376 protein-coding genes, 7 tRNA genes and 3 pseudogenes (1 of these 386 cut by a window edge) are annotated in these 461,373 nt (G+C 69.2%); 173 read left to right on the forward strand and 213 right to left on the reverse strand.

Features of this window, described 5'->3' with window-relative positions; translation table 11 throughout:
* Positions 1-21 precede the first annotated feature (21 nt).
* From ACQP06_RS30705 to ACQP06_RS30730, 6 genes are all read left to right on the forward strand, one after another.
* Positions 22-1,269: a hypothetical protein gene (locus tag ACQP06_RS30705; protein WP_433668263.1), complete on the forward strand. Its 1,248-nt coding sequence runs from the start codon at positions 22-24 to the stop codon at positions 1,267-1,269.
* Complete coding sequence (locus ACQP06_RS30710) at positions 1,266-1,754, forward strand: hypothetical protein (RefSeq protein ID WP_433668265.1); 489 nt, start codon at positions 1,266-1,268, stop codon at positions 1,752-1,754. Before ACQP06_RS30705 ends, ACQP06_RS30710 begins: the two co-directional genes overlap by 4 nt.
* Positions 1,755-1,990: 236 nt before the next feature.
* Entirely contained in the window at positions 1,991-2,836 is an 846-nt protein-coding gene (locus tag ACQP06_RS30715; protein WP_433668267.1) for a universal stress protein, read from the forward strand.
* A 78-nt stretch (positions 2,837-2,914) separates the two neighbouring features.
* A tRNA-Leu gene (locus ACQP06_RS30720) sits at positions 2,915-2,988 on the forward strand.
* Positions 2,989-3,153: 165 nt separating this feature from the next.
* The gene (locus tag ACQP06_RS30725) at positions 3,154-4,296 is read left to right on the forward strand and encodes a hypothetical protein (RefSeq protein WP_433668268.1); all 1,143 of its coding nucleotides are present in this window, start codon (positions 3,154-3,156) and stop codon (positions 4,294-4,296) included.
* A gap of 28 nt (positions 4,297-4,324) precedes the next feature.
* Positions 4,325-5,179: a hypothetical protein gene (locus ACQP06_RS30730; protein WP_433668269.1), complete on the forward strand. Its 855-nt coding sequence runs from the start codon at positions 4,325-4,327 to the stop codon at positions 5,177-5,179.
* Between the two features lie 275 nt (positions 5,180-5,454).
* Here ACQP06_RS30730 and ACQP06_RS30735 read toward each other — a convergent pair whose 3' ends face one another.
* From ACQP06_RS30735 to ACQP06_RS30745, 3 genes are read right to left on the reverse strand one after another with little or no spacing between them, the layout of a single operon-like run.
* The gene (locus tag ACQP06_RS30735; RefSeq protein WP_433668271.1) at positions 5,455-5,961 is read right to left on the reverse strand and encodes a hypothetical protein; all 507 of its coding nucleotides are present in this window, start codon (positions 5,959-5,961) and stop codon (positions 5,455-5,457) included.
* An 11-nt stretch (positions 5,962-5,972) separates the two neighbouring features.
* Complete coding sequence (locus ACQP06_RS30740) at positions 5,973-7,205, reverse strand: DUF6973 domain-containing protein (protein ID WP_433668273.1); 1,233 nt, start codon at positions 7,203-7,205, stop codon at positions 5,973-5,975.
* A complete protein-coding gene (locus tag ACQP06_RS30745) occupies positions 7,202-7,495 on the reverse strand; it encodes a hypothetical protein (RefSeq protein WP_404204479.1) in 294 nt (97 codons plus the stop codon). The genes ACQP06_RS30740 and ACQP06_RS30745 overlap by 4 nt, the downstream gene beginning before the upstream one ends.
* A gap of 178 nt (positions 7,496-7,673) precedes the next feature.
* Between ACQP06_RS30745 and ACQP06_RS30750 the strand changes: the two genes are divergently transcribed.
* Positions 7,674-8,021, forward strand: coding sequence for a YbaB/EbfC family nucleoid-associated protein (locus tag ACQP06_RS30750; RefSeq protein ID WP_433668275.1), 348 nt, complete (start codon positions 7,674-7,676; stop codon positions 8,019-8,021).
* 174 nt (positions 8,022-8,195) lie between these two features.
* Positions 8,196-8,546 (forward strand): hypothetical protein, encoded by a 351-nt coding sequence (locus ACQP06_RS30755; RefSeq protein WP_433668276.1) that lies wholly within the window; start codon positions 8,196-8,198, stop codon positions 8,544-8,546.
* Here the strand turns inward: ACQP06_RS30755 and ACQP06_RS30760 are convergent, their stop codons facing one another.
* Both ACQP06_RS30760 and ACQP06_RS30765 read right to left on the reverse strand, forming a co-directional pair.
* On the reverse strand, positions 8,547-10,685 hold the full coding sequence (locus tag ACQP06_RS30760; RefSeq protein ID WP_433668278.1) for a LuxR C-terminal-related transcriptional regulator: 2,139 nt from the start codon (positions 10,683-10,685) through the stop codon (positions 8,547-8,549).
* A gap of 168 nt (positions 10,686-10,853) precedes the next feature.
* The gene (locus ACQP06_RS30765; RefSeq protein ID WP_433668280.1) at positions 10,854-11,411 is read right to left on the reverse strand and encodes a MarR family winged helix-turn-helix transcriptional regulator; all 558 of its coding nucleotides are present in this window, start codon (positions 11,409-11,411) and stop codon (positions 10,854-10,856) included.
* 72 nt (positions 11,412-11,483) lie between these two features.
* Between ACQP06_RS30765 and ACQP06_RS30770 the strand changes: the two genes are divergently transcribed.
* The 7 genes from ACQP06_RS30770 to ACQP06_RS30800 all read left to right on the forward strand — a co-directional run bounded on the left by ACQP06_RS30770 (position 11,484) and on the right by ACQP06_RS30800 (position 16,625).
* On the forward strand, positions 11,484-12,158 hold the full coding sequence (locus ACQP06_RS30770) for a hypothetical protein (RefSeq protein WP_433668282.1): 675 nt from the start codon (positions 11,484-11,486) through the stop codon (positions 12,156-12,158).
* A 23-nt stretch (positions 12,159-12,181) separates the two neighbouring features.
* Entirely contained in the window at positions 12,182-13,003 is an 822-nt protein-coding gene (locus ACQP06_RS30775; RefSeq protein ID WP_433668284.1) for an SGNH/GDSL hydrolase family protein, read from the forward strand.
* A 10-nt stretch (positions 13,004-13,013) separates the two neighbouring features.
* A complete protein-coding gene (locus tag ACQP06_RS30780; protein WP_433668285.1) occupies positions 13,014-13,694 on the forward strand; it encodes a hypothetical protein in 681 nt (226 codons plus the stop codon).
* 107 nt (positions 13,695-13,801) lie between these two features.
* Positions 13,802-14,647 carry a 3-hydroxybutyryl-CoA dehydrogenase gene (locus tag ACQP06_RS30785; protein WP_357091916.1) on the forward strand — a complete coding sequence of 282 codons (846 nt, stop codon included), beginning with the start codon at positions 13,802-13,804 and terminating at the stop codon, positions 14,645-14,647.
* A gap of 206 nt (positions 14,648-14,853) precedes the next feature.
* Complete coding sequence (locus tag ACQP06_RS30790; protein WP_433668286.1) at positions 14,854-15,264, forward strand: hypothetical protein; 411 nt, start codon at positions 14,854-14,856, stop codon at positions 15,262-15,264.
* 100 nt (positions 15,265-15,364) lie between these two features.
* A complete protein-coding gene (locus tag ACQP06_RS30795) occupies positions 15,365-15,733 on the forward strand; it encodes a nuclear transport factor 2 family protein (protein WP_379275154.1) in 369 nt (122 codons plus the stop codon).
* Positions 15,734-15,806: 73 nt separating this feature from the next.
* Positions 15,807-16,625 (forward strand): alpha/beta fold hydrolase, encoded by an 819-nt coding sequence (locus ACQP06_RS30800; protein ID WP_433668288.1) that lies wholly within the window; start codon positions 15,807-15,809, stop codon positions 16,623-16,625.
* An 11-nt stretch (positions 16,626-16,636) separates the two neighbouring features.
* Here ACQP06_RS30800 and ACQP06_RS30805 read toward each other — a convergent pair whose 3' ends face one another.
* Positions 16,637-19,375 (reverse strand): ATP-binding protein, encoded by a 2,739-nt coding sequence (locus ACQP06_RS30805; RefSeq protein ID WP_433668290.1) that lies wholly within the window; start codon positions 19,373-19,375, stop codon positions 16,637-16,639.
* A gap of 306 nt (positions 19,376-19,681) precedes the next feature.
* On the opposite strand from ACQP06_RS30805, the gene ACQP06_RS30810 reads away from it, so the two are divergent.
* The gene (locus ACQP06_RS30810) at positions 19,682-21,163 is read left to right on the forward strand and encodes an MDR family MFS transporter (protein ID WP_433668292.1); all 1,482 of its coding nucleotides are present in this window, start codon (positions 19,682-19,684) and stop codon (positions 21,161-21,163) included.
* A gap of 115 nt (positions 21,164-21,278) precedes the next feature.
* Positions 21,279-21,590, forward strand: coding sequence for a hypothetical protein (locus ACQP06_RS30815; protein ID WP_433668294.1), 312 nt, complete (start codon positions 21,279-21,281; stop codon positions 21,588-21,590).
* Positions 21,591-21,601: 11 nt separating this feature from the next.
* Here ACQP06_RS30815 and ACQP06_RS30820 read toward each other — a convergent pair whose 3' ends face one another.
* The 7 genes from ACQP06_RS30820 to ACQP06_RS30850 all read right to left on the reverse strand — a co-directional run bounded on the left by ACQP06_RS30820 (position 21,602) and on the right by ACQP06_RS30850 (position 28,102).
* Entirely contained in the window at positions 21,602-21,742 is a 141-nt protein-coding gene (locus ACQP06_RS30820) for a hypothetical protein (RefSeq protein ID WP_433668296.1), read from the reverse strand.
* Positions 21,743-21,912: 170 nt separating this feature from the next.
* Positions 21,913-23,379: a peptide MFS transporter gene (locus tag ACQP06_RS30825; RefSeq protein ID WP_433668297.1), complete on the reverse strand. Its 1,467-nt coding sequence runs from the start codon at positions 23,377-23,379 to the stop codon at positions 21,913-21,915.
* Between the two features lie 130 nt (positions 23,380-23,509).
* Positions 23,510-24,529, reverse strand: a complete 1,020-nt coding sequence (locus ACQP06_RS30830; RefSeq protein WP_433668299.1) for an exopolyphosphatase — start codon at positions 24,527-24,529, stop codon at positions 23,510-23,512.
* A 52-nt stretch (positions 24,530-24,581) separates the two neighbouring features.
* Positions 24,582-25,130, reverse strand: coding sequence for a DUF501 domain-containing protein (locus ACQP06_RS30835; RefSeq protein ID WP_357280342.1), 549 nt, complete (start codon positions 25,128-25,130; stop codon positions 24,582-24,584).
* Positions 25,127-25,804 carry an FtsB family cell division protein gene (locus ACQP06_RS30840; RefSeq protein ID WP_433668301.1) on the reverse strand — a complete coding sequence of 226 codons (678 nt, stop codon included), beginning with the start codon at positions 25,802-25,804 and terminating at the stop codon, positions 25,127-25,129. Before ACQP06_RS30840 ends, ACQP06_RS30835 begins: the two co-directional genes overlap by 4 nt.
* 51 nt (positions 25,805-25,855) lie before the next feature.
* Positions 25,856-27,142, reverse strand: coding sequence for a phosphopyruvate hydratase (gene eno / locus ACQP06_RS30845; RefSeq protein ID WP_357091949.1), 1,287 nt, complete (start codon positions 27,140-27,142; stop codon positions 25,856-25,858).
* A gap of 207 nt (positions 27,143-27,349) precedes the next feature.
* On the reverse strand, positions 27,350-28,102 hold the full coding sequence (locus ACQP06_RS30850) for a lytic transglycosylase domain-containing protein (protein WP_433668303.1): 753 nt from the start codon (positions 28,100-28,102) through the stop codon (positions 27,350-27,352).
* Positions 28,103-28,317: 215 nt separating this feature from the next.
* On the opposite strand from ACQP06_RS30850, the gene ACQP06_RS30855 reads away from it, so the two are divergent.
* From ACQP06_RS30855 to ACQP06_RS30885, 7 genes and pseudogenes are all read left to right on the forward strand, one after another.
* Positions 28,318-29,406 (forward strand): TauD/TfdA family dioxygenase, encoded by a 1,089-nt coding sequence (locus ACQP06_RS30855; RefSeq protein ID WP_433673480.1) that lies wholly within the window; start codon positions 28,318-28,320, stop codon positions 29,404-29,406.
* A 23-nt stretch (positions 29,407-29,429) separates the two neighbouring features.
* Entirely contained in the window at positions 29,430-30,392 is a 963-nt protein-coding gene (locus tag ACQP06_RS30860) for an ornithine cyclodeaminase family protein (protein WP_357092372.1), read from the forward strand.
* A gap of 169 nt (positions 30,393-30,561) precedes the next feature.
* Complete coding sequence (locus ACQP06_RS30865) at positions 30,562-31,938, forward strand: Y4yA family PLP-dependent enzyme (RefSeq protein ID WP_433668305.1); 1,377 nt, start codon at positions 30,562-30,564, stop codon at positions 31,936-31,938.
* 60 nt (positions 31,939-31,998) lie between these two features.
* A pseudogene (locus ACQP06_RS30870) lies at positions 31,999-33,030 on the forward strand (PLP-dependent cysteine synthase family protein); the annotation flags it as partial.
* Between the two features lie 380 nt (positions 33,031-33,410).
* A complete protein-coding gene (locus ACQP06_RS30875; protein WP_433668307.1) occupies positions 33,411-34,808 on the forward strand; it encodes an MATE family efflux transporter in 1,398 nt (465 codons plus the stop codon).
* A 96-nt stretch (positions 34,809-34,904) separates the two neighbouring features.
* Positions 34,905-35,858, forward strand: a complete 954-nt coding sequence (locus ACQP06_RS30880; RefSeq protein WP_433668309.1) for a phosphodiesterase — start codon at positions 34,905-34,907, stop codon at positions 35,856-35,858.
* A gap of 142 nt (positions 35,859-36,000) precedes the next feature.
* Complete coding sequence (locus tag ACQP06_RS30885; protein WP_433668311.1) at positions 36,001-38,091, forward strand: hypothetical protein; 2,091 nt, start codon at positions 36,001-36,003, stop codon at positions 38,089-38,091.
* A 22-nt stretch (positions 38,092-38,113) separates the two neighbouring features.
* Here ACQP06_RS30885 and ACQP06_RS30890 read toward each other — a convergent pair whose 3' ends face one another.
* The 5 genes from ACQP06_RS30890 to ACQP06_RS30910 form a co-directional block, all read right to left on the reverse strand.
* Positions 38,114-38,953 carry a DUF4389 domain-containing protein gene (locus ACQP06_RS30890; protein WP_433668312.1) on the reverse strand — a complete coding sequence of 280 codons (840 nt, stop codon included), beginning with the start codon at positions 38,951-38,953 and terminating at the stop codon, positions 38,114-38,116.
* Between the two features lie 131 nt (positions 38,954-39,084).
* Positions 39,085-39,465, reverse strand: a complete 381-nt coding sequence (locus ACQP06_RS30895; RefSeq protein WP_433668314.1) for a hypothetical protein — start codon at positions 39,463-39,465, stop codon at positions 39,085-39,087.
* A gap of 73 nt (positions 39,466-39,538) precedes the next feature.
* Positions 39,539-39,736 (reverse strand): hypothetical protein, encoded by a 198-nt coding sequence (locus tag ACQP06_RS30900; protein WP_433668316.1) that lies wholly within the window; start codon positions 39,734-39,736, stop codon positions 39,539-39,541.
* On the reverse strand, positions 39,733-40,092 hold the full coding sequence (locus ACQP06_RS30905; RefSeq protein ID WP_433668318.1) for a hypothetical protein: 360 nt from the start codon (positions 40,090-40,092) through the stop codon (positions 39,733-39,735). Before ACQP06_RS30905 ends, ACQP06_RS30900 begins: the two co-directional genes overlap by 4 nt.
* Positions 40,093-40,143: 51 nt before the next feature.
* Complete coding sequence (locus tag ACQP06_RS30910; protein ID WP_433668320.1) at positions 40,144-41,322, reverse strand: hypothetical protein; 1,179 nt, start codon at positions 41,320-41,322, stop codon at positions 40,144-40,146.
* 183 nt (positions 41,323-41,505) lie between these two features.
* Here ACQP06_RS30910 and ACQP06_RS30915 point away from each other — a divergent pair, with 183 nt between their 5' ends.
* Complete coding sequence (locus ACQP06_RS30915) at positions 41,506-41,757, forward strand: Rpn family recombination-promoting nuclease/putative transposase (RefSeq protein ID WP_433668321.1); 252 nt, start codon at positions 41,506-41,508, stop codon at positions 41,755-41,757.
* A complete protein-coding gene (locus ACQP06_RS30920; protein WP_433668323.1) occupies positions 41,754-41,987 on the forward strand; it encodes a hypothetical protein in 234 nt (77 codons plus the stop codon). Before ACQP06_RS30915 ends, ACQP06_RS30920 begins: the two co-directional genes overlap by 4 nt.
* Before the next feature lie 4 nt (positions 41,988-41,991).
* Here ACQP06_RS30920 and ACQP06_RS30925 read toward each other — a convergent pair whose 3' ends face one another.
* From ACQP06_RS30925 to ACQP06_RS30935, 3 genes are read right to left on the reverse strand one after another with little or no spacing between them, the layout of a single operon-like run.
* Positions 41,992-42,288: an MTH1187 family thiamine-binding protein gene (locus ACQP06_RS30925; protein ID WP_433668325.1), complete on the reverse strand. Its 297-nt coding sequence runs from the start codon at positions 42,286-42,288 to the stop codon at positions 41,992-41,994.
* Positions 42,285-42,860 (reverse strand): TerD family protein, encoded by a 576-nt coding sequence (locus ACQP06_RS30930; RefSeq protein WP_357091978.1) that lies wholly within the window; start codon positions 42,858-42,860, stop codon positions 42,285-42,287. Before ACQP06_RS30930 ends, ACQP06_RS30925 begins: the two co-directional genes overlap by 4 nt.
* A gap of 16 nt (positions 42,861-42,876) precedes the next feature.
* Positions 42,877-43,365: a hypothetical protein gene (locus ACQP06_RS30935; RefSeq protein WP_433668327.1), complete on the reverse strand. Its 489-nt coding sequence runs from the start codon at positions 43,363-43,365 to the stop codon at positions 42,877-42,879.
* A gap of 443 nt (positions 43,366-43,808) precedes the next feature.
* Here ACQP06_RS30935 and ACQP06_RS30940 point away from each other — a divergent pair, with 443 nt between their 5' ends.
* A complete protein-coding gene (locus ACQP06_RS30940; protein WP_433673481.1) occupies positions 43,809-45,257 on the forward strand; it encodes a stealth family protein in 1,449 nt (482 codons plus the stop codon).
* A gap of 27 nt (positions 45,258-45,284) precedes the next feature.
* Here the strand turns inward: ACQP06_RS30940 and ACQP06_RS30945 are convergent, their stop codons facing one another.
* The 6 genes from ACQP06_RS30945 to ACQP06_RS30970 all read right to left on the reverse strand — a co-directional run bounded on the left by ACQP06_RS30945 (position 45,285) and on the right by ACQP06_RS30970 (position 53,755).
* Positions 45,285-46,385, reverse strand: coding sequence for a lipase family alpha/beta hydrolase (locus tag ACQP06_RS30945; RefSeq protein WP_433668328.1), 1,101 nt, complete (start codon positions 46,383-46,385; stop codon positions 45,285-45,287).
* 166 nt (positions 46,386-46,551) lie between these two features.
* Positions 46,552-47,562 carry a hypothetical protein gene (locus tag ACQP06_RS30950; RefSeq protein WP_433668330.1) on the reverse strand — a complete coding sequence of 337 codons (1,011 nt, stop codon included), beginning with the start codon at positions 47,560-47,562 and terminating at the stop codon, positions 46,552-46,554.
* Between the two features lie 118 nt (positions 47,563-47,680).
* Positions 47,681-48,358 carry a MazG family protein gene (locus tag ACQP06_RS30955; RefSeq protein WP_433673482.1) on the reverse strand — a complete coding sequence of 226 codons (678 nt, stop codon included), beginning with the start codon at positions 48,356-48,358 and terminating at the stop codon, positions 47,681-47,683.
* Positions 48,359-48,405: 47 nt separating this feature from the next.
* On the reverse strand, positions 48,406-52,023 hold the full coding sequence (mfd, locus tag ACQP06_RS30960) for a transcription-repair coupling factor (RefSeq protein ID WP_433668332.1): 3,618 nt from the start codon (positions 52,021-52,023) through the stop codon (positions 48,406-48,408).
* A 240-nt stretch (positions 52,024-52,263) separates the two neighbouring features.
* Entirely contained in the window at positions 52,264-52,911 is a 648-nt protein-coding gene (locus ACQP06_RS30965) for a TetR/AcrR family transcriptional regulator (protein ID WP_357091991.1), read from the reverse strand.
* Between the two features lie 229 nt (positions 52,912-53,140).
* Entirely contained in the window at positions 53,141-53,755 is a 615-nt protein-coding gene (locus tag ACQP06_RS30970; protein ID WP_357092380.1) for a TetR/AcrR family transcriptional regulator, read from the reverse strand.
* A gap of 207 nt (positions 53,756-53,962) precedes the next feature.
* Here ACQP06_RS30970 and ACQP06_RS30975 point away from each other — a divergent pair.
* The 5 genes from ACQP06_RS30975 to ACQP06_RS30995 all read left to right on the forward strand — a co-directional run bounded on the left by ACQP06_RS30975 (position 53,963) and on the right by ACQP06_RS30995 (position 57,760).
* Positions 53,963-54,033 (forward strand) — tRNA-Gln (locus ACQP06_RS30975).
* Positions 54,034-54,109: 76 nt separating this feature from the next.
* On the forward strand, positions 54,110-55,612 hold the full coding sequence (gene glmU, locus ACQP06_RS30980; protein ID WP_433668334.1) for a bifunctional UDP-N-acetylglucosamine diphosphorylase/glucosamine-1-phosphate N-acetyltransferase GlmU: 1,503 nt from the start codon (positions 54,110-54,112) through the stop codon (positions 55,610-55,612).
* Positions 55,609-56,589 (forward strand): ribose-phosphate diphosphokinase, encoded by a 981-nt coding sequence (locus ACQP06_RS30985; RefSeq protein WP_357091997.1) that lies wholly within the window; start codon positions 55,609-55,611, stop codon positions 56,587-56,589. The genes glmU and ACQP06_RS30985 overlap by 4 nt, the downstream gene beginning before the upstream one ends.
* A 157-nt stretch (positions 56,590-56,746) precedes the next feature.
* Positions 56,747-57,079 (forward strand): hypothetical protein, encoded by a 333-nt coding sequence (locus ACQP06_RS30990; protein WP_357092000.1) that lies wholly within the window; start codon positions 56,747-56,749, stop codon positions 57,077-57,079.
* Between the two features lie 42 nt (positions 57,080-57,121).
* On the forward strand, positions 57,122-57,760 hold the full coding sequence (locus ACQP06_RS30995) for a DUF2461 domain-containing protein (protein ID WP_433668336.1): 639 nt from the start codon (positions 57,122-57,124) through the stop codon (positions 57,758-57,760).
* A 6-nt stretch (positions 57,761-57,766) separates the two neighbouring features.
* Here ACQP06_RS30995 and egtD read toward each other — a convergent pair whose 3' ends face one another.
* Genes egtD through egtA form a run of 4 tightly spaced genes read right to left on the reverse strand, consistent with a single transcriptional unit; the run spans position 57,767 to position 62,253 of the window.
* Entirely contained in the window at positions 57,767-58,738 is a 972-nt protein-coding gene (egtD, locus tag ACQP06_RS31000; RefSeq protein WP_433668337.1) for an L-histidine N(alpha)-methyltransferase, read from the reverse strand.
* The gene (locus ACQP06_RS31005) at positions 58,735-59,586 is read right to left on the reverse strand and encodes a class II glutamine amidotransferase (RefSeq protein WP_433668339.1); all 852 of its coding nucleotides are present in this window, start codon (positions 59,584-59,586) and stop codon (positions 58,735-58,737) included. Before ACQP06_RS31005 ends, egtD begins: the two co-directional genes overlap by 4 nt.
* Positions 59,586-60,929 carry an ergothioneine biosynthesis protein EgtB gene (gene egtB, locus ACQP06_RS31010; protein WP_433668341.1) on the reverse strand — a complete coding sequence of 448 codons (1,344 nt, stop codon included), beginning with the start codon at positions 60,927-60,929 and terminating at the stop codon, positions 59,586-59,588. Before egtB ends, ACQP06_RS31005 begins: the two co-directional genes overlap by 1 nt.
* 25 nt (positions 60,930-60,954) lie before the next feature.
* Positions 60,955-62,253 carry an ergothioneine biosynthesis glutamate--cysteine ligase EgtA gene (gene egtA, locus ACQP06_RS31015; protein WP_433668343.1) on the reverse strand — a complete coding sequence of 433 codons (1,299 nt, stop codon included), beginning with the start codon at positions 62,251-62,253 and terminating at the stop codon, positions 60,955-60,957.
* Positions 62,254-62,377: 124 nt separating this feature from the next.
* Between egtA and ACQP06_RS31020 the strand changes: the two genes are divergently transcribed.
* Entirely contained in the window at positions 62,378-63,550 is a 1,173-nt protein-coding gene (locus ACQP06_RS31020; protein ID WP_433668345.1) for an aminotransferase class V-fold PLP-dependent enzyme, read from the forward strand.
* Between the two features lie 107 nt (positions 63,551-63,657).
* Positions 63,658-65,304: a fatty acyl-AMP ligase gene (locus tag ACQP06_RS31025; protein ID WP_433668347.1), complete on the forward strand. Its 1,647-nt coding sequence runs from the start codon at positions 63,658-63,660 to the stop codon at positions 65,302-65,304.
* A gap of 74 nt (positions 65,305-65,378) precedes the next feature.
* Here ACQP06_RS31025 and pth read toward each other — a convergent pair whose 3' ends face one another.
* Complete coding sequence (pth, locus tag ACQP06_RS31030; RefSeq protein WP_357092023.1) at positions 65,379-65,960, reverse strand: aminoacyl-tRNA hydrolase; 582 nt, start codon at positions 65,958-65,960, stop codon at positions 65,379-65,381.
* Positions 65,961-65,985: 25 nt separating this feature from the next.
* A complete protein-coding gene (locus ACQP06_RS31035; protein ID WP_433668349.1) occupies positions 65,986-66,585 on the reverse strand; it encodes a 50S ribosomal protein L25/general stress protein Ctc in 600 nt (199 codons plus the stop codon).
* 372 nt (positions 66,586-66,957) lie between these two features.
* Here ACQP06_RS31035 and ACQP06_RS31040 point away from each other — a divergent pair, with 372 nt between their 5' ends.
* Positions 66,958-67,200, forward strand: a complete 243-nt coding sequence (locus ACQP06_RS31040; protein WP_433668351.1) for a hypothetical protein — start codon at positions 66,958-66,960, stop codon at positions 67,198-67,200.
* Between the two features lie 119 nt (positions 67,201-67,319).
* Positions 67,320-67,793, forward strand: coding sequence for a hypothetical protein (locus ACQP06_RS31045; RefSeq protein WP_433668353.1), 474 nt, complete (start codon positions 67,320-67,322; stop codon positions 67,791-67,793).
* Positions 67,794-67,863: 70 nt separating this feature from the next.
* On the opposite strand, the gene ACQP06_RS31050 is transcribed toward ACQP06_RS31045, so the two are convergent.
* Complete coding sequence (locus ACQP06_RS31050) at positions 67,864-68,526, reverse strand: lysophospholipid acyltransferase family protein (protein ID WP_433673483.1); 663 nt, start codon at positions 68,524-68,526, stop codon at positions 67,864-67,866.
* A 109-nt stretch (positions 68,527-68,635) separates the two neighbouring features.
* Here ACQP06_RS31050 and ACQP06_RS31055 point away from each other — a divergent pair, with 109 nt between their 5' ends.
* A complete protein-coding gene (locus ACQP06_RS31055; protein WP_433668355.1) occupies positions 68,636-69,235 on the forward strand; it encodes a TetR/AcrR family transcriptional regulator in 600 nt (199 codons plus the stop codon).
* Between the two features lie 103 nt (positions 69,236-69,338).
* Positions 69,339-70,964, forward strand: a complete 1,626-nt coding sequence (locus ACQP06_RS31060) for a peptide chain release factor 3 (RefSeq protein ID WP_433668356.1) — start codon at positions 69,339-69,341, stop codon at positions 70,962-70,964.
* Positions 70,965-70,995: 31 nt separating this feature from the next.
* On the opposite strand, the gene ACQP06_RS31065 is transcribed toward ACQP06_RS31060, so the two are convergent.
* Together ACQP06_RS31065 and ACQP06_RS31070 are read right to left on the reverse strand one after the other, a co-directional pair.
* Entirely contained in the window at positions 70,996-71,517 is a 522-nt protein-coding gene (locus tag ACQP06_RS31065) for a nuclear transport factor 2 family protein (protein ID WP_357280429.1), read from the reverse strand.
* Positions 71,518-71,600: 83 nt separating this feature from the next.
* Complete coding sequence (locus tag ACQP06_RS31070; protein ID WP_433673484.1) at positions 71,601-72,488, reverse strand: Abi-alpha family protein; 888 nt, start codon at positions 72,486-72,488, stop codon at positions 71,601-71,603.
* Positions 72,489-72,836: 348 nt separating this feature from the next.
* On the opposite strand from ACQP06_RS31070, the gene ACQP06_RS31075 reads away from it, so the two are divergent.
* Both ACQP06_RS31075 and ACQP06_RS31080 read left to right on the forward strand, forming a co-directional pair.
* The gene (locus ACQP06_RS31075) at positions 72,837-74,159 is read left to right on the forward strand and encodes a hypothetical protein (RefSeq protein ID WP_433668358.1); all 1,323 of its coding nucleotides are present in this window, start codon (positions 72,837-72,839) and stop codon (positions 74,157-74,159) included.
* Positions 74,150-75,013 (forward strand): Abi-alpha family protein, encoded by an 864-nt coding sequence (locus ACQP06_RS31080; RefSeq protein ID WP_433668359.1) that lies wholly within the window; start codon positions 74,150-74,152, stop codon positions 75,011-75,013. Before ACQP06_RS31075 ends, ACQP06_RS31080 begins: the two co-directional genes overlap by 10 nt.
* Before the next feature lie 89 nt (positions 75,014-75,102).
* On the opposite strand, the gene ACQP06_RS31085 is transcribed toward ACQP06_RS31080, so the two are convergent.
* The 3 genes from ACQP06_RS31085 to ACQP06_RS31095 all read right to left on the reverse strand — a co-directional run bounded on the left by ACQP06_RS31085 (position 75,103) and on the right by ACQP06_RS31095 (position 78,690).
* A complete protein-coding gene (locus tag ACQP06_RS31085; protein ID WP_433668361.1) occupies positions 75,103-76,911 on the reverse strand; it encodes an ABC-F family ATP-binding cassette domain-containing protein in 1,809 nt (602 codons plus the stop codon).
* Between the two features lie 68 nt (positions 76,912-76,979).
* Positions 76,980-77,918: a 4-(cytidine 5'-diphospho)-2-C-methyl-D-erythritol kinase gene (locus tag ACQP06_RS31090; protein ID WP_357092055.1), complete on the reverse strand. Its 939-nt coding sequence runs from the start codon at positions 77,916-77,918 to the stop codon at positions 76,980-76,982.
* Between the two features lie 19 nt (positions 77,919-77,937).
* Positions 77,938-78,690 (reverse strand): SDR family oxidoreductase, encoded by a 753-nt coding sequence (locus ACQP06_RS31095; protein WP_433668363.1) that lies wholly within the window; start codon positions 78,688-78,690, stop codon positions 77,938-77,940.
* Positions 78,691-78,783: 93 nt separating this feature from the next.
* On the opposite strand from ACQP06_RS31095, the gene ACQP06_RS31100 reads away from it, so the two are divergent.
* The 5 genes from ACQP06_RS31100 (at position 78,784) to ACQP06_RS31120 (ending at position 83,463) form a co-directional block, all read left to right on the forward strand.
* Complete coding sequence (locus ACQP06_RS31100; protein WP_433668364.1) at positions 78,784-79,377, forward strand: TetR/AcrR family transcriptional regulator; 594 nt, start codon at positions 78,784-78,786, stop codon at positions 79,375-79,377.
* Positions 79,378-79,479: 102 nt separating this feature from the next.
* A complete protein-coding gene (locus ACQP06_RS31105; protein ID WP_357092063.1) occupies positions 79,480-79,686 on the forward strand; it encodes a heavy-metal-associated domain-containing protein in 207 nt (68 codons plus the stop codon).
* The gene (locus tag ACQP06_RS31110; protein WP_433668366.1) at positions 79,683-80,579 is read left to right on the forward strand and encodes a hypothetical protein; all 897 of its coding nucleotides are present in this window, start codon (positions 79,683-79,685) and stop codon (positions 80,577-80,579) included. Before ACQP06_RS31105 ends, ACQP06_RS31110 begins: the two co-directional genes overlap by 4 nt.
* Entirely contained in the window at positions 80,576-82,816 is a 2,241-nt protein-coding gene (locus tag ACQP06_RS31115) for a heavy metal translocating P-type ATPase (RefSeq protein WP_433668368.1), read from the forward strand. Before ACQP06_RS31110 ends, ACQP06_RS31115 begins: the two co-directional genes overlap by 4 nt.
* Before the next feature lie 146 nt (positions 82,817-82,962).
* Positions 82,963-83,463: an LpqN/LpqT family lipoprotein gene (locus ACQP06_RS31120; protein WP_433668369.1), complete on the forward strand. Its 501-nt coding sequence runs from the start codon at positions 82,963-82,965 to the stop codon at positions 83,461-83,463.
* Here ACQP06_RS31120 and ACQP06_RS31125 read toward each other — a convergent pair whose 3' ends face one another.
* The 4 genes and pseudogenes from ACQP06_RS31125 to ACQP06_RS31140 form a co-directional block, all read right to left on the reverse strand.
* Entirely contained in the window at positions 83,464-83,658 is a 195-nt protein-coding gene (locus ACQP06_RS31125; protein WP_433668371.1) for a DUF397 domain-containing protein, read from the reverse strand. It lies immediately after the preceding gene.
* Positions 83,648-84,541, reverse strand: a pseudogene (locus tag ACQP06_RS31130) (helix-turn-helix domain-containing protein). Before ACQP06_RS31130 ends, ACQP06_RS31125 begins: the two are co-directional and overlap by 11 nt.
* Before the next feature lie 849 nt (positions 84,542-85,390).
* Positions 85,391-85,723, reverse strand: a complete 333-nt coding sequence (locus tag ACQP06_RS31135; RefSeq protein ID WP_433668372.1) for a chorismate mutase — start codon at positions 85,721-85,723, stop codon at positions 85,391-85,393.
* Between the two features lie 180 nt (positions 85,724-85,903).
* A complete protein-coding gene (locus ACQP06_RS31140) occupies positions 85,904-86,482 on the reverse strand; it encodes a hypothetical protein (protein ID WP_433668374.1) in 579 nt (192 codons plus the stop codon).
* A 176-nt stretch (positions 86,483-86,658) separates the two neighbouring features.
* Here ACQP06_RS31140 and ACQP06_RS31145 point away from each other — a divergent pair, with 176 nt between their 5' ends.
* The gene (locus ACQP06_RS31145; RefSeq protein WP_433668376.1) at positions 86,659-87,054 is read left to right on the forward strand and encodes a VOC family protein; all 396 of its coding nucleotides are present in this window, start codon (positions 86,659-86,661) and stop codon (positions 87,052-87,054) included.
* Positions 87,055-87,063: 9 nt separating this feature from the next.
* Here the strand turns inward: ACQP06_RS31145 and ACQP06_RS31150 are convergent, their stop codons facing one another.
* The gene (locus ACQP06_RS31150) at positions 87,064-88,272 is read right to left on the reverse strand and encodes an FAD-dependent monooxygenase (protein ID WP_433668377.1); all 1,209 of its coding nucleotides are present in this window, start codon (positions 88,270-88,272) and stop codon (positions 87,064-87,066) included.
* A 93-nt stretch (positions 88,273-88,365) separates the two neighbouring features.
* Here ACQP06_RS31150 and ACQP06_RS31155 point away from each other — a divergent pair, with 93 nt between their 5' ends.
* Positions 88,366-89,130, forward strand: coding sequence for a TetR family transcriptional regulator (locus ACQP06_RS31155; RefSeq protein ID WP_433668379.1), 765 nt, complete (start codon positions 88,366-88,368; stop codon positions 89,128-89,130).
* Between the two features lie 444 nt (positions 89,131-89,574).
* Positions 89,575-91,167 carry an ArnT family glycosyltransferase gene (locus ACQP06_RS31160; RefSeq protein WP_433668380.1) on the forward strand — a complete coding sequence of 531 codons (1,593 nt, stop codon included), beginning with the start codon at positions 89,575-89,577 and terminating at the stop codon, positions 91,165-91,167.
* Between the two features lie 30 nt (positions 91,168-91,197).
* Here ACQP06_RS31160 and rsmA read toward each other — a convergent pair whose 3' ends face one another.
* The gene (gene rsmA / locus ACQP06_RS31165; protein WP_433668382.1) at positions 91,198-92,079 is read right to left on the reverse strand and encodes a 16S rRNA (adenine(1518)-N(6)/adenine(1519)-N(6))-dimethyltransferase RsmA; all 882 of its coding nucleotides are present in this window, start codon (positions 92,077-92,079) and stop codon (positions 91,198-91,200) included.
* Positions 92,080-92,127: 48 nt separating this feature from the next.
* Positions 92,128-92,634 (reverse strand): hypothetical protein, encoded by a 507-nt coding sequence (locus ACQP06_RS31170; protein ID WP_433668384.1) that lies wholly within the window; start codon positions 92,632-92,634, stop codon positions 92,128-92,130.
* 211 nt (positions 92,635-92,845) lie between these two features.
* Here ACQP06_RS31170 and ACQP06_RS31175 point away from each other — a divergent pair, with 211 nt between their 5' ends.
* Complete coding sequence (locus ACQP06_RS31175) at positions 92,846-94,354, forward strand: alpha/beta fold hydrolase (RefSeq protein WP_433668385.1); 1,509 nt, start codon at positions 92,846-92,848, stop codon at positions 94,352-94,354.
* A 24-nt stretch (positions 94,355-94,378) separates the two neighbouring features.
* Here the strand turns inward: ACQP06_RS31175 and ACQP06_RS31180 are convergent, their stop codons facing one another.
* Positions 94,379-95,536: an alpha/beta fold hydrolase gene (locus ACQP06_RS31180; protein ID WP_433668387.1), complete on the reverse strand. Its 1,158-nt coding sequence runs from the start codon at positions 95,534-95,536 to the stop codon at positions 94,379-94,381.
* Between the two features lie 161 nt (positions 95,537-95,697).
* Here ACQP06_RS31180 and ACQP06_RS31185 point away from each other — a divergent pair, with 161 nt between their 5' ends.
* The 3 genes from ACQP06_RS31185 to ACQP06_RS31195 all read left to right on the forward strand — a co-directional run bounded on the left by ACQP06_RS31185 (position 95,698) and on the right by ACQP06_RS31195 (position 99,489).
* Positions 95,698-96,465 (forward strand): SDR family NAD(P)-dependent oxidoreductase, encoded by a 768-nt coding sequence (locus ACQP06_RS31185; RefSeq protein WP_433668388.1) that lies wholly within the window; start codon positions 95,698-95,700, stop codon positions 96,463-96,465.
* 88 nt (positions 96,466-96,553) lie between these two features.
* Complete coding sequence (locus ACQP06_RS31190; protein ID WP_433668389.1) at positions 96,554-97,894, forward strand: serine hydrolase domain-containing protein; 1,341 nt, start codon at positions 96,554-96,556, stop codon at positions 97,892-97,894.
* A complete protein-coding gene (locus ACQP06_RS31195) occupies positions 97,873-99,489 on the forward strand; it encodes an FAD-dependent monooxygenase (protein ID WP_433668391.1) in 1,617 nt (538 codons plus the stop codon). The genes ACQP06_RS31190 and ACQP06_RS31195 overlap by 22 nt, the downstream gene beginning before the upstream one ends.
* Positions 99,490-99,622: 133 nt before the next feature.
* Here the strand turns inward: ACQP06_RS31195 and ACQP06_RS31200 are convergent, their stop codons facing one another.
* Complete coding sequence (locus ACQP06_RS31200) at positions 99,623-100,750, reverse strand: transglycosylase family protein (RefSeq protein ID WP_433668393.1); 1,128 nt, start codon at positions 100,748-100,750, stop codon at positions 99,623-99,625.
* 229 nt (positions 100,751-100,979) lie between these two features.
* Positions 100,980-101,807: a TatD family hydrolase gene (locus tag ACQP06_RS31205; protein WP_433668394.1), complete on the reverse strand. Its 828-nt coding sequence runs from the start codon at positions 101,805-101,807 to the stop codon at positions 100,980-100,982.
* 54 nt (positions 101,808-101,861) lie between these two features.
* Between ACQP06_RS31205 and metG the strand changes: the two genes are divergently transcribed.
* The gene (gene metG / locus ACQP06_RS31210; RefSeq protein WP_433668395.1) at positions 101,862-103,418 is read left to right on the forward strand and encodes a methionine--tRNA ligase; all 1,557 of its coding nucleotides are present in this window, start codon (positions 101,862-101,864) and stop codon (positions 103,416-103,418) included.
* A gap of 216 nt (positions 103,419-103,634) precedes the next feature.
* Here metG and ACQP06_RS31215 read toward each other — a convergent pair whose 3' ends face one another.
* The 3 genes from ACQP06_RS31215 to ACQP06_RS31225 are packed head-to-tail and all read right to left on the reverse strand — an operon-like array spanning position 103,635 to position 106,070.
* Entirely contained in the window at positions 103,635-104,456 is an 822-nt protein-coding gene (locus ACQP06_RS31215; RefSeq protein WP_433668396.1) for a helix-turn-helix domain-containing protein, read from the reverse strand.
* A 22-nt stretch (positions 104,457-104,478) separates the two neighbouring features.
* Entirely contained in the window at positions 104,479-105,276 is a 798-nt protein-coding gene (locus ACQP06_RS31220) for a helix-turn-helix domain-containing protein (RefSeq protein ID WP_433668398.1), read from the reverse strand.
* Positions 105,273-106,070, reverse strand: a complete 798-nt coding sequence (locus ACQP06_RS31225; RefSeq protein WP_433668400.1) for a helix-turn-helix domain-containing protein — start codon at positions 106,068-106,070, stop codon at positions 105,273-105,275. The genes ACQP06_RS31220 and ACQP06_RS31225 overlap by 4 nt, the downstream gene beginning before the upstream one ends.
* A gap of 200 nt (positions 106,071-106,270) precedes the next feature.
* Here ACQP06_RS31225 and ACQP06_RS31230 point away from each other — a divergent pair, with 200 nt between their 5' ends.
* The 8 genes from ACQP06_RS31230 (at position 106,271) to ACQP06_RS31265 (ending at position 115,964) form a co-directional block, all read left to right on the forward strand.
* Entirely contained in the window at positions 106,271-106,942 is a 672-nt protein-coding gene (locus ACQP06_RS31230) for a TetR/AcrR family transcriptional regulator (RefSeq protein ID WP_433668402.1), read from the forward strand.
* A 338-nt stretch (positions 106,943-107,280) separates the two neighbouring features.
* Entirely contained in the window at positions 107,281-108,333 is a 1,053-nt protein-coding gene (locus tag ACQP06_RS31235) for a 3-oxoacyl-ACP synthase III family protein (protein ID WP_433668403.1), read from the forward strand.
* A 9-nt stretch (positions 108,334-108,342) separates the two neighbouring features.
* The gene (locus ACQP06_RS31240; protein ID WP_433668405.1) at positions 108,343-109,254 is read left to right on the forward strand and encodes a hypothetical protein; all 912 of its coding nucleotides are present in this window, start codon (positions 108,343-108,345) and stop codon (positions 109,252-109,254) included.
* Positions 109,251-111,071, forward strand: coding sequence for a fatty acid CoA ligase family protein (locus ACQP06_RS31245; protein ID WP_433668407.1), 1,821 nt, complete (start codon positions 109,251-109,253; stop codon positions 111,069-111,071). Before ACQP06_RS31240 ends, ACQP06_RS31245 begins: the two co-directional genes overlap by 4 nt.
* On the forward strand, positions 111,068-111,337 hold the full coding sequence (locus tag ACQP06_RS31250; protein WP_433668408.1) for a hypothetical protein: 270 nt from the start codon (positions 111,068-111,070) through the stop codon (positions 111,335-111,337). The genes ACQP06_RS31245 and ACQP06_RS31250 overlap by 4 nt, the downstream gene beginning before the upstream one ends.
* 70 nt (positions 111,338-111,407) lie before the next feature.
* A complete protein-coding gene (locus ACQP06_RS31255) occupies positions 111,408-112,448 on the forward strand; it encodes an NAD-dependent epimerase/dehydratase family protein (RefSeq protein ID WP_433668410.1) in 1,041 nt (346 codons plus the stop codon).
* A gap of 30 nt (positions 112,449-112,478) precedes the next feature.
* Complete coding sequence (locus ACQP06_RS31260; RefSeq protein ID WP_433668411.1) at positions 112,479-113,663, forward strand: peptide synthetase; 1,185 nt, start codon at positions 112,479-112,481, stop codon at positions 113,661-113,663.
* A gap of 132 nt (positions 113,664-113,795) precedes the next feature.
* Positions 113,796-115,964 (forward strand): MMPL family transporter, encoded by a 2,169-nt coding sequence (locus tag ACQP06_RS31265; protein ID WP_433673485.1) that lies wholly within the window; start codon positions 113,796-113,798, stop codon positions 115,962-115,964.
* On the opposite strand, the gene ACQP06_RS31270 is transcribed toward ACQP06_RS31265, so the two are convergent.
* Both ACQP06_RS31270 and rsmI read right to left on the reverse strand, forming a co-directional pair.
* Positions 115,865-117,097 (reverse strand): cytochrome P450 family protein, encoded by a 1,233-nt coding sequence (locus ACQP06_RS31270; protein WP_433668412.1) that lies wholly within the window; start codon positions 117,095-117,097, stop codon positions 115,865-115,867. The genes ACQP06_RS31265 and ACQP06_RS31270 overlap by 100 nt on opposite strands.
* 102 nt (positions 117,098-117,199) lie before the next feature.
* Positions 117,200-118,054, reverse strand: coding sequence for a 16S rRNA (cytidine(1402)-2'-O)-methyltransferase (rsmI, locus tag ACQP06_RS31275; RefSeq protein ID WP_433668414.1), 855 nt, complete (start codon positions 118,052-118,054; stop codon positions 117,200-117,202).
* A gap of 138 nt (positions 118,055-118,192) precedes the next feature.
* Here rsmI and ACQP06_RS31280 point away from each other — a divergent pair, with 138 nt between their 5' ends.
* The gene (locus tag ACQP06_RS31280; protein WP_433668416.1) at positions 118,193-119,800 is read left to right on the forward strand and encodes a dolichyl-phosphate-mannose--protein mannosyltransferase; all 1,608 of its coding nucleotides are present in this window, start codon (positions 118,193-118,195) and stop codon (positions 119,798-119,800) included.
* Positions 119,801-119,833: 33 nt separating this feature from the next.
* Here the strand turns inward: ACQP06_RS31280 and ACQP06_RS31285 are convergent, their stop codons facing one another.
* Positions 119,834-120,208, reverse strand: a complete 375-nt coding sequence (locus tag ACQP06_RS31285) for a GntR family transcriptional regulator (RefSeq protein WP_433668417.1) — start codon at positions 120,206-120,208, stop codon at positions 119,834-119,836.
* A gap of 7 nt (positions 120,209-120,215) precedes the next feature.
* Positions 120,216-121,442: an arginine deiminase gene (gene arcA / locus ACQP06_RS31290; RefSeq protein ID WP_433668418.1), complete on the reverse strand. Its 1,227-nt coding sequence runs from the start codon at positions 121,440-121,442 to the stop codon at positions 120,216-120,218.
* 126 nt (positions 121,443-121,568) lie between these two features.
* Between arcA and soxR the strand changes: the two genes are divergently transcribed.
* Positions 121,569-122,042: a redox-sensitive transcriptional activator SoxR gene (gene soxR / locus ACQP06_RS31295; RefSeq protein WP_433668419.1), complete on the forward strand. Its 474-nt coding sequence runs from the start codon at positions 121,569-121,571 to the stop codon at positions 122,040-122,042.
* A gap of 149 nt (positions 122,043-122,191) precedes the next feature.
* Here the strand turns inward: soxR and ACQP06_RS31300 are convergent, their stop codons facing one another.
* From ACQP06_RS31300 to ACQP06_RS31330, 7 genes are all read right to left on the reverse strand, one after another.
* Positions 122,192-123,040, reverse strand: a complete 849-nt coding sequence (locus tag ACQP06_RS31300) for an SDR family oxidoreductase (protein WP_433668421.1) — start codon at positions 123,038-123,040, stop codon at positions 122,192-122,194.
* A gap of 129 nt (positions 123,041-123,169) precedes the next feature.
* On the reverse strand, positions 123,170-124,993 hold the full coding sequence (locus ACQP06_RS31305) for a putative bifunctional diguanylate cyclase/phosphodiesterase (protein WP_433673486.1): 1,824 nt from the start codon (positions 124,991-124,993) through the stop codon (positions 123,170-123,172).
* 64 nt (positions 124,994-125,057) lie between these two features.
* Positions 125,058-127,205, reverse strand: a complete 2,148-nt coding sequence (locus tag ACQP06_RS31310; RefSeq protein ID WP_433668422.1) for an Rv1355c family protein — start codon at positions 127,203-127,205, stop codon at positions 125,058-125,060.
* Positions 127,205-127,819: a hypothetical protein gene (locus ACQP06_RS31315; protein ID WP_433668424.1), complete on the reverse strand. Its 615-nt coding sequence runs from the start codon at positions 127,817-127,819 to the stop codon at positions 127,205-127,207. Before ACQP06_RS31315 ends, ACQP06_RS31310 begins: the two co-directional genes overlap by 1 nt.
* Positions 127,820-128,206: 387 nt before the next feature.
* Positions 128,207-128,641, reverse strand: a complete 435-nt coding sequence (locus ACQP06_RS31320) for an effector binding domain-containing protein (protein WP_433668426.1) — start codon at positions 128,639-128,641, stop codon at positions 128,207-128,209.
* The gene (locus tag ACQP06_RS31325) at positions 128,638-129,081 is read right to left on the reverse strand and encodes a GyrI-like domain-containing protein (protein WP_379271204.1); all 444 of its coding nucleotides are present in this window, start codon (positions 129,079-129,081) and stop codon (positions 128,638-128,640) included. The genes ACQP06_RS31320 and ACQP06_RS31325 overlap by 4 nt, the downstream gene beginning before the upstream one ends.
* 105 nt (positions 129,082-129,186) lie before the next feature.
* Positions 129,187-129,861 carry a trimeric intracellular cation channel family protein gene (locus ACQP06_RS31330; RefSeq protein ID WP_433668428.1) on the reverse strand — a complete coding sequence of 225 codons (675 nt, stop codon included), beginning with the start codon at positions 129,859-129,861 and terminating at the stop codon, positions 129,187-129,189.
* Between the two features lie 119 nt (positions 129,862-129,980).
* Here ACQP06_RS31330 and ACQP06_RS31335 point away from each other — a divergent pair, with 119 nt between their 5' ends.
* The 4 genes from ACQP06_RS31335 to ACQP06_RS31350 all read left to right on the forward strand — a co-directional run bounded on the left by ACQP06_RS31335 (position 129,981) and on the right by ACQP06_RS31350 (position 132,589).
* Positions 129,981-130,691, forward strand: coding sequence for a uracil-DNA glycosylase (locus ACQP06_RS31335; protein WP_433668430.1), 711 nt, complete (start codon positions 129,981-129,983; stop codon positions 130,689-130,691).
* A 153-nt stretch (positions 130,692-130,844) separates the two neighbouring features.
* On the forward strand, positions 130,845-131,405 hold the full coding sequence (locus ACQP06_RS31340; protein ID WP_433673487.1) for a TetR/AcrR family transcriptional regulator: 561 nt from the start codon (positions 130,845-130,847) through the stop codon (positions 131,403-131,405).
* Positions 131,406-131,937: 532 nt separating this feature from the next.
* Positions 131,938-132,010: transfer RNA gene (locus ACQP06_RS31345), tRNA-Ala, on the forward strand.
* Between the two features lie 216 nt (positions 132,011-132,226).
* Positions 132,227-132,589, forward strand: a complete 363-nt coding sequence (locus ACQP06_RS31350) for a hypothetical protein (protein ID WP_433668431.1) — start codon at positions 132,227-132,229, stop codon at positions 132,587-132,589.
* 53 nt (positions 132,590-132,642) lie between these two features.
* Here the strand turns inward: ACQP06_RS31350 and ACQP06_RS31355 are convergent, their stop codons facing one another.
* Positions 132,643-133,038: a nuclear transport factor 2 family protein gene (locus ACQP06_RS31355; RefSeq protein ID WP_433668433.1), complete on the reverse strand. Its 396-nt coding sequence runs from the start codon at positions 133,036-133,038 to the stop codon at positions 132,643-132,645.
* Positions 133,039-133,126: 88 nt separating this feature from the next.
* On the opposite strand from ACQP06_RS31355, the gene sigJ reads away from it, so the two are divergent.
* The 5 genes from sigJ (at position 133,127) to ACQP06_RS31380 (ending at position 139,361) form a co-directional block, all read left to right on the forward strand.
* Positions 133,127-133,969 (forward strand): RNA polymerase sigma factor SigJ, encoded by an 843-nt coding sequence (gene sigJ / locus ACQP06_RS31360; protein WP_433668435.1) that lies wholly within the window; start codon positions 133,127-133,129, stop codon positions 133,967-133,969.
* Positions 133,970-134,081: 112 nt separating this feature from the next.
* A complete protein-coding gene (locus tag ACQP06_RS31365; protein ID WP_433668436.1) occupies positions 134,082-134,528 on the forward strand; it encodes a VOC family protein in 447 nt (148 codons plus the stop codon).
* A 19-nt stretch (positions 134,529-134,547) separates the two neighbouring features.
* On the forward strand, positions 134,548-136,005 hold the full coding sequence (locus tag ACQP06_RS31370) for a dihydrolipoyl dehydrogenase family protein (protein WP_433668438.1): 1,458 nt from the start codon (positions 134,548-134,550) through the stop codon (positions 136,003-136,005).
* A gap of 125 nt (positions 136,006-136,130) precedes the next feature.
* Positions 136,131-137,573 carry an aldehyde dehydrogenase gene (locus tag ACQP06_RS31375; RefSeq protein ID WP_433668440.1) on the forward strand — a complete coding sequence of 481 codons (1,443 nt, stop codon included), beginning with the start codon at positions 136,131-136,133 and terminating at the stop codon, positions 137,571-137,573.
* Positions 137,574-137,765: 192 nt separating this feature from the next.
* A complete protein-coding gene (locus tag ACQP06_RS31380) occupies positions 137,766-139,361 on the forward strand; it encodes an ABC-F family ATP-binding cassette domain-containing protein (RefSeq protein WP_433668442.1) in 1,596 nt (531 codons plus the stop codon).
* A gap of 68 nt (positions 139,362-139,429) precedes the next feature.
* On the opposite strand, the gene ACQP06_RS31385 is transcribed toward ACQP06_RS31380, so the two are convergent.
* The gene (locus tag ACQP06_RS31385; protein WP_433668444.1) at positions 139,430-140,467 is read right to left on the reverse strand and encodes an alpha/beta fold hydrolase; all 1,038 of its coding nucleotides are present in this window, start codon (positions 140,465-140,467) and stop codon (positions 139,430-139,432) included.
* An 87-nt stretch (positions 140,468-140,554) separates the two neighbouring features.
* Positions 140,555-143,269: an ATP-binding protein gene (locus ACQP06_RS31390; RefSeq protein ID WP_433668445.1), complete on the reverse strand. Its 2,715-nt coding sequence runs from the start codon at positions 143,267-143,269 to the stop codon at positions 140,555-140,557.
* Positions 143,270-143,399: 130 nt separating this feature from the next.
* On the opposite strand from ACQP06_RS31390, the gene ACQP06_RS31395 reads away from it, so the two are divergent.
* The 3 genes from ACQP06_RS31395 to ACQP06_RS31405 are packed head-to-tail and all read left to right on the forward strand — an operon-like array spanning position 143,400 to position 144,448.
* On the forward strand, positions 143,400-143,828 hold the full coding sequence (locus ACQP06_RS31395; protein WP_433668447.1) for a hypothetical protein: 429 nt from the start codon (positions 143,400-143,402) through the stop codon (positions 143,826-143,828).
* Positions 143,828-143,959 (forward strand): hypothetical protein, encoded by a 132-nt coding sequence (locus ACQP06_RS31400; RefSeq protein ID WP_433668448.1) that lies wholly within the window; start codon positions 143,828-143,830, stop codon positions 143,957-143,959. Before ACQP06_RS31395 ends, ACQP06_RS31400 begins: the two co-directional genes overlap by 1 nt.
* A gap of 57 nt (positions 143,960-144,016) precedes the next feature.
* On the forward strand, positions 144,017-144,448 hold the full coding sequence (locus tag ACQP06_RS31405; protein ID WP_433668449.1) for a hypothetical protein: 432 nt from the start codon (positions 144,017-144,019) through the stop codon (positions 144,446-144,448).
* Positions 144,449-144,452: 4 nt separating this feature from the next.
* Here ACQP06_RS31405 and ACQP06_RS31410 read toward each other — a convergent pair whose 3' ends face one another.
* The 10 genes from ACQP06_RS31410 to ACQP06_RS31455 all read right to left on the reverse strand — a co-directional run bounded on the left by ACQP06_RS31410 (position 144,453) and on the right by ACQP06_RS31455 (position 153,578).
* Entirely contained in the window at positions 144,453-145,157 is a 705-nt protein-coding gene (locus ACQP06_RS31410) for a hypothetical protein (protein WP_433668451.1), read from the reverse strand.
* Between the two features lie 78 nt (positions 145,158-145,235).
* On the reverse strand, positions 145,236-146,807 hold the full coding sequence (locus ACQP06_RS31415) for an HD domain-containing phosphohydrolase (RefSeq protein ID WP_433668453.1): 1,572 nt from the start codon (positions 146,805-146,807) through the stop codon (positions 145,236-145,238).
* Between the two features lie 84 nt (positions 146,808-146,891).
* Positions 146,892-147,380: a carboxymuconolactone decarboxylase family protein gene (locus ACQP06_RS31420; protein ID WP_433668455.1), complete on the reverse strand. Its 489-nt coding sequence runs from the start codon at positions 147,378-147,380 to the stop codon at positions 146,892-146,894.
* A 149-nt stretch (positions 147,381-147,529) separates the two neighbouring features.
* Positions 147,530-148,060 carry a DUF4822 domain-containing protein gene (locus ACQP06_RS31425; RefSeq protein ID WP_433668457.1) on the reverse strand — a complete coding sequence of 177 codons (531 nt, stop codon included), beginning with the start codon at positions 148,058-148,060 and terminating at the stop codon, positions 147,530-147,532.
* A 29-nt stretch (positions 148,061-148,089) separates the two neighbouring features.
* Positions 148,090-148,788, reverse strand: a complete 699-nt coding sequence (locus ACQP06_RS31430; RefSeq protein WP_433668458.1) for a TetR/AcrR family transcriptional regulator — start codon at positions 148,786-148,788, stop codon at positions 148,090-148,092.
* Between the two features lie 13 nt (positions 148,789-148,801).
* Positions 148,802-149,716, reverse strand: coding sequence for an SDR family NAD(P)-dependent oxidoreductase (locus ACQP06_RS31435; RefSeq protein WP_433668460.1), 915 nt, complete (start codon positions 149,714-149,716; stop codon positions 148,802-148,804).
* Positions 149,717-149,718: 2 nt separating this feature from the next.
* Positions 149,719-150,495, reverse strand: coding sequence for a crotonase/enoyl-CoA hydratase family protein (locus tag ACQP06_RS31440; protein ID WP_433668462.1), 777 nt, complete (start codon positions 150,493-150,495; stop codon positions 149,719-149,721).
* Positions 150,488-152,029, reverse strand: a complete 1,542-nt coding sequence (locus tag ACQP06_RS31445; protein ID WP_433668464.1) for a class I adenylate-forming enzyme family protein — start codon at positions 152,027-152,029, stop codon at positions 150,488-150,490. Before ACQP06_RS31445 ends, ACQP06_RS31440 begins: the two co-directional genes overlap by 8 nt.
* Positions 152,026-153,171, reverse strand: coding sequence for a thiolase family protein (locus ACQP06_RS31450; protein WP_433668466.1), 1,146 nt, complete (start codon positions 153,169-153,171; stop codon positions 152,026-152,028). Before ACQP06_RS31450 ends, ACQP06_RS31445 begins: the two co-directional genes overlap by 4 nt.
* Complete coding sequence (locus ACQP06_RS31455; RefSeq protein ID WP_433668468.1) at positions 153,168-153,578, reverse strand: zinc ribbon domain-containing protein; 411 nt, start codon at positions 153,576-153,578, stop codon at positions 153,168-153,170. Before ACQP06_RS31455 ends, ACQP06_RS31450 begins: the two co-directional genes overlap by 4 nt.
* 244 nt (positions 153,579-153,822) lie before the next feature.
* Here ACQP06_RS31455 and ACQP06_RS31460 point away from each other — a divergent pair, with 244 nt between their 5' ends.
* Together ACQP06_RS31460 and ACQP06_RS31465 are read left to right on the forward strand one after the other, a co-directional pair.
* Positions 153,823-155,226, forward strand: coding sequence for a lipase family protein (locus tag ACQP06_RS31460; RefSeq protein ID WP_433668470.1), 1,404 nt, complete (start codon positions 153,823-153,825; stop codon positions 155,224-155,226).
* A gap of 145 nt (positions 155,227-155,371) precedes the next feature.
* A complete protein-coding gene (locus tag ACQP06_RS31465; RefSeq protein ID WP_433668471.1) occupies positions 155,372-157,003 on the forward strand; it encodes a cutinase family protein in 1,632 nt (543 codons plus the stop codon).
* Positions 157,004-157,170: 167 nt separating this feature from the next.
* Here the strand turns inward: ACQP06_RS31465 and ACQP06_RS31470 are convergent, their stop codons facing one another.
* A complete protein-coding gene (locus ACQP06_RS31470; RefSeq protein WP_433673488.1) occupies positions 157,171-158,118 on the reverse strand; it encodes an undecaprenyl-diphosphate phosphatase in 948 nt (315 codons plus the stop codon).
* An 84-nt stretch (positions 158,119-158,202) separates the two neighbouring features.
* Between ACQP06_RS31470 and ACQP06_RS31475 the strand changes: the two genes are divergently transcribed.
* Entirely contained in the window at positions 158,203-158,472 is a 270-nt protein-coding gene (locus tag ACQP06_RS31475; RefSeq protein ID WP_433668473.1) for a hypothetical protein, read from the forward strand.
* Here ACQP06_RS31475 and ACQP06_RS31480 read toward each other — a convergent pair.
* Positions 158,466-159,176, reverse strand: coding sequence for a MarR family transcriptional regulator (locus tag ACQP06_RS31480; protein ID WP_433668475.1), 711 nt, complete (start codon positions 159,174-159,176; stop codon positions 158,466-158,468). The two genes, ACQP06_RS31475 and ACQP06_RS31480, sit on opposite strands and share 7 nt — an antisense overlap.
* 206 nt (positions 159,177-159,382) lie before the next feature.
* Positions 159,383-160,465: a substrate-binding domain-containing protein gene (locus ACQP06_RS31485; RefSeq protein WP_433668477.1), complete on the reverse strand. Its 1,083-nt coding sequence runs from the start codon at positions 160,463-160,465 to the stop codon at positions 159,383-159,385.
* An 88-nt stretch (positions 160,466-160,553) separates the two neighbouring features.
* On the opposite strand from ACQP06_RS31485, the gene ACQP06_RS31490 reads away from it, so the two are divergent.
* Positions 160,554-161,216, forward strand: coding sequence for a TetR family transcriptional regulator (locus ACQP06_RS31490; protein WP_433668478.1), 663 nt, complete (start codon positions 160,554-160,556; stop codon positions 161,214-161,216).
* Between the two features lie 251 nt (positions 161,217-161,467).
* On the opposite strand, the gene ACQP06_RS31495 is transcribed toward ACQP06_RS31490, so the two are convergent.
* The gene (locus tag ACQP06_RS31495; RefSeq protein ID WP_433668480.1) at positions 161,468-162,355 is read right to left on the reverse strand and encodes a C40 family peptidase; all 888 of its coding nucleotides are present in this window, start codon (positions 162,353-162,355) and stop codon (positions 161,468-161,470) included.
* Positions 162,356-162,710: 355 nt separating this feature from the next.
* Between ACQP06_RS31495 and ACQP06_RS31500 the strand changes: the two genes are divergently transcribed.
* The gene (locus ACQP06_RS31500; protein WP_379271157.1) at positions 162,711-163,445 is read left to right on the forward strand and encodes a ParA family protein; all 735 of its coding nucleotides are present in this window, start codon (positions 162,711-162,713) and stop codon (positions 163,443-163,445) included.
* Positions 163,445-164,503 (forward strand): hypothetical protein, encoded by a 1,059-nt coding sequence (locus tag ACQP06_RS31505; RefSeq protein WP_433668482.1) that lies wholly within the window; start codon positions 163,445-163,447, stop codon positions 164,501-164,503. The genes ACQP06_RS31500 and ACQP06_RS31505 overlap by 1 nt, the downstream gene beginning before the upstream one ends.
* Before the next feature lie 308 nt (positions 164,504-164,811).
* On the opposite strand, the gene sepX is transcribed toward ACQP06_RS31505, so the two are convergent.
* From sepX to ACQP06_RS31525, 4 genes are all read right to left on the reverse strand, one after another.
* Positions 164,812-165,951, reverse strand: coding sequence for a divisome protein SepX/GlpR (gene sepX / locus ACQP06_RS31510; protein ID WP_433668484.1), 1,140 nt, complete (start codon positions 165,949-165,951; stop codon positions 164,812-164,814).
* 184 nt (positions 165,952-166,135) lie between these two features.
* Complete coding sequence (locus tag ACQP06_RS31515) at positions 166,136-166,786, reverse strand: GNAT family N-acetyltransferase (RefSeq protein WP_357092247.1); 651 nt, start codon at positions 166,784-166,786, stop codon at positions 166,136-166,138.
* A gap of 9 nt (positions 166,787-166,795) precedes the next feature.
* A complete protein-coding gene (gene glp, locus ACQP06_RS31520) occupies positions 166,796-168,055 on the reverse strand; it encodes a molybdotransferase-like divisome protein Glp (RefSeq protein WP_357280640.1) in 1,260 nt (419 codons plus the stop codon).
* Between the two features lie 33 nt (positions 168,056-168,088).
* Positions 168,089-169,027 carry a UTP--glucose-1-phosphate uridylyltransferase gene (locus tag ACQP06_RS31525; protein ID WP_357280643.1) on the reverse strand — a complete coding sequence of 313 codons (939 nt, stop codon included), beginning with the start codon at positions 169,025-169,027 and terminating at the stop codon, positions 168,089-168,091.
* A 200-nt stretch (positions 169,028-169,227) separates the two neighbouring features.
* Between ACQP06_RS31525 and ACQP06_RS31530 the strand changes: the two genes are divergently transcribed.
* The 5 genes from ACQP06_RS31530 to mscL all read left to right on the forward strand — a co-directional run bounded on the left by ACQP06_RS31530 (position 169,228) and on the right by mscL (position 173,118).
* Positions 169,228-170,883, forward strand: coding sequence for a purple acid phosphatase family protein (locus ACQP06_RS31530; RefSeq protein WP_433668487.1), 1,656 nt, complete (start codon positions 169,228-169,230; stop codon positions 170,881-170,883).
* A gap of 47 nt (positions 170,884-170,930) precedes the next feature.
* On the forward strand, positions 170,931-171,515 hold the full coding sequence (locus tag ACQP06_RS31535) for a 5-formyltetrahydrofolate cyclo-ligase (protein ID WP_433668489.1): 585 nt from the start codon (positions 170,931-170,933) through the stop codon (positions 171,513-171,515).
* A 70-nt stretch (positions 171,516-171,585) separates the two neighbouring features.
* Complete coding sequence (locus ACQP06_RS31540; protein WP_433668490.1) at positions 171,586-171,900, forward strand: FmdB family zinc ribbon protein; 315 nt, start codon at positions 171,586-171,588, stop codon at positions 171,898-171,900.
* A gap of 87 nt (positions 171,901-171,987) precedes the next feature.
* Positions 171,988-172,635, forward strand: a complete 648-nt coding sequence (locus ACQP06_RS31545) for an SAF domain-containing protein (protein WP_433668491.1) — start codon at positions 171,988-171,990, stop codon at positions 172,633-172,635.
* 81 nt (positions 172,636-172,716) lie between these two features.
* Entirely contained in the window at positions 172,717-173,118 is a 402-nt protein-coding gene (gene mscL, locus ACQP06_RS31550; protein WP_433668493.1) for a large conductance mechanosensitive channel protein MscL, read from the forward strand.
* An 88-nt stretch (positions 173,119-173,206) separates the two neighbouring features.
* Here the strand turns inward: mscL and ACQP06_RS31555 are convergent, their stop codons facing one another.
* The 9 genes from ACQP06_RS31555 to ACQP06_RS31595 form a co-directional block, all read right to left on the reverse strand.
* Positions 173,207-173,887, reverse strand: a complete 681-nt coding sequence (locus ACQP06_RS31555; protein ID WP_379092729.1) for an MspA family porin — start codon at positions 173,885-173,887, stop codon at positions 173,207-173,209.
* A gap of 62 nt (positions 173,888-173,949) precedes the next feature.
* Positions 173,950-174,630 (reverse strand): MspA family porin, encoded by a 681-nt coding sequence (locus ACQP06_RS31560; RefSeq protein ID WP_379280686.1) that lies wholly within the window; start codon positions 174,628-174,630, stop codon positions 173,950-173,952.
* 299 nt (positions 174,631-174,929) lie between these two features.
* Positions 174,930-175,601 (reverse strand): MspA family porin, encoded by a 672-nt coding sequence (locus tag ACQP06_RS31565; RefSeq protein WP_433668496.1) that lies wholly within the window; start codon positions 175,599-175,601, stop codon positions 174,930-174,932.
* A 64-nt stretch (positions 175,602-175,665) separates the two neighbouring features.
* The gene (locus ACQP06_RS31570; RefSeq protein WP_379279415.1) at positions 175,666-176,340 is read right to left on the reverse strand and encodes an MspA family porin; all 675 of its coding nucleotides are present in this window, start codon (positions 176,338-176,340) and stop codon (positions 175,666-175,668) included.
* Positions 176,341-176,587: 247 nt separating this feature from the next.
* On the reverse strand, positions 176,588-176,806 hold the full coding sequence (locus ACQP06_RS31575; RefSeq protein WP_379092717.1) for a hypothetical protein: 219 nt from the start codon (positions 176,804-176,806) through the stop codon (positions 176,588-176,590).
* Entirely contained in the window at positions 176,803-177,297 is a 495-nt protein-coding gene (locus ACQP06_RS31580) for a MogA/MoaB family molybdenum cofactor biosynthesis protein (RefSeq protein ID WP_357280873.1), read from the reverse strand. The genes ACQP06_RS31575 and ACQP06_RS31580 overlap by 4 nt, the downstream gene beginning before the upstream one ends.
* Before the next feature lie 98 nt (positions 177,298-177,395).
* Complete coding sequence (locus ACQP06_RS31585; protein WP_433673489.1) at positions 177,396-178,802, reverse strand: S1C family serine protease; 1,407 nt, start codon at positions 178,800-178,802, stop codon at positions 177,396-177,398.
* A 712-nt stretch (positions 178,803-179,514) separates the two neighbouring features.
* Complete coding sequence (locus ACQP06_RS31590) at positions 179,515-180,900, reverse strand: HAMP domain-containing sensor histidine kinase (RefSeq protein ID WP_357280877.1); 1,386 nt, start codon at positions 180,898-180,900, stop codon at positions 179,515-179,517.
* Between the two features lie 89 nt (positions 180,901-180,989).
* Positions 180,990-181,679: a response regulator transcription factor gene (locus tag ACQP06_RS31595; protein WP_357092281.1), complete on the reverse strand. Its 690-nt coding sequence runs from the start codon at positions 181,677-181,679 to the stop codon at positions 180,990-180,992.
* Between the two features lie 331 nt (positions 181,680-182,010).
* Between ACQP06_RS31595 and ACQP06_RS31600 the strand changes: the two genes are divergently transcribed.
* Genes ACQP06_RS31600 through ACQP06_RS31620 form a run of 5 tightly spaced genes read left to right on the forward strand, consistent with a single transcriptional unit; the run spans position 182,011 to position 187,628 of the window.
* Positions 182,011-185,256, forward strand: a complete 3,246-nt coding sequence (locus ACQP06_RS31600) for an ATP-binding protein (protein WP_433668499.1) — start codon at positions 182,011-182,013, stop codon at positions 185,254-185,256.
* Positions 185,253-185,660 carry a roadblock/LC7 domain-containing protein gene (locus tag ACQP06_RS31605; RefSeq protein ID WP_213559341.1) on the forward strand — a complete coding sequence of 136 codons (408 nt, stop codon included), beginning with the start codon at positions 185,253-185,255 and terminating at the stop codon, positions 185,658-185,660. The genes ACQP06_RS31600 and ACQP06_RS31605 overlap by 4 nt, the downstream gene beginning before the upstream one ends.
* A 31-nt stretch (positions 185,661-185,691) precedes the next feature.
* On the forward strand, positions 185,692-186,069 hold the full coding sequence (locus ACQP06_RS31610; RefSeq protein WP_357092287.1) for a DUF742 domain-containing protein: 378 nt from the start codon (positions 185,692-185,694) through the stop codon (positions 186,067-186,069).
* On the forward strand, positions 186,050-186,745 hold the full coding sequence (locus ACQP06_RS31615) for a GTP-binding protein (RefSeq protein WP_433668500.1): 696 nt from the start codon (positions 186,050-186,052) through the stop codon (positions 186,743-186,745). The genes ACQP06_RS31610 and ACQP06_RS31615 overlap by 20 nt, the downstream gene beginning before the upstream one ends.
* A gap of 46 nt (positions 186,746-186,791) precedes the next feature.
* Positions 186,792-187,628 carry an MHYT domain-containing protein gene (locus ACQP06_RS31620; RefSeq protein WP_433668502.1) on the forward strand — a complete coding sequence of 279 codons (837 nt, stop codon included), beginning with the start codon at positions 186,792-186,794 and terminating at the stop codon, positions 187,626-187,628.
* A 6-nt stretch (positions 187,629-187,634) separates the two neighbouring features.
* On the opposite strand, the gene ACQP06_RS31625 is transcribed toward ACQP06_RS31620, so the two are convergent.
* A complete protein-coding gene (locus tag ACQP06_RS31625; protein ID WP_433668504.1) occupies positions 187,635-188,420 on the reverse strand; it encodes a VOC family protein in 786 nt (261 codons plus the stop codon).
* A 131-nt stretch (positions 188,421-188,551) separates the two neighbouring features.
* Between ACQP06_RS31625 and ACQP06_RS31630 the strand changes: the two genes are divergently transcribed.
* Together ACQP06_RS31630 and ACQP06_RS31635 are read left to right on the forward strand one after the other, a co-directional pair.
* Entirely contained in the window at positions 188,552-189,580 is a 1,029-nt protein-coding gene (locus ACQP06_RS31630) for a glycoside hydrolase domain-containing protein (RefSeq protein ID WP_433668506.1), read from the forward strand.
* A 291-nt stretch (positions 189,581-189,871) separates the two neighbouring features.
* Entirely contained in the window at positions 189,872-190,096 is a 225-nt protein-coding gene (locus tag ACQP06_RS31635; RefSeq protein ID WP_357092301.1) for a hypothetical protein, read from the forward strand.
* 112 nt (positions 190,097-190,208) lie between these two features.
* Here the strand turns inward: ACQP06_RS31635 and rpmF are convergent, their stop codons facing one another.
* Together rpmF and mrf are read right to left on the reverse strand one after the other, a co-directional pair.
* Positions 190,209-190,382: a 50S ribosomal protein L32 gene (gene rpmF / locus ACQP06_RS31640; protein ID WP_357092303.1), complete on the reverse strand. Its 174-nt coding sequence runs from the start codon at positions 190,380-190,382 to the stop codon at positions 190,209-190,211.
* Positions 190,382-191,677 carry a ribosome hibernation factor-recruiting GTPase MRF gene (gene mrf / locus ACQP06_RS31645; protein ID WP_433668508.1) on the reverse strand — a complete coding sequence of 432 codons (1,296 nt, stop codon included), beginning with the start codon at positions 191,675-191,677 and terminating at the stop codon, positions 190,382-190,384. The genes rpmF and mrf overlap by 1 nt, the downstream gene beginning before the upstream one ends.
* Positions 191,678-191,788: 111 nt before the next feature.
* Between mrf and rpmB the strand changes: the two genes are divergently transcribed.
* From rpmB to rpsR, 4 genes are read left to right on the forward strand one after another with little or no spacing between them, the layout of a single operon-like run.
* Complete coding sequence (gene rpmB, locus ACQP06_RS31650) at positions 191,789-192,025, forward strand: 50S ribosomal protein L28 (protein ID WP_357092309.1); 237 nt, start codon at positions 191,789-191,791, stop codon at positions 192,023-192,025.
* A gap of 10 nt (positions 192,026-192,035) precedes the next feature.
* On the forward strand, positions 192,036-192,206 hold the full coding sequence (gene rpmG / locus ACQP06_RS31655) for a 50S ribosomal protein L33 (protein ID WP_067710392.1): 171 nt from the start codon (positions 192,036-192,038) through the stop codon (positions 192,204-192,206).
* 1 nt (position 192,207) lies between these two features.
* A complete protein-coding gene (gene rpsN, locus ACQP06_RS31660) occupies positions 192,208-192,513 on the forward strand; it encodes a 30S ribosomal protein S14 (protein ID WP_433668510.1) in 306 nt (101 codons plus the stop codon).
* A gap of 33 nt (positions 192,514-192,546) precedes the next feature.
* Positions 192,547-192,801 carry a 30S ribosomal protein S18 gene (rpsR, locus tag ACQP06_RS31665; RefSeq protein ID WP_357092315.1) on the forward strand — a complete coding sequence of 85 codons (255 nt, stop codon included), beginning with the start codon at positions 192,547-192,549 and terminating at the stop codon, positions 192,799-192,801.
* 152 nt (positions 192,802-192,953) lie between these two features.
* Here rpsR and ACQP06_RS31670 read toward each other — a convergent pair whose 3' ends face one another.
* On the reverse strand, positions 192,954-193,514 hold the full coding sequence (locus ACQP06_RS31670) for a LysM peptidoglycan-binding domain-containing protein (RefSeq protein ID WP_357092318.1): 561 nt from the start codon (positions 193,512-193,514) through the stop codon (positions 192,954-192,956).
* 217 nt (positions 193,515-193,731) lie between these two features.
* Here ACQP06_RS31670 and ACQP06_RS31675 point away from each other — a divergent pair, with 217 nt between their 5' ends.
* Entirely contained in the window at positions 193,732-194,193 is a 462-nt protein-coding gene (locus tag ACQP06_RS31675) for a hypothetical protein (RefSeq protein WP_433668513.1), read from the forward strand.
* Positions 194,194-194,286: 93 nt separating this feature from the next.
* Here the strand turns inward: ACQP06_RS31675 and purH are convergent, their stop codons facing one another.
* From purH to sucC, 6 genes are all read right to left on the reverse strand, one after another.
* Positions 194,287-195,861 carry a bifunctional phosphoribosylaminoimidazolecarboxamide formyltransferase/IMP cyclohydrolase gene (purH, locus tag ACQP06_RS31680; protein WP_433668515.1) on the reverse strand — a complete coding sequence of 525 codons (1,575 nt, stop codon included), beginning with the start codon at positions 195,859-195,861 and terminating at the stop codon, positions 194,287-194,289.
* Complete coding sequence (gene purN, locus ACQP06_RS31685) at positions 195,858-196,493, reverse strand: phosphoribosylglycinamide formyltransferase (RefSeq protein ID WP_433668517.1); 636 nt, start codon at positions 196,491-196,493, stop codon at positions 195,858-195,860. The genes purH and purN overlap by 4 nt, the downstream gene beginning before the upstream one ends.
* 103 nt (positions 196,494-196,596) lie before the next feature.
* Positions 196,597-198,192 carry a cell division protein PerM gene (locus tag ACQP06_RS31690; RefSeq protein WP_433668519.1) on the reverse strand — a complete coding sequence of 532 codons (1,596 nt, stop codon included), beginning with the start codon at positions 198,190-198,192 and terminating at the stop codon, positions 196,597-196,599.
* A gap of 118 nt (positions 198,193-198,310) precedes the next feature.
* On the reverse strand, positions 198,311-199,321 hold the full coding sequence (locus tag ACQP06_RS31695) for a DUF5336 domain-containing protein (RefSeq protein WP_433668521.1): 1,011 nt from the start codon (positions 199,319-199,321) through the stop codon (positions 198,311-198,313).
* 242 nt (positions 199,322-199,563) lie between these two features.
* Positions 199,564-200,478 carry a succinate--CoA ligase subunit alpha gene (gene sucD, locus ACQP06_RS31700; protein WP_357091330.1) on the reverse strand — a complete coding sequence of 305 codons (915 nt, stop codon included), beginning with the start codon at positions 200,476-200,478 and terminating at the stop codon, positions 199,564-199,566.
* A 14-nt stretch (positions 200,479-200,492) separates the two neighbouring features.
* Entirely contained in the window at positions 200,493-201,659 is a 1,167-nt protein-coding gene (gene sucC, locus ACQP06_RS31705) for an ADP-forming succinate--CoA ligase subunit beta (protein ID WP_357091328.1), read from the reverse strand.
* Between the two features lie 839 nt (positions 201,660-202,498).
* Between sucC and ACQP06_RS31710 the strand changes: the two genes are divergently transcribed.
* Positions 202,499-203,470: a M23 family metallopeptidase gene (locus tag ACQP06_RS31710; protein WP_433673490.1), complete on the forward strand. Its 972-nt coding sequence runs from the start codon at positions 202,499-202,501 to the stop codon at positions 203,468-203,470.
* A 74-nt stretch (positions 203,471-203,544) separates the two neighbouring features.
* Here the strand turns inward: ACQP06_RS31710 and pgi are convergent, their stop codons facing one another.
* Positions 203,545-205,185, reverse strand: coding sequence for a glucose-6-phosphate isomerase (pgi, locus tag ACQP06_RS31715; protein WP_433668524.1), 1,641 nt, complete (start codon positions 205,183-205,185; stop codon positions 203,545-203,547).
* A gap of 109 nt (positions 205,186-205,294) precedes the next feature.
* Here pgi and ACQP06_RS31720 point away from each other — a divergent pair, with 109 nt between their 5' ends.
* The gene (locus ACQP06_RS31720; protein ID WP_433668525.1) at positions 205,295-206,746 is read left to right on the forward strand and encodes an NAD-dependent succinate-semialdehyde dehydrogenase; all 1,452 of its coding nucleotides are present in this window, start codon (positions 205,295-205,297) and stop codon (positions 206,744-206,746) included.
* A 153-nt stretch (positions 206,747-206,899) separates the two neighbouring features.
* On the opposite strand, the gene ACQP06_RS31725 is transcribed toward ACQP06_RS31720, so the two are convergent.
* The gene (locus ACQP06_RS31725; RefSeq protein ID WP_357091322.1) at positions 206,900-207,208 is read right to left on the reverse strand and encodes a chorismate mutase; all 309 of its coding nucleotides are present in this window, start codon (positions 207,206-207,208) and stop codon (positions 206,900-206,902) included.
* Positions 207,209-207,572: 364 nt separating this feature from the next.
* On the opposite strand from ACQP06_RS31725, the gene pcrA reads away from it, so the two are divergent.
* The gene (gene pcrA, locus ACQP06_RS31730) at positions 207,573-210,047 is read left to right on the forward strand and encodes a DNA helicase PcrA (protein WP_433668527.1); all 2,475 of its coding nucleotides are present in this window, start codon (positions 207,573-207,575) and stop codon (positions 210,045-210,047) included.
* On the opposite strand, the gene ACQP06_RS31735 is transcribed toward pcrA, so the two are convergent.
* The 4 genes from ACQP06_RS31735 to ACQP06_RS31750 form a co-directional block, all read right to left on the reverse strand.
* Entirely contained in the window at positions 210,048-210,284 is a 237-nt protein-coding gene (locus tag ACQP06_RS31735; RefSeq protein WP_379274578.1) for a hypothetical protein, read from the reverse strand.
* A complete protein-coding gene (qcrB, locus tag ACQP06_RS31740; RefSeq protein ID WP_433668529.1) occupies positions 210,281-211,858 on the reverse strand; it encodes a cytochrome bc1 complex cytochrome b subunit in 1,578 nt (525 codons plus the stop codon). Before qcrB ends, ACQP06_RS31735 begins: the two co-directional genes overlap by 4 nt.
* A gap of 81 nt (positions 211,859-211,939) precedes the next feature.
* The gene (locus ACQP06_RS31745) at positions 211,940-213,562 is read right to left on the reverse strand and encodes an acyl-CoA dehydrogenase family protein (protein WP_433668530.1); all 1,623 of its coding nucleotides are present in this window, start codon (positions 213,560-213,562) and stop codon (positions 211,940-211,942) included.
* A 12-nt stretch (positions 213,563-213,574) separates the two neighbouring features.
* Positions 213,575-214,204, reverse strand: a complete 630-nt coding sequence (locus ACQP06_RS31750; protein ID WP_433668532.1) for a TetR/AcrR family transcriptional regulator — start codon at positions 214,202-214,204, stop codon at positions 213,575-213,577.
* Between the two features lie 114 nt (positions 214,205-214,318).
* On the opposite strand from ACQP06_RS31750, the gene ACQP06_RS31755 reads away from it, so the two are divergent.
* Together ACQP06_RS31755 and ACQP06_RS31760 are read left to right on the forward strand one after the other, a co-directional pair.
* A complete protein-coding gene (locus ACQP06_RS31755; RefSeq protein WP_433668533.1) occupies positions 214,319-215,080 on the forward strand; it encodes a crotonase/enoyl-CoA hydratase family protein in 762 nt (253 codons plus the stop codon).
* Positions 215,081-215,140: 60 nt separating this feature from the next.
* Positions 215,141-216,391: a hypothetical protein gene (locus tag ACQP06_RS31760; RefSeq protein WP_433668535.1), complete on the forward strand. Its 1,251-nt coding sequence runs from the start codon at positions 215,141-215,143 to the stop codon at positions 216,389-216,391.
* A 6-nt stretch (positions 216,392-216,397) separates the two neighbouring features.
* Here the strand turns inward: ACQP06_RS31760 and ACQP06_RS31765 are convergent, their stop codons facing one another.
* The 4 genes from ACQP06_RS31765 to ACQP06_RS31780 form a co-directional block, all read right to left on the reverse strand.
* The gene (locus ACQP06_RS31765; protein WP_433668537.1) at positions 216,398-218,011 is read right to left on the reverse strand and encodes a carboxylesterase/lipase family protein; all 1,614 of its coding nucleotides are present in this window, start codon (positions 218,009-218,011) and stop codon (positions 216,398-216,400) included.
* A gap of 206 nt (positions 218,012-218,217) precedes the next feature.
* Positions 218,218-218,463, reverse strand: a complete 246-nt coding sequence (locus tag ACQP06_RS31770; RefSeq protein ID WP_357280742.1) for a DUF2630 family protein — start codon at positions 218,461-218,463, stop codon at positions 218,218-218,220.
* Positions 218,460-219,860 (reverse strand): PLP-dependent aminotransferase family protein, encoded by a 1,401-nt coding sequence (locus ACQP06_RS31775; RefSeq protein ID WP_433668538.1) that lies wholly within the window; start codon positions 219,858-219,860, stop codon positions 218,460-218,462. The genes ACQP06_RS31770 and ACQP06_RS31775 overlap by 4 nt, the downstream gene beginning before the upstream one ends.
* A gap of 33 nt (positions 219,861-219,893) precedes the next feature.
* The gene (locus tag ACQP06_RS31780) at positions 219,894-220,664 is read right to left on the reverse strand and encodes a DUF4184 family protein (protein ID WP_433668540.1); all 771 of its coding nucleotides are present in this window, start codon (positions 220,662-220,664) and stop codon (positions 219,894-219,896) included.
* Here ACQP06_RS31780 and ACQP06_RS31785 point away from each other — a divergent pair, their 5' ends adjacent.
* Genes ACQP06_RS31785 through ACQP06_RS31795 form a run of 3 tightly spaced genes read left to right on the forward strand, consistent with a single transcriptional unit; the run spans position 220,665 to position 222,115 of the window.
* Positions 220,665-221,354 carry a pyridoxamine 5'-phosphate oxidase family protein gene (locus ACQP06_RS31785; protein WP_433668542.1) on the forward strand — a complete coding sequence of 230 codons (690 nt, stop codon included), beginning with the start codon at positions 220,665-220,667 and terminating at the stop codon, positions 221,352-221,354.
* 21 nt (positions 221,355-221,375) lie between these two features.
* Positions 221,376-221,696 (forward strand): type II toxin-antitoxin system Phd/YefM family antitoxin, encoded by a 321-nt coding sequence (locus ACQP06_RS31790; RefSeq protein ID WP_379274563.1) that lies wholly within the window; start codon positions 221,376-221,378, stop codon positions 221,694-221,696.
* Complete coding sequence (locus tag ACQP06_RS31795) at positions 221,693-222,115, forward strand: type II toxin-antitoxin system VapC family toxin (RefSeq protein WP_404204440.1); 423 nt, start codon at positions 221,693-221,695, stop codon at positions 222,113-222,115. Before ACQP06_RS31790 ends, ACQP06_RS31795 begins: the two co-directional genes overlap by 4 nt.
* 5 nt (positions 222,116-222,120) lie before the next feature.
* Here the strand turns inward: ACQP06_RS31795 and ACQP06_RS31800 are convergent, their stop codons facing one another.
* Complete coding sequence (locus tag ACQP06_RS31800) at positions 222,121-222,987, reverse strand: Fpg/Nei family DNA glycosylase (protein ID WP_433668544.1); 867 nt, start codon at positions 222,985-222,987, stop codon at positions 222,121-222,123.
* Positions 222,988-223,079: 92 nt separating this feature from the next.
* Positions 223,080-223,724 (reverse strand): nitroreductase family protein, encoded by a 645-nt coding sequence (locus ACQP06_RS31805; protein ID WP_433668546.1) that lies wholly within the window; start codon positions 223,722-223,724, stop codon positions 223,080-223,082.
* A 69-nt stretch (positions 223,725-223,793) separates the two neighbouring features.
* On the opposite strand from ACQP06_RS31805, the gene ACQP06_RS31810 reads away from it, so the two are divergent.
* Complete coding sequence (locus ACQP06_RS31810) at positions 223,794-224,168, forward strand: winged helix-turn-helix transcriptional regulator (protein ID WP_433668547.1); 375 nt, start codon at positions 223,794-223,796, stop codon at positions 224,166-224,168.
* Positions 224,169-224,171: 3 nt separating this feature from the next.
* Here the strand turns inward: ACQP06_RS31810 and cobF are convergent, their stop codons facing one another.
* Positions 224,172-224,936, reverse strand: coding sequence for a precorrin-6A synthase (deacetylating) (cobF, locus tag ACQP06_RS31815; protein ID WP_433668549.1), 765 nt, complete (start codon positions 224,934-224,936; stop codon positions 224,172-224,174).
* A 20-nt stretch (positions 224,937-224,956) separates the two neighbouring features.
* Here cobF and ACQP06_RS31820 point away from each other — a divergent pair, with 20 nt between their 5' ends.
* The 5 genes from ACQP06_RS31820 to ACQP06_RS31840 all read left to right on the forward strand — a co-directional run bounded on the left by ACQP06_RS31820 (position 224,957) and on the right by ACQP06_RS31840 (position 228,612).
* Positions 224,957-225,763, forward strand: a complete 807-nt coding sequence (locus tag ACQP06_RS31820) for a thymidylate synthase (RefSeq protein ID WP_433668551.1) — start codon at positions 224,957-224,959, stop codon at positions 225,761-225,763.
* Positions 225,760-226,254 (forward strand): dihydrofolate reductase, encoded by a 495-nt coding sequence (locus ACQP06_RS31825; protein ID WP_433668553.1) that lies wholly within the window; start codon positions 225,760-225,762, stop codon positions 226,252-226,254. The genes ACQP06_RS31820 and ACQP06_RS31825 overlap by 4 nt, the downstream gene beginning before the upstream one ends.
* Before the next feature lie 105 nt (positions 226,255-226,359).
* A complete protein-coding gene (locus ACQP06_RS31830) occupies positions 226,360-226,686 on the forward strand; it encodes a cupin domain-containing protein (RefSeq protein ID WP_404204542.1) in 327 nt (108 codons plus the stop codon).
* Between the two features lie 85 nt (positions 226,687-226,771).
* A complete protein-coding gene (locus ACQP06_RS31835; protein WP_433668555.1) occupies positions 226,772-227,776 on the forward strand; it encodes a Dyp-type peroxidase in 1,005 nt (334 codons plus the stop codon).
* A 38-nt stretch (positions 227,777-227,814) separates the two neighbouring features.
* The gene (locus ACQP06_RS31840; RefSeq protein ID WP_433668557.1) at positions 227,815-228,612 is read left to right on the forward strand and encodes a family 1 encapsulin nanocompartment shell protein; all 798 of its coding nucleotides are present in this window, start codon (positions 227,815-227,817) and stop codon (positions 228,610-228,612) included.
* Here ACQP06_RS31840 and ACQP06_RS31845 read toward each other — a convergent pair whose 3' ends face one another.
* The gene (locus ACQP06_RS31845) at positions 228,613-229,599 is read right to left on the reverse strand and encodes a GlxA family transcriptional regulator (RefSeq protein WP_433668558.1); all 987 of its coding nucleotides are present in this window, start codon (positions 229,597-229,599) and stop codon (positions 228,613-228,615) included.
* 133 nt (positions 229,600-229,732) lie between these two features.
* On the opposite strand from ACQP06_RS31845, the gene ACQP06_RS31850 reads away from it, so the two are divergent.
* Positions 229,733-230,323, forward strand: coding sequence for an isochorismatase family protein (locus ACQP06_RS31850; protein WP_433668560.1), 591 nt, complete (start codon positions 229,733-229,735; stop codon positions 230,321-230,323).
* Positions 230,324-230,331: 8 nt separating this feature from the next.
* Here ACQP06_RS31850 and ACQP06_RS31855 read toward each other — a convergent pair whose 3' ends face one another.
* Positions 230,332-231,699, reverse strand: a complete 1,368-nt coding sequence (locus ACQP06_RS31855) for a serine hydrolase domain-containing protein (RefSeq protein ID WP_433668562.1) — start codon at positions 231,697-231,699, stop codon at positions 230,332-230,334.
* A gap of 158 nt (positions 231,700-231,857) precedes the next feature.
* On the opposite strand from ACQP06_RS31855, the gene ACQP06_RS31860 reads away from it, so the two are divergent.
* Together ACQP06_RS31860 and ACQP06_RS31865 are read left to right on the forward strand one after the other, a co-directional pair.
* Entirely contained in the window at positions 231,858-232,382 is a 525-nt protein-coding gene (locus tag ACQP06_RS31860) for a hypothetical protein (protein ID WP_357091273.1), read from the forward strand.
* Positions 232,383-232,424: 42 nt separating this feature from the next.
* Positions 232,425-232,820 carry an NUDIX hydrolase gene (locus tag ACQP06_RS31865; RefSeq protein ID WP_433668564.1) on the forward strand — a complete coding sequence of 132 codons (396 nt, stop codon included), beginning with the start codon at positions 232,425-232,427 and terminating at the stop codon, positions 232,818-232,820.
* Positions 232,821-232,883: 63 nt separating this feature from the next.
* Here ACQP06_RS31865 and ACQP06_RS31870 read toward each other — a convergent pair whose 3' ends face one another.
* Entirely contained in the window at positions 232,884-234,551 is a 1,668-nt protein-coding gene (locus tag ACQP06_RS31870) for an MFS transporter (protein ID WP_433668565.1), read from the reverse strand.
* Between the two features lie 173 nt (positions 234,552-234,724).
* On the opposite strand from ACQP06_RS31870, the gene ACQP06_RS31875 reads away from it, so the two are divergent.
* Positions 234,725-236,140 (forward strand): TerD family protein, encoded by a 1,416-nt coding sequence (locus ACQP06_RS31875; RefSeq protein ID WP_433673491.1) that lies wholly within the window; start codon positions 234,725-234,727, stop codon positions 236,138-236,140.
* A 10-nt stretch (positions 236,141-236,150) separates the two neighbouring features.
* On the opposite strand, the gene ACQP06_RS31880 is transcribed toward ACQP06_RS31875, so the two are convergent.
* A complete protein-coding gene (locus ACQP06_RS31880; protein ID WP_433668567.1) occupies positions 236,151-236,840 on the reverse strand; it encodes a TetR/AcrR family transcriptional regulator in 690 nt (229 codons plus the stop codon).
* A 184-nt stretch (positions 236,841-237,024) separates the two neighbouring features.
* Here ACQP06_RS31880 and ACQP06_RS31885 point away from each other — a divergent pair, with 184 nt between their 5' ends.
* The 5 genes from ACQP06_RS31885 (at position 237,025) to atzF (ending at position 243,607) form a co-directional block, all read left to right on the forward strand.
* Positions 237,025-238,581 (forward strand): amino acid permease, encoded by a 1,557-nt coding sequence (locus tag ACQP06_RS31885; RefSeq protein ID WP_433668569.1) that lies wholly within the window; start codon positions 237,025-237,027, stop codon positions 238,579-238,581.
* 11 nt (positions 238,582-238,592) lie between these two features.
* Positions 238,593-239,342, forward strand: coding sequence for a DUF1989 domain-containing protein (locus tag ACQP06_RS31890; protein WP_433668571.1), 750 nt, complete (start codon positions 238,593-238,595; stop codon positions 239,340-239,342).
* The gene (locus ACQP06_RS31895; protein WP_433668572.1) at positions 239,339-239,956 is read left to right on the forward strand and encodes an urea amidolyase associated protein UAAP2; all 618 of its coding nucleotides are present in this window, start codon (positions 239,339-239,341) and stop codon (positions 239,954-239,956) included. The genes ACQP06_RS31890 and ACQP06_RS31895 overlap by 4 nt, the downstream gene beginning before the upstream one ends.
* Positions 239,957-240,030: 74 nt before the next feature.
* Entirely contained in the window at positions 240,031-241,965 is a 1,935-nt protein-coding gene (locus tag ACQP06_RS31900; RefSeq protein WP_433673492.1) for a 5-oxoprolinase/urea amidolyase family protein, read from the forward strand.
* Positions 241,966-242,002: 37 nt separating this feature from the next.
* Positions 242,003-243,607 (forward strand): allophanate hydrolase, encoded by a 1,605-nt coding sequence (gene atzF, locus ACQP06_RS31905; RefSeq protein ID WP_433668573.1) that lies wholly within the window; start codon positions 242,003-242,005, stop codon positions 243,605-243,607.
* 16 nt (positions 243,608-243,623) lie between these two features.
* Here the strand turns inward: atzF and ACQP06_RS31910 are convergent, their stop codons facing one another.
* On the reverse strand, positions 243,624-244,466 hold the full coding sequence (locus ACQP06_RS31910) for a patatin-like phospholipase family protein (protein ID WP_433668575.1): 843 nt from the start codon (positions 244,464-244,466) through the stop codon (positions 243,624-243,626).
* A 93-nt stretch (positions 244,467-244,559) separates the two neighbouring features.
* Positions 244,560-245,033: a MarR family winged helix-turn-helix transcriptional regulator gene (locus ACQP06_RS31915; protein ID WP_357091253.1), complete on the reverse strand. Its 474-nt coding sequence runs from the start codon at positions 245,031-245,033 to the stop codon at positions 244,560-244,562.
* 110 nt (positions 245,034-245,143) lie between these two features.
* Between ACQP06_RS31915 and ACQP06_RS31920 the strand changes: the two genes are divergently transcribed.
* Positions 245,144-246,292 (forward strand): GDSL-type esterase/lipase family protein, encoded by a 1,149-nt coding sequence (locus tag ACQP06_RS31920; protein ID WP_433668576.1) that lies wholly within the window; start codon positions 245,144-245,146, stop codon positions 246,290-246,292.
* A gap of 39 nt (positions 246,293-246,331) precedes the next feature.
* On the opposite strand, the gene ACQP06_RS31925 is transcribed toward ACQP06_RS31920, so the two are convergent.
* From ACQP06_RS31925 to ACQP06_RS31975, 11 genes are all read right to left on the reverse strand, one after another.
* Positions 246,332-246,781 carry a hypothetical protein gene (locus tag ACQP06_RS31925; RefSeq protein ID WP_433668578.1) on the reverse strand — a complete coding sequence of 150 codons (450 nt, stop codon included), beginning with the start codon at positions 246,779-246,781 and terminating at the stop codon, positions 246,332-246,334.
* A gap of 743 nt (positions 246,782-247,524) precedes the next feature.
* The gene (locus ACQP06_RS31930) at positions 247,525-248,199 is read right to left on the reverse strand and encodes a hypothetical protein (protein ID WP_433668579.1); all 675 of its coding nucleotides are present in this window, start codon (positions 248,197-248,199) and stop codon (positions 247,525-247,527) included.
* Between the two features lie 121 nt (positions 248,200-248,320).
* A complete protein-coding gene (locus ACQP06_RS31935) occupies positions 248,321-249,889 on the reverse strand; it encodes a hypothetical protein (protein WP_433668581.1) in 1,569 nt (522 codons plus the stop codon).
* On the reverse strand, positions 249,874-250,623 hold the full coding sequence (locus tag ACQP06_RS31940) for an ABC transporter ATP-binding protein (protein WP_433673493.1): 750 nt from the start codon (positions 250,621-250,623) through the stop codon (positions 249,874-249,876). The genes ACQP06_RS31935 and ACQP06_RS31940 overlap by 16 nt, the downstream gene beginning before the upstream one ends.
* 136 nt (positions 250,624-250,759) lie before the next feature.
* Positions 250,760-250,987 (reverse strand): hypothetical protein, encoded by a 228-nt coding sequence (locus ACQP06_RS31945; protein ID WP_433668583.1) that lies wholly within the window; start codon positions 250,985-250,987, stop codon positions 250,760-250,762.
* A 166-nt stretch (positions 250,988-251,153) separates the two neighbouring features.
* Positions 251,154-295,241, reverse strand: coding sequence for a non-ribosomal peptide synthase/polyketide synthase (locus tag ACQP06_RS31950; protein WP_433668584.1), 44,088 nt, complete (start codon positions 295,239-295,241; stop codon positions 251,154-251,156).
* A 313-nt stretch (positions 295,242-295,554) separates the two neighbouring features.
* Positions 295,555-296,313, reverse strand: coding sequence for a precorrin-4 C(11)-methyltransferase (cobM, locus tag ACQP06_RS31955; protein WP_379271151.1), 759 nt, complete (start codon positions 296,311-296,313; stop codon positions 295,555-295,557).
* Between the two features lie 22 nt (positions 296,314-296,335).
* Positions 296,336-296,695: a DoxX family protein gene (locus ACQP06_RS31960; protein ID WP_433668586.1), complete on the reverse strand. Its 360-nt coding sequence runs from the start codon at positions 296,693-296,695 to the stop codon at positions 296,336-296,338.
* Complete coding sequence (locus tag ACQP06_RS31965; RefSeq protein ID WP_433668588.1) at positions 296,692-297,300, reverse strand: TetR/AcrR family transcriptional regulator; 609 nt, start codon at positions 297,298-297,300, stop codon at positions 296,692-296,694. The genes ACQP06_RS31960 and ACQP06_RS31965 overlap by 4 nt, the downstream gene beginning before the upstream one ends.
* A 50-nt stretch (positions 297,301-297,350) precedes the next feature.
* Positions 297,351-297,776: a PPOX class F420-dependent oxidoreductase gene (locus ACQP06_RS31970; RefSeq protein ID WP_433668589.1), complete on the reverse strand. Its 426-nt coding sequence runs from the start codon at positions 297,774-297,776 to the stop codon at positions 297,351-297,353.
* Positions 297,777-297,795: 19 nt separating this feature from the next.
* On the reverse strand, positions 297,796-298,269 hold the full coding sequence (locus ACQP06_RS31975; RefSeq protein ID WP_433668591.1) for a MarR family winged helix-turn-helix transcriptional regulator: 474 nt from the start codon (positions 298,267-298,269) through the stop codon (positions 297,796-297,798).
* Between the two features lie 103 nt (positions 298,270-298,372).
* Here ACQP06_RS31975 and ACQP06_RS31980 point away from each other — a divergent pair, with 103 nt between their 5' ends.
* Positions 298,373-299,254 (forward strand): NmrA/HSCARG family protein, encoded by an 882-nt coding sequence (locus ACQP06_RS31980; protein ID WP_433668593.1) that lies wholly within the window; start codon positions 298,373-298,375, stop codon positions 299,252-299,254.
* A gap of 19 nt (positions 299,255-299,273) precedes the next feature.
* Here ACQP06_RS31980 and ACQP06_RS31985 read toward each other — a convergent pair whose 3' ends face one another.
* Both ACQP06_RS31985 and ACQP06_RS31990 read right to left on the reverse strand, forming a co-directional pair.
* The gene (locus tag ACQP06_RS31985; RefSeq protein ID WP_433668595.1) at positions 299,274-299,909 is read right to left on the reverse strand and encodes a LuxR C-terminal-related transcriptional regulator; all 636 of its coding nucleotides are present in this window, start codon (positions 299,907-299,909) and stop codon (positions 299,274-299,276) included.
* Positions 299,906-301,060, reverse strand: coding sequence for a sensor histidine kinase (locus tag ACQP06_RS31990; RefSeq protein ID WP_433668597.1), 1,155 nt, complete (start codon positions 301,058-301,060; stop codon positions 299,906-299,908). Before ACQP06_RS31990 ends, ACQP06_RS31985 begins: the two co-directional genes overlap by 4 nt.
* 129 nt (positions 301,061-301,189) lie before the next feature.
* Between ACQP06_RS31990 and ACQP06_RS31995 the strand changes: the two genes are divergently transcribed.
* The 3 genes and pseudogenes from ACQP06_RS31995 to ACQP06_RS32005 all read left to right on the forward strand — a co-directional run.
* Positions 301,190-302,239, forward strand: a complete 1,050-nt coding sequence (locus ACQP06_RS31995) for an ABC transporter permease (RefSeq protein ID WP_433668598.1) — start codon at positions 301,190-301,192, stop codon at positions 302,237-302,239.
* 35 nt (positions 302,240-302,274) lie between these two features.
* A complete protein-coding gene (locus ACQP06_RS32000) occupies positions 302,275-303,000 on the forward strand; it encodes an ABC transporter ATP-binding protein (RefSeq protein WP_433668600.1) in 726 nt (241 codons plus the stop codon).
* A 73-nt stretch (positions 303,001-303,073) separates the two neighbouring features.
* A pseudogene (locus tag ACQP06_RS32005) lies at positions 303,074-303,673 on the forward strand (DUF222 domain-containing protein); the annotation flags it as partial.
* A gap of 14 nt (positions 303,674-303,687) precedes the next feature.
* On the opposite strand, the gene ACQP06_RS32010 reads toward ACQP06_RS32005, so the two are convergent.
* On the reverse strand, positions 303,688-304,656 hold the full coding sequence (locus ACQP06_RS32010; RefSeq protein WP_433673494.1) for a helix-turn-helix transcriptional regulator: 969 nt from the start codon (positions 304,654-304,656) through the stop codon (positions 303,688-303,690).
* 95 nt (positions 304,657-304,751) lie between these two features.
* Between ACQP06_RS32010 and ACQP06_RS32015 the strand changes: the two genes are divergently transcribed.
* From ACQP06_RS32015 to ACQP06_RS32025, 3 genes are all read left to right on the forward strand, one after another.
* Complete coding sequence (locus ACQP06_RS32015; RefSeq protein ID WP_433668602.1) at positions 304,752-305,900, forward strand: epoxide hydrolase family protein; 1,149 nt, start codon at positions 304,752-304,754, stop codon at positions 305,898-305,900.
* Between the two features lie 37 nt (positions 305,901-305,937).
* Positions 305,938-306,519, forward strand: a complete 582-nt coding sequence (locus ACQP06_RS32020; RefSeq protein ID WP_433668604.1) for a TetR/AcrR family transcriptional regulator — start codon at positions 305,938-305,940, stop codon at positions 306,517-306,519.
* Between the two features lie 210 nt (positions 306,520-306,729).
* On the forward strand, positions 306,730-307,155 hold the full coding sequence (locus ACQP06_RS32025) for a DUF4254 domain-containing protein (RefSeq protein WP_433668606.1): 426 nt from the start codon (positions 306,730-306,732) through the stop codon (positions 307,153-307,155).
* Between the two features lie 28 nt (positions 307,156-307,183).
* Here the strand turns inward: ACQP06_RS32025 and ACQP06_RS32030 are convergent, their stop codons facing one another.
* From ACQP06_RS32030 to ACQP06_RS32055, 6 genes are read right to left on the reverse strand one after another with little or no spacing between them, the layout of a single operon-like run.
* Complete coding sequence (locus ACQP06_RS32030; protein WP_433668608.1) at positions 307,184-309,127, reverse strand: acetoacetate--CoA ligase; 1,944 nt, start codon at positions 309,125-309,127, stop codon at positions 307,184-307,186.
* A 5-nt stretch (positions 309,128-309,132) separates the two neighbouring features.
* Positions 309,133-309,966 carry an HpcH/HpaI aldolase/citrate lyase family protein gene (locus tag ACQP06_RS32035; RefSeq protein WP_433668609.1) on the reverse strand — a complete coding sequence of 278 codons (834 nt, stop codon included), beginning with the start codon at positions 309,964-309,966 and terminating at the stop codon, positions 309,133-309,135.
* A complete protein-coding gene (locus ACQP06_RS32040; RefSeq protein WP_433668611.1) occupies positions 309,963-310,496 on the reverse strand; it encodes a MaoC family dehydratase in 534 nt (177 codons plus the stop codon). The genes ACQP06_RS32035 and ACQP06_RS32040 overlap by 4 nt, the downstream gene beginning before the upstream one ends.
* Complete coding sequence (locus ACQP06_RS32045; RefSeq protein WP_379271135.1) at positions 310,493-311,653, reverse strand: acyl-CoA dehydrogenase family protein; 1,161 nt, start codon at positions 311,651-311,653, stop codon at positions 310,493-310,495. The genes ACQP06_RS32040 and ACQP06_RS32045 overlap by 4 nt, the downstream gene beginning before the upstream one ends.
* Complete coding sequence (locus ACQP06_RS32050; protein WP_433668613.1) at positions 311,650-313,653, reverse strand: biotin carboxylase N-terminal domain-containing protein; 2,004 nt, start codon at positions 313,651-313,653, stop codon at positions 311,650-311,652. Before ACQP06_RS32050 ends, ACQP06_RS32045 begins: the two co-directional genes overlap by 4 nt.
* Before the next feature lie 8 nt (positions 313,654-313,661).
* Positions 313,662-315,224: a carboxyl transferase domain-containing protein gene (locus ACQP06_RS32055; RefSeq protein WP_433668615.1), complete on the reverse strand. Its 1,563-nt coding sequence runs from the start codon at positions 315,222-315,224 to the stop codon at positions 313,662-313,664.
* 112 nt (positions 315,225-315,336) lie between these two features.
* Here ACQP06_RS32055 and ACQP06_RS32060 point away from each other — a divergent pair, with 112 nt between their 5' ends.
* Positions 315,337-315,930: an SACE_7040 family transcriptional regulator gene (locus ACQP06_RS32060; RefSeq protein ID WP_433668616.1), complete on the forward strand. Its 594-nt coding sequence runs from the start codon at positions 315,337-315,339 to the stop codon at positions 315,928-315,930.
* A gap of 97 nt (positions 315,931-316,027) precedes the next feature.
* Here the strand turns inward: ACQP06_RS32060 and ACQP06_RS32065 are convergent, their stop codons facing one another.
* Positions 316,028-316,795 (reverse strand): enoyl-CoA hydratase, encoded by a 768-nt coding sequence (locus ACQP06_RS32065; RefSeq protein ID WP_433668618.1) that lies wholly within the window; start codon positions 316,793-316,795, stop codon positions 316,028-316,030.
* 35 nt (positions 316,796-316,830) lie between these two features.
* Positions 316,831-317,274: an SRPBCC family protein gene (locus ACQP06_RS32070; protein ID WP_433668620.1), complete on the reverse strand. Its 444-nt coding sequence runs from the start codon at positions 317,272-317,274 to the stop codon at positions 316,831-316,833.
* Between the two features lie 65 nt (positions 317,275-317,339).
* On the opposite strand from ACQP06_RS32070, the gene ACQP06_RS32075 reads away from it, so the two are divergent.
* Complete coding sequence (locus tag ACQP06_RS32075) at positions 317,340-318,560, forward strand: TetR/AcrR family transcriptional regulator (RefSeq protein ID WP_433668621.1); 1,221 nt, start codon at positions 317,340-317,342, stop codon at positions 318,558-318,560.
* 19 nt (positions 318,561-318,579) lie between these two features.
* On the opposite strand, the gene ACQP06_RS32080 is transcribed toward ACQP06_RS32075, so the two are convergent.
* On the reverse strand, positions 318,580-318,783 hold the full coding sequence (locus ACQP06_RS32080) for a hypothetical protein (protein ID WP_357091198.1): 204 nt from the start codon (positions 318,781-318,783) through the stop codon (positions 318,580-318,582).
* 234 nt (positions 318,784-319,017) lie between these two features.
* Between ACQP06_RS32080 and ACQP06_RS32085 the strand changes: the two genes are divergently transcribed.
* A complete protein-coding gene (locus ACQP06_RS32085) occupies positions 319,018-319,893 on the forward strand; it encodes an esterase/lipase family protein (protein ID WP_433668623.1) in 876 nt (291 codons plus the stop codon).
* Positions 319,894-320,058: 165 nt separating this feature from the next.
* Here the strand turns inward: ACQP06_RS32085 and ACQP06_RS32090 are convergent, their stop codons facing one another.
* The 6 genes from ACQP06_RS32090 to ACQP06_RS32115 form a co-directional block, all read right to left on the reverse strand.
* On the reverse strand, positions 320,059-320,187 hold the full coding sequence (locus tag ACQP06_RS32090) for a hypothetical protein (protein WP_433668625.1): 129 nt from the start codon (positions 320,185-320,187) through the stop codon (positions 320,059-320,061).
* 39 nt (positions 320,188-320,226) lie between these two features.
* On the reverse strand, positions 320,227-320,373 hold the full coding sequence (locus ACQP06_RS32095; protein WP_433668627.1) for a hypothetical protein: 147 nt from the start codon (positions 320,371-320,373) through the stop codon (positions 320,227-320,229).
* A 121-nt stretch (positions 320,374-320,494) separates the two neighbouring features.
* Positions 320,495-320,713, reverse strand: coding sequence for an MbtH family protein (locus tag ACQP06_RS32100; RefSeq protein ID WP_213559250.1), 219 nt, complete (start codon positions 320,711-320,713; stop codon positions 320,495-320,497).
* Positions 320,714-320,726: 13 nt separating this feature from the next.
* Positions 320,727-339,683 carry a non-ribosomal peptide synthase/polyketide synthase gene (locus ACQP06_RS32105; RefSeq protein ID WP_433668629.1) on the reverse strand — a complete coding sequence of 6,319 codons (18,957 nt, stop codon included), beginning with the start codon at positions 339,681-339,683 and terminating at the stop codon, positions 320,727-320,729.
* Complete coding sequence (locus tag ACQP06_RS32110; protein WP_433668630.1) at positions 339,683-357,682, reverse strand: non-ribosomal peptide synthase/polyketide synthase; 18,000 nt, start codon at positions 357,680-357,682, stop codon at positions 339,683-339,685. The genes ACQP06_RS32105 and ACQP06_RS32110 overlap by 1 nt, the downstream gene beginning before the upstream one ends.
* Before the next feature lie 440 nt (positions 357,683-358,122).
* Positions 358,123-359,475 (reverse strand): GAF domain-containing protein, encoded by a 1,353-nt coding sequence (locus ACQP06_RS32115; protein ID WP_357281711.1) that lies wholly within the window; start codon positions 359,473-359,475, stop codon positions 358,123-358,125.
* Positions 359,476-359,782: 307 nt separating this feature from the next.
* Between ACQP06_RS32115 and ACQP06_RS32120 the strand changes: the two genes are divergently transcribed.
* Entirely contained in the window at positions 359,783-361,027 is a 1,245-nt protein-coding gene (locus ACQP06_RS32120) for a cytochrome P450 (RefSeq protein WP_433668631.1), read from the forward strand.
* Positions 361,028-361,354 carry a nuclear transport factor 2 family protein gene (locus ACQP06_RS32125; protein ID WP_433668633.1) on the forward strand — a complete coding sequence of 109 codons (327 nt, stop codon included), beginning with the start codon at positions 361,028-361,030 and terminating at the stop codon, positions 361,352-361,354.
* Here the strand turns inward: ACQP06_RS32125 and mftF are convergent, their stop codons facing one another.
* On the reverse strand, positions 361,355-362,752 hold the full coding sequence (mftF, locus tag ACQP06_RS32130) for a mycofactocin biosynthesis glycosyltransferase MftF (RefSeq protein ID WP_433668634.1): 1,398 nt from the start codon (positions 362,750-362,752) through the stop codon (positions 361,355-361,357).
* A 313-nt stretch (positions 362,753-363,065) separates the two neighbouring features.
* Here mftF and mftR2 point away from each other — a divergent pair, with 313 nt between their 5' ends.
* Both mftR2 and ACQP06_RS32140 read left to right on the forward strand, forming a co-directional pair.
* Positions 363,066-363,686: a mycofactocin system transcriptional regulator MftR2 gene (gene mftR2, locus ACQP06_RS32135; RefSeq protein ID WP_357091178.1), complete on the forward strand. Its 621-nt coding sequence runs from the start codon at positions 363,066-363,068 to the stop codon at positions 363,684-363,686.
* A 72-nt stretch (positions 363,687-363,758) separates the two neighbouring features.
* Positions 363,759-364,814 (forward strand): 2Fe-2S iron-sulfur cluster-binding protein, encoded by a 1,056-nt coding sequence (locus ACQP06_RS32140; RefSeq protein ID WP_404204528.1) that lies wholly within the window; start codon positions 363,759-363,761, stop codon positions 364,812-364,814.
* A gap of 106 nt (positions 364,815-364,920) precedes the next feature.
* Here the strand turns inward: ACQP06_RS32140 and ACQP06_RS32145 are convergent, their stop codons facing one another.
* From ACQP06_RS32145 to ACQP06_RS32170, 6 genes are all read right to left on the reverse strand, one after another.
* Positions 364,921-365,499, reverse strand: coding sequence for a transglycosylase SLT domain-containing protein (locus ACQP06_RS32145; RefSeq protein ID WP_433668635.1), 579 nt, complete (start codon positions 365,497-365,499; stop codon positions 364,921-364,923).
* A gap of 323 nt (positions 365,500-365,822) precedes the next feature.
* Complete coding sequence (locus tag ACQP06_RS32150; protein ID WP_433668637.1) at positions 365,823-366,581, reverse strand: DNA alkylation repair protein; 759 nt, start codon at positions 366,579-366,581, stop codon at positions 365,823-365,825.
* 102 nt (positions 366,582-366,683) lie between these two features.
* Positions 366,684-368,183: a hypothetical protein gene (locus ACQP06_RS32155; protein WP_433668639.1), complete on the reverse strand. Its 1,500-nt coding sequence runs from the start codon at positions 368,181-368,183 to the stop codon at positions 366,684-366,686.
* 137 nt (positions 368,184-368,320) lie between these two features.
* Positions 368,321-369,466: a lipase family protein gene (locus tag ACQP06_RS32160; RefSeq protein ID WP_433673495.1), complete on the reverse strand. Its 1,146-nt coding sequence runs from the start codon at positions 369,464-369,466 to the stop codon at positions 368,321-368,323.
* Between the two features lie 178 nt (positions 369,467-369,644).
* On the reverse strand, positions 369,645-370,259 hold the full coding sequence (locus ACQP06_RS32165) for a TetR/AcrR family transcriptional regulator (protein ID WP_433591925.1): 615 nt from the start codon (positions 370,257-370,259) through the stop codon (positions 369,645-369,647).
* Between the two features lie 146 nt (positions 370,260-370,405).
* Positions 370,406-370,759, reverse strand: coding sequence for an SPW repeat protein (locus ACQP06_RS32170; protein ID WP_433668641.1), 354 nt, complete (start codon positions 370,757-370,759; stop codon positions 370,406-370,408).
* Positions 370,760-370,916: 157 nt separating this feature from the next.
* Here ACQP06_RS32170 and ACQP06_RS32175 point away from each other — a divergent pair, with 157 nt between their 5' ends.
* Both ACQP06_RS32175 and ACQP06_RS32180 read left to right on the forward strand, forming a co-directional pair.
* On the forward strand, positions 370,917-372,110 hold the full coding sequence (locus tag ACQP06_RS32175; RefSeq protein ID WP_433668642.1) for an NAD(P)/FAD-dependent oxidoreductase: 1,194 nt from the start codon (positions 370,917-370,919) through the stop codon (positions 372,108-372,110).
* Between the two features lie 95 nt (positions 372,111-372,205).
* Positions 372,206-372,988 (forward strand): glutamate racemase, encoded by a 783-nt coding sequence (locus ACQP06_RS32180; RefSeq protein ID WP_433668644.1) that lies wholly within the window; start codon positions 372,206-372,208, stop codon positions 372,986-372,988.
* A gap of 156 nt (positions 372,989-373,144) precedes the next feature.
* Here the strand turns inward: ACQP06_RS32180 and tuf are convergent, their stop codons facing one another.
* The 7 genes from tuf to hppD form a co-directional block, all read right to left on the reverse strand.
* Positions 373,145-374,335: an elongation factor Tu gene (gene tuf, locus ACQP06_RS32185; RefSeq protein ID WP_433668646.1), complete on the reverse strand. Its 1,191-nt coding sequence runs from the start codon at positions 374,333-374,335 to the stop codon at positions 373,145-373,147.
* 116 nt (positions 374,336-374,451) lie between these two features.
* Positions 374,452-376,557 carry an elongation factor G gene (fusA, locus tag ACQP06_RS32190; RefSeq protein WP_433668648.1) on the reverse strand — a complete coding sequence of 702 codons (2,106 nt, stop codon included), beginning with the start codon at positions 376,555-376,557 and terminating at the stop codon, positions 374,452-374,454.
* A 177-nt stretch (positions 376,558-376,734) separates the two neighbouring features.
* Positions 376,735-377,205 (reverse strand): 30S ribosomal protein S7, encoded by a 471-nt coding sequence (rpsG, locus tag ACQP06_RS32195; RefSeq protein ID WP_040813378.1) that lies wholly within the window; start codon positions 377,203-377,205, stop codon positions 376,735-376,737.
* Complete coding sequence (gene rpsL, locus ACQP06_RS32200) at positions 377,205-377,579, reverse strand: 30S ribosomal protein S12 (RefSeq protein WP_014353064.1); 375 nt, start codon at positions 377,577-377,579, stop codon at positions 377,205-377,207. The genes rpsG and rpsL overlap by 1 nt, the downstream gene beginning before the upstream one ends.
* A gap of 278 nt (positions 377,580-377,857) precedes the next feature.
* Positions 377,858-378,421 (reverse strand): DUF3558 domain-containing protein, encoded by a 564-nt coding sequence (locus ACQP06_RS32205; protein ID WP_433668650.1) that lies wholly within the window; start codon positions 378,419-378,421, stop codon positions 377,858-377,860.
* Between the two features lie 11 nt (positions 378,422-378,432).
* A complete protein-coding gene (locus tag ACQP06_RS32210; protein ID WP_433668651.1) occupies positions 378,433-378,963 on the reverse strand; it encodes a DUF3558 domain-containing protein in 531 nt (176 codons plus the stop codon).
* Positions 378,964-379,032: 69 nt separating this feature from the next.
* Complete coding sequence (gene hppD, locus ACQP06_RS32215; protein ID WP_433668652.1) at positions 379,033-380,238, reverse strand: 4-hydroxyphenylpyruvate dioxygenase; 1,206 nt, start codon at positions 380,236-380,238, stop codon at positions 379,033-379,035.
* A 162-nt stretch (positions 380,239-380,400) separates the two neighbouring features.
* On the opposite strand from hppD, the gene ACQP06_RS32220 reads away from it, so the two are divergent.
* Positions 380,401-380,919: an Lrp/AsnC family transcriptional regulator gene (locus ACQP06_RS32220; RefSeq protein ID WP_357091151.1), complete on the forward strand. Its 519-nt coding sequence runs from the start codon at positions 380,401-380,403 to the stop codon at positions 380,917-380,919.
* On the opposite strand, the gene ACQP06_RS32225 is transcribed toward ACQP06_RS32220, so the two are convergent.
* The 3 genes from ACQP06_RS32225 to ACQP06_RS32235 form a co-directional block, all read right to left on the reverse strand.
* The gene (locus ACQP06_RS32225; RefSeq protein WP_433668653.1) at positions 380,920-382,032 is read right to left on the reverse strand and encodes a winged helix DNA-binding domain-containing protein; all 1,113 of its coding nucleotides are present in this window, start codon (positions 382,030-382,032) and stop codon (positions 380,920-380,922) included.
* Positions 382,033-382,119: 87 nt separating this feature from the next.
* Positions 382,120-383,094, reverse strand: coding sequence for an NADPH:quinone oxidoreductase family protein (locus ACQP06_RS32230; protein WP_433668654.1), 975 nt, complete (start codon positions 383,092-383,094; stop codon positions 382,120-382,122).
* A 111-nt stretch (positions 383,095-383,205) separates the two neighbouring features.
* Entirely contained in the window at positions 383,206-385,068 is a 1,863-nt protein-coding gene (locus ACQP06_RS32235) for a protein kinase domain-containing protein (protein WP_433668656.1), read from the reverse strand.
* A gap of 241 nt (positions 385,069-385,309) precedes the next feature.
* Here ACQP06_RS32235 and ACQP06_RS32240 point away from each other — a divergent pair, with 241 nt between their 5' ends.
* Together ACQP06_RS32240 and ACQP06_RS32245 are read left to right on the forward strand one after the other, a co-directional pair.
* Complete coding sequence (locus ACQP06_RS32240) at positions 385,310-386,089, forward strand: acyl-[acyl-carrier-protein] thioesterase (protein ID WP_357091144.1); 780 nt, start codon at positions 385,310-385,312, stop codon at positions 386,087-386,089.
* 176 nt (positions 386,090-386,265) lie between these two features.
* Entirely contained in the window at positions 386,266-386,991 is a 726-nt protein-coding gene (locus ACQP06_RS32245) for a hypothetical protein (protein WP_433668659.1), read from the forward strand.
* Positions 386,992-387,072: 81 nt separating this feature from the next.
* Here ACQP06_RS32245 and ACQP06_RS32250 read toward each other — a convergent pair whose 3' ends face one another.
* Positions 387,073-388,740: an FAD-dependent oxidoreductase gene (locus tag ACQP06_RS32250; protein ID WP_433668660.1), complete on the reverse strand. Its 1,668-nt coding sequence runs from the start codon at positions 388,738-388,740 to the stop codon at positions 387,073-387,075.
* A gap of 228 nt (positions 388,741-388,968) precedes the next feature.
* Here ACQP06_RS32250 and ACQP06_RS32255 point away from each other — a divergent pair, with 228 nt between their 5' ends.
* Entirely contained in the window at positions 388,969-389,460 is a 492-nt protein-coding gene (locus ACQP06_RS32255; protein WP_404204403.1) for a SixA phosphatase family protein, read from the forward strand.
* A 25-nt stretch (positions 389,461-389,485) separates the two neighbouring features.
* On the opposite strand, the gene ACQP06_RS32260 is transcribed toward ACQP06_RS32255, so the two are convergent.
* Entirely contained in the window at positions 389,486-389,689 is a 204-nt protein-coding gene (locus tag ACQP06_RS32260) for a hypothetical protein (protein WP_213559226.1), read from the reverse strand.
* A 130-nt stretch (positions 389,690-389,819) separates the two neighbouring features.
* On the opposite strand from ACQP06_RS32260, the gene ACQP06_RS32265 reads away from it, so the two are divergent.
* Both ACQP06_RS32265 and ACQP06_RS32270 read left to right on the forward strand, forming a co-directional pair.
* Positions 389,820-390,272 (forward strand): MerR family transcriptional regulator, encoded by a 453-nt coding sequence (locus ACQP06_RS32265; RefSeq protein ID WP_433668663.1) that lies wholly within the window; start codon positions 389,820-389,822, stop codon positions 390,270-390,272.
* A 3-nt stretch (positions 390,273-390,275) separates the two neighbouring features.
* A complete protein-coding gene (locus tag ACQP06_RS32270; RefSeq protein WP_433668664.1) occupies positions 390,276-391,286 on the forward strand; it encodes an aldo/keto reductase in 1,011 nt (336 codons plus the stop codon).
* Positions 391,287-391,350: 64 nt separating this feature from the next.
* Here ACQP06_RS32270 and ACQP06_RS32275 read toward each other — a convergent pair whose 3' ends face one another.
* Positions 391,351-391,971, reverse strand: coding sequence for a GTP cyclohydrolase II (locus ACQP06_RS32275; RefSeq protein ID WP_433668665.1), 621 nt, complete (start codon positions 391,969-391,971; stop codon positions 391,351-391,353).
* Positions 391,972-392,136: 165 nt separating this feature from the next.
* On the opposite strand from ACQP06_RS32275, the gene ACQP06_RS32280 reads away from it, so the two are divergent.
* The 3 genes from ACQP06_RS32280 to ACQP06_RS32290 are packed head-to-tail and all read left to right on the forward strand — an operon-like array spanning position 392,137 to position 393,919.
* Positions 392,137-392,592 (forward strand): carboxymuconolactone decarboxylase family protein, encoded by a 456-nt coding sequence (locus ACQP06_RS32280; RefSeq protein ID WP_433668667.1) that lies wholly within the window; start codon positions 392,137-392,139, stop codon positions 392,590-392,592.
* 3 nt (positions 392,593-392,595) lie between these two features.
* A complete protein-coding gene (locus tag ACQP06_RS32285) occupies positions 392,596-392,916 on the forward strand; it encodes a GNAT family N-acetyltransferase (protein WP_357091126.1) in 321 nt (106 codons plus the stop codon).
* A gap of 16 nt (positions 392,917-392,932) precedes the next feature.
* Positions 392,933-393,919, forward strand: coding sequence for a pirin family protein (locus ACQP06_RS32290; RefSeq protein ID WP_433668669.1), 987 nt, complete (start codon positions 392,933-392,935; stop codon positions 393,917-393,919).
* A 3-nt stretch (positions 393,920-393,922) separates the two neighbouring features.
* On the opposite strand, the gene ACQP06_RS32295 is transcribed toward ACQP06_RS32290, so the two are convergent.
* Complete coding sequence (locus tag ACQP06_RS32295; RefSeq protein WP_433668670.1) at positions 393,923-394,762, reverse strand: helix-turn-helix transcriptional regulator; 840 nt, start codon at positions 394,760-394,762, stop codon at positions 393,923-393,925.
* Between the two features lie 168 nt (positions 394,763-394,930).
* On the opposite strand from ACQP06_RS32295, the gene ACQP06_RS32300 reads away from it, so the two are divergent.
* Positions 394,931-395,956 (forward strand): aldo/keto reductase, encoded by a 1,026-nt coding sequence (locus ACQP06_RS32300; protein ID WP_433668672.1) that lies wholly within the window; start codon positions 394,931-394,933, stop codon positions 395,954-395,956.
* Positions 395,957-395,958: 2 nt separating this feature from the next.
* Here ACQP06_RS32300 and ACQP06_RS32305 read toward each other — a convergent pair whose 3' ends face one another.
* The 3 genes from ACQP06_RS32305 to ACQP06_RS32315 all read right to left on the reverse strand — a co-directional run bounded on the left by ACQP06_RS32305 (position 395,959) and on the right by ACQP06_RS32315 (position 398,738).
* On the reverse strand, positions 395,959-396,435 hold the full coding sequence (locus ACQP06_RS32305; RefSeq protein ID WP_433668674.1) for a PaaI family thioesterase: 477 nt from the start codon (positions 396,433-396,435) through the stop codon (positions 395,959-395,961).
* A gap of 132 nt (positions 396,436-396,567) precedes the next feature.
* Positions 396,568-398,073 (reverse strand): malate dehydrogenase (quinone), encoded by a 1,506-nt coding sequence (gene mqo, locus ACQP06_RS32310; RefSeq protein WP_433668676.1) that lies wholly within the window; start codon positions 398,071-398,073, stop codon positions 396,568-396,570.
* A gap of 128 nt (positions 398,074-398,201) precedes the next feature.
* A complete protein-coding gene (locus tag ACQP06_RS32315; protein WP_379092377.1) occupies positions 398,202-398,738 on the reverse strand; it encodes a CGNR zinc finger domain-containing protein in 537 nt (178 codons plus the stop codon).
* A gap of 39 nt (positions 398,739-398,777) precedes the next feature.
* Between ACQP06_RS32315 and ACQP06_RS32320 the strand changes: the two genes are divergently transcribed.
* Both ACQP06_RS32320 and ACQP06_RS32325 read left to right on the forward strand, forming a co-directional pair.
* A complete protein-coding gene (locus tag ACQP06_RS32320; RefSeq protein ID WP_433668678.1) occupies positions 398,778-399,731 on the forward strand; it encodes an EamA family transporter in 954 nt (317 codons plus the stop codon).
* Between the two features lie 117 nt (positions 399,732-399,848).
* Positions 399,849-400,502 (forward strand): hypothetical protein, encoded by a 654-nt coding sequence (locus ACQP06_RS32325; protein ID WP_433668680.1) that lies wholly within the window; start codon positions 399,849-399,851, stop codon positions 400,500-400,502.
* A gap of 18 nt (positions 400,503-400,520) precedes the next feature.
* On the opposite strand, the gene ACQP06_RS32330 is transcribed toward ACQP06_RS32325, so the two are convergent.
* From ACQP06_RS32330 to ACQP06_RS32410, 17 genes are all read right to left on the reverse strand, one after another.
* A complete protein-coding gene (locus ACQP06_RS32330; RefSeq protein WP_433668682.1) occupies positions 400,521-400,994 on the reverse strand; it encodes a hypothetical protein in 474 nt (157 codons plus the stop codon).
* 139 nt (positions 400,995-401,133) lie between these two features.
* The gene (locus ACQP06_RS32335) at positions 401,134-405,087 is read right to left on the reverse strand and encodes a DNA-directed RNA polymerase subunit beta' (RefSeq protein WP_433668683.1); all 3,954 of its coding nucleotides are present in this window, start codon (positions 405,085-405,087) and stop codon (positions 401,134-401,136) included.
* Between the two features lie 103 nt (positions 405,088-405,190).
* Complete coding sequence (locus ACQP06_RS32340) at positions 405,191-408,679, reverse strand: DNA-directed RNA polymerase subunit beta (protein ID WP_357281766.1); 3,489 nt, start codon at positions 408,677-408,679, stop codon at positions 405,191-405,193.
* 578 nt (positions 408,680-409,257) lie between these two features.
* On the reverse strand, positions 409,258-410,001 hold the full coding sequence (locus tag ACQP06_RS32345; protein ID WP_433668685.1) for a hypothetical protein: 744 nt from the start codon (positions 409,999-410,001) through the stop codon (positions 409,258-409,260).
* A 12-nt stretch (positions 410,002-410,013) separates the two neighbouring features.
* Positions 410,014-410,688 carry a hypothetical protein gene (locus tag ACQP06_RS32350; protein ID WP_433668687.1) on the reverse strand — a complete coding sequence of 225 codons (675 nt, stop codon included), beginning with the start codon at positions 410,686-410,688 and terminating at the stop codon, positions 410,014-410,016.
* Between the two features lie 29 nt (positions 410,689-410,717).
* Positions 410,718-411,962: an MCE family protein gene (locus ACQP06_RS32355; protein ID WP_433668689.1), complete on the reverse strand. Its 1,245-nt coding sequence runs from the start codon at positions 411,960-411,962 to the stop codon at positions 410,718-410,720.
* Positions 411,959-413,185 carry an MCE family protein gene (locus ACQP06_RS32360; protein ID WP_433668690.1) on the reverse strand — a complete coding sequence of 409 codons (1,227 nt, stop codon included), beginning with the start codon at positions 413,183-413,185 and terminating at the stop codon, positions 411,959-411,961. Before ACQP06_RS32360 ends, ACQP06_RS32355 begins: the two co-directional genes overlap by 4 nt.
* Entirely contained in the window at positions 413,182-414,441 is a 1,260-nt protein-coding gene (locus tag ACQP06_RS32365) for an MCE family protein (protein ID WP_433668691.1), read from the reverse strand. The genes ACQP06_RS32360 and ACQP06_RS32365 overlap by 4 nt, the downstream gene beginning before the upstream one ends.
* Positions 414,442-414,444: 3 nt before the next feature.
* Complete coding sequence (locus tag ACQP06_RS32370) at positions 414,445-415,452, reverse strand: MCE family protein (RefSeq protein WP_433668692.1); 1,008 nt, start codon at positions 415,450-415,452, stop codon at positions 414,445-414,447.
* Positions 415,452-416,528 carry an MCE family protein gene (locus tag ACQP06_RS32375; RefSeq protein WP_357091365.1) on the reverse strand — a complete coding sequence of 359 codons (1,077 nt, stop codon included), beginning with the start codon at positions 416,526-416,528 and terminating at the stop codon, positions 415,452-415,454. The genes ACQP06_RS32370 and ACQP06_RS32375 overlap by 1 nt, the downstream gene beginning before the upstream one ends.
* A gap of 8 nt (positions 416,529-416,536) precedes the next feature.
* On the reverse strand, positions 416,537-417,871 hold the full coding sequence (locus ACQP06_RS32380) for an MCE family protein (protein ID WP_433668694.1): 1,335 nt from the start codon (positions 417,869-417,871) through the stop codon (positions 416,537-416,539).
* On the reverse strand, positions 417,868-418,656 hold the full coding sequence (locus tag ACQP06_RS32385; protein ID WP_379095702.1) for an ABC transporter permease: 789 nt from the start codon (positions 418,654-418,656) through the stop codon (positions 417,868-417,870). The genes ACQP06_RS32380 and ACQP06_RS32385 overlap by 4 nt, the downstream gene beginning before the upstream one ends.
* Positions 418,657-418,736: 80 nt before the next feature.
* On the reverse strand, positions 418,737-419,531 hold the full coding sequence (locus ACQP06_RS32390; protein WP_433668696.1) for an MlaE family ABC transporter permease: 795 nt from the start codon (positions 419,529-419,531) through the stop codon (positions 418,737-418,739).
* 10 nt (positions 419,532-419,541) lie between these two features.
* On the reverse strand, positions 419,542-420,600 hold the full coding sequence (locus tag ACQP06_RS32395) for an ABC transporter ATP-binding protein (protein WP_433668698.1): 1,059 nt from the start codon (positions 420,598-420,600) through the stop codon (positions 419,542-419,544).
* Between the two features lie 279 nt (positions 420,601-420,879).
* Entirely contained in the window at positions 420,880-421,260 is a 381-nt protein-coding gene (gene rplL, locus ACQP06_RS32400; protein WP_357091083.1) for a 50S ribosomal protein L7/L12, read from the reverse strand.
* A gap of 63 nt (positions 421,261-421,323) precedes the next feature.
* The gene (gene rplJ / locus ACQP06_RS32405; protein WP_357091081.1) at positions 421,324-421,887 is read right to left on the reverse strand and encodes a 50S ribosomal protein L10; all 564 of its coding nucleotides are present in this window, start codon (positions 421,885-421,887) and stop codon (positions 421,324-421,326) included.
* Between the two features lie 345 nt (positions 421,888-422,232).
* Entirely contained in the window at positions 422,233-422,547 is a 315-nt protein-coding gene (locus ACQP06_RS32410) for a hypothetical protein (RefSeq protein ID WP_433668700.1), read from the reverse strand.
* A gap of 108 nt (positions 422,548-422,655) precedes the next feature.
* On the opposite strand from ACQP06_RS32410, the gene ACQP06_RS32415 reads away from it, so the two are divergent.
* Positions 422,656-422,949, forward strand: coding sequence for a hypothetical protein (locus tag ACQP06_RS32415; RefSeq protein ID WP_433668702.1), 294 nt, complete (start codon positions 422,656-422,658; stop codon positions 422,947-422,949).
* A gap of 130 nt (positions 422,950-423,079) precedes the next feature.
* Here the strand turns inward: ACQP06_RS32415 and rplA are convergent, their stop codons facing one another.
* The 10 genes from rplA to ACQP06_RS32465 all read right to left on the reverse strand — a co-directional run bounded on the left by rplA (position 423,080) and on the right by ACQP06_RS32465 (position 428,078).
* Complete coding sequence (rplA, locus tag ACQP06_RS32420; RefSeq protein ID WP_433668704.1) at positions 423,080-423,790, reverse strand: 50S ribosomal protein L1; 711 nt, start codon at positions 423,788-423,790, stop codon at positions 423,080-423,082.
* 70 nt (positions 423,791-423,860) lie between these two features.
* Positions 423,861-424,295: a 50S ribosomal protein L11 gene (gene rplK / locus ACQP06_RS32425; protein ID WP_357091071.1), complete on the reverse strand. Its 435-nt coding sequence runs from the start codon at positions 424,293-424,295 to the stop codon at positions 423,861-423,863.
* Positions 424,296-424,460: 165 nt separating this feature from the next.
* A complete protein-coding gene (gene nusG, locus ACQP06_RS32430) occupies positions 424,461-425,264 on the reverse strand; it encodes a transcription termination/antitermination protein NusG (protein WP_433668706.1) in 804 nt (267 codons plus the stop codon).
* A gap of 138 nt (positions 425,265-425,402) precedes the next feature.
* Positions 425,403-425,792 (reverse strand): preprotein translocase subunit SecE, encoded by a 390-nt coding sequence (gene secE / locus ACQP06_RS32435; protein WP_433668707.1) that lies wholly within the window; start codon positions 425,790-425,792, stop codon positions 425,403-425,405.
* Between the two features lie 29 nt (positions 425,793-425,821).
* Positions 425,822-425,894, reverse strand: a tRNA-Trp gene (locus tag ACQP06_RS32440).
* 182 nt (positions 425,895-426,076) lie between these two features.
* Positions 426,077-427,120 (reverse strand): fused (3R)-hydroxyacyl-ACP dehydratase subunits HadA/HadB, encoded by a 1,044-nt coding sequence (locus ACQP06_RS32445; RefSeq protein ID WP_433673496.1) that lies wholly within the window; start codon positions 427,118-427,120, stop codon positions 426,077-426,079.
* A 200-nt stretch (positions 427,121-427,320) separates the two neighbouring features.
* Positions 427,321-427,491 carry a 50S ribosomal protein L33 gene (rpmG, locus tag ACQP06_RS32450; protein WP_029925945.1) on the reverse strand — a complete coding sequence of 57 codons (171 nt, stop codon included), beginning with the start codon at positions 427,489-427,491 and terminating at the stop codon, positions 427,321-427,323.
* A gap of 42 nt (positions 427,492-427,533) precedes the next feature.
* Positions 427,534-427,606 (reverse strand) — tRNA-Met (locus ACQP06_RS32455).
* 81 nt (positions 427,607-427,687) lie between these two features.
* A tRNA-Thr gene (locus ACQP06_RS32460) sits at positions 427,688-427,760 on the reverse strand.
* A 236-nt stretch (positions 427,761-427,996) separates the two neighbouring features.
* Positions 427,997-428,078: transfer RNA gene (locus ACQP06_RS32465), tRNA-Tyr, on the reverse strand.
* Between the two features lie 138 nt (positions 428,079-428,216).
* On the opposite strand from ACQP06_RS32465, the gene ACQP06_RS32470 reads away from it, so the two are divergent.
* A complete protein-coding gene (locus tag ACQP06_RS32470; RefSeq protein WP_357091065.1) occupies positions 428,217-428,708 on the forward strand; it encodes a YajQ family cyclic di-GMP-binding protein in 492 nt (163 codons plus the stop codon).
* Here the strand turns inward: ACQP06_RS32470 and htpX are convergent, their stop codons facing one another.
* Positions 428,709-429,593 carry a zinc metalloprotease HtpX gene (htpX, locus tag ACQP06_RS32475; RefSeq protein ID WP_433668709.1) on the reverse strand — a complete coding sequence of 295 codons (885 nt, stop codon included), beginning with the start codon at positions 429,591-429,593 and terminating at the stop codon, positions 428,709-428,711. It lies immediately after the preceding gene.
* Positions 429,594-429,774: 181 nt separating this feature from the next.
* Entirely contained in the window at positions 429,775-430,797 is a 1,023-nt protein-coding gene (locus ACQP06_RS32480) for a polyprenyl synthetase family protein (protein ID WP_433668711.1), read from the reverse strand.
* 179 nt (positions 430,798-430,976) lie between these two features.
* Between ACQP06_RS32480 and ACQP06_RS32485 the strand changes: the two genes are divergently transcribed.
* The gene (locus ACQP06_RS32485) at positions 430,977-432,251 is read left to right on the forward strand and encodes a geranylgeranyl reductase family protein (protein ID WP_433668713.1); all 1,275 of its coding nucleotides are present in this window, start codon (positions 430,977-430,979) and stop codon (positions 432,249-432,251) included.
* A complete protein-coding gene (locus ACQP06_RS32490; RefSeq protein ID WP_433668715.1) occupies positions 432,248-432,667 on the forward strand; it encodes a helix-turn-helix transcriptional regulator in 420 nt (139 codons plus the stop codon). Before ACQP06_RS32485 ends, ACQP06_RS32490 begins: the two co-directional genes overlap by 4 nt.
* A gap of 6 nt (positions 432,668-432,673) precedes the next feature.
* On the opposite strand, the gene ACQP06_RS32495 is transcribed toward ACQP06_RS32490, so the two are convergent.
* Positions 432,674-434,323 carry a purine-cytosine permease family protein gene (locus tag ACQP06_RS32495; RefSeq protein WP_433668717.1) on the reverse strand — a complete coding sequence of 550 codons (1,650 nt, stop codon included), beginning with the start codon at positions 434,321-434,323 and terminating at the stop codon, positions 432,674-432,676.
* A 196-nt stretch (positions 434,324-434,519) separates the two neighbouring features.
* Here ACQP06_RS32495 and ACQP06_RS32500 point away from each other — a divergent pair, with 196 nt between their 5' ends.
* Positions 434,520-434,957 (forward strand): VOC family protein, encoded by a 438-nt coding sequence (locus ACQP06_RS32500; protein WP_433668718.1) that lies wholly within the window; start codon positions 434,520-434,522, stop codon positions 434,955-434,957.
* Positions 434,958-435,008: 51 nt separating this feature from the next.
* Here ACQP06_RS32500 and ACQP06_RS32505 read toward each other — a convergent pair whose 3' ends face one another.
* Positions 435,009-435,512 (reverse strand): DUF2505 domain-containing protein, encoded by a 504-nt coding sequence (locus ACQP06_RS32505; protein ID WP_433668719.1) that lies wholly within the window; start codon positions 435,510-435,512, stop codon positions 435,009-435,011.
* A gap of 39 nt (positions 435,513-435,551) precedes the next feature.
* On the opposite strand from ACQP06_RS32505, the gene ACQP06_RS32510 reads away from it, so the two are divergent.
* The 4 genes from ACQP06_RS32510 (at position 435,552) to ACQP06_RS32525 (ending at position 442,573) form a co-directional block, all read left to right on the forward strand.
* Complete coding sequence (locus ACQP06_RS32510; protein ID WP_433668721.1) at positions 435,552-436,070, forward strand: DUF3592 domain-containing protein; 519 nt, start codon at positions 435,552-435,554, stop codon at positions 436,068-436,070.
* A gap of 9 nt (positions 436,071-436,079) precedes the next feature.
* Entirely contained in the window at positions 436,080-436,793 is a 714-nt protein-coding gene (locus ACQP06_RS32515) for a demethylmenaquinone methyltransferase (RefSeq protein ID WP_433668722.1), read from the forward strand.
* Between the two features lie 144 nt (positions 436,794-436,937).
* Positions 436,938-441,380 (forward strand): molybdopterin-dependent oxidoreductase, encoded by a 4,443-nt coding sequence (locus ACQP06_RS32520; RefSeq protein WP_433668724.1) that lies wholly within the window; start codon positions 436,938-436,940, stop codon positions 441,378-441,380.
* A 119-nt stretch (positions 441,381-441,499) separates the two neighbouring features.
* Positions 441,500-442,573, forward strand: a complete 1,074-nt coding sequence (locus tag ACQP06_RS32525; protein WP_433668725.1) for an alpha/beta hydrolase — start codon at positions 441,500-441,502, stop codon at positions 442,571-442,573.
* Positions 442,574-442,577: 4 nt separating this feature from the next.
* Here ACQP06_RS32525 and ACQP06_RS32530 read toward each other — a convergent pair whose 3' ends face one another.
* Complete coding sequence (locus tag ACQP06_RS32530) at positions 442,578-443,612, reverse strand: aldo/keto reductase (RefSeq protein WP_433668726.1); 1,035 nt, start codon at positions 443,610-443,612, stop codon at positions 442,578-442,580.
* 85 nt (positions 443,613-443,697) lie between these two features.
* Here ACQP06_RS32530 and ACQP06_RS32535 point away from each other — a divergent pair, with 85 nt between their 5' ends.
* Positions 443,698-444,330 (forward strand): TetR/AcrR family transcriptional regulator, encoded by a 633-nt coding sequence (locus ACQP06_RS32535; protein ID WP_433668727.1) that lies wholly within the window; start codon positions 443,698-443,700, stop codon positions 444,328-444,330.
* Between the two features lie 64 nt (positions 444,331-444,394).
* Here ACQP06_RS32535 and ACQP06_RS32540 read toward each other — a convergent pair whose 3' ends face one another.
* Positions 444,395-444,973, reverse strand: a complete 579-nt coding sequence (locus ACQP06_RS32540; RefSeq protein WP_433668729.1) for a TIGR03086 family metal-binding protein — start codon at positions 444,971-444,973, stop codon at positions 444,395-444,397.
* Positions 444,974-445,146: 173 nt separating this feature from the next.
* On the opposite strand from ACQP06_RS32540, the gene ACQP06_RS32545 reads away from it, so the two are divergent.
* Together ACQP06_RS32545 and ACQP06_RS32550 are read left to right on the forward strand one after the other, a co-directional pair.
* Positions 445,147-445,380, forward strand: coding sequence for a hypothetical protein (locus ACQP06_RS32545; protein WP_433668731.1), 234 nt, complete (start codon positions 445,147-445,149; stop codon positions 445,378-445,380).
* Between the two features lie 88 nt (positions 445,381-445,468).
* Positions 445,469-445,723, forward strand: a complete 255-nt coding sequence (locus ACQP06_RS32550; RefSeq protein WP_433668733.1) for a hypothetical protein — start codon at positions 445,469-445,471, stop codon at positions 445,721-445,723.
* On the opposite strand, the gene menD is transcribed toward ACQP06_RS32550, so the two are convergent.
* Positions 445,720-447,354: a 2-succinyl-5-enolpyruvyl-6-hydroxy-3-cyclohexene-1-carboxylic-acid synthase gene (gene menD / locus ACQP06_RS32555; protein ID WP_433668735.1), complete on the reverse strand. Its 1,635-nt coding sequence runs from the start codon at positions 447,352-447,354 to the stop codon at positions 445,720-445,722. The two genes, ACQP06_RS32550 and menD, sit on opposite strands and share 4 nt — an antisense overlap.
* Before the next feature lie 88 nt (positions 447,355-447,442).
* On the opposite strand from menD, the gene ACQP06_RS32560 reads away from it, so the two are divergent.
* On the forward strand, positions 447,443-448,270 hold the full coding sequence (locus tag ACQP06_RS32560) for a siderophore-interacting protein (protein ID WP_433668737.1): 828 nt from the start codon (positions 447,443-447,445) through the stop codon (positions 448,268-448,270).
* Positions 448,271-448,371: 101 nt separating this feature from the next.
* On the opposite strand, the gene ACQP06_RS32565 is transcribed toward ACQP06_RS32560, so the two are convergent.
* Entirely contained in the window at positions 448,372-448,818 is a 447-nt protein-coding gene (locus tag ACQP06_RS32565; RefSeq protein ID WP_379275930.1) for a DUF6918 family protein, read from the reverse strand.
* Positions 448,819-449,169: 351 nt separating this feature from the next.
* Here ACQP06_RS32565 and ACQP06_RS32570 point away from each other — a divergent pair, with 351 nt between their 5' ends.
* From ACQP06_RS32570 to ACQP06_RS32605, 8 genes are all read left to right on the forward strand, one after another.
* Positions 449,170-450,063, forward strand: coding sequence for a 1,4-dihydroxy-2-naphthoyl-CoA synthase (locus tag ACQP06_RS32570; protein ID WP_357281816.1), 894 nt, complete (start codon positions 449,170-449,172; stop codon positions 450,061-450,063).
* Positions 450,064-450,136: 73 nt separating this feature from the next.
* A complete protein-coding gene (locus ACQP06_RS32575; protein ID WP_433668740.1) occupies positions 450,137-450,529 on the forward strand; it encodes a VOC family protein in 393 nt (130 codons plus the stop codon).
* A gap of 91 nt (positions 450,530-450,620) precedes the next feature.
* Entirely contained in the window at positions 450,621-451,835 is a 1,215-nt protein-coding gene (locus ACQP06_RS32580) for an anion permease (RefSeq protein WP_433668742.1), read from the forward strand.
* Positions 451,836-451,844: 9 nt separating this feature from the next.
* Positions 451,845-452,114 (forward strand): hypothetical protein, encoded by a 270-nt coding sequence (locus ACQP06_RS32585; protein ID WP_379275923.1) that lies wholly within the window; start codon positions 451,845-451,847, stop codon positions 452,112-452,114.
* A 94-nt stretch (positions 452,115-452,208) separates the two neighbouring features.
* Positions 452,209-452,517 carry a DUF3349 domain-containing protein gene (locus tag ACQP06_RS32590; RefSeq protein WP_433594772.1) on the forward strand — a complete coding sequence of 103 codons (309 nt, stop codon included), beginning with the start codon at positions 452,209-452,211 and terminating at the stop codon, positions 452,515-452,517.
* A 58-nt stretch (positions 452,518-452,575) separates the two neighbouring features.
* A complete protein-coding gene (menE, locus tag ACQP06_RS32595; protein ID WP_433673497.1) occupies positions 452,576-453,712 on the forward strand; it encodes an o-succinylbenzoate--CoA ligase in 1,137 nt (378 codons plus the stop codon).
* A gap of 169 nt (positions 453,713-453,881) precedes the next feature.
* Complete coding sequence (locus ACQP06_RS32600) at positions 453,882-454,895, forward strand: ATP-binding cassette domain-containing protein (RefSeq protein WP_433668744.1); 1,014 nt, start codon at positions 453,882-453,884, stop codon at positions 454,893-454,895.
* Positions 454,892-455,731: an ABC transporter permease gene (locus ACQP06_RS32605; RefSeq protein ID WP_433668745.1), complete on the forward strand. Its 840-nt coding sequence runs from the start codon at positions 454,892-454,894 to the stop codon at positions 455,729-455,731. Before ACQP06_RS32600 ends, ACQP06_RS32605 begins: the two co-directional genes overlap by 4 nt.
* A 63-nt stretch (positions 455,732-455,794) precedes the next feature.
* On the opposite strand, the gene ACQP06_RS32610 is transcribed toward ACQP06_RS32605, so the two are convergent.
* Positions 455,795-459,343 carry an AfsR/SARP family transcriptional regulator gene (locus ACQP06_RS32610; RefSeq protein ID WP_433668747.1) on the reverse strand — a complete coding sequence of 1,183 codons (3,549 nt, stop codon included), beginning with the start codon at positions 459,341-459,343 and terminating at the stop codon, positions 455,795-455,797.
* A gap of 149 nt (positions 459,344-459,492) precedes the next feature.
* On the opposite strand from ACQP06_RS32610, the gene ACQP06_RS32615 reads away from it, so the two are divergent.
* Positions 459,493-459,948, forward strand: a complete 456-nt coding sequence (locus ACQP06_RS32615; protein ID WP_433668749.1) for an SRPBCC family protein — start codon at positions 459,493-459,495, stop codon at positions 459,946-459,948.
* Positions 459,949-460,008: 60 nt separating this feature from the next.
* A complete protein-coding gene (locus tag ACQP06_RS32620; protein ID WP_433668751.1) occupies positions 460,009-460,878 on the forward strand; it encodes a 1,4-dihydroxy-2-naphthoate polyprenyltransferase in 870 nt (289 codons plus the stop codon).
* A gap of 23 nt (positions 460,879-460,901) precedes the next feature.
* On the opposite strand, the gene ACQP06_RS32625 is transcribed toward ACQP06_RS32620, so the two are convergent.
* Positions 460,902-461,282, reverse strand: coding sequence for a phage holin family protein (locus ACQP06_RS32625; RefSeq protein ID WP_379275911.1), 381 nt, complete (start codon positions 461,280-461,282; stop codon positions 460,902-460,904).
* Positions 461,283-461,349: 67 nt separating this feature from the next.
* A protein-coding gene (locus ACQP06_RS32630) for a Clp protease N-terminal domain-containing protein (protein WP_433668752.1) crosses the window boundary here: on the reverse strand, positions 461,350-461,373 show its 3' portion. It continues 567 nt past the right edge of the window; the window shows 24 of its 591 coding nt (coding positions 568-591); the start codon falls outside the window, past its right edge — the gene reads right to left on this strand; it ends in the stop codon at positions 461,350-461,352.

Genomic DNA, 461,373 nt, shown 5'->3' on the forward strand with positions numbered 1-461,373 from the left:
CCAGCAGAGAGGCCGCATGCCGTGACCGGACGGAACGAGCTGCTCATCGAGGCTCGACTGCGCATGGAATCCCCCGGTGCGCCGGGACATTCGATGACCCGACAGGAGTTGGCGAACGCCGTCAACGATCACGTCTTCCGGGCCACCAGCAAGCGCGGGGCCGTCGACGAGCGACACGTCGGCAAGTGGGAGCGAGGCGAAACGACATGGCCCAGAAAGCATTACCGGTCCGCGTTGCGGGCCGTCCTGAATGTGGCGACCGATGCCGAACTCGGGTTCAGCACTCCGCGTCGCGCGGCGGATGACGCGGGCGTGAACCGCAAGCAGTTCCTGTCCAGCGCGCTCGTGGTGACCACGAACGCGGTGTTGTCGAATTCCGCGCCAACCGAATCCGAGCTCATCGACACCCTGGCCGGGCCGACCGCCAACTACCGGCGGATGGAATCCTCGGTGCCCTCGGATCGGCTGGCGCCCGTGGTGGACGCGCACCTGGCGCTGGTGGCGGGTGTGGTGCGAGATCGACTACGCACCTCCGGCGGGTTCCGGGCGCTGTCCGAGATCGCCGGACTGGCAGCGTGGCTGGCGGCCGACCGCGGGGACGACGCGGCGGCGCGGCGGCGATACGTGGAGGCCATCCGGCACGCCGAGCGGACCCATCATCCGCTGCTGGTCTCGTACATGACGGCGAGTCTCGGGCACTACGCGGTCGAAATGGGTGACGGCCGAGCGGGTTTGACCTTGCTGCGCACGGCCGCCCGGCAGTTGGGGTCGGATGCCCCCGACAGTGCCGGGGCGTGGATGTCGTCACTGTTGGCGGTGGCCTACGCGGAGACGGGTGATCGGGCGGCGGCGCTGGGCGCGTTGCGGCGGGCCGAGCGGCTGGTGGATCGGCAGCGCGGGGAACCGCGGTGGCCGTGGGTGTTCGTGTTCGACGGGCCCAAGGCGGCGCGGTATCAGGCCGGCGCGCTGGCCCGGCTGGGTGATCATCGGGCGGCGCGGGTGGCGTTCGAGACCGCGGACGCCGCGTTCACCGCGGAGAAGCCGCGGGCGCTGGCCAAGGTGGAGCACGCGCGGGTGCTGGCCCGCGGCGGCGACATCGAGGCGGGCTGCGCGCTGGCCGCCGAGGCGCTGACCGTGGGGCTCACCTATCACAGTGAGCGAATCACCAGGCTGGCCAGGACATTCCGCGCCGACCTGCCCGCGCGTACCGTCGAGGCCAGGGCGCTCGACGACGCGCTCGCGACTCTGTACGGACGTGACGATCGATGACGAGCGTCGCCATCACCGGTCACCGCGGGTTGCCCGCGGCCACCCTGGCGCTGGTGGATCGGGCGCTGCGGCTGGAGGTCGCGGCGCGCGTCCGGCCGGGCGGGCCGGGGCTGACCGGCGTGAGTTGCCTGGCGGACGGACCGGATTCGCTGCTCGCCCAAGCGATTCTGGATGTTGGCGGGCGGTTGATCGCGGTTATTCCGGCGTGGCGGTATCGGGCGAGTCTGCCCGCTGTCCACCATCCGGTGTACGACCGGCTACTCGCCGCGGCGGATCGGGTGATCGCCCTGGATCGGGAGGAGTCGAATTCCGCGGCGCACCAGGCCGGGAGTCTGCGCATGCTGGACGAGGCGGATGAACTGCTCGCGGTGTGGGACGGGCTGCCGGCGCGGGGTTTCGGCGGCACCGCCGATGTGGTGGCGACGGCTCGGGCCCGAGGGCTGCCGATCACGGTGTTGTGGCCGCCCGGCGCCGAGCATCCCTGAGCGCGGCTTGACCTCAACAGTGGTTCAGGTATCAGGCTGTCCCCGGGTCGCCTCGCGACCCGCGCCCGCGGCCGCGCCGAGCCCGTACACCCCTCGTCGCGGCCGCGGGTTCTTCGGTGAGGCATGTCGCGGTGCCGCTCGGACGCTCCCCGGCGAGGGCGGCGTAGGGTCGGTAGCGATCGTTCAGCTATCCCGTAGCCGCACCGTGTGATTCGCCGGTGGGAGAGGACGTAGCAATGTCGACCGGGGAAACCGTGATCGTCGCCGTGGACGAATCGGCGGGCTCCGCCGTGGCCTGGGCCGCGCACACCGCCGCCCTGCACCACGCGCCGCTGCACCTGCTGCGGGTCCTGGAGATCACCCCCGATCAGGGTCTGGGCCTGGGCACCGCGATCACCACCCAGGACTACGACCGCCTGGAGGAGCACGGCACATGGCTGCTGCAGACCGCGGCCCAGGCGGCCGCCGAAGCCTCGCCCGGCCTCACCGTCACCACCGAACTGACCACCGGCGCGGTCGTTCCGACGCTGCTGGAGCGCACCCACGGGGCCCGCATGCTGGTCGGCGGCGCCCGCGGCGGCGGCACCCTGCGCCGCGCCCTGCTCGGCTCGGTCAGCTCGGTCCTGGCCCGCCGCGCCCACTGCCCGTTCGTGGTGGTCCGCGACGGCGTCCCGCTACCCCCCGACCTCCCGACCCGCCCCATCCTGGTCGGCGTCGACGGCACCCGGATCAGCGAGCCCGCCATCCGAGCCGCCCTCGAGGAGGCCTCCATCCGCGGTGTGGCCGTCATCGCCCTGCACGCCGAAGGCGCCTCCGACGACCCCGAAATGGACGCCCTCGACGACTACGTCCTCGCCGAATCCCTCGCCGGCTGGCAGGAGCGCTACCCCTCCGTCCGCATCGACCGCGAAACCACCCACGACACCCCCGAACGCTCGCTCCTCGCCCTCTCCTCCGGCACCCAGCTCCTGGTGGTCGGCACCCGAGGCCGAGGTGGCTTCGCCTCCAAGGTCTTCGGCTCCACCAGCCAGTCCCTCCTCCTCTCCGTCCAAACCCCCATCATGATCGCTCCCACCCCATAGCCCCCGCCCTTGTGAACCCTCCCCCACCCGAATACCTGCTACCCGTACGGACGTACGGCTCGGTAGTCTGACCCAGACGCCCCCGTAGCCCAATTGGCAGAGGCAGCGGACTTAAAATCCGCCAAGTGTCGGTTCGAGCCCGACCGGGGGCACAGACCTGTTATCGGAATCGGCCCAAGCCATATCCGGTGCGGCGTAATATCTCAGCCGGGCTGGTAGCCCACGTCTTCGCATGCTGTCCGAAGTAGGCCTTACCGCTGAACCGAGAGCTTTCCCATCGAAATGATCTGACGGCACCTGCCATGGGAGAGGCGACCATGCTGCTCGATCACACGAAACAACACATCACAGCCGTGACGCGAGCGTCCGGGCATCTGGATCTGTTCGCGATCGGGAACGACGACAGACCCGTCACCACATTCTGGAGCGCCACCGACGGCTGGCGCGGCGAGTGGATGACGTTGCCGGGCAACACCCTCATCGACCACCGGACACAACAGATCACCGCGATCGCGCGCCAACCCGGGGTTCTCGATCTGTTCGCGATCGACAATCAGGGGCGGCCGATCACCACGTTCTGGAGTGCCGCGAGTGGATCTCCGGATAATCCGACCGGCTGGCGCGGCGACTGGATGACGTTGCCTGGCAACACCTTTCTGGATCACACCACGCAGCGCATCACGGCGGTGGCGCGCAAACCCGGAAACCTCGACCTGTTCGCCATCGGCAACGACGGCAGGCCCGTCACCACGTTCTGGACCGCGACGGACGGATGGCGGGGTGACTGGATGACGTTGCCCGGCAACACTTTTATCGACCACACCACCCAGCGCATCACCGCCGTCGCCCGCAAACCAGGCAACCTCGACCTGTTCGCCGTCGGCAATGACGACAAGCCCATCACCACGTTCTGGACCGCCACCGACGGATGGCGCGGCGACTGGATGACACTGCCGGGCAACCCCCTGATCGACCACCGGACACAGCAGATCAGCGCGGTGGCCCGCAAGCCCGGCAACCTGGACCTGTTCGCCATCAACAACAACGACAGGGTCATCAGCACGTTCTGGAACGCCGCCGACGGCTGGCGAGAGGACTGGGTGACCTTGCCCGCTACCCTGGGCGGCGATACCCGGCTGGTCCTCGACCACACCACCCAGCAGTTGACGGTGCTCGCGTCGAAGCCGGCCGGCGTCATGTTCGTCACGGCGGTCTCTCCCGACGGGCGGCAACTCGGCAACGGCTGGAGTGCCCGGGGCGGCTGGGGCGCCTGCTGGGGCCCGGTGCCAGGGACCACGCTGCTCGATCACCGGACCCAACAGCTCGCCGTCGTCAGCCGAAAGCCGTTCCTCCTCGACTTCTTCTCCATCGGCAACGATGACAGGCCGATCTCCATAGCCTTCAGCGGCGCGGGCGAAACTGGTTGGAGCGGAGACTGGTTCGCATTGCCCTCCCATTGACCACCACACCGGCAGGCAGGTATCGACCATGTCCGAGTGGAACGAAATCGACAAGAACCCGGCGACCCGCGCGATCACCGTCGGGAGCAGGCTGTATCAACTGCACGACACCGGCGCTGTCTTCCGCTTCACCGGTCCCGCGCTGACCGGCTGGGAGCAGCTGGACAGAAATCCCCTCACCACGGCGATCGCCGCGAATGACACCGACCTGTACCAAATGCATGAGACGGGTGCGCTTTTCGTGCTCGGGCCCGACGCGGCCCCCTTCACCGGCTGGCAGGCAATCGACGCCAACCCGGTGACATGCGCGATCGCCGCCTCCGCCGACCGGCTCTATCAGCGTCATCAGACCGGTGCGATCTTCCGCTACACGGGAACGCCGTTCACCGGCTGGGAATTACTAGACCGCAACCCCGCAACAGTCGCCATCGCGACCGGCGGCCACGACCTCTACCAGCTGCACGAAACGGGAGCGATCTTCCGCTACACCGGAACCCCACTCACCGGCTGGGAACTACTCGACCGCAACCCCGCAACAGTCGCCATCGCCGCCGGTGCCAACAAGTTCTACCAATTACACGAAACAGGCGCGATCTTCCACTACACCGGAACCCCACTCACCGGCTGGGAACAACTCGACCGCAACCCCGCAACAGTCGCCATCGCCGCCACCGCTGGCGAGCTGTACCAATTGCACGATACCGGAGCGACATTCCGTTACACCGGAACACCTTTCACCGGCTGGTCCACAATGGGCCAGACCCCCACCCCGACATCCGACACCTGGTGTACCGCGATCGCCGCAAGCCATCCACCCGACTTGTTCGTCGACATCGTGTTCCAGCTCGCCGGATTCGGCCCGATCCTCCAATTCCACGAGTAACCCGCGAGTCAGGCCCTGAACGGCGGCCTCAGTACGTTCTGAGTCCTCCGCTTTTGGCGTTCAGCATGGTTTCGTGGGTCAGTCGCTCGTTGGCGCGGAATACCAGGACCCTGTACCCGGTATCCCACGTCACGGACTGCACCACCTGACCTCACCAAGACTGATGGTTTGTTCCTTGGACCCAGCGGTTTTGAACTCCGCCGTCAGCGCCTTGCTCGAGCCGAGCGGCTCCGGCTTACTGTCGAGGCGGATGAAGCGTGACGTCGGTGAGGGCCTCAGTAAGTTGCGAGTCCTCCGCCTTTGGCGTTCAGCGTGGTTTCGTGAGTCAGCCGCTCGCCGGGAAGGAGTAGCAGGGGCATGCTCCCGGTGTGCCACGTTACGGACTGCACCACATGCCGGTCTTTGAGGAAGACGTAGTAGCCGTAAGGCGCAGGATCGGAATTGATGCTGGGCGGCAGCCCCTTCCAGCAGGTGCCCGCTGGGGTTTGCGCGGTCTTGTTCATCCAGTCGTCGTTGTAGGCTTCGGCGGCCTCGATCATCGTGTCCCAGTCATCGGACCAACCTGCCGCGTGGGTGATCTCGCCGAGGCTCACGGGTTGATGCCCTCGACCGGCGGTTTCGAGTTCCTTCGTCAGCGCCTTGCTCGAGCCGAGCGGCTCCGGCTCCTGGTCGAGGCGGATTTCGGATTGGCAGGTTTTCGCAGCGGGCTTCGCCGGTTTGGCAGCGCATCCGGCCAGCAGTGGAACCATCAGAATGCCGACAACGATCGGAGCTGGTTTCACTTGCCTCGCACTCACTTTCCCTTGCCCGGCAGTGGGATGTCCACTTGCTCGGGACTCGTCGTCGCTGTCCAAGGAACGGTATTGCTGAAGGCGATCTGGGCGGGAGCATTGTCGCCATTGGGGCTGTGGATGACGACGGTGTCGCCCTTGTCGACCGCGGCGATGACCGCTGACTTCAGGTCGTCCTTCGATGCGTTCATGTTCGCCAGACCGATCTGACGACCGACATCGTTGTTCTTGAGGTCCATCGCCTCGCGCTGCGGACCGTTTCCACCGACACCTTCATGAGCGGTGGCGTACTGCTTCGCCCAGTCGGCGCCGAACTCCTGGGTCATACGTGCGTTCCAGTAGGCATGCCGGGCCGCATCCCCATGACCGTCATCCTTCGATTTCGGATTCACGTCGGTGTACTTGTTGTTCTTCCCGAACTCTTCGGCCTCGTCCTTGATGTCGTTGAACTTCATGTAGTTCATCGGATTGCCGCCGTAGGCCGGGTTGCAGAGTTTGTCCATCGCGGCCTTTTCCTCGACCGTCATCTCTACCGGCTGCATGTCGGGCTTGTACAACCTGATCAGGTTCAGCGTGGTCGAGTCGGGCCAGACCACGATCTCGGACTTCGTCGCGTCCACCTGGTATTTCAGGAGGATATCCCGGAGCGCGGCGTCCTCCGGGATACCGGCCAGCACCAGCTTGACAGCATCGGACACGTGCTCGAGTTGCGTGGCGAGGTCGCGCGCGCCGATCTTGTCGGTTGCCTGCACATCCCAGAATGCCTGCTTGAGACTGGCACCCAAGCTGAGGCAGGCGGCGGTCTTCCAAGCGACGGAAGCCGGGTTGCCCCAGGTCTTTTTGATGGTCTCCCAGTTCGAGTCGTATGACTTCACGTCGCCGGTCTCGTCGTCGTAGAAGAGGTTCCACTCCGAGTCTTTGACGTCGTCGACGGCCGACTGCAAACTCTTGATATCCGATTGCAGTGCGGCAGCGGTGGTGTCGATCTGCTTGTGGATGGCATCGAGAACGTCACCGCTGGTGACCGCCTCGTTCTTCAACTTGGTCGACATGGTCCGGGCGGCGTTACCGCCGGCTTCACCGAAGTACGGGTCGGAACCCTGAATTGCCTTGTCGGCATTGAGGGATTCGGCCTCGAGGGTGATACCGGCGTTCATCGCGTCCGCGCCGGCGAAGCGCGCCGAATCGAGCTTCCACCCGAGCACCGTGGAGATGGTGATCTTCTCCCCGCTCACTTGATCCCCTTGAATCCGGCCACATTCGCCTCTTCCATCCCATCGACGGTGCCGGCCGCGTTATCGGTCAGAGTCGCGAACTGGTCGAGCCTGCCTTGATGGAGCGTCACCACCCGATCCATCGCCTTGAGCACGCTCTGGACGTTTTTCGCGAAGGCGGAGAACGGCATCGCGCCGGGAGCGGCGTCACGGTTGTGCTCGCCGATCGGGTTCAGTTTGCCGATCGCACCGGCATGGGTGCGGGTATCGGTCGCGAGCCCACGCAACTTTTCGGGATCGAAGGCAACCATGTCTACCGTCCCACCAACAGCTTTCGCTTCATGAATCCCCCAGCACTAGCCATGCGCTGCTGAATAGTAGCGGTCGGTATGTACTGGGAACAATCCGACGCTCGGTGTCGGTACAGTGTCGGGCAGTCGGGGGGAGACATCCCGGCATGGACGATCCGGAAAAAGGGGAGCGAAGCACGTGGACCAGCGTCGCGCGCGGGCCGAGAAGATCGATGAGGCCATCGGGGTGGTCCGAGCCCAGGCTCGCGCCGCGGACCGGAGCATGGCGATCGAGGTGGATGCCTACGGCCAGATCACCCAGATCAGGCTGGCGCCGCACGCCGCCGCGGAGGGGACCCAGCAGCTCGAGCGGACCATCATCGAGCAGTACCGGGCGGCGCGCGCCGATGCGGAAGCGCAGGCCCACAAGGTGTACGAACAGTTCCTCCGCGACGAGAAGAAGAACGCCGTACAGGCGACGCCGCCGCCGCAACCCGAATGGGCCGACCAGGACGACCTGCATCCGGTCAGGCTCTGGACCAACTGAGGCGGCTACCGGCGGGCTCTGGGGCGTCGCCCGGTTCCGGCGATGCGGGACAGCAGAGTTTGGCGGGCGGCTGATCCGGTCTTGGCGGGAACGGCTTTCACATTCCAGTGGGCCTTAAGGATTCGGCAAGCGGGGGCGGCGAGAGTTCCTCGCATGAACGGGAATCGTGGGGCCGTGCTGGAAGCGGTCGGGGGCTTTGCGGGTGGAATCGTCGGGGCGGTATTGGGTTTCGCCTACCCGTGCGCGATCATCGTGCTTCAGCGGAGCGTGGGGATTACCGACCCGCACCGCGCCGCTACCGTCACGGAGGACGGGCCGGTGGAGTACGGGGTGGGGTCGGTTGGGTATTGGGCCAGTTGGGTCGCGACGTTCGCCGTGATCATCGCGATCGGGGTGGTGGGGTCGCGGTATCGGTATACGCGGGCCGCGGCTGTGCCCGCGACGCTGTGGTTCGCGATCGTCGCCCTTCCGCTGGCCCTGCTGTTCATCGCGCTCGACTTCGGTGGTGCGCCGCATCCGAGTTGATCAGGCGGTTTGCTGGGCTTGTTGTTTGATCACCAGGGCGACGTGGAGGCGAGAGGGGCAGTCGAGTTTGGTCATGACCTGGCGGAGGTGGTTGACGACTGTCCATTCGGCGATGCCGAGGCGGCTGGCGATCATGCGGTTGGTCATGCCCTCGGTGACGAGGCGGGCGATTTCCAGTTGGCGTTTCGTCAGGCGGGAGACGGGGGAATCGGGGAGTTCGGCGGGAAGGGGCGGGGTGGAGAGGGCGTAGGCGATGGCCTCGTCGATGTCGAGGACGGAACCGACGGTGGAGATGGCGGGGTCGTCGGAGTCGAGGGCGGGGTCGGGGATGCCGACGTGGTCGGTCAGTTGGGGGAGGGCATAGGCGTCGCGGATCCAATGGGCCGCGGCCGATAGTCGGTGCACATGGTCGGAATAGTGTTCGCCCGCAACGTGATAGGCGCGGGCGCAGCCCTCCAGGGCGACAACCATCTCGACGGCATTGCGGGCGGGGTCGGGGGTGCGGAGGGCGAGGCGGAAGACCTCGTGGGCGTGCTGGGGTGCGCCGGCGCGCAGGAGGGTGCGGCCGAGGGCGGCGAGGAGGCCGAGGCGGTCCCGGCGGTGGGGCAGGGCGGCGGCGCGGTCACGTAGGGTCTGCCAGCCGCCTTCGCCGTCCTGGGATCGGTCGAAGTGGATCAGCGCTTCGACCAGTTCGCCCGCTTCGCGTTCGCGGGGTGTGCGGGCGGTGGCGGGTGGGGCGCTGTCGACCAGGGTTCGGGCCCGCTGCGTGTCCCCCACTTCGTAGCAGGCCAGGGCTAGTCGCCAGACTGCCGAACCGGTCGGTTCGACGGCGGAGGTCAGCAGGCCGACGGCGTCCGCGAATCGGCCGGAGCGTAAAGCCCAGTGGCCCAGCAGTTCCCGGCCCAGAGCCGCCGCGACCGGATCCGCGGTCTTCGACATCCGGATGAGCGTCGCCTCCGCCCAGGTGAACGCGCGCCGCTCGATCCAGACGTCCTCGAGTTCGCGCAGCATGCGCACCGCGCGGGCCGCCTCGCCCTGGATCGTGAAGTAGTCGATGGTCGCGACAAGGTCGCCGTGCCAGCGCTCGGCCAGCCGCACCGCGGCGGGGCGACGGGCCGGATCGTCGAGCATGCGCGCGATACGGGCGGCGAGCTGACTCATACCGGCCGCGCGCATGGCCCGAATACGCAGTGCGCGTTCGGGATCCGCGGAGAGCAGCTGCCGCAGCCAGGTGCGCGTGAACCCGGACATGGCGTAGGTGTAGTGCCCGTTGCCGGCGACCGCGTGGTCGAGCAGGCTGCGGTTGACCAGGTCCGCGAGCCGATCCACGATGGCGTCACGCTGCTGACCGCACAGCAGCAACAGCACTTCCTCCAGATCGGTGAGCACGTCGGAGGTCGTGATCTGCAGCAGCAGATCGGTGGACAGCGGGTCGAGATCGCCGGTCCCCCACTCCAGGCACTCGCGGACGGTGCGATGCCGGGCGGGCGTGTCGACGAACGGCGACGGCGGCAGCGGCTGCCCGGATTCGATGCGCCGCAGCGTCCGCTCGGCCCCGAACCGCGCGATGGCGGCTGCGGCCAGTTCCAGCGCGAGGGGCACGCCGCCCAAGGCGGCCGCGATCTCCTCGACGATCGCGAGGTCCGCGGATGTGGCTCCCCGGAAACGGGTTTCGATGCTGTCGAGCAGCAGCCGCGCGGCCGGGCTCGGTGTCTCGGGGTCCGGAGAGGTCGTTGTGGGCAGCGGGTGCACCTGGAAGAGGCATTCCTGGTAGAGCCCGAAGGCCCGGCGACTGGTGGTTACGACGGTCAGATCGGGACAGCGATTCAACAACGCCGGAAGCTCGTCCGCGAGCGCGCGAACGAGACGATCACAGTTGTCCAGGAACAGAATCGAGGGAACAGGCCCGGCCTCGATCGCGGCCCCGACCGCTGACGCATCCTCCAGCTCCGCCAGATCCACCGCGACCACCCGCGACACCCCATCCTGCACGGCTTCGGCGGCCAGTCGACTCTTGCCCACCCCCGCGATCCCGGTCACCGTCAATACCCGGACCCGAGAGTCCGCGATGAGCCGCCGAACCTCGTCGACCTGCCCTTTCCGCTCGAGTAGCGCGGGGATTCTGTAGCTGTCAGGCATCGCGAAGGCATCCCATCCGATCGAAATCCGGCAGTCGTCCCCCCGAAGCCGCAGTCTAGGACCGGTTCCGCAGGCCCGCGCCTCGACAGTGCCCCTGATTTCACCGGCACGGACCTGGCAGAAACTTGCCGGTGGCCGCCGCGACCGCAGGTCGGATACGTTGGCCGGTTACCGATTTCGCGCGTGGCCGGGATATCCGGCGGTGGCGCCGCGCACCTTTTCGTCCGCGGGCAAGGAGGCGTATCCGGGATGCACGCCGGGGGTCAGGCCGCGAGCGGCGACCAGGCGATCCAGTAGGTCGGCGAGCTGCCGATATTCGTCGTCCGACAGCGCCGCGGTCTGTTCCCGTTCGTGCGCGAAGGCGATCGCGCCGAGCTGGGCGAGGAGTTCGCCCGCCGCCGGCGTGAGATGCAGTTCGTGGTTGCGGCGGTCGGCGGGGCTGCGGCGGCGTTCGATCAAGCCCTTGGTGTCGAGGGGGTCGATGAGGGCGACCACGCGGCTGGGGACGACACCGAGTTCGGCGGCCAGGGAACGCTGACTGCGGCCCGGCTCCGCGGCGATCATCCGCAGGATGCCGACTTCCGGTGGGGTGAGCCCGATTTCGGCGATTCGCTCCGAGAACCGTTGCGTGGCCCGGGCGCCCAGCTGAGCGAGCTGGAAGGCGACCGCGCGCATGGGGCGGGTCGGCTGCGCTCGCCCGGATTCCTCTTGCTTCGCTTCGGCCACGGCGTTATCGTACACGGCAGGCAATCGTTCACAGCAGAGAATGATTCATGCAAGAGAACGGAATCATCCGTCATGTCTGCCGAATCCCCCGCCATTCCGAAGCCCGAGGCACTCGAACCACCCCTGGGCAGCCTCGGCGTCGCCGTCGCCGGACTGTTCGTCGCCGGACTCGTCATCAGCACCGTTCAAGCAGGTGGCAGCCCATTTCCGTCACCCTTCGCGGATGCCGGGGACGCGCTCGCCTACTTCCGCGACCACTCCTCGGCCGTGCGCACCGGCGCGGTGTTGCAGTACGCGAGCGCCATCCCCTTGACCCTCTACACCGCGGCCGCCGCGGCCCGGCTGCGACGGGTCGCCGACGGCTTCGGGCCCACGCTCGCCGCGATCGGCGGCGCGCTCGCTGTCGTCTTCCTGATCTGCTCCGGACTCGTCAGCTGGGCGCTCACCGTGCCCGAGGTGGTGAGCGATCCGGCCCTGGTCCGCGGGTTGCACACGCTCGCGTTCCTGTGCGGCGGCCCGGCCAATGTGATGGCCACCGGCTTGCTCATCGCGGGAATCGCCGTGAGCGCCACGCCGCGACGGCTGCTCGCCCCGTGGCTGATCAGCGCGGGCCTGGTGATCGCGGTGATCGCCCTGTGCACCACCGCGGCGCTGGCCGTCACCGCGGCGGCTTTCCTGCTGCCGATCGCGCGCTTCACCGGCATGGCCTGGTTGATCGCCGCCGGATTCCTGCTTCCCCGTTCGTAATTCACACTCCCAGGAGAAATCCGATGACCACCCCGATGATCACCAAACTGGTGCGGTTCCAGCGGCCCGAACTGTCGCTCCCCTATCTGAACGGCATCGATGACGCCCATGTGGCCGCGCTGTTCGGCCTCGAATCCGACGGATATCGCTCGCTGTGTGAGGAATTCACGACGCAGGCGCGAGCCGCGGCGGCGGATCTGCTGACCGAGGACGCGGTCGCCGAGCAGGTCGACAGGCTCCCGTTCGCCCCCGGCACGCGTGTGGTCGCGCTCGGTGAGAGCAGCACCGCGGATCGCCTGTCCTGGTTCGAGATCCTGCGCCACCTGCTCGAACTACGACGGCCGGGAGACGCGATCACCCTGCTCAATCTGGCGGTCACCGGTGCCACCACCACGAACACCCTGAAAGGCATTGCGGCGCTGGGCTTCCAACGCCCCGACTGGGTCCTGTGCCAGCTCGGCGCGAACGACGCGCAGCGCCTCGGCCCCGACGGGCCCCGCGTGGTCAGCGCCGAGGAGACCACACGCAATCTGGGCGTCCTGCACGACGAAGGGGTGCGGCTCAGCGGCGCGCGCTGGGTCTGGCTCACCCCGACCGACGCGGACGAGTCGCTGATCGCGACCTTCCCGCCGTTCCAGCAGGCCGGAATCAGCTGGCGCGCGGCCGATCACGAGGACACCGCGCGGTCGCTGCGCGAGCGGCCGGAACCGGTGATCGACACGCTCACCGTCACCCGCCCCGGCTCCGGTCATCGGCTCTACGAGCCGGACGGCGTGCACCTCACCCCGGTGGGCCAGGTCGCCGTCGCCCGGGCCGCGGTGTCGGCGCTCGCGGCGATGGCGTGAGGAAAAGCCCATGCGAATGACCATGATCGCCCTCGCTCCCCTGCTGGTCGCGGGCGTGTGCGCGACCCAGCCGACCGCTTCCGCCGCATCCGATGACGCCGTCGCGGTCACCGCTGCCCAGATCGGCGATGCCGCGGTCATCACCGTGCAGGACGGCGTCCTCGCCCTGCGGGATGGCGTGCTCACCATCGCGTCGCCCGGCGGCACCGTGCTCGCCGGAGCCGAAATGTCCTTCCGCGTGGACGATTTCGTCTTCCCGATCGCGGCCGCCATCACCGACCGGACCGCGACGCTGGTCCCCGACCTCGATCCCGCGCACGCCGTCTACGCTCCGGTCGCGCTGCCGTTCGAGGACTCCGCCGGATTCCAGACGCCCTATCAACGCGAGCAGGCCGCCTGGAATCGAATGAACAGCACCATCGGCATGGGCGCGGTCCTGGGCACGCTGGTCGGGGGTGTCGGCGGGGCGGCGGTCGGTTGCGTGCTGGGCGCGGCGGTCGGGGCCACGGTCGCCGCGGCCACCATCGTCGGGCTCTTCGGCCCGTTCCTGCCCGGCGCGGTGGTCGGGTGCCTGGGCGGTGTGGTCGCGATCGGGACGCTGGGCACCATCGCCGGCCAATTGCTGGTGACCGCGCCCGTGGCGGTCCTGGCGGCGGTCCAGTACTTCACCACCATCACCGCTCCCCTCTGACGACCGGGGCGGGTGTGCGGTGTACCTCACAATGTCCGCCCAGCTGAGAGTAGGTGCGGGCGGTCCAGGAAGATGGTGCCCGAGTAACTCGAGTACAAGGAGATTTCGTGGAACGCATTGGCGTGATCGGCGGCGGCACCATGGGTGCCGGTATCGCCGAGGTGGCGGCCCGCGCGGGCGGGTCGGTCCTGATCCTGGAGCGCGACACCCAGGCGGCGGACGCCGCGGTGGAGCGGATCGAGAAGTCGCTGGCGCGCGCGGTGAAGTCCGGGCGGCTCGAGCAGGCCGCGGCCGACGAGGCCCGCGCCCGCATCGCCCTGACCACCTCGATCGACGACTTCGCCGATCGCGAGCTGGTTATCGAGGCCGCGCCGGAGATCGAGTCGCTCAAGGCCGACTTCTTCACCAAGCTCGACGGCATCGTCTCCCCCGAGACCATCCTGGCCACCAACACCTCCTCCATCCCGGTGATCCGGCTGGCCAACGCCACCGCCCACCCGGAGCGCGTGGTCGGCGTCCACTTCTTCAACCCGGTGCCGGTGCTGCCGCTGGTCGAGATCGTGGTCACCCTCAAGACCGACCGCGCCGTGGTCGACAAGGTCACCGGCTACGCCCGCGACGTGCTGGGCAAGCGCACCATCGAGTCCAAGGATCAGGCGGGCTTCATCGTCAACGCCCTGCTGATCCCGTACCTGTGCAGCGCGATCCGCATGTTCGAGACCGGCTTCGCCAGCGCCGAGGACATCGACGAGGGCATGGTCAGCGGCTGCGCCCACCCCATGGGCCCGCTGCGGCTGTGCGACACCGTCGGCCTGGACGTCACCCTCGCGGTCGCCGAGTCGCTGTTCGCCGAGTTCGGTGAGCCGCAGTACGCGCCGCCGGTGCTGCTGCGCCGCATGGTGGACGCGGGCTACCTGGGCCGCAAGACCGGCCGCGGTTTCTACACCTACTGATTCACCCCGAATTCGGCCGCCCGCACTCGAAGTGCGGGCGGCCGTTTCGTGTCCGGCTGTGCGCGAACGAATGACGGTCACGAACTTATCAATTGTCCAACATGGTTGGTTTGTTATGCACTACCCTGACCCGCGATGCGCCGCTGACTTCCTGAAATCTGGTGCAGGAAACAGTGAATCGGTTCCGGAACAGCAAGGAAACAACCGTGCACGCACGCAGCCTCGTCACCGCCCTCGGCGCGTTCGCCGCCGCCGTCACCCTGGCCGCCGGTAACGCGCAGGCCATTCCCGCGCTGGCCGTCGACAGCGCGCGCGAGACCAATGGCAATGCCGTGATCACGGTTTCGTATTTGTGTACCGGACCCGCCGCCGCCCTGTCGGTGACCGTGCGGGCGACGCCCTACCAGGGGTCCGGGGTCAATGGCAGCACCCTCGCACCGGTCGTGTGCGCCGGGCAGCCGCAGCAGGCCACGGTCACGGTCAATCCGGTGCAGCTGTTCGGGGAATCGGCCAAGTTCCAGTCGGGGGCGCTCACCGACGTGACGGTCACCGTGCTGGACCTGACCCTGAATTCGCCGGTCAACACCACCAAGAAGCGGATCGAACACCTCGGCTGAGCGAGACCGGTCGTCAGTACCTAATGACGACAGATTCCCGGTCGCCGCGATCTTCATAACGTTGTCCTCATCAAGTTCACACGAACCGAGGAGAACGACAATGAGTGACATCACCGAACTCGTGCAGCGCTACCTGACCGCCTGGAACACCACCGACGCCGGGCAGCGGGCCGCACTGGTCGCCGAACTGTTCACCGCGGACGCCGAATACACCGACCCGCTGGTGTCGGTGCGCGGGCACGCCGGACTCGACGCCACCATCGCCGCCGTGCAGGCGCAGTTCGCCGGGCTCGAGTTCACCCTCGGCGGGGCCGTGGACGCCAACCACCACATCGCCCGATTCACCTGGCACCTGGGCGCTCCCGGCGCGGAACCGCTGGTGATCGGCTTCGACGTGGCCGCCCTCGCCGCCGACGGACGCATCGAGCGCGTCTACGGCTTCCTCGACCAGGTCCCGGCCGGACTCTGATCCACGACCGGCCGGGCGGGACGCGATACCGCCCGGCCCTCCACCGAAACTTCGGTACGACAAGGGGATTCCCATGTTCTTCACCACTCCCGCCGACGGCACCGCTCTCGCCTACGAGGACTACGGCACCGGCGCACCACTGGTCTTCATCTCCGGCTGGGCCCTGCCCACCGACATGTGGGAGTGCCAGGTGCCCTTCTTCCTCGAGCAGGGCTACCGCTGTGTCCTGCTCGACCGCCGCGGCCACGGCCGTTCGGACCGACCGTCCTCCGGCTACGACACCGACACCCGCGCCGACGATCTCGCCGCACTGCTCGAACACCTGGACCTGCGGGACGCGACCCTGATCGCGCACTCCACCGGCGCGGCGGAAGCCGTCCGGTACCTCGCCCGCCACGGCGCGGACCGGGTATCGCGAATCGCCTTGCTGGGCCCCGCGATTCCGTACCTGCTCCAAACCGAGGACAACCCGATCGGCATTCCCGCCGCGATGATCGACGCCTCCACCGCGGACCTGCGCGCCGACCGCGCCCAGTGGCTGGCCGACCGCGCCCAGGGCTACTTCGCCACCCACCTGGGCACCCGGGTCTCCCCCGCCGCCATCGAGGCCGAGGTGCAGCGCAGCATGAGCTGCTCCCCGATCGCGGCGCTCGAGGTCCAGAAGGCGGTGGCCCGCACCGACCACCGCGCCGACGTCGCCGCACTGACGGTGCCCACCCTGCTGCTGCACGGCCTGCACGACCAATCCATCCCGATCGAGGTCAGCAGCCACCAGGCCGTGCGGCTCTACCCCGCGGCGGTGCTGAAGGAGTACCCGACCGCCGGCCACGGGCTGTACCGCAGCCACGCCGACCAGGTGAACGCCGACCTCCTCGAGTTCGTCAAGGCGTGACGGCGCCGCGATCAATGCAGCTGCGCGGCAATTCCTTTCAACTCGCCGCGGGAAGTCACCCCGAGCTTCGGGTACGCCTTGTACAGGTGGTAGCCGACGGTGCGGTGACTGAGGAACAGCTGGGCCGCGATATCGCGATTGGACAGGCCCTCGGCGGCCAGGCGGACGATCTGCAACTCCTGCGGGGTCAGGCCGGTAGCGGTCGTCCGCGCACCGGAGGGATCGGCGGCGGGAGCGCCCGCCGCCGACAGCTCGTGGCGGGCCCGCTCGGCCCACGGGCGCAGGTCCAGGCGGTCGAAGACCTCGAGCGCCTCGGTCAGGTGGGTGCGGGCCTCGGACTTGCGGCGGGCACGACGCAGCCATTCGCCGTACAGCAGTGCGGTGCGGGCGAATTCGATGGGGCGGGCCTCGCGATCATGGATCGCCAGAGCTCGGATGTAGAGGTCCTCGGCGTGATCGTCGTCGAGCAGAGCGCGGCAGCGCAGTACCAAGGCCTCGGCCCACGGCTGGCCCACCGATTCCGCCCAGCCTGCCAGCTTCGCGAACGGGGCGGCGGCGCGGTCCGGGGCTCCGAGCCGGACGGCGGCCTCGACCAGATCCGGAATCGAGCGGGTGGCGCAGATGTGGTGGCTGAAGGGGACTTTCGTCAAACGCTCGAAGCGGGACAGGGCGGACTCGGCGCGGCCGGCGCCGAGGTCGAGCAAGCCCAGCGACCAGTGCGCCCAGGGCGCGCCGGGGGCGATCGATCCGGGAGTGTCGCCTTCCAGACCGAGGTCGGCGTGCGCACGGCATTCGGCCTCATCGCCGCGCAGGGCGTCGAGATGCGCCAGCACACTGCTGAGTTGGCGCACCCACTGCTGCTGGCCGGTGTCGCGGGCGAGGTCGCGGGCTTCGACGGTGGCGGTGCGCGCGTCGGTCAGGCGGCCGGTGAAGATATCGGCTTCGGCGGCGAAGAACAGTACGGTCGGCAAGCGGCCCGCGGCACCGGCGGCACGGTGCCGGGCCGCCAGGGATACGGCCAGATCGAAGGCGGGGCCGTCCTGGCCGCGGGCCAAGGCCACGCCACACAGGATCAGCAGAACCTGGTCGGAAACCTCACCACGGGAACGGATCTCGGCGAGTGTCTCGGTGAGTGACAGCGGTGTGCCGGGGCCGCTATCGAACAGTCGGCCCAGGAACCGCACGACGGGTGCCACGGCGGGTTCGTCCGTCAGGCGTAGGTCGCCGAGGCGCTTCAGTACCTCGGTCAGTTCCGGCTCACCCAGGTACCAGCCGGTATGGATGGCCTGAACCAGCATTCCCGCGGCCTGCTCCGGATCGTCGGCGGCGATGCTCGCGGCCGCGTCGATCAGCAGCCGATGCGCCTCGGGGAACTCGCCCTGCCAGAACTTGGCCAGGGCCTGAACCTGGGAAAGACCGGCGCGCAACGATTCCGAACTCACCTCCCGGGCGGTGCGGCGGGCCAGCTCTCCGGCCCGCTCGACATCACCCGATTCCAGGGATGCCTGAGCGGCCAGGGCCTGTCGGCGCGTACGGTCCTCGGGCCCATCGCTCAGCCGCGCCGCGCGATCGTAGGCAGCGGCCGCCGCCGTGTGACCGCCACGCTCACGAGCCCGAACGGCGGTGCGCTCCAACGCATCCGCCACCTCGGCATCGGGACCCAGCGCCGCCGACGCCAGATGCCAGGCCCGCCGATCCGACTGTTCCGGCGCATCGAGAGCCTCGGCCAGTGCCCGGTGCGCGGCCAAACGCTGTCCCAGCGGCGCACGTTGGTAGACGGCCGCGCGAATCAGCGGGTGGCGGAAGGTGATCGAGGTCCCGGAGTCGGGGCGCAGCAGATCCGCCGCCTCCGCGGGTGCGAGATCGTCGATCCCCGCGCCCAGGCTCGCCGACGCGCGCAGAATGACGGCGGGTTCACCGGATTCATCCGTGGCGAGCACGGTCAGCAGTGTTCGGGTCGCCTCCGGCAGGCGGCTGATCCGGCCGTGGAAGGCCAGCCGCAGCCGATCGGTCAGCGGCAGCGCGCCCGCGGCGAGATCGGGGGTGGCCTCGGCGGCCATGGCCAGCGGCAGTTCCCGCAGGGCGAGGGGGTTGCCGTGCGCTTCGGCCAGCAGCCGGTAGCGGACGGCCGGGGTGAGATCGTGCTCGTCGAGCAGGGCGGCGGCGGCCTCGGGTGACAGACCGGTCAGTCGCCGCTCGGTCAGGCCGACCGCCTCGAACGTGCCCTCCCCGTCCCGCACGCCGAACACCATCACCACGCCCTCGGCCCGCAGCCGCCGGGCCGCGAACAGCAGCGCGTCCCGTGACGCCCGGTCCAGCCACTGCGCGTCGTCGACGACGACCAGCAGACCCGATCCGTCCGCGTACTCGGTGAGCAGCGACAACACCGCCAGTCCGGTGAGCATGGGTTCGCGACCGCCGGGGCCGAGTCCGAGGGCAGCCGACAAGGCCTCACGCTGCGGGTCCGGCAGGCCGGGCAGCCGATCCAACGCCGGGGACAGGAGTAATTGCAGACCGGCGAACGGCAGTTCCGCCTCCGCCTCCAGGCCGGTGCCGCGCAGCACCCGCAATCCCTCGGCACGCGCGGCGGCGTCCTCCAGCAGCGCGGTCTTGCCGATCCCGGCCTCGCCGCGCACCACCAGGACCGCGCTGCGGCCCTCGCGCGCACCGTCGATCAGCGCGCCGAGCGCCTGTTGCTCCTGCTCGCGTCCACGCAGCGGCGGAAGCTGTTCGGCCACGGTCGTTCTCACACCGTCCATCATGGCGGGTAACAGAACATGCGCCGCCGGGCCGGTGGATACGAGAAAACGTGACCTGCCTCACTTTTCAATCTTTCCGGCCGTCATAAGCACTGGTGAAAGCACATATTCAGCGTCCCGCTCAGCGGTGAGACGGCCGATAATCGGATGAATCCTGTCGGACCCCGCCGGAATACTTGTCGCCGACCGATGAGTTGAGCGATCAGTACCCGTCTGCATCGATGTGGCACCCGGACGGCGATCACCGATTCCGCGGACCACCCACCCCTCGAACACGAACACCCCGGAGGTTTACCGATGCCCGCCGACCTATCCGCGAGCTCGACCAAGCAGCGGACACCAACGGTCATCCGGTTGCTGGTGCTCGCGACATTCACGGTGATCCTCAACGAGACCATCATGATCAACGCGATTCCGCGGCTCATGAACGATCTCCACGTGACCGAGCGGTCCGCGCAGTGGGTGTCCACCGTCTTCATGCTCACCATGGCCGCCGTCATTCCGGTGACCGGCTGGTTCCTGCAGCGGGTCTCCACCCGCCGCGCGTACGCCATCGCCATGGGTGTCTTCCTGGTCGGCACCGCGCTCGCCGCGGTCGCGCCCTCGTTCGCCGTGCTGCTGATCGCGCGCGTCATCCAGGCCGGCGGCACCGCCGTCATGATGCCGCTGCTGATGACCACGCTGATGACCGTGGTTCCCGAGCAGGATCGCGGCCGCGTGATGGGCAATGTCACCCTCGCCATCTCGGTGGCCCCGGCCATGGGACCGGTCATCTCCGGCGCGGTGCTCAACTACGGCTCCTGGCGCTGGCTGTTCGTGCTGGTGCTGCCGATCGCCGGTGCGGTGACCGTGTTCGGTCTGCGCAACCTGGAGAATGTCGGTGAGCCGCAGACCGGTTCGATCGACTGGTTCAGTGTGGTGTTCGCGGGCTTCGGTTTCGGCGGTCTGGTGTACGGCCTGAGCAAGTTCGGTTCCGGCAGCGTCGCGACCCCCGCCCTGTTCGTGGCCGGTGGTCTGGCCCTGGTCGCCATCTTCGTGGTCCGTCAGATCTCGCTGCAGCGCAACGGCACCCCGCTGCTGGACCTGCGCGTCCTGCTGTCGGGCACCTACGCCAAGGCGCTGGTCCTGATGGCCGTGGCCTTCCTGGCCATGATGGGCTCGATGATCCTGCTGCCGCTGTACCTGCAGACCCTGCGGGAACTCACCCCGCTGCAGACCGGTCTGCTGGTCATGCCCGGTGGCCTGGCCATGGGTCTGCTCGGTCCCACCGTGGGCAAGATCTTCGACCGCTTCGGCGGACGGATCCTGGTGATCCCCGGTTCGATCGGCATCACCGCCGCCCTGGTCGGCTTCACCCAGATCTCGCTCACCACGCCCTACGCCGCCCTGGTCGCCCTGCACATCCTGCTGATGGTGTCCCTGGCCGCCGCCTTCACCCCGGTCTTCACCCTCGGCCTGGGCGCGCTCCCCATGCACCTGTACTCCCACGGCAGCTCGATGCTCGGCACCCTCCAGCAGGTGGCCGCCGCCTTCGGCACCGCCCTGGTCATCACGGTCATGACCTCCCGCGCCACCCACCTGGTCGACGGCGGCGAGAACCCGCTCAACGCCCACCTCGACGGCATGCGCCTGGCCTTCCTGGTCTCGGCGGGCCTGGCGCTGGTCGTCATCGTCATGGCGGTCCTGCTCCCCAACCGCTCCGACGCCCCGGCGCACGGCGAGCAGATCCCGGACACCCTGGACGAGCTCGACGACGCCCCGCAGCTGGTCAAGGACTGAATCCCGGCACCGAAAGCGCCCACGGCCGAACGCCGTGGGCGCTTTCGTATACCCGCACCGTGTCGCGGGATCTCGGCATACGATTGGCGAACAGTCGGAGAGACAGGAGCCACCGATGACCAAGTTCCTCGTGCTCTACAAATCCGATCAGTCCGCTCGCGAACAGATCGCGCAGAGCACCCCCGAAGCGCTCGCGGCCGGGATGCAGGCCTGGATGGATTGGGCCGGGCGCGCCGGCGCCGCGCTCGTCGATCTCGGTTCACCCCTCGGACCGGGCTCGGTGAACGCCGATGGCGGGGTCGGCGGCTTCTCGATCCTGCAGGCCGATTCGGCCGGAGACCTCCAGAAGGTCCTGGACGGCCATCCGCACACCGAATCGGGCGGCACCATCGAGGTCTACGAATTCCTCGCCATGCCCGGCATGTGACGCTCGGCCGTTCAGCCGACGGCGCGGCCCGCGCTGCCGGTGACGGCCGCGCGCTCGATCTCGACGGTCACCGTGTCGGGGTCCTCCAGGCTGGTGCAGTGACCCAGGCGGGGTAGTTCGATATAGCGGGGCTGGAATCCGTTGGCGCGCAACCCTTCGGCGATCCTTCGGGAGGCTGAGGGCGGGGTGAGGCGGTCCGCGCCGCCGACCAGGACGTGTCCAGGCCGCGCCGTTCACCGTCGCGCAGGACGCGGAGCACGAAATGGATGGGTACGGTGCGCGCCACAGGCACGAACCTAGCAACCCGCGGCCGGCCCGAGGGTCAGTGCACGCCCTCCATGTGGCGGCTGATCCACGGGGAGAGAGCCCAGACGATGATGCCGACGACGATGGCCACCAGGCCGGTGATGCCGAAGTAGGCGAGCTCGTGGGAGGGGTCGTAGTACTTGGCGAGGACGCCGGACATGGAGGTGCCGATGCCGACCGAGAAGAAGTAGAGGGCCATCATCTGGGCGCGGAAGGCGTTGGGGGCCAGCTTGGTTGTGACCGACAGGCCGATCGGGGACAGCATGAGCTCGGAGACGGCGAAGGCGCCGAGGATGAAGAAGACGATGACGAAGGACACCGACTTGCCCTCGGTGCCGGAGAACAGGGTGAAGAGGAGGAAGGCGGCGCCCATGCCGACGACGCCGAGGGAGAACTTGCGCGGGGTGCTGGGGGCGCGCATGCCGAGGCGGGTCCACATGATGGCGAACAGCGGCGACAGGGCGATGATCCAGACCGGTTCCATCGAGCCGATCCAGTTGGAGGGGGCGGTCCAGCCGAAGATGGACCAGGTCATGCGCTTGTCGGAGTAGGCCGACAGGACCGTGAAGATCTGCTGGAACAGCGACCAGAAGACGGCGTTGGCAATGAAGAGGGGCATGTAGGCGCGGACCCGGGTGCGCTCCACGGGGGTGACCTTGGCGCTGGTCAGCATGATGCCGAAGTAGACGATCGAGGCGGCGGTGATGACGCCGGTGGTGACGTTGGGCAGGTTGGACAGGGTCACCAGCCCGGTGGCGGCGGCGATCGCGACGATCACCGCGAAGGCGGCCAGCACGGCGATCACCTTCGGGATCTCGGTGCGCGGCAACGGGTTCGGGATGTCGCGACCGTGCTCGCCGAGGTTCTTGCGGAAGATGACGTACTGGGTGAGGCCGATCGCCATACCGACCGCCGCGGCGCCGAAGCCGTAGTGGAAGCCGATGTGGTCCTGCAGCAGGCCGGTGATCAGCGGGCCCGCGAAGGCGCCCAGGTTGATGCCCAGATAGAAGAGGGTGAAGCCGCCGTCCGCGCGCGGGTCGTCCTTGTCGTAGAGGGTGCCCAGCAGCGAGGAGGCGTTCGCCTTCAGACCACCCGAACCCAGCGCGACCAGCACCAGACCGACGCCGACACCGGCGAGTCCGGGCAGGATGGCCAGCGCGATGTGACCGGCCATGACGATGACGCCGCCGTAGAAGACGGTCCGCTCGGAACCGAGCAGCCGGTCGGCCACCCACGCGCCCAGCACCGTCGACAGGTAGACCAGACCGCCGTACGCGCCGACGATGCCGAGACCGGTCGACTCGGCCATGCCCAGGCCGCCGTCGGTGGTCGAGTAGTACAGGTAGTAGCCGAGAATGGTGAGCATCCCGTAGAACGAGAACCGTTCCCACAATTCGACGCCGAACAAATTCGCGATACCGATGGGATGGCCGAACAGGGTCCGTTCAGTGGCCGGTTTCGCGTCCTGTGCTACTCCTGACATACCGAGACCCTCCCATATCGGGCAATCTGACAGCAACCTCGCAAGTTAACTTACGTCACATTTTCCCAGGGGAAAGTGAGCCCGACCTCGGCATCGGGCAAATGGCCTTGAAAGCCCTCGAAGAATGTCCTTATGAGGCAATCGAAAGCGCGATGCCATCCAGGATGTCGTGCTCGCTGACAATCAGTTCGGAGATCCCGGCCCGCCGCGCCAGCTCATCCGCCAGCACCTCGGCAACCACCGCGCCACCACCGATCACATCCACCCGGCCGGGGTGCATGGGCCCGAGCGCGGCCCGCTCGTCGTGGTTCATGCCGATCAGCCGATCGCACACCTTGCGCAGGTCCGACAGCGGCATGCGGGTGAGATGCACTCGCTCCGAATCGTATTCGGGCAGATCCAGCGCGACCGCCGCGATCGTGGTCATGGTTCCGGCCACGCCCACCCAGGTGCGCGCCCGCTCCACCGGCACCACGCCGAAGGCCTGCGCCAGCCGCTCGGAGGCGAAGAACCGCGCGGACGCGACCTCCTCGCGGGTGGGCGGATTGCCGTGCAGGCAGCGCTCGGTGATCCGCACGCAACCGATATCGGCCGAATACGCCGACTGCACACCGGCCGCGTCGCCGAGCACCACCTCGGTGGACCCGCCGCCGAGATCAACCACCACGAAAGGCCCTGCGGCACTGGAGAGTTCCCCGACCGCACCCGCGAACGACAGCCGCGCCTCCTCGTCACCGGTGATGACCTCGGCCTGCGCGCCGGTCACCACCCGGCCCAGTTCCTCGCCGGTCATGCCGAAGAAGTCCTCGCGGTTCGAGGCGTCGCGGGTGGCGGAGGTGGCGACCATCCGCACCCGGGTCACCCCGTGCTTCAGCATCAGGTCCACGTAGTCGCGCAGCGCGACCCGGGTCCGTTCGATCGCTTCGGGATTCAGCGCACCGGTGGCGTCGACGCCCTGCCCCAAGCGCACGATCCGCATCTCGCGGTGCACGTCGGTGAGGTGCGGCGCGCCCGCCTCGTCGCGGGTGGCGTCGGCGATCAGTAGACGAATCGAATTGGTGCCGCAGTCGATCGCCGCGATCCGCTCGTGTCCTTCGGCCGCCGTGTCGCCGGCAGCCGCCGAGCTCTGGGCGAATTCCGCATTGCTCATCAATGACCTCTGAATTCGAGTGGTGCCGAACGACTCCGGCGAACGCGCCGGGTCAGGCGTCGCCGGTGGCCGAATCGGTGCGGTACTGGTCGTATTTCGGCCAGTCGGCGGGGATGGCGGTGCCGCGCAGGCCGTGTTCGGCCGCCAGGGCGACGGCCTCGTCACCGAGCGTATTGAGCCCCGGCCCCTTGGCCAAGGAATGAGCGATCAGGACGTGCAGGCACTTCACCCGGTCGGGCATGCCGCCCCCGGCGAAATCGGTGCCCAGGTCCTCGATGGCATTGCGTTCGGCCAGGTAGCTGTCGTACGCGGCACGGTAGGCGGCGGCCAGTTCCGGATCGCGGGTGAGGCGTTCGGACATGTCGCGCATCAGGCCCGTGGTCTCGAGCCGGCTCGCTTCCGCGGTCAGCCGCGGGTCGGTCAGGTAGTACAGGGTCGGGAAGGGCGTGCCGTCGGGCAGCTTGGGCGCGGTCTTCACGACCGCGGGCAGGCCGTCGGGGGTGTGATACGCGATGGCGAGCACGCCGCGCGGAGCCCGGCCCAGTTGCTCGGCGACGATCGCGAGATCGCGCTCGCTGGGTTCGTTCTCGGCTGCGGTCACCTGGGTTGTCCTTCCTCGGACGGTATGGGCGGCGGGGGCGGCGCCGGGGTGGTGGTGGGTGCGGGGGCGGCGACCGGTTGCGGCGACGAGATGCTGCGCCACACCTGCGTGTACCAGGGGTCGGGCTCCCGCGGTTTGGCGGGCTGGGTCGGGATGGCCGGCTGCTCGATCTCGGGGATCTGCACGATGTAGGGGGTGTCCCCCGGCATCACCAGGCGCAGGCGGTCCCGGGCCTCGGCCTTGATGTAGTTCGGATCCTGTTGCTGCGCACGGCGATCACGCAGCACCGAGACTTCCTCTTCCAGCTGATTGTGCTGGGTGGCCAGTTCGGCGGCATCGGTGCGCTGGGTGAAATAGGTGCGCAGCGGGACCGCCAGGGTGAGCGCCAGACCCGCCAGCACCGCGGCCAGCAGGACCGCGCGACCCGTGGACAGGCCCAGGATCTTGCGTTCGTGCCGTTCGGAATTCGCGGCGGACGTGGTGCGGCGCTTGGCCGTGGCCTTGGCCGCGGTCCGGGTCTTGCTCGCGACCTTGGCGGCCGCGCCCGACTTGGATGCCGCGGTGGCGGTTTCGGTCCGCTTCCCGCCCGAGGCGGTCTTGGACCGGGTGGAGCGCGACGGGCGCCGGTCACTTCGTCCCGCAGGACTGGTACCGCGCGCCCGTCGCTCCGTCATCTCACACCTCGAAAGTCAGCTGATCGATTGCCTTCTCAGCCTTCGACTATGTCAGCCTTCGAACGCGAAACGCGGGAAGGCCGCGTCACCGGCGTAGCGCGCCGAGTCGCCCAGGGCGTCCTCGATACGCAGCAGCTGGTTGTACTTGGCGACACGCTCGGAACGAGCCGGGGCGCCGGTCTTGATCTGGCCGGAACCGACGGCCACGGCCAGGTCGGCGATGGTGGTGTCCTCGGTCTCGCCGGACCGGTGGCTCATCATCGTCTTGTAGCCGTTGCGGTGGGCCAGGTCGACCGCGTCCAGGGTCTCGGTCAGGGTGCCGATCTGGTTGACCTTCACCAGCAGCGCGTTGGCCGCGCCCTTGGCGATGCCCTCTTCCAGGCGGTCCGGGTTGGTGACGAACAGGTCGTCGCCGACCAGCTGCACCTTGTCGCCGATCTGGTCGGTCAGCGAGACCCAGCCGTCCCAGTCGTCCTCGGACAGCGGGTCCTCGATCGAGACGATCGGGTAGTTGCCCAGCAGGCCGGCGTAGAAGTCCGACATCTCGGCCGCGGTGTGCAGCTTGCCCTCGAACTTGTAACCCTCACCGGTGGTGTAGAACTCGGTGGCGGCCACGTCGAGCGCCAGCGCGATCTCGCTGCCCAGCTTGAAACCGGCCTTCTCGATCGCGGAGACGATCAGGTCCAGGGCGGCGCGGGTGTTGGCGACCGACGGCGCGAAACCGCCCTCGTCGCCCAGACCGGTGGACAGGCCCTGAGCCTTCAGCACCGACTTCAGGGTGTGGTAGACCTCGGCACCCCAGCGCAGCGACTCCTTGAAGGTCGGCGCGCCGATGGGGGCGATCATGAACTCCTGGACGTCGACGCCGGAGTCGGCGTGCGCGCCACCGTTGAGGATGTTCATCATCGGGACGGGCAGCACGTGGGCGTTCGGGCCGCCGACGTAGCGGAACAGCTCCAGGCCCGAGGACTCGGCGGCGGCGCGGGCCACGGCCAGCGACACGCCGAGCAGGGCGTTCGCACCCAGGCGCGACTTGTCCGGGGTGCCATCCAGATCCAGCAGGGTCTGGTCGACGGTGCGCTGCTCGACGGCGTCGAGACCGATCACGGCCGGGGCGATCTCGTCGAGGACGCCCTCGACGGCCTTCTGCACACCCTTGCCCTGGTAGCGGTCGCCACCGTCACGCAGCTCGACGGCCTCGTGCTCACCGGTGGACGCGCCGGAGGGCACGGCCGCGCGGGTGAGGGTGCCGTCGTCGAGAGCGATCTCGACCTCGACAGTGGGGTTGCCACGAGAATCCAGGATCTCGCGAGCTCCGACCTGTTCGATGATGGCCACGAAACGACACTCCTTCGGCTGCTGACTCGGCAGGTCGCACGGCTATCCCGTGCTGCCGAAAAGCCTAGCAGTGTTGAATTTGCCCCTCCGCTACGCTCCGGGGCAGGTTCGCGGCCCCTGAGGTCTCGATTCTTCCCTCCTCCGCTCCTCCGCTTCGCTCCCCCGCTCCGTCAGTCCAGAATCGAGACGGGCCGCGAACAATATGTGTCAGACGGTGCGGCCCACGCTGTAGGCGGCGGCGCGATACCGGACGGTATTCATGTAGCTGGTGGATTGGTTGTAGGTGAGCAGGGCCTGCTGCCAGCCTGGGGCCGCGGTCAGGTCGCCGCCCATGGCGCAGAGGTAGCGGGCGGCGGTGAGGGCCGCGTCGTCGATGTTGTCGGGATCGATTTTGCCGTCGCCGTTGGCGTCCACGCCCCAGCGCTGCCAGGTCTCGGGGATGAACTGGAACGGGCCCATGGCGCGGGCGTAGACCGGGTTCGCGTCGGTGGCGCCGACATCGAGGATGCGGGCGCGGCCCGGTGAGCCGTCCAGGGCCAGGCCGCGGATCGGGGGCGACACCGTGCCGTCGTCGGCGATGCGGGATCCGGCGTGGGTGCCGTGCTGACTCTCGACGCTGGCGATGCCCGCCAGGGTGGTCCAGCCGATCCCGCACTCGGGCCTGGAGCGGGCCATCACCGCGGCCGCGTACCCGTACGCCTCGAGCGCGAGCACCGGGATGCCGGTCGATTCGCGCTGTTCCTTCGCCCAGTCGCGGAGCTGAATCGCGGTGCGGCCCGGGGCATCCAGATCGATCGCGGGCACCGGCGCCCCCGCTCGGGGCGGCATGTCGTCGGGCACCGGCGTGAGATGGGTTGTCCCGCAACCGGTCAGCACGAGCAGGGCGACAGCCGCGCCCACCAGGCCGGCGCGGGTCAGCGGGGCCCGGAGGCCGGCCATTCGGATACGCACACCGTTCATCATCCAGATGGATCGGCACGCGGGCGAGAAACGTCAACGCGGTTCGCCCGAACGAGACCGATTCGATTACCCTCCGCGCGGGAATCCTATACGCATTCGCTATTTCTACGACACACCCTTAGGTAAGCCTTGCCAAATTAATGCGGGGGCAATACCGTCTTCGGTCGAGCCGAGATCACCATGTCACCGCCCCAGCCAGGAAGGCCCCTCCCTTGGTGAAAAGCGTTCTCTCCGAACGTCACCCGCTCCACCCCGACCACCCCGACCAGCTCGAACGGCGCGACCTGCCGGAATCCGCGACCCGGGCCATCCGCTACCTCGCCGCTGAGATCGCGGTCACAGTGGGCGCCACGCCGGAGATCGCAGCCACCCTCTCGCATCCGGTCCTGTTGCGCCACATCGACGCCAAATACGGCAGGTTGCCCGACGTCGTGCACGAGGCGATGCGCCCGCCCGCCACCGCCGCGGGCGTCGCGGTGATCGGCCGGCTACCGATCGACGAGGACGTGCTCGGCCCGACCCCGTTCAACTGGGAGGAGGCCGCGCGCTGGGCCGGCGAACGCTCGCGGCGAGCCGGGTCGTTCGAACTCGACATCGCCATGCTGCTGCTGGCCCGGTGCGCCGGTGAGCCGTTCGGCTGGCACGGGCAGCAGGCCGGGCGGCTGGTGAACAACATCCTGCCCACCCCCGGCCACGAGCACGAGCAGTCCGGGGCCAGCAGCACCGCGCTGCTCAGCCCGCACACCGAGGACGCCTTCCACCCCGAGCGCGCCAACCTGCTGATGCTGGGCTGCCTGCGCAACCCCGACCGGGTCGCCACCACCGTGTCCTCGATCCGGCAGGTGGAACTCGATGCGGCGCACTGGGACATCCTGCGAGCCGCCCGGCTGCCGATCCTGCCCGACGTCTCCTACGGCGACGACTTCGGCGACCGGACCGCGCCGCCGATCCCCACCGTCGGGGCCGACACCGACGGGCCGACACTGCGTTTCGACCCCGCGTACACCCCGCTCGACCGGGCCGACGACGAATTTCGTTGCGCCTACCAGCATTTGACCAGCGAATTGCATCGCGTAAGTCGCGCGGTCGCTTTGGCTCCCGGCGAGCTATTGCTGGTGGACAATGATTCCGTGGTTCACGGCAGGGTGCCTTTCGCGCCGCGTTACGACGGCAGCGACCGCTGGCTCAAGCGGGTGAATATCCGTCTGCCCCAACGCCGCCGCGCCGCGGCCGAAGCCGACGAGGACGGCTACGGTCAGCGCGTGGTCGCTCCCTTCAGCACGACCAGAGGACAGCGCCCGTGAACTACCGCCCCACCCCACTCCGGGTGCTCAGCCGCAGCGATCTGGCGGATGTCCCGATCAGCCCCGCCGAGGTGGTGCGCGCCGTCGAGGACGCGTATCTCGCACTGGCGGGCGGTGATTCGGACAACCCGCGGAAGCTGAGCGTGGCGCACCCGGACGGCTGGTCGGTCGCGTACGCCATGCTGGGCCGCGACGGCCGCCGCCGGGTGGTGGCGATGAAGACCAGCTACAAGTTCGATCCGCACCACGACCGCTCCAACAAGCGGTACTTCACCACCATCTCGCTCTACGACGACTCCACGGGAACGCCCATCGCGCTGATGGACTGCGCCCGCGTCGGCGCGCTGCGCACACCCGCGGTCTCGGCTCTGCTGGTGCGCGAATGCGTCCGGCCGGGCGCGCGCAGCGCGCTGCTGATCGGCACCGGCACCCAGGGGCGCAACGCGCTGCCCCACCTGCTGGCGGCGAACCCGCAACTGAACCGACTCATGCTCTATGGCACCCACCCCGAAGGCCTGGAAGCCGTGTATCAGCAACTGCTGCACCACCATCCGCACGCGGAGCTGGAGACCGTCGACGACCCCAACGCGGCGGCGCGGGAGGCGGACGTCGTCCTCGCCACCGCGGGTCCGGGCACCCAGGTCGCCATCGACTCCGAGGATCTCGCGCCCGGCTCGACCGTGGTGCTGGTCGGCTACGGCCTGGCCCCCTCCACGCTGGTGCACGCCGACCGCGTGATCGCCACCAGCGCCGAGCAGATGGCGCTCACCGGAACCGATATGGCGGGCCCGGACGGCCGACTACGCCGGGTCGACGCCGAGCTACCCCAGATCCTGGGACATCGCGCCGTCGGCCGAATCTCCGATGACGAACGAATCTTCGTGTACAACAGCGGGCTGGTGCTCACCGATATCGCCGTCGCCCACGCGCTGGCCAATCGCGCCATCGCCGAGGGACGGGGCACCGAGGTTTCGCTCTGGGACTGATCGCCGGAATTGACCGGCTGGATTCGCCTCAGAAATTCACCCGAAACGGTTATTCGCGACATTGATCCAATCGATAACCGCTCGGGTCTAACGTTTCGAACGACACATTCTCATGCATGTTGGCTATCGCCGCGCCCGAGAGGCAGCCCCCGCGCGCCCGAAAGGAAAAATGTCCGCCTCCACCGAGACCGTGGTCGCCCCTCCCGGTATCTCCACCATTACCGCCAGCCCGATGCCCGCGCACCGACACGCCTGGGAACAGGGGCTACTCGACCACCCGGAGGCGCTGCGGCAAATCGCCCGGCAGATCGACGGACCGTTCCACGTCATGTATCCCGACCAGGTCGTGGAGAACATTCGAGGATTCCAGCGGGTATTCACCCGGGCCGGAGTGCGGGGCTCCGTCTACTACGGGAAGAAGGCCAACAAGGCCGACTGCGTCGTCCGCGCCTGCGCCGAGGCCGGCTGCGGCGTCGATGTCGCCAGCGTCGACGAGCTGAACGACGCCCTCCGGGGCGGCATCCCCGGCACCGACCTGATGGTCACCGGACCGGCGAAATCGGATCGGCTGCTCGAACTCGCGACCCGGGCTCGGGCGCTGATCGCGGTCGACGACCTGGACGAGCTCACGCGACTGAGCAAGTTCCCGGAACCGAGCCGGGTCCTGCTGCGCGTGCTGCCGCCGGGCTCCACCAGCCGGTTCGGGCTGACCGAGCCGGAATTGGACCTCGCCCTCACCGACATCGATCGCAACGTTGTCCACCTGCACGGCTTCAGTTTTCACCTCTCCGGCTACGAGGCGGCCCCGCGCGCGGCGCTCACCCACGCGCTGATCGAACGCTGCCGCAAGGCCCGGGTACTCGACCATCCGATCAGCACCATTTCGATCGGCGGCGGCTTCGGCGTGGACTACGTCTCCGGGGACGACTGGGAGGCCTTCCGCAAGGGCGTGAATCCGCGCTGGTTCCACGGTGACCGGGCCCCCGGCGCGGGCTCCTACTACCCGTATCACTGCCCGGTGCCCGGGCCCGCCATGCTCGCCACCATCCTCGGAACCGACGACCTCGCGGACACGCTGCGCGAGACCGGCATTCGGCTGGCGATCGAACCCGGGCGGGCGCTGCTGGACCGCGCGGGCAGCACGGTATTCGGGATCCAGGGCGTCAAAACGCGGTACGCGCACGGCGTCCCGTACGACATTCTCACCGCCAACGGGACCAGCCTCAGCCTTTCCGAACAATGGTTCAACAGTGAATACCTGCCCGACCCGGTGCTGTGGCCGCAACGCCCGGGAAATCTCACCCCGACCTGCGTCGGCGGGTCGTCCTGCCTCGAAGATGACATGCTGAGCTGGCGCCGGATCCCGCTCCCCCGGCCCGCCACCACCGATGATCTGCTCATTTACCCGAATACCGCCGGTTATCAGATGGACAGCAACGAGTCCTCATTTCACGGGCTCCCCATTCCGCCGAAGGTAGTCTTGCGAAGCTCGCCGGATCGACGACAATTCAATTGGCGCCTCGATACCGCTCTCGACGCGTTCTGAACCGTTTTCAGTCACCGCCCCGCGCCCCGCTCCAGCGACCTTCCCGAGGAGAAACACTCGATGCCGGTTATCGCCAGGCGAGTGTCCGAGCTGATCGGCCGGACCCCGCTGTTCGAGCTGGCCGTCAGCCCGGCCACCGGGACACGGCTGTTCCTGAAACTCGAGACCATGAACCCGACCGGGACCGCCAAGATCCGGATGGCCCGGGCCATGGTGCTGGACGCGGAGCGGCGCGGGCAGTTGGGGCCGGGCGGGCACATCATCGAATCGACCTCCGGCAATACGGGTTTGGGGCTGGCGGTGGTCGCGCGCGAACGCGGGTACCGCTTCACCGCGGTGGTCGACCATCACGCGTGCAAGGCCAAGCTGAACGCCATGCGGGCCATGGGCGCGACGCTCGAATTCGTCTCCGACGAGGGTGACGACGGGCTGTCCACCTCCGCGCGGGAGGAGCGGGCGGCGGAGATGGCCGAGCAGACCGGCGCGTACTTCCCGGCGCAGCACGCCAATCCGGCCAACGGCGTCGGATATGTCGCGCTCGCCGGGGAATTGGTGGCCGACCTCGGGCACGTCGACGTGCTGGTCGCGGCGGTCGGGACCGGCGGTTCCCTGTTCGGGACGGCGCGGGGACTGCGGGAGAAGGGTTGTGATCCGCGGCTGATCGGGGTCGAACCGGAAGGGTCCATCGCCTTCGGCGGGCCCGGGCACGACTACTGGCAGTCCGGCACCGGGACGCCGATCGGCGCGGAACCCGGGGTGCACGTGGATCAGGACCTCCATCTGATCGACGAGCGGGACCGGGTGAAGGTGTCGGACGTGGACGCCTTCGCCACCACCCGCGCGCTGGCCGCCCGGCTGGGACTGCTGATCGGCGGGTCGTCGGGCAGCTCGGTGTACGCGGCGCTCACCCGGATCGACGAATTCCCCTGCCACTCCACCGTTGTCGTGATCATCAACGACGACGGCGAGAAGTACCTCGACACCGTCTTCGACGACGAGTGGATGAGCGACCGCGACCTGCTCGACACCGAACGCGAGACCGAGATCGCGCGACTGCTCGAGACCCACCGGCCCGCCGCCCGCCCCGACCCGCGCGAGCGCTCGGCGCTGCGGCACCTGCACTACGCGCTGCCCGACGACTACGCCGTCGAACGCGGCCTCACCGGACGGCCGCTGCGCGACTACGCCGACCAGATGGTGCCCGAGGCCACCCTGATCCACCAGCTGGAACTGGCCGACATGCCCGCCCACGAGATCGGGGAGCTGCTCGCCGCCGGCGACACCGGACTGGTCTGCCTCGCCCTCGACAAGTACCGGCAGCGGCTCGAGGACCAGGCCGCCATGGTCGCGCAACTGCTCTCGAAACTCCGTGGCACCGCGCCCGAACCGCCCGGCACCCACACCATCCTGGTGCCGGACGCCACGCCCGTCGCGGACGCGGCGACCACACCCGCGGACGGGGCAGCCACGACATGATCGGGGCGCTTCGGCAATCCGATGGGCGGCAGCTGACCTCGCTGGCCACGCCCATCGCCCTGACCCAGCTCGCCCAGGTCGCGGTGTCCACCACCAATATCGCGCTGATGGGGACGCTCGGCGTGCGGGAAGTCGCCGCGGGCGGGCTGGCGCTGGTGCTGTTCAACCAGATTCGGACCATGTGCGTCGGGCTGATCACCGGGACCGGGAATCAGGTGGCCACCGTGGTGAGCCGCGCCGAGAAGCAGGGGCGGCGGGCCGAGGCTCTGATCCGGGAGGTGGTGCGGTCGAGTTTCCTGATCGCCACCGTGGCCGGATTGCTCGGCGGCGCACTGCTGATCGGGCTCGGCTGGGCGTTGCGGTGGCTGGGGCAGGACGCCGCGGTGCTGGCGCAGGCGCGGCCGATGATGGTGGCGCTCGCGCCGGGACTGGTGCCGTGCCTGTGGTTCCAGGTGCTGCGGCAGTACACCGTCGGGATGCAACGGCCGCAGGCGCTGCTGCTGGTGACGCTCGGATCGGTGGCGCTGAATCTGGTGCTGGCGCTGACCTTCATGCACGGCTGGGCCGGGCTGCCCGCACTCGGGTTGACGGGTGTCGGCGTGGCGACCTCGCTGGTCTTCCTGATCACCTTCGGGGTGTTCTGGGCGATGGTGCGGCGGGATCCGAAACTGCGTGCGACGCTGCCGGTCCGGATGTGGCCGGTGCACGCGGCGACGGTGCGGGAGGAACTGCGGCTGGGGACGCCGATCGCGCTCACCTACGGGTCCGAGGCGGGCATGTTCTCGGTGCTGGCGCTGGTCATGGGGAGTCTCGGGGCGGCGGCGCTGGCGGCGCACAATGTCGTCTACCAGATCGTGTACATCGTGTTCCAGGTGGCGATCGGGCTCTCGCACGGGGCGTCGATCCTGGTGAGCCGGGCGGTGGCGCGCGACGAGTACTCGCACGCGCGCTCGGTGGCGTGGCTGGCGCTGCGCTACGCGGGACTGATCGCGGCGCTCACCGGCCTGGCGTATGTGCTCGCGCCGGACTGGGTGTTGAAGCCGTTCCTGGCCGACAGTGATTCCGCCACCGTGGCTTTGGCGCACACGCTGCTGCTGATCGCGATCGTGCTGCAGTTCTTCGACGCCGCCCAGAACATCGGGGTGGGGTTGCTGCGCGGGCTCAAGGACACCAAGGCCGGGTTCCGGCTCTCGCTGGTGGGGTATTGGGGTGTGGGATTGCCCACGGCGCTGCTGCTCGCGTTCCCCGTAGGATTGGGCGCGGCCGGGGTCTGGTGGGGACTGACGGCCGGACTGGCCACCACCGCTGTCCTGATGCTGCGTCGCTACTTCAGCCTGCTGCACGCACGTGAGCAGGAACATCCGCGAGTGCTGGCCGGTAGCCTCGGGCATTAGCCCGACACCCAAACCTCACCTTCCCGCAAGCATGCCGTCATTGTGCGCGGGCAGTCTGGAAGAAACGGCCTTACGAACATGCCGGGGAGGATGTCCGTGCACATCTCGCGAGTCGCCGAATACGCCAGGGCGGACCATGTCCTGTTCCACTTCAGCGACACCCACCTGATCGCCGCCGACACCGAGCTGTACGGCGCGGTCGACGCGGAGGCGCGACTGTCGACGCTGCTGGGCCAGGCCGAGGCCAGCGGCATCGCCCCGACCGCCATCGTCTTCACCGGCGACCTCACCGACCAGGGCGAGCCCGGCGCGTACCGCAAACTGCGGGACCTGGTGGAGCCGTGGGCCGAACGCATCGGCGCCCCCGTCGTCTGGGTGGCGGGCAACCACGACGAGCGCGGCGCCCTCCGCGAGCACCTGCTCGACGAAACCCCTTCCGCCGCACCGTTCGACGCCGTCCACCTGTTCGACGGCCTGCGCGTCATCGCCCTCGACACCACCGTCCCCGGCCACCACTGGGGCGAGATCACCGATGCCCAATTGACCTGGCTGCGTGACGTTCTCGCCGAACCGGCCCCCTTCGGCACCATCCTCGCCATGCACCACCCGCCCATCCCCTGCGTCCAGGACCTGGCCGTCCTGGTGGAGCTCCGCGACCAGCGCCGCCTGGCCGACGTCCTCGACGGCACCGACGTCCGCGCCATCCTCGCCGGCCACCTACACCTGTCGAGCACCGCCACCTTCGCCGGAATCCCCGTCTCCGTGGCGTCGGCGACCTGCTACAGCCAGGACATGTCCGCCCGCGACGGCGGTCAGCGCGGCCGAGACGCCGCCCAAGCCTTCAACTACGTCCACATCTACCCGGACACCATCGTCCACTCGGTGGTCCCCATCGGCCAGGGCCCCACCGTCGGCCAACCCGCCGACCCCGACCAGGCCGCCGCCAAACTCGCCGCCGCCGGCATCGTCATCCCACCCGCGGCCCGCATCCCCCACGTCCTCCGCCACCCCTCCGAAGCCCCCGAATCCGACGGAGAATCAATCCTCTGACCGCTCCCCGCGAGCCATCGGGCAAGGATTTCGAGTAGTCGGGTACTCGCGCTAGCCGGGCGCCTCGACACGAGGATTACCCGCAATCGGGTTGGCAGTACGCGATGTGTTGCCTTACTTCACAGATTGCGGGGGAACATCCATGACCAAGAACATGCGCCTCGGCATCATCCGGGCTCGACACGACACCGCCGTTCCGGTCATCCCCGATGCCGCGTGCATCGCCATGCTCATGACCGGTGAGCACGCGGTGCTGAAGTACTGGATCAACACCACCCGTGGCCATCTGGACTTCATCGACTCACCGATGTTTCCGTGGGTCGACATGGCACTGGGCGCCGACACCAGCCGGGCGGCACAGGCCAAGGCCGCAGTGGACGCACTGGTCGCCAAGTTCCCCGATCCCAACCCGCTGGCCGGCTTGGACGGTCTGATCGTGCTCACCCACCCCGGAGCGGCCACCTTCGGGGCAGGCGCCACCAGCGCCGCCGGTTTGCCCGTCGCGGTCCTGTCGGCCGCCTTCAGCAATCACACTTTCATGTGCCACGAGACCGGTCACGTGCTCGGGTTCCAGCACAGCTTCGGGCTGGACAACAATGGCACCGACTGGAACCCCAACGACGCCACGATCATCGTCGGACCCGAATACGGTTCCCCCTACGACCTGATGTCCTCGGCGTCGTTCGGCAGCCGGTGGCTGGGCGCGGGGCCGACCTACTCGGCGTCGCCGACCTTCGTCGGACCGAGTATCCCCGCCTGGCCCAATGCCGGCGCCTTCTCCATGGGACCGCATCTATCGCGGGCGAACCTGCACCTGCACATGCCCGATGCCTTGGCCGGCCGGGTCATCGAGAAGGCCTTCCCGCCGCCCGGGGCGACTGTCGCCGCCCGGCTGGTGCCGGCCTCGGCCGCCACCGGCACGTGCCTGCTGATCCTGCATCCGCCGGGTGAGCCCCCGACCGGCGCGGGCCGGGTGTATGTGGAGTACCGCGTCCCGGAGGGGTGGGACGCGGGACTGGATCCGGTCGGCCCCAGCCTGTCTCGCTCCGGCGTGGTCGTGCACTCGCTCGTCGATCAGCCGAACGCGGGTCCCCGCGTCTGGTACCGCGGCAGCATCCCGACGGTGTCGGTGGACCGTGACGTCACCGTCGCCATGACCCCGTTGGTCGTGCGCGCCGACGGTGTCGACGACGGCTGGGTCGACGTCGCGGTCACCGTCGGTGCCGAGCGCCGGGTCGAGATCGTGCGGGGATATCACTCCGACGACATGGTCGGTGTCATCGGAGAACTTCAGCAGTCGATCAGCCCCTGCGGCGACCCGATCCGGAAAGGCTCGTTCGCGACCGCGACAACCGACCAGTTCGACGTGCGCACAACCGGTTTCGGCGGGGCCGGCGTTCCTGTCGCCGCGGCGCCCACCGTCACCTGGACGGTGGGCGGGGTGCCGGTGACGGGGCCGAACGGACAGGTCGACGTTCCCGTCGGCGACGTGACCTACCCGGTCGACTACACCATCGACCCGGTGGTGTTCGAGTTGCAACTGACCTCCCGGGGTGGGGAGCGCTACGAAACCCCGGTCGTGGTCACCGTCGCCGGTGACGGCGCCAGCGCCACGGCGAGCACGACGTTCAGCGCCCTGGGTTGGTTCGACGGCATCCACCCCGAGGACGTCGAGATTCTGGGCGACTGCCTGCGGCGGATCGCCGACCGCTATCACGTCGCGCCGCCGCCGTTCCGCAAGCCCAGTCCCGATCCGCCGTGGGCGCCACCGATGCTGCGACGCCTGGCCGACGTGCGCTGGTTCGACAAGGCGGTGCGACTGCTCGAGGAGCTGCCCGTCCTGGAGGCCGAGGGCCGCGACGCACTTCTGCAGATCGTGTCGTCACAAGTCCAGCCCGTCCCCAGCATGCTGGATCGGCTGGGAGCGGACAGCATCGATTTCAGCGTGCCGGAAGTCGAGCTGACCGATTGGCTCGGCAATCCCGACTTCACGCCGTACCCGGCGCTGGCCGGAGCACTGCTGAAACTGTTGGACGGCAACCAACTTCGACGCCCGGTGTACCTGGATGTCATCGTCTTCAACTACGAGCAGACGCCGGGAATCGCCTCACCGCGAAGGGTGGAGGACGTCGACATGCACGTGTTGGAGACGGCCGTCGTCGACGGGTCGAACGATCGCTACGGCGAGGCGGTGTCGAATTTCGGGGAGCTGCTCGGCTCCGGCGGCGGGTAGCCGAACCCCGAGGGCTCGATGGTCAGGGGGTCGGGCGGGGCCATTCGATGTGGGTCGGCTGGGACGGGCCGTCGTCGTCGGTGCTGAAGTCGGCGCTGGGGTTGAAGAAGCTCCAGATGATGCCGAGGACGAGGATGACCCAGAGGAGGATTTTGCCTGCTTGGGAGACCAGGAGCGGGCGGGTCGGGGAGGCGGGGGTGAAGCCGGGGGGCAGGGTGGCGCCGCCCTCGGGGGTGGGGCCGTCGCCGAAGACCTGCTTGAGGTAGGTGGGGGTGAGCATGAGCCAGTAGGCCTCGGTGCGGATCTGGACTCGGAGGACCGCCGACGTCGCTTGGAAGAGGGCGGCGGGCATGCGGCCGGTGATGAGGACGATCAGCCAGACGATCGGGGAGATGACCATCCAGCCGGTCGAGAGCCAGGTGGCGAGGAGCTGGATGGGGAAGCCGAGGATGAAGCGGAAGAGGACGGCCCAGCGGTTGAGGCGGGTGGGGGCCGGGAAGAGTACGCGCACCGGGTAGTTCACGTCGACGTCGACGGTGAACGGGGGGTACTCGTCGACCAGCAGGTAGAGGTAGCCCTCCACGCGGGCCGCGTAGGCGACCGTCCAGCGGAGGTAGTCGGCGCACCACTGGGGCAGGGCGCCGGTGATCAGGGCAGCGAACCAGCCGATGATGGCCACCACGAACTGGCCGAGGAACAGGATGAACAGCACGAACAGGTGCGGGATGGCGAGGATGAAGCGGATCAGGACGGTCCAGCGGCGCTGCTGGGCGGGCGGGAAGACATCCAGGTCGACGCTGGGCTCGAGCATCGGCTGCGGCGGCGGCATCGACGCCGGCGGCATCGGCGGGTATTCGACCATGATCGCGCCCTCGCTTCCAGATCCGTGATCGGCGGAATGTGACGTTTCCTGGTCAGCGTCCCACATGAATCAAGGAGCGCGCCGAGGGCGCGCTCCACGAATTCAGGGCAATGGAATGGGAATCGGAACGATCAGTTGATCTTGACGCCGAGGCCGTAGTCGAGGGTGCGGTGCTGCGGCGAGGTCACCACGACCTCGTAGGAGCCGTTCACCGGCAGGGTGAACTTGGCCCACTGCTGCCCGGAGGTCAGGGTGCCGGTCGGGCCCTTCACCGTGACCACCACGTCCGACCAGTACGGGGCCGCGCTGACGATCATCGTCTGCCCGCCCCGGGCGTCGAGCTTGTAGTGGTCACTGTCGAACCCCTGCAGGTGGCCGCTGACGAAACCGTTGTCGGAGCCGTAGGCGAAATGGATCTGACGGGTCTCGTCCGCGGCGGCCGAACCGGTGCCCAGAATGGTGGCGGCGGAAGCGGCGGCGAGAACGGCGGAGACGATGAACTTCTTTTTCATGCCGTAAGCGTCGACCCCGGCACCAATCGGATTCCAACAGAAGACTATTGGCCCGAGATCCCGCCGCCACCGGTCACCAGTTGGGCGGCGCGGAGATCCTCGACCCGAACTCCTCCTCGTACCAGTCCTCGTGAGTCAGCGAGTCCGGATGCCCGGCCTGCTCCTCCGCTGCTCGCGACTCCGACCACGCCCGCTGCGCATCGAGCTCCTGCCGCTCACCTCGCGCCCACATCTCCGCGTACTCGGGAGGGAGCGGTTCACCACCGCTCAATGGTCACTCCCGCAGATACGAGTTCGCTTGTCGAGGTAGTCGTTCTGCAGTTGTTTGCCGATATCGGCGCCTCCATCCGCCTTATTCAGCAGCTCGGTGACGCTCGCCCGGTTGACGTTGGCCTGACTTTCAGTCCCGTTGTTGATCACATCCCATGGTTTGAGGTTTTCGCCGTCGAACAGGTTGGGGTACTGCTGCTTCAGGTTCGGCTGTATCTGCTGTTGGGCCAGGGCGTCATAGTTCCAGTGCACGAAATCCGGCCAAGGCTCGGAACACAACGGCGGATGCTCGGCGACCGGTGTTTCCTTCTTCTCGGTGCACGCTGCCGTCACCGCCGGGATCAGCACGATCACCATCGTGGCGATGATTCGGCAGGTCGACTTCGCTCGTCTCATATCCCTTCACTCCTACTTGTCGGAGCGACCGGGTAGGCCCGCGGCTGCTTTGCCGTATGCATCGCGCATCTGCTGACCGCTGTCGACTTCTCCGTCCAGCTTGTTCAGGAGCTCAGTGAGGCCAGCTCTGTTGCGATTTGCCTCGCTGTCGGTCCCGTTGTTCAAGATGTCCCATGATTTGAGTCGACCATCGTCGAAGAGGCTCGGATACTGTTGCTGCAGTTGCGCAGGAATCTGCGCCTGGCTGAGGATATTGTGGGTACGGAATACATCGTCCGGCCGCGTGAGCATGGGGTTTTCACCCGCATGGGGTTTGGGTCCGATCATCGATTCCTTGACCGGATCCGTTTGCCCGTCCATAAGATCCCAGGTGATGTCACCGGCCAATGGCAGCCGCTTGACCGAAATCGCAGCAACAGACTTACCGGTATTGAACCATCGTTCCTTGCGATCATAAGCATCTTGGGCTGCCTGGTTCTGGTCTGCGACGCGATCCTTCGCCTCGTCGAGGAGTCCGCCATCGATGAGACCGTCGATCCGACCCGCAGTCTCCAGATGCGTAGTTGCTTGTGGCACACCAATGTTGTGCGCAAACTCAACCTCGTTGGCGCGCGCCAGTTTTGCCGCGTTTTCGGTGAAGGTCTTGCCCGCCTCGTCATCTGTGTACATCAACGAGAAGACGTGCCGCGAACCGCGATAAGAGCCATTCCCGTCAGGATCGAGCCAGCTTCTCCCATCATGCCTGGACTGGTCGAATCCGATCACGTCCGGCCGATCCGCCCCTGCCAGTTCTTCGATGTACGGGCTCATGCTGGTCGAGAGCTGGCGGACCAGCAGGGGGTTGCGTTCACCGGCGGACTGACTGTTGTCGCCAGCCAGGTTCGCGAGGTGCTTCCAATGTTCTTCGTCGGCAGTGTATTTTGCGACAGCGCTCATGATGTTGCCCTCTCGCTCAGCGGATTTGACATCGATCTTGTCGTTCGGGTTCTCGACGGTTGCGGCGTTGTCGTCGAAGGCGAAGAGCTTGGCCGCTGCCTGGCCGTCGTCGTACCAGTCGCGGCTGAGGGTGTTGCCGATGAAGCGCTGGCCCTTGTCGCCGTCGGTGACTATGTCGCGGACGGCGTCATCACCGCCATCACCTCGACCGGCCGAGTCACCCTCTGCAATGGCGAGTGCTTCTCCCCCACCCACCTGACACCCGGAACCAAAGACGCCGCACGCTACTTCGAGAAGCTCAACCGCCTGTCCGGCGTGACGAAGTCGGCCCGCAAACCATGAAGCGGAACAAACCCGGTCCGCAGGACTACGCGTGTCGCACCGCGAGTACGAATGAAATCGACTGTCAGCCATGGACGCGCCATAGGTTGCCCCAATATGGCTGAGCCGCCGAACAATCCGCACGACGCCTACTTCCGGCGAGTCCTCGAGCAACCCGCCAACGCTGCCGGGGAGCTGCGGGCCGTACTCCCGGCCTCCGTGTCAGCCCGCGTGGACCGGGACGCACTGCGCCTGCAGCCGTGCAGCTATGTCTCACCAGCGCTGCGCTCACGCTTCAGCGATCTACTGTTCCGCACCTGGAACCGCTCATCGAACGACTCGGTCCCCACGCTAGGGAGGTCATCATGACAACCGCAGATCGCCTCCGCGCGGAGGGCGAAGCGCTGGGTGAGGCCAGAGGAGAGGCGAGAGGTGAGCTCCGGGGGCGAGCCGAGGCCCTGCTCGAGCAATTGTCTCTGAAGTTCGGGAAGTTGCCGGCGGCCGTGGTTGCCACGGTGCGCGCAGCGGATTCGGCACAGCTGCGTGCGTGGTCGGCACGCGTGCTGACCGCCCGCAGCCTCGACGAAGCGATTCGGTGATGGCTCAGTCCGCCGCGAGGTAGCGTTCCACGGTTTCGACCTTGCCGGTCATCGCGCCGGTGACGCCCGGGCGGATATCGGCCTTGAGTACGAGGCTGCAGCGTGGGGCGACCGCGGTGATGGCGTCGGTCGCCTGTTTCACCACGGCCATCACTTCGTCCCATTCACCCTCGATGATCGTGAACATCGAGTTGGTTTCGTTGGGGAGGCCGCTCGCGCGCACGATGCGGACGGCCTCGGCGACGGCGCGGCCCACGTCCGCGCCGACGCCCATGGGTGTCACCGAAAAGGCGACGATCATACGTTCACGCCATAGTCGCGGGCGATCCCGGCCAGGCCGGAGGCGTAGCCCTGGCCGATGGCGCGGAACTTCCACTCGGGGCCGTGGCGGTAGAGCTCGCCGAAGACCATGGCGGTTTCGGTGGAGGCGTCCTCGGTGAGGTCGAAGCGGGCCAGCTCGGCGTTGGTGACCGCGTCGATGACGCGGATGTAGGCGTTGCGGACCTGGCCGAAGGACTGGCGGCGGACATCGGCCTCGTGGATGGAGACGGGGAAGAAGATGTTGGTGATGGTCGGCGGCATGGCGGCCAAGTCGACATTGATCACCTCGTCGTCACCGTCGCCCGCGCCGGTGAGGTTGTCACCGGTGTGCTCGATGGTGCCTTCGGGCGAGCGCAGGTTGTTGTAGAAGATGAAGTGCGCGTCCGACAGCACCCGCTGATTGGATCCGCAGGCCATGGCACTCGCGTCGAGGTCATAGTCGGCACCGGTGGTGGTGCGCACATCCCAGCCCAGCGCCACCGCGACCTTGGTCAGATTCGGGGCCTGTTTGGACAGCGAGACATTTCCGCCCTTGGCCAAGCTGACAGACACACGATCTCCTTCGATCTCAGTTGCGGTCGGCCGCCATTGCTTTGAGCGTCGCGACCCGATTCTCCAGATAGCGTAGTTCGGTGTCGTCGAGGACGGTGCGCTGAATTCCCGAGATCACCGCGAAAGCCGACTGACGGTGGTCGTCGATCACGTCGACGGTCAATTCCACCGCCACGTAATCGTCCGCGCCGGGCAGCGGATCCGCGACCACCTTGCCGGTGCCGCGGGCGCACAACGCCACATTGCCGCCGCCCAGGATGAGCAGCGCCAGCTCCGGCCGCTCCCGCAGCCGGGCCAGCGAGCCGCGGTCCGACTTGAGGCTGAGCAGGATTCGCCGGTCGCCGGCGCGCACCGGCCAGGAGACGGGAATGGCGTGCGGGGCGGGATCGGTGGTCACCAGCACCGCGATGGTGTCCAGCGGCCACTCGGGTAGAACGTCCAGTTCGGGGTGGTCGGGTTGCGTGTCCGTCGAGGGCTCCTGACGTTCCCGGGCGTCGGCTACCATCTGTGTCCCCTCACCATCTGGGTTCGCACAGCGGGCTGGACTGCGCTGCCCGCAAGTGTATGCCGTTGCCGCACTGGCCCGCTGGTCTCCGAAGCGGGCCCCGGGCCTGCCGGATAAGGGTGTTTCGTCCGTTACGACTGTGAAAACACCTCTGGACCTGCGGGGAAACAGATTGACGAGAAGCGATAACGGTTGCATCATTCGTAACAGTCCCTCGACTCGACGAGGTCACGCGAGTAGCCGGCCGATGACCGCCCGGTGAAGTTCGCCTGTGGAAACACGCCCCGTATCACCCGTCCGCCCCGTTCTTCTGATTGCGCAACAGATTTCACGGCGTGTACCGGCCCGGGCGTGTCCCGGGCCGGTAGGCGGCTGTGCCGGCGTGGCCGCCGCAAGACGTGAGGTGAACGGCCCCGAAGAGAGCGGAGATGGCGATGGTGGACATGGGTGCGGGACAGCAGCCGGAGATGACGGAGACGGTGGGGCGCGCGACGGTGGCGAATCTGGCGGTGTCCGAGGCGGTCATCGACGATCTGCGCTACCTGCGCTCCGAATTGACCGCCGCCGAGGTTCCCTACCTGCTGGTTCGTGACGCCGACCATCGCCTGGTGCTGGCCGTGGACACCGGTCACAGATCCGCGCTCAGGCGGGTGCTGGGAGCGGCCATGGTTGCCGGATTCTCCTGTAATGAGAAGCCACACAACGTCTTCCGGCTCGGTCGAGACCTGGACCCGGCCCATCACGTGGAGATCGAGCTGTGGGAATACCACGGCGACACCGTGGAATGCCCGCGCCCGAATGCGCTGACCCGCATGGTCTTCGACCTCGCCGACGTGGAGCCCACGACCGTGCTGCTCTACGACGCCAGCTGGCCCACCCTGGCCGGGATGTTCACCCCCAACCCCGCCGATGTCGGCTTCGACATCGACATCGTCTTCTCCTGGGTGGACGGTTCCGACCCCGAATTCCGGGCCCGCCGTGCGGGAATGCTGGCGCAGGTGGTGGTCGGTGAGGGCGACGAGGCCGACGCCCGCATCCGTCAGATCGACGAACTGCGCTACGCGCTGCGCTCGGTCCGCAAGAACGCGCCGTGGATCCGCCGCATCTTCATCGCCACCGATTCCCGCGTCCCCGACTGGCTCGGCGACGATCCGCAGGTCACCATCGTCCGCGCGGTGGACCACTTCTCGGATATCAGCGGCCTGCCGATCTTCAATTCCCATGCGGTGGAATGCCAATTGCAGCACATCGACGGTTTGTCGGAGCATTTCCTCTATTCCAACGACGACATGTTCTTCGCGCGCCCGGTACGCCCGTCCATGTTCTTCACCCCCGCGGGCATCAGTCGCTACATCGAGGCGGGCACCCGCATCGGCCCGGGCACGAACAACGAACGGCGCAGCGGTTTCGAGAACGCGGCCCGCGTCAACCGCGCCCTGCTGTCGGCGCGCTTCGGCCACGTCATCACCCGTCACCTCGAGCACACCCCGGTTCCCTTGCGCCGCAGCGTGCTGCTGGAGATGGAGCAGGTCTTCGCCGAGGACTTCGCCCGCACCCGCGCCAGCCGCTTCCGCGCCGCCACCGACATCTCGGTCACCAATTCCCTCTACCACTACTACGCCCTGCTCACCGGCCGCGCCGTCCCGCAGGAAGCGGCGAAGATGCGCTACGTCGACACCACCAGCTACACCGGTCTGGCCCTGCTCGACGGGCTGGAGAAACGCCGGAACGTGGATTTCTTCTGCCTCAACGACGGCAGTTTCCCGGAGGTCCCGGAGGCCGAACGGGTGCGGGCGGTCTCGGAATTCCTGGAATCGTATTTCCCGGAGCCGGCGCCGTGGGAGAAGCCGGACGCGGTCACCCTGACGGCCTTCGAATCGGGCGCGGCCTGACCGGGCCGGCGGCCGCGCCCGAGACGGTCAGAGCACGTACGGGTTGAAGGCGCACACCAGGTTCGGATGGCCGGCCGGGTCCAGGGCGCGCAGCGCGATGGAGACCGCCCGCGGGGAGTACATCATCGACAGGTGGTCGGAGAAGTCGATCCCGCAGCCGTCCTGCAGGGTCACATTGCTGACCGTCGCGCCGGGCCCGGCGGTCAGGAAGGTGGCGTCGTACGGCGTCGAGACCTCGTCGTTCTTGGTGGCGACACTGGTGTAGTGAACCCTCGAGACGGTATCGCCGCCCGCGTTGAGTTTCGCGTAGAAGCTGGATCCGGCGACTTGCTCGATGAGCCCTTCACCGACGAGCAGCTGGCTGAATCCCAGTGCGTTGAAACCCATATCGGTGATGCGCCGTCCCAGGGTGGCGATGCCGTCGAGGCTGGTGCCGTGGTGGGTCGCGCCGAAGGTGATCAACTGATCCACCTTCGCCGCGCCGCCGCCGAACTTCAGGTATTGGTCGGCCACGGTGCCGCCCTGGGAATGCCCGATGATGTCGACCTTCGTGGCCCCGGTCGACGCGAGCACCTTGTCGACGAACACGGCCACTTCCTTGGCCGACTCCTCCATGGGCGCGACGCCGTTGACGCCGGGCACCAGCGCGCCCAACCCGCCCTGCTGCACCAAACCCTCCTGGCCGTAATTCAGTGCATAGACACAGAATCCGGCCTGCTTGATCTTCGGTGACATCCGAGCAAAGCCGTCGTAGGCGTTCATCCAGGACCCGTGCAGCAGCACCACCGGCTCGGGATGCGCGGCCGTGGGCTTGCAGTTCCAGTCGTTGGCGCCCGCCGGGGCCATGTTCTCGTTGGCCAGCGAGAAGGTGAAAGCGGCCAGGGTGTCGGTCATCTCGGGGCCGTTGCCCGAGGGAATGGTGGAGTGCGGCGCGCTGGCGATCCCGGTGTCCGCGAGCGCTTTACCGGCGGTCTTCACGCCGGAATTGATGGCGTCGACGAGATTCTGGATAGTCCGCGGGGTATCGGCGCGGGCATCCATCGCACCGGTGCCGGTCCCGACGGCGAGGGCGGCCACGCCCATGATCGCCGCGGCGACGCGCATCCGTATCCGTTTGCTCGTAGTCATCTGTCGTCCTTCCTGCAGGTGCCGGGCTTCGCTGCCCGAACCTGGATGCAGAAAGTAGAGGGGTGACCACGGCGGCTACGCGTGCTTGCGGACAGGTTCTCCGTTCCAACAACGCCGCGAAACCCGCGGTGTGAGAATCGTCAACCCGTCGAAAGACCGAGGCCGGTCAGGAGATGCGCTGGCGCAGCCAGGCGGGGATCTCGTCGCCGGCTCGCGGGTAGGTGGCGAGTTCGCGGCGGCATTCGTCGGGCTCGGGAATCGGGAGCCAGTCGGGAATTTCCTTGAAGGACAAGGTGAATTGCGCCTTGGTGGAGTCGGCGCGGAGCAGGACCTGGCCGCTGAGCCAGGTGCCGGTCATCTGGTCATAGCAGACTTCCTTGAGGCGGTTGAGCAGCATGAGCACTTCCTCGGAGGGTTGTAGCTCCTCGGAGGGAACGCCGGACTCGGGGACCTCGGGGACGGGTTTGCCGGACAGCTCCAGTTGCAGTCCCGCGTGGCCGTCGTCTCCGACCAGGGAGAACCACAGCACCGCGAGGGTCCAGCCGGTGGGTAGCTCATCGGTGAGGGCGCTGACCAGGGCGCTCTCCACCATGTCGCGATCGGCCGAGCGGGGCGCGACGGGCGGTTCGGGGGCAGCGCCGGGAACGTCCTCGACGGTTCTGACCACCAGGCCGGGACAGTTTTCGCGCATGACCTCCACGACCGCGGGCACCGGCACGGGTAGGCGTTCGGCGACGATGTACAGCGGGCGGTCGACCTGGCGGCGGGCGATCACATCGCCGAGCGCCCGGACCCGGTGCCGGAACTCCTCCGGATCACGCAGCACCACTTCGGCGAAGAGTTCGGTGCGCCCGCCCTTGCGTAATCGGCCGACGCCCAGCCGGATCCGCTCCACCTCGCTCCACGCCACGTGCGGGAAACCGCGATACGTGAAGCCGTGATCATTGAGCAGCAGCGTCGGCTGCGGGCGGAACAGATCGTCGGCCATGGTGTAGACGCCGAAACCGAACACCGCCATGAGCACTCCGGCCACGACCCGCATGACCGGATGTTCCGCGTCGTTGAACACCACGAAACCCGGTAGCACCGTCATCACCAGGAAGAACACCAGCGCGACGATCGCACCCGTTCTCCGCGGGTAGTACTCGGTGATCGATTCGCGCCCCGAAGCATGCACCCCTGTGACGCTAGCCGAAACCGGCCCCGCGCAACACCGCCGTTATCGCCCGGCATCGCCACCGCTATGCCGAATTTGCCGGGAATCACCATGATTCCAGGTCCGTCCGCTCGGCGGGTCAGCCGCGCGGCCAGTACCGATGCCAATCCTCGGCGGTCAGCGCGTCGCGCGTGCCTCGATCGAATTCCGCGGCGTCCTCGGCGGCGCGCACCGTGGCGGCGAAGTCGAGAGTGGCCTTGCGCAGGCGTTCTTCGGCGCTGTCGGGCCCGCCGAGCTCCACGACCCGCAACGCGGCCGGAATCAGCTCCTCCGGTAAACCCGCCTTGATGCCGCGCGAGCGCACCTTCTCCGCGAGCGCCAGCGCGGGCTGCGCCATGGCGATCCCGTCGAGGCAGGAGCGCCGCGCCTTCTCGGCGGATTTCCGCTCCTCCCAAGCCTTTTCCTGCGCCGCGATCTTCTCCGCCACCGACGCGCCGGGAGCGGTGAAAGCGTCGAGCGCATCACTCAGGTGCGGGCTGCGGTGCACCAGCTTGGCGACCAGCGCCGCCGCCACCTCCGCGACCGTGAATTCGCCTGCGGCCTCGGCGATCCGGGAGTGGAACAGCACCTGCAGCAGCAGATCGCCGAGCTCCTCCTTGATGGTCTCGGCGTCCTCGTCCTGGATGGCGTCGAGCAGCTCGTAGGTCTCCTCCAGCAGGTAGGGGCGCAGCGAATCGTGGGTCTGCGTCACCTCCCAGCCGCCGAAGTTCCACAGCCGGTCCATCACCTCGACGGCCTCGCCCAGCGCCTCGGTCATGCGCGCGGTATCGGCCGCGGTCTCGGCGGCGACGCCCTCCCCCGACGTCATCGGTCGGCCATCACCTCGGCCGGAACCCGGACATCCACGGCGCCGGGCGCCTTTCCGTCCAGGGCCAGCAGCAGATCGGCCACGAACTGCAGCACCTGGACGTCACGGACGCGGGCCGCGCCGACACTGTCCTCCACCCGCGGCAGCGGCAGCTGGACGATGCCGGTGGCCGCGCGGTAGGTGGCGTTCGGGTAGAGCCGCTTGAGCCGCAGCTGCTTGGAGTCCGGCAGTTGCAGCGGCGACACCTTCACCGTGGTCCCGGTGACGCCGATCTCGGCGATCGAGTAGGCGCGGGCCAGCAACCGCAGCTTGGCCACCGACACCAGGCGGCCCACCTCCACCGGCAACGGCCCGTACCGGTCCACCAGCTCCTCGACCACGGCCGACAGCCCCGAATCGTCCTGGGCGGCGGCGAGTTTGCGGTACGCCTCCAGGCGCAGACGATCGGAGGTGATGTAGTCCGGCGGGATATGCGCGTCCACGGGCAGGTCGATGCGCACCTCCTTGATCTCCTCGTCGACCGAGATCGGGCGGCCGTCGGCGGCGGCGCGATACGCCTCCACCGCCTCCCCGACCAGGCGCACGTAGAGATCGAAGCCGACACCCGCGACATGGCCGGACTGTTCGGCGCCCAGCACGTTGCCCGCGCCGCGAATCTCCAGGTCCTTCATGGCCACCGCCATACCGGCGCCCAGATCCGAGTTCTGCGAGATGGTGGCGAGCCGGTCGTAGGCGGTCTCGGTGAGCGGCTTCTCCGGCGGGTACAGGAAGTAGGCGTACCCGCGTTCCCGGGACCGGCCGACGCGGCCGCGCAGCTGGTGCAGCTGCGAAAGGCCCAGGGCGTCGGCGCGTTCCACCAACAGGGTGTTCGCGTTGGAGATGTCCAGACCGGTCTCGATGATGGTGGTGCACACCAGCACATCGAATTCCCGCTCCCAGAAGCCCTGCACGGTCTTCTCGAGCATGTCCTCGTTCATCTGCCCGTGCGCGACCACCACCCGGGCCTCCGGCACCAAGTCGCGAATCTTCTTGGCCGCCTTGTCGATCGACGACACGCGGTTGTGCACGTAGAACACCTGGCCGTCGCGCAGCAGCTCACGGCGGATGGCCGCGGCCACCTGCTTGTCGTTGTAGGCGCCGACATAGGTGAGGACGGGATGCCGTTCCTCGGGCGGGGTGAGGATGGTCGACATCTCGCGGATGCCCGCGAGCGACATCTCCAGGGTGCGCGGAATCGGCGTGGCGGACATGGTCAGCACGTCGACGTGCGTGCGCAGCGCCTTGATGTGCTCCTTGTGCTCGACGCCGAAACGCTGCTCCTCGTCGACGATGACCAGGCCGAGGTCCTTCCAGCGCACGCCCGTCTGCAGCAGCCGGTGCGTGCCCACCACGATGTCGACATCCTTGGTGGTCATGCCCTCCAGGATCTCGCGCGATTCGGCGCCGTCGGTGAACCGGGACAGGCCCTTCACCACCACCGGGAATCCGGCCATCCGCTCGGTGAAGGTCTGCAGATGCTGTTGCGCCAGCAGCGTGGTCGGCACCAGCACCGCCACCTGCTTGCCGTCCTGCACCGCCTTGAAGGCCGCGCGCACCGCGATCTCGGTCTTGCCGTAGCCGACGTCACCGCAGATGACGCGGTCCATCGGGACCGCCTTCTCCATATCGGACTTCACCTCGGCGATGGCCGAGAGCTGGTCGACGGTCTCGGTGAACGCGAACGCGTCCTCCATCTCCTGCTGCCACGGGGTGTCCGGGGCGAAGGCGTGACCGGGCGCGGCCTGGCGGGCGGCGTAGAGCTGCACCAGCTCGGTGGCGATCTCGCGAACCGCCTTGCGCGCCTTGCGTTTGGTATTGGCCCAGTCCGAACCGCCCAGCTTGGACAGCGACGGCATCTCGCCGCCGACATAGCGGGACAGCTGGTCGAGGGAGTCCATCGGCACGAACAGCCGGTCGCCGGGCTGGCCGCGCTTGCCGGGCGCGTATTCGATGACCAGGTACTCGCGGCGCGCGCCGCCGATGGTGCGCTCGATCATCTCCACGAAGCGGCCGATGCCGTGCTGATCGTGCACCACCATGTCGCCCGCGGTCAGGGCCAGCGGATCGACCTGATTGCGGCGACGGGCGGGCAGCTTCTTGCCCTCGCCGGGCGCCGTGACCCGGTTGCCGGTGAGGTCGGATTCGGCGATCACCACCAGTTTCGCGTCGTCGAACACCACGCCGTCGTGCAGCGAACCGCACAGCACGCCGACCAGTCCGCGGACCGGTTCGGCGCCGGCCTCCAGCGCAGCGGCGGGCACCTCGGCGTCGGCGAGACGTTCCAGAATGCGTTGCGCCGTACCGTGTCCCGCCACCACGATGACCGCGCGGCCGCCGGTGGCGACGTGCGCGCGCAGCGAGGCGAAGATGGTGGCGACCAGTTCCTCCGAACCGCGCGCGGAGGCGGCGGCCAGCACCGGCAGCACGATCTCGTCCGGGGCGTCGGCGGCCAGCGGGCTCAGCGTCCACCACGGCAGGCCGCGGCGGTCGGCGTCGGCGCGCACCACGTCCAGGCCGCGATAGCCGGAGGCGGCCAGGTCCAGGCCGTGCGCGCCCAGCGGCGCGGCCCCGCCGAAGGAGGCCGCCGTCCACGACGCCTCCAGGAATTCCTGCCCGGTGCGCACCAGGTCGGCGGCACGGGTGCGGACCTTCTCCGGATCGCACAGCAGCACATGGGTTTCCGCGGGCAGCGCGTCCACCAGCAGCTGGAGTTCGCCGGGCTGCAGCACCGGCAGCAGCGCCTCCATGCCCTCCACCGGGATGCCCTCGGCGATCTTCTCCAGCATCTCGACCAGCGCGGCGTCGGCCTGATTGTCGGCGGCCACCTGGGCGGCGCGCTCACGCAGGGCGTCGGTCAGCAGCAGTTCGCGGCACGGCGGCGCGACCACCAGATCGATCGGCACCTCGTGGATGGACCGCTGGTCCTGCACCGAGAAGGCGCGCAGTTCGGAGACCTCGTCACCCCAGAACTCCACGCGCACCGGATGATCCGCGGTGGGCGGGAAAAGGTCCAGAATGCCGCCGCGGACCGCGAATTCGCCGCGCTTGCCGACCATGTCGACCCGCTCGTAGGCGAATTCCACCAGCCGCGTGAGCAATTCGTCGAAGTCGAACTCGGCGCCGGGTCGCAGCACGATCGGCTCGACCTCCCCCAGCCCCGCCGCCATCGGCTGCATGAGCGAGCGCACCGTGGTCACCACCACCCGCAGCGGCCCGGTCACCCCCGGATCCTCCGGATGCGCCAGCCGCCGCAAAACCTGCATCCGCCGGCCCACGGTGTCCGCCCCCGGCGAGAGCCGCTCATGCGGCAGCGTCTCCCAGGACGGGAACAGCGCGACCGAATCGCCCAGGATCTCGGTCAGCTCCGCGGTCAGATCATCGGCCTCACGCCCGGTGGCCGTCACCACCAGCAGCGGCCGATGCCCGGCGACGGTCGAGGCCACGAAAGGCCGCACCGCCGACGGCGCGACCAGCCTGGCCTCCGCGCGCCCGATCAGGCTCGCGACCTGCGTCAACGCGGCGTCGGCACCCGCCACCGCAGCAAGTCCCGACAGAGGCGGACGATCGGTGGTCATGGGGAGACTCCTCGGCGCAGAATCAGCGTTTCAGACGGCCAACCGAGTCTAGTGGCGCGCACTGACGACCCACGATGCGCCCATCCACACACCACCCACAGGTTCGCGGCCCGCCCCGGCCTGGACTGCGGCTTGATAGACCTCCGCCTTGGAGCGGGGGAGCGAAGCGGAGGAGCGGAGGAGGGAAGGCCGGGGTTACGAGGGCCGCGAACAGCCCGGAGCGAAGCGGAGGGCAAATAATTACTGCACGTAGCGGCGGAGGCGGCGGGCGGCGAACTCGCGGAAGTAGGCGACCTTCTCCTGGGGGACGATGCTCGGCAGGAGGAAGTACCAGGCGCGTTCCATGCGGGTGGCCATCTGGTCGATGGACTCGGTGCTGACCGCGACGATGTGGACGCCGGTGGTCATCTCCTGTAGGAGCATGCCGATGGTGTCGGGGTCGAGGTCGGGCTCGAGGTCGCCCTGGGCGATCGCGCGTTCGGCGAGCAAACGGTGCGTCTCGCCCCAGGTCTTGGCGATATTGTCACCTGTGGCGCCGCGGTAGTCGCCGATCTGGTGGGTGAGTTTGAGCATCGCGCCGACCATCGGGTCGTTCATGGTGAGATCGGCGACCACGTAGGTGATCCCGATGCACGCTTCCAGCGCGGGCACTCGTGGATCGAAGAAACCCTGGCATGCGCTGATCAGTCGCTCGTTGCCCTGATCGACGACCGCGCGCGCCAGTTCTTCCTTGGATCCGAAGTGAAAGTACAAGGCGCCCTTGGTCACATTCGACTGCGCGATGATCTCGGACAGGGACGCGTTCGCGTAGCCCAGTCGGAGAAAGACATCGGCAGCGCCCGCGAGCACGGAATCGCGAGTGATCTCCGCACGCGCTTGCCTAGCCATCAGATCCGCCCGTCATCAAACCAGCCATCCTGAAGTAGACCGCCATCCCGAAGTTGACCGACATCACAGTTCGAACAGCACTCGAAGGATGGGTGAACCGTACCACCCGGCTGCGTGCTGCCAGCCGATTCGAGCATTCGACCCGTCCTCCTTCGCAATTCGCTGGTTAACTGTCCAGTTCTGCCCCGCTACGACAGACATATCAGACCAAAATTCAGACCGCAGGGTTCTATAACCCCTTGCCGCTCGGCCATTCCGACTTCAACTCCGGTTCCGCCTCCAAATGCGTGAGCCCGTTCCAGCACAGATTCACCAGATGCGCGGCCACCACTTCCTTCGAGGGCTGGCGCTCGTCCAGCCACCAGGTCGCCGCCGTCGCAACCATTCCCACCAGCGCCTGCCCGTACAGCGTCGCCAGGGTCGGATCCAGGCCGCGACGTTCGAAATCCCCGGCGAGAATATGGGCCACCTGATTCACGGCCTCGTTGAGCAGACTCGAATAGGTGCCCTCGGCCGCCGACACCGGCTGATCCCGCATCAGGATCCGGAAGCCGTCGGTGCGCTCCTCCATATAGGTGAGCAACGCCAGCGCCACCTGCTCGAGCCGCACCCGCGAACGATTCTGGGTGAGCGAGGAGGTGATCATTTCGAGCAGCGTCGACATCTCCCGGTCGACCACGACGGCGTACAGCCCCTCCTTGCCGCCGAAGTGCTCGTACACCACCGGTTTCGATACCTGCGCCCGCGCCGCGATCTCCTCGATCGAGGTGGCGTCGTAGCCGCGCTCGGCGAAGAGCGCCCGCCCGATCTCGATGAGCTGCTGACGACGCTGGGTGCCGGTCATGCGCGCCCGCGCCGGCCGTTGGCCCTCGCCAGCCGTCATCGCCCACCTGCCCCTTTCGCCCTGCCCGCGAGCACCTTTGCGGGGTCGCGCGCCCCGCGCCCACCGCGGTTCGGTAGGTAGCCTATCGACAGACACGATGGACACTGTGTAAGCGGTTCGACGTGGAGGCGTACTTCATGCGAGGATCAGACCCGCATGACGCTGCAATCCGCCGTGGTGTAATGGCAGCACAACTGATTTTGGTTCAGTTTGTCCAGGTTCGAGTCCTGGCGGCGGAGCTCGCGCGCAGGGTCGCTATGGTTGGCCCCGCACAACCTGACTCAGCACACGATGACTGGCAGCCGAGGGAGATCCATGCCACAGGAGACCGCCGTCGTCGTTCTCGCCGCCGGAGCCGGAACCCGAATGCGGTCCAAGACACCCAAGGTGTTGCACCCGCTGGCCGGCCGGAGCATGCTCGCACACGCACTGCATGCCGCGCACGAGATCGACCCGACGTCGCTCATCACCGTGATCGGCCACGATCGCGAACAGGTCGGCGACGCGGTCGGCAAGGTGGGAGCGGAACTGGGCCGCCCGATCACCCTGGCAGTACAGAACGAGCAGCGCGGCACCGGCCACGCCGTGCAGTGCGCGCTCACCTCGCTGCCCGAGGATTTCGCGGGCGATGTCCTCGTCACCTACGCCGACGTCCCGCTGCTGGACGGTCACACCCTGCACGCGCTGCTCGACGAGCACCGCAGCTATTCCGACGGATCCGCCGCCACCGTACTGACTTTCGTGCCCGAGGACCCCAACGGCTACGGCCGCATCGTGCGCGATGACGAGGGCCGGGTCATGGAGATCGTCGAGCACGCTGACGCCACCCCGGAACAGGCCGCGATCACCGAGGTCAACTCCGGCGTCTATGTCTTCGACGCGGCCGTGCTGCGAATCATGATCTCGCGCATCGACACCGCCAACGCCCGCCACGAGCTGTACCTGACCGACGTGCTCAAGCTGGCCCGCGAGGCCGGGCACCCGGTGCACGGCGCGCGGCTGGTGGATTCCGCCAAGGTCACCGGCGTGAACGACCGGGTGCAGCTGGCCGGTGCGGCCAAGACGCTGAACCGCTACATCCTGGAACGGCACATGCGCGCCGGGGTCACCATCATCGATCCGGGCACCACCTGGATCGACGGCAATGTGGTGATCGGCCGCGACACCGTCATCCGGCCCGGCGTACAGCTGTTGGGCGACACCGTGATCGGTGAGGACACCGAGATCGGCCCCGACTGCACGCTCACCGATGTCACCGTCGGCGACCGCGCCACGGTGGTCCGCACCCACGGCGAGAAGTCCAGCATCGGCGCGGGCGCCAACGTCGGCCCGTTCGCCTACCTCCGGCCCGGCACCTCGCTCGGCGAGGAGGGCAAGATCGGCGGCTTCGTCGAGACCAAGAACGCCACCATCGGCGCCCACTCCAAGGTCCCGCACCTGACGTATGTGGGCGACGCCACCATCGGCGAGTACAGCAATATCGGCGCATCCAGCGTTTTCGTCAATTACGACGGCGTCAAGAAGCACCACACCACGGTCGGCTCGCATGTGCGGACCGGTAGCGACACCATGTTCGTCGCCCCGGTCACCGTGGGTGACGGCGCGTACTCGGCGGCGGGTACTGTACTGCGCAGAAACGTTCCTCCGGGGGCGCTCGCGGTATCGGGTGGAGCACAGCGCAATCTCGAGGGTTGGGTACAGCGCAATCGCCCCGGTACCGATGCCGCTCGCGCGGCCGAAGCGGCTCTCGCTTCGAACCCGGAGGATGCGGGAACCACCGAGAAAACCAACGAGCAAAAGGATGGCGAACGTCAGTGACCGCGTTCTCTACCGATAACCAGAAGAATCTGATGCTGTTCTCGGGACGCGCTCATCCCGAGCTCGCCGAGGCGGTGGCGAAGGAACTCAACGTCCACGTCACCCCCCAGACCGCTCGTGATTTCGCGAACGGCGAGACCTTCGTCCGGTTCGAGGAATCGGTGCGCGGCTCCGACGCCTTCGTGCTGCAGAGCTTCCCGGCCCCGCTGAACCAGTGGGTCATGGAGCACCTGATCATGATCGACGCGCTCAAGCGCGGTTCGGCCAAGCGCATCACCTCGGTGCTGCCGTTCTACCCCTACGCCCGCCAGGACAAGAAGCACCGCGGCCGCGAGCCCATCTCGGCCCGCCTGGTCGCCGACCTGCTCAAGACCGCGGGCGCGGACCGGATCATCACCATCGACCTGCACACCGATCAGATCCAGGGCTTCTTCGACGGCCCGGTCGATCACATGCACGCGCAGGTGCAGCTGGCCGAGCACATCCGCAACAACTACGACCTGTCCAACATCACGGTCGTCTCCCCCGACGCCGGCCGCGTGAAGGTCGCCGAGAAGTGGGCCAACTCGCTGGCGGACGCGCCGATGGCGTTCATCCACAAGACCCGCGACCCGCTGGTCCCCAACCAGACCGTCTCCAACCGCGTGGTCGGTGAGGTCGAGGGCCGCACCTGCATCCTGATCGACGACATGATCGACACCGGTGGCACCATCGCCGGCGCGGTCAAGGTGCTCAAGAAGGCCGGCGCGGGCGACGTGGTCATCGCCGCCACCCACGGCATCCTGTCCGATCCGGCCGCCGAGCGTCTCGCCAACTGCGGGGCCAAGGAGGTCGTGGTCACCAACACGCTGCCGATCGACGAGGCCAAGAAGTTCCCGACCCTGACCGTGCTGTCGATCGCGCCGCTGCTGGCGCAGACGATCCGCGAGGTCTTCGAGAACGGCTCCGTCACGGGCCTTTTCAACGGGAACGCGTAACAGCACTCGCATCGAAGCGCCCCTCCTGGATTCAGGAGGGGCGCTTCTGCGTGAAATGGGGCCGACAAGCGTGTTCGTTTCGGCGAGCAGGCGGTAGCGTTGGGTCGGACGTACGGTTTGCTACTGGTGCGCTGACAGCGCGGAGAGGTGGTGCCGCATGGCCGACCGGCCCGACGAGGACGACGCCCGCCTGATGGACGAGGTCTTCGACACCGATCAGGTCTACGACAGCGATGTCGACAACCTCGACTACGACCTCGGCGACGACGACCAGGAAGACGAGATCCGCGAGTACCAGCGCTACATCGCCGATCCGCCCTCCGACCTGGTCATCCGCAATCGCGAGAACGACGACGACGGCCGCCTCGGCATCGGCGACGAACTCGACCAGGAATGGACCCGCCGCCGTCAGCGCGAGGAACTCGGGATCGAGGACAACCGGCCCGCCGAGGTCGCCGCCATGGACATCGTCGAGGAGCTCGAGGACTAGGGCGGTCGCGCGCGTCGGCCGGGCATCACGGACACTCGATCCATGACCGCGTTCACGGGATTCCCGCTCGCCGGACTCGACTTCTACGAGGACCTGGAAGCCGACAATTCCAAGGCCTTCTGGACCGCCCACAAGACCGTGTGGGAAGAGTCGGTCCGGGATCCGATGAAGGCGCTGGTCGCCGACCTGGAACCCGACTTCGGCACCGCCAAGATCTTCCGCCCCTACCGCGACGTGCGCTTCGCCAAGGACAAGTCGCCGTACAAGAACCATCAGGGCGCGGTGGTCTACAGCGCCCAGTACTCCGGCTGGTACGTGCAGATCGGCGCGGGCGGGCTGCGGGTGGCCGGCGGCATGTACGCCGCCGAGGCCGCCCAGCTCACCGCGCTGCGCGCCGCCATCGACGACGAGGTGCGCGGCGCGGAACTGGAGGCGCTGATCGCCCGGTTGATCGCGGACGGCTACGCCATCGGCGGGGACAAACTGGCCACCAAGCCCAAGGGCTACGACATCGACCATCCCCGCATCGAGTTGCTGCGGCACAAATCCCTCACCGCCGGAAGGGATTTCGGCGCCCCGAAGTGGCTGACCACCCCGCGCGCCGCCCGGGAGGTCCGGGCGGCGTGGGAGCAGTTGCGGCCGCTCATCGAATGGCTGGCGGCCGTGACGGCGCAGAAGTAGCCGCGCCTACCGGCGTTCGGCGAGCACCAGGGCGAACCGCTGGTCCGGGTCGGTCCAGATGTGCTCGGTGCGGAAACCGGCGGCGTCCAGCTCGCTGTCGAGCGCCTCCCGGCGGAACTTCGCGGAGATCTCGGTGCGCAGTTGCTCACCCGCCGCGAAATCGACGGTGAGGTCGAGTTCGGGAATGCGGACGGTCATGGCCTCGGTGGCCTCGAGCCGCATCTCGATCCACTCGTTCTCGGCGTCCCAGAGGGCGACGTGCGCGAACTTGTCCGGCACGAAGTCCGCGCCCAGGCGGGCGTTGAGGACGTGCAGCACATTGCGATTGAACTCCGCGGTGACACCGGCGGCATCGTCGTAGGCGGGAACCAGCACCGCCGGATCGATGACCAGGCCCGCCCCGAGCAGCAGCTGCTCGCCGGGTTCGAGCACATCCCGGATGCCCGCCAGGAATTCGGCGCGCTCGGCCGGAACCAGATTGCCGATGGTGCCGCCCAGGAAGGCGACCATGCGCCGGCCGCCGCCGGGCAGATTGTCCAGCGTGTTGGTGAAGTCGCTGACCACGCCGTGCACGGCCAGACCCGGGAACTCCGCCGCCACCTCGTCCGCGGCCATGCGCAGCGCCGAGACCGAGACATCCTGGGGCACATAGCTCTTCAACGGTCCCGCCGCGGAGAGCGCGTTCAGCAGCAGCCGGGTCTTGGCCGCCGAACCCGCGCCGAGCTCGACCAGCGCCTCGGCCCCGGCGATCCGCGCGATCTCCCCGACCACCCGTTCCAGCAGTGCCCGCTCGGTGCGGGTCGGGTAGTACTCCGGCAGTTCGGTGATCTTCTCGAACAGCTCGCTGCCGCGCGCGTCGTAGAACCATTTGGGCGGCAGCCACTTCGGCTCCGCCGTCAGCCCGCGCCGTACGTCCTCGCGCAACGCGGTCGTCAAATCCTCGTCCGTCAGATGGATTTCCACCGTAGCCGCAGTCATGAACCAGCCCTTCCGATCTCGATATCCAGTGGTTCCACCGTCATTTCGCCGACTCGCGCCCGCACCAGCCGCCGATCCTCGATCGGCCGCCAGCGCGGATCGTCGTCGAACGGTTCCGACGCCACCACCACGAATCCATCGCCCGACAGCAGCGACAACGAGTGATGCCAGGTCGTCGCCCACACTCCGGACCCGTTGCCCAGCAGCAAGTTCAATCGCGCCCGCGGTGATCGCTCCAGCACCGCGGCCATCACCCGCCGCACGACCCCACCCGGTTCCGCGCCGTCCTCGAGCAAGTGGCGCAGGATCACCCAGAGCACACCGGAATCCGTCAGCGCCTCGGCGTCGAGCAGGGACCCCGCTCCGAATTCGGCGGCCACGGCGGTGAGCACGGCGCGCCAGTCGGGTATCGCGCCGTTGTGACTGAACGCCCAGCGTCCGTGGACGAACGGCGCGCAGGCCGCCCGCTCCACGGGCATGCCCACGGTCGCGGAGCGGATCGCGGCCAGTACCGCCGTCGAGCGGATCTGCGGCAGCACCTCGTCCACGGCCGGATCGGTCCACATCGGGACGGGATTGCGGTAGCGGCTGACCACCGGATCGATCAACGGCGGGTTCTCCGCCGGATCGCCGGTCGCGCCACCGTGCCAGACGACGCCGGGGCCGTGGTCGAGCGCCGCCGCGTCGGGGTGGTGCCACCAGGCGACGCCGAAGCCGTCGGCATTGATGGTGCCGCCACCGCGCATCTCCCGCGGCGCCCAGGACTGGGTGCGCAGCGAGTGCGGGCCCTGGGTGAGCAGCGCGCCGACCGGGGTCGGCGGACCCAGATAGGCCAGGTGACGGCACATCAGCGCTCGTCCGATCGCAGATCTCTGGCCAGCCGGAAACCGGCGAAGATCTGACGGCGGATGGGATGGTCCCAGTTGCGGAAGGTGCCGCGGCAGGCGACCTGGTCCGCGCCGAAGGAGCCGCCGCGCAACATCTTGTAGTCGCCGCCGAAGAAGACCTCGGAGTATTCGCGGTACGGGAACGCCCGGAAGCCCGGGTACGCCTCGAAACCCGAGGACGTCCACTCCCACACGTCGCCGATCAGCTGATGGACCCCGGCCGGCGACGCGCCGTCCGGATAGCCCCCGACATCGGCCGGTTCCAGGTGGTGCTGACCGAGATTCGCGAGCGCCTCGGTGGGATCGCCATCGCCCCACGGGAATCGCCGGGAGCGCCCGGTGCTCGCGTCGAAGCGCGCGGCCTTCTCCCATTCCGCCTCGGTGGGCAGGCGCTTGCCGGCCCAGCGGGCGTACGCCTCGGCCTCGAACCAGCACACGTGCACCACCGGCTGCCGCGCGCGCAGCGGCTGCATGACGCCGAAAACCCGTCGCCACCAACGCCCGCCGCCGTCCTGCTCCCAGAACTGCGGCGCGGTCAGCCCGGCCTCCACCCGGTGCGCCCAGCCGCGCTCGGACCACAGTTCCGGCCGCTCGTAGCCGCCGTCGTCGACGAAGGCGAGGTACTGCTCGTTGGTGATCGGCGCGGCGTCGATGGCGAAACCGTCGACGTGGACCGGGTGCGCGGGCTTCTCGTTGTCCAGCGCCCACGGGTCGCTGTCGGTGCCCATGGTGAATTCGCCTGCGGGAACCACGACTTCACCGGTGACCGCCACCCGCGCGGTAGGGGTCGGCGGCGCGGACAGCACCGCCGCACCGGTCCGCAGCTGGTGGGTGGCCAGCATGGTCTCGTCGTGCTGCTGCTCGTGCTGGGCGATCATGCCGAAGGCGAACCCGTCCCGCACCAGATCCGGTCCGCGTAACGGGCTGCGGTCCAGCACATCCCACACCTTCTCGCGCACGGTGCCGACATAGTCGCGGGCCTGCGTCGGATCCAGCAGCGGCAGGGTGGGCCGGTCCGCGCGGGCGTGTTTGAACGCGTCGTAGAGGTGGTCGATGTCCTGCCGCACCGGTTCGCGTCCGCCCACATCGCGCACCAGCCACAGCTCTTCCTGGTTGCCGATATGCGCGAGATCCCACACCAGCGGGCTCATCAACCGCGAATGCTGCGCCACCAGCTCGGCCTCGTCGAGGCATTCGGTCAGCCCGATGGTCCGCCGCCGCGCCCGCTCCAGGGACTCCGCGATCCGCGACCGCAGCGCCTCGGTCTCGGCCCGGTCCGACCCCGGCAGATGCTGAACAGTCATGAGAGGACTCCCGATTCGTGAGATGTCATGCGCCGCCTCCGCAATGGACGCCGGTGGGGGTCAGTCCGCTGCGACATCGGTCGGCGGCGGCGATCAGCTCCGCCTCGGCCTCGCGGGTGGCGGCGCGGGCGACGGCCAGGTCGAGCAGGGCGACCGCGGTGGCCCGCAGGTCCGGGTCGGCCAGGCCGCGGCGGGCGGCCTCGGACCAGCGGTCGGCGGTGTCGGCGGCCAGAGCCGTTGCCTCCGTGATGGTTCCGGGATCCGACAGCAGCGCGTCGATGACGTGCACCGGCACCGACCAGTCGTCGCCCGGCTGGGCGTCCAGGTAGCGGACCTCGAGGTGCCCGGAGGCGCGGACCGGCGGGAACAGGGTGGTGAGGTGATAGTCGAGATCCGCCTGGTCCGGGCGGCGGCCGATCTCCTCGTCCAGGGCCCCGCACAGCCAGTCGGCGAAGGTGGCCCCGCGCGGGGCCGACCAGTCGGCGGCCAGCGGATCCTCGGCCCGCACGCACAGCAGAGGCACGTCCAGGGCCCACCGGGCGTAGCCGGTGATGGGATCGGCCCAGTCCTGCACGGGCGGGCGGGTACGGAGCTGATCGAGCCGCTGCCAGGCCCGCATGCGCTGCGAGGCCCACGCGCCCGGCGGGGCGGTGTGCAGGCCCGGTGAGCAGGCGAAGGCCGCCAGCAGGGCCGGCCCCACCGCGTACAGCGCCCGCCAGCGGGCGGCGATCTCGGCGGGGTCCGCGCCCGCGTCGACGCTGACCTGGGTGGCGGCGGTATTGCACATCATGAGGGCCCCGAACGGGCCCAGACCGGCGAAGGACTCCTCCATGGCCCGGTAGCGCGGCAGCTGCAGCACGCGCAGGGGCAGCCGGACCGCGTCGGCGGCGCCGGAAATGGTTCGGATACCGCGGGATTGGAGCAGCTCCCGCAAGCTGGTCGTGTCTGCCCGTAAGCGCTCGCACAGTTCGGCGGCGGTTCCGAACGGGGCACTGGACAGTTCGATCTGACCGCCGGGTTCGAGGGTGACCCGGCTGCCGCCCGGCAACGGATCGGCCGGGGAATCGGGGGAAATGGACCGCGGCGCATACGGCCCGAGGGCGTCCGCGAGAACCGTGAGGTTTGGACGCGAATTCGTCGCCGAAAGTTCACCTTGCGCGGTGAGCCACTCCAGTTCGGCGCCGATGAGCAACGGTGGGCCCTGTTTGAAACAGACTTTTCCGACATACGCCTCAGCGGCGGCGCGTGAGGTGAATTCGCCGCCGGGTTCCGAGACATCCAGGCCACTGCGCAGCACATCGGCGGGTGACGCTGTGACAGCCATTGCCAACCTCCGTCTGATGCGGTCGCCGCTGGGGATCGGAACGACGACCCAAACCAGAGTAGCGAGCGACTGTGACAAGAAATCTGACGAAATGAAGAACGCGGCAAGCTATATGGTCGATTCCATGCTGGATATGGCTGGATTGCGGGCCGATACCCCCGGATGTGAAAACCAGGTATTTCTCGACAGTGCGGGCTCCTCGTTGCCCCCGCGGGCCGTCGTCGACACCACCATCGCCCACCTGCGCCGCGAAGCGGAGATCGGTGGCTACCGCGCGGCCAACGAGCGCATCGATGACCTGTACGCCGTCAAGACGGCGATCGGCGAACTGATCAACGCCGACCCCGCCGCCCTGGCCCTCAGCGACAGCGCCAGCCGCTCCTGGAGCGACTTCTTCTACTCGGTCCCACTGGCCCCCGGCGACCGCATCCTGATCTCCGGCGCGGACTACGGCAGCAATGCCATCGCCGCCCTGCAGCGCTCCCGGCAGACCGGCGCGGTCGTCGAGGCCATCCCCAGCGACAGCAGCGGCCAGCTCGACCTGGACGCGCTCACCGCCATGATGGACGAACGCGTGAAACTGGTATCGCTGGTTCACGTTCCGACCAACGGCGGCCTGGTGAACCCGGTCGCCGAGGCCACCCGCATCGCGCACCGGTCCGGCGCGCTGGTGCTGCTGGACGCCTGCCAGTCGGCCGGTCAGCTGCCCCTCGACGTCGCGGCCCTGGATGTGGACGCGCTGTCCGCAACCGGCCGCAAATGGCTGCGCGGCCCGCGCGGCACCGGGTTCCTGTACGTGCGTCCAGAACTGGCGCTGACCCTGGAACCCGGCCGCCTCGACCTGCACAGCGCCGAATGGACTGCCCCCGACGACTACGTGCTCTCCCCCGACGCCGGGCGCTTCGAGTTCTGGGAGCACTCGGTCGCCGCCCGGCTGGGCCTGGGCGCGGCCGTGCGGTACCTGCTCGACCTCGGCCCGGCCGCCGTCTACGCCGCCATCGCCGAGCGTGCCGAGTATCTACGCAAGGCGCTGGCCGAGATTCCCGGCGTGGATGTGCGCGACCGGGGCATCCAGCACTCGGGCATCGTGTCATTCACCCTGGACGGGCTGGAACCGATCCGGGTGCGCGACCGGCTGGCCGCGGAGTCGATCACCGTGACGGTGAGCCACCGCAGCTCCACCTTGCTGGATATGTCGGCGCGAGAACTGAACTCGGTGGTTCGGGCCTCCCCGCACTGCTTCGTGAGCTTCGAGGATCTGGACCGCTTCGCCGGGGCCGTACGAGCTCTCGTTTAGATCCTCAGAACCCTCACATACCAGACCGGATCACCCGAAAACGGTTAACAGCGCACCTCGAACACGGGATATTTGAATGCTGGTCCGGCATTCGAGGAGTGTTCTGCGTGAGCCGCTTCACCGACGAAATGTATGCCACCGCCCGCGTTTCCCAGCGCGGACTGGTGACCGGAGAGCCCGACGCACCACTGCGTCAGACATGGTCCGAGATCCACGACATCGCCCGCCGTATGGCGGGCGGGCTGGCGGCCGCCGGCATCGGCCCCGGCGACGCCGTGGGCGTGCTGGCCGGGATGCCGGTCGACATCGCGCCCGCCTGCCAGGCGGCGTGGATGCGTGGCGCCTCGCTCACCATGCTCCATCAACCCACGCCGCGCACCGATCTGGAGGTGTGGGCCCACGACACCGAGACGGTGCTGGGCATGATCGAGGCGCGGGCGGTCATCCTGGGCGCGCCCTTCGAGATCGCGGAACCGCTACTGCGCGAACGCGGTATCACCGTGGTGACCCTGGACTCCATGCGCGCGGGCGACCCCATCGACCCGGTGCCCACGGGCGAAGACGATATCGCGTTGCAGCAGTTGACCTCCGGGTCGACCGGCTCGCCGAAGGCCGTGCGGATCACGCACGGCAATTTCTTCGTCAACGCCTACGCCATGTTCGACCGGGTGAAGTTCCAGCTCGACGACGACGTGATGGTCAGCTGGCTGCCGCTGTTCCACGACATGGGGATGGTCGGATTCCTCAGCGTGCCGATGCAATTCGGCGCCGAAGTGGTGTGCGTGACCCCGCTGGACTTCCTGGCCCGGCCCATCCTGTGGGCCGAGCTGATCTCCAAATATCGCGGAACCGTAACCGCCGCACCGAATTTCGCGTACTCGCTGCTGGCCCGGCGATTACGCAACGCCGACGAGGGCTCGCTGGATCTGAGCAGCGTGCGCTACATGTGGAACGGCGCGGAACCCGTCGACGCCGACACCATGGAGGCGCTCGCCGTGGCCGGACAGCGCTTCGGCCTCAACCCCGCGGCCCTCACCCCGGTCTACGGCATGGCCGAGACCACGCTGGCCGTCTCCATCCCGGATCCGGGACTGGGCCAGATCCTCGATGTCGTCGACGCCGATCTGCTCGAGGCCCTCGGCAAGGCGGTGCCGGTCCGCGATTCGGAACACCATCACGGGGGCGTGCGCCGCCTGCCCACCCTGGGCTACCTGGTCGACAATCTCGAGGGCCGGGTGGTCGACACCGAGCGTCAGCCGCTGCCCGCCCGCAGTGTCGGCGTCATCGAATTGCGCGGGCCCGCAGTGACTTCCGGCTACGTCACCGTCGAAGGCTTCCGCCCCGCGCAGGACGCCGAGGGCTGGCTCGACACCGGCGACATCGGCTACTTCACCGAGGAAGGCTATATCGTCGTCTGCGGCCGGATCAAGGACGTCATCATCATGGGCGGCCGCAATATCTATCCGACCGATATCGAGCGAGCGGCCTTGCGCGTCAAGGGAGTTCGACCCGGCAACGCGGTGGCTGTGCGGCTCGACGCGGGCCAGAAGCGCGAGAGTTTCGCGGTGGTGGTGGAATCCAACGATCACCAGGATCCGGCGGAAGTGCACCGCATCGAGCACGACATCGTGCACGCGGTGTTCTCAGAGGTGGGGGTGCGCCCCCGCAGCGTGACCGTGCTGGGCCCCGGCGCGCTGCCCAAGACCTCCTCCGGCAAGCTGCGCCGCTCGGCGACGGCCACCAACGTGTCCTGAGACGCGAAGCGCCCCGGGGATCGAATCACCCGGGGCGCAACGTAGTCGGTGGCTCAGCGCAGCCGGTCGGCGGCTCAGTGCAGCTGGTTCTGCGCGGTCTCCAGGCCCACGCGCAGCAGCAGCTCGACCGCGTCCGCGGTCTGTTCGACGATCACCGGAACCTCTTTGCGCTCCGGCGCGGAGAACGGCTTCAGCACGTAATCGGCGGGATCCTGCCGGCCCGGCGGACGGCCGATGCCGAAGCGGACGCGCAGATAGTCCTTGGTGGTAAGGGCCTGCGAGATCGACCGCAGCCCGTTGTGCCCGCCCTCGCCGCCGCCGCGCTTGAGGCGGATCTGGCCGAAGGGGAGGTCGAGTTCGTCGTGGACGACGATCACCTCGGTGGCGGGCACGGAGAAGAACTTGGCCAGCGCCGCGACGGGCCGCCCGGACAGGTTCATATAGGTACGCGGCTTGGCCAGCAGCACCTTGCGCCCGTCCAAGCGGGCCTCGAGCAGATCCGCGCCGGACTTCTTGTGCACGGTGAAACGGCCGCCGACCCGCTCCGCGAGCAGATCGGCGACCATGAAACCGACATTGTGCCGGGTGCGCTCGTACTCGGATCCGGGATTACCCAGACCGACCACGAGCGCGGGCCCGGCTGTTGCCTCGGTCATAGAGAACCGTTGCGGGAGTAGGGAGTTACTCCGCGGCGGCCTCTTCGGTGGCGGCCTCTGCGGTCTCCTCGGCGGCAGCGGCCGGGGCGGCGATGATGTTGACGATCAGGGCCTCCGGGTCACCGGCGAGGGTGACGCCCTTCGGCAGCTCGATGCCGCCGGCGAGGATCTGGGTGCCGGCCTCGGCGCCCTCGATCGAGACCTCGATGGACTCGGGGATGTGCAGGGCCTCGGCCTCGATGGAGAGGGTGGTGGCGTCCTGGGTGACCAGGGTGCCGGAGGCGGCGTCGCCGACCAGGGCGACGTTCACGTCGGCGGTGACCTTCTCGCCACGACGCACGATCAGCAGGTCGGCGTGCTCGATGTAGCGACGGATCGGGTGGACGACGACCGACTTGGTCAGCGCCAGCTGCTTCTTGCCGTTGATGTCCAGGTTCAGGACGGCGTTGGTGCCGTGCTCACGCAGGATGGCGGCGAACGCCTGGGCGCTCACGGCCAGGTGCTGCGGCTCCTCGTTGTGGCCGTACAGGACGGCGGGGACATTGCCGTCGCGGCGGGTACGGCGGGCAGCGCCCTTACCGAACTCGGTACGTACGGTGGCTTCGAGAAGGTTGGCATCGGACATGACTGTCTACTCCCTACGGCTCGTCCGGCTGTAATGTCAGCGTGTCGCCAGGCGACGTGGGCCGCCCTGGCAAAGTGGTTGGTCTGCTCGTCGGCGAAGACCAACGTGGACGGCCGAATAGGCCGAGCCGCGTCGATCACGGTGGGCAGCTAGGTGCCACACCCTCGCCGAGACAACCTGAAGACTCTAACACGCTGCCGGAAGGCCCTTGCCGCACCCCCTCGGCGGCCGCGATTTCCACCCTTGTATCCGGCAATTTGACACACTAGTATTTCGCATCACTCGGCCCACCCCTCGATCCCATTCCTACCCGGTCCCGGGCTATACGAGGGGACGCCGAGGAGCTTGTCTGCCAAGTTAGGAAAACGCTTGATGAAGAACATCCGCCGGGTCGGCTTCAGCGCCGCGGGCATCGCCGCAGTCTCCGCCGCCATCGCGCTCACCGCGCCGATCGCCTCGGCCACCAACAACGACTGCGGCCCGGGCACCCCGCCGCCGACCACCACCACCCCGCCGAAGACCACCACTCCCTCGACGGGCGGCTTCGATTCGATCATCAAGTCGCTGGGCACCGGCTCCGCCACCTCCAACGGTATCGGCGCTTCGGTCGGCTGACGGTTTTCACCGCCGGCAGGCGATTTATCCCGGTTTCGGGGACGGGGATTCCTTTCCGATGCTAGGCAGTTTGATCGGCACGCTGAATAGCTTGTCTCCTGAGTGAGGAACAGAGATCTATGACCAACATCCGCAAGGCCGGCCTGAGCGCCGCGGGCTTCGCAGCCATCTCCGCCACCATCGCCATCGCCGCTCCGTTCGCCACCGCGGACACCACCGTCAACGGCCTGACCGTCGCGGGTAGCGGCTACACGGTGGGCCAGACGTACACCATCACCGTCGTCACCGGCTCGCCCAGTGTCAGCGCGAACGTCTTCGACACCACCGGGTCGAACACCGTGTCCATCGGCACGGCGACCCCGGCGAGCGGAACCGCCACCACGGCCGCCATCAACTGGACGCCGAGCTCGGCGGGCACCCACCACATCACGGTCACCCTCAACGGCGGCGGTCAGACCGCGGCCGTCGGACCGGTGGACATCACGGTCTCCGCCGCGGCCAACAACGCCGGCGGCCTCGACACGGGCAGCGCCGCCGGCCTGCTCCAGTCCCTCGGCATCACCGGCTCCAGCGCCAACGCGCGCGTGAGCTGATCCGGACGCCGAAACGGCCGGTTGTCCGGAATCCCGATCGGATTCCGGACAACCGGCCGTTTTCTCGTTCTCAGGCCGCCCGCTGCTTGAAAGTGGTCGCGTAGCAATCGACGTACGGGCGACCCGAGCGGCTGACGATGTCGGCCATGAGCTCGTCGGTGGCGCGGCGCACGGCCTGCTGGTCGGCGGGCAGGAAATAGCGCGGGTGACCGAAGGAGATGCTGACCTTGGCCGGGCGCAGGAAGCGGCCCTCGCGCGGATTGACCCGATCGGTGCCCGACAGCACCACCGGGATCACCGGGGCGCCGGTCTGCATGGCCACCCGGATCACGCCGGTACGGCCCCGGTAGACGCGGCCGTCGGGCGAACGCGTGCCCTCCGGGTGAATGCCCCAGATGCCGCCCGACTCCAGCACCCGCACCGCGGCGGCGAGCGAATCCGATCCGGCGATGCCGCCGGTGCGGTCGACCGGGACCTGACCGGTGGCGTTCATGACGAAACGATTGAGGCGACCGCGGAACCCGCCCTCGGTGAAGTACTCCTGCTTGGCGATGAAGGTGACCCGGCGGCGTAGCACCAGGCACAGGTAGAGCGAGTCCACGACGGCCAGATGGTTGGCCGCGATGATCAGCGGCCCGTTCTTCGGAACATGGTGCAGCCCTTCGATCTTCGGGCGCCCCAGCAGGCGCAGCACCGGCCCCACCAGGATGTGCTTGAGGAGCCAGTACCACATGGTGTCCACCCAACTCTCGCTGTTTCGACGACTGCGTAGACAGTGTCTACTCGTACTTTTCTACCGGACGGGCGTAGACACTGTCTACGAATGCTGGAGAATGTGACATATGACCGCCGCCGATTCCCCGCGCGAACGAGACGAGCCCCTGCGCGAACGACTCGTCACCGCCGGAGTCGCCATGCTCGAAGAAGTAGGCGCGGCCGAGCTCGGACTCCGGGCGATCGCCCGCGAGGCCGGGGTGTCGCACGGCGCGCCCCGGCGACACTTCCCCACCCACAACGCGCTGCTGGCGGCGGTCGCCGCTCGCGGCTATGCGGACCTGCGCACGGAAATCGACGCCGTGGGCGGGGATACGCCCGAGGAACGGGTGCGCCGGAACTGCCTGGCCTACATCCGCTTCGCCACCGCGCGGCCGGAGATGTTCACCCTGATGTTCCGCCACGATCTGCTCGAGGGCGCGGGCGGGAACCTGCGGGTCACCTGGTCACTGCCCCTGTTCGACCGCTGGCGGCAGCTGGTCGCCGACTGCGCGGGCCCCGGCGCGGACGAGCGGGCCGGCGAACAGGCCCTCGGCCTGTGGACCCAGCTGCACGGCATCGCGGTGGTGGTCGCCAACCGCAGTATCGAGGCGATCGCGCCGGGCATCGATATCGAGGCGCTGGTCGGACGGGCCGTGGCCCGGCATCTCGCCCCGGACCCGGACTGACCTCCGGTTCGAGGGCCACATCGGGCCGGACCGGCCGGTCGGGGCGGGGGGCCGGTCGCGTACCCTGGTTCGGTTGCCTCGTCCGCACATAAGGAGTCCCCCCGTGAGTTCCCCGACTGCCAGCGCGACCTCAGCTACCGCCGGTCGGCTGGCCGGTGAGGCGGCGCGGCGGCGCACCTTCGCGGTGATCTCCCACCCGGACGCGGGTAAGTCCACGCTGACCGAGGCGCTGGCCCTGCACGCCAAGGTGATCTCCGAGGCGGGCGCCATCCACGGCAAGGCGGGCCGCAAGTCCACCGTCTCCGACTGGATGGAGATGGAGAAGGCGCGCGGTATCTCCGTCAGCTCCACGGCGCTGCAGTTCGAGTACGGCGAGTGCGTCATCAACCTGGTGGACACCCCCGGCCACTCCGACTTCTCGGAGGACACCTACCGCGTGCTCACCGCGGTCGACGCCGCGGTCATGCTCATCGACGCCGCCAAGGGCCTGGAACCGCAGACGCTCAAGCTCTTCCAGGTGGCGCGTGACCGCGGCATCCCGGTCATCACCGTCATCAACAAGTGGGACCGCCCGGGCCAGGCGCCGCTGGAGCTGCTCGACGAGATCGTCGACCGCATCGGCCTGACCCCCACCCCGCTGTTCCTCCCGGTCGGCATCGCCGGCGACTTCCGCGGCTTGCTGCGCCGCGGCGAGGAGGGCGCGGCCACCGAGTACATCCATTTCACCCGCACCGCCGGTGGCGCGACCATCGCCCCGGAGGAGAGCTACACCCCCGATCAGGCCGCCGAGCGCGAGGGCGACGCCTGGACCACCGCCGCCGAGGAGAGCGAGCTGCTCTCCGCCGCCGGGCAGGACCACGATCAGGAACTGTTCCTGGCCGGGCACACCTCGCCGGTCATCTACGCCTCCGCCATGCTGAATTTCGGTGTGCGCCAAATCCTCGAGACCCTCGTCGAGCTCGCGCCGCCGCCGCGCGGGCGCACCGACATCAAGGGCGAGCCGCGCGACACCACCGCGCCGTTCAGCGCCGTCATCTTCAAGGTGCAGGCGGGCATGGACACCGCGCACCGCGACCGGCTGGCGTTCATGCGCATCGTCTCCGGTGAATTCGAGCGCGGCATGGTGGTGACCCACGCCCAGACTGGGCGGCCCTTCGCCACCAAGTACGCGCTGACCGTCTTCGGCCGCGAGCGCACCACCGTCGACACCGCCTACCCGGGCGACGTGGTCGGCCTGGTCAACGCGACCGCACTGGCCCCGGGGCACACGCTCTTCGTGGACAAGAAGGTCGAGTTCCCGCCGATCCCGTCCTTCGCGCCCGAGCATTTCGCCTCGCTGCGCGCCAAGACCGCGGACAAGTACAAGCAGTTCCGCAAGGCCATGGATCAGCTCGACTCCGAGGGCGTGGTGCAGGTGCTGCGCAACGACGCCCGCGGTGAGCAGTCGCCGGTGCTGGCCGCGGTCGGTCCCATGCAGTTCGAAGTCGTCACGGCGCGAATGCAATCCGAGTTCAATGTCGACACCCAGCTCGACCATCTGCCGTTCCAGCTGGCCCGGCGCACCGACGCCGAATCGGCCGCGGAGCTCAGCCGGCAGCGCGGCGTCGAGGTCTTCACCCGGACCGACGGCGCGATCCTGGCCCTCTTCAGCGACAAGTGGCGGTTGCAGTACATCGCCAAGGAGATGCCGACGCTGACCCTCGAACTGCTGGTCGCCGGAACGGAATAGGACTCCGTCGGCTTCGGGCGGAAGCGGGCGGTCAGCCCAGCGTGCCGGAGCCGTCCGAGCTGGGCTCGACGCGGGGCGTGTCGGCGGGATCGCGGGCGATCAGGCCCCAGCGGCTGGAGGTCAGGCGCAGGCTCGGCAGGTCCGAGAGCGAGAGCACGACCTCGTAGGTGCGTTCGTAGCCGGTGTGCGCGATGCGCCACTGCCCGTCCTCGCAGCGCACGTATTTGTCGGTGTAGAACGCCGCGCCGCGGAGGAGCATGTTGTGGCCGGGGATGAGCACGGTGTCGGCCAGGTACCAGGTTCCGGTCGCCTCGTCGCCGTCGACATCGATTTCCGGGTGGTCGCAGCGGTGTTCGGTGATGACGTGCGGGCCCAGCGTATTGCGCATGAAGGCGAGGAAGGCGTCGCGCGATTCGAACTGGAGGTACTCGCTGTAGGTGGCGGTGGCCTCCGGAATCATGGTGTCGGCGAACTCCTCCCACGCCTTCGTGTCGAGCGCGCGCAGGTAACGGAACTTCAGCCGGCTGATCGCCGCGACGGCATCGGAATCCATACCTTCCACAATCCCATCAGGAGCGGGAAACCTGAGGAAATCGGCACGGATTTGTACCGGATCGCTATCAGCCGGATACCGAGTCAGTTGTTGATGGTGAAGCAGGTGCTGCAGAAGTCCTCGCCGAATTCGGTCAGGCGCAGGCTCTTTCGAACGATCTTGGGGACTCGACCGGCCTTTTTCAGCGCCTGCTCGACGACGGGCTGCACTTCCAGCACCATGTATCGCGACAAAACGACCGGATCATCCGAGGTCATAGTGAGACCGAGGCGGTTCAGATTGATCAGGTAGTGCCGCGCGCGGTCCGGGTAGCGGACGCCGGACTGCTCCGGAACCGAGGTCAGATCCCCCACGACCAGCTCCGACCCGATGCCCAGCGGCCGGTTGGTGCGCACGTCCACCGACGGCTGCGGGCCCTGCAACGCCATGAAGCGCAGGATCCGGGCCTCGTCGGGGGCGAGCTGATCGAGGATGCGGTCATAGGCCGGGTGCACGTCCTCGGTGAAGTAGACGTCGGCCGAGCGGGCCAGCAGCGCGTCGCCGCGGCGGCGCAGATCCTCGGTGGTGCCCGAACGGACCAGACCGCCGCCGTTGGTGATGGCCTGCTGCGGCGCGCCCATGGGAGTCGGTACGTAGCTGACGATCTCGCGGACCGAACCCTCGGTGACACCGAGCGCGCTGCGCGCGATCGACCGCAGCGCCGCCCCCGTGCGCTCGGCGATGTCGGCCGAGGACTCGCCGTCCAGCGCGGCCTGGGTCAACTGCTTGGTGATCTCGAAGCTGGTGCCGACCGCCCACTCGGTCCCCCGCACCGCGGTGCCGGCGGCCAGCCCGGCGGCCCGGAAGACCCCGCGGATCAGGCGGGCCTCATTGCTGATCTGCCGCTGCTCCACATCGGAACTGCGTTCCACGGCACGAGGTCCCGGACGGGTCACGTCCTGCCCCGGGATCCTGTCTTCCGCCACGTCCATCTCCGAATACGCCAGGTGAACCGAATCGTCCACAGATTATTGCCCCCGACGGACCTGCGGGCACGTCGAACCCGCGAGCCTGACGAGGTTACCCCAGTCCATGTCCGCCCAGTAACGACGCACATGACCCCCAACACGAACGATCTGAGAACGATATGGATGTGGTCTCCGCCATTCTCGTGGTCCCATCAAGAGAGAGGAACATCGAGCCCGCGCAGTGTGACCGAGATCTCCGACCCAGACACTCTGCGGCTGGACTCACTTCCTGAATAGCCAGTAAGGTCCGAACCGCCGATGGGGTAGTCAACGCCGACGGCGGTGCGTTGCGGGTCGGCAGGAGGGTGTCGCGTGCTAGAGAGTGTCTTCGGGGTGCGTCCGACCCTCCTATTGGAATTGATCACGATTCCGCTGTTCACGGGCGTGATCGGCTATATCACCAACTGGACCGGCGTGCTCATGCTGTTCAAGCCGATCCGGTTCCACGGATTCCGGCTGCCCGGTTTGGCCGCGGTGTTTCCTTTGCTGCCCAAGCGGATTCAGGTGCTGCCGCTGCTGCAGTACGACGGGCGGATCGGCTGGCAGGGGATCGTGCCGTCGCGCGCCGACAAGATGGCCAGCATCGCCGTCGACAAAGGCTTGGCGAAACTCGGGAGTGTCGCGGATTTCTATCGCGAACTGGAACCGGACAAGCTCGCTGAACATTTTGTTGAAATTGCCGATCTTCAGATCCGCAGCATTGTCGAGGACATCCTCAAACGCGAACATCCACAGCTCTGGTACAACCTGCCGACAGGTGTGCGGGAGATGGTCCACAACCGCGTGCGGGAACAGTTGCCGGATATTCTCCGGGAACTCACCGATGAACTCGGCAAGAACATCGATCAGCTGCTGGACGTCAAGTCCATGACCATCCGCTACTTCCAGGCGCGGCCGCAGATGCTGAATTCCGTGTTCCAGGTGCTCGGCGCCAAGGAACTGCGATTCATGCAGAACTTCGGCTTCTACTTCGGCGCGCCCATGGGTCTGGTGCTGGTCGGCGTCCTGCACTGGACGCACTGGTCGTCGCTGGTCGTGCTGCCGGTCGGCGGGGTGATCATCGGCTGGGTGGTCAACTGGATCGGCATCAACCTGATCTTCGAACCCGCCTATCCCAAGTGGTGGTGCCCGTGGCGGCAGGGCCTGCTGATCAAGCGGCAGGACGAGATCACCGAGGGCTACGCGGCTCTGGTGGCCAGCGAGATCATGACCGTCGCCAATATCGGCGACGAGCTGCTCAACGGCCCGCGCGCCGACCGCACCATGCAGATGCTCACCGACACCCTGCGCCCGGCCGCCGACCGCGCGCTCGGCCCGGCCCGCACGGTGGTCAAGTTCGCCCTGGGCAGCCGGGAGTACGACACCCTGCAGGACACCCTCACCAACGAGGCGATGACCATCGCGCCCATCGCCTTCGCCGACCCCGCGTTCAACGCGCAGCAGGGCGTGCAGGTGCAGGAGTACATCGCCAAACAAATGTCGGCGCTGCCCCCGCCGGAGTTCGTGGACATGCTGCGTTCGGCCATCAAACAGGACGAATGGCTTTTGTTCGTCCATGGCGGCGCGCTGGGGCTCTTCGCCGGTTACGCTCACCTCCTGATCTTCGGAACAGGAGTCGCCACCACATGGATATGACCGAATCCCCCTCTGGTGAGGACGATCCCGCCGATCCCTCCACCGTCATCGCTGTTCGCGAGCCCGCGCCGCTGCCGGTGCCGGTGGATTCGAGTGAGCGGCGGGGTTCGGCCGGACCGGTGCGCGCCGCCACGGGAGTGGTTCGGGTGGCCGTGTCGGCGGCGGTCGAGGCCAGTTTCTGGAGTCTGCACACCGCGCTCGGCGTGACCTCGGTGGTGCTGCGCGGCAGCATGGCCGGGCAGCCGCCGCGCGAGATCCTTTCCGACGCCGGCGCGCAGGTGCGGCAATCGGTCCGGCAGGCGCTCGGCGTGCCCGTGCCCGAGGACCTCGACGCCGCAACCGATTCCGGGCACACCGCGCTGCTGCGCGCCCGCGGCGCGGAACTGCTGCGCCGCTCCGCGGACTTCCACGCCGAGGACGACACCCACCACCACACCGCCTACTCGCGGATCCTGGGCGAACTCGCGCCCGACGAGGCGCGCATCGTGCGGCACCTGTACCTGGACGGGCCGCAGCCCGCGGTCGAGGTGAAGACCGGACGCAGCTCCTACCGCGGCGTGTTCAACCTGCTGGGCGAGGACGCGGCCCTGCGCTACCCCAACCGGATCGACGAGTACCTGGCCAATCTGGATCGGCTCGGACTGCTCGACGTGACCCGCGAAGCGCTGGGCAACCCCAACCGGTACCAGCTTCTCGAGGCCATGCCGGAGGTGCGGCGGCTGCTCAAGCGGGCGAGCTTCGGCACCAAGGTGCTCTACCGCACCGTCGAATTGACCTCGTTCGGTGCGGGTTTCGTCCGCACCTGCCTGCCCGTTCCGTCACTGGACCCGCAGGTGCTCGAGCAGCACGGGTAGACCTCGACAGCGTTCGCAAACAATCAATCGCCGTCCACCACCAGGGTGAACGGCGATTGTCGTTGAAGCTCAGGCGTTGTCGCCGGAGCTCACGCGTCTTCGGCCAGTTCCAGCCAGCGCTCTTCGGTGGTTTCCTTCTCGGCCTGCACCTGCTTCAGTTCGGCGCCCAGCTTGACCAGCTTGTCGGGCTCGGTGGCCGCTTCGGCGAGCGCCGCGTGCAGCTTCTCCTCGCGGTCGGTGAGCTTCTCCAGCGCGCGTTCCAGCTTGGCGAGTTCCTTGCGGGCGGCGCGGTAGGCGGCCGAATCCGTGGCCGGGGCAGCGGAATTCGCGGCGGCGGCCGGGGCGGCGGAGCGGGCCTGGGTGGCCGGGCCGCCGGTCAGCGCGGCGCGTTTACGCAGGTACTCCTCGATGCCGCCGGGCAGGTTGGTGAGTTTGCCGTCGCCGAACAGCGCCCAGGTGGTGTCACAGATGCGCTCGATCAGGTAGCGGTCATGGGAGATGACCACCATGGTTCCGGCCCAGCCGTCGAGCATGTCCTCGAGCTGCTGCAGGGTGTCGATGTCGAGGTCGTTGGTGGGCTCGTCGAGCAGCAGCACGTTCGGCTCGGCCATCAGGATGCGCGTGAGCTGCAGGCGGCGGCGCTCGCCACCGGACAGGTCGCGGACCGGGGTGCGCTGCTTGGCCGGGGTGAAGCCGAGCCGTTCGGCCAGCTGACCGGCGCTGATCTCCTTGTCGCCCAGCATCATTCGCTGCGCCACGTCCTGCACGGCCTCCAGGACGCGCATGTCCAGCGGCAGGTCGTCGAGTTCCTGGCGCAGCCAGCCGATCTTGACGGTCTGACCCTGGATCCGCTTGCCGGACTGCAGGTCCCGCTCCCCCGCGAGCGCGCGCAGCAGGCTGGTCTTGCCGGAGCCGTTCACGCCGACCAGGCCGACGCGTTCGCCGGGCGCGAGCCGCCAGGTCAGGTCCTTCACCAGTTCCCGGCCGTCCGGGAGGGCGAGGGTGGCGTCCTCGAGCTCGATCACCACGCGGCCCAGGCGCTTTCGCGCGAAGGAGGCCAGTTCCACGGTGTCGCGCGGGGCGGGGACGTTGGCGATCAGGGCCTCGGCGGCCTCGATCCGGTAGCGCGGCTTGGAGGTGCGGGCGGGCGCGCCGCGGCGCAGCCAGGCGAGTTCCTTGCGGGCCAGGTTCTGGCGGCGGGCCTCGCTGGCGTCGGCCTGGCGGACGCGTTCGGCGCGGGCGAAGATCCAGTCGTTGTAGCCGCCGTCGTAGGTCTCCACCTTGCCGCCCTGCACCTCCCAGGTGCGGGTGGCGACGGTGTCGAGGAACCAGCGGTCGTGGGTGACGACCACCAGCGCGCTGCGGCGTTCGATCAGGTGCTCGGCCAGCCACTGCACGCCCTCGACGTCGAGGTGGTTGGTGGGCTCGTCGAGGACCAGCAGGTCGAGGTCGCGGACCAGGGCGGCGGCCAGCGCGGTACGGCGGCGCTCGCCACCGGAGAGATTGGCGACCGGGGTGTCCAGACCGAGGTCGGCGATGCCGATGCCCTCGACCACGGAACGGATGCGGGGGTTGGCCGCCCATTCGTGCTCTGCGACACCGTCGGTGCGCTGATCCTCGGCCAGACCCGCGAGGACCACGTCACCGACAGTCGCGTCCTCGGGCAGGACTCCGCGCTGGGTGACGACCGCCATCCGCAGGTAACCGACCTGGCTCACCCGTCCGGAGTCGGGCTTCTCGAGACCTGTCAGCACTTCCAGCAGCGTCGTCTTGCCGCCGCCGTTCATGCCGACGACACCGATCCGCTCCCCCTCCTGAACCCCGAGGGACACCTTGTCGAGCAGCGGCTTGACGCCGAAGCTCTTGGAGACGGTTTCCAGGTTGATCAGGTTGGCCACGGGATCCTCTACGACGGTCGATTGCTTGCCCCGAGCAAGCCTACCGAGCAGCCGTGACCGTCCTTCGGTCAGCGCTTGGCGGCATCCAGCGGATCGGTGATGCGGCGCGCGCCCGGGACCGGGCCGTGGGCGGTGCGGACGCTGCGGGCGACGCCGGCGCCCGCGAGCTCGGCGGCGACGGCGACCGCGGCCTCCTCGCTCTCGCACAGGAAGGCGCAGGTCGGGCCGGAACCCGAGACGATGCCCGCCAGGGCTCCCGAGGTGACGCCGGCCCGCAGGGTGCGGCGCAGGTCGGGCTTGAGCGAGAGCGCGGCGGCCTGGAGGTCGTTGCCTAGTAGCGGGGCGAGCTGGGTCGCGTCGCCGGAGGCCAGGGCCTGGAGCAGGTCCTCGGGGCTGCCGAGGCGCGGCGGGTCGCCGGCCTCGCGCAGGCGGTCGAGTTCCTTGAAGACGGCCGGGGTGGACAGGCCGTCCTTGGCCAGGGCCAGCACCCAGTGAAAGGTGTTGCGGGACAGCACCGGGAGCAGCTTCTCGCCGCGGCCCCGCCCGAGCGCGGTGCCGCCGTGCAGGGAGAACGGAACGTCGCTGCCGAGTTCGGCTGCGATATCGGACAATTCGGCCCGGCTGAGGCCGAGCTCCCACAGGTCGTTCAACCCGACCAGGGCAGCGGCGCAGTCCGCGCTGCCGCCCGCCATCCCGCCGGCCACCGGAATCCCCTTGGTGATCCCGATTTCCACCAGCGGGGCCCGGCCCGCCTGATCGGCGAGCCGGACCGCCGCCTGCCAGACCAGGTTGGTGCGGTCGGTGGGCACCTCGTCGGCGCCCTCGCCGGTCACCTTGACCCGCATGGCGGCGGCCGGGGCGATCTCCAGATCGTCACTGAGCGAAAGGGCTTGGAAGACGGTGGTGAGGTCGTGGTACCCGTCTTCGCGCAGGTCACCCACCCCGAGGTGCAGATTCACCTTCGACGGGGCACGCACGATCACCGGGCTCGGCACAACTGACAGCACGCGCCAAGCCTAATGGTGCTCAGAGCAGCGCACCGCCCGTGGCGTCGATCCACTGGCCGGTGACCCAGCGGCTGTCGTCCGAGGCCAGGAACGCGACGATATCCGCGATCTCGGCGGGCTCGGCCACGCGATTCAGTGGCGACTTCGCCGAGACCGCCGCCATGGTCGCGTCGTTGCGCAGCCAGTCGGCGTTCATGTCGGTGTCCACCACGCCCGGCGCCACCGCGTTGACGGTGATGCCGCGCGCGCCGACCTCCTTGGCCAGCACCGAGGTGAAGGCGTCGATCGCGCCCTTGGTCATGGTGTAGGCGAGCAGTTCCGGCATGCCCGCGCCGTGGGTGAGCCCGGTGGAGACGTTGACGATGCGCCCGCCGTCGCGCAGCCGGTCCAGGCCCAGCTTGGTGACGAAGAACGGGGATTTCGTATTGACGGCGAAGACCCGGTCGAAGGCCTCCTCCGAGGTACCCCCGATGGGTTCCCGGACGCCGTCGATGCCCGCGTTGTTGACCAGGATGTCCAGGCCGTCGGCGTGGGCGTCGAAGGCGGTCCACAGCGCGTCGGCGTCGCCGGGCACGCCGAGGGTGGCGGCGAACGCGAAGGCCTGGCCGCCCGCGGCCTCGATGCTCGCGACGGTCTCCTTGGCGGCGGCCGCGTTGCCGTTGAAGTGGACGCCGACCCGCGCGCCGTCGCGGCCGAGGCGCTGCGCGATGGCGCGCCCGATTCCGCGTCCGCTGCCGGTGACCAGTGCCGTCTTACCGGAAAGTGCGCCCATGACCTCGTCCTTCGTTCGTCGGCCACATTCTCTAGTGACCGTTACAGAAAGGGACGATAACACATGTGTAGCGGTCGTTATAAAATCGCTGACATGGCCACAACCACCCGGGGTCGCCCCCGCTCGTTCGACCGCGACGCCGCCCTCGACCAGGCGCTGCGGCTGTTCTGGGAACGCGGCTACGAGGCCACCTCGGTCAGCGACCTGACCAAGGCGCTCGGCATCGGAGCTCCCAGCCTGTACGCGGCGTTCGGCGACAAGCGGAAACTGTTCGACGAGGTCCTCGCCGCCTACGGCATGAGCTACGGCGGCTTCGCGGCACGCGCGTTCGCGGACGAACCGACCGCCCGCACCGCCGCGGAGCGCACCCTGCGGGAGGCCGCGGTCGAATACGCCCGACCCGGCCAGCCCCCCGGCTGCCTGGTCATCCACGCGGGCATCAACACCACCAATCATGAAGTGCTGCAACTACTTCAGAAGCTGCGCAACGACAATATCGACGCCTTCGAGCGGCGGATCCGCGAGGACGTGGCGGCCGGACGCCTGCCCGCCGACACCGACGCCCGAGCCCTGGCCCGCTACACCGGGGCCGTCATGCAGGGCATGTCGCAGGCCGCGCGGGACGGCGCGGACGAGGACGAGCTGCGGCGAGTGGCCGCGCTGGCCATGCTGGCCTGGCCCGAGTGAATTTCTCGGACCAACCGCTTGCGTCAGGTACCCATGGGGGGTATGTTTCTCGGTGTCGGGGATACCCCCTCACCGTATGAGAAGCGAGCGAAGGAGACCACCATGGCCACCAGCACCTACACCGTCACCGGAATGACCTGCGGCCACTGCGTCGGTTCGGTGCAGAAGGAGATCGGCAAGATCGACGGTGTCACCAGCGTGGATGTGGATCTCGCCAGCGGCCTGGTCAAGATCGAGTCGGCCGCCGAGCTCGCCGACGCCGATGTGATCGACGCCGTCGACGAAGCGGGTTACGAGGTGGCCAGGTGAACGATCGACTGAAGTTCGCCGCCTTCGGTGGCGGACTGGTCGTCTTGTTCGGAGCCGCGCTCGGCATCGGCGCCCTGGTGGGCGACCGGTCCGGCGCGGCCCCGGCCGAGGCCGCCGACCACTCCCAGCACGAGACCGCCGCGCCGACCGGCCTGCAGGACAGCCTCTCCGGCTACACCCTCGGTGAGATCAGCGCCCCGGCCACCCCCGATCAGCAAGGCGCACTGCGCTTCCGGATCACCGGACCGCAGGGCACCGTCACGCGATACGACAATCTCCACGACAAGGACCTGCACCTGATCGTGGTCCGCTCGGACGCGAGCCAGTTCCGGCACGTGCATCCCACCCGGGCCGCCGACGGCACCTGGTCGCTGGACTGGAAGTGGGCCGCGCCCGGCAGCTACCGGGTGTTCGCCGACTTCTCCCCCGCCGGCGGGCCCGGCGAACTGGTCCTGAGCCGCACCGTCGCGGTGGCGGGCAATGTGACCGACAAGCCGCTGCCGCCGGTCTCCAGGACCGCCGACGTGGACGGGTACCGGGTCACCCTCACCGGTGATCTGACCACCGCGGGCAGCGAACTGACCTTCGGCGTCACCCGGGACGGCAAGCCGGTGACCGACCTGCAGCCCTACCTCGGCGCCTACGCGCACCTGGTAGCCCTGCGGGCCACGGACCTGGCCTACCTGCACGTCCACCCCGAGGGCGAGGTCGGCAAGACCGCCCCCGGCCCCGACGTCGCCTTCCACGCGGAAGCCCCCAGCGACGGAAAGTACCGCCTGTACCTGGACTTCCAGCACGGCGGCACGGTTCACACCGCGGAATTCACCGGCGAAGCATCCACCGCCGCACCCGCTTCGGGTGCGCCCGCATCACACGGAGGAGGTCACTCATGAGCGCCCCGGCTCCCGAGCGTTCGATCGAACTCGATATCGGTGGAATGACCTGCGCCTCCTGCGCTTCCCGGATCGAGAAGAAGCTCAACCGGATGGACGGCGTCACGGCGTCGGTCAACTACGCGACCGAGAAGGCGAAGGTCAGCTTCCCCGACTCGGTGACCGCCGATGACTTGATCGCCAAGGTCGTCGACACCGGCTACACCGCGGCCGTGCACCACACCGAACCGGTGAAAACCGAGGCGGCCGAGACCGATTCGAGCCCGACGGCGGCGGATCTGTTGCGGCACAAGCTGCTGGTGACGCTCGCGCTCGCGGTGCCCGTGGTCGCCATGGGCATGTTTCCGGTCTTCCAGTTCACCAACTGGCAGTGGCTCTCGCTCACCCTGACCGCGCCCATCGTGGTGTGGAGCGCGTCCCAGTTCCACCGGGCCGCGTGGGTGAACGCCAAGCACGGCGCGGCCACCATGGACACGCTGATCTCGCTGGGCACGCTGGCGGCGTTCAGCTGGTCGGTGTACGCCCTGTTCTGGGGCAATGCCGGAATGCCCGGCATGAAGCACCCGTTCAGTTTCGCCATCGAGCGCGGTGATTCGTCCTCGGCGCTGTACTTCGAGGTGGCGGCCACCCTGGTCACGGCCATTCTCGCGGGCCGCTATTTCGAGGTGCGGTCCAAGGAGAAGGCCGGGTCCGCGCTGCGGGCGCTGCTGGAGCTGGGCGCGAAGGACGTGTCGGTGCTGCGCGGCGGCGTCGAGACCCGGATTCCCATCGGCGATCTGCGGGTCGGCGAGGAGTTCCTGGTCCGTCCCGGTGAGAAGGTCGCTACCGACGGTGTTGTGGTGAGCGGCAGTTCGGCGCTCGACATGAGCATGCTGACCGGTGAATCGGTGCCGGTCGAGGCGGGTCCCGGCGATCAGGTGGTGGGCGCGACCGTGAACGCGGGCGGTCTGCTGACCGTACGCGCCACCCGGGTCGGCGCGGATACCCAACTGGCGCAGATGGCTTCGCTGGTCGAGGACGCGCAGAACGGCAAGGCGCCGGTGCAGCGGCTGGCCGATCGGGTGGCCGGTGTGTTCGTGCCGATCGTCATCGCGATCGCGGTGGCGGCGCTGGGCTTCTGGCTCGGCACCGGTGCGGCGGTGGCGACCGCGTTCGGCGCGGCCGTGGCGGTGCTGATCATCGCCTGCCCGTGCGCCCTCGGCCTGGCCACGCCCACCGCGCTGCTGGTGGGCACCGGGCGCGGCGCGCAGCTGGGCATCCTGATCAAGGGCCCGCAGGTGCTGGAGTCGACCCGGCGGATCGACACCGTGGTGCTGGACAAGACCGGCACCGTCACCACCGGCAAGATGACGCTGGCGGAAGCGATTCCGGCGTCCGGCGTCGATGCCGACGAGCTGCTGTCGGTGGCCGCGGCCGTCGAGCACGGCTCCGAGCACCCGGTCGCCAAGGCCGTGGTCGCCGGCGCGGCCGAGCGCGGACTCGACACCGAGAAGGTGGAGCAGTTCGTCAGCCACGGCGGCAAGGGCGTGCAGGGTCTGGTCGGCGAGCGGGCCGTGGTCATCGGGCGCACCGAGCTGATGGCGGACTGGTCGATCACGGTGCCGGAAGTCCTGGCGGACGCCAAGACTCGCGCCGAGCAGGCCGGGCAGACCGCCATCGTGGTGGCCTGGGACGGGCAGGCGCGCGGCGTGCTGGTCATCGCCGACGCCGTGAAACCGACCAGTGCGCAGGCGATCTCGGAGATGAAGGCGCTCGGCCTCACCCCCGTGCTGCTGACCGGCGACAATGCCGCCACCGCCCGCACCGTGGCGGATCAGGTCGGCATCGCGGAGGTCATCGCCGAGGTGCTGCCCAGCGACAAGCTGGACGTGGTGAAGAAGCTGCAGGACGAGGGCAAGGTGGTCGCCATGGTCGGCGACGGCGTCAATGACGCGGCCGCCCTGGCCCAGGCCGATCTGGGTCTGGCCATGGGCACCGGCACCGATGTCGCCATCCAGGCCGCCGACCTCACCCTGGTCCGCGACGACCTGCGGGCGGTGCCGACCTCGATCAAGTTGTCCCGCGCCACCTTGCGCACCATCAAGGGCAACCTGTTCTGGGCGTTCGGCTACAACGTGGCGGCCATCCCGCTGGCCGCCGCCGGCCTGCTGAACCCGATGCTCGCGGGCGCCGCCATGGCGTTGTCCAGCGTGTTCGTGGTCAGCAACAGCCTGCGGCTGCGCCGCTTCCGCGGGTGAGACGGCACCGCTCCGGCGGGTGAGTCACGGCGACGGGCCGCTCGGATCGCACGATCCGGGCGGCCCGTCGCGGTCGTCGCCCAACGCTTCGCTGTCATCGTGTTGAATGTCGGGTGTCCACCGCCGCCCCCTCTCGAGGAGCTTCGTTGACCACCATCGCCGAATACCTGGCCTCCGCCCAGATCCAGGCCGCCCCGGTCGACCCCGCGGCCCCCGGCGCGCCGAAGGTCACCGTCGGCGTTCCCGAAGGCTGGCAGCAGGTCCCGCCGCAGATGTTCCCCGGCTCCTTCGGCGTCTGGACCCAGCCGCCGGTCGACGGCTGGGCCGACAACGCGGTTCTCCTGGTGGCGACCTTCACCCCCGCCGTCGACGCCGCCGAACTCCTCAGCCACGCCTTCGCCGATGCCCGCCAGCTCCCCGCCTGGAAGGACATCGACACCGACACCGCGGACTACGACGGCCTCCCCTCCGCCGCCATCACCGGCACCTACGAGGTCCAGAACCTCACCCTGTGGGCCTACAACCGCTACATCATCGCCGACTCCGACAAGGGCCAGTACCTGGTCCAGCTCACCATCACCACCCGCAACGACAGCGACGGCAGCGCCCCCACCGCCATCCTCCAGGGCCTGTCCATCTCGGCGTAACTACCGCTCCCACACCCCACCGGCGAGAAAGCGATCCCACTGCTCGCCGGTGAACACCAACGCGGGCCCACCGGGGTCCTTGGAATCACGGACCCCGACCCCACCCCGGCGCAGGAATGCGACCTCGACGCATTCCTGACCGCCGCCGGATCGACTGGACTTGAACCATTCCGCCTGGGACAGTTCATCGTTCACTTTCGAATCTCCTCGCCATTTCCCGCAGCAGCGACCGGCTGATATCCGCCTCGAGCGCGGCATCCGTCAACGTCCGGTGTGCCGCACGGTACCTGTCGACGTCGCCCCGCTCTTCGAAATACATTCCGCCGGTTTAATTCTCGGCGAAGACAACGGTAGGTTCCACGCCGCCACGCGAATCCACCGCGAAATCGAGGATCACGAACGGAGCCATCCCGACTCCGAGAGGAAGGCCGGTGCGGAACGGCAGCACCCGGATCGAGATGTTCTCGGCCGTCCCCAGATCGGCGAGGTGCCGCAGTTGGGCGGTCATGATCTGCGGGGAACCCACCACGGTGCGGAGCACGGCTTCGTGAACCAAGACATCGGCTTTGGCGGGGTTGCGTTTCCGCTGGAGAATGGCCTGCCGGCGGGTACGGAGTTCGATCCGGCGGTCGATTTCCGCGGGACTCTCCTGTGGAAAATAGGCACGGTCCATCGCGCGGGCGTACTCGGCCGTCTGAAGTAGCCCGGGCACCACCAGTGGCTGGTAGAAGGACAGTCCGGCCGCCCCGGCTTCCAACCCGAGATAGACATTGAACCCGGCCGCGATCAGATCGGTGAACGGGTACCACCACGATCGTGTACTGGCCTGGGCCGCAAGGTTCTTCATGACTTCGGTGCGCTCGTCGGACAGACCGTAGAGCTGGCACAGATCAGCGACCTCGCGGGTACGAACCCGTTCGGCCTGTCCCTTCTCGACCCGCCCGAGCGTGGACTTGCCCCACTCCATGTGTTTCGCGGCCTGCTCGAGGGTGAGGCCCAATCCCTCCCGGGCCTCGCGAAGCGCGCGGCCTAGTTGGCGGCGCGGCAATGTCGAACCGGCGCTGTGATCTTCGGACAACGGCTACCCCCTTGGTCCGCTACGGCCCTGAGGTCTTCCCATTCCGGGAACCAGCGTACGACCCTCCCGGGCTGGGAACTGCGGGTTCGCAGAATTTCCACGGGTTCCCCCGGGGTGTGCGGCGCGACCCGCCGTGCCCGGTGACGCTCACCGCATCACCGATGACAAGGAGGGACCGTAATGCCCTGGGACGCATGGGCCCTGATGACCATCGCCGCCCTGTGCGGCGGCGTGATCGTGTGGTCGTGGTGGGGTTTCCACCTCGAGAACCGCAGCGCGACCGCCGACCACCTCCGGATCTCGACCACCACCGGCGGATTCCTCGAAGTCCCCAGCCGCCCCGGCCTACCAACCGGTCGCCACCGCCGGAACCGAAGCCGAACACGCTCGCGCTCAAACCATCCCCAGTCATCCACACAGGAGATTCACCCATGACCCCCGCCGAGGTGGCCGTTCTCATCGCACTCAGTCCCGACCGCACACTCTCCGCCGCCCAAGTTCAGGTCGCCGCGACGCTTACCACCTGGCGTGCACGCAACGCCTTGGCGCACCTGGAATCCCGTGGCCTGATAGTTCCCAGTCACCCGCGCGGGCGCTGGCGGATCACCCCGCGCGGTCGCGCGGCTCTCACCTCGAAAGCGAGCCGGTTCGGTTGATCAGGTAGGGCTCGGCGGCGGGTGGTGAGGACTCGGCGGGCGTGTCCGGTTCCGCGGAACAATCGCGGGATGGATTTCGAGGATGTGGGCGGGTCTGCCACGCGGTTGATGAAGGAGCTGGTCGATCGGCGCGGGGAGAAGGCGGGCGCGTCAGCGGTTTCCGGGGATCCGCCCGTCTCCTCGCAGCGTCCTATTACGCGCCGGGCTGCGTCTCTACCGGTCGCGGCGCGGCTGAAACGGCCACCTCCCCCGCGATGAGCGCGCGGTGGCGCTGCTGCTCGAGTTCGATGAATCCGTCGATCAGGGTGTTGTAGACCCGCTCGACCAATGTCGGCTCGACGCCGTGGCGCACCGCCAGCTCACGCAGGCGGACCATCATCCGCACGCGGCGGTCAGGGGCGCGGACCTCGTGTTCGTTGCGTTTGAACGTGGCCGCGCGCATCACCAATTGTTGCCGGGCGCCGAGCAATTCGATGATCCGCGCGTCGATCGCGTCGATCTCGCCGCGCACTTCTTCCAGGGACATGAATCCGGACCTCTCATTTCGAGGCCACCGCTGCGTCAGCCGAGTGACGCGAGACGCGTCGACCACCGCACCGGCAGCCGACACACACGCAAGTCAGAGCCGCCGAAACCTCGGCTGCCACCACGACTGCGTCATCAACATCACTCGGCCATCAAACCACAGGTCCGCGGCGGCCGCCGATCAGCCGAGGTCGTCGAAGGTTTCGATGTCGGCGCGGAACGATCCCCCGTCGGCGGGTGCGATCAGGACCACGAAGTCGGGGAGGGCGGTGGGGGTGGCGTCGCCCTTGTCGTCCGTCGCGCCGGGTTCCGCTTCCCAGTCGAGGAGGTGGACGGTCACGGCGTACGAGCCTGCCGGAAGGTCGATCTCGGTCGGCTTCATGTCGGCCACCGTGGACTCTTCCTCATCGAACGAGCCGACCTCCTCGATGCCGCTGATATTGGCAACACCCGTGGACACGAACAGGTAAGGCTCGGAGGAGTTCTGCGCGTACTGCCGCTCGCGCTCGGTGAGCTCACCCGCCGCGCCCTGCCGCACCAGCACCCCGAATCGCCCGTCGGACAGGATGTTCAGCGGCACCAGCCGACCGGCGCGAATGTGCTCGACGACCGGTTCGTCATCCAGCAACTCCACTTCCCAGCTGTCGTAATCGACGACATGGGTGAACGCGGCCGGATCCCACAGCGCGAGCATCCCCGAACCGGTGACCGCGGTGAACACCCGCTCGCTCGACACATCGACCGACAATCTCGAACTCATGCCCGTCAGCATGTCAGAACCCACCGACACGACGCGATATCACTCACTACCGCAACGGAATTGGCCAAGAGACGACCTCCGCCGGCCGTCCCTCGGATCGCAACTTGTCGACCCGCTGTGGATGCCCCAGGACCGATTGCGGAGATCGTGTAGAGAACATCGCGTAGATTCCGACCATGCCTCTGGGACACCTCGGCGTCAATGTCACCGATCTCGTTGCGGCACGACAGTATTACGACCAGCTGATGCCGCTGGTCGGGTACGACAAGCTGCTGGCCGACGATACGCAGTTCGCGTATTGGCCCGCGGGCGGCAAGGTCGGCACCTATCTCTTCTTCTACCCGGCCCCGGAGCCGGGCTACTCCCCCGAGCGGGCGGGTCTGCAGCATCTCGCGTTCATGGTCCCCACCCGCGCCGATGTCGACCGGGTGCACGACTGGGCCTCGGGGCGCGGCGACGAGGTCATTCATACGCCACAGTCCTTCCCGCAGTATCCGCCGCCGTACTACGCCACGTTCTGGCGCGGGTACGACGGCGTCATGCTGGAAGCGGTGTGCCACAAGGACCGGTGAGCCGGGCTTTCACCTGGCGGTATCGGCTGCCGACTCGTAGTCGGGGAGCCGGTCGGTGGCCTTCGGGGACATGATGCGCTCCATGCCGGACATCGACTCCAGCAGCGGCAGGCGAGTGACGGTGTTGCGCACAGCCATCCCCAGCCGGGTCTTCGGCACCATCAGCCGGAGATTGGGTCCGACCTGTTGTTTGCGGGTGATCAGCGGGCGGTGCGACCGCTCGTACCGGTCGAAGGCGATCCGGTGGTCACCGCCGGCGGCCGCCAGCTCTCCGGCGAGCCGGTAGGCCCCGATCAGGGCGATCTCCGCGCCCGCCCCCGAGACCGGGGAGGCGCAGTAGGCCGCGTCGCCGACGAGGACGACCCGGCCGCTGGACCACGACTCCATACGGACCTGGCCGAGCGCGTCGATGTAGGCGTCGGGGTCGGCGAGGACGCCGGCGAGCAATCCCGGTACGTGCCAGTCGTTCTCGTCGCCGAACTCGGCGGACAGCAGGGCGCGGGCGGCCTGCTGATCGCGCAGGTCGATGTCGCGCCGGGGGCTGCGGAACATGAAGTAGGCCTTGGCCTGCGGATGGTTGCCCGATCGGTAGACGCCGGTCATGCGGCCGGGGGTGTTGAACATGGTGACCCACCGGTCGGGGCCCAGCTCCGCGTCGGCATTGCCGAAGGCGAAGTAGTGGTCCATGAAGCGCACGTGGTCCGATTCCGGCCCGAAGGCCAGTTTGCGGACCGTGGAGTGCAGGCCGTCGGCGCCGACCACCAGGTCGAAGCGGCGGGCGGGTCCGTTCGCGAAGGTGACGGTCACGCCGTCGTCGTCCTGATCCAGCGCGGTGATGGCGTCGTCGAAGCGGTATTCGACTGCGCCGGCGGTGATGTCGTGCAGAATCCGCACCAGATCGCCGCGCATGATCTCCACCTCGGCGCTGCCGTTCTCGTTCTTGATGCCCTCGATGTCGACGCGGGAGATCTCGCGGCCGTCGGCGCGGACGAACCGCATGCCGACCACGTCGGCCGCCGCCGCGCGCACCCGCGGCAGGATGCCCATCTTCTCGACGACCTCGATCGCCTGGTCTCGAATGTCCACGCCCTGGCCACCGGTCCGCAGCCGCGGCGCCCGCTCGACCACGGTCGGCCGGAACCCGTGGCGGGCGAGCCAATACACCAGGGCCTGACCCGCGATCCCGGCGCCGGAAATCAGAATTCGCTCGTTCGACATGATGACCATCCCTATCTCAAAAATACTGACCAACGGTCAGTGTCGACTGTAAGCCACTGACCGTTGGTCAGTCAACGGGTAGGGTGCTGGGACATGACCGACGACTCACGGGCCCGAATCCTGCGCACCGCGCTCGCGCTGTTCGTCGAACGCGGGTACCACGCGGTATCGGTGCGGGAGATCGCCGAGCAGGTCGGCCTCACGAAAACCGCCGTGCTCTACCACTTCCCCAGCAAGAGCGACATCGTCGCCGCCCTGGTCGAGCCCCTCCTGGCCGAGACCGAAGCCCTGCTCGAATCGGTCCAGAGCCTCCCGGACTCGGCCGAGCGGCAGTGGGCCGTGGTGGAAGGACTCATCGACACCTGGCTGCGGCACGCGCGGGTGCTGCGGATGCAGCTGCACGACGAGGCGCTGTCCGCCGACAACGCGACCTACGCGCGGCTGCGTGACATCGCGCTGGCCGCCCAGGAGGTGATCGCCGGACCGGATGCCGACTTCGCCGAGCGGGTGCGGGCCACGCAGGTGTACGCCGCGCTCAGCGACCCGGTGGTCATCTTCGCCGACCATCCCGAGCCGGAGCTGCGCGCGGCGATTCTCGCGGGCGCGCAACAACTCCTGAACACGCCGCCACCCCGGCGGACCGCCACCCCCGCCCGAGCGCCCGAGACGGCCCGCCGCCGTCCGGCCCGGGGCCGTCCCGGCGCGATGACCTCGGCGATGGTGGCCGCCGCCCAGCGCATGCGGGATTCGGGCGACCACACCGTCGACGAGATCGCCGCCGAGCTGGGCGTATCCCGCGCGACCGTCTACCGGTATCTCGCCATACCCACCGGCGACGGCTCCGAGACAGCATCGTGAGACATTTTTGAGACACACTCGCGGTTCCGTGCGACGAGATCGCGATGGCCGCAGGCACACCCGAATGGCACATGTGTGACTTGTCGCATTTGAGACAAATCCACACAGGATGAGCGCGGTCACTTTCGCCCGATCGGCAGGCACGCACCGGTGGCGGGAATCCGCGAGAGCGCTCGTTCGGCACCGGCGTTTACGGTGTTCAGCGGCCGTTCACAGGGGTAGCTGGAGGGGTGCTGAAGACCGTCCGACAGGGCGGGCCGAGACTCCGTGAGGAGGGGGCGAACCCGGGCGCCGGGAGGCGGATTGCTGCGGAGGGGGCGGCAAGCCCCTGAAAGTTCGGGGCGACTGCACGGGGGGTTTGCGGATATTCTGCTGCGTGATCGACGCCCGGCCTTGCCGACTTTCGGTTTCGCCGGGCGTTTTTGTGTTCCCTGGGAGGGCATAGTGTCAACCACCGATGTGGCGCCGGAGCTGGTCGCCGTCGAACCGGTCGCCGATCGGCGGGTGCATCCGTTCGCGTGGAAGGGCGTCCTGGCGGTCTCGCTGGGGTTCGCCGCCGTGCTCGGCCTCCCCGCGGCTCGGATCAACTACTTCGGCGATGAGCTGTACTTCTTGGCGGCCGGGCGACGGCTCGCCTGGGCCTACCCGGATCAGGGTCCGCTGGCGCCGTTCGTGGCGCATGTGATGGATCTGATCGCCCCGGGTTCGGTGCTGGCACTGCGCATTCCGGCGCTGCTGCTGATGGCCGCCGCGGCGGTCGTCGCGGCCGCCACCGCCCGGGAGCTGGGTGCGAGCGCGCGGTATCAGGTGCTGGCCGCGACGGCGTACGCGGTATCACCGCTGGCCTTCAACCAGATGCAGCTGATCACGCTGACCTTCGACATTCCCTTGCAGGCGGCCATCATCTGGCTGCTCATCCGCTGGGTGCGCACGCGGCAGGACTACCTGCTGATCGTCGCTGGCGTGGCGGCGGCGCTGGCGTTCCAGGCGAAGTGGATGATGCCCGGCGTGTGGGCGCTGCTCGGCCTGGGCGTGCTGATCGCGGGCCCGCGCGAACTGCTGCGCCGCCCGGCGCTGTACGTCGGCACCGCGATCCTGACGCTGTCGATGGTTCCCGGCATCGTGTGGCAGGTGCAGCACGGCTGGGTGGAATCGCAGATGACCGAGATCATCGCCCAGGAGCAGTACGCCGCCAATACCGGTCCGCTGATCTGCGCGATCGAGATCGCCGTCCAGTGCGGTCTGCTCGGCGGCCTGCTGAGCATCTTCGGCCTGTGGGGCCTCACCCGGCTGGAGGCGTTGCGGCCCTACCGTTTCGCGCTGATCGCGGGCCTGGGCCTGCTGATCATCGTCCTGGTCGAGAACGGTCGCTCCTACTACGTGGCGGGCTTCTGGCCCGCCTTGGTCGGCGCGGGCGCGTTCGCGTTGAGCACGGTCGAGGCGCGCAAGCAGATCGGCAAGTGGGTCAATGCCGTGGCGGTGCTGTCGGCGGTCATGTTCACGGCGTGGATGGCCTCGATCCCGGTCCCCTACAGCTGGGAGTGGGCGCGCGACTTCACCGGCATCGACAAGCCGATCACCGACCAGGCCCAGTACTGGCAGCGTGAATCGCTCACCGGCCCGGCCGGATACGAGACCTTCACCAAGGCGGTCGCCGACGCGGTGGCCGGACTGCCGGAAGCCGAGCGCGGCAACACCGCCGTGGTCGCCGCTGCTTACGTGCAGGCCAGCGCGCTGGAGGAGTTCGGCCGCGACTACAACATGCCGCCGGTGTTCAGCCCGAACCGCGGCTTCGGCTACTTCGGCCCGCCGTCGGACTCCTACCGCACCATCGTCTACCTGTCGGTGGACGGCGTGGGCGACAAGGACTTCCTGGCCCAGTTCAACTCCACCACCGAGGTCACCAAGATCAACGACCCGAACGGCCTGCCCGGCCTGGAGCGCCTGATGACCGTCTACGTGTGCCGCGAACCCAAGCACCCGTGGGCCGACGTGTGGCCGGGCCTGCAGACCCTCACCTTCCCCAGCGGAATCTGAGAGTCCCCGGACTCGGCCGGCTGCGGGGAGTCAGCCTTGTTGAGCCAGACGAACGAAAGCGGCGGTATCGAGCGTCTCACCGCGCGCGGTGGGCGCGATACCGGCCGCGGTGAGACGGTTCTCGGCCTCCGCGGCCGAGCCCGCCCAGCCCGCGAGGGCCGCGCGCAGGGTCTTGCGGCGCTGCGCGAACGCCGCGTCGACCACGGCGAACACCCGCTGCCGGAAGGCGTCGTCCTGCGGCCAGGGCGCGTCGTCGAACCGGTCGATGCGGACCAGCCCGGATTCCACCTGCGGCACCGGCCAGAAGATCTGGCGGCCAACGGTTCCGGCGCGCCGCACGGTGCCGTAGAAGCCCGCCTTCACGCTGGGCACGCCGTAGATGCGCCCGCCCGGCGTGGCCGCCAGCCGATCCGCGACCTCGAGCTGCACCATGACCAGCGTGGTCCGGATGCTCGGGAATTCGGCCAGCAGGTGCAGCAGCACCGGCACCGCGACGTTGTAGGGCAGGTTGGCGACCAGCGCGGTCGGCTCGGCGGGCAGGTCGGCGTGTGTGACCTTCATGGCGTCCATGGGCACGACGGTGAGCCGGTCCGCGAGTTCGGGAGCGCGCGCCCCGACGGTCTGCGGCAGATGCGTGGCCAGGGTCGGATCGATCTCGACGGCGATGACGCGATCCACCACGTCGAGCAGGGCGAGGGTCAGCGATCCGAGACCGGGCCCGACTTCGAGCACGGTGTCCCCGCGTGTCACTCCCGCGGTGGCGACGATGCGGCGCATCGTATTGGCATCGTGGACGAAATTCTGCCCCAACTGCTTGGTCGGGCGGACCCCGAATCGCTCGGCGAGCTCACGCACTTCGGCGGGGCCCAGCAGGGCGGCTTTTCCACGACCGGCGACTTCGGGTTCGGACATTCTGGAAAACCTATCAAGCTGGGCGGATCACTCGCGCCGACACCCCGGTCAGGACACGGTCGGGGCGGCGAAGACGCGGTCGGTGAAGGCGTCCATGGCCGCCCACATCTGCGGATTCAGCTCGGTGTGGCCGCCGGTCCCGACCACCGTCGAGAAGTCGACCCCATTGGCGGCGAACTGGGCCGCCAGCGCGGCGTGCAGCGGCGAGGGCACGGTGATCGGCAGCGCCTTCTCCACATCGGAGGCCGGGCCCATGCCGGTGGTGCCGTGATCCCAGGCCATGATCGGCCAGCCGCCCGCGGGCGGTGTTCCGGCGGGCACGAACAGCGCGCCGCTGGCCCGCACGGGTTCGCCGTTCGATCGGGTGGTCCAGTATTCGAGCGAGGAACCGCCCCACAGCTGATGCCAGCCGTCGGGGTGGGCGGTCGCGGCGATGAGAGTCCCTGCGGCCGTGCCGCTTTCGGCGAGAGCCGGACTCCCGGGCAGAATCGGGGCGCTCAGCAGCCCGCCGAGGGTCAGGGTCGCGACGGCCAGGGTTCGAACGAGCGCACGCATGATTCCTCCGGCGAGGGGACGGCGAGCTGGATCGGAGCGGTCTCGAGCGGGATCGGCGCAGTCTATCGATCGGGTTCGCCGGAAATTCGCCGCAGCGTCCGCACGGCGTGGCGGACACGCGCGTCGGGCCAAAAACCCCACGTCTCAGGCTTTTTCGCCACACTGCCGGGTAGCGTCGCCACCCGGCAACCACGACCTTGGAGGAGAGTGCATGCCCGCTCGGCGGATTCGACGGTTCGTTCTGGGCGCGACGCTGGTGACGGCGGCCGCCACCCTGCCCGCGGGCCCGGTGCACGCGGAAGCGCCCGTCGCGCCGGATCGCTTCACGCATCAGACGGTGAACTGGCAGGCCTGCAATGACAAGATCCTGGACAAGGCGGGCGCGCAGTGCGCGGGCGTCGTCGTTCCGCTCGACTACGCCGATCCCGGCGGCCGCACCCTGACCCTGGGCATCTCCCGGGTCCAGGCCACCGATCCGGAGCGCCGCCGCGGCATCCTGCTGACCAACCCGGGTGGTCCGGGCGGCCAGGGCCTGCGCATGCCCGCGAACTATCTGACGAACCTGTCCGACGACGTGCGCGCGCAGTACGACATCATCGGCATGGACCCGCGCGGCATCGGCCGTTCCGACAAGGTCAACTGCACGATTCCGATTCCCACCATTCTGTTCTCGGCGGGCTTCGACGTCCTCGGCTTCGCCCGCGACGCCACGGTGGCCGCGGGCATGGCGAGCGCCTGCGTGGCCACCGACCCGGGCAAGATCCGCCACATCACCACCCGCAACACCGCCCGCGACATGGATGTCATCCGGAGTGTGCTGGGCGAGCAGAAGATCAACTTCTTCGGCGCCTCCTACGGCACCTACCTGGGCGCGGTGTACACCCAGCTGTTCGGCGACCGCGTCGACCGCATGGTCCTCGACTCCCCGATCGACCCGGACCGCTACTACATCGGCCTCTATCAGGACATGGGCGCGATCAACGAGTGGGCGCTCGACGACTGGGCCACCTGGGCCGCCCGCCACGACGACCTCTACCACTTCGGCACTACCCCCGAGGCGGTGCGCGGCTGGGTCGAGGACCTGATCCGCCGGTCCGCGGGTCACGAGATCTACGGCAGCGGCTTCCTCGTCGACGAGCACACCATCCCGATGATTCTGGTTGCGCTGCTGCCCAATCCGCAGTTCAACCCGAACCTCGCCGAGATCCTCACCATGGTGGCCAGCGGCGTCGCGGGCGGCCCGATCGACATGGACGCCCTGCAGGCCAAGATCTTCTCGGTGGTGCCGCTGGACGCCGCCGCCATGGCCGCCATCATGTGCGGCGACAAGGCCGCGCCCCGCGATCCCGCCTGGTACTACAACAATGTCGAGGCCGCCCGGGCGTCGCAGCCGGTGTTCGGCGCGTTCGCCAACAACATCACCGCGTGCGCCTTCTGGCCGGACCCGGTGGAGCAGCCCACCGAGATCGGCAACGACACCCCGGTGCTGATGCTGGCCAATGTCCACGACACCCGCACCGCGTACGCCGAGGGCCTCGCGCTGCACGCGAAGCTCCCGAAGTCACGGCTGATCACCTTGGCGGACACCAGAATTCACGCGTCGTTCCGCGACGGTCTGAGCCCGTGCGTGAACGACGCCGTGAACACCTACCTGGCCACCGGCGTCCGCCCGGACGCCGACATCACCTGCGCGCCCGACTACAACTGGTTCCCGAAGTAGCCGGTCCGGGCCGGACCTCCCAGCTCAGGGCAGGGTGGGGGTGGACAGGATGCGATCGGTGAAGGCGCCGATCGCATCCCACATGGCCGGGTTCAGCTGGGTGTGGGTGCCGGTGCCGACCACCGTGGAGAAGTCGACGCCGTTGGCGGCGAACTGGGCGGCCAGCGCGGCGTGCAGCGGGGAGGGCACGGTGGTGTCGGTCGCGTTGACCAGCAACAGGATCGGCGCGTCGTAGCCGTTGACCGGCACGGTCATGTACTGGTTCATGGCCGCCTGGAACGCGGGATCGTTCAGCGGCCGCGACAGCATGTCGCCGATGCCCATGCCCTCGACCTTCTTCATGATGTCGACGAAGCACAGGCTCTGCGACTCGTCGAGCGCCTGACGGCCGCGCTCGGTGAGGAAGCTGTCGACGTTCGCCTCCGGGTGCGTGGCGCGCAGACCGGCCAGCATGCTGACCACGAAACCGTTGACCGCGGTTCCGGCCTGGCCCGGGATCTCCGGCACCCACGGGCCGACGAACGGGGTGATCTTCTCCAGATCCGATTCCGGGTCGACGGTGATGGTGCCGCGGAAGTCGAGATCCGGTGCGGTGGCGGCCTGCAGGTGCGCGGTGCCCAGCGCCGCCTGGCCGCCCTGCGAGAAGCCGGTGACCGCCCAGCTGCGCGACAGCGAGGGGTTCAGTGCGCGTGCGGCTTTCAGCAGGTCGATGGTCGAGCCGGCCTCGGTGCCGATCTCGAGGTACGGGTGCGGGCCGGTGTCGAAGCGGCCCAGGCCGAGGTAGTCGGGGGCGACCACGGCGAAGCCCTTGTTCACCAGGTACTGCAGGAACTTGTCCTCGGTGGGCCGGGTGAGGTGGGTGGTATCGGTCTGACCGCCGCAGCCCGGTCCCATGCCGGAGGTGCCGTGGTCGTAGGCCATGATCGGCCAGCCGCCCTCGGGCGCGGGGCCGGGCGGAACGAACAGCGCGCCACTGGCTTTCACCGGTTCGCCGTTGGAGCGGGTGGTCCAGTAGTCGATGATGGTGCCGTTGGACAGGCCCCGGAAGCCGTCGGGGAGCGCGCTGGTGGCGAAGGCGGTGCCGGGATCGGCGTGGGCGGGGCCGCCCGGGATCACCAGCAGGGCACCGGCTGCCGCGAGAGCCGCCGTGCAGGCACGAGTACGCCAACCAACCGAACGCATGAATCCTCCATCAGGTCCCGACCCGAATTGCCCAACGCATACGGCGAAGGAGTTTATCTACTGGACTGTCGTTCAAATATGTGAACACTCTGGCAAATAGCGGGACAGTATCCGACGCACAACCCATTGACGCGCTTTGAAACTTGTTCTAATTTCTCGCCATGTCGAGCAGATACGAAGGTCGTCGAGTCATTGTCACCGGAGCGGGATCGGGCATCGGTCAGGGCGTGGCCCTGCGCCTGCTCGCCGAGGGAGCCCAGCTGGTCGCCGCGGATGTGAACGAGGCCGGACTGGCCGCCACCGTCGACGCCGCCCCCGCCGCGCAGCGCGAACGCCTGCGCACCCTCACCATCGACATCGCGGACCAGGAGTCGGTCCGCGCGGTCACCGCCGAGGCCCTCGAATTCCTCGGCGGCCTGGACGTTCTGGTCAACGCCGCGGGCATCCTGCGCGCCGCGCACACCCACGAGATGCCGCTCGAGGACTGGAACAAGGTCATCTCGGTCAACCTGACCGGCACCTTCCTGATGATCCAGTCCGCGCTGCCCGCGCTCATCGAATCCGGCCGCGGCGTGATCGTGAACTTCTCCTCCACCTCGGCGTTCGGGTCCAACCCGTACATGGCGGCGTACTCCGCGTCGAAGGCGGGCGTGAACGCGCTGACCCACTCCATCGCGCTCGAATACGTGAAGAAGGGCCTGCGCGCGGTCAATATCGTGCCCGGCGGCATCAGCACCGGCATCACCTCCGGTCTGGCGCTGCCCGCCGACGCGGACTGGTCGCTCATGGCGCGGCTGCCCGGCTGGATCGAGGGCGGCGCGCTGGGCAAGCCGGAGGACATCGCGGGCGTGGTCGCCATGGCGGCCTCCGACGACGGCCGCTACATGACCGGCACCGAGCTGCGGGTCGACGGCGGCGCGCTGATGTAGCGGACCCGATTTCGATCAGGACCAGTCGGTACGGAGTTAGGCTGGCAGGCACTTCCTAGCCACGAACATCGGACCCGGACGGAGCGTCATGGGAAACCGGCGGAGTTTCGGAGTGCTTGTCGCCACCATCGGGTTGACCGCGGCGGTGGGATGCGAGTCCTCGAAGGACTCGGGTGGATCGAAGGAATCCACCACCGGGTCCCCGGACTCGAACGGATCCAAGGAACCGGCGTACGCCGCGAAGCTGCGCCCCCTCATCACGAAATTGATGAAGGACAACGTCATTCCGGGCGCGGTCGTCATGATCACCTCGCCCGAGGAAGGGAGCTGGAAGGCCGCCTTCGGGACCGGGACCATCGGCGAGGACGACCCCATCCGGGTGGACGACCATTTCCGGATCGGCAGCAATACCAAGACCATGACCGTCACGGTCCTCATGCAGCTCGCCCAGGAGGGCAAGCTCTCCCTCGACGATCCGGTCGACAAGCACTGGCCGGGCGTGCCCAACGGCGACAAGATCACCCTCGCTCAGCTCGCCGAAATGCGCAGCGGCCTCTACAACTACACCTTCGACCGCGACCTGAGCGTCGAGGTCGACAAGGACCCGCAGAAGGTGTGGACCCCCGAGGAGCTGCTGGCCATCGCCTTCGCGCACCCGGTCCGATTCCCGCCGGGCGAGAAGTTCGATTACTCCAACACCAACACCATCCTGCTCGGGCTGATCATCGAGAAGGTCGCGAAGATGCCGCTGGCAGATGCCCTGCGCCAGCGCATCTTCGAGCCGCTCGGACTGAAGAACACCTCGTTCCCGGCGGTGAGCGACTCCTCGATCCCGGACCCGCACCCGCAGGGCTACACCTTCGGCACCATGGTCTCCACCATCGACACCTACTCCCTGCCCCCGGACCAGCGGGCGGCCGCGCTGGCGGGCACCCTGCAACCGAACGATTCGACCACCTCGAGCCCCTCCTGGGCCTGGGCCGCCGGGGCCGCGATCTCGACGGTGGAGGACATGACCACCTTCACCAAGGCCCTCGTCGAGGGCAAGCTGCTCGACGCCGAGTTCCAGAAGATGCGGATGGACAGCGTCCAGCCGATCAACCCGGACATTCCCACCCTGGCGGGATACGGCCTGGGCCTGGTGCGATTCGGTGAACACCAATTCGGGCACGACGGCCAGCTCCCGGGCTTCATGAGTTACATGGCGTCGGACCCGGAGTCCGGGCTCACCATCGTGGTCGCCACCAACCTGGCGGCGGTACCCAGCGGCGACGGATCGGCCCTGGTGCTGGTGAAGGCCATGCTGCCGACCTTCTACGGCCCCAACGCCCTGTCCGGACCCGATCCGGCACAACGTGACAGCGCTACGAACACCACCGCACCCGCCTCGCCGACCGAGTCGACGCCGTGGACGACGACACCGCGGTAATCATCGCCGGCGCCGGACCCGTCGGGCTGACCGCGGCCATCGAACTGCGTCGCCGGGGCATACCGTGCCGGATCGTCGACCCGCTGCTCGAACCACCGCAGTACGCGAAGGCCGTCGGCATCCAGCCGCGCGCGCTGGAGGTGTTCGAGCAGATGGGCGTGGTGCGGGAAATCCTCGACGCCGCAATACCGTTGCGCGGGCAACTCGCCTACATGAACGGCGAACCGGACGGGCGGATGGAGCTGACGCTGCCGCCGGACGTGCCGTACGGCTTCGTCGGGCTGCCGCAGTACGAGACCGAGCGGATCCTGCGGGACCGGCTGACCGGACTCGGCGGCGTCATCGAACGCGGCACGCGGGTAACGGCTTTCGAGCAGGACGCCGACGGGGTCACGGTCACGCTGGAGAACGGGACCGGCGCCACGACCACGCGGGCGGGGTATCTCGTCGGCTGCGACGGCGCGCACAGCGCGGTCCGCAAGGCGCTGGGATTGTCGTTCGAAGGGGCCGCGTTCGCCGAGCAGTACATGCTCGGCGATGTGAAACTCGGCTGGAACATGCCGCGCGGCTACAACATTCGCGCCGGCCACCGCACCGACGGCGTCATCGACGACGTGCTGGTCTGCATCCCGCTGCCCGGCCTGCACCGGTACCGCATCTCCATGCTGCTGCCCGACGGCCACTCGGGCGAGCAGACCGGCGACGGCGTCGAGCACGGCTTCACCACCGGGTGGACGCCCGAGATCGACGACCTGCAAGCGGTCGTCGACCGGCTGGCCCCCGAACCGGCGCTGGTCTCGCATCTGCGCTGGTCCTCGGTCTTCCGGATCAGTCACCGGATCGTCGACTCCTACGGCCACGGCAGGGTTTTCGTGGCCGGCGACGCCGCCCACATCCACCCGCCCACCGGGGCGCAGGGCATGAACACCGGCATCCAGGACGCCCACAACCTGGCCTGGAAACTGGCGCTGGCGGTCCACGGCGACGCCTCCCCCGCGCTGCTCGGCTCCTACGACGCCGAACGCCGACCGGTCGGTGAGGAGGTGGTCGGCCGCACGGTCCGCAGCGCCCGCGAAGGCATCGGCGCGGACTCCACCGACCCCGACTACGTGCTGCGCCGCGAAGCCCAGCTGCTCATCGACTACGCGGGCAGCCCGATCGTGGCGGCCTCCCCCGCCGACGAGCCCGCCCCGCGCGCCGGGGCCCGCGCCCCCGACGCCCGCGGCCTCACCCGCGCCGCCGTCGCCTTCGACCTCCGGCTGTTCGCCCTGCTCGACGGCACCCGGCATACCCTGCTGCTGTACGCGGACGACACCACCACCGAATCCGACCTGCGCGCACTGGAAGAGCTGGCCACCACCGCGATCGCGGCCACCCGCTGCCACCTGAACGTGTACCTGATCGCCACCCCGGCCGCGGTGGCGGACGCGACCACCCTCCCGCTGATCCGCGACACCGCAGGCGAATTCGCGCGCGCCTACCGGGCGGCGCGCCGCTCGGCCTTCGTCATCCGGCCCGACGGGTACCTCGGCTACGCCCGGCGCCCGGCCGACACCGCGGACCTGATGAGCTGTCTCGAATCCACTTTCCGCTGACCACACGGAAGAAATCTCCGGTAACACCCTGATTCGCGGGACCGACATCCCCGGTGAGAGTCCACTGTCCGCACGCGCGGGACAGCAGTTCGACCCGATCGATGTGGCTGTCCGGACCGATGAGGGGTCCGGACTAGCTGATTCCCAGCCGCGAGGTACACGCGGGCCACGCACCCCAGCCCTGACGGGCGCGGGTCACCTCGGCGATGGCGATCTGCTCCTCACGCGTGGCCATATCGGCGCGGGGCGCGTAGCGGGTGCCGCCCTGCCGTTCCCAGGTGCTCTGGTCGAACTGGATGCCACCGAAATAACCGTTGCCGGTATTGATCGCCCAGTTGCCGCCGGACTCACAGCTGGCCAGGGCATCCCAGGTGCGGCCGTCCTTGACATCCGGGACCTCGGTGCCGGGCTTGGCGCCGCGGCGCACGGTCTTGGGCTGCGCGGGGACGATCACGGTGGACTTGATCGGATCCTTGCCCGCCTCTTGGCCGTTCACGATGGAGACCGCGAAAGTCACGTCCTGCGTGCCCGGTACGCCCGCGTTCTCGACGATCGTGCGGCTCATATTGAGCGACTGATCCTCGATGGTGTTCTCCGGCGGATCCAGCGGCACCCGCTCGGTGCGGTTCTGCACGATCTTGCGGGTGACGGTGATCTTCATGCCCTCGGTGAGCGGGGTGTTGGCGGCCGGGACCACGAAATCCTGGTTCACCAGCGGGCGGCCCTGCACCTGCAGCAGTTCCCCGACGGTCGGCGCGGCCAGCCGGACCAGGGCGGGGGCGAAACCGTTGTCGCTCAGCTCGACCGTGCGCGGGTTGGTGATCAGCAGCTGCGCGCCCACCAGCGGCAGCGGCGTCGGGCGCGCGGGCGAGGTGAAGACGTCGCCGGGCAGATTCAGCTTCACCACGGCCTCGGCCACGGTGAGCGCGGTGGTCCACGCCTTGGACGGGGTGCCGTCCACGATCAGCGAGACCTCGCGGGCGCGGTTCAGCGTGATGGTGGAACCGTCGCTGATGCGCGCACCCGCCGACGGGGACACGTCGTCGCGGCCGGAGATGCCGTAGCCGGCGTCCGCCAGCGCGCCGCGCACGTCGCCGCGCATGGTGGACACGACGAAATCCTTGCCGTCGACGACGAAGGTCACCTGCTTCTTGCTCATGATGGCGACACCCGCGCCGACGATGAGCGTGACGAGCATCGCCGCGATCGCCCCGTACAACATCGGGGAACGCGACGAGTTGATCTTCGCCAAAGCGTGCATCGGAAATCCCGGCATGGTCACAATACGATAACGAGGGGGTCGGTGAATCACAACCACTCGCGGTGGTACTGCGGAAACGAGGGTCACGACCCGATATCGAACCGCAGGTGAATCACGATCGCGGCAGATCTTAGTGAGCCGAGCCACACCGATTCAACTCGTACCGATGGCAACGCGGGAGCCGTGCGCAGACGAAAAAAGGTGCGGCGGCCGCGTTTCCGCGGCCCCCTCAGATCCCGTAGACGCGGCGCGCGTTCGCCGTGGTGATCTTGGCCAGCTGCACCGGATCCTGTTCGCGCAGCTCCGCCAGCGCGCGCAGCGTGTACGGCAGCATGTAGGACTCGTTCGGCGCGCCCCGGAACGGGTGCGGCGTCAGGAACGGCGCGTCGGTTTCCACCAGAATCAGTTCGTCCGGAACCAGTTTCGCGGCCTCACGCAATTCGTGCGCGTTCTTGAAACTGACCGTGCCCGAGAAACTCAGCACGAAGCCCTGTTCCACGCACGCCATCGCCATGTTCGCGTCCGAGGAGAAGCAGTGGAAGATCACCTCGTCGGGCGCGCCCTCGTCGATCAGCACGGCCAGCAGGTCGTGATCGGCCTCGCGGTTGTGGATCATGAGCGGCTTGCCCAGCCGTTTGGCCAGGTCGATGTGCCAGCGGAAGCCCTCGACCTGCTCCTCGATGTCGGCGCAGCCCTCCAGCTTGCCCGGCCAGTAGTAGTCCAGGCCGGTCTCGCCGACCGCGACCACGCGCGGATCGGCGGCCAGCCGCTCCAGCTCGGCCTTGGCGGCGTCGTCGAGGTGGTTGGCCCGGGTCGGGTGCAGCGCGACGGCGGCGTACACGCGGTCGTCCCAGTTGGCGGCGCGCACCGCGAAGCGGGCGGCCTCCAGATCGTCGGCGACCGTGACCAGTTCTCGCACGCCCACCGCACGGGCCCGGTCCACCAGCGCCGCAACCGATTCCGGATCGGTGGCCCCGCAGGCGTCGATGTGGGTGTGCGCGTCGATCAGCGGCGACAGCGGCTCCGGCGGTTCGGGCGCAGGTCGGCGGCTACTCATGGACGGGGATATTCACGCGAGCGACGAAGGACACGCAGATAGAGTAGACACACCATGAGCGCATCCGATCGCCCCGCCTTTTACGTCACCACGGCCATCGCGTACCCGAACGGCGCACCGCACATCGGGCACGCCTACGAGTACATCTCCTCCGATGCCCTGGCCCGCTTCAAACGGCTGGACGGCTTCGATGTGTTCTACATGACCGGCACCGACGAGCACGGCCAGAAGGTGCAGCAGGCCGCCAAGGCCGCGGGTCTCTCGGAGCAGGAGTACGCCTCGCGCAACTCCGACGTCTTCGAGAACATGGACAAGACGCTCGACATCTCCTTCGACCGCTTCATCCGCACCACCGACGAGGACCACCTCGCCGCGTCGGTCGCGATCTGGGAGCAGATGGTCGCCGCGGGCGACATCTACCTCGACACCTACGCCGGCTGGTACTCGGTGCGCGACGAGGCGTTCTACACCGAGGAGGAGACCACCGTCCTCGAGGACGGCACCCGCATCTCCACCGACACCAAGACCCCGGTGGAGTGGACCGAGGAGTCGAACTACTTCTTCCGCCTGTCCAAGTACCAGGACAAGCTGCTCGAACTGTACGAGACGCAGCCGGAGTTCATCGCGCCCGCGACGCGGCGCAACGAGATCGTCTCGTACGTGAAGGCCGGTCTGAAGGATCTGTCGATCTCGCGCACCACCTTCGACTGGGGCGTTCCGGTGCCCGGGCATCCCGATCACGTCATGTACGTGTGGGTGGACGCGCTCACCAACTACCTCACCGGCGCGGGCTACCCCGACACCACCTCGGCCTCGTTCCAGAAGTACTGGCCCGCGGATCTGCACATCATCGGCAAGGACATCTCGCGGTTCCACACCGTGTACTGGCCCGCGTTCCTGATGAGCGCCGGAATCGCGCTGCCGAAGCGGGTTTTCGTGCACGGCTTCGTCAACTACAAGGGCGAGAAAATGTCCAAGTCGGTCGGCAATGTGGTCGACCCGATGGAGCTGGTCGACACCTTCGGCCTGGACGCCCTCCGTTTCTTCCTGCTGCGGGAGATCTCCTACGGCCAGGACGGCTCCTACAGCGAAGAGGCGATCATCGGCCGGATCAACTCCGACCTGGCCAACGAGTACGGCAACCTGGCCCAGCGCTGCCTGAAGATGGTCGGCCGCGACTTCGCCGGTGTGGTCCCCACCCCCGGTGAGTTCACCGAGGACGACAAGGCCCTGCTGGACCGCGCCAACGGCCTGCTCGAGAAGGTCCGCGCCGAATTCGACCAGCAGCAGATCCATCTCGGCCTGGAACAGCTGTGGCTCACCCTCGGCGAGACCAACCGCTACTTCTCCGCCCAGGCCCCGTGGACCCTGGCCAAGGCCGGCACCCCCGAGGACACCGCCCGCGAAGGCACCATCCTCTACGTGACCATGGAAGTCCTGCGCATCGTCTCGATCCTGGTCCAGCCGGTGATCCCCGCTTCGGCGGGCAAGATCCTCGACCTGCTGGCCGCCCCCGAGCGCACCTTCGCCGACGTCTCCACCCCGCTGGTCCCGGGCACGGCTCTCCCCGAGCCGGAAGTCGTCTTCCCGAAGCATGTGACGCCCAAGTAATACGAGATCCGGTGCCGCCCGCCCCCCTTCGGCGGGCGGTCACCGAGTCGTCACACCCGTATCCACCACGGGTGGAGATTCCCCTCCGAACTCCACCAGCACCGGAACGGGAATGCCGCGCACAAACGCGAAACTGCCCGATCCGAAGCACGGGCTCGGACCGGGCAGCAGCAGTTTGATCTCGCCGAACAAGCATCCAACCCGTGGCTTGCAGGGTCAACCCGGGGAGGTCGCACGAATTGGGGCACTCACGCTCGGCGTCGGGTCGGCCCGCGGCGTGAGCATGAACAACTGGTACGGGCAGTTGTCGGGATGCCAGGCGTTGTAGGAGCGCATGGTCAGCGCCATCTGCCCGCCGGTCTCCGGGTCGCGGACCAGAACCAGTGAGTCGTTGAACTGCTCCTCACTGAGGTCGGTGGTCCAGAATCGCTCGAATTCCGGATTCACCCGGCAGGTTTCCAGAATCTGCGCCAGCCGCTCCGGAGCGACGGTCCCCGGCGCGTTCACCCGCAGGATGAACAGCAGCCGATGCACGATCAGCTCCCAGTTGATCAGCACCTCCCGCGCGATCGGCTCGGTCATCATCTGCTCGATGACATTCGCGGGCCGCTCCGCATCCGCGTGCGTGGGAAGCAGCCACGGAAACGCCTCCCGCGCGGCCTGATTCGCCGCCAGGATCTCGTACTCGGGCGTCCGGTGATAGAACGCCGGAAACGGCAGCGCCTCCAAATGCTCGATGTCCTCGGCCCGCAACGCCGGCGGCCACACCCCCGCCTCCACCGCGGACGCCATCGGCAGCGCCAGCGACGCCATCTTGCGCAACAGCCACGCGGGCGCGTTCATGGCCCGCGACCAGTCCGCCAACCGCTCCGGAGACATGGGGCGTTCGCCGTTCTCCAGCTTGCGATAGAGCGACAAGCTGACGAACATGCGTCGCGCCACCTCGTCCTGGGTCAATCCCAGATGCTCGCGCCGGTAGCGCATGAACATGCCGAGCATGGGCTGCTCGGGCGCGGGCCGACTCTCACCGGACACCATCGGTACACCTCCTCGGGGCGGGTCAGTCGATCGCGAAAGGGTCGACGGTGGGCGTGCCGGGCATGCGCGGCGTGAGCATGAACAGCTGGTAGGAGCAGTCCTGAGGGAGCGAAGGGTTGTACGAGCGCATGGTCAGGGACATGATCTCGCCGGATGCGGGATGACGGACCTGCACCAGGGAGTCGTTGAACAACCACTCCTCCATCGGGGTGTTCCACATGCGCTCGAACTCCGGGTTCACGCCGCAGGTTTCGATGATCTGCGCGAGCCGCTCCGGGGCGATGATGCCGGGCGAGAGGACGCGGAGTCCGAACACCAGCCGATGCACGATGGTGTCCCAGTTGACCAGCAGTTCCCGCATCTCCGGGACGGTCAGCATCTGCTCGATGACGTTCACCGGACGCTCCGCGTCGGCGCCAGCGGGCGCCAGCCACGGAAACGCCGCTGTCGCAGCCTCGTTGGCGGCGAGCACCTCGTATTCCGGGAAGCGGTGGAAGTACGCGGGAAACTGGAGGCCGTGCAGGTGGTCGAGGTCCTCCTGGCGTAGTTCGGGCGGCCAGGCCCCGCGGGCGATCGTCATGATCTTCGGAACGGCCAGGGTGACCATCTTGTCGAGCATCCACATCGGCGCTTCGGCGGCGACGCACCAGTCCTCGAGTCGCTCCGGGGTCAGCGCGCGCTCGCCGCTCTCCAGCTTCCGGTAGAGGGAGAGCGAGACGTACATGCGCCGGGCGATCTCCTCCTGGGTGATGCCCAGGGTCTCGCGCCGGTAGCGTAGGTACATCGCGAGCAGCGACGGTTCGGGTTCGGTGTTCGTCATGCGAGCGCGAACGGGTCGACGGTGGCGGTGCCGGGGGTTCGCGGCGTGAGGACGAACAGCTGGTAGGAGCAGTCCTGGGGGTGATAGGCGTTGTAGGCGCGCATGGTGAAGTGCCTGAGCTCGCCGGCTTCCGGATCGCGGACCAGCATGAGCGAATCGGTGTAGACGTCCTCGTCCATGGGCGTGTTCCACATGCGCTGGAATTCCGGATTCGCGCGGCAGGTCCGGATGATCTGTGTGAGCCGTTCGGGAGCGACGACGCCGGGTGCGAGAACTCGGAGGGTGAACAGCAACCGGTGGGCCACGGTGTCCCAGTTGACCAGGGACTCACGCGCTTCGGACACGGTCATCATCTGTTCGATGACGTTCACCGGCCGCTCGGAGCCCTCGGGTGCGGGGGCCAGCCAGGGAAACGCGGCGGTCGCCGCCGAATTGGCCGCCAGCACCTCGTATTCGGGGAACCGGTGGTAGAAGGCCGGGTACGGCAGGACGTGGAGATGATCGAGGTCTTCCCGACGCAGCACGGGCGGCCACACTCCCCGCGCCACCGTCACGATCTTCGGCATCGTCAGCGAGACCATTTTCTCGAGCATCCAGCTCGGCGCGTCCATGACGGCACACCAGTCCGAGAGCCGCTCGGCGGTGAGCACGCGTTCCCCGCTCTCGAGCTTCCGGTACAGCGAGAGGCTGACGAACATGCGCTTGGCGGTTTCCTCCTGGGTGATGCCGAGCGTCTCGCGCCGGTACCGCATGTAGATCCCGAGCAAGGGTTGTTCGGGGATCGAGTCGAACACTCCTAGCACCTGTCGTCCACCCTTCCGGAAATCTTCCGCCAGCCTACGGTCCGGTGCAGGTCACAGTGACGCGGGACCCTGTTGAGAGGACAACGGAAGGGGACTGATGGCATGCGATGTCAATACCGGGGTGGGGTGGGTTCGGCAGGGGCTCGATAATGGGTATCTGAAGTGTTAGCGGTTCAGTCAGGGAGGTTTTGATGCGGGGTTGGGGTGGGTCGGCCGCGGGGTTGCAGCGCACGGACTTCGATCAGCGGCATCGGGCCGCCCGGGAGGCGGTGCTCACCTCGCAGCGGGGGCGGTTGCTGGAGGCGATGGTGGAATGCGTTGAGGGGAAAGGGTATTACGCGGTCACGTTGAGCGATATCGTGGCGCGGGCCCGGGTGTCGCGAAGCACGTTCTACGAACACTTCAGCAATAAGGAAGAGTGCTTCATCGAGGCGGTGCGGACGGCTTCGGACATCATCGCGACTCGGATCGCCGATGAACTGGGGCAGTTGCCGACCGATGCGGGGGCGCACGAGCGGATCGAGTCCATCGTGGTGACATTCTGCGAAACCGTGGCGTCCGAACCGGATTTCGCGCGACTGATGCTGGTCGAGGCGTTCAAGGTGGATCAGCAATCGGTGGCGCTGCGGGATCTGTCGGTGGATCGGTTCGCGGATCTGTATCGCGCGTTCTACGCCGAGGCGCGGGTGACCGATCCGACCCTGCCGGTGATCGCGGACGAACTGTTCGCGCTGATCCCGGACGCGATCGGGGAGCGCACGCGGCGGGTCATCGTCGCCGAGGGGGCGCATCGGGTGCCCGAATTGGCGCCGCTGTTCGTGGAATTCGTGAACGCGGTATTGGGTCTGCCCGCACGCGCCTGATGCGTGAACTCACTCACAACGGGGGCCTCGTCCCGCCATATCCGGACCATGCCGAAGGCACATGACCGAGGATAGCCGGATGTTCACTTGCATTGCCGGAGAGGGTCAAACCCCCATTTCAGCGCGACCTCGGCGAGGCTGGCTGCGCGAAGGTCCTTTCTGTCACCGCTCGTAACAGTAAGCGACTGTTCACCTTTCGTCTCAGACGGTTACACGGAACGCGACAGTTCCCCAAGCTGGTTACCCTCGGGTAGCCTCAGCGCATCCGAGCTTGACGATCACAGTCGATCACCTTTCCCCCCAATGCTTTTCAGCCTCCCCAGCTTCAGGAGTCCCCTGTGCCGCAATCTCGATTCGAATCGATCGGCGCCTATCTGCCCGAGAACCGGGTCACCACAGCAGAACTCGTCGCGCGATTGAAGGAGGCGCCCGAATTCGATCTCGAACGAATTACGGGAGTCAAGGAACGCCGCTTCCGCGACACCCGCCCGGAGAGCCGTGAGGATTCCTTCGCGCTCGCCATGAAGGCGGTCGAGGACTGCCTGGCCAGGTCATCGTACGCCGCGGGCGATCTCGACATCATCATCTCCACCTCCATCACCCGCAGCAAGCACGGCACCAAGATGTACATGGAGCCGTCCTTCGCCGGGACCATCGCCCGCGCCATCGGCGCCCGCGAGGATGTCATCGCATTCGATCTCTCGAATGCCTGCGCCGGCATGATGAGTGGCGTCTACATTCTCGACCGCATGATTCGCAGCGGCGCCGTGAAACGCGGCATCGTGGTCAGCGGTGAGGCCATCACGCCGATCGCGGAAACCGCGGTCGACGAAATCTCCAGCAAATACGATCTGCAATTCGCCTCGCTCACCGTCGGCGATTCCGGCGCGTGCGTGGTGCTGGACGAGGCCGTCGACGACAACGACGTGATCCACTACATCGAACTCACCACCGCGTCGGAGTTCTCCCACCTCTGTCTGGGAATGCCGAGCGACAAGTCCAACGGCGTCGCCCTGTACACCGACAACCGGAAGATGCACAACGAGGCCCGGTTCCTGCTGTGGACCGACACCCAGCGCAATTTCATGGAGGCCGAGGGCATCACCTTCGCCGACGAGGGCTTCGACTACATCATCCACCACCAGTTCGGCGCGGCCGCCATCCCGTTCATGAACGCGATCGCCGAACGCGAATTCGGCCACCCCATGCCACCGGACCTGAATGTCATCGAGAAGTACGGAAACACTTCCAGCACTTCTCATTTCATCGTGCTGCACGATCAGCTGAGCCAGCAGAACCTGGCCGCCGGATCGAAGATCCTGATGATCCCCGCGGCGTCGGGCGTCGTCGGCGGATTCCTGTCCACCACCATCTCGTCGCTGAAGGTCTGAGGTACCGCCATGGGTGTGCGCATCAAATCCACCGGAATCGCCCGGGACACCGACACTTTCAGCATCGTGGAGCTCAGCGGCCGGGCCGCGCGCCGGGCCATGGAGAGCGCCGGGGTGGAGCCCGGACAGGTCGGGGTCATGATCAACGCGGGCATCTTCCGCGACAGCAATACCGTCGAACCCGCCGTCTCGGCGCTGATCCAGAAGGCCGCGGGCATCGGCCTGGACTACGTGAAGGAGGACCCGCGGTCCTTCTCCTTCGACCTGATGAACGCGGGCACCAGCGTCCTCAATGCCGTGCAGGTGGCGCAGGCGGTGCTGGCGACCGGCAGCGCCGAGCACGTGCTGATCGTCTCCGGTGACACTCACCCGTCGATGACCCGCGCGGCCGCCGACGACGAATTCCCCTACGCCACCGCCGGCGCCGCGCTCCTGCTGGAGCAGAGCGACCAGCCCGAGGGCTTCGGCCGGGTGCACACCCGGGCCGCCGCGGGCACCCCGGGCCTGGAGTCGTACGTGGACACCGAGACCATGGGCGACCGCGGCCGCGGCCTGATGACGGTGGACCGTGAGCCGGACTACCTGGACCGGGTGCTCACGGTCGCCGCCGACGCCGCCCGCGCCGCCCTCGCGGGCGGCGACGCGGAGGAGACCACCACCGCCCTGATCGCCGCCACCCCGAGCGACGACTTCCCGGCCCGCCTGGCCGAGGAGCTGGGCATCGCCCCGGACGCGGTGTTCCTCCCGGACCTGTCCCAGGGCGACCCGCACACCGCGTCGCTGTCGCTGGCGTATCACGCTGCCGCCCAGGCGGAATCGCTGACCGGATACCGTGATGTGCTGTTCGTGGCGGCGGGCGCGGGCCCGTCGGCGGCCGCCGTCGTCTACCGTCTGCCCGCCGTGGTCGGGGCCGCGGCGTGACGACCGCGACCTATTGGCAGGCCATCGACCGCTTCCGCGCGGTGGTGGCCGCCGATCCGGACCGTGAGGCGGTGATCTACCCCGCGGGGAAGACCGCCTCCGGCCTGCCGGACTACCGCCATCTCACCTACCGCGAGCTCGACGAGTGGTCCGACACCATCGGCCTGCACCTGGCCGCCGCCGGGGTGGGCCGCGGCACCCGCACCATCGTGCTGGTGCTGCCCAGCCCGGAGCTGTACGCGATCATGCTGGGGCTGTTGAAGATCGGCGCCATCCCGGTCGTGATCGATCCGGGCATGGGTGTGCGCAAGATGCTCAACTGCCTGCGCGCGGCGAACGCGGAGGCGTTCATCGGCATCCCGCAGGCGCACGCGGCGCGGGTGCTGTTCGCCAAGTACTTCCGCAATGTGCGGGTGACGCTGACCGTGGGCCCGCGCTGGTTCTGGGGCGGTCCGACCCTGCGCAGCTGGGACGCCCCGGCGACCGCGAGCCGCTTCGGCACTCGGTTCCGCACCGACGCCGCCGGTCCGGTCGGCGCGAAAATGGCGGCGCGACTGGAGGAACTGCTCGCCTCCGTCGCCGACTCCCGGCGGCCATCCGGTGAGCACCGGGCCCCGTTCGACGCCTTCACCCTGCGCGAGCGGGTCCCCGCACCCGCCGACGAGGTGCTGCTCATCGCCTACACGACCGGCTCGACCGGCCCCGCCAAGGCCGTGGAGATGACGCACGGCAATCTCAGCGCCATGGTCGAGCAGGTGCACGCCGCCCGCGGCCGGGTGGAGCCGGGCACCTCGCTGATCACGCTGCCGCTGGTCGGCATTCTCGACATGCTCCTCGGATCCCGCTGTGTCCTGCCGCCCTTGGTGCCCAGCAAGGTCGGTTCCACCGATCCCGCGCACGTGGTGGACGCGATCAACCGGTTCGGGGTGAAGACCATGTTCGCCTCCCCCGCCGTGCTGATCCCGCTGCTGCGGCACCTGGAGACGCACCGCACGCCGGTGCCGACGCTGCACAGCATCTTCTCCGGCGGCGCGCCCGTCCCGGACACCTGCATCGCCGGGTTGCGCCGGGTATTGGCCGCGGACGCGGAGGTGTACGCCGGGTACGGCTCCACCGAGGCGCTGCCCATGTCCACCATCGAATCCCGGGAGCTGCTCGCCGGTCTGGCCGATCGCGCCCGTCTCGGCGAAGGCACCTGCGTCGGCCGTCCTGCCGAAGGGGTGCGCGCGCGGCTGGTCGCCATCACCGACGACCCGATCCCGACCTGGGCGCACGCGCAGGCCCGTGAGACCGAGCTGGCCGCCACCCGCGGCATCGGCGAACTGGTGGTGGCCGGGCCGAACGTGAGCACCCGCTACTACTGGCCGGAGTCGGCGAACGCGGCGGGCAAGATCCACGACGGCGAGACGGTGTGGCATCGCACCGGCGACCTGGCCCGCATCGACGGCGAGGGCCGGATCTGGTTCTGCGGACGCAAGAGTCAGCGGCTGCAGACCGCCGCCGGACCCATGTTCTCGGTGCAGGTGGAGCAGGTCTTCAACGCCGTGCCCGGCGTGGCCCGGACCGCGCTGGTCGGCGTGGGCGAGCGGGGCGCGCAGCGGCCGGTGCTGTGCGTCGAGACCGCAACGGGCGCGGATCCCGCGGCCGTCATGGCCGGGCTGCAGGCTCGGTCGGCCGAATTCATGGTCACCGCAGCCGTTTCCACGTTCCTGTTCCACCCGAAGTTCCCGGTCGACATCCGACACAATGCCAAGATCGGCCGCGAGCAGCTCGCGGTCTGGGCGGCGGAGCGGCTCGGAAAGGACGAACGACGATGAAGGTGCTGGTACTACGCGCGATTCCGGTGCTCGGCTGGCTGTATCTCGCGGCGGGCGTGCTGCTCGCGGCGGGTGATCGCGCCCCAGAGAACCGGCTGCTGCGCGCCGTGTTCTGGATCGACGCGTTCCTGAGCATCGTGGTGCACGCGGCCCAGATCCCGGCCGCCCTGCGCGCCACGGCGGACACCGGGCACTCGCCGGTCAAGACGGCGGCCATGACCCAGATCTTCGGGATCACCTGGTGGAAGACGCAGGAGGCGGCATGACCGGGTCGGGCGCGGAGAAGGCAGCTTGCGTAACCACGCAGCGCTCCCGGGCATGCGGAGAGGACAGAGCGTGAAGGCATTGGTGACAGGCGCTTCCGGATTCCTGGGCGGGGCGCTGGTGCGCCGCCTGGTCCGCGACGGCGACTACGAGGTGGCCATTCTGGCCCGGCCGACCAGCAACCTGCGTGATCTGTCGGAGGTGCTGGATCGGGTGGAGGTCGCCACCGGCGACCTGACCGATCAGGGCTCCCTGGATCGTGCCACCAAGGGCGTGGACGTGGTCTTCCACAGTGCCGCCCGGGTGGACGATCGCGGCACCCGCGACCAGTTCGTCGCCGAGAACGTCACGGCCACCGAGAATCTGCTGCGGGCGGCGAAACGCAATGGCGCGTCCCGGTTCGTGTTCGTGTCCAGCCCGAGCGCGCTCATGGACCGCGACGGCGGCGATCAGGTCGACATCGACGAATCGGTGCCGTACCCGAGCCGCTATCTGAACCACTACTCCGAGACCAAGGCCGCGGCCGAACGCCTGGTCCTGGCCTCGAATACGGACGGGTTCAGCACCTGCGCGCTGCGACCGCGCGCCATCTGGGGCGCGGGCGACCGGTCCGGGCCGATCGTGCGGCTGCTGGGCCGGGCGGGCGAAGGCTCGCTGCCGGACCTGTCCTACGGCAGGCAGGTGTACGCCTCGCTGTGCCACGTGGACAATATCGCCGAGGCCTGCGTGCTGGCCGCGCGCAGCGAGAACGCCGGCGGCAAGGCGTATTTCATCGCCGACGCCGAACGCACCGACGTGTGGGGTTTCCTCGGCGAGGTCGCCACCGGTCTCGGCTACCCGAAGCCGACCCGGCAGCCGAATCCGAAGGTCCTCGCCGCGATCGTGGCCGCCATCGAAACCGTCTGGCGCATACCGTTCGTCGCCACCCGGTGGTCGCCGCCGCTGTCCCGGTACGTGGTCGCGCTGATGACCCGCACCGCGACCTACGACACCTCCGCCGCCGCCCGCGACCTCGGCTACCGGCCGATCGTGGACCGCGAGGCCGGCCTGGCCGGTTTCCTGACCTGGCTCGAAAGCCAGGGCGGCGCGGTGGCATTGAACGCGCAGATCTAACGCATCGAGACGATCCAGGCAGGTAGGTCCATGTTCCGCCGTCCCATCTCTCCCACCGAACTCATCTACTTCCCGATGCGGGATCTGGCTCCGCCGTTCCTGATGCAGCTGGTGGTGGAGGGCACGGGCAGCATCGACCCGGAGACGCTGCGGCGCGCGGTCGCCACCGCCGCGGCCGCGAACCCGGGCGCGCGCCTGGTGCGCGACGGCCGCCACTGGGTGGACAGCGGACGCGCGCCCGGCGTGCGCGTCGTCGAGCACGAGCTGCAATACCCGGCGCTGGAAGCGGATCCGGTGCTGACCAGCCCGATCGGGCCGACCCCGGACGCCACCGTGGAAGTGCTGCTGCTCACCGGCACCACCACCGCCCTGGTCTTCCGGGTGTTCCACGGCGTCATGGACGGCATGGGCATGGTCATGTGGACCACCGACGTGCTGCGGGCGTTGCGCGGCGAGGAGCCGGTAGGCGCGGCCGACCCGATCGCCGACGCCGAACTGGTGAAGCGGATCGGCGCGCCCGGCCGGCCCACCCTCATGCTGCCGCGCTTCCGGTCGGCGACCGGGCACGGCCGCCAGGAGCGGGGCGAGCACCGGCACCTGTTGCGCACCAGGACCATTCACGCGACCGGGCCGGGCACGCTGATGCGGGTGGCGGCCATGCTGGCCGATGAGGGCGGGCCCGTCTCGCGCATCATGATCCCTGTCGACATCCGACGCCACGACCCGGAGCTGCGGTCCACCGCGAATCTCGCGCTGCCGCTGTTCCTGGACGCGCGGCCGGGCATGAACTGGCGGCAGCTCAACGACATCAAGCGGGCGGGGCTCGCGGAGAACCGCGAACTGAACCAGATGGACAACGGCGGACTGAAGTACCTGCCGCAGGCCGCCGGACGCGGACTGCTGCGCGCCCTCAACGCCCTGGGCTCGCGGACGGGCCTGAACCTGGCCTCCGCCACCGTCTCCCATATGGGCCGCTACGACCTGGACGCGCTCGCCGTCCCCGGTTTCGCACCCACCGCGATCAAAGTGATGCCACAGCACAGCGTCGCCATGCCGCTGCTCGTCGGCATGACCGAATGCGGCGGCCGCACCGAGCTCACCGTCTCCGCGCGCAGCGGCCGCGGCGTGCCCGAGCGCCTGGACGCGCTGCTGGACCGCATCGTCCGGACGCTGGAAACCGAACTGGCTCCGGAGAATTCGGCCTCGACCCACTAGCACGCCAGGCTCGTGCACAACCCGAACGGAGCGCCCATGACCGCCATCGACAGTTCCGGCGCGACCGATTCCGCGGAGGTCGCACCCGATTCCCCTGACGGCCCGCAGGATATGGGCGCGTCCGGCGGCCTGGTGGCCGCGTGGGCGCGGATGGTGGTCGCCCGGCCGAAAACCGTGCTGGTGGTGGCGGTGTTGTTCGCGCTGGCCTGCGGGGTGTTCGCGACCGGACTGCAGCAGCGGGTGAGTTCGGCGGGATTCGTGGTGCCGCACAGCGAATCCACGGAGGTGGACGCCTGGGTGACCGAGCGGCTGGGGCCGCAGAATCCGGATGTCATCGCCGTGTACACCGCGCCCGACGGGCAGTCGCTGGCGGATATCGGGCCGCGGGTGACGGCGGCCATCGCGTCCATCGACCCGGCTCTGTTGCGGAGGCCCGTCGAAAGCTATTGGAGCAGTTCGCGATCGCAGTATCTGCGGTCGGCGGACGGGCGGCAGGCGGTCGCCGTGGTGTTCTCGGCGGGCGACGACAACCAGCGGGTGGCGGAGTATCCGAAAGTCGCCGCCGCGCTGCGGGTCGACGGGCTCGACACGAAGCTGACCGGGTACAGCGCGCTCGCCGACACGATCAGCACGCAATCGCGGGACGATCTGGTACTGGCCGAATCCATTTCGATTCCCTTGACCGCCTTGGTACTGGTCCTGGTGTTCGGCGGCGTGGTGGCCGCCTCGCTGCCGGTGGCGATCGGCACCCTGGCGGTGATCGGCGCGCTGGGCGCGGTCGGGCTGATCGCGCGGCTCACCGAGGTCAGCGTGTTCGCCATGAACGTGGTGTCGCTGCTGGGGCTCGGATTGGCCATCGACTACGGGCTTTTCATCGTCGGACGGTTCCGGGAGGAACTCGCGCGCGGAGCCACCGTGGAGGCGGCGGTGACGCGCACCCTGGGTACGGCCGGGCGCACGGTGCTGTTCTCGGCGCTGCTGCTCATGTGCGCGTTCGCGGGGACGTTCGTCTTCCCGCTGGCGGTGCTGCGTTCGCTCGGGATCGGCGCCATCGCGGCGGTGGGGCTCGCCGCCGCGCTGTCGGTGACCGCACTGCCCGCCATGCTGGCGCTGCTGGGCCCGCGGATCGGGAAGTGGAGCTGGCGCGCGGATGCCTTCGATCGTTCCGAGGCTCGGGCGCAACGGTTCTGGGGTGGCGTCGTCACGGCGGTCATGAAGCGGCCGGGCGTGATCGCCCTGGCCGTGGGCGCGATCCTGCTGGTGTTGGCCGCGCCGCTAACCGGTGTCCGGCTCGGCGACATCGACCACACCGCCCTGCCCGCGGGCAATGAAACCCGGGTCGCCGTCGAGGAATTGACGGCGCACTTCCCCGCCGCCAACAGCGGGGCCACCATCCTGGTCCGCGAAACCGGCGGCGGCACACCGACGCAGGCCACGGTCAGCCGGGCGCTGCGGGAGATCGGCGGCGTGCCCGGGGTCCGGCAGGCGCTGGCCCTCGACACCCGCGACGACACCGTCATCGTGCACGCCGCGCTCGCCGCCCCGGACCGCTCACCGCGCGCCCAGGACATCGTGCGCGACCTGCGGGCCCTGCATCCGGACGGACTCGAGCTGCGCGTCGGCGGGGAGAGCGCCACCACCGTCGACAGCATCGCGGCGGTACTCGACCGGCTCCCGCTCATGATCGCGGTCATGGTGGCGGTCACGCTGCTCATGCTGGCGCTGGCATTCCGCTCGATCGTCCTGCCGCTCAAGGCCGTCCTCATGGCCTTCCTCAGCCTGGCCGCCACCTTCGGCGTGCTCACCTGGATCTTCGATCAGGGGCATCTGGCGGGTGCGCTGCACGTCAGCGTCGGCCCGCTCTCGGCGGGGATGATGGTCCTCATCATCGCGGTCGTGTTCGGGCTCTCCACCGACTACGAGGTGTTCCTGCTGTCGCGCATGGTGGAAGCGCACGACGCGGGCGCGGACACCGAGACCTCGGTGCGCGTCGGGACCGTGCAGACCGCGCGCGTGATCACCGCCGCGGCGACACTGCTCGTGCTCATCACCGGCGCGTTCACACTGTCGCCGCTCACGCCCATGCGGTTCCTCGGCCTCGGCATGGTGATCGCGCTGATCATCGACGCCACCCTGGTCCGCATGCTACTGGTCCCGGCGCTGGTGAAACTGATGGGTCCCGCCAACTGGTGGACCCCGGGTCAGGGGCGGAGGCGGACCGGCAGCGCGGTGAGTCCCCGCACGATCAGCGACTTGCGCCAGGACAATTCGGCGTCGGTGGCGAGCACCAAGTCGGGGTAGGTCGCGAGCAGGCGGGTCAGCGCGACCCCGCCCTCCATGCGCGCCAGCGGAGCGCCGACGCACCGGTGGATGCCGTGACCGAAGGCGAGATGGTTCTTGTCGGCGCGGTCCAGGTCCACCCGGTGCGGGTCGTGGAAGCGCGACGGGTCGCGGTCGGCGGCGGCCATCGACACCAGAACCCTACGGCCCGCGGGGATTTCGACGCCGCCGACGGTGACCGGGGCGGTCGTGTAGCGGAAGGTGCCCTCGCTCGCCGGGGACTCGAAGCGCAGGACTTCCTCCACGAAATCCGCCATCCGGCCCGGGTCCGCGGCGAGGGCGGCGCGGACCCCATTGTCGGTCAACAGGATCGCGACGGCGTTGGAGATCAGGTTCACGGTGGTCTCGAAACCCGCGATCAGCAGCAGGAACACCATGCTGATCAGCTCGCGGTGGGAGAGCCGGTCGCCGTCCTCACTCGCCGAGATCAGTTCGGAGAGCAGGTCATCGGCGGGCGCTTGCTGCTTGGCGCGGATCAATCCGTCGATGTAGCCGAGGAATTGGCCGACGGCGGCGCCACGGGCCTCGGGAGTCTCGTCATTGGAGACCAGGGTCGTGGACCAGGCGCGGAAGCTGTCGCGGTCCTCGTTGGGCACGCCCAGCAGCTCGCAGATCACCAGCATGGGCAGCGGGAACGCGTAGCGGTCCAGCAGATCCTGCTCGGACGCGGCGTCCTCGGCCAGCCCCGCCAGCAGGCCGTCGGCCAATTCGGTGATGCGCGGGGCCAGTTCGCGCACCGCGCGGCCACTGAACGCGCGATTCACCAGCGCCCGCAGCCGGGTGTGCTGCGGCGGGTCGTAGAACAGCATCATGTCGCCGAACATGGCCGCACCCCCGGCATCACCGCCCAGCGCGGCCTGCGCGCCCGGCGATTTGAGGGCCTTGCTGACGGCGGGATCCAGGAACACGGCCTTCGCCGCCTCGTAATCGGTGACCAGCCAACCGGTTCCACCGTCCGGGAAACGCACGAAATGCGCCGCGCCGCGCGCCCGCAACAGGTCGTACGCGTCGTGCGGCCGCTGATAGAAATCGTCGCTCAGCTCGAACGGTTCCAGCACCAATTCACTTGCTGGAGCGGCCGTCTCATGCACCATGATCGGGGACTGTAACAGCGGCCGCGAGACCGGGTGCGGCATCGGCGCACCCCTTCCAGTGGGCACACTGGCCAGACAACCCCGGCCCGGACACCACCCGGGCTACTCGGCGGAACGCGCCGCCAGCACCGCGTCGTACAACTCGCGGCGCGACGCTCCGGTGGCGGCCGACACCTCCGCGCACGCGTCCTTCAACCGCAGCCCCGACTCGATCAGGGCTTCGACCTGGCCGACCAGATCGGCGGGCTCGGCCGAAACCGGCTGCGCGCCTTCGAGAACCACGGTGATCTCACCGCGCGCACCCTCGACGGCCCAGGCGGCCAGCTCCGCCAGTGTGCCGCGCACGACCTCCTCGTAGGTCTTGGTGAGCTCCCGGCAGACCGCGGCGCGCCGCGTCGGGCCGAGCACCTCGACCGCGTCGGCCAGGCAGTCGGCGAGCCGGTGCGGGGCCTCGAAGAACACCACCGCACGGGCTTCCGAAGTCAAGGAGCGCAGCCACTCCTTGCGCTGCCCGGACTTGCGGGGCGGGAACCCGTCGAAACAGAAGCGTTCGACGGGCAGGCCGGACAGGGCCAGCGCGGTCGTCACCGCCGACGGGCCCGGCAGACAGGTGATCGGCAGACCGTGCTCCACGCACGCCGCCACCATCCGATACCCGGGATCGCTCACCGACGGCATGCCCGCGTCGGTGACCAGCAACACCGTCTTCCCGGACTCGATCTCCTCGAGCAGCATCGGGATGCGGGCGGTCTCCACATGGTCGTAGAAGCTCACCACCCGGCCGGAGATCTCCAGCTCGAGCGCCTTCGCCAGCGACCGCGTCCGCCGCGTGTCCTCGGCCGCCACGATGTCGGCGGTGGCGAGCGCGTCCCGCAACCGCCGCGAGGCGTCACCGATATCGCCCATCGGCGTCGCCGCCAGGACCAGCCGGCCCGGCGCACCGGACCCGGCGCTCATCTGTTCCGCTGTTCCACTCCGAGACACCCGCCGAACCTACCGGCGCGGGCGCGCGAACCCCGGCCGGGGGCCGCCACCGGAGTGGCGGCGGCTCACCGGAAGGCGACTCGAGGGGCGCGACCGCTTACGATCGACGGCGTGACCCAGGTAACCGACGTGCGACCGTCAGCGGTTCAGGCGGAGACGGCGGCGCTGTCGAGTCCCGCTCCGCTGGTGCCCTCACCCGATTTCGGGCCCACGGACTGGGCGCGGGGCTGGGTGGTCACGCTGTTCCTCACCACGATCGCCGGCATCACCCGGTTCCTGCTGCTGAACTATCCGACCGACCTGCACACGCCGGTCTTCGACGAGAAGCACTACGCGCCGCAAGGGTGGCAGGTGCTCACCAACGGCGGCGTCGAGGACAACCCCGGCTACGGGCTCGTGGTGCACCCGCCGGTCGGCAAGCAGATGATCGCGCTCGGCGAGGCCATCTTCGGATACGGACCGCTGGGCTGGCGGTTCATGGCCGCCGTCTCCGGAACCCTGCTGGTGCTGCTGGTCATCCGCATCGTGCGGCGGATGACGCGATCCACCCTGATCGGCGCGTTCGCCGGCATCCTGCTGATCTGCGACGGACTCACCTTCGTGTCCTCCCGCATCGGCATGCTCGACATCTTCCAGGCGCTGTTCGTCACCGCGGCCTTCGGCTGCCTGGTGGTGGACCGCGACGACATCCGCACCCGCATCGCCCTGGTCTCCGCCCAAGGACGCATCGACGACACCGAATACGGGCCGCGCTTCGGCGTGCGCTGGTGGCGGTTCGGCGCGGGCCTCATGCTCGGGCTGGCCTGCGGCACCAAATGGTCCGGCGCGTACTGGATCGTCGGATTCGCGGCGCTGTCACTGGCGTTCGACCTGTCCGCGCGGCGCGGTTATCGCGTGAAGAAGCCGTGGGAGGGCGTCGCCCGGCGCGACCTCGGGCCCACGATCTACGCGCTGGCGGTCGTGCCGGTGTTCGTCTACCTCATGTCCTTCTGGGGCTGGTTCGCCAGCGAGACCAGCTACGACCGGTACGCGGTCGGGTCGAAGGTCGGTCGCGGCGGTGACTTCTCGTGGGTGCCGAGCGCGCTGCGCGGACTCTGGTACTACGGCGGCGAGGTGCTCAACTTCCACAAGGAGCTCACCAACTCCGCGGGCAATCACCATCCGTGGGAATCGAAGCCGTGGACCTGGCCCATGGGCCTGCGGCCGATGCTCTACTACTACGCCGACACCAATGTGAGCGGCTGCGGGCAGGCCGCCTGCGTCAAGGCCGTCATGGCGATCGGCACGCCCGCGCTGTGGTGGCTGGCCTTCCCCATGCTGGGGTGGGCCTTGTGGCGCAGCATCGTGCGGCGCGACTGGCGCTACGCCGCCGTCCTGGTCGGGTACGGGGCCGGAATCCTGCCCTGGTTCCTGGACCTGGACCGGCAGATGTACTTCTTCTACGCGGTGCCGCTGGCCCCCTTCCTGGCCATGGGCGTGGCACTGGCGCTCGGCGACATCCTCGGGCACGCGCCGCCCAGCGGACGGCGGCTCTCGGGCGCGCCGGGCTGGCAGCTGTTCACCCCGCCCAGCGAACGACAAGGGCTGGGGCTGCTGCTGGTCTGCCTGTATCTGGCGCTGGTCATCGCCAACTTCATCTGGCTGTGGCCGATCCTGACCGGTATGCCGATCACACCCGGCAACTGGCACGACCACCTGTGGCTGCCCAGCTGGAGGTAGGACCGACGTCGGGGCGATCCACCGGGCCGGAGATCAAGGCGTGGTGTCGGTTTCGCCCAGGGCCGCGTGCAGGTAGCGCTCGGCGGCCTCGTCGTCCAGGCCCAGCCGCCTGATCACCGCTACGTACTCGGTGGCCGCGCGGCCCGCCACGTCACGGGTCGGGTCGCCCGAGGACGCGATGAAAGAGCCCAGCCGCCCCCGGGTTTCGAGCATGCCGTCCTGCTCCAGCTCGCGGTAGGCGCGCGCCACCGTATTGGGGGCCAGTTTCAACGTCGCCGCCAGCGCCCGGACCGTGGGGATCTTGGTGCCGGCGGCGAGCTCACCGGAGCGCACCCGGGCGATGATGCCCTGGCGCAGTTGCTCATAGGGCGGGACCGTCGAGTGGTGGTCGACCGGGATGTCCAGCATGGCTTCATCACACCTCGTCACGCGACAACGGGCAGGACAGGCAGCGCGGACCGCCACGGCCGGAACCCAGCTCGGAGCCGGGGATGCGCAGCACCTCGATTCCGGCGTCTTCGAGCCGCGCATTGGTGTTCTCGTTGCGTTCGTAGGCCACCACCACGCCGGGGGCCAGGGCGAGGGTGTTGTTGCCGTCGTCCCACTGCTCCCGTTCGGCGGTGACGCCGTCCAGGCCGGTATCGACCACCCGCAGCTTGCCGATGCCCATGGCCTCGGCCGCCACCCGCAGGAAGGGGTCGGGGCCGGAGATGCTCACGCCACCCTCCTCCTTACGAATGGTGAAGGCGCACAACTCGTCCTGGATCGCCGGATACATGACCACCGCGTCGACGTCGACCATGGTGCAGACCGTGTCGAGATGCATGGTCGCACGGGTCTGGGCGATCGGCACGACGAGCACGGTGTGGGCCAGATCATCCTCGAAGAGACTGCGCGCCAACGCTTCCGCGCCCGCGGCGGAGGTCCGTTCCCCCACCCCGACCGCCACCACGCCCGGGGACAGCAGCAGCACGTCGCCGCCCTCGATGGGGGCGGTGTGCGATTCGTAGGCCCGGCGCACACCCAGGAAACGGGGATGGAAGGCGTAAATCAGGTCGGTGAGCGAGGTTTCGCGGGCCCGGGCGGGCAGCGCCAGCGAGGTGATCGCCACGCGCGGGCCGATCCAGAACGACGAGTCCCGGGTGAACAGCAGGTTCGGCAGCGGATCGATGACGAAATCGTGGCCGTGATGCATGCGGCGCACCAGCGAGGTGGCGTCCTGACCGAACGGCAGCTCGTCGAATGTCATGCCGGACATGAGGATCTGCGCCAGCTCCGGGGCGGGCACCCGGCGCAGATGGGCGGCCAGCTCGTCGGCCAGCACGTGACCGAGCCGGCGGGCGTCCACGGCCCCGGAAATACCCTGGATCCGGGCGGCGCCGCTGCCCTGGATGGTCTCGGTGAGCACATCGGCCAGCAGCAGCACCTCGACCCCGCGGCCGCGCAGCACGTCGGCGAAGATGTCGTGCTCCTGCTGGGCGCGCTCCACCCAGGGAATGGCGTCGAACAACAGCTGATCGTTGTTGCGCGGGGTGAGCCTGCGCAGCTCGTCGCCCGGGCGGTGCAACAGCACCGTGCGCAGTGCGCCGACCTCCGAGGTCACGGAAAACGGTCGCGCCGTGGGTGCGGCCTTTGTTCCCATGACACGACGGTAGTTGCCCGCGGCACGGATGGCATGCAATTCGCACCTGGGAAAACCTCGAGTCGCCCCGGTGAATCCTCCGGTCGCCGGGTCGCCACGGCCGGAAACCTGGAGTAATGTTCAGGAATGCAGACCGCGTCGTGGCAGGCGAAGGAGCTGACCCCCGGTCAGCTCGCCCAGCGAGCCGGAGTTTCGGTGTCCGCCTTGCACTTCTACGAACGAGAAGGGCTGATCAGCGCCCGCCGGACCAGCGGCAACCAGCGCCGCTACTCCCGCGAGACCCTGCGCCGGGTCGCCTTCATCCGCATCTCCCAGCGGGTCGGCATTCCGCTCGCCGAGATCCGCCGCGCCCTCGACAACCTCCCCGACGGGCGCAATCCCAGCCGCCGCGACTGGGAGACCCTGTCCACCACCTGGCGCGCCGACCTCGACGACCGGATCGAACAGCTGGTACGGCTGCGCGACAACCTCACCGGATGCATCGGCTGCGGATGCCTGTCGCTGGGCGTGTGCAAGATCTTCAACGCCCACGACCACCTGGGCGACGAGGGCCCGGGAGCGCGCGTGCTGGACACGCACGCGGCCGAGAACTGTGTCTAATTTGCCCTCCGCTTCGCTCCGGGCGGGTTCGCGGCCCCTGGTCCCGATTCTTCCCTCCTCCGCTCCTCCGCTTCGCTCCCCCGCTCCGTCAGTCCAGAATCGAGACGGCCGCGAACCTGACAGCGGCGGCACCGCGACCAAGTGTGCCCCTACTCCTTGGGCAAGAAGGTCGTGAACAGGTCGTTGGCGCGGTGCATGGCGAACTCGTACGGCCAGGCGAACTTGCGGGCCCACCAGTAGCCGAAGCGGATGTCGAACTGGGTGTGGATCAGGTAGGTGCCCTTCTCCACGCCGCGCAGAATCGTCTGGGCCACCTCGTCCGGGGACTTGGCGTGGCGGCGGAAGCGCTTGATCCAGGCCTGGATTCGCGGGTCGTCCCGGTCGACCCCGACGATGTCCACGGTCTGCACCAGCGGGGTGTCGACCGCGCCCGGCACCACCAGGTGGACATTGATGTCGTGACGGGCCAGATCGAAGCGCAGCACCTCCGAGACGCCGCGCAGACCGAACTTGCTGGCGCTGTACGCGGCGTGCCACGGCAGCGCGAGCAGACCGGCCGCGGAGGACACATTGACCAGCGCCCCGCCCCGCCCGGCCTCGACCATGGGCGGCACGAAGTTCTCGATCACATGGATGGGACCCATGAGGTTCACATCCACCATGCGCTTCCAGTGCTTGTGCTCGAGGTTCTCGACGGTGCCCCAGGTGGAGACGCCCGCGATGTTCATCACCACGTCGAGCGAGCCGAGCTGCTCGTGCACCTTCTCCGCGAAGGCGGTGACGGCCTCGTAGTCGCTGATGTCGAGGGCGGAGGCCACCTCCACGATGCCGCCGCCGGAACGGATGGATTCGACGGTGGCGTCCAGCCCCTCGACGTTCACGTCGGTGAGCACCAATCGGGCGCCCTTGCGGGCAGCCGCCAGCGCCGTGGCCCGGCCGATGCCGCTCGCCGCGCCGGTAATCAAAGTCTTCTTGCCGCTCAGGCCACGATCACGCACGCCGATCCATCCCTTACTTCGACAGCCCTGTCAGAACCGCACGCTACAACACGAACAATAGTGTTCGCGAGTCGGACGAGTACCGGTTTCGCCCCGATTTTCCGGGGGCTCGGATTATTTCCGGGCAGGTCAGGACGGTCCGGGCAGGACCGACCGGCTGGTACCGGGCAGATCCAGATCCAGCGCGATCCGGCCCGCCGCCAGATGCTCCTCGACCTCCTCGGCCGGCATCGGCCGCGCGATCAGGAAGCCCTGTGCCCGGTAACAGCCCAGCGCCACCAGCGTGCGCGCCGCCACCGTGGTCTCCACACCCTCGCCGACCACACCGAGACCGAACGAACCCGCCAGCCCCACAATCGATTTCACGATCGCCAGATCATCCGCGCTGGCGCCCAGCCGCTGCACGAACCCGCGGTCGATCTTCACCGCGTCCACCGGCAGCGCCTTCAGATGCGACAGCGACGAATACCCCGTCCCGAAGTCGTCGATCGCGATCTGCACGCCCATCCGCTTGAGCCCGCGCAACGTCACCTGCGTGCGCGCGAGATCCTGCACCACAACATGTTCGGTGATCTCCAGGCACACCGACGACCCGTCGATCCCGTACCGCCGCAGAATCCCCTCCATGGTCTCCACGAAGTCCAGCGAAACCAGCTGCACCGGAGACACATTGATCCGGATCACCACATTCGACGCCAGCCCCCGCCGCCGCCACAACGCGAACTGCTCACTGGCCGTGCGGATCACCCACCGCCCCAGCTCGCCCGCCAGATTCGTGGCCTCCGCCACCCCGACGAACGCCCCCGGCGGCAACAACCCCCGGGTCGGATGCTGCCACCGCACCAACGCCTCCAAGGCGACGACCCGCCCCGTCCGCAAATCCACCTCGGGCTGATAGTGCAATACCAGCGACCCGTCCGACACCGCGCTCCGCAGATTCAGCTCGACATCGTCCTGCAACTCGAACTGCGCCCGCATCGCGTCGGTGAAGACAGCCACCCCATTGCCACCACTGGACTTCGCCGACAACAGGGCATGATCGGCCCGCCGCAGCACGTCGGAGACCGTCGTCTCCCCGGGAATGCCCAGCGCGACACCGACACTGGCCCCACGGCTGACGGTTTCCTCCCCAACCGTCACCCGCCGCCCGATCAACTGCTGAATCCGGGTGGCCTCCACCCCGGCCGACTCCGCGTCCATGGGCTTCGCGGGCACGATCACGAATTCGTCGCCACCGAGCCGGGCGATCATGTCGGCGGGGTCGAGGTTCTCGCGCAATCGGGTCGAGAGCGAGCGGATGAAATTGTCGCCCGCGGTATGTCCCAGGAAGTCGTTGAGCGCCTTGAGCCGATCCAGATCGAGGAAGAAGGTCGCCACCGGGCCGGCATTACCGGCACGTAGCCGCTCCTCCATGTGCTCCAGCAGCGCGCGCCGGTTCACCAGACCGGTCAGATCGTCGTGCATCGCGATGAATCGGAGCCGTTCCTCGGCCACGACACGTGCCTGCAACTGCGCGAACAGGGCGGCGATCGCCTTGAGCACATTCAGTTCACGAGTGCTCCACTCGCGGTCGCCCTCTTTGATGAAACCGAGTAATCCGGTCGCTCGGCCACGGGAAACCAGGGGCACCGCGGCGGCGGACACGGCCTCGATTCCGGCGGCCTGGTGAATCAGACGCTGATAATCGGCGAATTCGGGGACGGGCCTGATGATGATCGGCTCGGTGGTCTCACCGAAGCGCGTCAATGCCTCGGTGGGATCCTCGAGGTTGGCCACCTGCAAAGGATCGACATCCACGGGCAGCTCGCGATGCGGCCATTCGGCGATCAGGACCGACGCCGCGCGGGTCTCGTCCGTGAAACGCAGGAAGCTGAAATCGACATCGAAGTGCTCCACCAGCCAGGCCAGCACACGCTCACTCGCGGCCGCCATCGTGGACGCATCGACCGCCATCAACTCCGAGGCGACCTGGGTCACCAATGAGTCGAGAGTTCGCCGAGGCACCTTGTCTCCGATCTCACTCGCCGCGCATGCCGGGACTCGGTATCCGACGCCGGCCGCTGCGAACAGCAGGCTCCGACGCGTATCCGAGACGCAGCACCAGCGCCATCGTTTCGTGCCCAGGCACTTCCAACAGCTCCAGGAACCTGCCCTGAAGTGACGTTAGTGTATCGGCGAACTCCGGGGAAACCGTATGTAGTTCCCCGGGGCGTCGGGCATAAAGGAACACCGGAGAAACGGGTTGAACCGCGAGTCCGGACTGTTCGGCGGCAATCCAGACCCGCTGGAGCGCCTCTCCTGCCTGGGCATATGCCACGAGTTCGGACGGGTCGTCCAACTCCGGACGAGGGAAGGTCAGCGCCGCCACGGCCGAACTGGATCGCAGTTTCGTCAGCGTGTCCTCCACCAGGGCGGTACCGCCCGACCAGGAGCGCAGATGGGCCATGACATCGGGGCGAATGGCGATCTCGAGCTTGGCCAGACCGTCCGGCCGGAGATCCAGGGTGCGCAGATCCATCCCGGTCCGCAGATCGTCGCCGGGCCATCGAAGCTCGGACGTCATCTCGGCATGCATGTCCCGGGTCAGGTAGCGCGTCCGCTCGGATTCGGCCAGCATGCGCGCCGCGGATTCGATACCGGGACGATCGGTGACCAGGTGCAACGTCGCACCCGCTCGCGTCGCCACGGCCCGGAGTCCGTCCACGACCTCGACCGGGATCGGCGCGCCGGTGCCCTCACCACGATTGGTGCGCCGATCGAGCAGCGCCCTGTAGTGCTGGGACAACTCCCGATCAGCACCCGAGCCCCACCGCAGCACGGCGGTGAGCGGTCCCGCTGGGCCGGTCCGCAGCTCGCTCTCGCCGAGCATCCCGTGTGCGGCCGCGGCAGCGCGCGCGTTGAACAGCGCCGCTCCGACCGCGAGCGCGCTGCCCCGGCGGCCGATGTCCATCATCGAGGAGTGCTCGGCCGCGAGAGCGATGGTCACCGCGTCCGCATCGGCGCGCAGCGTCCACGGCTGGGCGTTGCCACCCGAGGGCGCCCGCTGTGCGCATTCCAGCACGGCCTCGACGCCTGACCGTGGGCCCTGCTCGTCCGGTCCGTCCGGCCACACCAGTTCGTCCCGGAGTTCGGGCTCGACGATCTCGTCCAGGCTCTTCTCGATGTCGACGCGGGTGCGTCCGGACCGCAGCTCCTGTCCCAGTCCGATCCGGCGCACCGCGGCGGCCACATTGGAGCCGCCGAGCTGCACGTCGGAGGCCAACTGCGGCCAGCTGTTGAGCGTCTCGCCGATCTCCACCATGCTCGCGGCCAGCGTGGCCGACAGATTGCGGCCGTCCAGAATGCGGACCATGAGCGGGGTCTTGTCGCGGGTGGACAGTCCGCGCAGTTCAGCGGCCGTGACGCCGCCCAGCAAGCCGTGGAACGGCTCACGCTCCGGTTCCAGATCGAAACGCTCGACATCGAGCAGCCCGCGGTCACTGGAGTGCATCACCAGCGGGAGCCTCAGGCGGCGAGCGCCCTCGCGCACCGCGAGCTTCATGTCGAACGAATCGCATTCCTCGACAACGATGTCCAGACCGGTGAGAAAGGCCTCGATGTTCTCCTCGTCGACGCCGGTGGGGAAGATTTCCACGGGCAGATACGGATCCAGCTCGGCGATCCTGCGGGCGGCGACCACGGCCTTGTTGGCCCCGAGGTCGAACAGGGTGCCCGGGAGCCGGTTCAGATTGGAGAGCTCGACGGTGTCGAAGTCCGCCAGCCGCAGCAGTCCGCAGGTGCCTTCCATGGCGAGCACATGGGCCACGGCGTGACCGACGCTCTGCCCGACCACACCGATGGCCTGGGTGCCGAGGATCTCCTGTTCCACGCGAGTGAGGTTGTTGCGATTCCGGTCGAGCCGAACGGTACGGAGCAGCCGCGGACCGGGCAGTGCGACAACCGCACGGCGCCAGGGGTAATACGCCCACCGATCCGACTCCGGTGATTCGAATATTTCCGGAGGCGCAACCAGACTCGCGAACTCGGCGCGCAAATCGGCGCGCAAGTCCCGGACCTCGATCGTCGAATCCGACAACAAGTCGGCAAGCCGGGCAGCGTGCTCCGGATCGGATTCATCGAGCAGTATCGGGCGATAATGCTCCTCCGATCCGCCGTTTTCGATCATTACGCCAGCCCTTGGGCCGGTGCCCAGACAATGCGCGGCAAAAGGCCATTCTCCCGCAATTGAGACAATTCGATCTCGATCATTCGCGCCTGCGATTCGGTCGCCACGGAAGCATATGTATCCATATCCCACCAGATCGCGAACGTGCGGTAACGATCATCCGGATACGACGACGGCGGAATCCACCAGGCCACATTCGCCCCGCTGCTGCGATAGAGATTCAACGCGTGTTCCGGCGAATGCGAACCGATGTAGCGGACACCGAGCAGCAATGCGGCGTGAACACAGGCCCGCGACATCCAATCGGCCAGCGCGTGGCGGTGTTCGGAATCACGGTTCACCCAGCCGGCCTTGCACTCGATCACGCCGTGCGGGATCTGCTCGGCGATCAGGTGCCGGAAAGCCGAGTCACCTTCCAGCCCTTCCCAGCTCGCGACCGCACGCATCTCGTCGACCTGCTTGTGCGGGCCCTCGGCCCGCACGCCGGCGACAACTTGCCCCTCAGGATCGAGCGCCACGAAGAACAGCGATGTGGTGGCGCCGTCGATCACCTTGTCGTACTCGAGCGCTTCCTCGGAGCCGAACCACCGATAAGCCGCCAGCGCGCCGTCCATGTTTCGGCGCCACAGATCCGGGTCGGACTCCGGAGAGCCAACCAAGATCGTGTATCCGGTTCGCGGCTCCTGAAATCGGAGCATGCCGTGACCTGGACTTTTCGCCGGGACGCGCTCGATCGGTTCGACTGACATACAGTTCCACTCCAACTAAACAACTGACCCGCGCGACTGCTGCGACTTCGCCCGATACGGTCATGCATCAACCAGTGGCGGACGTAGGCGCCTAGGGGAGTATCCGCCAGGGCGCTGAAATTGTCCAGGCGTCCGGCAAATCCTCCGGAACCCGAATGGCTGTAAAGAAATCCCGCCAGGTCAAACCATTGCTGTCAGTCATGAAAACTGTCGACAAGACCGGTTGGTTCTCAATCAGTTAACGGTTGGCTATCAGACCAGGATGGAGATGAAGAGCTCCAGTTCGGCCGGGCCGTGCCAGATCTCGATCTCCTCGCGGTAGGCGCGGGTGATCTCGGCGGAGGCGGTGGCGTCGTCCACCTGGGCCCAGACATCCTCGACAGGGTCGTGGTAGTCGCCGTTGGGGCTGAACCGGGCGTAGACGCCCTTGGGGACGCGGATGAGGATGTCGCCGATGGGGGCTTCGTCGGGGCCGGGGTATTCGTAGGAGACCAGGACGTTGTAGTTGCCGGCCGGGTCGGGGACGTAGACCGTGACCAGAGGGCGCTGGGTGGCGTCGCGATCACGGAGGCGGTCGCGCAGGAACTCGATGAGCTCGCTGTTGGAGACCTTGAAGCTGGGGCGCACCCGGGGAACCACCAGGCCGCCGTAGACGCCGCCGGGGCGAACCACGATCGAATAGGTCATGACGGCTCGACCGCCAGATACAGATCGATCTTGTAGGCGTGCGGGTAGGTCTCGAAATCACCGGTGTGAATGCGCTTGATCTGGTTGTGCTCCTCGGCGTAGGCGATCTGCGTCCACAGGTCGGTCATCACCTGCGGGAAATTGCCGATCGAGGAGAAGCGGGCGTAGGTGCCGCGCGGCAGGCGGGCCACCAGATGGCCGCGAGTCACCTCGTCGAGCGAGGAGCACTGGTAGCCGACGATCTGGGTGTTGTAGGTGCCCAGTTCGGCCCCGTAATCGGTGTAGGCGGAGGCCAGCGGGCCACCGAGGTCCTGGTGCAGGACCGCGGCCCAGGCCACCTCGAGGTCGTGATCGCGCAGTTCGCCGAGGGCGCGTTTGGGACTGCGCACCGGCAAACCGGCCACCCAGGTCTCGTCCCGCTCGACGATCTCGAACTGCATTGGAAGGAACTCTCTCGAGGTGTGATTCACAGCCGGTCGGCCAGGCCTTCGCCATGCTATCAATCGCCGGGGACCGTGCCGGGCGACACGACAGAGGCGCTCGTCTCACCGGGCGGCGGGGTCGTCCTCGCGGCGGCGGTGCGGGCGGGCCATGGGTGCGTGCCAGTGCCGGAACAGCGCGAGCAGGCGCAGGGAGACCGCGCCCGCACCGGCCAAAGCGCCTGTCCAGTAGGTGTATTGGCCGTAGTGCAGCAGGGTCGCCGTCACCGCGGATCCGAGCAGCGCGGGGACCGCGTAGAGCTCACCGTCACTCAGCACGCTCGGTGTGACACCGGCCAGCACGTCGCGGATCACACCGCCGCCGACCGCGGTCACCAAACCGAGCGCGGCGGCCGAGGTCGCCGACATGCCGTGCTGGAACGCGGTGACCGTGCCGGTCACACAGAAGATGCCGAGGCCGATCGCGTCGGCCACGTTCAGCGGGGTGCGGACCAGGCGGACCGGCGGATGCCAGAAGAAGATGAGCGCCGCCGCCAGCAGCGCGGTGCCGGCGTAGGAGACCTGCACGAAGGCGAGCGGCGGGGTGCGGCCGATCACCAGATCGCGGATGACGCCGCCACCGGTCGCGGTGGCCACCGCGAGCACCGCGATGCCGACCACGTCGAAGCGGCGGCGCACCGCGAGCAGCGCGCCCGACACTCCGAATGCGAACACTCCCATCAGGTTTCCCGCGCTCTGCGCCGCGTCGGCGGCGGTGCCGAGTTCGACGAGATCACTCATTGCACGCCCGGTTCCCTTCCTGGGGTCGCTAACTCTCGGCTAACGGCGCTCAGTATGCCCGGTCCGCCGAGCCGACGCCCAGCCGCACGGTACGGGCCGGAATGTGATTGAGTCGCCTGGTGTGCCGCACAATTGCCCAGCTCGATGCGGAACTGACCGCCTGTCGCGCCTGCCCGCGACTGGTGGCCTGGCGCGAACAGGTAGCCCACGAGAAGCGGGCCGCGTTCAGTGACGAGAATTACTGGGGCAAGCCGGTTCCCGGGCTCGGTCCGGCCGATGCCCGGCTGCTGCTGGTGGGGCTGGCGCCCGCGGCGCACGGCGGCAATCGCACCGGCCGCATGTTCACCGGTGACCGCAGCGGCGACGTGCTCGTCGCGGCCATGCACGCGGTCGGCCTGACCAATCAGCCGACCAGCGTCTCCGCGGACGACGGTCTGCGTTTGCTGGGAACTCGCGTGACCGCACCGGTGCACTGCGCGCCGCCCGACAACAAGCCCACGCCGCTGGAACGCGACACCTGCCGCCACTGGCTCACCACCGAATTGACGCTGCTCGCGCCGACCTTGCGCGCGATCGTGGTGCTCGGCGGCTGGGGCTGGCAGGCGCTGCTGCCCGCACTGTCCGAATCCGGCTGGGTGGTGCCCAAACCCAAACCACGGTTCGGGCACGGCGCGCACGTCGAACTGGACGCCGCCGCACCCGGCCGGTCCCCGATCCATCTGTTCGGCACCTATCACCCGTCCCAGCAGAACACCTTCACCGGCCGCCTCACCCCCGCGATGCTGGAGCAGGTGCTGCGGGACGCCGCCCGCGCCGCGGGTCTGCGCTGAGCCACCGCCGGCGTCACGGTCGCCGGTCCAGTACGGCGGACCGGCTAGGATACGGTCGTGAGCAGGGCCGATGACGAATCCGGGCAGAGCGACGCGACCGTCCGGGGTGGCGGGAACGGCGTCCGGCCGCGGCGGGCCGAGACCCGGCAGCGGCTGCTGGACGCGGCGTTCGAGGCGTTCGCCGAGGAGGGGTTCGGCCGGTGCTCGGTCGAGCAGGTGTGCGAGCGGGCCGGCTTCACCCGAGGCGCGTTCTACTCGAACTTCACCTCCCTGGAGGAACTGTTCCTCGCCATGTGGGAACAGCGGTCGGCGCTGATGCTGGCCGAGGCCGCGGCGGTGCTGGACGCGCCCGGCTCGGTGGCGAACGATCCCCGCCGCGCCGTGGAACAGGTCCTCACCGCGGTTCCGGTGGACGACAAGTGGTTTCGGATCACCTCGGAGTTCACCGCGCACGCGCTCCGCAATCCCGACCTGCGGCAGGTGATGGTGGCGCGCGAGGAGGCGATCGCCGCGGCCCTCACCCCGGTGGTCGTCGCGCTCATGCGACGCAATGGCCGGCGAGTGCCCGATCCGGCCGCGCTCGGCCGCGCACTGGTGGCCGTCCACGACGGCACCCTGGCCCAATGCCTGCTGGAACCGGACAACCCCGCGGTCCGCGAATACCGGATCGACCTGTTCCTCCGAGTCCTCGACTCCTACAGCGAACCAACCTGACCGTTGACCCGAAATCCGGCGGATTGCGCCCAATGGCGTGCGGTATGCCGAACGCCTGCCCGCGCCATTCCCGCACGCGTCGAACGAATTCCGCTCCCGCGCCCACCCCGAGCACACGATCAATGCTCATATCAGCATGAATCAACACCGGCCTGTATTCGAAATTCCGTTCGCCGGACAGGAATTCATCCCACTAACCCAGCAACCGCCGCCCACCCACCCCCGGCAGCCACGGAATCACCTGCGCCAGAACCACCTCCACTCCCGCCGCGAATTCCCCCCGCGCATCCCAACTCCATCGCCCCGCCCCCCGACCGCCACCGGAAACTCGCGCACCCCAGCCAAGCTCTCCGCCACCACCCGAGCTGCCTCCACCTGGCCGGCCCCATACCCAAGATCTCCCCTCCCCCAGCCCGGAACGCCCGCCCATATCCACATCACCACCCCAAGAAACCCCTCCTAACCAGCCGATTCGCCGACTCCCCACCCCACCTGCTAATGTTCTCCGAGCGCGGATCGGAAGATCCGGCGCGGGGCTATAGCGCAGTTGGTAGCGCGTCTCGTTCGCATCGAGAAGGTCAGGGGTTCGATTCCCCTTAGCTCCACAGAGCAAGAGAGCCGCAGGTCATCGACCTGCGGCTCTCTTGCGTATGTGGCAGTGCGCGGATCCGGTAGGTGACCTCAGAAACAAGACTGGGCATCTGTCCGATACACCTCGGAACGTCCGCCCGATAGTGTTCGGATGTTTGGTTCCTCGAGTTGGGTAGTCCGATCGGGAGTCGGCCGCCTGGCTCTTCATGTGATACGAACCGAGGGGATTCATGGGCAAGTCATTGGGTATCGCCGCGACGGTTGCGGCCATGAGTGTTTCGGGATTGGGCTTCGTGGCGGTTGCCGGGTCGGGTAGCGCGCAGGCCGCGCCGCAGGACTGCACCGTGACGAAGGGCGTGTTCGACGCGTCCGCGGTGTGCGGGGCGGATGGCGGCGCCAACTATGTGCTGCATCTCGACTGTGTCGGCCTCTACGCGAGCGGGCCGTTCCCGCTGTATGCCGTCGGGGCCTACAAGGTGCTGAGCTATCCGTTCACACCGTCCGGTCAAACCATCTCGGCCGGTTGTACCGGTATGGGTCCCGGCGTCTTCGCGCTGGCGACGAATGCCTACGTCGAGATCTACAACCCTTAGGTCCACAGGAAGGGCCCGGTCCGAACAGGACCGGGCCTTTTTCGTGCCGTGGGTCAGAACATTCCGTGGGGGTGCGGGATGGGGGACGGGACCGGTTGGACGACGTCCCAGTGTTCGGCGATGCGGCCGTTGTGGACTCGGAGGATGTCGACCACGGCGGTTTCGGGGAGGTGGGGAGAGGTGAGGCGGGTGTGGACGGCCACCAGGGTGTCGTCGGCGATCACTCGGTGGACTTGTTGGGTGGCGGTGGCGAGGGCTTGGCCGGCGGGGGTGGTGAAGAAGTCGATGAAGGCTTGGCGGGCCGTGGTGGTGGCGGGGTCGTGAGGGACTCGGGGGTTGTGGGAGATGAAGTCGTCGGCGAGGAGGGCGAAGGCGGCGGGGAGGTCTCCGGTGGCGAAGTGGTCGAGGAGTTCGAGAACCGCGGCGCGGCTGGATTCGGTGGTGGTCATGGTGGTGAGACGGATGGCGGAGGGGCCGCGTCACAGGGGGATTCGTGGTTTCGTGTGACGGATCGGGGGGTTGGGACGTCGATAGGGCATGAACGTGGAGTTCGTGGATGTGCGGGCGGAGCTGTTCGGGGCCGCGTATCGGATGCTCGGTAGCCGGGCCGATGCGGAGGATGTGGTGCAGGAGGCTTGGCTACGGTGGGATCGGGTGGATCGGGCAGGGGTGGAGGAGCCGCGGGCTTACCTGTTCCGGATGGTGAGCAGGCTGGCGATCGATCAGATGCGGAAGATCACGGCGCGGCGGGAGAGCTATGTCGGGCCTTGGCTGCCGGACCCGTTGCTGACGGGGCCGGAGGTGGATTCGGAACTGGCGGAGTCGGTTTCGATGGCGCTGCTGGTGGTGTTGGAGTCGCTGGATCCGGTGGAGCGGGCGGTGTTCGTGCTGCACGAGGCCTTCGGATTCGAGCATGCGGAGATCGCGCAGATGATCGGCCGGACGGAGCGGGCGACACGGCAATTGGGTTATCGCGCACGGCGATACGTCGAGGCGCGACGGCCACGGCACCGGCCTTCGCTCGGGGAGCATCGGGAGGTGACGGAGCGGTTCCTCGCCGCCGCGCTCGGTGGCGACCTCACGGTGCTCACCCAGCTCCTGGCCCCGGACGTGGTGTTCTGGGCCGACGCCGACGGCACCGCGGAGACACCACGCGAGCTGATCAGCGGCATGCTCCCGGTCGCCGGTTACCTGTGCTCGGTCACCTGGGCCTGGCCGACCGACGCGGAGGTGCGACCAGCCCTCGTCAATTCCGGTCCAGGAGCTGTGATCACGTCACGCGGACGACCGGCCATGGTCGTCTCCCTCGATATCGCGGGCGACCGCATCCACGCGGTCCGGTTCATCCTCAACAGCGTCAAGATCGCGCACCTCGGCTGACGACGTACCGAGGGTGTACGTCGCCCGCAGCGTCAGCTGACGGATGTGGCGGTGGGGGCCGGCGGGCGACAGTGGGATCACGAAAACCCCTACACCACAGGAGGACACGATCATGGATATGAAGCTCGAAGTCGTCGTGCTGCCCGTGTCGGATGTCGACCGTGCCAAGGCGTTCTATGTGGATCGGCTCGGGTTCCGGCTCGACGCGGATTTCGCGGTGAACGACGGATATCGCGTGATTCAGGTGACGCCGCCGGGGTCCGGATGCTCCATCATCTTCGGGGCGGGTGTCAGCGAATCCGCGCCGGGAACGCTGCGCGGCCTGCACCTGGTGGTCACCGATATCGAGAAGGCGGTCGTGGAGTTGACCGAGCGCGGGGTGGCCGTCGAGGGTCCGTTCCGGGACGCGACCGGCGTCTTCCATCACGCCGGCACCACCGATCGCGTCGCGGGTGCGCATCCGGAGCGGCGCAGCTACGGTTCCTTCGCGGCGTTCGGCGATCCCGACGGCAACAGCTGGTTCCTGCAGGAAATCACTCAGCGCGCGCCCGGCCGCTGACCCGCACCGAAAGCAGATCATGTCCGACGAGAACATCCAGATGTACGACGTCATCGTCCTCGGGGCGGGACCGGTGGGCGAGAATGTCGCCGACCGCACCGCCGCCGCGGGACTCCGCACCGTCATCGTCGAATCCGAGCTGGTCGGCGGCGAATGTTCGTACTGGGCTTGCGAACCCAGCAAGGCGCTGCTGCGGCCCGCGCTGCTGTACGGCGAGGCCGCGCGGTTCCCGGGCGTCGGGAACGCGGTCACCGGGCCGCTCGATGCCGACACGGTCCTGAAGCATCGCGACCGGATGGCGGCCGATTGGGACGATCAGGGCCAGGTCGAATGGCTCGAATCCGCCGGCATCGCCTTGATGCGCGGTCATGGGCGGCTCGACGGGGTGCGGGAGGTGACGGTCGAGACGCCCGGCGGTGGCACCGTGCGATTGCGGGCCCGGCACGCGGTCGCGGTGTGCACGGGCACCCGGGCGGCCCTCCCGCCGCTGCCGGGCCTGGACGCGCTGCGGCCGTGGACCAGTCGTGAGGCCACCAGCGCCCGCGAGGTGCCGAGCAGACTCGGCATTCTGGGCGCGGGAGTGGTCGCCGTCGAAATGGCCACGGCGTGGCGGGCTCTGGGGTCCGAGGTCGTGCTCATCGCACGGGAACCGCGGCTGCTCACCCGCGTCGAGGAGTTCGCCGCGGACCTGGTCGCCGATCGGCTGCGTGCGGCGGGTGTCGACCTGCGATTCGGGTCGGGCATCGTGACCGCGGAACGGGCGGGCGGACCCGACGACGGCATCCACCTCGGCCTGTCCGGCGGCGAGCGGATCGTGGTCGACGAGCTGCTGTTCGCGACGGGCCGGGCGCCGCGCACCGACGATATCGGCTTGGAGACAGTCGGTTTGGCCTCCGGCGACTGGCTCGCCACCGATGACGCGTTCACCGTGACCGCCGTCGACGGCGAATGGCTGTACGCCGTAGGCGATGTCAATCACCGGGCGTTGCTCACCCATCAGGGCAAGTATCAGGCGCGGATCGCGGGGCAGGTCATCGCGGATCGGGCGGCCGGGCGGGAGCTGGACCGGTCGCCGTGGGGCGCGCACGCCGGGACCGCCGATCTGGTCGCGGTCCCGCAGGTGGTGTTCACCGATCCGGAGATCGCCGCGGTCGGCCTCACCACCGAGGAGGCGGCGCGGCTGGGCCGCACGGTGGATGTCGTCGACTACGAGATCGGCCGGGTCGCGGGCGCGATCCAGCACGATCCGGAATATCGCGGCCGGGCGCGCATCCTCATCGACCCGGAGCGCCGGGTGATCGTCGGGGCCACCTTCGCCGGACCGGGCGTGGCGGAGCTGCTGCATTCGGCGACCATCGCCATCACCGGCGAGATCACCGTGGACCGGCTCTGGCATGCGGTGCCGTCGTTCCCCACCATCAGCGAGGTGTGGCTGCGACTGCTGGAGACCTACCGGGATCAGCGCGCGAAGCCTTGACCGCGCGGCGGCGTGTGACCGTCAGCGAGTACGTCATCCGACGCTCGCGGCCAGCGCCCGGCGGCTCCTAGCGTCACCACCATGACCAGCATCTTTCGTCCCGCCCTCGACGCGGGAGCACACGGATGATCACCTATGACCGGCTCTACATCGGCGGCGTCTGGACCGAACCCAGCGAACCGGCCCTGCTGGAGATCTTGTCCCCACACGACGGATCGCTCCTCGGCGCGGCGGCACAGGCGCAACCCGCCGATGTGGAGCGCGCGGTCGCGGCGGCCCGCGCCGCCTTCGACAGCCGGGAATGGCGTGACACCCCGCCGAGCGAACGAATCACCGTGCTGCGCAGGTTCAACGAACTGCGCGAGGAGCAGGCCGACCGGATCGCCGAGCTCATCACCGCCGAGAACGGCTCCGCGGCGTGGTTCACCCGGGCGGGTCAGGCCGCGCTGACCCGGCAGGCCAACGCGTATCTGACCGCCGCGGAGAGTTTCGACTGGGAGCGCACCCTCACTCCGTCGGACCCGGATTCCCCGGTGCGCAGTGTGGTTCGGCGCGAGCCGGTCGGCGTGGTGGCGGCGGTGATCCCGTGGAACTCCCCCTTCTCCTCCGCCACGTCGAAGATCCTGCCCGCCCTGTTGACCGGAAACTCCGTGGTGCTCAAGGTTTCTCCGGAGAACTCGCTCAGCATGGGCCTGCTGGCCGAGCTGCTGGATCGCGTCGGCCTGCCCGGCGGCGTGGTCAGCGTGCTGCCCGCGGAACGAGAGACGAGCGAGTACCTGATCTCGCATCCCGCGGTGGACAAGATCGCGTTCACCGGCTCGACCGGGGCGGGTCGCCGGATCGCGGCCATCGCGGGTGAGCAGCTGAAACGGGTCAGCCTGGAACTGGGCGGCAAGTCGGCGGCGGTGATCCTGCCCGATGCCGATCTGACCGCGGTCATGAACGGCCTGAAGTTCGGCTCGCTGCTGAACAATGGCGAATCCTGTATCGCCCAGACGCGCATCATCGCCCCGCGCTCCCGCTATGAGGAGGTGGTCGCGGCGCTGGCGGAGCTGGTCGAATCCCTGCCGGTCGGTGACCCGCGCGACCCGCGGACCTTCATCGGCCCGATGGTTCGCGGCGATCAGCAACAGCGGGTCCGCGATTACATCGAGATCGGCATCGCCGAGGGCGCGCGCCTGGTCTGCGGCGGTCCGCAGCTGCCGCCGGGACTGCCGGACGGCTTCTATGTCACGCCAACGGTTTTCGCCGATGTGACCCCGTCCATGCGGATCGCCAGGGAGGAGATCTTCGGCCCGGTGCTGGTCGTCCTCGCCTACGACGACCTCGACGACGCCGTGCGCATCGCCAATGACTCCGACTACGGGCTCTCCGGCGGCGTGTGGTCGGCGGACGTCGACGCGGCGCTGTCCGTGGCCCGCCGGATCCGGACCGGGACCGTCACCGTCAATGGCGCGCCGGTCGGCTTCGACGGCCCGTTCGGCGGCTTCAAGGCCAGCGGGATCGGCCGCGAATACGGCGTGGTCGGTCTGGGTCAGTACACCGAATTCCAGACGATCACCGTCTGACGTCGCTGCTAGGGTGGTCCCGTGCTCATCGAGGAAGTCGACAGAATCTAGCCGCCCGGTCGAAGGCGGCGCTTTCTCTCACACTTGTCGCTCGGCCCCGTCGGCCGCGCGCTCCTGGCCTTCGCCCGGCTCCGAGACGTTCCCGAATCACGTCCGGCCGCTCGTTCGCGAGCAGGAAAGAGTCGACAACCCATGTCCACATCCATGCCTTCCGCGGTCACCCTGCGGAATCTGTCCTTCGAATGGCCCGACGGCAGCATCGCGCTGTCCGGGCTCAATGGCACCCTCGGCACCGGGCGCACCGGTGTGGTCGGCCGCAACGGCGCGGGGAAATCAACGCTGTTGCGGCTGATCGCCGGAATCCTGACCCCGACGGCTGGGCGGGTCGAAACCACCGGCGCGGTCGGGTATCTCCCCCAGAGCCTCACCCTCGGCCGTGATGCGACGATCGCCCAATTGCTCGGTATCGCGGGCAAACTCGCGGCTTTGCGCGCGATAGAGTCCGGCGAGACGAGCGACGAGCATTTCGAGACGATCGGCGACGACTGGGACATCGAAGCCCGCGCCGACGAGGCGCTCCACGAAATCGGTTTCAGCGCGGCCGATCTGAACAGAGGAGTCGGCGAGATCTCGGGCGGCGAGGCCGTCCTGGTAGCGATCACCGGCCTGCGGGTCCAGCGCACGCCCATCACCCTGCTCGACGAGCCGACCAACAACCTCGATCGCGAAACCCGCGCCAAGCTGGCCGGATTCGTGGATTCCTGGCCCGGAACCCTGATCGTGGTGAGCCACGATCTCGAACTGCTCGAGCGGATGGACGCCACCGCGGAGCTGCGCGGCGCGGAACTGGCGGTCTTCGGCGGGCCGTACAGCGCCTGGAAAGCGTATGTCGAACAGGAGCAGGCCGCGGCCGTCCAGGCCGCCCGCACCGCCGAACAGGCCGTGAAGGTCGAGAAACGGCAGCGGATCGAGGCCGAGACCAAGCTCGCCCGCCGCGAGCGCACCGCCCGCGCGACCCAGCGGGACGGGGGGATTCCACGGATTCTCGCGGGCAACCGGGCCGATCGGGCCCAGGGTTCGGCGGGAGCCATGCGCACCACGCTGGACGCGAAACTCCAAGCCGCGCAACAGCTGCTGGACGACGCGTCGTCCCGGGTCCGCCGTGAGGAGCACATCCACCTCGACCTCCCGGATCCGGATGTGCCGCGCAGCCGCCGGATCGCGGAACTGAGTGACGGTGATCGGCGGGTCGTCATTCAGGGCCCGGAACGCGTAGCGCTGGTCGGCCCCAATGGCTCCGGTAAATCGACGCTGGTCGAGAACCTGCTCACGGGCCGCGATCCGGACCGGGGCAGTCTGCTCACCGAGCGGGTGGGGTATCTGCCGCAGCGCCTGGACAACCTCGACGAGGACGCCAGCGCACTCGACAACGTGCACGCCGCGGCACCCACGGCGACCCCGGCCGTGATCCGTAATCATCTGGCCCGCTTGCTGTTACGGGGCAGCAGTGTGGAACGTCCAATCTCGACGCTGTCGGGCGGTGAACGGTTCCGGGTGTCGCTGGCCCGCCTGTTGTTCGCCGATCCGCCGGCGCAGCTGCTGATTCTGGACGAGCCGACCAACAATCTCGATATCACCAGCGTCGAGCAGCTGACCGAAGCGCTGGCCGACTATCGCGGCGCGATCCTGGTGGTCAGCCACGACTATCCGTTCCTGCGCGGGATCGGGATCGACACCGTGGTGGAACTCGAACCGGGCGGCCGCATTCAGCAGCGCAGCGCTCTGTGACTGCCTCCGGCTCCGGGCGCCTTCGGGTGCTCGGAGCCGGATCTGCACAACCGGGGCTTCCGCCGCCGTCAGAGACGGTCGGCGTCGATGATCGCCTGCGCGAACGGCCGTGGCGCTTCCTGCGGGACGTTGTGCCCGATCCCGTCGAGGACGCGGTGCTCGTACTTGCCGGTGAACTTGCCGCGGTATCCCTTGCCGTCCTTGGCCGCCCCGTCGAAATCGCTGCTGACGGTGATCGCGGGCACCGAGATGACCGGCCCGGCGGCGAGCTGCTGTTCGTAGACGTCGTACTGCGGTTCGCCCGGGGCCAGGCTCAGCCGCCACCGGTAGTTGGAGATGACGATGTCGACGTGGTCGGGATTGTCGAAGGCGGTCGCGCTGCGGTTGTAGGTCGCGTCGTCGAAAGTCCAGGCGGGAGAGGCGCGTTGCAAGATGAGCTTGTTGAAGTCGTGGCGGTTGCGGTCGTAGCCGAGGCGGCCGCGTTCGGTGGCGAAGTAGTACTGGTACCACCAGCCGAGCTCCGCTTCGGGCGGCAGGGGCTGCTGCTGGGCGGCCTGCTGGGTGATGAGGTAGCCGCTCACCGCGACCATGGCCTTGACGCGCTGCGGCCACAGGGCGGCGATGACGTCGACCGTGCGTGCGCCCCAGTCGAATCCGCCGAGCACGGCCTTGTCGATGTGCAGGGCGTCCATGAAGTCGACGATGTCGCGCGCGATGGCCGACTGCTGGCCGTTGCGCACGGTCTGCGGGGACCGGAAGGTGGTTTCGCCGTAGCCGCGCAGGAAGGGCACCAGGACCCGGTACCCGGCGTCGGCCAGCAGCGGGCCGACATCGGCGAAGCTGTAGGCGTCGTAGGGCCAGCCGTGCAGCAGGATCACGGGTTGTCCGGTGGCGGGCCCGAATTCGGCGTAGGCGACGTTCAGCACGCCCGCGTCGATCTTCTTGATCGGGCCCAGGCCGGTGTGCGCGCCCGATCCGGCCCGCGGGTTCACGCTCGTGGGAGCCGGTGCGGGCGTGGCGGAGTCGGTGGCGCAGGCGGTGAGGGTGGCCGCGGCCAGGCCCGCCGCCAGCGTCGCGCCGAAGAGGCGTCGTCGGTCGAGGTTCATGCCTTCGACGCTAGGGAGCGGACCCGGCCCGCCGCGTGCGTCGGATGACGTAATCGGTGTCGATCGGTCGCGGCGGCGACCCGCCGATCACCCGGCCGTTTCGTCCAGGGTGGGCAGCAGGGCCGCGAGATCCCCGCGTGAACTGATGCCCAGCTTCGGGAAGATCCGGTGCAGGTGGGTGCTGACGGTCCGGTGCGACAGGTAGAGCCGCTGCCCGATCTCGCGGTTGGTCAGGCCCTGCGCCGCGAGTTGCGCGATGCTCAGTTCGTGCGGGGTGAGCCGCTCGCGGGCATCGGGGTCGCGGTTCGGGCTCGATTCACCGGCGCTGCGCAGTTCCAGGCGGGCCCGTTCGCTCCACGCGGTGAAGCCGAGCGCGTCGAAGATCTCACGGGCCGTGCGCAAGTGGGTGCGGGACTCGACCACGCGGCGCTGCCGCCGCAGCCATTCGCCGTAGGCCAGGTGCAGGCGGCCGCGTTCGGCGGGCCAGCCGGTCAGGTCCGCGGCCAGGGCGGCGGCGAACGCCTCGGCGGCCTTGTCACCGGCGAGAACCGCTCGGGCATAGCGCATGCCGATGTGCAGGGCGGGTGACGGCGTGGCCTCGGCGGACGCTTCGAGTCCGCGCAGCAGGTCGGCCATGGCGTCGGCTTGCCCGGCGCGGACGGCGGCCTCGGCGAGTTCGGTGAGGAAGTACGCCGCCAGCGCCGGTGAATGCGACGGATCGCGCGGATCGTGGATGCGGGCCAGGTCGGTGAAGGCGTCGTCGAATCGGCCTTCCCCGAGCGCGGTGAGCCCGCGGGTGAGCTGCACGGTGGCGAGCACCGGCCGGGCTCCCGCGGCCAGTCCGGTGCGTTCGGCGTCCGCCGCCAGGGTGGTGGCCTCCGCGTAATCGCCACGCAGCGCCGCGATTTCGGCCTGCACCGACACGATCACCGCGTGCATGAACGGCTGCTCTGTCTCCAGCGCGAACGCCGCCGCCTCGGCCGCGATGGGTGCGGCGGTGGCGATGTCGCCGAGCCGGGCCAGGCTCCACGCCTGGATCGCGAGCGCCCGGGTCAGCAGCCCCAGCCGTCCGGCGGACCGGAATCCGGGCGCGGACGCCGCGGCGAACTGGGCCGCCAGATCGAACGCGCCGACCTGGTACGCGGCGCTGCTGAGATAGTGGTCGACCTCGGTGTCGCGACCGGAGGTCGCCGCCAGCGTGCGCAGGTGGCCGAGGACCTCGTCGCCGCGCTCGAACGGGGCCACGATCGAGTCGATCGCGAGCTTGGCCGGATCGCCGCCGGGAATGGCGAAGGTGTCGGCGACCGCGAGCACCGCGCGCCGGGTGTCGGGCCCGGGTTCGGACCAGAAGCAGCGGGCGGCCGCCGCCCACAGGATCCGCAGCGCGGGATCCGGGTAGCCGTCGGCGGCGACATCGGCCGCCAGCACGGCCAGTTCGCCGATACGCGTGTGGCTTTCGCGCATGCCGTCCTCGAAACCGGAGAGCAGCCAGGCCGCGGTGGCCTGCTGTCCGGCCGTGAGGGGCAGCATGCGCGCGGCGTCCACCAGCCGTTCGACGGTGTCGCGGCTGCCCGCGTCGACGGCCAGTTCGGCGGCGCGCAGCAGGCGGTCCGCGCGGCGGCCGGGGGTGACGGTGAGGGCCGCGGCGTGTTCCATGGCGGCGACCGCGCCGCCGCGGTGCCGGGACCGTTCGGCGGCGGCTTCGAGCGCGGCGGCGACGTCCTCGTCGGCGCCGGCCGCGCCCGCGGCCCGATGCCACACCTGGCGTTCCGGCGACTCGGCGAGGACGTCGGCGAGGGCCAGGTGGGCGCGGCGGCGTTCCGCGCCGGTCGCCGCGGCCACCAGGGCGGAGCGCACCAGGGGATGACGGAAAGCGACCGTGCCGGAACCGATGTCGATCAGCCGGGCTCCGACCGCCGGGGCGAGATCCTCGGCGGTGACGGCGGAATCCAGGAGAATCCCGGCGGCGGTGAGGGTTTCGGCGACCGAGTCGCCGTCGTTCAGGGCGGCGACGAGCAGGACCGAGCGGGTCGGGCCGGGCAGCGTGGCGCTGCGAGCCGAGAAGGCCTGTTCCAGACGCTCGGTCAACGGCAGAGCCGAAGCGGTCTCGGTGAGATCCATTGCGGCCATGGGTAGCTCGGTCAAGGCGAGCGGGTTGCCGTGCGATTCGACCAGCACGCGGCGCCGGACCTGCGCGGGCAGATCCGGCGCGATGGCGTCGAGCAGCGCGTTCGCGTCATCGCCGGCGAGCGGTCCGAGACGCATGACGGTCAATCCGGCCGCGCTCACCGGCGAGACCGCGCCGTCGCGCCGGGTGGCCAGCAGCGCAACGGGTTCGGAGTCGAGGCGGCGGGCGACGAAGGCCAGCACCTCGGCGCTGGCCAGGTCGAGCCAGTGCACGTCCTCGGCGACGACCAGCACCGCGCGCTCGGCCGCCGAATCGGCGAGCAGGGTCAGGGCGGCGAGCCCGACCAGGTGGATGCTCGGCTCGTCGGTGCTCTCCGACATGCCCAGAGCGGTTGTCAGCGCGTCGAATTGCCGGGCGGGCAGGGTGTCGAACTCGCGGCGCAGCGGATACAGGAGCCGGTGCAGCCCGGCGTAGACGAGATTGCGTTCGGCTTCCACGCCCGCGGTCCGCAGCACGCGATGACCGGCGGCGGAGGCGGCGGCGACGGTCTGCTCGACCAGTGTCGACTTCCCGATGCCGGGCTCGCCCTCGATCAGGATGCCGCTGCGCTCGCCGGGTCCGTCCACCAGGGCGGACAGGTCTTTCAGTTCGGTGTCGCGTCCGAACAACGGCATGGTGCGGAATCCTCCTCCGGGCCCGCACGGCAGATGTGGGTCCCGCCGCGACCCTACCCACGGTTGATTACGTCAAGACAGCGTCATCTGACAGATTCGGCGACCCGGCCGTGACGGCGAAGGTATTCCCATGGCTACCGTTCGATTCCACCTGATGTCCACCCTGTCCCCCGCCGAGGTCATGCACGTGCTGACCGACTTCGGCCCCACCCGCCCCGACGCCTGGCCCAGCATCGACGCCGAGCACTTCGCCGTCCACGCTCGCGGCGACAATTGGGCCGAGGTCACCGAGGGCACCGCCGCGGCTTGGGAGCGCGCCCGCTACGACTGGGACCCGTCCGGTGACACCGTCACCATCACCACCCTCGATTCCAAACTCTTCGGCGCGGGCGGCGGCTGGGTCTTCCGGATCACCCCCGACCTGTCCGGCAGCCGGGTGGACGTCGAGCTGACCCGCACCCCACAGGCCCTCAAAGGCAAGATCCTCGCCGCGCTGCTGCCCCTGATCGGCCCGTCCTCCCTCCGCAAGTCCTTCGCCACACCGCTGCGGGCCGCGTGATGTCGGCATCGCAGCCCCACCAGCACTTGATCGCCGATCTTTTCGTCTGCGGCCCGGTCGCGATGCTGCTCTGGTCCGAGACCGCCGTGCTGCACGGTCGCGGGCCGTCGGTGCGAGACCTCCTCGGCTAGCCGGGATCCGGTTGTCGGTTCGGGAAGATCGGGCGGCATCGCGCGCTTGTACCGTCCATGACGACAACCGGCTCGGAAGACCTCGTGAACCAGCAGCACCCGAACGGCTCGACCGTGCTGTCGGTCGGATTGCATCCCAGCGCTGTGGATTACCGCAACTATCCACAGTTGACCGAGGAGATTCTGACCGCACGCATCGCGGCCGGCGAGGCCGCGTTGCGGGAGGCCGGGTTCGATCTGGTGTCGTGTCAGCTGCCCGCCGACCCCGACGCGGCGGAAGCCGCACTGCGCGAACGCATTGCGGGGCAGACGTTCCGGGCGGCCATGATCGGCGCGGGCGTCCGGATGGCGGGCGAGCACACGCTGCTGTTCGAGCGGCTGGTCAACACGCTGTCCGACGAGGTGCCCGGAATTCGGTTCTGCTTCAACACGTCACCGGAGACCACCATCGACGCGCTGCGCCGCTGGGTGGAGCCCCGCGTGCGCTGACGCGTCAGTCCTGGTCGTCCAGCTTCTGCCACATCGCCTGGCCGATCGCTACCACACCGCGGGCGGGCAGGGTGACGTTCCCGATCCGGGGGTTGGCGTCCAGGTGGGCGGGGCGACCGAGGTCGTGACCGTCGAGGACCGCGGTCGAGTCGGTGACCAGGTACATGCGTTCGGGCATGAGGAGACCGGTGTGGCCGCTGGGCATGGTCCCCGCCATCTCGAGATGACCCAGACCCAGTGCCGCGGCCATCATTTCGCGTGAGCGGATGAGGGCGCGGGAGCGCCAGGTGGCGAGGGGCATATGCCCGCCGACGGCGTTGAGGGCGCGCAGGGCCGGGGTTTCCGTCACGGTCAGCGTCCAGTCCAGGGCCGGGTCGTCGACGGTGACGTGCAGGGACGTCGGGCCCGTCCATTCGGCGCCGACCGACGCGAGACCGGTGTGGTCGCAGGCGGGACCGTAGTAGCGCGGGCACGCGTGATCGACGCGGTCGCCGTCCACGAAGATCGACCAGCGGCCTTCGGGGTCGCGATGCCAGACGGTTTTGTAAGGGCCGAAGTCGTTTTCGGGGAAGACGCGCAGCGCCAGCACATGACCGCTGTCGAAGGGGAGGCCGAAAACGCCCCAGCCCTTGACGTATTCGTGGCCGGGCCAGGGCGCCTGCCCGGTGCGTTCGGGGAGGCCGGTGAGCCGGGAGGCCAGATCGAGCATGAGGTCACCTCCGGTGGGGTCGGTAGCTGATGTTTCGACGGTAGGCGCGGCGAACCCGGGTGTCGTCGGGCGTTCTCCCTACGAATCGGTGGTCAGTGTGTCGAGCAGACCGTGCTGGACGGCGTAGAGGGTGACGGTCGAGCGGGTCGACGAACCGGTCTTGGTATAGATGCGCTCGATGTGGGTGCCCGCCGTTTTCGGGGCGATGCCCAGGGTGCGGGCGACCTGTCGGGTGGACGCGCCGCGGGCGATGAGGGCCAGGACCTCGAGTTCGCGCGGGGTGAGGCCGTCCGGACCGGTGCGGCGACGCTGCCGGGGCTGACCGGCCGCCTCGAGGACGGCGTCGACCGCGCCCGCGTCGAGCCGTCCGCGACGCACCTCGGAGCGCAGTTCGGACAGAATCCGCTTGGGCGGCAAGGCATCCCGATAGGCGCGCGGTTCGCTCATCGCGCGGTAGGTGTCGGCGGCGGCCAGCAGCCGCGCCGAGACCGGGATAGACGGGCCGGTCAGGCCGCGATGCGCGCCCGAGCCGTCGAGTCGCTCGTAGGCCATGGCGGCGATGGCGCCGATCCGGGCCAGTCCGCCGGGGCGGGCGAGGACCCGTTCGGTGTAGTACGAGTTCATCCGCAGCCGCTCGAGCTCGGTGACGCTCAAGGGGCCGGGCTTGTCGAGAATCGTCGCGGGAACGCCGTGCAGCCCGATGTCGTGGAGCAGGGCCGCGCGGCGCAGCACCGTGACATCGGGTTCGGCGAGACCGGCGGCGGCCCCGGCGCGGGCCGCGAGATCGGCCACGCCGCGGGAGTGCCCGGCCCGATAGGGCGAGCGCAGATCGGTGAAGTCGGCGATCACCTCTAGGGCCGTATCCAGTTCGGCCCCGGTGAGATTGCGGCGCAGTGCGGGATCGGCGGCGATGAGTTCCCCGTAGTCCGGCTCGGAATCGTTGTCGGCCAGCAGGTCCCGCGCCGAGGCACAGAATTCGTCCACCACGGCCGGATCGAACTGGGTGCCCCGCCGGGCCCGGGCGACCTCGACGGCGGCCTCGATTCCGGCGGTCCGATGCAGCACCTCGGCCACGTCGGCGAGATGGAACAGCCGCATCCCCAACCCGATTCGATCCCCGCCGACCCCGACCGGCACCCCCTTGCCGTCCCACCGCGCGAAGAACTGCCGCAGCGAGTCCCCGACCGCGGGGGCCAGCCCGAGCCGGTCGGCCATGGTCGACGTGGTGAGGCAGTGCGACATGAGCCCGCGCTCGATATCGCGCCCGCCCTTCGCCGCGATCGCCACCGTCTTCCGCACCCGCTGCGCGAACGGCCCCGAAGCCCCCGCGTGCGAGAGGAAGAACCGCGCCCCGCCCATGCCCCGCAGGTCGGTCCCGTAGCTGTCGGCCCGGAACGCGATGTCGTCCCCGAACCACGCCGAGACTTCGGGCGCGTCGGCCACGCACCCGGCCCAGGCCAGGACCGCGGTGTAGTACAGGTCGGACCGCTCCCCCTCGCTCAGCCCGACCCGCTCCCCCAGCCGCGTGGCGAGCCGCCAGGACCGCAGCACGTGCGCCATCGGCTGGCCCAGACCGAGGTCCATCGCGAACGAGAACGCTGCCAGCAGTGCCGCCAGCGAAACACCCGTGTCCCGAGCGTCACGCGTCATGCTGCGAGCATAGGCGCGCGCCGATCCGTTCGATCTCGGATCGGCCCGCGACCTGGACCGATGAGCCGGACCGGGGTGTGCCCGTCAGCCGGCGGCGATCGCCTCGAAGGTGCCCGCCCGATAGGAGCCGCCCTTGGTCTTCGTGATGACCGCCAGGCGGTTGGCCGCGTTGATCACGGCGATGACGTAGACGAGCGCCGCGGCCTGGTCCTCGTCGTAGTGCTTGCGCACCGAGGCCCACGTCTCGTCGGACACGCCATGACTCGCGTCGGCGAGGCGGGTGCCCTCCTCGGTCAGGGCCAGGGCGGCCTGCTCGGGTTCGGTGAAGACGGTGGATTCGCGCCAGACGGCGACCAGGTTGACGCGGGTCGCGGATTCGCCCGCCGCGGCCAGTTCCTTGGTGTGTGCGTCGACGCAGAAGCCGCAGCCGTTGATCTGACTGGCCCGCAGTTCCACGAGTTCCGTCAGCGATTTCGGGAGGCCCGACTGAGAGATCGCGAGGCCGACGCCGGCGAACCGCTTGTTGAGCTTGGCTCCGACGGCGTTGGCGTTCAGGTCGATTCGGGGTTCCATCGTGTGATCCTCACGTGCGGTGGTGAATTGGACGACCACAAGACGCCCGAGAGCCGGTGCGTGTGACAGCCGCGAAGCTGTGAGGTGGGCCACGAGCCGAAACGAGAACGCCCGCGCCATCCGGGGATGACGCGGGCGGGAGGACGCGGCTACTTCGGTTCCGGGTGGGTGGTGGGGGTGTGGATGATGTCGAAGTACACCGTCTTGTCGTTGGCGTCCGGGTAGACGCGGTAGGTGAATTCCTTGTCGTTCAAGGTGATGATGTCGGTGACGCGGCGGAACTTCTCCTGTCCCGCATCGTCTTTCGCGACGATGGTGCGGGTCTTGCCGTCGGCGGGGACGGACCAGTCGCCGTGCATCTTCGGGGTGTCGTCGAGGTTGTACATGGTGAAGGTGCCGTCGGGCTTGAAGTAGGCGAAGCCGACGTAGTTCTTCACATTGTCGTCGGTCAGCGGCACCTGGGCGCCGTGGGCGTCGGTGGCGGAGGTGGTCTCCCAGGCGGTGGCGGCCAGCAGGGCGGCCGGGGAACCGGGCGGGACGGCCACGGTGGCGGAGGCGGCCGCGGAGGTGGTCGGCTGGGCGGAGGTGGTGTCGGAGCTGGAATTGTCATTGCTGCTGCAGGCGCCGAGCGCACCGACCGCCGCGAGGGCCACGGCAAGAGTCGCGATTTTCTTCGTCATCTCTTTACCAGTCATCCGGCTCACTCTAGTTACCCGGCGGCCAGACCACGCTGAAGGAATCGCTGGCAGGAGCGGATGGCCGCGGGCAGGTCCACGGCGTCGGGGGCGATCTGATACTGGGCCGCCACGCCGCGCAACATGCCGGTCAGCACGGTCGCGGTGGACGCCGGATCGACGTCGGCGGACACCGACCCATTGCGCTGTCCGGCGCGCAGCAATTGGTCGACGCCGTGCCGGAAACGTTCGTCGTCGGTGGCGAAGACCGGGCGCAGTGCCGCCTCGGAAGGCATTGCGGCGCCCCACATCACGAAGAAGGCGCGGCTGGTCCGGGGGTAGCCGATCATGGCCTTCAAGTAGTCCTCAGCCAGCTGTGAGAGTACCGCGACGGCGTCGACTCCGGGCTCCTCGAGCTTCGCCGCGGCCCCGCCGACGAACTGCGCCTGGATGCGCTGCGCCAGTTGATCGACCAGTGCCGCCTTGGTGCCGAAGTGATGGTTGGCCAATCCACGGCTGTAGCCCGCGAGTTGCCCCACATCGGCCAGCGACGTCTGCTCGACACCGCGCTCGGCGAACAGCGACTCGGCCGCATCCAGCAACGCCTGACCGGCCTGAGCAGCGCGTTCGCGCTGGGTGCGGCGTGGGGGCGGGGCCGCGTCGCTCCCCTTCGCCGTCGGGGCCACCGGCTTCCCGGTGGCCTCCGCCATGGACCTCTCCGTGCGACCCGCCATGGCGCCACCCTAACTAGCCCAGTCGTGAACCACCGTTGACGGGCACCACTTGCCCGGTCACATAGTTCGACAGCGGCGAGCACAGCCAGAGGATGACGTCGGCCGCCTCCCCGACGGTGCCGGTGCGGCCCAGCGACACGAACGGCATCGGCCGCGCCGCGTAGATCTCGGCCTCCGTGGGCGGGACCTCCGGATCCACCGTGATGCCCATCCGCTCCGCCTGTTTGGCGGGCATGCCCACCCGGATCTCGCGGCCGCCGGTGTGGATGACCTCGCGATCGGATTGCGGCTGCCCGAAACGGGTTTGGATGATCCCGAACGCCACGGCATTGACGTTCACGTGCATCGAACCCCACTCCTGCGCGAGGCTGCGGGCCAGCCCGAGCACACCGGCCTTGGCCGAGGCGTAGTTGGCGGCGCCGTCGAGTCCGAGCAGCCCGGCCATGGAGGAGACCATCACGGTCTTGCGATGGCGCGTGATCCCCTCGGCGGCGTCGGCCCGGGCGGCCGCCCGGAACACCGGCGCGCAGGCCCGGGCCAGGCGGAACGGCACCACCAGGTGGATGTCGAGCATGGCCTGGAACTGGTCGTCGGTCATGGCGTGGACGCGGGCGTCCCACGCGTATCCGGCGTTGTTGACCACGATGTCGAGGCCGCCGTACGTGTCGATCGCGTGGGCGACGAGGTCGTCGCACGCGCTCGGCGCGACCAGGTCGGCGACGAAGGCGGTGGCCGTGCCCGGACCGTGGGCGTCGTCGATCGCGGTCACCGCCTCGTCCGCCTTGTCCTTGTCGACATCGGCGATGACGACCTTGGCGCCGTGGGCGGCCAGCACTGTCGCCGTGGCGCCGCCGATTCCGCGGGAACCACCGGTGACGATGGCGACCTGGCCGGCCAGCAGGGTGCTCTCGAAGCTCGGTTTCCGCATGGTCAGCGTCCCTTCCAGACCGGCGGCCGCTTCTCGGCGAAGGCGCGCAGGCCTTCTCGCAGATCCTCGGAGTGGTGGAGTGCGGTCAGGTAGGGCAGCTGCTTCGTCCAGGCTTCCTCGTCGGTCCAGCCCTGGGAGTCGACCACGATCTGTTTGCTCGCCCGCACGGCCAGCGGCCCGGCGGCGCAGATGTCGCGAGCCAGCTCCAGCGCTCCGTCGACCGCGCCGCCCGGCTCGGCGAGCCGGTTGATCAGTCCGAGTTCGGCGAACAGCGTGGCGGGCCAGGGCTTTCCGGTCAGGATCAGCTCCATCGCCAGGTGATACGGAATCCGTTTGGGGAGCCGGAAACACCCGCCGCCCATGGCCACCAGCGACCGCGCGGCCTCCGGCAGGCCCAGACTCGCGGTGCGCGAGCAGACGATCAGATCGCAGGCCAGGCACAGTTCGAGACCGCCCGCGAGGGCGTGGCCCTCGACCGCGGCGATGATGGGTTTGACCGGCGGCCGGGCCATGATGCCGAAGCCGCCGCGGCGTTCGGTCACGCCCATATCGCCGGTCGCGGCGGCGATCAGGTCCTGTCCGGCGGAGAACACCAGGTCGGAGCCGGTGAGGACGGCACAGCGCAGCGCGTCGTCGGCCTCGTAGCGGTCGATGGCCGCCTCCAGGGCGCGCGCGGTCGCGCCGTCGAAGGCATTGCGGCGTTCGGGCCGGTCGATGCGGATGAGCAGGATCCGCTCGTCGATCACCTCGGTCGCGATGAGATCGGGCCGGTCAGACATTGCGCTCACGTCCTTCCCAATATGGTTGGCGCAGTTCGTGTTTCATGACCTTGCCCACCGGGTTGCGGGGCAGGTCGGTGACGAAGTCGAAGCGGCGCGGGCGCTTGTAGCCGGCCAGCCGCCCTTCCAGGTGGGCCAGCAGTTCGGCCTCGGTCGGCGCGGATCCCGGTGTCGCGACGATGTAGGCCAGCGGCTTCTCGCCGAAATCCGCGTCGGGGATGCCGATCACGGCGGCGTCGATCACCCGCGGGTGTGTGACCAGGGCCTTCTCGATCTCGGCGGGATAGATGTTGACCCCGCCGGCGACGATCATGTCCTTGATCCGGTCGGTGATGAACAGGAAGCCGTCGGTGTCGAGGTAGCCGACATCGCCGGTGCGGTAGAAGCCGTCCTTGACCACGTCCTCGCCGAGCGGTGGACCGCCGAGATAGTTGCGCAGCACGATCGGCGTATCGACCGCGATCTCCCCGGATTCCCCGGCGGGCAGCCGATTCCAGTCCGCGTCGACGATGGCGATCTCGACCCCGTCGAACGGCAGGCCGCTGGTGCCCGGCTTGGCGAGCTGATGTTCGGGCGCGGTGTAGCTGATCATGCCGGGTTCGCTGGCGCCGTAGCTCTCCCACAGCACGTCGTCGCCGAAGCGCTCGACCACCCATTCCTTCAATGACTGCGGGACCGGCGCGGCCCCGGTTCCGATGTGCCGCACCGAGGACAGGTCGTAGCTGTCGAGCACGGCGGCGGGGAGCTTCTGGATGCGCAACAGCATGGTGGGCACCGCGATCCAGGACTGGATGCGATGCTCGTCGATGAGTCGCAGGGCCGTCTCCGCGTCGAACGGGTCCAGCGTCACCACGGTGCCGCCTCCGCCGCAGGCCCGCATCGCGACCGCCGGCCCGGCGCCGTGATGGATCGGCATCGTCAGCAGGGACCGCACCGCATCGGGCAACGGGGGGATGGACGCCACCGAGACGAGATACCGCTGGAGGCGCTCCCAGTCGGTGATGGTGGCGGGATCGGTCGGCGGGACGCCGCGGGGGCGGCCGGTGGTGCCGGAGGTGTACAGCACCAGGGCGGGCCGTGCCGCGCCGAAACGTGCCGGGGCGTCCGATGTTTCGAGCAGATCCTCGTAGCGGATCCCCGGTGCGTCCGGGGTCTGGCCGGCGGTGATCAGCAGGCCGACCGCGTCCGGATCCCATCCGGTGACGTCGATGTCATTGCACGCCAGCCCTTTCGCGCCGCTGTCGCGCAGGATGTACAGCGTCTCCTCCGGGGTCAGCCGCCAGTTCACGGCCACCTGGGCGACACCGAGCTTCTGCAGGGCGCGCTGGACGACGAAGTACTCCGGTGCCAGCCGGAACCTGGTGCCGATCCGATCGCCACCGGTCAGCCCTTGCCGGGCCAGGCCCTCCGCGACCCGGTCGGCCGCGTCGTTCCACTCCCGGTAGGTCAGTACGACGCCGCCGCTGACCACCGCGGGCGCGTCCGGTCGATGGGCGGCCCAGAACTCCGGGGATCCATTGTCGGGTTGATTCATGATTCCTCCTCGCGTGCGAGCACGTGTACGGCGCAGACCGCGCCGACTCCGACCATGTGCGCCAAGCCGATTCGGGCGTCGGGGTGTTGCCGCGCCCCGGCCTCGCCACGCAACTGGACGGTCAGTTCCGCGATCTGCCCGACGCCGGTCGGCCCGATCGGATGTCCCATGGACAGCAGTCCGCCGGAGGCATTGACCGCGACCTTGCCGCCGATATCGAAATCGCCCCTGGCCAGGGCGGCCGCGGCGCGGCCGGGCTTGCACACCTCCATGGCCTCGAGATAGACGAGCTCCTCCACCGTGAAGGCGTCGTGCAGCTCGATCAGATCCACGTCGTCGATGCTCACGCCGGCCGCCCGCAACGCCTCGGCCGTGGTTTCCGCGGTCAACGCGGCATCGAAATTCTCGGTGCCGTAATAGGTTTCCGACCGCAGCGCCGAGGCGCGCACCCGTACCGCGCGCGTCCGATCGAGGCCGAGGTCCGTGATCGCCCGGTCGGAGACGACGATGGCGGCGGCCGCGCCCTCACCGATCGGGCAGCACTGCAGGCGGGTGAGCACGCCGCTGAGAGCCGGCGGGGCCAGCACCTCTTCGAGCGTTCTGGCCTTGGGGCGCTGCGCATTCGGGTTGAGTGCGGCATTGCGACTGTTCTTCACAGCCACCCGAGCGATCTGCTCCGGCGTCGCGCCCGTCTCGTACATGTAGCGCGAGGCCAGCAGCGCGAAATGCGAGACCGGCAGCAGACGATTCCCGACCAGGTCCTCCAGCCCGGCCGCGCGGGCGGGCATGGTGAGGTTCAGCGGCTTGTCGACGCCGACCGCGATGGCCACATCGTGCAGGCCCGCGGCGACATCGAGGTAGGCCTGCCGGAAGGCGCTCGACCCCGACGCGGAGGCGTTCTCGACCTGCATCATGGGGATGCCGGTCGCACCGAGGTGCCGATACATCAAGCGCGACAACGCCATCGACGTGGTCGCCGTCCCGGTGTACGCGGTTTGCACCTGGTTCCAGGTCAGGCCCGCGTCGGCGAGCGCCGCGCGGACGGCGGTGACGCCGAGCTCCGGATACGGTGTGCGACCGGGCTTCCGGTACGGATGCAACCCGACGCCGACGACCCACGCGGGCCGCAGGTCCACACTCATGGCCGCACCTCACTCTCGGCCGGGACGGTCGCGAAGGCGGGCTCGACCAGCTCGGCGTCATCGCGCCGCACGACATGCCAGCGCGCGGCGACCCGATCACCGATCCGTGGCGCGTGCGACTCGGGGTGCGTCAGCGCGCGGATCAGCGGCCCCTCGTCGAGCACGATCTCCGCGACGGTGAAGGGAGCCGCGCCGAGCGGGTCGACCGCCACCTCCGCGACCGCGAACACCACGCCTTCCGCGCGCAGGGCCCGCGACCGAAGCCGCCCCTCCCCCGCGCCGCACATTTCGCAGCCGAGCCCGATCGGCGGGAAGTACACCCGGCCGCACGCCTCGCATTCGCAGCCGAGCAGCACCGGATCGTCCGGCAGCGGGTCATAGAGCCTGGGGTTGACGGCTACGCGCATCGCGACCTCGCAAACTTACTTGTTGAGCGTTCAGTAAGTGTGAACGTAGCAGTGATCCGCGCCACCGGGAAGGGTCTTCCCGGATTTGCCCCGCCACCGGGGCGGATAGGCCGAATCCGCCCAATCCCCGATTCCGCCGCTCACGCATATTGCGAGCCCGGTCACAGCTGTGGCAGAGTGATCCCCGCAATATTGAGACTAGGTAGTCTCACAACTTGGGGATTCAGGGTGAGGAAGTGGGTCGATGAAGACCAGACGACTGACCGGGCGGCTCGTGCGCTTCGGGACGGTGTCCATCACGACGCTGGTGGCGGCGGCATTCACGGTGGGACCGGCGCACGCCGATCCGGCCGCGCCGACGCTGCCCTCGATCGCGCCGGCGCAGGTGCTGCCACTGCCGCCGGAGCTCGATCCCGGCTTCTACAACCCGTCCGCCGACGTGATCGCCGCCGCCGCGCCCGGCGAGATCATCGCGGCCCGGCAGGTCAATCTCGGCAACTTCGGGCTGATCCCGCTGAACGTGGACGCCTGGCAGGTCTCCTACCGCTCCAACAACAGTCGCGATGAGGCCATCCCGGCGGTCGCCACCCTGATCAAGCCGCGCGGCACCGCGCCCGCGCCGCGCAAGCTGCTCTCGGTGCAGATCGCCGAGGACTCGACGCAGGGCTACTGCAGTCCCTCCTATGCGCTGCAACACCTTTCGGCCGCGCCGTTCCTCGGGCAGATCGTCGCGCCCGCCGAATTCCTCTTCGCGCAGGCCGCGCTGCAGAAGGGGTTCGCGGTGGTGATCCCCGATCACGAGGGCCCGAATTCGGCGTACGCCGCCGGGCCGCTGGCCGGGCGCATCACCCTCGACGGCATTCGCGCCGCCACCTCGTTCGCGCCGCTCGGCGTCGGCGCGGGCGCGCCGACCGCGCTGTACGGCTACTCGGGCGGATCGATGCCCACCATGCACGCCGCCGAGATGCGCAAAACCTATGCGCCGGAACTGAATATCGTGGGCGCGGCCTCCGGCGGCACCGGCGCGGACCTGGGCGCGGCACTGCTCATGGCCAACAATCAGGCCACCGCGGGCCTGGTGCTGGGAGCGGTCCTCGGGCTCTCGCGGGAGTACCCGGAATTCAGCGCGCTGCTGGACCAGAAGCTCAACCCGCTCGGCCAGCTGCTGCGCACGGTGAAGGCGCCGTTCTGCGTGCAGTATCAGACCGCGCTGCTGCCGTTCCTCAATATCACCGGCATGATCAACTCCCCCGACCCGCTCGGCGAACCCGCTGTTCAGGCCATGCTCGAGGACACCCGCCTGGGCAAGAGCCTGCCCGACATGCCGCTGTTCGTGTGGCACTCGCGCTGGGACGAGATCCTGCCGTTGCCCGCGGCGGACAAGCTGGTCGACACCTACTGCGCGCAGCCCGGAGCGCAGGTCACCTACACCCGGGACTGGGCCAGCGAGCACGTCATCGGCGAGGTCTCCGGCGGACCGGCCGCGCTGCTGTGGCTGTTCGATCGCTTGAACGGTATTGGCGCGCAACCGGGCTGCTCCACCACCGACATGCCGTCCATGCTCGGCACCCCCGGTGAGCTGCAGACCCTGGGCGAGACGCTGGGTGAGACCTTCGCCTCATTCTTCGGCAAACCGATCGGGGCCTGATCAGCGGGTTCGGGTCATGGTGCGGTAACGACTCATTCGCATAAGTAACACTCGGATCTCCGGTTACGACGTCTCCCTGTGTAGACGGCCCGCTCAGTCGCTGGGCCTGACGGTTCACTTGTCGGGGTGAAATGGGGATTCGGGCATGGATATTCGCGGGTTCGCGAAACGACATAAGATCGCGTCGGCGGTCGCCGCTCCCGCGGTACTGGGTGTGGCGGCCGCGATAGCGGCCACCTACGCGCTGACGGGGCCGGATTCGAAGCAGGCCGATCCGGCGCTGACTTCGTCGGTCACCGAATGCCATGACATGGTGACCATCTCGGTGGCCGGGCGCAACGACTCGCCGCAATCCGGAACCACCAAGATGCTGGTCGACGCGAACGGCAACGAACTGCCCGCCGCCCTGTCCGACGATTACCAGAGCCACTGGGTGGACCCGGTGGTGAACGCCCCCGGCGGCTCGGTCGACTCCAATTCGTATTCGGCCGTCTACATCTCCTATCCCGCGAACCTGAACAGCTACGAGGACGCCGTCAATACCGGTGTCGCCAATACCGAGCAGGTCATGCGGGATATCTCCGCGGCCTGCCCGAACACCAAGTACGCGATCGTCGGCTATTCCGAGGGCGCGGACGTGGTGCGGCGGGTGGCCATGCAGATCGGCCACCAGAGCGCGGGCGCGGACGGCAAGTACGGGATCGTGGATCCCGGCAATGTCGCGGGCGTGGTGATCCTCGCCGACGCCGGCCGCACCGCCGGGGAAGGTCCGTTCCCGGGCGCGAAGGACCCGAGCCGTCCGGACAACTTCGATCAGAGCTACCAGACCGGCAAGCAGGTCGCGGGCGGGCAGGGCGCGCTGCCCGACCAGGCCGGTGACTTCGGCGCGCTGAACGGCCGCATCGCGTCCTTCTGCTCCGACGGCGACCTCACCTGCGCGGCGCCGAAGAACATCTCGCTGCTGCAGCTCGCCATCAATGTCGGCCGCCAGATCAATGCCGACCAGATGCAGAACGAGGGCCTCAACCCGACCACCGGCATCGACGTCGCCGTCGTGCTGGGCAAGATCGCGGGCGACGCCTTCGCCGACATCGCGCACAACCCGGGCTGGTGGACCAGCAAGGAAACCTTCCTCGACGTGCTGCTGAAGGTGTCGAAGCCCGGTTACCAGGCGAACCAGCAGAACGCGACCCCGGTGGCCGCGGACAATATCGCCGCCGAGAACATGTCGCCGCTGGCATACCTGCCGCAGAAGGTCTTCAACGAGGTCATCGGGCTGATCACCACCAACCAGAACACCATCCCGGTGATCATGAACGACCCGTACAACCTGACCCTGGGCCCGAACGGCACCGGTCACCACTTCGACTACTGGCACGACTCCAACCCGGACAACGGCAAGCCCGTCAGCTCCGCCGAGTACGCCGCCGCCTGGCTCACCGAACTGGCGAAGCAGGCCCAGGCCCACCAGCTCGACCCGAAGACGCTGACCACCACGCCGAGCCCGACCACCACGTCGAAGGCTCCGGCCGTGCTGGCCGCCGCCCCGAAGTCCGGCGAGGCCGCCACCACCACTCCGGCGACCGGAACCACGACGACCACCACCACCCCGGCCCCGGCCGTCACCACCACGACGCCGCCGGCCACCACGACGGTCGCCCCGGACACCACCACCGCGCCGGTCACCACCACTCCCCCGGTGACCACCACCGCCCCGACGACGACCCCCGTCGTCACCACCACCACCGCGGCGCCCACCACCACGCCCACGAACTGACAGCAACATGCGCCCTGGCATCTGCGTATGCCAGGGCGCGCACTGATTTGGTAACGGTTGGGGTAACTCGTCGGGCACGCTCGAAATCGGTTCGGCACCCATCGCCGGCACGGGTGCACGGCTGGCAACGGCTCCCCAGCCGTCCGCTGAAGGCCCGGAGAGGCGGGCTAGCTGAACCAGACCAGGCTGCCCAGACCCGCGATCAGGCAGTAGACGGCGAAGGGGGTCAGGGTTTTGGTCTCGAAGTACGCGGTCAGGAACTTGACCGAGATATAGGACAGCACGCCCGCGACCACGCTGCCCGCGACGGCGGGACCCAGGATGGCATGGTTCTCGGGCTTGAACAGCTCCGGCGTCTTCAGCACCCCGGCCGCCAGGATGACCGGGGTGGCCAGCAGGAACGCGAAGCGGGCCGCGTCCTCGTGGCGCATGCCCTTGAACAGGCCCGCCACGATGGTGCTGCCAGAACGGCTGATGCCCGGGAAGAGCGCGGCGATCTGCGCCGATCCGATCAGGGTGGCGTCGCGCATGGTCAGACGGGACAGGCGCACGTCCGAGGCGCGGTCCGGGTCGGTCATCGGCAGCACGATGGTGTCCTCCATGGACACGTCCCGGCGGCCCGTCGGACTGGAGAGCACGAATTCGCCTTCGGGCTCACGCTTGCGCATGATCTCCGCGGACAACAGCACGAAACCGTTGATCGCCAGGAAGATCGACGTGGGCACGGGAGTGCCGAGGTAGTTCCGGACGATCTTCTCCAACAGCAGTCCGGCGAGGCCGACCGGAATCGTCGCCACCACCAGCAGTACGCCCAATCGTGCTTCGGGAGTGCGGATCTCGCGGGTCAGCGCCACTTCCCACAGGCCGCGCAGGATGCGCACCCACTCCCACCGGAAGAAGATCACCAGGGCCAGCGCGGTGGCGACGTGCATGGCCACCAGCAACGCCAGGTACGGGGAATCCTTGGCGGACATGCTCAGATCGTCGGCCCACTGCCCGCCCAACCAGGCCGGGAGCAGGATGCTATGGCCCAGACTGGAGACCGGGAAGAGCTCGCTCACCCCTTGCAGTGCGCCGACGACGATCGACTCCAGGTAACTGATGGCCATTCGAATTCCTGTCGGGCAGCGGTGCGGGGATCCGAACACCCCGATGGCGCCGGGGCAGCTCGCCTGGCGAGGCTACCGGAAGCAATCCAATTGCGCGGCGCGGCGTCCGGCGGCGTGGAATACTTCGGCGATATGCAGTACAGGGGATTCGGTAATCCCGATGTCGGCGAGGATCCCGAGTTAGCTCAGGCCCGCATCTTCCTGGACGAATTGGAAAGGCATGTAGTCAAACTCACGCGGCGATTACAAACCGCGCCCACGGCGGAAGCCCGGCAAACGATCTCGGCCGAACTCTCCACGGTGCGCAAGTATGTCGATCGCATTCACCGCAGATTTCCCGGCATCGCCGTCGCTCATTGATCGAGCCGCGGCCGCCAGCGTTCGGCGGAGCGGACCATGTCCAGGCCCACCCGCTCGAGATAGTCCCCCATGCCCAGCAGCCGCAGCCCGGCGGGCGTGGCCACACCGAGCGCGTCCGCGCCGTGCCGCGCCTGGGCCGCCAGCCGCTCGTTGACCTGCGCTCCGGCGAGAGTGGCTCGGTACCAAGCGGATTCGTCGATCACGTAGCGGTCGCGGCGGGTGCCAGGGTCCCGGTCACGACGGATCAGCGCCCGCTCCTCGAGCCGCCCCACCGCCGCGGAGACCGTCGCCGGGCTCACCCGCAACTGGGCCACCAACTCGGCGGCGGTGAGGCTGCCCGAGTCCGCGGCGTACAGCCGGGCCAGCACCGCGGCGGCCATGCGCGGCATCCCGAACTGCGCGAACAGCAGCGCGAAGCGGTCGCTGACCTCGGTCAGCAGCATCGGATCGCGGCCGTATTCGTCGACGCCGGAAGGCTTCTCGATCGGCTTGGGGCGCGGCGTGCGGCGGCGCGACCGCACCGCGGTGGCGGCCTGCGCCAGCTCCGCGCGGTAGCGGCCCGGACCGCCGTTGCGGGTCACCTCGCGGCTCACGGTGGAGGTAGGCCGGGACAGGCGGCGGGCGATCTCGGCGTAGCCGAGGCCCCGGGCCAGACCGGCGGCGATGAGGCGGCGATCATCGGGGCTGAGTCTTCCTCCGGGCACGGAGCGGCTCCTTCATCAGATGCCGCCGAGGCGGCGCGGCACCACCCTATTGCAACACGAAAACCGCACGGCGGGCGCCGCAAATGATCATCGCGACAAACGAAAACCCTTGGCACACTTGCGTTATCCGGTTCGTGACGGCATTCGGTCGTCACCCCGGTTGGGAACGCAACGTAGCGTTCGCCATCAGTCGAACAGCCCGCGCTTCACAATCCGGTCAGTTCGGCCAGCACCGTGAAGTCCATGATGTCCGCGCCCGCCAGGAATACCGGCTGCGTGGTGTGCGCCCCGCGCACCCGCACCTCACCGCGCGGGCCGCCGTAGCTCACTCTCGCCGCACCACGCTCGATGAGCCGCACGTCCAGGCTGTGCGCCGCCTCCGCCAGCGAGGCGAACAACAGCAGGCCCTCGTAGCAGGATTCGCCGATATTGTTCAGCGCCGGGGCCAGCTGACCGTAGCGGGCGGTGTAGCGGCTGCCGAAGGCCATCGCCTCCCGCGACACCAGGCTCTCGAAATAGCCGCTGGCGGTGAACAATCCGCGCGCGCTGTCCGGGCCGCCCGCGTAGAGCACGTCCTCGCCGATCATCATGCTCAGCCGCAGGCGGCTCTCGTCCAGCCCGGCCGCCGCGAAGGCCTGATTGAAGGCCGCGCAATCCGCGCCGACCATGAACAGCAGCACCCCCTCGGCGGGCGAACTGCGGATGAGGTCCAACGCCGCGGTGAAATCCCGGCTGCCCAACGGCACGAACACCTCACCGACCACGTCGATATCGCTCGTGTCAGCGAATTCCCAAGTGACCCTTGCTGTTTCACGTGGCCAGACATAGTCGTTGCCGACGATGCACCAGCGGCGCACGCCCCGCTCGGCGCGGAACCAGCGCAGCGCGGGGAACAACTGCTGATCCGGGGTCTCCCCCACCATGTAGACGCCGTCGGAGTCCTCGCCGCCCTCGTAGAAGGTGGTGTAGACGTAGGGCACCCGGCCCGCGGTGTAGGGGGTGATGGCCTTGCGCGCGTTCGACAGGTGCCAGCCGACCACGCCGTCGATCATGCCGCGGCTCACCATCCGATCGATCCGCGCGGCCAGCATGGGCAGCGGCGCGCCCGCGTCCACCGGATGCAGCCGGACCGGGCGGCCCAGGATCCCGCCCATCGCATTGATGTCCTCGACGGCCAGCGCGGCGCATGCCTCGCAGGAGGGCCCGAAGATGCCGGCCGAACCGCTCATCGGGACGACCAGGGCCAGGTCCACCGTCGCCCGGCGCGACCCGGCCTCACGTGGCGTCATCGATCATCACCGCCGTTCGAATGCCCACGTTCCGCCCGCGCGTCCACCCGGGACCGCGTGGTGCGAGACGAAGGGGCACGATAGCACCGTGAACAGTCCTGACGCGCGCGAGCTCATGTTGCTCGCCGGTGAGCGCACCATCGCCGAACGCGGGCCGGACGTGGCCCTGCGCGATATCGCGGTGGCGGCGGGACAGCGCAACAACTCCGCGGTCCACTATCACTTCGGTTCCCGGGACGGCCTCATCGCCGCCATTATCGAACGCCATCAGCCCGCATTGGAATCCCGCCGGACCGAACTGCTCGCCGAACACGAGTCCTCGGGCGCCCCGGACAGTGTCGCCGCGCTGGTCGCCATTCTGGTGCGGCCCATGTTCGACGTGCCCTACGCCGACGGCTCGACGCACTACGCGCGGTTCCTGGAGCAGGCTCGCGCCCATCCAGCGGTCACCGGACCCAATCTCAACGAAAAGCGTTGGCAGACAACAAGAGTGCTCGTCGCCAGGCTGTATCACGCACTGGCGGAACTGACTCCGGCGCAACGCCGGTACCGACTACAGGCCATGACCACGGTCATGTTCGCCCTGCTCGCCGACTACGAGCGCTCCGTGCTGTCCACCGAGGTCGAACGTGACGACGTACGCGACAGCATCATCGCCATGATCGTCGGACTACTCAGTGAACCGGTGGCCCACCCCGGTCAGGGGGCCGCCGTCCGGGCATTCGGATCGAAACCGCACGGCACCTCGTAGACCACGCCGCCGAACGTGATGCCGAAGAGCCGGCCCGCCGAGAAGCCTTGCGCGCCACGGCCGTACTGCACCTCGCTGGTCAACAGCGGGCCGGGAGCCTGAATCATTGGTGGCATAGACGGTTCCGTCTCCGGCCGCGGTGGCGGGCGTGGCGAGAACCAGTGCCGCCGTTTTCCTTGCCCTCATGCCTTACCTCGCGTTGTCGATCGATCACGAATTCGTGGTGATCACGTCGAATGGTCCCGAGCGGTTCACTGGAAGCGACGCGCTCCGGTCACCGGCATATTCGACAGCGGCGAGACCTTCACGCCGGACCCGTAGTCACTGGCGTGGATGACCTTCCCGTCGCCGAGATACATCGCCGAGTGGCCACCACCGTAGTAGGAGACCAGATCACCCGGCTCCAATTCGTCGATCGTGACCGGGGTTCCGGCTGCGAGCTGTGAATAGCTCGTGCGCGGCACTTCCACGCCCGCCTCTCGATACGACCACTGCACGAGACCGGAGCAGTCGAAGGAGTCCGGGCCGGTGCCGCCGGTGCTGTAGTTCGCGCCGAGTTTGGTGCGGGCCGCCTCCACCGCGCGCTCGCCCGCCGTCTTCGGCATCACCGCGGGCACCGTGGTGCGGGTGACCGCGGAATCGGTCACGCCGGGGATTCCGGCCAGCGGGGGCAGGGCGGCGGGCACCACGAAGGTGCCGAGACCGGCGACCGACACCGTGCGCGATTCCTGCGCGGGGGGCTGGATCACGGCGCTCGGGGCGGCGCCCGTCGGGGTGGCGATGGCCGGGGTGCCGATCGCCGGGATCACGATGGCCGAGCGCAGCGACTCCGGGAACAGTGGCCGCACCGGCGCCGGGTCGGGCATCGTGTCGGCCGGGGCGATGACGATGCGTTGCGGCGCCACCGTCATACGGGGGGCGTCCGGCTCACCGATCGCCGATTCCGGCGTGGGGGAAGTGGTTCCGGCCGCGGGGGGCAGGATGCCGATCGCGGGGGTCACCCGGCCGAGCGGGGCGGCGATCTCGTCCGGGATGTCGATCGCCCCGATACCGGGGATCGTCACCGGCGCCGCCTGCGCCTGGCCCGCCGCGAAGAACAGGGCGGCTCCGACGGCTGCAGCTCCGAGGACTCCTGTCACCAGGGTCCGCAGGCTCAGCCGCGGAAGTAATCGAACCTTCTGTCTATCACCGTTTGTTTCCATGAGCGGTCGTCCTCCGATCAAGCCGTGAAAGCTATCCGGTATCCGTCCATCACGCGAAATTTCGGTACTGCCAGCAGATCCGAGAATGCATATTTCGCCGGAACGTCAGGGCTGGCAACGAATGACATGCGTGTTATGCATTACGAAACGGTAACCATTGACGGCTGTGTCCAATTGGACACAGCCGGTTTCAACCAATTCGACACCTCCGAGCGAGCCTTCGCGGGCGCGTCCCACGCGCGTGTGAGACTGATCGAGGAAGCTGCCCTCCCCATCAACAGGAGGTTGATCGATGACCAAATCCCCTGCGCTAGGCAATCTTCCCGAGCCACTGGTGATCACGCTCGGGAATCTCAAAGGAGGCGTGGGCAAGACGACATCCGCCTTCTTCATCGCCTCGTATTTCGCTACCGCGCATGAACTTCGAGTGCTGGTGATCGACGCCGACCCGCTGAGCCAGACCGGATACTCCTGGTATCGGCGACTACAGAAGGCCGAGGTCGACATTCCCTTCGAATTGCTCGCCTTCCCCTCACGGCACGTGAACGACTGCATCACCGACAATTCCGCGAACTACGACGTGATCATCGTCGACGCCGGCGGTGAATCGGCCGACATCTTCAAGGCCGCCGTCCCCGTCAGCGACGAACTCATCCTCGTCACCAGCGTCAGCCCCTCGGAAGTCAAACGCGTCCCCAGTACCTACCGCGCCGCCGAGGAAGCGGCCGCCGAACACGAGAAGGCCATTCGCGTGCGTGTGCTCATGACCAAGGTTCCGGTCACCATGAAGAACGGCGTCAACGTGTCCACCGAATACCGCACGCAGCGCGGGAATCTGGAGGACGCGGGCTACGAGGTCTTCGACTCCTACGTCAGCGCCTGGAAGTGGTATCGGGAGGCCGCCGACGGCGAAGTCGGCGACGGCGCCGAGAACCCGATCGAGGATCTCGGCGAATACCGGGCCGTCGGCGACGAACTGGTGCGCGACTACATCGAGTCCCGCGTCCCGGCGGAGGTGTCGGCCTGATGCCGCCCCAGCGCAGAAAGACCTCCATCGGCGGCGGCCTGGGCCGCAACCCGCTGTCCGACGAGGCCGAGCACACTCCCCCGGTGTCCCCGCTGCGCGATGCCAAATGGCCGCGCACACCGAAACTCTCACCGGCCGCCACCACCGTCCTCATGGCACCGGCCGCGCCCGCGGCGGCCCCGGCGGACGCGGCGGCATCCGCCGCCACCGCGACCGCCACCCTGGCGCCCGAGACGGTGGCGGCCGAAAGGGTGGCGACCGAACCCGTGGCCGCGCCACCGGTCACGCCCGCGCCGAAGATCCCGGCAGCACCGCAGGCTTCGGCGCCGGAGCCGGTGGCGCACGAGGCCGCCCCGGCGGCGGCCGAGAGCGCGCCCGGCGTGCTGGACCTTCCGCTGCCCACCGCGGGCGGCGACGGGCCACTCAGCCGCAGCGAGTCCGAACAGCTCGAGGTGTGCGAGTCCTCCATCGACGCGCTGCGGGTGGCCTTCTGGACCGCCGGGCGCGCGCTGCAGATCGTGCGCGACGGCCGGCTCTACCGCGCCGACCACGCCAGCTTCGACGAGTACGTGGAGAAGCGCTGGGACATGCAGCGGTCCTACGCGCACAAGCTGATCCGGGCCTGGCCGCTCGCCGCGCGCCTGCACCCGGTCGCGCCGGCCCTCAACGAGGGCCAGATCCGCGAGCTGCTGCCGGTGGCCGCGGCCTACGGCGAGGACGCGGCGGTCACCGTGTACACCACGCTGGCCGCCGACGTGAAGGTCACCGCGGGCAAACTCCGCGAAGCGGTCGCGGTGCTGCCCGACGACTACGAGGAGGGCGCGGTGGTGCAGCGGCTGCGCGCCTGGCTGCGCGGTGACCTCTCCGAGGAGCAGCCCGCCACCGCCGACGTGTTCAGCGCGGTCGAGTCCCGGCTCACCGCACTCACCCAGAAAGTGGTGAAGGGGTCCGGCGAGCATCCGGTGGCGGCACGCGAATTCGCGGCAAAACTCCGGACGCTGGCCGAACTCATCGAGCGGCAGATTCCGGTAACCGGGCGAATGCCGGACATCGAATAGCTCGCGACAGCACCCGCCGAAAGGGCCCGGCCGAAAGCCGGGCCCTTTCGCTGTAATAGCAAAAGCCTATTCAATTTCGCGAGAGACAACCCTCGAACCTCTCAGGAGTGACACCCCCGAACTTCGAAGACTCGGAGCCGCGCACCCGAACTCCAGACAACTCTCAGCGTCGCCTGAAGTAGCCGCGGTCGTCGCGCATCAACCGGTAGTCATGGGCCCGCGTCGGCCTTGCCCACAGTGCCTATTCGCCCCGGATATGCGAGAAGGGCTCCCCGTTGGACGGGGAGCCCTTCTCGGTGCGTTGTGGGCTATTCGCCTACCGCGCGGCGTTCGCGGGCGCCGGCGGCGCGCTGGCGGGTCGCACGGGCCTCGGCGGCGTCGAAGAGGTCGAGGTGCTCGAAGAACGGGTCCTCGTCGTCGGATTCGACCAGGACGGCGCGGCGCAACTGGGTGCGGGTCTCGTCGCGGTCGGGGCGGGGACGTTCGCGCGTGCGTCGCTCGTCCTCGGCGTCGGACTCGGTCTGCTGGCGGGACGCGCGCGCGGCGCGGCGGCGGCGGATGTCCTCCTCGAGGCGAACCTGCTTGCGTAGGTAGGCGAGGTAGGCGACCAGCACGATGCCGGACAGCGCGGAGAGCCACCACACGAGCGAGGAGATGGCCAGGCCGGAGGCGGCGAACAGCAGGATGGCGAGCACCAGGCCCAGGACCGCGCGCTGGCGGAAGGTGTAGCGGGCCGCGCGGGCGGCGGCGTCGGCCTCAGGGTCGAATCCGCCGCGTCCGCGCCGGGACGGCACGAAATCCTCGTCCTCGTCGTCGGATTCGAGTTCGGGTTCCGGATCCGGGTCACGCAGGGCGGGGGCGCGGGAGGCCCGCTTGCGGGGCTCGGCAGCGGCCGCGTCGACCACGGCGGCTTCCGGCTCAGCGTCGTCGGTCACTGCCGCGGCATCCACGGTCTCGGATTCTGTCTCATCCGTGGCGGTTTCGGGGTCGGTCTCGGATTCCGCTGCGGCGGGCTCGGATTCGGCGGCGTCCGCGTCCGCGTCGTCGGCGTCCTCCGGGTCGGTCGAATCCGTCTCGGGCTCCGGCAGTTCGGCGCTCACCGCGGCGACGACCTCGTCCTTCTCGGCTACGGCTGCTGCCGTCTCGGCCGCGACGGCGGCGGTGAGGGCTTCCGGTTCGGCGGGGCTGTCGTCCGATCTGGTCATCCGATCCTCCGGATCCTCGCTCGGGTGAAGCTTTCTGCGAACCGGCACGTAGTCCGGGTCGGTGTCATGTCCGGTCGCCGGACCTTTCCTGGTGCTTCGCTTGGCACCGCCGCGATGCAACACTCGTGTCGAGAGTGCGGCGTCGGTGTGCTGCCGGATGCGGGGATGGCGATTGGCCAGCATCGGGAAGAGCACGAAGACCCAGAGCACCACCAACCCGATCCACAAGATCGAATTCGGCATTGGCCCTTACACCTCCGTCCCGCCCTGTTGTCTGTCCCTTCTGATCGGAAAACAGACGCACCACCGACGTGCGTAGGTTAATTCCACGCCGTGGGTATTCCCCTCAGGCGCGCCGACCACACACGCAACACTAGTCACACGAATTCGGTCGCGAAAACTCTCACACGCCGCGCTCAGCGAGTTATCAGGCTTTGCTGGCGCGCCCCGCGCGAATCAGTCTGTCCACCACGGTCCCCGAAACCTCCTCGACCGTCATGCCGACCAGCAGGTGATCCCGCCACGCGCCGTCCACGTCGAGGTAGCGCTGCAGCATGCCCTCCTCGCGGAAACCGACATTGCGCAGAACCGCCTGACTGGCAAGGTTTTCCGGCCGCACGGTGGCCTCGACCCGATGCAGGCCCACCTCGCCGAAGCAGTGGTCCAGGCCCAGGGCCAGCGCCGCGGTGGCCACGCCCTGCCCGGCCAGCTCGCTCGACACCCAATAGCCGATCCACGCCGACCGCAGCGCGCCGCGCACGATATTGCCGACCGTGAGCTGACCGCTGAACTGGCCGTCCACCTCGATGACGAGCGGAATCATGGCGCCACGCCGCGCCTCGGCCTTCAACGCCGACCACAGCGCGGGCCAATTGCTGGAGTGGTTACGCGCCTCCCACGGGCCACGGCCGGTGGGCTCCCACTTCTCCAGATAATCCTTGTCCCGGACCCGGATCCGGCCCCACGCGGACGCGTCCCGCAGGCGGATCGGCCGCAGCGTGACCGTGCCCGCCGCGACCCGCACCGGACCCAGATGCGCCGGCCAGCCCGGATGCTGGGCCGAACGAAAGACGTTCATCTCCACGCCTCACCCACGCTGAGCCAGGAACGCGACCTGGACCTCGTCACCGGTACGCACCTCGGTGGTCTCGGGGTCGATCACGATGAGGCTGTTGGCCTCGGCCATGGTGGCCAGCAGATGTGAGGACGCCCCGTTCGGGCCGCCCAGCGGCTGCACCAGGTAGTCGCCGGTCTGCTCGTCGCGCATGAGCTGCGCGCGCAGATAGCCGCGGCGGCCCGGGATCGAGGCGATCGGCAGGATGGTGCGCGCCCGCACCATGCGTCGCATGGGGTGGCGGCGGCCCAGCGCGATCCGGATCAGCGGCCGCACCATGACCTCGAAAACCACCAGCGCGCCAACCGGATTCGCGGGTAGCAGGAAGGTCGGCACCTCGTCGCGGCCGAGCAGGCCGAAACCCTGCACCGACCCGGGATGCATGCCGACCCGGGTGATCTCCAGCTCGCCGAGCCCCTCGAGGGCCTCGCGCACCTGCTCCGACGCCCAGCCGCCGACCGCGCCCGCGATCACGACCACCTCGGAGCGGACCAGCTGGCCCTCCACCACGTCCCGCAGCCGCTTGGGATCGGCGCTGACGATGCCGACCCGGTTCACGTCCGCGCCCGCGTCGCGGGCGGCGGCGGCCAGGGCGTAGGAGTTCACGTCGTAGACCTGGCCGGGTCCGGGCGTGCGATCGATGTCGACCAGCTCGCCGCCCACCGACAGCACCGACAGCCGGGGCCGCGGATGCACCAGCACCTTGTCCTTGCCGACCGCGGCCAGCAGGCCCACCTGGGCCGGGCCGATGATGGTGCCGGCGCGCACCGCCAGATCACCGGGCTGCACGTCGTCGCCGATGCGGCGCACGTAGTCGCCGGAGCGGACCGCCTCGTAGACCTTGACCCGGGCGCGGCCGCCGTCGGTGTTCTCCAGCGGCAGCACGGCATCGGCGAGGGTCGGCAGCGGCGCGCCGGTGTCGACCCGCACGGTCTGGCGGGGCTGGAGGCGGATCGGCTGACGGGAACCGGCCGCCACCTCGCCCACCACCGGCAGGCTCAGGAGCACCGAATTGCCGTCCTCGTCACGGATATTCGCGCCCGCGCCGGCCACATCCACACTGCGCACGGCGTAGCCGTCGATCGCGGCCTGGTCGAAGCCCGGAAGGGGGCGCTCGGTGACCACATCCTCGGCGCACAGCAAACCCTGTGCCTCGCTGATCGCGACCCGGACCGGCCGTGGGGCCACGGCCGCGGCGGTCACCTTGATCTGCTGATCCTCAACCGAGCGCATGCCGCCCTTCCGTAGTCGCTCCCGTCCGTCGCCTCATTCGCATGTGGTCAGCTGCGGATTCCAGTCCGGACCGAGCCGCTGCTCGAGCCACTCGCGCAGGGCGGGACCGTATTCCTCGCGTTCCAGAGCGAAATCGACCGCAGCACGAAGATAACCGCCAGGGTTGCCCAGATCGTGCCGCGACCCACGATGCACCACGACATGAACCGGGTGGCCCTCCGCGATCAGCAGCGCGATGGCGTCGGTCAGCTGCAGTTCGCCGCCCGCGCCGGGAGTGATGCGGCGCAGCGCGTCGAAGATGGCGCGGTCCAACAGGTATCGCCCGGCCGCGGTGAAGGTGGAGGGCGCCTCGTGCACGGCGGGCTTCTCCACCATGCCGTTGACCTTGAGCACGTCGCACGGGCCGTCGGGCAATTCCTCGACGTCGAAGACGCCGTAGGCGCTGACCTCTTCCTTCGGCACGTCGATGGCGCACAGCACCGAACCGCCGTAGGTGTTCCGCACGTTCGCCATCAGCTCCAGCACGCCGCCGGGCAGCACCAGGTCATCGGGCAGCAGCACCGCGATGGCGGTCTCGTCGGCGTCGAGCACCGATTCCGCCTGCGCCACCGCGTGACCCAGGCCCAGCGGCTCCTCCTGCACCACCGAGGTGACGTCGAGCAGGGCGGGGGCCTTGCGCACCTTCTCCAGCAGATGGAACTTGCCGCGCTCGGCGAGGGTGCTCTCCAGCACCAGGTCCTCGACGAAATGCGCGACCACACCGTCTTTCCCGGGCGAGGTCACGATCACCAGCCGATTGGCGCCGGACTCCGCGGCCTCGGCGGCGACCAATTCGATGCCCGGGGTGTCGACCACCGGCAGCAACTCCTTGGGAACCGTCTTGGTCGCGGGCAGGAACCTGGTGCCGAGCCCGGCCGCGGGGACCACCGCGGTGCGGAAGCACGACTCGGTTCCGCCGCCAGTAGCTGTCATGAATTTCACCCTATCCATCCGTCATATGCCCGAGAGTGGCTCGTGGCCGCCTCGATATCCCCGAGAGCCTAAGGGGCGAGGACGGCAGGAGCGCACCGAACGCCGGACCGAGGGCGTTCTCACCGACCGACCCGTTCTTTTCATTTGGCGTTCGTCGCACTGTGACCTCCCTCGTACCCACTGGTTGTTGACTGACACCCATGACCGATCGTGAGGATTCCCACAACCCCGATTCCACGCCGGACAACCCCGACACACCTACTGTCAGCACCCCTGACACCAGCCGCGCGGTCAGCCGCCGCCGATTGTTCGGCGCCTCCGCCGCCGCGGGCCTGGCCGGACTGACCGTCGGCGCGGGCGGCGCGGTAGCACTGAAGAGCACCGGATCCAACGCCCCCGCCTGGCCCCGCTCCGCCGAACTCGTCACCACCCCCGACCGCGCCGCCGCGCCCCGCGTCTCCGGCCTGCACCTCCAGTTCGGGGCCGACGCGGCCCGCGAGGTCGTGGTCACCTGGCACACCCTCGGATCGGTCAACGCGCCGACCGTGCGCTACGGCACCGCCGACTCCGGATTCGGCACGACGGTTTCCGCGCAGACCCGCACCTACCGGGATGCCAAGTCCGGCATCGAGATCCAGGCCCATCACGCCCGGCTCACCGGCCTGTCCCCCGACACCGACTACGTCTACGCCGCCGGACACGACGGCGCGCCACCGGAACTGGGCACCATCCGCACCGCGCCCGCCGGGCGCGCCAAGTTCCGGTTCACCAGCTTCGGCGATCAGGGCACGCCCACCGTCGGCAAGATCGTCGACGGCAAGGCCGTCAACGACAATCTCGGCTCCCAGTACGCCGGCGACATCACCTCCGCGGTGGAATCGCTGGCCCCGCTGTTCAACCTGGTCAACGGCGACCTCTGCTACGCCAACCTGTCCCTCGACCGCATACGGACCTGGAACGACTGGTGGGCCAACAACTCTCGCTCGGCCCGCTACCGGCCCTGGATGCCCGCCCCCGGCAACCACGAGAACGAACTCGGCAACGGACCCATCGGCTACCAGGCGTTCCAGACCTACTTCACCGTCCCCGACGCCGGGAGCGAGGAACACGCCCGGGGCCTCTGGTACTCGTTCACCGTCGGTGGCATGCGGGTGATCGCGGTCGCCAACGACGACGTCTGCCTGCAGGACGGCGGCAACAGCTACGTCAAGGGCTACTCCGGCGGAGCCCAGAAGCGCTGGCTGGAAAGCGAACTGGCCAAGGCGCGCGCCGACCGGGGCATCGACTGGGTGGTGGTGTTCATGCACCAGGTCGCCATCTCCTCGGCCGACAAGGCCAATGGCGCGGACCTGGGCATCCGCACCGAATGGCTGCCGCTGTTCGACAAATACCAGGTCGACCTGGTGCTGTGCGGGCACGAACACCATTACGAGCGTTCGCATCCCGTGCGCGGGACGACCGGGTCCGAGACCCTCACGCCCAAGCCCGCCGGCACCCGCAAGGACCTCGTCGACACCGGCCAGGGCACCGTCCACCTGGTGATCGGCGGGGGCGGCACCTCGGTGCCGTCCAACCACCTGTTCTTCCCGGGCGACAAGTGCCGGGTCATCACCGCCGTCGGGAACGCGGATCCGGCGACCGGCAAGAAGGTTCCGGCGTACGTGCTCGAGGACGCGCCCTGGTCGGCGTTCAAGGACGCCGAACATCCTTACGGCTTCTGCGCTTTCGACGTCGACCCCGGCACGCCCGGCGGGAACACCACCATCAAGGGCACCTACTACGCCCTCACCGGGCCGACCAGCGAGCTGAAGGCCGTCGACACGTTCACCCTGACCCGGCCGCGCTCGGATCGCTGAACGCGGCGGGCGCGGATCGTCCGGGACGGCCGTCCTAGGGTGGAAGCGTGACGGACGAGCGGGACAAGACGGCGTGGCGCGCGGAGATCCTCGCGCGCCGCAAAGCCCTGCCCGCCGAGGTCCGCGAGCGCGAGGCCGCGGCGCTGGCCGCCGCGGCCGGAGGGCTCGCGGACAGCGGCTGGGTCTGCGCCTACGTGCCCGTGGGCGGAGAACCCGGCTCGGTGGCCCTGCTCGACGCGCTGCGGGCCGCCGGCGCCCGGGTGCTGCTGCCGGTCACCGGCGAACCCGGGCCGCTCACGTGGGCCGAATACACCGGGCCCGACGGGCTGCGCCGCGGCCGGTTCGGGCTGCGCGAACCGGACGGCGACCCGGTCGCGGACGGAATCTCGACGGCGTCGACGATTCTGGTTCCGGCGCTCGCGGTGGATCGGCGCGGAGTCAGATTGGGACGCGGGGCCGGTTATTACGATCGAAGTCTGAACGCCGCGCGCGCCGACGCGCGATTGATCGCCGTGGTGCGCGACGACGAACTCGTGGACCGTTTGCCGGAGGAGTCGCACGACCATCGAATGGGGTGGGCACTGACCCCGTTCGGCGGGCTGCGCCGCCTCGGAGATCGGGCCGGGAATTGACACCCGATTGGCAGCGTTGGCACTGCCAGCTGTAGAGTGCTAATTCGACGAAGAGCGTGGAGGTTTCCCGATGCCTACTTACTCGTATGCATGCACCGAGTGCGACAACAAGTTCGACATCGTGCAGTCCTTCTCCGATGACGCACTGACCACGTGTGACCGTTGCAACGGCAAGCTGCGCAAGCTGTTCAACTCGGTCGGCATCGTCTTCAAGGGCAGCGGCTTCTACCGCACCGACAGCCGCAACGGCTCCACCTCGTCCGAGCCGGCCAAGCCGTCGTCCTCTTCGTCGGACAACGGCGGCTCGAGCTCCACCGCGTCGAGCGCGACCACGTCGAGCACCTCGACCCCGTCGTCCAGCGGTTCCAGCACCTCCGCGGCCTGATCCCAGCTTTCTCCACAAGCTCTTCGTTATCCACAGCCCGGGTCCGGCCCGGGCGTGCCGGTGCCGGGGCGACCGTACGCTGCCCCCATGACGCGACCGTATCGAGCTTTCCTGCACGCGTTCCGTAGCCGCCTGACCTGGGCGGACTCGGTGCTACTGCGGCGGGCCGGGGCGGTCGCGTTGCTCATCGCGGCGGCCTTCCTGGCCGTACGCCCGGATCCATCCACAGACCGCATACCCGTGCTGGTCGCCGCGCGGGAGCTGCCGCCCGGGCAGGTGCTCGGCGACGGCGATCTGCGCACCGCCGACCGGGAGACCGCGACCCTGCCGGCCGGAGCCGTGCGCGACGCCGCGCGGGTGCGCGGGGCCACCCTCGCCGCCGCGCTGACGACCGGGGAGATCCTCACCGAGGTGCGGGTGCTGGGCCCGCGACTGGCCGCCGTGGCGGGCGGCTCCCCCGATGCGCGCATCGTCCCGATTCGCCTGGCGGACAACGCCGTTGCCGAGATCCTGCGCTCCGGCGACCGGGTCGACGTGGTGGCGGGCGAGGACACCGGCGGGACCGGCCGTCCCGCACGGCTATTGGCCGCCGACGCGGCCGTGGTGCTGGTCCCGCAGGCCGACGGCGCCCGCGGGCGCACGGACCGGGTGGTGCTGGTCGCTTTGGATTCCCGACGCGCCACCGTGGTGGCCGCCGCCTCGCTGCGAACGGCGCTCACGGTCGTGTTCCACTGAACCGGCGCATCGGTGAACTAGCATCGCCTCACATCCCCATAACTCTGCGTTCGATCCCTCAGGTGTAGAGGAGTTTCGACAATGCTCAAGGGTTTCAAAGATTTTCTGATGCGCGGCAATATCGTCGACCTGGCCGTGGCGGTCGTCATGGGCACGGCCTTCGTCGCGGTCGTCACCGCCTTCACCGACGGCATCGTGACACCACTGCTCGCGGTGTTCGGCGGCACCAATCAGCTCGGGCTGGGCTTCCAGCTGGTGGCCGACAAGCCCGCCACCTTCATCGCGATCGGGCCGATCATCACCGCGGGCATCGATTTCGTCATCATCGCGGCGCTGCTCTACTTTATCGTCGTCATCCCGGCCAACAAGGCCAAGAAGAGGTGGGGCGCCAAGGAGGACGACGCGCTCACCGACAACGAACTGCTGCGCGAGATCCGGGACCTGCTCGCGGAGCGCAGCGCGGGCGGGCGGCACGAGCTCTGACCCGCGGAGCGAACTCCCCTGCGCCACAACGCAGAACGGGCCCGGCGCGAAAAGCGCCGGGCCCGTTCGGATTACACCGGGGTGTGGATCAGCCGAGGCTGAAGGGCTGGCCCCACAGGGTGACCCAGCTGATCACGTTGTCGGTCTCGACCTCGACGCTCACGAAGGCGCGCGCCTGGGCGTAACCGCCACAGCCGTTCAGGCCGATGGTCTCGTCCGACCAGGTTACCGAACCGCTGGTGCCACTGAAAGCGTTGCGCTTCTTGTGGATTTCGTGACCGAAGTCGTCCGGCATCTCGAGGTCGAGGATGTAGAACGACTTGGCCTGACCCGGACCCAGGGTCAGGTTGGCGCCGGAGTTCACGCCGCCGGTCGGAGTGGCGTTGCCACTGCTGTCCCAGCTCGCACCGCCTTCAGCACCACCGCTGACGCCGCCGCCGTCGATGGTGACCTGGCAACCCACGACATAACCGGGGTAGATCTTGCCGCCGGTGGCGGTGGTGTCGCCGGAGATGTTGACCTGCGCCGACGCCGAGACCCAGGCGTTGCGGTGCACGGGGGTGGCACCCAGCGACGGGCTGATGTTGGCGGACTCGCCGACCAGCTTCACCGTGACCACGGTGCCGTCGGACAGGGTCTGGGTGAGCTCGCCGCCCGGCAGCGGCACGAAGGTGTCGGCATTGGCCGCACCGGTGGAGAACAGGCCAAGGGCCGCGGTGGCGACGGCACCGACACCGGCCACCCGCGCCATTGTCTTACGGATGTTCATATCTGGTTGTCCCTCAGATTTTGTTCGCTTGCGCGAGAAAGGATTTGGCGGGCGGAGACCACTTAGCCGATGCTGAACGGCTGGCCGTAGAGGGTGGTCTTGGAGTAGTGATCGCCGATGACCTCGACGACCGTGTACGCACGCGCCTGGGCGTAGCCCGCGCAGCCCTGGATCTGGATCTCGGCGTCCCGGTACTCGACCGAGTAGGTGCCAGCCTTGGTGATGTCCTTGTAGTCGATCTGGACGAACGCCACCTGGCCGGGGCCGAGGTTGACACCGATCGAACCACCGATGCTCGCGCTGTCGAGGTTGATGCTGCCGGAGACACCGGCGGAGATCGCGTCCTCACCGATGGAGATCTGGCAGCCGACGATGTAGCCGGTGTTGATCTGCGAGGTGCCGTGGGTGGACGAGTTGTTGCTGCCGGGGATACCGACCGGACCGTTGTTCGGACCGACTGTGCCCTCGGGGGTTTCGGTGACCACCGCGGAGGCGGCGCCGCTCACCCACACCACACGGCCGGCACCGTTGGCAGCGAGCGACGGCGACACGATGGCGTGCTCACCCGTCCGGGTAATGGTGACGGTGCCCGCCGGGTTCACCTTCTGGCCGTCCGGCAACGGCACGAAGGTGTCAGCGTTAGCGGCACCAGTGGAAAAAAGGCCGATGGCCACGGCCGCGGCCGCGCCGATGCCCGCAAAACGGGCCGCGGCACGCACACCGTGGGTGCGGTTCTCGCTCATACTTCCCCTCATCAGGTTCTTGCGATCAACCTCGACCACCGAGGTTGAAAAGGGACCCTTGCGGATTCCCCGGTTGAGTTTGTCGCCACATTGTTGCCACTGTGTTACTCGTTACAAATTCTTTTCTCGTAGCGACGCAGGGCACTTTACATCACAGCTGTGACCTCTGAGACGTGAGCGAACAGGATCGACCACTCGCCGACACAAACCCGCAGGTATGCAGAGAAAGTCGTGGATAGCAAAAGGGGCCCGGTGCTAATCGCACCGGGCCCCTTGGCATTCCGCTGAGCGGAAACTGATCAGCCGAGACTGAAGGGCTGACCCCACAGCGTGTAGGCGGTGATCACATGGTCGGTCTCGACCTGAACCGCGATGAACGAGCGCGCCTGCGCGTAGCCGCCGCAGCCGCTCAGGTTGATGGTCTCGTCCGACCACGTCACCGAACCGGAGTTACCCGAGAACTTGTTGCGCTTGTAGTGCGCCTCGCTGCCGTAATCGTCGGGCGCTTCCTGATCCAGGACGTAGAACGCCTGCGACTGGCCGGGGCCCAGGGTCAGGTTGCCGCCGACATTCGCGCCGGCCGACGGGCTCGAGCCGTCGTAGTTGGCGCCCGCGCTCGGGCCGCCGTTGGCGCCGCCGCCGGAGATGTTGACCTGGCAGCCGACCACGTAACCGGGGACGATCTTGCCGCCGGCATTGCCGTTGGTGCCCGACAGCTCGACGCGCGCGCTGCCCGAGACCCAGGCGTTGCGGTGCAGCGGGGTCGCGCCCAGCGACGGGTTGATATTGGCCGACTCGCCGGTCATGGAGATGGTGACGATGGTGCCGTCGTCCATGGTCTCGGTGATGGAGCCGCCCGGCAACGGCACGAAGGTGTCGGCATTGGCCGCACCCGTGGAGAACAGGCCCAGGGCGGCGGTGGCCACGGCGCCGATCCCGGCGGCCCGCGCCATGGTTTTGCGAACGTTCATGATGGTTTTCCCTCTAGGGTCGAATTCGCTTACGCGAGAGATGAATCGGGTGTCTGACCACACGTCAGCCGAGGCTGAACGGCTGCCCGTAGAGGGTGGTCTTCGAGTAGTGGTCACCGATGATCTCGACCACGGTGTAGGCGCGCGCCTGGGCGTAACCCGCGCAGCCCTGCACGTCGACCGGCACATCCTTGTAGTCGATGGAGTAGCGACCCGCGTCGAGGACGTCCTTGGAATTGATCTGGAGGAAGGTCACCTGGCCGGGGCCGAGGTTCAGACCGATGGAACCGCCGGCGTTCGCGCCGGTCAGGCTCACGCCGCCGGAGATGCCGGCGGAGATGGCGTTGTCGGCGATGTTCACCTGGCAGCCGATGATGTAGCCGGTGTTGACCTGCGACGCGCCATGCGTGGAGGAGTTGTTGGTGCCCGGACCGTTGGTCGGGCCGTTGTTCGGGCCGACCGTGCCCGCGGGGGTCTCGGTGACGTCGGCGACGACCTTGCCCGAGAGCCAGGCGGTGCGGCCCGCGCCGTTCGCCGACAGCGACGGCGAGATGACGGCATGCTCGCCGAGACGGTTGATGGTCACGCCCGCTCCGACCTTCTGACCGTCCGGCAACGGTACGAAGGTGTCGGCGTTGGCGGCGCCGGTCGACAGTAGGCCGAAAGCCACGGAGGCGGCTGCGCCGATGCCCGCGGCACGCGCGGTCCAACGCAAACCGGCAGTCCGGTTCTCGCTCATTGTTCCCTCATCAGTTTTTTTGCGGACAACCCCGACCACCGGGGTTGAAGAGGGCCCGCTACGGCACAGAACTCGGCTAGAGCAACTATCAAGCGCGCTGCTCATTTTCTATTCAGCCGTAGCTTTGTCGACCCGGAAGAGACTTTAGCCACAACAGCTACTGATTGGCAACAAAAAGATATAGGGCGCGTCAAATCACAGCCTCCGAGATAGGGCTAATTCTCGGCAGCCGTGATGTGAACGAGACTCAACCGTGATGGGGCGGCTTCTGCGCGCGCAGCCAATCATCGGAGGACTGAACGGAATCCGGCTCGGGAGTGCGCTCGTCCTTGGTCGTGGACGGCAGCTCGTCGCCGAAGACGCGCGCGAGCCGGGCGCGTTCGGCGGGTGTCAAACGACGAGACCCCGCCCGGCGCTCGGCCGGACGGGGCGACTCGGGTGAATCAGGTGTGTCGGCGTCGGTCATTCCGACAGACCGGACAGTTCATCGATGACCTTGCTCGCCAGCGGGCCCAGGGTGGCCATGCCATCCCGGACCGCGGCGCGCGAACCCGGCAGGTTCACCACCAGCGTGCTGCCGGACACCCCGGCCAGACCGCGCGACAGGCCCGCGTCCAGCGAACCCGAGGCCAGGCCCGACGCCCGCAGCGCCTCGCTGATCCCGGGCAGCACCCGGTCCAGCACCTCCTCGGTGGCCTCCGGCGTCACGTCACGCGGGGACATGCCGGTGCCGCCGACCGAGATGACCAGGTCGACACCACCGATCACCGCGGTATTGAGGGCATTGCGGATCTCCACCTCATCGGCCGACACCGACACCGAGGCGTCCACCAGGAACCCGGCCTCGGTGAGTAGCTCGGTGACCAGTGGACCCAGCGAGTCCACTCCGCCATGGGCGGTTCGATCGTCGACGACCACGACAAGAGCACGGCCCGCCACAGCGGCATCGATTTCCATGGTGCTCACCGTAGCGCCCTTGTCCGACAACAGCTCCCATCCCCCGTCGGAGGTGACACGGATCGCCGGTACCGGTTCCCTGCCATTGACACGGTTGCTCATCGTCCGCCCTCCGCGGCTGCTTCGCCGAGGGTGACCTCGACGGTCTTGGGGTTCTTGCCCTGGTCGTCGGTGTAGGTCACCTTGACCTTGTCGCCGGGCCGGTGCGAGCGCACCCCGGCGATCAGTGAATTGCCCGAGTCCACGATCTGGTCGTCGATCTTGGTGATGATCGCGTTCTTCGGGATGCCCGATTTGGCGGCCGGGCCGTCGGGCGACACGTCCATCACGCGCGCGCCGTTCACATCGTCCTGCGCCCGCACGGTCACACCGATCTGGGCGTAGGTGGCCTTGCCGTTCTTGATCAGCTCGTCGGCGACGCGGCGCGCGGTGTCCACCGGGATCGCGAAGCCCAGGCCGATCGAGCCGCTCTGCGCGCCCGCCGACTCGGCGGTGCCCATGGTGGCGATGGCGGTGTTGATGCCGACCAGCTTGCCGTTCATATCGACCAGCGCGCCGCCGGAATTGCCCGGGTTGATGGCCGCGTCGGTCTGGATGGCGTCGATGACCGTGCCCTGCGAACCCGGCTCGCCACTGGTGGAGACCGGGCGGTTCAGCGAGGAGACGATACCGCTGGTCACCGTGCCCGCCAGGCCCAGCGGCGAACCGATCGCCACCACGCCCTGACCCACCTGCAGATTGCCGGACTGACCCAGCTCGATCGGCTTCAGATCCGACTTGCCGGTCACCCGGATGACCGCGATGTCGGACACCGGGTCCGCGCCCACCACGGTGGCCGGGGCGGTCGAGCCGTCATTGAACGCCACATCCATCTTGGCGTTCTGGCCCGCGCCGCTGACCACGTGATTGTTGGTGAGGATCAGCCCGTCCGAGGACAGCACCACCCCGGAGCCCTCGCCCTCGGCCCGCGCGCCCGCGACCCGGATCATGACCACGCTGGCGAGCACCTTCTGCGCCACCGCCTGCACCGAACCCTCCGGCGCGGGCGCGGCCTTGCCATTGCCCGCGGGCTGATCGAGCGCATTGCTGACCGTGCCGTGATCGCTGCCGTGCGTGGCCAGCGCGCCCACCGCGCCACCGATACCGCCGCTGAGCAGCGCCAGCACGACCGCGCCCGCGACCAGACCGGTGCGGCCGGACCGCTTCGGCCCCGGTGCGCCGCCATACGCGAAACCCGGCGCACCAGGCACCCCGGGCCCACCCGGACCACCGGGCACGGCCGGAATCACCTGCGTCGGATGCGGACCCGCCGCGTACGCGGGAAGCTGCCCCGTCGAATACGCCGACTGCTGCCCCGTCACGTACGCGGGCTGCTGGCCCGTGGCGTAGGGCGACTGCCCCGCCCCGGCTGCGGGCTGCTGTCCCGTGGCGGGCGCGGGCTGCTGCCCGGCCGCGTACCCGGCCCCCGACGCCGCGTACGCCTGCCCGTAACCCCCGCCCGGAATCTCCCCGGCCGGCGGATTCCCACCGCCGTACTGCTGCGAATAAGGCTGTGCGCCACCGAAAGCCGCCCCATAGGCGAGGCCGCCCTGCGGCGCGCCGAAACCCGCCTGCGCCGCACCGGGCAGCACCTGGGTGGCCGGATCGACCGCACCCGAACCCGGTTGCCCCGCAACGCCGTACGCCGTTCCGGCCGGACCACCGAAGGCCGGTGCACCGGCGGGCGGCTGCGCGCCCGCGGCGGGCTGCTCGACCCGGGGATCGCCGCCCTGAGCCTGGGGGGCTCCGCCGGAGAACGATTGCGCCGCACCGAAACCGGGCGCGCCGGGCGTACCGGGAGCGCTCGACGCGGGACCCGCCGCGGGCGCTCCGGGATGGCCGGGCTGCGCCGGGGGCGGGAAGGCGCCGGGAGCCGGAGCCGAGCCCGAGCCGGCGGGCGCGAAGCCGTTGAAGGAGTCGGCGGCGGGAGCGCCCGCGGGATCGCGCTTCGGCAGGCCCGACGCGGTGGTGTCGGACCCGGCGGGCTGCCCGTCGGCGGGCCCGGAGGGTGCGCCGGCCGCGGCGGCGTTGTCGGCGGCCTGGCCTTCGGGCTCGGTGCCCCGCTGGTTCGAATCCTCGGTCATTTCTCGTTTTCTCCTCGAGTCTCGTCGCCAAGCCTGGCGGGAACGACTGAGAGTGGACTGAGACCGTGCTTGCTTTTCGCCGAGCTTTCCGGGTTCAGTTGTCCGCCTCGGCGGGCAGGGGCGGTGCGCTTTCTCCAGGCAGAACGATACGGATCAACGCGCCCCCTCGGTCGGAAGTGTCGATGTTGATGGTGCCACCGTGTTTGGTCACCACCTGCTTGACGATGGCCAGGCCGAGCCCGGAGCCGGGCATGGAGCGCGAGGCCGTGGTGCGGTAGAAGCGCTCGAACACCAGCTCGCGTTCGGCGGGCGGGATGCCGGGCCCGGCGTCGTCGACGGCGAACTCGAGCAGTCCGCGCCCGTTCTCGCGCATGGTGACGAACACCTGCGCGCCCTCCGGACTCCACTTGGCGGCATTGTCGAGGACATTGAGCAGGGCGCGTTCCAGGCCGGGTTCGTCGCCGTAGACGAACCAGGGCCGCAGCTGGGCCTCGAAGTCGATTCCGGTGCGCCGCCGCCGGACTCGCTCCAGCGCGCGTTCGGCGATCTCGCCGAGGTCGATGCGCTCGTACACGGTTTCCGGGGCGTCCTCGCGGGCCAGGTCGACCAGATCGCCGACCAGCGTGGACAACTCCTCGATCTGGGCCATCACGTCCGAGCGCAGTTCGGCCATGTCCTCGTCGGGGATGCGGGGCGCGCCCGGCCGCGAGGAGGCGATGAGCAGTTCCATATTGGTGCGCAAAGAGGTCAGTGGCGTCTTCAGCTCATGGCCGGCGTCGGCCACCAGGCGGCGCTGCCGTTCCCGGGATTCGCCGAGGGCGCGCAGCATGGTGTTGAAACTCTCGGTGAGCCGGGCCAGTTCGTCGTCGCCGGTGACCGGGATGGGGGTCAGGTCGTCGGTGCGGGCGATGCGTTCGGTGGCGGCGGTGAGCCGGGCGATGGGCCGCAACCCGGTGCGGCCCACGGTGGTTCCGGCCGCCGCGGCCACGATGACCCCGCAGCCGCCGACCACGAACAACAGCCAGGCCAGCCGGTCCAGGACTTCCTTGGTGGGTTGCAGCCGCTGCGACACCACCAGCGTGGACCCGGAGTGGGTGCGGCGGGCCAGCACCCGCTGATCGTCGACGGTGCGCAGCGAGAACCCGATCTCGCCGCGGGCCACCTGCCGTTCCTGATTGCCGATCGGCGGAATCGTGGTCTGCGGCGGCACGTACTGCGACTGGTCCGCGAACACCAGCGCCACCCCGACATCGCTGGAGTACAGCCCCGCGAACACCAGCGACTGGAAGCCGAGGCTGTCGAGGTTGTTGTCGATCATCACCGAGGCGCGGGCCCGCAGCTGCGAGTCCACGTCGGCGTACAGCGACCGGGCCACCATGGCGTAGGCGGCGATGGAGGTGAAGGCGACGGCGACGGCGACCACCGAGGCGGCCAGCAGCGTCACCCGCCAGCGCAGCGACACCGAACGGGTCAGCGGCATCGGCGGCCGAAGTCCGTCGTTCTCCGTCCGCGATCCGAGTCCGGCGACCGCCGTCCGCCGGGGAACCGTTCTACCCACGAGCGCCCTGCCTACGGAGGAGTCTCGCGCAGCACGTAGCCGACGCCGCGCACGGTGTGGATGAGCCGCGGCTCACCGTCGGCCTCGGTCTTGCGGCGCAGGTAGCCGATGTACACCTCGAGCGCGTTGCCGGAGGTGGGGAAGTCGTAGCCCCACACCTCCTCCAGGATGCGGCTGCGGGTGAGCACCCGGCGCGGGTTGGCCATCAGCATTTCCAGCAGCGAGAACTCGGTGCGGGTGAGGCTGATCGGGCGTTCGCCGCGGGTGACCTCGCGGGTGACGGGGTCGAGCGAGAGGTCGGCGAAGGACATGGCCTCGGAGGAGGCGTCGACCGGGTCGCCGGCGGTGCGGCGCAGCAGGGCGCGCAGCCGGGCCAGCAGTTCCTCCAGCGCGAAGGGCTTGGGTAGGTAGTCGTCGGCGCCGGCGTCCAGCCCGGCGACCCGCTCGGACACCGAATCCCGTGCGGTGAGTACCAGAATCGGCAGATCGTCGCCGGTGCTGCGCAGCCGGCGGCACACCTCGAGCCCGTCCAGCCGGGGCATCATGACGTCCAGGACCAGGGCGTCGGGTCGCTGACTGGCGGTCTTCTCCAGGGCGTCCAGACCGTCGACGGCGAGGTCGACGGTGTACCCGTTGAAGGTCAGCGAGCGACGCAGCGATTCACGAACCGCGCGGTCGTCGTCGACTACCAGAATGCGCATGGCCACCAGTCTGCCCACAACGACTGAGAGTCCACTGAGAAGGGCCCCTCCGACACGCCGGGGGGGTGAGGCAGATGACCTGCGTGTTTTACGAACGGCCGATGCTGAGTGGTTGCAGTGTCACCTAATTCGACGCGAAAGCCGTTGTGGCAAGCCCGCATTCGGAGGCTTATACACTACGTCCTCCGAATTGCCGTTACTCAGCTCACGCGGTATGTTGCAGGCCGGAAAAGAAGACCCTTAGTTGGTTCTGCGCGGGCTCGACCCCAAAGCCGTACAACCGCATACGTACCCGGGGGTCAATCGTGAAAGCGGAGGCGACGGAAGCGGGATGGAAGCAGCACCCCGGTCGTGGCAATTCAGCCTGTCCAACTGGCCCGTTACCCGCAAGGTCGGCATCGTGCTGGTGCTCCCGGTGCTTCTCGCCGCGACCTTCGCGGTACTGCGCATCAACAGCGAATTGCAGACCATCTCCAAACTGAGCGCGGCCTCGGAGCAGATGGACGTGCTCCGCCCCACGGTCAAATTCCTCACCAGCACCAATGAACTCGCGGTCGCCGCCATCGTCGGCGGCAACCAGGACGTGGACGCCGACCTCGACGCCGCCACCGCCAAGTTCGACCAGGCCCAGGCCGAACTGGAGACCGCGCTCAAGTCCTCCAACGCCGACCCCGGCGTCGTGAAGGAACTGAGCACCGCCATGGCGGTCGCGAAGACCATGCGCAACAGCCTGCGCACCAGCTCCCCCCAGACCATCGGCGATCAGGCCGACGAGGTGCAGACCCGGGCGCAGAACTCGCTCGCGGGCGCGCCCACCGTCGGCGACCTCCGGGTGCAGCAGTCCTTCCTGCAGTTCGGCGCCGCCCTGACCGCCTCGCGCCTGCTCACCCAGGAGCGCGTCATGCTCGCGGTGCCGGGCGCCGGCGCCAACCCCGCGCTGCGGACCAAGCTGCTCACCGCCATCGGCGCCGAGATCACCATGATCGAGGTGTACCGCGGCATGGCGCCGGAATCGGCGCAGAACGCGAACACGCTGAAGGACAATGCCGGCGCCCGCGTCGGCATCCTGATGCAGAACGTGCCCGACCCGGGCACCCTGCCCGCCATGCAGGACTCGCTGCGCGGCAGCGCGGACGCCTACGCCTCCGAGGTCGCGACCGTCGCGGGCACCATGGGCGCCAAGCTGTCCGAGCTCACCACCGAGGCGCGCAACAACGTGCTGCGTGACACCTCCATCGTGATCGGCATGCTGCTGGCCGGTCTCGCGCTGGCGCTGGTGGTGGCCCGCTCGCTGGTCGTGCCGGTCCGCCGCCTGCGGCGAGACGCCTTGCAGGTGGCCCACATCGACCTGCCGCAGGAACTCGAGGTGGTGCGCGCCGGCGGCGCGACCCCGGAGATCTCGCCGGTCGACGTGCACACCACCGAGGAGATCGGGCAGCTGGCCCGAGCCGTCGACGACATCCACTCCCAGGCGCTCCACCTGGCCGCCGAACAGGCGCGACTGCGCCTGCAGATCGGCAACATGTTCGAAACCCTCTCGCGCCGCAGCCAATCCCTCGTGGAGCAGCAGCTGTCGCTGATCGAGGAACTCGAGCGCGACGAGGACGACTCCGAGCGCCTGCAGTCGCTGTTCCGCCTCGACCACCTCGCCACCCGCATGCGCCGCAACGGCGACAACCTGCTCGTGCTGGCCGGAACCGCGCTGCGCCGTGGCCATCTCGCGCCGGTGCCGCTGTCGGACATGCTGTGGTCCTCGGTCTCCCAGGTGGAGGACTACCAGCGCGTCGAGATCGGCACCGTGCCCGACGGCATCGTGGCCGGTGAGCCCGCCGTCGACATCGAGCACCTGCTGGCCGAGCTGATCGACAACGCGCTGCGCTACTCCCCGCCCACCACGCCGGTCGCGGTGTCGGTGGCGCGCGCGGTGGACGGCGGCTACCTGATCGAGATCACCGACCGCGGCCTCGGCATGAACGCCGACGACCTGCAGGGCATCAACGACCGTCTGGCCTCCGGTGGCGAGGTCAATGTCGAGACCGCGCGCCGGATGGGTCTTTTCGTCGTCGGCCGCCTGGCCAAGCGGCACCACATCACGGTGAGCCTGCGCCGCACCTCCGCCATGGTGCAGCAGCCGGGCATCACCGCCAGCGTGCACCTGCCGGGCAGCCTGGTCTCGCCCGCGCCGGAACGCCTCGGCGACCCGACCGGTCAGTACCCGGTGGCCACGGCCCTGCCCATGCCGCCGTCGGCCCTGGCCTCCGGGCCGATCCCGGCCGCGGCCCTCGCCTCGGGCCCGATTCCGGCCGCCTCCGGACCGATTCCGCCGGCGCCGGGACAGATTCCGCCGCCCGTCGGACCGATCACCGGACCGAACCCGGTGGTCAACCCGCCGCGGCTGACGCCGGTGCCGAACCTGCCCGAACCCCCGACCGGCCGCTTCCCGACCACCAGTTCCGGCCTGCCGCAGCGCAAGCCCGGCACCGATACCGGTGAGCACCCGATCGTCCCCGCGTTCCCGGAACCGCCGCAGCCGCAGGCCGATCGCTTCTCCGACGGATTCACCGACGCCTTCTCCCCCGACGACGCCCGGGCCTACGGCGCGAGCGCCGTCCGGCCCGAACCCGCGGCGTCGCAGGGGCCCGCCCCCATGAGCTTCTGGGGCGAGGCCGCCGAGTCCGCGGAATCGGCCGAGCACAGCACGGTTTCCGAGCAGGCCGCCGGGTCCGAGCCGGACACCGAGGAATCGGCCGGTTACGTGCCGGAGCCGATCGCCCCGGCCGCGGAAACGGTCGCCCCGCTCCCCCAGCGGGTCGCGCCCCAGCAGGTCACGCCGATGCCGCAGCGGGTCGCCCAGGTGCCCGAGCGCCTCGTTCCGGCGCCCGAGCCCGTCGCGCAGGCGCCCGAGCCCTTCACCCCGGCGCCCGAGCCCTTCACGCCGCCGGCACGGGAGACCTTCACTCCGACCGCGCCGATCACCAACACCCGCAACGGCGGCTACGTCGAGAACCCCAACGGCCCGGACACCGGCAGCTACTTCGGCAACGGTTTCAGCGCCTTCGGCGACAACGACCGCCCCACGCTCCCGCCCACCGCCGGCCCCGGCAGCGTGAGCGTCGGCGACATCGGCGAAGCCGCTGTTCGAGGCGGCGACAACGCTATTCGCGGCAATGACGCCGCGCGCGGCAACGAGGCCGCACCCGCCGGATCGCGTCCGGCCGCGCCGCAGACCGGCCTGCGTCCGGTCGAGGGTGCTCCGACCCCGATCTACCAGCGCATGGTCTCCGAGTGGCTGGTGGAACCGGCCGACGGGCAGCAGACCGGCGCCGCCTGGTCGTCGACTTCGGACGTCGGCTGGGCCGCGGCCGAGGACGCGGCCAACCCGACCACAAACAGTCGTACCGAAGGCGGCCTGCCGATTCGGCGGCCCGGCGCCCAGCTGGTGCCGGGCGCGGTGGCCCAGGAGGACGACGGTACCGGCCGTGACCCGGAAGAGATCCGCAACAGCCTCAGCAGGCATCTCAGCGGCGTCCACTCCGGGCGGGTCGACTCCCAGTACAACGACGGAGGGCATGCATGACCGACACCCAGAGCACCACAACGGATGAGAATCTGAACTGGCTGGTCACCCGCTTCACCAAGGAGGTGCCCGGGGTCTCGCACGCCGTGCTGGTCTCCGCGGACGGTCTGCTGCAGGCCACCAGCCCGCACCTGCCGTCCGACCGCGGTGAGCAGCTGGCCGCGGTGACGGCCGGTCTGGCCAGCCTGTCCGCCGGCGCCGCACAGCTTTTCGAGGGCGGCAAGGTGATGCAGTCCATCGTGGAGATGCAGCGCGGCTACCTGCTGGTCATGAGTGTCGGCAATGGCTCGCACCTGGCGGTGCTGGCCAACAAGCAGCACGACATCGGCCGCATCGGCTACGAGATGGCCCTCCTGGTCGACCGGGTCGGCTCCGTCGTCTCGGCCACCGCCCGCACTGCCTAGATGAGTCGAACACTGCCTAGATGAGCCGCAAATGACCAATCCTCATGGCGGTGGCGGTAACCGGCCACCGACCACCCGAGTTCGCCCCTACGCCTTGACCTCCGGCCGTACCGAGCCGGCGGTCGAGCTACCGCTGGAAGCGGTCGTCGAAACCCTGTCCTACACCGCCCACTTCGACTGGCCCGCCGGCGACGTGCGCACCGAGATCCTGCGGCTGGGCACGGCCCGGCTCTCGGTCGCCGAGATCGCGGCGCACCTGGGCCGTCCGCTGGGCATGGTCCGGGTCGTCATCGGCGATCTGGTGGTCGCCGGAACCCTGCGTGTGCATTCGACTTTGAGCGATCAGGCGACCTTCGACGAGCGCCGCTCCCTGATGGAGAGGACCCTGCATGGACTCCGCGCCCTATAACGGCGGAGGCTACCCCGCCGGCCCGCACGGGGGGCCGGCGTACACGACCGGGCAGTTCCCGAACCCGGGGCTGCAGTACCCGCCGCGGCCGGGCGAGGAGTCGCGCACCGCGTCGACCAAGATCGTCGTGGCGGGCGGATTCGGCGCGGGCAAGACCACCTTCGTCGGCGCGGTCTCCGAGATCGTGCCGCTGCGCACCGAGGCCATGGTGACCGGCTACTCGGACGGGGTCGACGACCTCGCCGCCACGCCCGGCAAGGAAACCACCACCGTGGCCATGGATTTCGGGCGCATCATCCTGCCCGGCAACCTGGTGCTGTACCTGTTCGGCACGCCCGGGCAGCGGCGGTTCTGGTTCATGTGGGACGACCTGATCAAGGGCGCCATCGGCGCGGTCGTGCTGGTCGACACCCGCCGCATCGAGGACAGCTTCGCGGCCGTGGACTTCTTCGAGGCCAAGTCGCTGCCGTTCCTGATCGCGGTCAACCGCTTCCCGGACGCGCCACGCTTCCCGGTCGCCGAACTGCGCGAGGCGCTCAGCGTCCGCGAGGGCGTGCCGATCGTGGACATCGACGCGCGTGACCCGGTCGAGGTGCGGCGGTCGCTGGCCGCGGTCACCGAATACGCGATCGAACGGCTGACGGTGGCGCAGCGCGAAACCGCGCAGCGCGGCTGACGTTCGCCCATCCGGGTTCGGGCTTACGAAGGACAGAGGTGTCTGGATGATCTACTTCTCGATGGGCTACTGGGTGCTCGCGCTGGCGGTGATCGTGTCGTTCGCGGGTGCGGCCTGCGGGCTGGCGTGCATTCGGCAGTCCACCAAGTCGGTGACCCAGAAGTTCCGGATCGTATGGCTCTTCGTGGCGGCGGTGTCGATCGGCGGCGTCGGGGTCGCGATGCCGGTGTTCGTCTCCATGCTCGGTTTCGACGTGCGCGGCACCCAGCTGCGCTACGACAACCTGTCGATCACGCTGTTCTCGGTGCTGTCGGCGATCACCGTGTTCCTGGCGCTGCTGATCACCGGCAAGACGCTGGTGTGGTGGCGGCTGCTGGTCGCGGCGGCCGTGATGGCCTTCGGGATCGGCGACGTGCACCAGCTGCTGCTGGGCGCCATCCGGATCCAGGGCACCGCGGACCGCGGCCTGGTGTCCACCGTCGCGGTGTACGCGATCGCGTTCGTGCTGTCCGCGCTGACCCTGTGGTTCAGCCTGTGGGTCGGTTCGGTGCCGATGGTGCTGGCCGGCGCGGTGGTGTACGCGGTCCTGGTGACCAGCATGCATTACGCCGGACTGACCGGCCTGCAGGTGCACGTGGACCCGAACGCGCCCGCGCCGCAGGGGAACGTGCTGTTCACCTTCTTCGTGCCGTTCTTCATCATCGGCACGCTGTCGCTGGCGATTCCGATCACCGCCATCCTGGTCGCCCCGGATCGGCGCGAAGCCCGCGCCCCGATGGCGACCCCCGATCCGGCGGTCGCGCACAGCACGTCGCTGCAGGCGGCCTCGCAGCACGCCGCGTCGCAGCAGCAGGGTGCGCGCCGGCCGGAATCGGCGCTCTGACCCGCACTAGCGCGGCACGTCCCGGGGATCCAGCAGACCGAACAGCTCGCCCTGGGGCGCGGCCATGATGGCCATCCGGCCGAATGGTCCGTCGGTGGCGGACATGAGGACGGTCGCGCCCAGTTCCACGGCGCGGGTGAGGCCGGAATCGATGTCCTCGGACTGGAACCAGGTCAGCCAGTAGGGCTGGGCGGGGGCGACGCCGTTCACGCTGTCGTCGTTGATGCCGCCGACCGAGCCGGTCCCGCCGGGCGGGGTGAAGGTGGCGTATCGCGTTGTCTCGTCGTCGAATTCGGCGAAGGCGAAGCCGAAGACCGCCGCGTAGAACGACTTCGCGGCCTCGAAATCGCCGGTGTGCAAGTCGTTCCAGACGTAGGCGCCGTGCTCGTTGTACACCGCCGCGCCGTCGTGGGCGCGGGCCTCCCACACCGCGAAAGGCGCGCCGGCGGCGTCGGCGGCCACGAACATGCGGCCGAACTCCATCACGTCGAAGGCGGGCACCAGCAGGCGGCCGCCCGCCGCGGTCACCTGCCGCGCGCAGGCGTCGGCGTCGGGCACGGCGAAGTACGTGGTCCACACCGAGGGCACCCCGGCCTCGGGTTTGGGCCCGATGCCAGCCACCGCGCGGCCGTCCCGCAGCGCCATCAGGTAGCCGCCCGACTCCTCCCCGCCGCCTTGCATGTCCCAGCCGAACAGTCCGGCGTAGAACTCGCCGGCCTTTTCCGGATCGTCGACCTGACAGTCGACCCAACACGGTGTTCCGGGCGGCCACGCCTCGTCGCGTACAGGCATTTACGAATCTCCGTTCTCGCTCATCAGTGACGCACCTCACAAAGCGCCCCCAGTCAACCACTCTCGATCGATCGCCGCGATGGTTCGGATTCGGCTCCCGGCGGCGCCGCCGTCGAATTACAGTGGGAGTCATGCGTTTCGGGCTGGACTACGCCGCAGGTCGGCCCGCGCCGAGTGCCATCACGGCCAACGGCTACGACTTCGTGGTTCGCTACCTGTCCGAGGGCGGCCCCTCGCTGCCGGGCAAGCTGCTCACCCCCGCCGAAGCGGATGACCTGCGCGCACACGGGATTTCCATCGTCGCCAACTGGGAGACCACCGCCGCCCGCATGCTGGACGGCTACGGCGCGGGCGTCACCGACGCGCGCGCCGCGCTGGCGCAGATGCTGCGCTGCGGCGGTCGGGCGGATCGGCCGATCTACTTCTCCGCGGATTTCGACGCCACCCCGCAGCAGCAAGTGCCGATCGACGCCTATCTGGACGGCGCGGCGAGTGTCCTCGGACGCTCGAATGTCGGTATCTACGGCGGGTATTGGCCGGTGAGCCGAGCGCTGGACGCCGGGACGGCGACCTGGGCGTGGCAGACCGTGGCCTGGTCGGGCGGGCGGGTGGATCCGCGGATCGCGATCTACCAGAACGGCGAGCAGGTGATCGTCGACGGCGTGGAATGCGATGTGAACCAAACCGACCGAATCGATTTCGGCCAGTGGGATGTGGAAACGGAGGAACCCGACTTGACACCCGAACAGGACGCGGCATTGCACGACATCCAGATCCAGCTGCGCGGACCCGGCCTCAACGGCTGGCCGCAGCTGGGCACCGATGCCCAGGGCCGCAACCGGACGGTGGTGGACGGGCTGGCGGCCGCGCTCACGCGGATCGACGAACTGCGCACCGAGATCAGCGAACTCGAAGCCACCACCGCCGAGTTGAAGGAGGAACTGGCGCGGGTGGCGGGCAAGGGACACTGGCCCTTCCCGTTCTCGCTCGTCGAGGGTCCCGCCACCGCGTTCGCCGATCAGCTGGCAAAGCTCGAGCAGTTGCTGCCGGATGTGCCGTTGCCGGGCTGGGGAACCGGACCGAACGGACATTCCGGCGATAAGGCCGCGAATGGACCAGCCTCGGCGAGTCCGGCACCGAAAGCCGTATCCGACAGTTAGATTGGGTGAATTGTCGGATTCTCTCCGTCGGGGAAGAACCCGAAACGGCCTCTGAAGTGGCGATGAGCGGGTTCTCCTGTAATCAGAAGAACCCGCCCTCAAGGCACGAGAATACCGTCACCAGGCCACGACTTCACAACTTTAGGAAGACTTTTTCGCACCCTCGCGAAAAGTCCACCCGTGACCGGGGCCTCCGCAACACCCGAGCAGATCACTGGTGGGACAGCAACTTCAAGGCTATTGTCGGGCTCGTCCGTTCTCTTGTTCCAGTTCCAGACGAAGGAGGCTCTCGTGGCCGTCAACGTGGTACTCGACAAAGCTCTCGACAAGGCCTACGAATCCAAGTCTCTCGACGACATCCTGGCCGCGCCGCCGTCGGCACTCGCCGGACTCACCGAGAAGCACGACGCCCAGCTGCTCGAGGCGCTCGGTGTGAAGACCATCGCCGAACTCGGCAAGAACAAGTACTTCCGTCTCGCCGCCACCCTGGTGGACCTGGCCGCGAAGGAGGGCTGACGGACCCCGGGGAAACCCGGACCCGCAGCAGTGGAGAGGTTCGGGGGGCCAAGCCCCCGAACCCCCACCACCCGCAGTTTCCCTGAGACTCAGCGTTTCCCGGGACCGATGGTCAGAGTTTCCCGGGATCGATCAGTCCGCGTTCGACGGCTCGCAGCAGCCTCCGCGGCACCATACGCACCACTCCCCCTACCGTGACCGGCACCAGATCCGGCGGGCTCGCCTTCCACTGCGAGCGGCGGCTGTGGGTGTTCGCGCGCGACATCCTGCGCTTCGGAACGGCCATTATCGGTTCTCCTCACCTGTTGTCGAAGTCTGATTGCGCACGCGCGCATCGTCGGGCCGGGTATCGCACGGCTCCTCGTGCTGGTCGCCGAACGGGTCGGCCCACAGCGCGACCCGCTCCGGGGCGAATCGCACCTGACGCAGTTCGTCCTCGTCCACCAGCGCCCAGTGCAGCGCGTGCCGGATCTCCTCGGGATCGGCGTCGGCGACCAGGATCACCAGGGAGGTGTGGCGGTCGCCGAAGCGCTCGTGCCAGCGCAGCGACGCCAACGCGCGGCGCTCCGGATCCACCTCGTCCAGTTCGCGGGACGTCATGGCCGCCAGCCACTTTCCCGCGCCGCCGACTCGCAGCCCACCGCCCGCCGATTCCAGCCACACCACCTCGTCGGGCTGCGTCGCCAGCCACGCCCGGCCGCGCGCGCTCACCACACCGTCCAGTAGCACGTCGATGGCCGTATGCAGTCGATCGGGATGAAAGGGCCGGTCGGTGGCGAATTCGACCAGTGCCACACCGCAATCCGGCTCCAGCGGAGGCGCACCGGCGAGCAGCGAGGCGTGCGGATCGAAGGGCGCGCCGCGGCGCGCATCGACCGGTACCCGGCGCAGCAGCCAGTTCAGATCGTCGACATCCAGCGCGGCGGGCTCGGCCACCCACCCGATCGGCGCGCGCGGGGCCAGCCTGGCCAGCACCGCGCTCGCGCGCTCACGGTCCACGAGATCGGCTCCGGAATCGAAAACCAGGAGGGCATCGGCGAATTCGGCCTGGCCGACGGCCAGCTGGGCCACGGTGCGCTCGTCCTCGACGGTGGCGTGGCCGCGCTCGTACAGCGTCTCGTCGCCGGTCGCGTCGGCCAGCCAGTCACGCGCGTCGATGCAGGTCAGCACGGAATCGATCCGCACGGAGCCGCCGGCCGGTCCATCGACGCGACCGACCACGCCGGTGACCACCACGTCATCGATGGCCTGGCACACCGCTTCCGCCTCGAAGGCCGGGTCCAGCGCGAGCACGATGCGCCGCACCGAATCCCGTTCGGCCAGCAGGCACAGGTAGGGCAGCAGATCGGCGCGCAGTGTGCAGGAGACGCAGCCGTGCGCGAGTTCCAGCACGGTGACGGTCTCGCGGCCGTCGATCCGGACGGTCCGGCGCACCACGCCCTGGCGCAGCTCGCTCAGATCGTGCCGCACCACGACGGTGCCCGGCTTCTCGCCCAGCAGGCGGGCCGCCCGTTCGACGCCGTCGGCCGCGCGTCCGGGGAGTCCCGCGAGGGCGAGCACAGGCTTGCGTTGGGACGCCACCGGTCCCCCTTTCGACAATGATTTTCAATTACCGAGGAGTGACGGTACCGTGGAATACGCTCGTTGTCGAAAACGGTTGTCATAACCATTGAACTCTGGAAGGGAGTGCTCATGTCGGCCATCTGCCAGGTCACCGGTCGCAAGCCGGGCTTCGGCAAGTCCGTATCGCACTCGCACAAGCGGACGAACCGGCGCTGGGACCCCAATATCCAGCGCAAGACCTACTACCTACCCAGCGAGGACCGGCGCATCACGCTGACCGTCTCCGCCAAGGGCATCAAGACCATCGACCGCGACGGCATCGAGGCGGTCGTCGCCCGGCTGCGCGCGAGCGGCCAGAAGATCTGAGAGGGAGAAGATGGCATCGAAGTCGACCGATATCCGGCCCGTCATCAAACTGAAGTCCACGGCCGGGACCGGCTACACCTACGTCACCCGCAAGAACCGGCGCAATGACCCGGACCGCATGGTCCTGAAGAAGTACGACCCGGTCGTCCGCAAGCACGTCGACTTCCGCGAGGACCGGTGACATGGCGAAGAAGTCCAAGATCGCCAAGAACGAGCAGCGCAAACTGATCGTGGAACGCTGGGCCGAGCGTCGCGCGGAACTGAAGGAGATCATCCGCAAACCGACCACCGACCACGCCGAACGGGTGGCCGCGCAGACCGCCTTACAGAAACTGCCGCGCGATGCCAGTCCGGTACGATTGCGCAATCGGGACGCCGCGGACGGACGCCCGCGTGGCCATCTCCGCAAGTTCGGTCTCTCGCGTGTGCGCGTTCGCGCGATGGCCCATCGAGGAGAGCTGCCCGGTGTGCACAAATCGAGCTGGTAAGCATCCACGATTCGTGAGTGAGGAACCGCTGACATGGCAGTGAAGCGAGCACCGTCGAAGAAGATGCGGGCCGAGCAAGCCCGCCGTCCGAAGAAGAACCCCCTCATCGCGGCCGGCGTCGAGACCGTCGACTACAAGGACGTGAACCTGCTCCGCACGTTCATCTCCGACCGCGGCAAGATCCGCAGCCGCCGCGTCACGGGACTGACCCCGCAGCAGCAGCGCCAGGTGGCGGTGGCCGTCAAGAACGCGCGCGAAATGGCTTTGCTGCCTTTCACGAGCCGGTAGCGCGCGACCTCCGCGGGGCGAAAGCCCAAGAGTTGAAACAACTCTCGGAACTCTCAGGGGCATTCGCCCCTGAAACCCCAACAGCGCGAACAAGGCCCCCGAGTGCATCCGCACTCGGGGGCCTCTTCACGTATGTCGTGGCGGCGCCGCGATTACGGGATGGTCAGCACCTGGCCGGGCTGAATCAGGTCCGGGTTGTCGACACCGGAGGCGTTGGCGATCTCCTGGTAGCGGTTGCCGTCGCCGTAGAAGCGCTCGGCGATGGCCCACAGGGTGTCACCCGGCTCGACGGTGTAGGTCTGGGCGGCGGGCGGCGGCGGGGGGACTTCCTCGACCGCGGCGGCCTGGGTCTGGACCGGCTCCGGAGCGGGGAGCGGGTTGTCGGTGTTGGTGCCCGACGACCACAGCGAGCCGCCGTCGGAGCCGTACAGCACGACATTGCGGTCGGCCTGCACGACCAGGCGGTCCGCGCTCTTGCCATTGGTCTCGGTGGACCAAGCGGCGCCGTCCTCCTTGTAGAGGACGAAGTTGCCGTCATCCTGCAGGGTCGCCTTCACGACGCCCTGACCGTTGGTGCCGGAAGCCCATTCGACCTTGCCGCTCGGGTCGGACAGCACCAGGTTGCCATCATCTTGCAGAGTCAGGGTGTACGCGCCGCCTTGCAGCGACTGACCACGACCGAGTTCTTCGCCAACCTTCAACGAGTCGCCCACGGTGCGTCCTTTCGGGAGGGGGGAACATGAGATAAGACGATGTCGCGGAACTGCATTCGCACATCTGGGGACGACAGTACCGACTCCGCCCCCGTCACCGCATCGTTACGCGCCGGTTCTGCGAAGATTTCGGCGTGTCTTCGCCAGAAATTCGCCGGCTGGGCTTACACGGCGCTCCGGACCGGTCGTGCGGTCGCAGGACATTAGGGTGTCAGCCATGTACGGGACACGGGCACGCCGCCTGATCGCTGCCGCCGCAGCCACTCTCATCGGGATCGGCCTCACCGCCTGCGGGAGCTCCGGCGACAGCGGCGGCACCTCCTCCAGCAGCACCGGCGCGACCACCACCGCCGCCACGCCCACCGAAGCCACGAACGGACAAATCGGACGCGAGTTCACCGCCGACCCGACCATCGTGAGCCCGCACGGCATTTCGTTCGACAGCTGGACCCGCGTCGCCCCCGACAAGATCGCGGTCAACTTCCAGACCGGCTCCCCCGAGTGCTACGGCGTGGACGCGAGCGTGAAGGAGACCTCGTCCACCGTCACCGTGGACCTGCGCTCGGGCACCCGCGCCGACGCCGTCGGCCGGATGTGCACCATGATCGCGGTCTTCGGCACCCTCGAGGTGCAGCTGAAATCGCCGCTCGGCGACCGGAAAGTATTGAGCGCCACGTAGATCCCGCGGACGCGACAGGGCCCGGACCGCGTATGCGATCCGGGCCCTGTCCCGATCTCGTGGTACCGCTACCGCGTCACCGCCGACTCGCGCTCAGTGCGCGAAGTGGCGAGATCCGGTGAGGTACAAGGTGACTCCGGCCTCACGGCACAGGTCGATGGTGTCCTTGTCGCGGATGGAACCGCCCGGGTGCACGATGGCGCGCACGCCCGCCGCCACCAGGATCTGCGGGCCGTCCGAGAACGGGAAGAACGCGTCGGACGCGGCCACCGAACCCTTGGCCCGCTCGCCGGCCCGCTCCACCGCCAGCTTGCAGGAGTCGACCCGGTTGACCTGACCCATGCCGACGCCCACGGCCGCGCCGTCATCGGCCAGCAGGATGGCGTTGGACTTCACGGCACGGCAAGCGCGCCAAGCGAATTCGAGGTCACGCAGGGTGGCCTCGTCGGCCGCCTCGCCCGCCGCGAGGGTCCAGTTGGCGGCGCTGTCACCCTCGGCGTCGAGGATGTCGCGGTCCTGCAGCAGCGCACCGCCGCTGACCGGACGCAGCTCCGCGCCCTTGCGCTGGGCCGGATCGGCCACCAGCACGCGCACGTTCTTCTTGCGCGCCAGCACCTCCACCGCGCCGTCGGCGTAGGACGGGGCCACCACGACCTCGGTGAAGATCTCGGCGACCTGCTCGGCCATCTCGACCGAGACCTCACGGTTGGCCGCGATCACGCCGCCGTACGCGGAGACCGGGTCGGTGGCGTGCGCCTTGCGGTGCGCCTCGGCGATATCCGCGCCGACCGCGATGCCGCACGGGTTGGCGTGCTTGATGACCGCCACGGCCGGGGCGTCGAAGTCGTAGGCGGCGCGCCAGGCGGCGTCCGCGTCGGTGTAGTTGTTGTACGACATCTCCTTGCCGTGCAACTGCCGCGCCTGCGCCAGCCCGCGCGGGCCGCCCTGGCTGGTGTACAGCGCGGCCGCCTGATGCGGGTTCTCACCGTAGCGCAGCACGTCCTCGCGCTGCCAGGTGCCGCCGATCCACTCCGGGAACTGCTGCGCGGCAGCGGATTCCGGCGCTACGGCCGGAACCGCCACACCGGTCATCCAGCTCGCGACGGCCACGTCGTAGGTGGCGGTGTGCTGGAAAGCCTTGGCGGCCAGGGCGGTCCGCTCGGCGAGGGTGAAACCACCCTGCGCCACGGCGGCGATCACCTCGGCGTAGTCACCGGTGTTGACGACCACCGCGACCGACGGGTGGTTCTTCGCGGCGGCGCGCACCATGGACGGACCGCCGATGTCGATCTGCTCCACGCACTCGTCGACGCTCGCGCCCGAGGCCACGGTCTGGGTGAACGGGTACAGGTTCACCACGACGAGCTGGAAGGCCTCGACACCGAGCTCGACCAGCTGGTCGACGTGCTCTTCCTTGCGGGTGTCGGCCAGGATGCCGGCGTGCACGCGGGGGTGCAGCGTCTTGACCCGGCCGTCCAGGGTCTCCGGGAAACCGGTCAGGTCTTCGACTTTGGTGACCGGAATGCCGGCGTCGGCGATCTTGCCGGCGGTCGAACCGGTGGAGACCAGCTCCACGCCCGCCTGGTGAAGACCCGTGGCCAGTTCGATCAGCCCAGTCTTGTCGTAGACGCTTACGAGGGCCCGCTTGATCGGCTTGCGTTCACTCACCGGAGAACTCGCTCATCTGGGATAACTGCCTTTCGTCCATCGGAGACAATGCCTCGGGTAGCGACGGCGGCGACGGTCTCCGCCAGCAGCCGGCGCTCCACGACCTTGATGCGCTCGTGCAGGGTCGCCTCGTCGTCATCGGGCAGCACGGTGACCGCCTCCTGCGCCAGGATCGGCCCGGTGTCGATGCCCGAATCGACCAGGTGCACGGTCGAACCGGTCACCCGCACGCCGTAGGCGAGCGCGTCCCGCACCCCGTGCGCACCCGGGAACGCGGGCAGCAGCGCGGGATGGGTATTGATGATGCGACCGCCGAAACGGTCCATGAAAGCCGGGCCCAGGATCTTCATGAAGCCCGCCGACACCACCAGATCGGGCGCGAAGGCCGCCACGATCTCGGTCAGCGCCCGATCCCATTCGGCGCGATCGGCGAACTCGCCCAGCGCGACCTTGAACGAGGAGACGTCGAACGCCTCGGCGTGCTCCAGGGCGGCACAGTCGCGATCCACGCCCACGGCGACCACCTGCGCCGGGTAGCCCGGCTGCCGGGTCGCTTCCAGCAGGGAACGCAGCAGGGATCCGGTGCCGGAGGCGAGCACCACGACGGACGCGGGTGCGGTCGGCGGCAACATCGGGGCGGGCGTGGACGTCAGCGCACTACTCCCTGTCGATCGGGGCGGGGAAGGGACAGCGGGAAGCTATCCGCCGACCAACAGCCTAACGACCGTGCACCGGCTACTTGTCCGGCAGGTCTCCCTCTACCACTTCCGCGTCGACGATGTCGGGGTTGTCGGCGGATTTCACACCGCCGCCGGGCCCGTCGTCGTCCTGGTCGTCGACCAGTTCGCCGTCCAGGGCGCCGTCGAGATCCTCGTCGTCGTACCAGCCGCTCTCGGTGTGGCGGCCGGCGGCGGACGCGGCGGCGGGGGCGTCCTCGCCGAGCTCGTCGTCGTAGTCGTCGTACTCGTCGTCGTAGTCGTCGTCGGCGTACTCGCCTTCGGCGTAGTCGTCCTCGTACTCGTCGTCCGCGTACTCGTAGCCGTCGTCCGCGTAGTCGTCGTACTCGCCGTCCGCGTATTCGTCGTTCGCGACAGCGGGCGCCGCGGCCGGGCCGCCGAACCAGCGCGCACCGAGCAGGCCCACGTATCCCGCGACCGCGAACCACACGAACACCAGCACCGCGCTCAGCGCGGTCGGGCCGATCCGGCCGAAGGTCCCGAGCTCGCCACCGGCCAGCGCGCCCAGCAGTGCCATGGCCACGGCCGCGACCCCGGCGGCGGTCAATGTCGCCCAGGGCGCGCTCGCCCGATCCCGGGAGGTGCGCCCGCATTCCAGCCCCGACAGCACACCGATCGCCGCGGGCGCCAGCAAGAGCACCAGCCACCACAGCGCCACCGGACCCGACGGCACCGCGGCCGCCACCGGCACCGCGGGCACCGGCGCGCCGTCGATCGCGAACAGGCTCAACGATCCCGGGCCGATCCGGACCTGCCCGCCGACCAGCAGGCTCACCCCGTCGACCGCGAAATTCGGCAGGTAGGCCAGCGACAGCAGCGTCAAACCCACTGCGCCGGAGACGGTTCCGGCGGCCGCGTGATAGGTGTCGCCGATCCGGGACCAGTGCGCCAGGAACGACACCAAGGTCAGTACCGCTGCGGCGGCCAGCAGCCGGCCCGCGGCCAGCGCACCCGCCCGGGCGCCGGGAACCACCCAGTCCGGCAGCGGAATCGGCAGCAGCTCCGCGAACTCGCGCCAGCGGCGCGACCCGATACCGGCCATGGCAGCCAGCAGGTTCAGCCAGGCCACCCAGGCGAACGCGGCCAGGGTGTCCGGCGGCTGCAGCGGCACCAGGGCCGCCGCGTCCTCGGCCACCGCCAGGCAGACCGCGGTGATCAGCAGCGGACCGCCCACGGCCGCGCCCAGCACCCAGCCCAGATCACGGATCTCACAGTCGGAGTCGGCGGCCTGGGCGCTGTCGCGGGCCACCAGCCACAGCATCAAGAGGGTCGGCAGCAGCGGCCACAGGCCGATCCCGGTCTTGCCGATGACCAGCGGAACCTGATGCACCGCAAGCCAGCTCGCGGCGATCACCCCGGACGAGCCGCCCATGCCGCCGCCCGCCGCGAACAGCGCCGCGTACACCAGGATGAAGATGATCAGCAGCGTGATGGCCGACGCCCGCGCCGCCACCAGCATCAGGACCCGCGCGAATTCCGGGGTGAGCGAACCGAATCCCCCGCCGTCGCCCCCGCCCCGCTGCGCCGGCGGCCGCCGCGGCGCCCGCAGATCGGGGTCGCTCAGGCGAGCCAGGGCAGTTCTCGGGGCACTCATGGACAACCAGCGTGGCAGCATCTCGGAAACCGTAGGGTCAGGCGCGCCGGGAAGCGGCGCGCGGGCAAAGAGAACGGCCCCCGGTCGGATACCGGAGGCCGCACCTTTGACGCGGAAACTACTTGTCGTCCTGGCCCGGACGGAAGGCGCGGGTGGCGTCCGCGGCCGGATCCGCCGCCTGCTCGCCACCGAACGGCTGCGCCGGGCGCTGCTGCTGCTGACCGCCGAAGTGCTGGGTCGCGTCCGCGCTGCCCGCGGGCTGCTGCGGCGCGCCGTAGGACGGCTGCTGGCCGAAGGACTGCTGCGGCTGCTGACCGTACCCGGGCTGCTGCTGACCGTAGGTCGGCTGCGAACCGGTGCCGTAGCCCGCGGGCTGCTGACCGTACCCGGCCTGCTGGCCGTACGACGGCTGCTGTCCGTAGGCGGGCTGGGCGGGCTGGCCGAACGACTGCTGCGGCTGCTGGCCGTAGCCACCCTGCTGGCCGAACGACGGCTGCTGGTAGGACTGCGGACCGGTCTGGCTGAACGGCTGCTGCGGCTGCTGACCGAAACCACCCTGCGGCGCGGCCGGTTTCGGCTCCGGCGCCTTCACGATCCCGGCCTCGAACAGCAGCGCCAGCACCGCCACCACGGCCTGCACGAACGACAGGAACAGGATCACCCAGCCGCCCCACTTCAGCGTCATGCTGTCGCCGAGGTTGAAGGAGCCGAACAGGATTCCCAGGAACGCGCCCAGCGAGGCCGCGGCCACCACGCCGGTGTTGCCGGTCTGCTTGGGCAGCAGGGACAGCCCGGCCACCAGGCCCGCGATCAGCAGGATCGTCACCAGCGCCGCGGAGCCCGCGCTCTCGAACAGGCTGAACGTGGTGTCACCGCCGACGCGGGTGTTGCCGATCTCGACGGCCTTGGTGCCGACGTAGGGCGCGAAGCCCAGCAGGAAGTTGAGGACGCCGAGCGCGGCGACGCCGACGGTCAGGAAGAAGGGCAGGCCCTTGCCCGCGCCGGGCGTGCCGCCCGCGACAGGCGCTGCACCCGAACCGGCCGCGGGAGCGCCCGCGCCGAATCCGGATCCGGAGGAAGGCGTCGGCTGGGGCGCGTTGTATCCCGAGCCCCCGGTCGGGTAAGCCATGTCGTCGTCTCCTATCGAGTCGTTCACGAACCTCCACCGACGCTACTGCACGCAGCGGCCGGTGGCAGCATCTACCACCACCCGTGCCAGTACCGCAATAGCCGATTCAGCGGGGTACCCGACCGCTGTACCCGCCCCGGCCCGCGCCCAAACGCCCGGCGGACGGGGTATTGCTCACACCCCCGTGAATCACGAAGGCCGCCTGTCGAATTCGACAGGCGGCCTTCGTCGGAAGCGAACCATCAGGCGCTGATGGAAGCCTTCTCCAGGATCTCGCGCGCGAGGGCGGCGGTCTCGGACGGGGTCTTGCCGACCTTCACGCCCGCGGCCTCGAGGGCGTCCTTCTTGGCCTGGGCGGTACCGGCGGAGCCGGAGACGATGGCGCCGGCGTGGCCCATGGTCTTGCCCTCGGGGGCGGTGAAGCCCGCGACGTAGCCGACGACCGGCTTGGTGACGTTGGCCTGGATGTAGGCCGCGGCCCGCTCCTCGGCGTCGCCGCCGATCTCGCCGATCATGACGATGAGCTTGGTCTCCGGGTCCTTCTCGAACGCCTCGATGGCGTCGATGTGGGTGGTGCCGATGACCGGGTCGCCGCCGATGCCGATGGCGGTGGAGAAACCGAAGTCCCGCAGCTCGTACATCATCTGGTAGGTCAGGGTGCCCGACTTGGAGACCAGGCCGATCGGGCCCTTGCCCGCGATGTTGGCCGGGGTGATGCCGACCAGCGACTCACCCGGGGTGATGATGCCGGGGCAGTTCGGGCCGATGATGCGGGTCTTCTCACCCTTCTCCACGTTGTAGGCCCACGCGTACGCGGTGTCCTGCACCGGGATGCCCTCGGTGATGACCACGAGCAGCGGGATCTCCGCGTCGATGGCCTCGATGATGGCGTCCTTCGAGAAGGCCGGGGGAACGAACGCGATGGAGGTGTCGGCGCCGGTCTTCTCCATGGCCTCGGCCACGGAAGCGAACACGGGGAGCTCGACGGTGTTGCCGTCCTTGTCCACGTGCGACACGGTGGTGCCGGCCTTGCGGGCGTTGACACCGCCGACCACGTTGGTGCCCGCCTTCAGCATCAGAGCGGTGTGCTTGGTGCCCTCACCGCCGGTGATGCCCTGGACGATGACCTTGTTGTCCTTGTTCAGGAAGATAGACATGTGGGTTCGTGTCCTTACTTGGCGGCGGCCAGTTCGGCGGCCTTGTCGGCGCCTTCGTCCATGGTCTGAGCGAGAGTCACCAGCGGGTGGTTGAAGTCGGCGAGGATCTTGCGACCCTCCTCGACCTTGTTGCCGTCGAGGCGCACGACCAGCGGCTTGTTGGCCTCGTCGCCCAGGGTGTTGAGGGCGCCGACGATGCCGTTCGCGACCGCGTCACAGGCGGTGATGCCACCGAAGACGTTCACGAACACGGACTTGACCTGGGCGTCACCCAGGATGACATCGAGGCCGGCGGCCATGACGGCAGCCGAGGCGCCGCCACCGATGTCGAGGAAGTTGGCCGGCTTCACGCCGCCGTGGTTCTCACCGGCGTACGCGACGACGTCGAGGGTCGACATGACCAGACCCGCGCCGTTGCCGATGATGCCGACCTCACCGTCGAGCTTGACGTAGTTGAGGTCGTTCTCCTTGGCCTTGAGCTCCAGCGGATCGGTGGCGTCGATGTCCGCGAACTCGGCGTGGTCGGCGTGGCGGAACTCGGCGTTCTCGTCCAGGGTGACCTTGCCGTCGAGGGCCAGGATCTCGTCGTTGGGGGTGCGCACCAGCGGGTTGACCTCGACCAGGGTGGCGTCTTCCTTGATGAAGACTTCCCACAGCTTCTGGATGGTGACCGCCGCGGCATCCAGGATGTCGGCCGGCAGGTGGCCCTGCTCGGCAATGCTGCGCGCGAAGGCCAGGTCCACGCCCTTGACCGCGTCGACCGGCACCTTGGCCAGACGATCCGGCTTGGTGGCGGCGACCTCTTCGATCTCCATGCCGCCCTCGACCGAGCACATGGCCAGGTAGGTGCGGTTGGAGCGGTCCAGCAGGAAGGAGATGTAGTACTCCGCCGCGATGTCCTTGGCCTCGGCGACCAGGACCTTCTTGGTGATGTGGCCCTTGATGTCCAGACCCAGGATGTTGGTCGCGTGGGTGAAGGCGTCGTCCGGGGTGGCGGCGTACTTCACGCCACCGGCCTTGCCGCGGCCACCGACTTTGACCTGCGACTTGATCATCACCGGCTTGCCGATTTCCTCGGCGATCGCACGTGCGTCCTCGGCCGAGTCCGTGACGCGGCCCTCCGACGAAGGCACTCCGTGCTTCACGAAGAGTTCCTTCGCCTGATATTCGAAGAGATCCATGTACTCACCGTCTCGTCTGCGTTGTTGTGACAACGTCTTGGTTGGCGGCCCGTCGTCGGAGGCGGGTCGGATCGGACTCTAATCAGTCACATGGAGCGGAAATCAGCCGCATACAGCCTAAGTGGCGCAGGTCACGGGATTGTCTCCGGGAGCGGAAAACCCCTCGTCAATGCTACTGACGGGTAGCTTGTTGACCCGGTGCCAGGTGGAGCCCGCGAATCCCGGAGAGTGACACTGGCTACTACGTGGCGTAGTTGAAGAACCTCACGCGGTTACCCAGGGCACAGTGAGCACATTCCGGATGAATGAGTGATGAATGTCACAGCAGTGTGTCGAACCAGTCCCATCGCTTGCTGAGCCGCAATCGTTTCGTTACCGTCGTTGCGGTCGATGTCACAACCCGGTCACGGACAGGAGGACGGCAGGCTTTGAGCGACAGCTCGTTCCCTTCGCAGCACCGGCCCCGCCGCGGCCACCGCTATCGCGAGGACGCGGATCATCCCGGCGGCGCAACGGCATTCGATTCTCCCGTCAGTACCCACAGCGCGGTCGCCCACGGCGAGTGGGACGCGACCCAGGCCTGGAACGGCGGCGCCCAGTGGGAGCAGTCCGCCCAGCCGTGGGAGCAGCCCGCGCAGCAGTGGAACCAGCAGGCCCAGTGGGATCCGCAGGCGCAGTGGCAGTCCGACGCCGACTGGAACGGCGACACGCAGTGGGGTGGTGAGCCCCAGCAGCAGTGGGACCCCCAACAGCAGTGGGACGACGCCCCGCAGTGGCAGCAGGCCGAATCCGACGACTGGCAGGCCGAGCCGAACTGGGACTACAACGCCCAGACCACGGTGAACGGCTGGGCCGCACCGAATCCCACCGATTGGGCGCCGCAGTCGCGGACCAACTGGGATCCGACCGCGGACCCGACCCCCTCCGACAACTACCGACCGGTCTACACCTTCAAGACCGCGTCCGGTGAGAAGCTCCAGTTCTCCGGCGACGGCGCCCGCGTCGATCACGGTGCCTTCGACGACTATTCGGGCGAGGACGAGCGTCCCACCCGGTCCGGCGGCAAGCGCCGCGCCGGCGGCTCGCATCGCCTACCCGCCCCGCCCGCCGCGCTCAAGGGTCGCGCCGCGGTGGTGGCGGTCGCGGCCGGCGCCGTCGTGGCCGCGGGTCAGGCCACCATCGAGTCGTCGGCCAACAGCGACACCAGCAATGTCGACTACCAGGCCGCCTCGCAGGTCAAGGAGGTCGCCGCGACCTCCGTGGTCGGCGGTTCCGACACCACCGCGGGCTCCCCGCAGGTGCTGAACCCGAACGCGCCCGCGAACCTGGACCAGTTCAACGACATTCTGGCCAAGGGCAAGCAGTTCGCCGCCGACATGGCCAACCAGGAGGCCTCGAAGTACCGGCCGCTGTGGACCAAATTCACCGCCGCGGGCACCTTCACCTCCGGCTACGGCATCCGCTGGGGCGTCGCCCACCAGGGTGTGGACATCGCCGCCCCGATCGGCACCGCGATCTACGCGGTCGCCGACGGCACTGTGCTCGAGGCCGGTCCCGCTTCGGGATTCGGCATGTGGGTCCGGCTGCTGCACGACGACGGCACGGTCACCATCTACGGCCACATCGACACCGCGACCGTCTCCCAGGGCCAGCGCGTGCTCGCGGGCGACCAGATCGCCACGGTCGGCAACCGCGGGTTCTCCACCGGCCCGCACTGCCACTTCGAGGTCTGGCTCAACGGTGTCGACAAGATCGACCCGCTGCCCTGGCTGGCCTCCCGCGGCATCTCCCTGGGCCCCGAGCGGGACTGACAGGCCCCCGAAACAGCGAAAAGGCGCGTCCCGCGGGACGCGCCTTTTCTCGTATCTCGCCGGGTTGCCCCGGGTCAGTGCCGATTCGCGCGGTACCAGCCGATCAGCGCGTCGGTGGAGGAGTCCGCCTGCGGCTGTGGATCTTCCGCGGCGCTGAGCAACGGCGCCAGCGCCAGCGCCTGCTGCTTGCCGAGCTCCACGCCCCACTGGTCGAAGCTGTCGATGCCCCAGATCGCGCCCTCGGTGAAGACCTGGTGCTCGTACAGGGCGATGAGCTGCCCGAGTACCGACGGGGTCAGCCGGGGCGCGAGAATGGCCGTGGAGGGCCGGTTTCCGGGCATCACCTTGTGCGGCACCAGGTTCGGGGCGGTGCCCTCGGCGGCGATCTCCTCGGCGGTCTTGCCGAAGGCCAGCACCTTGGTCTGGGCGAAGAGGTTGCTCATCAGGATGTCGTGCATGCTGCCCGTGCCGTCCATGGTGGGCAGATCGTCGGTGGGACGGGCGAATCCGATGAAATCGGCGGGCACCAGCCGGGTGCCCTGGTGCAGCAGCTGGTAGAAGGCGTGCTGGCCGTTGGTGCCGGGCTCGCCCCAGAAGATCTCGCCGGTGGAGGTGGTGACCGGGGAGCCGTCGGCGCGCACCGACTTGCCGTTGGACTCCATGGTCAGCTGCTGCAGGTAGGCCGGGAAGCGGGCCAGGTCGTTGGAGTACGGCAGCACCGCGCGGGACTGGGCGCCGAAGAAGTTCGAGTACCAGACGCCGAGCAGGCCGAGCAGGACCGGCGCGTTCTCGGCCAGGGGCGCGTTCCTGAAATGCTCGTCCACGGTGTGCATTCCGGCCAGGAATTCGGCGAAGCGCTCCTTGCCGACGACCGCCATGACCGACAGGCCGATGGCCGAGTCCACCGAGTAGCGGCCGCCGACCCAGTCCCAGAACCCGAACATATTGGCGGTGTCGATCCCGAAGTCGGACACCCGCTGCGCGTGCGTGGACACCGCCACGAAGTGCTTGGCGACCGCGTCCTCGCCGAGCGCCGCCACCAGCCAGCGCCGGGCCGCGGTGGCATTGGTGAGCGTCTCCAGGGTGGAGAAGGTCTTGGAGGCGACGATGAACAGCGTGGTGGCCGGGTCCAGGCCGTCGAGCTTCGAAACCAGGTCTGCCGGATCGACATTCGAGACGAAGCGGGCGGCGATGCCGGCGTCGGCGTAGTGCCGCAGCGCCAGGTACACCATGGCCGGGCCCAGGTCGGAGCCGCCGATGCCGATGTTCACCACGGTGGTGATGCGTTCGCCGGTCGCGCCGCGCCACTGCCCCGAGCGGACGGCGTCGGTGAACGCGCCCATCCGCTCCAGCACGTCCTGCACCTCGGGGACGACGTCCTCGCCGTCCATGTCGATGTGGCCGCCCGCGGGGACCCGCAGCGCGACGTGCCCGACCGCGCGGTCCTCGGAGGTGTTGATCCGCTCCCCCGCGAACATGGCGTCGCGGCGGCGTTCCACCTCCGCGGTCTCCGCCAATTCGACCAGCAGGTCCAGGGTTTCGCGGGTGACGCGGTGCTTCGAGTAGTCGATGTGCAGGTCACCCACCCGCACGATCAGCTCCCGTCCGCGCTCGGGATCCTCGGCGAAGAACTCACGAAGATGCCGCGAAGCCAGGGAGGAGTGGTGATCGTGCAGTTTCCGCCAGACCGCCGACGCGGTGATGTCGCTGCTCACGATCGCCGAGGTTACAACCTCAGTGTTACGACTCGCAGGTAACAAGCGGTATCGGCGGGGTTCGCCCAGCGCAGAGTGAAATTCGGGGGCGAGGCATAGGCTGGCGGACATGGTGTCTGAGACTGAGCTTCTTTCGTCCGTACCCACCCGGCTCTGGATCGGCGGGCCGGTGGAGGCCACCGGCGGCGCGACCTTCCCCGTCCACAATCCGGCGACCGGCGAGGTCATCGCGCGGGTCGCCGACGCGACTCCCGAGGACGCCGTGCGAGCGCTCGACGCGGCGGCCGCGGTACAGGCCGAGTGGGCCGCGACCCCGGCCCGCGAGCGCGGGGAGATCCTGCGCGCGGTCTTCGAGGCGATCACCGCGCGGGCCGACGAGTTCGCGCTGCTGATGACCCTGGAAATGGGTAAAGCGCTGCCGGAGAGCCGCAATGAGGTGCGCTACGGCGCCGAGTTCTTCCGCTGGTTCTCCGAGGAGGCGGTCCGCGTGCACGGCCGCTATCAGGCGGCCCCGGGTGGCACCGGCCGAATCCTGGTGCACAAGCAGCCCGTCGGGCCCTGCCTGGCCATCACGCCGTGGAACTTCCCGCTGGCCATGGGAACTCGCAAGATCGGCCCGGCGCTGGCGGCGGGCTGCACCATGATCGTGAAGCCGGCGGGCGAGACCCCGCTGACCATGCTGCTGCTGGCCCAGCTGTGCAGCGAGGCCGGGCTGCCGGACGGCGTGCTGTCGGTGATCACCACCTCGCGGTCGAGCGCGGTCACCGCTCCCCTGCTGAACGACCCGCGCCTGCGCAAGCTGACCTTCACCGGATCCACCCCGGTCGGCAAGAAGCTGGTCGAGCAGTCCGCGCACGGCCTGCTGCGCACCTCCATGGAGCTGGGCGGCAATGCCCCGTTCGTGGTCTTCGACGACGCCGACCTGGACGCGGCCGTGCAGGGCGCGGTGCTGGCCAAGCTGCGCAACGGCGGTGAGGCGTGCACCGCGGCCAACCGTTTCCACGTCCAGAATTCGGTTCGCCAGGAATTCACCGACAAGCTGGTGGCGGCCATGGCCGAATACCGGCTGGGCAATGGCGTGGACCCGGACACCACCCTGGGCCCGCTGATCAACGAGAACCAGCTCGACACCGTGAGCGATCTGGTGGACGACGCGGTGTCGGCGGGCGCGCAGGTGAGGCTGGGCGGCAAGGCCCCGGGCGGGGCGGGCTGGTTCTACCCGGCCACCGTGCTCACCGACATCCCGTCCCAGGCCCGCATCCTGCGGGAGGAGGTGTTCGGCCCGGTCGCCCCGATCGTCGGATTCGACACCGAGGCCGAGGGCCTGGCGGCGGCGAACAACACCGAATTCGGCCTGGTCGCATACGTTTACACCCGCAGTCTGGACCGGGCGCTGCGGGTCGCCGAGGGCCTGGAGACCGGCATGGTCGGGGTCAACCGCGGCGTCATCTCCGACCCGGCCGCGCCCTTCGGCGGCGTGAAGGAATCCGGCTTCGGCCGGGAGGGCGGCTACGAGGGCATCGAGGAGTACCTCGACACCAAGTACATCGCCCTGCCCTAGGAAGACGAAGAACCGCCCCGGGGTCGAGACACCCGGGGCGGCCTGGGGATGCTGCATCCGTGGCTCCGCATGCAGCGTGGCTTGGTGTGGTGGCCGCGCGGAACGGCACCGCTCGTTGTATCGGATCGAGCGGTGCTCGTCGTTAACGGTGAATCAGTGGCCTAGCCGGCCGCGACCCAGACGCAGCAGGAGCATGGCGAGGGTGTGCCCCTCCTGGCCCAGCTCGCTGAATCGCTCGAGTACCTTCATCTCACGGGAGTGGACGAGCTTGGGCCCGCCGTTCGCCATTCTGGTCCGTCCGATGATGCGCGAGACCTCGGTGCGGCGCTTGATGGCCGCGAGGATCTCGGCGTCCAGCTTGTCGATCTCCAGGCGCAGCTTTTCGATCTCCGCTTCGGAGGGCAGCGGGGCGGAGTCCGAGCCGGTGGCAGACTCGGAATGTCCCGTCGTCGAGATGCTCATACTTTCAACTCCTCGTGGTCCAGAACGTGGATCGGCGGGTGGACCCATCCTGTTACCGATCGGTTCTTCACCAAGAATCTGACCTGTCGGCCATACATTGTCCCCCCTGGAAATCAATTGTCTCCCCAGGATCGGGCTCAGGTGCACTGTGCCCTGGGTGGGCAGGTGTGTCGCACCGCGGTCGAGCCGGTCATGGGACGAGTCTGCCACGGGGAGGTACCCAAGCAAAACGGGTACGTTTGTGAATCTCCTGAGTTTCCTCCTGTCACACGGTTCACCAGAAGTTCGCCGGACCGGCACTAATCGGACACCTGTGCGATCCCGCCCGACAGCTGTCGGTGCGCGCCGGTAGCGTGGATGGGCGATGAATACGACGGTGGCACAGGGCGACGAGCAGAAGACCCAGCAAGCGCGGGGTGGCGGAGCGTTGCTCGAGGGATTGAATCCACAACAGCGCGCCGCGGTGATGCACACCGGCACCCCGCTGCTGATCGTGGCGGGGGCCGGTTCTGGAAAGACCGCGGTCCTGACCCGTCGTATCGCCTATCTCCTCGACGCCCGCGGGGCGCGGCCGAGCGAGATCCTGGCCATCACCTTCACCAACAAGGCCGCCGCCGAGATGCGGGAACGCGTCGCCGGGCTGGTCGGCCCGCGCGCGGCGGGCATGTGGGTGTCGACGTTCCACTCCAGCTGCGTGCGCATCCTGCGCACCCAGGCGTCGCTGCTGACGGGGATGAACTCCAACTTCTCCATCTACGACGCCGACGACTCCCGGCGGCTGCTGGGCATGATCATCCGCGATTTCGAGATCGACCCGAAGAAGTACACGCCGCGCCTGCTGGCCACCGCCATCTCGAACCTCAAGAACGAGCTCATCGACGCCGCCCAGGCCGCGGCCGACGCCGAGACCGAGGAGGCCGAGCTGCCGCGCATCGTGGCGCGGGTCTACGGCGAGTACCAGCGGCGGCTGCGCGCGGCCAACGCCTTCGACTTCGACGATCTGATCGGCGAGACGGTGTCGGTGCTGCAGCGGCATCCGCAGGTGGCCGAGTACTACCGCCGCCGCTTCCGGCACGTGCTGGTCGACGAGTACCAGGACACCAACCACGCCCAGTACGTGCTGGTGCGCGAGCTGGTCGGCCATCACCGCGGCGGGGTGTGGGGCGACGACCCGGACACCGGCTCCGAGCAGCGGGTGCCGCCCTCGGAACTGTGCGTAGTGGGTGACGCGGACCAGTCGATCTACGCCTTCCGCGGCGCGACCATCCGCAATATCGAGGAGTTCGAGCGCGACTTCCCGGACGCGGAAACCATTCTGCTGGAACAGAACTACCGTTCCACCCAGCACATCCTGACCGCCGCCAACGCGGTCATCGCCCGTAACGAGGGCCGGCGCGACAAGAAGCTGTGGACCGATCAGGGCGACGGCGATCTGATCGTCGGATATGTGGCCGACAACGAGCACGACGAGGCCTCGTTCGTGGCCCGCGAGATCGACCGGCTGGTGGATCAGGGCGACGCCAACTACGCGGATGTGGCGGTCTTCTACCGCACCAACAACAATTCGCGCGCCCTGGAGGAGATCTTCATCCGGATGGGCCTGCCCTACAAGGTGGTCGGCGGCGTCCGCTTCTACGAGCGCAAGGAGGTCCGCGACATCGTGGCCTACCTGCGGGTGCTGGAGAATCCGGACGACGCGGTGAGCCTGCGCCGGGTGCTCAACACCCCGCGCCGCGGTATCGGCGATCGCGCGGAGGCGTGTGTGGCCGTGCACGCCGAGCAGCGGAACATCGGTTTCGCGCAGGCCTTGCGGGATGCCGCGGCGGGCAAGGTCGCGCTGCTCAATTCCCGGTCGCAGAAGGCGATTTCGGGGTTCCTGGAGCTGCTGGAGGAGATCCGGGCGGCCGGGGCGCAAGCCGATATGGACTTCCCCGATGTGGGTTCGATCGTCGAGGCCGTGCTGGATCGCACCGGATACCGGGCCGAGCTGGAGGCCTCCGATGATCCGCAGGACGGCGCGCGGCTGGACAACCTCAACGAATTGGTGAGCGTCGCACGGGAATTCAGTTCCGAGGCGCGCAACAATGTGGAGGCCGCGCGGGACGAGGGCCTGGTGCCCGAGCAGGCCGAGGGCGAGCCGGAGCCCGGGTCGCTGGCGGCGTTCCTGGAGCGCGTCTCGCTGGTGGCCGACGCGGACCAGATCCCGGAAGAGGGTTCGGGCGTGGTCACCATGATGACCCTGCACACCGCCAAGGGCCTGGAGTTCCCGGTGGTGTTCGTGACCGGCTGGGAGGACGGCCAGTTCCCGCACATGCGCGCGCTGGGCGATCCGGCGGAGTTGCAGGAGGAGCGCCGGCTGGCCTACGTCGGCATCACCCGTGCCCGCAAGCGCCTGTATCTGACCCGCGCGGTGGTGCGTTCGGGCTGGGGGCAGCCGGTGTCGAATCCGGAATCCCGCTTCCTCCAGGAGATTCCGGGTCATCTGGTGGATTGGCAGCGGCTGGAGCCGGCGCCCTCGCAGTCGCGCGGTTTCCGCCGCCGCGGCGAGGACGACGGCCTGGAACGGGATTGGACGCGCGGCGACGGCTGGTCGGACTCCCGTCCCGGACTGCGCGGTCGCGGCGAGGGCCGGCCCGCTCCGGCGGCGGCCGGGGTGAAGCGCAACAACACCGGTCTGGTGCTGGCGGTCGGCGATCGCGTCAATGACGACAAGTACGGCCTGGGCCGGGTCATCGCGGCGGAGGGTTTCGGGGCGCTGGCCACCGTCACCATCGACTTCGGCACCGCGGGCAAGATCCGGCTGATCCCGTCCTACAGCCGGACCCTGACCAAGCTCTGATCAGCCGAGGCGGCTGAGGACGTCGTAGGCGCGCACGGCGTCCTCGGGGAACACCAGGATCCGGAAGTGGTCCTTCAGGTTCCGCCACCGGTGGATGCGCGCCGGGCCCAGCGTGGCGCGCACCCCGTGATTGTTCAGCAGCTGCCGCACGTGGCGCGCGGACTGCATGTCGTAGGCGGTGGCGGCGGCCACCAGCAGTCCGTATTCGCCGTCGCCGGTGCGTGTCCGGAGTTTCATGCTCGACTCCCGTTGTCCTGCTTCGCTTTCAGCACCATCAGCTGTGCGCGCTCCTCATGATGACTCGAGGCGGTGAGGGCCTCGCGCTCGGCGGCCGGATCCGCGGTCAGGAACCCGCCGATTCCGGGTGCGCCCGCGGCTCCGAGCTTGCTCATCTTCTTCGGAACCGGCGCGCCTTGGTATGCCACCGTCCCGAGCGACTGGTGCACCTCGATGTACTCGCCGTGCGGCAGTCGCTTGACGATCCCGGTCTCGATCCCGTGTTCCAGTACCGCCCGGTCGCTGCGTTGTAGTCCCAGGCAGAACCGGTAGGCGACGGTGTAGGCCAGCGGCGGCGCCAGCAGGAGCGCGATCCGGAAGAACCAGGTCGTCGCGTTGAGCGAGATATCGAATTTCAGGGCGATGATGTCGTTGACGCAGGCGAAGGTGAGCACCAGGTAGAAGGCGATGGCCATGGCCCCGATCGCGGTGCGCACCGGCACATCTCGCGGCCGCTGCAGCAGATTGTGGTGCGCGGTGTCGCCGGTGAGCCGCTTCTCGATCCACGGGTAGAGCGGGAGCACCACCAGCACCAGGCCCATCACCACGGCCACCCAGAACGGCGCGGGAATGGTGTAGCGGCCCAGGTAGATCTCCCAGGGCGGCATGAGCCGGGCCAGGCCGTCGGTCCACATCATGTAGAAGTCGGGCTGGGATCCGGCCGAGACCTGAGCGGGGTTGTAGGGCCCGAGATTCCAGATCGGGTTGATCTGGAACAGGCCGCCCATGAGCGCGACGGTGCCGAGGGTGAAGGCGAAGAACGCGCCCTGGTCCAGTGAGAACACCGGGACGATGCGCGCGCCCACCACATTCCGCTCGGTGCGGGCGGGACCGGGGAACTGGGTGTGCTTCTGGTACCAGACCAGGGCGATGTGCGCGCCGATCAAGGCCAGCATGATGCCCGGGAAGAGCAGCACGTGGGTGATGTAGAGCCGCGGGATCAGGACGGTGCCGGGGAATTCGCCGCCGAAGAGGAAGAAGTGGGTCCAGGTGCCCACCACCGGGACCGCCATGGTGATGCCGCCCAGCGGCGAGCGCAGGCCGGTGCCGGAGAGCAGGTCGTCGGGCAGCGAGTAGCCGAAGTAGCCCTCGAACATGGCCAGCATCAACAGGATCGCGCCGATCACCCAGGTGGCTTCGCGAGGTTTGCGGAACGCGCCGGTGAAGAACACCCGGAACAGGTGGATGATCATCGACGCCGCGAACAGCAGGGCCGCCCAGTGGTGGACCTGCCGGACGAACAGTCCGCCGCGCACGTCGAAGGAGATGTCGAGGACGCTGCGGTAGGCGGCGGACATCCGCACGCCCCGCAACGGCTGGTAGACGCCGTTGTAGGTGACCTCGGTCATCGACGGTTCGAAGTACAGCGTCAGGTAGACGCCCGACAGCAGCAGGATGATGAAGCTGTAGAGCGCGATCTCCCCGAGCAGGAACGACCAGTGCGTCGGGAACACCTTGTTGATGGAGCGTTTCAGGCCCGCGGCGAGGTGATACCGCTGGTCGGCGGCATCGGCGCGGTTCGCGGTGGTGGTCATGACCATGAGACGCCGGCGGGTCCCGAAACGTGACATCCGACTACGACAGATTGTCGTAGATCACAGCCACCCGGTGAGCGGTCAGTCCACGTAGCCGCGCTGGATGATCGATTCGACGTCCACGCCCCCGGGCAGGGTTCCGAACGCGATCCCCCAGTCGCCGCCGAACCTGGTCTCGCAGAAGGCGTCCGCGACGGCCGGGTGGCCGTGCCGCACCAGCTGCGCGCCCTGCAGCACCAGCGCCATCAGCTCGACCACGCGGCGGGCCCGGTATTCGATGTCGGCGAAGTCGGTGAGCTCCTTGCCGATCCGGTCGATGGCCTCGTCCAGGTGGCGGTTGCCGCCGCGGGCCAGGTTGACCTCGTTGAAGAACGCCTCGACGGTCTCGGGCTGACGGCCCATGGCGCGCAACGCGTCCAGCGCCGCCACATTGCCCGAGCCCTCCCAAATGGACATGAGCGGGGCTTCCCGGTACAGGCGCGGCATGCCGGATTCCTCGGCGTATCCGTTGCCGCCGAAGCACTCCAGCGCCTCGGCCGCGTGCGCGGGGGCCCGCTTGCACACCCAGTACTTGGTGACCGCGAGCGCGATGCGGCGCAGCGCGGCCTCGGCCGGATCGGAGTCGGCGCGGTCGGTGGCCCCGGCCAGGCGCATCATGACGGTGGTGGCGGCGTCGGATTCGATCACCAGGTCCGCCAGCACGTTTCGCATGGCGGGCTGGTCGATGAGCTTCTTGCCGAACACCTCCCGGTGGCGGGCGTGGTGGGTGGCGAAGACGACCCCGGCGCGCATGCCGGTGGCCGAGCCGATCACGCAGTCCAGGCGGGTCATGTTGACCATCTCGATGATGGTCTTGACGCCCGCGCCCTCCGCACCGACCAGCCAGCCGACGGCGTTCTCGTACTCGAGTTCGGAGGAGGCGTTGGACTTGTTGCCCAGCTTGTCCTTCAGCCGCTGGATGCGCAGTGCGTTGCGGGTGCCGTCGGGCAGCACCCGGGGCAGCAGGAAGCAGGACAGCCCGCCCGGCGCCTGGGCCAGGGTGAGGAACATGTCGCCCATGGGGTGCGAGGTGAACCACTTGTGGCCGACGATGCGGTAGCTGCCGTCGGTCAGCGGGGTGGCGGTGGTGGTGTTGGCGCGGACGTCGGAGCCGCCCTGCTTCTCGGTCATGGACATGCCCGCGATGAGACCGGCCTTGGTGGACGGCTCGCGCAGGCCGAAATCGTAAGTGCGCGAGGCGAGCAGCGGCTCGTACTTCGCGGACAACTCCGGATTGTGGCGCAGCGCGGGGACCACCGCGTAGGTCATGGAGATCGGGCACATGTGTCCGGCGTCGGCGATGCCCCACGTGAAGAACTTGGCGGCTCGGGCGGTGTGCGCGCCCGGCCGGTCGTCGCGCCACGGCGCGCCGTGCAGGCCGTGGGTGACCGCGACAGCCATCAGGTTGTGCCAGTACGGGTGGAATTCCACCTCGTCGATGCGGTGACCGTAGCGGTCGTGGGTGTGCAGGACCGGCGGGTACTCGTTGGCGACCCGGCCCCACTCCTGGGCCTCGATCCCGCCCGCGAGCACGCCCAGTTCCCGCACCTCGGCCTCGGCCCAGCCCGCGCCCTCCCGGTGCAGGCCCTCGATCAGCGCGGGGTTGCGCGAGTTGTCGAACGGGGAGATGGGCGGCACCTGGTTGAAGACGTCGTGGGTGTGCATGACGGGTGACTCCTATTCGTGGGGGACGCCGCGGGCTTCGGCGGGGACGCCGAGGGCGCGCAGGGCGAAGGCGACCAGTTCCGGCAGCACCGACTCGCTCTGGAGCTGCTGGGAGAGCGGCCCGACCAGCACCTCGCCGATCGCGCCGACCAGCGCGGTGGCGGAGGTCGCCGGATCCTGCGGCGGCAGTTGGCCATTGGCGATGCCGTCGGCGATGGCGGCCACGTAGGTCTCGGCGAAGGCCCGGCGGAAGCGCAGGCGTTCGGCGTCGACGGCGGTGTCCACGGGCTCGGCGAGCAGCACGTAGGCGAGTTTGGGGTTCTTGAGGGCGCGGCCCGCGAAGGTCTCGACGGCCGCGGTGACCCGATCGGAGGCGGTGCGGCCCTCCCCCGCCGCGCCCGCCTCGGCGACGGCGTCGACCTCGCGGGTGACGACCTCGCGGAAGACGGCCGTGACGAGTTCGGCCTTGCCGCTGAAGTTCTTGTAGACGGTGCCGGTGGCGACTCCGGCCTCGGCGGCGACGGCGGCCATGGACAGTCCGGAGAAGCCGTCGCGGGAGAGGACGGTCATGGCCGCGCGCACGATCGCCCCCGCCTGGGCGTCCAGTCGAGCCTGGACAGCGGGTGTTCTCCGATAGGCCATGCAAGAAGTGAACCACTCATTCATTTCTTGACGCAAGCCCACCCGTCACCCACCGCCACCCTTCATTCGAGACGCTTCGCGCCGCAGCCCTGTTTACGGCGTAACGTCGGGCCCGTGACAGTACGAGTGGAGCGCAACGGCCCCGTCTACACCGTGATCCTGCACCGCCCCGGAGCCCGCAACGCGGTCGACGGACCCACCGCGAAAGCCCTGGCCGACGCCTTCCGCGACTTCGACGCCGACCCCACCGCCGCGGTCGCCGTGCTATGGGGCGACGGCGGCACCTTCTGCGCCGGCGCCGACCTCAAGGCGCTGGGCACCGAACGCTCCAACCAGGTCACCGAGGACGGCGACGGGCCTATGGGCCCCACCCGCATGAAACTGTCCAAGCCGGTCATCGCGGCGGTCTCCGGTTACGCGGTCGCGGGCGGCATCGAGCTGGCGCTGTGGTGCGATCTGCGAATCGCGGAGCAGGACAGCACCTTCGGCGTCTTCTGCCGCCGCTGGGGCGTGCCGCTCATCGACGGCGGCACGGTGCGGCTGCCGCGCATCATCGGCGAGGGCCGGGCGATGGATCTGATCCTCACCGGCCGCGCGGTCGGGGCCACCGAGGCGCTGCAGATCGGCCTGGTGAACCGGGTGGTGCCGAACGGCGAATCCCGGCGCGCCGCCGAGGAACTCGCGCTCGAACTGGCGGCACTGCCGCAGACCTGCCTGCGCTCGGACCGGATGTCGGTGCTGGAGCAGGACGGGCTCGAGGAGCAGGCGGCGATCTCCAACGAGCTGCGGCACGGCATGAAGGCCCTCATGGACGGCGCGCTCGACGGCGCCCAGCGCTTCGCGGCGGGTGCGGGACGGCACGGCGGCAGCGCGTAGCGGAAGCCCCGTATACGCCCGGCAGCGCGCTGCCGGACCGATCGGTACGCTAGCCGTTCGATGAATCGGCTGAGCGTGCTGGACGAGATCTTCCTGCGGTCGCATCGGGGTCTGGGCACCCCGATCGTCCTGCAGGGACTCTGGCGTACCGCCGAACCCGTGCATCCGGCGCTGTTGTGGCGGGTGCACCGCGATCTGCGCACCGGGCCGCTGGGGCGGCGCGTGGTCCGCTCCCGTGTACCCGGGGCGCGGCCGCGCTGGCAGCCCACCGAGTCCGCCTACCCGTTCACCATGACGAGCGAGCCGATTCCGGTCGCCGCGATCCTGGACTGGGCCGACCGGCAGGGCGAGGACCTTAACCCGGAGACCGGGCCCGGCTGGCGGCTCTCGGCGGCGCGGCTCGACGACGGCGGCTGCCTGGTCGCGCTGACCTGCTCGCACGCCCTGGCCGACGGGCGCGCGCTGACCCTGGCCATCGACAACGCGCTGTCGGGCATTCCACTCGCGGCTCCCGTTGCGGGACATTCGGATTGGGCTGACGCGCGCGGCATGTGGGCGACCGTGCTGGGCGGAACCGCTCGCGCGCTGCGCCGCGGCATCCCGGCCCGACCGGTCCCCAACGCCGACCGGAAGACGGTGCCGGGCAGCAGGAAATCCGGTGACCGACCGGCCACCCGCGCGACCGTGCTGCAGATTCCGGCCCGCGACTGGAATCGCGTCGCCGTCGCGCATGAGGGAACCGCCAACAGCCTGTTCGTGTACGTGATCGCGAAAATGCTGTGGGCCGGCGGATTCCAGCCCGACACCATCGCCGCCAGCCTCCCCGTCGACACCCGCGACGAACCGCGCGTGGACAACGACATGTCCATGACCGAGATCGCCATCACCCGCGACGACACCCCGGCCACCCTGCGGCAGCAGGCCCGGCGGGCCTACGAGCACCGCATGACCAGCCCCGGCGGCATCCCCGAGGAACTCCTCCAGGTCATCCCCGACCGCTGGGCGTACCGGCTGGCCAAGGGCGCGGGCGAGCGCGACATCCTGTGCTCCAATATCGGCAACCTGCCCGAATCGCTGCTGGCGCTGGGGCCGCACGCCTGCACCGGGGTGGCGGCGCGCGCCATCCACCCGGGGTTGCGGCTCGACGCCCTGCCCCGCACCCGGCTGTCCGGGTACCTGACCCGGATCGCCGACACCTACACGCTGTCGCTGGTGAGCCTGGACCCCGACGCCGTGCCCACGGCCGCGGCGCTCACGGCGCTGGCCGACGCGGAACTGTCCGCGCTCGGCCTGCCGTACACCCGGTGGTGACGCCGCTCAGGTGAGCGCCGGAATCCGAACGCCTTGCCAGGCCAGGCGTTTGGTGCGGTCCGGGTCGAATTCGACCCGGCTCGGTGAATCGATGATGAGGGTGGCGCGCCGGTCCTCCGTGTAGGCGGGCCACTCCGGGAGCGGGGCGCCGGTGCGGGCGAAGGACAGCCAGTTGTCCTGGAACTGTTTCGACACCGACCGGAATCCCCGATGCCCGCCCAAAGTCGTCATGGCCCGGCCGATACCCGTGTCGACCGCGCCGAACACGGGAATCAGATCGAGGGCGTGGGTCGCGCCGAAACCGCTCAAATGCACTGCGCGCGGGGCGAAGTCGTAGCGGTAGGCGTAGGTGGGCGCGAACCGGCTGTGCGCCTCCATGACCCGGACCGAGGGCCGCCAGAAGGTGAAGTCGCCGCCCATCCGGACGGTCGCCTTCTTGCCGGGGAAGCCGGGATAGGCGGCGGCGACCCGGGATTCGACGGCCGCGCCGTATTCGGACAGCGCGTCGTGCAGGCGTTCCTCCGAGGTCGGCATGGTGCGGCCGAGTTTGGTGAAGATCGGGCCCTCGCCGTCGGCCTCGAGGGCCTGGTCGACGTGGCGCAGCAGCCAGCGCATGCGGTCGGGGGTGGTGGGCAGGGTGTCGTCGAGGCGCACGAACAGGGTGGCCTCGTCGCGGTTGGTGCCGAGGATCAGCGGCACCCGGTGCGCGGTGCCGTTGGCGAACGCGGCCACCGGTGCGGCGGGCAGGAATTCGCCGTCCACCACCGGGGCGACCGGGAACAGGCCCGGCTGCTCGTGCATGACGCGGGCCAGCGCGCGATCGACGCCCTTGCGGATGTCATTGGCCCCGGCGGTGCTCAGGGCCTGCGCGGCGTCGGCGGGGTCGATGCCGAGTTCGTCGAGGCAGCGGCGGGCGAAGAGACGGGCCTCGGCCTGGCTCGGCGACCAGTCGGCGGGCGCGCTCTGCGCGATGCCGCGATGGAACAGCCCGGCCGCGGCGGGGGTCGCCATGAGCGACAGCACCGCGTGCGCGCCCGCGGATTCACCGAAGATGGTGACGTTGCGGGGGTCGCCGCCGAAGGCAGCGATATTGCGCTGCACCCACTCCAGGGCCGCGACCTGGTCCCGCAGCCCCAGGTTGGAGTCGAATTGCCGGTCGGGCGTGGAGTATTCGCCGAAATCGACGTACCCGAACGCGCCCAGCCGGTAGTTGACCGACACCACGACGACATCGCCGCGGGCCGCCAGCCGCGCACCGGAATACAGTCGCAGCGCGGAGGTTCCGATCATGTAGCCGCCACCGTGGATGAACACCATCACCGGCCGTGGCGTCCCCGACGGCGAGTTCGGCGCCGCCACATTCAGCGTGAGGCAGTCCTCGCCCGTCGCCTGCGCCTGCCGCGGCCCGATCCGCGCACCGTCACGGTGTTGCATTGCGGCATAGCCGAAGTCGGTCGCGTCCCGCACCCCGGTCCAGGGCAGCACCGGCTGCGGCGCCCGAAAGCGCAAGTCGCCGACCGCCGGCGCGGCGAAGGGAATGGACCGCCAGCGTGAGACGCGGCGGCCCCGGATTCCGCGAACCACCCCGTCCGCGGTCGTGATGTCTGTGGTTGCCACCATTGGAAAAGCGTAGACCCAACGCTGGGGCGCTCCCAGGGCCTACGCGCCCGGACCCCATATTTGGCGACTCCCGCCACCCCGGGACGAGCGGCTCCCCCACCAGGCCCGGGCAACACCGGCCGATTCAGGAGGCCCGGACGCACCGGGCCGGGCGCGGATCCGGGACCGCTCGTCGACGCGGTCCCGGGGGCGGGTTGTTCGGGTCCCTACTGGAGGTAGCCCTCGACCTGGCGGGCGGAGTTGGGCTGGGCCTCGTCGGGGTTGCGGCCCTGGTCGAGGCGGGCGCGGCGCTGGCGGAGCAGGTCCCAGCACTGGTCGAGCTGGACCTCGATCTCGGCGAGCTGGCGACGTTCGGCCTCCGGGTCGAGTTCGCCGCCGGTGGTCTGGGCGCGCAGCTCGTGCTCACGATCCACGAGTTCCTTGATGCGTGCGTGGATGTCCTTTTCGGTCATGCGGTCCACTGTACGACCCGGGCCAGCGCGTTTCCGGCCAACCGGACCGCGCCGGGCAGGTCCGCCGCAGGCAGGGCGGCGTATCCGAGGGCTATGCCGAAGGTATGCCGGGCGCCGACGTGGTGGCGGGACAGGCCGTCCAGGTAGACGCCGTCGGCACGGGACGCGGCGATCGCGCGATCCTCCTGCTCCGCGCTCGCGAGGGGGACGTAGACGTGTGAACCCGCGTCGTCGCCGCGCACCTCCAGACCGTGGCGGCGCAGTTCCGCCAGGACGAGGGCGCGGCGGGCGGGCATGTCGCGGCGCAGGCGGCGCAGATGCCGGGCGAGGTCTCCCGCGCGGGCGAGTTCGGCCACCACCTGCTGTCCGGCGGGCGAGGGGCTGGTGCCGGTGAGTTCGCGGTGGGCGAGCACGGCCTCGGTGACGGCGGGATCGCCCACCAGCCAGCCGGTTCCGAGCGTCGGGGTGAGGATCTTGCTGGTGGTGCCGAGGTGCACGACCACGTCGGGGGCGAGGGTGGCCAGCAGGGGCAGCGGCGCGGTGTCGTACCGCAATTCGCCGTCGTAGTCGTCCTCGATCACCAGGGCTCCGGTGCGGCGCGCGAATTCGATGAGCCGCACCCGCCGCGCCGCGGGCATGCGCGCGCCGAGCGGAAACTGGTGTGCGGGAGTGCAATACACCATGCGCGCGTTCTCGGGCAGCAGTTCGACGCGCAGTCCGTCGGCGTCGACCGGCACCGGCACCAGGCGCGCGCCCGCCGCCCGGAACGCGCCGCCCGCCCGCTGATACCCCGGATCCTCGATCGCCACCACATCGCCGGGCCGCAGCAGCGCGGCCGCGAGTTCGCCTGCCGCCGCGCTGGTTCCGGCGGTGGCGAGCACGGTCGCCCCGCTGCCCGCGCCCAATCCTCGATGCCGCAGCAGGTGCTCCACCACGGCTTCGCGATACGCGGCCTCCCCGCGCCGATCCCGCCGGATCACCGGCGTCCGATCCGACGCGGCCCGCCAGGCGCGACGCCACGCGGCGGCATCGATGGCCTCGATCGAGGGCGCTCCCGCACCCAGGTCCAGCAGCCCGGCCAGTGGGTCGACCCGCTGCGGCCCGTCGCCCTGCGCGTCCACCCGCGGCGGCGTGGCCGTCAGATACGTCCCCGACCCGTGCCGGCCGTCCAGCCACCCCTCCGCATGCAACTGGTCATAGGCGGCCGTCACCACCGTCCGGCTCACCCCCAGCCGAGCCGCCAACTCCCGCGACGACGGCAGCCGGTCACCCCCGCGCAGCGCCCCGCTGGTCGCGGCCCGCCGCAGCCCATCGGCCACCTGCATAGCCAGCGGCTCCCGCCCCTCCCGCTCGATGGCGAACGGCAGATCGTCGTCGACCAGGCGATTCCGGCGCAAGTGGCCTCCCGATATCTCAGCGAACAGTCGACATCAGGATGCCACTCGACGCCTCGGAACCTGCGCGACGAGGGCATAGAGAACGAACCCAGCCCCGGCGCTGGTGATCGCGTAGATCGTCATGTGCCGAACGCAGTCGTAGAGACTCACGTCCGCGATCGGATCGGTGCGGGCGTAGAGGGCCGCGACCGCCGCGACCGCGATCAGCGCGGCCGAGACCCAGCCGCGCCGGGGATCCTGGGCAACGCGCCGCGCCCCTCGATACCAGGCGATCGCATAGCCCGCGAGCAGCAGCATGCCGCCGACGGACGAGACGTACCCGATCACGTTGTACACCCGATGCGGCCCGATCACCGACTCCCGCAACACTTCCCAATGCCGTACCGCGATACCGTCGGTGTGGGTGAACTCGTCCCAGGCCAGGTGCGTCATCGCGCCGACCGTCAGGGCCGCGACCGCCGCCACCACCCCCGGCCGGCTTCCGCCGATCGCCTTGCCGAGCATCCCTTGCACCGCGCCGCGCAGTCCCCACGCGACCGCGACCAGGATCGCCCCGAGCAGCGCGTCCACCGGCAGCCCCCACAGCGCATGCGTCACCGAACCATCCACACCCGTCCACAGGTAGTAGGGCAGGTCCGGCGCGATGCTCCCGGCGACGAGCCCGGGAAACCACAACGCCCGCCGCAAGGGCAGGACGGCCGCCGGATGCGCCAGCGTGAACGGCACGAACCCCCCAAAGTGGTCTGCGAATCTTCCGAAGAATTGGCTATTCAACAATGCCAATTCCCGGCCGAAACTGGTCATATGAGTGAGACAGCGACGACCCGGACCCCATTGTCACCCACCCCGCGCAGCAGCCTCACCCGGTCCAAGGAGCGGGGCAGCACCGACCGCGCCGACCTGGACGCCATCCTCGACACCGGCCTGCTGTGCCACCTCGGTGTCCTGCTGCACGGCGCACCGGTGGTCATCCCCACCATCTACGGCCGCGACGGCGACACTCTCTACCTGCACGGCTCCACCGGTGCCGGCAACCTGCGCGCCGCCATGACCGGCGACGTCTCCCTGACCGTCACCCACGTCGACGGCATCGTCTACGCCCGCTCCGCCATGCACTTCTCCATGAACTACCGCTCGGCCGTGATCCACGCCCGGCCGGTCGAGGTCACCGATCCGGAGGAACGCATGCACGCCCTCCGCGTCATCGTCGAGCAGGCCGCCCCCGGCGCCTGGGACTCGGTCCGCTCCCCCGACAAGAAGGAAATGGCCGCCACCGCGGTCCTGGCCCTCGACCTGACCGAGGCCTCGGTCAAGATCCGCACCGGCGGCCCGCGCGACACCCCCGAGGACATCGCCACCGGTGGTGTCTGGGCAGGCGTCCTCCCCCTCCGCCAGGTCTTCGACGCCCCGTTCCCCGCCGCGGACCTGGAGACGGGCATCGAGGTTCCGAAGCACGTCATGGAGCGGTGTAGCGAAAGCGTAGTAACGCTGTAGCCAGTCCCGTATCCTGGGATGATGACGAGTCCAGCGGAGCTTCCGGAGATCCCTCAGCGGGAGCTGCGGAACGACGCGAGCCGGGTCCTCCGCGAGGTCCGCGCCGGGCGCTCCTACACCATCACGGTCGATGGAACCCCGGTCGCGGATCTGGTTCCGCACCGGAATCTGCGCCGGCGTGCGGCCGTCCCGCTCTCCGAAGCCATCGCGGCCTTCAGCGGACCGTCCGGTGCCGCGACGGGAACACCGAGCAATTCGGCTGAACTCATCGACGATTCGCTGTACGACCCGTACGACCGGGCCTATCGCCGTGGGGAATTCGCCGAAGACGGTGGCGAATGAGCCCGGTACCCGTTCGCGGCCTGGTCGATACGAACGTGCTCATTCTGCTCGAGGCCCTGGACCCGGATGAGCTGCCCGCCGAGTTGGTTATCAGCGCGGTGACGATGGCCGAGCTCGCGGCGGGCCCGCATTTCGCGACCGAACCGGGTGAACGCGCCGGCCGGATCGAGCGCCTCCAGAATGCGGAAGCCCTGTTCGAGCCGCTCCCCTTCGATACCCGGGCAGCGCGGCGGTTCGGGCACATCGTCGCGTCGGTGCTCGCGGCGGGGCGAAATCCCAAGCCCCGGCGGGTCGACTTGATGATCGCCGCCATCGCCTCCGTGCACGGATTGCCGTTGTTCACGGTCAATCCGGATGATTTCACCGGCCTGACAGGGTTGGTCGATGTCCAGAAGGTCACCCACCCGGACAATCGCTGACCCTGCTACTTGAGCAGGCGGGACATGCGGCGGTCGGCGAGGATCTTGCCGGAGGTCTGGCAGGTGGGGCAGTACTGGAAGGACTTGTCGGCGTAGGAGACTTCGCGGACGGTGTCGCCGCAGACCGGGCAGGGGAGGCCGGTGCGGGCGTGGACCTGGAAGCCGGAGCGTTTCTCGCCCTTGAGGCGGGCGGCGTCCTGGCCCACCGAGCGCAGGATGGCGTCGGAGAGGGTGGCGCGCATGGCCGAGTAGAGGGCGGTCAGCTGCTGGGGGTTGAGGGTGCCGGAGTTGGCGAAGGGGGAAATCTTTGCGGTGTGCAGGATTTCGTCGGAGTAGGCGTTGCCGATGCCCGCCATCAGGGTTTGGTCGGTGAGGGCGTTCTTCACGCGTTGGGAAGTGCCGCCGAGGATTTCGGCGAATTCGAGTTCGCTGACCGCGAGGGCGTCGGGGCCCAGGCGGGCGATGCCGGGCACCGAGAGGGGGTCGGACGTAATCCACACGGCCAGGCGTTTCTTGGTGCCCGCCTCGGTGAGATCGAAGGCGGGCGTGGCCCCTTCGGGGGTGAAGAAGTGCACCCGCAGGGCGAGCGGGCCCTTGCCGGGTTTGGGCGGATTGGCTCCCGGTTCGTCGATCCACCGCAGCCAGCCGCCCCGCGACAGATGGGTGATCAACCACAGCCCGTCGCAATCCATTCCGAGGTGCTTGCCCCAGTGCCCCACCCCGGTCACGTCCCGCCCCGACAGCGCCGTCACCGGCGGATCGAAGGTTTTCAGCACGCTGAGCGCGGCCACGTCGACCCGCCCGACCACCGCCCCCACCGCATGCTCGACCAGAAACTGCTCGAGCGCCACGATCTCCGGTAGTTCGGGCAACGGATCTCCTCCAATCCCCGAGGCATCCACCCGAGTCAGCCGACCCGGGCGATCGCCTCCACCCTAACCCGACCGCCCGACACACCCGAGCTTCAGCGCGCGGGATACGCCCCGTGGAACACGGTGCGGCCGAGCGGGCGCCGCCCCGGATGCCGGCGGCTCTCGGCGGCGTATCCGACCGACATGAGCAGCGCGACGGCCACGTCATCACACCCGTCGAGCCCGATCACCCTCTTCACCTCGTCCTCGTCCCACCCGTTCATGGGCGCGGTGGCGAGCCCGAGCTCGGTCGCGGCCAGCATGACGTAGCTCGCCGCGATCATGGCGTCCTTCACCGCGTATTCACGCAGCAGGCCGCGCTCGGCCAGCCCCTGCTGGAACTCGGTGGACGCGGCGGCGAATCCGGCCGCGAACTCCTCGCTCCAGGCCCGATTGCCGCGAGCGAGTTCGAAGATGTCGGACCGATCTGCCCGCCAGGCATGTGGTTCGGCGACGAAGACCAGCATGACGGGGGCCTCGGCGGGCTGGGGCTGGCCACCGGTGGCCCGGGTCAGACCTTCGCGCCCGGCCGCGTCGGTCACCACCACCAGCGACCGGTCCTGCAAATTCCAGCTGGAGGGCGCCTCCATGGCGAGTTCGATCAGGGTGTCGAGGGCCTCCGCCGGGACCGGGTCGGGTCGATAGTGCCGGATGGTGCGGCGGGTGCGGATCGCGTCGGCGACGCTCATCGATGTCATGCCACTAACTATCAGAGAGTGACTCTCGATTGGGAAGAAGGCACTAAATAGTGCGCTACTCTCGAAAAGGTGACAGTCGTGGAATCCTCGGGCCTTCCCGCCGACGTCTACTCGGCGAAATGCCCCACTCGCCAGGTGCTCGATCACATCGCCGGCAAATGGACGGTGCTGGTGATCGATTCACTGCTGGACCAGGGCACCCTGCGCTACACCGAACTGTCCCGCCGCATCGGCGGGGTATCCCAGAAAATGCTGACCCAGACCCTGCGCAGCCTGGAAGCCGACGGATTCCTCACCCGCACAGTGCATCCCACCATCCCCCCACGCGTGGAGTACGAACTCACCGACCTGGGCCGCAGTCTCGCCGAGCCCATTGCCGCCCTGCGCGTGTGGACCGAGACCCACATCAACGAGATCGAGCGGGCGCGAGCCGCCGCGAGCTGAGCCTCAGAGGGAGCGGCGCAGGAGGTAGATGTCCATGATCCAGCCCTTGGCCTCCCGGAGGGCGGCGCGGCGGCGGGTGATGCGGGATTCGACGACCCGCAGCGGGCCTTCGATGACGACCTCGTCGGGCATGCCGAGATACGCGCCCCACCAGATGTAGATGTCGTCGCCGGGCAGCTGGGTGAACGAGCATTCGCCGTCGAGCATGACCAGGGTGGATTGACCGTCGGTCAGCCCCTCGTCGCGCAGCCGGCGGCCGGTGGTGATGTGGAGGGGTTCGCCGATCTCGTGCAGGACGGTCCGGTGGGCCGCGGCGAGGGCCTGCACGCTGGTGATGCCGGGGATCACCTCGTAGTCGAATTGGATGCGGCCGCGGTCGAGGACGCGTTCGACGATGCGCAGGGTGCTGTCGTAGAGGGACGGGTCGCCCCAGACGAGAATGCCGCCGACGCCCTCGGTTCCGGCGAAGGCCCGTTCCAGGAGTTCGGCGCGCGCCTCGTGCCAGTCGGCGACCACGCCCTGGTAGGCGGCGTCGGCGCCACGCGCGGGCACGCTGCGATCGCGCGGCGGGTCGGTGATCTCCACGACCGTGTGCGGTTGCCGGACGTGTTCGGCCAGGATCGCCGCGCGCACGTCCGTGAGCTCCTGTTTCTCGGCCCCCTTGCCGATCAGGAAGAACACGTCCACCTGGCGCATCGCCTTGACGGCCTGCACCGTCACCTGGTCCGGGTCCCCCGCCCCGATTCCGATCACAAACAACTTTCGCACGGTGCGTAAGCTTGCCAGGCGTGGAGAGCGCCCGAGATACCCAGTACGAGGACCTGCTCCGACTGGTGCTGGAGTCCGGCACCCCGAAGGCGGATCGCACCGGCACCGGCACCCGCAGCATCTTCGGACATCAGCTGCGCTACGACCTGTCGCAGGGCTTTCCGCTGATCACCACCAAGAAGGTGCATCTCAAGTCGATCGTCTACGAGTTGCTGTGGTTCCTGCGCGGTGACTCGAATGTGAGCTGGCTGCGCGAGCACGGCGTCACCATCTGGGACGAATGGGCCGACAAGCAGGGCGAATTGGGTCCGGTCTACGGCGTGCAGTGGCGGTCGTGGCCCAGCCCGGACGGCACCCACATCGATCAGATCTCGCAGGTGCTGCAGACGCTGCGCACCGACCCGGACTCGCGCCGCATCATCGTGTCGGCCTGGAACGTGGCCGAGCTGGACAAGATGGCGCTGGCCCCCTGCCACGCCTTCTTCCAGTTCTACGTGGCCGACGGCAAGCTGTCGTGCCAGCTGTATCAGCGCAGCGCGGACCTGTTCCTGGGCGTGCCGTTCAATATCGCCAGCTACGCGCTGCTGACCCTGATGGTGGCGCAGCAGACCGAACTGCAGCCCGGCGAGTTCATCTGGACCGGCGGCGACGTCCACATCTACGACAATCACGTGGAGCAGGTGCGTGAGCAGCTGACCCGCGAGCCGTACCCGTTCCCCAAGCTGCACCTGCGTCCGGCCCCCTCGTTGTTCGACTACGAATACGAGGACGTGAAAATCGAGGGCTACCAGCATCATCCGGCCATCAAGGCGCCGGTGGCGGTGTGAGCAGAACCGTCGGCCTGATCTGGGCGCAGACGACGCGGGGAATCATCGGGCGGGACAATACGATTCCGTGGCGGGTGCCCGAGGACATGGCGCATTTCAAGGACGTGACCTTCGGTCATCCGGTGGTGATGGGCCGTAAGACCTGGGATTCGCTGCCCGTGCGTTTCCGTCCACTGGACGGTCGCCGCAATATCGTCGTGACCCGGCAGCCGGAGTGGGCGGTGGACGGCGCGGAGCGCGCGGGTTCGCTGACCGAGGCGCTGGAGATGACCGGCGACAAATCGGTGTGGATCATGGGCGGCGGTGAGATCTACCGCGCGGCAATGCCTTTCGCGACGGAGCTGATGGTCACCGAGATCGACGCGGATATCGACGGCGACACCGTCGCTCCGGCGATCGACCGGCAGTGGCGGGCCGAGGCGGCCGATTGGCGGGAGTCGTCGACGGGTCTGCGCTATCGATTCCGTCGTTATACGCGGCCCCGCATATAACGCGCGGATTCCTCGTCCGGCAATTCCCGCACACACCGCGCCGAAACCGCCGAGCGCCCCGGGTGTGTCCGGCATACTCAGCGATACCCCGGCGAAAGGCAGTCCATGGACAAGAAGTCGCTGACCGCGGTTGCTCGCCAGCAGCTGAAGCTGGCCGCCACGGCGTCGAGCGGGCGTAGTTCGTCGACCATCTACGGCGGCCACACGCATTCGCTGCGGCAGACGGTGATCGCGTTGACGGCCGGACAGACGCTGGCCGAGCACGAGAATCCGGGCGAGGCGACGCTCATGGTGATCAGCGGGGTGCTGGTGTTGATCAGTGGCGCCAACGAGTGGAAGGGCTCGGCCGGCGATCTGATCGTGATCCCGAACGCACGGCACAGTGTGAAAGCCATCGATGACGTGGCGTTTCTGCTGACCGTCGCCAAGTAGCCCACCAGGGCGTTCGCACGGCGCGAACCTGACCCGGACGTACCGGACGGTTCGGTGGTCGACGGCAGGGCCTAGGGTGGTGCCCATGGGTGAGCCACAGTCGATCCTCGACCCGCTCACACCGGCGGCCATCTTTCTCGTCGTGACCATCGACGAGGGTGGCGAGTCGGTGGCGCGGGATTTGCTCGCAGATCTGCCCGGGTTGCGGCGTTCCGTCGGATTCCGGGTGCCCGGTTCCGGCCTCGCGTGCATCACCAGCATCGGGTCCGCCGCCTGGGACCGCCTGTTCGCGGGGCCGAAACCCGCACAGCTGCACGAGTTTCCGGGCTACCTGGGCGAGCAGCACCAGGCCCCGGTCACGCCGGGCGACCTGCTGTTCCACATCAAGGCCGAAACCCAGGACGCCTGTTTCGAATTGGCGATGAAGATCGCCGAGCGGCTGTCCGGGGCGGGCACGATCGTGGATCAGACGGTGGGTTTCCGCTATTTCGAGCAGCGCGATCTGCTCGGTTTCGTGGACGGCACCGAGAATCCGGAGGGTCAGCTGGCCGTCACCGCCGCGCTGGTGGGTGACGAGGATCCCGAATTCGCCGGTGGCAGTTACGTGACCGTGCAGAAGTACCTGCACGACCTGGATTCGTGGAAGTCGCTCTCGACCACCGAGCAGGAAAAGGTCATCGGGCGAACCAAACTCGACGACTACGAGCTCGACGCGGCCGAACAGCCCGCGAATTCCCATGTGGCCGTGAACGATCAGGACGTCAGCGGCAATATCGTGCGCGCCAACATGCCGTTCGGCTCGGTCCAGGACGGCGAGTTCGGCACCTACTACATCGCTTACGCCGACGATCCGGCCGTGACCGAGACCATGCTGACCCGCATGTTCCTGGGCAGCCCGGACGCCGCCTACGACCGCATCCTGGATTTCTCCACCGCCGTCACCGGTACCTCGTTCTTCACCCCGCCCGCCGCGTTCTTCGACGCGCTGCCCGACGCGCCCGCCCCGGCGGCGGTCGCGGCCGCGCCGGAATCCAATGGCGCGGGCAGCGGAAACGGATCGCTGGGAATCGGGACGCTGCGAAATCGTTGACTAGCTACGAAATCGTCGAACCGACAAGGAGCTGACGTATGAACAACCTGCATCGCGAACTGGCGCCGATCACCTCGGAGGCATGGAAGGCCATCGAGGAGGAGGCGACGCGAACCTTCAAGCGGCACATCGCCGGTCGCCGCGTGGTCGATCTGTCGGGACCGCACGGGGTCGACTACTCCGCGGTCGGCACGGGCCGCACCACGGCGATCGAATCCCCGGGCGAGGGGGTGCAGGCGCGGCAGCGCGCGGTGGTGCCGCTGGTCGAATTGCGGGTGCCGTTCACGCTTTCGCGCACCGAACTCGACAATGTGGAACGCGGAGCGCAGGACGCCGACCTGGATCCGGTGAAGGCGGCCGCCAAGAAGATCGCGTTCGCGGAGGACCGTGCGATCTTCGAGGGCTATCTGGCGGCGGAGATCCAGGGCATCCGGGCCGCCACCTCGTGCGAGCCGGTGAAGCTGCCCGGTGACGCGCGTCTGGCCCCCGAAGCGGTGGCGCAGGCATTGAGCAAGCTGCGGCTGGCCGGTGTGGACGGCCCGTATTCGGTGCTGTTGTCCGCGGACCTGTACACCGCGGTCAGCGAGACCTCCGATCACGGTCACCCGATCCGCACGCACATCGAGCGGCTCATCGACGGCGAGATCATCTGGGCGCCGGCCATCGACGGCGCGTTCGTCTTGTCCACGCGCGGCGGCGATTTCGATCTGCAGCTGGGCCAGGACCTGTCGATCGGCTATCTCTCCCACGACGCGGAGACGGTGCAGCTGTACTTCCAGGAGAGCCTGACGTTCCTGGTGTACACCGCCGAGGCGGCGGTCGCGCTCGAAGCGTGATCAGGTGATGCGGAAGCGGTTTCGATACTCCGTCGGCGTCGTGTCCAGCGTGCGCCGGAAGGCCCGGGTGAGGGTGTCGGTGGTGTTGAAACCGCTCAGCGTCGCCACCCGTTCCAGAGTGTGATCGGTCGTCTCGAGCTGGTTGCGCGCGAATTCCACACGCGCGGACTCGATGTAGGCGGCCGGGGTGGCGCCGAGGTCGGTCTTGAAGATGCGGGTCAGCTGCCGTTCGCTCACGTGCGCCTCGGCGGCGAGGTCGGCGACGGTGAGCTGGTCGCCGAGGTGGCGGGTGATGTAGTGCCGCAGGTCGTCGATGCGCCGCGTGGTCGAGATCGGTTCGAGTGACACGCTGAACTGGCTCTGCCCGCTGGGCCTTTTCAGGAACATGACCAGCTGCCGCGCCACCCGCAGTGCGAGCGCGTCGCCGAAGTCGTCGGCGACCAGGGCGAGCGCCAGGTCGAGGCAGGCGGTGAGTCCCGCTCCGGTCCAGACGTTCTCGTCGCGGATGAAGATCGGGTCGGCGTCGACCTCGACGGCCGGATGCTCGGCGGCGAGCTGGGTGGCGGTGGACCAGTGCGTGGTGGCGCGTCGGCCGTCCAGGAGTCCGGCGTCGGCGAGGATGTGCGCGCCCACGCACACCGAGGCGACCCGCCGGGTCTGTCCGGCGAGTCTGCGCACCCACTCGACCACGGCCGGGTCGCTGAGCGCCCGCACCCGCCCGTCCCCGTCCACCTCGACCGCGCCGGGCACGACCAGGGTGTCGATGCCGCGGTCGCCGATCTCGGCGAAGGTGATGTCGGGCAGCACCCGCACGCCCGCGGAGGTGGTCACCGGGTCGAGGGTCTCGGCGGCGAGGGCGACGCGATATCCGGTCTCCCCGTTCATCTCTCGCCGCAGCAGCGCGAAGACCTCGGGCGGCCCGGTCACGTCGAGCAGGTCGACGCGGTCGAACAGCACGATGACCACGAATCGTTCGATGGTGCCCACGGTCCTCCGTCCACCCGGCGATGTCCGGATTTGCAGGTTACATGACATTTCCGACACGCCCGCGGGCTCATAGCGTGGACGACGTCCCCCGCACCAGGCGGCCCGGACCACGACCCGACCGGAGGAATTCCCCATGTCCGCCCAGACTCTGCGCGACCTCAGCGGCTTCGATCAGACCCCCGCCACCCTGGCCGACGCCACCCTGATCCTGGTCGACTACCAGAACACCTACACCCGCGGCGTGATGGAGCTGACCGGCTGGGAGCCCGCCCTCGACGCCGCCGCCGACCTGCTGGCCCGGGCCCGCGCCGCCGGCGCTTCGGTCATCCACATCGTGAACGACGGCGGCCCGGGCACGCCCTACGACATCACCGACGAGATCGGCCGCATCCATCCCCTGGTGGCCCCGATCGACGGCGAACCCGTTGTCGTGAAGACGGTTCCGAACGCCTTCGTCGGCACCGACCTGGCCGCGCACGTGGACGCGGCGGGCCACAAGGATGTCGTGATCGCCGGTTTCATGACCCACATGTGCGTCACCTTCACCACCGAGGGCGCGTTCCTGCGCGGCAATCACCCCACGGTCGTGGCCGACGCGTCCGCCACCCGCCCCCTGCGGTCGGCCGCCGGCGAGGTCGGCGCCGCCCAGTTGCACGAGAGCGCGCTGGCCACCATCGCCGACCTCTACGGCGTCGTGGTCGCCGCCGGCTCCGAACTGAACTGAATCACGGGTCAGGGCTGGCGGGGCATCGCGCGACTGGTGTGCAGGTAGCGCGTCTCGGCGTGCCCGTCGCCGTTGATCAGGCCGTAGACGGTGTGGCGGCCGCGGATCGGGTGGGCGGCGATGAGGGCGTCGGGCCGCAGGTGCAGCACTTCGATGCGGTCGGGGACCGCAACCAGGGCGGCCTCGGTGGTGAGGGGTTTGGTGGAGAGCCAGGCGCGGCCGTCGGGGTCGACGTCGATGGCGTGCTCGTACATGGCGGAGCGGTAGCGGCCGCCGACGCGGGCGGCGTCGACCGGTTCGGGGCGGGCCGGGGGCACCGGGCGGGCGGGCAGCCGGATGCCCGCGTGCTCCCACAGCAGGTCCTCGACCAGATCGCGGTAGAGCCCGAACGCGCTTCCGCCATTGGCCAGCAAGGCGATCGCGACGCCGGAGCCGGGCGCGATGCGCAGGAAGGCGTTCTGGCCCAGGGTGCTGCCGTCGTGCCCGAACAGCCCGGTGGCGGCGTCGAACAGCTGCCAGCCCAGTCCCCAGTGGGTGCCGTAGCCGATGTCGGGCACCTCGATGTGCGGCCGGGTCATGTCCCGCACCGCGGATTCGGGGAGCACGGCGGTCCCGTCCGGGGCGCGGCCGGCGGACAGGTGCAGCCGGGCGAACCCCAGCAGGTCGCGCGCGGACATGGCGAGCCGCGCTCCGGCCGGGGCATTGGAGGCCGGGAGCGCCCACACCGGCGCGGGCAGCGGGCCGGTCTCGGGCTCGAATCCGGTGTGCCCGACCGCGGCCCGGAACAGGATGGCCTCGTCGGCGTCGGCGGCCACCCGGGTCAGCCCGAGCGGGGTCACCAGCCGTTCCCGCAGCAGTGTGTCGAAGGGCTTGCCGCGCAACACTTCCAGGATGCGACCGAGCAGCACGTACCCGCTGTTGCAGTAGGAGAACATGACGCCGGGCCGGTGCACCTGCCCGGCGTCGGCGATGGCGGGCACGAAGTTGGCGACCGCGTCCGCGCCGCGCCCGGTGTCGAGGAACAGGTCGCCGTCGATGCCGGAGGTGTGGCCGAGCAGCTGCCGGACGGTGATGGCGGCGGCCGCGTCCTCGTCGCGCACCCGGAATTCGGGCAGGTAGAGCCGCACCGGGGCGTCGAGGTCGAGCAGGCCCTCGGCGACGGCCTGCATGATCAGGGTCGCGGTCCACGGCTTGGTGATCGAGCCGATCTGGAACACCGAATCCGTGGTCGCCGCAACGCCGGTCGCGGTGTTGAGGACCCCGGCGGCCGCGTCGGTGATCCGGCCGCCGGTCAGGACCGCGACCTGTGCGCCGGGCACCCCGTACTCCTCGATCAGGTCGCCCAACCGGCGTTCGAGATCGACGGCTGGCACCATGGGTCGCTCCTTCGGGTAATGCTGACCCACACCGCCGGAGGCGGTAGGAGTGGGCATCGTAGGTTAGGTCGGCGACGGCGCCGGTGTCGAGATCGCCGGGCACCCGGGACCCGGGCCGGGTACGGTGACGCGCAGTCGGTTGCGGGAGGCGATGAGCGATGGTGCGGGCGGGCGTGGTGCCGGGACGCCGGATTGCCGGTTACGCGGTGGCGGGCGTGTTCCTGGTCGCGGTGGTGTGCGCCGGGACGATCGGGGTCTTCGGGCTGAATCGGGTGTTCACGGGGTTGTTCTTCGGGGCGGCCGCAGCCGTGGGGCTGTTGATCCTGCTGTTCGGGCGGGACGGGGTGGAACTGACCGAGGCGGCGATCGTGCGCCGGACGCCGTGGGGCACGTCGACGGTGGCGTGGGATCGGGTGGTGGCGGCGCGGTTCGCGCTCGACGAGCACGGCCGCTGGACGCTGGCGCTGGATCTGACCGACGGCGACGAGCCGCACCGGGAACTGGTGCTGCTGTCCATCCCGCCGGTGCACCGCCCGGTGGCGAGCGCCTACGACCAGCGCAAGCGCGAGCAGGTCACCGAGATCCGAACCATGTTGCGGCAGCGCCGGATTCCGGTGACCATCCTGCCGGAGATCGCCGAGGCGTTGCAGGAGCACTGGAAGATCGCCCCGCCCACGCGTTGATCCCCATCGGGCCCGCTCGGGTACCCGGTTAGGGTGGGTGCCGTGATTCGTACCGCGGCACTGGCGCACATCCGGGACCGCCGCATGCTGCAGACCCGGTCCGACGGCAAGACCGTCTTCTACATGGCGGGCGGCAAGATCGATCCGGGCGAGACCCCGGAGATGGCCCTGCACAGGGAGATTCGCGAGGAGCTCGGGGTCGGCACGGCCGGGGTGAGCGAGCTGGGGGTGTTCGAGGCCGAGGCGTACGGGCACACGCCCGGCACCCGACTGCACATGACCTGCTTCCTGGGCGAGCTCACCGAGGAGCCGCGAGCCTCGGGCGAGATCGCCGAACTGCGCTGGTTCACCCTCGCCGAGTACGCCGCCATGGACGAGGTCGCTCCCGGTTCGCTGCTGGTCTTCCAGCGCCTCCACGCGCTCGGCCTGATCGACTGATCAGCAACCCGGTGTGACGCAACCGAAGACGTCGACCCGGTCGTCCGGCCTGCGCCGGGACGGTCAGCTGCTCTGATCGTCCCCGGTGCCGTCGGACATCGACCGCGAGTCGTCGGGCGGCACATTGTCGGCGGTCCCCGTGTAGGGCCGGTTCGGGATGCGGGTGGCCGCGGCCAGGCCCACCAGCAGGAACAGCGCGGCGGCCAGCAGGGTGGTGCGGGTGGAGTCGGTGAAGGCCCGGCTCAGCGCGTCCGCGATGGCCGCGCCGCCCCCGTGCTCGCGCACCCCGGGGATGGCGCCACCCGCGGATTCCCGGGTGGCGGTGGCGAGGGTGTCGGCGGCGTCCGGCGGCAGATCCTTGACCGTCGAGAGTCGGCGCGGCAGATCGTGGGCCAGGGCCCCGGACAGCAGCGCACCGACGACCGCGGTGCCGAAGGCGGAACCGACCTGCCGCACCGTGCTCTGGGTGGCCGAGCCCTGACCGGAATTGCGCGGCGGCACATCGGCGAGCACCGTCCCGGTCAGCTGGGCCGACGCCATGCCGAGCCCGATGCCGTACCCGATCAGCAGCACCGCCAGCCACCAGCCCGAGATGTGCGGGGTGACGAACAGCGCGGCCAGGGCCACCGCGACGACCTCGAAGGCGAGGCCCAGCTGCACCACCCGCACCGGCCCGTAGCGCCGCACCAGCCCTTCGGCGATCCCCGCGGCCAGGAAGGCGCCGACGGCCATGGCGGCCAGCACGTAGCCCGCGCCGAGGGTGGACAGCCCGAGCACGTTCACCATGAACAGCGGCAGCACGAACAGCAGGCCGAACTCGCCCAGCGCCACCAGGAACGCGGTGATATTGCCCCACCGGAAGCTGGGGATCTTGAACAGCGCCGGATCCAGCAGCGCGGAACGGCCGACCAGATGGCGGTGCTGTTCCCACTTCACGAACAGGTACAGCGCCAGCACGCCCAGCACCAGCAGCACCGGGATCGGCGAGATGGGTGCGCTGACCGGCCATTTCCACCCGGCGATCGGGAACTCCCGCAGCGGTTTCCACCAGCCGTAGGTCTGGCCCTCGATGAGCGCGAACACCAGCAGCGCGAAACCCATTGCACTGAGCAGGAATCCGTCCACGTCCAGGCCGGGCGCGTTCTTGCCGGTACGGGTCTCGGGGACGAACAGCACCAGCCCGATCAGCACCACGATGCCCAGCGGGATGTTCACCAGGAAGATCCAGGGCCAGGTGAAGTAGGTGGTGAGCCAACCGCCGAGCAGCGGCCCGATGGCGGCGACGCCGGAGATGACCGAGCCCCACACCGCGAAGGCGATGGCCCGGTCACGGCCGCGGAACAGCGCGTTCACGGTGGCCAGCGTGCCGGGCATGACGCCCGCCGCGCCGATGCCCTGGATGACGCGGCCGAGGATGAGGGGTCCCGCGCTGTGCGCCCGCGCGGCGAGCAGGCTGCCGAGCAGGAAGACGATGACGCCCGCGGCGAACATGGTGCGCCGTCCGAGCCGGTCGCCGAGTCGGCCGCTGGTGATCAGCAGCGCGGCCAGCACGACCGCGTAGATGCTGTTGATCCATTGCGCCTGAGTGAAATTCAGCCCGAGCTGGTCGATGAGGACCGGCAGTGAGACCGAGACGATGGTGCCGTCGAGCACCACCATGCCCAGGCCCAGCGCCAGCACGCCGAGGGTGATCCACTTCCTGCGCCCCAGATCGGGCCGAATTTCCGTCATCCGTCGCTCCCGCCGCTGAACAGTCGTCCGAGGACGCCGATGTTCCGGTTAGCTACCTATGCGCGAAATGTCCGTTGCTCAGTGTAGGCCGAGGTTGTTGGACAGCTGAACATTAGCCGGTCGGAAAGGGGAAACGATGCATGCCGGAATCGGATAACTTGGAAATCGTGTCGATGATGAAGGGTTCCAACGTTCCGGTGGCGGCCTCCGAGGTTCGGATCGAACTGGGCTGGGAATCGGGACCCGGGGTCCCCGACGCCGACGCCTCCGCGCTGCTGCTGGCCGGTGGGCGGGTCCGCTCGGACGCCGATTTCGTGTTCTACAACCAGCCCGCGCACGCCTCCGGCGCGGTGCACCACCGCGGCAAACAGCCCGGACCCGTGGTGGTCGACGCGCTGTCGGTGGATCTGCCGCGGGTGGAGCCGCAGATCGACAGCATCGTGCTGGCCGCCTCCGCGGACGGCGGCACCTTCGCCCAATTCCGGGGCCTGCACGTGCGTTTGGTGGATGCCCGCGGGGTGGAGCTGGCCCGGTTCGACAGCGCCGACGCCACCTCCGAGACCGCGTTCGTGCTGGGTGAGCTGTACCGCCGCGACGGCGGCTGGAAGTTCCGCGCGGTCGGCCAGGGCTACGCCTCCGGACTCGCCGGACTCGCAACCGATTACGGCATCACCGTCGACGACGCGCCCGCCCCGCAGCCGATTCCGCCGCAGCCGATTCCGCCGCAGCCGGTCACTCCCCCGCAGCAGTCCACACCGCCTCCGCCGCAGTTCACGCCACAGCAATTCGCGCCGCCACCGCCGCCGCAGCAGTTCGCTCCCCCGCCCGCGCCGCAGCAATTCGCTCCCCCGCCCGCGCCGCAGCAGTTCGCACCCCCACCGCCGCCCCAGCAGTTCGCGCCCGCGCCACCGCCCCAGCAGTTCGCTCCCGCGCCGCCGCCCGCGCCCGCGCCGCGGGTGAATCTGGCCAAGATCTCGCTGACCAAGGAGGCCCCCGCGGTCTCGCTGACCAAGGCGGGCGCGACCGGCGGCATCATGCGGGTCAACCTGAACTGGTCGGTCCCGAGTTCGGGTGGCCTGTTCGGGCGCAAGCGCGCGCAGGGCGGTCTGGATCTGGACCTGTGCGCCTTCTGGGAGCTGACGGACGGTTCCCGCGGCTGTGTCAGCGCGCTGGACACGTTCGGCAATCTCACCAAGCCGCCGTTCATCGCGCTGGATCAGGACGACCGCACCGGGAACAGCGCGACGGGCGAGAACCTGGCCATCAATCTGGACCAGACCGCGGCCTTCCGCCGCATCCTGGTGTTCGCCTCGATCTACGAGGGCGCCCAGGATTTCCGCGGCGTGCACGCCACCGCGACCCTGTTCCCGCGCGACGCCCCGCCGATCGAGATGGAAGTGGGCGGCTGCCAGGACGATTCGCGCGAGATGGTGCTGGCGCTGATCGAGAACATCGGCGGCGAGCTGGTGGTGCGCCGCGAGGGCCGGTTCATCCGCCCGCCGGAGGGCCGCAAGTTCTGGGGCAAGATGGCGGTCGATCAGGCCTACGGCTGGGGCCTGAAATGGGGCACCTCGAAGGGCAAGTCCTGAGCCGTCCGGCTCAGTTCGACGGCGCCCGGTGTACCGCCGGGCGCAGTTCGCGCGCCAATTCGAGTGCGGCGAGCCGGTTCTCGGCGAGCGGTCCGGTCCAGCAGAGCAAGCGCAGGATGGCGTCGGGAATGAGCTGTTCGGCGTACTCGGGCGCCGCGCCCTCGTCGGAGCGCATATTGATGACCGATTCGACCAGCCGGAAGGGCAGTCGTTCGGCTCCCGCGACCGCGCCGGTCCCGGCTTCGGCGATGACGGCGGCGGCCAGGGTCTCGTAGTGACCGCGCAGTTCGTCGCGGCGTTCCCGGAAGCGGGCGAAGCGTTCGCTGCGCAGCTCGGGTAGGAGGTACAGCGCGCCGAGGTTCCAGCGGCTGGCGCACAGCTGGCTGACGTCGAACCAGGCCAGCGCGTAGAGCCGCACGGCGGCGGGTTCGGGACGTTCGGCGAGGGTGCCCGCCAATTCCAGTGGCGCGGTGACCGTTTCGGCGAGCAGCGCGTCGAGGATGTCGTCCTTGGCGGCGAAGTGGTGGTACAGCGAGGCCTGCCGGATACCGACGGCGTCGGCGACCGCCCGGGTGGAGGTGTTGCCGTACCCGTGGCTGGTGAACAATTCGGCGGCGGCGTCGAGGATTTCGGCACGCGGCGTCTGGCCCGCGCGCCGGCGCGGTTCGAGGCGGGGCCGGCCGGGTCCGAGTTGGGTCACCGTTTCATTCTGTCCTACCGCTTCCGCCACCTGGCAGGTGAGATTCCTGTCACTTGATAGAAATCCCGGCAATGCAGAAGTTACGGCGGGCCACGCACCCGATACATCGGCGTCACCGGAGCGGCGATCGCGAATGGAAACCTTTCAAGCGATAGATATTCGCCTCGGGAAAGACTCACCGCCCATGGTTGCCTCCGCCGAAGCCCTCACCCCGGGCTCCCCGACCGGTCCCGATACCAGCGCCGACAGCACCGATCTGGCGCGTTTCGGCTATCAGCCGGTGCTGCACCGCAAGCTCGGCCGCTACGCCTCCTTCGCGGCCGGCTTCTCCTTCGTCTCCATCCTGACCACCATCTTCCAGTTCTTCGGCTTCGGCTACTCCTTCGGGGGCGCGGCCTTCTTCTGGACCTGGCCGATCGTCTTCGCCGGCCAGTTCCTGGTCGCGTTGAACTTCGCGGAACTGGCCGCGCGCTACCCGATCTCGGGCTGCATCTATCAGTGGTCGCGCCGCCTGGCCGGGGAGGTGGTGGGCTGGTTCGCGGGCTGGATGATGATCATCGCGCAGATCGTGACCGCCGCGGCCGCCGCCATCGCGTTGCAGGTGGTGCTGCCGACCATCTGGTCAGGCTTCCAGCTGATCGGCACCGACACCGCTCTCACCTCCCGTGACGGGGCCTCGAACGCGGTGCTGCTGGGCAGCGCGCTGCTGGCGCTCACCACGCTGATCAATGTGATCGGCATCGACTGGATGGCGCGGATCAACTCGCTCGGCGTCACCATCGAGATCATCGGCGTGCTCGCGGTGATCGCGGTCTTCTTCACCCACACCGATCGCGGGCCGGGCGTGGTCACCCACACCGATCAGGCCGCGGCCGGACCCTATTGGGCCGCGTTCCTGGCCTCGGGGCTGATGGCCGCCTACGTGATGGTCGGATTCGACTCCGCCGGTGAGCTTTCCGAGGAGACCAAGAATCCGCGCCAGGTCGCGCCGCGCACCATCCTGTCCGCGCTGGCGGTGTCGGCGCTGGGCGGCGGGCTCATCCTGCTGGGCGCGCTGATGGCCGCCCCGAGCCTGTCCGACGGCTCGCTGGCGAGCGGCGGCCTGGCGTACGTGATCGAGGCCAAGCTCGACACCACGCCCGGCAAGGTGGTGCTGGCGTGCGTGGCCTGCGCGATCACGGTGTGCACCTTGGCGATCCAGACGGCGGGCTCGCGACTGCTGTTCTCCATGGCCCGCGACGAGCGGCTCCCGTTCTCCAAGCAGCTGGCGAGCGTGCACCCCCGCTTCGGCACCCCGGTGTGGCCCGCGGTGGCGATCGGCGTGCTCGGCATCGGCCTGCTGCTGCTGAACCTGGGCAACGCGGCCATCTTCGCGACCCTGGCCAGCGTCTGCATCGTCATGCTCTACATCGCCTACCTGCTGGTCACGGTGCCGCTGCTGGTGCGCCGGATCAAGGGCTGGCCCGCCGACGTGGCCGGTGACGCCGCGGGCACCAAGCTCTTCGCGCTGGGCCGCTACGGCATCGCGATCAACGCGCTGGCCGTCGTCTGGGGCGTCGCCATGGCGGTGAACCTGGCCTGGCCGCGCAGCGCCGTCTACACCCCGAACGGCGGCGGCTGGTGGATGCTCTGGGCCGCACCGCTGTTCGTCCTGGTCACGCTGGCGGTGGGGGCGGTGGTGCACCGGCTGGTGACGCCCGCCCGCGGCCCCGTCGCCGAGACCGTCGCCCAAATCGCCTGAACGGAGTAGCAATGACCACAGCGAACACCACGGGAGCGCGGGACCACGCCCGCGCCCAGGCCGCGGCCGCCGCCGACTTCGGACCGGAGCTGCCCGCCGATGTCGACAACACGAACATCACCGTCGCCCAGCGGATTCCGGCCGGTGGCTACGCGAATGTCGTGCTGGCCCGCGGCACCCGGGTGCGGCTGTCCGATCCGGACGGCGGGGCGTGCGCGCACGTCCTGCTGTTGCGGGCCGAATCTCCGTGGGAGCGGCTGAATGTCGCGGACACGGTGAAGGTGCCGTGGCAGGCCTACCTGGGCGTGGGTCATCCGCTGCTGTCGGATCAGGGCCGGGTGCTGGCCACGGTGCTGACCGACACCTCGGGGAGCCACGACACCCTGTGCGGACCGTCGCCCGCCGCCCGCCAGGGCCTGCGGATGGCCGGGGTGAAGCAGGGTCTCGAGCCCCGCGACATCGGGCCGACGGTGTCGTTCTTCCGGGGCGTGCGCGTGGAAACCGATGGCGCGCTGACGATCACCGGTGGGACGGGCGGCGCGGGCGCGGCGGTCGAGCTGCTCGTCCACCTGCCGGTGACGCTGCTGGTCGCCAATGCCGAGCACCCGCTGGACCCCACCCCGGTGACCCCGCTGGATCTGGTGGCCTGGTCCGCGCCCGCGGACCTCGCCCTGTCCCCGAACCCCGACCCGGAATACCTGCGCGCGGTGGAGAACACCGAACAGGACTGGCACGCACGCACTCTGGAGGCACGCGCATGATCACCACCACCCGCACGGTCGTCCTCGACGAGACGGTCCCCGCTCGCGCGCCCTGGTCGGCCGTGGTGCGCGCCGGGGAGCAGCTGGAGATCATCGACCTGCACGGCAATCAGGCCGTGGATTGCCTGCTCTACAACGCCGCGGACCACGCCGACCGCTACAGCGCCCAGGCCACCATCACCGCGCAGCGCAATATCTTCCTGGGGACCGGCAGCGTCCTGCTCACCGAGGCGGGCACTCCGCTCATGACGGTCGTCGCCGACGAGGTCGGCAATCACGACACGGTGGCCGGGGCGTGCTCGCAGGAGTCCAACACCCTGCGCTACGGCCACCACACCCGCCATCAGCACGCCTGCGTGGAGAACTTCCTGGCCGAGGGCCTGAAGTGGGGCCTGGGCAAACGGGACCTGGTCTCGAACATCAACTGGTTCATGAATGTTCCGGTCGAGGCGGACGGGACGCTGGGCATCGTGGACGGCCTGTCCGCGCCCGGCAAGACCATCACCCTGCGCGCAGAGATCGACACCCTGGTGCTGGTCTCCAACTGCCCGCAGATCAACAATCCCTGCAACGGTTTCGACCCGACGCCCGTCCGCATGGTGGTGACCCGATGACTGCCGTGCTCCCCGATCTCGTCGTGACCGAGAACCCCTCCCCCGCACCGGCTTTCCGGGTCGTCCGCCCGGGCATGCAGACGACTGTGCAGGATTGGCCCGCCCGGGTCGGCTACTGGCACGTGGGCGTTCCGCCGTCGGGCCCGATGGACGACCTGTCGTTCCGGCTGGGCAATCGGGCCCTCGGGAATCCCGAGGGCGCGGCGGGCCTGGAGTGCACGCTCGGCGGCCCGGCGCTGCGCTTCGACAGCGACACCTGGGTGTGCGTGACGGGCGCCCCGGCGCCGGTCACGGTGAACGGCCGCGCGGTCCGGCAGTGGCGTAGCGTGCTGGTGCCCGCGGGCGGGGTGCTGGATGTCGGCATGGTGCGCGGGCCCGGCATGCGGTGCTACGTCCTGGTTGCGGGCGGCATCGAGGTGCCCGAATACCTGGGCAGCCGTTCGACTTTCACGCTCGGCAAGTTCGGCGGCGGCACCGGGCGCGCGCTGGCCGCGGACGACGCGTTCGAGCTCGGCCCGGCGGGCCGGGTCACGGCCGGGGTGCCCGGCGACGATCAGCCGGTGCTGACCCGGCGGTGGGAGCTGGCGGTCACCGAGGGCCCGCACGGTGCGCCGGAGTTCTTCACCCGCGCCGACTTCGACACCATCATCGGCACCCACTACGAGGTGCACTTCAACTCCGATCGGACCGGGGTCCGGCTGATCGGGCCGAAGCCGCAGTGGGCGCGCCCGGACGGCGGCGAGGCGGGCCTGCACCCCTCCAATATCCACGACACCGCGTACTCCATCGGCGCGCTGGACTTCACCGGCGACACCCCGATCCTGCTCGGCCCGGACGGCCCCAGCCTGGGCGGGTTCGTCTGCCCGGTCACCGTGGTCGCCGCCGACCGCTGGAAGCTGGGCCAGCTCACCCCGGGCGACAGCGTGCGCTTCGTGCCGGTGCGCGCCGAACGCGCGGCCTCGCTGCGGGAACTGGGCGCCGAGCGCCGCGCCGCGTGGCCGGTGGTGCTGTCCACCGGCGGCGACGGCGACGACGGCGTCCTGGCCCGCCGCGACGGCGCGGACACCGCCGTCACCTACCGCCGTGCGGGCAATGACGGCCTGCTCGTCGAATACGGCGATATGACACTGGATCTGGAGCTGCGTGCCCGCGTGCACGCCCTGCACCAGGCGCTGCTGGAACGCGCCGAGCCGGGCATCACCGAGCTGACCCCGGGCGTCCGGTCGCTCCAGGTGCGCAATGATCCCGATCGCCTGCCCACCCGCAAGCTGCTGGACCTGCTGGCCGAGGTGGAGGCCGACCTGCCCTCCGCCGACCAACTGGTGGTCCCGAGCCGCACGGTGCGCCTGCCGCTGTCCTGGGACGACCCGTCCACCCGGGAGGCCATCACCCGGTACATGCACGGCGTCCGCGCCGACGCACCGTGGTGCCCGTGGAACATCGAGTTCATCCGCCGGATGAACGGATTGACATCCGTGGACGAGGTTTTCGACACCGTCTTCGCCGCCGAATACCTGGTGCTGGGCCTCGGTGACGTCTATCTGGGCGCGCCGGTCGCCACCCCCACCGATCCCCGGCACCGGCTGGTCACCACCAAATACAACCCGGCCCGCACCTGGACCCCGGAGAACGCGGTCGGCATCGGCGGCGCGTACCTGTGCATCTACGGCATGGAGGGTCCCGGCGGCTACCAGTTCGTCGGCCGCACCACCCAGGTGTGGAACCACCGCTCCAGCGGGATCGGCGAAGACCCGTGGCTGCTGCGCTATTTCGACCGGATCAGCTGGTATCCGGTGAGCGCCGAGGAACTGCTCGACCTGCGCGCCGACACCGCCGCCGGGCGGGGACAGCTGCTGGCCGAGGACGGCGAGTTCCGGCTCACCGACTACCGGAAGTTCCTGGCCGACAACGCCGACTCCATCGCGGACTTCCGCGCCCGGCAGACCGACGCCTTCACCGCCGAACGCAACTCCTGGCGCGAGGCGGGCGAACTCGCCGAAACACCCTGACCCGATCCCACCGCCCTGACCCGATCTAGGAGCACGAATGACCACGTGGATTCACCGCCGCGACGATGCCGAGGTAGCCACCGACATCGCCTCCGCCGCAGGCGTTCTGGCGGGGCTGCGACTGGCCGTGAAGGACAATGTGGACGTGGCGGGCCTGCCGACCACCGCGGCCTGCCCCGACTTCGCCTACGCCCCGGAACGGGACGCGCCCGCGGTGGCGGCGCTGCGGGCGGCGGGCGCGGTCGTGGTCGGCAAGACCAATCTCGATCAGTTCGCCACCGGCCTGGTCGGCACCCGCTCGCCGTACGGCGTGGTCGAGAACGCGCTGCGGCCCGGATACGTCTCGGGCGGTTCGAGTTCCGGCTCGGCGGTGGCGGTGGCCACGGGCGAGGCGGACATCGCGATCGGCACCGACACCGCGGGCTCGGGACGCGTCCCGGCCGCGTTGCACGGTCTGGTCGGCATCAAGCCGACGGTGGGCGTGATCTCGACCGAGGGCGTGGTGCCCGCGTGCCGCTCCTACGACTGCGTGACGATCTTCGCCGCCGACCTGGGCCTGGCCGACCGCGCCATGGGCGTGATGGCCGCCGGCGCCGCGGGCCGCCCGTGGCCCGCCGACACCCGTCTGGCCGCTCCACCCAAGCCGGTGGTGGCCGTCTTCGAAACGCTGCCGGACCTGGATCCGCAGTGGCACAACGCCTTCGAGCGCACGGTCGGGGCGCTGCGCGATGCGGGCGCGACCATTGTCCAGATCGATCCGGCCCCGTTCCTGGCCGCCGCGAAACTCCTCTACGAAGGCGCGCTGGTCGCGGAACGCTATGCCGCGGTCGGCGAGTTCGTCGACGCGCATCCCGAATCCGTCGATCCCACAGTCGGTTCCATCATCCGGGCCGCCCGGGACCTGCCCGCGCACCGGCTGGTCACCGACCTGGCCGCGCTGGAACGCCTGCGCGCCACCGCCATGGCGAGTCTCGCGGGCGCGGACGCGCTGCTGACGCCGACCGTGCCGGTCCACCCGACCGTCGCCGAGGTCGCCGCCGACCCGATCGGCGTCAATTCCCGGCTCGGCACGTACACGAACTTCTGCAACCTCTTCGACCTGTGCGCGGTGGCGGTCCCCACCGACGAGCCGCATTTCGGGGTGACGGTGCTGGCCCGCGCGTTCGAGGACGCCGTCGCGATCGACATCGCCGCACTGATCGCCGGCACGCCGCTCGACCGGTGCTGGCCGACGGCCGTCGCGCCCGTGCGGGACCTGATCGTCTTCGGTGCGCACCTGCGCGGTCAGCCCCTCGAACACCAGCTGATCGAACTGGGCGCCCGCTGGGGCGGCCCGGTCGAGACCGCCCCGCACTACCGCCTCGGCGCGCTCGACACCGTTCCGCCCAAACCGGCCGTAACCCGGGTCGCCGCAACCGAATCCGGTGTCGCGGTGGCCGGGGAGCGCTGGCTGCTCTCCCCCACCGCCCTCGGCCGCTTCCTCGCGAATCTGCCCGCCCCCATGCAGCTCGGCGCCGTCGAGCTGGCCGACGGCACCTGGCCCACCGGTTTCGGCTGCGCCGGGGCCGCCGCCGAATCCGCCAAGGACATCAGCGAATACGGCGGCTGGAAGGCGGCGCTGGCGGCCGGCGCCGTCGGCTGAGGCCGGTCTTCCCGGATCAGTCCTGCCAGAGGGCTACGATCCGCTCCGCATCCGACTTGCCTTGGGCGCGACCGGCTTCCAGTGACGGGACCCGGGTGGCGGTATCGAGGGGATTGAGGCCGAAGGCGGTGGTGGCCGCCTCGTCGGGTGCGATCACCTCGACCCGCGCCCCGGCCGCGACCAGTCCCGCGACCTGGGCCTCGAGCTCCTCGTCCGGCATGGGCGCGATCACCAGCACCCGCGCGTAGCCGGTGGCGAGGTCGGCGTTCACCGAGGTCCGGACGCCGCCGTCGGTGTAGCGCACCCCGTCGATGGTGACGCACGGCCACACCATGGGCACCGCCGAACTGGCCTGCACGGCGTCGACGAGCGCGACCCCGGAGTCCTTGTCGAAGACCCGCGGTTCCCCGGTCTCGGCATTGACCGCGACGATGCGCAGGTCGCGGGCGGGCCACTCGTGCACCGGCAGCCGGGTCTCGATCACGGCCCGGCGGTCCGCCTCGGGGACGGTCTCGGCGGTCAGCGCGAGCGCCCCTATCCGCTGCCGCCGCTCGGGCGAATCCCCCTGCGTCTCTTCGATGATCGCCGTCATGGTCTCCCAGAGCCCGGCGAACTTCTCCATGGACGGCACGATCTCGCGGCTCTGCACCGCCGGATCCACCTGCCGACGCACCAGTTCCGCGAGCTCGGTCCCGCTACCGAGCTGCGCCGTCACGTTCGACCCCGCCGACGTCCCGAGGAGCAGGTCCGCCCCCGTCACATCCACCCCCGCGTCGGCGAGCCCGGCCACGATGCCGGTCGCCCAGGAAATCCCCGCCACACCACCGCCGCCGATGACCAGCGCACGTTCGGTCGTCATTCCGTCCCACTTTCTCACCACGAGGAAAACACACCCTGCGGTTCGCAAGTTACCGGCTGCGCGCCCGTCGCGACGGTTGTGCGGGATGTCGGCTCAATCCGAGATCTGGGTGGCCGCGGCATTGGTGGCGTCGCGGATCACCCGCAGGCTCGCGGTGAGGTCGTCGAGCTGGGCGGGGGTGAGCAGGCTGGTGAACCAGCGGTCGATGCCGTCCAGGTAGGCGGGCAGCACGCGGGCGACGCGGGTGGCCCCGGCGGCGGTGAGGACGGCGTAGGAGCTGCGCCGGTCGGCGGGGTCGGGTTCGCGGCGCACGAAGCCGTTGCGTTCCAGGCGGTCCACCAGCCGGGTGACGCCGCTGGTCGAGAGACCGGTCTGGGTGGCCAGGTCGGTCATGCGTAGCCGGCGGCCGGGTGAGCGGCTCAGGCGCATCAGTGCATTGAGGTCGAGACCGGAGAGTCCATTGCTCTTCCAGGTCTCCTCGAGCCGGGCGATGAGCCCCTCATGGGCCTCGTAGAGCAGGCCGACGGCGGTCAGCCGAGGGTCGTCGAAGAGATGCTTGGGATCCACGCCGACCAGCGTAAACCAGGTGATTTCGCTGGGGATAGTTGACACGCGGAACAAATGCGCTATCTTGTTGTCAGCGCAATATTCCGCACAGCAACTAAATGGAGGTTCTCATGACGACACAGCGCTGGGCAGCGGGATTCCGTGCGCCGCTGGTGAATCCGGCCGAGGAGATCAAACTGGCCGAGCCGCGGGACTTCGCCGACGAGACGGTCCGCCAGGTGGTGCGGGTGGCCGGCGGCGGATCGAGCCTGCGGGTGCGGCTGACCAACCGGTACGGCACCGAAGACCTGGTGATCGGGGCGGCCCGGGTCGCGCTCCGCAAGGCGGGCGGCGAGATCGTGGCGGAGACCGATACCGAGGTGCGGTTCGCGGGGTCCGCATCGACGCGGATCCCGGCCGGAGCCGATCTGGTCAGCGATCCGGTCGAGCTGGCGGTGGAGGCGGGCGCCGAACTGGCGGTCAGCGTGTACCTGCCGGAGCCGACGCGGCCCGCGTTCGCCCAGTTCCCGATGGATTCGAGCTGGATCAGCGCCGGCGATCGGACCGGCGACGCTGCTCCGACCGATGCCGAGGAGACCGCGCTGCGGTTCTTCCTCACCGGCATCGACGTCGCTGCCGATGCCGACGTGCCGGTGCTGGTGGCCTTCGGCGACTCCTGGTTCGAGGGTGTCGGTTCCACCCACGCCGCCAACCGGCGCTCGGTGGACGTCCTCAACGAGCGACTGGCCGCCGGGTGGGCGGTGAACCAGGGCATCAGCGGCAACCGGCTGCTGACCGACGAGATCGGCGAGCACGGCCTGGCCCGGTTCGAGCGGGATGTGTTGTCGGTGCCCGGGGTCGCGGCCGTGTGGGCCAACTTCGGCATCAACGACCTGATCCTGGCCGGGACCGCCACCGCCGAGGCGCTGATCGCCGGGTTCACCGCGCTGGCCGAACGGGCCCACGCGGCCGGACTTCCGGTGTACGCCAACACCATCGGGCCGTTCGCCGGGGCGATTTACCCCGGACTCTCACTGGAGGACGGCATTCCGGTCCGCAACGTGCTCAACGAGTGGCTGCGCGGCACCGACGTGTTCGACGCCGTCTTCGATGTGGCCGCGGCCGTGGAGGATCCGGCCCGGCCGGACTTCATCCGCCCCGACCTCGACGGCGGCGACGGCATGCACCTCAATGACGCGGGAGCCCGGGCGATGGCGGAGACGGTGGATCTCACCGTGCTGCCGTCCGCTTTTCAGGGCAACCGCGGCCCGGCGGCCTGATCCTGCCGCAGCCCGGCGGCGCGTCGGTGGCGCTCTCGATCAGTCCTTCCTTCGGCGGAAATTGAGTAGGGAGATGCGCAGACCGCTGAACACGTAGACGGACGCCCACACCGAGATCAGGATGAGGACAACGAACATCGGTAGCCAGCTGCTCTTAGCGTGATCGACGCTCCACCAGACCGTCGTGAACAGAATCGCGGAGACGAACAGCAGGATGTCGCGCAAGCTGCCGCGATAGGAGGCGGCCGCTCTGCGCAGCGGCCGGTATCGGTTGACGGTCGCGACCAGGTCGTCGATGCGGCTATCGATGGCTCGTTGGAGTTCGGCTCGCCGCTCCGCCTCCTCCGGCGGTAGGCGGTCCAGCAGTTCCATATCCTGGCTGATCGTCTTGCGGACGTCCGGGCCCTTCAGATAACCCGCCGCTGCACCGAGAGCCAATCCACCAGCGACGGGTGCGATCCCCACGGCAAGGTCAACCAGAGCGGGCATGCTTCCGTCTCCTCAGCCACCAATCAACATCGCGGCGAGAGCGCCGGCCGACTCGCGGCGGTGGAGGCATCGCTGAACCTACGAATGAAGACCGTGCCCCTACCGGACTGTGGCCGATCACGGCTAACCTGAATTATCGTCCTTTTCCGAACGCATGGGAAGGGATGCGGCTTCGGTCAGAGCATGCGCACCGGAGCCGCCAGGTCGACGTGGTCGTGACAGTGCCTGGCGCCGGGCCGATCCGTACCGGGTCTGGTTCGGCAATTTCATCGCGTAGCTATCGCTCGCCATGCAGGACCATGACAACTGGTCGGGGTTGGAACAAAGCGGGTCATGGGCTGCACCCGAGGGCGGCGAAGCGGACGACAGCAGTGAGACCACTGTCTGGTGTCACCGATTTCGCCGCTCGATCACCCCAAGGAACAAACATGTCCAGCAAAATGATCAAGTTCGCGGCCGCAACCGCTATTGCCTTGTCGCTAGGCGCTATCGCAGCTCCGGTGGCTTCGGCCGGCCCCACTGCGACGGCACCTGCGATTTCGACATCGACCGTTACTCCTGTCGATGGATCACTTGCTATCTGCTTCCCCCTGGGCAGTGTGGTCTGGTGCATCTGAGACCACAGTCCAACGTCTAGGTACGGTTGGGAAGGAGCTGCCAGGATACTGTGACATCCCCGCCCCTTCCTGGGGGCGGGGCTTCGTTCCTCAGGCGGCCGTCGAACGAGGTTTGCCGTCCGCTGTTCAGTGCACGCGCGGTCCGGCGGCCTGATCCTGCCGCAGCCCGGCGACCCACAGGTCGTCGGTCAGGGTTTCGGGGCCGTCGGCGGCGGCGTAGTAGCCGACGATGGTCCGGAAGGTCGTGCCCACGAAGGCGGCATCGTCCCCACAGCGGACCGCGGTTCCCGCGAGGACAGCGTTGACCAGGGCGAACAGGCGGGCGTTCTGTTCCACGTCATTGCCCTGGACGATGGCGATCTCGCGGGTCATCAGATTGCAGAAGCGGGTCGGGGCGGCGGAGGAACCGTCGTGCGATATATCGGAACCTGGTTCCGGATCGTCCGCGCGGGCGTTGAGGATCGCACGGGCGACGGCCTGCCCCTGGTGGCCGCCCCGGCTGGTGCCCCGTCCGTGTAATCCCGCTTCCCGCAGGGCCTTGTCGAACCGCGCGATCCGCTCCGGGTAGAGCGCCGACAGGATGGTGTGGGCGGCGACCGCGATGGCGGCGTCGGGCGCGGCGCCCGGGGCCGCCACGGGTGGCGCGGTCAGCCAGGTGCCGTGCGGTGCACCGAAAATGCTGAAGATGGCATCGTGCATGGCCAGGTGTACTACGGCCAGGGCACGGGAACTGCCGGTGTCGGTGTGCGCCATGCGGTCCGACTCCAGCGCCACCGCGTTCCAATACAGGATCTGATCCACTGTCGCTGTCTCCCAATGTTTCGAGCAGTGGGACCAGCGTCGCCGGATAGGCCCGGAATGTCGGCAGTAGTGCGCTACCCGATTCCAGGCCGATGATCGGCGGCGAGGTGAGTAGCCGCGGTCAACGGGGTTTCACCTCGGCCAGCAGTTCGGGGCCGCGCTCCTCCAATCGGGTGGTCGCCCAGCGGATTCCGAGCAGCGCGGCGAGTACGCCGAGCAGCACACCGACCGGCAGGGCCGCCCACTGCACGAGCGAATTGTGCAGGTAGGCACCGATTCCCAGGATGGCCAGGGCGGGAGCGGCGGCCAGCACCTGCACCACGCCCACCGCCAACTGCATGAGCATCTTCATGCAGCCGGGGTTCCCGGTGCCCGCGAACGGATTTCCGCGCTGCGGCGGCAGTGCGAAGGCGGCGTGCGTGGACAAATACACGACGGCGCCCACACCCACGCCGAACAGCACCGGCAGCGTGGACAGCGCCCACGGATACAGGTGGGCCAGACCGAGCGCGCCGGGGAGGACGAGCGTGGAGATCAGGGAGACCGGCCCGACCAGCAGCGCCCAGGAGTAGGCCCGGCCGCGGACGTCCGCCCGGGCCGCGCCCGGCGTCACCAGCGTTTGCCAGACCGCCGTGCCGTCGAATCCGTACAGGTTGGTACTGGACATGGTGGCCAGCCACACCACGAAAGCGCCCGAGAACGCGATGGTCCCGCTACCGCCGTTGCGGACCGACAGGAAGATCGGCAGCACGAAGCCGATGATCAGCAGCGGGATCAGGGCCGCGCGCCGGCGGCCGTCCCGCCACCAGGTGCGCAGTTCCTTGGCGACCACCGCGCCGACCGGAGTGGTGGGCAGGAAGCGGTCGAGCAGCCCGCCGCCGGTGTCGACCATCTGGGCCTCCGGCGCGGGCGGGGTGGTGAGCCGGCGCTCCAGCAGCACCGCCCACGACTGCCACAGCACCAGCGACAGCAGGGCCAGACCGAGCAGCGCCAGCAGTGCGAGCAGGTAGTCGCCGCGGGAGGCGGCCTCGACGGCGTACGGGGCCCAGCCCGACGGGACCGAGCGCAACAGGATGGACAGGCCGCCGCGGTCGCCGTCGAGTTTCGGGCCGGCCGTGGTGATGAGCAGATTCAGCGGGTAGTACGCCAACCCGATGAGCGCCGCGAACAGCACGCCCAGGTCCTTGCCGCGCCGGGAGCGCATGGCCGCGCCCAGCCAGGCCACCACCACGCGGGCCAGCAGTACCACGAACACGAGTTGCAGGACCACGCCGAGCACCGCGATTCCGGCTGCGGCCCAGCCGATCTGAGCGCCCAGCAGGACCAGTCCGGCGAAGGCGATGAGGTTGACGATGGGCGCGGGTCCCACGAACGCGGCGGCCCCGAGTCCGTAGGCGAGTTCCCGAGTCGTCAACGGCAGCAACCGGAACTGCTCGGGTTGCAGGGTTTCGTCGCTGGTTCCGGTAAGGACCGGCCCGCAGATCCAGCCCAGGGTCCAGGCCCCGAACAGCGCGGCGGCGATGGTCACGCCCCCGTGCACGCTCTCGTGCCCCTTGGCGATGAGCACCGCCGTGAACAGGGCGACCGCCAGTCCGAAGACGCTGCCCAGCACGAAGTTCAGCGCCGACCGGCTCTCGCGCAGGCTGCGTCCGATGATGCGCAGCCGCATCCGGATCAGGACGCCAACCACGACAGCCCCTCCTCGCCGCCGACCCGCCCCCCGACGAGCCGCACGAACGCCTCCTCCAGGGTCCCGCCGCCACGGACCTCGGCGAGGGTGCCGCCCGCGACCACGCGCCCCCGGTTGATCACGGCCACCCGATCGCAGATCGATTCCACCAGGGCCATCACGTGACTGGACAGGACCACCGATCCCCCGGCGGCCACGAACCGTTGCAGGATCGTCCGGATGGTTCCCGCCGAGACGGGGTCCACGGCTTCGAACGGCTCGTCCAGCACCAGCAGTTTCGGCGCGTGCAGCAGCGCCGTGGCCAGCCCGATCTTCTTGCGCATACCGGCCGAATAGTCAACGACCACAGTGTTTTCCGCGCCGTCGAGCTCGAGCACGTGCAGCAGCTCGTCCGCCCGCCCGACCACGGTCGCCTTGTCCATCCCGCGCAGCAGCCCGGTGAAGTTCAACAGCTCGCGCCCGGTCAGCCGCTCCGGCAAGGCCATCCCGTCGGGCAGCACCCCGACCACGGCCTTCGCGGCGACAGGGTCCGCCCACACGTCGTGCCCGAAGATCCGCGCCAGCCCCTGGTCCGGCCGCAACAACCCCACCGCCATCGACAGGGTGGTCGTCTTCCCCGCGCCATTGGGTCCCACCAGCCCGAAGAACGACCCGGGCGGCACCGCCAGGCTCACGCCCTCGACCACCCAGGGCCCGCCGAATCTCCTGTACAGCCCGCTCAGCTCGAGCGCCATCTGCCCGTTGGTCGTCACAAGCCCCTCCTTCGCGCGCGCCCCCACGGCGCTTTGCCCACGATACGTCCGAACTCGCTGTTCAACGAGTTATCGCGAGCGGCTCTCACGGCGCAACGAGCCCGCCCCTGGACGGCGGCTAGGGCAACAGTCTCGCTGTGTCCAAAGCGATTTCGAAGGGCCGCTGCATGACGACCTCGGATCCCGGGGCTGCACGCCGCACCAGTTCGTACTCACCGGTGTCGGCGAGCGCGTAGGCGAACAGTATCGGCAGTTCTTCGCCGGGCAGTTGGCCCTTGAAGCGCGCGGTCTCCAGCCGCCAATAGTTGGGGATTCCGGCAGCGGTCCAGCGATCGGAAGCGGACACGTGCATAGTCGAATTGTCCAGCTCATGTACCGGCATCGCCAAGGCAGCCACCCCCCGATTCGCAGCTGAAGTCCGAAACCACCGCCAACGGGGTCGAGGCTAGCTCGGTTCAGCAGACGACTCGCCGGTGACGAACATTTGTTCGTTCGTCACCGGCGAGTTGCCGCTAGCTGGGGATGACGCGGATTTCGTCGCCCGCGTCGCCCGCCGGGTCGGCCTCGGTGGTGAACCAGTGGGTCACCTCGCCGTCCTCCAGGTCGGCGGGGATGTCGCCGGTGGGGAGGACGGAGAGCGCGCCCGCGGTCGAGGACGACAGGAACTCGTCGATGGCCGCGGTGCCGGTGGAGGCGGTGGTGTACGTGGTCGACTCGTAGTCGATCTCGTGGTCGCCGCGCAGGGTGGCCGCGCGGTCGAGGGCCTCGGACTGGGTGAGGGTGGCCCAGTTGTCGGCGTTGCGGTAGATGAAGGCCGGGTCGGTTTCGGACAGCGGGCGGACCCGGTCGCTGTAGGAGACCGGGTGCGCCGGGCGGGCGGTCAGGTCGGCCTGGACCTTGGGGTCCGAGGGGACCAGCCAGCGGACCGAGCTGGCGGCGGGTTCCAGGGCGATGCCGAAACCGGCTCCGGCGGCGAGGATGTCGCCGAAGGAGAGGGTGTCGGCGAACAGTGCCGCGGCACCGGCCTTCTGGATGGCCCAGACCGCCACGACCGCGTCGACCGAGTGCGGGAGGGCGACGGCGACGATGTCGCCGGGGCCCGCGCCGCGTTCGATGAGCAGACGCGCCAACTGGGAGCTGCGGCGGTCCAGGACGTGGTACGCGATCTCCTCGCCACCGGACAGCAGGGCGGGCGCCTGCGGGTCCTCCTCGACGACCTCGGCCAGCACGTTGGCCACGGTCGCCGTGCCCACCCGCGCCGCGTCGGCCGCGGAATCGGCCGGGGTGACGGCGCTTTCGGCGAGGATGCGGGCACGTTCGCCGGCATCGAGGATGTCGATGTCGCCGACCAGGCCGTCGGCATCGCCGACCAGCGCGTCCAGGATCCGGTTGAAGCGCGCGGCGAGGATGACGACCTCGTCGGCGGTGAACCGGCTGCCCAGGTAGCGCATGGAGATGTCGATGGTCTCGCCCGCCATGATGACCAGGCTCATCGGGTAGTGGGTGTTGTCGTTGATACCGACACCACTGACCGACATGCCGTCGATGGAGCTGGCGGCCGCGATCGCGTCCTTGTCCACCGGGTAGGACTCGAACGCCATCATGGTGTCGAATTCCGCTCCGGCGCCGGCCAATTGCAGGATCTCGGTGAGCCCGATGTGGTGGTGCTCGAGCAGGTCGGCCTGATCGCTCTGGACGCGCTGCAGCAGCCCGCCGATGGTCAGGCGGTCATCGACCCGGATGCGCACCGGCACCGTGTTGATGAACAGACCCACCATGGCTTCCACGCCCGGCAGGTCGCCGGGGCGGCCGGAGACGGTGGCGCCGAACACCACGTCGCTGCGCCCGGTGAGCCGGCCGATCAGCACCGCCCAGGAGGTCTGGATCAGCGTGTTCAGCGTGACGTTGAGTTCCCCGGCGCGCTTGGTGAGCGCGCGGGTCCGTTCGGCGTCGATGTCGACGGTGTAGCGGCCGATCTCGTAGTTCTCGTCGCGGGTCGCGGCCGGCGCGAGCTGGGTGGGCTCGCTGACCCCGGCCAGGGCGCGCTTCCACGCCTCGATCGACTCGTCCCGGTTCCGTCCGGCCAGCCAGGCCAGGTAGTTGCGGAACGACGGCACCCGCGGCAGCACCGACGCGTCGCCGCGCACCGCGTACAGCACCAGCAGGTCCTGCATGAGCAGCGGCATGGACCAGCCGTCCACCAGGATGTGGTGGGTGGTGATGACCAGGTGCACCAGGTCGCCGCTGATCCGGAACACGTTGAACCGCATGAGCGGAGCCGCGGACAGATCGAAGTGATCGGCGCGATCGGCCTCGATCATCTCCCGCATGCGCGGATTGCGTTCGGCCTCGGGCAGATCCGTCAGGTCGATGACCTGGAACGGCGCTTCCACGCGATCCAGCACGACCTGGTGGGCCTGGCCGTCGGCGTCGGTGACGAACGCGGTCCGCAGGCTCGGGTACCGGTCGAGGATGGCCTGCGCGGCCACCTTCAAACGGTCCACGTCCACCACACCGCTCAGGTCGAGCACGGTCTGAATGGTGTAGACGTCCACCGTGTTCTGGGTGAGCAGCGCGTGGAACAGCAGACCGGACTGCAGCGGCGAGAGCGGCCACACGTCGCCCAGGGCCGGGTAGTTCCGTTCCCAGACTTCGATGTCGGACTGCGCGACCCGGACCAGCGGCAGGTCGGACGGCGTGAGACCGCCCGCCTCCGGCCGATTCGCGTGTTCGGCCAGCGCGGTCAGCGCCGCCACGAACAGGTCGGCGAACTCCTGCACCCGCTCGCGCTCCAGGAGGCCGCGCGGGTAGGAGAAGGCCGCGCCCAGCTGCGGGCCGTCCTCGCCGTCGGTGACGATGGCGTTGATGTCGAGGGTGGCGTTGGCGGGCATGTCGGCGTCCATGTCGCCGTCGAGGCGACCCAGGTCGTCGACCGGCACCCAGCCGATCTCGGCCATGCCCTCGGGCGCTTCGCCCGCGGACATGCGGCCCAGGTAGTTGAAGCTGATCTGGCCGACGTCCCGCAGCTGCGGGGCGGTGTCGGGGTTGAGGTGCCGCAGCAGACCCCAGCCCAGACCCTTGTCGGGCATGGCGAGCAGCTGTTCCTTGACCGATTTCACGATGTCGCCCAGGGCGTTTCCGCCCGCGAACGCCTCGTCGAGGTTGGCGCCGTTCAGGTCCAGGCGGACCGGGAAGGCCGCGGTGAACCAGCCGACCGTGCGCGAGAGATCCGCGCCCGGAACGATCTCCTCTTCACGACCGTGGCCCTCGAGCTTGATCAGCGCCGATCCGCCGGTGGTCTCCCCGCGCCAGCGCGCGACCGCCATGGCCAGCGCCGAGAGCAGGCCGTCGTTCACGCCGCCGCGGTACAGGCCGGGGACGGCGGTGAGCACGGCGTCGGTGACCTCGGCCGGAACGCTGACCTCGATCCGTTCGACGGTGTCGAAGGTGTCGACGGTCGGGTCGAAGGCCCGCGAACCCAGCTGCGGGTCCGGGGTCTCGGTGACCCGCTGCCAGAACGGCAGTTCCGCGACCCGCGCCTCGCTGCGTGATTCCTCGACCAGGGCGTGCGCCCAGCGGCGCAGCGAGGTGCCGGTCTCGGGCAGCGCGATCGGCTGCTCGAAGGCCACCTGCGACCAGGCCAGACCCAGGTCCGGGATCAGGATGCGCCAGGAGACGCCGTCCACCACCATGTGGTGCGCGACGATGAGCAGCACGTCGCGGCGGACGCGAGCCTCGTCGGAACCCTCGGGGGCGAAGGCGAACCAGACGAACTGCACCATGGCGGCGTTCGCCGGATCCAGTCGGCCCAGGGCGGCGTCGAATTCGACGCTGCCGACGCGGGTCAGCTCCTCGTCGGAGATGTCCGCGGCCAGCTCGACCCGGTGCACGAGCGCGTCGACGTCGACGGCGCCCTTCGGCAGCGCCTCGAATTCGAAGCCGTCCGAGGCGTTTCCGTTCAGGCGCGAGCGCAGCACGTCGTGGTGGTCGAACAGGGCCGAGATGGCCCCGACGAGCACCGGCCGGGTGATGCCGTCCGGCAGGCGCAGCGGCATGGTCTGCGAGAACCGGTCGTAGGACGAACCGCTCGACAGGATGGCGTGCATGATCGGCGTCAGCGGGATGTCGCCGACTCCGCCGCCGGGCAGTTCGGCCAGCTTCTCCTGCGCGGTGTCGTCGCCCAGCGTGGCCACCTCGGCCAGTCCGGCGACGGTCCGCTGCTCGAACACATCGCGCGGCGAGAACTTGATGCCGCGCGCCTTGGCCCGCGAGACCAGCTGGATGGACAGGATCGAGTCACCGCCGAGGGCGAAGAACGAATCGTCCGCACCCACCTGCTCCACACCGAGCACGTCGGCGAAGACCTCGGCGAGCGTGGCCTCGAGTTCGGTGACCGGAGCGCGGAAGTCGCGCGCGGTGAACACCGGCTCGGGCAGCGCCCGGCGATCCAGCTTGCCGACCGGGGTCAGCGGGATGGCGTCCAGAATCGTGATCGCGGTCGGCACCATGTATTCCGGCAGGCGGCCCGAGACGTGCTCGGTCAGCGCCGGAATGTCGATGCTGCGGCCCGCGACCGGGAGCACGTAGGCCGCCAGGATGGTGGCCCCCGCCTCGGTCTTGTGACCCACGGTGACCGCGAAGTCGACTGTCTCGTGCGAGGCCAGCGCCGCGTCGATCTCACCGAGCTCGATGCGGAAACCACGCACCTTCACCTGGAAGTCGTTGCGGCCCACGTATTCGACCAGGCCGTCCGGGGTCCAGCGGACCACGTCGCCGGAGCGGTACATGCGCTCGCCCGCCACGAACGGGTTGGCGACGAACCGCTCGGCGCTCAGGCCCGGGCGGTCGTGGTAGCCACGCGAGAGCTGGATACCCGACAGGTACAGCTCACCCGCGACGCCCACCGGCACCGGCCGCAGCCGCGAGTCCAGGATCAGGGCCTGCATGCCGCGGATCGGACCACCGATGGTGACCAGTTCGCCCGGCGTCAGCGCGTCGCTGATGTTGGTCATGATCGTGGTCTCGGTGGGGCCGTAACCGTTGTGGAACGCACGAATCGTGCGGTTCTCCAACGGAATCGCCCACTTCTCCACCAGATCGGCCGGAACGGCTTCACCACCGGCGACCAGGACGCGCAGCGAGTCCAGACCCTTCGGATCCAGGGTGGCGAGCGCGGCCGGGGTGATGAACGCGTGCGTGGCCCGCTCGCGCTTGATCACCTCGGCGAGCTCCTCGCCGCCGTAGACGCCCGGCGGGACCACCACGAGGGTGCCGCCCGCGCCGATGGCGAGCAGGTACTCCAGCACCGACGCGTCGAACGACGGCGACGCGAAGTGCAGTGCGCGCGAACCGGAGTCGAGGTGGTAGCGCACGATCTGCTCGGTGGCGAAGTTGGCCAGACCGGCGTGCGTCACCACGACGCCCTTGGGCATGCCCGTGGTGCCGGAGGTGTAGATCACGTACGCGACGTGCTCGGGCCGGACCACGCCCCACCGCTCGGCGTCGGTGACGGGTTCGGCCGAATGCGAGGCGATCTCGGCGTGCACCATCGGATCGTCGAGCGAGATCCAGCCCGCCAGGCTGGCGACCGGCGGCAGCCCCTCGAGTTCGGCGTCGATGGTCAGACCCAGCACCGCGCCGGAGTCGTTCACCATGTGCGCGATGCGGTCCGCCGGGTAGGACGGGTCGACCGGCACGAACGCCGCGCCCGACTTTGCGACGGCCCAGATGGCCAGCACCGATTCGAAGGAGCGCCGGATGGCCACGGCGACACGGGTTTCCGGTCCGGCACCGCGCTCGATGAGCACCCGCGCCAGACGCGAGGAGGCCGCGTCGAGTTCGGCGTAGCCCAGGGCCTGGCCGTCGAAGGCGACGGCCTCGCCGACCGGGTTGTTGGCGACGGCGTCGGCCAGCAGCTCGGGCAGCGTGCGCGGCGCGATCGCCGGTCCGCCGGTGCGGGTGATCAGATCCGCGCGCTCGTCGGCGGCCAGGATCTCCAGATCGCCGACGGCCTGGCGCGGCGCGGAGACGATCTCGGTGAGCAGCCGGACGAACCGCGCCGCGAAGCCCTCGACGGTCTCCTGGTCGAACAGGTCACGGGCGTAACCGAATTCGGCGTACATGCCCGCGTCCGCGTCGGCCGGGGCCTCGGTCAGGGTGAGCATGAGGTCGAACTTGGCGATCTCGTTCTCGAAGTCGACCGCGGCGGCCTTCAGGCCGGGCAGCTCGAAGGAGCCGCCGGGCAGGTTCTCGAACGACAGCGCCACCTGGAACAGCGGGTGCCGCGCGGTGGAGCGTTCCGGGTTGAGCAGCTCGACGAGCCGCTCGAACGGAATGTCGGCGTGCGCGAACGCCGCCAGGTCGCTGTCCTTGTTGGCGGCGAGCAGCTCGGTGAAGCCGGTCTGTCCGTTCACCTCGGTGCGCAGCACCAGGGTGTTGACGAACATGCCGATCAGATCGTCCAGCTCGGCTTCGCCACGGCCCGCGATGGGCGCGCCGATGGCGATGTCGGTGGTGCCGGACAGGCGCGCCAGGAACACCGCGAGGGCGGTGTGCACGACCATGAACATGGTCGCGTTGTTGGTGCGCGCGATCTGCTGCAGGCCGCGGTGCAGGTCGTTGGAGATCGGGAACAGCACCCGGCCGCCGCGGAAGGACTGCGCGGTGGGGCGCGGGCGATCCGAGGGCAGGTTCAGCTCGTCGGGCAGGTCGGCCAGCGCGGCGCGCCAGAACTCGGCCTGCGCGGAGACCAGGCTGGTCGCGTCGTCCTCGGAGCCGAGCACCTCGCGCTGCCAGATCGAGAAGTCCGCGTACTGCACCGGCAGCGGGGCCCAGCCGGGCTGCACGCCGGCGGCGCGGGCGGCGTAGGCCACCATGACGTCGCGGGTGAGCGGGCCCATGGACCAGCCGTCGGCGGCGATGTGGTGGGTGACGAAGACGAGCACGTGCTCGACGACGGCGGTGCCGTCGATCGACTCAGCGGGCGCGTCCTCGACGCGGAACAGCTTGGCGTGCAACGGAACTTCGGTGGTCACGTCGAAGCCGGTGGTGACGAGTGCGGCGATCCGCTCGGTCACCGATTCGGCCGTGACGGTGACCGGACGCAGATCCGGCATCGCCTGCGCGGCGGTCACGATCACCTGTGCGGCAGCGCCGTCGACCTGCGGGTAGATGGTGCGCAGCGTCTCGTGGCGGCCGATCACGTCGGACACGGCCTCGCGCAGCGCGTCCACATCCAGCGCGCCGGTGAGGCGCACGGCGACGGGCACGTTGTACGCGGCCGACGCGGTGTCGAACTGGTTGAGGAACCACATGCGCTGCTGCGCCAGCGACAGCGGCACGGTCTCCGGACGCGGTCCGGCGGTGAGCGCCTTGCGATCTCCCGCTCCGGCATGCTGCTCGACCTTGGCGGCCAGCCCGGCGACGGTCGACGCCTCGAACACGGCGCGCACCGGCACCCGCGCGTCCAGGGCCGCGCCGATGCGCGCGGCGACCTGGGTGGCGAGCAGCGAGTTGCCGCCGAGGGCGAAGAAGTCGTCGTCCGCGCCGACCCGCTCGATACCGAGCACCTCGGCGATGACGCCCGCCACGATCTCCTCGATCGGGGTGGACGGCGCGCGGAAGGCGGTGGTCTCGAACTCGGGCTCCGGCAACGCCTTCCGGTCCAGCTTGCCGTTCACATTGAGCGGCAGGGCGTCGAGCACCACGAAGGCCGACGGCACCATGTACGACGGCAGACCCGCCGACAGCGCCGACTTCACCAGCGGCACATCCACACCCGAGCCGGACGGCACCAGGTAGGCGACCAGGCGGTCACCGGTCTTGGCGTCCTGCTTGGCCAGCACCGCGGTCTGCGCGATCTCGGGCAGCGCCAGCAGCGCGGCCTCGATCTCGCCGAGCTCGATACGGAAGCCGCGGATCTTCACCTGGAAGTCGGTGCGGCCCCGGTACTCCAGCTCGCCGTTGTCCGACCAGGCGACGAGGTCACCGGTGCGGTACATGCGCTCGCCGACGGCGAACGGGTTGGCCACGAAGCGATCCGCGGTCAGGTCCGGTCGCGCGAAGTAGCCGCGGGCCAGCTGGGTGCCGGCGAGGTAGAGCTCACCGGACACGCCGTCGGGCACCGGGTTCAGGCGCGCGTCGAGCACGTAGACCCGCGAGTTCCATTCCGGCGCACCGATCGACACCGAGCCCTTGTCGGCGTCGGTGACCTGGTGGCTGGTGATGGACACCGCGGCCTCGGTCGGGCCGTACAGGTTGAACAGTCGACTTTGCCGGTTCAAGGCGCGGAAGCGCTGGGCCACCGCGGCGGGCAGCGCCTCACCGATGGCCAGCACCCGGCGCAGCGCGGCGTTCATGGTGCCGTCGCCCGCGGTGAGCAGCGCGTCGAGCATGGACGGCACCACGTGCAGGGTGGTGACCCGCTCGCGCGCCATCAGCTCGTTCAGGTACGCCGGATCGCGGTGGCCGTCGGCGGCGGCGATCACCAGGCGGCCACCGGTGACGGCGGCCGACCAGAACTCCCAGACCGAGAGGTCGAAGGTGGCGGCGGTCTTGAGCAGCACCGCGTCGTCCGGGCCGAGCCCGAATTCCGCACCCTTCCACTGCAACTGGTTGGCGATGGCCGCGTGCGGCAGCGCCACGCCCTTCGGGCGGCCGGTCGAACCGGACGTGAAGATGACGTAGGCGGTGTGGTCCGGACGCAGCGGGGCGACTCGGTCGGCGTCGGTGATCGGGCCGAGCTTCGCGGCGGGCGCGAGCTCATCCATTCGCACCAGCGGCGCGACGTCGGTCGAGAACTCCGCGGACGCGTTGGTCAGCACGCACACCGGCGCGGCGGTCTCCAGGATGTACCCGGTCCGCTCGGCGGGCTGGTCGGGGTCGACCGGCACGTACGCGCCACCGGCGACCGAGACCGCGTACATGGCCACCACCAGGTCGACCGAGCGCCGCAGCGCCAGCGCGACCCGCGCCTCCGGGCCGACACCGATCGAGATCAGGTGGCGGGCCAGGCCGTTGACCCGCGCGCCGAGTTCGGCGTAGGTGAGCGTCTCGCCGTCGGGGCCGATGAGGGCGATGGCGGTCGGCTTGGCGGCCACCGTCGCGGTCAGCATCGACGCCAGCGTGGCGGTCGAATCCACCTGGTGCGCGGTGTCATTGCGCCGGTCCAGGATCTCGGCCCGCTCGGCGGCGGCCAGGATCTCGATCTCGCCGACCACGATCCGCGGCGCGGCCACGATCTCGCGCAGCAGGGCCACGAAGCGATCGGCGAAGCCGACCACGGTCTCCCGGTCGAAGATGTCCGTCGCGTAGGTCAGGATGCCGGTGATGCCGTCGGCCGCGCCGTCGTCGCCGTACAGGTCGGAGACGATCAGGTGCAGGTCGAACTGCGACAGCTCGGTGTCCACGTCCAGGCCGGACACGCTCAGGCCCGGGAGTTCCAGGGTGGAGCGGGTCAGATTCTGGAAGGACAGACCCACCTGGAACAGCGGGTGCCGCGCGGTCGAACGGGCCGGGTTGAGCACCTCGACGAGGCGCTCGAACGGCACGTCCGCATTGGCATAGGCCTGGATGTCGGTCTCGCGCTGACGCGCCAGCAGGGCGTCGAACGGTTCGCCGCCGTCGACCTCGGTGCGGAACACCAGGGTGTTGACGAACATGCCGATCAGGTCGTCGAGGACGGCCTCGCCACGACCGGCCATCGGCGTGCCGATGGCGATGTCGCTGGAGCCCGACAGCCGCGCGAGCAGCACGGCGAGCGCGGTGTGCACGACCATGAACAGCGTCGCGCCCTCGGCGCGGGCCAGATCGACCAGCCCCGAGTGCAATTCGGCGTCGATGCGGATGTCGATCTTGCCACCGGCGAAGGACTGCACCGCCGGACGCGGCCGGTCGGCCGGGAGGTCCAGCTGGTCGGGCAGCCCGGCCAGCGCCTGCTGCCAGTAGGCGACCTGCTTGGCGGCCAGCGAGTCCGCGTCGTTCTCGTCACCGAGCAGTTCGCGCTGCCAGATGGAGTAGTCCGCGTACTGCACCGCGAGCGGGCTCCAGCCCGGCTCCTGCTCGAGCGAGCGCGCCGCGTAGGCGGTCATCAGGTCGCGGGTCAGCGGCGCCACCGAGGAGCCGTCACCCGAGATGTGGTGGATGACCAGTGCCAGCACGTATTCCGCCGGAGCCGCGGCGTCCGGGTTCACGATCCGGAACTGACCGGTGGGGGCGATGTCGGCGAAGTCGAAGGTGTAGGCCGCCGCGTGCGCCGCGGCTTCCGACTCGACCGGAGCCGGGGCCGGGGCCTCGCCCTCGATCTTGAACAGCGCCACCTTGATCGGCACCTCGACGGTGACGTCGAAGCTGGTGGAGGTCAGCTCGACCACCGCGCCGACGACCTCGTCGGCGGTCACGGTGCGCACCTCGAGCTCGGGCACGGCCTGTGCCGGCGGCAGGATGACCTGCACCGGGCCCTGCTCGGTTTGCGGGTAGATGGTGCGCAGGATCTCGTGGCGGGCAACCACATCCGCGATGGCCGACCGCAGCGCGTCCTCGTCGAGCGCGCCGGACAGGCGCACCGCGACCGGCACGTTGTAGGCCGCCGAGGCGGTGTCGAAGCGGTTGAGGAACCACATGCGCTGCTGGGCCAGCGACAGCGGGATGTTCTCCGGTCGCGGCGCCGCGATCAGCGCCTTGCGGCCGCCGGCCCCGGCGTCGTGCTCCACCCGGGCCGCGAGCGCGACCACGGTGGACGCCTCGAACAGCAGTCGCACCGGCACCCGGGTGTTGAGCGCCTCGCCGAGGCGCGCGGCGACCTGGGTGGCCAGCAGCGAGTTGCCGCCCCACTGGAAGAAGTCGTCGTCCAGGCCGATACGGCCGGATTCGACGCGCAGCACCTCCGCGAACACGCCCGCCACGATCTGCTCGATCGGGCTGACGGGGGCGCGGAAGACCGCCTTCTCGAAGGTGGGCTCCGGCAGTTCCTTGCGGTCCAGCTTGCCGTTGGCGTTGAGCGGCAACGCGTTCAGCGGCATGAAGACCGACGGGATCATGTACGACGGCAGTTCGGCGGCCAGCGCCGACTGCAGCGCCTGCTTGTCCGGATCGCCGTCGGCGCCGACCACGTAGGCCACCAGGCGGTCGCCCAGCACCGGGTCGGTGTGCGCGACCACGGCGGCGGAGGCGATGGAATCCAGGCGCAGCAGCGCGGATTCGATATCGCCGAGCTCGATGCGGAAGCCGCGGATCTTCACCTGGAAGTCGGTGCGGCCCCGGTACTCGAGCTCGCCGTTCGCCTGCCAGGCCACCAGGTCACCGGTGCGGTACATGCGGGAACCGTTCTCGGCGAACGGGTTCGCGACGAAGCGGTCCGAGGTGAGGTCGGGGCGGCCGAAGTAGCCGCGCGCCAGCTGCGCGCCGGCCAGGTACAGCTCGCCGGAGACGCCCACCGGCACCGGCCGCAGACGCGAATCCAGCACGAACACCTGGGAGTTCCATTCGGGCGAGCCGATGGACACCGACAGCTCGTCGCGCTCGGTGACCCGGTGGTTGGTGATGGACACCGCGGCCTCGGTCGGGCCGTACAGGTTGAACAGCTCGGTGCGCGGACGCTCCCGCAGCACGCGCTGCGCCAGCGGTCCGGGCAGCGCCTCACCGATGGCCAGGATGCGCCACAGCGAGTCCGGCAGCCCGTCGGTGAGCAGCGCGTCCAGCATGGACGGCACCACGTGCAGGGTGGTGACCCATTCGCGGGCCATGAGCTCGTTCAGGTACGCCGGATCCTTGTGCCCGTCGGGCGCGGCGATGACCAGGCGGCCACCGCAGGCCGCGGCGGACCAGAACTCCCAGACCGAGAGGTCGAAGGTGGCGGCGGTCTTGAGCAGCACCGCGTCGGCCGGGTCGAGGCCGAATTCGGTGACCTTCCAGAGCAACTGGTTCACGACCGCGCCGTGCGGCAGCGCCACACCCTTGGGTCGGCCGGTGGAACCGGAGGTGAAGATGACGTACGCGGTGTTCGCGGCGGTCAGCATCCGCACCCGGTCGGCGTCGGCGACCGGCTTGGCGGAGTGCACGCTCAGGTCCAGCTCGTCGATGCGCAGCACCTCGGCCAGTTCGGTCTCGAAACCGACTGCGGCCGTGGTGAGTACGGCCTTGGGCGCGGCCGTCTCCAGGATGTAGCCGACGCGCTCGGCGGGCTGATCCGGATCGATCGGCACGTAGGCGGCGCCGGCCTTGGCGACGGCGTACATGGCGACCACCAGGTCGGTGGACCGACGGATGGCCAGTGCCACCCGGTCTTCGGTGCCGATGCCGCGCGCGATGAGCTCACGCGCCAGCTGGTTCACCCGCGCGTCGAGTTCGGCGTAGGTGAGGTTCTCCACGTCGTCGGCGGTGTCGGCGACGATGGCCACGGCCTTCGGGTCCTCGGCCACCGAGCGATCCAGCAACGAGACCAGGGTGGCTTCCGAGCCGCCCTCGAACACCGTGTTCACGTCCTGCGCGGTGTTGTTCCAGCGCTGCAGGATTCGGGTGTTCTCGTCGTCGTCGAGCAGGTCGATGTCGCCGACCGGGACGGCGGTGTCGGCCAGGATGGCATCCAGCACCCGCACGAACCGGTCGGCGAAGGCGCGCACGGTCGCCTCGTCGAACAGGTCGGTGGCGTAACCGAATTCGGTGAGGATCTCGGCGGGGGTGCCGTCCTCGGTGTAGCGGTCGTAGAGGGTGACGTGCAGGTCGGTCTTGGCCAGCTGCGAGTCGAATTCGACCGCGGCCACGTGCAGGCCCGGCAGTTCGAAGGCGGTCTCGGCCAGGTTCTGGAACGAGAGGCCCACCTGGAACAGCGGGTTGCGCGCGGTGGAGCGGACCGGGTTGAGCACCTCGACGAGGCGCTCGAACGGCACGTCGGCGTTGGCGAAGGCCTCCAGGTCGCGTTCGCGGACCTCGGAGAGCAGATCGGCGAAACTCGCGTTGCCGTCGACCTGGGTGCGGAACACCAGGGTGTTCACGAACATGCCGATCAGGTCGTCGAGTTCGCGTTCACCACGGCCCGCGATCGGGGTGCCGACCGCGATGTCGTCGGTGCCCGACAGGCGGGCGAGCAGCACCGCGAGGGCGGCGTGCACGACCATGAACAGCGACGCGTTGTTGGCGCGGGCCAGCTCGTGCAGCTTGGCGTGGCGTTCGGCGTCGATGTCGAAGCGCAGCGCCTTGCCGTGGAACGACTGCGCCGGCGGACGCGGCCGGTCGGTGGGCAGCTCCAGCTGGTCCGGCAGCCCGGCCAGCGCGCGGGTCCAGTACGAGACCTGCTTGGCGGCCAGCGATTCGGCGTCGTCCTCGCGGCCGAGCACCTCGCGCTGCCACAGCGCGTAGTCGGCATACTGCACCGGCAGCGGAGCCCACTGCGGGACGTCGCCGTTCGCCCGGGCCACGTAGGCGGCCATGATGTCGCGCGCCATCGGGCCCATGGAGGAGCCGTCGGCGGAGACGTGGTGGACGGTGAACGCCAGCACATGCTGGGTGGTCTCACTGTCGGTGATCCGGAACATCTTGACCGCCAGCGGAACCTCGACGGTGACGTCGAAGGTGGTCATGGCGAATTCGATGATCTTGCCGAGCAGTTCGGCCTCGGTCACCGGCTCCGGCACCAGTGTCAGATCGGTCTGCGCGGCGGCCAGGATCACCTGGTGCGGGCCCTCGGCCGACCGCGGGTACACGGTCCGCAGCACCTCGTGGCGGGCGATCACATCGCCGATGGCCTGCTTCATGGCGTACAGGTCGAGCGCGCCGGTGAAGCGGACCGCCAGCGGAATGTTGTCGACCGCCGAGGTGGTGGTGTCGAACTGGTTGAGGAACCAGTAGCGCTGCTGCGCGGGCGACAGCGGCATGTGCGCGGGCCGCTCACCGGCGACCAGGCTCGGGCGACGGCCCGAACCGGCATTGCGCTCCACCCGCGCGGCCAGCGCCGCGACGGTGGACGCCTCGAACAGATCGCGCACGGCCAGCTGGGTGTCCAGGGCCGCGCCGAGGCGGGCGGTGACCTGGGTGGCGATCAGCGAGTTGCCGCCGAGTTCGAAGAAGTCGTCGTCGACGCCGACCCGTCCGACGCCCAGGACGTCGGAGAAGGTGCCCGCCACGATCTCCTCGATCGGGGTGGACGGCGCGCGGAAGACCTTGGCCTCGAACACCGGCGCGGGCAGCTGCTTGCGATCCAGCTTGCCGGAGGCGTTGAGCGGGAAGGCGTCCAGCACCACGAAGGCGGCCGGGACCATGTAGCCGGGCAGGCCGTCCTGCAGTTCGGCGCGCACGGCGTCGAGGTCGACGGTGTGGCCGGCGGTGGGGATGACGTAGCCGACCAGCTGCTCGCCGAGGCGGTCGTCGGCGCGGACGACCACCACGGACTGGGCGATGGAGTCGATGGCGGTGAGCGCGGCCTCGATCTCGCCGAGCTCGATGCGCAGACCGCGCAGCTTCACCTGGAAGTCGGTGCGGCCCAGGTACTCCAGCTCGCCGCGGCCGGTCCACTTCACGAGGTCGCCGGTGCGGTACATGCGCTCGCCGTTATGGAACGGGTCCGCGACGAAGCGGTCGGCGGTCAGCTCCGGGCGGGCGACGTAGCCGCGCGCCAGCTGGACGCCCGCGAGGTACAGCTCACCCGCGACACCCGGGGCGACCGGGTGCAGACGCGAATCCAGCACGTACACACGGGTGTTGAAGACCGGCGCGCCGATCGGCACGGACAGCGTGTCGGCGTCGTCCACCTCATGGTAGGTGACGTCGACGGCCGCCTCGGTCGGGCCGTACAGGTTGTGCAGACGCGCACCGGTCAGCTCGCGCAGCCTCTGCGCGGTCGGCGCGGGCAGCGCCTCACCGGAGGCGAACACCAGGTGCAGCGAGGTGCATTCGGCGGCCTTCTCCTCGGCCACGAACACCGACATCATCGACGGCACGAAGTGCGCGGTGGTGACACCGGTGGCGATGATCAGGTCGGCCAGGTAACCGGGATCGCGGTGGCCGTCCGGCTTGGCGATGACCAGCGAGGCGCCGATCTGCAAGGGCCAGAAGAACTCCCACACCGACACGTCGAAGGTGGCGGGCGTCTTCTGCAGCACCACGTCGTCGTCGAACAGGCCGTACTCGGTCTGCATCCAGACCAGGCGGTTGACGATGGCGGTATGGCTCACGGCCACACCCTTCGGGCGACCGGTCGAACCCGACGTGAAGATCACGTACGCGACGTCGTCGCCACGCAGCGGGGCGATGCGGTCGGCGTCGGTGATCGGGGCGTCGGAGTAGCCGGTCAGGTCCAGCTCGTCGATCAGCAGTGTGCGCGTGGTGGTTTCGAACCCGTCACGCGCGGTGCTGAGCACGCACACCGGCTGCGCGGTGTCCAGCACGTACTGGTTGCGCTCGGCCGGGTGGTCCGGGTCCAGCGGCACGTAGGCGCCACCGGCGAGGGTGACGGCGTACATGCCGACCAGCAGCTCGAAGGAGCGCCGCATGCCCAGGGCCACATAGGAATCCGGTCCGACGCCCTCGGCGACGAGGTGGCGGGCCAGCTGGTGGGCACGGCCGGCGAACTCGCCGTAGGTCAGACTCGTCCCCTCGAACACCAGGGCGGTGAGGTTCGGGGTCCGCTTGGCCTGGTCCTCGAACATCGACGCGAGGGTGACCTCGGCGGCGAGCTTCTTGCCGCCCAGGGCGACGCGCTTGACGTCGTACTCGGTGGCGTTCCAGGACCGCAGCACCTGGCGGCGCTCGGCGGCGTCGAGCAGCTCGATGTCACCGACCAGCGCGGTCGGCTCGGCGACCACGGCGGACAGCAGGCGCACCAGGCGATCACCGAATCCGGCGATGGTGCTCGCGTCGAACATGTCGGTGGCGTAGGCGAATTCGGCGGTCATGCCGTCGCCGTCGGCGCGCTCGAAGCGCGGGGAGGCGGAGCGCATGTTGAGGTGCAGGTCGAACTTGGCGGTGACCACGTCCAGCGGCACGCCCGCGACTTCCAGCCCGGGCAGGGCGAAGGTCGCCTCGCCGGTGTTCTGGAACGACAGCATGACCTGGAACAGCGGGTGCCGGGCCTGCGAGCGGGCCGGGTTGAGGATCTCCACCAGGCGCTCGAACGGCAGGTCGGCGTGGCCGAAGGCGGCCAGGTCGCTGTCCTTGGTGCGGGCCAGCAGCTCGGTGAACTTCTCCCCCGAGTCGACGCCGGTGCGCAGCACCAGGGTGTTGACGAACATGCCGATGGCGTCGTCGAGCACCTGCTCGCCACGACCCGCGACCGCGGTGCCGATGGCGATGTCGTCGCCGCCGGACAGTCGCGCCAGCAGGGCCGCGAAGGCCGCGTGCACGACCATGAACAGCGAGGCGCCGTGCTGGCGGGCCAGGGCCTCGAGTCCGGCCAGCAGCTCCGCGTCGATGGCGAACTCGTGCACGCCACCGGCATTGGAGGCCACGGCCGGGCGCGGCCGGTCGGAGGGCAGGTCGATCTGGTCGGGCAGGCCCGCCAGGTCGTTGCTCCAGTAGGCCACCTGCTGCGAGATCAGCGAGTCGGCGTCGTCCTCGGAGCCGAGGGTCTCGCGCTGCCAGAGCGCGAAGTCGGCGTACTGGACGGGCAGCGGAGCCCACTGCGGCGCTTCGCCATGGGCGCGCGCGGCGTAGGCGAGCATGACGTCGCGGGCCAGCGGGCGCACCGACCAGCCGTCACCGGAGATGTGGTGGACCACGAAAACCAGGACGTGCGTGGGCACGACGGCGGTGCCGTCAATGGACACCATGGCATCCGAGACCCGGAACAGCCCGGCACGCACCGGCGCGGCGGCGGTGACGTCGAAGCCGGTGAGCACCAGTTCGGCGATCCGCTCGCGCAGGTCGGCCTCGGCCACGTCGATCACGGCGGCGTCCAGGCGGACCTGGTCGGCGGGCAGGATCACCTGCACGCCACGGCCTTCGGCGTTCTCCGGGTAGACCGTGCGCAGCACCTCGTGGCGCTCGAGCACGTCGCCGACGGCGGCCAGCAGCGCATCCGTGTCGAGGTCGCCGGTCAGGCGCACCGCGAGCGGGATGTTGTTGACGGCCGAGGCGGTGTCGAAGCGGTTGAGGAACCACATGCGCTGCTGGGCCAGCGACAGCGGGATCTCGTCCGGGCGAGCCTGCGCCACCAGGGCGCGGCGGCTGCCGGTGCCCGCCTGCGCCTCGACCCGGGCCGCGAGGGCGGCCACGGTCGGGGCGTCGAACAGGGCGCGGACGGGGATCCGGGTGTCGAGGGCCGCGCCCACGCGGGCGACGACCTGGGTGGCGATCAGCGAGTTGCCGCCGAGTTCGAAGAAGTCGTCGTCGGCGCCGACCGGGGACTCGAGTCCGAGCACCTCGGCGAAGACCTCGGCCACGATCTCCTCGGCCCGGGTCGCGGCGGCGCGGAATTCGCGGGCGGCGAACTCCGGCTCCGGCAGGGCACGGCGGTCCAGCTTGCCGTTGGCGCTGAGCGGGAACCCGCCCAGGGCCACGAAGGCGGCCGGAACCATGTAGGAGGGCAGCTGCTCACCGAGGTGGGCGCGCAGGGCTTCCACGTCGATGGCGTCGGCGTCGAGCGCGATCGGCTCGCTGGTCGCGGCGTCGGCCGGGACCACGTAGGCGACCAGCTGGTCGCCGGTGCGAGCGTCGGAGCGCAGCACCACCACGGCCTGGGTGACCGAGTCGTGCGCGGTGAGCGCGGCCTCGATCTCGCCGAGCTCGATGCGCAGACCGCGCAGCTTCACCTGGAAGTCGGTGCGGCCGATGTACTCCAGCTCGCCGTCCGCGGTCCAGGTGACGAGGTCACCGGTGCGGTACATGCGCCTGCCCGGGGTGAAGGGGTTGGCGACGAAGCGGTCCGCCGACAGGTCGGGGCGGGCCACGTAGCCGCGCGCCAGCTGCACACCGGCCAGGTAGAGCTCGCCCGCCATGCCCGGGGCGACCGGGTGCAGGCGCGAATCCAGCACGTACACCTGGGTGTTGAACACCGGACGGCCGATCGGCACGGTCTCGGTGTCGGCGTCGACGACCTGGTGGTAGGTGACGTCGACCGCGGCCTCGGTGGGGCCGTACAGGTTGTGCAGGGCCGCGCCGGTGACCCGGCGCAGCTGCTGGGCGGTGGTCGCGGGCAGCGCCTCACCGGAGGCGAACACCAGACGCAGGCCGGTGCACCGCGCGGCGGCGGGCTCGGCCACGAACACGGCCATCATCGACGGCACGAAGTGCGCGGTCGTGACGCCTTCGCGGGCGATGGTTTCCGCCAGGTACACCGGGTCACGGTGCCCGTCCGGCTTGGCCACGACCAGCTTCGCGCCGATCTGCAAGGGCCAGAAGAACTCCCACACCGACACGTCGAATGTCGCCGGAGTCTTCTGCAGCACCACGTCTTCGGCGGTCAGACCGTATGCGGCCTGCATCCACACCAGACGGTTCACGATCGCCGAGTGCGGCACCGCCACACCCTTGGGGCGACCGGTCGAACCGGACGTGAAGATCACGTACGCGGTGTTCGAAGCATCCAGCGGCGCACGGCGATCCGCGTCGGTCAGCGCGGCGTCGGAGTAACCCGACAGGTCCGCGGTGTCCACGGCGAGGGTCGGCACGGTGGCGTGGGTGAACCCGTCGCGCTCGGTGGTGAGCACGCACACCGGCCGGGCCGTCTCGAGCACGTAGTCGATGCGGTCGGCGGGCTGGTCCAGGTCCAGCGGCACGTACGCGCCGCCGGCCTCGACGATCGCGTACATGGCGACCACCAGGTCCAGCGAGCGGCGCATGCCCAAGGCCACCATGCTCTCCGGGCCGACGCCGGCCTCGACGAGCTTGCGGGCCAGCTGGTGCACGCGGCCCGCGAACTCGGCGTAGGACAGAGCTGTCCCCTCGAACGCGACGGCGACCGCTTCGGGGGTCCGCTCGGCCTGGGCCTCGAACAGTGCGACCAGCGTCTCGCCCGCGTCCCCGGAGGCGCTGCGCACGATCTCGCCCGCGGCGGTGTCCTCGGCGGAGAGGGTGCCCGACGTCAGTTCCGCGACCACGGACACGACGTCGGCGGTGGTGCGGTTCCAGTCGCGCAGCACGCGGGTGCGCTCGCCGCCGACCAGCAGGTCGATATCGCCCACGGCCCGCTCCGGCTTGGCCGCGACGGCCTTCAGCAGCAGGTCGAACCGGTCGGCGAAGCGCGCCATGGTGGCCGCGTCGAACAGGTCGGTGGCGTAGATGAGTTCGGCGGTGATGCCGGACTGCGGGGCGGCGGCGTTCTCGGTGAGCACCAGTTGCAGGTCGAACTTGGCGGTGTCGATCGGCAGTTCGACGGCGCTGACGGTCAGGCCGGGCAGTTCCAGTTCGGTGATGCCGGTGTTCTGGAACGACAGCATGACCTGGAACAGCGGGTGCCGGGCCTGCGAGCGGGCCGGGTTGAGGATCTCCACCAGGCGCTCGAACGGCAGATCGGCGTGGCCGAAGGCCTGGATGTCGGTGCCGCGCACCGTGTCCAGCAGTTCGGTGAAGCCGGCGCCGCCGTCCACCTCGGTGCGCAGCACCAGGGTGTTGACGAACATGCCGATGAGGTCGTCGAGGGCGCGTTCGCCTCGACCGGCGACCGGGGTGCCGATGGCGATGTCGGACTCGCCGGACAGGCGAGACAGCAGCACGGCCAGCGCCGAGTGCATGACCATGAACAGCGTGGTGCCGCGGGTGCGGGCGAGTTCGGCCAGCGCGCCGTGGGTTTCGGCGTCGATGTCGAACACGTGGGTGGCGCCGCGACCCGAGGCCACGGCCGGACGCGGCCGGTCGGACGGCAGCTCCAGCTGGTCGGGCAGGCCGCGCAGCGACTCCCGCCAGTACGAGATCTGCTGCGAGATCACCGATTCGGCGTCGCGCTCGTCACCGAGCACCTCGCGCTGCCACAGTGCGTAGTCGGCGTACTGGACGTCGAGCACCTGCCAGCCGGGTTCGCCGCCCTCGACGCGCGCGCCGTAGGCGGTCATGACGTCCCGGGTGAGCGGGCCCATGGAGAAACCGTCGGCCGAGATGTGGTGCACCACCAGCGCGAGCACGTGCTCGGTGGGGCTGACCTCGAACAGGCGGGCCCGGAACGGCACGTCCACGGTGACGTCGAAGCCGGTCAGCACCAGCTCCGAGAGCGCCTGCGGCAGTGCGGTTTCGGAGACCTCGACCGGGGTCAGGTCCGGGATGACCTGGCTGGTCGGGACGATCTCCTGGTACGCGTGGCCGTCGATCTCGGGGTAGCGGGTGCGCAGCGACTCGTGCCGGGCCAGTACGTCGGCGACGGCGATCTGCAGGGCCTGGCGATCCACCAGACCGGACAGCCGCACGGCCGCCGGGATGTTGTCCACGGCCGATTCGGGATCGAACCGGTTGAGGAACCACATGCGCTGCTGGGCCAGCGACAGCGGCAGCCGCTCGGGCCGCTCCTGCGCGACCAGCGCCAGGCGGGTGCCGGAGCCGGAATGGGTTTCGGCCTTGGCGGCCAGCGCGGCCACCGTCGAGGACTCGAAGATCTCGCGCACGCCGAGCTGGGTGTCCAGCGCGGCGGACAGGCGCGCCGCCACCTGGGTGGCGATGAGCGAGTTGCCGCCCAGGGCGAAGAAGTCGTCGTCCAGGCCGACCCGCTCCAGGCCGAGGATCTCGGCGAACACACCGGCCACGATCTGCTCGACCGGGGTGACGGGGGCGCGGAACACCGCGGCCTCGAACACCGGCGCGGGCAGCGCCTTGCGGTCCAGCTTGCCGGAGGCGTTGAGCGGGAACTCGTCGAGCACCATCAGGATCGACGGCACCATGTAGGACGGCACGCTCTCGCCGATCTCGGCGCGTACGGCCTCCACATCCACGCTGCGGCCCGCCGCGGCGATGACGTAGCCGACCAGCTGGTCACCGGCGTGCGGGTCGTGGCGCACCACGACCACCGACTGCGCGATGGAATCCAGTGCGGTGAGCGCGGATTCGATCTCGCCGAGCTCGATGCGCAGACCGCGCAGCTTCACCTGGAAGTCGGTGCGGCCGATGTACTCCAGCTCGCCGTCCGCGGTCCAGGTGACGAGGTCACCGGTCCGGTACATGCGCTGCGACGTGCCGAACGGGTTGGCCACGAAGCGATCCGAGGACAGGTCCGGCCGCGCCACGTAGCCGCGGGCCAGCTGGTCACCGGCGAGGTACAGCTCGCCCGCGACGCCGACCGGAACCGGCCGCAGGCGCGAATCCAGCACATACACCTGGGTGTTGAACACCGGACGGCCGATCGGCACCGAGTCCACGTCGGCGTCCACGACCTGGTGGTAGGTGACGTCGACCGCGGCCTCGGTGGGGCCGTACAGGTTGTGCAGGGCCGCGCCGGTGAGCTCGCGCAGCTTGTGCGACGGCTTCGGGGACAGCGCCTCGCCGGAGGCGAAGACCATGCGCAGGCTGGTGCACCGCGCGGCGGCCTCCTCCGCCACGAACACCGCCAGCATGGACGGCACGAAGTGGGTGACCGTGACGCCCTCGCGGGCGATGAGGTCGGCGAGGTAGGCCGGGTCGCGGTGGCCCTCGGGCTTGGCCACGACCAGCTTCGCGCCGATCTGCAAGGGCCAGAAGAACTCCCACACCGACACGTCGAACGTGGCCGGGGTCTTCTGCAGGACGACGTCCTCGGTGGTCAGACCGTACTCGGCCTGCATCCACACCAGGCGGTTCACGATCGCCGAGTGCGGCACGGCCACACCCTTCGGGCGACCGGTCGAACCCGACGTGAAGATCACGTACGCGGTGTTCGAATCCCGCAGCGGCGCACGACGATCCGCGTCGGTCAGCGGCGCGGCCGAGTAGCTCGACAGGTCCAGCTTGTCGATGCGCACCTGCGCGGTGTCGACCGGGAGGTCCTCACCGGAGGTCAGCACGGTCACCGGGTCGGCGGTCTCGAGGATGTACTCGGTGCGCTCGGCCGGGTGGTCCGGGTCCAGCGGGACGTAGGCGGCGCCGGTGACGGCGACGGCGTACATACCGACGACCAGGTCCAGCGAGCGCCGCATGCCCAGCGCCACGAACGATTCCGCGCCGACGCCGCGCTCGACGAGCCAGCGGGCCAGGCGGTGCACGCGCTCGCCGAACTCGGTGTAGGACAGAGCTGTGCCCTCGAACGCGACGGCGGTCGCTTCGGGAGTCCGCTCGGCCTGCGCCTCGAACATGGCGACCAGGGTGGCGTTCTCGGCCTTGTGCTCGGTGAGCACGGGCTCGACGTCGAAGGCGGTCGCGTTCCAGGTCTCGACGACCTGGGTGCGCTCGGCGGCGTCGACCAGCTCGATATCGCCCACGGCGGCAGCGGGATCGGTGGTGATCGCGGTGAGGACCCGGATCAGGCGGTCCGCGATGCGCTCGACGGTGGCCTCGTCGAACAGGTCGCGCAGGTAGCCCGCGCGGATGCGCAGCCGGGTGTCGAGCTGGGCGATGAGGGTGAGCGGGTAGTGGGTGGCGTCCGCGGCGTCCAGGCCGGTGACGGCCATGCCGTCGATGTCGGCGGCCTGGGACCGGATGCCTTCGGCGTCGACCGGATAGGACTCGAACACCACGAGGGTGTCGAAGAGTCCGCCGATGCCCGCGGCCGACTGGATGTCGGCCAGGCCCACGTAGTGGTGGTCGAGCAGGTCGGCCTGCTCGCCCTGGGTACGGGTGAGCAGCGTGCTCGCCGCCTCGGCCGGGTCGAAGGCGACCCGCACCGGCACGGTGTTGATGAACAGACCCACCATGGACTCGACGCCCGAGAGCTGGGCCGGGCGACCGGACACGGTGGTGCCGAACAGCACGTCCTCGCGGCCGGTGAGGCGGCCGAGCAGGATGCCCCAGGCGACCTGGAGCACGGTGTTCGGGGTGACGCCGAGTTCGGCGGCCAGCCCGGTCAGGCGTGCGGTCGCGGCCTCGTCCAGGTCGAAGAAGTACTCGCCGGACAGCGCGGTGATCTCGCGGCCGGTGTCGGGACGGGTGAGCAGGGTCGGCTCGGAGACCCCGAGCAGCGACTTCTGCCAGGCCGCCAGCGACGCCGAACGATCCTGCTGCGCAACCCATTCCAGGAAGTAGCGGTAGGACCGCACCGGCGGCAGCACCGCGGTGTCGGAGTGCGTGGCGTAGAGCACCAGCAGGTCCTGCATGAGCAGCGGCATGGACCAGCCGTCGAGCAGGATGTGGTGGTTGGCCACGGCCAGCTGGTAGCTGTGCGTGTCGGTCCGCACCAGGGTGTAGCGGATGAGCGGCGGCGCGGTCAGGTCGAATCGCTCGACCCGGTCGGCGGCCAGGATCTCCGCGGCCCGCGCGGCGCGAGCGTCCGCGTCGGCGATATCGGTGAGGTCGTGGTTGGTCCACGCCACCTTCACACCGTCGATGACGACCTGCACGGGAACGCCCGAGGCGTCGTTGACGTAGGCGGTGCGCAAGATCTCGTGACGGTCGAGCAGGGCCTGCGCGGCCGCCCGCAGTCGGTCGGCGTCGACGCGGCCCTCGAGGGTGAGCACCGCCTGCGCGGTGTACACGTCCACGGAGGTGGCGGCGAGCTGCGCGTGGAAGAGCAGACCGGCCTGCAGCGCCGACAGCGGCCACACCTGGTGCAGGGAGCCGTAGCGCTTCTCCCAGCCGTCGATGTCGCGCTGGGTGACGCGGACCAGGCCGAAGTCGGACGGGGTGTGCCCGCCCTTGGCCGAATCGGCGTGCGCGGCAACGGCTTCGAGCGCGGTCATCCACAGGGCGGCGAACTCGGCGATCTCGGTGGCGGAGATCAGCGTGCTCGGGTAACCGATCTGCGCGGTCAGCTTGTCGCCCGCGACGATGGCATTGATGTCGATCGGGGCCATGGCGGGCATGTCGGCGTCGTAGGAGCCCGCCAGGTCGGCCAGGTCGGCCGCCGGGATCCAGCCGAAGCCGCGCAGCGCCTCGGGCACGTCGCCCTCGTTGACCCGGCCCAGGTAGTTGAAGCTGACCTGGCCCGGCAGCTGCTTGGGCAGCTGGGCGGCGGTGTCGGAGTTCATGTACCGCAGCAGGCCGTAACCGATGCCCTTGTCGGGCACCGCGAGCAGCTGCTCCTTGACCGTCTTGATGGCCCGGCCCATGGCCGCGCCGCCGGTGAGGGCGGCGTCCACGTCGATGCCGGACAGGTCGAAGCGCACCGGGAAGATTGCGGTGAACCAGCCGACCGTGCGGGACAGGTCGGCGCCGGGCACGACCTCTTCCTCGCGGCCGTGGCCTTCCAGGCGGACGAGGGCGGACTTCTCCCCCAGGCCCTTGCCGGCGCGGAACTTGGCCACCGCCAAGGCGAGCGCGGTCAGCAGACCGTCGTTCACGCCGCCGTGGAACAGGGCGGGCACGGTGGTCAGCAGCGAGCGGGTGGCCTCGGCCGACAGCTCGACGCGGTGCTTGACGATGGTCGCGGTGACGTCGACGGCCGGGTCCATGGCGCGCTCGGTGAGCAGCGGGTCCGGGCTCTCGACGACGTCGCGCCAGAACGCGAGCTCGGCGACGCGCTCCTCGGTGGCGGCCTCCCGCTCGAGGGCGTGCGCCCAGGTGCGCATGCTGGTGGCGGGGGCGACCAGTTCGGGGGTCTGCCCGGCGGACAGCTGGCCCCAGGCGGCGACGAAGTCCGGCACCAGGATTCGCCAGGTGACGCCGTCGACCACCAGGTGGTGACCGGCGACGATCAGGCGTCCGGCGCGGCTGTCGTCCGAGGGCTCCAGCCATACGAACCGGATGACCTGGCCCGCAGCCGGATCCAGCTTGTCGAGCGTGGCATCCAGTGCGGCCGCGGCGATCTCGAACAGCCGCTCGTCGGTGACGGCGGCGTCGAACTCGGTGCGGTCGATCAGCGAATCCGCGTCGATGGTTCCGGGCGCGGCGGTCTCGACGATCCAGTCCGCGTCCGGCACCCGGCGCAGGCGCGCCCGCAGCATGTCGTGGCGGTCGATGACCGCGCCGACGGTGGCGGCGATGCCCGCGCGGTCGATGCCGTTCGGGAGCTCCAGGGCCATGGTCTGGTTGAAGCGGCCGAACTCGCCCGGCCGGCCCGCCATGAAGCGGACCACCGGCGTCAGCGGCATGACACCCACGCCGCCGCCGGGCAGCTCGGTCAGCTGCGGGGCCGAATCGCCCTGGCCGTCCACGGATACCGTCGCGATGGCGGCCAGGCCGGACACGGTGCGCTGCTCGAACACATCGCGCGGTGAGAACACCACGCCGCGCGCCTTGGCCCGCGACACCAGCTGGATGGAGACGATGGAGTCGCCGCCGAGCGCGAAGAACGAGTCGTCGATGCCGACCCGCTCCAGGCCCAGCACCTCGGCGAACACCTCGGCGATGGTCTGCTCGAGGGTGTTGCGCGCGGCCCGGAAGACCACCTCGGTGGCGAAGACCGGCTCGGGCAGCGCCCGGCGGTCCAGCTTGCCGACCGGGGTCAGCGGCACCCGGTCGATGATCATCACCGAGGACGGCACCATGTACGCGGGCAGACGCTGCTCGACGTGCGCGGTCACGGCCGCCACATCGATCGAATGCCCCGGCGTGGCAACCACGTACGACACCAGCGAGGTCGCGCCCGCGGCGTTCTTGTGGCCCACGGTGACCGCGAAGTCGACCGTCTCGTGCGAGGCCAGCGCCGCGTCGATCTCACCGAGCTCGATACGGAAACCGCGCACCTTGACCTGGAAGTCGGAGCGGCCGACGTACTCGACCAGGCCGTCCGGGGTCCAGCGGACCACGTCACCGGTGCGGTACATGCGCTCGCCGTCCACGTACGGGTTGGCGACGAAACGGTCGGCGGTCAGGCCCGGCCGCGCGTGGTAGCCGCGCGCCAGCTGGATGCCCGACAGGTACAGCTCACCCGCGACGCCCACCGGCACCGGGCGCAGGCGGTTGTCGAGGATCAGCGACTGCATGCCCCGGATCGGACCACCGATGGTGACCAGATCGCCCGGCACCAGCGCGTCGCTGATGTTGGTCATGATCGTGGTCTCGGTCGGACCGTAGCCGTTGTGGAACGCACGAATCGTGCCGTCCGGCAGCGTCCCCTCTCCAATGGGCACCGCCCACTTCTCCACCAGATCGGCCGGAACGGCTTCACCACCGGCGACCAGCACGCGCAGCGAGTCCAGGCCCGCCGGTCCGAAGGTGGACAGCGCGGCCGGGGTGATGAACGCGTGGGTGGCCCGCTCGCGGCGGATCAGCTCGGCGAGCTCCTCGCCGCCGTAGGTGCCCGGCGGGACGACCACCAGGGTGCCGCCCTTGCCGATGGCCAGCAGGAATTCCAGCATCGACGCGTCGAACGAGGGCGACGCGAAATGCAGTGCGCGCGAGGAGGAGTCGAGCGCGTACCGCTCGGCCTGCTCGACGGTGAAGTTGGCCAGACCGGCGTGGCTGACCACGACGCCCTTCGGCACACCGGTGGAGCCGGAGGTGTAGATGACGTAGGCCGGGTGCTCCGGGCGCAGCGGGCGCACCCGCTCGGCGGCGTCGATCGCGGTGTCCGCGAACGCGTTCAGATCCAGGTCGTCCAGCACCAGCCACTCGACCGAGTCCGGCATGTCCGCGCGTACCGACGCCACGGTCAGGCCGACCGGCGAACCGGAGTCGGTGACCATGTGGGCGATGCGGTCGGCCGGGTAGCTCGGGTCCACCGGCACGAACGCCGCACCGGTCTTGGACACCGCCCATTCGGCGAAGTAGGACTCGTCCGAACGCGGCACGGCGACGGCGACCAGATCCTCGGTGCCGATGCCGCGCTCGATGAGCAAGCGCGCCAAGCGGTTCGAGCGGGAATCCAGCTCGCCGTAGGACAGACTCCTGCCCTCGAACACCACCGCGGGCGCGGCGGGATCGATGGCGACGGCGTCGGCGATCAGCTCGGGCAGGGTGCGCGCCGGAACGGCGGGCAGGCCGAACCGGGCCACCAGATCGGCGCGCTCGCCGGAGTCCAGGATGTCGATCGCGCCGACACCGATCTCCGGGTTCGCGGCGACGGCCTCGAGCACCCGCACCCAGCGCTGCGCGAACCCGGCCGCGGTGGCCGCGTCGAACAGATCGGTGGCGTAGGTCAGGGCCAGAGCCATGCCGGAGTCCTGCTCCGACAACGTGAACTGCAGGTCGAAGCGCGAGATGTTCTCGTCGAGGTCCAGCGTGGAGACCGTCAGACCCGGCAGCTCGATGCTGGTGCGGTCCAGGTTCTGGAAGGCCAGCATGACCTGGAACAGCGGGTTGCGGGCCTGCGAGCGCTCGGGCGCGAGCAGTTCCACCAGCCGCTCGAACGGCACGTCGGCATTGCCGAAGGCGTCGAGGTCGGTGTGCCGGACGCGATCCAGCAGGTCGGTGAACGACTCGCCGGGCTCGATGCCGGTGCGCAGCACCAGCGTGTTGACGAACATGCCGACCAGGTCGTCGAGCGCGGCCTCACCGCGACCGGCGACCGGGGTGCCGACCGCGATGTCGTCGCCGCCGGACAGGTGGGCCAGCAGCACCGCGAGGGCGCTGTGCATGACCATGAACAGTGACGAACCGCGCTGGCGGGCAACGTCTTCCAGCGCCGCGATCAGCTCGGGCGACAGCGTCCGCTGCAGGGTCGCGCCGCGGTGCGAGGCGATGGCCGGGCGCGGGCGGTCGGTGGGCAGGGCCAGCTCGTCCGGCACGCCGCCGAGCACGCGCTGCCAGTAGGCGACCTGGCGGGCCATGATCGAGGACGAATCCTCTTCCGAGCCCAGCACTTCGCGCTGCCACAGCGCGAAGTCGGCGTACTGCACGGCCAGCGGGGCCCAGCCGGGCACCGCGCCCTGGGTGCGCGCGGTGTAGGCGACCATGACGTCGCGGGCCAGCGGGGACATGGAGAAACCGTCGCCGGCGATGTGGTGCACGACCACCACGAGCACGTGCTCGGTGGCGACGGCGGTGCCGTCAATGGACTGAGTCTCACCGCCCGCGCGGAACAGGCGGGCGCGCAGCGGAACTTGTTCGGCCACATTGAAGCCCAGCGTCGCGAACGCGGTCACCGTGGCGGTGAGCTCGGCCGCCGCGACCGTGACCGGCCGCAGATCGAGGGCGATCTCCTCGGCCGGGACGACCACCTGCATGGGGGTGCCGCCGTGCTCGGGGTACTTGGTGCGCAGCGACTCGTGGCGGCGGACCACGTCGGCGACCGCGAGTTCCAGTGCGGCGGTGTCGAGTTCACCGGTGAGGCGAATCGCCAGCGGCAGGTTGTAGGCCGCCGAATGGGTGTCGTACTGGTTGAGGAACCACATGCGCTGCTGCGCGAACGACAGCGGCACCAGCTCACCCGGAATCCGGCCGCGAGCGGTCAGCTTGGCGCGCGAGGCGCCGTCGGCGTGCGATTCGATGCGGGCCGCGAGGGCCTCGACCGTGGTGGCCTCGAACAGGGTGCGCACCGCGACCGTGGTGTCCAGGGCCGCGCCGACGCGCGACACGACACGGGTGGCGATGAGCGAGTTGCCGCCCAGGTCGAAGAAGTCGTCGTCCAGGCCGACCCGCTCCAGGCCGAGCACCTCGGCGAAGACGGCGGCGACCGTCTCCTGGGTCGGGGTCTCCGGTGCGCGGAAGGCACGCGCCTGCGCGGCCGGGGCCGGGAGGGCGCGACGGTCCAGCTTGCCGTTGACGGTCAGCGGGATCCGGTCCAGCACCACGACGGCCGACGGGACCATGTAGGCGGGCAGCAGCTCGGCCGCGCCGTCGCGGACGGCGTCCACGGCGGGCGCGACACCGTCCTGCGGCACCACATAGGCGACGATGCGCTGATCACCCGGCTGGTCCTCGCGCACGATGACCGCGGTCTGCGCGACCCCGGCCTGCGCCAGCACCGCGGACTCGATCTCACCGAGCTCGATGCGGAAACCGCGGACCTTGACCTGGTCGTCGGCGCGGCCCAGGTATTCGAGCTCGCCGAAGCGGTTCCAGCGGGCCACGTCACCGGAGCGGTACAGGCGGGTGCCCGGCGCACCGAAGGGGCTGGCCACGAAGCGGGCCGCGGACAGGTCCGGGCGGCCCAGGTAGCCGCGCGCCAATTGCGCACCGGCGACGTACATCTCACCCGCGACGCCGACCGGCACCGGGTGCAGGCGGTCGTCGAGGACGTACACGCGCAGACCGGCGATGGCCCGGCCGACCACCGAACCGGTGGCGGCGGCGATGGTGTCGGCGTCGAGCACCCGCACGGACACGTGGACCGTGGTCTCGGTGATGCCGTACATGTTCACCAGGTACGGGGTGGAATCCCCGTGGCGGGCAACCCAATCCGACAGGCGGCGCAGCTCCAGCGCCTCACCGCCGAAGACGACGTAGCGCAGGGCCAGGTCCTGCTGGTCGCCGGCGGTGGCCGCGATGCGGTCGGCCTCGGCCAGCTGGTAGAACGCCGACGGCGTCTGGTTGAGGACGGTGACCTGCTCGCGGCGCAGCAGTTCCAGGAACTGCTCCGGGGAGCGCGACACGTAGTAGTCGACGACGACGAGCTTGCCGCCGTAGAGCAGCGGGCCCCACAGCTCCCACACCGAGAAGTCGAAGGCGTAGGAGTGGAACAGGGTCCACACGTCGTCGGGTCCGAAGCCGAACTCGCGATCGGTGTTCGCCATCAGGCGCACCACATTGCGGTGCGCGACCGCGACGCCCTTGGGGCGGCCGGTCGAACCGGAGGTGTAGATGACGTAGGCGACGTGGTCCGGGTGCAGCGCCGCACGGCGGTCGGCATCGGTGACGGGGCCGTCGGCCGCGTCCACGATGTTCCCGGCCTCCAGCGAGAAGCCGTCCAGGAGAACGGTGTTCAGCTCGGCCGGGAGCTCGACCTGCACGGTCGAGTCGGTGATCACGCTGGTGGGCTTCGCGTCCGAGAGCACGAAGGCGATGCGGTCGGCCGGGTAGGACGGATCGATCGGCACGTAACCCGCACCGGTCTTGATCACGGCCAGCAGCGCCACGACCAGGTCCGCGGAACGCGGCAGCAGCACCGCGACCAGCGACTCCGGACCCGCGCCCTCCCCGATCAGCCTGCGCGCCAGCACGTTCGCGCGGCGATCCAGCTCGAAGTAGGTGAGCTCCTCGTCGCCGAACCGCACCGCGACCCGCTCCGGGTGAGCGGCCACGGCCAGGTCGAACAGGCCCGAGATGGTGGCCTCGGACGCGGCGAACGGGCTCGCCAGCGCTTCGAGGGGGTTGGACAGGCGCTCGGCGGCCCCGCCCAGCGCGGCCAGCGCGGCGGCCTCGGGCGCGATGCCCGAGATGCCCTCGGCGACGGCGAGTTCGGCCTCGGCGACCGCCGCGCGCGCGGTCTCGGCCAGCTCGACGATGTCCTCGCCCGCGGAGACCCAGTACTCGGCGACGTCGTGGCGTTCGCCCTCGCCCAGCAGGTCGATGTCGCCGATCAGGGCCGACGGTTCCTCGGCGACGGCGCGCAGGATGCGGACCAGGCGCTCGGCGAAGGAGATGACGGTCTCGGCGTCGAACAGATCGGTGGCGTAGTTCCAGGACAGGCCCAGCGACCCGTCGGCGCGCTCGCTCACCGTGAGCTGCACGTCGAACTTGGCGGTGCCCGGATCGAATTCGACGACCTCGAGGGCCAGGTCGGGCAGCTCGACGGCGGCCGCGTCCTTGGCGCTCGCGGCCTCGAAGGTCAGCGCCACCTGGAACAGCGGGTGGTGCGCCTGCGACCGGACCGGGCTGAGCACGTCCACCAGCCGCTCGAACGGCACGTCGGCGTGCGCGAAGGCGGCCAGGTCGGTGCGGCGCACCTGGGCGAGCAGATCGCGGAAGGCCGCGTCCGGCCGCACCTCGCTGCGCAGCACCAGGGTGTTGACGAACATGCCGACCACGTCGTCGAGGGCGCGTTCACCGCGACCCGCGATCGGGGTGCCGATGGCGATGTCGGTGGACCGCGACAGGCGTGCGGACCAGGCCGCGAGCGCCGCGTGGACCAGCATGAACAGGGTGACGTCGTGTTCGCGGGCCACGCCGGTGAGGGCGCGGTGCAGGTCGGCGTCGATCGAGAAGTCGTGCACGCCACCGGCATTGGTGGCGACCTCGGGCCGCGGCCGGTCGGCGGGCAGCTCCAGCTGCTCGGGCAGGTCGGCCAGCTGGGTGGTCCAGTAGCCGATCTGCTGGGCGGCGATCGACTCGGGATCGGTCTCCGCGCCCAGGATCTCGCGCTGCCACAGCGTGTAGTCGGCGTACTGCACCGGCAGCGGCGACCAGGCCGGGGCCTCGCCGGTCGCGCGGGACAGGTAGGCGGCCACCACGTCACGCAGCAGCGGGCGCAGCGACGCGCCGTCCGCGCTGATGTGGTGCAGCACCAGCACGACCACGTGCTCGGTCTCGCTGAGGCTGAGCACCGTGGCACGGAACGGCAGTTCGCGGGTGACGTCGAAGAAGACGCTCGCCAGCTGGGTGATGCGCGCGGTCAGGTCGGCCGCGGTGACGGACTCGGTCCGCACCTCGAAGTCGATCTCGGACAGCGGCAGGACGCGCTGGAAGCCGTCGCCCTCGATCTCGGGGTAGACGGTGCGCAGCGACTCGTGCCGGGCCAGCACATCGCCCAGGGCGGCGGTGAAGGCGGCCGGATCGATCGCGCCGGTGAGCTTCAGCGCCACCGGGATGTTGTTGACCGCGGTGCGGTTGTCGAAGCGGTTCAGGAACCACATGCGCTGCTGCGCCAGCGACAGCGGCACCAGCTCCGGACGCTCCTGCGCGACCAGGGCGGCGCGCGCGCCGGTGCCGACGCGCGATTCCAGCTGTGCCGCCAGCGAGGCCACGGTGGAGGCCTCGAACAGCGCGCGCAGCGGGATGTCGGCGTCCAGCGCCGCGGACAGGCGCGCGATCACCTGGGTGGCGATCAGCGAGTTGCCGCCCAGCTCGAAGAAGTCGTCGTCCAGGCCGACCCGCTCCAGGCCGAGCACGTCGGCGATGGTTCCGGCGACCGTCTGCTGCACCGGGGTGGCCGGGGCGCGGAAGGTCTTGGCGGCGAAGGTCGGCGCGGGCAGCTGCTTGCGGTCCAGCTTGCCGGAGGCGTTGAGCGGGAAGGCGTCCAGCACCATGAAGGCGGCCGGGACCATGTAGGCCGGAAGCTGTTCGGACAGCACGTCCTTCACGGCGTCGACGTCGAGGTTGCCGTCGGCGGCGATCAGGTAGGCGACCAGCTGATCGCCGGTGCGCTCGTCGTGGCGGACCACGACCACGGACTGCGCGACGGCGGGCAGCGCGGTGAGCGCGGATTCGATCTCGCCGAGCTCGATGCGCAGACCGCGCAGCTTCACCTGGAAGTCGGTGCGGCCCAGGTACTCCAGCTCGCCGTGACCGGTCCAGGTGACGAGGTCACCGGTGCGGTACATGCGCGCGCCGTCGCCGAACGGGTTGGCCACGAAGCGATCCGCGGTCAGGTCGGGGCGGGCCACGTAGCCGGTGGCCAGCTGGTCACCCGCGAGATAGAGCTCACCCGCGACACCCACCGGAACCGGGTTCAGGCGCGAATCCAGCACGTACACCTGGGTGTTGAAGACCGGCGCGCCGATCGGCACCGAGGTGATGTCGGCGTCGACGACCTCGTGGAAGGTCACGTCGACCGCGGCCTCGGTGGGGCCGTACAGGTTGTGCAGACGGGCGCCGGTCAGCTGCCGCAGCTTCTGCGCGGTCGGCGCGGGCAGGCCCTCACCGGAGGCGAAGACATTGGTCAGGCTGACGCAGTCGGACGCGGCCGGCTCGGCCACGAACACCGCGAGCATGGACGGCACGAAGTGGGTGACCGTGACGCCCTCGCGGACGATGATCTCGGCCAGGTACGCCGGGTCGCGGTGGCCGTCGGGCTTGGCGACCACCAGGCGCGCGCCGACCTGCAAGGGCCAGAAGAACTCCCACACCGACACGTCGAACGTGGCCGGGGTCTTCTGCAGCACCACGTCGTAGGCGGCCAGCCCGTACTGGGCGTGCATCCACACCAGGCGGTTGACGATGGCCGCGTGGCTCACGGCCACACCCTTGGGGCGGCCGGTGGAACCGGACGTGAAGATCACGTAGGCGGTATTGCCCGGGCGCAGCGGCGAGCGGCGCTCGGCATCGGTGACCGGGCTGTCGTCGAAGGCCGACAGATCCAGCTCGTCGATCCGAACCTGGCGCGCCTCAACGCCTTCCAGGTCGTCGCCCGAAGTGAGCACGCAGACCGGCTGCGCGGTCTCGAGGATGTACTGGGTGCGCTCGGCCGGGTGATCCGGGTCCAGCGGCACGTACGCGCCACCGGCGACGGCCACGGCGTACATGCCCGCGACCAGGTCGATGGAGCGGCGCATGCCCAGCGCGACGAAGGATTCGGGTCCGACGCCCTCGGCGATCAGCCAGCGCGCCAGCTTGCGCACGCGGGCCGCGAACTCGGCATAGGACAGACTTGTCCCCTCGAACGTGACAGCCGTCGCGTCCGGGGTCAGCGCGACCTGCGCCTCGAACAGCGACACCAGCGTCGCCGCCGCGCCCTCGTCGATCTCCGGCAGCGCGGTGTCCAGCTCGAACGCGGTCTCGTTCCAGCCGACCAGCAGCTGACGGCGCTCGGTCTCGGTCAGCAGCTCGACATCGCCGACCAGCTGGGCCGGGTCCGTGGCCACGGCGGTGAGCACGGCGACGAAGCGCTGCGCGAACACACCCGCGTACTGCGCGTCGAAAAGGTCTGTGGCGTAGACGAGCTCGGCGTCCATGGCGGAGTCGCCGTCGACGACCTCGCTCAGGGTCATCTGCAGATCGAACTTGGCCGACTGCTGATCGATGGCCAGCTCGGCCACGCTCAGGCCCGGTAGCTCCAGCGAGGCACGCCCCAGGTTCTGGAACGACAGCATGACCTGGAACAGCGGGTGCCGCGCCTGCGAGCGGGCCGGGTTGAGCACCTCGACCAGGCGCTCGAACGGCACGTCCGCGTGGGCGAAGGCCTGCAGATCGCGCTCGCGCACGGTCTTCAGCAGGTCGGTGAAGCTCGCGCCGGTGTCCACCGGGGCGCGCAGCACCAGGGTGTTGACGAACATGCCGACCAGGTCGTCGAGCGCCTGCTCGCCACGGCCCGCGACCGGAATGCCGACCGCGATGTCGTCGGTGCCGCTCAGGCGGGCCAGCAGCGCGGCGAAGGCGCTGTGCACCACCATGAACCGGGTCGTGCCATGGGCCTGCGCCACCCGGTTCAGCCCGGCGATGAGCTCGCCCGGCACCTGGAACCGGTGGGTGCCCGCGTCGTAGGAGGCGACGGCCGGGCGCGGCGTGGTGGACAGGCGCAGCTCGTCCGGCAGGCCGGACAGGGTGTCGCGCCAGTAGTCGAGCTGCTCGGTGATGAGCGAGCGCGGGTCCTCTTCCGAACCCAGGGTCTCGCGCTGCCACAGCGCGTAATCCGCGTACTGCACCGGCAATTCGGTCCAGCCCGGGGTCTCGCCCTGACTGCGCGCGATGTAGGCGGTCATCAGGTCGCGGACCAGCGGCGTCATGGAGAAGCCGTCGGCGGCGATGTGGTGGGCCACCAGGACCAGCACGTGCTCGTCGGCCGCGAGGCGGTAGGCGCGCAGGCGCACCGCGGTCTCGGTGGTGACGTCGAAGCCGCGCGCGGCGAAATCGTAGACCGCGGCGAACAACTCGCCCTCGGTCACGTCCAGTACGTCCAGCTCCGGAATGGCGCGGCCGGTGGGCAGCACCTTCTGGTAGGCGACGCCCTCGTGCGACGGGTACAGGGTGCGCAGCGACTCGTGGCGCGCCATCACGTCGGCGATCGCGCCGCGCATGGCGTCGAGATCCAGTGCGCCGGTGAGCCGTACGGCCGCCGGGATGTTGTTCGCGGCCGATTCGGGATCGAACCGGTTGAGGAACCACATGCGCTGCTGCGCGAGCGACAGCGGCGGGTACTCGGGACGGGTGCGGACCGTGAGCGCCTGACGCACACCGGTTCCCGCGTGCGACTCCACCCGCGCGGCCAGCGCGGCCACGGTCGGGGCCTCGAACAGCACACGCACGCCGATCTCGGCGTTCAGCGCGGCCGCCAGGCGAGCCACCACCTGGGTGGCGACCAGCGAGTTGCCGCCCAGCTCGAAGAAGTCGTCGTCCACGCCGACGCGCTCGGCGCCGAGCAGGTCGGCGAAGATCTGCGCGATGATCTCCTCGATCGGGGTCGAGGGGGCGCGGAAACGCTTGGCCTCGAACACCGGCGCGGGCAGGGCCTTGCGGTCCAGCTTGCCGGAGGCGTTGACCGGGAAGGCGTCCAGCACCACGAGCGCGGCCGGAACCATGTAGGCGGGCAGCGAGGCGCTCAGCGCGGCCTTCACGCCGTCGACGTCGACCACGGCGTGAGGCTCGCGGACCACGTAACCCACCAGCTGGTCGCCCGCGTGCGCGTCGGTGCGGACCACCACGACGGACTGGGCGATGGTCGGCTGCGCCAGCAGCGCCGCCTCGATCTCGCCCAGCTCGATGCGCAGACCGCGCAGCTTCACCTGGAAGTCGGTGCGGCCCAGGTAGTTCAGTTCCCCGGCGGCGGTCCAGGAGACCAGGTCGCCGGTGCGGTACATCCGGTCGCCGGAGACGAACGGGTTGGCCACGAAACGGTCCGCGGACAGGTCCGGGCGGCCCAGGTAACCCCGCGCGAGCTGATCACCCGCGAGGTAGAGCTCACCCGCGACACCCGGCGCGACCGGGTGCAGGCGGGCGTCGAGGACGTAGGTCTCGGTGTTCCACACCGGGCGGCCGATCGGCACGAAGACGGTGTCGGCGTCCACGACCTCGTGGTAGGTGACGTCGACGGCCGCCTCGGTCGGGCCGTACAGGTTGTGCAGACGCGCACCGGTCAGCTCGCGCAGCTTCTGCGCGGTCGGCGCGGGCAGCGCCTCACCGGAGGCGAACACCTGCCGCAGCCGCGGTGCGGTGGCGGCGGCATCGCCGCTGTCGGTGCCGAGGGTGGCGACGAAGACCGACAGCATCGACGGCACGAAGTGCGCCGTGGTGATGCCGGTTTCCGCGATGACCTGGGCCAGATAGACCGGGTCGCGGTGGCCGTCCGGCTTGGCGACCACCAGGCGCGCACCGGTCTGCAAGGGCCAGAAGAACTCCCACACCGACACGTCGAAGGTGGCCGGGGTCTTCTGCAGCACCGCGTCGGTGGCGTCGATCGGGTACTCGTGCTGCATCCACAGCAGGCGGTTCACGATCGCGCCGTGCTCGACGGCCACGCCCTTGGGGCGGCCGGTCGAACCGGACGTGAAGATCACGTAGGCGGTGTGCTCGGACCGGATCGCCTGTCCCCGTTCGGCATCCGTGATCGGAGCGTCGGAGTAGGCGTCCAGGTTCAGGGTGTCGACTTCCAGCACCGGCACATTGCGGCCGGTCACGAAGTCGTCGCGGCCGGTGGTCAGGATGGCGACCGGGCGCGCGGTGTCGAGCACGTAGTCGATGCGCTCCATCGGCTGGTCCGGGTCCAGCGGCACGTACGCGCCACCGGCCTCCAGCACGGCGTACATGGCCACGACCAGATCCAGCGAACGCCGGATCGCCAGGGCCACCGGCGATTCCGCGGTGACGCCCTGCGCGATGAGCTTGCGGGCCAGCTTGTGCACCCGCGCCGCGAACTCGGCGTAGGACAGAACTGTCCCCTCGAATTCCACGGCAGGCGCATCAGGGCTGGTCAGAGCCTGGGCTTCGAACAGCGAGACCAGCGTCGCCGCCTCGCCTTCGGGCAGCGCGGGCAGCACCGAGGCCAGGTTGAACGCGGTGTCGTTCCAGCCGTCAAGCACCTGGTCGCGCTCGCCGGTGACCAGCACGTCGATATCGCCGAGCGGGCGATCCGGGTGCTCGATGACAGCGGCCAGGATCAGATCCAGTCGCCGCGCGAACGCCTCGATGGTGGGCTCGTCGAACAGGTCCAGCGCGTAGGAGATCTCGGCCGACATGCCGGCGTGCTCGCCGTGGTCGTCCTGCGCCTCCTGCAGGGTCAGCTGCAGGTCGAACTTGGCCAGGCGGGCGTCGTAGTCGATGCCGTTGACCGAGAGGCCGGGCAGTTCCAGGCTGGCCTGCCGGGTGTTCTGGAAGGTCAGCATGACCTGGAACAGCGGGTGGCGGGCCTGCGAACGGGCCGGGTTGATGACCTCGACCAGGCGCTCGAACGGCACGTCCGCGTGCGCGAAGGCGTGCAGGTCGGTGTCGCGGGACCGGGCCAGCAGGTCGGCGAAGGTCTCCGAGCCGTCCACCTCGGTGCGCAGCACCAGGGTGTTGACGAACATGCCGATCAGGTCGTCGAGCGCGGCCTCACCGCGGCCGTGCACCGGGGTGCCGATCGCGATGTCGGAGGTGCCCGACAGGCGGGCCAGCAGCACCGCCAGCGCCGAGTGCATGACCATGAACAGCGAGGCGTTGTGCCGGCGGCCCAGATCCACCAGCGCCTGCTGGGTTTCGGCGGAGATGGCGAACGGGTAGGTGCCGCCCTGGTAGCTGGCCACGGCCGGACGCTGCCGGTCGGAGGGCAGCACCAGTTCGTCGGGCAGGTCGGCCAGGGCCTCGGTCCAGTAGCGGATCTGCTTGGAGATCAGCGCGTCCGGATCGTCCTCGGAGCCGAGCACCTCGCGCTGCCAGAGCGCGTAATCGGCGTACTGCACCGGCAGTTCCGCCCAGGCCGGGGCCTCCCACGAGGTGCGGGCCGCGTAGGCCACCATCACGTCGCGGGCCAGCGGGCCCATGGACCAGCCGTCGGCGCTGATGTGGTGGACCACCATGCCGAGGATGTACTCGGTGTCGCTGATCTCGAAAAGCGCCGCGTGCAAAGGCACTTCGCCGGTGACGTCGAAGGCCATGGTGGCCAGCTCGACCAGGTGGTCGATCAGGTTGGACTCGGTGACCGGTACCGGGGTCAGGTCCGGCACGATCTGCGCGGCGTCCAGCACCCGCTGCACCGGGCCGTGCGCGGTCTCCGGGAAGACCGTGCGCAGCGACTCGTGGCGGTCGATGACGTCGATGACCGCGACCTGCAGCGCCGCGATGTCCAGCTCACCGGAGAGCCGGATGGCGACGGGGATGTTGTTGACCGCCGAGGCGGTGTCGAAGCGGTTGAGGAACCACATGCGCTGCTGCGCAAGCGAAAGCGGAACCTCGTTCGGCCGCTCGCGAGCGACCAGCGCCTTGCGGCCGCCGTCGCCGACATGCGATTCCACCCGGGCCGCGAGGGCCTCCACAGTGGCCGCCTCGAACAGCATGCGCACCGGCACGCGGGTGTCGAGGGCGGTGCCCAGGCGGGTCGCCACCTGGGTCGCGATCAGCGAGTTGCCACCCAGCTCGAAGAAGTCGTCGTCGACGCCGACGCGGACGATGCCCAGCACCTCGCCGAAGATCTGGGCGATGATCTCCTCGATCGGCGTTGTCGGAGCGCGGAATTCGCGCACCTCGAACCGCGGCGTCGGCAGTGCCTTGCGATCCAGCTTGCCGGAGGCGTTCAGCGGGAACGCGTCCAGCACCATGATCGAGCCCGGCACCATGTACGCGGGCAGGGTGCGCTGCAACGAGGTCTTGACCCCGTCCAGGTCCACCGGGCCGCCGGCCACGATGTAGGCGACCAGTTGATCGCCGGCCACGGTGTCGATGACCAGCACCACGGCCTGCTGCACCTTGGGGTGGTCCAGCAGCGCGGTCTCGATCTCGCCGAGCTCGATGCGCTGACCGCGGAACTTCACCTGGAAGTCGGTGCGGCCGATGTAGTCGATGACGCCCGGGTCGTTCTGGTTCCAGCGCACCAGGTCACCGGTGCGGTAGAGCCGCGAACCCGGCTCGCCGTAGGGGTTGGCGACGAAACGCTCGGCCGAAAGGTCCGGACGGCCGAAGTAGCCACGCGCCACCTGCACACCGCCGAGGTACAGCTCACCCGGGACGCCCGCGGGCACCGGGCGCAGGCCCTCGTCGAGCACGTAGGTCTGCGCGTTCCACACCGGGCGGCCGATCGGCACCGAGGTGACCACCGGCGCGTCGATGGCGGCGGCGGTGGCGTGCACGGTGAACTCGGTCGGGCCGTACAGGTTGTGCACGGCCGCGGTGGAGAAGCGGCGGAACGCGGTCACGGTGGCCGGCGGCAGCGCCTCACCGGCGACCAGCACCGCACGCAGGGACAGGCATTCGGACGCCGAGGCCGTGGAGGCGAACACGCTCAGCATGGACGGCACGAACGAGGTCATGGTGACCCGGTGGCGTCCGATGACCTCCGAGAGGTACATCGGGTCGCGGTGGCCGTCCGGCGCGGCGATGACCTGCTGCGCGCCGACCGCCAGCGAACCGAACAGCTCCCATACCGACACGTCGAAGGTGACCGGCGTCTTCTGCAGGATCACATCGGTGTCGTCGATGCCGTATTCGGCGGTGATCCAGGCGATCTGGTTGAGCACCGCGGCGTGCGGGATGGCCACGCCCTTGGGGCGGCCGGTCGAGCCGGAGGTGAACAGCACGTAGGCGGCATTGTCCGGCCGCAGCGGCGCGAGCCGGTCCGCGTCGGTGACCGGGGCGTCGCCGTACTCGTCGAGGTCCAGCGAATCCAGTTGCAGCACCGGGCAATCCGAGGATTCCACGGCGTCGTCGACGGTGGTGAGCAGCACCACCGGCTCGGCGGTGCGCAGCACGTAGTCGGTGCGCTCGGCCGGGTGGTCCGGATCGATCGGCACGTAGCCGCCACCCGCGGTGAGGGTGGCGTAGATGGCGATCAGCATGTCCACCGAGCGGCGGATGCCCACCGCCACCAGGGACTCCGGACCGACGCCGGTGTCGACGAGCTTGCGCGCCAGGCGGTTCACCCGGGCCGAGAACTCGGCGTAGGTCAGCTCCTCGGCGGGGCCGAACATGCTGCCGCTGCGCTCGCCCGGATCGAAGATCAGGGCGGTGGCGTCCGGGCGGATCCGGACCTGCTGCTCGAACAAATCCAGAACGGTTGCCGCGCCGCGCAGTTCGCGGGCGGTGTGGTTCCAGGCGTGCAGGACGGTCTCGCGCTCACCGGCGTCGAGGACGTCGATGTCGCGGACCACGGTGTCCGGGGCGGCCACGGCGGTCTCGAGCACGCGCAGGTAGCGCTGCCCGAACTCGGCGACGGTCGACGCGTCGAACAGGTCGGTGGCGTAGGACAGGATCACCGACAGCCCGGCGGGCTCGCCGCCCAGGCCGCGCTGCTCGGTCAGGGTCCACTGCAGGTCGAACTTGGCGATGTCGACCTCGAGCTCGTCCGCGGAGACGGTGAGGCCGGGCAGCTCCATGGAGCCGTGCGACATCTCCTGGAATGACAGCATGACCTGGAACAGCGGGTGCCGGGCCTGCGAACGGGTCGGGTTGAGCACCTCGACCAGTCGCTCGAACGGGACATCGGTATTGGCGAAGGCCGCCAGGTCGGTCTCCCGGGTGCGGGCCAGGAAATCGGTGAAGCGTTCCGCCCCATCCACTTCCGAGCGCAGCACCAGGGTGTTGACGAACATGCCGATCAGGTCGTCGAGCGCCTGCTCACCGCGACCGGCGACCGGGGTGCCGATGGCGATGTCGCTGGTGCCCGACAGGCGGGCCAGCAGCACGGCCAGCGCGCTGTGCATGACCATGAACAGCGAGACGCCCTGGGCGCGAGCCAATCCCGCGAGCCGGACGTGCAGCTCGGCCGGGATCTCGAAGGTGACGCGGGAGCCGTGGAAGCTCTGCACCGGCGGCCGCGGGCGATCCGCGGGCAGGTCCAGCTGATCCGGCAGCCCGGCCAGGGCCGTGCGCCAGTAGTCGTTCTGGCGCGCGGCCATGGAGTCGGCGTCGGATTCCGAGCCGAGCACCTCTCGCTGCCACAGGCTGAAGTCCTGGTACTGCACCGGCAGCGGCGCCCACGCGGGCTCCTGACCGGCGACCCGGGCCAGGTAGGCGGCGGTCATGTCGCGCGAGAGCGGACCGAACGAGAAACCGTCGGCCGCGATGTGGTGCACCACGAACGCGACCGCGAGATCCACTTCGTTGTCGTCGGCGACGGCATGACGGCCGGTCTCGGCCCCGGCGGCGACCCGGTACACGCGTACCCGGATCGGCAGCTGAGTGGAGACGTCGAAGCCCGCGGACGCGAACTGCGCCAGCGCGGAGCGCAATTCGGCCTCGGCGAGGTCGTGCACCTCGATGCCGAGATCCACCTCGTCCATGGGCAGCACCTGCTGGAAGCCGCCGTCCCCGGACTCCGGGAAGATGGTGCGCAGCGACTCCTGGCGCGCCACCACGTCGGTCAGCGCCAGCTGCAGCGCCTCGATGTCGACCTGTCCGCGCAACCGCACCACGAACGGCAGGTTGTAGGTCGGGACGTTCGGGTCGAACTGGTTGAGGAACCACATGCGCTGCTGCGCCAGCGACAGCGGCACCCGCTCCGGACGCTCCCGCGCCACCAGCGGCGCCCGCGAGACATCCGCGGGCCCAGCGGCTTCCACGCGCGCGGCCAGCCCGGCCACGGTCGGGGTCTCGAACAGCGCGCGCACACCCAGGCGGGTGCTGAACGCGGCCGAGATGCGGGCCACCACCTGGGTGGCGACCAGCGAGTTGCCGCCCAGATCGAAGAAGTTGTCGTCCACGCCGACCCGGTCGTGACCGAGCACGTCGGCGAACACGCCCGCCACGATCTCCTCGGCGGCGGTGCGCGGGGCGCGGTATCCGGCGGCGTCGGCGCTGAACACCGGCTCCGGCAGGCCCTTGCGGTCCAGCTTGCCGGAGGTGTTGAGCGGGAACGCCTCCAGCACCATGATCGAGGCTGGGACCATGTAGGTCGGCAGCTTCTCGGCGGCGAAGCGGGTCAGCTCGGCCGGGTCGATGCTCTGGCCCGGAACCGGCACTACGTAGGCGACCAGCTGCTGACCGGTGGCGGTGTCCATCACCAGCACGGCGGCCTGGCTGACCGACGGGTGGGCCAGCAGGTCGGTCTCGATCTCGCCGAGCTCGATGCGCTGACCGCGGAACTTCACCTGGAAGTCGGTGCGGCCGATGTACTCCAGCGCACCGACGGTACCCGATTTGTCGCTCGCGACGAGGTTCCAGCGCACCAGGTCACCGGTGCGGTACATGCGTTCGCCGGTGAGCGACAACGGATTCGCGACGAAGCGGTCCGAGGTCAGGTCCGGGCGGCCCTTGTAGCCGCGCGCCAGCTGGCGGCCCGCCAGATAGAGCTCACCCGCGGCGCCGATGGCGGCCGGTCGCAGATGCGAATCCAGTACGTAGACTTCGACATTCCACTCGGGTACACCGATCGGCACCGTGACGGTGTCGGCGGCGGTGTTCTCCCAGTAGGTGACCGAGACCGCGGCCTCGGTGGGGCCGTACAGGTTGTGCAGGCCGGCCGAGGTGATCTCGCGGAAGCCCGCGCCGGTCTCCGGCGGCAGCGCCTCACCGATCACGAAGACGTACTTCAGCGTGGCGCACTGGGCGCGGGTGGCGTGCGCGACGAACACCGTCAGCATGGACGGCACGAAGTCCGTGACCGTGACGCCGTGGCGCTCGATCATCTCCGCCACGTACAACGGATCGCGGTGACCGTCCGGGGTGGCCACGATCAGCTTCGCGCCGACCAGCAGCGGCATGAAGTAGCCCCACAGCGACACGTCGAAGGTGGTGGCCGTCTTCTGCAGGTACACATCGTCTTCGGTCATCGGATACTCGTCGAGCATCCACAGTTCCTGGTTGACGATGGCATGGTGGGTGACCGCGACGCCCTTGGGGCGGCCGGTCGAACCCGAGGTGTAGATGACGTAGGCGGTGTTGTCCGGGCGCAGCGGCGCGCGGCGGTCCGCGTCGGTCACCGGCTCGGCGGAGTACGCCGACACGTCGAGGGTGTCGATCTCCAAGCGCCGCACCGACTCCGGCAGCTCGAGCTCGTCGCGGGCGGTGGTCAGCACGCAGACCGGTGCCGCGGACTCCAGGATGTAGGCGGTGCGGTCGGCCGGATGATCGGGGTCGATCGGCACGTACGCGCCACCGGCGCGCAGCACCGCGTGCATGCCCACGACCAGCTCCAGCGAACGCCGCATGCCCAGGGCCACCAGCGATTCCGGGCCGACGCCGTCCTCGATCAGGAAGCGGGCCAGGCGGTTGACCCGCTCGCCGAACTCGGCGTAGGTGAGCTGCTCGCCCTCGAACTCGACGGCCACATTGTCCGGGGTCAGCGGAATCTGCTTGTCCAGCAACGCCGGCAGCGTGGTGACCGGCACCTCGTGCGCGGCGGAGTTCCACTCCACCAGGGTGCGGGTGCGCTCGGCCGCGGTGGTGATGGGCAGGCCCCACACCGGCTGCGCCGCCTCGGCCGCCAGGAAGCGGTCGAAGAACTCCAGGAAACGCGCGTGGTGACTGCGGGTCTCCTGGTCGGAGTACAGGTTCGGGTTGGTCTCGAAGTCGATGTGGTTCCGGGTGCCCTTCACCGACTGGTAGAAGTTGACGCCCAGGTCCTCGATGGAACCGGTGGACAGCACGCTGTACTCACCGGTGATGTCGCCGAGCACGACCTCGTTGTGGAACAACATGATGTTGACCCACGGGCCGAAGAACTGCGACCCGACCTCGCCACCGGAGAAATCGCCGGAAGAACTGTCGCGCTTGATGTCCTCGGCGCGGTAGCGCTGGTGACGCAGGGCGCCCGAGACGGCCACCGTCACCTGGCCGAGCAGATCGGTGACCGTGGAGTCGTGGCCGACCTTCAGGCGCAGCGGCACGATGTTCGAGGCAGCGCCACCGGAGCGGCGCATGATCGCGGTGGTGCGCGCGGTCACCGGGAGGCTGAGGACGACGTCCTGACTGCCGGTCCACTGCGCGAGGTAGGCGGCGAAACCGGCGATGAGCAGACCCGCGGGCGAGGACTCGTGGCGGGCCACGGCCTGATCCAGCAGTGAGGTCTGGCCCTCGGTGAGCGCGGCCGTGGCGATCCGATTGATCGCCGCCGGCGGCGCGGAACGTCCGGCCAGGCTGGTGCCGTCCTCGACACCGGCGATCCGCTCGGCCCAGTACTCCTTGTCGGACTTGAAGCGGCTCGAGTCGCGGTAGGCGAACTCCTGCTCGACCAGGGTGGGCAGGTCGGTCAGCTTGTGCGGCGGGGGCTCGACGCCATTGACGAACGCGGTGTAGACCTCGGCGACCCGGGTCATGTAGGTCACCGCGCCGAGACCGTCCAGCACGATGTGGTGGATGCGCGCATACCAGTAGTAATGGCCGTCGGCCAGTTTCAGCATGCAGGTGCGGATGAGGCGGTCGCGGGTGAGTTCCAGGGGCGCGCTGTAGTCGGCGCGCATCCAGGCGTGGGCGGCGGCGGCCGGATCGGCCTCGGCGCTCAGATCGACGTGGTAGATGGTGCGGTCCAGCGAGTGGTCCACCATCTGCATGGGCTCGCCGTCACGCTCGACGATGCGCAGGAAGCCGGAACCGAACTCCTCCGAGCCGCGCACCATGGCGGCCTCGAGCAGCGCCATGTCGAGTTCCCCGCGCAGCTCGACGTACTGGGCGATATTGATCGGAACCTGCGGGTCCAGGTGCTGGGCATACCAGATGCCGAGCTGCGCCGGCGACAGCGGGAAAAGTTCGCCCGATCCCGGTGCGATTTCGCTGCCAGCTTCGCCGATGCCGCCGAAATCCAGCCGGTCCAACCCAAACCTCGCTTCCGGAACACCACGACCGCAGCGTTCCCCGCCGAAAAACCCGAACAGGACGCCACCGCTGCGGTCAGCGTGACGTCCGGCGTTCGGGGCTTACTTCACCGTCTTGTTTTTGTTGTCGAGACTCCCTGGGAGGTATCCCCCCAGCTGGCCGATCTTGTTACATGGGCGCGACCACACCCACCGGCCAACGCCGGGTCACAGTCGTGATTCTGGTGACGGACACTCGGTCCAATCTACCGGCAGCGCGCAAGCGGGAATCCGAAAGGGCCATAGCCGTCGGCTATCTTCCCATTTCACTGTTTCAGCCAGTGATATGCGACCTATCGCGACCAGGGTCGTACAGGTGAGACTGCGCGCAATCGATACTTTCGGCCAGTGCCCGGCCCACCAGAATGACCGCGGCCTGCCGCAGCCCGGCTGCCTCCACACGGTCCGCGATGTCGGCCAAGGTTCCACGGAGAACCTGCTGCTCGGGCTGGGTCGCCCGGTACACCACGGCCACCGGGCAGGCACTGCCGTAGTCGGCGGTCAGCTCCTGCGCGAGGGCGCGGATCCGGGTGATGGCCAGGTGCAGCACCAGCGTGGCCCGGGTGCGGGCGAAATTGGCCAGCGCCTCCGAATCGGGCATAGCCGTCGAGCGCGCGTGTGTCCGAGTCAACACCACCGACTGCACCTGTTCGGGCACAGTCAGTTCCGCCCCGAGCAGGGCCGCGGCGGCGGCGTACGCGGGCACCCCGGGCGTCACGTCCCACGGGATCCCCAGCGCGTCGAGTCGCCGCTTCTGTTCGGTGAGGGCCGAATATATGGAGGGATCGCCCGAGCACAGCCGCGCGACCTCTTTGCCCTCGGCGTGCGCCCGCGCGCAGTGCGCCACGATCTCGTCCAGATCCAGCTTCTGGGTATCGATCAGCTCGGCGTCGGGCGCGCAGTACGCCAGCACTTCCGGGTCCAGATACGTCCCCGCGTACAGGCACACCGGGGATCGGCGCAGCAGTTCGACCGCGCGCACGGTCAGCAGATCCGCCGCCCCGGGCCCGGCCCCGATGAAGTGCACTGTCATCGGGCGAGTCTCGCACACCCGCTCAGGCGAACCGTCCGACCGCCACCAGCACCGCCACCACGAACAGCACCACGTTCGACAGCGACCGCCCATACTCCCCGCGTCGCACGTGGGTCACGAACCCGCCGACCATCACCAGGGCCAGACCCACCGCGGCGATCGGCGTCAGCACCTTCGCGATCCCCGTGGCCCACGGCAGCACCACCCCCAGGCCGCCCAGGATCTCCACGATCCCGATCCCCCGCACCGCGTTCTGCGACAGGTCGTCCACCCAGGGCATTCCGCCGCGCAGCTTGTCCTTCTCGATCGCCGCCTTCGCGACGCCCCCGAGCACGAACGACGCCGCGAGCACGATCTGCCCGATCCACAGCCAGGTGTTCATTGGTCCTTCTCCTTGTCGTACATCCAGCTCGCGGCAACGGAATCCGCGACCCGGTCGATCAGTGCCCGATCGCCCTGCCCACCGAGCATGGTGAGCCAGAGGAAGACCGGTCCCGCGAATTGCGCGTGCGCCCAATCCAAGTCGGGCACACGGGCCAGATCCCCGCGCTCGACCGCCCGCTCGGCGACCGCCCGGATGAGCTCACGCTCGGGCAGCAGGCAGACGTCCTCGAACACGGTCTGCAGAGTTCCGTCGCGCATCAGATCCGCCATGAGCTCGGGCAGCACCGCCCGCACCCGCGGATTCCCCATGCGTTCGACGAAGTCCGCCGCGACCTCGTGCAGATCACCGCGCAGACCGCCGGTGTCGCGGTACTCGCGCGGCCGCAGGTCCCCGATCAGATGATGCAGTGCGAGCGCGGCTTTCGACGGCCAGCGCCGGTACAGCGCGGCCTTGCCCACCCCGGCCCGGGTCGCCACGTCCTGCACGCGCAGGCCGGCGTAGCCCACCTCGGCGAGCAGGGCGACGGTCGCCTCGCGAACGGCCAGATCGGTCTCGGCCGACAGCGGCCGGCCCGGCCGCGGACCCTCGGATACGGAACTCACGGTTCCGAATCTAACACATAACGGAACTCACGGTTCCATAATCGGAGATTTCAGCCGCTGACCTCGAAATCGGCGAGGACCTTGGTGGGGAAGAGCCGGACGACGAGCTCACCGGGGACGCCGTTGCGCTTGCCGAACTCCTCGGCGCTGTCCGCGCCCATGTAGCGGGCGGCGATATCGGTGGCGGTGCGGATCAGGTCGTCGGGATCCTCGGAGACCTCGGTCACGCCCTGCACCTGAACGAAAGAGTATGGGGGCTCGGATACGTCGACACAGAGGGTGACGCGGCCGTCGCGCAGGATCGAGCGGCCCTTGGCGGTGTCCTTGCCGGTATTGAAGACGATGTGGTCGCCCTCGACGATGAACCAGATCGGGGCGATCAGGGGACGGCCGTCGGCGGCCACGAAGGCCAGCTTGCCGGTGCGGGTGCCCGCGCTCAGAAACTCGCGTACTCGGGAATCGGAGAGTGAGGCCATAGCGGACACCGTACGACGCTCAGCCGCGCGCGCCCCGGAGGCGGGCGATCTGGGTTTTGCTGAGCTCCTGAGCCTTTCGCATGTGCGCGATGATCGCCTCGAGTTCGGCGTCGGTGTGGTCGCTCAGCATGGCCTCCCAGCCCTCGCCCAGGTCGTCCCAGGTCGCGGTGATGCGGGCGACCGCCTCGGGGACCGGGGTGACCAGCACCCGGCGGCGGTCCTCGGGATCGGCTTCGCGGGTGACATAGCCGCCGCGTTCCATACGGTCGACCAGGCGGGTGGCGGAACCCGTGGTCAACCCGGTCATGTCGGCGATCTGCTTGACCGTCAGCGGCTGCGATTCCGCGGTGAGCAGGCTCAGGCATTGCAGGTCGGTGGGATGCAGTCCGAGCTTGTCCGCGATGGCCTGGTTGAACAGCGTGTACGCGGCCATGTACCGGCGCGATTCGCCGGAGAGCTCGTCGTACAACGCCCGGCGACGCTGGGATGTCATCTGGATCACACTCCTCATTAGCTGCGCGACGCAGCAATCTCCGATAGATTGCTGCATGGCGCAGTTAATGCGCCGCACAGCAGATAATACCCCTGGAGGAACCATGCTCACCATCGCGGTCACCGGCGCCACCGGCGCCCAGGGCGGAGCCACCGCCCGCGCCCTGCTCGATCGGGGCCACCACGTCCGCGCCCTCACCCGCTTCCCCGACTCCCCCGCCGCCGAGCGGCTGCGCGCGCTCGGCGCGGAGATCCGCCGGGCCGACTTCGACGATCGCGCATCGCTGGATGCCGCACTCGCCGGGGCGGATTCGCTGTTCGCGGTCACCACCCCGTTCGACACCGACACCACCGTCGAGGTCCGGCACGGCGAGAACCTCGTCGAGGCCGCTGTCGCCGCTCACCTCGGCCACATCGTCTTCACCTCCGTCGCGCACGCCGACCGCGAAACCGGTGTGCCACACTACGAGAGCAAGTTCGCGGTCGAGCGCCGGCTGACCGCCTCGGGCGTGCCGTGGACCGTCATCGCTCCGGCCGCCTTCATGGACAACTACGCCACCGGCTGGACCCTGGACGGCCTGCGCGAGCAGACGTTCTCCTGGCCGATGCCCACCGAGCAGCCGTTGACCCTGATCTGTGCCACCGATATCGGTGCGTTCGCGGCCCTCGCCCTGGACCGCCGCGCCGAATTCGCCGGTCGCCGTATCGATATCGCGGCGGACGAGCTCACGCCCGCGCGGATCGCCGCGACCCTGGCCGCCGCCATCGGCGCGCCGATCGCGCACCGGGAGGTCCCGCTCGCGTACGTGCGCTCCCGTTCCACCGATCTGGCCGCCATGTTCGAGTACTTCTCGACCGTCGGTCTCGATGTCGATGTCGCCGGTCTGCGCCGCGACTACCCCGAGATCGCCTGGCATTCCTTCGCCGACTGGGCGTCGACCCAGGATTGGCCCGCGCTGCTGGCCGCCGCGCCTGCCGCCCACTGAGTTCGGCGGTTCCGCGCGGTCAGATCGCTCCGCGCTCTCGGGCCCTGGCCACGGCGGAGGTTCGGGACTTCACGCCGAGCTTCGAATAGATGTGGACCAGGTGGGATTTGACGGTGGTCTCGGAGAGGAAGAGGCGTTTGCCGATCTCGCGGTTGGAGTGGCCGTCGGCGACCAGGCGCAGGACTTCGATCTCGCGGGGGCTCAGGGTGGTGTCGGGTTTGCGGACCCGGGTCATGAGGCGGGAGGCGACCGACGGGGAGAGGACGCTCTCGCCTTCGGCGGCGGAGCGGACGGCGGCGAGGAGTTCGGCGGGCGGGGTGTCCTTGAGGATGTAGCCGACGGCGCCCGCCTCGATGGCGCCGAGGATGTCGGCGTCGGTGTCGTAGTTGGTGACCACCAGGACGTTCGGCGGGTTCGGGAGGCCGCGCAGGGCGGCGGTGGCGTCGGCGCCGGACTTGCCGGGACCGAAGCGGAGGTCCATCAGGACCAGGTCGACCTCGGTCGTGGAGCAGAAGGCCACCGAATCCTCGGCGGTGGCGACCTCCCCCACGACGTCGATGTCGTCGGAATCGGTTTCGGCGACGCTGGAGTCGAGGAGGGCGCGCAGGCCCGCGCGGACGATGGCGTGGTCGTCGGCGAGGAGGATGCGGATCATTGGTCCTCCAGGGGGAAGTAGACGGTGACCGCGGTGTGGCCGGGTTCGGATTCGACATCCATGGTGCCGCCCTGCTGCTCCACCCGATTGCGCATGGCGTTCAAACCGAAGCTGCCCGACGGGGATTCGGCCAGCACGGCCGGATCGATGCCCACACCGTCGTCGACCACGTCGAGGTGCACGGCGTCATCGCCGTAGGTGAGGGTCACCCGCATGCGCTGAGCCTGCGCGTGCCGCACCACATTCGACACCGCGCCCTGCGCGATGCGGACCAGCGCGGCCTCGATCGGCATGGGCAGCGCCTGGGGATCGCCCTCGACGAGAACCTCCGCCTCCAACCCTGGGGCGGCGGCCCGCTCCGCGATCCGGGTGAGCGCGCCCGCGAGGGACTGGCCCTCCAGCGCGGCCGGCGTGAGTTCGGCGATGAGATGGCGGGTTTCGACGAGACTGTCGGCGGCGGTCTCCCGGGCCAGCCGAATCCGTTCCAGCGCCGGATGATCGGGGGCGGCCCGCTCGACGGCGTGCAGCAGCAGCTGAATACTGCTGAGCCCCTGCGCGACGGTGTCGTGGATCTCCTGCGCCAGCCGCTCCCGTTCGGCCATCTTGCCCGCGGTGCGTTCCTGTTCGGCGAGAGTCTCTCGGGTGGCGAGCAATTCGTCGATGAGCCGCTGCCGTTCCGCGGCCTCCCGGAACAGCGCCTCGTAGCCGAGCCCGATGGCGACCGCGACCAGCGCGCCCAGCAGCGGGCCGATCACACCGGCGACCGTCCAGCCGCGGTGCGCGGCGAACCCGACGACGGCGACCACGGTCGCGGCGATCACCGCCAGCACGCCCCAATAGCGCGGCAGCAGATGCAGATAGAGGAAGAAGAGGCCGAAGACCAGGTAGACGGCCAGCGGGGCGACGAGCACCAGGGCCAGCCAGAGCAGGGTCAGCGCACCGAGCCAGATCCGCGCTCCCACCAGGTTCCGGCGGAACCGTCCCCCGGCGAAGTAGACGCCGAGGAAGACCCCGGCCAGCACGACCACCAGCACCTGATGGGCCCCGGAGACGACCTCCTGCACCGCCACCACCACGGTCAACGCCACGACCAGCACGTGCAGCCCGAGCTGCAGTGCGGAGAAGACGGGAGTCAGGGGGGACCGGTGCACGCGACCAGCTTATGCCGGGCAATTACCCCGGCATCCATCGAAAGTAGGAAACGCCGCCGTGCCGTTGGCGGACCGGGATTCGTTCCGCGGCGCGATGGCGGGACGGGCTTTCCCGGCGAGGGTGTAAGTATGTTCGTCGCATTCAGAGATCTGCGGGCGGCCCGCGGCCGCTTCCTCCTGATTACCCTGGTGGTCACGCTGGTCGCGCTGCTGGTCAGCTTTCTCAGCGGTCTCACGGCCGGTCTGGCGCACCAGAACATCTCCGCCATCGAATCGCTGAAGACCGACACCGTCGTCTTCTCCGACACCGGCTCCTCCCCCTCCTTCGACTCCTCCACACTGAGCACCGAACAGGTGCAGACCTGGGAGCGCGCGGGCGGCACCGTCGACCCGATCGGCATCAGCCGCACCCGCGCCACCGTCAACGGCGCGTCCCCCACCCAGGTGGCGCTGTTCGGCGTGCAGGGCACCCCCTTCGGCAAGCGCACAGCTACCGAACCCGGATCGGTGATCCTCTCCAAGGCGGCCGCGAAGAACCTCGATGCGAAGTCCGGTGACACGGTCGAGCTGGGCTCGGCTCGCTACAGCGTGGCGGGCGTGACCGACGACGACTGGTACGCGCACACCCCGGTGGTGTGGATGACCCTGTCGGACTGGCAGGCGCTGAACCCGCGCTCGGGGGCGGCCACCATCCTCGCGGTCTCGGGGGTGAGCGAACAGAAGGCACTGAACTCGAGTGCTCACACCACCACGACCAGCAGCAAGAACTCACTGTCCGCCATGTCCTCCTACCAGGCCGAGAACGGGTCGCTCACGCTGATGACCGTCATGCTGTTCGCCATCTCGGCGCTCGTGATCGGCGCGTTCTTCACGGTGTGGACCGTGCAGCGACAGCCCGACATCGCGACCTTGAAGGCCTTGGGCGCGACCACCGGCTCCCTGATCCGGGATGCCTTGAGCCAGGCCCTGATCGTGCTGCTGCTCGGTGTCGGCGTGGGTGTCGGAATCACGGTCGTGGCCGGACTGTTCATGGGCGGCGCGGTGCCGTTCATCCTCAGCGCGAGCACGACGCTCTTCCCGGCCGCCGCCCTGATCGCGCTCGGCCTGCTGGGCGCCGCCTTCGCCCTGCGCTTCCTCGTCACCACCGATCCGCTGACCGCGCTCAACCAGGCCCGCTGATGACCACGATCCCTTTGCCTCCCAGGAGCATCGCGATGACCAACACACTGACCGTCTCCGACCTCACCCTCACCTTTCCGGACGGCGCGGACCGCATCACCGCGCTCGACCACGTGAACCTGCGCGTGGGCGGCGGCGAGATCGCCGCCATCACAGGGCCGTCGGGGTCCGGCAAATCCACACTGCTGGCCACGGTGTCGACGCTGCTGCGGCCGGACTCGGGGCGGGTGGAGCTCGAAACCGCCTCGGGAAACGTGAATCTCGCCGAGCTGAGCCGCCGGGACGCGGCGACGATGCGGCGGAACTCGATCGGGATCGTGTTCCAGCAGTCCAATCTGGTGCCGGCGCTGACCACCATCGAGCAACTCGAGGCGATGGTGCACCTGGGGCAGAGCTGGTTCGTCTCCCCCGGCACGCGGCGCGAAGCTCGTGCGCGGGCACGGGATCTGCTGCACGCGGTGGGGTTGAGCGGCCACGAGAACAAGCGGCCCGCTCAGCTCTCGGGCGGGCAGCGGCAGCGGGTCAATATCGCCCGAGCGCTGATGAACGATCCGTCGCTGCTGGTCATCGATGAACCGACCAGTGCGTTGGATCAGGAGCGCGGGGCGGCGATCATCGACTTGATCGTTGGGATCGTGCGAGAGCATGGTGCAGCCACTTTGCTTGTTACACACGATCTTTCACATTTGGATCAGATGGACAGCGTTTACCAGATGGTGGATGGTGTTCTTACACAGCAGCAATCGGTAATTGCTGCATGAATTACTAAGGTATACCGGACATTTCGTGTTCCCTGGGTAATAGCACGGGCGTAAAATGGAGGCATGGATTCGAATGGGGGTGACACTCGACGACTGCGGTATCGCTGAACTGGCGGCCGCAGTCTCGACCCAGCGTCAACTCGCCGCCCTGGACACTCGCCTGATCATCGAAGCGGGAGAACGGTCCCTGCACGCGCGTAGCGGTGCGGGGAAGATGGTGCCGTTCCTGCGCCACACCCTCGGCCTGTCCCGCTACGACGCGGCGGTGCGGGTAAAGATCACACACCACTGCGGGGAATTCGTGCAGCAGACCGGGCACGTCGCACCACCGGTATTGCCGGTGACTGCCGAAGTGTTTGCTGCGGGCGAGATCTCGCGTGATCACGTGCGCCACATCATGGACGTGATGAACCACCTGCCTCTTGATGTGCCCACCGAGGCGCGGGCGGAGGCCGAGCAGATCCTGGTCGACTACTCGCGTAATGGGTGGCCCGATGACCTGTTGAAGATCGGGCGTGACATCCTCGCGCGGCTGGATCCTGATGGGAAGGTTGTTTCCGACGCTGATCGTCGCCGCCGTCGCGGAATCACCCTGTGCCGCCCTGGAGTGGACGGGATGACCCGCATCGAAGGCTGGATCACCCCCGAGCTGCGTGCGTGCCTCGATGCCGTTGAGTCTTTGGTCTTTCAGCTCTTGTCTTTGACCGCACGCCCTGCACGATCACGGATCGCACGAATCTCCTCCACCAACTCCGCCGGACCATGCACCGTGATCTCAACCCCCAACTGCAGCAATCGATGCGCCACCCACTCGGGCAAGTCATCTCGCCGCATATCCAACGCACAAGCCTCCGGCCCCCGCGCGACTACATCGCCCGGCCCCTCCCCCAGCCGCCCGATCACGGCCGAGGCAGGAGCAGCGATATCCACGAGAAAGTGCAGCGACGGCGTCCCCCAATCGGTTCGATCACCGGTGATGTAGGCAGCGGGGTCCGCGGCGGGAAGCTCTCGGGGAACGAACCGAGCGCCGGTCGCGAGCACCCGACTGACCCTGTCCGCTCGAAAGCTCCGCCAGTCATCGCGGTCGAGATCGAACCCAACCAGGTACCAGCGGTGCCGATAGGGCACGAGCCCGACCGGCTCCACATGCCGACGCGTCTCGGCACCATCCGCCGCCTCGTACGCGAAACGGACGCGTTCAGTATTGGAGATCGCCGCCGCGAGTGCGGTGAGCAGTTCCGGGTCCACGGACTTCGCATCCGCACCGGGCGCGATGGTGGCGACACCCAGAACCCGCACTCGGCGGCGCAGCTTGGCGGGCAGGACCTGTTCGAGTTTGGCGAGCGCGCGGACCGAGGCCTCCTCGATGCCGGCGATGGCGGATCCCGCGGCGCCGCGCAGGCCGACGGCGATGGCCACGGCCTCGTCGTCGTCGAGGAGCAGCGGCGGCATGGCGGCGCCGGCCACCAGGCGATAGCCGCCGGTCGCGCCCATGGTGGCCTCGACCGGGTAGCCGAGGTCGCGGAGCCGGTCGATATCGCGGCGCACCGTGCGGTCGGTGACGCCGAGACGGTCCGCCAGTTCGCTGCCGGGCCATTCGCGCGGGGTCTGCAGGAGGGACAGCAAACGGAGCAGCCGGGCCGACGTATCGCTCATGAATTCCATCCTGCCCTCGAAGTAGGACAAGAATAGTCCTACATGCTTCGTAACCTGGTCGGTGAACCGTTCACCGAATACCAAGGGGAGCCACGATGACCAGCACCGATATCCGCCCGTTCCGCATCGCCGTGCCGCAGTCCGAGCTCGACGACCTCCACGACCGCCTGGCGCGGGCCAGGTGGAGCGGGCAGCTGCCGGGGCAGGGCTGGGAGCGCGGTGTGCCGGTGGACTATCTGCGCGAGCTGGCCGAGTATTGGCGTACCGAATTCGACTGGCGCGCAGAGGAAACCGCATTCAATGAGTTCCCCCAGTTCCTGACCGAGATCGACGGGCTGGATGTGCATTTCCTGCATGTGCGTTCCGAGGATCCGGACGCGGTGCCGCTGATCCTCACGCACGGGTGGCCGAACAGCTTCGTCGAGTTCACGAAAACCATTCCGCTGCTGACGAATCCCCGGGCGCACGGCATGGAATCGGCGCGGGCTTTCCACGTGGTGATTCCGTCGGTACCCGGGTTCGGGTTCTCCGAGGCGCCGCGTGAGCCGGGGATGAAGCCGCGCCGGGTCGCCCGGATCTGGGTGGAGCTGATGGCGCGGCTCGGTTACGACCGGTACGGCGCGCAGGGCGGGGATCTGGGCGCGTACGTGGTGCAGGAGATGGCGATCGCCGATCCGGATCATCTGATCGGCGTGCACATCGACGGCGGCATCGGGATGCCGACCGCGGCGGACGTGCCGACCATGACGGCCGAGGAGCGCGCCGAATGGGATCTCATGCAGAAGTGGCAGTCCGGGGTGAACCACCACGTGCTGTTGCGGCAGGCGCCGCAGACCTTCGCGCACGGGTGGGCCGATTCGCCGGTCGGGATACTGGGCTGGCTGGTGCACAAGTTCAACGAGTTCTCACCGCTGGCCGATCACCTGGAGGAGGCGGTGGATCGCGACCAGCTGCTGGCCAACGCGAGCGTCTTCTGGTTCACCAATACCGCCGCCACCTCGTCGTGGCCCATGTACAACGGCCTCGGCGAGGACGGATTCGCCTGGCCGGCGGGCCAGAAACTGGTCCCGATCGGCGTGTATTCCGGCGGATCGCCGCTCATGCGCCGCCTCGCGGAACGCGATAACACCATCGCGTACTGGCCCGAGGGCAACACCGGTAACCATTTCCTCGCCATGGATGTGCCCGGGGCGCACGCGGCCGATATCCAGACCTTCTTCGACCTCGTGTCACGGCGGCGTTAGCGGACCGGTCGGTCCCGAAAGACGTAGGGTGCTCGTCATGGCGAGGACCAAGGAGTTCGACCCCGGCACCGCCTTGCACCGCGCTCTCGAATTGTTCTGGGAGCAGGGCTACGAGGCGACCTCGATGGCGGATCTGGTTGAGCGTCTTGGGATTGCCAAGGCGAGCATCTACGGCACCTTCGGCGGCAAGCGCGACCTCTATCTGAAGGCTCTGCGGCGCTATCTCGAGACCACCGATCCGGCCATCATGGCGGAGCTGTCGCAGCCCGGTCCGGTACTGCCCGCGGTGCGCGGACTGGTCGAGCGGTTCGTGCGCGAAGCCTCCAGTCCCGATTCGTATCTGGGTTGCATGGTGGTGAACAGCGCGGTCGAACGGGCCCGCACCGACGAGGCGGTGGCGCGGCTGGTGGAGTCCAGCTGGGCGCACCTGGAAACGACGTTGACTTCGGCATTGCTGCGGGCTCGCGCGCAGGGGGAACTGGCCGCGGATTCGGATCCGCGTTCACTTGCCCGATTCCTCCTGGTTTTCCTCCAGGGTGTCCGAGTCCTCGAGCGAACGCCGGATTCCGCTGCGCGCCTGCGTGATGCCGCGCGGACAGCCGTATCCGTGCTCGCCTGAACGGATTTCCGATTCATCCACAGTTTTCACGACCGGCCGGATTCGAGACTGATCGTTCCATTTAGAACAGGCTCACCGATTGATCGTCGGTTATGGGGAGGTTCCCCTAGCGGAATGGCAGTGGGCTGTTGAACCGGCAGACACGTCCCTGTCATCTGCGCTGACTACTGTGCTTGGAATTCGCAGGGAGCGGTATTAGGAGCAGTAGCGATGAGGGACACACTGCCATCCAAGAACCAGGTCCTTCAGGCTTGCCGTGGGACAGGTTTTCCCGGACATCCACTATTGCGCGCCGCGCACGATCTGACCGGACTACACGAGCGCCTGCTCAGCGCCCGGCCGGAGCAGCTCACCGAACTCGACACGCGCCGTTCGAATTTGGTGCACGAGATCGACTGCTGGGTGACGGCGCAATTGCCGCCGTCGCACGGCGCGGCCCGCGTGCACACCGAGACGCTCGGCGCGGTCATCGATCGGCTGGCCCGGCTCACCGCCGCCGCCTATGCCGCCCTGGCGCGCGAATCCGGCCGGGATCTCACCGTGACCTGGGAGCATCTGGCCGAATTGGCCGTCGGCTACGAGGATTTGGCGTCGGAGGTGTGCACCGGGCGGCGGCGCCTGCCCGGTGCACACTGAGTAACCCCGCTCATCCGCGGGCTTCCGGTTATCCGCGAGGCTTCTGAGCGGCGTACCAATCGAGCAGTTCGGGCACGTCGACGGCGGTGGGGGCCACCACGGTGGCGGCTTCCGCGCCCTGGAAGAGCTTCTTGATCGGCACTTCCAGCTTCTTGCCGGTGCGGGTGTGCGGAATGCCGGGCGCGGCGATGATTTCGTCGGGGACATGCCGCGGGGACACCTCGGCGCGAATGGTCGCATTGATCCGGCCGCGCAATTCGTCGGTCAATTCGACGCCGGGGGTGAGCACCACGAACAATGGCATCCAATAGCCGCCGTCGGGCTGTTCGGCACCGATGACCAGCGCCTCGGCGATCTCCGGTATACGTTCCACCGCCTGGTAGATGTCGGCGCTGCCCATCCGGATGCCCTGCCGATTCAGGGTGGAATCCGAGCGCCCGTGCACGACGATGCTGCCGTGGCCGGTGATGGTGATCCAGTCGCCGTGCCGCCAGACGCCGGGGAACATCTCGAAGTAGGCGTCACGGTAGCGGGAGCCGTCGGCGTCGTTCCAGAACGACACCGGCATGGACGGCATCGGCTTGGTGATGACCAGCTCACCGACCTCGTCCCGAACCGGATTGCCCTGTTCGTCCCAGGCGTCCAGGGCCACACCCAGATACGGGGCCGACAGTTCACCCGGCCACACCGGCACGGTGCGGACGCCGCCGATGAACGCCGACACCACGTCGGTGCCGCCGCTGATCGAGGCCACCGGCACCCGCTCGCCGACATTGTCGCGCAGCCACAGCGAGGACGACGGCGGCAGCGACGAGCCGGTGATGCCGACCAGCCGCAGCGCGGACAGGTCGTGGTCGGTGCGGGGCACGGATCCGGCCTTGGCGCAGGCCAGCACGTAGCCGGGGCTGGTGCCGAGGACGGTGGCGCGGGTGCGGGCGGCCAGCCGCCACAGCGCGTCCGGGGTGGGCGCGGCGGGGCTGCCGTCGTAGCAGACGATGGTGGCGCCGACCAGCAGTCCGGCGACCTGGAAGTTCCACATCATCCAGCTGGGGCTGGTGTACCAGAAGAACGTGTCGTCGGGCCCGATATCGGATTGCAGGGCAACGGCTTTCAGGTGCTCCAGCAGCACGCCGCCGTGTCCGTGCACGATGCCCTTGGGCTTGCCGGTGGTGCCGGACGAGTACAGCACCCACAGCGGGTGCGCGAAATCCACGGCTTCGATGTCGAAGTCGACATCCGCGTCGCCCGGATCGACGTTCGCCCAGGCGATCGCGTCCGGCACGGCCGCGCCGATGCGCGACACCACCACGGTCCCGGCCAGCGACGGCAGGCCCGCACGCAGCGCCGCGATATCGGCGGTCTTGTCGTGCACCTTGCCGCCGAAGCGGTACCCGTCGGCCGTGACCAGCACCTTCGGTTCGAGTTGGCCGAGCCGGTCGAGGGCGGCCTGCGCGGAATAGTCCTGCCCGCAAGCGCTCCAGACGGCTCCGATACCGGCGGTGGCCAGGAACGCGATCACGGCTTCGGCGATGTTCGGCAGGTATCCGGCGACCCGGTCGCCGGGGCCGACGCCCATTTCGCGCAGGGCGCGCGCGAACCCGGCGGCGGTGGCGACCAGCGCTGCCCAGGAGATCTCGGTGATCTCGCCGGTCTCGTCGACCGACAGGATCGCGGGCCGGTCGTCACGAACCTGCCGCAGCACCTGCTCGACATAGTTCAGCCGCGCCCCCGGGAACCACCGCGCGCCCGGCATTTCCGTGGAGCCGAGCACGTCGCCGGTCCGGTCGCCGAGGTCGAAGTAGTCCCAGAGCGCGCCCCAGAACCCTTCCAGGTCGTCGATCGACCACTGCCACAAGGCCTGATAGTCCGGGAAGGACAGTCCTGTCCGCTTCTCGGCGAACAGCGCGAAGCTGGTCACCTGGGCCTGGGCGAGATCGTCGTCGCTCGGCACCCACTGTGGTTCCACCGCCATACCTCCTACAACGCGTATCCCGCGCTGCCGGCCGCGTCGGCCCGCTGCACGATGCGCTCGGCGTGCCGGATGACCGGCATATCCACCATGCGCCCTTCGAAGGTGAAGACACCCCGATGGTTGGGTGCTTCCACCAAAAGCCTTTGCGCCCAGTCGACCTCCGTGGCGGCGGGCGCGTAGGCGGTCCGGATGACCGGCAGCTGACGGGGGTGGATGGCCACCTTGGCGTCGAAGCCGATGGCCACCGCGTCCTCGGACTCGGCGGCCAGCCCGGTCAGATCCGCGATGTCGAGATACACCGAGTCCAGCGCGAACTTGCCGTACGCCTTGGCCGCCAGCAGCGACTGCGACCGCACGTGCCGGGCCACATCGCGGTAGCCGCCGTGCGCGTGCCGGCTGGAATTGCCGCCCAGCGCGGCGACCAGGTCCTCCGCGCCCCACATGACGCCGATGGCATTGCGCACCATGACCGCCCGGCCGACGGCGAGCGCGCCCAGCGGGGATTCGATGAGCGCGATCACCTCGTAGTCGGTGAGCCGCGTGATCTGCTCGGCCGATTCGCATTTCGGCAGCATGATGCGGCGGTACTCGGTGCGCACCAGGGCGTCCAGGTCGAGCATGTGCTCGAGGGTGCCCGCGGCGTTCACCCGCACGACGGTGCGCTCGGGGTCGAGCGGGTTGGCGATCAGCGCCTCGCGGGCCGCGGCCTTGTCGGATTCGGCGACGCCGTCCTCGAGGTCGATGATGACCACGTCGGCGGCCGCGAGCGCCTTGCCGTAGCGCTCGGGGCGGTCGGCGGGGCAGAAAAGCCAAGCGGGGCCGGGCATTTCCCAACTCATGAAGGCTCCTCCAGCGAGCTGGTCAGTGGATTCCGCCTCACCAGGGTCTTGCGGACGGCGGTGGCGACGACGTCACCGTGTTGATTGCGGCCGGTGTGCGCGAAGGTCACGATGCCCTCGCCCGGCCGGCTCTTGGACTCGCGCAGCTCGGTGACCACGGTCTCCGCGTACAGCGTGTCGCCGTGGAAGAGCGGCTTGGGGAACGCGATATCGGAGAAGCCGAGGTTGGCCACGATGGTGCCCTGCGTCAGCTGGGCGACCGACAGACCGACCAGCGTCGAGAGCGTGAACATGGAGTTCACCAGTCGCTGATGGAACGGCGGCAGCGCCTCGGAGAACGCCGCGTCCAGGTGCAGGGCCTGGGTGTTCATGGTCAAGGTCGTGAACAGCACATTGTCGGCCTCGGTGATGGTCCGCCCCGGCCGGTGCTCATAGACCACACCGACCTCGAACTCGTCGAACCACAAGCCGCGCTGGACGACCCGCTTCACCTCGACTGTGTCCGATGGACGCTCGCTGCGCTCGCTCACAGGCCGAGCTCCCGACCGATCAGCATCAACTGCACCTCCGTGGTGCCCTCACCGATTTCCAGGATCTTGCTGTCGCGATAGTGCCGGGCCACAGCATATTCGTTCATGAACCCGTAGCCGCCGAAGATCTGCGTGGCGTCGCGGGCATTGTCCATGGCGGCCTCGCTGGCGACCAGCTTGGCGATGGCGGCCTGCTTCTTGAACGGCTTGCCGGACAGCATGAGCGCGGCCGCGTCGTAGTAGGCGGTGCGGGCCATGTGGGCGCGCGCCTCCATGCGGGCGATCTTGAAGGCGATGGCCTGGTTGCTGCCGATCGGGCGGCCGAAGGCCTCGCGGTCCTTGGCGTAGCGGACGCTCTCGTCCACGCAGCCCTGGGCCGCGCCGACCGACAGCGCGGCGATGGCGATCCGGCCCTCATCGAGGATGCGCAGGAAGTTGGCGTAGCCGCGGCCGCGCTCGCCGAGCAGGTTCTCCTCCGGCACCCGGACGTCGACGAAGCTGAGCGGGTGGGTGTCGGAGGCGTTCCAGCCGACCTTGTTGTAGGCGGGCTCGGCGGTGAAGCCCGGGGTGTCGGCGGGAACGATGATCGTGGAGATCTCCTTCTTGCCGTCCACTCCCCCGGTGACCGCGGTGACCGTCACCAGCCGGGTGATATCGGTGCCCGAGTTGGTGATGAACTGCTTGGAGCCGTTGATGATCCAGCTGTCGCCGTCGAGCACCGCGGTGGTGCGGGTGCCGCCCGCGTCACTGCCCGCGCCCGGCTCGGTGAGGCCGAACGCGCCCAGCGCGCGCCCACTGGCCAGCAGCGGCAGCCACTCCGCCTTCTGCTTGTCGTTGCCGAAGCGGTAGATCGGCATGGCGCCCAGCGAGACACCGGCCTCCAGGGTGATGGCGACGCTCTGGTCGACCTTGCCGAGCTCCTCGAGCGCCAGGCAGAGCGCGAAGTAGTCGCCGCCCATGCCGCCGAACTCCTCGGGGAACGGCAGGCCGAACAGGCCCATGTCGGCCATGCCGGAGACGACCTCGTACGGGAAGCTGTGCTCGGCGTCGTGCTTGGCGGCGACCGGGGCCACCACCTGGTTGGCGAAGTCGCGGACGGTGAGGGCGAGTTCGCGGTACTCGTCCGGAAGCGTTCCGGTGGACAGGAAATCGGTCATGACTGGGTGTTCTCCTCGGCGATGATGCGAGCCAACGGCTGTTCGAGTTTCACCTGCGCGCCCGGCTCGACCAGCAGTTCGACGCGGCCGGCGATGGGGGCGGTGAGGGTGTGTTCCATCTTCATGGCCTCCACGACCACGATGGGGGCGCCCGCCGCGACGACATCGCCGTCGGCGGCGGGGGTGGCGATGACCGAACCCGGCATGGGGCTCTGGATCTCGGCGTCGCCGACGTGGGCGTCGCCGCCGCGGACGTCGGCCTCGGCGACCTCGCGCAGCAGGGCGGTGCCGGTGCGGTCGGCGACCCAGATGTGGCCGGGCGCGGTGGCGACCCGGTAGCGGCCGCGCAGGCCGTCGATGGCGAGGGTGAGGGTGTCGCCGTCGGAATCGACGGTGAGGGTGCGCCGCTCGCCGTCCTCGATCCAGGTGGTGGCCCGGTCCGGGGTGCCGCAGAAGAACACGTGCGCGGTGCGGTCGCCGCCGATCAGGCGGATGCCGAACGGCGCGTGCGCGCCGACCCGCCAGCCGGTGGGCAGCTGCCACGGATCCACCGGGCCGTCCGGCCAGTGCCGCAGCCACAGCCGCGCGGCGGCCGCGATGAACTGCTCGTCGGTGACGGCGGCGGGGGCGAAGTCGGCGGCGCGGCGGTCCAGCAGGCCGGTGTCGAGCCGTCCGGCGAGGACGTCCGGGTCGGCGAGCAGGAAGCGCGCGAAATCGGTATTGGTGCGCACACCGAGGATCTGTGTGTCCCGCAGGGCCGCATCGAGTGCGGCGATGGCCGCGCCGCGGTCGGCGGCGTGCGCGATGACCTTGGACAGCATCGGGTCGTAGTCGGAGCCGACCACGGTGCCGGTGCGCAGGCCCGAATCCACCCGCACGCCCGGGCCTTCCGGCTCGGACAGGGCGAGCACGGTGCCACCGGTGGGCAGGAAGTCGCGGCCCGGGTCCTCGGCGTACACGCGCGCCTCGATGGCGTGCCCGGTGAGCCGGACGTCCTCCTGGGCGGCGGACAGCTTCTGTCCGGCCGCGATGCGGACCTGGCATTCCACCAGGTCGACGCCGGTGACCAGTTCGGTGACCGGATGTTCCACCTGCAGCCGGGTATTCATCTCCATGAAGAAGAACTCGTCCGGCTGGTCCGCGGAGACGATGAACTCGACGGTGCCCGCGCCGACGTAGTCGACACTGCGGGCGGTATTGCAGGCGGCCGCGCCGATCCGGGCCCGGGTGCGGGCGTCCAGCAAGGGCGAGGGGGCTTCCTCGATCACCTTCTGGTGGCGGCGCTGCAGGCTGCACTCGCGTTCGCCCAGGTGCAGCACGTGACCGAACTGGTCGGCCAGGATCTGCACCTCGATGTGGCGGGGGCGGGTGACGAAGCGTTCCAGGAACAGGGTGTCGTCGCCGAAGGCGGCCCCGGCCTCGCGGCGGGCGCTGACCAGGGCGGCGGGCAGGTCGGCGGGATCGTCGACCCGGCGCATGCCCTTGCCGCCGCCACCGGCGGACGGCTTGACCAGCACCGGGTAGCCGATCTCGGTCGCGGCCGCGATCAACTCGGCGTCGGTGAGACCCGGCTTGGCGATGCCGGGCACCACGGGCACGCCGTATTCGGCGACCGCGTTCTTGGCGGTGATCTTGTCGCCCATGATCTCGATGGCGCGCGCGGACGGGCCCAGGAAGGCGATGCCCGCCGCCTCGAGCGCGGCCGCGAAGGCCGAATTCTCGGACAGGAAGCCGTATCCCGGGTGCACGGCCTGCGCGCCGGAGCGCACGGCGGCGGCGACCACCTTGTCGATGTTCAGGTAGGACTCGCGCGCGGCGGCCGGGCCGAGGCGGACCGCGGTGTCGGCCTCGCGCACGTGGCGGGCGTCGGCGTCGGCGTCGCTGTAGACGGCGACGGATCGAATTCCCATGTCGCGCAAGGTGCGAATCACCCGGACCGCGATCTCGCCGCGATTGGCGACGAGCACGGTGTCGAACACGACGGGCTGAGCTTTGTTCATCAAGGTCATCACATCCGGAAGACGCCGTAGGAGACGGGCTCGAGCGGGGCCTGCGCGCAGGCCGAGAGGGCCAGGCCGACAACGGTTCTGGTGTCGGCGGGGTCGATGACGCCATCGTCCCAGAGCCGGGCCGTGGAGTAGTACGGATTGCCCTGGGCCTCGTACTGCTCACGGATCGGGGCCTTGAACTTCTCCAGATCCTCCTCCGACTGGTCTCCGCGCACGGTCGCCAGCACCGAGGCCGCCTGCTCGCCGCCCATGACGGAGATGCGGGCGTTCGGCCACATCCACAGGAAGCGCGGCGAATACGCGCGCCCGCACATGGAGTAGTTGCCCGCGCCGTAGGAGCCGCCGATCACCACGGTCAGCTTCGGCACCCGGGCGCACGCGACCGCGGTCACCATCTTCGCGCCGTGCTTGGCGATGCCGCCCGCCTCGTAGTCGCGCCCGACCATGAAGCCGGTGATGTTCTGCAGGAACAGCAGCGGGATCTTGCGCTTGTCGCACAGTTCGATGAAATGCGCGCCCTTCATGGCGGATTCGCTGAACAGCACGCCATTGTTGGCGACGATGCCGACCGGGTGGCCGTGGATCCGGGCGAAGCCGGTGACCAGGGTCTTGCCGTATTCGGCCTTGAATTCCTGGAATTCGCCGCCGTCGACGATGCGGGTGATGACCTCGCGGACGTCGTAGGGGGTGCGCAGGTCCACCGGCACCACGTCGTACAGCTCGTCCTGCGGCGCGATCGGGTCCACGGTCGGCGCGACATCCCACGGCGTCGGCGTCTTCGGGCCCAGCGTGGCCACGATATTGCGCACGATGCGCAGCGCGTCCTGATCGCTCTCGGCCAGGTGATCGGTGACGCCGGAGGTGCGCGAGTGCAGATCGCCGCCGCCCAGTTCCTCGGCGGTGACGACCTCGCCGGTGGCCGCCTTCACCAGCGGCGGGCCGCCCAGGAAGATGGTGCCCTGATTGCGCACGATGACGGTCTCGTCGCTCATGGCCGGGACGTACGCGCCGCCCGCGGTGCACGAGCCCATGACCGCGGAGATCTGCGCGATCCCCTTGGCGCTCATGTTCGCCTGGTTGAAGAAGATGCGGCCGAAGTGCTCGCGGTCGGGGAACACCTCGTCCTGCCGGGGCAGGTACGCGCCGCCGGAGTCGACCAGGTAGACGCACGGCAGATTGTTCTGCAGCGCGACTTCCTGGGCGCGCAGATGCTTCTTGACCGACATCGGGTAGTAGGTGCCGCCCTTGACCGTCGCGTCGTTGGCGAGGATCACGCACTCGCGCCCGGAGACCCGGCCGATGCCGCCGATCACGCCCGCACCGGGGCATTCGTCGTCGTACATGCCGTTGGCCGCCAGCGGCGACAGCTCCAGGAACGGGCTGCCGGTATCGAGCAGCTGGTCCACGCGCTGGCGCGGCAGCAGCTTGCCGCGGGCCAGGTGCCGTTCCCGCGATTTCTCGGGCCCGCCCAGCGCGCTGACGGCCAATCGCTCCCGCAGCTCCTCGACCAACGCCAGGTGCGCGTGCCGGTTCCCGGTCCGCGTCTGTTCGCTCAGCGTCATCCGCTCCGCCTCCCCGTGCGTCCGATCCGGTCCGCTCGGTTAGTCACCAATAACTGGAAAATAAGATAATCTTCACTAACTGAGTTGTCCAGCACCGCTGAAAGGAGCCACGGTGAACAGTGCGACGGAACCCGTGGGGCTGACCCGGCGCGAGCAGCTCAAGGCGCAACGTCGCGAGCAGCTGCTGGAGGCGGGTGCGCGACTCATCGCGGACCGCGGATTCCTCGGCATGCGGCTCGACGATCTCGGCGCGGCGGCCGGCATCAGCGGGCCCGCCGTGTACCGGCACTTCCCCAACAAGGAGGCGCTGCTGGTCGAGCTGCTGGTCGGCATCAGTCAGCGGCTGCTCGACGGCGGCCGGTCCGTGGCGCTCGCGGCGGGTTCCCCGCGCGAGGCGCTCGGCGGCCTGGTGGACTTCCACCTCGACTTCGCGCTCGGCGAACCCGAGCTGATCCGCATCCAGGATCGCGACCTGGAGAATCTGCCGGAGTCGGCGCGCCGTCAGGTGCGGCGCACGCAGCGGCAGTACGTGGAGGTGTGGGTGGCGGTGCTGCGGGAACTACGCCCCGACCTACCCGAGCAGGCCGCGCGCGTCCAAGCGCACGCCACCTTCGGCCTGATCAACTCGACCCCGCACAGCGCACCGGCCAGCGCCACCAGGGCGCGCCCGATCCTTCGCCGCATGGCCCTCGCCGCCCTGGACTGACTCCCCCACCGGCTCCCCCACCTGTCCCGAACGAGCGGTGGCGCGGACGGAATCGAATCCGTCCACGCCACAGGCTGTTTCACCGCTTCGATCGAACTCAGTTCGCGGACGACCCGCTGATCCGGGTCTGCGCCGCGGCCAGGCGGGCGGCGAACTCGGGCGATTCGAGCGACGCCAGCTGCGGGATCACCTCGGTGCTGACCGCCTCCGCGTGGGTGGGCAGGGCACGGGTGGCGCGCATGGTGCGCTTGGTGGTGATGAGCAGCTCACGTGGGACTTCCGCTGTCGCGGAGGCGTATTCGACGGCGGCGGCGACCAGGGCGGCGTGGTCGCCGTCGACGACCCGGTGCACCAGTCCGGCGGTTGCCGCTTCGTGCGCGTCGAGCACCTCACCGAACAGCGTCATGGCCGTCGCCTGCTGCGGGCCCACCGCGCGCTGCAGCATCCAGGTCATGCCGCCGCCGGGGTGGATGCCCAGGCGCAGGAAGCGAGCGTCGAAGCGGGCGTTGGGATTCGCGAAGCGCAGGTCGGCGGCCAGCGCCAGGTTCAGGCCCGCGCCGACGGCCTGGCCGCCGACCGCCGCGATGGTGGGCAGCTTGCAGCGGGCCACCGCAAGGAAGCCTTCATAGATGGCCCGCAGGCCCTCTTCCTTCGCCTCGCCCAGGGCGGTCAGGTTGGCGCCCGCGCAGAAGGCGGGGGGCGTGCCGGTGACCACCAGGGCGTGCACCGATTCGTCGGCCTCGGCGTCCGCCACCGCGTCCGCGAGATCGGCGGATAGATCCAGCGTCAACGCATTCCGCTTGTCGGGGTCGTGCACCGTCACCAGCGCCACGGACTTCAGGCGCTCCACCTTGATCTCGGCCATGGCCCCAGATGGTAACGGCGCGCGGGGCGCCGCGTTCACGCACCGCGTAGTTCGCGCGCGGCGGTCCGCAACACCATGTCGAAGCTGAGGCTCACCACCGGGGCCGCCAGGAAGGTCCACATCGGCGCGAGCACGGGCGCGGCGATCTCGAAGGTCGTCGACCAGTGCACCAGGGTGCCGTCGGCGACCGGGTCACAGCTGATGGAACCCTCCTGATGCCGCAGGCGCGGAACGGATTTCAGCCCGCGATACCGCATCAGCCGGGGCGGATCGTATTCGGTGATCTCCTGGGTGAGCCGCATGAGCGGGGTCACCACCAACCGCACCGCGCCCACGCCGTTGCCCGCGGTATTGCCGGGGCGGACCAGGGTGACGCGGCGGACGAACGGAACCCGTTGATAATTCGCGACATCGGTGAGCCAATCGAAGACATCCGCGGGCGGGGCGGCGATGGTGCGTTCGACGTCGACCGTGCGCATCCCGGCAGACTACCCAGATCGGCGGCGGGACGTCGGCCGAAATGCCTGGTGATTACCATTGCGATATGACCGTCGAGGAGCAGCCGCAGCGCGTGATCCGCCGCCGACCGAAGAATCGGCGCGCGCAGATCGCCGCCACTTCGGCCGCCGCCTTCGGATCGCTCGGCTACCACGGCGTGAGCATGGAGGACATCGCCACCCGGCTCGGTATTTCGTCGGCCGCCCTGTACCGGCACTATCCGAGCAAGTACGCGCTGTTCCGGGAGGAATTGCTGCGCCTGTCGCGGCTCACCGCCGAGGCGGCCACGCTGCCCGACGAGTCCGAGGGCCTGTCCCCGCGCGCCCGGCTGAACCGGGTGCTGGATCGGATGATCGCCGAGACCATCGCCAATCGCGCCACCGTCACCCTGGTGCGCTGGGAGCGCCGCTATCTCGACGACACCGATCGGCAGATCCTGGAGGAGCAGTTCATCGTGGCGCTGACCACGTTGCGCGCGCTCATCGCGGACGTGCGGCCCGAACTCGACGGGCACGACCGCGCGGTGCGGGCGGTGTCGATGCTCAGCGTCATCTCCAGCATCGGCGACCACCACGCCACGCTGCCCGCGAAATCGCTGACGGCCCTGCTGCATTCGGCTTGCGACGCCATCCTCGACACCGAGCTGCCGCCGGAGGGCACCGCGGCGGAGCCGCCGCGCGCGGTGGAGATCCCGCGCAGTTTCAAGCACGAGCTGCTGCTGAAGAAGGCGGTGGAGCTGTTCCACCAGCGCGGCTACCCCAATGTGAGCGTGGAGGACATCGCGGCCGCGGCCGATCTGTCGGCGGCCTCGGCGGTGTACCGGTACTACCGCAGCAAGGGCGATCTACTGGCCGCCGCGTTCCGCCGGGCGGCGGACCGGGTGTCCGGGGCGATCGGCCCGGCGGTGGCGACCTCGTCGACTCCGGCCGAGGCGCTGCGCAAACTGGTGGATCTGTATGTCGCGGGATCGTTCGCCGAGCGCGAGCTGACCTTCGTGTACTACGCCGAGTTCGGCCATGTCTCGGCCGAGGAGCGCACCATGCTGCGCAATGTGCAGCGGCTCATCGTGGCCGAGTGGGTGCGGCTGCTGGTGGCGGTGCGCCCGGAACTGTCCGAGAGCGAGGCGCGCATCCTGGTGCAGGCCGGGTTCGGTCTGGTGGTGGATCTGGGGCGCGAGTTCGGCGGTCACGCGTCGATCTGCCCGCCGCCCAGGGTGATCCGGCTGATGGAGGTCACCCTGTTCGGCGCCGACATACCGGAGCGCTGAACCTCCGAAGGCCGGAGGGCTAGGCCTTCAGGGCGGTCAGCGGGACGAAAGGCGCGTAGTCGCAGACGTGCCCGTTGTCCCACTCCCACAGCGAGACCGGATCGACGGCCACGCCGCTCTGCAGGATGAGCCGCCAGCCGCCGTCCTCCCGCTGCCAGATATCGCCGTCCCGGTCCCAGTAGAGACCGATCACGTGTGGTTCCAGGGGCTCGGGCCGGCTCATATCTCCCTCTCATAGCTAATCTTCAGCGATTGCGCGAGTGCGGGCGCTCCGGGACTATTTCGTGGTAACCAGGGTTTACGTTCGGAGCAAATATATTTGCCAATCGTTCGCTCGCCCAGGAAGCGGCGCGCGCGAGTCGAATTCGCTTCGCCGAATTCTCGCGGCCGGCCGGTATCGTGCACAGCGCATGGTCGGGGAGGACTGCAAGACTAGGGCCGAAAGGCGTTGTTGCCCATGAGAATCATCAGCACTGTCGCAATCGCGGCGAGCGCCGCCGTCCTGTGGTCGGCCGCGCCCGCGCAGGCCGGGCCGGAGACCGGGTCCGCGGATCGGCCGCTGCCGGCCGGGAGCACCATCGAACCGGTCATCGACTGCGGGCCGACCGCCGCGCATCCGTATCCCGTGGTGGTGCTGCCCGGCGGGGACGGCAGCACGGATCAGACCGCCGCGCAGTGGGAGACCATGGTCGGCGCACTGCGCGGGGCCGGATACTGCACTCTGCTGTTCCAGGGCGGTGTGGTGAACGGGAAGCGGTGGTACGGCGATATGCCCGCCGAGGCAGGGCAGGTCGCGGATTTCATCGCGAAGGTGCGGGAGACCACCGGGGCCGAGAAGGTCGAGATCGTGGCCCACTCGGCGGGGACCATCGTGACGAACTACTACCTGAAGCTGCTGGGCGGGGCGCCGACGGTGAGCCACGCCGTGTTCATCACGCCCGAGGTGCGCGGCTGTGACGGCGCGGGTGTCCTCGGCATCCCGAATCCGCCCATCACCCCCGTGCAGCTGCTGCACGAGCTGCCCGTGCTGAGCACCCTGCTGGCCGCGGCCTCGCCGGAATTGGCCACAGCCCTGCAGATGACACCGGATTCGCCGGTGTACAAGGCGATTTTCGATACGCGGGTCACCCAGCCCGGGGTCACCTATTCGGTGATCGCGACGCGCCGGGATCAGCTCGCCACGCCCGCGCCGCAGTGCTCGACCCTCGACGAACCGGGCGTCGAGAACGTGGTCTACGAGGACCTGTTCCCGGACGCGGCGCCGGTGGACCACTCACTGATCCGATCCAGCGCCGAGACCGCGGGCTGGGTCCTGGACCGGTTGCGGCGCTGAGCCCCGGGGGCCGCCAGGACGGGTTGCCCTGGCGGCCTTCACACACCTGCCCGAAAGCTGCTACGTAGTCGCCGGCGGCCAGGTGAAGGAGGAGCCGGAGCCCAGCGACTTCGCCAGGAAGCTGAAAAAGTCGTTCACAGCACTACCGCTGAACATGCAGGCCTCCTAGACGACCGGAGTCGGGGTAGGGGTAGTGCCGCCCGGCTGGGTGACCGAGGTCGAGGAGCCGGAGCCGATGACCTTCGCGATCGCGATGAGCAGGTCGGTCATACCGCTGCCAGTGTAGAAATCCACAGCGATTTCCTTTCGAGAATTTCGTGAGTGCGGCGCGAATTACTTCGCGCTGTGCGACTTGAGCTTCGGGCCCTTGGGGTTGTAGCTAGCGGTGGAGCCGGCGCCCAGGAACTTCAGGACCTGGGAGACAACAGCGCCGATGTCGACCGAAGGCGTGGTGCCGGGATCCGGAGGAGTGGTAGTCATGGTGATTCCCTTTCTTTCACGACGCGGACAGACCCCCTCGATGTGTGGTTTCTTCTCGGGACCGCCGCACGGGGCCATTTGACCCCGGGTCTGTGGATACGGAACTCGGTGTTCCGCTGGTCTATTCGGGCTCGACCGACATGGCCTGGACGAGCGAGGCAGGTCGCATGTCGGTCCAGTGCGCCTCGACGTAGTCCAGGCAGCTCTGTCGCAGGGCCGGGCCGTGCGCCGCGGTCCAGCCGCCGGGGATGGCGGCGAACACCGGCCACAGCGAGTGCTGGGCCTCCTCGTTGACGAGAACATAGAACTGGGCGTTTTCGTCGTCGAACGGATTGCTCATTCGGGTTGCCTTTCTAGGTCCGGGGCGTGGTGGTGTTCAGCACACGGGCGATGGACACGAGTGCGTCGGGCGAGGTCATTCGCCAGTGGGTGGCCGGGACGGCGATGTTCTCCAGCTCGCCGTCGACGGCGTCGGTCCAGCTCGAGATGCCTCGGCTGCCGGTCGGATCGTCCAGGGCGGCATGGAAGTACAGCAGGTCGCCGCTGAATCGGCGGGGACGGTAGGCGGCGATGAGCGGGAACGAGGCGACCGCGCTGTCCACGATCCGGGCGATCCGGTCCGCGCCGACCTCGGCTTCGGCGTCGACCAGTCCGGGAACCTCGCCCAGCAACTCGGTCACCGGCACGGCGTCCTCGGCGCCGTCGCCGACGTCGAGCGAGCTGTCGAGCATGGCCAGCGTCGCGACCTGCTGCCCTTCGGCCTGGAGCCGCACCGCCATGGCGTGCGCCAGCACGCCGCCGAGCGACCAGCCGAGCAGGTGGTACGGCCCCTCGGGCTGTACCGCGCGGATCTCGCGCACGTAGCGCGCCGCCCACTCTTCGATCGAATCCGGCAGCGGCACATCGGCGGCCAGGGTCGGAGACTGCAAGCCGTAGATGGGCCGGTCCTCGTCCAGGTGCGCGGCCAGGCCCGCGAAGGACCAGGACACGCCGCCGACCGGGTGGACACAGAACAGCGGTGCGCCCGTGCCCGACGGCCGGATCGGCAGCAGGACACCGAAGGCGGCGTCGGCGTCGATACCGCCCGGAGCGCTCAGCGGTCCCGCCATCTCGGCGGGGGTCGGCGCGGCGAAGACCAGTACGACCGGAACCCGCTGTCCGAGTTGCTCACCCAGCCGGGTGGCCAGGCGGACGGCGAGCAGCGAGTTGCCGCCCAGCTCGAAGAAGTTGTCGTCCAGGCCGACCTGCTCGGCGCCCAGCACCTCCGCGAACACCGCGCACACGGCGATCTCCACGTCGGTGCCCGGGGCACGGTATTCGCGCGCCGCGAACTCCGGCGCGGGCAGGGCGGCGCGATCGACCTTGCCATTGGCATTGCGCGGCACGGCGTCCAGGAACAGCAGCGCCTCGGGCACCATGTAGCTGGGCAGCAGTCCGGCGAGCCGGGCACGCACCTGCTCGGAGTCGATGGCGTCGGCCGCGCTGTAGTAGCCGACCAACCGGGCGGTGTCGGCCGCACCGTCGACCACCACGACCGCGTCGGTCACGCCCGGGTGCGAGCGCAGGGCGTGCTCGATCTCGGCCAGCTCGATGCGGTAACCGCGCACCTTCACCTGGAAGTCGCGGCGGTCCACGAATTCCAGTACGCCGCTGCCCGATTCGTCGGCGGCCCGGGTCCAGCGCACCAGGTCACCGGTGCGGTAGAGGCGGGAACCGGCCGGACCGAAGGGATCGGCGACGAAGCGCTCCCCCGTCAGGTCCGGGCGGCCGTGGTAGCCGCGGGCCAGCTGCGCGCCACCCAGGTACAGCTCACCGGTGACACCGACCGGCACCGGCCGGAGCCGGTCGTCGAGGACGTAGACCCGGTTGCCCGGCTCGGGCGTACCGATCGGCACCACGGCCTGGCGGATGTCGGTGTCGGTGCGGAATCGGGTGACCGACACCGCCGCCTCGGTCGGGCCGTACAGGTTGTCGATGCGGGCGGGCGTCGCCGCCGCGGCGCGGGCCAGGGTCCGCGCCGGCAGCGCCTCACCGATCACGAGCAGGCGACGCAGCGACGCGGGCAGGCCCGCGCCGGCGACATCGGTCAGCATGGCCAGCAGCGACGGCACCAGGGTGAGGGTGGTGACCGACTCCCGGCGGACCAGGTCGAGCAGGCCCTCCGGATCGTGTTGCGCGCCATCGGGAGCCAGCACCAGCCGGGCGCCGGTGCGCAGCGCCCACCAGAGTTCCCAGATCGAGAGGTCGAAGGCCGCGGAGGTCATCCACAGCACCGCGTCGCTCTCGGTGAGCTCGTATTCGGACTGCATCCAGTCCAGCTGGTGCGCGACGGCCGCGTGCGGCAGCGCCACGCCCTTGGGCTTGCCGGTCGAACCCGAGGTGAAGATGACGTAGGCCGGGTCCGCCGGCGAGGACGGCGCGTTGCGCTCCTCGTCGCGAATCGCGTTGCCCGGCAGCGTCATATCCTCGGCGGCCGAGACGTCGAGCAGGATGGTGTGCTGCAGCAGCGTGTCCGGCAGGGTCATGCCCCGCGTGGCGCTGGTCAGCACGACCGGCGGCGCAGCCGTCTCCAGCACCATGGCGGTGCGCTCGAGCGGGTGGGCCGGATCCAGCGGCACGTACGCGCCACCGGCCCGCACCACCGCGTACATGGCGATCAGCAGTTCGATGCTGCGCGGAAGCGCCAGCGCCACCAGGGTTTCCGGTCCTACGCCCACCCCGAGCAGTACCCGGGCCAGGCGGTTCACCCGCTCCGAGAAGTCGCGGTAGCTCACCGCCCGCCCCTGCTCGACGAGCGCGATAGCGAAGGGCGTGCGCAGCACCTGCGCGTCGAAGGCGTCGAGCATTCCGCTCGGCGGGAACGCGGTTCCGGCCGGGTTCCAGTCCCGCAGCAGACGTTCGGATTCCGCCGCGCCGAGGATGTCCACATCCCCGATCGGCGACTCCGGAGCGGCGATCACCCCGGCGAGGAGGCGCTGCAGGCGATCGGCGAAGCCGGCGACGGTGACCTCGTCGAACAGGGCGGTCGCGTAGGTCATGGTCGCGGTCATCCCGGCCGGCGCGCCCGCGGCGTCGTAGCGGTCGGTGATGATCAGGTGCAGGTCGAACTGCGAGACGTCGGTATCGAATTCGATGGCCGAGACCCCGAGCCCGTCCAGGTCGAGACCGGCCTGGCCCTGGTTGTGGAAGGAGAACCCGACCTGCACCAGCGGGTGGCGCGCGGTGGAGCGCTCCGGGTTGAGCACCTCGACGAGGCGCTCGAACGGCACGTCCACATTGTCGAACGCCGCGACGTCGCGGGCCCGGGTGCGGCGGACCAGGTCGGTGAAGCCCTCGGCCGGTGCGACCTCGGTGCGCAGCACGAGCGTATTGACGAACATGCCGACCAGGTCGTCCAGCGCCGCGTCGCCACGCCCGGCGACCGGGGTGCCGACCGCGATATCGGTCGATCCGGTGAGCCGGGACAGCAGCGCCGCGAAGGCCGCGTGCACCGTCATGAACAGCGTCGCGCCGGCGGTGCGGCCCAATTCGGTGAGGGCCGACTGGGTTTCGGCATCGATGGTGAAATCGACGCGGCGTCCGTCGGTGTCCAGCACCACCGGCCGGGGCCGGTCGGCGGGGACGGTCAGCAGCGGGGGCAGCCCGGCCAGCGTCTCGGTCCAGAAGCTCAGCTGGCGGGAGGCCAGCGAGGCCGGATCGTCCTCGGAGCCCAGCAGCTCGCGCTGCCAGACCGCGTAGTCGGTGTACTGCACCGGCAATGGCGTCCAGGCCGGGGCGACGCCGGCCTTGCGTGCCGCGTAGGCGGTCATGACGTCGCGGGCCAGCGGCGCCAGCGAGGTGCCGTCACCGGCGATGTGGTGCATCACCACTACGAAGACATGGTCCTCGGGGGCCAGCTGGAACAGCGCCGCCCGCAGCGGCACCGCCGCGGTGACATCGAAGCCCTGGCTGATCATGTCGGTGACCGCCGCGGTGACGGTCGCCTCGGTGACCGGAATCGCCGCGAGCGCCGGAAGATCCGCGACCGCGGTGGCGGGCAGCACCAGCTGCACCGGACCCGCCGCCGTCTCCGGGTAGACGGTGCGCAGCACCTCGTGCCGGACCACCACGTCGGCGATCGCGGCCTGCAGCGCCGCCACGTCCAGGGCGCCGGTCAGGCGGATGGGGAGCGGGATGTTGTAGGCGGCGGAGTCCGGTTCCAGACGGTTCAGGAACCAGATGCGCTGCTGCGCCAGCGATACCGGCACCGGGCCGTCACCGACGCGGGGCAGCAGCGGCGGGCGGGCGGGGGCGTTCGCGTCGGCTTCGAGCACGGCGGCGGTGAGCGCCTCGACCGTGGTGTGCTCGAATACCGTCCGCACCGGCACCCGCGCGCCGAAGGCGGCGCTCAGTCGCGCGGCCAGCTGGGTCGCGGTGAGCGAGTTGCCGCCGAGGGCGAAGAAGTCGTCGGCGATGCCGACCCGCTGCCCGTCCTCGATGCCGAGCACCGCGGCGACCACCTCGGCGACCGTGTGCTCGGCCTCGGTGCGCGGCGCGATGAACTCGGCGGTACGGAATTCGGGCTTCGGCAGGGCGCGGCGATCCAGTTTGCCGTTGACGGTCAACGGGATCGAGTCCACCACCACGAAGGCCGACGGGACCATGTGGGCGGGCAGCAGCTCGGCCGCACCGGCGTGGATCGTGTCCACGACGGGCGCGACACCGTCCTGCGGCACCACGTAGGCGACGATCCGCAGATCACCCGGCTGATCCTCACGCACGATGACCGCGGTCTGCGCGACCCCGGCCTGCGCCAGCACCGCGGACTCGATCTCACCGAGCTCGATACGGAAACCGCGGACCTTCACCTGGTCGTCGGCGCGGCCCAGGTATTCGAGCTCGCCGAAGCGGTTCCAGCGGGCCACGTCACCGGAGCGGTACAGCCGCTTACCGGTCTCACCGAAGGGGCTCGCCACGAAGCGGGTCGCGGACAGGTCGGGGCGACCCAGGTAGCCGCGCGCCAGCTGCGCACCGGAGATGTACAACTCGCCCGCGACGCCGACCGGCACCGGGTGCAGACGCTCGTCGAGCACGTAAGCGTGCAGACCGGGAATCGCATGACCGATCACCGATCCGGTGGCGACGGCGATGGTTTCGGCGTCGAGCATCCGGTGGGACACGTGCACGGTGGTCTCGGTGATGCCGTAGATGTTCACCACCTGCGGCGAGGTATCACCGTGGCGGGCAATCCAATCCGAGAGGCGGCGCAGTTCCAGAGCCTCACCGCCGAGGATCAGGTAGCGCAGGGCGAGCGGCTGCTGCTCCCCGGCGGCCGTCGCGAGACGGTCCGCCTCCGAAAGCTGGTAGAAGGCCGACGGGGTCTGGTTGAGCACGGTGACCTGCTCGCGGCGCAGCAGTTCCAGGAACTGCTCGGGCGAACGCGACACGTAGTAGTCGACGACCACGAGCTTGCCGCCGTAGAGCAGCGGGCCCCACAGCTCCCACACCGTGAAGTCGAAGGCGTAGGAGTGGAACAGCGTCCACACGTCCTCGTGATCGAAGTCGAACTCGGGCACGATGTTCGCCATGAGCTGCACGACGTTCCGGTGCGCCACGGCCACGCCCTTGGGGCGGCCGGTGGACCCGGAGGTGTAGATGACGTAGGCGACGTCGTCCGGTCGCAGCAAGGTCAGGCGGTCGGCGTCGGTGATCGGCGCGTCCGGCCACTCCTGCGAATCACCGTCCAGCAGAATGATGTTCAGATCCGGTGCCGGTTCGCCGTCCCGCGTCAGCGCGGACCGCACGGTCGAATCGGTGATCACGCTGGTGGGTCGCGCGTCCGACAGCACGTACGCGATGCGGTCGGCCGGGTAGGACGGATCGATCGGCACATAACCCGCGCCGGACTTGAGCACCGCCAGCAGCGCCACGACCAGATCGGCCGAACGCGGCAGCAGCACCGCGACCAGCGACTCCGGACCGGCGCCCGCCGCGATCAGCCTGCGCGCCAGTGCGTTCGCGCGGCGATCCAGCTCGAGGTAGGTGAGCTCCTCGTCGCCGAACCGCACCGCGACCCGCTCCGAGTGCGCGGCCACCGTGGCGTCGAACAGGCTCGGCAGGGTGGCGTCGGACTCGTCGACGCCGTCGCCGGTGTACCCCCACAGGTCGGTGACGTCGCGGCGCTCGGCCGCCTCCATCAGGTCGATGTCACCGATGGGCGCGGTCGCGTCCGCGGCCACGGCGCGCAGTACGCGTTCCATCCGCTCGGCGAAGGACACGATGGTCTCGGCGTCGAACAGGTCGGTGGCGTAGTTCATTTCGATGGCCAGCCGGCCCTCGGCGTCCGGTTCGCCGGACACGGTCACCTGCAGGTCGAAGCGAGCCACCGGGGCCACGTAGTCGACGCCCTCCAGGGCCAGGCCGGGGGCCGAGTAGGACGGGTTGTCGAGGTTCATGTACGTCAGGGCGACGGTGAACAGCGGGTTGCGGGACTGGCTGCGGGGCAGGCCGAGCGCGTCCACGACCTGGTCGAACGGCACGTTCGCGTGGTCGAAGGCGGCCAGGTCGACCTCGCGGGTCTGCGCCAGCAGCGCGTCGAATCCGCGGCCCAGGTCGGGGCGGGTCCGCAGCACCAGGGTATTGACGAACATGCCGACCAGGTCGTCGAGGTCGGCATTGCCGCGGCCCTCGATCGGGGTGCCGATGGCAATGTCGGTGCCCGCCGACAGGCGGGCCAGCAGCACCGTCAGCGCGGCGTGCCACACCATGAACGGGGTGACGTTGTGCGCCTCCGCGATTCGCGTGATCGCGGCGGTCAGATCGGCGTCCAGGTGAGTGTGGAGGTACGCGCCGTGGCCGGAGGCCACCTCCGGGCGGGGCCGGTCGGTGGGCAGGGCGATCTCGTCGGGCAGGTCGGCCAGGGTCTCGGTCCAGAACGCCAGTTCGCGGGCGCCGACGAGCTCCAGGGTGGCCTGCTGCCAGAGCGCGAACTCGGCGTACTGCACGGGCAGATCCGTCCACTCCGGCGCGTGCCCCGCCGCCCGGGACAGGTAGGCGGTGATGGTGTCGCGCAGCAGCGGGTTCATCGACTGGCCGTCACCGGCGATGTGGTGCTGAACCACCACCAGCATGTGGCTGTGCTCGGTCTCGCGCAGCAGCGCGACGCGAATCGGCACGGTGTCGGTGACGTCGAAGCCGGTCGAGACGAAGGCTTCGATCCAGGCAGGGTCCGCGGCGTTCGCGCCGGTGTGGATCTCGAGCGGGAGCGGCACGGTCTCGGCGGGCAGGATCAACTGGTAGCCGAGGCCGTCGGCGTCGGACGGGTAGATGGTGCGCAGCGCCTCGTGGCGAGCGACCACGTCGGCGAAGGCCGCCGTCAGCACGGTGGTGTCGATCTCGCCGGTGATGCGGACCGCGGAGGGCAGGTTGTAGGCCGCCGATTCGGGGTCCAGGCGGTTGAGCAGCCACATGCGGGTCTGCACCGGGGACAGCGGGATTCGCTCCGGCCGGACCATCCGGCGCAGCGGCAGGCCGGTGCCGCCGGCGGTGACCAACGCCGCCAGTCCGGCGACGGTGGGGGCCTCGAACAGCTGGCGCACCGACAGGTCCGCGCCGAGCGCCGCGTTGGCGCGGGCGATCAGGCGCATGCCGAGCAGCGAATTGCCGCCACGGGCGAAGAAGTCGTCGTCCGCGCCGAGGGTGACGCCGCCGAGCAGGTCCCCGGCGAGAGCGGCCAGGGTGGCTTCCGCGCCCGCCGCGGGTTCGCGGAAAGCGACGGTGGCCGAGGTGAACTCGATGGCGGGCAGGGCCGCCCGGTCCAGCTTGCCGACGGTGGTGAGCGGCATCGCGTCCAGCACCGCCACGTGGGCGGGCACCATGTACGAGGGCAGCTGGGTGCGGGCGTGGGCCAGCACCGCCTCGGCGTCGAGCTGCTCGCCGGACACGTAGCCGACCAGGCAGTCCGCCCCGGTGGTGTCCTGGGCCAGCAGCACCACCGCGTTGGCCACGCCGGGCGCGGACAGCAGGGCGGCCTCGATCTCGCCGAGCTCGACGCGCTGACCGCGCAGCTTGATCTGGAAGTCGTTGCGGCCCATGTAGACCAGGTCGCCGGTGCGGTTCCAGCGCACCAGGTCGCCGGTGCGGTACATGCGCGCGCCGGGCACGCCGAACGGGTCGGCCACGAACCGGTCGGCGGTCAGCGCGCCGCGGCCCTGATAGCCGCGGGCCAGCTGGGCGCCGGCCAGGTAGAGCTCGCCGATGACGCCCATCGGCACCGGGCGCATGCGGGCGTCGAGCACGTAGGCGCGGGTGTTCCAGTTCGGGCGGCCGATGGCGACCTCGAAATCCGGGTCGGCGTCGGAGAACTCGTGGTAGATGGTCGAGATGGCGGCCTCGGTCGGACCGTAGGCGTTGTGCACCGAACCGCCGACCAGCTCACGCAGCCGGCCGAGCAGTTCGACGGGCAGCGCCTCACCACCGGTGTGCAGGTGGCGGAACGACTTCAGGGCGTCGCCGTGGCCCTCGGCGATCAGCGCGGCCAGCACCGACGGCACGTGTTCGGCGATGGTGACGCCGAATTCGCGCATCAGGTCGGCCAGGTAGTCCAGGTCCAGCGGGCCCGGACGCGGAACCACCAGGGGCGCACCGACCATGGCGGGCAGGAAGCACTCCCACACCGAGACGTCGAAGGCCAGCGGGGCCCGCTGCATGATGCTGTCCTCGCGGGTGACGCCGTAGCGCTCCTCGAGCCAGCGCAGCTGGTTCATGATGGCGCGGTGGCTGGTGGCCACGCCCTTGGGCAGGCCGGTGGAGCCGGAGGTGTACAACACGTAGGCCAGGTTGTCCGGGTGCAGCACGCCGAGCCGGTCCGCGTCGGTGATCGGCGCGTCCGAGAACTCCTCCAGCGCACCCGATTCCGCCAGCACGGCGAGGTCGAGCACGCGAACGCCCGCGAGTTCGGGCAGCGTGGCCCCGCCGACGGTCAGCACCAGGGTGCTGTCCGAAGTGCCGAGCACATGCGCGATGCGGTCGGCCGGATGGGACGGGTCGACCGGCACGTAGGCGGCGCCGGCGGCCACCACCGCGTACAGCGCGACCACCATGTCGACCGACCGCTGGGCGGTGACGCCGACGATCGCGTCCGGGCCGACGCCCTGCGCGATCAGCAGGCGGCCCAGGCGATTCACGCGCCGGGCCAGGTCCGCGTAGCCGACCCGCTCGCCCTCGAAGACCAGCGCGTCCACGTCGGGATCCAGCGCGGCCCGCGCGTCGAGCAGTTCGGCCAGGGTCTCGACCGGCAGCGGCCGGGTGGTGGCATTGCGATCCACCAGCAGCGCACCGCGTTCGGCGCGCGACATGATCTCCACGTCACCGGCGGCGACGCGGGGATCGGCGAGCAGCGCCCGCAGCACGCGTTCGAAGGTCTCCTGGAAGCCGCCGATGGTGGCGGCGTCGAAAAGATCGGTCGCGTAGGTGATGTAGACGTCGATGCCGCCGGGCGCGCCGTCGGCGCCGGTGGTCTCGGCCAGCGTCCAGTCCAGGTCGAACTGGGTGGCGGTGGCGTCCACGGTGAGCGCCTCGATGGCCAGGCGGTTCAGCTTGATGCTGGGCCGGGCGTGGTTCTGCAGGGTCAGCGTCACCTGGGCCAGCGGCGCGTGCGCCTGGGAGCGCACCGGATTCACCGCTTCGACCAGCATCTCGAACGGCACCACGGCGTGGTCGAAGGCGGTCAGATCGGTCTCGCGGACCTGGGTGAGCAGCTCGGCCAGGGCGGCGTCCGCGCGCACCTCGGTGCGCAGCACCAGGGTGTTGACGAACATGCCGACCAGGTCGTCGAGGGCCTCGTCGCCGCGGCCCGCGACCGGGGTGCCGATCACGATGTCGGCGGTGCCGGACAGGCGGGCCAGCGTCACCGACAGCGCCGTGTGCAGCACCATGAACGGGGTGACCCGGCGGTCGGCCGCGAAAGCCAGGACGGCCGAGTGCAATTCGGCGTCGAAGCGGCCGCTGAAGCCCGCGCCGCGGCCGCTGGCTACGGCGGGCCGGGGACGGTCGGTGGGCAGGGGCAGCACGTCCGGGACGCCGTGCAGGCGGCGGGTCCAGTGCGTGAGCTGCTGGGCCAGCACCGATTCGGGGTCTTCGGGGCCGCCGAGGGCAGCGCGCTGCCACAGCGCGAAATCGGCGTACTGCACCGGCAGCGGCGCCAGGTTGGGGACCTCACCGGCGCAACGCGCCACGTAGGCGGTGGCGATGTCGCGGGTGAGCGGGCCGAAGGACCAGCCGTCGGCGGCGATGTGGTGCACCACCAGGACCAGCAGGTGGACACCCGGCTCGTCGGTGAGTTCGAGCAGCCGGATGCGGAACGGCACCTCGGCGGTCACGTCGAAGGCGGTGCGCGCCACCGATTCCACCAGTCCGGGCAGTTCCGCGGCGGTGACGGACTCGGGGACCAGGTCGATCAGGCGGGTGCCGGTGGGCAGGATGAGCTGGCTCGCCTGGCCGTCGTGCTCGGGGTAGATGGTGCGCAGGGTCTCGTGACGGTCCACCACGTCGGACACGGCCGCGCGCAGGGCCTCGATGTTCAGCGCACCGGTGAGGCGCAGCGCGAACGGAATGGTGTAGCCGTCGCGAATGTCGAAGCGGTTCAGGAACCACAGCCGCTGCTGGGCGATGGACAGCGGGATGTGGTCGCCGCGTTCCTGCGCGACCACGGGCGGCAGCTCGACCAGCGTCTCGGCGTCGGCCGCGCGGATCTTGGCGGCCAGGCCCGCGACGGTGGCGTCCTCGAACACCGCGCGCAACGGAATCCGCACGCCCGCGGCCTTGCCCAGGCGCGCCACCAGCTGGGTGGCGATGAGCGAGTTGCCGCCGAGGGAGAAGAAGTCGTCGTCCGCGCCGACTCGCGCGGCGCCGAGCAGGGAGGCGAAGACCTCCGCGACGATCCGCTCCTCGGGGCCGGTGGCCGCGCGGAAGGCGGTGGTGGCGGCGGCCGGGGCGGGCAGCGCGCCGCGGTCCAGCTTGCCGGAGCTGTTGACCGGGAAGGAGTCCAGGCTCATCAGGACGGCGGGCACCATGTAGACCGGTAGTCGCTGCGCCAGTTCGGCTTTCAGCGCCGCCACCGAGATCTCGGCGCCCGCGGCGGGCACCACGTAGCCGACCAGCTGCGCGTCGGCGCCGGAGCCGTGCACCACGACCACGGACTGGGCGACCTCGGGGTGCGCGGTCAGCGCGGCCTCGATCTCCCCCAGCTCGATGCGCAGACCGCGCAGCTTCACCTGGAAGTCGGTGCGGCCCAGGTACTCCAGTTCCCCGTCGCGGTTCCACTTGACCAGGTCACCGGTGCGGTACATGCGCTCCGACCCACCGAACGGGTTGGCCACGAAGCGATCCGCGGTCAGGCCCGGGCGGGCCACGTAGCCGACCGCCAGCTGGTCACCGGCGAGGTACAGCTCGCCCGCGACGCCCACCGGGACCGGGCGCAGGCGCGCGTCCAGCACGTAGAGCTCGGTGTTGAAGGTGGGCCGGCCGATCGGCACGGCGTCCACGTCGGCATCGGTGACCCGGTGGTAGGCCACCTCGACCGCGGCCTCGGTCGGGCCGTAGAGGTTGTGCAGTTCCGCGCCGGTCAGCTCGCGCAGCCGGTGCGCGGGCTTCGAGGACAGCGCCTCACCGGAGGCGAAGACGATCCGCAGCGAGGTGCAGCGCGCGGCGGCCTCCTCGGCGACGAAGACGGTCATCATGGACGGCACGAAGTGCGCGGCCGTGATGCCCTCGCGGGCGATGAGTTCGGCGAGGTACACCGGATCGCTGTGGCCCTCGGGCTTGGCGATCACCAGGCGCGCGCCGATCTGCAAGGGCAGGAAGAACTCCGGGACCGACACGTCGAAGGTCATCGGGGTCTTCTGCAGCACCACGTCGGCGGCGGTCAGGCCGTGCGCCGACCGGCCCCAGACCAGGCGGTTGACGATCGCGGCGTGGCTGACCGCGACGCCCTTGGGGCGGCCGGTGGAGCCGGAGGTGAAGATGACGTAGGCGGTGTTGGAATCCCGCAGCGGGGCACTGCGATCCGCGTCGGTGATCGGCGCCTCGGCGATGCCGGTCAGGTCGAGCAGGTCGATGCGCACCTGGGCGGTGTCGAGCGGCAGGTCCACGCCGGCGGTCAGCACGGTCACCGGGTCGGCGGTCTCGAGGATGTACTCGAGCCGGTCGGCCGGGTGGTCGGGGTCCAGCGGCAGGTAACCGGCGCCCGCCGCGGACACCGCGTACATGCCGATCACCAGGTCCAGGGAGCGCCGCATACCCAGTGCGACAAGCGATTCCGGGCCGACGCCCTCGCTGATCAGCCAGCGCGCGAGCTGGCGGACGCGGCCCGCGAACTCGGCATAGGACAGACTCGTCCCCTCGAAGGTGAGGGCGACGGCGTCGGGGGTGCGGGCGACCTGCTCCTCGAACAGCGAGATCAGGGTCTTGGCGTCCGCGGCGGCGGCCGGGGTCAGCCCCAGCGCGGCGTCCACATCGAAGGCGGTGTCGTTCCAGCCGCGCACGACCAGGTCGCGCTCGACCTCGCCGAGCAGGTCGATGTCGCCGACCAGGACGGAGGCGTCGGCGGCCACGGCGGCCAGCAGGCGGCCGAACTGCTCGGTGAGCGAGGCCGCGGTGGCGGCGTCGAACATCTCGGTGGCGTAGCGCAGGTTGCCGGTCAGACCGGACTGCTCGCCGAGTTCGCCGACGACCAGGTGCAGGTCGAATTTGACCGTGGGGTCGTCGATCTCGACGGGGGTGACGGCCAGTTCGGGCAGCTCGAAGGTGCCCGTGCCGCCGCTCATCCGGGCGTCGTTGAACGACAGCATGACCTGGGCCAGCGGCGGCGCGCCGGTGGTGCGGTCCACGGCCAGCGCGTCCACGATGCGCTCGAAAGGCAGTTCGGCGTGGCCGAAGGCGGCCAGGTCGGCGGTGCGCACGGCGCCCAGCAGATCGGCGAAGCTCCGGTCGGCCTCGACCTGGGTGCGCAGCACCAGGGTGTTGACGAACATGCCGATGAGGGCGTCGAGTTCGCGTTCGCCGCGGCCGCCGATCGGGGAGGCGACCGGGATGTCGGCGGTGCCGGAGGCACGGGCCAGCAGGGCCGCGAAGGCGGCGTGCACGACCATGAACAGGGTGACGCCGTGCGCCCGCGCCAGCTCGCGCAGTCCGGCGGCCACGGTCTCGTCGACCGAGAACGGCACGGCCGCACCGGCATTGGTGGCCACGGCGGGGCGGGGACGGTCGGCCGGGAGGGCGAGCTGCGGCGGCAGGCCGGCCAGGGTCTCGCGCCAGAACTCGATCTGCTGGTGTGCGACGGTGCCGGGGACCTCGGCGTCGCCGAGCAGTTCGTGCTGCCAGAGGCTGTAGTCGGCGTACTGCACGGCCAGCGGTTCCCAGCCGGGCTCCTGGCCCGCGACCCGGGCCAGGTAGGAGCGCATCAGGTCGCCGATGAGGGGCTGCAGCGACAGCGCGTCGGCGGCGATGTGGTGCACGACCACGGCCAGCACGTACTCGGTCTCCGCGGCGGCCTCGTCGTCGAGGACGAACAGCGCGATGCGGGAGGGCAGTTCGGCGGTGACGTCGAATCCGGCGGTGGCGAAGGCGGTGATCGCCCCGGTCACCTCGGCCGCGGTGACCGGCACCGGGCTCAGGCTCAGGCCGATGTCGGCGATGTCCAGGATCTGCTGGTACGGACCGGCTTCCGAGTCCGGGTAGCTGGTGCGCAGCGACTCGTGGCGGGCCAGCACGTCCAGGGTGGCCTGCTCGAGGGCGGCGATGTCCAGGTCGCCGCGCAGGCGCAGCACGATCGGCAGGTTGTAGACGCTGTGCTCGCCGTCCTCGGCCTCGATGCGGTTGAGGAACCACAGGCGCTGCTGGGCGGGCGAGAGCGGAATGCGGTCCGGGCGCGGGCGCGCGGCCAGCACCGGCCGGGCGGCATCGGGATTCGCGGCCACCAGCGCGGCGGCCAGGCCCTCGACGGTGGAGAACTCGAACAGCAGGCGCACCGGCACCCGGGAGCCGAGCTCGGCGCCGATGCGGGAGGTGACCCGGGCGGCGTCCAGGGAGCTGCCGCCCAGGGCGAAGAAGTCGTCGTCGAGACCGGCGCGCTCGGCGTTCAGCACCTCGGCGAACACGGCCGCCACCAGGCGCTGGGCCGGGTCGATCGGCTCACGGAAGGCCTTGGCGCGCAATTGCGGAACGGGCAGCGCCTTGCGGTCCAGCTTGCCGCTGGAGTTGAGCGGCAGTTCGGTCAGCGCCATCAGGGCGGTGGGCACCATGTAGGGCGGTAGCACCCGGGTCAGGCCCTCGCGCAGGGTCTCCGGGTCCAGCTCGACACCGGGGGCGGGCACCACGTATCCGGCCAGGAAGTCGCCGGAGTCGGCGTCGACCAGACGCACCGCGGCCTGAGCCACCTCGGGCGCCAGCAGCAGGGCGCTCTCGATCTCGGCCAGTTCGATGCGCTGGCCGCGGAACTTGATCTGGAAGTCGAGGCGCTCGAGGTAGACCAGCTCGCCGTCCTCGGTCCACTTCACCAGGTCGCCCGTGCGGTACATCCGCGACCCGTCACCCCCCTGCCCACTCGGGCCGAAGGGGTTGGCCACGAAGCGATCCGAGGTCAGGTCGAAGCGGCTGTGGTAGCCGCGGGCCAGCTGGGCGCCGGCCAGGTACAGCTCGCCGGGCACGCCGATGGCGACCGGGTGCAGGCGCGAATCCAGCACGAACACCTGGGAGTTCCACTCCGGCTCGCCGATCGGGACGGCGAGGGTGTCGGAGCGGTGCGCCTCCCGGAAGGTGATGGACACCGCGGCCTCGGTGGGGCCGTACAGGTTGTGCACGCCGGCGTCGCTGACCGCCCAGAAGGCGGTCACGGTCTCGGGCGGCAGCGCCTCGCCGATGACGAAGATGTCGCGCAGTGAGTCGAGTTCGCCCGCCTCGGCGTGCGCGGCGAACACCGACAGCATGGACGGCACGAAGTCGGTCAGCGTGACCTGGTGCCGGGCAATGGTTTCCGCGATGTAGCGGGGGTCGCGGTGGCCGTCGGGGGTGGCGACCACCAGGGTCGCGCCCGCGCGCAGCGGCAGGAAGTAGCCCCACAGCGAGACGTCGAAGGTGGTGGCGGTCTTCTGCAGGTAGACGTCCTGGGCGCGGACGCCGTACTCGGCCTGCATCCAGGCCAGCTGGTTGGCGATGGCGCGGTGGGTGACCGCGACGCCCTTGGGCTTGCCGGTGGACCCGGAGGTGAACAGCACGTATGCCGGGTGGTCGGGGTGCAGGACCCCGTGCCGCTCCTTGTCGCCGATCTTGGCGGCGGAGTAGTCCTCGAGGTTCAGTTCGTCGAGGTGGTGCAGGGGCACGTCGATGGTCTCGGGCAGCGTGAAACCGTCCCGGCGGGTGGTGAGCACCGAGTGCGGGCCCGCGGTGGCCAGGATGTGGCCGATCCGCTCGGCCGGGTGCGCGGGGTCGACCGGCACGTAGGCGCCGCCCGCGCGCAGCACGGCGTACATGGCCACGACCAGTTCCACCGAGCGCGCCATGGCCAGCACGACCAGCGATTCCGGGCCGACACCGGCGGCGATGAGGTGCCGCGCCAGGCGGTTGGCCCGCTCGGAGAACTCGGTGTAGGTCAGCTCGGTGTCGCCGAAGACCAGCGCGCGGTTCTTCGGCGTGCGCGCGACCTGCGAGTCGAAACCCTGGTGCAGGAACAGATCCGGGACGCGGGCGCCGGTGGCGTTCCAGCTGGAGGTGACATAGTCGTACTCGCCGGCGTCGAGCAGTTCGATATCGCCGACGGCGACGGTGGCGTCCGCGGTGGCGGCGGCCAGCAGGCGGGTGAACTTGGCGGCCAGCTCGCGCACCGTGTGGTCGTCGAAAAGGTCGGTGGCGTAGGTGTATTCGACCCGGTAGCCGTCACCGGCGGTGTTCACGGTGAGCTGCAGGTCGAACTTGGCGATGCCCGGATCGAAGTCCAGTTCCTCGGCCGTGAGGCCGGGCAGCCCGGCGGTCAGCTCGCCCAGGTTCTGCATGAACAGGGCCACCTGGAACAGCGGGTGGCGGTTGCGGGCGCGCGGCGGGTTGAGCACCTCGACCAGGCGCTCGAACGGCACGTCGCGGTGGGCGAAGGCGCGCAGATCGCGGTCGCGCACATGGGCGATGAGGTCGCCGAAGGAGTCCGCGTTCCGGACCTCGGTGCGCAGCACCAGGGTGTTGACGAACATGCCGACCAGGTCGTCGAGGGCCTGATCGCCGCGTCCGGCCACCGGGGTGCCGATGGCGATGTCGGTGGTGCCGGACAGCCGGGCCAGCACGGCGGCCAGCGCGGCGTGCAGCACCATGAACGGGGTGGCGCGGTGCGCGGCGGCCAGCTTGTCCACCGCGGCCCGCAGGTCGGCGTCCAGCACGGTCTCGAAGGTCGCGCCGCGACCGCTGGAGGCGGCGGGCCGCGGGCGGTCGGCGGGCAGGTCCAGCTGGGCGGGCAGTTCGGCGAGTTCGTCCGTCCAGAAGGAGATCTGGCGGGCGGACACCGAGTCCGGGTCGGACTCGTCGCCCATCCAGGCGCGCTGCCACAGCGCGTAGTCGGCGTACTGCACGGCCAGCGGCGCGAACTGCGGGCGCTGCCCGGCCTGGCGGGCCACGTAGGCCATCACCAGGTCGCGCACCAGCGGGCCGATGGAGGCGCCGTCGGCGGCGATGTGGTGGGCCACCACGACCAGGGTGTGGTCGCCGGGGCCCGAGCGCAGCAGCCGGGCCCGCAGCGGCACCTCGGCGGTGACGTCGAAACCCTGTGCGGCCAAACCCAGTACGGTGCCGACCAGCTGGTCCTCGGGCACGTCGCGCGGGGTCAGGTCGACCGCGGCGGCGGGCAGCACCATCTGGGCCGGGCCCTGCTCGGCGGCCGGGTAGTAGGTGCGCAGCGACTCGTGGCGCTCCACCACGTCGGCGAAGGCGGCCGCCAGCGCCGCGGTGTCGAGGTCGCCGCGCAGCCGCAGCGCGAACGGCATGTTGTCCACCGCGGCCGGATCGAATTCGTCGTCGGCCGGATCGTATTCGCTGCGCGCGTAGTGGTTGAGGAACCACATGCGCTGCTGGGCGGGCGAGAGCGGGATGTGGTCCGGGCGCGGGCCCGCGGTCAGCGGCGGCCGGGCCGGGCCCGCGTTGTCGCCCAGCGCGGCCAGCGCGGACACCGTCGGCCGCTCGAAGAAGTCGCGCACGTCCACGGTGACGCCGAGGGTCTCGCGGATGCGGGCGATGGCGCGGGTGGCGATCAGCGAGTTGCCGCCGATGGTGAAGAAGTCGTCGTCCGCGCCGACCACCTCGAGGTCGAGCAGGTCGGCGAAGATGGCCGCGACCGCCTCCTCGGCGGCGGTCTCCGGCGCGCGGTAGGCGGTGACGGCGTCGGCGAAGTCCGGTTCGGGCAGCGCCCGGCGGTCCACCTTGCCGTTCACATTGAGCGGCAGCCGATCCATCGGCACCAGCAGCGACGGCACCATGTACTCGGGCACGTGGGTGCGCACGGTGGAAAGCACGGCGGCACTGTCGATCTCGTGTCCGTCGGCGGCCACCACATAGCCGACCAGGTTCTGCTCGCCGTCGGCGCGGGTGTGCATGAGCACCGCCGCCTGCGCGACGGCGGCGTCGCGGCGCAGCGCGGTCTCGACCTCGCCGAGCTCGATGCGCAGACCGCGCATCTTCACCTGGAAGTCGCTGCGGCCCACGTATTCCAGCTCGTCGGGGCCGTTGTCGGGGTTGGACACCCAGCGCACCAGGTCGCCGGTGCGGTACATGCGATCGCCGGAGGGGCCTTCGGGGTTGGCCACGAAACGCTCGGCGGTCAGGCCGGAGCGACCGGCGTAGCCGCGGGCCAACTGCGGGCCGGCGATGTAGAGCTCGCCGACCACGCCGACCGGCACGGGACGCAGATCCTCGTCCAGGACCAGCACTTCCACGTCGTCGCCGGGGCTGCCGATCGGGATGGAGTCGACGTCGGCGGCGGTGACCTCGTGCGAGGTGGCCAGCACGGTGGACTCGGTCGGGCCGTACACGTCGAAGAGGGTCGCGCCACTGACGCTGCGGAAGTCAGCGGCGGTTCCGACGGGGACGGTCTCGCCACCGGTGAGCAGGTAGCGCAGCGAGTCGGGCATCTCCTCGCCGCTGCGCATCACCTCGCCCACCAGCGCGGCCAGCATGGAGGTCACGAAGAACGCTGTGGTGACCCGGGATTCGCGGATCACCCGCACCAGGTAGGCCGGGTCCAGGTGACCGTCGGGGCGGGTCATCGCGATCCGCGCGCCGGTGGTCAGCGGCCAGAAGATCTCCCACACCGAGGCGTCGAAGGTGGTGGAGGTCTTGAACAGCAGCGCGTCCTGGTCGGTGAGCCGGAACTGCCGCTGCTGCCAGCGCAGGAAGGCGATCACCGCGCGGTGCGGAATGGCCACACCCTTGGGGCGGCCGGTGGAGCCGGAGGTGAAGATGACGTAGGCCAGGTTGTCCGGGCCCGGCTGCGGTAGCTCCGGGTCGTCGGCCGGGGACAGCAGCCGGTCGCCGTTGATGCCCAGTTCCCGTGCGTTGTCCTCGAATTCGTCGATGCGCAGCACCGGCGCGGCGATCTCGAACGGCGGGTGATCGGCGGTGGTGGTGAGCACCACCGCGGGCTGGGCCACCTCGAGCACGTAGGAGGTGCGCTCGGCCGGGTGGTCCGGATCGATCGGCACGTACGCGCCGCCCGCCTCCAGGATGGCGAACATGCCGACCAGCAGTTCGAAGGAGCGGCGCACCGCCAGGCCCACCAGCACGTCCGGGCCGACGCCCAGGGTGCGCAGGTGGCGCGCGAGAACGGTGACGCGCGTGGCGAATTCGGCGTAGGTGAGGGTCTCGCCCTCGTAGTCCACGGCGATGGCGTCCGGGGTGCGCTGGACCTGCGCCCGGAACTGGGTGCTGAGCGTCTCGACCGGGGCCAGCTTGGGGTCCAGGACATCGGACGCCGCGAGCACGGCGTCGTCGACCAGGGCCTCGAGCGCCGCGGTCAGGCCGCCGGCCTCACCGTCCATGAGGCCGGGCAGCTGGCCGGAGACCACCACCTGGATCAGCGCCTCGGGCTCGAGCGCGCCGCCCATGGCCTCGCTCAGCATGGCGATCTCGGCGGCCAGGACACCGTAGGCGACGGTGTCGCCCGCGTAGCGCAGCGCGACGCGGTCGGCGTCCAGCTCCGCCACGACGGCAATCAGACATGGTAGGTCGCCCACGCCGTAGGCCCGGCGCAAGGCCGTGACCCGTCCGGTCCGGTTGGTGGCGATCGACTCTGCGTAGTGCATCAGAGGCTTCCTTCCGACGTGCTTTCCGTGCTGAGGACCAGGGCCTGCGCGTCCGCGGTGAGCGTGCTCAGGACCTGACGGAGTCCGGCCGCGCCGAGGGCGGCCAGAATGCCGGGCACCAGCCCGGCGAGTGCCACGTTGACCAGCGCCTCCGGCTTCGCGGCGGCGCCCATGGCGCGGGCGGTGACGGCGATCTTCTCGGCGAGATCCCGGTACGTCACCGTGTGCTCGCCGTGCGTGACGGCGACCGACGCGGGAGCGGCGGCCGCGGCGGCGGCGATCAGGGTGGGCAGGTCGGCCGCGGCAGAGGTGGAGGAATTCTGCTGCGGCGCGACCGATTCGGCCTTCGGCGCGCCGGTGCCGGGGCGGCGGTTGCGCTCCGCCTCGGTCCGGATGTCGATGGCGCGCAAGGACACGTCCGGGTTCGCGACGACGGTGTCGAGGACCGACCGCAGGCGCTGAGCCAGCAGACGCACGGAGTCGGCCTCGAAGATGTCTGTCGCGTACCCGAATCGCATGTCCAGGCCGGTCACCTTCCCGGCCGCGTCGTGCTGCTCGATGCCGGTGAGCTGGAGGTCGAACTTGGCCTCGATCAGCTCGGGCTCGAGCGCCGCCACGGTCAGCCCGGGCAGTTCGACCGACACCGGCGCCATGTTCTGGAAGGCGAAGGCCACCTGGAACAACGGGTTCACCGAGGCCGAACGGCCCCGGCCGGTGGCGGCCAGCACGGCCTCCACCACCCGCTCGAACGGGACGTCACCGTGGTCGAACGCGGCCAGATCGCGATCGCGCACCTGCTTCAGCAGGTCGGTGAAGGTCAGCTTGCCGTCCACCTCGGTGCGCAGCACCACGGTATTGACGAACATGCCGATCAGGTCGTCCAGTGCCCGCTCACCGCGACCGGCGACGGGAACGCCGATCGAGATGTCGCGCTGGCCGGACAGTTTGGCCAGCAACACGGTGAAGGCGGCGTGCACGACCCCGAACAGGGTGGCGCCGTGCGCGCGGGCCAGGGTCGACAGTCGTTCGACGGTGTCGGAGTCCACCGCGAAATCGATCGTCTTGCCCAGCATTTCCCGCCGCGCCGGCCGGGGCCGGTCGGTGGGCAGCTCCAGCTGGTCCGGGGCGGAGGACAGTTCGTCCACCCAGAAGGCCAGCTGGCGCGAGAGCAGGCTCTGCGGATCGGCGTCGGAGCCGAGCACAGTGCGCTGCCAGGCGGCGTAATCGCCGTACTGGACCTCGAGCGGGGTCCAGGCGGGAGCGGCGCCGGACGTACGGGAGGTGTACGCCAGCACCAGGTCCCGGGTCATGGGCAGCACCGAGTAGCCGTCGGCGCTGATGTGGTGCAGCACCACCATGAGGACGTGCTCGTCCGGAGCCAGTTCGAACAGCACGACCCGCACCGGCGGGGCCACGGTCACATCGAAGCCCGCCGCGGCCACCTCGACCAGCGCGGCCTGGAGGTCGTTCTCCGACACCGGAACCGGGGTCAGCTCGCCGTCGAGCTCGCCGACCTCGAGCACCACCTGCACGGCCTCGCCGTCCACCTCGGGGTAGCGGGTGCGCAGGATCTCGTGGCGCTCCAGCACATCCCGCAGGGCCGCCGTCAGCGCGGCCCGGTCGAGGTGGCCGGTGAGCCGGATGGCGGTCGGCACGTTGTAGGCGCCCGACTCCGGCTGCAGGCGGTTGAGCACCCACATCCGCTGCTGCGCCAGCGACAGCGGGGCCGGGCCCGCGTCGGTGCGGCGCACCAGCGGCGGCAGCGCGTCGGCGTGGTCGGCGGTGGCGATCCAGGTCGCCAGGCCGTCCACGGTCGGCGCCTCGAACAGGGCCGAGACCGGCACCCGCACACCGAGATCCGCGCCGAGCCGGGCGGCCAGGCGGGTCGCCATCAGCGAGTTGCCGCCGAGGGCGAAGAAGTCGGTGTCCAGGCCGATGAGGACGTCCTCGGCCGCGCCGATCACCTCGGCGAAGCCCGCCGCGACCGCCTGCTCGACGGCCGTGGTCGGCTCGCGGTAGGCCGCGACCGCGAAGACCGGCTCCGGCAGCTGGGCCCGGTCCACCTTGCCATTGGCGTTCAGCGGCAGGGCGTCCAGGACCATGAGCGCGGCCGGGACCATGTACTTCGGCAGCTCCGCGCCCAGGGCGGCGCGCAGCGCGGCCGACACCTCGTCGCGGTTGTCGTCGGCGGTGCCGGGCACCGCGGCGTAGGCGACCAGGCGCGACCCCGCGTCACCCGCGGTGCGGGCGACGGCGACCGCGGCGGTGACGCCGGGCTGGCGACGCAGCGCGGTCTCCACCTCACCGAGCTCGATCCGGAAACCGCCGATCTTGACCTGGAAGTCGGCGCGATCGATGTACTCGAGCGCCCCGTCCTCACGCCAGCGGACGATGTCGCCGGTGCGGTACATGCGGCCGCCCGCGAACGGGTCGGCCACGAAGCGGTCGGCGGTCAGGGCCGGGCGGCCGAAGTAGCCGCGGGCCAGCTGCGCACCCGACAGGTACAGCTCGCCGGGCACGCCGACCGGGACCGGCGAGAGCCGGGCGTCGAGCACGTACGCGCGGCTGTTCCAGGCGGGCGAGCCGATCGGCACGGCCTGCCGGTGCCGCTCGGCCACCTCGAAGGCGGTGATCGAGACGGCCGCCTCGGTCGGTCCGTACAGGTTGAACAGCCGTGCGCCGGAACCGTTCTCGGCGTGGTGGTCGAGGAACTCGGCGGCCGTGGCGGCGGGCAACGCCTCACCGATGGCCAGTACCGCGCGCACCGATTCGGGCAGCGGGCCGCCGGCCAGCAGCATGCCCAGCAGGGAGGGCACCGGGTGCAGGACGGTGACGCCGTGGCTCTCGATCAGGGCGCGCAGGCGGTCCGGATCGCGCTCCTCGCCCGCGGCCGAGACCAGCAGGCTGCCGCCGGTGGTCAGGGTGGACCAGAACTCCCACACCGACAGGTCGAAGGTGGCGGGCGTCTTCAACAACGCGCGGTCGCCCGCGCCCAGCTCGAATGTGGTCCGCAGCCAGCGCAACTGGTTGACGATGGCCGCGTGCGGCACCGCGACGCCCTTGGGCAGGCCGGTCGAGCCGGAGGTGAAGATGACGTAGGCCGGGTGCTGCTCGCGCAGCGGGCGCACCCGCTCGGCGTCGGTGACCGGGGCGGCGGACAGCGCGGACAGGTCGAGCCGGTCCACCTCGAGCACCGGCGCCTCGGCGGTGAACGGCACGCCGTCCGCCGAGGTGGTGAGAACCACCGCGGGAGCGGCGGTCTCGACGATGTAGGCGATACGGTCGGCCGGGTGGTCGGGGTCGATCGGCACGTACGCGCCGCCCGCCTTCACCACCGCGTACATGGCGACCACCAGGTCGATGCCGCGGCGCATGGCCAGCACCACGCCGGTCTCCGGGCCGACGCCGGCGGCGATCAGGCGACGCGCCAGGCGGTTCACCCGGGCGTCGAATTCGCCGTAGGTGAGCGAGGTTCCGGCGTCGTCCAGCAGCGCGACCGCGCCGGGGGCGACGGCCGCCTGCTCGTCCACCAGGTCGGCCAGGGTGGCCGGGGCCAGCTGGCGCGCGGTGGCGTTCCAGTCGTGCAGGATGCGCTGACGCAGGCCCGCGCCCAGCAGATCGACATCGCCGATGGCCGTCTCCGGCTGCGCCACCACGGTTTCCAGCAGCCGGGCCAGCGCGGCGGTGAAGCGCTGCGCGGTGGCCTCGGTGAACAGGTCGTGGGCGTAGCCGAGGGTCAGCTCCAGACCGGCGGGCGCGCCGGACTCGGCGTAGTGGTCCACCGCGAACAGGTGCAGATCGAATTGCGCGACGTGGGTGTCGAATTCGACCTCCGACACGGTCAGGCCGGGCAGCTCGAGGTTGGCGCGCTCGTGGTTCTGGAAGGACAGGCCCACCTGGACCAGCGGGTGCCGGGCGGTGGAGCGGGCCGGGTTCAGCACCTCGACCAGGCGCTCGAACGGCACGTCGGCATTGCCGAAGGCGGCGATGTCGCCGGTGCGGACCCGGGCCAGCAGATCGGTGAACGGCTCGGCGCCATCGGTTCCGGTGCGCAGCACCAGGGTGTTGACGAACATGCCGATCACGTCGTCGAGGGCGGCGTCGCCGCGGCCCGCGATCGGGGTGCCGACCGCGATGTCGGAGGTGCCCGACAGCCGCGACAGCAGGGCGGCCCAGGCCGCGTGCACCACCATGAACAGGGTCGCGCCGTGGCGGCGGCCCAGTTCGGTCAGGCCGGCGTGCAGCTCGACGTCCAGCGGGAGCCGGATGTAGCTGCCGCGCAGGCTCTGTCGCGCCGGACGCGGGTGGTCGACGGGCAGGTCCAGCTGGTCGGGCAGCCCGGCCAGGGTCTCGCGCCAGTAGGCGAGCTGGCCCGCGGCCACCGACTCCGGATCGTCCTCCGAGCCCAGCAGCGCGCGCTGCCACAGCGCGTAGTCGGCGTACTGCACGACCAGCGGCGTCCAGGACGGCTTGGCGCCGCCCAGGCAGGCGTTGTAGGCGATCATCAGGTCGCGCACGAACGGCACCACCGAGGAGCCGTCGGCCGAGATGTGGTGCAGCACACCGGCGAGCACGTGATCACCGGTCGGCACGCCGTCGGCGTCCACGATGCGCAGCAGCAGCACCCGCACCGGCACGTCCACCGTCACGTCGAAGGTGGTCGTGGCGAATTCGGTGACCTTGCCGACCAGTTCGGCCTCGGTGAGGTCGACGGGCTTGAGCTCCGAGATCACCTCCGCGGCGGGCAGGATCACCTGCGCGGGGCCCGCGGCCAGCTCCGGGTAGACGGTGCGCAGGGTCTCGTGGCGTTCGATCACCGCCGCGAACGCGGCCTCCAGCGCCGGGGCGTCCAGCTCGCCGGTCAGGCGCAGCGCCACCGGGATGTTGTAGGCCGTCGACGAGCGGTCGAAGCGGTTCAGGAACCACATGCGCTGCTGGGCGGGCGAGAGCGGCAGGTGCTCGGGACGCGCGCCCGCGGCCAGCACCGGCCGCTTCGGGCCGTCGGCCTCGGCCTGCACCCGCGCGGCCAGCGCCGCCACGGTCGGGGCCTCGAACAGCGCGCGCACGCCGACGGTGGTGTCGAACAGCGCGCCGATGCGGGCGACCGCCTTGGCCGCGAGCAGCGAGCTGCCGCCCAGGGCGAAGAAGTCGTCGTCCGCGCCGACCCGCTCGATGCCCAGCAGGTCCGCGTACACATTGGCGATGAGTTCCTCGGCCACGGTGGCGGGCTGGCGGTACTCGGTGCCCTCGAAGACCGGCGCGGGCAGCGCCGCGCGATCCAGTTTGCCGTTGACGGTCAACGGGATCCGGTCCACGACCACCACGGCGGCGGGGACCATGTGCTCGGGCAGTTCCCGGGCGAGGGCGGTGCGCAGGTCGGTGGTGGACACCACGGAACCGGCCGCGGGCACCACGTAGCCGATGATGCGGGAAACCTCGGCGGCCTCGTCGTGGCGCACGATGACCGCGGCCTCGCGCACCGCCGGATCCAGCAGTAGCGCCGCCTCGATCTCGCCCAGCTCCACGCGGAAGCCGTGCAGGTTCACCTGCTGGTCGATGCGGCCCAGGTACTCGAGGTCGCCGGTGGCGGTCCAGCGCGCCAGATCGCCGGTGCGGTAGGCGGATTCGCCGGGAGCGCCGTACGGATCGGCCACGAAGCGGCCCGAGGTGAGCGCGGGGCGGTTCAGGTAGCCGCGCGCCAGCTGACCGCCGGAGACGTAGATCTCGCCGGGGACGCCGACCGGGACCGGGCGCAGCCGCGAATCCAGCACGCGCACGGTCAGACCCGGCAGCGCGCCGCCGATCACGCTGGCCGAACCGGTGTCCGGGGTGATCGGGCGGTAGGACACGTGCACCGTGGTCTCGGTGATGCCGTACATGTTGATCAGGGCCGGGCCCTGCGGGTGCCGGGCGAACCAGCCCGAGAGCCGCTGCGGCTCCAGCGCTTCGCCGCCGAAGATCACGTAGCGCAGCGCGAGCTCGGAGTCGCTCTCGGCGTCGGCGGTGATCAGCTGGTAGAAGGCCGACGGGGTCTGGTTGAGCACGGTCACGCCCGCGGTGGACAGCAGTTCGCGGAACTGCTGCGGCGATCGCGAGGTGAAGTAGTCGACCACCACGACGCTGCCGCCGTACAGCAGCGCGCCCCACAGCTCCCACACCGAGAAGTCGAAGGCGTAGGAGTGGAACATGGTCCACACGTCGGCGGGCCCGAAACCGTAGTGGCCCTGGGCATTGTCGAACAGCCGGATCACATTGCGGTGCGGGATCACCACGCCCTTGGGGCGGCCGGTGGAGCCCGAGGTGTAGATGACGTAGGCGGTGTCGGCCGGGCGCAGCGGGGCGCGCCGGTCGCGGTCGGTGACCGGGGCGGCGTCGTAGCCGTCCAGGTCGATGGTGTCGAGGCAGACCACCGGGCCGCCGAACCAGCCGGCGGGCAGCTGGGCCGCGCCGCTGCTGATCGCGCACACCGGGCGGGCGTCGTCGATCACATACTCGATGCGGTCGGCCGGGTAGTTGGGGTCGATCGGCAGGTAGCCGCCGCCCGCCTTGACCACGGCCAGCAGCGCCACCGCCAGCTCCTCGGTGCGCGGCAGGGCCACGGCCACCAGGGATTCCGGTCCGACGCCGGCCGCGATCAGGCAGCGGGCCAGGCGGTTGGAGCGGGCGTCGAGCTCGGCGTAGGAGAGGGTGACGTCGCCGGAGCGCACCGCCGGGGCGGCCGGGTCGATGGCCGCCGCGGTGGCGAAACGGTCCGCCAGCGTGGTGAATTCGGCGATGTCGGGTCCGGTGCCGGCCCACTCGTGGAGGACGCGGGCACTCTCCTCGATGGTCAGCAGCGGGATGTCGCCGACCACCACGGTGTCGTCGGCGGCCACCGACGCCAGCACCCGGTCGAAGCGACCGGCGAGGGCGGCGATGGTGTCGGCGTCGAACAGCTCACTGGCGTAGCTGATCTCGATGTCCATGCCGTTCGGGCGGCCGTCCGGGCCGTGCTGCTCGAGCACCGTGAACTGGAGATCGAACTTCGACACCCCGGCGTCCAGGGCCTCCGGGCGCACCGTCAGGTACGGCAGTTCCACCGCGGGCAGCGCGTAGTTGTGGAAGGTCAGCGCCACCTGGAACAGCGGGTGGCGGGCCTGCGAGCGGGCCGGGGACAGCACCTCGACCAGGCGCTCGAACGGCACCTCGGCGTGCGAGAGGGCCGCGATGTCATCGGCGCGCACCGCGTTCAGCACGGTGTCGAAGCCGGCGCGCGGGTCGATCTCGCTGCGCAGCACCAGGGTGTTGACGAACATGCCGACCAAGGCGTCGAGCTGCTGCTCGCCGCGGCCCGCGACCGGGGTGCCGATCGCGATGTCGGTGCTGCCCGAGATCCGGGCCAGCAGCACGGCCAGCGCCGCGTGCACGGTGCTGAAGAGCGTCGTGTCGTGGGCGCGCGCCAGATCGACCAGGCCGCCGTGCAATTCGGCGTCCACGCTCATGCGGTGGGTGCCGCCGCGCAGCGAGGCCACCGCCGGACGCGGGCGGTCCGCGGGCAGCTCCAGCTGCTCGGGCAGCCCGGACAGGCGCTGCTGCCAGAACGCCAGCTGCCGGTGCGCGAGCGAGTCCGGATCGGTCTCGTCACCGCGACGCTCGGCCTGCCACAGGGTGTAGTCGGCGTACTGCACCGGCAGCGGGGCCCAGGCGGGCGTCACACCGGCGCGGTGAGCCTGGTACGCGGTCATGAAGTCCGCGGCCAGCGGGCCCATCGAGAAACCGTCCGAGCTGATGTGGTGGACCACCAGCACCAGCACGTGATCGGTGGGCGACAGGCTGAAAACGGCCGCGCGCACCGGGGTTTCGGTGGTCAGGTCGAACGGGCGGGCGACGACCTCGGCCACCCGGGCGGTCAGTTCGTCCGCGGTGATCGGGGCGGTGACCAGGCGGGCATCGCCCTCGGCCAGCACCCGCTGCACGGGACCGTCCGGCCCGTCGGGGTAGACGGTCCGCAGGGTCTCGTGGCGCGCCACCACATCCCGCAACGCGGCGTGCAGGGCGGCCGCGGCCAGCGGGCCGGTCACCCGCAGCACCATGGGGATGTTGTCGGCCGCCGCGCCGGGGCCGACCCCGGTCGCGTCGGCGTGGTAGCGGTTGAGGAACCACATGCGGCGCTGCGCGTCCGACAGCGGCACCAGCGCGGGGCGCGGGCGCGCGGTCAGCGGCACCAGTGTGCCGCTGCCCGAACGGGATTCGGCGACGGCGGCCAGACCGGCGACGCTCGGGGCGTCGAACAGGTCGCGCACCGATAGTTCGGCGTCCAGCGCCGCGCCGACCCGGGCCACCACGCGGGCGGCCAGCAGCGAGCTGCCGCCGAGCGCGAAGAAGTCGTCGTTCGCGCCGATCCGGTCGACGCCGAGCAGGTCCGCGAAGACCCCGGCGACGACGTCCTCGGCCACGGTCTCGGGCGCGCGGTAGGCCGCGGTCTCGAAGACCGGGGCGGGCAACGCCGCGCGATCCAGCTTGCCGGAGGCATTGACCGGGAACTCGTCCAGCACCACGAACGCGGCCGGAATCATGTACGCGGGCAACAGGCCGCCCAGCGCCACCTTGACGGCGTCCAGGTCGATGGCGTGGCCGGGCTCGCGCCGCAGGTAGCCCGCCAGCTGATCGCCCGCGTGCGGGTCCGAACGGACCAGCACGACCGCCTGGTTCACACCCGGCTGCGCCAGCAGCGCGGCCTCGATCTCGCCCAGCTCGATGCGCAGACCGCGCAGCTTCACCTGGAAGTCGGTGCGGCCCAGGTAGATCAGCTCACCCTCGGCGTTCCAGGTGACCAGGTCGCCGGTGCGGTACATGCGCGCGCCAGTCCCGAAGGGGTTGGCCACGAAGCGATCCGCGGACAGGTCCGGGCGGCCCAGGTAGCCGCGGGCGAGCTGATCGCCCGCCAGGTAGAGCTCACCGGCGACACCCGGCGCGACCGGGTTCAGGCGGCCGTCGAGCACGTAGGTCTGGGTGTTCCAGACCGGGCGGCCCATGGGCACGAACGCGGTGTCGGTGTCGATCACCTCGTGGTGGGTCACCTCGACCGCGGCCTCGGTCGGGCCGTACAGGTTGTGCAGGCGCGCGCCGGTCAGCTCGCGCAGCTTGGCGGCGGTGCCGACTGGCAGGCCCTCACCGGAGGCGAACACCTGGCGCAGGCCGGTGCAGTTCGCCGCGGCCGGCTCGGTCACGAAGACCGCCATCATGGACGGCACGAAGTGCGCGTGGGTGATGCCCGCGCGAATGATCAACTCGGCCAGGTACTTCGGGTCACGATGGCCGTCGGGCGCGGCCACGACCAGCTTGGCGCCGATCTGCAAGGGCCAGAAGAACTCCCACACCGACACGTCGAAGGTGAAGGGGGTCTTCTGCAGCACCACGTCGTCGGCGGTCAGCCGGTAGCGGTCCTGCCCCCACACCAGGCGGTTCACCACGGCGGCGTGCGACACCGCCACGCCCTTGGGGCGGCCGGTGGAACCGGAGGTGAAGATGACGTAGCAGGCGTTCGACTCCCGCAGCGGCGCGAGCCGATCGGCGTCGGTGAGCGGGGTCGCGGCGTAGCCGGCCAGATCGAGGGTGTCGACGGCCAGCACCGGCAGGTCGCGCGCGGTGGTGAAACCGTCGCGGGCGGTGGTCAGCACGAGCACCGGGCCCGCCGCGTCCAGCACGTAGTCGGTGCGCTGCTCGGGCTGATCCGGGTCGACCGGGACGTACGCGCCGCCGGCGGCCAGGATCGCGTACATGCCGACCAGCAGGTCGTGCGAGCGGCGGATCGCCAGCGCCACCCGGGATTCCGGGCCGACGCCGCACTCGACCAGCTTGCGGGCCAGGCGGTGCACGCGGCCGGAGAACTCGCCGTAGGACAGAGTCGTCCCGTCGAATTCGACTGCCGGGGCGTTCGGGCAGGTCAGAGCACGCGACTCGAACAGGGCGACCAGGGTCGCGGGGGTGGTCTCGCCCCACGCGCCGACCGGCAGCGCCGAGCGGATGTCGTGGGCGGTGTCGTTCCAGCCGGTCAGCACCTGCGCGCGCTCGGCGTCGGTGAGCAGGTCGATATCGCCGACCGGGCGGTCCGGGGTGGCGGTGACCGCGTCCAGCACCACGTCCAGGCGACGGGCGAAGGCCGCGACGGTGGCCTCGTCGAAAATGTCGGTGGCGTAGGTGAACACGGCGTCCAGCCCGCCCGCCGCGCGGTCCTCGACCAGCGACAGCTGCAGATCGAACTTGGCGATGCCCGGGTCCAGCTCGACCCGCGAGGCGGTCAGGCCGTTCAGCTCGAGGCTGGTCTGCGTGGTGTTCTGCAGGTCCAGCGCCACCTGGAACAACGGGTGGCGGGCCTGCGAGCGCATCGGGCTGAGCACCTCGACCAGGCGCTCGAACGGGACGTCCGCGTGCGCGAAGGCGCGCAGGTCGGTCTCGCGCACCTGGGCCAGCAGCTCCCGGAACGAACGGTCCGGGGCCACCTCGGTACGCAGCACCAGGGTGTTGACGAACATGCCGACCAGGTCGTCGAGCGCCTGCTCGCCGCGCCCGGCGACCACCGAGCCGATCGAGATGTCCGCGCTGCCGGACAGTTTCGCCAGCAGCGTGGCGTAGGCCGCGTGCAGCGCCATGAACAGGGTGGCGCGATCGCCCTCGGCCAGCTCGCGCAGGCGGGCGTGCCGCTCGGCGGAGACGGCGAAGCGGTACTGCGCGCCGTGGCGGGTCGCCACGGCCGGGCGCGGCCGGTCGCCGGGCAGCTCCAGAGTGTCGGGCTGACCGGACAATTCGGCGCGCCAGAAGCGAACCTGGTCCGCCAGCAGGGATTCCGGGTCGTCCTCGGCGCCGAGCAGGTCACGCTGCCACAGCGTGTAGTCGGCGTACTGGACCGGCAGCGGCGTCCACGCCGGAGCCGCGCCCGCGGTTCGGGACGCGTAGGCCAGCATGAGATCCCGGGTCAGCGGCGCGATGGACCAGCCGTCGGCGGCGATGTGGTGCACGGCGAGCACCAGCACGTGGGTCTCGGGCGCCACCCGCAGCAGGGTGAGCCGGGCCGGAGCCTGCTCGTCCACCGCGAACGGCAGCACGGCCAGCTCGAAGATCCGGGTCTCCAGATCCTCGGCGCCCACCTGCTCCACCGCCAGCGCGACACCGGACCGCTCGACCGGCAGCACCAGCTGACGGCCCACACCGTCCACGGCCGGGTACACGGTGCGCAGCGTCTCGTGCCGCGCCACCACGTCGGTGACCGCGGCGGCCAGCGCGTCCGCCTCCAGCGGGCCGTCCAGGCGGATGGCCGCGACCAGGTTGTCGGCGATCGAGCTGTTGTCGAAGCGGTTCAGGAACCACATGCGCTGCTGCGCGTAGGACAGCGGCACCACCTCGGGCCGCTCCCCCGCCACCAGCGGCGCGCGACCGCCGGTACCGGCCAGATCGGCCAGCCGGGCCGCCAGCTCGGCGACGCTGGACGCCTCGAACAGCAGGCGCACCGGGACGGTGGTGTCCAGGGCCGCGCCGAGGCGGGCCACCACCTGGGTGGCGATCAGCGAGTTGCCGCCGAGCTCGAAGAAGTCGTCGTCCGCGCCGACACCGGCGGCGGGCGCGTCGGCCTCGACGGCCGAATCCAGGTGCACCGGAGCGTTGTTCGACGCCGGAGCCGCGGCCACCGCGGCGGCCGCCAGAGTCGCGTCCACCGGGGTCGCGTCGGCGACCGGGGCCAGGCCCAGCACCTCGGCGAAGACCTCGGCAACGAGCAGCTCGATCGGCGTTGCGGGAGCACGGAATTCGCGGGCCGCGAAGACCGGGGCGGGCAGCGCGCGGTAGTCCAGCTTGCCGTTGACGGTCATCGGCATGGCGTCGAGCACCATGAAGGCCGACGGAATCATGTACGCGGTCAGGCGTTCCGCCAGCGCGGTCCTGATCTCGGCGACCTCCACGCCGCCGGCGGCCGGCACCAGGTAGGCCACCAGCTGATCGCCGCGCGACGCGTCGTGGTGCAGGACCACCACGGCCCGGCGCACCTGCGGCAGCGCCGCCAGCGCGGCCTCGATCTCGCCGAGCTCGATGCGGAAGCCGCGCAGCTTCACCTGGGAGTCGTTGCGGCCCAGGTACTCCACCTGACCGTCCGCGGTCCAGCGCACCAGGTCGCCGGTGCGGTACATGCGTTCACCGGATGCCCACGGGCAGGCCACGAACCGGCTCACGGTGAGCTCCGCGCGATTGCGGTAGCCGCGGGTGACCGGCAGGCCGCCCAGGTACAGCTCGCCGATCGCGCCGACCGGCACCGGCCGCAGCCGCTGGTCCAGGATCCACTCGCGCGCACCCGGCACCAGGTGGCCGATGGTGACGGTCTCGCCCGCCGCCAGCGCGCCGGTGATGTTCACGACCACGGTGGCCTCGGTGGGGCCGTAGGCGTTGATCATGTCGCGTCCGGCCTCGGCCCAGCGCCGCACCATCTCCGGCGACAGCGCCTCGCCGCCGACCGCGACGTGGCGCAGGGTGGGGACGTCGGCCGGATCGATGGTGCTGGCGCCCGAGGGCGTCATGAAGACGTGGGTGACCCCGTGCGCCCGAATGACTTCCGCCAGCTCGTCGCCGATGTGCGCGCCGGTCGGGGCGACCACCAGGGTGGCGGCCGACCGCAGGGCCAGCAGCAGCTCGCCGACCGAGACGTCGAACGAGGAGCTGGTCACGTGCAGCACCCGCGCGTCGGCGGAACCGCTGAAGCGCTCGTACTGCGCCTCGGACAGACCCGCCAGGCCCGTGTGGGTGACCACGACGCCCTTGGGCAGACCCGTCGAGCCGGAGGTGTAGATGGAGTACACGACATTCGCCGCGCGCAGCGGGCGCACCCGGTCGGCGTCGGTGATGGGCTCGGCCGGGAAGGCCGTGCGGGCAGCGGTGAATTCGGCGTCGTCGAGCAGCAGCCAGGGCAGCGTGTCCGGCAGCGCGGCGCGCACCGGCGCCACGGTCAGGCCGAGCACCGCGCCCGCGTCGCGCACGATGTACTCGATGCGGTCGGCCGGGAAGGCGGGGTCCACCGGCACCCAGGCGGCGCCGGTCTTGGCGATGGCCCACACGGCGACGATGTACTCGATCGACCGCGGCAGGCTCACGGCCACCAGCTGCTCCGGGCCCAGGCCGCGCTCGATCAGCAGGCGCGCCAAGCGATTCGAGAGGGCGTCCAGTTCGGTGTAGGTGAACTGGACATCGCGCTCGATCAGGGCGATCCGGTCCGGGGCCGACGCCACGGCCGCCGCCATGATCTCCGGCAGCAGGCGGACCGCGTCCACCGCCCCGCCGGAACGGGTTGTCAGATCGGTGTATTCGGCCTCGGACAGCAGCGACAGCGCGTTCACGATCACGGCCGGATCGGCGGTGATCGCCTCGAGCAGGCGCACATAGCGGTGCGCGAAGACCTCGATGGTGGCGGGATCGTAAAGATCCACCGCGAATTCGAACTCCGCGTGGATCCCCGCCGGTGCCGGACCTTCCCCGGGACCGGCACCGGCGAAGCTTTCGGTGACCGCGACCGACAGGTCGAATTTGGTCACCTCGGTGTCCAGGGTACTCGTCGTGGCAAGCAATCCGGGCAGTTCGAGGCTGATGTCTCCGGCGGCGGTGAACGAGAGGGCCACCTGGAACAGCGGATGCCGGGCCGCCGAGCGCACCGGATTCAGGGTCTCGACGAGCTGTTCGAAGGGGACGTCGGCGTGCGCGAACGCGGCGAGATCGATGTCGCGGACCCGGTGCGCGAGGTCGCGGAAGCTGAGCTCGCCGTCGATCTCGGTGCGCAGCGGCAGCGTGTTGACGAACATGCCGATCAGGTCGTCGAGTTCGCGCGCGCCGCGGCCGCCGACCGGGGTGCCGATGACGATGTCCGATTCGCCGGACAGGCGGGACAGCAGCACCGCCAGCGCGGTGTGCATCAGCATGAAGGTCGAAATGCCCTCGGCCCGAGCCGTTTCCGAAATGGCGGCGTGCAACTCCGCGGTGAGCTCGACGTCGAGCTTGCCGCCGCGGCCGGTGGCGATGGCGGGACGGGGACGGTCGGCCGGGAGCTCCAGCACGTCCGGCGCGCCCGACAGGGTGCCGCGCCAGAAGTCCAGCTGCCGCGAGAGCAGCGACTCCGGGTCGTCGGCCGCGCCGAGCCGATCCCGCTGCCACAGTGTGTAATCGGCGTACTGCACCGCGAGCGGCTCCCAGGCGGGCGCCTGGCCGCCGGTGCGGGCCAGGTAGGCGGTGATCAGATCGCGGGCCAGGATGGGCAGCGAGAGGCCGTCGGCGGCGATGTGGTGCAGCACGATCGCGATCGCGTACTCGGGGACGTCGAGGTCCGCGGCGTCGACCAGGACCGGACCGCCCAGTCCGCAATCGGCAGCGACGGCACCGGTAACGGTGAACAGTCGTGCACGGAACGGGATCTCGCGCTCCAGGTCGAAACCCTGGGCGGCGAAGGCCCGAAGGCGGGCGTCCAGTTCGTCGGCGTCACAGGACTCCTGCGCCACCGGCTCGGTCGCTGCCGCGACCGGAAGCACCTGCTGCGTCGCGAAACCCGCCGCGGTGGTCGGGAACACGGTGCGCAGCACCTCGTGGCGGCCCAGCACGTCGGCCAGCGCGGCGCGCATGACCTCCGGATCGGCCTCGCCGCGCAGGCGCACCACGAACGGCATGTTGTAGCCGGCGCTCGCGGTGTCGAAACGGTTCAGGAACCAGATGCGCTGCTGCGCCGGGGACAGCGGCAACGCCTCCGGACGATCGCGGCGCACCAGGGCGACCGCACTGCCGGACTCGGCGTCGTCGTCCACGAACTGGGCGTCGATCACCGCGGCCAGCTCGGCCACGCCGGTGGCGGAGAACATCTCGCGCACCGTGAGGTGGCAGCCCAGCTCGGCGTTCAGCCGCGACGCCACCTGGGTGGCGATCAGGCTGTTGCCGCCCAGGGCGAAGAAGTCGTCGGTGCGGCCGACCTGGTCGGTGCCCAGCACCTCGGCGAACATGGCGGCCACGGCCCGCTCGGTCACCGTCACCGGCGCCTCGTGCACCACCGCGACCCGGACCGGATCCGGCAGCGCGGCCCGGTCCAGCTTGCCGGAAGCGTTGACCGGCAACGCCTCCAGCAACACGAACGCGCTCGGCACCATGTAGGCGGGCAGCGCCCGCGCGGCGGCGGCCTTGAGCTTGATCGCGTCCACCTCGTCGGTCGCGACCGCGTAGGCGACCAGCTGGTCGTCGCGCACGATCACCACCGCGCGGGACACGCCCTCGACATCGCCGAGCACGGTCTCGATCTCGCCCAGCTCGATGCGCAGGCCGCGCACCTTGACCTGGAAGTCGGTGCGGCCCAAGTACTCGATCTCGCCGTTCTCGGTCCAGCAGACCAGATCACCGGTGCGGTACATGAGTTCACCCGGGGCCGCGAACGGGTCGGCGACGAACCGCTCCGCCGTCAGACCCGGACGCGCCATGTAACCCCGGGCGAGCTGAACCCCCGACAGATACAGCTCACCCGGAGTCCCCATGGGGACCGGCCGCAGGCGTGCGTCGAGCACGTACAGCCGGGTATTGAACACCGGCGCGCCGATCGGCACGGCGGTGGTGTCCGCGGCGGTCACCTCGTGCGAGGTGACCTCGACCGCAGCTTCGGTGGGGCCATAGAGATTGTGGAGCGGGGCGCCGGTCAGGGCGCGCAGCCGCTGCGCGATGGGGCCCGGCAGCGCCTCGCCCGAGGCGAACAGCTGCCGGATCCGCAGCGGCGGCTCACCCGCGGCCGCGGCGGCCTCCAGCTCGGCCACGAACGGATCCATCATCGACGGCACGAAATGCGCCACCGTGACGCCGAATTCGGCGATCACCGCGCGCAGGTAGGCCGGGTCCCGGTGGCCGTCGGGCTGGGCCAGCACCAGGGTCGCGCCGATCTGCAGCGCGAAGAACAACTCCGGCACCGAGACGTCGAAGGTCATCGGCGTCTTCTGCAGCATCACGTCCGCGGCGGACAGCGCGAAGGTCTCGCGCATCCAGACCATGCGGTTGACGATCGAGCGGTGGCTCACCGCCACGCCCTTGGGGCGGCCGGTGGAACCCGAGGTGAAGATGACGTAGGCGGTGTTCGCCGGACGCAGCGGGGACAGCCGGTCCGCATCGGTCACCGTGGCGGCCGAGAACTCGGCCAGCGCGGCCTCGGTCAGATCGGCGATGTCCAGCACGGCGGCGGCGGTGTCGGGACGGTCCGCGGCGGTGGTCAGCACCAGCGCGGGCGCGGCGGTGTCCAGGATGTGCGCGATCCGGTCGGCCGGGTGATCGGGGTCCAGCGGCACGTAGGCGCCACCGGCGGCCTGCACCGCGTACACCGCGACCAGCAGTTCCGGCGAACGACGCAGGTGCAGCGCGACCAGCGACTCCGGGCCGATGCCGCGCGAGATCAGGTAGCGGGCGAGCCGATTCACCCGTCCGGCGAACTCGGCGTAGGTGAGATCGCAGGCGGGGGTTCCGCCGAAACGCACCGCGAGCGACTGCGGCGTCCGGGCGGCCTGCGCCTCGAACATCGACACCAGCGTCGCCTCGGGGTCCACGGTGAACGCGGTGTCGTTCCACTCGCGCAGCACCACCTCGCGCTCGCGCTCGGTGATGACCTCGACCGCCGACAGCGGGGCCGCCGGGTCCAGCTCCACCAGCCGCTCGACGAACGCCACGAAACGCTCGATGTGGCGGTCGATCTCGTCGGCGGTGTACAGGTTCGGGTTCACCTCGAGGTCCAGGCGCACCCGGTCGTTCTCGCCGTAGAAGGCGTTGAGGCTCATGTCCTCGACCGGGCTGGTGGACAACAGGTTCAGCCGGCCCTGGATGTCGCCGAAGTCCAGCTGCGGGTGGAACAGCATGATGTTGACCATCGGGCCGTACAGCGCCCGCGACGCCGGGGCGCCCTGCAGTTCGGCCGCGTCGCGGCGGATGTCCTCGTGCCGGTAGCGCTGGTGGCGCAGCGCGCCGGAGATCTCCAGGCGAGCCGCGGTGAGCAGCTCCAGCCAGGTGGTGTCCGGCCCGGCCGCCATCCGCAGCGGCACGATGTTGGACAGCATGCCGGTCGAGCGGCGCATGACCGCGGTGGTGCGGGCGGTGACCGGCAGGCTCAGCACGGCCTCGTCCTGGCCGGTCAGCTTGGCCATGTAGGCCGCGAAGGCGGCGATGATCACGCCCGCCAGACCCGAATCATGCTGCGCGCCACACTCTTCCATGCGGCGGACCAGATCCTCCGGCAGCACCACGCCGCGGCGCAGGTTGTCCGAGCGCGGCGGGGCGGCGCGGCCCTTGAGCGACATGGTGCCGTCCAGGCCCGCGGTGCGCTCCTGCCAGTAGGCGCGGTCGGTGCGGAAGCGGCTGCTCTCGCGGTAGGCCAGTTCGGATTCGACCAGCTCGCGCAGCGTGCCGACCTTCACCGTCTCCGGCTCCTGGCCGCGCTGCAGCGCGGTGTAGCGACGGGCCGTCCACTGCATGGTGTTCAGGGCGGCGTAGCCGTCGCCCACGATGTGGTGACCGACGAAGAACCAGAACCAGCGCTGGTCGGCGACCCGGATCAGGGTGGGCGAGAACAGCTTGCCGGTGAGCAGGTCGATCGGCTCGAGGATCTGGACCTGCATCCACTCGTGTGCGGCGGCGATGGGATCGGCCGCCGAGCGCAGGTCCATCAGCTCGGTGTTGTGACCCGCGGTCGGGTCGATGTACTGGTGGGGCTGTCCGTCGATCTCGGTGAAACGCAGCTGGGAGGAACGCCAGATCGGGACGCCGTCCTCGGCCACGCGCAGCAGCAGGTCGACGTCGAAGTCACCCTCGATGTCGACGTACTGGACCAGGTTGAGGGGCACTTCGGGAGCCAGCAGCTGGGCGTACCACAGCCCGATCTGCGCGGGTCCGAGCGGGAACGGCGTAGACAATTCAGTCGACGTCGGAACTTCACTCGGTCCGAGACCACTCGAGTCCGTACCCTGCACCAGAGCCTCCCTTGTCATGGCGAATTGCTATGTCGACCAACGGTTTCGGGGCATCACGAAATAGACCTGCGTGCGCTCGGCTGACGAGAGCGCACCAGGCCGCGAGTTATCGCATCGCCCTGGGTTTTTCGACGAATGCGCGGCGAATCCGCGCGTGATCCAACTAGTGCTCGAAGCGGCCGGGCTTACTGGCTCGCCGGCCGGGACGCGATTGCCTCCGGGTCATCGCGTCCGGACTGTCCTACTGCCGATCTCCTCCAACTGTCACCTGCATCACAAGGGATGCCGTTCATGCATGCGAACACTAGGCGTTTACACAATAAAAAGGAACTTTTTCCTGAAAAAAAGTTGGACGAGCGTCTAGTTGGCAGCCGATCCGGCGCGAAGATCGCGATGAATGTGGGTCAGACCACATAACAAGGCGGCGGTGTGACCAACCGCACTTTCGGATGTGGAGATTAGGAGTCGAAACGTTGCAACTGCGTTGCATCGGCGCCCAAGCGCCGGTCCAGCACCCGGATCTTGGCCTCGATCTGCGCATACAGCGGAGACTCGCGATCCACGGTGGCCCGATAGGCCGCCCACGCCGCCGCGTCGTCGCGCCCTTCGGCGCCCGCGGTCCACCGACTCAAGACCGAAGCGTCGCCGGAACGTAATACAGCCGTTCTCAAGCGCACCCGCAATTCATCGCGAATGTCTATAACTCCCGGAGCGGTCGAGCGCGGCAACACCGGGCCCGCGTACAGCCGCACGGCGGCGTCCACATCCCCGGAATCCAGGGCGGCGCGCAGCGCCTCCACATCGGTGGCGATCGGCACCCGCAACCGGTACGGGCGCGAGCCGAAGACGTTCGAACCGACCACCGAGCGCAGCCGCGACATGGCGGCGCGAATCGTGGCGTTGTCCAGATCGGCGTCATCGAGGAGCAGGGCCAGGTGATCGGCCGACAACCCCTCGGAATGCTCGGCGAGCAGCAACAGGATCTCGGCGTGCCGCTGCGACAACGGGACCCGCTCCCCCGCCACGGTCAGCTGCGGCTGACCCAGCCCGAGCACCTCCAGACCCAGGCGTTCCGGCGCGGGCGCGTCGGCGTGCGAACGCCGGTCCTGGCCCGAACGCACAGCGGCCAGCAGCAGATCCATCTCCGCGGCCGTGGCCGCCGCCTTCACCAGCGCCAGGATCTCCGGGCGCGCCACCCGCACGCCGCCGGCGATCATCAGCACGCCCACCAGGCGGCCGTCCGGATCGTGCACCGGCGCAGCCGCTCCCGTGATCTGGTGCATGCGGTGCAGGAAATGCTCGGGGCCGTGGATCCAGGCCGCGCGGCCGGTGCGCACCACCAGGCCCACCGCGTTGGTGCCGACCCGGCGTTCGCTCAGGTCGTTGCCCTCGCGCAATCCCGCCTCGGCGGCCGGCTGCACCCGGTCGGCATTGCCGTGCACCGAGAGCACGCGGCCGAACTGGTCGGCCACCACCACGATCAAACCGGTACTGGTCGCGTCCCGCAGCAACAGCTTGTCCACCAGCGGCATCACCGCGGCGATCGGATGCGCGTCGCGATAGCGCTCGAGGTCCGCGCCGCGCAGGCCGCGACCGTCCCCATCGTCCATCGGGTCCACGCCGCCGCGCACGCTGCGCAGCCACGATTCCAGGACCATGGGACGTAACAAGCCGGGCAGTTGCCCCAGCTGTTCTCCACCCAGGCTGAGATATCCGTGAGCCTGGGCGGCATATGTTTCGAGCGCACCGAGTTGACTGCCCGGTTCGGCGCCGTGGTTAGGGTTTCCCCCACCCGCAAGATTGCTGACCATTTGCCTTTCTTTCCGCACCCAAAGGGTACCGGCGGACCTGAGAGCCCAAGGCGGAAGCTGTACGTTTGTCCGGCAGGTCACACAGCAACCGTGTCCCGCGGAAATGTGAGCTACGCAGCATCTTGTTAAACACGCCGTGTTCAGTCACTGCGCGTGATCCGCGCGGCGCGGCGGCCCCGCCGAGGTTGCGGTGGCGCCGCTGACCGGATCACGACCGCGCACCCCGCCCCGAAAACCTTGCGGCGGCCCGGTTTTCGGTTAACACGGTTCACCGAATGTACCGCCCCGGCTCGCGCACTGTGCGAGGGTGGGTGGGGTGGAGGACATCGACCTGACCGATCTCGACCGGTTCGCGCGCGGCTTCCCGCACGCGGTCTTCGACCGGCTGCGGGCCGACACGCCGGTCTGGTGGCATCCGCCCACCCCGCACACCCCCGACGGGGAAGGGTTCTGGGTGGTCAGCCGGTACGCCGACATCGTTGCCGTGGCCGGGGATTCGGTCACCTATTCCTCCGAGAGCGGCGGAGAACGGCGCGGCGGCGGCACCCTCATCGAGGACCTGCCCGTGGACTGGGCCGTCGGAGTCCTGCTCAACATGATGGACGACCCCCGGCACGCGGGCGTGCGGAAACTCCTCATGCCCAGCGTCGCGCCGCGCACCCTGAAACTCATCGAGGACGACCTGCGGCAACGCGCCGCCGACCTGGTCGACGCGGCGCTGGCCAAGGGCGAGTGCGACTTTCTGCTCGACCTCGCCGCCGAACTGCCGCTGCAGGCCGTCGCCCAACTGCTCGGGGTGCCGCAGGAGGACCGGCACCGGCTCTTCGGCTGGGCCAACGTCGCCCTGGACTACGACGATCGCGACCTCGGCGAGGCCACCGCGCGCACCCAGCGGGCCGTCGCCGAAACCCGGGCCTACGGGCGGGAACTGCTCGCCGCCAAGACCGCCGCGCCCGCCGACGACCTGCTCTCCCTGGCCGCCCACGCCACCATCGACGGGCAGCCGCTCACCGATATGGAGCAGGCCATGCTGTTCAGCCTGCTCATCGCGGCCGGCAGCGAGACCACCCGCAACTCCATCGCCGTCGGGATGCTGGCGCTCATCGAACGACCCGAGGTCTGGCGCAGCCTGCGCGAGGACCGGTCCCAACTGGACGGGGCCGTCGACGAGATGCTGCGGTGGGCCTCCTCCACCTCCTACAACCGGCGCACCGCCACCCGCGACGCCGAACTCGGCGGACAGCGAATCAAGGCCGGGGACAAGGTCACCCTGTGGTGGACCTCCGCGAACCGGGACGAAGCCGTGTTCGCCGACCCGCACACCTTCGACATCACCCGGCGGCCCAACCCGCACCTCGCCTTCGGGCGCGGCGGGCACTTCTGCCTCGGATCCAATCTGGCCCGCATGGAGATGCGGGTGGTGTTCGACGCGCTGCTCGACCGGGTCGAGACCGCCGAACTCACCGGGGCCGTCGAATACACGCGCAGCAACAAGCACACCGGCGTCCGGCACATGCCGGTCCGGCTGCGGGCGCGCGGGGAGGAAGAGTAGATGAGCATCTCGGAGGATTACGTGCGGGCGGTCAACGCCGCCGACGAGGCCGCGCTGCTGAAGCTCTTCGCGCCCGGGGCCGAACTGCGCAATCCGCGAGGCGTTTTCACGGGTCACGACGAAATCGCCGGGTTCTATCGGGATGTCGTGTTCGCGGGCCGGGCGCGGACCGAGATCACGCGGGTAATCCCGGGCCCGTCAGTCGAAGTCGCACAGCTCGAGGCGACCAGCCCGCTCGGCAAGCCCGGCAACCGCACCTACGCGATCGACGTCTTCGGTCTCGGCCCCGACGGGCGCATCACCACACTGGAGATCTACTACCGCTGATCAACTGGACGGGAGCGTCGGTTTCAGCGCCGCCGCACTGCGGGTGCGGGCCGCGCCCCACCACACGCCCGTCCCGTAGGCCACATCGTCCAACCGCCGGCAGAACACGTAGCGGATCGGATCCAGGCTGCCCGGCTCCCGATGGGTGAACCAGTCCGCCAAGCCCTCCGCCATGGCCAGGGTGATCGCGATGTGCCGGATCCGGCGCGAGCACAGCATGCCCAGCAGCGTCACCGGCCAATAGTGACGGCACATGGCCGACGCCAGCCGCCACACCGCACCGCCGAAACCGCGCGTCATATAGATGGCGGCCACCCGGTTCGGATTGTCGAGCCCGGCGAACACCCGGCGTAATCGGACCAGCGTCGCGCCCAGGGTCAGCACCCCGCCGAAGATGCCCCAGCCCGACGCGGTGCTCAGCAGGCCCGCCGACACCGCCGTCCAGATCGGCAGCGACAGCGGCGCGGCCATCCCCTTGTGCCGTTGCGCCAGCGGGGCCACACCCGTCCCATGGGTGACCTTGTGGGAGAACCACTTTCGCAGTGACACCGGATTGCTGTGCGCCACCCGGGCCGCGGGCTCGTAGCGCAGCCGCCAGCCCGCGCGATCCAGCCGCCAGCACAGGTCGACATCGCCGCCCGCGCCCATGGACTCGTCGAAACCGCCCTCGCCCAGCACGGCCAGCCGGCGCACCAGCACCGCCGAACTCGGCACGTACGGCACCGGGCCGTGCGCCTGCACCGCCGACTCACGGCGGCCGCGATGCACCGAACCGCGGGTGTGCTCGTAGCGGGCCAGCACCGTGGAATCGGGATCCATGGCCAGGATGCGCGGGGCCACCAGCGCCACCTTGGGATCGCTGAAATGCCCCAGCATGACCTCCAGCCAGCCGGTCCGGGGCACCACCTCCGGATCCAGGAAGGCCACGAATTCGGTTGACGCGGATCGCAATCCGAAATTACGGGCCGCGGCCGCCCCGTGCCGGCGATCGCGGCGCAGCACGGTGATCCGGCATCGGCTGCGCGCCTCCGGAATCCGCACCGGCTGATCCGAACCGTCGTCCACCACGATCACCGTGTGGCCGCGCAGCGCCGACAACAGCCGCGACAGCTCCGGAGCGTTGTTGTGCACCGGCACGATCACGGTGACGTCCTCCAGCGACGGCAACAGCCGCGGACGCGGGTTCGCGACACCGGAATCGAGAAGACGTCTGGCAACCCGCGCCGACGCCGGGTCGGTCACCTCGAGGTACCCGTCACCGATCAAGGCCGCAGCTTCCGGAGCGAGCCGTAGCAACCTCGTCGGCGTGCCGCCGACCAGTAGCCGTCCACCGGAATAAGTGCGCACCTTGGGATCGATTCGCACCCCGAAACCATCGGGAAGGCGATCATGGCGCATTCCCGAATGCTAAGTCAGCACACCACTGGCAATGATGATTGCCACGCTGGCTCTGTTAATTTTGCCCTCCGCTTCGCTCCGGGCGGGTTCGCGGCCCCTGGTCCCGATTCTTCCCTCCGCCGCTCCTCCGCTTCGCTCCCCCGCTCCGTCAGTCCAGAATCGGGACGGCCGCGAACCTTGGGTGCACATCGGACCGTAGCTCGACCAGCAGAGTCGGGTGCGCTCTACACTGCGGGAGGAAAATCGGCAGTTGAACAGGTAGGGGACGGAAATCCGTGCCCGTGGTGGTCGAGGCGGTATGGGAGTCGGGCGCATGCAGACAGGCGGGGGCGGTAACACCCTCTCGGAATCCGAGATCGTCGAGGCCGCCCTGCGGGTGGTCCGGCAGGACGGCGTGGAGAAGCTGTCGATGCGACGGCTCTCCCGCGAACTCGGAGTTTCACCGATGGCCCCCTATTACTACGTCGCCGACAAGCGGGAGCTACTCGACTTGGTGGCGACCGCGGCGCTGACCGGCGTCCGCAAGCCGCCACCCGAATTCGGCACGTGGCAAATGCGTTTGCGGGATCTCATCGACCAGATCGACGAGAAATTGCGCAAGCACCCGGGTCTCGGCGACGTCCTGATCGAGCAGATGCTCGGCAAACAGCTCGACCTGATCGCGGCCGTGATGGAAATCCTCTTCGACGCCGGTTTCGACGAGCGCAATGTGCTCTCCGCCTACGCCACCATCCACACCTATCTGTTCGGTCGTTCCAAGGTGAACCCGCGCGACCGCTCGTCGCTGCTGGACCGGGTGCTGCCCGAGGCGGTGGAGCGCGCCACCAAACACATGGCGGATCTGCGCGGCAAGTTCTCCTACGACTTCTCGATGGACGTGCTGATCGCCGGTCTGGAAGCTCAGCTTGTCCGGCAGCGCGACAGCCACGTATAGTCAAACTAGAACACGTTCTAGTTTGGGTAGACTGCTCCGGCTGACCATCACTGCCGGGTTCGAGAGGACACTATGACCACCGTCGACGTACCGCACAGCTCGCGATCGGCCGTGCTGCGGGTCTCCGCGGTCATCAACGAGACGGCCGACTCCTGCTCGCTGGTCTTCGACGTGCCCGAGGAACTCAGCGAGCGCTTCGCCTACACGCCGGGCCAGTTCCTGACCCTGCGCATCCCGAGCGACCTGACCGGGTCCGTGGCCCGCTGCTACTCGCTGGCCAGCTCGCCGCACACCGACGACAAGCCGAAGGTGACCATCAAGCGCACCGTCGACGGCTACGCGTCGAACTGGGTGTGCGACAACGTGAAAGCCGGCGACACCATGGAGGTGCTGCCGCCGTCCGGCGTCTTCACCCCCAAGAACCTCGACGAGGATCTGCTGCTGTTCGCGGCCGGCAGCGGCATCACCCCGGTGATGTCCATCCTCAAGTCGGCGCTCGCCCGCGGCAACGGCCGCATCGTGGTGGTCTACGCCAACCGCGACCACGAGTCGGTCATCTTCGCCCGCGAACTGCGCGAACTCGCCGACAAGAACCCGCAGCGGGTCGTCGTCATCCACTGGCTCGAAGCCCTCCAGGGCCTGCCGACCGCGGACGCCTTCGCCGCCCTGGTCTCGCCCTACACCGCCCACGAGGCGTTCATGTGCGGCCCCAAGCCGTTCATGGACCGGGTCCACGACGCCCTCGGCCAGCTCGGCGTGCCGCGCAACCGCACCCACGCCGAGGTCTTCAACTCGCTCTCCGGCGACCCGTTCGCCGATGTCGCCCCGGTCGAGATCAGCGCCGAGGAGGCCGCCGACGCCGCCAGCGTCGAGGTCGAACTCGACGGCGAGACCCACGAGATGACCTGGCCGCGCAGCCAGACCCTGGTCGACATCATGCTCTCCAAGGGCCTGGACGTGCCCTACTCCTGCCTCGAGGGCGAATGCGGCTCCTGCGCCTGCACCGTCCTGGAGGGCGAGGTGGAGATGGAGAACGCGGAGATCCTCGACCCCGAGGACATCGCCAACGGCTACATCCTGGGCTGCCAGGCCCGGCCGGTGACGGACCGCCTGAAGATCCAGTTCTGAGACAACCCGACTCCCGGAACTCTCAGGGCTTCGCCCCGAACCCCGAAAACGATTCGGCCGCCGCGTTGTATCACGCGGCGGCCGATGTCGTTTGTGCGGTCCGGGCTCAGTACGCCGAGAAGACGTTGTCGATCGAGCCGTAGCGGTGCGCCGCGTAGTTGCAGGCGGCGGAGATGTTCGCGACCGGGTCGTAGATGTCCCACGAGGTGCCGTCGACGTGGTACGCCTGGAACGTCGGGTCGATGACCTGCAGCAGCCCCTTGGACGGGATGCCCGCGGCGGCGTTCGAGTCGTAGAGGTTGATGGCGCGCGGGTTTCCGCCGGACTCACGCTGGATGTTGCGGAAGATGCCGTCGTAGCTGCCCGGAATGCCGCGCTGGTTCATGACCTGCATGGCATTGCGGATCCAGCCGTCCAGATTGTCGGCGAAGACCGGGGGCAGCAACTGGTTGAGGGGGCCGGGCAGACCCTGCACCGCGGCGCGGACCTGGTCCTGCTGCGGCGCCGGCAGGGAGTTGTTGAGATCGGTGGCCTGCTGCTGGACCTGCTGGGCGGTGCCCTGGAACTCGGGCGGGACGCCGTTGACGTCGGCGGAGGCGGTGCCGGCGGCGATGGCCGAGGCGGCGAGCGCGACGGCGGCGAGGCTGGTGACGGTTCGGACGGGCTGAGCGAAGAATTTATGCATGGCGAATCTCGGTATCGCAGCGCTGACCACGGCGGGTGTCCCTCGGGACCCTGCCGACGCACTGCATGGATCGTGATGTGCAAGGTGGCGGAACGAGATTCGGGAGATTTCCCAGCTATCACCGTTCGTTCACGCTCTCGCCGAAGGCGGCGGTCTCCGCGTGGGGTGCTCCAACTCGTTTCGAGCTGGTATCGGCCATTGCCGACTGATCACAGAGTGGTCTCGACAAATGAACGTAAACTGAACACAGGGTGAACTGTCAGGATAAATCCCTCGAGCGATGCATCACAGCAACCCGGCAGCGTGGGCTACCGGCGCGGTGTTCACCGCTGGGCGCGGTAGTGCGCCCGTTGCTCCGGGGTGAGGTGCTCGGTCGCGTAACTCAACGCCGTGCGGCCCATCGCCGCCGCGTGCGCGTCCAGAAATCCGGTCAGAATCGCGGGATCCACCCGCTTCCCGATCTCGCGCAGCATCCAGCCCACCGCCTTCTGGATCAGATCACGGCGGTCGTCGAGCAGCCGCTCACACAATTCCACGGTGGTGGCGGTATCCCCCTGTTTGATGAACGCGAACGTGGTCAGCAACGCCACCCGCCGCTCCCACAGCGAATCCCCCGCCGCGAATTTCCCGAGCAGATCGCGCGGACGCTCCAGCAACCACGGACCGAGAATGAACTCCGCCGAGGCGTCCACCAGATCCCAGTTGTTCACCCGGCCCCGGCGCACCGCCGCCAGATACAACTCGACAATCTCACGCTGCCGCGCCGCATCGCCCCCGCGCTGGCGCGACGCCTTCGTCATCTCCCCATTCAGAATCACCAGCGCCGCCAGCCGATGCTCGTGCACCGGACTGTCGAGCAGTGCGTCGATCTCCGAAAGCGGCATCCCGGCAAACCGTTTCACCGCCTTCCGGGTCTGCGGAACCCGGACGCCGATGAATACATCCCCTTCGCCGTACTCGCCCGGCCCGGTCTTGAAAAAGCGCTGCAGATGCACCGCGTCGGCCGGATCGGCGAGCGCCGCCAAATCCGCTCGCACCGCATCGGCGGTCAAACCATTCGACGCCGCACCGATACCGCTCATCGCGCCTCCCGAGTCAGTGATCCAAGGCCCTCTCGAACGAATACTGAAGTGACGCCTCATCCCATAACGGTCCGGGTAACTCGCCGGGGACGTCCACGAGCTTTACCGTGTTTCCGCCGCGGCTCGTAAGAGGACCTCGCCAAAATTTCGCATGTGGTCCGCCCCTCCGTACCAGGCGGCGACCAATTCCACGGCCGCCGAACGGGTCCGGTGCGCGGCGTCGGCCAACTGCGCGATATCACCCCCACCGGATTCGGCGGCGCTGGCGGCCACTTCCAGATCGTGGCTGGCGACCAGCAGGCGCATGATGTGGTGCAGGTCGATGGTGGCGTCGCCGGTGCGGAACTCGGCGGAGGCCTTCGACTCCGGCGCGGCGGCGGGCGATGCGGGCGCGATGACCGTCGACTCGGTCGCGACCACCGTCGACTCGGTCACGACGGGCGTCGGCTCCGTCAGTGCGTGCGCCGGTGCGGCCACGGGCTCGGCCGGCACAGCGGCGGGTTCGGACAGCGCGACGACGGGCTCGGACAGCGCGGCGATCGGCTCGGGAACGCTCGAAACCTGCTGCTCGACAACGGGTTCCGGGGCGGCGCGACGACGCGAGGGAGCACCCGCCGGGCGGGTGGACTCGCGGGGCGCCTCGTGCACGCTCTCGCGCAGGGACGCGGCGACCGCCTCCATGCTCTCCAGACTGGCCGGGGCCTCCAGGCTCTCCAGACGGGCCGGAGTCTCCAGTCGCTCCGGGGTCTCCAGTCGCTCAGGGGTTTCCAGCCGCTCCGGGATCTCGTACCGGACGGGCGGCTCGGGGTCCGGCGCGTAGCGGCGCGACACCGGAGGCTCGAATTCGACAGCGGGGCCGGCGCCGAAGACGCTGTCCCGCGGCTCGGCCGGCAGGGCGAAGGACTGCAGCTCGGGGGCGGGACGCAGGCCCAGCGTGTCGCTGTCCATGGCGGACGGCGCCGCGAAAGGCTCGCTCTCCGGGGCGGAACGGGTGAACTGCCCGCTGTCGGCGGGACTGGTCAGCGGACCGCTGTCATTGATCGACCGGGCGAACGGCGACCCGTCGGCGGCGGGGCGCGTTCCGAACGGCTCACCGTTGACCGGCACCGCGAACGGCTCACTGTCGGTGGTGATGCGGGCCGAGAACGGCTCGTCCGCGGCCAGCCGGGCGGCCACGGCCTCCGGGTCCGAGGTGCGCTGCGGCAGTCCGGGGGCGCGCTGCGGCAGCTCCGGAGCACGCTGCGGCAACTCCGGCGCGCGCTGGGTCAGGTCGAAATTGCGCTGCGGCAGGTCAGGGGAGCGCTGCGGTAGATCGGGCGCGATCCGGCGCGACAGGGCCTCCGATTCCGGTGTGCTGCGCAGGGTTACGGGTGCCGACGACCACTGCACCTGCTGGTCGTGGCCGTTCCGGCTCAGGCCGTCGTGCCCGTTGCGGGACAGACCGTCGTGGCCGTTGCGGGACAACCCGGCGTGCGCGCCGGTATCGATGCCGGTCAGCACCGGATTCGGTGAGGTGCCCGGCGCGTCCGGGTGGGTGAGGCGGTAACCCGGCTGACGCGCGGAACGCGAATCCCCCGGGCCGGTGGTGAAATCGGCATCCATGGCCGCCATTCTTACCGGGCGGTGGCGGCCGGTGCGAGTCGGGCTACGCTCCGGCCGTGCGCCCGGTCACCACGAAACCGGCTCACGACCAACGGTATTGGGGCATTGACGCGCGCGCCACCCGGCGGCGAACCGGCTCAGCAGGTGGTCGGAGCCGGTACGCCGCGCAACCGGGCGTCCACCCAGTCCAGCGCCGCGGGCAGGCCCAGCACTGCCGCGGACAGGTGTTCGGGCGACGAGTTCAGATTGACGTCGACCGGCACCCCCGCCGCGCAGTACCGGCGGTCGGTGTTCACGATGGCGTCCACCGGGATCAGCGGATCGGTCGGCGAATGCCATTCGAAGATCGGCGTATTCGGCACCCCGTCGTACAGCTCCAGGCTGTTCTCCTGCAGCACCGACAGCGCCGTCGGATCGTCGATCAGCAAGGTGCTGGCCGCGAACTCGCGCGCGCTGTGGCCCGCCCCGATGGCCATGATCTCGTTGGTGCAGCCATTGGCCATGGCGTTGCGGGCGGACAGGCCCGCGGTGTTCATCTGGGTGCTGATCGGCAGCCGGTCCGGATACTCCCGCTCCAGGCCGATGGCGGCCGCCATGGCCAGCCCGAACGCCGGATGCGGCTGGAAGCCCAGCTGGCGCACCATCTTCTCCAGATTCATCGGCACGCCGCCGGTGGCCGCGCCCGCGATCTCCAGTTCCGGCGCGTAGCGCGGGGCCAGCGCCGCCGCCCACGCGGTCGCCATGCCGCCGCCGGAGTATCCGGCCATCGCGACCCGGCTGTCACCGAGGCCCAGTTCCGGCGTCCGCTTGACCGCACGAATCCCGTCCAGGGTGATCTGCCCGCCCAATTTGGCCGCGCCGTAGGCGAAATTCGGTCCGAGGTGGTCCGGCAGCGCCACCGACCAGCCGCGCCGCAGCGCCACGTTCAGGGCGACGGCTTCCTTCACATACAGATTCGGGTCGCTGGTGTACAGCACCCGCGACACCGCGCACTGCGCGCCGAGGCCGTTGATGATGTGCTGATAGGACAGCAGCGGCCCGCCCGGCTGATGCTCGCGCGGCGTGAGCACCGTGGTGACCGCGGCGATCGGGCCGCCCTCGGAGCCGGTGGACCGGAATTTCACCATGGTGACCGCGGTCTCGGGGAACATCAGCAGCGGCGGCATGGGCCGCGTCGCCAGCACGTCGCCCGGCGCGAAGTCGGCGATGTCGGCCGGTTGCGCGTAGAACGGATCCGGGTCGGGCGCGGGATAGATCGGATCCGCGTGCGCCGCGGGCGCCATCGCCGCGAGAGCCAGACCCGCCGAGAACAATCCGAAAATACGCAGCAACAGCTTGGCTTTCACCAGTTCCTCCACGAATTTCGCAGTGAGAATCGCATGTTTGCCCCACAAGGAGTGTGGTTCGCGAAGGTTGGAGAAGAAACAGCGACACGCCAGCAATCATGATGTCGCGGCGAACTCAACCCATCTGGGTCATGCCCGCCGCCACCACGTTCGCCACATTCAGGATCTCGTCGGCCGTCGGCAACGGCAGCCCGTCCAACGCGTGCAGGCGATCCGTGCTCGCGATGGCCAGCATCGCCGACACCCACGCCGCCGCGCAGGCCCGCAGCGTCCCCGGCTGCACCGGGCCCGGCGCACTCGCCGCCAGCACCCGCGCGGTCGCGTCCAGCAGCTGATCGCGCATGCGGCGCAACTGCTTGCGCACATCCGGATGGGTATCGGCCTCGCGCCACATGATGACGCGTAGCACCGAGGAATGGTGATCGCGCAGATTCAGCGCGGCGTCCATATTGACCAGACTCTTGGCCGGATCACCCGGCACCACCACCGAATAGATATCGTCGATCGGCTCCGGCGGGACGCGCTCGGCCATCAGGGCCGACAGAATCGCGTCCTTGGTCGGGAAGTAGTAGAAGACGAGGCCTTTGGGCACCCCGGCGGCCTCGGCGATGGCCGCGGTGGCCGTGGCGTCGAAACCATTGGCCGCGAACAGCTTCTCGGCGGCATCGAGAATGAGCTGGCGAGCGTCCCCGTCGACCTTCTTGCTGCGACGCTTCCGTGGTGCAGGCACTGCTCGACTTCCTCCTCACGCTTCGAAGCGGAGGCGGCCGCCACCGGTCGGGCGGACGTAGGGAACAAGCATATCGCGCGGACACGCCGGCCTCGTGGGGTCTCCCGCCCTTCACAGGAGAACGAGGCCGGCGCGCCGCGACCCGGTCAGTGGTGCGCCGCGGTGCCGAATCGGCCCGCAACCTCCGGCATCTCGGCCAACGCGACCACGACCGTCAACGCGCCCACGATCCATGCGACCCAGGAGGCGTTGCTGTAGGAGTGGAAGTTCATCACCCACGGGGAGATGAACATCAGGACACCGAGGACGCCGAGCGCTCGGCCCGTCATCGCGGTACCCATATCGCGCAACTGCGCCAGGCCCGCGAGTGCGATCAGCACACCGAGCACGACGAGGGTCCACAGTGCGCGGTCGCTGTGCGACACCCAGATCGGGGACAGCGCGGCTACGACGCCGAGCACGAACGTCAAGGCGTGCTCCGCGCGACTCATGGTGAACATGGAATGCCTCCTTTGAAAGGCCAGGAAATATGTTCTGATTCCGTTGTAATACTGATTGACCGCCCGATCAATAAATGCCCGGATACGATTGGGCCGCATCTCGGGTGTGACGGCCGACACGTCGGTGGGGGCCTGCGGGAACCGCTAAGGTGGGCACATGTCGCACTCGGTAGAACAGGTTCTAATTGTCGGTGGTGGACTCGCGGGATTGCGCACCGCAGAGGAGCTCCGACGTGCCGGTTACACCGGTGAACTGACCCTGCTGAGCGACGAGAACCACGCCCCGTACGACCGGCCGCCGCTGTCGAAGCAGTACATGCGCGGCGAAACCGACGACACCGCGCTGCGGCCCGCCGAGTTCTACGCCGAACAGGACATCCGGCTGCGCCTGGGCGTCACCGCCACCGGCGTCGACACCGACGCCCGCCGGGTCCGGCTCTCCGACGGCACCGAAGCCGCCTACGACGCCCTGGTCATCGCCACCGGGCTGCGGCCGCGCCGGATCCCCGGGCTGCCCGAGGTCTCCGGCGTGCACGTGCTGCGCTCGCACGACGACGCCGCGGCCATGCGCGACCACCTGGACTCGGCCCACAAGGCCGTCATCGTGGGCGCCGGCTTCATCGGCTGCGAACTCGCGGCCAGCTTCCGGGCGCGCGGGCTCGACGTCACCATCGTCGAACCGCAGCCCACTCCCCTGTACGCCGCGCTCGGCGAGCAGGTCGGCGCGCTGGTGGCCCGGCTGCACGAGGCCGAGGGCATCGAGCTGCGCTGCGGCGTCGGGGTGGAAACGCTTGTCACCGAGGGTGACTCGGTGAGCGGCGTCCGGCTCGCCGACGGCAGCGTCGTCGACGCCGACCTGGTGGTCATCGGCATCGGCTCGGTGCCCGTCACCGAGTGGCTCGACGGCTCCGGCATTCCGCTGGCCGCGCCCGCCGACGGCGGTGGCGTGCTCGCCGACGAGACCGGGCGCACCTCGGTCCCCGGCGTCTGGGCGCTCGGCGACGTGGCCGCCTGGCCGCACGCCATCGGCCGCAACAAGCGCGTCGAGCACTGGACCAATGCCGGCGAGCAGGCGCAGGTGCTGGCCGCCGCGCTGCTGGGCGGCGCCCCGGCCGAGATCCAGGTGCCGTACGTGTGGAGCGACCAGTACGACATGAAGATCCAGGTGCTCGGCATCCCGGCGCTGGCCGACGAGATCGAGATCGTGGAGGACAAGGGCCGCAAGTTCCTGGCCCACTACCGCCGCGCGGGCACGCTGGTCGCCGTGGTCGGCGCGAGCATGGCGGGCAAGGTCATGAAGGCCCGCGGCGAACTCGCCGCGAACCTCCAGCCGGTGGCTACCGCGGGCTGAACGGGCGCGGGCAACCGCTCGGCCACACCTGGACAAGCGCGACATTCCGACCCGCGGTTCGCGATCAGGCCGGTGCTTTCACTACCGTGCAAGGTGTGATCGTCGCGCTCATCGACTCCGGACTGGGGCTGCTGCCCACGGCCGCCTGGTTGCGGAAGCTGCGGCCCGATCTCGACCTGCTGCTGCTCAACGACCCCGACGGCGCGCCCTGGGGTCCCAAGCCCGAGCAGTGGGTCATCGACCGGGTGCTGGACACCGCACGCCTCGCCCTGAGCGAGGGCGCGGAAGTCATTGTGCTGCCCTGCAATACGGCCAGCGTCACCGCGCTCGAACACGTCCGCGCCATGGTCGGGCCCGAGGTGCCGGTGATCGGCACCGTGCCCGCCATCAAACCCGCCGCGGCCGCCTGCGCGAAGGTCGCCGTCTGGGCGACCGCCGCCACCACCGGCAGCTCCTACCAGGCCGGGCTGATCGCGCAGTTCGGCGGCGACGCCGAGGTCACCGGGGTCGCGTGCCACGGGCTCGCCGACGCCATCGACCGCGGTGACCTCCCGGTCATCGCCGAGGCCATCGCGGCTGCCGCCGCCCGCACCCCCGCCGACACCGAGGGCATCGTGCTCGGCTGCACCCACTACCCGCTCGTCCTCGACGACATCCTCGCCGCTCTGCCCGACGGCGTGCGCGTCTTCGACAGCGCCGAGGCCGTGGCCGGGCAGACCCTGCGCCGCATGGACGCCCTCGGACGGCCCACCGCGGGGGCGGGCGCCGTCCGCATCCTGGCCTCCGGACGTCCGGCCCGACTGCCTTCCGCCGCAGCGGCTTTCGAATCCGGCCGCCTGCTCGGCGCGACCTGCGAGGACCGGCTCACCGCCTCCTGATCACTCCCCCGGACACACGAAAGGGCCGCTCCCCCAAGGGAAGCGGCCCTTTCGCATGCGGCGACGCGAAGGACGCCGAAAAGGCAGACGGCGCCGCCCCTTTCGGAGCGACGCCGTCCGTCAGCGATTCAAGGAATCACCAGGTGATTCAGCGAATCACTTGATGATCTTGGTGACGCGACCGGCACCGACGGTGCGGCCACCCTCACGGATCGCGAAACGCAGGCCCTCGTCCATGGCGACCGGCTGGATCAGCTTGACCAGCATCTCGGTGTTGTCGCCGGGCATGACCATCTCGGTGCCCTCGGGGAGGGTCACGACGCCGGTCACGTCCGTGGTACGGAAGTAGAACTGCGGGCGGTAGTTGTTGAAGAACGGGGTGTGGCGGCCGCCCTCGTCCTTCGACAGGATGTACGCCTGGCCCTCGAACTCGGTGTGCGGGGTGGTGGTGCCCGGCTTCACGACGACCTGACCACGCTCGACGTCGTCACGCTTCAGACCACGAACCAGCAGACCGACGTTGTCGCCCGCCTGGCCCTGGTCCAGCAGCTTGCGGAACATCTCGACACCGGTGATGGTGGTCTTCTGCGACTTCTCGCGGATGCCGACGATCTCGACTTCCTCGTTCACGTTGATCACACCGCGCTCGATACGACCGGTGACGACGGTGCCACGACCGGTGATCGTGAAGACGTCCTCGATCGGCATCAGGAACGGCTTGTCGGTCTCACGGACCGGGTCCGGGATCGACTCGTCGACAGCGTTCATGAGCTCCAGCACGGACGCGGTCCACTTCGGGTCGCCCTCGAGCGCCTTCAGGCCGGAGACGCGCACGACGGGGGCATCCTCGTCGAACTCCTGCGAAGCCAGCAGCTCGCGGACCTCCATCTCGACGAGCTCGAGGATTTCCTCGTCGTCGACCATGTCGGACTTGTTCAGCGCGACCAGGATGTAGGGCACGCCGACCTGGCGGGCGAGCAGCACGTGCTCACGGGTCTGCGGCATCGGGCCGTCGGTGGCGGCCACGACCAGGATCGCGCCGTCCATCTGGGCGGCACCGGTGATCATGTTCTTGATGTAGTCCGCGTGACCGGGGGCGTCGACGTGCGCGTAGTGGCGCTTCTCGGTCTGGTACTCGACGTGGGAGATGTTGATCGTGATACCACGAGCCTTCTCCTCCGGCGCCTTGTCGATCTGGTCGAACGCGAACGCGGCGTTCACGTCCGGGTAGGTGTCAGCCAGCACCTTGGTGATCGCGGCAGTCAGCGTGGTCTTGCCGTGGTCGACGTGACCAATGGTGCCGATGTTGACGTGGGGCTTCGTCCGCTCGAACTTCGCCTTCGCCACTGTGGTCCTCCTGGACTAGTTAGTGCGTGCTTTTTTGCAGCAGTGCGGTTTGTATAACAGGGGGTCGTTCGACGACCACGCGGGGCGGACTCTCGAGAATCCGCCCCGACAGCGAATTACTCGCCGGTCGCCTTGGCGATGATCTCCTTCGACACGTTGGCCGGAACCTCCGCGTACGAATTGAACACCATCGAGAAGTTCGCCCGGCCCTGGGTCTTCGACCGCAGGTCACCGATGTAGCCGAACATCTCCGAGAGCGGAACCAGCGCCTTGACGACACGGGCACCACTGCGTTCCTCCATGGCCTGGATCTGGCCACGGCGGGAGTTCAGGTCGCCGATCACTTCGCCCATGTAGTCCTCGGGCGTGGTGACCTCGACCGCCATCAGCGGCTCGAGGATCACCGGACCGGCCTTGCGGGCCGCTTCCTTGAGGGCCATCGCGCCGGCGATCTTGAACGCCATTTCCGAGGAGTCGACCTCGTGGTAGGCGCCGTCGAGCAGCGAAGCCTTCACGTTCACCAGCGGGAAGCCGGCGAGCACGCCGTACTGCATGGCGTCCTGGATACCGGCGTCGACCGAGGGGATGTACTCACGCGGAACACGGCCACCGGTGACCTTGTTCTGGAACTCGTAGGTGGCGCCGTCCTCGGCGTCGACCAGCGGCTCCAGAGCGATGATGACGCGGGCGAACTGACCCGAACCACCGGTCTGCTTCTTGTGGGTGTACTCGTACTTGTCCACCGCCTTGGTCAGGGTCTCACGGTAGGCCACCTGCGGCTTACCGATGTTGGCCTCGACCTTGAACTCGCGCTTCATGCGGTCGACGTAGATGTCGAGCTGGAGCTCACCCATACCGCCGATGACGGTCTGGCCGGTCTCCTGGTCCAGCTTCACGTTGAAGGTGGGGTCCTCCTCCGCGAACTTCTGGATCGCGGTGCCCAGCTTCTCCTGGTCGGCCTTGGTCTTCGGCTCGATGGCCACCTCGATGACCGGGTCCGGGAAGGTCATGGACTCCAGCACGATCTGGTTCTGCGGATCGCACAGGGTGTCACCCGTGGTGGTGTCCTTCAGACCGATGACCGCGTAGATGTGGCCGGCCACGGCCTCGGGAACCGGGTTCTCCTTGTTGGAGTGCATCTGGAACAGCTTGCCCAGACGCTCCTTCTTGCCCTTGGTCGCGTTGATGACCTGAGCGCCGGAATCGACCTTGCCGGAGTACACACGGACGTAGGTCAGCTTGCCGAAGAACGGGTGGGTCGCGATCTTGAACGCCAGCGCCGCGAAGGGCTCGTCCGAAGACGGCTTGCGGGTGAGGATCTCGTCTTCCTTGCCGGGCACGTGGCCCTGCACCGACTCCACGTTCAGCGGCGACGGCAGGTAGTCGACGACGGCGTCGAGCATGGGCTGCACGCCCTTGTTCTTGAACGCCGAACCGCACAGCACCGGGTAGAGCTCGGAGTTGACGGTCATCTTGCGGATGGCGCCCTTGATCTCCTCGATCGAGAGCTCCTCGCCACCGGCGAACTTGTCCAGCAGCTCCTCGTCCGACTCGGCGACGGTCTCGAGCAGCTCCTCGCGGTACTGCTCGGCGCGCTCCTTGAGATCGGCCGGGATCTCGACGACCTCGTACTGCTCGCCGAGCTTGGTCTCGCCCTTCCAGACCTTGGCGTTCATCTCGACCAGGTCGACGATGCCCTCGAAGGTGTCCTCGGCGCCGATCGGCAGCTGGATGACCAGCGGCTTCGCACCCAGGCGGTCCTTGATGGTCTGAACGGTGAAGTAGAAGTCAGCGCCCAGCTTGTCCATCTTGTTGACGAAGCAGATACGCGGCACGTCGTACTTGTCGGCCTGACGCCACACCTGCTCGGACTGCGGCTCGACGCCTTCCTTGCCGTCGAACACCGCGACGGCGCCATCGAGCACGCGCAGCGAACGCTCCACCTCGACGGTGAAGTCGACGTGGCCGGGGGTGTCGATGATGTTGATCTGGTTGTCGTTCCAGTAACAGGTCGTCGCGGCGGACGTGATGGTGATGCCGCGTTCCTGCTCCTGCGCCATCCAGTCCATGGTGGCGGCGCCATCGTGAACTTCACCGATCTTGTACGTGATACCGGTGTAGAACAGGATGCGTTCGGTGGTGGTGGTCTTGCCCGCATCGATGTGGGCCATGATGCCGATGTTGCGGACCTTGTTCAGGTCGGTGAGCACTTCCTGTGCCACGGAAATCTTCCCCGCTCGTAGCTAGTTGGGATTCAACGGGATAGGCCCTGGGGTTCCTGGGCCATCGGTGTCAACGTCGGGCGCGACGCGTAAGTGCCTCGCTTGCAGCAGCTCGGCGGTCGCGCCCGACATGTGACTCGTCTCCCGGCACTTCCGAACGGAGGGCCGGGCCACAGGTCACCAGCGGTAGTGCGCGAAGGCCCGGTTCGACTCGGCCATCTTGTGGGTGTCCTCGCGACGCTTCACCGAAGCGCCCAGGCCGTTGCTGGCGTCCAGCAGCTCGTTGGCCAGACGCTCGACCATGGTCTTCTCGCGGCGAGCGCGGGAGTAGTTGACCAGCCAGCGCAGCGCCAGGGTGTTGGCGCGGCCCGGACGGACCTCGACCGGCACCTGGTAGGTGGCGCCACCGACACGGCGGGGCTTGACCTCGAGGGCGGGCTTGACGTTGTCCAGCGCGCGCTTCAGCGTGACGACCGGATCGGTGCCGGTCTTCTCGCGAGCCTGCTCGAGGGCGCCGTAGACGATGCGCTCGGCGGTGGACTTCTTGCCGTCCAGCAGGATCTTGTTGACCAGCTGCGTCACCAGGGGCGAGCCGTAGACCGGGTCGTTGATCAGGGGACGCTTGGGAGCGGGACCCTTACGCGGCATTAGCTCTTCTCCTTCTTGGCGCCGTAGCGGCTGCGGGCCTGCTTGCGGTTCTTGACACCCTGGGTGTCGAGCGAGCCGCGGATGATCTTGTAGCGCACACCCGGGAGGTCCTTCACACGACCGCCGCGCACGAGCACCATCGAGTGCTCCTGGAGGTTGTGGCCCTCACCGGGGATGTAGGCCGTGACCTCGACCGCGCTGGTCAGGCGAACACGCGCGACCTTACGGAGCGCGGAGTTCGGCTTCTTCGGGGTCGTGGTGTACACGCGAGTGCACACGCCACGACGCTGCGGGCTCCCCTTGAGGGCCGCAGTCTTGGTCTTGGCGACCTTGTCGCGGCGACCCTTGCGGACCAGCTGGTTGATGGTTGGCATAGACCGGCTTTCCTTATTAGTAACCAGGTGTCTGGAACTTCATGTCTTTGTCATTCGAGCTCTCCGCCCAGTTCCCGCGGCATTTCGCCGCCACGGGGTCGGGCGTGTCGTACGCAGCTCGGAGCCCTTTTCAAGGCACGCTGAAAAGGTCAGCCGCTCTCGCTGGCCTACGTACTGCGCATCAACTTGCCCGAATGCTTCCGGGCACAGCGGTCCACGATACCCGCGGGCTCTGGGAGGGGCAAAAGAGGGTCCCCCCGCCGGGGCTGGTAGAGCCCTTATCGAGCCAGGTTCAACGTCAACTCCACCAGCTTGCGAGCCGCTTCGCAGGGGTCCGCGTGCCGAGATCCATTGCGGTAGTTGACCCACCAGCCGACGATGCCGGTATCCGCGGCCGGGGCGCTCACGCCGCACGAGTCCGGATCGTTCGGGCGGTGCGTCTCCAGCGAGCGCCGGCCCTGCACGGTGATGTCGTTGGTCACATACTTCAGACGGTCGTTGTTGGCCTTCTCGTTGGCCAGCGAGCCGAGCTCGTACCAGCTGAGCGTGACCATGCCGCTGCCCGCGGCGCCGCCGGTCAGATTCCACATGCAGACCGCGCCGTTGAACGACGGCTCCACATACATGTTGTCGCCGACCGCTTTGCCGATGTCGTCGACCGCGACCACCTGGCATTCGCGCAGCAGCTTGTCGAAGTTGGTGTTGATCCGGGGCGAGCCGCCGGTGCCGGTGGTGCCGCCGGCGGGCAGGGCGGTGCCCGGCACGGTCTTGCCGCACCCGGCCAGCGCCGCGGTGAGGACGAGCACGGACGCGGCTACAGCAAGCTTGCCGCGACGCGGCATGGCGGTCCCCCTCATCCGAGCCGCTGCACGGTCAGTTCGGCCATCTTGCGTGTGCGGTCGCAGGGGTTGCCGAGATTGCCGCTGCCGAACGCGCCGTACGAGATGGACCATTCGAAGAAGTCGTCGTCGAGCTGCACCGCGAGATCGCAGACCGCGTTGCTGGGGTCCAGCGCCTGGAAGCCCTTGCGCCCGCCGACCTCGATGCTGGCGGGGGTGCGGCCGACGCTGGCCACCCACGCCTTCTCGCGATCGATGGGGCTGCCGCGGTAGGAGGCGAAAGTCACGCTGGAGGAACTGATTCCGCCCGCCTGCCAATTGCAGCCGGTGGAGTTCTTGAAGACGGTGGTGAGGGTCCCGAGCCCGCCCAGGTCCCGGACCTCGTCGTCGGTGAGGTGACCGCACTCCCCGACGAACGGCCCGAGCGTCGCCACTTTGGGCGGTGGCCGCAACCCCGGAGTGTCCTCCGAATCCTTGGTCCCCCCGCACGCCGACAGCAGCAAGGCGAGGACCGACCCCGCGACGATCGCTGACGCCATTCGCATGGCCTGAACTCTACTGGTTTTGCCGGATCAGGCTCGTCGTCAGGGTTTGCGGTCGTGTTGCTTTGCTGTTCAGAGGTTTCCGCGCGCTTCCTGTTCACGCTCTATCGCCTGGAACAGGGCCTTGAAGTTTCCCTTGCCGAAACCGAGGGAGCCGTGGCGTTCGATGAGCTCGAAGAACACGGTCGGGCGGTCGGTGACGGGCTTGCAGAAGATCTGCAGCAGGTAGCCGTCCTCGTCGCGGTCGACCAGGATGCCGCGGCGCTGGAGTTCGGCGACCGGGACCCGGACGTGGCCGATGCGGGCGCGCAGTTCCGGATCCTCGTAGTAGCTGTCGGGGGTGTCGAGGAATTCGATGCCCTCGCGGCGCAGCACGTCGACCGCGGTGAGGATGTCGCCGGTGGCCAGGGCGATGTGCTGGACGCCGGGGCCGCGGTAGAACTCGAGGTACTCGTCGATCTGGGAGCGCTTGCGGCTCGGGGCGGGTTCGTTGAGCGGGAACTTGACCCGGTGGTTGCCGTTCGCCACGACCTTGCTCATCAGCGCCGAGTAGTCGGTGGCGATGTCGTCGCCGACGAATTCGGCCATGTTCTCGAATCCCATGACGCGCCGGTAGAACTCGACCCACTGGTCCATGCGCCCGAGTTCCACATTGCCGACCACGTGGTCGATGGCCTGGAAGACGCGCGTCGGCTGCCCGGGGCGTGGAGCGTAGGCGGAGCGGCGGGGCTGATAGCCCGGCAGGTAGGGACCGTAGTAGCGGGAGCGGTCGACGAGGCTGTGCCGGGTGTCGCCGTAGGTGGCGATGGCGGCGGAGCGGACGACCCCGTATTCGTCGCCCTCGTCGTGCGGTTCGACCAGGACGGTGGCGCCCTGGGCGCGGGCGCGGCGGATGCAGCGGTCCACGTCCGGCACCTCGAGCGCGATGTCCACCACCCCGTCCCCGTGCCGATCGTGATGCGCCACAAGCGGACTGGCCGGGTCCACCGCGCCCTTGACCACGAAGCGGGCGCCGCCGCTGCGCAGCACGAACGCCTTGTGGTCGCGATTGCCGGTCTCGGGCCCGGAGTAGGCCTCCAGCCGCATACCGAACGCGGACTGCAGGTAGTGCGCGGTCTGGGTGGCATTGCCGACCACCCACACCAGCGCGTCCCAGCCCAGCACCGGGAAGGGGTCCGTGGCGGCGTCGTGGTCGATCAGGCCGACCAGGCGGCGCAGTTCGTCGTCGCCGGGCAGGTCGCCGGACCGCGGGCGCTGGTGTCCTGCGTCGATGCTCATGTGATCAGGAAAAGCCCACCGGTCGCCACTAGGCAATATCGCCGAAATTCACTGAACACTGTGGTGAATCGCACCACCATCCGCCGCCCGGTGCTGGACAATTTGAATAGCAGCGAACTCACGAGCGGAGCTTCCGCTCGACCCCTGAGTGGAGGCTCCGCGATGTCCCGCACGCCCGCCCGGCTGGATGAACTCGACCTGGCCATCCTCACCGCCATGCACGAGTACCAGAAGGCGGGCATCCTGGAACTCTCCCGCCGCACCCGAGTCGCCCGCGCCACCGTGCAGTCCCGCATCGCGCGCATGGAGGAGGCGGGGGTGATCTCCTCCTACGACCCGCAGATCGATGTCACCGCGGCCGGTTTCGACGTGCAGGCCTTCGTCACCCTGGAGATCGCGCAGGGCGCGCTGGACGCGGTCGCCGTCGACCTCGAGGCCATTCCCGGCGTGCTCGAGGCCTATGCGACCACCGGTTCCGGTGATGTGCTGTGCCGGATCGGCGCGGACTCGCATGCCGGGTTGCAGGCAGTGCTGCTGAGCATCGACCGGACCAGTTCGGTGGTGCGGTCGCACAGCGTGGTGGTGTTGTCCACGGTGGTCCCCCACCGCACGCTGCCGCTGCTGCGGACGCTCACGCCGTCGGGATCGAGCAAGGCCCCGGCGTATCGCGCCGCGCACTGATCACGGGCGCAGGTCGGCTCCGGGATCGAGGATCTCGACGGCCGGTTCGCGATCCGGCTCCGAGAAGGCCAGCAGGGCAAAGGCTTCCGCCTCTACGGCGGCACGGTCCGAGCTGGACCAGGCGGCGTGCGGGCTGATGCGCAGAGCCGCGGTGGCGCCCTTGGTGAAGACCTTGTAGACGCCGGAGAGGAAGCCGTCGACCAGGATCGGGGCGACCTGGTTGGCGAAGGCGCGCAGGGGCGGGGCGTTGCCGTCGGGGACGATGCGGGTGCGGTCCTGGTGGGAGAGGATCGCGTTGTCGTACCAGCCGAGGAAGCGGACGGGGGCGGGCAGGTCCGGGTCGGCGAGGGTGGCGTCGGCGGCGTCGTAGAGGGTGCGGCCGCGGTCGTCGGTGTAGGTGCGGACGCGGTCACCGAGTTTCGCGACGGCGGGCTTCATGCCGGTCAGCTTGGACCAGGTCTGCATGTCCATGGTGGTGGCGGGGCCGAAGGCGCGCAGGTAGCGCAGCAGCAGTTCCTCGAGTGGGTAGGTGGGGTCCGGGGGTGCGCCGAGCCAGGGGTGCACGCGGGACCAGATCGGGCGGCTGCTGTCGCCCCAGCGGCCCCGCGGCGGGGTCTGCAGGACGGGGAGCTGGTAGAGCCAGGCCTGCACGATGGCGCCGGGATCGCGGTCGGGGTAGCGCGCGGCGGCGTGCTCGCGCAGGGTCGCGGCGGGGGTCGGGTCGTCGCCAAGCACCGATTCGCCCTGGGCGCGGACCTCTTCCGGGTCCAGGCCGACCAGGGCGCCGTAGTTGAAGCCCTTGCGGAAGGGGATCTTCTCCAGCTCCGGCTGGATGTGCGGGGCGATGCGCAGCGCGTCCGGCGGGGTGACCAGGTGAATGGTGCCTCGCATCAAGGTGATTCGCACCAGGGAGCGGTCGTCGAGCGCCTTCGACACCGCCGCCGGATCGAAATCGGCGGCGCGGCTCCACAATGCGACGAACGGCGGCAGCATGTCCTGCGCCTGCAGGCCGACGAGGTGATCGCACAACTCGTGCACGCCGAGCGTGGACCGTTCCAGCAGATGCTGGCGTTCGAGCAGAGTCCGGTTCAGAACCCGGGTGGACAGCTTCACGCTCGTCGACGCTACGTGAGCCGCGATCGATTCGCCCGTGTCAGCAACCGATCGCGGCTCGCGTCCCGGCGAGCGTGTGGTCCGGATTCAGCGGAGCGTGACGACGACTTTGCCGGTGGCGGTGCGCTTGTCGAGCGCGGAGACCGCCTCGGCGGTGTGCGCGAGGCTGTAGAGCAGCGGCTCCGGCGGGGTGATCTTGCCGTTCGCCAGCAGCGGCTCCACCTCGGCCCACTGCTCGCGCAGGTAGCCGGGGTGGCTCATGACCCATTCGCCCCAGGCCGCGCCGATCACCTCGACGTTCTTGAGCAGCAGGCGATTCACCTTCACGGTGGGGATGTCGCCCGCGGTGAAGCCGACCACCAGGACACGGCCGCCCGAGGCCAGCGAGCGGATGCTGTCGGTGAAGCGGTCGCCGCCCACCGGGTCCAGCACGATGTCGACGCCGCGGCCGCCGGTCAGTTCCTTGACCGCGGCCAGCCAGCCGTCGGTGAGCACCACGTCGGTGGCCCCGTTGGCGCGCGCCACCTCGGCCTTCTCCTCGGTGCTGACCACCGCGATCACCCGGCCCGCGCCCAGCGCCTGCGCCATGCGCAGCGTGGAGGTGCCGATGCCGCCGGCCGCGCCGTGCACCAGCACGGTCTCGCCCTGGGCCAGGCGGCCGCGGTTGCGCAGGCAGAAGTGCACGGTCAGGTCGTTGAACAGCACGCCCGCGCCGGACTCCAGGGAGACGTTGTCGGGCAGCTTGAAGACCATGTCGACGGGCGCGATCGCGACCTCCGCGGCGGCATTGCCGAGCAGCGTCAGCGCGATCACCCGGTCCCCGGCCTGGACGTGCGCGCCCGCCGGGGCCTCCCGCACGATGCCGCCCACCTCGCAGCCCACGACATAGGGCAGCGGCGGCTTCATCTGGTACAGCCCCCGGGTCATGAGCACGTCGGGGAAGGCGATTCCGGCGGCGTGCACGTCGATGACGACACCGCCCGGGTAAGCGACCGGCTCCGGAATATCGAGAACCTCGATCGCTTCCGGGCCTTCCAGCTTGCTCACCACGGCTGCGCGCATTCGCGATCAACTCCGATCAATCCACCGGCGGATACCTGCCGAAACTATCCGATACGGACACACCCTGCCAACGATCATCCATCGGACGCGAGGTTTTTCGCGGAACCCGGCTCAGCGGTGGGCGTACTCGACCATGGATTCGTTGGCCGCGACCTGACCGTCCTTGGTGATGACCAGGCCGTACGCGGTGATGCGGTACTGGGTGCCGTCGGTGGGGTTGGTGACGGTGAAGCCGCCGTTGCCGTCCGGCACCGGATCGTTGATCTGGATGGTCGCGCCATCGCTGATGCGCAGGCCCTTGTAGTAGTAGCGGCCGGTGGCGCTGCGGCACACCACCAGGCGCGAACGGTCGGTGCGGCCGATGACCATGGCCGGGTCGCTCGAATCGCAGCGGGGGCTCGAATCGAAACCTTGTGCGTCCGAGTTGGATACGTTCGCGCTCAGCGGGACCAGCGTGGTAGTCGGGACGGTGGGCGACGGGTACCCGGCCGAGTTCGCGGCTTTGGTCGTGGCGCTCCCGGCATTGTCGGAGCCGCCGCCGGAGTCGTTGCCGGACAACAGCACCCAGGCCAGGACCGAACCCAGCACCAGGACCACGCCGAGCAGCGCGCCCACCACGAGCGGCAGCGAACCGCGGTTCTTGGGCGGCAATGGCAGTGGCGCGGAAGGGTGTTCGCGCGGCGCGGACCGATCGACGAACCCGGGCAGGTACCCCGACTGTCCGGAGACGGTCTGCCGTCGCACCGTGGGGTCGACGGTGCCCGGCGCGACCGGGGCCGCCTGCCCCGGGACCTGCTCTCCGCGTGAGTAATCCATCGGACCCGCGGAAGGGCCGACCCGAGAGTTGTCCACAGGCATCCCACGGGAGTGATCCACAGGCCCCGCCGGGAACGCCTGTGCGGCACGCGCATTATCCACAGGCGCGGACGGGTGCGGCTGCGGTCCGGACGGATGCCGCACCGGACCGGAGGGGTCGACGCCCCGGACCGGGCCGCCGACCGGCGGATTCAGCTGGCGCGCGGGATCCGCTGGGCCCGAAGGGTTGTCGAGATAGTGGGGTTCCGAATGACCGGGCGGAACCGCCGGACTGCCGATGGTCGGCGGAGCGGGCGGCACCGTGGTGCGGGTCGGTTCGCCGTGCGCGGCACGCATCAACGCGGCCCGGGCGGCCCGGGCGAGCTGGCCCGCGCTGGCGTAGCGGCGGCCGGGCTCCTTGGCCATGCCGATGGCGACCACCTGGTCCAGGCCGACCGGGACGCCGGTGCGGACGCTGGGGCGCGGCGGCGGGGTCAGCATGTGGGCGCGGATATTGGCCAGATTGCCGACCACCCGGAAGGGCGGGCCGCCGGTCAGGCATTCGTAGAGGACGCAGGCCAGCGCGTAGATGTCGGCGCTCGGCGAGACCGAGGCATTGTGCTCGAACCGTTCCGGCGCCATGTAGGCGAAGGAGCCGATGGCATTGCCGGTCTGGGTCAGCTGCACGTCGGATTCGGTGTGCGCGATGCCGAAATCCACCAGGTAGGCGAACAGGTCGCCGGTGAGCAGGATGTTGGCGGGCTTGACGTCGCGGTGCACCAGGCCGTTCTCGTGCGCGGAGTCGAGGGCGGCGGCGATCTGCTCCACCACGGCGACCGCGCGCTCGGGCGGCAGCGGGCCCTCCTCGAACAGGTAGGCCTTGAGGTCGCGGCCGCGGACCAGCCGCATGTCGATGAACAGGACCCCGTCCACCTCACCCCAGTCGTGCACCGGAATGACGTGGGGTTCCTGGAGTTTGGCGGCGGTGCGGGATTCGCGGCGGAAGCGTTCGACGTAGGTGGGCTGCCGGGCCAGGTCCACATCGAGCAGTTTCACGGCGACCACCCGGTCGCGCACGGTGTCGTAGGCCTCGTAGACCTCGCCCATGCCGCCGACCCCGAGCAGCCGCCGTAGTTCGTACTGCCCGAACCGCGAACCAGCCCTCTCCCCTGCGGCCACCCGCGTCGTCCTCCCTACTGCCGGATGCACTCCGGGAACCCACCGGAGATACACCTGGAAAGGCTACGGGGCGCACGGCCCGGTGTCATTCCTTCGAACAGCGCACCGGCATTCCTTCGACTCGGCGCGAACGGGTACCGCGAGCCCCGTAGAGTCATGTCACCGACTTCGGTCAGCAGGCGCCGCACCCCCGGCGCCGCTGGATAGACATGCGGCACACCGTGCAGCGCGAGGAGCACCAGTGTCACTCGATGAGCCACTCGCCCCGCTTCCCCAGGAGGGCATGGGCTTCGCTTCCGCGTGGCCGGTGCGAGCCGGCGATGTGGACCCGTATCAGCGGCTGCGATTCGACGCCACGGCCCGCTACCTCCAGGACATCGCCTGGGAGGAAATGCAATCCGGCTTCTTCCACCGCACCGATCCGGCCTGGATCGTGCGGCGCACCGTGGTGGACGTGGTCCGGCCGGTGCACTGGCCGGACCGGGTGGAGCTGCGCCGCTGGTGCTCGGCCATGTCGACCCGCTGGACCAATATGCGGGTGCGCATCACCAGCGACAACGGCGGCCTGATCGAGACCGAGGGCTTCTGGATCAATATCAACGAGTTCACCAATATGCCGACCCGGATCAGCGACGAGGGCCTGGCCGAACTCGCCCGCACCACCGATGAGCACCGGCTGCGCTGGCGGCCCTGGCTCACCGACCCCACCCCGCCGGAATCGGATGTGGACCTGCCGTTCCCGGTCCGCGCCACCGATATCGACCAGTACAACCACGTGAACAACGCGGCCTACTGGCAGGCGGTGGAGCAGTACCTGGTGGATTATCCGAAGCTGCTGGCCGGGCCGCATCGCGCGGTCATCGAATACGTGGCGCCGGTGCTGGCCCGCCAGCACGTGAGCGTGCGCAGCCGGTACGAACCCGGCGACCGGGCCGGGCATCCCGCCTCGCTGCGGCTGTGGTTCGTGGTGGGCGGGGTGACGACCACCGCGGTGCGGATCGGACCGCTGCCCGGCGCCTGAGCCGACCCCGAAGGCGGGTCTGTTGCCCACCTGCGCCGCGGTGTCGCAACTGCGAAATCGATTGACCTCCGGCGACATTCCCCGCGTCACACCACGTTCGCTGAACGTTTGCCTGCGACACTGAGCGGCAGGTCGATCGCCCAGGGGTGGCGATCGGGGACAGGAGACCGTTCGCCATGCGATTCGCTCACATCGCGCTGCTCGCGGCCGCGCCCGCGCTGGTCGTCGGGATGACGGCCTGTGGCAGCTCCCAGGATTCGTCGAAGAACACCACGTCGACCACCGTCGCGGCGAGCAGCACCACCACCGAGCATCCCGGCCCGACCCACCCGCCGGTGCCCACCACCCAGACCGCCGGCGACGTCGATTGCGGACCGATCACCGGAGCAAACGGCCAGGGCGCCAACGTGATCGCCTACGCCAGCTCCGGCGGCGTCCCCGGCTGCACCGAGGCCATCACCGTCACCACCCGCTACGTGCAGGCCACCCGCACCGGCGATGCCGCCCAGGTGGACGGGTGGACCTGCCAGCCCCAGCCCGACGCCGCGGTCCCGCACATCTGCTTCAAGGAGGGCTTCCTGATCGGCCTGCGCGGCGGCGCGGCCCCCAACCCGCCCGCCACGACTCCCCCGCCCACCACCAGCGGAGCCGCCCTCCCCGACGCCGACTGCGGCACCGTCACCGACGCGGGCGGCGGCAGCCGCTCGGTCACCGCCGTGGCCGGCGCCGCCGGCCGGGTCGGCTGCACCGAGGCCATCAACGTCGCCACCAAGTACGCCCAGCAGGTCGGCACCAGCGATCGGGCGACCATCGACGGCTGGTCCTGCCACGCCGTCCCCTCGAACCCCACGGTCGGGTCCATGTGCTCCAAGGACGGCCTGTTCATCAACCTCGGCAAATAGCCCCCGACACGAAAACGACTGCGGCCCCACCCTTTCCGGGTGGGGCCGCAGTCGTTCACGCGTGGTCAGGCTCCGAGGGAGTTACCCTTTGGCGGCCTTCAGCAGGTCCTCGACGCTGGTGAACTTCACGCGGGGGCGGCCGGCGGCCTTGCCCGCGGTCTTCTCGGCGGCGTCGATGGCCTTCCAGCCCTCGCGGCCGATCTGGTCGGGCTGACGCTCGGCGAGCAGCGCATCGAGGGCAGCGCGGTCGCCCTGCGGCGCGGCCAGCTTGCCGTTGGTGTAGTCCTCGATGATCTGGTCGACGGTCTCGGTCGAGTCGACCCGGTTGGAGCCGATGACGCCGCGCGGGCCGCGCTTGATCCAGCCGGAGACGTACACGCCCTGAACCGGGTTGCCGTCGGCCAGGACTCGGCCCTTGTCGTTCGGGATGACGCCCTTGGACTCGTCGAACGGCACGTCCGCGACCGGCTCGCCCTTGTAGCCGATGGAGCGCAGCACCAGCGACGCCTCCAGGCTGCCGGTGCGGTCGGAGGCGCGGGCCACGGTTCGGCCGTTCTCCTCGACCAGCTCGTTGTGCACGTACTCCACGCCCTCGGCCTTGCCCTCACCGGTGACGGCGGTGGGCGAGACCAGGTAGCGGAACACGATGCGCTTGTTGTCCTGGTTGCGGGTACCGGCGGCGTATTCCTGAGCGAGGGTGTACTTGAGCTGCAGCGACGGCTCGACCTCGGGGCTGTCCAGCTCGGCCTGCGAGGCCGGGTCCAGGACCAGGTCCTCGGGGTCGACGATGATGTCGACGCCCTTCAGGTGCGCCAGCGCCAGGAACTCCGGCGAGGTGTAGGCGGCCTGCAGCGGGCCACGGCGGCCCAGCACCACGACCTCCTTGATGTTGCTGCGGCGCAGCGCATCCACGGCGTGGTCGGCGATGTCGGTCTTGGCCAGCTCGTCCGGGTTCACGGTGAGCACGCGGGCCACGTCGAGCGCCACATTGCCGTTGCCGACGATGACGGCGCGTTCGCCGGACAGGTCGAACTCGCGGTCGGCGAAGTCCGGGTGGCCGTTGTACCAGGCCACGAACTCGGTGGCGGAGTGGCTGCCGGGCAGGTCCTCACCGGGGACGCCGAGGCGGCGGTCGGTGGCCGCGCCGACGGCGTAGATCACCGCGTGGTGATGGCCGAGCAGCTCCTCGTGCGAGATGTGCTTGCCGACTTCCACGTTCAGCCGGTACTGCAGCGCCTCGCGCCGGAAGGCCGACTCGAACAGGTTGGCCACCGACTTGGTGCCCGGGTGGTCGGGCGCGACGCCCGCGCGCACCAGGCCGTACGGCGTGGGCAGCCGGTCGAACAGCTCCACCTCGACGTCCGCGCGACGCAGTAGCTCCTCGGCGGCGTAGCAGGCCGCGGGGCCGGCGCCCACGATGGCGACGCGCAGCGTACCCAGCTCCTTGGGCGCGCGGGTCGGGGCGACCAGCGGCTCGAAGTTGGACTCCAGCGGGTGACGCTGGAAGTAGGCGGCGTTGATATCGCGGAACCGCCCCAGCGAGGCGAGCAGATCGTCCTCGGAGAAGATCGCGTCGACCGGGCAGGCGTCGACGCAGGCGCCGCAGTCGATGCAGGTATCCGGGTCGATGTAGAGCTGCTCCGTCGTCGCGAACTCGCGTTGCTCGGGCGTGGGACGAATGCAATCGACCGGACACTCGGGTACGCAGCTGGCGTCGTTGCAACAACGCTGCGTGATCACATAGGCCATATCTCGCAGATCCTCGAAACTGTCGCGTGGTGCTACTCCGCTCGGGGTTCGAGCAGGGTCGGTAGAACACGTTCTAATATAGGCGGCATTCCAACGGGTGTCGGCACAGCTGTGTGCCGCCAACCACCAGTGTGCCTCGAGTGTGAGCAGTGTCTCGCGGCGGCACCTGGCAGCACCGCTGTGAGTCCGGTCTCCGGGCTCCACTCGAGGACACCTACCGTAGTGCGTATGGTGCGGACTCTCATCCTGATGCGGCACGGCAAGTCCGGATACCCCGAGGGCGTGGCCGACCACGACCGGCCGCTGGCCGCGCGCGGGCGGCGCGAGGCGGCGCTGGCGGGCGAGTGGCTGCGCGCCACCCAGCCGGAGATCGACGCCGTGCTGTGCTCCACCGCGACCCGGACCCGGGAGACGCTGGCGGCCACCGAGGTCACCGCGCCGGTGTCCTACGAGAAGTCGATCTACGAGGCGTCCCCGCACACCCTGATCGAACTGGTGCAGCTCACCGATCCGGCCGTGGAGACCCTGCTGCTGGTCGGCCATTCCCCCGGAATGCCCTGGACCGCATGGGAATTGGCGGCCAACCGGAACTCCGGCCCGGCCGGGGAGATGAGCGAGAAGTTCCCCACCTCGGCCCTGGCCGTGCTCGAATTCGACCGGCTGTGGGCAGACGCCGACCCGGGCACGGGTGAGCTGGTGCGCTTCCACGTGCCGCGTTAGCCGCCCGGGCAGGGCTGGCTCGGGCTCAGCCGAACAGCTTGCCCTTCCACACCACGACTCCCGCCATGATCAGCAGGAGCAGCAGCGCCCAGCCGAAACCCGCGAGCGCCCACACGACACCGAGCACCGCCAGCACCGGTAGTACGGCGATGGCCGTGATCACCGGCTGTTCCTTGGCCGTCTCCAGAGCCGATCGCGCTCTGATCCGATCCATGTCTTTTCCAGGCATGCCCCCAGGGTAGGCCCGGAATCGGCCGATTCGCCGACCGTTCGAATCTTCGCGCGCCCAGCCCTTGCTTGGAGTGCACTCCAACCCAGTAGCGTCGATACCAGGGGTTCGGCACAGGAGGGCGAGACCGATGAACGCAGCACCGGCGACGAGCGACACCGTGGACTTCGAGCGACCGCGGTATTCGATCGGCGAAGCCTCCGAGCACAGCGGGCTCACCCGCGACACGCTGCGCTGGTACGAGCGCATCGGCCTGATGGACTACGTGGATCGCGACCATTCCGGTCAGCGCCGCTTCAGCGACCGCGACCTGCAGTGGCTCGCGTTCATCGGCAAGCTGCGCAGCACCGGCATGTCGGTGGCCGACATGGTCCGCTACGCCGAGCTGGTGCGCGAGGGCGACCACACCTTCCCGGAGCGCCTCGCCATGTTCCGCCGGACCCGCGAGGAGGTGCTGGCGCAGATCGAGGAACTCCGATCGACGCTGGTGGTCCTCGACCGCAAGATCGCGCTCTATCAGGGCGGCCCGGTCTGCGCACCACCGCCGGCCCGGGCGAAGAGCAGTGCAAACCAAGGGGATTGATCGATGACCAGCACAACGGCATTGCCCACCACCGCGCTCGGGACCACCCGGGTCGGCGCGCAGGGCTACGGGGCCATGGGGATCAGCGAGTTCTACGGCCCGACCGACGCCGCCGAGGCCCGGGCCACGCTGGAGCGGGCCCTCGAACTGGGCGTGACCCTGTTCGACACCGCCGACATGTACGGCAGCGGCCACAATGAGGAGTTCGTCGGCGAGTTCGTGCGCGCACACCGCGAGAGCGTGGTGCTGGCAACGAAATTCGGCCTGGAGCGCCGCGCGGACGACCCCGGATTCCGGGGTATCAACAACTCGCCGGAGTACATCCGCACGGCCGTGGACGCCAGCCTGGGACGGCTCGGCATCGACGTGATCGACCTGTACTACATGCACCGCAAGCAGGACGGCGTCCCGATCGAGGAGACCGTCGGCGTGATGGCGGAACTCGTGGCGGCGGGCAAGGTCCGGCAGCTGGGATTGTCGGAGGTGACCGGCCCGGAACTGCGCGCCGCGTACGCCGTGCACCCGATCGCGGCCGTGCAGTCGGAGTGGTCGTTGTTCTCGCGGGACGTGGAGCGCGCGGTGGTTCCCGCCGCGGCCGAACTCGGTGTCACCTTCGTGCCCTACTCGCCACTGGGTCGCGGCTTCCTCTCGGGCGCCGTCACGCCGACCGGCGAACTGCCGGAAGGGGATTACCGTCGCCGCCATCCCCGCTTCGCCGGGGACAACGCGGTGCGCAATGCCGAGATCCTGGCCCCGATGCACGTCATCGCGGCGGCGCGGGGGCTGACCCCGGCGCAGGTGGCGCTGGCCTGGGTGCACGCCCGGGCGCGGGTGCATGACCTCCCGGTGGTGCCGATTCCGGGTACCCGCAGCCGCACCCGGGTCGCCGAGAACGTCGCCGCGGCGACGGTGGAGATGACCGCGGCGGAACTGGAGACCCTGGACGCGATCGCGGCCCTGGTGGCCGGAGATCGCTACGCGGACATGAAGTTCAGCTCGGCCGGACGCGAATAGTCCCCCTGCCCATACTGTTTCCGGCCCCGCACCGACTCGGCGCGGGGCCGGAAACGCGTCGGGTTCAGCCGACCAGGCGGATGGTGTGCCCGGTGTGCTCGGCTTTTGCCCGGAGGTAGCGCAGGTTACCGGGATTGGCGTGGACGCCGGTCGGGACGGTGTCGCGCACGGTGACGCCGAGCGCGGTGAGCTGCCGCACCTTGTCCGGGTTGTTGGTGAGCAGGTCCAGCTCGCCGACGCCGAGTGCGGTCAGCATCTGTGCGGCCGCGGTGTAGTCGCGGGCGTCCTCGTCGAAGCCGAGGGCGGTGTTGGCCTGATAGGTGTCGAGGCCGTCGTCCTGCAGGGCGTAGGCGTCGAGCTTGTTGTAGAGGCCGATGTCTCGGCCCTCTTGACGCAGATAGAGCAGGACGCCGCCGGTCTCGGTGATGCGTTCCACGGATTCGCGCAGCTGGGGTCCGCAGTCGCAGCGGGCGGAGCCGAAGACGTCGCCGGTGAGGCATTCCGAGTGCAGCCGCACCAGCGGCGTGGCGGCGCCGAGGTCGGGGTCGCCGAGGATGAGGGCGACGTGCTCGCGGCCGTCCTCCAGGCCGTCGAAGGTGACCGCCTGCGCGGTGGTCGAATAGCCGTCGGCGAAGGCCAGCGGGATCCGCACCCGGGTGCGGATGCCGGCGAGGCTGCTGCTCATTGATTGCTCCAGAGGCCGAGGACCGTGTCGTCGATTGGTGAACGACGGATGCGGGCCGGTTATTTCGCGACGGTCCGGAATGTTCAATTTTCAGACCAGAACGCACGGTTCACCTTCTCGGCTTACGATGCAGCCACTATGCAGTCACCTGTTACTCATGACCGAGTGTGGATCGACAAGCAGTCACCCGAGATCTTCCACGCGCTCAACGGCGTCGCGCTCGCAGTGCGGAACGCCGCCGCGGCAGCCGATCTGGACCGTGCCGTCATGGAATTGGTGAACGTGCGGGTGTCCCAGCTCACCGGTTGCCCGTTCTGCCTCGACCTGCACACCCGCGCGGCCCGCGAGGCCGGCGTCACACAACAGCAATTGGATGTGCTCCCCGGCTGGCAACGCAGTCCGTATCTGTTCACGGAACTGCAGCAGGCGGCGCTCTCGGTGGCCGAGACCGTCACTTCGTTGCCGGATGAGGAAAGCATGCAGCGTGAGTATGCTGCTGCGCGGCAACATTTGTCGGATGACCAGATGTCCGTTCTCATCTGGGCTGCCACCACTATCGGCGCGTTCAATCGAGCGTCGATTGTGAGCAAACATCCGGTGCGGGTGCGGAAGGAGAACTGAACAATGAGCGAACAGGCCGTGGCGGCTACAGTCGTTCGTAACGACGCGCAACACCGGTACGAGGTGTGGTACGGGAATTCGCTCGCCGGATTCAGCGAGTACCGCGAGCGCGACGACAACGACACCACCTTCATTCACACCGAGGTGGATCAGGAATTCAGCGGCAAGGGCCTGGCGAATCTGCTCGCGCAGGAGGCGATCAAGGATGTGATCGCCCGCGGCCGCACCATCGTGGCACGCTGCCCGTTCATCAAGGGCTGGCTGGACAAGCATCCGGAGTTCGACGAATACGTTGTCGGCAAGGGCATCAAGCGGGATCGGTGAGCAGGGAGGTGCGGGTGTGAGTGATCTGGAGCCGCGGCCGGAGGAGTCGCTGTGCGAGTCGTCGGGCCGTCCGGGGCCGCGGGCGGAGTTCTTCCCGGCCCGGGAGGTGCCGCTCGGCGGGGTCCGCGGGGTGACCGTGTTCCGGTCGCTGCCGCAGCGGGATCTGCCGACGGTCGGCGCGTGGTGCTTCCTGGACCACTTCGACGGCGCGTCGAAGGCCAACCCCGAGGGCCACGACATCGACCCGCACCCGCACATCGGATTGCAGACCGTCACCTGGCCGTTGGACGGGCGGATCCGACACCGCGACAGTGTGGGCTCGGATGTGGAGATCGCGCCCGGCCAGCTCAACATCATGACCTCGGGCCACGGCATCGCGCACTCGGAATATCGGGTGCCGGGCCACATCTCGGGGCACGGGCTGCAGCTGTGGGTGGCGCTGCCGGGTGAATCCCGGGATATCGCACCGCATTTCGAGCAGCATCGGGAACTGCCCGCCTTCCGGGCGCCGTCGATCGAGGGCACGGTCCTGATCGGCACGCTGGACGGGGTCACCTCCCCGGCCACCGCCTACACCCCGATCGTCGGCGCGGACCTGCGCGTCGCGGCCGGAGCCGACACCGCGCTGCCGCTGAACCCGGCGTTCGAGCACGCGGTGCTGGTGATCGCGGGCGCGCTGAGCCTGGACGGCACCGTGGTCGAGCCGGGCAGCCTGTTCTACCTGGGCAGCGACCGGGACGCGATCCGCGTGCACGACACCACGGGCGCGCACCTGCTGCTGCTCGGCGGTGAACCATTCGGCGAGGACCTGGTCATGTGGTGGAACTTCGTGGCCCGCAGTCACGAGGAGATCGAGCAGGCCCGCAACGACTGGGAGAAGCACGATGTCGGCCGGTTCGCCGATATCGCGGGCCACTCGCCCGAACAGCGGATCCCCGCTCCCCCGCTGCCGGGGCTGCATCTCAAGCCCCGCAAGCGGCGCTGCGGCGTCCCCCACGAGTAGGGATCAGCCGCCGGTCATCGACTGGGTTCCGATGACCCGCAACAGATCCAGCTTGTCCTGGGTGTCGGTGCCCGGCGCGGGGTAGTAGATCAGCACGTGCCGGGTGGCGCTGGGGGTGAGCAGCGGCTCGCAGATCAGTTCCAGCACACCGACTTCCAGGTGGATCATGCGTTTGACGTGCCCGGTGCCGGTGCCCACCTCGTGTTCGTGCCACAGCCGCTCGAATTCCGGGCTGGCGGCGCGCAGCCGGGCCACCAGTTCGGTGACGTCGGCGTCGCCCGCGCGGCGGGCGGAGACCGCGCGCAGGTCGGCGACGTGCTTGTGGCTCATGGCTTCCCAGTCCTCCGGCGGGAAGATGGCGCGCGAGCCCGGCTCGGTGAACCAGCGCCACGGAATGCAGCGGTCCAGGCCGCGCCGCCGCGTGTAGTCCCCGGACAGCAGGGTGTGCATGCGGTTCTGCACCAGCACCTCGCCCAGGTCGGAGATGACCACGGCCGGGGTGTCGTCCAGTTTGGACAGCACGTGCAGGATGCCGGGGCCCACGTGGCTGTCGCCGCCGCGGGCCGGGGCCTGATGCCCGGACAGGTGGAAGAGGTGGTCGCGTTCGCTGTCGGTCAGTCGCAGCGCCCGCGCCAGCGCGGCCAGCACCTGCACCGACGGTCGCGGCCCGCGCGCCTGTTCGAGGCGGGTGTAGTAGTCGGTCGACATGCCCGCGAGCAGGGCGACCTCGTCGCGGCGCAGGCCGGGCGTGCGGCGGCGGGCGCCCGGCGGCAACCCGACGGTCTGCGGTTGCAGCTGCTCACGGCGTCGGCGCAGGAAGTCGGCCAGCTCGGTTCGATCCACCTCACCACTGTCCCCCGTCCCCGGTCCGGTAACCAGGTATCGGCAGTCCCAGCCTGGGCACGGATCCATCCACAACCGTCCACAGCCCGGCCCGGCAACCAGGGATCGCCGATCCCTGGATCAGCGCTCCTCTCCCGCACTCCCGGGATCGGGCGCAGTGTTGTTCCCATGACCACGAACCTCAGCACCGGCCGGCTCGGCAAGACCGGGCCCGCCGTCTCCCGCATCGCCCTGGGCGCCATGGGGATGTCGGGCATGTACGGGTCGGCCGACGACGCCGTCTCGATCGCCACCGTGCACGCCGCCCTCGATTCCGGCGCGAACCTCATCGACACCGGCGACTTCTACGGCATGGGCCACAACGAACTGCTCATCCGGCAGGCGCTGGCCGACCGCAAGCGGGAGGACGTCCTGCTCAGCGTGAAATACGGGGCGCTGCGCGGCCCGGACAACAGCTTCGGCGGCGTCGACACCCGGCCGGCGGCCACCAAGAACTTCCTGGCCTACTCGCTGCAGCGGCTCGGCACCGACTACATCGACATCTACCGGCCCGCGCGGCTGGACCCGAACGTCCCGATCGAGGAGACCATCGGCGGGCTGGCCGAACTGGTCCAGGCCGGGTACATCCGCCATATCGGCCTGTCCGAGGTGGGCGTGGAGACGCTGCGCCGGGCCGCGGCCGTGCATCCGATCGCGGATCTGCAGATCGAGTACTCGCTGATGTCGCGCGGCATCGAGGCCGAGATCCTGCCCGTCGCACGGGAACTCGGGATCGGCATCACCGCGTACGGGGTGCTCTCGCGCGGCCTGCTCAGCGATTCGGTGCGCGCCGGGCAAGCGCGGGGAGGCGGAGCGCAGTTCGCGCCCAGCGACTTCCGCGCCCACAGCCCGCGCTTCCAGGGCGAGAACCTGGACGCCAACCTGCTGTTGGTGGAGGCGCTGGGCAAGATCGCGGCCGCGCGCGGGGTGAGCGTGGCCCAGCTGGCCATCGCCTGGGCGCTGTCGCGCGGCATCGACATCGTGCCGCTGATCGGCGCGCGGAAGCCGGAGCGCTGGGCCGAAGCCGTTGCAGCGGTGGACATCCGGCTGTCCGACGCCGAGCTGGCCACCATCGAGGCCGCGGTGCCCGCCGACCGGGTGGCGGGTGGGCGCTACGCCCCAGCGCAGATGGCCATGCTCGACAGCGAACGCTGAGACTACTTGCGGCGCGGCCGGATGACGGCGGTGAACGCGGCGCGGGCCACGGGCTTGCCGGTGACATCGGCGATGATCACCGGCACCTCCAGCTCGATCTCGGTGTGGGACTCGATGTTCGCGCGGGTCTCGGCGATGGTCTCGGGCGACAGCTCGGCGGTGCCGGTGAACGGGCCCTCCTGGCCCTTGGCGCGGGCCAGGTATTCGATGCGGCCGTCGCGGGCCACGATGAAGGTGTCGCCCATCAGGTCCACGATGCCGGAGATGGCCGCGCCCATGGCGGCCGTCTCGGCCAGGCCGAACAGCAGGGCGGCGTGGATGTCGCCATTGTGGTTGAAGTGCTCGGGGCGCGCGGCCATGCCGACCACGCTGCGGCCCGGGCCGTACTCGACGCTCTCGATGCCCGTGAACTGGATGAAGCCGAGCTTCTTGAAGCCCGCCATCACCATGTCGCCCATGGTCGCATTCGCGCTGTCCATCGCGTCTCCCGCCGATAGAAAAAATGAAACGTGTTCCAATTTCATACCGGGCGGAACGCGACTTTGTCCACGGCGGTCCGGGACCGGGGCCTGGCAGTTTCCTGCCGCATCAGCCCACGACGCCCGGAAGAATCAGCCCACCACCCGGCCCGCCAGACCCAGCGCCTCCGCGGTCCGGGCCATGGTCTGCCGGGCCAGCCGGGCGTCGTCGGCCAGACTGTGCCCCAGCGTCGGCATCAACTCCCGCAGCCGCGGCTCCCAGATCCGGGCATAGCGCGGGAAGCAGCGCTGCAGCACCTCGAGCAGCACCACCGGCGCCGTCGACGCGCCCGGGCTCGCCCCCAGCACCGCAGCGATCGATCCGTCCTGCGCGGCCACCACCTCGGTGCCGAACTCGAGCACCCCGCCGCGTTCGGCGTCCGGCTTCACCAGCTGAGCGCGCTGCCCGGCGGTGATCAGCGACCAGTCCTCGGCGCGCGCCTCGGGCACGAACTCGCGCAGCGCGGCCAGCTTCTTCTTGCGGGTCGAGGTCAGCTGCCCGGCCAGCAACCGCAGCAGCTCGGTATTCGCCTTCAACATGGCCGCGATGGACCCGGCATTGCCCGCCCGCAGCGAGGCCGGGGCGTCGAGCAGCGAACCCTGTTTCAGGAAGCGGGGATTCGCGCCCGCGTACGGCCCGAACAGCAGGGCCCGTTCCCCGTTCACGATGCGCGTGTCCAAGTGCGGCATGGCGATCGACGGCGCACCCGACAGCGCCCGCCCGTACACCTTGGCGTCGTGCCCGGCCGCCACCTCGGGATTGTCGCAGCGCAGGAATCGGCCGCTGACCGGCAGCAGACCGTAGCCGTCGGCCTCGGGAATCCCGGCCTTCTGCAGGATCCTCAGCGCCCAGCCGCCCGCGCCCGCGAAGACGAAACGGGCGTCGGCCTTGCGGGTGAGCCGGTCGTTGTCGGTGCGCCAGTCCACCCGCAGCTGCCAGGTGCCGTCATTGTTGCGGCGCAGTCCGCGCACCTCGCAATTGCGGTGGATCTCCACGTCCTGCCAGCGCAGCCAATGGAACAGCTGCCGGGTCAGTTCACCGAAATCGACATCGCTGCCGGTGATGTCGCGGGTGGCGGCGATCGGATCGCCGTCGTCGCGGCCCGCGGTGAGCAGCGGCGCCCATTCGCCGATCACCGCCGGATCGTCACTGAACTTCATATTCGCGAAAAGGTGATGCGCGGACATGGTTTCGTGGCGGCGGCGCAGGAAATCCACCTCGGTCTTGCCGCGCGCCAGCGTCATATGCGGGACCGGATTGATGAAGGTCTCCGGATTGCGCAGAATCCCCGAGCCCACCAGCGACGCCCACAATTGCCGGGTCAGCTGGAACTGTTCATTCAGCGCGAGCGCCGGCTCGATATCGATGGAGCCGTCGGGATTCTCGCCGGTGTAATCGAGTTCGCACAGTCCCGCGTGCCCGGTGCCGGAATTGTTCCAGGCCGCCGACGCTTCGAGGCCGACCTCCGGCAATCGTTCGTAGACCCCGATGGTCCAGCTGGGTTCCAGATGCTTGATCAGCACCGCGAGCGTCGCGCTCATGATGCCGCCGCCGATCAGCACGACGTCGTAGGGACGTAGCGGCAGTTGTGTTCTCATCGTCATTACCTGGAACCCCGATTGAATTCGTACAGCGGGCGTGCTGGCACCAACGACCGGCCCGCCAGGGCGGCCTCGAGAACACTAATGCCGAAGCCCTCTCAGCGCACGCGGAGGGCGGAGACTACTCAATTCGCGGACTTGCGAGCCCGGTACGCGGCGACCGCGTTGCGATTGGTGCAGGCCGTCGAACAGTAGCGACGGGAACGGTTGCGGGACAGGTCCAGCACGATGCCCGCACAGGAGTCGTCGGCGCAGATCGACAGGCGGGAGAGCTCGTCGGCGCGGATCAGGTCGATCATCGCCATGGCCGTCTCCACGGCGATCCGGACCTGCAGCGGAGCCTGGGGCGGGACCGCGTGGATGTGGTAGTCGAGGCCGTCGTGGCGGACCAGTTCGGGGACCGCGCGATGCTCGGCGAGGATGGCGTTCACCACAGCGACGGCGGTGTCGCGGTCGGCGGTGAGCAGGCGGCGCAGCGGCGCGCGCTGGGCGCGGACCGCGGCGAGTTCGGCGGCGGTCCCGGCATGCGCCCCGGTGTAGCGGTGCTTCTCGAAGAAGGCGTCCAGCTGCGCGATCTCGGTGAGGGTGTCCGGCTCCTCGGCCGAGTTCACCAGCTCGACCGCCGCGGCCATGGAGGCCACCGTGTCATCAGCGAAAAGCACGTTGACATATTACACACGCGGCCTTTAGCGTCATTTGTCATGGCGACTTTGACTCATGACAGGACGGTGGTGTCGCACCGGATTCGCTCCGGGCTGATCTGCGCCGCCCTGTCGGCCGCCGCGTTCGGGCTCTCCGGACCGCTGGCCCGCGGACTCATCGACGCGGGCTGGAGCCCCGCCGCCGTCGTCATCGTCCGCGTCCTCCTCGGCGCGGTCGTGCTGCTGCCCGCCGCCGTCGTGCGATTGCGCGGCGACTGGGACCTGCTGCGGCGCAATATCTCCCTGCTCGCGGGATACGGACTGCTGGCCGTCGCCACCGCGCAGCTGTCGTACTTCAATGCCGTCGCCCACATGGATGTCGGCGTCGCGCTGCTCATCGAATACACCGCGCCGATCGCCGTGGTGGTGTGGTTGTGGCTGCGGCACAGCCAGAAGCCCGGTCGCGCAACCGTTCTCGGCGCGATCATCGGGGTGACCGGACTGGTCATGGTGCTCAACCTGCGATCGGGCGCCAGCACCAGCTGGGTCGGCATCGCCTGGGCCCTGGGCGCAATGGTCGGTGCGGCCGCCTATTTCATCCTGAGCGCGCACGCCGGGGACGCGGTGCCCGGCACCGTACTGGCCACCGGCGGACTACTGGTCGGCGGACTCGGCATCCTGGCCGCGGGCCTGCTCGGCGTCGTCCCGCTGCACGCCACCACCACTCCCGTTGCCTTCCAGGGGTTCACCGTGGACTGGTGGGTGCCGCTGCTCGCGCTCGGCGTGATCACGGCCGCCGTCTCCTATGTCACCGGTATCGCCGCCACCCGGCTGCTCGGGTCACGCCTGGCGTCGTTCGCGGCGCTCGCCGAGGTGCTGGCCGCCATCCTGTTCTCCTGGGCGCTGCTGGGCCAGACCCCCGCGCCGATCCAATTGTTCGGCGGCGCTTTGATTCTCATCGGCGTCGTGGTCGTGCGACTCGGGGAACCCGCCGACGACACGAATGCGCCATAATGCTTCACATCTCGAGTTGATAACGGTAGTTTGTCGCAAAGGTCGGGAAACCTATCGCAAACTCGAGGAACAGCCACCATGGGTATCACGAAATACGTTGCGCCTGCCTTGCTTTGCTTGACCGCGACCACCGTCGCCGGCACGGCCACCGCCGCGCCCGAGCAGGCCCCCGCGCAGCCCGCCCTGCAGATCAAGGGCACCGATCACAGCATCGGCTACGACGTGGCGCTCTCCTCGGACCACCGCTCCGCGGTCAGCACCCTGCAGGCCGGGCAGTTCCTCGCCACCTGGGACGGCGAGGCCGTCATCGTCACCGACGACAAGGGCGCCCTGGTCTCCACCGTGCCCCTGAAGTACGACATCGACGGCAAGACAGCGGAATTCACCCCGGTCATCGACCAGAGCAATCGCCGTCTCACCCTCACCCCGGTCGCCGCGTCCGGCACCGAACTGCGCGATATCGACGCCCAACAGCACTTCTTCGACGTGGTCCAGGCCAATATGCCCGCGGTCGCCACCGGCGCGGCCATCGGCGCCACCATCGGCTTCATCGCGGGCTTCCCGCTCGGCCTGTTCGTCCTGGACTTCATCACCGCCCCGCTGCTCGCGGTGATCGGCGGCGTGGTCGGCGGGGCCATCGGCCTGCAGATGTCCGGCGGCCACGAGGCCTCGGAGGCCGCGCTCGCCTACGTCGACACCCTGGCCCCCGGCGCGTCGAACATCTTCCGGCCCGCCCTCGCCGCTATCCCGACTCCCCCGCCCGCCAACTGACTCCTCCCCCACCGGGATTCACGCCAGGAAGCTGACCGACTTCACCGGCATGCTGTTGTGCCAGTGGTACCACCACACGTTCATCTCCTGCGCGAGATCGAAACGGAAGGTGTGGCCGTTGCCGGGGCCGTCCACAATCGTCCACAGGCCGTTGGGCTGGCCGATCACCTGACTGACACTGCCGTCGGTCCAGTCGAATCGGCCCAGCGACGGCGAATCGAGGGCGTTGAACGGCAATTCGGCGGTGAAGTGGCCGGATTCGATGCCGGACAGCAGCGGGCTCGAGCAGGCCCAGACGTCCGCCTCGCGGTGGACGCTCTGGCCCACGCTGCCGGTCCCCGGAATCAGCGCGCCGGTCAGGACGCCGCCGTGGCGGCAGCCGCCCAGTGCGCCACCGGGATCGGCGGCGGCGAGCGGTAGCGACAATGTGAGCGGCAGGGACAGGGCCGCTCCACAGCAGACGGCCGAAACGAGAGCACTACGAGCGAACACGTCAGCTCCTCCCCTGAAACGGGGGCCGGTTACTTCGTCGCAAACAGCATAGACCCGCGCGCCGCGCTCGAGCGGGAAAAGAGTTCGGCCCCCGCTCCATTTCGGAGCGGGGGCCGAATTCTATTGCCTGGCTACACGCTTAGCGGTAATCGCTGAAGCCGTAGTCGTCCAGCGGAACCGCGGCACCGGTGGAGGTGCCGAAGCCGTCCGGGCTGTAGTAGCTGTCGTCGTAGGACGGGACAGCGTACGCCGCCTGGCGGGCCTCTTCGGTCGGCTGCACCTGGATGTTGCGGTAGCGGTTGATACCGGTACCGGCCGGGATCAGCTTACCGATGATCACGTTCTCCTTCAGGCCGATCAGCTTGTCGGAGCGGCAGTTGATCGCGGCGTCCGTGAGCACGCGGGTGGTCTCCTGGAAGGAGGCCGCCGACAGCCACGAATCGGTCGCGAGCGACGCCTTGGTGATACCCATGAGCACCGGACGACCCGAGGCGGGCTCGCCACCCTCCGCGACCACGCGGCGGTTGGCGGACTCGAACTCGGCGCGCTCCACCAGCGAACCCGGGAGGAACTCGGTCGCACCCGAATCGATGATGGTGACGCGGCGCAGCATCTGGCGGACGATCACCTCGATGTGCTTGTCGTGGATGGACACACCCTGCGAGCGGTACACCTCCTGGACCTCGTGGACCAGGTGGACCTGCACCTGACGCGGGCCCATCACGCGCAGCACCTCGTGCGGATCGGCCGAGCCCTCGAGCAGCTGCTGACCGACCTCGACGTGGTCACCGTCGGCCAGGAGGCGCTCGGAGCCGTCCTCGTGCTTGAACACCCGCAGACGCTGACGCTTCGACAGCTTGTCGTACAGGACCTCGTCCGACCCGTCGTCCGGGATGATCGTGATCTTGTAGAAGCGGTCGTCGTCCTCGAGCCGCACGCGACCCGACACCTCGGCGATGGGGGCCTTGCCCTTGGGCACACGAGCCTCGAAGAGCTCCTGCACGCGGGGCAGACCACCCGTGATGTCGTCACCCGCGACACCACCCTGGTGGAAGGTACGCATGGTCAGCTGGGTACCGGGCTCACCGATGGACTGCGCGGCGACGATACCGACGGCCTCACCGATGTCCACCAGCTTGCCGGTCGCCATCGAGCGGCCGTAGCAGGTGGCACACACGCCGGTGCCGGTGGTGCAGGTCAGCACGGAGCGGACCTTCACCTCGGTGATGCCGGCCTCGAGCAGCGCCTCCAGGGCGGGATCGCCCAGGTCGTGGCCCTTCTCGACGACGACATTGCCCTTGGCGTCCACCGCGTCGGTGGCCAGCGTACGAGCGTAGGTGCTGGTCTCCACGTGGGCGTCCCGGATGACAGAGCCGTCGGCCTGCTTCTCCGCGATCGGCACCACGATGCCGCGCTCGGTGCCACAGTCGGTCTCGCGCACGATGACGTCCTGCGACACGTCCACCAGACGACGGGTCAGGTAACCCGAGTCGGCGGTACGAAGCGCGGTGTCGGCCAGACCCTTTCGCGCACCGTGGGTGTTGATGAAGTACTCCAGAACCGTCAGGCCCTCACGGAAGGAGGACTTGATCGGCTGCGGGATGAACTCACCCTTCGGGTTGGTCACCAGACCCTTCATGCCCGCGAGGGTACGAGTCTGGGTGAAGTTACCCGTGGCGCCCGAGTCGACGATCGTGATGATCGGGTTGTCGGCCGGGTAGTGCGCGCGCAGCGCCTTACCGACCTCTTCGGTCGCTTCCTGCCAGATCTTGACCAGGGCGTTGTTGCGCTCCTGGTGGTCGAGAGCACCACGCTGGTACTTCTTCTCGATCTGGTCGGCCTGCGCGTCGTAGCGCGCCATGATCTCCGCCTTCTCCGGCGGAACGAGCACGTCCGACATGGAGACGGTGACACCCGAACGCGTGGCCCAGTAGAAGCCGGCGTCCTTGAGCTTGTCGACGGTCTGCGCGACCACGATCATCGGGTAGCGCTCGGCGAGATCGTTGATGATCGCCGCCTGACGCTTCTTCGGCATCGGCTCGTCGATGAACGCGTAGTCCGCCGGGAGCAGATCGTTGAAGATCACGCGACCCAGGGTGGTCTTGCAGGTCCACGCGTCGCCACGCTGCCAGCCGTCCGGGAACAGCTCGGCCTCGACGTCCTTCGGCGGACGCTGCTCGGTCAGACGGACCTTGATCAGCGAACGCACGGTCAGGTCACCGCGGTCCACGGCCATCTGCGCCTCGGCGGGCGAGGAGTAGACGCCGAACTCGGCCTCGTCCTTGGTGGCGGCCCGGTACTCGCCGACCGCGCCCTCTTCCAGGCGGGTCAGGTAGAACAGGCCGGTCACCATGTCCAGACGCGGCATGGCGAGCGGACGACCCGACGCCGGCGACAGGATGTTGTTCGAGGACAGCATCAGGATGCGGGCCTCGGCCTGCGCCTCCGCGGACAGCGGGAGGTGCACGGCCATCTGGTCACCGTCGAAGTCGGCGTTGAACGCCTCACACACGAGCGGGTGCAGCTGGATGGCCTTACCTTCGACCAGCAGCGGCTCGAAGGCCTGGATACCCAGGCGGTGCAGGGTGGGCGCACGGTTCAGCAGCACCGGGTGCTCGGAGATGACCTCTTCGAGGACATCCCACACCTGGGGACGCTGACGCTCGACCATCCGCTTGGCGGACTTGATGTTCTGCGCGTGGTTCAGGTCGACCAGACGCTTCATGACGAACGGCTTGAACAGCTCGAGCGCCATCAGCTTGGGCAGACCACACTGGTGCAGCTTCAGCTGCGGACCGACCACGATGACCGAACGGCCGGAGTAGTCGACACGCTTACCGAGCAGGTTCTGACGGAAACGACCCTGCTTGCCCTTGAGCAGATCGCTCAGCGACTTCAGCGGGCGGTTACCCGGACCGGTGACCGGACGGCCACGACGGCCGTTGTCGAACAGCGCGTCCACCGACTCCTGAAGCATGCGCTTCTCGTTGTTCACGATGATCTCGGGCGCACCCAGATCGATCAGTCGCTTCAAACGGTTGTTGCGGTTGATGACGCGGCGGTACAGGTCGTTCAGGTCGGAGGTCGCGAAGCGGCCACCGTCGAGCTGCACCATCGGGCGCAGCTCCGGCGGGATCACCGGAACGGCGTCGAGGACCATGCCCATCGGCGAGTTGCCGTTGGTCTGGAACGCGGCCACGACCTTCAGACGCTTCAGCGCGCGAAGCTTCTTCTGGCCCTTGCCCGTACGGATGGTCTCGCGCAGGTTCTCGGCCTCGGCCGGGATGTCGAAATCCTGCATGAGCTTCTGGATCGCCTCGGCGCCCATGGCACCGGTGAAGTACTCGCCGTAGCGGTCCTGCAGCTCGCGGTAGATCACCTCGTCGATGATCAGCTGCTTCTTGGCCAGCTTGGTGAAGGTGGTCCAGATCTCGTCGAGCCGGTCCAGCTCACGCTGGGCGCGGTCGCGCAGCTGACGCATCTCGCGCTCGCCGCCGTCCTTGACCTTGCGGCGGACGTCGGACTTGGCGCCCTCGGCCTCCAGCTCGGCCAGGTCGGCTTCCAGCTTCTGGGCGCGGGCCTCGAGGTCGGCGTCACGCTGGTCGGCGACGGTCTTCTTCTCGACCTCCATCTCCGCCTCGAGCGTGGAGAGCTCGTTGTGACGCAGCTCGTCGTCCACCGAGGTGATGACGTACGCGGCGAAGTAGATGATCTTTTCCAGATCCTTCGGCGCGAGGTCGAGCAGGTAGCCCAGACGCGACGGGACACCCTTGAAGTACCAGATGTGGGTGACCGGAGCGGCCAGCTCGATGTGGCCCATGCGCTCACGACGCACCTTGGCGCGAGTCACCTCGACACCACAGCGCTCGCAGATGATGCCCTTGAAGCGGACGCGCTTGTACTTACCGCAGTAGCACTCCCAGTCCCGGGTGGGACCGAAGATCTTCTCGCAGAAGAGGCCGTCCTTCTCCGGCTTCAGCGTGCGGTAGTTGATGGTCTCCGGCTTCTTGACCTCGCCGAAAGACCAGTTACGAATGTCTTCGGCGGTCGCCAGGCCGATCCGGAGTTCATCGAAGAAGTTGACGTCTAGCACGTAACTTCCTTTCCCCTGTTCGGGTTGAGTATGAGCAAAAGTTCGCTAAATCCGTTGCCCGGGAAGGCTTCTCGAATCCGATCGGCCTTCCCGGACCGATCGCTCACTGCGCCAGGTCGTCGACCGTCGCAGCCTCGTTGCGGGACAGGTTGATACCCAGGTTCGCCGCGGCGCGCTCCAGGTCCTCGTCGTCACCGTCACGCATCTCGATGGCGGCGCCGTCCGAGGACAGCACCTCCACGTTGAGGCACAGCGACTGGAGTTCCTTGAGCAGAACCTTGAACGACTCCGGGATACCCGGCTCCGGAATGTTCTCGCCCTTGACGATGGCCTCGTACACCTTCACGCGGCCGACCACGTCGTCCGACTTGATGGTGAGGAGTTCCTGCAGGGTGTAGGCCGCGCCGTACGCCTGCATGGCCCAACATTCCATTTCACCGAAGCGCTGACCACCGAACTGCGCCTTACCACCCAGCGGCTGCTGCGTGATCATCGAGTACGGACCGGTCGAACGCGCGTGGATCTTGTCGTCGACCAGGTGGTGCAGCTTCAGGATGTACATGTAGCCGACGGACACCGGGTACGGGAACGGCTCACCGGAGCGGCCGTCCAGCAGGATCGCCTTGCCGTCGTCGTTGATCATCTTCTCGCCGTCGCGGTTCGGCAGAGTCGAACCGAGCAGGCCGGTCAGCTCCTCCTCGCGCGCACCGTCGAACACCGGGGTGGCGATGTTCGTGTCGGCGGGCTGACCGATCATCTCGGCCGGCAGGTTCTTCGCCCAATCGGGAGAACCCTCGACCTGCCAACCGGTCTTGGCGATGTAACCCAGGTGGGTTTCCAGCACCTGACCGATGTTCATACGACGCGGCACACCGTGGGTGTTCAGGATGATGTCGACCGGGGTGCCGTCGGGCAGGAACGGCATGTCCTCCTGCGGGAGGATCTTGCCGATGACGCCCTTGTTGCCGTGGCGACCGGCGAGCTTGTCGCCGTCCTGGATCTTGCGCTTCTGCGCGACGTAGACGCGGACCAGCTCGTTGACGCCCGGGGGCAGATCGTCGTCGTCGTCACGCGAGAACACGCGCACGCCGATGACCTTGCCGGACTCACCGTGGGGCACCTTCAGGGAGGTGTCGCGGACCTCGCGGGCCTTCTCACCGAAAATGGCGCGCAGCAGGCGCTCCTCGGGGGTCAGCTCGGTCTCACCCTTCGGGGTGACCTTGCCGACCAGGATGTCGCCGTCACGGACCTCCGCGCCGATGCGCACGATGCCACGCTCGTCCAGGTCCGCCAGGACCTCGTCGGAGACGTTCGGGATGTCCCGGGTGATCTCCTCGGCGCCGAGCTTGGTGTCGCGAGCGTCGATCTCGTGCTCCTCGATGTGGATCGAGGTGAGCACGTCGTCCTCCACGAGGCGCTGCGACAGGATGATCGCGTCCTCGTAGTTGTGGCCTTCCCACGGCATGATCGCCACGAGCAGGTTCTTGCCCAGGGCCATCTCACCGTTCTCGGTGCACGGACCGTCGGCGAGCACGTGCCCGGCCTCCACACGGGTGCCCTCGTCCACGATCGGACGCTGGTTCGCGCAGGTGCCCTGGTTGGAGCGCTCGAACTTGCGCAGGCGGTACGAACGACGGGTGCCGTCGTCGTGCATGACAGTGATGAAGTCGGCCGAGACCTCTTCCACCACGCCGGCCTTCTGGTTCACGACCACGTCACCGGCATCGACCGCGGCGCGCAGCTCCATACCGGTGCCGACCAGCGGCGACTCGGAACGGATCAGCGGCACGGCCTGACGCTGCATGTTCGCGCCCATGAGGGCACGGTTGGCGTCGTCGTGCTCGAGGAACGGGATCATGGCGGTCGCGACCGACACCATCTGGCGCGGCGAGACGTCCATGTAGTCGACCGCACTGGCGTCGACGTATTCCATTTCCTCGTTGCCGTGGCGGGCGAGCACGCGATCCTCGAGGAAGCGGCCGTCCGCGTCGACCGGCGAGTTCGCCTGGGCGCGGATGTGGCGGTCCTCTTCGTCGGCGGTGAGGTACTTGACCTCATCGGTGACGCGGCCGTCGACGACCTTGCGGTACGGGGTCTCGATGAAACCGAACGGGTTGACCCGCGCGTAGACCGAGAGCGAACCGATCAGGCCGATGTTCGGGCCTTCCGGGGTCTCGATCGGGCACATGCGGCCGTAGTGCGACGGGTGGACGTCACGGACTTCCAGGCCGGCGCGCTCACGGGACAGACCACCCGGGCCCAGCGCCGACAGACGACGCTTGTGGGTCAGACCCGAGAGCGGGTTGTTCTGGTCCATGAACTGCGACAGCTGCGAGGTGCCGAAGAACTCCTTGATCGCCGCCACGACGGGACGGATGTTGATCAGGGTCTGCGGGGTGATGGCCTCGACGTCCTGGGTGGTCATGCGCTCACGCACGACACGCTCCATACGCGAGAGACCCACGCGGATCTGGTTCTGGATCAGCTCGCCAACCGTCCGCAGACGACGGTTGCCGAAGTGGTCGATGTCGTCGACGTCGACCGGGACCTCGGAGCCGCCGGGGGCGGTCATGAGGCGATCGCCCTGGTGCAGGCGGACCAGGTACTCGATCGTCGCGACGATGTCTTCCTTGGTCAGCGTCGAGCCGGTGACCGGCTGGTCCAGGTTCAGGCCCAGCTTCTTGTTGATCTTGTAGCGACCGACGCGCGCCAGGTCGTAGCGCTTCTCCTTGAAGAACAGGTTCTCCAGCAGGGTCTGCGCGGACTCCTTGGTCGGCGGCTCGCCCGGACGCAGCTTGCGGTAGATGTCGAGCAGCGCCTCGTCCTGACCCGGGGTGGAGTCCTTCTCGAGGGTGGACATCATGATCTCGGAGAAACCGAAGCGCTCGGTGATCTCCTCGGTGGTCAGACCCAGCGCCTTGAGCAGCACGGTGACCGGCTGACGACGCTTGCGGTCGATGCGGACACCGACGGTGTCGCGCTTGTCGACGTCGAACTCCAGCCACGCGCCGCGCGAGGGGATGACGCGCACGGAGTGCAGCGTCTTCTCGGTGGACTTGTCGATGGACGAGTCGAAGTACACACCCGGCGAACGGACGAGCTGCGACACGACGACGCGCTCGGTGCCGTTGATGATGAACGTGCCCTTGTCGGTCATCATCGGGAAGTCACCCATGAAGACCGTCTGAGACTTGATCTCACCGGTGTTGTTGTTGATGAACTCCGCGGTCACGAACAGCGGAGCCGCATAGGTCATGTCCTTGTCCTTGCACTCCTCGATGGAGGCCTTGACCTCTTCGAAGCGCGGGTCGGAGAAGGACAGCGACATGGAGCCGGAGAAGTCCTCGATCGGAGACAGCTCCTCGAGCACCTCCTCGAGGCCCCCGGTGGGGTTGGTGACGTCGCCGCGCGCGGTGGCACGCTCACGCCAGTCTGCTGAACCGACCAGCCAGGCGAACGATTCGGTTTGTAGATCGAGAAGTCCGGGAACCTCCAGGGGTTCACGAATCTTCGCGAAAGACACCCGCTTCGGGGCTCCGGGGATACCGGCCTTGGTCTGGGTGGAGACTGCCAAGATGCGTCCTTCCAGCACCTAACGCGCGTCGCGTGGTGGTCCGCGACCGTCGCTTGTCTGCTACGAATTCCGCTGGTTACGACCCGAACGAAACCCGAACAGCAGACAGCGGAAGTAACACCGGAAGGCGAAACTTTCGTGATGCGATCGAGGTATGGACAGGAGGCAGCCAGCGCAACGTCCAAAACTACACCCAAACCTACGGGGGTGTCAAAGTACCACCCGTGGCGATCCGCGGGCGTCAACTTCGCCCCGGTGTGTCCGTGTCGATATTCCCGGCGTTCAGATCGCCGATACCGCCACAGCCGAGTGGCGGTCTTCACAAGGTGTCCGGCCGGGTCTCAGAGTCCGCTGGCTGCGTTCACAGTGCCCACGCCGGCGAGTTGTCTCCTGTGACAGCCGCCGCTGTTGTGAATAGCGTGACGGCTAGGACGAAAGTCGTCAAGTGGCGGGCCGAGTTGACAAAACGCGAGATCGCCTGTCGCAGAGCAAGATCACCCTCCGACGTCGCGCAATGCCGGAAAGACGGCGGCGAGCAGGCGATGTGACGACCGACTTACCGGTGATCCCCGACTCCCGCCGGGGATCTCCGCGGCCTACTTGTCGGTGATCTCCGAGGCCAGCCAGTGGCCGTCGGTCTTCTGCATGCGCAGCACGATCGGGCCCGACGCGAGGGGTTCGGGCTTGCCGTCCTTGACGGCGGAGATGTTCAGATTCACCAGCAGCTCGGCCCGGTCGCCGGTGAGCAGCGTCACGCCGATCGGGTCGGTCTTGACCGTGGTGTCGGTCTGGGTCTGCTTGATGGTGTCGACCGTGGTGTCGACGAACTTCGCGAAGTCCTTCTGCATCTTCTCGGTGAGGACCGAGTTGACCGAACCCTTCCACTTGTCGATCTCGGCGGCCTTGTAGCCGTAGAGCGTGGTCAGGGCGTGGTCGGCGGCGGCCTTGACCTCGTCGGTGGCCGCGTTGTCGACATAGGCGAGATTGCCGGAGCCGGAGTTGGGCTTGCTCACCCAGTGATTCACCGCACCGACGATCGCGAAGGCCAGCAGCAGGGCCGACAGCGCCGCACAGACGGTCGCGATGCCCCAGTTGGGCCAAAACCCGCCCTGCCCGGTCAGCTTGGAATACTGTTGCGAGGCACGGTCTTTGGCCGGGCCCCGGCCGCGGATACCGGCCCGGACCCGACCGCGCGGGGTGGCGCGCGAGGCGGTGCTGTCGGAACGCTCGGTGGTGGACCGGGCGTTCACATCCGCGGCGGTGGTCCGCGACGCGGTGCCGCGCTGAGCGGCCGGGCGGCGCGGGGTGACGCGATTGACGGGTCGTTTCCGGTTGGCCATGGTCACTCCCTCCTAGTTGCCCGGCTTGGGCGCCGTGGTCGGCTGCTGGGCGGGCTGTCCGGAGCCCAGCGGCACCGGTTCGCCCAGGTTCTGCGCCTTCTCGGCCTTCCAGGTGCTGCCCTGCTTGACCAGATCGAGGGTCCACAGCTGGCGGAACGAGGCGGGCTGGCCGCCGGGCCAGCTGCGGGTGATCTTCAGGACCGCGAAGGCCGAGGCGTGGTCGCGTTCACTGTTGAGCGAGGTGAGCGTGATGCCCTCGACCGCGGACTCGATCCGGGTCTTGGACTCCTGGGCGGTCTGCTTGAGCTGTTCCTGCCCGTCCTCCTGCTGCTTGAGCAGGTCTCCCGTCATCGATGACCGGATGTTCGCCAGCGACCCGTCGATATCGTCGGGATTGATCGACATGAGGTTGACCGCGGCCTGGCGGGCGTCGGTGAGGGCGGCGTCGCGGGCCTCGGCCCGGGACTCGTCCTTGCTGTCACCGATCCACAGGAACCCGATCACACCGGCGGCGGCGACCGAGACGGCCAGCAGACCGGCCGCGCCGATCCGGGCCAGTTTCCGGGGGTCGCGAGGTTCGGTGGTGACGGCGTCGGCCTGGGACGCGTCCGGGGTCGTGTCGGGAACCGGCTCGACCGCCGGCTTCTCGAGGTTCGCCCCCGATTCGCTGTCCTTGTCCTGGCTCACGCCGCCACCATACTTTCCTCTCTTGCCGGTCAGTGCTTGGGAGTGATGCCCATGAGGGTGGACAGCTGGGTGGCCACCGGGTTCAGGTTGAGCTTCTCCGGGTCGTACTTGGGCTTGTCGTCCCACGGCTGCGCGACATTGGGGTCGGCCAGTTCGGCACGGGCCCCGCCACGCACGGTGGTCTCGCTGCCCTGCGGCACCGCGCAGGTGGCCGCGGTATTGAGCGGGAAGTCGTCGCGGGTGTCGTCGAAGTTGGGGTTCTGGGCCTTCATCTGGTCCAGGATCCGTTGCGTGCCTTCGTATCCCAGCGTGCAGGCGGGCGGGTTGTTGGTCTCGAGCACCAGGCCGAAGTGGGTGGTGCCGTCACCGGGCGCGGTGGAGGAACCGCCGAGCGGCAGCAGCGGCAGCATGGCCAGCACCGGGCCGAGGGCGTAGAACTTCGGCGAGATGGCGTGCAGCAGGACCCGCAGGTTGGTGAGGTCCTTGGTGAGGGCCGGGCCGCTCTCCTGCAGCAGGCGGTTGATCGAGGAGCCCGCGTCGGTGCCGGTGCCGATGAGGCGGCGGATGTCCGGGTCGCTGGACTTCAGCTGCGCGGTGAGCTTGTCCAGGCCGTCGCTGAACTGCAGGATCGCCGGGGACTGTTCGGCCTGGGTGCCCAGCACGGTGTGGGCGGACCGGATCAGGGCCAGGGTCTGCTGCAGGTTGTCGCCGCTCGCGGTGGCGGTGAACTTGTTGAGCGAGTCGATCAGGATCTTGAGATCGTCGCCCTTGCCGTCGAAGGCCTTGCCGAGTTCGGTGATGGTGGTGGACAACGCCTTCAGGTCGGTGGTGCCGGCGAAGGTGTCGACGCTGGTCAGCAGGTCCTCCACGTGGATGGGCAGCTGCGCGCCGGTGATGACCGAGCCGTCCTTCAGGTACGGCCCGCCGTCGCTGGAGGGCAGCAGGTCCACGAACTGCTCGCCGATGGCGGAGCGGTCGGCGACCACGGCCTTGGCGTTGGCGGGGACCTTGGGCTTGGAGGAGTTCATCTCCAGGGTGATGAGCACGCCGTCCGGGGTGATGTCCAGGTCGCCGACCCGGCCGACCGGGACGCCGCGGTAGGTGACCTCGGCGCCCTTGGACAGGTTGCCGGTCTCGGTGGCCTGCACCTTCACCTTGTACAGCCCGAAGCCGAGCATATTGTCCAGCCGCACGTACTTGGCGCCGACGAAGACGACACCGAGCACGGCGATGATCGCGAAGGCGATCAGCTGATTACGCACCAGACGAGTCATCGCGGACCACCCACTCCCAGCTGCTCGAGGATCGATCCGAGCGGATCGGTCGGTCCCGGCTGCCCGGTGGGCCGCGCCACGGTGGCCGGCAGGGGCAGCAGCGAGACGGTCGGCCAGCCGCCGCGCGGCCCGTTGCCGTTGTAGTACGGGTTGGTCGGATCCACGTTGACCTGCCGGCCCGCGGGCGGCAGGTACTGCGGATCCGGCTTGCCCACACCGAGATTCGACAGCAGGCCGCCGATCTGCAGGTCCACCGAGAGCCAGGTGTTGACCTGGCCGCCGAACGCCGACTTGATGGCCTCGTCCGGGAACGGATAGGTGGGGATGAGCGGGAACGCCGTCACCAGGTCACCGGCCGACGCGCCCAGCGCCTGCAGCGTGGGCCGCAGCGAGGACAGGTCGGTGATCAGGTTCTCCTTGGACTTGTCCAGCACGTCGATCCCGGCCTGGCCGACCCGGTCCAGCTGGGTCAGCAGCTGGATCAGTTGCGGCCGTTGCTCGTTGAGGATCTTGATGCCGGCGGGCAGCTCGTCGAGGATCTTGGTGATCTGGGTGGTCTGGGTGCTCACCCGGCTGCTCAGCGTGTTCAGGCTGTCCAGTGCGCGGGTGATATTGCCGACCTGGTCGTCGAGGCCCTTGATCAGGGTGTTGGCCTGGTTCAACAGGTCTCGGACCTTGCCCTCGCGGCCGTCCAGAGTCTTGTTGAGCTCCACGATGATCGGCTGCAGCTGCGCCACGCCGCCGCCGTTGAGCAGCAGCGACAGCGCGCCGAGCACCTGCTCCACCTCGGTGGCGGTGCGGGTGTTCTCGACGGGGATGCGGGCCCCGTCCTTCAGACGCGCGGAGTCGGCGTCCTTGGCGGGCGCGGACAGCTCGATGTACTTCTCGCCCAGCAGGTTGGTCTGCTTGACCTCGGCGCGGGCATTGGCGGGCAGGTTCACGTCATCGTTGACCAGCACCTGCACGCTGGCTTCCCAGGCGTTGTCGGGGGCGATGCGGATCTTGTCGACCCGGCCCACGGCCACGCCGTCCACCTTCACCGTGGACTGCGGGACCAGGTCCAGCACGTCGGCGAAGCGGATGTCGAGGTGCAGCGGATGCTTGCCGATGTCCGGGCCGCCGGGCAGCGGAATGCTGTCCGCGCTACAGCCCGCCGCCACCAGCGTCACCGCGCCGAGCGAGGTGGCGACCAGCGCCGCGCGCCGGATCCGGTTGGCGCTCATCGCTGTCCACCTTCCTGCTGCGACGGCGGCAGCTGGTCGGACGGATTGCCGGGCACCGAGCCGGGCACCGCGTTGCGCTGTTCGTTCTCGCCGCTGAGGATGCCGAAGGGCAGCACCAGCGACGGCGTCTTCACGCCCGCGGTGAGCTGGTCGGTGATCAGCTTGCAGTTGTTCAGGATCGGGCCGAGCTGCCGCGAGATGGCCTCGAACTTGGGGTCGCCGGGACGCAGCTTGCCCAGGTCCAGCATCTTGCAGATGACGCCGAACGGATCCTGCAGATCGGTGAAGTTGGGGCGCATGTCGAGCGTGCCGCTCTCACCGTTGTGCACGTTGATCAGGTTGCTCAGCGCGGTCGGGATGAGCGGCAGCGCCTTGGCCAGATCGTCGCGCTGATCGGCGAGGGTCTGGGTGAGCTTGGTCAGCGCGTCCGCGTTGGACTGCACCAGGTCCCGGTTGTTGTCGATGAACCGGGCCACGTCACCGAGCGCGACCGAGAGCAGGCTCAGCGCGTCGCCGAGGGTCTGGCGCTCGTCGGACAGGAAACCGGCCAGCGAGGCCAGCTGGGTGTTGAAGGTCCGGACCTGCGAGTCGTTATCGGCCAGGGTCTGCACGAAGGTCTGCAGGTTCTTGACCGTGTCGAAGATGTCGGTGCGCGAATCGGAGAGCGCGTGCGCGGCCTTGGACAGCTGGGTGAAGCTGTTGCCCAGCGCGTCGCCGTTGCCGGCCAGGTTCTCGGCGCCGGTGCGGGCCAGCTGGTTCAGCGCGCCGTCCTTGTTGGCGCCGTTGGGGCCGAGCGCCTCGGACAGTTCGGTGATGCTCTTGTAGAGGCGGTCCACCTCGACCGGGGTCGCGGTGCGCTCCTTCGGGATGGTGGCGTTGCGGCCCATCTTGGGTCCGCCCTTGTAGGCGGGCGCGAGCTGGATGTACCGGTCCGACACCACCGAGGGGGTGATCTGGGCGGCCTTGGCGTCGGCGGGGATGTCGTACTTGCGGTCGACCTTCATGACGACCTCGACCACGTCGCCCTTGGGGGTCACCGAGTCCACGCGGCCCACCGGCACGCCCAGGACCCGGACGTCCGAGCCCTTGTAGATGCCGATCGACTTGTCGAAATACGCGGTGATCTTGGTGGTTTCGAGCCGGTCGTAGCTCCACCACGCGACACCCGCGAGCACGACCGCCAGGGCGGCCACCACGGCGATGATCTTGCTCTTACGGCTGGTGCCGCTCAACGCGGTCAGCGGATTCTTCGCCACGGGTTAACCTCCCAACTTGCGAATCGGATCGCGGTTGCCCGGAATATCGGGTAGCGCGGGCGGAATCAGGTTCGTGATGACCGCGTCGAACCAGCGGCCGGTGCCCAGCACGTTGGAATACAGCCCGTAGAAGGGCGCCGCCAGCGTGAGGGTCTTGGACAGGTCGGCCTGATGGTCGTTGAGCAGGTCGATCGTCTTGTTGAGGTTGGTCAGCGCGGGGCCGATCTGGTCCTCGTTGTCCTTGACCAGCGCGGTCAGTTCCGCCGCAACGGTTTTCGCACCTGTCAGCAACTGGTGGATGGCCTGCTGGCGGACATTGAGCTCCGCGATCAGCTGGCCGCCGTTGGCGAGCAGCCGCTCGAACTCCTGATTGCGGTCGGCCAGCACCTTGGTGGTGGTCCGGGTCGCGGCGAACAGCTTCTTGAGCTGGTCGTCACGCTTGGCCAGCGACTCCGAGAGCCGGGCCACGCCGTCGATGGACCCGCGCAGCTGCGGCGGGGTCGCGGAGAAGGCGTCCGACAGCACCTGGAAGCTCTGCGCGAGCTGCCCGGTGTTGGTCTCCTCGATGTTCTTGGCGGCATCGCTGAAGGCGTCCACCACGTCGTAGGGAGACACGGTGCGCGACAACGGAATCCGGTCACGCGGATTCGCGGTGCGGTCACCCTTGGGGTCGAGCGCCAGGTACTTCTGGCCCAGCAGCGTCTTGATCTGGATGGACGCGCTGGTCTCGTTGCCGATCCAGGCGTCCTGGGTGCGGAAGTCCACCAGCACCTTGTCGCCGTCGAGACGGACATCGGAGACCGCGCCGACCTTCACGCCGGCGATGCGGACCTCGTTGCCCTTCTTCAGGCCCGCGGCCTCGGAGAACTCGGCGGTGTACTTGGTGCCGGCCCCGATCAGCGGCAGCTTGTCCAGGTTGAACGCGGACAAGGTCACCAGCAGCACCAGGATCAGGCCCAGCCCGCCCATGAATGCCGGACTGCGCTTGCCCATGACAATGCGGTCATCCATCAGCGGCCTCCCTTCCCGTGGCAGCGCGGCGCCGGATTCGTGTAGATCGGCTGATTCACCGTCGGCATGTTCTGGAGCGCGGGCGGGAAGTTCAGCTGCGGCGCGTCCTTGATGCCCGGCCCCGCGACGATGTCGATGCCGCACAGATAGAACTGGAACCAGGAGCCGTAGGAGGCGGCGCGGCCCAGCTTCTCCATCTTGATGGGCAGGTTGGTCAGGCCCTCGTCGACCTCGTCCTTGCGGTCGTTGAGGGTGCCGGTCAGCTGGTTCAGGCCGGCGATCGCGCCCTGCAGGTTCGGCCGGACCGGGACCAGCAGGTCGGCGGTGGCCTGGGCCAGACCGCCCAGCGAGGAGACCGCGGAACCGATGGTGCCGCGCTCGGCGTTCAGGCCGGAGACCAGCGCCTCGGTGTTCACGATCAACTGGTCGAGCTGGTCGCCGCGCGAATTGATGCTGTCCAGCACCAGATTCAGGTTTTTGATCAGCTCACCGATCACCGCGTCCTTGTCGGCGATCTTGTTGGTCAGCGAGGCGGTGTTGGCCACCAGGTCCGCGATGGTGCCGGACTCGCCCTGGAAGACCTGGATGATCTCGTAGGACAGCTTGTTGACGTCCTCGGGGGTGAGGGTCTGGAACAGCGGGCGGAAGCCGTTGAACAGCTCGGTCAGATTGACCGCGGGCTTGGTGCGCTCCAGCGGGATCGTCGCGCCCTTGTTCAGCTTGCGGCCCTGCTGCCCGGTCCCCTGCTCCAGCGCGATGTAGCGCTGGCCCACCAGGTTCCGGTACTTGATGGTCGCCGTGGTCGAGGCGGGCAGCCAATCCCGGTCGGTCAGTTCGAATTCCACGTTGGCCAGGCGCTTGTCCACGATGGCCACATTGGTCACCTTGCCGACGCGGACACCCGCGACCCGGACCTCGTCACCCTTGTTCAGGGAGGTCACGTCGGTGAAGCGGGCATTGAACTTGGTGCCGCCGCCACCGTAGTTGGCGATGGTGAGCGCCAGCACGCCCGTCAGGAAGACCGTGACGAGAATGAAGGCGATCAGTTTGGTCAGCGTCGGCCCGAGACCGCGCAACAGATCCTTCACTTGACGCTCACCTCACTGCCGCGGAAGGCGGGCGCGGCGATCTTGGTGACCCAGCTGGGCACCTCCTCGGGCGAAACGCCGTGGGCGGCACCGTAGATCGTGCCCAGCGCCTGGGACTCCTGCGGCGAGTACGCGGTCGTCGGCGTCTGGGGCCCGTACACCTTGTACTGCGGCGCCTGCATCCGGCCGATGTTCTGGTCACCCGGGTTCCGGCTCGGCGGCTGGTAGGAGCCGTCATTGGCGGAACCGTTGGTGTACTGACCCGGATCGGTGAAGGGCGGGTACATCGGAACGCAGAGCGGGCCACGCTGATCGAACCACCGCGGCTCGTCCTGGTTGGGGACGTAGCGGCCGCGCGGATTCACGATCGAGACGCTCACCCGCGAACCCGGCAGGTCGGTGCCCTTGCCGAAGATCTGGTCGATGCGGGGCTTGAGCTCGGCGAAACCGGCCAGCGCGCAGCTGTAGCTGGGCGAGTACCTGGCCAACTCCACCAGCGCGGGCCGCGAGTCCGCGGCCACGTCGATGATGTTGTCGCGGTTGAGCAGCAGGAAGTCGGCGGTGGTGGTGGCGCTCGGGGTGAGCGTCGCCAGCAGGGTGTCGATCTGCGACTTCTTCTGCACCACGGTCGCGTTGGTGGTGCGCAGGTTGTCCAGCGCGGACACCAGCTGCGGCGCGGCGTCGGAGTAGGTGGTGGCCACGTCGGCCAGGCTCTTCAGATCGTCCTGCAGGGTCGGCATCACGCCGTTCACCTGGGTGACGATGTCGTCGAGCCGGTCGATGGTTTTGCCCAGCTCCTCGCCCTGACCCTGCAGCGCGTTGGACAGCGCGCCCAGCGTGGAGGACAGGTACTGCGGCGGAATCGCCTGCAGCAGCGGCAGGATGTGGTCCAGCAGCTGGCTCACCTCGACGGCGTTGCCGGAGGTGTCCTGGTGCAGGGTGAGGCCCTCGGTGAGTTTGCCCTGCGGGCTGTCCGGCCACACCAGGTCGATGTAGCGCTCACCGAACAGCGTCTTGGGCAGCAGCCGCGCGGTCACGTTGGACGGGATCTTGTCCGCCTTGGCCGGGTCGATGGCCAGGTCCAGGTGCACGTTCTTGCCGTCGTAGCTGCTCGAGCGCAGCTCGCCGACGGTCACGCCGCGAACCTTCACGTCCGCGTTGCGGGTCAGCGCGTTGCCGACCGTGTCGGTGATCAGGTTGACCCGCACGGTGTCCACGAACTGCTTGTTGTAGATGGCGATAGTGGTCCACAGGAACAGCGCGACGAGCGCGAAGAACAGCACGCCCAGGGTCCGCTTCTTGAGCGTCTGCCCGCGCTCCGGGTTGCTCATCCGGCCACCCGCACCGTCGTGGTCGTGCCCCAGATCGCCAGGGACAGGAAGAAGTCCAGCACGTTGATCAGCACGATCGCGGCGCGCACCGCGCGGCCCACGGCCACGCCGACGCCCGCGGGACCGCCGGTGGCGTTGTAGCCGTAGTAGCAGTGCACGAGGATGATCACGAACGCGAAGACCAGCACCTTCACGAACGAATAGAGCACGTCCTCGGGTGGCAGGAACAACGCGAAGTAGTGGTCGTAGGAGCCGCTCGACTGCCCGTTGAAGTAGATGCTGATCAACCGCGAGGCCAGGTAGGTGCCCAGCAGGCCGACCACGTACAGCGGGATCACCGCGAGGAAGCCCGCGATGGCGCGCGTGGTCACCAGGAACGGCACCGACGGCACCGCCATCACCTCGAGCGCGTCGATCTCCTCGGAGATCCGCATGGCGCCCAGCTGGGCGGTGAAACCACAGCCGACCGTCGCCGAAAGTGCCAGTGCCGCAACCAGGGGCGCGAGTTCACGGGTGTTGATGTACCCGGTGAGGAAGCCGGTGAGCACGCCCGAGCCCAGCGCGTCGAGCGCCTTGAAGCCCTGCAGGCCCACCACCACGCCGACCGAGGCCGACATGAACACGATGACGCCGATGGTGCCGCCGATGACCGCCAGCGCGCCCGACCCGAAGGTCACCTCGGCCAGCAGCCGGGTGACCTCCTTGCGGAAGTGCACGATGGTTCGCGGGATGGCGCCGATCGCCCGCGAGTAGAACGACATCTGGTCGCCGGCCTTGTCGACCATGTTGACCGGAGCCATGAGCGCGGGCTTGACCCGGCGCGCCGACCGGGAGAAAACGGTGGAGCGCTGCGAAACGACCATTGTCACGCGCCCTTTGCGGGTACGACCTGAAGATAGATCAGGGTGAGGATGAGGTTCAGGAAGAAGAGCACGAGGAACGTGATGACCACCGACTGGTTCACCGCGTCGCCCACGCCCTTGGGTCCGCCCTTGGGATGTAAGCCCTTGTAGGCGGCGATGACGCCCGCCACCACACCGAAGATCAGTGCCTTGATCTCACCGATCACCAGGTCGGGGATTTGCGCGAGGGCGGAGAAGGACGCCAGGTACGCGCCCGGGGTGCCGCCCTGCAGCCCCACGTTGAAGAAGTAGCCGCCGCAGATGCCGACGACCGAGACCAGGCCGTTGAGCAGGAAGGCGACCAGCATCATGCCCAGCACGCGTGGAACCACCAGGCGCTGAATGGGATCGATGCCGAGGACTTCCATGGCGTCGATCTCCTCGCGAATGGTGCGCGAGCCGAGATCGGCGGCCACGGCGGAGCCGGCGGCTCCGGCGATGATCAATGCGGTGACCACCGGTGCGGCCTGCTGGACCGTGGCCAGCACACTGGTCGCACCGGTGAAGTTCTCCGCCCCCAGCTGCTTGATGAGCGAGCCGGTCTGCAGGGCCACCACGGCGCCGAACGGGATTGCCACCAGGGCGGCGGGGAGGATCGAGACACTCGCGATGAACCACGATTGCTCGATGAACTCCCGCCACTGGAAAGGCCGGCGGAACGTCTTCCGGAGCACGTCGAGAAAGAGTCCGAAAACATTGCCGGCCTGGGCAAGTCCCGACTCGACCGAGGTGCGCAGTCGCGTCGAGGAGGGGTTCACGGGCCGTATGTTACCCGTTAGTTAGGTTCTGTCGAACCGTGGCGTCGTAGCCACCCTGATACGACGGCATCACCTGCGTGTCGGCATCGCCGTTCTCGGCCATGGACGCCCGGATCGCCTCCTGCGCGGCAGGCGGCAGGGTGTGCATGATCTGGCGGACCCGCTCCCGGCGACGGCCCACCGCGCCACGCACGGGCATGCCCGGCTGCGCCCGCATCTGCGGGATGATGCCCTCGATCTCCTCGGCGCCACCGGCGTGGTGACCCGAGTCGAACATGGCCTGCTCGCGGGCCATCTGGGCTTCGTCCTTCTCCTCGGACATACCGATCGGACCCTGCATGCGGCCGTTGAGGAACTGCTTGACCACCGGCTCGTCCGAGGTCAACAGCACCTCACGGGGACCGAACATGACCAGGTTGCGGCGGAACAGCATGCCGATGTTGTCCGGCACCGTACGGGCCAGGTTGATGTTGTGCGTGACGATCAGGATCGTCGCGTCGATCTGCGCGTTGATATCGATCAACAGCTGCGAGAGGTAGGTCGTACGAACGGGATCCAGACCGGAGTCCGGCTCGTCGACGAGGATGATCTGCGGGTCCAGCACCAGCGCGCGGGCCAGGCCGGCACGCTTGCGCATACCACCGGAGATCTCACCGGGGAGCTTGCCCTCGGCGCCGAGCAGACCGGTCAGCTCGAGCTTCTCCATGACGATCTTCTTGATCTCGGATTCGCTCTTCTTGGTGTGCTCGCGCAACGGGAAGGCCGTGTTGTCGAACAGGTTCATCGACCCGAACAGCGCGCCGTCCTGGAAGAGGACGCCGAACAGCTTGCGGATCTCGTACAGATCCTTGTTCGAGCAGGTGGTGATGTCGGTGCCATCGATGTAGATCGAGCCCTTCTCCGGACGGAGCAGACCGATCAACGACTTCAGGAAGACGGACTTACCGGTACCCGAAGGGCCGAGCAGAGCGCTTACTTCCCCCGACGGCAGCGTCAGCGTGACGTCCTGCCAAATACGCTGGGATCCGAACGACTTCGTGATGCCTTCGGTCCTGACCTCGACGCCCACGCCAACCTCCACTTTCTCCGACGAGCGCCCTACATGTGGGACGATCCGCCACAAATTTCGCGCGGTGTGGCGCGTCACAGTAGGTCCGGTCACTGTATCGCATGGAGACCGTCTCGGACACTGGGACCTGACCGGTCGGTAGGAATATCTGGAATACCCACCCGATCACGCGCCAATCACGGCAGCAGAATACGCGAAAAGGGCGGTACCACAATGGGTACCGCCCTTTTCACAATATCGACGCGGCCGGGGTGTGACCCCGGCACACCATCAAGTGAATTACTTGATGGTGATCTTGGCGCCGGCCTCTTCCAGCTTCGCCTTGGCAGCCTCGGCGGCGTCCTTGGCGACCTTCTCCAGGATCGGCTTCGGGGCGCCCTCGACCAGGTCCTTGGCTTCCTTCAGGCCCAGGCCGGAGACGATCTCACGCACGACCTTGATGACCTGGATCTTCTTGTCGCCGGCACCCTCGAGGATGACGTCGAACTCGTCCTGCTCCTCGGCGGCCTCGGCCGGGGCGCCAGCGGCACCCGCGACGGCGACGGCGACCGGAGCGGCAGCGGTGACCTCGAACTTGTCCTCGAACGCCTTCACGAACTCGGACAGCTCCAGCAGGGTCATGCCGGCGAAGGTCTCGAGCAGCTCATCAACGTTGGCCATTGATATTTCCTTTCGGTAGTTCCGTCACCGCGCGGCGGTGACGAATAGGTTTGGGGTAGTGACTTATTCGGCGTCGGCAGCAGCGTCGGCGGCCGGAGCGGCAGCGCCACCCTCGGCCTGCTTCTTCTCCTGCAGCGCGGCCATGAGGCGCGCGACCTGGTTGCCGGGGGCGGCGAACAGGCCGGCAGCCTTCGACAGGTTGCCCTTCATGGCGCCGGCCAGCTTGGCCAGCAGCACCTCGCGCGACTCGAGGTCGGCGATGCGCTCGACCTCGGCCACGGACAGCGCGGCGCCGTCCATGTAGCCGCCCTTGATGATGAGCGCCTTGTTGTCCTTGGCGAACGCCTTCAGCGCCTTGGCGGCCTCGACCGGCTCGCCGGTGATGAAGGTGATAGCGGTCGGACCGACGAACAAGTCATCCAGGCCAGCCACGCCCGCCTCGGCGGCAGCGCGCTTGACCAGGGTGTTCTTGGCGACGGAGTAAGTAGCGTTCGCGCCGAGCGCACGACGCAGCTCGGTGATCTTGCTGACCGACAGACCGCGGTACTCCGTGACAACCGTCGCGGTGGACGCCTTGAACTGCTCGGTGATCTCCGCGACCGCGGTGACCTTCTCAGAATTCGCCATACTTCGCCTCCTCTCTGGATGGTCGGTTCTCGTATGAACTACCGAGTTCCGCCAACAGGGGCCGGCGACAAAGCTAACGCCCCGGTCGCAGAGCGAACCCGGGGCGCACAAGAAACGATCGCGATCTCTCGCGGGTTTCCCGACCTCGGCTCTCCCTGCGTGGGTCGCCGGCAATATCGCCGGACCTTCAGCCGCCTGACGGCAGCAACCAACGGTCTTCGGTAGAACGATGTGGGGTGATCACCGAAACTCCGGAGAGCATGTCGATGACCGTCGTCCAATATAGCGGACCAGCATCGATACGCCAAAACGGGGTGCGGAGAGCAACGCAGGAGTCGGCCCGTGTCAGCGCACCCCGCTCAGGGTGCTACTGCCCGAGAAGAAGGCGTACATCAGCTGACATTGCGGTGTGGTGGAGCGAGGAGCGTCCCAGTATCCGCAGCCCAGCAGCTCGGCGGATCCCAAGAATGGAATCCCCACCAGCACCGCCCCCGGCAGCAGGTACAGCAGTGACCCGTCGCCCCAGTTCGTGGGGATGGCGGATCCGGAATCGGCGACCGGTGCCGGCACCAGCGTGACAGGCTCGGCCACGGCGGCTGGGGTGGCCGACAGTCCGGCGAGGAGGGCGGCTGCGGTGAGGGTCAGGGCGAAGCGGCGCATATGGGCACCCTGTCATCGAATTTCCGGACGCGACAGACTGTAAAAATAGGGTATTTCAAACTGGCTGATCTCGGATAGTGTCGGCGCACATATTTCCAGGAGGAAGCTATGTCCCGATTGCTCACCAAAACCCTTGCCGCCATTACCCTTTCGACCGCCCTACTGGGCGCGGGTCTCGGCCCCGCTCAGGCCTCCCCCACCGCGGACACCCCCGCGACCCCCGTCGCCGACTCCGGATCCGCGTCCGGCTCGGGCGGATCCGGATCGTCACTGACGCCCCTGTTCACCTTCCCATTGGGCGCGCTCTACATCGTGCTCTGCAAGGCCGAGCCCACCACCAGCCCGCTCTGCGCCCTGATCTTCAAGATCGGCAGCGGCAGCGTCGAGCCGGATCCGGTGTAACCGCGATACCAGCGCGGTCCGCCGTCTCGGCGGGGTCGATCTGTCACCGTGGAAAAGCGAAGGGCCGGTACGAGATTCGTACCGGCCCTTCGGGCTTTCATGCGTTGCTACGCGTTACCGCGTCGAGGAATCAGTCTTCCTCGGCGAAGTTACGGGTGCGGTTCGGATCCACCGGGATGCCCGGTCCGGTGTTCGTCGAGAACGTCACCTTCTTGACGTAGCGGCCCTTCGCGGTGGAGGGCTTGACACGCAGGATCTCGTCGAGGGCGGCGCCGTAGTTCTCGGCCAGCTTCTTCTCGTCGAAGGAAGCCTTGCCGATCACGAAGTGCAGGTTGGCCTGCTTGTCGACGCGGAAGTTGATCTTACCGCCCTTGATGTCGTTGACAGCCTTGGTGACATCGGGGGTGACCGTGCCGGTCTTCGGGTTCGGCATCAGGCCACGCGGGCCCAGCACGCGAGCGATACGACCGACCTTGGCCATCTGGTCCGGGGTGGCGATCGCGGCGTCGAACTCCAGCCAGCCGCCCTGGATGCGCTCGATCAGGTCCTCGGCGCCCACGGCGTCGGCACCGGCGGCCTCGGCCTCGGCGGCCTTGTCACCGACGGCGAACACGATGACGCGGGCGGTCTTACCGGTGCCGTGCGGCAGGTTGACGGTGCCGCGGACCATCTGGTCGGCCTTACGCGGGTCGACACCCAGACGGACGGCAACCTCGACGGTCGCGTCGGTCTTGGTGGTGGCGGTCTCCTTCGCGAGCCGCACGGCGGCCAGCGGAGCGTAGAGAGCAGCGCGGTCGACCTTGGCGGCCGCCTCGAGATAAGCCTTGCTTCGTTTTGCCATGTTGATCTGTCCTTGTCTAAGTCAGAAGTGGTGCGGGACAGGCGGTCCCTCCCACCGAGCCGGAAGGCTCTTACTCCGCGATGGTGATACCCATCGAGCGGGCAGTACCAGCGATGATCTTCGCCGCGGCGTCGATGTCGTTGGCGTTCAGGTCTTCCTGCTTGGTCTTGGCGATCTCACGGACCTGGTCCATGGTGATCTGCGCGACCTTGGTGCGGTGCGGCTCGGCGGAGCCCTTCTGCACACCGGCGGCCTTCAGCAGCAGACGCGCGGCGGGCGGCGTCTTCAGCTTGAAGTCGAACGTGCGGTCTTCGTAGACCGTGATCTCGACCGGGATGACGTTGCCACGCTGCGACTCGGTCGCCGCGTTGTACGCCTTGCAGAACTCCATGATGTTGACGCCGTGCTGACCCAGCGCCGGACCCACCGGCGGAGCCGGGTTGGCCTGGCCGGCCTGGATCTGGAGCTTGATGAGCCCAGCGACCTTTTTCTTCTTCGGGGGCATCTTTCTTCCTTGGTTAGGTTCCTTACGGATCACCCGTAAGCCTTATCCGGGACTTGCGCGCCCAGGGCAGCTCGAGATCAGGCCCTAGGCACAACCCGGCAAGTCTACGTGAACGCGAAAAAGGCGGTGACACCGGGTGAAACCCGGGCCACCGCCTCCTTGCGACTAAATCTTGGCGACCTGCGTGAACGCCAGTTCGACCGGGGTCTCGCGGCCGAAGATCGAGACCAGCACCTTGAGCTTCTGCTGCTCGGCGTTGACCTCGGAGATGCTGGCCGGCAGGGTCGCGAACGGGCCGTCCATGACGGTCACCGACTCGCCGACCTCGAAGTCGACCTCGATGATCGGCTTCGCGACGGCGGTGTCGCCACCGGTCGTGGCGGCGGCAGCGGCGGTGGCCGGAGCGGCGGCCTTCTTCTGCTGCGCGGCCGGGACCAGGAACTTCACCACGTCCGGAATGGTCAGCGGCGAGGGACGCGAGGTGGCGCCGACGAAACCGGTGACACCGGGGGTGTTGCGCACCGCGCCCCACGACTCGTCGTTCAGCTCCATACGGACCAGGATGTAGCCCGGCAGCACCTTGCGGTTGACGTTCTTCTTCTGGCCGTTCTTGATCTCGGTGACCTCTTCGGTCGGCACCTCGACCTGGAAGATGTAGTCCTCGAGACCGAGGTTCTGCACGCGGGTCTCGAGATTGGTCTTCACCTTGTTCTCGTACCCGGCGTAGGAGTGCACGACGTACCAGTCACCGGGCGCGCGACGCAGCGCGGCGGTCATCTCGGCGACCGGGTCGGCGGGCTCGTCGGAGATCTGGGCCGCGGGCTGCGCGGGCTCGGCCTCTTCGGCGTCGGCCGCGAACTCGTCGGCGTCGGCGAAGCCCTCAGCGTCCTCGACGTCCGCGGTGGTCTCTTCGATCACCACGTCATCCACCGGGAATTCCTCGGTTGTGCCGTTCTCCGGGGTGCTCACTGGGGCACTCGCTTCCTTAGTCGTCACGTAATCCTCTGCGCGCCGGGGCAAGGCATAGCCCGGCGGATGTTCCCGCTCCCCGCCTCTGCCCGGGGGCCGGTCACCGGCCGCGACGGTCAGACGCGGTCACCGTGCCGCCTAGCCGAAGAGCCAGTTGACACCCTTGATGAACGCCACATCCAAACCGCTGATGTACGCGATGATGAAAATCACGAACACCAGGACAACGCTCGTATAGGTGACCATCTGCTTGCGGTTGGGCCAGATGACCTTGCGAAGTTCCGCGATGACTTCCTTGAGGAACTTCATCAGGCTCTTGAAGGGATTGCCCGAACCGCTCTGCCCGGCCTTCTTGCCTTTGCCGGACTGCTTGGTGGCTGCCTTGGCCGAATCCGACGGTCGTTCGATCGTCGCGACGGCGCCGGACGACGCGGCGCGGGTGCGCCGGGCGGACCGCTTGCCGCTCGGACGAGCCACCGCGGCGGTGTCGTCGCCATCTTCGTGGCGAGTGTCCCGCTCGTCGCTCACGTCGATCCTCTCTAAGTCGGCATCCAGGGCAGGGGCGACAGGACTTGAACCTGCAACCTGCGGTTTTGGAGACCGCTGCTCTGCCAGTTGAGCTACGCCCCTTCGGCTGGACGGGGTTGCTTCCAGCCTCTGTTCTTTTTCAGTTGTACTACAGGGTCATTTCATACAAACACGCGCCGCTCCTCGGAGCAGCGCGCATCGGCTGGTGACCCCAGATTTTCGAGTGTACGTTACCCCGACTGACGATCGCCAATCGGGGTGTCGCGGCCTACCCCGGTTTCCGGTCAGCCGAGCTGCACCGTCGCGGTGGCGCGACCGAAGATCTTGCGGCCCTCCGACTTCGCCACGATGGCGACCACCGCGGTGCGGGTCTCGGGGTCCACCGACTTCACCTTGCCGGTGTACTCGATCTCCGCGGGACGGTCGATCGGGACGTACACGGGGCTGGTGAAGCGGACGTTGTACTCCTTGACCGAACCCGGGTCGCCCAGCCACGAGGTGACGAAGCCGCCACCCAGGCCCATGGTCAGCATGCCGTGCGCGACAACGTTTTCCAGGCCGACCAGCTTCACGACGTCGTCGCTCCAGTGGATCGGGTTGGCGTCGCCGGAGACGCCGGCGTAGTTCACCAGGTCGCCGCGGGTGAGCTGCACGGTGCGGGAGGGCAGCTCGTCGCCGGCGGCGACATCCTCGAAGCGGCGGGTCTGCGCGCTCGCGATCACGGCGCCGGTCGACAGCGCCGCCACGGACTGGTCGGGGGTGTCGATCTCGATGGGCTCGCCCGCGTCGGCGGCGTCCGGGCCGACCCCGTGCATGAGCACATTGCGCACGGCGTCACCGATATTGGGGTCGATGTCACCGCCGCTGCGGCCGATCAGGGTGGTGTAGGTGGTGAGCACCAGTTCGTCGTTCTGGGCCAGCACGTCGTTGCGGGTGACGATGATGTCGCCGCCGAAGGCCTGGCGGAACGAGTGCAGGTAGACGACGCAGGACAGCTGGTCCCCGGCCCTGATCGGACGGTGGAACTCCAGGATCTGGTCCGTCTGCATGATCTGGCTCAGGTCATAGCCGGTGACGATCTGCTCGAAGAGCTTGCGCTGGGCCAGGATTCCGACCAGCGAGATGAAGGTGAGGGGGGCGACCAGGCCGTCGTGACCGTGCGCGGCGGCGGCGTCCTCGTCCCAGTGCACCGGGTGGTAGTCCTGCACCGCGCGGGCGTACTCGCGCACCTTCTCGCGGCCGACCTCGTAGTAGTCCTCCACGCGGTAGTGATGGCCGACCATGGCGGCGGCGTGCGCGGCGGGGTCGAAGAGCTCTGATTCGACCATGTCGGCCTCGATATCGATATCGGTGTTGATCGTCACGGCAGGAAGTCCCTATCTGCTCCCACGAAACGGGAACGGGGCGAGAGCGCAGAACCACCGCTATATACGCCAAGTGCCGGACCGGGTCCCTTGTCCCTTTCTAAGAGACGAAGTGACTTACCGATCCGGCACTCTGTCCACGCGGTTGTTCGCGCGGGTTTAAGTTAGCGAGACTCGCGATGCGCCCGGTGGGTACCGCAGTTCGGGCAGAACTTCTTCAGCTCGAGACGGTCCGGGTCGTTACGCCGATTCTTCTTGGTGATGTAGTTGCGGTGCTTGCACTGCTCGCAGGCCAAGGTGATCTTTGGCCGGATATCAGTGGACTTCGCGGCCACGATTGCCTTCTTTCCGGTCAGCCTGATTGGGATATCAGTATGTAGCGATGGCCGGACTTGAACCGGCGACACAACGATTATGAGTCGTTTGCTCTACCGACTGAGCTACACCGCCATCTGGTGTCGGTACTTGACGGCGGGGAGGTCCCGGGTCCTGCTAGGAGAAGCCGAGCCGTTCACCACCGGCAATCCGGCGAGCCCCCTAACGGAATCGAACCGTTGACCTTTTCCTTACCATGGAAACGCTCTGCCGACTGAGCTAAGGGGGCGTGTCTGTCTTGCTCCGGTCTGGACCGGGGCGCTGACGACTTGAACGAGATTACACACATCCCCGCGCACTCTCCAAACCGGCTGGTCATCGGCCGTTTTCGAGACCGGGTAGCTGCCGTGACACTCGGTGCCGGAGGGGCCATCCGGGGTTGCGCCGCGAACCCGCCCGATCGCCACGCCCTGACCCCTGGAACGCAAAGAGCCCCTCAGACTCTCGTCTGAGGGGCTCCAGCTGTGGCGGATGAAGGATTTGAACCTCCGAAGCATTACGCGGCTGATTTACAGTCAGCTCCCTTTGGCCGCTCGGGCAATCCGCCAGGGTACGCCTTCCAGCGCTTCAGCAGAATACCCTGAACCCACGCCCGGAATGCAAACCGGCTGGATACAGCCATGCCGGAGCGGCTAGCGTCGGCGTTGGAACATCCCGAATATCCGATCTCGGACAGGAGAAGAGTGTGGCGGATTCGTCGTTCGATGTGGTCAGCAAGATCGATCGCCAGGAGGTGGACAACGCCCTGAACCAGGCTGCCAAGGAGCTGAGCCAGCGCTACGACTTCCGCGGCACCGGAGCGAGCATCGAATGGTCGGGCGAGGAGAAGATCATCCTCAGCGCCGAGTCCGAGGACCGCGTGAAGGCGGCTCTGGACGTGTTCAAGGAGAAGCTGATCCGCCGCGACATCTCGCTCAAGGCGTTCGACGCGGGCGATCCGCAGGCCTCCGGCAAGGTGTACAAAATCACAGGGAACCTGGTGCAGGGCATCACCACGGAGAACGCGAAGAAGATCGCCAAGAAGATCCGTGACGAGGGCCCCAAGAGCGTCAAGGCGCAGATCCAGGGCGAGGAGCTGCGCGTCAGCAGCAAGAACCGTGACGATCTCCAGGCCGTCATCGCGCTGCTCAAGGGCGGCGACTTCGATATCGCCCTGCAGTTCGTGAACTACCGCTAGCTAGTAGTTCCGGTTTCCACCGGCCAACTCCTCGAGGCGGGCGATGCGGTCCGCCATCGGGGGGTGGGTGGAGAACCAGCGGGCCATCTTGTCGCCGGCCCGGAAGGGGTTGGCGATCATCAGGTGGGACTGGGCGGTCAGCTGCGGTTCGGGGGGCAGCGGGGCGGCCTGGGTGCCGCGTTCCAGTTTGCGCAGGGCCGAGGCGAGCGCCAGGGGGTCGCCGGTGAGTTCCGCGCCGTCCTGGTCGGCCTGGTATTCGCGGGAGCGGGAGACGGCCAGTTTGATCAGCGAGGCCGCGATCGGCCCCAGCAGTGAGACCAGCAGCAGCGCAATGACATTCGGCCCCTCGCCATTGCGGTTGCCGCCGCCGAAGGCGCCAGCGAAGAAGGCCAGGTTGGCCAGGCCGGAGATGACCGAGGCGAGCGCGCCCGCGACCGACGAGATCAGGATGTCGCGGTTGTAGACGTGGGACAGCTCGTGCCCCAGCACCGCGCGCAGTTCCCGTTCGTCGAGGATCTGCAGGATGCCGGTGGTGCAGCAGACCGCGGCATTGCGCGGATTACGGCCGGTGGCAAAGGCATTGGGCGCGTTGGTGGGGCTGATGTACAGGCGCGGCATGGGCTGGCGTGCGGCCGTGGCCAATTCGCGCACGATGCGGTACATCGCGGGAGCCTCGAGCTCGGTGACCGGCTGCGCGTGCATGGCCTTCAACGCGAGCTTGTCGCTGTTGAAGTACGCGTAGGCGTTCATGCCCACCGCCAGCACGATCGACAGGATCAGGATCGTGGGATTGCGGAACAGCGCTCCCACGAACACGATCAGTGCCGACATCCCGACCAAGAGTCCGAACGTCTTCAACCCGTTCGCATACCCGTGACTGTGCAATTCTTGCCCTCCGCTTCGCTCCGGGCGGGTTCGCGGCCCTGGAGGTCTCGTTCTTCCCTCCCTTCGCTCCCCCGCTCCGCTCAGTCCAGAACGAGACGGGCCGCGAACCACCAAGTGGTGCCCATACGGGTCGTTACACCTGGTCAACGATACGGGCCGGGAACAGGTTCCCCCGGGAGCGTCAGCCCACGCGTTCGATGGTGTAGCGGACCAGCTGCTCGAGCGCGTCGTTGGCCGGGCCGCCGGGCAGGGCCGAGAGTTCGGCGTGCGCGAGGTCGGCGTAGCCGTGCAGTTTCTCCTTGGCCAGCACCAGGCCGCGCGACCGCGACAGCAGGTACAGGGCCTCCTCCACGTCGGCGTCGGTCTGCGGCGGGGTGGCCAGCAGCTTGCGCAGGCGGTCGCCCTCGTCGCCCTCCTCGCGCAGCGCGTAGAGGACGGGCAGGGTGTGCACGCCCTCGCGCAGGTCGGTGCCGGGGGTCTTGCCGGACTGCTCGGACGCCGAGGAGATGTCGATGATGTCGTCGGCGATCTGGAAGGCGGTGCCCACGGCGTCGCCGAGGCGGGCCAGGCGTTCCACGTGGTCCAGGCTCGCGCCGGAGAAGGTGCCGCCGAAGCGTCCGGCCGCGGCGATCAGCGAGCCGGTCTTCTCCCACACCACGCGCAGGTAGTGCTCGACCGGGTCCTGGGACTGACGGGCGCCGATGGTCTCGCGCATCTGGCCGGTGACCAGCTCGGCGAAGGTCTCGGCGATGATCCGGACCGCGTCCGGGCCGAGGGTGGAGACCAGGCGGGAGGCGTGCGCGAACAGGTAGTCGCCCGCGAGGATGGCGACGGAGTTGCCCCAGCGGGAGTTCACGCTGGGGGCGCCGCGGCGCATGGAGGCCTCGTCCATGACGTCGTCGTGGTACAGGGTGGCCAGGTGCACCAGCTCCACCACGGTGCCGGCGACGACCAGGTCGGGGCTGGTCGGGTTGGGGCCGAGCTGACCGGTGAGGATGGTGAACAGCGGGCGGAAGCGCTTGCCGCCGGCCTTGGCCAGGTGCAGCGCCGCTTCCTGCAGGAATTCCTCGCCGTCGGACAGCTCGGTGATGAGCAGGTCCTCGACCTCGATCAGGCCCTTGCGCACTGTGGCGGCGAGCTCGGGATCGCCAAGATCCACCCCCGCGACCACGGTGCTCTCATCGCTCACAGCTGATGCGCTCATTTCTTCTCCCAGTGCCGCGTCCGACCCCACGCCAAAGAACCTAGCGTGTGCGTCGCTCACCCCCTATGGACACCACCGTAGTGCGACCAACGAAACACCCGCCACGCGAATCGAAACGCCTGGAGGTGAACCCTGGGGCAAATATGCGCACGCGGTGATGTGCTGCGAGTATTGGTCGCATGGGTTCATCGGAAGTCGCGCCCGAGCAGGGGAAATCGTCGGATGTTCTGCCCGCGCACGCCGATATTCTGGTCGTCGGCGCTGGTCCCGCCGGGTCGGCCGCGGCCGCGTGGGCGGCGCGCGCGGGACGGGACGTGCTCCTGACCGATTCGGCGCTGTTCCCCCGCGACAAGACCTGCGGCGACGGGCTCACCCCGCGCGCCACGGCCGAGCTGGAGCATCTGGGGCTCGGCGACTGGGTGCGGGCGCACACCGTGAACCGGGGCCTGCGGATGGCCGGGTTCGGCCGCGAGGCCCTGCTGCCCTGGCCGAACGGGTCCTTCCCCACCTACGGAAGTGCCGTTCCGCGAACCGAACTCGACGACAAGCTGCGCGAGACCGCGGTGAAATCGGGGGCGCGGATGGTGGAGGGCGCCAAGGTGATCGAGGTGGCCCGCGAGGGCGACCGGGTCACCGGCGTGACCATCAAGACCGACAGTGGGCTGCGCGCGGTGTCCTGCAAGACGCTGATCGTGGCGGACGGGGTCCGCTCCCCCGTCGGCAAGATGCTGGGCCGTACCTGGCACCGGCAGTACGCGTACGGGACCGCGGCGCGGGCGTACATCAAATCCGAGCGCAGCGACGACGAGTGGATCACCTCACATCTCGAATTGCGTGATGCGAACAATGAATTGATTCCCGGCTACGGCTGGGTCTTCCCGCTCGGCAATGGCGAGGTGAATATCGGCGTCGGTTCGCTGGCCACCGAAAAGCGACCCTCGCATATCGCGTTGAAACCGTTGCTGCAGCACTATGTGTCGCAGCGGCGCGCGGAATGGGGTTTCGAGGGCGAGGCGCGGGCGGTGGCGTCGGCGCTGCTGCCGATGGGCGGCGCGGTGTCGAACCTGGCCGGGCGCAACTGGGCGCTGGTCGGCGACGCGGCGGGCTGCGTGAACCCACTCAACGGCGAGGGCATCGACTACGGCCTGGAGGGCGGGCACATGCTGGCCGCGCTGCTGGACCAGCCGGACCTCACCCACATCTGGCCGGACCTGCTGCGCGAGCGCTACGGCCGCACCTATTCGGTGGCGCGGCGACTGGCCGGGCTGGCCACGCATCCGCGCACGGTGCCGCTGGGCGGGCCGCCGCTGATGCGGTCGAAGCTGTTGCAGCGCACCGCGGTCCGGGTGATGGGCAACCTGGTCACCGACGAGGACCTGGATCTGACCGCCCGCTTGTGGCGGGGCGCGGGCCGGGCCTCGATGCGGATCGACAAGCTGCGGCCGTTCTCGTGAACGCCCGGCCGGTTCCCGAGGAGCTGCTGCCGCATCTGCGGCGAGCGCGGGATCTGGCCGACCGGCAGTACGCGGAACCGCTGGACCTGGACAGTCTGGCGGCGGCCGCGGGGGTGTCGAAGTACCACTTCCTGCGATGTTTCGCGGCCACCTACGGCAAGACGCCCGCCCTGTATCTCGCCGAGCGGCGGATCGAGCGGGCGCAGGACCTGCTGCGCGCCACCAATGTGACGGTGACCGAGGCCTGCATGCTGGTGGGCTACTCCAGCCTCGGATCGTTCAGCCGGAAGTTCACCGACCTGGTCGGGATGTCGCCCTCGGACTATCAAGCGAAGTTCGCGGCCGAGGGCGCACCCCATATCCCGGGCTGCTACGTCTTCATGCACGGGCTCTCGGATCGGAAGCGCGGGGACTGACGGGTCTCATCGAGACGGCAGCACGTGGATTCCGGTCTTGTCGGTGGAGAGGGCCAGCGAGCTGATGTACTGGATCTCGCCCTCCGGTCCCGCCACCGCCGAGGCGATCATGTCGGGGCGCTCGAACTCCATGCCGGTGACGACGCAGGTCAGTGTCTCCCCCGACGGGTTGCCGTGCTCGTCGAACATGGGCAGGTCGATGCCGTCGTGGTCGCGTCGCAGGTAGTACTTGCCCTTGGTCAGGACCGCGGTCAGCGGGGTGGCCAGGAACGAGACCACCACGGCCACGATCGGCGAGTACGGCTTCAGGGTCTCACCGAACAGGCCGAAGAAGGTCATGATCGACAGCACCGCCGACAGGCCGAAGCCGACCAGTCCGACCGGGTTGAAGTCGTAGAGCATGCCGCGGCGGAACTCCGGCTCCTTGGGCGAGAGCTTCAGCACGTATTTGTTGATCGCGATATCCGTTGCGACGGTGACGATCCAGGCGATACCGCAGTTGGCGTAGAAGCCGAGGATGTTGTTGAGGAAGTCGAACATGTTGGCTTCCATCAGGATCAGCGCGATGGCCAGGTTCAGGCCGAGGAACACGATCCGGCCCGGGTAGTTCTTGGTGACGCGGGTGAAGGAGTTGGTCCACGCCAGCGAACCCGAATACGCGTTGGTCACATTGATTTTGATCTGGCTGATCACGACCAGCACCACGGCCAGGGTCATGGCCAGCCAGGACGGCATCATGTCGCGGTAGATCTCGAGGAACTGGTGCACCGGCTGATTGGCGATGTCCTGCGCGCCGGGCAGGTTGGCGATCAGGTAGACCGCCAGGAACAGGCCGACGACCTGCTTGATGGCGCCGAACAGCACCCAGCCCGGTCCGGCCAGCAGCATCCAGCCCCACCACTTGCGGGCGTTGTCCGGGGTGCGGGGCGGCATGAAGCGCAGGTAGTCGATCTGCTCGGCGATCTGGGCGATGAGCGAGAGGCAGACGCCGGCGGCGAGCAGCGCGCCGGACAGGCTGACGCCCTTGCCGTCCTGGCCGCCGTAGGACAGGAAGGCGCCCACCGAGTCGGGGTGGCGGACCAGTAGGAAGCCGAACGGCAGCACCATCAGGATGAGCCACAGCGGGGTGGTCCACACCTGCAGTTTGGCGAGGGTGTTCATGCCGTAGATGACCAGCGGGAAGATCATCACCGTGGACACCAGGTAGCCGATCGGGAGCGGCACGTGCAGGCCGAGTTGCAGGCCCTGCGCCATGATCGAGCCCTCGAGCGCGAAGAAGATGAAGGTGAAGGAGGCGAACACGATGTTCGTGACCACCGACCCGTAGTACCCGAAGCCGCTGCCGCGGGTGATCAGGTCCAGGTCGACGTTGTAGCGGGCCGCGTAGTAGGCCAGCGGGAAGCCGGTGATCATGATGACGATCGCGAAGATGCCGATGCCCAGCAGCGCGTTGCCGGTGCCGTTGGCGATGCCGATGTTCGCGCCGATGGAGAAGTCGGCCAGGTAGGCGATGCCGCCGAGCGCCGAGACGCCGACCACCGCCGGACTCCATTTCCGGTAGCTGCGGGGCGCGAACCGCAGCGTGTAATCCTCCAGCGTCTCCTTGGACGCGGCCACCGCGTTCGCCGTGGGGGTTTCGACTTGAACCACCGGCACTCCTCGTTCGGGCTCGTCGCGAGCTGTTTTCCGATTCGAGGGTGCGCAGTGATTGTTGATCTTGGCTTTCCGGCCGATTGCGCGGCTGTTACGGCAGCCTCACTGAGGTTCCGAGTGTGTGAACTCAGCAATCCGGGCGTGAATCGCGCAATTTCGGAGAAGCCCGCGGCGGGGGCTCGTCCATAGCCTGGAAACCATGACGACCATTACCAATGTCTCGCTCGTGACCGTCTATGTGACCGACCAGTCGGCCGCCAAGGCCTGGTACATCGACAAGCTGGGTTTCGTGGAGGGCAGCGATGTCACCATGGGCGACAACGGCTTCCGCTGGGTGACGGTGGCGCATCCGGATCATCCGGAGCTGGAGGTGACGCTGATGATCCCGGGTCCCCCGCTCGACGACAATCTCGCCGAGGCCGTCCGCCGGTCGCTGGCCAACGGCACGCACGGCGCGCTCGGCCTGCGAACCGATAACTGTCAGAAGACTTTCGACGAGCTGACCGCCAAAGGCGTGGAGTTCGTGCAGCCGCCCGCGGAGCGCCCCTACGGCGTCGAGGCCATCATCCGCGACAACTCCGGCAACTGGCTCGTACTCACCGAGCCTCGCGAGTTCGATCCGAACTTCGGGCAGTAGCGACCGGGACCGTGGATGCGGGACCACCCCCGCATCCACGGATAACCGGGATCAGGCGTTCTGCGCGGCGAACCAGGTTTCGACGGACTTGCGTTCGCTGTTCATGACCTTCTTGAGCAGGTTCTCGACCAGGGGTTCGATGGCGCCGCCGACCAGCGGGACCTTCACGTCGACCGTGCCGGTGACCTCGATCTCGGAACCCTCGGCGGTGGGCCGCAATTCGAACGCGCCCGCCATCTCGGTGGTGATGCCGCCGGAGCGGCCGCTGAAGCTGCCCCGCGCGACACCGTCGGTCAGCGGACCCCAGGAGTCGGTGCGCTCGAGCATGAGCTCGCTCTTGAGGACCTTCTTGACGATGCCGGGAATCTGGTCCTCGGGCGCCTTCTCGGTCATGTGGATCTGGATGGTGCCGGGCCCGTCCGGGTGGGTGAGCTCCAGCTTGGCGGTGGGCGCCGCGGCGAAGCGGGCCTGCCACATCTCGTCATTGTTGAGTGCCCGGTGAAGCTCTTCGACCGGGATGCTGTACTGCACGGTGAAGCTGAATTTTCGGGACATGGCGAAGACCGTAGCCCAGCGATGGAATAGCCTGCTGAAGTGTCGGAAACTAGCCAGTCTCCCAGGACTGAACAGCGGCAGGCGGTTCGGTGGCGGCGGACTCGGCTCGGGATCGTCATCGCCGCGGCGACGGTCAGCTTCCTGGCCGTGCTGCTGGTGCTCGCGGCCTGGCGCGACGACCATCTCATCAATAGCGATCGGGGCGTGACCAGCGCCGAAGTGCTCTCCGCGGGCACCCTGCGGTCCGCGGTCATCTTCGTCACGCCCGACGGCGAGACCCACAATCCGAAGACCGGCGTGCTCTACCCGACCAAACTGACCGTCGGCGAGCGCATCAATGTCGAATACCGGCGCAGCGACCCCGATCTGGTTCGGGTGGCGGGTCGCGATGCGCGGGTCGCCGTCATCCCGGCGCTGTCGGTGATCGTGGTCGCCTGGGCCATCGCCATCCCCGCGCTCTGGCTGCTCGGCTCGCCCCCGACCCGCTGGTATCGCGCCGTGCGGGCGCGACTGCGCGGCGAGCGGACGCGATCGTCGCGCGACCACGTGGCCGGTTAGGGTGCGAAGGTGGCGAAAATCAGGCAGCGGGAGTCTTTTCGGGCCCAGCTGGACAAGCAGCCGAACGAAGTCGCGTCGATGTTCGATGGCGTGGCCAAGCGGTACGACATCACCAATACGGTGATGACCGGCGGCATCGACCGGTACTGGCGGATGGCGACCCGGAAAGCCCTGGCGCTGCGCCCCGGCGAGCGGGTGCTGGATCTGGCCGCCGGAACCGGTGTCTCGACGGTGGAGCTGGCCAAATCCGGGGCCTGGTGCCTGGCTGCCGACTTCTCCCAGGGCATGCTCGCGGCCGGACGCTGGCGCAATGTGCCCATGGTCGCCGGTGACGCCATGGCCCTGCCCTTCGCCGACGACTCCTTCGACGCCGTCACCATCTCCTACGGGCTGCGCAATGTGTCCGACCCGGACCTGGCGCTGCGCGAGATGCTGCGGGTGACCAAGCCCGGCGGGCGGCTCGTGGTGGCCGAGTTCTCCACCCCCACCCTGCCGCCGTTCCGGACCGCCTACATGGAGTACCTGATGAAGGCGCTGCCGCGGGTGGCCAGCGCGGTCAGCTCCAACCCGGACGCCTACGTGTACCTGGCCGAGTCCATCCGGGCCTGGCCCAACCAGCCGCAGCTGGCCCTGCGGATCGCGGACGCGGGCTGGTCGGCGGTGAAGTGGCGCAATCTCACCGGCGGCATCGTGGCGCTGCACCGCGGCTACAAGCTGGGCTGATACCCGCCGCCGGCCTGTGGCATTGCTCACGGTAGCGGCCCGACCTGCACCTCACAGCCGCGAAAAACGGCTGTGAGGTGGATTGTCATCTGCCGATAACGTTCGGTAAATCCCCCGCAACTCGGGGTGGCTTAACTCGGAACCATGCCCGAACAGCCGACGCCCCCGACGAGCACCCGGACCGCGTGCTCGTACTGCGGGGTGGGCTGCGGCATCACCGTCGAAACCAAGTCCGGCCCGCTCGGACTGCCGGTGATCGCCAAGGTCAAGGGCGACAAGGACCACCCCGTCAATGCCGGGCGGCTGTGCACCAAGGGCAATACCCACGCCGAGCTGATGGCCGCGCCCGGCCGCATGGAGACCGCCTACCGCCGCCCCGAACGCGGCCAGCCGCCCGTGCCCATGCCGGTCGACGAGGCCGTTCACGAAGCCGCCCAACGGCTTCGCGTGATCCTCGACACGCACGGTCCGGACGCCGTCGCGCTGTACGTGTCCGGTCAGCTGTCGATCGAGGCCCAGTACCTGGCCACCAAACTCGCCAAGGGCCACCTGCGCACCGTGCACATGGAAGCCAATTCGCGGCTGTGCATGGCGAGTGCGGCCAGCGGCTACAAGCTGTCGCTGGGCGCGGACGGGCCGCCGGGCTCCTACGACGACCTCGACCACGCCGACCTGTTCTTCGTGATCGGCGCCAATATGGCCGACTGCCACCCGATCCTGTTCCTGCGCATGGCCGATCGACTCAAGGCGGGCGCGAAGCTCATCGTGGTGGACCCGCGGCGCACCGACACCGCCGCGCGCGCCGACCTGTTCCTGCAGATCAAGCCGGGCACCGATCTGGCGCTGCTGAACGGGCTGCTGCACCTGCTGGTCGAGAACGGCGACATCGACGCCGACTTCATCGCCGAGCACACCGAGGGCTGGGAGGACCTGCCCGAATTCCTCTACGCCTACACCCCGGACCTGGTCGCCCAGGTCACCGGACTCGCCGAGGCCGACATCCGCACCGCCGCCGAGTGGATCGGCGCGGCCGGCGAATGGATGTCGCTGTGGACCATGGGGATCAACCAGTCCACGCACGGCACCTGGGCCACCAACGCCATCATCAACCTGCACCTGGCCACCGGCGCCATCTGCCGCACCGGCAGCGGGCCGTTCTCCCTCACCGGGCAGCCCAACGCCATGGGCGGACGCGAAATGGGTTACATGGGACCGGGGCTGCCCGGCCAGCGCAGTGTGCTCGCCGACGCCGACCGGGCCTTCGTGGAAGCCGAATGGGGGCTGGAACCCGGCACCATTCGCGCCGAGCCCGGCCCCGGGTCGATCGAGATGTTCCGCGGTCTGGCCGACGGGCGGATCAAGGCCTGCTGGATCATGTGCAGCAATCCGGTCGCCTCCATGGCCAACCGGCGCACCGTGATCGCCGGGCTGGAAGCCGCCGACCTGGTGATCGCCCAGGACGTGTACACCGACACCGCCACCAACGCCTACGCCGACCTGCTGCTGCCCGCCACCCTGTGGGCGGAGGCCGATGGGGTGCAGGTGAATTCGGAACGCAACCTGACCCTGCTGCAGCGCTCGGTCGAGCCGATCGGCGACGCCCGGCCGGACTGGCAGCTCATCGCGCAGATGGCGACGGCGCTCGGCTTCCCCGGCTTCGACTACGCCTCCAGCGCCGAGATCTTCGACGAGATCCGCCGCTTCGCCAACCCGGCCACCGGATACGACCTGCGCGGCATCGACTACGACCTGCTGCGCGCCGGGCCCGCGCAGTGGCCGTGCCCCGATCCGGCTCGGCGGCGCAACCCGATTCGCTATGTGAACGACGGCGTCAGCCAGACCCGCTTCACCGACGCGGAGGGGAACACGCCGCGCCTGGCCTTCGCCACCGCGAGCCGCAAGGCCGTGTTCTGGCCGCGCCCGCACCTGCTGCCCGCCGAGATGCCGAACGAGGACCACCCGTTCGTCCTCAATACCGGCCGCCTGCAACACCAGTGGCACACCATGACCAAGACCGGGAAGGTGGCGAAACTGAACAAGCTCAACGGCAAGCCGTTCCTGGAACTGCATCCCGACGACGCCGCCCGCCTCGAGGTCCGCGACGGCGACCAGCTCGAGATCGCCTCCCGCCGCGGCCGCGCCGTACTGCCCGCCCTGCTCAGCGACCGCGTCCTGCCCGGCAGCTGCTTCGCGCCCTTCCACTGGAACGACGAACAGGGCGAATACCTGACCATCAATGCCGTCACCAATGACGCGGTGGACCCGATCTCGCTGCAACCGGAGTTCAAGGCCTGCGCGGTGCGCCTGCGCAAGGTCGCGGCGCTGAGCACGGCGACGACCGGCGACCCCGAGACGGAAACGGATGCCGCCGAACGGGTTCCGTCCGCACCCGAGAGCGGCGGCGCACCCGTGCCCGCGTCCGGCGGCGTGGCCCTCGGCGGCCCGCATCCGCTGGCGGTCATGCTCGGACTGGAGACCGCCACCGCGCCCACGCTCAGCGAGGTCGAGCGCATCTACCTGGGCGGGTATCTCGCGGCGCTGCAGAGCCTGCCGGTCAGCGGGGTGCCGGTGCTGCCGGCGACCGCGCCGATCTCCGAACGCAGCCGGGCATGGATCGACGGCCTGCTGGGCGGGATGTACTCCCGTGGCGCGCAGCCGCTCCCGGCCGGGTTCGCGGCGGATTCGATCGGCTTCGCGGCGGACGTGAGCACGGATTTCACCGGCCGGTCCGAGCGCGGCGAGAGCGCGGAGGCTCCGGCGCGGACCGTCACGATCCTGTGGGCCTCGCAGACCGGGACCGCGGAGGATCTGGCCGCGGCCCTGACGACTCATCTCGTGGAGTCGGGCTTCGCGCCGCGGCTCCTGGACATGGACTCGGCCGAATTGTCCGATCTCACCGGCGATGTGCTGGTCATCAGCAGCACCTTCGGCGACGGCGGGCCGCCGGACAATGGCGCGGACTTCTGGGAACGATTGAACGACAGCGCGATCCGGCTGACCAGGATGCGCTTCGCGGTGTTCGCACTCGGCGACTCCTCCTACGACGACTTCTGCGGCCACGGCCGGAAGCTGGACGAGCTGCTCGCCAAGCGCGGCGCGACCCGCTTGCTGCCCCGCGTGGACAGCGAACCCGACCACGAGGACGCGTCCGCGGCCTGGTTCGACGCCGTGACCGGGGTGCTCGCGAACGCGGCGGGCGACACGGCCATCGATGCCGGGAACCGAGGCGGGTCCGGGGCGGGACCGCGGGGCGGAAATTCCACGCCGCCCTTCGGCGCTCCGGGCGGCCGGGGTTCCGGCGGGACGTACGTTGGCGACACGCCCACCTGGAACGCCGCCGGTAGCTACGACGTGCGTGGCGGTGTGGGCGCCTCGAGTCCGCTCGGACGCGGTGCCGGCGGGCCCGGAAGCGCCCGGGGCGCAACGGCTGTCGCTCCGGGTCGGGCACGCGCCGCGGCGCCTTTCACCCGGAATTCTCCGGTGCTCTCGAAACTGGTTCGCAATGAATTGCTTTCCCGCGAAAGCTCCGGGAAAGAGGTGCGGCAGTTCGGATTCGATCTGAGCGATCCGGAGACCACCTACGAGGTCGGGGATTCGCTGGGCATTCGGCCCGCGAATTGCGAGTCGCTGGTGCGGGAATGGCTGGCGGCAACCGGTCTCGAGGGGCACCGGCTGATCGAGATCGACAATGGCGAGGTTCCGCTGGCCGAGGCGCTGCGCACGCATTACGACATCACGCGGGTGAGCGCGGATCTGTTGTCGTTCGTGGCCGAGCACAATGCCAATCCGCGGCTGGCCAAGCTCTTGCGGCGCGACAATCGCAATGAGCTGGACGGATATCTGTGGGATCGGCAGGCGGTGGACGTACTGCGCGATTTCCCGGTGCGGGCCGATCTGGTGGAGTGGCTGGGCACGCTGAAGAAGCTGCAGCCGCGCCAGTATTCGATCTCGTCGAGTCCGCTGGTGAGCCCGGACGAGGTGCAGCTGACGGTCGGCGTGGTGCGCTACGGCGATCCGGCGGCGATCGGGTCGGCGGCCCGGCGCGGCGGCGTGAGCTCGACCTTCCTGGCCGATCGCGCGGACGCCGAGGTGCCGATCTTCCTGCAGCGGGCCCCGCACTTCCGGCCGCCGCTGGACCCGACCGCGCCGATGATCATGGTGGGCCCGGGCACCGGCATCGCGCCGTTCCGCGGCTTCCTGCAGGAGCGCCGGGCGCTGGGGTGCACGGGCCGCAACTGGCTGTTCTTCGGCGATCAGCACGCGAAGGACAATTTCTATTACCGGGCCGAGCTGGAGGACATGTTCCGCTCCGGTTTCCTGACCCGGCTGGATCTGGCGTTCTCGCGCGATCAGCGGGAGCGGATCTACGTGCAGCACCGCATGATCGAGCACGGCGCGGAGTTGTGGGCGTGGCTGCGCGAGGGCGGGCATTTCTACGTGTGCGGTGACGCGGCGCGAATGGCGAAGGATGTGGACGACACCCTGCTGAAGATCGCGCGCATTCACGGCAAGCTGAGCGAGGACGGCGCGCTGGCGTTCAAGAAGCAGCTGGTGGCGGAGAAGCGGTACGTGCGCGACGTGTACTGACTGGTTCGATTCCGGCACCCCGAATGTGAAACTGTGGTATTTGTAACTCGCCCGTCCAGTCTCACAGGCGGGCGAGCCGTCCCTCGCGACGGCTGCCAGCAGCACGAAGGGCCGGGAGCGTGAACGGTCGGATCAGTCGAATCACCGGACGAATCGCGGTGGCGGCCCTCGCGGCCGCCGCGACCCTGAGCCTGGGCGGCGTGCCCGCCGGCGCGGAACCCACCACCCCCGCCGCCCCGGTCGCCCCCGGCGTCAGCGTCCCCGACTTCAAGACCGAGGACGGCTCCTACATCAAGAGCGTCGCGGCCACCGACAGCCGCCACGTCGTCTTCACCGTCTACTCCGCGGCCATGAACCAGACCTTCCCGGTCGACGTGCAGCGCCCCGAGAACATCGACGACGCCCGCCCCACCCTGTACCTGCTCAATGGCGCGGGCGGCGGCGTGGACGCCGCCACCTGGCAATTGCGCACCGACGCACTGGATTTCCTGGCCGACAAGAACATCAATGTCGTGCAGATCATCGGCGGCGCGTTCACCTGGTACACCGACTGGGCGCAGGCCGACAAGTCGCTCGGCGTCAACAAGTGGTCCACCTACCTCGGCAAGGAACTGCCGCCGCTGATGGACGCGGCGCTGGGCAGTAATGGCAACAACGCCATCGCCGGGATCTCCATGGCCGGTCTGCCCGTGCTGAACTCGGTCATCTTCAACCCCGGCCTGTTCAAGAGCGCCGCCGTGTACAGCGGCTTCTTCCAGACCATGACGCCGATGGGCCGCGAGGCCATCAAGATGGTCACCGAGATGTACGGCGGCGGCAAGGTCGAGAACATGTGGGGCCCCGAGGGCAGCGCCCAGTGGGCGGCCAACGACCCCACCCTCAATGCCGAGAAACTGCGCGGCACCAACCTTTTCATCTCCACCGGCAACGGCATCCCGGGCGCGTTCGACATGCCCGGGGCGCGCGGCCGCATGGAGAAGCCCGAGGACACCGCCAAGACCGTCGCGCTGGGCTCGCTCATCGAGGCCAATTGCGAACTGTCCACGGTGATCCTGCAGAAGCGCCTGGAATCCATGCGCATTCCCGCGACCTTCGAATTCCGCAGCAGCGGCACCCACATCTGGGGCTACTGGCAGGACGACCTGAAGGCGTCGTGGCCGGTGCTCGCGCAGGGTCTGTTCCCGCCCGCGTAACCGCCTACACGACAGGCGGATTGACGCGCGCGAAGTCCCCCAGCCGGTAGTACGGGTAGTAGGGGTAGGGCGGCGTCACCGCGCTCGCCTTGTCCAGCCGGGCGATCTGCTCGGCGTCGAGGCTCCAGCCCACCGCGCCCAGGTTCTGGCGCAACTGCTCCTCGTCGCGCGCGCCGACGATGACGGTGGCCACGGTCGGGCGGCGCAACAGCCAGTTCAGGGCGATCTGCGGGACGGTGCGGCCGGTTTCGGCGGCGATCTCGTCGAGCACGTCGACCACGTCGTAGAGCAGCTCGTCGTCGACGGGCGGCCCGGCCTCGGCGGTCTTGTGCAGGCGGCTGCCGGGCGGAAGCGGTTGGCCGCGACGGATCTTCCCGGTGAGCCGCCCCCAGCCGAGCGGGCTCCAGACCACCGCGCCGACACCCTGGTCCAGGCCCAGCGGCATGAGCTCCCATTCGTAGTCGCGCCCGGCGAGCGAGTAGTAGACCTGGTGCGCGACATAGCGCGGGAAGCCGTGCCGGTCCGCGGCGGCAAGGGATTTCATCAGCTGCCAGCCCGCGAAGTTGGAGGCGCCCACGTAACGGATCTTGCCGGAGCGCACCAGCGAGTCGAGGGCCGAGAGCACCTCCTCGACGGGGGTGCCAGCGTCGAAGGCGTGCAGCTGGAACAGGTCGATGTGCTCGACGCCGAGCCGGCGCAGCGACCCCTCGACCGCCGAGATCAGCCGGGTGCGACCGGATCCCGCGTCGGCCGGGCCCGGTCCGGTGGGCAGGGTGGCCTTGGTCGAGATCAGCACGCGGTCGCGGCGGCCCCGGATCGCCTCGCCCAGTACCTCTTCCGAGGCGCCGTCCGAGTAGACGTCGGCGGTGTCGAACAGGGTGACGCCCGCGTCCAGGCTGATGTCCACCAGGCGGCGGGCCTGGGCCGCGTCGGTGTCGCCCCAGGCCGAGAAGAGTTCGCCGCGGCCGCCGAAGGTGCCCGCGCCGAAACTCAGGGCCGGAACCAGCAGACCGGATGCGCCGAGCCGACGGTATTCCATGATCACCACTCCTAACGGAACCATAGTTTCATTAACACCGAGGACGCTACACTCGTCTCGCCGCAAACGGAACTGGAGACCCGTTATGAATCCGGACACAACGAGCCCCGGCTCGGTCCGCCCCGGTGGACGCACCGCGCGCGTCCGCGAATCCGTGCTGCGCGCCGCGGGCGACCTCCTGGCCGAACACGGCTACGCCACCCTCGATCTGGCCGAGGTCGCGGCCCGCGCCGAGGTCGGCAAGACCACCGTCTACCGTCGCTGGCGCAGCCCCGCCGGACTGGTCGCGGACCTGCTCGCCGATATGGCCGAAACCTCACTCCCCCACAGCGATACCGGCACCCTGCGTGGCGACCTGCTCGCCAATGCGCGGCTGGTCGGGAGGACCCTCACCGACCCCCGGCAGGGCCGCCTGTTCCGGGCCGTCATCGCCGCCGCCACCAGCGACGACACCGCCGCCGCGGCGCTGCGCGCCTTCTACGACACCCGGCTCACCGAATGGTCGCCGTGCGTCGAAGCCGCCGCCGCCCGCGGCGAGGTTCCGGCCGGAACCGACCCGCGCGCAGTGCTTTCCGCCATCTCCGCCCCGCTCTACTACCGCCTGCTGGCCAGCGGCGACCCGGTCGACGAGGCCACCGTCACCGCCGCGGCGACGGCCGCCGCCCTCGCCGCCGAACAGGGCGTATTCGTCTCCGGCACCGGGCGATCCGCGCCCTGAGTCTGCCGTCTCGGATCGTGGGCGCGACCCCTCGCCGCGCCCACGCCCCGGCTCCGAGCCCCGATCAGTCCCGGGTCCAGGCCGGATCGCGGCCGGTCAGTCCCAGGACACGGTCCAGCAGCGGCGCCTCGGCCGGAATATCGACCACCGGCCCGAAGAGTCCCGGGATGCCCTCCCGCGGGGTGTCGCGCAGCATGCCCAGCAGCACCGCGAGATCCGCGGCGGCCGGGTCGTAGGGACGCGCCGCCGCGCGGGCCAGATCCCAGCCGTGCACGATCAGTTCGTCCAGCGCGAACTCGGCCATCGTCCGAGCCGGGGCGAGGACGCCGCCGACCTCGGTCTCCCCCGACCATGCGGCCGGTTCGCGCCAGGCCGCCACCAGCGCCTTCAACTGCGCGGGAACGCGGTCGCGCCAGTCCTCGGGCAGGGTCCCGACACCGGGCTCGGGCGGCTGCGAGCGGCCGATCATCTCCTTGGTGGCGCCCTGCCGGAAGCCCTCGGTGAAGCCGAGGACGTGGACCAGCATGTCGCGCACGCTGATCCCGGACGGCGTGCGGCGCTCGAGGTCGGCGTCGGAGACGGCGGCGACCACCGCCTCCAGCCCACCCGCGGCGGCTTCCAGATCGAATTCCGGAGTGGTCATGGTTCCTCCCGGAGGCATGCCGAACCGCCGGTGCGGCCCGGTCGGTCATAAGGACGGCGCGGGGCCGCGGAATTCATCGCCGGCCGCGCGAATGTGCTTGCACCGCCGCGTCGCAACCGGTTCGTTAGGTGCGATCAGCGGCGAAAAGCGCTGGTGGGGAGGAGAATTGATAGATGAAGGGTGATCGTGTGGAGATCGTCGTCGACACCGGCGACGGGTCTCGGAACTACGAAATCGTGGCCACCAGAGCGGGCCGCCGCATCGAAACCCGCATCGCGCGCGGGATTGTCGAAGTCAGTGAGGTGACCAGAACCGGGGGGCCGGTACGTACTGCCCGCTTCATGGCCGGGCGGGTGCTCGCCCTCGTGGAGCATCCCGCCGACGACGGCCCGCAGCCCGGCGAGTGACGCCCGGCGGCGGTTGCCGAACGCCGTGAGCAGGGGCATTCTCGAAGGTGGCCGCCTGCACGACCCCACCGGCAGAGAGGAGCCAGCGATGATCGATCGAATCGACGCGGTGCCCGAGGCCGACTACGTCGAACAGCACATCCCCGCCTTCCCGGCGGACGAGCCCTACCCCGATACCGACGCCTACCCGGACCGCGACGTCCTCGCCGACCGGGTCCTCCAATCCGACTCCGAGATCACCCCGCTGCCCGCCGACGACAACGGCTGGACCGCGTCCGAAGGCGACCTCGTCGAGCAGGCGATCCCCGTCCCCATGGGTGACGACTGGGACCTGCCCGGCTAGTTCGACACTCCCGCGCGCACGGTGGCGTGCAGTTCCCGCAGGCTCGACCGCTCGGTCGCGACCTCGAGCACGCGGATGCCGTGCGCGCGCCCGGTCAGCTCGTCGGCCAGCTGGGACGGGTCGACCTGGCGGTGCGGAATCCGGTAGGCGGCGCACAACGCCGCCAGATCCATGCCGTGCGGGGTGCCGAAGACCCGCTCGAACACGCCCGCGTACTGCGGGTCGCCCTGTTCGAGCAGTTCGAAGATGCCACCGCCGTCGTCATTGGCGACCACGATGGTGAGATCCTCCGGCCGCGGCTCGCCCGGGCCGATGAGCAGGCCGGACGCGTCGTGCAGGAAGGTCAGGTCGCCCATCAGCGCGATGGTGCGGCCGGGATGGGTGAGTGCCGCGCCGACCGCCGCCGAGACGGTGCCGTCGATGCCGGCCACGCCGCGATTGGACAGCACCCGGATGCCGGGGCGCGGGTGCGCGACCAGGGCCGCGTCGCGCACCGGATTGGACGCGCCGAGCAGCAGCTGGTCGCCGTCGTGCAGGGCGCCGAGCACCACCGCCGCGACGTGCAGACCGGTCGGCTTCGGGTGCCCGGCCAGCTCGGCCCGCACCACCGACACGGCCTTCTCGTTCAGATCCCGGCACAGCTCCAGCCATTCCGGCCGGGGCGCGCCGTGCGTCACCGCGCGGGTGCCGGTGCCCACCACATTGCCGGAGACATCGGGCCAGCGCGGGCCCGTGGTCAGCGCGAACACCGTGACCTCCGGATCGGCGAGGACCTTGGACACCTGCCGGTGCAGGGTCGGCCGCCCGGTGATGATGGCCTGCTTCGGCCGCAGCAGCGGCAGGGCCAGCGGGTGCAGGGCGGGGCCGTGCATGGGCGCGGTCGGCTCGGCCACGGTCGGCAGCGCCGCGAGTTCGGGACGATGGCCCGCGCCGTGACCGGAGATGACCACGGTGTCCTGGGTCAGGTCGATGTCGAGCGGCACGTCCAGGGTCGCGTATTGGGTTGCGGTCCAGGGCTGTTCGCCCGCCCGGCCGGCGGGCAGCGAGTCGCCGGCGGCCAGATCCGGGACCAGCGGTTCGCGCAGCGGGATGTCGAAGTGCACGGGTCCGGCATTGCCGGAGCGGGTGCCGCGGGCGGCGGCCAGCACCCGGCACACCGCCGAGCGCCACACGCTGTTCTGCTTCGGGTAGAGCTCGGCGCCGGGTTCGTCCTCGGCCAGGCCGAGGCTGATGGCGGCGCGCACCTGGCTACCGAACAGACCGAACTGCTCGACCGTCTGGTTCGCGCCGGTGCCGAGCATCTCGTAGGGCCGGTTGGCGCTGAGCACGATCAGCGGGACGCGAGCGTAGTTGGCCTCGAGCACGGCGGGCCCGAGATTGGCGACGGCGGTGCCGGAGGTCATGACGACGGGCACCGGGCGACCGCTCGCCACGGCCAGGCCGACGGCGAGGAATCCGGCGCTGCGCTCGTCGATGCGCATGTGCAGCCGGATCTTCCCGGCCTGGTCAGCGGCCTGTAAGGCGAAGGCCAGCGGTGCGTTTCGCGATCCCGGGCACAGGACCACGTCTCGCACTCCGCCGCGCGCGAGCTCGTCGACGACGACGTGCGCCTGTGCTGTCGATGGATTCACGCCTCCAGCCTCTCAGACAGCCCGGCCGGGCGCTGCGTCGGCCCGATCACACCTATACCGAAAAGTTAGGGTTTGCTAACCTAATCGAATGGCGAAGCGCAGCAAGCATGTCAAGCCCGAACACCGGGAAATCCTCACCGCCGAAGTACTGGCCAGCAAACGGATCAGCCCGCACTTCGTACGGGTCACCCTGGGCGGACCGGGCCTGGCGAGCTTCACCGCCATGGGCTTCGACCAGTGGTTCCGGCTCTTCATGCCCGGCCGCGACGGCGACCTGCGCCTGCCCACCTCGGCCACCAATCTCGGCTGGTACGCGCAGTACCTGATGATGGGCAAGGAACACCGGCCGCTGGCCCGCAACTACACCGTTCGCGACTACCGGGCCGCCGGATTCGGCGAATTCGGCAGTACCGCCGAGATCGACGTCGACTTCGCCATCCACGGCGACGACACCCCCGCCTCGGCGTGGGCGAACACCGTCACCCCGGGCTGCAAGGCCGGACTGCTGGACGAGGGCATCACCTTCCAGGCCCCCGATCACTGCGAGTGGACGCTGCTGGTCGGCGACGAGAGCGCGCTGCCCGGCATCGCGGGCGTGCTGCGCTCGCTGCCGCGCGAGGCGAAGGGCGCGGCCTACATCGAGATCCCGTCCGACGAGGACAAGCAGGAACTGGGCGAACCCGCGGGCGTCACCGTGAACTGGCTGGTCCGCACCGACGCGCACGGCGAGGTCGGGGTGCTGGCCGCGGAGGCCGTGCGGCAGGCCGAGATTCCCGGCGCCGGCGTCTACGCCTTCGTGGCGGGCGAGCAGAAGTTGGCCGCCGGCGTGCGGCGGCATCTCGCGCAGGAACGCGCGATCCCGAAGGCGGACATCACCTTCACCGGCTACTGGCGGGTCGGCAAGTCCCAGGGATGAATCGGTCGCGAGTGCCCCCGAACCACCTCGCGGGCATTCGCACATGACCTCGATACGGACCCCGTTCGCGGCCCCTCGTCGGGCCGCGAACCGGTCAGTTTTTAGCCAGCGTGACGCTGAACCAGCTCACCCAGACGCGGAAGCGCCTCGGCGACATGCTTCTTCGCCGACGACCGCATCGAGTTGTAGACCTTGGTCAGCGCCGGACGCGACGACGACTCGGCCCGCGCGTCGGTGACCGACAGGAGCGCGTCGGCGACCTCGTCCTGCTTGGACACCAGCAGGTCCGCGAACGAACCCGTGCCGCCGTTCTGGTACTCGGCCCAGTACGGCTCGAGCTGCTCGACGAACTTGGGCACGAAGGACTCCAGCGCGTCACCCACGATCGAGGGGCTGACCTTCTTGATCGCGGCGTAGCCGCCCTTGACGACCAGGCCCGACGCGCCGCCCTTGTCCGACACCTCCTCGTCCAGAACCTTCTCCGCATCCGCGATGAAGGCGGGACGCTTGGCGTCATCGAGCAGGGATTCAGACAGTGCTGCAACCACTTTCAGGTTCCTCCGGATAGTTTTTCGATGAACGAGCGCACGCAACTATACGCACCGGTGTCCCCGCACACACGATGCCAATGCGCTGCTACTGCCACAGCAGCAACAGCACTGTAAAGCACCCGCAATCGATTGGCAGCGTTTCACTTTCGGCGACTGTTCCCCGGTCGTTCATTTCCCCACTGGTAACAAGTGACCGCTTTGGCCTTCGGACGGTCCATCGGCTAATGATCAGCGCCCTTGCCGGATGGCCGAATTCCGCTGCCGCAATTCCGGGCGACCTGCGAAACACCGCGCCGAACTGCGGTGGGTCTTCACCACGGCGAGAGCCGGAACAGTATGTTCACTCCCGTGACCTTCAATGCGACGCTGTGGCGGCCCGTTCCGGGATTCGAGAACCTCACCGACATCACGTACCACCGGCACGTCGAGCAGGGCACGGTCCGGATCGCCTTCGATCGCCCCGAAGTCCGCAACGCCTTCCGGCCGCACACCGTCGACGAGCTCTACCGCGCCCTCGACCACGCCCGGATGACCTCCGACGTCGGCGCGGTCCTGCTCACCGGCAACGGCCCCAGCCCCAAGGACGGCGGCTGGGCCTTCTGCTCCGGCGGCGACCAGCGCATCCGCGGCCGCAGCGGCTACCAGTACGCCTCCGGCGAGACCGCCGACACCGTGGACGCCGCCCGCGCCGGACGCCTGCACATCCTCGAGGTGCAGCGGCTCATCCGCTTCATGCCCAAGGTGGTCATCGCCCTGGTCAACGGCTGGGCCGCGGGCGGCGGGCACAGCCTGCACGTGGTCTGCGACCTCACCCTCGCCTCCCGCGAGCACGCCCGGTTCAAGCAGACCGACGCCGACGTGGGCAGCTTCGACGGCGGCTACGGCAGCGCCTACCTGGCGAAGATGGTGGGACAGAAGTTCGCTCGCGAGATCTTCTTCCTGGGGCGGCCGTACACCGCCGAGGAGATGCACGCCATGGGCGCGGTCAACGCGGTCGTGGATCACGAGCAGCTGGAGGACGTCGCGCTGGAGTGGACGGCCGACATCCTGGGCAAGTCGCCGCAGGCCATCCGGATGCTGAAGTACGCGTTCAACCTTCAGGACGACGGACTGGTCGGTCAGCAGCTGTTCGCGGGCGAGGCGACGCGCCTGGCCTACATGACCGACGAGGCGGTCGAGGGCCGTGACGCGTTCCTCGAGAAGCGCGACCCGGACTGGACGCCGTACCCCTACTACTTCTGACGCTCCGGAACTCGCGGGCCCCGCGCCCCCGAACCTTCGGGTGCGGCAAACGACAAGCTGTCATGCTGCACTCATGGAGATACTGAGCAGTCGGGTCATTCTCCGGCCGAGCGATTACGAGCGAACCCTGGCCTTCTATCGGGATGCGCTGGGGCTGGCCATCGCTCGCGAGTATCCGGGCGGGACGGTCTTCTTCGCCGGGCAGGGACTGCTCGAGGTGGCCGGGCACGGGCGCGCGGGCGACGCGCCGAGCGGGTTCGCGGGGGCGATCTGGTTGCAGGTGCGTGACTGCGACGACGCCGCCGCGGAACTCGCGCTGCGCGGGATCGCCATCGACCGCGCGCCCGTGCGCGAACCCTGGGGACTGATCGAGATGTGGCTGCGCGACCCGGACGGCGTGCCGCTGGTGCTCGTGGAGATCCCGGCGGATCATCCGATCCGGCGGGACATCCGGGGCGACGACTGAGGCTCCACGGGCCTTAGCACGAAGGTAACTGTGAAACACGTCCGGGGCACCGGTTAACAGACCGTAAAGACCATGACGCAAACTGATCGGTGTGTCTGCCGAACTGCTCGTTCTGCTGATCGTTGTTTGCACAGCCTTGGCGTTCGACTTCACCAACGGATTCCATGACACCGCGAACGCGATGGCTACCTCCATCGCCACCGGGGCGTTGCGGCCGCGTACCGCCGTACTCCTGTCCGGGGCGCTGAATCTCATCGGGGCCTTCCTCAGCGTGGCCGTCGCGGCGACGGTGGCCTCGGGCATCGTCGACCTGTCGGAGGTGAGCGGGCGGGCCCTGCTCGACATCGTCTTCGCGGGTCTGGTCGGCGGCATTCTGTGGAATCTGTTCACCTGGCTGTTGGGTTTGCCGTCCAGTTCCTCGCACGCCCTGTTCGGCGGCATCATCGGCTCGACCCTGGCGGCCCTGGGCCTGCACGGCGTGATCTGGACCGCGGGCAGCAAGGGCGTCATCGCCAAGATCATCATCCCGGCGGTGCTCTCCCCCGTCGTGGCCGCGCTGGTCGCCTCGGCCGCCTCCTGGCTGGTGTACCGGATCACCCGCGGCAGCAACGAGAACACCGTGTCCCGTGGCTTCCGCTGGGGACAGATCGGCACCTCCTCGCTGGTCTCGCTCGCGCACGGCACCAATGACGCGCAGAAGACCATGGGCATCATCTTCCTGGCGCTGATCGCGCACGGTTCGGCCAAGGCCACCGATCCACTGCCGCTGTGGGTCATCGTGTCGTGCGCCGTCGCCATGGCCGCGGGCACCTGCCTGGGCGGCTGGCGCATCATCCGCACGCTGGGCAAGGGCCTGGTCGACATCGCGCCGCCGCAGGGCTTCGCCGCCGAATCCACCAGTGCGGCGATCATTCTCACCTCGGCCCACTTCGGCCTGCCGCTGTCCACCACACAGGTGGTGACCGGATCCATCCTCGGCTCCGGCATCGGACGGCCCGGCGCGGAGGTGCGCTGGAACGTGCTCGGCCGCATGGTGGTCGCCTGGGTGCTGACCTTGCCGCTGGCCGGTGTGGTCGGCGCGATCTGCTGGGCCATCCTGCACGGCATCGGCGGCACGGTCGGCGTGCTGGTGGTGTTCGGGCTGCTGATCGCCATGGCCGCGCTCATCTGGTACCGCTCCAAGCGCGCGGTGGTCAACTCGCACAACGTCACCGCCGACTGGGAGGGCGCGCCCGCTCCGGCCGCCCCCGCGGCGCCCGCGTCCGCGCAGCCCGAGCGCAATGACGACACCGTCGGAATCGGCTAGGAGACCGCGATGCACACCCTGCTCTCCAACCTCTCCGACCTGTGGCGAGTCGTGCTGGCCGCCATGCTCTTCGGGGCCGGGCTGCCCACCGTCTTCGCCGTCGGCATCCGCTGCCGCGCCCGCGTCGACGACGGCGCGACCGGGGCCACCCGCACCGCCGCGCTGGTCGCCTCCACCCTCTGCTTCGCGGTGGTCATGATCGCGGTGGTGGTCGGTGTGCTCTTCATCGCACGCGGCTTCCTCGCCACCCGACTCGGAATTCACCTGCTCGGCGCGTGACGCCGCCTCATCGAAAGGCACGCTCGTGAGTACCCCCGAACAGCCGACCCCGCCCGTCGCCGACCCGGCCCCCGCCGCGCCGCCGCGGCAGAACGTGCTGCAGAAGGTGCTGGACTGGCTCAAAGCCGGATATCCACAGGGCATCCCGCAGTCCGATTACGTGGCGTTGCTGGCCGTCCTGCACCGGCGGCTCACCGACTACGAAGTGCACCTGGTGGTGGAGCGACTGGTCCGGGACCGGGTCGCGACCCCGGATATGGATCGCGAGGACATCGAGCGCGCCGACATCGAGGCGGCCATCGCCCGAGTTGCCAAGGAGCAGCCCGGCGAGGACGATATCGCTCGGGTGGCCTCCCGGCTCGCAGCCGGTGGTTGGCCGCTGGCGACACCGACGTCCGACTGACCGCACTAGACGGAATGACACGATCGCGACTGTGAGCAATACCCTCCGAATCCTTCCCATGCCCACCGGCGCAGCGGTGGGCGAAGTATTGCCGCATCTGCGAGAAGCCTTGGAGGGCAACGGCCCGGCCTGGCTGCCCGTCCCCACCGCCGACCGCCGCGAGACCCAGCGCCTGAGTTCCAGCCTGCGGCCCGGCGAGGCCATCGACGAGGAAGTGGCCCTGGTGGTCACCACCTCCGGCACCACCGGAAACCCCAAGGGCGCCATGCTCAGCGCCGCGAATCTGCGGGCCAGCGGCGACGCCACCCACGAGCGTCTGGGCGGTCCCGGGCAGTGGCTGCTGGCGCTGCCCACCCATCACATCGCGGGGATCCAGGTGCTGCTGCGCAGCATTCTGGCCGGAACCGAACCGACCGTGCTCGACGTCTCCGGCGGCTTCCTGCCCGAGGCCCTGGTCGGCGCGATCGCCGGCATGCGCGGCCCGCGCCGCTACACCTCCCTGGTCCCCACCCAGCTGATCAAGGCCCTCGACGAGCCCGCCGCCACCGCCGCCCTGGCCGGACTCGACGGCGTACTGGTCGGCGGAGCCGCCACCCCGAAACCCGTGCTGGACCGGGCCCGCGCCGCCGGCATCACCGTCTTCCGCACCTACGGCATGAGCGAGACCTGCGGCGGGTGCGTGTACGAGGGAGTACCGCTGACGGGCACCGAAGTACGCATCGAGGACGGGCGGGTGCTGCTCGGCGGCGACATGATCGCCAAGGGCTACCGCAATATCTCCGACCACCCCGCCTTCGCCGAACCCGGCTGGTTCCGCACCGAGGACGCGGGGTTCGTCGAGGACGGCGTGCTCACCATCACCGGCCGCCTCGACGAGGCCATCATGACCGGCGGGCTGCTGGTCATCCCGCAGGTCGTCGAGGCCGTGCTGATCACCCACCCCGCGGTCTCCGAATGCGTGGTCCTCGGCCTGCCCGACGACCGGCTCGGCCAGCGGGTGGCCACCGCCATCGTCCCGGCCCCGGGCGCGATCGCCCCCACCCTCGACGAACTGCGCGACCACGTGGTCGCCGAACTCGACGCCATCGCCGCCCCGCGCGAGCTGGCGGTGCTCGACGAACTGCCGCTGCGCGGGCCCGGCAAGCCCGACCGCGCCGCGCTCCGCCAGCTCCTGCTGGCCGCCTCACCCAACTGACGCTCGACCGATCCGGGCCCGCCCATCCGCCGATGGACGGGCCTTTTCGCTGCTCAGGGCCCTCGCGACACCCCATGCAAGCGGCGCTTGCGTCGGCTCGCGACGCCCTTGCGTGCGCGTGCAATCGCCGTGCAAGCGGGGTGCAAGGCGCGGTCCGCAAGGTGTAGCCATGACTTCTTACACACCTGCTGAGACGCTCGCCATCGAGGCGGACGGCCTGGTCAAGGTCTTCGGGGAGCAGCGGGCCGTCGACGGCGTCAGTCTCGCGGTGCCGCGGGGGGCCGTCTACGGCGTGCTGGGCCCGAACGGGGCCGGCAAGACCACCACCATCCGCATGCTCGCCACCCTGCTCCGGCCCGACGGCGGCAGCGCCCGCATCTTCGGCCGCGACGTGCTGACCGAACCGACCGCGGTCCGCTCCCTGATCGGCGTGACCGGCCAGTACGCGTCCGTCGACGAAAAGCTCACGGCCACCGAGAATCTGGTGATCTTCTCGCGCCTGCTCGGCCTGTCCCGGGCCGACTCGCGGCGCAAGTCGGCCGAACTGCTCGAAGAGTTCGGACTGACCGAGGCCGCCGACAAGCCGCTCGAGAACTTCTCCGGTGGCATGCGGCGGCGCCTGGATCTGGCCGCCAGCCTGATCTCCCGCCCGCCGCTGCTGTTCCTCGACGAGCCGACCACCGGCCTGGACCCGCGCACCCGCGCCCAGATGTGGGACACCATCCGGCGGCTGGTGCGCGACGGTTCCACGGTGCTGCTCACCACGCAGTACCTGGACGAGGCCGATCAGCTCGCCGACCGGATCGCGGTCATCGACCGCGGCAAGGTCATCGCCGACGGCACCTCCGACCAGCTCAAGTCCTCGGTCGGACTGTCCACGCTGCAGCTGACCCTCGCCGACCGCGACCGCATCGACGAGGCCCGGATCCTGGTGGGCGAGTACCTCTCCCGCGCCGCCGGCCGCACCGTCGACGCCACCATCACCCCCGAGGCGGGCCGCATCACCGCACCCCTGCCCGACCCGTCCATCACCACCGACATCCTGATCCGGTTGCGCGAGAACGACATCCGGATCGACGAGATCAATGTCGCCAAGCCCAGCCTGGACGAAGTGTTCTTCGCGCTCACCGGGCACGGCGCCGAGGACGACGACAACACCGACACCGAACGGAGCGCGGCATGACCACGACTCTCACCGCCCCCACCGGGCGGCACGCGGCCACGGCCGCGCCCATTCCCGAAGCCTCCAACCACATCCCGTTCAAGCAGACCGTGGCGAATTCGCTCACCATGGCCTACCGCGGGATCGTCAAGATCAAGCACAATCCCGAGCAGCTGTTCGACGTCACCGTGCAGCCGATCCTGTTCACCGCCCTGTTCGCCTACATCTTCGGCGGCGCCATCGGCGGCAACGTGCACGACTACCTGCCCATCCTGATCCCCGGCATCCTGGTCCAGACCGTCGTGCTGACCTCCGTCGTCACCGGCACCCAGCTGCGCGAGGACATGGACAAGGGCGTGTTCGACCGCTTCAAATCCCTGCCCATCGCCCGCATCTCGGCGCTGGCCGGCGCGCTCATCGCCGATATGGTCCGCTACGGGCTGGCCACCACGCTGACCATCGGCATGGGCCTGATCCTCGGCTACCGTCCCGCCGGCGGCGTGGCCGGTGTCGTGGTCGCCGGACTGGTCGTGGTGTTCTGCTCCTTCGCGATCAGCTGGATCTGGGCGCTGATCGGCATCACCGGCAAGAGCGCACCCGCGGTCCAGGGCATGTCCATGATGATCATGTTCCCGCTGACCTTCATGTCCGGCGCCTTCGCCCAGGTGTCCACCATGCCGGGCTGGCTGCAGGGCATCAACAAGGCCAACCCGGTCTACTACATGGTCGAGTCCGCCCGTGAACTGATGAACGGCAACGTCTACAGCGCCAACCTGGCCTGGTCGCTCATCGGCTCGGTCGTGGTCATCCTGATCTTCGCGCCGCTCGCGGTGCGGGCCTACATGCGCCGCGCCTGACCCGCTCGAAAAACACGCCCGCCCACCGGATTCCGGTGGGCGGGCGTTGTCGTGTGTCCGGGTTCAGAGCACACCGTCGAGCTCGCCCAGGAGCTCGATGATGCGCTCGGCGGCCTTGCGGCGGCCCAGCCCCGTGACCGAGTGCAGCGCGGCGTCCAGCCGCTCGGCGCCCAGTGTCGAGCGGTGCAGGTCGAGGTGCCGGGTCCAGCGCATGGATGGATAGTCCTGGCGACCGAAGACCCGCTGCGACAACGCCAGCAACTCCAGACCACGATCGACCTCCGAGCCGGTGGCCAGCAGGCAACTGCCGACCGCGCACGCCACCGAACCCAGCTGCGGCAGATCCCAGTACTGGCCCAGCTTGCGGACCGCGATGTCGGACAACTCGGCGGCCATCCGGCGGACCAGGTCCGCGCGGCCGTGCAGGACATGCGCGTCGATGGTCACCGAGGCCAGGATCATGTCGCCGGGGCCGGGCACGGTGACGCTCTCCGGCCAGTCCAGCAAGGGCAGCACCTGCCGGAACCGGCGTAACCCGGTGTCGGTGTCGCCTTCGACGAGTTCGATTTCCGCGAGCGCGGCCGCCACCACCGCCAGCCGGTGATTCGGCTGGGTCACGGGGGCATCGACCGCGGGAATCCCGCCGTAGGAGCCCAGCACCGGCTCCAATGCCCGCCGCGCCGCCGCCGGTTCGCCCGAACCCGCCAGCGCCACGGCCAGATAGCTGCGCATCTCGACGCTCTCGTCCCAGGCCCGGAACTCCTCCATGAGCTCGACGGTCCGGCGGTAGTAGCCGACCGCCGCCGGGTACCGGCCCGACTGGCCGTGCAAGCTGCCCAGGTGCTGGGAGGTCATCGCCGAGTTCCAGATGTCACGATCGGCATTGATGCGCATGGCGGTCTCGGCGTCGCGGATCGAGCCGTACACGATGCCGCTGTTCTCACACAGGTTGGCGCGCAACAACAATGCCGTGACCTGGATCTGCTGATCGCTCGACCGCGTGCCGTAGGCCAGCCGCCTGGCCAGGTGCATCGTGGTGTACGAGCGCGTCACCAGTTCGCCGAGAAAACGGAACACCGGGCTCATCGGAGCGCCGGAGCTCAGGGTGCGGCGGATCCAACTGCGGACCGTCGCCACCTCGCGCAGCTCGGGATTGCCGAACAGCATGTGCAGGCCCAGCATCAGATTGCCCAGCACCTGCAGATCGGTCTCCGCGGCGACCGGCGGGCGAACGCGGGGCGGCACCGTCATGATCCGCCGCGACCAGCTGATCAACTCCATGTGCGCGCCGCGCAGCACCCACAATCCGGCCAGCACCGGGAACACCGTGTGCACCACGGCCGCGTCCCGGCGCTCGACGGCGTGCCGCAGCACCGCGACCAGGTTGTCCTGTTCATCGGACAGGGTCAGCACGGTGGAGATCTGTTCGGGCGATTGATAACCGGCCACCGCCTCCACCGCGAAAGCCCTGGCCCACTCCGACATCCGGTCCATCAGCGGACCGGCCTCACCGGTGAGGGCGAGCTGCTCGTCGCCGAATTCCCGAACCGTTTCCAGCATCCGGTAGCGGGTGCCGCCCTGTTCGTCCTCCAGCACCGTCAGCAGGGACTGGCTCACCAGACCGTCGACCGCCGTGGGGACATCGCCGATCTGGGGTCCGGACAGCACTGTCTCGGCCGCGGCGAGGGTGAACCCCGCGGGAAATCGGCACAGCCGGCGCAGGGCGATACGCTGCGGCTCGTCGAGCAGGTTCCAGCTCCACTCGATCACCGCGTACAGGGTGCGGTGCCGCTGCGGCGAGCTGCGATCACCGCTGCGCAGCAGGGTGAATCGGTGATCGAGGCGGGAGTCGATCTCCTCCACGCTCATGGTGCGCACCCGCGCCGCCGCCAGTTCGATGGCCAGCGGCAGACCGTCCAGGGTGCGGCACAGTCGGGCCACCACCTCCGGGTCCAACCGCACCGACGGCCGCACCGAGCGGGCTCGTGCCTCGAACAGCTCGGTGGCGGGCGAGCCGGCGGAGTCGATGGTCAACGGCGGCAACGGGTAGACGGCCTCGGCCGTGATCTCCAGCGGCGCGCGGCTGGTGGTGAGCACGGTCAGCTGCTCGCTGGCGCCGACGAGGTCGGCCACCAGTTCGGCCACCGGCTCGATCAGGTGCTCGCAGTTGTCGAGTATGAGCAGGGTCGGCCGCACCGCCAGCGCGTCCCGCAGCCGCTGGCCGATATCACGGCGGCGCTGCTGGAGCAGCATGTTCGTCTCCCAGTCGGCGACGCCGAGGGTGGCCGCGATGGCGACCTCGATCTCGGCACGGGTGTCGGCCGCGTCCGCCGCGTCGGCGCGCAGCGACGCCAACTCCACCAGCGCCACCGCGGTGTCGTGGGACAGACGCGCGCCCAGCTCATTGGCGACGCGAGTCTTGCCGGTGCCGCCCGGGCCGAGCACCGTGGTCACCCGGGAGGTTCGGACCAGCTGCTCGAGCCGCTCCAGATCGGATTCGCGGCCCAGCAAGGGATTCGGCGCGACTCGCAGGCCGATGGCGGTCTCCCCCACCGGTTCCCGCGCGCCCGCGGCGTGCTGTGCGCTCAGCACCCGGCGCAGGGAACGCACCTGTCCGGCGGTCACCGGCGTGTCGGCGAAGGCCGAGTCCGAATCCTCCTGCGCGCGAATCGCGATCAGCCCGGAGCCATTGCCGTTCCGGCGACCGAGGCGGTCGTGGCCAGCCGGGCCGGGCGCCCCGCCCTGGACCGACGGATCACCGTCATCGTCCGAATAGCCGGGGACCGCAATGATTCTCGTGTCCGGTCCACCGGGGAGTGGTTCGCCGCGCAGGATGGCGGTGTTCAGCGCCACCAACGCGGGGCCCGGGTCCGCGCCGAGCTGGTCGACCAGGCGGGTGCGGAGCGTCGCGAAGACGTCGAGGGCCTCGTTGACGCGGCCCGCCGTCGCCAGCAAGCGCATGAGGGTGGCGTGCGCGGGCTCGTCGAACGGGTCGGCGGCCACGGCGTGCTGGGCCAGCTCGATGGCGGCGGGCAGGTCGCCGATGGCCTCGCGGGCGGTCAGTTCCAGGGTGTCCAGGGCGCGGCGGCGGGTCGCGGCCTGGGCGGCCAGGTCCTCGGCGACCGGTCCGGGCGGCAGGTCCGCGCCGGGTTCGCCGCGCCACAGGGCGCGGGCGGCGGCCAGCAGTTCCAGGCAGGCGGCGTGGTCACCGGCGGTATGGGCTTGGCGGGCTTGCCTTTCGAGGGACTGCGCCAGGCTCAGGTCGACCTGGTCGGCGGTCAGCATGAGCCGGTAGCCGGCCGGGCCGATCTCGAGCACGCCGTCGGGCAGCGCCGAACGCAGCCGCGAGACCTGGGTGTGCAGGGCGTTCATCGGCGCGCGCGGCGGATCCTCGCCCCACACCTCGTCGATCAGGGCTTGGGCGCTGCGGCTGCGCCCGGGGTGCACGGCCAGGGCCGCCACCAGCAGCCGGGCCCGGGCTCCGGGTACAGCGGTGAGCGCGCCGTCGCGGCGCAGGGCGATCTCACCCAGCAGTGCCACCAGGATCGAGTCGCCCACATCCGCCACCCGCGCGCTGCCCGCGCTGCTCGAACTGCCTTTTTCCGAATTCATTCCCAACCAATCGTAGGTGAGCGATCCCGCCGCCGCCGGACGCGCCGGGCCGCGAACGCGGGTACCGGCTTACCCGAGCGACCGGACTCGCGGCCACCGGTTTTGCCGAGGGTCGGCCGTCGGCGGGCGGCAGCACCTAGGCTCTGGGCATGGCCGAATTCGACATACAGCGGGAGACGGTCATCAAGGCCGATCCCGCTCAGGTTCAGGCGCTCGTCGACGACTTCCACCAGTGGCGCACCTGGTCGCCATGGGAGGACGCCGACCCCGCCATGGAACGCACCTACAGCGGGGCCGACCGCGGTATCGGGGCCCGCTACTTCTGGAACGGCAACCGCAAGGCCGGGCGCGGCGACATGGAGATCACCTCCGCCACCGCCGACGCCATCGGCATCAGACTGCACTTCGAGAAGCCGTTCAAGGCCACCAACCAGGTCACCTTCGAATTCCGCCCGCAGGGCGACACCACCGCCGTGACCTGGCGCATGCGCGGCGAGCAGAACGGCCTGATGGCTCTCGTCGGCAAACTCATGCCGATGGATCGCCTGGTGGGCAAGGACTTCGAGAAGGGTCTGGCCCAGCTCAAGGCCGCCGCCGAGGCCTGAGCCACACCACTGTCGAACTGGGCGGGCACGGCCCGCGCCCCTCGCATTAGGCTGCGGTGCATGGCTACAGCAGCACAGTGGATCGAGGGCGCGCGGCCGCGCACCCTTCCGAACGCCATCGCCCCGGTGCTGGCGGGCACCGGCGCCGCGGCCTCGATCGGCGGGTTCGTGTGGTGGAAAGCGGTGCTGTGCCTGCTGCTTTCGGTGGCGCTCATCATCGGCGTCAACTACGCCAACGACTACTCCGACGGCATTCGCGGCACCGATGACGAGCGGGTCGGCCCGCTGCGGCTGGTCGGCTCCAAGCTCGCCGGCCCGGCCGCGGTGCGCAATGCCGCCATCGCCTGCCTCACGATCGGCGCGGTCATCGGGCTGGTGCTGGTGTTCACCACCGCCTGGTGGCTGATCCTGGTCGGCGCGGCCTGCCTGGCCGGGGCCTGGTTCTACACCGGCGGCCGGAACCCGTACGGGTACAGCGGCTTCGGTGAGATCGCGGTATTCGTGTTCTTCGGCCTGGTGGCGGTGCTGGGCACCGAGTTCGTGCAGGCCGCGCGGGTCGACTGGGCGGGGCTGGTGTGCGCGGTGTCGGTCGGCGCGTTCTCCAGCGCGGTGCTGGTCACCAATAATCTGCGCGACATCCCCACCGACACCGAGTCGGGCAAGCTCACCCTGGCCGTGCGGCTGGGCGACGCCCGCACCCGCACCCTGCACCAGGTGCTGATCCTGGTCCCGTTCCTGGCGCTGGCCCTGCTGGCCTGGCGCAGTCCGTGGACACTGGCCGCGCTGGTCGCGCTGCCGCTGGCGGTGAAGGCCAATGAGCCGGTCCGGTCCGGCGCGAACGGGCCGGGTCTGATTCCCGCCCTCGCCGGAACCGGTCAGGCGATGCTGGTCTGGTCGATCGTGGTGGGCGCCGCGCTGGCCATCGGCTGACCCGCGCGGACGCTCCGCGGTGCTCAGTCCTCGTCGGGGACCAGGACGCCCAGCACCCAGTTCACCAGCGTGATGATGAGCCCGCCGAGCACCGCGGCCCAGAAGCCGTCCACTCGCAGGCCGTACTCCGTGGTCTCGGTGATCTTCGCGGTCAGCCACAGCATGAGCGCGTTGATCACCAGCAGGAACAGACCCAGCGAGACCACGATGAACGGGAACGAGAGCAGCTTGACGATCGGTTTCACGAACGTGTTCACGATCGCGAATACCACCGTGATGGCTGCGATCACCAGGATCTTGCTCTGCGTGGTGTCCTCTGGGGTCTTGATCTGAATATCGGTCACCCAGACGGAGGCCAGCCAGATGGCCACCCCGTTGATCAGCAGACGTATCAGTAGCGTCATGCCCCGATCGTAGGGCGAGATCGGCGCGGCGGCCGGATATCGCGTACCGGCCGGACGCCGACACCGGTCAGGCCGCGCGATCCAGGTACCC

The organism is Nocardia sp. CA-136227, assembly GCF_050955695.1.
In the GTDB taxonomy this organism is placed as follows: domain Bacteria; phylum Actinomycetota; class Actinomycetes; order Mycobacteriales; family Mycobacteriaceae; genus Nocardia.

Coding starts and splice junctions, on each gene's coding strand:
- ACQP06_RS30710 (WP_433668265.1), top strand. CDS start 1,266: ATGACGAGCGTCGCCATCACCGGTCACCGCGGGTTGCCCGCGGCCACC.
- ACQP06_RS30715 (WP_433668267.1), top strand. CDS start 1,991: ATGTCGACCGGGGAAACCGTGATCGTCGCCGTGGACGAATCGGCGGGC.
- ACQP06_RS30725 (WP_433668268.1), top strand. CDS start 3,154: ATGCTGCTCGATCACACGAAACAACACATCACAGCCGTGACGCGAGCG.
- ACQP06_RS30730 (WP_433668269.1), top strand. CDS start 4,325: ATGTCCGAGTGGAACGAAATCGACAAGAACCCGGCGACCCGCGCGATC.
- ACQP06_RS30745 (WP_404204479.1), bottom strand. CDS start 7,495: ATGGTTGCCTTCGATCCCGAAAAGTTGCGTGGGCTCGCGACCGATACC.
- ACQP06_RS30760 (WP_433668278.1), bottom strand. CDS start 10,685: ATGCCTGACAGCTACAGAATCCCCGCGCTACTCGAGCGGAAAGGGCAG.
- ACQP06_RS30770 (WP_433668282.1), top strand. CDS start 11,484: ATGTCTGCCGAATCCCCCGCCATTCCGAAGCCCGAGGCACTCGAACCA.
- ACQP06_RS30775 (WP_433668284.1), top strand. CDS start 12,182: ATGACCACCCCGATGATCACCAAACTGGTGCGGTTCCAGCGGCCCGAA.
- ACQP06_RS30780 (WP_433668285.1), top strand. CDS start 13,014: ATGCGAATGACCATGATCGCCCTCGCTCCCCTGCTGGTCGCGGGCGTG.
- ACQP06_RS30795 (WP_379275154.1), top strand. CDS start 15,365: ATGAGTGACATCACCGAACTCGTGCAGCGCTACCTGACCGCCTGGAAC.
- ACQP06_RS30800 (WP_433668288.1), top strand. CDS start 15,807: ATGTTCTTCACCACTCCCGCCGACGGCACCGCTCTCGCCTACGAGGAC.
- ACQP06_RS30810 (WP_433668292.1), top strand. CDS start 19,682: ATGCCCGCCGACCTATCCGCGAGCTCGACCAAGCAGCGGACACCAACG.
- ACQP06_RS30815 (WP_433668294.1), top strand. CDS start 21,279: ATGACCAAGTTCCTCGTGCTCTACAAATCCGATCAGTCCGCTCGCGAA.
- ACQP06_RS30825 (WP_433668297.1), bottom strand. CDS start 23,379: ATGTCAGGAGTAGCACAGGACGCGAAACCGGCCACTGAACGGACCCTG.
- ACQP06_RS30830 (WP_433668299.1), bottom strand. CDS start 24,529: ATGAGCAATGCGGAATTCGCCCAGAGCTCGGCGGCTGCCGGCGACACG.
- ACQP06_RS30840 (WP_433668301.1), bottom strand. CDS start 25,804: ATGACGGAGCGACGGGCGCGCGGTACCAGTCCTGCGGGACGAAGTGAC.
- ACQP06_RS30850 (WP_433668303.1), bottom strand. CDS start 28,102: ATGAACGGTGTGCGTATCCGAATGGCCGGCCTCCGGGCCCCGCTGACC.
- ACQP06_RS30865 (WP_433668305.1), top strand. CDS start 30,562: ATGTCCGCCTCCACCGAGACCGTGGTCGCCCCTCCCGGTATCTCCACC.
- ACQP06_RS30875 (WP_433668307.1), top strand. CDS start 33,411: ATGATCGGGGCGCTTCGGCAATCCGATGGGCGGCAGCTGACCTCGCTG.
- ACQP06_RS30885 (WP_433668311.1), top strand. CDS start 36,001: ATGACCAAGAACATGCGCCTCGGCATCATCCGGGCTCGACACGACACC.
- ACQP06_RS30890 (WP_433668312.1), bottom strand. CDS start 38,953: ATGGTCGAATACCCGCCGATGCCGCCGGCGTCGATGCCGCCGCCGCAG.
- ACQP06_RS30895 (WP_433668314.1), bottom strand. CDS start 39,465: ATGAAAAAGAAGTTCATCGTCTCCGCCGTTCTCGCCGCCGCTTCCGCC.
- ACQP06_RS30905 (WP_433668318.1), bottom strand. CDS start 40,092: ATGGTGATCGTGCTGATCCCGGCGGTGACGGCAGCGTGCACCGAGAAG.
- ACQP06_RS30915 (WP_433668321.1), top strand. CDS start 41,506: ATGGCTGAGCCGCCGAACAATCCGCACGACGCCTACTTCCGGCGAGTC.
- ACQP06_RS30920 (WP_433668323.1), top strand. CDS start 41,754: ATGACAACCGCAGATCGCCTCCGCGCGGAGGGCGAAGCGCTGGGTGAG.
- ACQP06_RS30925 (WP_433668325.1), bottom strand. CDS start 42,288: ATGATCGTCGCCTTTTCGGTGACACCCATGGGCGTCGGCGCGGACGTG.
- ACQP06_RS30935 (WP_433668327.1), bottom strand. CDS start 43,365: ATGGTAGCCGACGCCCGGGAACGTCAGGAGCCCTCGACGGACACGCAA.
- ACQP06_RS30940 (WP_433673481.1), top strand. CDS start 43,809: ATGGGTGCGGGACAGCAGCCGGAGATGACGGAGACGGTGGGGCGCGCG.
- ACQP06_RS30945 (WP_433668328.1), bottom strand. CDS start 46,385: ATGACTACGAGCAAACGGATACGGATGCGCGTCGCCGCGGCGATCATG.
- ACQP06_RS30955 (WP_433673482.1), bottom strand. CDS start 48,358: ATGACCGAGGCGCTGGGCGAGGCCGTCGAGGTGATGGACCGGCTGTGG.
- mfd (WP_433668332.1), bottom strand. CDS start 52,023: ATGACCACCGATCGTCCGCCTCTGTCGGGACTTGCTGCGGTGGCGGGT.
- ACQP06_RS30965 (WP_357091991.1), bottom strand. CDS start 52,911: ATGGCTAGGCAAGCGCGTGCGGAGATCACTCGCGATTCCGTGCTCGCG.
- ACQP06_RS30970 (WP_357092380.1), bottom strand. CDS start 53,755: ATGACCGGCACCCAGCGTCGTCAGCAGCTCATCGAGATCGGGCGGGCG.
- glmU (WP_433668334.1), top strand. CDS start 54,110: ATGCCACAGGAGACCGCCGTCGTCGTTCTCGCCGCCGGAGCCGGAACC.
- ACQP06_RS30990 (WP_357092000.1), top strand. CDS start 56,747: ATGGCCGACCGGCCCGACGAGGACGACGCCCGCCTGATGGACGAGGTC.
- ACQP06_RS30995 (WP_433668336.1), top strand. CDS start 57,122: ATGACCGCGTTCACGGGATTCCCGCTCGCCGGACTCGACTTCTACGAG.
- egtD (WP_433668337.1), bottom strand. CDS start 58,738: ATGACTGCGGCTACGGTGGAAATCCATCTGACGGACGAGGATTTGACG.
- ACQP06_RS31005 (WP_433668339.1), bottom strand. CDS start 59,586: ATGTGCCGTCACCTGGCCTATCTGGGTCCGCCGACCCCGGTCGGCGCG.
- egtB (WP_433668341.1), bottom strand. CDS start 60,929: ATGACTGTTCAGCATCTGCCGGGGTCGGACCGGGCCGAGACCGAGGCG.
- egtA (WP_433668343.1), bottom strand. CDS start 62,253: ATGGCTGTCACAGCGTCACCCGCCGATGTGCTGCGCAGTGGCCTGGAT.
- ACQP06_RS31020 (WP_433668345.1), top strand. CDS start 62,378: ATGCTGGATATGGCTGGATTGCGGGCCGATACCCCCGGATGTGAAAAC.
- pth (WP_357092023.1), bottom strand. CDS start 65,960: ATGACCGAGGCAACAGCCGGGCCCGCGCTCGTGGTCGGTCTGGGTAAT.
- ACQP06_RS31035 (WP_433668349.1), bottom strand. CDS start 66,585: ATGTCCGATGCCAACCTTCTCGAAGCCACCGTACGTACCGAGTTCGGT.
- ACQP06_RS31040 (WP_433668351.1), top strand. CDS start 66,958: ATGAAGAACATCCGCCGGGTCGGCTTCAGCGCCGCGGGCATCGCCGCA.
- ACQP06_RS31045 (WP_433668353.1), top strand. CDS start 67,320: ATGACCAACATCCGCAAGGCCGGCCTGAGCGCCGCGGGCTTCGCAGCC.
- ACQP06_RS31050 (WP_433673483.1), bottom strand. CDS start 68,526: ATGTGGTACTGGCTCCTCAAGCACATCCTGGTGGGGCCGGTGCTGCGC.
- ACQP06_RS31055 (WP_433668355.1), top strand. CDS start 68,636: ATGACCGCCGCCGATTCCCCGCGCGAACGAGACGAGCCCCTGCGCGAA.
- ACQP06_RS31065 (WP_357280429.1), bottom strand. CDS start 71,517: ATGGATTCCGATGCCGTCGCGGCGATCAGCCGGCTGAAGTTCCGTTAC.
- ACQP06_RS31070 (WP_433673484.1), bottom strand. CDS start 72,488: ATGGACGTGGCGGAAGACAGGATCCCGGGGCAGGACGTGACCCGTCCG.
- ACQP06_RS31080 (WP_433668359.1), top strand. CDS start 74,150: ATGGATATGACCGAATCCCCCTCTGGTGAGGACGATCCCGCCGATCCC.
- ACQP06_RS31095 (WP_433668363.1), bottom strand. CDS start 78,690: ATGGGCGCACTTTCCGGTAAGACGGCACTGGTCACCGGCAGCGGACGC.
- ACQP06_RS31100 (WP_433668364.1), top strand. CDS start 78,784: ATGGCCACAACCACCCGGGGTCGCCCCCGCTCGTTCGACCGCGACGCC.
- ACQP06_RS31105 (WP_357092063.1), top strand. CDS start 79,480: ATGGCCACCAGCACCTACACCGTCACCGGAATGACCTGCGGCCACTGC.
- ACQP06_RS31115 (WP_433668368.1), top strand. CDS start 80,576: ATGAGCGCCCCGGCTCCCGAGCGTTCGATCGAACTCGATATCGGTGGA.
- ACQP06_RS31135 (WP_433668372.1), bottom strand. CDS start 85,723: ATGTCCCTGGAAGAAGTGCGCGGCGAGATCGACGCGATCGACGCGCGG.
- ACQP06_RS31140 (WP_433668374.1), bottom strand. CDS start 86,482: ATGAGTTCGAGATTGTCGGTCGATGTGTCGAGCGAGCGGGTGTTCACC.
- ACQP06_RS31145 (WP_433668376.1), top strand. CDS start 86,659: ATGCCTCTGGGACACCTCGGCGTCAATGTCACCGATCTCGTTGCGGCA.
- ACQP06_RS31150 (WP_433668377.1), bottom strand. CDS start 88,272: ATGTCGAACGAGCGAATTCTGATTTCCGGCGCCGGGATCGCGGGTCAG.
- ACQP06_RS31155 (WP_433668379.1), top strand. CDS start 88,366: ATGACCGACGACTCACGGGCCCGAATCCTGCGCACCGCGCTCGCGCTG.
- rsmA (WP_433668382.1), bottom strand. CDS start 92,079: ATGTCCGAACCCGAAGTCGCCGGTCGTGGAAAAGCCGCCCTGCTGGGC.
- ACQP06_RS31170 (WP_433668384.1), bottom strand. CDS start 92,634: ATGCGTGCGCTCGTTCGAACCCTGGCCGTCGCGACCCTGACCCTCGGC.
- ACQP06_RS31175 (WP_433668385.1), top strand. CDS start 92,846: ATGCCCGCTCGGCGGATTCGACGGTTCGTTCTGGGCGCGACGCTGGTG.
- ACQP06_RS31180 (WP_433668387.1), bottom strand. CDS start 95,536: ATGCGTTCGGTTGGTTGGCGTACTCGTGCCTGCACGGCGGCTCTCGCG.
- ACQP06_RS31185 (WP_433668388.1), top strand. CDS start 95,698: ATGTCGAGCAGATACGAAGGTCGTCGAGTCATTGTCACCGGAGCGGGA.
- ACQP06_RS31190 (WP_433668389.1), top strand. CDS start 96,554: ATGGGAAACCGGCGGAGTTTCGGAGTGCTTGTCGCCACCATCGGGTTG.
- ACQP06_RS31200 (WP_433668393.1), bottom strand. CDS start 100,750: ATGCACGCTTTGGCGAAGATCAACTCGTCGCGTTCCCCGATGTTGTAC.
- ACQP06_RS31205 (WP_433668394.1), bottom strand. CDS start 101,807: ATGAGTAGCCGCCGACCTGCGCCCGAACCGCCGGAGCCGCTGTCGCCG.
- metG (WP_433668395.1), top strand. CDS start 101,862: ATGAGCGCATCCGATCGCCCCGCCTTTTACGTCACCACGGCCATCGCG.
- ACQP06_RS31215 (WP_433668396.1), bottom strand. CDS start 104,456: ATGGTGTCCGGTGAGAGTCGGCCCGCGCCCGAGCAGCCCATGCTCGGC.
- ACQP06_RS31220 (WP_433668398.1), bottom strand. CDS start 105,276: ATGACGAACACCGAACCCGAACCGTCGCTGCTCGCGATGTACCTACGC.
- ACQP06_RS31230 (WP_433668402.1), top strand. CDS start 106,271: ATGCGGGGTTGGGGTGGGTCGGCCGCGGGGTTGCAGCGCACGGACTTC.
- ACQP06_RS31240 (WP_433668405.1), top strand. CDS start 108,343: ATGGGTGTGCGCATCAAATCCACCGGAATCGCCCGGGACACCGACACT.
- ACQP06_RS31250 (WP_433668408.1), top strand. CDS start 111,068: ATGAAGGTGCTGGTACTACGCGCGATTCCGGTGCTCGGCTGGCTGTAT.
- ACQP06_RS31260 (WP_433668411.1), top strand. CDS start 112,479: ATGTTCCGCCGTCCCATCTCTCCCACCGAACTCATCTACTTCCCGATG.
- ACQP06_RS31270 (WP_433668412.1), bottom strand. CDS start 117,097: ATGGTGCATGAGACGGCCGCTCCAGCAAGTGAATTGGTGCTGGAACCG.
- rsmI (WP_433668414.1), bottom strand. CDS start 118,054: ATGAGCGCCGGGTCCGGTGCGCCGGGCCGGCTGGTCCTGGCGGCGACG.
- ACQP06_RS31285 (WP_433668417.1), bottom strand. CDS start 120,208: ATGCTGGACATCCCGGTCGACCACCACTCGACGGTCCCGCCCTATGAG.
- arcA (WP_433668418.1), bottom strand. CDS start 121,442: ATGGGAACAAAGGCCGCACCCACGGCGCGACCGTTTTCCGTGACCTCG.
- soxR (WP_433668419.1), top strand. CDS start 121,569: ATGCAGACCGCGTCGTGGCAGGCGAAGGAGCTGACCCCCGGTCAGCTC.
- ACQP06_RS31305 (WP_433673486.1), bottom strand. CDS start 124,993: ATGGCGGTCGATGCGTCCACGATGGCGGCCGCGAGTGAGCGTGTGCTG.
- ACQP06_RS31310 (WP_433668422.1), bottom strand. CDS start 127,205: ATGATCGAAAACGGCGGATCGGAGGAGCATTATCGCCCGATACTGCTC.
- ACQP06_RS31315 (WP_433668424.1), bottom strand. CDS start 127,819: ATGGACGGCGCGCTGGCGGCTTATCGGTGGTTCGGCTCCGAGGAAGCG.
- ACQP06_RS31320 (WP_433668426.1), bottom strand. CDS start 128,641: ATGACCTATTCGATCGTGGTTCGCCCCGGCGGCGTCTACGGCGGCCTG.
- ACQP06_RS31325 (WP_379271204.1), bottom strand. CDS start 129,081: ATGCAGTTCGAGATCGTCGAGCGGGACGAGACCTGGGTGGCCGGTTTG.
- ACQP06_RS31330 (WP_433668428.1), bottom strand. CDS start 129,861: ATGAGTGATCTCGTCGAACTCGGCACCGCCGCCGACGCGGCGCAGAGC.
- ACQP06_RS31350 (WP_433668431.1), top strand. CDS start 132,227: ATGGGCAAGTCATTGGGTATCGCCGCGACGGTTGCGGCCATGAGTGTT.
- ACQP06_RS31355 (WP_433668433.1), bottom strand. CDS start 133,038: ATGACCACCACCGAATCCAGCCGCGCCGCGGTTCTCGAACTCCTCGAC.
- sigJ (WP_433668435.1), top strand. CDS start 133,127: ATGAACGTGGAGTTCGTGGATGTGCGGGCGGAGCTGTTCGGGGCCGCG.
- ACQP06_RS31365 (WP_433668436.1), top strand. CDS start 134,082: ATGGATATGAAGCTCGAAGTCGTCGTGCTGCCCGTGTCGGATGTCGAC.
- ACQP06_RS31370 (WP_433668438.1), top strand. CDS start 134,548: ATGTCCGACGAGAACATCCAGATGTACGACGTCATCGTCCTCGGGGCG.
- ACQP06_RS31375 (WP_433668440.1), top strand. CDS start 136,131: ATGATCACCTATGACCGGCTCTACATCGGCGGCGTCTGGACCGAACCC.
- ACQP06_RS31380 (WP_433668442.1), top strand. CDS start 137,766: ATGTCCACATCCATGCCTTCCGCGGTCACCCTGCGGAATCTGTCCTTC.
- ACQP06_RS31385 (WP_433668444.1), bottom strand. CDS start 140,467: ATGAACCTCGACCGACGACGCCTCTTCGGCGCGACGCTGGCGGCGGGC.
- ACQP06_RS31390 (WP_433668445.1), bottom strand. CDS start 143,269: ATGCCGTTGTTCGGACGCGACACCGAACTGAAAGACCTGTCCGCCCTG.
- ACQP06_RS31395 (WP_433668447.1), top strand. CDS start 143,400: ATGGCTACCGTTCGATTCCACCTGATGTCCACCCTGTCCCCCGCCGAG.
- ACQP06_RS31400 (WP_433668448.1), top strand. CDS start 143,828: ATGTCGGCATCGCAGCCCCACCAGCACTTGATCGCCGATCTTTTCGTC.
- ACQP06_RS31405 (WP_433668449.1), top strand. CDS start 144,017: ATGACGACAACCGGCTCGGAAGACCTCGTGAACCAGCAGCACCCGAAC.
- ACQP06_RS31410 (WP_433668451.1), bottom strand. CDS start 145,157: ATGCTCGATCTGGCCTCCCGGCTCACCGGCCTCCCCGAACGCACCGGG.
- ACQP06_RS31415 (WP_433668453.1), bottom strand. CDS start 146,807: ATGACGCGTGACGCTCGGGACACGGGTGTTTCGCTGGCGGCACTGCTG.
- ACQP06_RS31420 (WP_433668455.1), bottom strand. CDS start 147,380: ATGGAACCCCGAATCGACCTGAACGCCAACGCCGTCGGAGCCAAGCTC.
- ACQP06_RS31425 (WP_433668457.1), bottom strand. CDS start 148,060: ATGACGAAGAAAATCGCGACTCTTGCCGTGGCCCTCGCGGCGGTCGGT.
- ACQP06_RS31430 (WP_433668458.1), bottom strand. CDS start 148,788: ATGGCGGGTCGCACGGAGAGGTCCATGGCGGAGGCCACCGGGAAGCCG.
- ACQP06_RS31435 (WP_433668460.1), bottom strand. CDS start 149,716: ATGCGGAAACCGAGCTTCGAGAGCACCCTGCTGGCCGGCCAGGTCGCC.
- ACQP06_RS31440 (WP_433668462.1), bottom strand. CDS start 150,495: ATGTCTGACCGGCCCGATCTCATCGCGACCGAGGTGATCGACGAGCGG.
- ACQP06_RS31445 (WP_433668464.1), bottom strand. CDS start 152,029: ATGAATCAACCCGACAATGGATCCCCGGAGTTCTGGGCCGCCCATCGA.
- ACQP06_RS31450 (WP_433668466.1), bottom strand. CDS start 153,171: ATGAGTGTGGACCTGCGGCCCGCGTGGGTCGTCGGCGTCGGGTTGCAT.
- ACQP06_RS31455 (WP_433668468.1), bottom strand. CDS start 153,578: ATGCGCGTAGCCGTCAACCCCAGGCTCTATGACCCGCTGCCGGACGAT.
- ACQP06_RS31460 (WP_433668470.1), top strand. CDS start 153,823: ATGAAGACCAGACGACTGACCGGGCGGCTCGTGCGCTTCGGGACGGTG.
- ACQP06_RS31465 (WP_433668471.1), top strand. CDS start 155,372: ATGGATATTCGCGGGTTCGCGAAACGACATAAGATCGCGTCGGCGGTC.
- ACQP06_RS31485 (WP_433668477.1), bottom strand. CDS start 160,465: ATGACGCCACGTGAGGCCGGGTCGCGCCGGGCGACGGTGGACCTGGCC.
- ACQP06_RS31500 (WP_379271157.1), top strand. CDS start 162,711: ATGACCAAATCCCCTGCGCTAGGCAATCTTCCCGAGCCACTGGTGATC.
- ACQP06_RS31505 (WP_433668482.1), top strand. CDS start 163,445: ATGCCGCCCCAGCGCAGAAAGACCTCCATCGGCGGCGGCCTGGGCCGC.
- sepX (WP_433668484.1), bottom strand. CDS start 165,951: ATGCCGAATTCGATCTTGTGGATCGGGTTGGTGGTGCTCTGGGTCTTC.
- ACQP06_RS31515 (WP_357092247.1), bottom strand. CDS start 166,786: ATGAACGTCTTTCGTTCGGCCCAGCATCCGGGCTGGCCGGCGCATCTG.
- glp (WP_357280640.1), bottom strand. CDS start 168,055: ATGCGCTCGGTTGAGGATCAGCAGATCAAGGTGACCGCCGCGGCCGTG.
- ACQP06_RS31525 (WP_357280643.1), bottom strand. CDS start 169,027: ATGACAGCTACTGGCGGCGGAACCGAGTCGTGCTTCCGCACCGCGGTG.
- ACQP06_RS31530 (WP_433668487.1), top strand. CDS start 169,228: ATGACCGATCGTGAGGATTCCCACAACCCCGATTCCACGCCGGACAAC.
- ACQP06_RS31540 (WP_433668490.1), top strand. CDS start 171,586: ATGCCTACTTACTCGTATGCATGCACCGAGTGCGACAACAAGTTCGAC.
- ACQP06_RS31545 (WP_433668491.1), top strand. CDS start 171,988: ATGACGCGACCGTATCGAGCTTTCCTGCACGCGTTCCGTAGCCGCCTG.
- mscL (WP_433668493.1), top strand. CDS start 172,717: ATGCTCAAGGGTTTCAAAGATTTTCTGATGCGCGGCAATATCGTCGAC.
- ACQP06_RS31555 (WP_379092729.1), bottom strand. CDS start 173,887: ATGAACATCCGTAAGACAATGGCGCGGGTGGCCGGTGTCGGTGCCGTC.
- ACQP06_RS31560 (WP_379280686.1), bottom strand. CDS start 174,630: ATGAGCGAGAACCGCACCCACGGTGTGCGTGCCGCGGCCCGTTTTGCG.
- ACQP06_RS31565 (WP_433668496.1), bottom strand. CDS start 175,601: ATGAACGTTCGCAAAACCATGGCGCGGGCCGCCGGGATCGGCGCCGTG.
- ACQP06_RS31570 (WP_379279415.1), bottom strand. CDS start 176,340: ATGAGCGAGAACCGGACTGCCGGTTTGCGTTGGACCGCGCGTGCCGCG.
- ACQP06_RS31575 (WP_379092717.1), bottom strand. CDS start 176,806: ATGACCGACGCCGACACACCTGATTCACCCGAGTCGCCCCGTCCGGCC.
- ACQP06_RS31580 (WP_357280873.1), bottom strand. CDS start 177,297: ATGGAAATCGATGCCGCTGTGGCGGGCCGTGCTCTTGTCGTGGTCGTC.
- ACQP06_RS31590 (WP_357280877.1), bottom strand. CDS start 180,900: ATGCCGCTGACCCGTTCGGTGTCGCTGCGCTGGCGGGTGACGCTGCTG.
- ACQP06_RS31595 (WP_357092281.1), bottom strand. CDS start 181,679: ATGCGCATTCTGGTAGTCGACGACGACCGCGCGGTTCGTGAATCGCTG.
- ACQP06_RS31600 (WP_433668499.1), top strand. CDS start 182,011: ATGGAAGCAGCACCCCGGTCGTGGCAATTCAGCCTGTCCAACTGGCCC.
- ACQP06_RS31605 (WP_213559341.1), top strand. CDS start 185,253: ATGACCGACACCCAGAGCACCACAACGGATGAGAATCTGAACTGGCTG.
- ACQP06_RS31610 (WP_357092287.1), top strand. CDS start 185,692: ATGACCAATCCTCATGGCGGTGGCGGTAACCGGCCACCGACCACCCGA.
- ACQP06_RS31615 (WP_433668500.1), top strand. CDS start 186,050: ATGGACTCCGCGCCCTATAACGGCGGAGGCTACCCCGCCGGCCCGCAC.
- ACQP06_RS31620 (WP_433668502.1), top strand. CDS start 186,792: ATGATCTACTTCTCGATGGGCTACTGGGTGCTCGCGCTGGCGGTGATC.
- ACQP06_RS31625 (WP_433668504.1), bottom strand. CDS start 188,420: ATGCCTGTACGCGACGAGGCGTGGCCGCCCGGAACACCGTGTTGGGTC.
- ACQP06_RS31630 (WP_433668506.1), top strand. CDS start 188,552: ATGCGTTTCGGGCTGGACTACGCCGCAGGTCGGCCCGCGCCGAGTGCC.
- rpmF (WP_357092303.1), bottom strand. CDS start 190,382: ATGGCCGTTCCGAAGCGCAGGATGTCGCGCGCGAACACCCACAGCCGC.
- rpmB (WP_357092309.1), top strand. CDS start 191,789: ATGTCGGCCATCTGCCAGGTCACCGGTCGCAAGCCGGGCTTCGGCAAG.
- rpmG (WP_067710392.1), top strand. CDS start 192,036: ATGGCATCGAAGTCGACCGATATCCGGCCCGTCATCAAACTGAAGTCC.
- rpsN (WP_433668510.1), top strand. CDS start 192,208: ATGGCGAAGAAGTCCAAGATCGCCAAGAACGAGCAGCGCAAACTGATC.
- rpsR (WP_357092315.1), top strand. CDS start 192,547: ATGGCAGTGAAGCGAGCACCGTCGAAGAAGATGCGGGCCGAGCAAGCC.
- ACQP06_RS31675 (WP_433668513.1), top strand. CDS start 193,732: ATGTACGGGACACGGGCACGCCGCCTGATCGCTGCCGCCGCAGCCACT.
- purN (WP_433668517.1), bottom strand. CDS start 196,493: ATGTTGCCGCCGACCGCACCCGCGTCCGTCGTGGTGCTCGCCTCCGGC.
- ACQP06_RS31690 (WP_433668519.1), bottom strand. CDS start 198,192: ATGAGTGCCCCGAGAACTGCCCTGGCTCGCCTGAGCGACCCCGATCTG.
- ACQP06_RS31695 (WP_433668521.1), bottom strand. CDS start 199,321: ATGGCTTACCCGACCGGGGGCTCGGGATACAACGCGCCCCAGCCGACG.
- sucD (WP_357091330.1), bottom strand. CDS start 200,478: ATGTCTATCTTCCTGAACAAGGACAACAAGGTCATCGTCCAGGGCATC.
- sucC (WP_357091328.1), bottom strand. CDS start 201,659: ATGGATCTCTTCGAATATCAGGCGAAGGAACTCTTCGTGAAGCACGGA.
- ACQP06_RS31720 (WP_433668525.1), top strand. CDS start 205,295: ATGGTGTCTGAGACTGAGCTTCTTTCGTCCGTACCCACCCGGCTCTGG.
- ACQP06_RS31725 (WP_357091322.1), bottom strand. CDS start 207,208: ATGAGCATCTCGACGACGGGACATTCCGAGTCTGCCACCGGCTCGGAC.
- pcrA (WP_433668527.1), top strand. CDS start 207,573: ATGAATACGACGGTGGCACAGGGCGACGAGCAGAAGACCCAGCAAGCG.
- ACQP06_RS31735 (WP_379274578.1), bottom strand. CDS start 210,284: ATGAAACTCCGGACACGCACCGGCGACGGCGAATACGGACTGCTGGTG.
- qcrB (WP_433668529.1), bottom strand. CDS start 211,858: ATGACCACCACCGCGAACCGCGCCGATGCCGCCGACCAGCGGTATCAC.
- ACQP06_RS31745 (WP_433668530.1), bottom strand. CDS start 213,562: ATGCACACCCACGACGTCTTCAACCAGGTGCCGCCCATCTCCCCGTTC.
- ACQP06_RS31750 (WP_433668532.1), bottom strand. CDS start 214,204: ATGGCCTATCGGAGAACACCCGCTGTCCAGGCTCGACTGGACGCCCAG.
- ACQP06_RS31760 (WP_433668535.1), top strand. CDS start 215,141: ATGAATCGGCTGAGCGTGCTGGACGAGATCTTCCTGCGGTCGCATCGG.
- ACQP06_RS31765 (WP_433668537.1), bottom strand. CDS start 218,011: ATGGTGGCAACCACAGACATCACGACCGCGGACGGGGTGGTTCGCGGA.
- ACQP06_RS31770 (WP_357280742.1), bottom strand. CDS start 218,463: ATGACCGAAAAGGACATCCACGCACGCATCAAGGAACTCGTGGATCGT.
- ACQP06_RS31780 (WP_433668540.1), bottom strand. CDS start 220,664: ATGACCAGTTTCGGCCGGGAATTGGCATTGTTGAATAGCCAATTCTTC.
- ACQP06_RS31785 (WP_433668542.1), top strand. CDS start 220,665: ATGAGTGAGACAGCGACGACCCGGACCCCATTGTCACCCACCCCGCGC.
- ACQP06_RS31790 (WP_379274563.1), top strand. CDS start 221,376: ATGACGAGTCCAGCGGAGCTTCCGGAGATCCCTCAGCGGGAGCTGCGG.
- ACQP06_RS31795 (WP_404204440.1), top strand. CDS start 221,693: ATGAGCCCGGTACCCGTTCGCGGCCTGGTCGATACGAACGTGCTCATT.
- ACQP06_RS31805 (WP_433668546.1), bottom strand. CDS start 223,724: ATGACATCGATGAGCGTCGCCGACGCGATCCGCACCCGCCGCACCATC.
- ACQP06_RS31830 (WP_404204542.1), top strand. CDS start 226,360: ATGGACAAGAAGTCGCTGACCGCGGTTGCTCGCCAGCAGCTGAAGCTG.
- ACQP06_RS31835 (WP_433668555.1), top strand. CDS start 226,772: ATGGGTGAGCCACAGTCGATCCTCGACCCGCTCACACCGGCGGCCATC.
- ACQP06_RS31840 (WP_433668557.1), top strand. CDS start 227,815: ATGAACAACCTGCATCGCGAACTGGCGCCGATCACCTCGGAGGCATGG.
- ACQP06_RS31850 (WP_433668560.1), top strand. CDS start 229,733: ATGTCCGCCCAGACTCTGCGCGACCTCAGCGGCTTCGATCAGACCCCC.
- ACQP06_RS31855 (WP_433668562.1), bottom strand. CDS start 231,699: ATGGTGCCAGCCGTCGATCTCGAACGCCGGTTGGGCGACCTGATCGAG.
- ACQP06_RS31860 (WP_357091273.1), top strand. CDS start 231,858: ATGGTGCGGGCGGGCGTGGTGCCGGGACGCCGGATTGCCGGTTACGCG.
- ACQP06_RS31870 (WP_433668565.1), bottom strand. CDS start 234,551: ATGACGGAAATTCGGCCCGATCTGGGGCGCAGGAAGTGGATCACCCTC.
- ACQP06_RS31875 (WP_433673491.1), top strand. CDS start 234,725: ATGATGAAGGGTTCCAACGTTCCGGTGGCGGCCTCCGAGGTTCGGATC.
- ACQP06_RS31885 (WP_433668569.1), top strand. CDS start 237,025: ATGGTTGCCTCCGCCGAAGCCCTCACCCCGGGCTCCCCGACCGGTCCC.
- ACQP06_RS31890 (WP_433668571.1), top strand. CDS start 238,593: ATGACCACAGCGAACACCACGGGAGCGCGGGACCACGCCCGCGCCCAG.
- ACQP06_RS31895 (WP_433668572.1), top strand. CDS start 239,339: ATGATCACCACCACCCGCACGGTCGTCCTCGACGAGACGGTCCCCGCT.
- ACQP06_RS31900 (WP_433673492.1), top strand. CDS start 240,031: ATGCAGACGACTGTGCAGGATTGGCCCGCCCGGGTCGGCTACTGGCAC.
- atzF (WP_433668573.1), top strand. CDS start 242,003: ATGACCACGTGGATTCACCGCCGCGACGATGCCGAGGTAGCCACCGAC.
- ACQP06_RS31910 (WP_433668575.1), bottom strand. CDS start 244,466: ATGACGACCGAACGTGCGCTGGTCATCGGCGGCGGTGGTGTGGCGGGG.
- ACQP06_RS31920 (WP_433668576.1), top strand. CDS start 245,144: ATGACGACACAGCGCTGGGCAGCGGGATTCCGTGCGCCGCTGGTGAAT.
- ACQP06_RS31925 (WP_433668578.1), bottom strand. CDS start 246,781: ATGCCCGCTCTGGTTGACCTTGCCGTGGGGATCGCACCCGTCGCTGGT.
- ACQP06_RS31940 (WP_433673493.1), bottom strand. CDS start 250,623: ATGGCGCTCGAGCTGAGCGGGCTGTACAGGAGATTCGGCGGGCCCTGG.
- cobM (WP_379271151.1), bottom strand. CDS start 296,313: ATGACAGTGCACTTCATCGGGGCCGGGCCCGGGGCGGCGGATCTGCTG.
- ACQP06_RS31960 (WP_433668586.1), bottom strand. CDS start 296,695: ATGAACACCTGGCTGTGGATCGGGCAGATCGTGCTCGCGGCGTCGTTC.
- ACQP06_RS31970 (WP_433668589.1), bottom strand. CDS start 297,776: ATGGCCTCACTCTCCGATTCCCGAGTACGCGAGTTTCTGAGCGCGGGC.
- ACQP06_RS31975 (WP_433668591.1), bottom strand. CDS start 298,269: ATGACATCCCAGCGTCGCCGGGCGTTGTACGACGAGCTCTCCGGCGAA.
- ACQP06_RS31980 (WP_433668593.1), top strand. CDS start 298,373: ATGCTCACCATCGCGGTCACCGGCGCCACCGGCGCCCAGGGCGGAGCC.
- ACQP06_RS31985 (WP_433668595.1), bottom strand. CDS start 299,909: ATGATCCGCATCCTCCTCGCCGACGACCACGCCATCGTCCGCGCGGGC.
- ACQP06_RS31995 (WP_433668598.1), top strand. CDS start 301,190: ATGTTCGTCGCATTCAGAGATCTGCGGGCGGCCCGCGGCCGCTTCCTC.
- ACQP06_RS32000 (WP_433668600.1), top strand. CDS start 302,275: ATGACCAACACACTGACCGTCTCCGACCTCACCCTCACCTTTCCGGAC.
- ACQP06_RS32010 (WP_433673494.1), bottom strand. CDS start 304,656: ATGAGCGATACGTCGGCCCGGCTGCTCCGTTTGCTGTCCCTCCTGCAG.
- ACQP06_RS32015 (WP_433668602.1), top strand. CDS start 304,752: ATGACCAGCACCGATATCCGCCCGTTCCGCATCGCCGTGCCGCAGTCC.
- ACQP06_RS32020 (WP_433668604.1), top strand. CDS start 305,938: ATGGCGAGGACCAAGGAGTTCGACCCCGGCACCGCCTTGCACCGCGCT.
- ACQP06_RS32025 (WP_433668606.1), top strand. CDS start 306,730: ATGAGGGACACACTGCCATCCAAGAACCAGGTCCTTCAGGCTTGCCGT.
- ACQP06_RS32030 (WP_433668608.1), bottom strand. CDS start 309,127: ATGGCGGTGGAACCACAGTGGGTGCCGAGCGACGACGATCTCGCCCAG.
- ACQP06_RS32035 (WP_433668609.1), bottom strand. CDS start 309,966: ATGAGTTGGGAAATGCCCGGCCCCGCTTGGCTTTTCTGCCCCGCCGAC.
- ACQP06_RS32045 (WP_379271135.1), bottom strand. CDS start 311,653: ATGACCGATTTCCTGTCCACCGGAACGCTTCCGGACGAGTACCGCGAA.
- ACQP06_RS32050 (WP_433668613.1), bottom strand. CDS start 313,653: ATGAACAAAGCTCAGCCCGTCGTGTTCGACACCGTGCTCGTCGCCAAT.
- ACQP06_RS32055 (WP_433668615.1), bottom strand. CDS start 315,224: ATGACGCTGAGCGAACAGACGCGGACCGGGAACCGGCACGCGCACCTG.
- ACQP06_RS32065 (WP_433668618.1), bottom strand. CDS start 316,795: ATGGCCGAGATCAAGGTGGAGCGCCTGAAGTCCGTGGCGCTGGTGACG.
- ACQP06_RS32070 (WP_433668620.1), bottom strand. CDS start 317,274: ATGCGCACGGTCGACGTCGAACGCACCATCGCCGCCCCGCCCGCGGAT.
- ACQP06_RS32075 (WP_433668621.1), top strand. CDS start 317,340: ATGACCGTCGAGGAGCAGCCGCAGCGCGTGATCCGCCGCCGACCGAAG.
- ACQP06_RS32080 (WP_357091198.1), bottom strand. CDS start 318,783: ATGAGCCGGCCCGAGCCCCTGGAACCACACGTGATCGGTCTCTACTGG.
- ACQP06_RS32085 (WP_433668623.1), top strand. CDS start 319,018: ATGAGAATCATCAGCACTGTCGCAATCGCGGCGAGCGCCGCCGTCCTG.
- ACQP06_RS32095 (WP_433668627.1), bottom strand. CDS start 320,373: ATGACTACCACTCCTCCGGATCCCGGCACCACGCCTTCGGTCGACATC.
- ACQP06_RS32100 (WP_213559250.1), bottom strand. CDS start 320,713: ATGAGCAATCCGTTCGACGACGAAAACGCCCAGTTCTATGTTCTCGTC.
- ACQP06_RS32105 (WP_433668629.1), bottom strand. CDS start 339,683: ATGCACTACGCAGAGTCGATCGCCACCAACCGGACCGGACGGGTCACG.
- ACQP06_RS32110 (WP_433668630.1), bottom strand. CDS start 357,682: ATGACAAGGGAGGCTCTGGTGCAGGGTACGGACTCGAGTGGTCTCGGA.
- ACQP06_RS32115 (WP_357281711.1), bottom strand. CDS start 359,475: ATGGTCAGCAATCTTGCGGGTGGGGGAAACCCTAACCACGGCGCCGAA.
- ACQP06_RS32125 (WP_433668633.1), top strand. CDS start 361,028: ATGAGCATCTCGGAGGATTACGTGCGGGCGGTCAACGCCGCCGACGAG.
- mftF (WP_433668634.1), bottom strand. CDS start 362,752: ATGCGCCATGATCGCCTTCCCGATGGTTTCGGGGTGCGAATCGATCCC.
- mftR2 (WP_357091178.1), top strand. CDS start 363,066: ATGCAGACAGGCGGGGGCGGTAACACCCTCTCGGAATCCGAGATCGTC.
- ACQP06_RS32140 (WP_404204528.1), top strand. CDS start 363,759: ATGACCACCGTCGACGTACCGCACAGCTCGCGATCGGCCGTGCTGCGG.
- ACQP06_RS32145 (WP_433668635.1), bottom strand. CDS start 365,499: ATGCATAAATTCTTCGCTCAGCCCGTCCGAACCGTCACCAGCCTCGCC.
- ACQP06_RS32150 (WP_433668637.1), bottom strand. CDS start 366,581: ATGAGCGGTATCGGTGCGGCGTCGAATGGTTTGACCGCCGATGCGGTG.
- ACQP06_RS32155 (WP_433668639.1), bottom strand. CDS start 368,183: ATGGATGCCGATTTCACCACCGGCCCGGGGGATTCGCGTTCCGCGCGT.
- ACQP06_RS32160 (WP_433673495.1), bottom strand. CDS start 369,466: ATGGCGCCCGCGGCGCACGCGGATCCGATCTATCCCGCGCCCGACCCG.
- ACQP06_RS32170 (WP_433668641.1), bottom strand. CDS start 370,759: ATGTTCACCATGAGTCGCGCGGAGCACGCCTTGACGTTCGTGCTCGGC.
- ACQP06_RS32175 (WP_433668642.1), top strand. CDS start 370,917: ATGTCGCACTCGGTAGAACAGGTTCTAATTGTCGGTGGTGGACTCGCG.
- rpsG (WP_040813378.1), bottom strand. CDS start 377,205: ATGCCGCGTAAGGGTCCCGCTCCCAAGCGTCCCCTGATCAACGACCCG.
- rpsL (WP_014353064.1), bottom strand. CDS start 377,579: ATGCCAACCATCAACCAGCTGGTCCGCAAGGGTCGCCGCGACAAGGTC.
- ACQP06_RS32205 (WP_433668650.1), bottom strand. CDS start 378,421: ATGCCGCGTCGCGGCAAGCTTGCTGTAGCCGCGTCCGTGCTCGTCCTC.
- ACQP06_RS32210 (WP_433668651.1), bottom strand. CDS start 378,963: ATGCGAATGGCGTCAGCGATCGTCGCGGGGTCGGTCCTCGCCTTGCTG.
- hppD (WP_433668652.1), bottom strand. CDS start 380,238: ATGAGCATCGACGCAGGACACCAGCGCCCGCGGTCCGGCGACCTGCCC.
- ACQP06_RS32220 (WP_357091151.1), top strand. CDS start 380,401: ATGTCCCGCACGCCCGCCCGGCTGGATGAACTCGACCTGGCCATCCTC.
- ACQP06_RS32230 (WP_433668654.1), bottom strand. CDS start 383,094: ATGCGCGCAGCCGTGGTGAGCAAGCTGGAAGGCCCGGAAGCGATCGAG.
- ACQP06_RS32245 (WP_433668659.1), top strand. CDS start 386,266: ATGCGATTCGCTCACATCGCGCTGCTCGCGGCCGCGCCCGCGCTGGTC.
- ACQP06_RS32250 (WP_433668660.1), bottom strand. CDS start 388,740: ATGGCCTATGTGATCACGCAGCGTTGTTGCAACGACGCCAGCTGCGTA.
- ACQP06_RS32255 (WP_404204403.1), top strand. CDS start 388,969: ATGGTGCGGACTCTCATCCTGATGCGGCACGGCAAGTCCGGATACCCC.
- ACQP06_RS32260 (WP_213559226.1), bottom strand. CDS start 389,689: ATGCCTGGAAAAGACATGGATCGGATCAGAGCGCGATCGGCTCTGGAG.
- ACQP06_RS32265 (WP_433668663.1), top strand. CDS start 389,820: ATGAACGCAGCACCGGCGACGAGCGACACCGTGGACTTCGAGCGACCG.
- ACQP06_RS32270 (WP_433668664.1), top strand. CDS start 390,276: ATGACCAGCACAACGGCATTGCCCACCACCGCGCTCGGGACCACCCGG.
- ACQP06_RS32275 (WP_433668665.1), bottom strand. CDS start 391,971: ATGAGCAGCAGCCTCGCCGGCATCCGCACCCGGGTGCGGATCCCGCTG.
- ACQP06_RS32285 (WP_357091126.1), top strand. CDS start 392,596: ATGAGCGAACAGGCCGTGGCGGCTACAGTCGTTCGTAACGACGCGCAA.
- ACQP06_RS32300 (WP_433668672.1), top strand. CDS start 394,931: ATGACCACGAACCTCAGCACCGGCCGGCTCGGCAAGACCGGGCCCGCC.
- ACQP06_RS32305 (WP_433668674.1), bottom strand. CDS start 396,435: ATGGACAGCGCGAATGCGACCATGGGCGACATGGTGATGGCGGGCTTC.
- mqo (WP_433668676.1), bottom strand. CDS start 398,073: ATGAGAACACAACTGCCGCTACGTCCCTACGACGTCGTGCTGATCGGC.
- ACQP06_RS32320 (WP_433668678.1), top strand. CDS start 398,778: ATGGCGACTTTGACTCATGACAGGACGGTGGTGTCGCACCGGATTCGC.
- ACQP06_RS32345 (WP_433668685.1), bottom strand. CDS start 410,001: ATGGCCAACCGGAAACGACCCGTCAATCGCGTCACCCCGCGCCGCCCG.
- ACQP06_RS32355 (WP_433668689.1), bottom strand. CDS start 411,962: ATGACTCGTCTGGTGCGTAATCAGCTGATCGCCTTCGCGATCATCGCC.
- ACQP06_RS32360 (WP_433668690.1), bottom strand. CDS start 413,185: ATGAGCGCCAACCGGATCCGGCGCGCGGCGCTGGTCGCCACCTCGCTC.
- ACQP06_RS32370 (WP_433668692.1), bottom strand. CDS start 415,452: ATGGATGACCGCATTGTCATGGGCAAGCGCAGTCCGGCATTCATGGGC.
- ACQP06_RS32380 (WP_433668694.1), bottom strand. CDS start 417,871: ATGAGCAACCCGGAGCGCGGGCAGACGCTCAAGAAGCGGACCCTGGGC.
- ACQP06_RS32385 (WP_379095702.1), bottom strand. CDS start 418,656: ATGGTCGACAAGGCCGGCGACCAGATGTCGTTCTACTCGCGGGCGATC.
- rplL (WP_357091083.1), bottom strand. CDS start 421,260: ATGGCCAACGTTGATGAGCTGCTCGAGACCTTCGCCGGCATGACCCTG.
- rplJ (WP_357091081.1), bottom strand. CDS start 421,887: ATGGCGAATTCTGAGAAGGTCACCGCGGTCGCGGAGATCACCGAGCAG.
- ACQP06_RS32410 (WP_433668700.1), bottom strand. CDS start 422,547: ATGCGCCGCTTCGCCCTGACCCTCACCGCAGCCGCCCTCCTCGCCGGA.
- ACQP06_RS32415 (WP_433668702.1), top strand. CDS start 422,656: ATGTCCCGATTGCTCACCAAAACCCTTGCCGCCATTACCCTTTCGACC.
- rplA (WP_433668704.1), bottom strand. CDS start 423,790: ATGGCAAAACGAAGCAAGGCTTATCTCGAGGCGGCCGCCAAGGTCGAC.
- rplK (WP_357091071.1), bottom strand. CDS start 424,295: ATGCCCCCGAAGAAGAAAAAGGTCGCTGGGCTCATCAAGCTCCAGATC.
- ACQP06_RS32445 (WP_433673496.1), bottom strand. CDS start 427,120: ATGGTCGAATCAGAGCTCTTCGACCCCGCCGCGCACGCCGCCGCCATG.
- ACQP06_RS32480 (WP_433668711.1), bottom strand. CDS start 430,797: ATGAGCGCATCAGCTGTGAGCGATGAGAGCACCGTGGTCGCGGGGGTG.
- ACQP06_RS32485 (WP_433668713.1), top strand. CDS start 430,977: ATGGGTTCATCGGAAGTCGCGCCCGAGCAGGGGAAATCGTCGGATGTT.
- ACQP06_RS32500 (WP_433668718.1), top strand. CDS start 434,520: ATGACGACCATTACCAATGTCTCGCTCGTGACCGTCTATGTGACCGAC.
- ACQP06_RS32505 (WP_433668719.1), bottom strand. CDS start 435,512: ATGTCCCGAAAATTCAGCTTCACCGTGCAGTACAGCATCCCGGTCGAA.
- ACQP06_RS32520 (WP_433668724.1), top strand. CDS start 436,938: ATGCCCGAACAGCCGACGCCCCCGACGAGCACCCGGACCGCGTGCTCG.
- ACQP06_RS32530 (WP_433668726.1), bottom strand. CDS start 443,612: ATGGAATACCGTCGGCTCGGCGCATCCGGTCTGCTGGTTCCGGCCCTG.
- ACQP06_RS32535 (WP_433668727.1), top strand. CDS start 443,698: ATGAATCCGGACACAACGAGCCCCGGCTCGGTCCGCCCCGGTGGACGC.
- ACQP06_RS32540 (WP_433668729.1), bottom strand. CDS start 444,973: ATGACCACTCCGGAATTCGATCTGGAAGCCGCCGCGGGTGGGCTGGAG.
- ACQP06_RS32545 (WP_433668731.1), top strand. CDS start 445,147: ATGAAGGGTGATCGTGTGGAGATCGTCGTCGACACCGGCGACGGGTCT.
- ACQP06_RS32550 (WP_433668733.1), top strand. CDS start 445,469: ATGATCGATCGAATCGACGCGGTGCCCGAGGCCGACTACGTCGAACAG.
- ACQP06_RS32560 (WP_433668737.1), top strand. CDS start 447,443: ATGGCGAAGCGCAGCAAGCATGTCAAGCCCGAACACCGGGAAATCCTC.
- ACQP06_RS32575 (WP_433668740.1), top strand. CDS start 450,137: ATGGAGATACTGAGCAGTCGGGTCATTCTCCGGCCGAGCGATTACGAG.
- ACQP06_RS32585 (WP_379275923.1), top strand. CDS start 451,845: ATGCACACCCTGCTCTCCAACCTCTCCGACCTGTGGCGAGTCGTGCTG.
- menE (WP_433673497.1), top strand. CDS start 452,576: ATGCCCACCGGCGCAGCGGTGGGCGAAGTATTGCCGCATCTGCGAGAA.
- ACQP06_RS32600 (WP_433668744.1), top strand. CDS start 453,882: ATGACTTCTTACACACCTGCTGAGACGCTCGCCATCGAGGCGGACGGC.
- ACQP06_RS32605 (WP_433668745.1), top strand. CDS start 454,892: ATGACCACGACTCTCACCGCCCCCACCGGGCGGCACGCGGCCACGGCC.
- ACQP06_RS32610 (WP_433668747.1), bottom strand. CDS start 459,343: ATGAATTCGGAAAAAGGCAGTTCGAGCAGCGCGGGCAGCGCGCGGGTG.
- ACQP06_RS32615 (WP_433668749.1), top strand. CDS start 459,493: ATGGCCGAATTCGACATACAGCGGGAGACGGTCATCAAGGCCGATCCC.
- ACQP06_RS32620 (WP_433668751.1), top strand. CDS start 460,009: ATGGCTACAGCAGCACAGTGGATCGAGGGCGCGCGGCCGCGCACCCTT.
- ACQP06_RS32625 (WP_379275911.1), bottom strand. CDS start 461,282: ATGACGCTACTGATACGTCTGCTGATCAACGGGGTGGCCATCTGGCTG.